General features: G+C 36.5%; 414 protein-coding genes, 2 tRNA genes, 2 other RNA genes and 2 pseudogenes (1 of these 420 only partly in view). 239 read left to right on the top strand and 181 right to left on the bottom strand.

Annotation, left to right across the window (positions count from 1 at the left end; translation table 11 throughout):
* Together Q0940_RS02090 and Q0940_RS02085 are read left to right on the top strand one after the other, a co-directional pair.
* Positions 1 to 656, top strand: partial view of a sulfite exporter TauE/SafE family protein gene (locus Q0940_RS02090; RefSeq protein WP_299263276.1) — the 3' portion only. 94 nt of this gene lie to the left of the window's left edge; only the last 656 of its 750 coding nucleotides appear in the window; the start codon falls outside the window, past its left edge; its stop codon occupies positions 654 to 656.
* Positions 657 to 734: 78 nt separating this feature from the next.
* Positions 735 to 1,118 carry a rhodanese-like domain-containing protein gene (locus tag Q0940_RS02085; protein ID WP_363323562.1) on the top strand — a complete coding sequence of 128 codons (384 nt, stop codon included), beginning with the start codon at positions 735 to 737 and terminating at the stop codon, positions 1,116 to 1,118.
* A gap of 145 nt (positions 1,119 to 1,263) precedes the next feature.
* Here the strand turns inward: Q0940_RS02085 and Q0940_RS02080 are convergent, their stop codons facing one another.
* From Q0940_RS02080 to Q0940_RS02070, 3 genes are all read right to left on the bottom strand, one after another.
* The gene (locus Q0940_RS02080; protein WP_299263274.1) at positions 1,264 to 1,701 is read right to left on the bottom strand and encodes a GNAT family N-acetyltransferase; all 438 of its coding nucleotides are present in this window, start codon (positions 1,699 to 1,701) and stop codon (positions 1,264 to 1,266) included.
* 121 nt (positions 1,702 to 1,822) lie between these two features.
* Entirely contained in the window at positions 1,823 to 2,572 is a 750-nt protein-coding gene (locus Q0940_RS02075) for a hypothetical protein (RefSeq protein WP_299263273.1), read from the bottom strand.
* A gap of 99 nt (positions 2,573 to 2,671) precedes the next feature.
* Positions 2,672 to 3,358, bottom strand: a complete 687-nt coding sequence (locus tag Q0940_RS02070; RefSeq protein WP_299263271.1) for a HAMP domain-containing sensor histidine kinase — start codon at positions 3,356 to 3,358, stop codon at positions 2,672 to 2,674.
* Positions 3,359 to 3,561: 203 nt separating this feature from the next.
* Here Q0940_RS02070 and cysB point away from each other — a divergent pair, with 203 nt between their 5' ends.
* Entirely contained in the window at positions 3,562 to 4,536 is a 975-nt protein-coding gene (gene cysB / locus Q0940_RS02065; RefSeq protein ID WP_299263269.1) for an HTH-type transcriptional regulator CysB, read from the top strand.
* Between the two features lie 216 nt (positions 4,537 to 4,752).
* On the opposite strand, the gene Q0940_RS02060 is transcribed toward cysB, so the two are convergent.
* From Q0940_RS02060 to lolB, 3 genes are read right to left on the bottom strand one after another with little or no spacing between them, the layout of a single operon-like run.
* Positions 4,753 to 5,709 carry a ribose-phosphate pyrophosphokinase gene (locus Q0940_RS02060; protein ID WP_299263267.1) on the bottom strand — a complete coding sequence of 319 codons (957 nt, stop codon included), beginning with the start codon at positions 5,707 to 5,709 and terminating at the stop codon, positions 4,753 to 4,755.
* A 59-nt stretch (positions 5,710 to 5,768) separates the two neighbouring features.
* Complete coding sequence (gene ispE, locus Q0940_RS02055) at positions 5,769 to 6,656, bottom strand: 4-(cytidine 5'-diphospho)-2-C-methyl-D-erythritol kinase (RefSeq protein ID WP_299263265.1); 888 nt, start codon at positions 6,654 to 6,656, stop codon at positions 5,769 to 5,771.
* On the bottom strand, positions 6,656 to 7,258 hold the full coding sequence (gene lolB, locus Q0940_RS02050; protein ID WP_299263263.1) for a lipoprotein insertase outer membrane protein LolB: 603 nt from the start codon (positions 7,256 to 7,258) through the stop codon (positions 6,656 to 6,658). Before lolB ends, ispE begins: the two co-directional genes overlap by 1 nt.
* A gap of 170 nt (positions 7,259 to 7,428) precedes the next feature.
* Between lolB and hemA the strand changes: the two genes are divergently transcribed.
* The 10 genes from hemA (at position 7,429) to Q0940_RS02000 (ending at position 18,291) form a co-directional block, all read left to right on the top strand.
* The gene (gene hemA / locus Q0940_RS02045; RefSeq protein WP_299263261.1) at positions 7,429 to 8,679 is read left to right on the top strand and encodes a glutamyl-tRNA reductase; all 1,251 of its coding nucleotides are present in this window, start codon (positions 7,429 to 7,431) and stop codon (positions 8,677 to 8,679) included.
* Positions 8,676 to 9,761, top strand: a complete 1,086-nt coding sequence (gene prfA, locus Q0940_RS02040) for a peptide chain release factor 1 (RefSeq protein ID WP_299263259.1) — start codon at positions 8,676 to 8,678, stop codon at positions 9,759 to 9,761. Before hemA ends, prfA begins: the two co-directional genes overlap by 4 nt.
* A gap of 31 nt (positions 9,762 to 9,792) precedes the next feature.
* On the top strand, positions 9,793 to 10,668 hold the full coding sequence (gene prmC, locus Q0940_RS02035) for a peptide chain release factor N(5)-glutamine methyltransferase (RefSeq protein ID WP_299263257.1): 876 nt from the start codon (positions 9,793 to 9,795) through the stop codon (positions 10,666 to 10,668).
* A gap of 78 nt (positions 10,669 to 10,746) precedes the next feature.
* A complete protein-coding gene (locus Q0940_RS02030; protein WP_299263255.1) occupies positions 10,747 to 12,297 on the top strand; it encodes a DUF3369 domain-containing protein in 1,551 nt (516 codons plus the stop codon).
* Between the two features lie 79 nt (positions 12,298 to 12,376).
* Positions 12,377 to 12,739, top strand: coding sequence for a SirB2 family protein (locus tag Q0940_RS02025; protein WP_299263253.1), 363 nt, complete (start codon positions 12,377 to 12,379; stop codon positions 12,737 to 12,739).
* 93 nt (positions 12,740 to 12,832) lie between these two features.
* Positions 12,833 to 13,636 carry a tetratricopeptide repeat protein gene (locus Q0940_RS02020; RefSeq protein ID WP_299263251.1) on the top strand — a complete coding sequence of 268 codons (804 nt, stop codon included), beginning with the start codon at positions 12,833 to 12,835 and terminating at the stop codon, positions 13,634 to 13,636.
* Positions 13,637 to 13,767: 131 nt separating this feature from the next.
* Positions 13,768 to 15,009 (top strand): DUF819 family protein, encoded by a 1,242-nt coding sequence (locus Q0940_RS02015; RefSeq protein ID WP_299263249.1) that lies wholly within the window; start codon positions 13,768 to 13,770, stop codon positions 15,007 to 15,009.
* Positions 15,010 to 15,026: 17 nt separating this feature from the next.
* Positions 15,027 to 15,887: a 3-deoxy-8-phosphooctulonate synthase gene (gene kdsA / locus Q0940_RS02010; protein WP_299263247.1), complete on the top strand. Its 861-nt coding sequence runs from the start codon at positions 15,027 to 15,029 to the stop codon at positions 15,885 to 15,887.
* A 68-nt stretch (positions 15,888 to 15,955) separates the two neighbouring features.
* On the top strand, positions 15,956 to 17,062 hold the full coding sequence (locus Q0940_RS02005; protein ID WP_299263245.1) for an RDD family protein: 1,107 nt from the start codon (positions 15,956 to 15,958) through the stop codon (positions 17,060 to 17,062).
* A gap of 110 nt (positions 17,063 to 17,172) precedes the next feature.
* The gene (locus Q0940_RS02000) at positions 17,173 to 18,291 is read left to right on the top strand and encodes a beta-ketoacyl-ACP synthase III (RefSeq protein WP_299263243.1); all 1,119 of its coding nucleotides are present in this window, start codon (positions 17,173 to 17,175) and stop codon (positions 18,289 to 18,291) included.
* A gap of 90 nt (positions 18,292 to 18,381) precedes the next feature.
* Here Q0940_RS02000 and Q0940_RS01995 read toward each other — a convergent pair whose 3' ends face one another.
* The 7 genes from Q0940_RS01995 to Q0940_RS01965 all read right to left on the bottom strand — a co-directional run bounded on the left by Q0940_RS01995 (position 18,382) and on the right by Q0940_RS01965 (position 26,289).
* Positions 18,382 to 18,888, bottom strand: a complete 507-nt coding sequence (locus Q0940_RS01995) for a GNAT family N-acetyltransferase (RefSeq protein ID WP_299263241.1) — start codon at positions 18,886 to 18,888, stop codon at positions 18,382 to 18,384.
* A 59-nt stretch (positions 18,889 to 18,947) separates the two neighbouring features.
* Positions 18,948 to 19,904: a hydroxymethylglutaryl-CoA lyase gene (locus Q0940_RS01990; RefSeq protein ID WP_299263239.1), complete on the bottom strand. Its 957-nt coding sequence runs from the start codon at positions 19,902 to 19,904 to the stop codon at positions 18,948 to 18,950.
* A gap of 15 nt (positions 19,905 to 19,919) precedes the next feature.
* A complete protein-coding gene (locus Q0940_RS01985) occupies positions 19,920 to 22,022 on the bottom strand; it encodes an acetyl/propionyl/methylcrotonyl-CoA carboxylase subunit alpha (protein WP_299263237.1) in 2,103 nt (700 codons plus the stop codon).
* A 1-nt stretch (position 22,023) separates the two neighbouring features.
* Positions 22,024 to 22,863: an enoyl-CoA hydratase/isomerase family protein gene (locus Q0940_RS01980; RefSeq protein WP_299263235.1), complete on the bottom strand. Its 840-nt coding sequence runs from the start codon at positions 22,861 to 22,863 to the stop codon at positions 22,024 to 22,026.
* Positions 22,864 to 22,872: 9 nt separating this feature from the next.
* Positions 22,873 to 24,492 carry a carboxyl transferase domain-containing protein gene (locus tag Q0940_RS01975; RefSeq protein WP_299263232.1) on the bottom strand — a complete coding sequence of 540 codons (1,620 nt, stop codon included), beginning with the start codon at positions 24,490 to 24,492 and terminating at the stop codon, positions 22,873 to 22,875.
* A gap of 129 nt (positions 24,493 to 24,621) precedes the next feature.
* Entirely contained in the window at positions 24,622 to 25,821 is a 1,200-nt protein-coding gene (locus Q0940_RS01970; RefSeq protein ID WP_299263230.1) for an isovaleryl-CoA dehydrogenase, read from the bottom strand.
* A gap of 81 nt (positions 25,822 to 25,902) precedes the next feature.
* Positions 25,903 to 26,289: a MerR family DNA-binding transcriptional regulator gene (locus Q0940_RS01965; RefSeq protein WP_299263228.1), complete on the bottom strand. Its 387-nt coding sequence runs from the start codon at positions 26,287 to 26,289 to the stop codon at positions 25,903 to 25,905.
* A 336-nt stretch (positions 26,290 to 26,625) separates the two neighbouring features.
* On the opposite strand from Q0940_RS01965, the gene Q0940_RS01960 reads away from it, so the two are divergent.
* The 8 genes from Q0940_RS01960 (at position 26,626) to Q0940_RS01925 (ending at position 36,620) form a co-directional block, all read left to right on the top strand.
* Positions 26,626 to 27,810, top strand: a complete 1,185-nt coding sequence (locus tag Q0940_RS01960) for an acetyl-CoA C-acyltransferase (protein WP_299263226.1) — start codon at positions 26,626 to 26,628, stop codon at positions 27,808 to 27,810.
* 767 nt (positions 27,811 to 28,577) lie between these two features.
* Positions 28,578 to 29,234 carry a hypothetical protein gene (locus Q0940_RS01955; RefSeq protein ID WP_299263225.1) on the top strand — a complete coding sequence of 219 codons (657 nt, stop codon included), beginning with the start codon at positions 28,578 to 28,580 and terminating at the stop codon, positions 29,232 to 29,234.
* Between the two features lie 87 nt (positions 29,235 to 29,321).
* The gene (locus Q0940_RS01950; RefSeq protein WP_299263224.1) at positions 29,322 to 29,627 is read left to right on the top strand and encodes a hypothetical protein; all 306 of its coding nucleotides are present in this window, start codon (positions 29,322 to 29,324) and stop codon (positions 29,625 to 29,627) included.
* 402 nt (positions 29,628 to 30,029) lie between these two features.
* Entirely contained in the window at positions 30,030 to 31,883 is a 1,854-nt protein-coding gene (locus Q0940_RS01945) for an ATP-binding protein (protein ID WP_299263223.1), read from the top strand.
* A gap of 250 nt (positions 31,884 to 32,133) precedes the next feature.
* The gene (locus Q0940_RS01940) at positions 32,134 to 33,033 is read left to right on the top strand and encodes a DUF2971 domain-containing protein (protein WP_299263221.1); all 900 of its coding nucleotides are present in this window, start codon (positions 32,134 to 32,136) and stop codon (positions 33,031 to 33,033) included.
* Between the two features lie 79 nt (positions 33,034 to 33,112).
* Entirely contained in the window at positions 33,113 to 33,493 is a 381-nt protein-coding gene (locus Q0940_RS01935; RefSeq protein WP_299263219.1) for a hypothetical protein, read from the top strand.
* Between the two features lie 226 nt (positions 33,494 to 33,719).
* Positions 33,720 to 34,826, top strand: a complete 1,107-nt coding sequence (locus Q0940_RS01930; RefSeq protein ID WP_299263217.1) for a PQQ-dependent sugar dehydrogenase — start codon at positions 33,720 to 33,722, stop codon at positions 34,824 to 34,826.
* A 159-nt stretch (positions 34,827 to 34,985) separates the two neighbouring features.
* A complete protein-coding gene (locus Q0940_RS01925) occupies positions 34,986 to 36,620 on the top strand; it encodes an amidase (RefSeq protein ID WP_299263215.1) in 1,635 nt (544 codons plus the stop codon).
* Positions 36,621 to 36,711: 91 nt separating this feature from the next.
* Here Q0940_RS01925 and Q0940_RS01920 read toward each other — a convergent pair whose 3' ends face one another.
* Positions 36,712 to 38,061, bottom strand: coding sequence for a DUF2254 domain-containing protein (locus Q0940_RS01920; protein ID WP_299263213.1), 1,350 nt, complete (start codon positions 38,059 to 38,061; stop codon positions 36,712 to 36,714).
* Positions 38,062 to 38,503: 442 nt separating this feature from the next.
* Here Q0940_RS01920 and Q0940_RS01915 point away from each other — a divergent pair, with 442 nt between their 5' ends.
* Positions 38,504 to 38,806, top strand: a complete 303-nt coding sequence (locus Q0940_RS01915) for a DUF1294 domain-containing protein (RefSeq protein ID WP_299263211.1) — start codon at positions 38,504 to 38,506, stop codon at positions 38,804 to 38,806.
* 27 nt (positions 38,807 to 38,833) lie between these two features.
* Positions 38,834 to 39,025, top strand: a complete 192-nt coding sequence (locus Q0940_RS01910) for a hypothetical protein (protein ID WP_299263209.1) — start codon at positions 38,834 to 38,836, stop codon at positions 39,023 to 39,025.
* Positions 39,026 to 39,032: 7 nt separating this feature from the next.
* Here the strand turns inward: Q0940_RS01910 and Q0940_RS01905 are convergent, their stop codons facing one another.
* Complete coding sequence (locus Q0940_RS01905; protein WP_299263207.1) at positions 39,033 to 39,839, bottom strand: NPP1 family protein; 807 nt, start codon at positions 39,837 to 39,839, stop codon at positions 39,033 to 39,035.
* A gap of 245 nt (positions 39,840 to 40,084) precedes the next feature.
* Between Q0940_RS01905 and Q0940_RS01900 the strand changes: the two genes are divergently transcribed.
* Complete coding sequence (locus tag Q0940_RS01900; RefSeq protein WP_299263205.1) at positions 40,085 to 41,632, top strand: bifunctional GNAT family N-acetyltransferase/carbon-nitrogen hydrolase family protein; 1,548 nt, start codon at positions 40,085 to 40,087, stop codon at positions 41,630 to 41,632.
* A 55-nt stretch (positions 41,633 to 41,687) separates the two neighbouring features.
* Here Q0940_RS01900 and Q0940_RS01895 read toward each other — a convergent pair whose 3' ends face one another.
* From Q0940_RS01895 to Q0940_RS01880, 4 genes are all read right to left on the bottom strand, one after another.
* The gene (locus tag Q0940_RS01895; RefSeq protein WP_299263203.1) at positions 41,688 to 41,903 is read right to left on the bottom strand and encodes a hypothetical protein; all 216 of its coding nucleotides are present in this window, start codon (positions 41,901 to 41,903) and stop codon (positions 41,688 to 41,690) included.
* Between the two features lie 95 nt (positions 41,904 to 41,998).
* A complete protein-coding gene (locus Q0940_RS01890) occupies positions 41,999 to 44,446 on the bottom strand; it encodes a fatty acid cis/trans isomerase (protein ID WP_299263201.1) in 2,448 nt (815 codons plus the stop codon).
* A gap of 269 nt (positions 44,447 to 44,715) precedes the next feature.
* Positions 44,716 to 45,273 (bottom strand): YbhB/YbcL family Raf kinase inhibitor-like protein, encoded by a 558-nt coding sequence (locus Q0940_RS01885; protein WP_299263199.1) that lies wholly within the window; start codon positions 45,271 to 45,273, stop codon positions 44,716 to 44,718.
* An 86-nt stretch (positions 45,274 to 45,359) separates the two neighbouring features.
* The gene (locus tag Q0940_RS01880) at positions 45,360 to 46,166 is read right to left on the bottom strand and encodes a helix-turn-helix transcriptional regulator (RefSeq protein WP_299263197.1); all 807 of its coding nucleotides are present in this window, start codon (positions 46,164 to 46,166) and stop codon (positions 45,360 to 45,362) included.
* Between the two features lie 175 nt (positions 46,167 to 46,341).
* Here Q0940_RS01880 and Q0940_RS01875 point away from each other — a divergent pair, with 175 nt between their 5' ends.
* Positions 46,342 to 46,977, top strand: a complete 636-nt coding sequence (locus Q0940_RS01875; protein ID WP_299263195.1) for a sulfotransferase — start codon at positions 46,342 to 46,344, stop codon at positions 46,975 to 46,977.
* 65 nt (positions 46,978 to 47,042) lie between these two features.
* Here Q0940_RS01875 and Q0940_RS01870 read toward each other — a convergent pair whose 3' ends face one another.
* A complete protein-coding gene (locus Q0940_RS01870; RefSeq protein WP_299263193.1) occupies positions 47,043 to 47,801 on the bottom strand; it encodes a GGDEF domain-containing protein in 759 nt (252 codons plus the stop codon).
* A 254-nt stretch (positions 47,802 to 48,055) separates the two neighbouring features.
* On the opposite strand from Q0940_RS01870, the gene Q0940_RS01865 reads away from it, so the two are divergent.
* The 3 genes from Q0940_RS01865 to Q0940_RS01855 all read left to right on the top strand — a co-directional run bounded on the left by Q0940_RS01865 (position 48,056) and on the right by Q0940_RS01855 (position 50,632).
* On the top strand, positions 48,056 to 48,520 hold the full coding sequence (locus Q0940_RS01865; protein WP_299263191.1) for a hypothetical protein: 465 nt from the start codon (positions 48,056 to 48,058) through the stop codon (positions 48,518 to 48,520).
* A 313-nt stretch (positions 48,521 to 48,833) separates the two neighbouring features.
* Positions 48,834 to 49,898, top strand: a complete 1,065-nt coding sequence (locus tag Q0940_RS01860; protein WP_299263189.1) for a GGDEF domain-containing protein — start codon at positions 48,834 to 48,836, stop codon at positions 49,896 to 49,898.
* Positions 49,899 to 50,188: 290 nt separating this feature from the next.
* Positions 50,189 to 50,632, top strand: coding sequence for an energy transducer TonB (locus tag Q0940_RS01855; protein ID WP_299263184.1), 444 nt, complete (start codon positions 50,189 to 50,191; stop codon positions 50,630 to 50,632).
* 52 nt (positions 50,633 to 50,684) lie between these two features.
* Here the strand turns inward: Q0940_RS01855 and Q0940_RS01850 are convergent, their stop codons facing one another.
* Positions 50,685 to 51,059 (bottom strand): hypothetical protein, encoded by a 375-nt coding sequence (locus Q0940_RS01850; RefSeq protein ID WP_299263182.1) that lies wholly within the window; start codon positions 51,057 to 51,059, stop codon positions 50,685 to 50,687.
* Positions 51,060 to 51,396: 337 nt separating this feature from the next.
* Here Q0940_RS01850 and Q0940_RS01845 point away from each other — a divergent pair, with 337 nt between their 5' ends.
* The 4 genes from Q0940_RS01845 (at position 51,397) to Q0940_RS01830 (ending at position 56,734) form a co-directional block, all read left to right on the top strand.
* Positions 51,397 to 52,035: a DsbA family oxidoreductase gene (locus tag Q0940_RS01845; RefSeq protein ID WP_299263180.1), complete on the top strand. Its 639-nt coding sequence runs from the start codon at positions 51,397 to 51,399 to the stop codon at positions 52,033 to 52,035.
* 376 nt (positions 52,036 to 52,411) lie between these two features.
* Entirely contained in the window at positions 52,412 to 53,866 is a 1,455-nt protein-coding gene (locus Q0940_RS01840; protein ID WP_299263178.1) for a carbon starvation CstA family protein, read from the top strand.
* Positions 53,867 to 54,108: 242 nt separating this feature from the next.
* A complete protein-coding gene (locus Q0940_RS01835; RefSeq protein ID WP_299263176.1) occupies positions 54,109 to 54,807 on the top strand; it encodes an outer membrane beta-barrel protein in 699 nt (232 codons plus the stop codon).
* A gap of 244 nt (positions 54,808 to 55,051) precedes the next feature.
* The gene (locus Q0940_RS01830) at positions 55,052 to 56,734 is read left to right on the top strand and encodes an alkaline phosphatase D family protein (protein ID WP_299263174.1); all 1,683 of its coding nucleotides are present in this window, start codon (positions 55,052 to 55,054) and stop codon (positions 56,732 to 56,734) included.
* Positions 56,735 to 56,973: 239 nt separating this feature from the next.
* Here Q0940_RS01830 and Q0940_RS01825 read toward each other — a convergent pair whose 3' ends face one another.
* Positions 56,974 to 59,343, bottom strand: a complete 2,370-nt coding sequence (locus Q0940_RS01825) for a TonB-dependent receptor (RefSeq protein ID WP_299263172.1) — start codon at positions 59,341 to 59,343, stop codon at positions 56,974 to 56,976.
* A 446-nt stretch (positions 59,344 to 59,789) separates the two neighbouring features.
* Here Q0940_RS01825 and Q0940_RS01820 point away from each other — a divergent pair.
* From Q0940_RS01820 to Q0940_RS01780, 9 genes and pseudogenes are all read left to right on the top strand, one after another.
* A pseudogene (locus Q0940_RS01820) lies at positions 59,790 to 60,158 on the top strand (VOC family protein); the annotation flags it as partial.
* 42 nt (positions 60,159 to 60,200) lie between these two features.
* Positions 60,201 to 60,911 carry a YceI family protein gene (locus Q0940_RS01815; protein WP_363323564.1) on the top strand — a complete coding sequence of 237 codons (711 nt, stop codon included), beginning with the start codon at positions 60,201 to 60,203 and terminating at the stop codon, positions 60,909 to 60,911.
* A gap of 708 nt (positions 60,912 to 61,619) precedes the next feature.
* Positions 61,620 to 64,568: a TonB-dependent receptor gene (locus tag Q0940_RS01810; protein ID WP_299263170.1), complete on the top strand. Its 2,949-nt coding sequence runs from the start codon at positions 61,620 to 61,622 to the stop codon at positions 64,566 to 64,568.
* Between the two features lie 161 nt (positions 64,569 to 64,729).
* Positions 64,730 to 66,628, top strand: coding sequence for a prolyl oligopeptidase family serine peptidase (locus tag Q0940_RS01805; RefSeq protein ID WP_299263168.1), 1,899 nt, complete (start codon positions 64,730 to 64,732; stop codon positions 66,626 to 66,628).
* A gap of 293 nt (positions 66,629 to 66,921) precedes the next feature.
* Positions 66,922 to 67,221, top strand: a complete 300-nt coding sequence (locus Q0940_RS01800) for a hypothetical protein (RefSeq protein WP_299263303.1) — start codon at positions 66,922 to 66,924, stop codon at positions 67,219 to 67,221.
* A 274-nt stretch (positions 67,222 to 67,495) separates the two neighbouring features.
* Complete coding sequence (locus tag Q0940_RS01795) at positions 67,496 to 68,569, top strand: YHYH protein (RefSeq protein ID WP_299263166.1); 1,074 nt, start codon at positions 67,496 to 67,498, stop codon at positions 68,567 to 68,569.
* A 71-nt stretch (positions 68,570 to 68,640) separates the two neighbouring features.
* A complete protein-coding gene (locus tag Q0940_RS01790) occupies positions 68,641 to 68,979 on the top strand; it encodes a hypothetical protein (protein WP_299263164.1) in 339 nt (112 codons plus the stop codon).
* A gap of 354 nt (positions 68,980 to 69,333) precedes the next feature.
* Positions 69,334 to 70,341, top strand: a complete 1,008-nt coding sequence (locus Q0940_RS01785; protein ID WP_299263162.1) for an MBL fold metallo-hydrolase — start codon at positions 69,334 to 69,336, stop codon at positions 70,339 to 70,341.
* Between the two features lie 91 nt (positions 70,342 to 70,432).
* Positions 70,433 to 70,891, top strand: coding sequence for a hypothetical protein (locus tag Q0940_RS01780; protein WP_299263160.1), 459 nt, complete (start codon positions 70,433 to 70,435; stop codon positions 70,889 to 70,891).
* Between the two features lie 179 nt (positions 70,892 to 71,070).
* Here the strand turns inward: Q0940_RS01780 and Q0940_RS01775 are convergent, their stop codons facing one another.
* From Q0940_RS01775 to Q0940_RS01765, 3 genes are all read right to left on the bottom strand, one after another.
* The gene (locus tag Q0940_RS01775) at positions 71,071 to 72,681 is read right to left on the bottom strand and encodes an oleate hydratase (RefSeq protein ID WP_299263158.1); all 1,611 of its coding nucleotides are present in this window, start codon (positions 72,679 to 72,681) and stop codon (positions 71,071 to 71,073) included.
* 583 nt (positions 72,682 to 73,264) lie between these two features.
* Positions 73,265 to 74,026 (bottom strand): hypothetical protein, encoded by a 762-nt coding sequence (locus tag Q0940_RS01770; protein WP_299263156.1) that lies wholly within the window; start codon positions 74,024 to 74,026, stop codon positions 73,265 to 73,267.
* Positions 74,027 to 74,217: 191 nt separating this feature from the next.
* Positions 74,218 to 74,487, bottom strand: a complete 270-nt coding sequence (locus tag Q0940_RS01765; protein ID WP_299263153.1) for a hypothetical protein — start codon at positions 74,485 to 74,487, stop codon at positions 74,218 to 74,220.
* Between the two features lie 175 nt (positions 74,488 to 74,662).
* On the opposite strand from Q0940_RS01765, the gene Q0940_RS01760 reads away from it, so the two are divergent.
* Positions 74,663 to 75,070 carry a hypothetical protein gene (locus Q0940_RS01760; protein WP_299263151.1) on the top strand — a complete coding sequence of 136 codons (408 nt, stop codon included), beginning with the start codon at positions 74,663 to 74,665 and terminating at the stop codon, positions 75,068 to 75,070.
* A gap of 225 nt (positions 75,071 to 75,295) precedes the next feature.
* Here Q0940_RS01760 and Q0940_RS01755 read toward each other — a convergent pair whose 3' ends face one another.
* Positions 75,296 to 75,679, bottom strand: coding sequence for an energy transducer TonB (locus tag Q0940_RS01755; protein ID WP_299263149.1), 384 nt, complete (start codon positions 75,677 to 75,679; stop codon positions 75,296 to 75,298).
* Between the two features lie 198 nt (positions 75,680 to 75,877).
* Positions 75,878 to 76,243 (bottom strand): hypothetical protein, encoded by a 366-nt coding sequence (locus Q0940_RS01750; RefSeq protein WP_299263147.1) that lies wholly within the window; start codon positions 76,241 to 76,243, stop codon positions 75,878 to 75,880.
* A gap of 386 nt (positions 76,244 to 76,629) precedes the next feature.
* Here Q0940_RS01750 and Q0940_RS01745 point away from each other — a divergent pair, with 386 nt between their 5' ends.
* A complete protein-coding gene (locus tag Q0940_RS01745) occupies positions 76,630 to 76,785 on the top strand; it encodes a hypothetical protein (RefSeq protein WP_299263145.1) in 156 nt (51 codons plus the stop codon).
* Positions 76,786 to 77,046: 261 nt separating this feature from the next.
* Here the strand turns inward: Q0940_RS01745 and Q0940_RS01740 are convergent, their stop codons facing one another.
* From Q0940_RS01740 to Q0940_RS01730, 3 genes are all read right to left on the bottom strand, one after another.
* Positions 77,047 to 77,412, bottom strand: coding sequence for a hypothetical protein (locus Q0940_RS01740; RefSeq protein ID WP_299263143.1), 366 nt, complete (start codon positions 77,410 to 77,412; stop codon positions 77,047 to 77,049).
* A gap of 567 nt (positions 77,413 to 77,979) precedes the next feature.
* Entirely contained in the window at positions 77,980 to 78,438 is a 459-nt protein-coding gene (locus tag Q0940_RS01735; RefSeq protein ID WP_299263141.1) for a hypothetical protein, read from the bottom strand.
* Positions 78,439 to 78,991: 553 nt separating this feature from the next.
* Positions 78,992 to 79,384 (bottom strand): hypothetical protein, encoded by a 393-nt coding sequence (locus Q0940_RS01730; RefSeq protein WP_299263139.1) that lies wholly within the window; start codon positions 79,382 to 79,384, stop codon positions 78,992 to 78,994.
* Between the two features lie 417 nt (positions 79,385 to 79,801).
* On the opposite strand from Q0940_RS01730, the gene Q0940_RS01725 reads away from it, so the two are divergent.
* Positions 79,802 to 80,290, top strand: a complete 489-nt coding sequence (locus tag Q0940_RS01725; RefSeq protein ID WP_299263137.1) for a hypothetical protein — start codon at positions 79,802 to 79,804, stop codon at positions 80,288 to 80,290.
* A 252-nt stretch (positions 80,291 to 80,542) separates the two neighbouring features.
* On the opposite strand, the gene Q0940_RS01720 is transcribed toward Q0940_RS01725, so the two are convergent.
* The gene (locus Q0940_RS01720) at positions 80,543 to 81,052 is read right to left on the bottom strand and encodes a DUF695 domain-containing protein (RefSeq protein ID WP_299263135.1); all 510 of its coding nucleotides are present in this window, start codon (positions 81,050 to 81,052) and stop codon (positions 80,543 to 80,545) included.
* Between the two features lie 311 nt (positions 81,053 to 81,363).
* Here Q0940_RS01720 and Q0940_RS01715 point away from each other — a divergent pair, with 311 nt between their 5' ends.
* The 3 genes from Q0940_RS01715 to Q0940_RS01705 all read left to right on the top strand — a co-directional run bounded on the left by Q0940_RS01715 (position 81,364) and on the right by Q0940_RS01705 (position 84,773).
* Positions 81,364 to 81,906 (top strand): hypothetical protein, encoded by a 543-nt coding sequence (locus Q0940_RS01715; RefSeq protein ID WP_299263133.1) that lies wholly within the window; start codon positions 81,364 to 81,366, stop codon positions 81,904 to 81,906.
* A gap of 82 nt (positions 81,907 to 81,988) precedes the next feature.
* On the top strand, positions 81,989 to 82,168 hold the full coding sequence (locus tag Q0940_RS01710; RefSeq protein ID WP_299263131.1) for a hypothetical protein: 180 nt from the start codon (positions 81,989 to 81,991) through the stop codon (positions 82,166 to 82,168).
* A gap of 775 nt (positions 82,169 to 82,943) precedes the next feature.
* Entirely contained in the window at positions 82,944 to 84,773 is a 1,830-nt protein-coding gene (locus Q0940_RS01705) for a hypothetical protein (RefSeq protein ID WP_299263129.1), read from the top strand.
* 683 nt (positions 84,774 to 85,456) lie between these two features.
* Here the strand turns inward: Q0940_RS01705 and Q0940_RS01700 are convergent.
* The 3 genes from Q0940_RS01700 to queF all read right to left on the bottom strand — a co-directional run bounded on the left by Q0940_RS01700 (position 85,457) and on the right by queF (position 87,851).
* A complete protein-coding gene (locus tag Q0940_RS01700; protein WP_299263127.1) occupies positions 85,457 to 86,347 on the bottom strand; it encodes a radical SAM protein in 891 nt (296 codons plus the stop codon).
* Between the two features lie 135 nt (positions 86,348 to 86,482).
* Positions 86,483 to 86,875 (bottom strand): ribonuclease E inhibitor RraB, encoded by a 393-nt coding sequence (locus tag Q0940_RS01695; protein ID WP_299263125.1) that lies wholly within the window; start codon positions 86,873 to 86,875, stop codon positions 86,483 to 86,485.
* Between the two features lie 127 nt (positions 86,876 to 87,002).
* Positions 87,003 to 87,851, bottom strand: coding sequence for an NADPH-dependent 7-cyano-7-deazaguanine reductase QueF (gene queF / locus Q0940_RS01690; RefSeq protein WP_299263123.1), 849 nt, complete (start codon positions 87,849 to 87,851; stop codon positions 87,003 to 87,005).
* A 65-nt stretch (positions 87,852 to 87,916) separates the two neighbouring features.
* Here queF and syd point away from each other — a divergent pair, with 65 nt between their 5' ends.
* Positions 87,917 to 88,468, top strand: coding sequence for a SecY-interacting protein (syd, locus tag Q0940_RS01685; protein WP_299263121.1), 552 nt, complete (start codon positions 87,917 to 87,919; stop codon positions 88,466 to 88,468).
* A 40-nt stretch (positions 88,469 to 88,508) separates the two neighbouring features.
* Here syd and Q0940_RS01680 read toward each other — a convergent pair whose 3' ends face one another.
* Positions 88,509 to 88,784, bottom strand: a complete 276-nt coding sequence (locus Q0940_RS01680) for a hypothetical protein (RefSeq protein WP_299263119.1) — start codon at positions 88,782 to 88,784, stop codon at positions 88,509 to 88,511.
* 223 nt (positions 88,785 to 89,007) lie between these two features.
* On the opposite strand from Q0940_RS01680, the gene Q0940_RS01675 reads away from it, so the two are divergent.
* Positions 89,008 to 89,370, top strand: coding sequence for a DUF3192 domain-containing protein (locus Q0940_RS01675; protein WP_299263117.1), 363 nt, complete (start codon positions 89,008 to 89,010; stop codon positions 89,368 to 89,370).
* Positions 89,371 to 89,482: 112 nt separating this feature from the next.
* On the opposite strand, the gene Q0940_RS01670 is transcribed toward Q0940_RS01675, so the two are convergent.
* On the bottom strand, positions 89,483 to 90,829 hold the full coding sequence (locus Q0940_RS01670) for a dicarboxylate/amino acid:cation symporter (RefSeq protein WP_299263115.1): 1,347 nt from the start codon (positions 90,827 to 90,829) through the stop codon (positions 89,483 to 89,485).
* A gap of 263 nt (positions 90,830 to 91,092) precedes the next feature.
* A complete protein-coding gene (gene astB / locus Q0940_RS01665; protein WP_299263113.1) occupies positions 91,093 to 92,439 on the bottom strand; it encodes an N-succinylarginine dihydrolase in 1,347 nt (448 codons plus the stop codon).
* Positions 92,440 to 92,783: 344 nt separating this feature from the next.
* Between astB and topA the strand changes: the two genes are divergently transcribed.
* A complete protein-coding gene (gene topA / locus Q0940_RS01660) occupies positions 92,784 to 95,471 on the top strand; it encodes a type I DNA topoisomerase (protein WP_299263111.1) in 2,688 nt (895 codons plus the stop codon).
* A 146-nt stretch (positions 95,472 to 95,617) separates the two neighbouring features.
* On the opposite strand, the gene Q0940_RS01655 is transcribed toward topA, so the two are convergent.
* Genes Q0940_RS01655 through Q0940_RS01645 form a run of 3 tightly spaced genes read right to left on the bottom strand, consistent with a single transcriptional unit; the run spans position 95,618 to position 97,155 of the window.
* A complete protein-coding gene (locus tag Q0940_RS01655; RefSeq protein WP_299263109.1) occupies positions 95,618 to 96,058 on the bottom strand; it encodes a flavodoxin domain-containing protein in 441 nt (146 codons plus the stop codon).
* A 21-nt stretch (positions 96,059 to 96,079) separates the two neighbouring features.
* Positions 96,080 to 96,817 (bottom strand): tRNA pseudouridine(65) synthase TruC, encoded by a 738-nt coding sequence (truC, locus tag Q0940_RS01650; RefSeq protein WP_299263107.1) that lies wholly within the window; start codon positions 96,815 to 96,817, stop codon positions 96,080 to 96,082.
* Entirely contained in the window at positions 96,814 to 97,155 is a 342-nt protein-coding gene (locus tag Q0940_RS01645; RefSeq protein WP_299263105.1) for a YqcC family protein, read from the bottom strand. Before Q0940_RS01645 ends, truC begins: the two co-directional genes overlap by 4 nt.
* A 136-nt stretch (positions 97,156 to 97,291) precedes the next feature.
* On the opposite strand from Q0940_RS01645, the gene Q0940_RS01640 reads away from it, so the two are divergent.
* Positions 97,292 to 98,368, top strand: coding sequence for a DUF3549 family protein (locus Q0940_RS01640; RefSeq protein WP_299263103.1), 1,077 nt, complete (start codon positions 97,292 to 97,294; stop codon positions 98,366 to 98,368).
* Between the two features lie 27 nt (positions 98,369 to 98,395).
* On the opposite strand, the gene Q0940_RS01635 is transcribed toward Q0940_RS01640, so the two are convergent.
* From Q0940_RS01635 to gltA, 3 genes are all read right to left on the bottom strand, one after another.
* The gene (locus tag Q0940_RS01635; protein ID WP_299263101.1) at positions 98,396 to 98,836 is read right to left on the bottom strand and encodes a SufE family protein; all 441 of its coding nucleotides are present in this window, start codon (positions 98,834 to 98,836) and stop codon (positions 98,396 to 98,398) included.
* Between the two features lie 27 nt (positions 98,837 to 98,863).
* Complete coding sequence (locus Q0940_RS01630) at positions 98,864 to 100,078, bottom strand: cysteine desulfurase (RefSeq protein ID WP_299263099.1); 1,215 nt, start codon at positions 100,076 to 100,078, stop codon at positions 98,864 to 98,866.
* 193 nt (positions 100,079 to 100,271) lie between these two features.
* The gene (gene gltA, locus Q0940_RS01625; protein ID WP_299263097.1) at positions 100,272 to 101,558 is read right to left on the bottom strand and encodes a citrate synthase; all 1,287 of its coding nucleotides are present in this window, start codon (positions 101,556 to 101,558) and stop codon (positions 100,272 to 100,274) included.
* A 398-nt stretch (positions 101,559 to 101,956) separates the two neighbouring features.
* Here gltA and sdhC point away from each other — a divergent pair, with 398 nt between their 5' ends.
* From sdhC to sucD, 8 genes are all read left to right on the top strand, one after another.
* Positions 101,957 to 102,328 carry a succinate dehydrogenase, cytochrome b556 subunit gene (sdhC, locus tag Q0940_RS01620; RefSeq protein WP_299263095.1) on the top strand — a complete coding sequence of 124 codons (372 nt, stop codon included), beginning with the start codon at positions 101,957 to 101,959 and terminating at the stop codon, positions 102,326 to 102,328.
* Positions 102,322 to 102,669 (top strand): succinate dehydrogenase, hydrophobic membrane anchor protein, encoded by a 348-nt coding sequence (gene sdhD, locus Q0940_RS01615; RefSeq protein WP_299263093.1) that lies wholly within the window; start codon positions 102,322 to 102,324, stop codon positions 102,667 to 102,669. Before sdhC ends, sdhD begins: the two co-directional genes overlap by 7 nt.
* Complete coding sequence (sdhA, locus tag Q0940_RS01610; RefSeq protein WP_299263089.1) at positions 102,669 to 104,435, top strand: succinate dehydrogenase flavoprotein subunit; 1,767 nt, start codon at positions 102,669 to 102,671, stop codon at positions 104,433 to 104,435. Before sdhD ends, sdhA begins: the two co-directional genes overlap by 1 nt.
* A gap of 18 nt (positions 104,436 to 104,453) precedes the next feature.
* Complete coding sequence (locus Q0940_RS01605) at positions 104,454 to 105,167, top strand: succinate dehydrogenase iron-sulfur subunit (RefSeq protein WP_299263087.1); 714 nt, start codon at positions 104,454 to 104,456, stop codon at positions 105,165 to 105,167.
* A gap of 122 nt (positions 105,168 to 105,289) precedes the next feature.
* Positions 105,290 to 108,100, top strand: a complete 2,811-nt coding sequence (gene sucA / locus Q0940_RS01600) for a 2-oxoglutarate dehydrogenase E1 component (RefSeq protein ID WP_299263085.1) — start codon at positions 105,290 to 105,292, stop codon at positions 108,098 to 108,100.
* A 15-nt stretch (positions 108,101 to 108,115) separates the two neighbouring features.
* Positions 108,116 to 109,612, top strand: a complete 1,497-nt coding sequence (odhB, locus tag Q0940_RS01595) for a 2-oxoglutarate dehydrogenase complex dihydrolipoyllysine-residue succinyltransferase (protein ID WP_299263083.1) — start codon at positions 108,116 to 108,118, stop codon at positions 109,610 to 109,612.
* Between the two features lie 146 nt (positions 109,613 to 109,758).
* Positions 109,759 to 110,925 carry an ADP-forming succinate--CoA ligase subunit beta gene (gene sucC, locus Q0940_RS01590; protein WP_299263081.1) on the top strand — a complete coding sequence of 389 codons (1,167 nt, stop codon included), beginning with the start codon at positions 109,759 to 109,761 and terminating at the stop codon, positions 110,923 to 110,925.
* Positions 110,925 to 111,797, top strand: a complete 873-nt coding sequence (sucD, locus tag Q0940_RS01585) for a succinate--CoA ligase subunit alpha (protein WP_299263079.1) — start codon at positions 110,925 to 110,927, stop codon at positions 111,795 to 111,797. The genes sucC and sucD overlap by 1 nt, the downstream gene beginning before the upstream one ends.
* Before the next feature lie 162 nt (positions 111,798 to 111,959).
* Here the strand turns inward: sucD and Q0940_RS01580 are convergent, their stop codons facing one another.
* From Q0940_RS01580 to mnmA, 5 genes are all read right to left on the bottom strand, one after another.
* On the bottom strand, positions 111,960 to 113,003 hold the full coding sequence (locus Q0940_RS01580; protein ID WP_299263077.1) for an amino acid dehydrogenase: 1,044 nt from the start codon (positions 113,001 to 113,003) through the stop codon (positions 111,960 to 111,962).
* 197 nt (positions 113,004 to 113,200) lie between these two features.
* The gene (locus Q0940_RS01575) at positions 113,201 to 114,352 is read right to left on the bottom strand and encodes a cupin domain-containing protein (protein ID WP_299263075.1); all 1,152 of its coding nucleotides are present in this window, start codon (positions 114,350 to 114,352) and stop codon (positions 113,201 to 113,203) included.
* A gap of 124 nt (positions 114,353 to 114,476) precedes the next feature.
* Positions 114,477 to 115,847 carry an adenylosuccinate lyase gene (gene purB, locus Q0940_RS01570; protein ID WP_299263073.1) on the bottom strand — a complete coding sequence of 457 codons (1,371 nt, stop codon included), beginning with the start codon at positions 115,845 to 115,847 and terminating at the stop codon, positions 114,477 to 114,479.
* 28 nt (positions 115,848 to 115,875) lie between these two features.
* Entirely contained in the window at positions 115,876 to 116,508 is a 633-nt protein-coding gene (gene hflD / locus Q0940_RS01565) for a high frequency lysogenization protein HflD (protein WP_299263071.1), read from the bottom strand.
* A 19-nt stretch (positions 116,509 to 116,527) separates the two neighbouring features.
* Positions 116,528 to 117,637, bottom strand: coding sequence for a tRNA 2-thiouridine(34) synthase MnmA (mnmA, locus tag Q0940_RS01560; RefSeq protein WP_299263069.1), 1,110 nt, complete (start codon positions 117,635 to 117,637; stop codon positions 116,528 to 116,530).
* Positions 117,638 to 117,876: 239 nt separating this feature from the next.
* Between mnmA and Q0940_RS01555 the strand changes: the two genes are divergently transcribed.
* On the top strand, positions 117,877 to 118,206 hold the full coding sequence (locus Q0940_RS01555) for a helix-turn-helix transcriptional regulator (RefSeq protein WP_299263067.1): 330 nt from the start codon (positions 117,877 to 117,879) through the stop codon (positions 118,204 to 118,206).
* On the top strand, positions 118,173 to 118,853 hold the full coding sequence (locus Q0940_RS01550) for a hypothetical protein (RefSeq protein WP_299263065.1): 681 nt from the start codon (positions 118,173 to 118,175) through the stop codon (positions 118,851 to 118,853). The genes Q0940_RS01555 and Q0940_RS01550 overlap by 34 nt, the downstream gene beginning before the upstream one ends.
* Before the next feature lie 82 nt (positions 118,854 to 118,935).
* On the opposite strand, the gene Q0940_RS01545 is transcribed toward Q0940_RS01550, so the two are convergent.
* Both Q0940_RS01545 and Q0940_RS01540 read right to left on the bottom strand, forming a co-directional pair.
* Entirely contained in the window at positions 118,936 to 119,412 is a 477-nt protein-coding gene (locus tag Q0940_RS01545; RefSeq protein ID WP_105052606.1) for an acyl-CoA thioesterase, read from the bottom strand.
* A 105-nt stretch (positions 119,413 to 119,517) separates the two neighbouring features.
* The gene (locus Q0940_RS01540; protein ID WP_299263061.1) at positions 119,518 to 120,264 is read right to left on the bottom strand and encodes a pseudouridine synthase; all 747 of its coding nucleotides are present in this window, start codon (positions 120,262 to 120,264) and stop codon (positions 119,518 to 119,520) included.
* Positions 120,265 to 120,494: 230 nt separating this feature from the next.
* On the opposite strand from Q0940_RS01540, the gene Q0940_RS01535 reads away from it, so the two are divergent.
* Positions 120,495 to 122,717: an NADP-dependent isocitrate dehydrogenase gene (locus tag Q0940_RS01535; protein ID WP_299263059.1), complete on the top strand. Its 2,223-nt coding sequence runs from the start codon at positions 120,495 to 120,497 to the stop codon at positions 122,715 to 122,717.
* Positions 122,718 to 122,875: 158 nt separating this feature from the next.
* On the opposite strand, the gene Q0940_RS01530 is transcribed toward Q0940_RS01535, so the two are convergent.
* Genes Q0940_RS01530 through Q0940_RS01510 form a run of 5 tightly spaced genes read right to left on the bottom strand, consistent with a single transcriptional unit; the run spans position 122,876 to position 126,504 of the window.
* Positions 122,876 to 123,355, bottom strand: a complete 480-nt coding sequence (locus tag Q0940_RS01530) for a DUF2069 domain-containing protein (protein WP_299263057.1) — start codon at positions 123,353 to 123,355, stop codon at positions 122,876 to 122,878.
* Between the two features lie 25 nt (positions 123,356 to 123,380).
* Positions 123,381 to 123,953 (bottom strand): NAD(P)H:quinone oxidoreductase, encoded by a 573-nt coding sequence (gene wrbA / locus Q0940_RS01525; protein ID WP_299263054.1) that lies wholly within the window; start codon positions 123,951 to 123,953, stop codon positions 123,381 to 123,383.
* A 7-nt stretch (positions 123,954 to 123,960) separates the two neighbouring features.
* Positions 123,961 to 124,308, bottom strand: coding sequence for an arsenate reductase (glutaredoxin) (gene arsC / locus Q0940_RS01520; protein ID WP_299263052.1), 348 nt, complete (start codon positions 124,306 to 124,308; stop codon positions 123,961 to 123,963).
* Positions 124,309 to 124,311: 3 nt separating this feature from the next.
* A complete protein-coding gene (locus Q0940_RS01515; protein WP_299263050.1) occupies positions 124,312 to 125,775 on the bottom strand; it encodes a M48 family metalloprotease in 1,464 nt (487 codons plus the stop codon).
* Between the two features lie 54 nt (positions 125,776 to 125,829).
* Complete coding sequence (locus Q0940_RS01510; protein WP_299263048.1) at positions 125,830 to 126,504, bottom strand: hypothetical protein; 675 nt, start codon at positions 126,502 to 126,504, stop codon at positions 125,830 to 125,832.
* Positions 126,505 to 126,829: 325 nt separating this feature from the next.
* On the opposite strand from Q0940_RS01510, the gene Q0940_RS01505 reads away from it, so the two are divergent.
* Positions 126,830 to 127,909 (top strand): AI-2E family transporter, encoded by a 1,080-nt coding sequence (locus tag Q0940_RS01505; RefSeq protein ID WP_299263045.1) that lies wholly within the window; start codon positions 126,830 to 126,832, stop codon positions 127,907 to 127,909.
* Positions 127,910 to 128,287: 378 nt separating this feature from the next.
* On the top strand, positions 128,288 to 130,624 hold the full coding sequence (locus Q0940_RS01500; RefSeq protein WP_299263043.1) for a cadherin domain-containing protein: 2,337 nt from the start codon (positions 128,288 to 128,290) through the stop codon (positions 130,622 to 130,624).
* 241 nt (positions 130,625 to 130,865) lie between these two features.
* Here Q0940_RS01500 and bcp read toward each other — a convergent pair whose 3' ends face one another.
* Together bcp and Q0940_RS01490 are read right to left on the bottom strand one after the other, a co-directional pair.
* Entirely contained in the window at positions 130,866 to 131,342 is a 477-nt protein-coding gene (gene bcp / locus Q0940_RS01495; RefSeq protein WP_299263042.1) for a thioredoxin-dependent thiol peroxidase, read from the bottom strand.
* Positions 131,343 to 131,425: 83 nt separating this feature from the next.
* Complete coding sequence (locus tag Q0940_RS01490) at positions 131,426 to 131,977, bottom strand: ACT domain-containing protein (protein WP_299263039.1); 552 nt, start codon at positions 131,975 to 131,977, stop codon at positions 131,426 to 131,428.
* 140 nt (positions 131,978 to 132,117) lie between these two features.
* On the opposite strand from Q0940_RS01490, the gene dapA reads away from it, so the two are divergent.
* From dapA to Q0940_RS01445, 9 genes are all read left to right on the top strand, one after another.
* Positions 132,118 to 133,008, top strand: coding sequence for a 4-hydroxy-tetrahydrodipicolinate synthase (gene dapA, locus Q0940_RS01485; RefSeq protein ID WP_299263037.1), 891 nt, complete (start codon positions 132,118 to 132,120; stop codon positions 133,006 to 133,008).
* 16 nt (positions 133,009 to 133,024) lie between these two features.
* Positions 133,025 to 134,074: an outer membrane protein assembly factor BamC gene (bamC, locus tag Q0940_RS01480; RefSeq protein ID WP_299263035.1), complete on the top strand. Its 1,050-nt coding sequence runs from the start codon at positions 133,025 to 133,027 to the stop codon at positions 134,072 to 134,074.
* A gap of 261 nt (positions 134,075 to 134,335) precedes the next feature.
* Positions 134,336 to 138,001 (top strand): ATP-binding protein, encoded by a 3,666-nt coding sequence (locus tag Q0940_RS01475; protein ID WP_299263033.1) that lies wholly within the window; start codon positions 134,336 to 134,338, stop codon positions 137,999 to 138,001.
* Complete coding sequence (locus tag Q0940_RS01470; protein WP_299263031.1) at positions 137,998 to 138,633, top strand: hypothetical protein; 636 nt, start codon at positions 137,998 to 138,000, stop codon at positions 138,631 to 138,633. The genes Q0940_RS01475 and Q0940_RS01470 overlap by 4 nt, the downstream gene beginning before the upstream one ends.
* Positions 138,634 to 138,642: 9 nt before the next feature.
* On the top strand, positions 138,643 to 139,863 hold the full coding sequence (locus tag Q0940_RS01465) for a phosphoenolpyruvate carboxylase (protein WP_299263029.1): 1,221 nt from the start codon (positions 138,643 to 138,645) through the stop codon (positions 139,861 to 139,863).
* 48 nt (positions 139,864 to 139,911) lie between these two features.
* Positions 139,912 to 140,169, top strand: coding sequence for a DUF2999 family protein (locus tag Q0940_RS01460; RefSeq protein WP_299263027.1), 258 nt, complete (start codon positions 139,912 to 139,914; stop codon positions 140,167 to 140,169).
* Positions 140,170 to 140,356: 187 nt separating this feature from the next.
* Positions 140,357 to 141,103: a 16S rRNA pseudouridine(516) synthase gene (locus Q0940_RS01455; protein WP_299263025.1), complete on the top strand. Its 747-nt coding sequence runs from the start codon at positions 140,357 to 140,359 to the stop codon at positions 141,101 to 141,103.
* A 179-nt stretch (positions 141,104 to 141,282) separates the two neighbouring features.
* Positions 141,283 to 141,414: a hypothetical protein gene (locus Q0940_RS01450; protein ID WP_299263023.1), complete on the top strand. Its 132-nt coding sequence runs from the start codon at positions 141,283 to 141,285 to the stop codon at positions 141,412 to 141,414.
* Positions 141,415 to 141,565: 151 nt separating this feature from the next.
* Positions 141,566 to 142,798 carry a hypothetical protein gene (locus Q0940_RS01445; protein ID WP_299263019.1) on the top strand — a complete coding sequence of 411 codons (1,233 nt, stop codon included), beginning with the start codon at positions 141,566 to 141,568 and terminating at the stop codon, positions 142,796 to 142,798.
* A 41-nt stretch (positions 142,799 to 142,839) separates the two neighbouring features.
* Here Q0940_RS01445 and Q0940_RS01440 read toward each other — a convergent pair whose 3' ends face one another.
* The 3 genes from Q0940_RS01440 to gap all read right to left on the bottom strand — a co-directional run bounded on the left by Q0940_RS01440 (position 142,840) and on the right by gap (position 146,065).
* Positions 142,840 to 144,027 (bottom strand): benzoate/H(+) symporter BenE family transporter, encoded by a 1,188-nt coding sequence (locus Q0940_RS01440; RefSeq protein ID WP_299263017.1) that lies wholly within the window; start codon positions 144,025 to 144,027, stop codon positions 142,840 to 142,842.
* Positions 144,028 to 144,071: 44 nt separating this feature from the next.
* Entirely contained in the window at positions 144,072 to 144,923 is an 852-nt protein-coding gene (locus Q0940_RS01435) for a D-hexose-6-phosphate mutarotase (RefSeq protein ID WP_299263015.1), read from the bottom strand.
* Positions 144,924 to 145,057: 134 nt separating this feature from the next.
* On the bottom strand, positions 145,058 to 146,065 hold the full coding sequence (gap, locus tag Q0940_RS01430) for a type I glyceraldehyde-3-phosphate dehydrogenase (RefSeq protein ID WP_299263013.1): 1,008 nt from the start codon (positions 146,063 to 146,065) through the stop codon (positions 145,058 to 145,060).
* 249 nt (positions 146,066 to 146,314) lie between these two features.
* Here gap and Q0940_RS01425 point away from each other — a divergent pair, with 249 nt between their 5' ends.
* The 11 genes from Q0940_RS01425 to Q0940_RS01375 all read left to right on the top strand — a co-directional run bounded on the left by Q0940_RS01425 (position 146,315) and on the right by Q0940_RS01375 (position 160,860).
* Positions 146,315 to 147,298: a hypothetical protein gene (locus Q0940_RS01425; RefSeq protein ID WP_299263011.1), complete on the top strand. Its 984-nt coding sequence runs from the start codon at positions 146,315 to 146,317 to the stop codon at positions 147,296 to 147,298.
* A gap of 234 nt (positions 147,299 to 147,532) precedes the next feature.
* A complete protein-coding gene (gndA, locus tag Q0940_RS01420; protein WP_299263009.1) occupies positions 147,533 to 149,056 on the top strand; it encodes an NADP-dependent phosphogluconate dehydrogenase in 1,524 nt (507 codons plus the stop codon).
* A gap of 163 nt (positions 149,057 to 149,219) precedes the next feature.
* The gene (gene msrB, locus Q0940_RS01415; protein ID WP_299263007.1) at positions 149,220 to 149,621 is read left to right on the top strand and encodes a peptide-methionine (R)-S-oxide reductase MsrB; all 402 of its coding nucleotides are present in this window, start codon (positions 149,220 to 149,222) and stop codon (positions 149,619 to 149,621) included.
* A 304-nt stretch (positions 149,622 to 149,925) separates the two neighbouring features.
* Positions 149,926 to 151,374, top strand: a complete 1,449-nt coding sequence (locus tag Q0940_RS01410; RefSeq protein WP_299263005.1) for a glyceraldehyde-3-phosphate dehydrogenase — start codon at positions 149,926 to 149,928, stop codon at positions 151,372 to 151,374.
* 266 nt (positions 151,375 to 151,640) lie between these two features.
* Positions 151,641 to 153,662 carry a TonB-dependent receptor gene (locus Q0940_RS01405; protein ID WP_299263003.1) on the top strand — a complete coding sequence of 674 codons (2,022 nt, stop codon included), beginning with the start codon at positions 151,641 to 151,643 and terminating at the stop codon, positions 153,660 to 153,662.
* A 151-nt stretch (positions 153,663 to 153,813) separates the two neighbouring features.
* Positions 153,814 to 154,311, top strand: coding sequence for a redoxin domain-containing protein (locus Q0940_RS01400; protein ID WP_299263001.1), 498 nt, complete (start codon positions 153,814 to 153,816; stop codon positions 154,309 to 154,311).
* A gap of 89 nt (positions 154,312 to 154,400) precedes the next feature.
* A complete protein-coding gene (locus tag Q0940_RS01395) occupies positions 154,401 to 155,528 on the top strand; it encodes a M14-type cytosolic carboxypeptidase (RefSeq protein ID WP_299262999.1) in 1,128 nt (375 codons plus the stop codon).
* An 84-nt stretch (positions 155,529 to 155,612) separates the two neighbouring features.
* Positions 155,613 to 157,298: an AGCS family amino acid carrier protein gene (locus Q0940_RS01390; protein ID WP_299262997.1), complete on the top strand. Its 1,686-nt coding sequence runs from the start codon at positions 155,613 to 155,615 to the stop codon at positions 157,296 to 157,298.
* A 157-nt stretch (positions 157,299 to 157,455) separates the two neighbouring features.
* Positions 157,456 to 157,782 (top strand): hypothetical protein, encoded by a 327-nt coding sequence (locus Q0940_RS01385; RefSeq protein ID WP_299262995.1) that lies wholly within the window; start codon positions 157,456 to 157,458, stop codon positions 157,780 to 157,782.
* 26 nt (positions 157,783 to 157,808) lie between these two features.
* Positions 157,809 to 158,090: a DUF1315 family protein gene (locus tag Q0940_RS01380; protein ID WP_299262993.1), complete on the top strand. Its 282-nt coding sequence runs from the start codon at positions 157,809 to 157,811 to the stop codon at positions 158,088 to 158,090.
* Entirely contained in the window at positions 158,080 to 160,860 is a 2,781-nt protein-coding gene (locus Q0940_RS01375; RefSeq protein WP_299262991.1) for a DUF349 domain-containing protein, read from the top strand. Before Q0940_RS01380 ends, Q0940_RS01375 begins: the two co-directional genes overlap by 11 nt.
* A 136-nt stretch (positions 160,861 to 160,996) precedes the next feature.
* On the opposite strand, the gene Q0940_RS01370 is transcribed toward Q0940_RS01375, so the two are convergent.
* Positions 160,997 to 162,604, bottom strand: coding sequence for a carbohydrate-binding protein (locus Q0940_RS01370; RefSeq protein ID WP_299262989.1), 1,608 nt, complete (start codon positions 162,602 to 162,604; stop codon positions 160,997 to 160,999).
* A 550-nt stretch (positions 162,605 to 163,154) separates the two neighbouring features.
* On the opposite strand from Q0940_RS01370, the gene Q0940_RS01365 reads away from it, so the two are divergent.
* A complete protein-coding gene (locus Q0940_RS01365; RefSeq protein ID WP_299262987.1) occupies positions 163,155 to 164,444 on the top strand; it encodes a divalent metal cation transporter in 1,290 nt (429 codons plus the stop codon).
* A 156-nt stretch (positions 164,445 to 164,600) separates the two neighbouring features.
* Here the strand turns inward: Q0940_RS01365 and Q0940_RS01360 are convergent, their stop codons facing one another.
* Positions 164,601 to 165,170 carry a hypothetical protein gene (locus Q0940_RS01360; protein ID WP_299262985.1) on the bottom strand — a complete coding sequence of 190 codons (570 nt, stop codon included), beginning with the start codon at positions 165,168 to 165,170 and terminating at the stop codon, positions 164,601 to 164,603.
* 284 nt (positions 165,171 to 165,454) lie between these two features.
* Here Q0940_RS01360 and Q0940_RS01355 point away from each other — a divergent pair, with 284 nt between their 5' ends.
* Entirely contained in the window at positions 165,455 to 165,958 is a 504-nt protein-coding gene (locus tag Q0940_RS01355) for a DUF1203 domain-containing protein (protein ID WP_299262983.1), read from the top strand.
* Between the two features lie 116 nt (positions 165,959 to 166,074).
* Here Q0940_RS01355 and Q0940_RS01350 read toward each other — a convergent pair whose 3' ends face one another.
* The 19 genes from Q0940_RS01350 to Q0940_RS01260 all read right to left on the bottom strand — a co-directional run bounded on the left by Q0940_RS01350 (position 166,075) and on the right by Q0940_RS01260 (position 182,059).
* The gene (locus Q0940_RS01350) at positions 166,075 to 167,550 is read right to left on the bottom strand and encodes a DASS family sodium-coupled anion symporter (RefSeq protein WP_299262981.1); all 1,476 of its coding nucleotides are present in this window, start codon (positions 167,548 to 167,550) and stop codon (positions 166,075 to 166,077) included.
* 12 nt (positions 167,551 to 167,562) lie between these two features.
* The gene (locus Q0940_RS01345; protein WP_299262979.1) at positions 167,563 to 168,519 is read right to left on the bottom strand and encodes a porin; all 957 of its coding nucleotides are present in this window, start codon (positions 168,517 to 168,519) and stop codon (positions 167,563 to 167,565) included.
* An 835-nt stretch (positions 168,520 to 169,354) separates the two neighbouring features.
* Positions 169,355 to 172,084, bottom strand: a complete 2,730-nt coding sequence (locus Q0940_RS01340) for a hypothetical protein (protein WP_299262977.1) — start codon at positions 172,082 to 172,084, stop codon at positions 169,355 to 169,357.
* 234 nt (positions 172,085 to 172,318) lie between these two features.
* A complete protein-coding gene (locus Q0940_RS01335; RefSeq protein ID WP_299262975.1) occupies positions 172,319 to 173,581 on the bottom strand; it encodes a DUF3596 domain-containing protein in 1,263 nt (420 codons plus the stop codon).
* Positions 173,562 to 173,765 (bottom strand): hypothetical protein, encoded by a 204-nt coding sequence (locus Q0940_RS01330; RefSeq protein WP_299262973.1) that lies wholly within the window; start codon positions 173,763 to 173,765, stop codon positions 173,562 to 173,564. The genes Q0940_RS01335 and Q0940_RS01330 overlap by 20 nt, the downstream gene beginning before the upstream one ends.
* 1 nt (position 173,766) lies before the next feature.
* Complete coding sequence (locus tag Q0940_RS01325; RefSeq protein WP_299262972.1) at positions 173,767 to 174,126, bottom strand: hypothetical protein; 360 nt, start codon at positions 174,124 to 174,126, stop codon at positions 173,767 to 173,769.
* Positions 174,123 to 174,737, bottom strand: a complete 615-nt coding sequence (locus Q0940_RS01320; protein WP_299262971.1) for an HNH endonuclease signature motif containing protein — start codon at positions 174,735 to 174,737, stop codon at positions 174,123 to 174,125. The genes Q0940_RS01325 and Q0940_RS01320 overlap by 4 nt, the downstream gene beginning before the upstream one ends.
* 1 nt (position 174,738) lies before the next feature.
* Positions 174,739 to 174,966 carry a hypothetical protein gene (locus Q0940_RS01315; RefSeq protein WP_299262969.1) on the bottom strand — a complete coding sequence of 76 codons (228 nt, stop codon included), beginning with the start codon at positions 174,964 to 174,966 and terminating at the stop codon, positions 174,739 to 174,741.
* Positions 174,963 to 175,565, bottom strand: coding sequence for a DNA N-6-adenine-methyltransferase (locus tag Q0940_RS01310; RefSeq protein ID WP_299262966.1), 603 nt, complete (start codon positions 175,563 to 175,565; stop codon positions 174,963 to 174,965). Before Q0940_RS01310 ends, Q0940_RS01315 begins: the two co-directional genes overlap by 4 nt.
* A gap of 1 nt (position 175,566) precedes the next feature.
* The gene (locus tag Q0940_RS01305; RefSeq protein ID WP_299262964.1) at positions 175,567 to 175,854 is read right to left on the bottom strand and encodes a hypothetical protein; all 288 of its coding nucleotides are present in this window, start codon (positions 175,852 to 175,854) and stop codon (positions 175,567 to 175,569) included.
* Between the two features lie 2 nt (positions 175,855 to 175,856).
* On the bottom strand, positions 175,857 to 176,558 hold the full coding sequence (locus tag Q0940_RS01300) for a hypothetical protein (RefSeq protein WP_299262961.1): 702 nt from the start codon (positions 176,556 to 176,558) through the stop codon (positions 175,857 to 175,859).
* On the bottom strand, positions 176,558 to 177,457 hold the full coding sequence (gene rdgC / locus Q0940_RS01295; protein WP_299262959.1) for a recombination-associated protein RdgC: 900 nt from the start codon (positions 177,455 to 177,457) through the stop codon (positions 176,558 to 176,560). Before rdgC ends, Q0940_RS01300 begins: the two co-directional genes overlap by 1 nt.
* Before the next feature lie 33 nt (positions 177,458 to 177,490).
* Entirely contained in the window at positions 177,491 to 177,883 is a 393-nt protein-coding gene (locus Q0940_RS01290; RefSeq protein WP_299262957.1) for a hypothetical protein, read from the bottom strand.
* 20 nt (positions 177,884 to 177,903) lie between these two features.
* Complete coding sequence (locus Q0940_RS01285) at positions 177,904 to 178,476, bottom strand: 3'-5' exonuclease (protein ID WP_299262955.1); 573 nt, start codon at positions 178,474 to 178,476, stop codon at positions 177,904 to 177,906.
* Between the two features lie 60 nt (positions 178,477 to 178,536).
* Positions 178,537 to 180,177 (bottom strand): YqaJ viral recombinase family protein, encoded by a 1,641-nt coding sequence (locus Q0940_RS01280; RefSeq protein ID WP_299262953.1) that lies wholly within the window; start codon positions 180,175 to 180,177, stop codon positions 178,537 to 178,539.
* Complete coding sequence (locus Q0940_RS01275) at positions 180,174 to 180,938, bottom strand: hypothetical protein (RefSeq protein WP_299262951.1); 765 nt, start codon at positions 180,936 to 180,938, stop codon at positions 180,174 to 180,176. The genes Q0940_RS01280 and Q0940_RS01275 overlap by 4 nt, the downstream gene beginning before the upstream one ends.
* Positions 180,935 to 181,276: a hypothetical protein gene (locus Q0940_RS01270; protein ID WP_299262948.1), complete on the bottom strand. Its 342-nt coding sequence runs from the start codon at positions 181,274 to 181,276 to the stop codon at positions 180,935 to 180,937. Before Q0940_RS01270 ends, Q0940_RS01275 begins: the two co-directional genes overlap by 4 nt.
* Positions 181,277 to 181,358: 82 nt before the next feature.
* Positions 181,359 to 181,682: a hypothetical protein gene (locus Q0940_RS01265; RefSeq protein ID WP_299262946.1), complete on the bottom strand. Its 324-nt coding sequence runs from the start codon at positions 181,680 to 181,682 to the stop codon at positions 181,359 to 181,361.
* Positions 181,682 to 182,059, bottom strand: a complete 378-nt coding sequence (locus tag Q0940_RS01260; protein WP_299262944.1) for a sigma factor-like helix-turn-helix DNA-binding protein — start codon at positions 182,057 to 182,059, stop codon at positions 181,682 to 181,684. The genes Q0940_RS01265 and Q0940_RS01260 overlap by 1 nt, the downstream gene beginning before the upstream one ends.
* Before the next feature lie 188 nt (positions 182,060 to 182,247).
* On the opposite strand from Q0940_RS01260, the gene Q0940_RS01255 reads away from it, so the two are divergent.
* Both Q0940_RS01255 and Q0940_RS01250 read left to right on the top strand, forming a co-directional pair.
* Entirely contained in the window at positions 182,248 to 183,162 is a 915-nt protein-coding gene (locus Q0940_RS01255; protein ID WP_299262942.1) for a hypothetical protein, read from the top strand.
* A 238-nt stretch (positions 183,163 to 183,400) separates the two neighbouring features.
* Positions 183,401 to 183,748: a hypothetical protein gene (locus Q0940_RS01250; protein WP_299262940.1), complete on the top strand. Its 348-nt coding sequence runs from the start codon at positions 183,401 to 183,403 to the stop codon at positions 183,746 to 183,748.
* Positions 183,749 to 183,764: 16 nt separating this feature from the next.
* Here Q0940_RS01250 and Q0940_RS01245 read toward each other — a convergent pair whose 3' ends face one another.
* Entirely contained in the window at positions 183,765 to 184,403 is a 639-nt protein-coding gene (locus Q0940_RS01245; protein WP_299262938.1) for a S24 family peptidase, read from the bottom strand.
* A gap of 145 nt (positions 184,404 to 184,548) precedes the next feature.
* Here Q0940_RS01245 and Q0940_RS01240 point away from each other — a divergent pair, with 145 nt between their 5' ends.
* From Q0940_RS01240 to Q0940_RS01170, 15 genes are all read left to right on the top strand, one after another.
* On the top strand, positions 184,549 to 184,773 hold the full coding sequence (locus tag Q0940_RS01240) for a YdaS family helix-turn-helix protein (RefSeq protein WP_299262935.1): 225 nt from the start codon (positions 184,549 to 184,551) through the stop codon (positions 184,771 to 184,773).
* Between the two features lie 108 nt (positions 184,774 to 184,881).
* Positions 184,882 to 185,205, top strand: a complete 324-nt coding sequence (locus Q0940_RS01235; protein ID WP_299262933.1) for a hypothetical protein — start codon at positions 184,882 to 184,884, stop codon at positions 185,203 to 185,205.
* Positions 185,205 to 185,498 carry a hypothetical protein gene (locus Q0940_RS01230; RefSeq protein ID WP_299262931.1) on the top strand — a complete coding sequence of 98 codons (294 nt, stop codon included), beginning with the start codon at positions 185,205 to 185,207 and terminating at the stop codon, positions 185,496 to 185,498. Before Q0940_RS01235 ends, Q0940_RS01230 begins: the two co-directional genes overlap by 1 nt.
* 344 nt (positions 185,499 to 185,842) lie before the next feature.
* Positions 185,843 to 186,646, top strand: coding sequence for a replication protein (locus Q0940_RS01225; RefSeq protein ID WP_299262929.1), 804 nt, complete (start codon positions 185,843 to 185,845; stop codon positions 186,644 to 186,646).
* Positions 186,636 to 187,361: an ATP-binding protein gene (locus Q0940_RS01220; protein ID WP_299262927.1), complete on the top strand. Its 726-nt coding sequence runs from the start codon at positions 186,636 to 186,638 to the stop codon at positions 187,359 to 187,361. The genes Q0940_RS01225 and Q0940_RS01220 overlap by 11 nt, the downstream gene beginning before the upstream one ends.
* Positions 187,361 to 187,834, top strand: coding sequence for a hypothetical protein (locus Q0940_RS01215; protein WP_299262925.1), 474 nt, complete (start codon positions 187,361 to 187,363; stop codon positions 187,832 to 187,834). Before Q0940_RS01220 ends, Q0940_RS01215 begins: the two co-directional genes overlap by 1 nt.
* Positions 187,831 to 188,133 (top strand): nuclease domain-containing protein, encoded by a 303-nt coding sequence (locus Q0940_RS01210; protein ID WP_299262923.1) that lies wholly within the window; start codon positions 187,831 to 187,833, stop codon positions 188,131 to 188,133. Before Q0940_RS01215 ends, Q0940_RS01210 begins: the two co-directional genes overlap by 4 nt.
* A 1-nt stretch (position 188,134) precedes the next feature.
* On the top strand, positions 188,135 to 188,602 hold the full coding sequence (locus Q0940_RS01205) for a VRR-NUC domain-containing protein (protein WP_299262921.1): 468 nt from the start codon (positions 188,135 to 188,137) through the stop codon (positions 188,600 to 188,602).
* 5 nt (positions 188,603 to 188,607) lie between these two features.
* Positions 188,608 to 189,159: a hypothetical protein gene (locus tag Q0940_RS01200; RefSeq protein ID WP_299262920.1), complete on the top strand. Its 552-nt coding sequence runs from the start codon at positions 188,608 to 188,610 to the stop codon at positions 189,157 to 189,159.
* Positions 189,156 to 189,368, top strand: a complete 213-nt coding sequence (locus Q0940_RS01195) for a hypothetical protein (RefSeq protein WP_299262918.1) — start codon at positions 189,156 to 189,158, stop codon at positions 189,366 to 189,368. The genes Q0940_RS01200 and Q0940_RS01195 overlap by 4 nt, the downstream gene beginning before the upstream one ends.
* 104 nt (positions 189,369 to 189,472) lie before the next feature.
* Entirely contained in the window at positions 189,473 to 189,682 is a 210-nt protein-coding gene (locus Q0940_RS01190) for a hypothetical protein (protein WP_299262916.1), read from the top strand.
* Positions 189,683 to 189,753: 71 nt separating this feature from the next.
* The gene (locus Q0940_RS01185; protein WP_299262914.1) at positions 189,754 to 190,716 is read left to right on the top strand and encodes a hypothetical protein; all 963 of its coding nucleotides are present in this window, start codon (positions 189,754 to 189,756) and stop codon (positions 190,714 to 190,716) included.
* Between the two features lie 146 nt (positions 190,717 to 190,862).
* On the top strand, positions 190,863 to 191,264 hold the full coding sequence (gene gvpU / locus Q0940_RS01180; protein WP_299262912.1) for a gas vesicle accessory protein GvpU: 402 nt from the start codon (positions 190,863 to 190,865) through the stop codon (positions 191,262 to 191,264).
* A gap of 32 nt (positions 191,265 to 191,296) precedes the next feature.
* Positions 191,297 to 191,548, top strand: a complete 252-nt coding sequence (locus tag Q0940_RS01175) for a helix-turn-helix transcriptional regulator (protein WP_299262911.1) — start codon at positions 191,297 to 191,299, stop codon at positions 191,546 to 191,548.
* Between the two features lie 50 nt (positions 191,549 to 191,598).
* Positions 191,599 to 191,889 (top strand): hypothetical protein, encoded by a 291-nt coding sequence (locus tag Q0940_RS01170; RefSeq protein WP_299262909.1) that lies wholly within the window; start codon positions 191,599 to 191,601, stop codon positions 191,887 to 191,889.
* 33 nt (positions 191,890 to 191,922) lie between these two features.
* On the opposite strand, the gene Q0940_RS01165 is transcribed toward Q0940_RS01170, so the two are convergent.
* Entirely contained in the window at positions 191,923 to 192,162 is a 240-nt protein-coding gene (locus Q0940_RS01165) for a GntR family transcriptional regulator (protein ID WP_299262907.1), read from the bottom strand.
* Positions 192,163 to 192,556: 394 nt separating this feature from the next.
* On the opposite strand from Q0940_RS01165, the gene Q0940_RS01160 reads away from it, so the two are divergent.
* The 23 genes from Q0940_RS01160 to Q0940_RS01050 all read left to right on the top strand — a co-directional run bounded on the left by Q0940_RS01160 (position 192,557) and on the right by Q0940_RS01050 (position 221,790).
* On the top strand, positions 192,557 to 193,042 hold the full coding sequence (locus Q0940_RS01160) for a hypothetical protein (RefSeq protein ID WP_299262905.1): 486 nt from the start codon (positions 192,557 to 192,559) through the stop codon (positions 193,040 to 193,042).
* A complete protein-coding gene (locus Q0940_RS01155; RefSeq protein WP_299262903.1) occupies positions 193,039 to 193,542 on the top strand; it encodes a hypothetical protein in 504 nt (167 codons plus the stop codon). The genes Q0940_RS01160 and Q0940_RS01155 overlap by 4 nt, the downstream gene beginning before the upstream one ends.
* The gene (locus Q0940_RS01150; RefSeq protein WP_299262901.1) at positions 193,539 to 193,781 is read left to right on the top strand and encodes a hypothetical protein; all 243 of its coding nucleotides are present in this window, start codon (positions 193,539 to 193,541) and stop codon (positions 193,779 to 193,781) included. Before Q0940_RS01155 ends, Q0940_RS01150 begins: the two co-directional genes overlap by 4 nt.
* 14 nt (positions 193,782 to 193,795) lie before the next feature.
* On the top strand, positions 193,796 to 194,533 hold the full coding sequence (locus Q0940_RS01145) for a hypothetical protein (protein ID WP_299262899.1): 738 nt from the start codon (positions 193,796 to 193,798) through the stop codon (positions 194,531 to 194,533).
* The gene (locus tag Q0940_RS01140) at positions 194,533 to 196,272 is read left to right on the top strand and encodes a terminase (protein ID WP_299262897.1); all 1,740 of its coding nucleotides are present in this window, start codon (positions 194,533 to 194,535) and stop codon (positions 196,270 to 196,272) included. Before Q0940_RS01145 ends, Q0940_RS01140 begins: the two co-directional genes overlap by 1 nt.
* Before the next feature lie 5 nt (positions 196,273 to 196,277).
* Positions 196,278 to 198,374 carry a hypothetical protein gene (locus Q0940_RS01135; protein ID WP_299262895.1) on the top strand — a complete coding sequence of 699 codons (2,097 nt, stop codon included), beginning with the start codon at positions 196,278 to 196,280 and terminating at the stop codon, positions 198,372 to 198,374.
* Between the two features lie 2 nt (positions 198,375 to 198,376).
* Positions 198,377 to 199,090, top strand: coding sequence for a hypothetical protein (locus tag Q0940_RS01130; RefSeq protein ID WP_299262893.1), 714 nt, complete (start codon positions 198,377 to 198,379; stop codon positions 199,088 to 199,090).
* A 166-nt stretch (positions 199,091 to 199,256) separates the two neighbouring features.
* Complete coding sequence (locus tag Q0940_RS01125) at positions 199,257 to 200,324, top strand: hypothetical protein (protein WP_299262892.1); 1,068 nt, start codon at positions 199,257 to 199,259, stop codon at positions 200,322 to 200,324.
* A gap of 12 nt (positions 200,325 to 200,336) precedes the next feature.
* The gene (locus Q0940_RS01120; protein WP_299262891.1) at positions 200,337 to 201,545 is read left to right on the top strand and encodes a N4-gp56 family major capsid protein; all 1,209 of its coding nucleotides are present in this window, start codon (positions 200,337 to 200,339) and stop codon (positions 201,543 to 201,545) included.
* Between the two features lie 60 nt (positions 201,546 to 201,605).
* Complete coding sequence (locus Q0940_RS01115; RefSeq protein WP_299262890.1) at positions 201,606 to 201,989, top strand: hypothetical protein; 384 nt, start codon at positions 201,606 to 201,608, stop codon at positions 201,987 to 201,989.
* 69 nt (positions 201,990 to 202,058) lie between these two features.
* Positions 202,059 to 202,529, top strand: a complete 471-nt coding sequence (locus Q0940_RS01110; RefSeq protein WP_299262889.1) for a hypothetical protein — start codon at positions 202,059 to 202,061, stop codon at positions 202,527 to 202,529.
* Between the two features lie 5 nt (positions 202,530 to 202,534).
* Positions 202,535 to 203,104 (top strand): hypothetical protein, encoded by a 570-nt coding sequence (locus Q0940_RS01105; RefSeq protein WP_299262888.1) that lies wholly within the window; start codon positions 202,535 to 202,537, stop codon positions 203,102 to 203,104.
* A complete protein-coding gene (locus tag Q0940_RS01100; protein ID WP_299262887.1) occupies positions 203,104 to 203,763 on the top strand; it encodes a DUF6682 family protein in 660 nt (219 codons plus the stop codon). Before Q0940_RS01105 ends, Q0940_RS01100 begins: the two co-directional genes overlap by 1 nt.
* Before the next feature lie 60 nt (positions 203,764 to 203,823).
* Positions 203,824 to 204,606, top strand: a complete 783-nt coding sequence (locus Q0940_RS01095) for a hypothetical protein (RefSeq protein WP_299262885.1) — start codon at positions 203,824 to 203,826, stop codon at positions 204,604 to 204,606.
* On the top strand, positions 204,599 to 207,382 hold the full coding sequence (locus Q0940_RS01090; RefSeq protein WP_299262883.1) for a phage tail protein: 2,784 nt from the start codon (positions 204,599 to 204,601) through the stop codon (positions 207,380 to 207,382). The genes Q0940_RS01095 and Q0940_RS01090 overlap by 8 nt, the downstream gene beginning before the upstream one ends.
* Before the next feature lie 49 nt (positions 207,383 to 207,431).
* Positions 207,432 to 209,048, top strand: coding sequence for a hypothetical protein (locus tag Q0940_RS01085; RefSeq protein ID WP_299262881.1), 1,617 nt, complete (start codon positions 207,432 to 207,434; stop codon positions 209,046 to 209,048).
* Positions 209,041 to 210,999 (top strand): hypothetical protein, encoded by a 1,959-nt coding sequence (locus Q0940_RS01080; protein WP_299262879.1) that lies wholly within the window; start codon positions 209,041 to 209,043, stop codon positions 210,997 to 210,999. The genes Q0940_RS01085 and Q0940_RS01080 overlap by 8 nt, the downstream gene beginning before the upstream one ends.
* A 43-nt stretch (positions 211,000 to 211,042) precedes the next feature.
* Entirely contained in the window at positions 211,043 to 211,465 is a 423-nt protein-coding gene (locus Q0940_RS01075; protein WP_299262878.1) for a hypothetical protein, read from the top strand.
* Positions 211,458 to 212,087, top strand: coding sequence for a hypothetical protein (locus Q0940_RS01070; RefSeq protein WP_299262876.1), 630 nt, complete (start codon positions 211,458 to 211,460; stop codon positions 212,085 to 212,087). The genes Q0940_RS01075 and Q0940_RS01070 overlap by 8 nt, the downstream gene beginning before the upstream one ends.
* 2 nt (positions 212,088 to 212,089) lie before the next feature.
* Positions 212,090 to 212,506, top strand: a complete 417-nt coding sequence (locus tag Q0940_RS01065) for a hypothetical protein (RefSeq protein WP_299262874.1) — start codon at positions 212,090 to 212,092, stop codon at positions 212,504 to 212,506.
* 18 nt (positions 212,507 to 212,524) lie between these two features.
* Positions 212,525 to 212,755, top strand: a complete 231-nt coding sequence (locus tag Q0940_RS01060; RefSeq protein ID WP_299262872.1) for a hypothetical protein — start codon at positions 212,525 to 212,527, stop codon at positions 212,753 to 212,755.
* Between the two features lie 10 nt (positions 212,756 to 212,765).
* Positions 212,766 to 213,911, top strand: a complete 1,146-nt coding sequence (locus tag Q0940_RS01055) for a hypothetical protein (RefSeq protein WP_299262870.1) — start codon at positions 212,766 to 212,768, stop codon at positions 213,909 to 213,911.
* A complete protein-coding gene (locus Q0940_RS01050) occupies positions 213,904 to 221,790 on the top strand; it encodes an LPD38 domain-containing protein (protein WP_299262869.1) in 7,887 nt (2,628 codons plus the stop codon). Before Q0940_RS01055 ends, Q0940_RS01050 begins: the two co-directional genes overlap by 8 nt.
* Here Q0940_RS01050 and Q0940_RS01045 read toward each other — a convergent pair.
* The 3 genes from Q0940_RS01045 to ssrA all read right to left on the bottom strand — a co-directional run bounded on the left by Q0940_RS01045 (position 221,785) and on the right by ssrA (position 223,760).
* Positions 221,785 to 221,961 (bottom strand): hypothetical protein, encoded by a 177-nt coding sequence (locus Q0940_RS01045; RefSeq protein WP_299262868.1) that lies wholly within the window; start codon positions 221,959 to 221,961, stop codon positions 221,785 to 221,787. The two genes, Q0940_RS01050 and Q0940_RS01045, sit on opposite strands and share 6 nt — an antisense overlap.
* A gap of 4 nt (positions 221,962 to 221,965) precedes the next feature.
* The gene (locus tag Q0940_RS01040) at positions 221,966 to 222,937 is read right to left on the bottom strand and encodes a hypothetical protein (RefSeq protein WP_299262867.1); all 972 of its coding nucleotides are present in this window, start codon (positions 222,935 to 222,937) and stop codon (positions 221,966 to 221,968) included.
* Positions 222,938 to 223,391: 454 nt separating this feature from the next.
* Positions 223,392 to 223,760: a transfer-messenger RNA gene (gene ssrA / locus Q0940_RS01035) on the bottom strand.
* Between the two features lie 180 nt (positions 223,761 to 223,940).
* On the opposite strand from ssrA, the gene Q0940_RS01030 reads away from it, so the two are divergent.
* Positions 223,941 to 224,369, top strand: a complete 429-nt coding sequence (locus Q0940_RS01030) for a VanZ family protein (protein ID WP_299262866.1) — start codon at positions 223,941 to 223,943, stop codon at positions 224,367 to 224,369.
* A gap of 7 nt (positions 224,370 to 224,376) precedes the next feature.
* On the opposite strand, the gene Q0940_RS01025 is transcribed toward Q0940_RS01030, so the two are convergent.
* From Q0940_RS01025 to Q0940_RS01010, 4 genes are all read right to left on the bottom strand, one after another.
* Positions 224,377 to 225,789 carry an O-antigen ligase family protein gene (locus Q0940_RS01025; RefSeq protein WP_299262865.1) on the bottom strand — a complete coding sequence of 471 codons (1,413 nt, stop codon included), beginning with the start codon at positions 225,787 to 225,789 and terminating at the stop codon, positions 224,377 to 224,379.
* A gap of 89 nt (positions 225,790 to 225,878) precedes the next feature.
* On the bottom strand, positions 225,879 to 226,319 hold the full coding sequence (locus Q0940_RS01020) for a hypothetical protein (protein WP_299262864.1): 441 nt from the start codon (positions 226,317 to 226,319) through the stop codon (positions 225,879 to 225,881).
* A gap of 142 nt (positions 226,320 to 226,461) precedes the next feature.
* Entirely contained in the window at positions 226,462 to 228,441 is a 1,980-nt protein-coding gene (locus Q0940_RS01015) for an EAL domain-containing protein (protein WP_299262862.1), read from the bottom strand.
* A 12-nt stretch (positions 228,442 to 228,453) separates the two neighbouring features.
* Positions 228,454 to 229,137, bottom strand: a complete 684-nt coding sequence (locus Q0940_RS01010) for a transglutaminase-like cysteine peptidase (RefSeq protein WP_299262860.1) — start codon at positions 229,135 to 229,137, stop codon at positions 228,454 to 228,456.
* A gap of 497 nt (positions 229,138 to 229,634) precedes the next feature.
* On the opposite strand from Q0940_RS01010, the gene Q0940_RS01005 reads away from it, so the two are divergent.
* The 26 genes from Q0940_RS01005 to Q0940_RS00880 all read left to right on the top strand — a co-directional run bounded on the left by Q0940_RS01005 (position 229,635) and on the right by Q0940_RS00880 (position 258,493).
* Positions 229,635 to 230,801, top strand: coding sequence for a nucleotide sugar dehydrogenase (locus Q0940_RS01005; RefSeq protein ID WP_299262858.1), 1,167 nt, complete (start codon positions 229,635 to 229,637; stop codon positions 230,799 to 230,801).
* A 240-nt stretch (positions 230,802 to 231,041) separates the two neighbouring features.
* Positions 231,042 to 232,079: an NAD-dependent epimerase gene (locus Q0940_RS01000; protein WP_299262856.1), complete on the top strand. Its 1,038-nt coding sequence runs from the start codon at positions 231,042 to 231,044 to the stop codon at positions 232,077 to 232,079.
* On the top strand, positions 232,076 to 232,552 hold the full coding sequence (locus Q0940_RS00995; protein ID WP_299262854.1) for a hypothetical protein: 477 nt from the start codon (positions 232,076 to 232,078) through the stop codon (positions 232,550 to 232,552). Before Q0940_RS01000 ends, Q0940_RS00995 begins: the two co-directional genes overlap by 4 nt.
* A gap of 1 nt (position 232,553) precedes the next feature.
* On the top strand, positions 232,554 to 233,768 hold the full coding sequence (locus tag Q0940_RS00990; protein ID WP_299262852.1) for an oligosaccharide flippase family protein: 1,215 nt from the start codon (positions 232,554 to 232,556) through the stop codon (positions 233,766 to 233,768).
* Positions 233,761 to 235,221 carry a hypothetical protein gene (locus Q0940_RS00985; protein WP_299262850.1) on the top strand — a complete coding sequence of 487 codons (1,461 nt, stop codon included), beginning with the start codon at positions 233,761 to 233,763 and terminating at the stop codon, positions 235,219 to 235,221. Before Q0940_RS00990 ends, Q0940_RS00985 begins: the two co-directional genes overlap by 8 nt.
* Positions 235,218 to 236,381 carry a polysaccharide pyruvyl transferase family protein gene (locus Q0940_RS00980; RefSeq protein WP_299262848.1) on the top strand — a complete coding sequence of 388 codons (1,164 nt, stop codon included), beginning with the start codon at positions 235,218 to 235,220 and terminating at the stop codon, positions 236,379 to 236,381. The genes Q0940_RS00985 and Q0940_RS00980 overlap by 4 nt, the downstream gene beginning before the upstream one ends.
* Entirely contained in the window at positions 236,382 to 237,557 is a 1,176-nt protein-coding gene (locus Q0940_RS00975; protein ID WP_299262846.1) for a glycosyltransferase family 4 protein, read from the top strand. It abuts the gene before it with no gap.
* Position 237,558: 1 nt separating this feature from the next.
* A complete protein-coding gene (locus Q0940_RS00970; protein ID WP_299262843.1) occupies positions 237,559 to 238,680 on the top strand; it encodes a glycosyltransferase family 4 protein in 1,122 nt (373 codons plus the stop codon).
* A gap of 94 nt (positions 238,681 to 238,774) precedes the next feature.
* Positions 238,775 to 240,214, top strand: coding sequence for a mannose-1-phosphate guanylyltransferase/mannose-6-phosphate isomerase (locus tag Q0940_RS00965; protein WP_299262841.1), 1,440 nt, complete (start codon positions 238,775 to 238,777; stop codon positions 240,212 to 240,214).
* A gap of 63 nt (positions 240,215 to 240,277) precedes the next feature.
* The gene (locus Q0940_RS00960) at positions 240,278 to 241,687 is read left to right on the top strand and encodes a phosphomannomutase (protein ID WP_299262839.1); all 1,410 of its coding nucleotides are present in this window, start codon (positions 240,278 to 240,280) and stop codon (positions 241,685 to 241,687) included.
* A 102-nt stretch (positions 241,688 to 241,789) separates the two neighbouring features.
* The gene (locus Q0940_RS00955; RefSeq protein ID WP_299262837.1) at positions 241,790 to 243,193 is read left to right on the top strand and encodes an undecaprenyl-phosphate glucose phosphotransferase; all 1,404 of its coding nucleotides are present in this window, start codon (positions 241,790 to 241,792) and stop codon (positions 243,191 to 243,193) included.
* Positions 243,194 to 243,242: 49 nt separating this feature from the next.
* Positions 243,243 to 244,484, top strand: coding sequence for an outer membrane beta-barrel protein (locus Q0940_RS00950; RefSeq protein WP_299262835.1), 1,242 nt, complete (start codon positions 243,243 to 243,245; stop codon positions 244,482 to 244,484).
* Positions 244,485 to 244,488: 4 nt separating this feature from the next.
* The gene (locus Q0940_RS00945) at positions 244,489 to 245,052 is read left to right on the top strand and encodes a polysaccharide biosynthesis/export family protein (protein WP_299262833.1); all 564 of its coding nucleotides are present in this window, start codon (positions 244,489 to 244,491) and stop codon (positions 245,050 to 245,052) included.
* Between the two features lie 56 nt (positions 245,053 to 245,108).
* Entirely contained in the window at positions 245,109 to 247,304 is a 2,196-nt protein-coding gene (locus Q0940_RS00940) for a polysaccharide biosynthesis tyrosine autokinase (RefSeq protein WP_299262831.1), read from the top strand.
* A gap of 39 nt (positions 247,305 to 247,343) precedes the next feature.
* Positions 247,344 to 248,063, top strand: coding sequence for a CpsB/CapC family capsule biosynthesis tyrosine phosphatase (locus tag Q0940_RS00935; RefSeq protein WP_299262829.1), 720 nt, complete (start codon positions 247,344 to 247,346; stop codon positions 248,061 to 248,063).
* Positions 248,063 to 248,899, top strand: a complete 837-nt coding sequence (locus tag Q0940_RS00930; RefSeq protein ID WP_299262827.1) for a VpsP family polysaccharide biosynthesis protein — start codon at positions 248,063 to 248,065, stop codon at positions 248,897 to 248,899. The genes Q0940_RS00935 and Q0940_RS00930 overlap by 1 nt, the downstream gene beginning before the upstream one ends.
* A gap of 305 nt (positions 248,900 to 249,204) precedes the next feature.
* Positions 249,205 to 249,480, top strand: coding sequence for an HU family DNA-binding protein (locus Q0940_RS00925; protein WP_299262824.1), 276 nt, complete (start codon positions 249,205 to 249,207; stop codon positions 249,478 to 249,480).
* 282 nt (positions 249,481 to 249,762) lie between these two features.
* Positions 249,763 to 250,389, top strand: a complete 627-nt coding sequence (locus Q0940_RS00920; RefSeq protein ID WP_299262822.1) for a sigma-70 family RNA polymerase sigma factor — start codon at positions 249,763 to 249,765, stop codon at positions 250,387 to 250,389.
* A complete protein-coding gene (locus Q0940_RS00915; RefSeq protein WP_299262820.1) occupies positions 250,382 to 251,080 on the top strand; it encodes a ChrR family anti-sigma-E factor in 699 nt (232 codons plus the stop codon). The genes Q0940_RS00920 and Q0940_RS00915 overlap by 8 nt, the downstream gene beginning before the upstream one ends.
* A gap of 48 nt (positions 251,081 to 251,128) precedes the next feature.
* Complete coding sequence (locus Q0940_RS00910) at positions 251,129 to 252,091, top strand: DUF523 and DUF1722 domain-containing protein (RefSeq protein WP_299262818.1); 963 nt, start codon at positions 251,129 to 251,131, stop codon at positions 252,089 to 252,091.
* A gap of 80 nt (positions 252,092 to 252,171) precedes the next feature.
* Positions 252,172 to 253,632, top strand: coding sequence for an FAD-binding domain-containing protein (locus Q0940_RS00905; RefSeq protein ID WP_299262815.1), 1,461 nt, complete (start codon positions 252,172 to 252,174; stop codon positions 253,630 to 253,632).
* Between the two features lie 62 nt (positions 253,633 to 253,694).
* Entirely contained in the window at positions 253,695 to 254,177 is a 483-nt protein-coding gene (locus Q0940_RS00900; RefSeq protein ID WP_299262813.1) for a nuclear transport factor 2 family protein, read from the top strand.
* Positions 254,170 to 254,988, top strand: coding sequence for an SDR family NAD(P)-dependent oxidoreductase (locus Q0940_RS00895; protein WP_299262811.1), 819 nt, complete (start codon positions 254,170 to 254,172; stop codon positions 254,986 to 254,988). The genes Q0940_RS00900 and Q0940_RS00895 overlap by 8 nt, the downstream gene beginning before the upstream one ends.
* Positions 254,985 to 256,253, top strand: a complete 1,269-nt coding sequence (locus tag Q0940_RS00890; RefSeq protein WP_299262809.1) for an FAD-dependent oxidoreductase — start codon at positions 254,985 to 254,987, stop codon at positions 256,251 to 256,253. Before Q0940_RS00895 ends, Q0940_RS00890 begins: the two co-directional genes overlap by 4 nt.
* Before the next feature lie 44 nt (positions 256,254 to 256,297).
* Positions 256,298 to 257,149 (top strand): DUF1365 domain-containing protein, encoded by an 852-nt coding sequence (locus Q0940_RS00885; RefSeq protein WP_299262807.1) that lies wholly within the window; start codon positions 256,298 to 256,300, stop codon positions 257,147 to 257,149.
* A gap of 90 nt (positions 257,150 to 257,239) precedes the next feature.
* Positions 257,240 to 258,493, top strand: coding sequence for a cyclopropane-fatty-acyl-phospholipid synthase family protein (locus Q0940_RS00880; protein WP_299262805.1), 1,254 nt, complete (start codon positions 257,240 to 257,242; stop codon positions 258,491 to 258,493).
* A gap of 329 nt (positions 258,494 to 258,822) precedes the next feature.
* On the opposite strand, the gene Q0940_RS00875 is transcribed toward Q0940_RS00880, so the two are convergent.
* The 3 genes from Q0940_RS00875 to Q0940_RS00865 form a co-directional block, all read right to left on the bottom strand.
* Complete coding sequence (locus tag Q0940_RS00875) at positions 258,823 to 260,697, bottom strand: VCBS domain-containing protein (protein ID WP_299262803.1); 1,875 nt, start codon at positions 260,695 to 260,697, stop codon at positions 258,823 to 258,825.
* Between the two features lie 226 nt (positions 260,698 to 260,923).
* Positions 260,924 to 261,349: a hypothetical protein gene (locus tag Q0940_RS00870; protein ID WP_299262801.1), complete on the bottom strand. Its 426-nt coding sequence runs from the start codon at positions 261,347 to 261,349 to the stop codon at positions 260,924 to 260,926.
* Positions 261,350 to 261,487: 138 nt separating this feature from the next.
* Complete coding sequence (locus tag Q0940_RS00865) at positions 261,488 to 262,894, bottom strand: polysaccharide lyase family 7 protein (protein ID WP_299262799.1); 1,407 nt, start codon at positions 262,892 to 262,894, stop codon at positions 261,488 to 261,490.
* Between the two features lie 567 nt (positions 262,895 to 263,461).
* On the opposite strand from Q0940_RS00865, the gene Q0940_RS00860 reads away from it, so the two are divergent.
* Positions 263,462 to 266,566 carry a TonB-dependent receptor gene (locus Q0940_RS00860; RefSeq protein ID WP_299262797.1) on the top strand — a complete coding sequence of 1,035 codons (3,105 nt, stop codon included), beginning with the start codon at positions 263,462 to 263,464 and terminating at the stop codon, positions 266,564 to 266,566.
* Positions 266,567 to 267,035: 469 nt separating this feature from the next.
* Here the strand turns inward: Q0940_RS00860 and Q0940_RS00855 are convergent, their stop codons facing one another.
* A complete protein-coding gene (locus tag Q0940_RS00855; protein ID WP_299263301.1) occupies positions 267,036 to 268,049 on the bottom strand; it encodes a polysaccharide lyase family 7 protein in 1,014 nt (337 codons plus the stop codon).
* A 305-nt stretch (positions 268,050 to 268,354) separates the two neighbouring features.
* A non-coding RNA gene (gene ssrS / locus Q0940_RS00850) (6S RNA) lies at positions 268,355 to 268,549 on the bottom strand.
* A 328-nt stretch (positions 268,550 to 268,877) separates the two neighbouring features.
* Between ssrS and Q0940_RS00845 the strand changes: the two genes are divergently transcribed.
* On the top strand, positions 268,878 to 269,432 hold the full coding sequence (locus tag Q0940_RS00845; protein ID WP_299262795.1) for a UPF0149 family protein: 555 nt from the start codon (positions 268,878 to 268,880) through the stop codon (positions 269,430 to 269,432).
* A gap of 18 nt (positions 269,433 to 269,450) precedes the next feature.
* Positions 269,451 to 270,779 carry a Xaa-Pro aminopeptidase gene (gene pepP / locus Q0940_RS00840; RefSeq protein ID WP_299262793.1) on the top strand — a complete coding sequence of 443 codons (1,329 nt, stop codon included), beginning with the start codon at positions 269,451 to 269,453 and terminating at the stop codon, positions 270,777 to 270,779.
* A gap of 29 nt (positions 270,780 to 270,808) precedes the next feature.
* Here pepP and Q0940_RS00835 read toward each other — a convergent pair whose 3' ends face one another.
* Both Q0940_RS00835 and Q0940_RS00830 read right to left on the bottom strand, forming a co-directional pair.
* Complete coding sequence (locus Q0940_RS00835) at positions 270,809 to 273,523, bottom strand: ATP-binding protein (RefSeq protein WP_299262791.1); 2,715 nt, start codon at positions 273,521 to 273,523, stop codon at positions 270,809 to 270,811.
* A gap of 78 nt (positions 273,524 to 273,601) precedes the next feature.
* Entirely contained in the window at positions 273,602 to 274,864 is a 1,263-nt protein-coding gene (locus Q0940_RS00830) for an extracellular solute-binding protein (RefSeq protein ID WP_299262789.1), read from the bottom strand.
* A gap of 285 nt (positions 274,865 to 275,149) precedes the next feature.
* Here Q0940_RS00830 and Q0940_RS00825 point away from each other — a divergent pair, with 285 nt between their 5' ends.
* From Q0940_RS00825 to gcvP, 5 genes are all read left to right on the top strand, one after another.
* Entirely contained in the window at positions 275,150 to 276,592 is a 1,443-nt protein-coding gene (locus Q0940_RS00825) for an FAD-dependent monooxygenase (protein WP_299262787.1), read from the top strand.
* Between the two features lie 49 nt (positions 276,593 to 276,641).
* Positions 276,642 to 277,874, top strand: coding sequence for an FAD-dependent monooxygenase (locus Q0940_RS00820; protein ID WP_299262786.1), 1,233 nt, complete (start codon positions 276,642 to 276,644; stop codon positions 277,872 to 277,874).
* Positions 277,875 to 278,120: 246 nt separating this feature from the next.
* Entirely contained in the window at positions 278,121 to 279,206 is a 1,086-nt protein-coding gene (gene gcvT / locus Q0940_RS00815) for a glycine cleavage system aminomethyltransferase GcvT (protein WP_299262784.1), read from the top strand.
* Positions 279,207 to 279,425: 219 nt separating this feature from the next.
* Positions 279,426 to 279,815 carry a glycine cleavage system protein GcvH gene (gcvH, locus tag Q0940_RS00810; protein ID WP_299262782.1) on the top strand — a complete coding sequence of 130 codons (390 nt, stop codon included), beginning with the start codon at positions 279,426 to 279,428 and terminating at the stop codon, positions 279,813 to 279,815.
* A gap of 158 nt (positions 279,816 to 279,973) precedes the next feature.
* Positions 279,974 to 282,886 carry an aminomethyl-transferring glycine dehydrogenase gene (gcvP, locus tag Q0940_RS00805; protein ID WP_299262780.1) on the top strand — a complete coding sequence of 971 codons (2,913 nt, stop codon included), beginning with the start codon at positions 279,974 to 279,976 and terminating at the stop codon, positions 282,884 to 282,886.
* Positions 282,887 to 282,926: 40 nt separating this feature from the next.
* Here the strand turns inward: gcvP and Q0940_RS00800 are convergent, their stop codons facing one another.
* Complete coding sequence (locus Q0940_RS00800) at positions 282,927 to 283,235, bottom strand: hypothetical protein (RefSeq protein WP_299262778.1); 309 nt, start codon at positions 283,233 to 283,235, stop codon at positions 282,927 to 282,929.
* Positions 283,236 to 283,403: 168 nt separating this feature from the next.
* On the opposite strand from Q0940_RS00800, the gene Q0940_RS00795 reads away from it, so the two are divergent.
* Complete coding sequence (locus Q0940_RS00795; RefSeq protein WP_299262776.1) at positions 283,404 to 283,613, top strand: hypothetical protein; 210 nt, start codon at positions 283,404 to 283,406, stop codon at positions 283,611 to 283,613.
* Between the two features lie 116 nt (positions 283,614 to 283,729).
* Here the strand turns inward: Q0940_RS00795 and Q0940_RS00790 are convergent, their stop codons facing one another.
* Positions 283,730 to 284,596, bottom strand: a complete 867-nt coding sequence (locus Q0940_RS00790; protein WP_299262774.1) for a LysR family transcriptional regulator — start codon at positions 284,594 to 284,596, stop codon at positions 283,730 to 283,732.
* A 125-nt stretch (positions 284,597 to 284,721) separates the two neighbouring features.
* Between Q0940_RS00790 and Q0940_RS00785 the strand changes: the two genes are divergently transcribed.
* From Q0940_RS00785 to Q0940_RS00755, 7 genes are all read left to right on the top strand, one after another.
* The gene (locus tag Q0940_RS00785) at positions 284,722 to 285,480 is read left to right on the top strand and encodes an SDR family oxidoreductase (RefSeq protein ID WP_299262772.1); all 759 of its coding nucleotides are present in this window, start codon (positions 284,722 to 284,724) and stop codon (positions 285,478 to 285,480) included.
* Positions 285,481 to 285,505: 25 nt separating this feature from the next.
* A complete protein-coding gene (locus tag Q0940_RS00780) occupies positions 285,506 to 286,456 on the top strand; it encodes a glutathione S-transferase family protein (protein WP_299262770.1) in 951 nt (316 codons plus the stop codon).
* On the top strand, positions 286,446 to 287,123 hold the full coding sequence (locus Q0940_RS00775) for an NAD(P)H-dependent oxidoreductase (protein ID WP_299262768.1): 678 nt from the start codon (positions 286,446 to 286,448) through the stop codon (positions 287,121 to 287,123). The genes Q0940_RS00780 and Q0940_RS00775 overlap by 11 nt, the downstream gene beginning before the upstream one ends.
* Before the next feature lie 215 nt (positions 287,124 to 287,338).
* Positions 287,339 to 287,773 carry a DUF1493 family protein gene (locus Q0940_RS00770; RefSeq protein ID WP_299262767.1) on the top strand — a complete coding sequence of 145 codons (435 nt, stop codon included), beginning with the start codon at positions 287,339 to 287,341 and terminating at the stop codon, positions 287,771 to 287,773.
* Positions 287,774 to 287,847: 74 nt separating this feature from the next.
* Positions 287,848 to 289,482 (top strand): PrsW family intramembrane metalloprotease, encoded by a 1,635-nt coding sequence (locus tag Q0940_RS00765; protein WP_299262766.1) that lies wholly within the window; start codon positions 287,848 to 287,850, stop codon positions 289,480 to 289,482.
* 152 nt (positions 289,483 to 289,634) lie between these two features.
* Entirely contained in the window at positions 289,635 to 289,838 is a 204-nt protein-coding gene (locus Q0940_RS00760) for a hypothetical protein (protein ID WP_299262764.1), read from the top strand.
* A 70-nt stretch (positions 289,839 to 289,908) separates the two neighbouring features.
* Positions 289,909 to 290,181 (top strand): hypothetical protein, encoded by a 273-nt coding sequence (locus Q0940_RS00755; protein WP_299262762.1) that lies wholly within the window; start codon positions 289,909 to 289,911, stop codon positions 290,179 to 290,181.
* A gap of 280 nt (positions 290,182 to 290,461) precedes the next feature.
* On the opposite strand, the gene Q0940_RS00750 is transcribed toward Q0940_RS00755, so the two are convergent.
* Together Q0940_RS00750 and Q0940_RS00745 are read right to left on the bottom strand one after the other, a co-directional pair.
* On the bottom strand, positions 290,462 to 292,132 hold the full coding sequence (locus Q0940_RS00750) for a SulP family inorganic anion transporter (RefSeq protein WP_299262750.1): 1,671 nt from the start codon (positions 292,130 to 292,132) through the stop codon (positions 290,462 to 290,464).
* 289 nt (positions 292,133 to 292,421) lie between these two features.
* A complete protein-coding gene (locus Q0940_RS00745; RefSeq protein WP_299262748.1) occupies positions 292,422 to 294,395 on the bottom strand; it encodes a prolyl oligopeptidase family serine peptidase in 1,974 nt (657 codons plus the stop codon).
* A 480-nt stretch (positions 294,396 to 294,875) separates the two neighbouring features.
* On the opposite strand from Q0940_RS00745, the gene Q0940_RS00740 reads away from it, so the two are divergent.
* The 3 genes from Q0940_RS00740 to Q0940_RS00730 all read left to right on the top strand — a co-directional run bounded on the left by Q0940_RS00740 (position 294,876) and on the right by Q0940_RS00730 (position 297,459).
* Positions 294,876 to 295,220 carry a DUF3718 domain-containing protein gene (locus tag Q0940_RS00740; protein ID WP_299262746.1) on the top strand — a complete coding sequence of 115 codons (345 nt, stop codon included), beginning with the start codon at positions 294,876 to 294,878 and terminating at the stop codon, positions 295,218 to 295,220.
* A gap of 293 nt (positions 295,221 to 295,513) precedes the next feature.
* The gene (locus tag Q0940_RS00735) at positions 295,514 to 296,845 is read left to right on the top strand and encodes an aminotransferase class V-fold PLP-dependent enzyme (protein ID WP_299262745.1); all 1,332 of its coding nucleotides are present in this window, start codon (positions 295,514 to 295,516) and stop codon (positions 296,843 to 296,845) included.
* 86 nt (positions 296,846 to 296,931) lie between these two features.
* Positions 296,932 to 297,459, top strand: a complete 528-nt coding sequence (locus tag Q0940_RS00730) for a RidA family protein (protein WP_299262743.1) — start codon at positions 296,932 to 296,934, stop codon at positions 297,457 to 297,459.
* Positions 297,460 to 297,617: 158 nt separating this feature from the next.
* Here the strand turns inward: Q0940_RS00730 and Q0940_RS00725 are convergent, their stop codons facing one another.
* The 5 genes from Q0940_RS00725 to Q0940_RS00705 all read right to left on the bottom strand — a co-directional run bounded on the left by Q0940_RS00725 (position 297,618) and on the right by Q0940_RS00705 (position 303,489).
* Positions 297,618 to 298,214: a hypothetical protein gene (locus Q0940_RS00725; RefSeq protein WP_299262741.1), complete on the bottom strand. Its 597-nt coding sequence runs from the start codon at positions 298,212 to 298,214 to the stop codon at positions 297,618 to 297,620.
* 60 nt (positions 298,215 to 298,274) lie between these two features.
* Complete coding sequence (locus Q0940_RS00720; protein ID WP_299262740.1) at positions 298,275 to 299,873, bottom strand: B12-binding domain-containing radical SAM protein; 1,599 nt, start codon at positions 299,871 to 299,873, stop codon at positions 298,275 to 298,277.
* Positions 299,874 to 300,080: 207 nt separating this feature from the next.
* Positions 300,081 to 301,424, bottom strand: a complete 1,344-nt coding sequence (gene hflX, locus Q0940_RS00715) for a GTPase HflX (RefSeq protein ID WP_299262739.1) — start codon at positions 301,422 to 301,424, stop codon at positions 300,081 to 300,083.
* A 208-nt stretch (positions 301,425 to 301,632) separates the two neighbouring features.
* A complete protein-coding gene (locus Q0940_RS00710) occupies positions 301,633 to 302,301 on the bottom strand; it encodes a peroxiredoxin-like family protein (protein WP_299262737.1) in 669 nt (222 codons plus the stop codon).
* Between the two features lie 39 nt (positions 302,302 to 302,340).
* Entirely contained in the window at positions 302,341 to 303,489 is a 1,149-nt protein-coding gene (locus tag Q0940_RS00705) for an MFS transporter (RefSeq protein ID WP_299262735.1), read from the bottom strand.
* A gap of 131 nt (positions 303,490 to 303,620) precedes the next feature.
* Here Q0940_RS00705 and Q0940_RS00700 point away from each other — a divergent pair, with 131 nt between their 5' ends.
* Positions 303,621 to 304,532: a LysR family transcriptional regulator gene (locus tag Q0940_RS00700; RefSeq protein ID WP_299262733.1), complete on the top strand. Its 912-nt coding sequence runs from the start codon at positions 303,621 to 303,623 to the stop codon at positions 304,530 to 304,532.
* Between the two features lie 169 nt (positions 304,533 to 304,701).
* Here Q0940_RS00700 and Q0940_RS00695 read toward each other — a convergent pair whose 3' ends face one another.
* A complete protein-coding gene (locus Q0940_RS00695; RefSeq protein WP_299262731.1) occupies positions 304,702 to 305,394 on the bottom strand; it encodes a DUF3299 domain-containing protein in 693 nt (230 codons plus the stop codon).
* Positions 305,395 to 305,706: 312 nt separating this feature from the next.
* Here Q0940_RS00695 and Q0940_RS00690 point away from each other — a divergent pair, with 312 nt between their 5' ends.
* The 4 genes from Q0940_RS00690 to Q0940_RS00675 all read left to right on the top strand — a co-directional run bounded on the left by Q0940_RS00690 (position 305,707) and on the right by Q0940_RS00675 (position 311,642).
* Positions 305,707 to 306,351 (top strand): hypothetical protein, encoded by a 645-nt coding sequence (locus Q0940_RS00690; protein WP_299262729.1) that lies wholly within the window; start codon positions 305,707 to 305,709, stop codon positions 306,349 to 306,351.
* A gap of 479 nt (positions 306,352 to 306,830) precedes the next feature.
* Positions 306,831 to 308,777, top strand: a complete 1,947-nt coding sequence (locus Q0940_RS00685; protein WP_299262727.1) for a hypothetical protein — start codon at positions 306,831 to 306,833, stop codon at positions 308,775 to 308,777.
* A gap of 11 nt (positions 308,778 to 308,788) precedes the next feature.
* Complete coding sequence (locus Q0940_RS00680) at positions 308,789 to 310,567, top strand: HEAT repeat domain-containing protein (protein ID WP_299262725.1); 1,779 nt, start codon at positions 308,789 to 308,791, stop codon at positions 310,565 to 310,567.
* Positions 310,568 to 310,592: 25 nt separating this feature from the next.
* The gene (locus Q0940_RS00675; RefSeq protein ID WP_299262723.1) at positions 310,593 to 311,642 is read left to right on the top strand and encodes a hypothetical protein; all 1,050 of its coding nucleotides are present in this window, start codon (positions 310,593 to 310,595) and stop codon (positions 311,640 to 311,642) included.
* Positions 311,643 to 311,806: 164 nt separating this feature from the next.
* On the opposite strand, the gene Q0940_RS00670 is transcribed toward Q0940_RS00675, so the two are convergent.
* Positions 311,807 to 312,766, bottom strand: a complete 960-nt coding sequence (locus Q0940_RS00670) for a hypothetical protein (RefSeq protein ID WP_299262721.1) — start codon at positions 312,764 to 312,766, stop codon at positions 311,807 to 311,809.
* Positions 312,767 to 313,081: 315 nt separating this feature from the next.
* On the opposite strand from Q0940_RS00670, the pseudogene Q0940_RS00665 reads away from it, so the two are divergent.
* Positions 313,082 to 314,037 (top strand): annotated as a pseudogene (locus Q0940_RS00665) (IS110 family transposase).
* Between the two features lie 47 nt (positions 314,038 to 314,084).
* Here the strand turns inward: Q0940_RS00665 and Q0940_RS00660 are convergent.
* The 5 genes from Q0940_RS00660 to Q0940_RS00640 all read right to left on the bottom strand — a co-directional run bounded on the left by Q0940_RS00660 (position 314,085) and on the right by Q0940_RS00640 (position 319,521).
* A complete protein-coding gene (locus Q0940_RS00660) occupies positions 314,085 to 314,558 on the bottom strand; it encodes a hypothetical protein (RefSeq protein ID WP_299262719.1) in 474 nt (157 codons plus the stop codon).
* Positions 314,559 to 314,645: 87 nt separating this feature from the next.
* A complete protein-coding gene (locus Q0940_RS00655) occupies positions 314,646 to 315,149 on the bottom strand; it encodes a DinB family protein (protein WP_299262717.1) in 504 nt (167 codons plus the stop codon).
* Positions 315,150 to 316,101: 952 nt separating this feature from the next.
* The gene (locus Q0940_RS00650; RefSeq protein WP_299262715.1) at positions 316,102 to 316,290 is read right to left on the bottom strand and encodes a hypothetical protein; all 189 of its coding nucleotides are present in this window, start codon (positions 316,288 to 316,290) and stop codon (positions 316,102 to 316,104) included.
* Positions 316,291 to 316,411: 121 nt separating this feature from the next.
* Positions 316,412 to 317,773, bottom strand: a complete 1,362-nt coding sequence (locus tag Q0940_RS00645) for a sigma-54 dependent transcriptional regulator (protein ID WP_299262713.1) — start codon at positions 317,771 to 317,773, stop codon at positions 316,412 to 316,414.
* Positions 317,773 to 319,521: an ATP-binding protein gene (locus Q0940_RS00640; RefSeq protein ID WP_299262711.1), complete on the bottom strand. Its 1,749-nt coding sequence runs from the start codon at positions 319,519 to 319,521 to the stop codon at positions 317,773 to 317,775. The genes Q0940_RS00645 and Q0940_RS00640 overlap by 1 nt, the downstream gene beginning before the upstream one ends.
* 344 nt (positions 319,522 to 319,865) lie before the next feature.
* Between Q0940_RS00640 and Q0940_RS00635 the strand changes: the two genes are divergently transcribed.
* A complete protein-coding gene (locus Q0940_RS00635) occupies positions 319,866 to 320,522 on the top strand; it encodes a hypothetical protein (RefSeq protein WP_299262709.1) in 657 nt (218 codons plus the stop codon).
* A 131-nt stretch (positions 320,523 to 320,653) separates the two neighbouring features.
* Here the strand turns inward: Q0940_RS00635 and Q0940_RS00630 are convergent, their stop codons facing one another.
* Positions 320,654 to 321,301 carry a DNA-J related domain-containing protein gene (locus Q0940_RS00630; protein WP_299262708.1) on the bottom strand — a complete coding sequence of 216 codons (648 nt, stop codon included), beginning with the start codon at positions 321,299 to 321,301 and terminating at the stop codon, positions 320,654 to 320,656.
* Between the two features lie 37 nt (positions 321,302 to 321,338).
* Positions 321,339 to 321,998: a 7-cyano-7-deazaguanine synthase QueC gene (gene queC, locus Q0940_RS00625; protein WP_299262706.1), complete on the bottom strand. Its 660-nt coding sequence runs from the start codon at positions 321,996 to 321,998 to the stop codon at positions 321,339 to 321,341.
* A gap of 181 nt (positions 321,999 to 322,179) precedes the next feature.
* Between queC and queE the strand changes: the two genes are divergently transcribed.
* Together queE and Q0940_RS00615 are read left to right on the top strand one after the other, a co-directional pair.
* A complete protein-coding gene (queE, locus tag Q0940_RS00620) occupies positions 322,180 to 322,854 on the top strand; it encodes a 7-carboxy-7-deazaguanine synthase QueE (RefSeq protein WP_299263299.1) in 675 nt (224 codons plus the stop codon).
* A gap of 31 nt (positions 322,855 to 322,885) precedes the next feature.
* Complete coding sequence (locus Q0940_RS00615; RefSeq protein WP_299262704.1) at positions 322,886 to 323,287, top strand: hypothetical protein; 402 nt, start codon at positions 322,886 to 322,888, stop codon at positions 323,285 to 323,287.
* A 91-nt stretch (positions 323,288 to 323,378) separates the two neighbouring features.
* Here Q0940_RS00615 and Q0940_RS00610 read toward each other — a convergent pair whose 3' ends face one another.
* A complete protein-coding gene (locus tag Q0940_RS00610) occupies positions 323,379 to 323,546 on the bottom strand; it encodes a tryptophan synthase subunit alpha (RefSeq protein WP_299262703.1) in 168 nt (55 codons plus the stop codon).
* A 103-nt stretch (positions 323,547 to 323,649) separates the two neighbouring features.
* On the opposite strand from Q0940_RS00610, the gene Q0940_RS00605 reads away from it, so the two are divergent.
* Positions 323,650 to 324,015: a hypothetical protein gene (locus Q0940_RS00605; protein WP_299262701.1), complete on the top strand. Its 366-nt coding sequence runs from the start codon at positions 323,650 to 323,652 to the stop codon at positions 324,013 to 324,015.
* Positions 324,016 to 324,250: 235 nt separating this feature from the next.
* On the opposite strand, the gene Q0940_RS00600 is transcribed toward Q0940_RS00605, so the two are convergent.
* From Q0940_RS00600 to Q0940_RS00570, 7 genes are all read right to left on the bottom strand, one after another.
* Positions 324,251 to 324,697, bottom strand: coding sequence for a DUF1499 domain-containing protein (locus Q0940_RS00600; RefSeq protein WP_299262699.1), 447 nt, complete (start codon positions 324,695 to 324,697; stop codon positions 324,251 to 324,253).
* A gap of 243 nt (positions 324,698 to 324,940) precedes the next feature.
* A complete protein-coding gene (gene trpA / locus Q0940_RS00595; protein WP_299262697.1) occupies positions 324,941 to 325,750 on the bottom strand; it encodes a tryptophan synthase subunit alpha in 810 nt (269 codons plus the stop codon).
* A complete protein-coding gene (gene trpB / locus Q0940_RS00590; protein ID WP_299262695.1) occupies positions 325,750 to 327,039 on the bottom strand; it encodes a tryptophan synthase subunit beta in 1,290 nt (429 codons plus the stop codon). Before trpB ends, trpA begins: the two co-directional genes overlap by 1 nt.
* Positions 327,040 to 327,107: 68 nt before the next feature.
* Positions 327,108 to 328,553, bottom strand: a complete 1,446-nt coding sequence (trpCF, locus tag Q0940_RS00585) for a bifunctional indole-3-glycerol-phosphate synthase TrpC/phosphoribosylanthranilate isomerase TrpF (protein ID WP_299262693.1) — start codon at positions 328,551 to 328,553, stop codon at positions 327,108 to 327,110.
* A 70-nt stretch (positions 328,554 to 328,623) separates the two neighbouring features.
* Positions 328,624 to 329,646, bottom strand: a complete 1,023-nt coding sequence (gene trpD / locus Q0940_RS00580; RefSeq protein WP_299262691.1) for an anthranilate phosphoribosyltransferase — start codon at positions 329,644 to 329,646, stop codon at positions 328,624 to 328,626.
* A gap of 10 nt (positions 329,647 to 329,656) precedes the next feature.
* Positions 329,657 to 330,253, bottom strand: a complete 597-nt coding sequence (locus tag Q0940_RS00575; RefSeq protein WP_299262689.1) for an aminodeoxychorismate/anthranilate synthase component II — start codon at positions 330,251 to 330,253, stop codon at positions 329,657 to 329,659.
* Position 330,254: 1 nt separating this feature from the next.
* A complete protein-coding gene (locus Q0940_RS00570; protein WP_299262687.1) occupies positions 330,255 to 331,958 on the bottom strand; it encodes an anthranilate synthase component 1 in 1,704 nt (567 codons plus the stop codon).
* Positions 331,959 to 332,325: 367 nt separating this feature from the next.
* Here Q0940_RS00570 and Q0940_RS00565 point away from each other — a divergent pair, with 367 nt between their 5' ends.
* The 5 genes from Q0940_RS00565 to rluB all read left to right on the top strand — a co-directional run bounded on the left by Q0940_RS00565 (position 332,326) and on the right by rluB (position 336,340).
* Positions 332,326 to 333,174: a PHP domain-containing protein gene (locus tag Q0940_RS00565; RefSeq protein WP_299263297.1), complete on the top strand. Its 849-nt coding sequence runs from the start codon at positions 332,326 to 332,328 to the stop codon at positions 333,172 to 333,174.
* A gap of 90 nt (positions 333,175 to 333,264) precedes the next feature.
* Entirely contained in the window at positions 333,265 to 333,885 is a 621-nt protein-coding gene (locus tag Q0940_RS00560; protein WP_299262685.1) for an L-threonylcarbamoyladenylate synthase, read from the top strand.
* A gap of 103 nt (positions 333,886 to 333,988) precedes the next feature.
* Complete coding sequence (locus Q0940_RS00555) at positions 333,989 to 334,789, top strand: ScpA family protein (protein ID WP_299263295.1); 801 nt, start codon at positions 333,989 to 333,991, stop codon at positions 334,787 to 334,789.
* 8 nt (positions 334,790 to 334,797) lie between these two features.
* Entirely contained in the window at positions 334,798 to 335,469 is a 672-nt protein-coding gene (gene scpB / locus Q0940_RS00550) for an SMC-Scp complex subunit ScpB (protein ID WP_299262683.1), read from the top strand.
* A gap of 7 nt (positions 335,470 to 335,476) precedes the next feature.
* On the top strand, positions 335,477 to 336,340 hold the full coding sequence (gene rluB / locus Q0940_RS00545) for a 23S rRNA pseudouridine(2605) synthase RluB (protein ID WP_105052715.1): 864 nt from the start codon (positions 335,477 to 335,479) through the stop codon (positions 336,338 to 336,340).
* Between the two features lie 88 nt (positions 336,341 to 336,428).
* Here the strand turns inward: rluB and Q0940_RS00540 are convergent, their stop codons facing one another.
* Entirely contained in the window at positions 336,429 to 337,178 is a 750-nt protein-coding gene (locus Q0940_RS00540) for a YciK family oxidoreductase (RefSeq protein ID WP_299262680.1), read from the bottom strand.
* A 245-nt stretch (positions 337,179 to 337,423) separates the two neighbouring features.
* Here Q0940_RS00540 and Q0940_RS00535 point away from each other — a divergent pair, with 245 nt between their 5' ends.
* The 3 genes from Q0940_RS00535 (at position 337,424) to Q0940_RS00525 (ending at position 342,073) form a co-directional block, all read left to right on the top strand.
* Positions 337,424 to 340,117 (top strand): VolA/Pla-1 family phospholipase, encoded by a 2,694-nt coding sequence (locus tag Q0940_RS00535; RefSeq protein ID WP_299262678.1) that lies wholly within the window; start codon positions 337,424 to 337,426, stop codon positions 340,115 to 340,117.
* A gap of 236 nt (positions 340,118 to 340,353) precedes the next feature.
* Positions 340,354 to 341,385 carry a protease SohB gene (gene sohB, locus Q0940_RS00530; RefSeq protein ID WP_299262675.1) on the top strand — a complete coding sequence of 344 codons (1,032 nt, stop codon included), beginning with the start codon at positions 340,354 to 340,356 and terminating at the stop codon, positions 341,383 to 341,385.
* Between the two features lie 58 nt (positions 341,386 to 341,443).
* Positions 341,444 to 342,073, top strand: coding sequence for a riboflavin synthase subunit alpha (locus tag Q0940_RS00525; RefSeq protein WP_299262673.1), 630 nt, complete (start codon positions 341,444 to 341,446; stop codon positions 342,071 to 342,073).
* Positions 342,074 to 342,205: 132 nt separating this feature from the next.
* Here Q0940_RS00525 and Q0940_RS00520 read toward each other — a convergent pair whose 3' ends face one another.
* A complete protein-coding gene (locus Q0940_RS00520; RefSeq protein WP_299262672.1) occupies positions 342,206 to 342,406 on the bottom strand; it encodes a CPXCG motif-containing cysteine-rich protein in 201 nt (66 codons plus the stop codon).
* A 43-nt stretch (positions 342,407 to 342,449) separates the two neighbouring features.
* The gene (locus Q0940_RS00515; protein WP_299262670.1) at positions 342,450 to 343,199 is read right to left on the bottom strand and encodes a pteridine reductase; all 750 of its coding nucleotides are present in this window, start codon (positions 343,197 to 343,199) and stop codon (positions 342,450 to 342,452) included.
* Between the two features lie 269 nt (positions 343,200 to 343,468).
* On the opposite strand from Q0940_RS00515, the gene thrS reads away from it, so the two are divergent.
* The 4 genes from thrS to rplT all read left to right on the top strand — a co-directional run bounded on the left by thrS (position 343,469) and on the right by rplT (position 346,752).
* Positions 343,469 to 345,379 carry a threonine--tRNA ligase gene (gene thrS, locus Q0940_RS00510; protein ID WP_299262667.1) on the top strand — a complete coding sequence of 637 codons (1,911 nt, stop codon included), beginning with the start codon at positions 343,469 to 343,471 and terminating at the stop codon, positions 345,377 to 345,379.
* Between the two features lie 123 nt (positions 345,380 to 345,502).
* Positions 345,503 to 346,063 carry a translation initiation factor IF-3 gene (gene infC / locus Q0940_RS00505; protein WP_299262665.1) on the top strand — a complete coding sequence of 187 codons (561 nt, stop codon included), beginning with the start codon at positions 345,503 to 345,505 and terminating at the stop codon, positions 346,061 to 346,063.
* Between the two features lie 115 nt (positions 346,064 to 346,178).
* A complete protein-coding gene (gene rpmI, locus Q0940_RS00500; protein WP_105052724.1) occupies positions 346,179 to 346,376 on the top strand; it encodes a 50S ribosomal protein L35 in 198 nt (65 codons plus the stop codon).
* Between the two features lie 16 nt (positions 346,377 to 346,392).
* Positions 346,393 to 346,752: a 50S ribosomal protein L20 gene (gene rplT, locus Q0940_RS00495; protein ID WP_105052725.1), complete on the top strand. Its 360-nt coding sequence runs from the start codon at positions 346,393 to 346,395 to the stop codon at positions 346,750 to 346,752.
* A 35-nt stretch (positions 346,753 to 346,787) separates the two neighbouring features.
* Here rplT and Q0940_RS00490 read toward each other — a convergent pair whose 3' ends face one another.
* Positions 346,788 to 347,627, bottom strand: a complete 840-nt coding sequence (locus Q0940_RS00490) for a MaoC/PaaZ C-terminal domain-containing protein (RefSeq protein WP_299262654.1) — start codon at positions 347,625 to 347,627, stop codon at positions 346,788 to 346,790.
* A gap of 371 nt (positions 347,628 to 347,998) precedes the next feature.
* Here Q0940_RS00490 and Q0940_RS00485 point away from each other — a divergent pair, with 371 nt between their 5' ends.
* Complete coding sequence (locus Q0940_RS00485) at positions 347,999 to 348,631, top strand: MBL fold metallo-hydrolase (protein WP_299262651.1); 633 nt, start codon at positions 347,999 to 348,001, stop codon at positions 348,629 to 348,631.
* A gap of 409 nt (positions 348,632 to 349,040) precedes the next feature.
* Positions 349,041 to 352,052: a hypothetical protein gene (locus Q0940_RS00480; RefSeq protein WP_299262649.1), complete on the top strand. Its 3,012-nt coding sequence runs from the start codon at positions 349,041 to 349,043 to the stop codon at positions 352,050 to 352,052.
* 206 nt (positions 352,053 to 352,258) lie between these two features.
* On the opposite strand, the gene fur is transcribed toward Q0940_RS00480, so the two are convergent.
* Positions 352,259 to 352,699 carry a ferric iron uptake transcriptional regulator gene (gene fur / locus Q0940_RS00475; RefSeq protein ID WP_299262646.1) on the bottom strand — a complete coding sequence of 147 codons (441 nt, stop codon included), beginning with the start codon at positions 352,697 to 352,699 and terminating at the stop codon, positions 352,259 to 352,261.
* A gap of 113 nt (positions 352,700 to 352,812) precedes the next feature.
* Positions 352,813 to 354,240 carry a 30S ribosomal protein S12 methylthiotransferase RimO gene (rimO, locus tag Q0940_RS00470; RefSeq protein WP_299262643.1) on the bottom strand — a complete coding sequence of 476 codons (1,428 nt, stop codon included), beginning with the start codon at positions 354,238 to 354,240 and terminating at the stop codon, positions 352,813 to 352,815.
* Positions 354,241 to 354,638: 398 nt separating this feature from the next.
* Here rimO and Q0940_RS00465 point away from each other — a divergent pair, with 398 nt between their 5' ends.
* Positions 354,639 to 357,236, top strand: coding sequence for a prolyl oligopeptidase family serine peptidase (locus Q0940_RS00465; RefSeq protein ID WP_299262640.1), 2,598 nt, complete (start codon positions 354,639 to 354,641; stop codon positions 357,234 to 357,236).
* A 117-nt stretch (positions 357,237 to 357,353) separates the two neighbouring features.
* Here Q0940_RS00465 and rrtA read toward each other — a convergent pair whose 3' ends face one another.
* A complete protein-coding gene (gene rrtA, locus Q0940_RS00460) occupies positions 357,354 to 357,944 on the bottom strand; it encodes a rhombosortase (RefSeq protein ID WP_299262637.1) in 591 nt (196 codons plus the stop codon).
* Positions 357,945 to 358,038: 94 nt separating this feature from the next.
* Here rrtA and ggt point away from each other — a divergent pair, with 94 nt between their 5' ends.
* Positions 358,039 to 359,775 (top strand): gamma-glutamyltransferase, encoded by a 1,737-nt coding sequence (ggt, locus tag Q0940_RS00455; protein WP_299262634.1) that lies wholly within the window; start codon positions 358,039 to 358,041, stop codon positions 359,773 to 359,775.
* A 113-nt stretch (positions 359,776 to 359,888) separates the two neighbouring features.
* Here ggt and Q0940_RS00450 read toward each other — a convergent pair whose 3' ends face one another.
* The gene (locus Q0940_RS00450) at positions 359,889 to 360,359 is read right to left on the bottom strand and encodes a hypothetical protein (RefSeq protein ID WP_299262632.1); all 471 of its coding nucleotides are present in this window, start codon (positions 360,357 to 360,359) and stop codon (positions 359,889 to 359,891) included.
* 187 nt (positions 360,360 to 360,546) lie between these two features.
* Positions 360,547 to 361,515 carry a cysteine synthase A gene (gene cysK, locus Q0940_RS00445; RefSeq protein WP_299262630.1) on the bottom strand — a complete coding sequence of 323 codons (969 nt, stop codon included), beginning with the start codon at positions 361,513 to 361,515 and terminating at the stop codon, positions 360,547 to 360,549.
* Between the two features lie 229 nt (positions 361,516 to 361,744).
* Between cysK and Q0940_RS00440 the strand changes: the two genes are divergently transcribed.
* Genes Q0940_RS00440 through Q0940_RS00430 form a run of 3 tightly spaced genes read left to right on the top strand, consistent with a single transcriptional unit; the run spans position 361,745 to position 363,794 of the window.
* Entirely contained in the window at positions 361,745 to 362,644 is a 900-nt protein-coding gene (locus Q0940_RS00440) for a transcriptional regulator GcvA (protein ID WP_299262628.1), read from the top strand.
* Positions 362,637 to 363,389, top strand: coding sequence for an alpha/beta family hydrolase (locus Q0940_RS00435; protein WP_299262625.1), 753 nt, complete (start codon positions 362,637 to 362,639; stop codon positions 363,387 to 363,389). Before Q0940_RS00440 ends, Q0940_RS00435 begins: the two co-directional genes overlap by 8 nt.
* 15 nt (positions 363,390 to 363,404) lie before the next feature.
* Positions 363,405 to 363,794, top strand: a complete 390-nt coding sequence (locus tag Q0940_RS00430) for a DUF423 domain-containing protein (RefSeq protein ID WP_299262622.1) — start codon at positions 363,405 to 363,407, stop codon at positions 363,792 to 363,794.
* 48 nt (positions 363,795 to 363,842) lie between these two features.
* Here Q0940_RS00430 and Q0940_RS00425 read toward each other — a convergent pair whose 3' ends face one another.
* From Q0940_RS00425 to Q0940_RS00395, 7 genes are all read right to left on the bottom strand, one after another.
* Positions 363,843 to 365,612: a hypothetical protein gene (locus Q0940_RS00425; protein ID WP_299262620.1), complete on the bottom strand. Its 1,770-nt coding sequence runs from the start codon at positions 365,610 to 365,612 to the stop codon at positions 363,843 to 363,845.
* Between the two features lie 2 nt (positions 365,613 to 365,614).
* A complete protein-coding gene (locus Q0940_RS00420; protein ID WP_299262618.1) occupies positions 365,615 to 365,995 on the bottom strand; it encodes a DUF3192 domain-containing protein in 381 nt (126 codons plus the stop codon).
* Positions 365,996 to 366,085: 90 nt separating this feature from the next.
* Positions 366,086 to 367,423 (bottom strand): nucleotide 5'-monophosphate nucleosidase PpnN, encoded by a 1,338-nt coding sequence (gene ppnN, locus Q0940_RS00415; protein ID WP_299262615.1) that lies wholly within the window; start codon positions 367,421 to 367,423, stop codon positions 366,086 to 366,088.
* Between the two features lie 75 nt (positions 367,424 to 367,498).
* A complete protein-coding gene (locus tag Q0940_RS00410; protein WP_299262612.1) occupies positions 367,499 to 369,010 on the bottom strand; it encodes a GGDEF domain-containing protein in 1,512 nt (503 codons plus the stop codon).
* Between the two features lie 481 nt (positions 369,011 to 369,491).
* Positions 369,492 to 370,781: an anti-phage deoxyguanosine triphosphatase gene (locus Q0940_RS00405; protein ID WP_299262609.1), complete on the bottom strand. Its 1,290-nt coding sequence runs from the start codon at positions 370,779 to 370,781 to the stop codon at positions 369,492 to 369,494.
* Complete coding sequence (yfbR, locus tag Q0940_RS00400) at positions 370,778 to 371,371, bottom strand: 5'-deoxynucleotidase (RefSeq protein ID WP_299262607.1); 594 nt, start codon at positions 371,369 to 371,371, stop codon at positions 370,778 to 370,780. Before yfbR ends, Q0940_RS00405 begins: the two co-directional genes overlap by 4 nt.
* Before the next feature lie 63 nt (positions 371,372 to 371,434).
* On the bottom strand, positions 371,435 to 372,649 hold the full coding sequence (locus Q0940_RS00395) for a pyridoxal phosphate-dependent aminotransferase (protein ID WP_299262604.1): 1,215 nt from the start codon (positions 372,647 to 372,649) through the stop codon (positions 371,435 to 371,437).
* Positions 372,650 to 372,944: 295 nt separating this feature from the next.
* Here Q0940_RS00395 and Q0940_RS00390 point away from each other — a divergent pair, with 295 nt between their 5' ends.
* The 5 genes from Q0940_RS00390 to Q0940_RS00370 all read left to right on the top strand — a co-directional run bounded on the left by Q0940_RS00390 (position 372,945) and on the right by Q0940_RS00370 (position 377,830).
* A complete protein-coding gene (locus Q0940_RS00390) occupies positions 372,945 to 373,724 on the top strand; it encodes a glucosaminidase domain-containing protein (RefSeq protein ID WP_299262601.1) in 780 nt (259 codons plus the stop codon).
* A gap of 36 nt (positions 373,725 to 373,760) precedes the next feature.
* The gene (locus Q0940_RS00385; protein WP_299262599.1) at positions 373,761 to 374,426 is read left to right on the top strand and encodes a DUF2987 domain-containing protein; all 666 of its coding nucleotides are present in this window, start codon (positions 373,761 to 373,763) and stop codon (positions 374,424 to 374,426) included.
* A 652-nt stretch (positions 374,427 to 375,078) separates the two neighbouring features.
* Positions 375,079 to 375,549, top strand: a complete 471-nt coding sequence (locus tag Q0940_RS00380) for a low molecular weight protein-tyrosine-phosphatase (protein WP_299262596.1) — start codon at positions 375,079 to 375,081, stop codon at positions 375,547 to 375,549.
* An 11-nt stretch (positions 375,550 to 375,560) separates the two neighbouring features.
* Positions 375,561 to 376,913 (top strand): class II 3-deoxy-7-phosphoheptulonate synthase, encoded by a 1,353-nt coding sequence (locus Q0940_RS00375; RefSeq protein WP_299262592.1) that lies wholly within the window; start codon positions 375,561 to 375,563, stop codon positions 376,911 to 376,913.
* A gap of 131 nt (positions 376,914 to 377,044) precedes the next feature.
* Positions 377,045 to 377,830 (top strand): heparan-alpha-glucosaminide N-acetyltransferase, encoded by a 786-nt coding sequence (locus tag Q0940_RS00370; RefSeq protein WP_299262588.1) that lies wholly within the window; start codon positions 377,045 to 377,047, stop codon positions 377,828 to 377,830.
* 33 nt (positions 377,831 to 377,863) lie between these two features.
* Here the strand turns inward: Q0940_RS00370 and Q0940_RS00365 are convergent, their stop codons facing one another.
* Positions 377,864 to 378,676 (bottom strand): pyruvate, water dikinase regulatory protein, encoded by an 813-nt coding sequence (locus Q0940_RS00365; protein WP_299262586.1) that lies wholly within the window; start codon positions 378,674 to 378,676, stop codon positions 377,864 to 377,866.
* Positions 378,677 to 378,845: 169 nt separating this feature from the next.
* Here Q0940_RS00365 and ppsA point away from each other — a divergent pair, with 169 nt between their 5' ends.
* A complete protein-coding gene (gene ppsA / locus Q0940_RS00360; protein ID WP_299262583.1) occupies positions 378,846 to 381,221 on the top strand; it encodes a phosphoenolpyruvate synthase in 2,376 nt (791 codons plus the stop codon).
* Positions 381,222 to 381,371: 150 nt separating this feature from the next.
* On the opposite strand, the gene Q0940_RS00355 is transcribed toward ppsA, so the two are convergent.
* Both Q0940_RS00355 and Q0940_RS00350 read right to left on the bottom strand, forming a co-directional pair.
* Positions 381,372 to 381,821: a YchJ family metal-binding protein gene (locus tag Q0940_RS00355; RefSeq protein ID WP_299262580.1), complete on the bottom strand. Its 450-nt coding sequence runs from the start codon at positions 381,819 to 381,821 to the stop codon at positions 381,372 to 381,374.
* A 12-nt stretch (positions 381,822 to 381,833) separates the two neighbouring features.
* Positions 381,834 to 382,250, bottom strand: a complete 417-nt coding sequence (locus Q0940_RS00350) for a hypothetical protein (protein WP_299262577.1) — start codon at positions 382,248 to 382,250, stop codon at positions 381,834 to 381,836.
* A 155-nt stretch (positions 382,251 to 382,405) separates the two neighbouring features.
* Between Q0940_RS00350 and Q0940_RS00345 the strand changes: the two genes are divergently transcribed.
* Positions 382,406 to 384,934: an EAL domain-containing protein gene (locus tag Q0940_RS00345; RefSeq protein ID WP_299262574.1), complete on the top strand. Its 2,529-nt coding sequence runs from the start codon at positions 382,406 to 382,408 to the stop codon at positions 384,932 to 384,934.
* 177 nt (positions 384,935 to 385,111) lie between these two features.
* Here Q0940_RS00345 and Q0940_RS00340 read toward each other — a convergent pair whose 3' ends face one another.
* Positions 385,112 to 386,332 (bottom strand): SPOR domain-containing protein, encoded by a 1,221-nt coding sequence (locus Q0940_RS00340; protein WP_299262570.1) that lies wholly within the window; start codon positions 386,330 to 386,332, stop codon positions 385,112 to 385,114.
* Positions 386,333 to 386,725: 393 nt separating this feature from the next.
* Between Q0940_RS00340 and Q0940_RS00335 the strand changes: the two genes are divergently transcribed.
* The 3 genes from Q0940_RS00335 (at position 386,726) to Q0940_RS00325 (ending at position 388,886) form a co-directional block, all read left to right on the top strand.
* Entirely contained in the window at positions 386,726 to 387,883 is a 1,158-nt protein-coding gene (locus tag Q0940_RS00335) for a response regulator (RefSeq protein WP_299262563.1), read from the top strand.
* 2 nt (positions 387,884 to 387,885) lie between these two features.
* Positions 387,886 to 388,449 (top strand): histidine kinase dimerization/phospho-acceptor domain-containing protein, encoded by a 564-nt coding sequence (locus Q0940_RS00330; RefSeq protein ID WP_299262560.1) that lies wholly within the window; start codon positions 387,886 to 387,888, stop codon positions 388,447 to 388,449.
* Positions 388,450 to 388,556: 107 nt separating this feature from the next.
* A complete protein-coding gene (locus Q0940_RS00325; RefSeq protein ID WP_299262557.1) occupies positions 388,557 to 388,886 on the top strand; it encodes a response regulator in 330 nt (109 codons plus the stop codon).
* A 75-nt stretch (positions 388,887 to 388,961) separates the two neighbouring features.
* On the opposite strand, the gene Q0940_RS00320 is transcribed toward Q0940_RS00325, so the two are convergent.
* Complete coding sequence (locus tag Q0940_RS00320; protein WP_299262554.1) at positions 388,962 to 389,762, bottom strand: hypothetical protein; 801 nt, start codon at positions 389,760 to 389,762, stop codon at positions 388,962 to 388,964.
* A 260-nt stretch (positions 389,763 to 390,022) separates the two neighbouring features.
* Between Q0940_RS00320 and Q0940_RS00315 the strand changes: the two genes are divergently transcribed.
* The 10 genes from Q0940_RS00315 to Q0940_RS00270 all read left to right on the top strand — a co-directional run bounded on the left by Q0940_RS00315 (position 390,023) and on the right by Q0940_RS00270 (position 400,911).
* Positions 390,023 to 390,313 (top strand): hypothetical protein, encoded by a 291-nt coding sequence (locus Q0940_RS00315; RefSeq protein ID WP_299262551.1) that lies wholly within the window; start codon positions 390,023 to 390,025, stop codon positions 390,311 to 390,313.
* Between the two features lie 15 nt (positions 390,314 to 390,328).
* Positions 390,329 to 390,691: a response regulator gene (locus tag Q0940_RS00310; protein WP_299262548.1), complete on the top strand. Its 363-nt coding sequence runs from the start codon at positions 390,329 to 390,331 to the stop codon at positions 390,689 to 390,691.
* A 5-nt stretch (positions 390,692 to 390,696) separates the two neighbouring features.
* Positions 390,697 to 392,859, top strand: a complete 2,163-nt coding sequence (locus Q0940_RS00305) for a chemotaxis protein CheA (RefSeq protein WP_299262545.1) — start codon at positions 390,697 to 390,699, stop codon at positions 392,857 to 392,859.
* Positions 392,859 to 393,395: a chemotaxis protein CheW gene (locus tag Q0940_RS00300; RefSeq protein WP_299262542.1), complete on the top strand. Its 537-nt coding sequence runs from the start codon at positions 392,859 to 392,861 to the stop codon at positions 393,393 to 393,395. Before Q0940_RS00305 ends, Q0940_RS00300 begins: the two co-directional genes overlap by 1 nt.
* Positions 393,392 to 393,853, top strand: coding sequence for a chemotaxis protein CheW (locus Q0940_RS00295; protein WP_229793384.1), 462 nt, complete (start codon positions 393,392 to 393,394; stop codon positions 393,851 to 393,853). Before Q0940_RS00300 ends, Q0940_RS00295 begins: the two co-directional genes overlap by 4 nt.
* A gap of 112 nt (positions 393,854 to 393,965) precedes the next feature.
* On the top strand, positions 393,966 to 395,831 hold the full coding sequence (locus tag Q0940_RS00290; RefSeq protein WP_299262533.1) for a methyl-accepting chemotaxis protein: 1,866 nt from the start codon (positions 393,966 to 393,968) through the stop codon (positions 395,829 to 395,831).
* An 8-nt stretch (positions 395,832 to 395,839) separates the two neighbouring features.
* Positions 395,840 to 396,676 (top strand): protein-glutamate O-methyltransferase CheR, encoded by an 837-nt coding sequence (locus Q0940_RS00285; protein ID WP_299262530.1) that lies wholly within the window; start codon positions 395,840 to 395,842, stop codon positions 396,674 to 396,676.
* Between the two features lie 18 nt (positions 396,677 to 396,694).
* Positions 396,695 to 397,348 (top strand): chemoreceptor glutamine deamidase CheD, encoded by a 654-nt coding sequence (cheD, locus tag Q0940_RS00280; protein ID WP_299262528.1) that lies wholly within the window; start codon positions 396,695 to 396,697, stop codon positions 397,346 to 397,348.
* A 12-nt stretch (positions 397,349 to 397,360) separates the two neighbouring features.
* A complete protein-coding gene (locus Q0940_RS00275) occupies positions 397,361 to 398,455 on the top strand; it encodes a chemotaxis response regulator protein-glutamate methylesterase (RefSeq protein WP_299262526.1) in 1,095 nt (364 codons plus the stop codon).
* Between the two features lie 452 nt (positions 398,456 to 398,907).
* Positions 398,908 to 400,911, top strand: a complete 2,004-nt coding sequence (locus Q0940_RS00270) for a methyl-accepting chemotaxis protein (protein WP_299262524.1) — start codon at positions 398,908 to 398,910, stop codon at positions 400,909 to 400,911.
* A 136-nt stretch (positions 400,912 to 401,047) separates the two neighbouring features.
* On the opposite strand, the gene Q0940_RS00265 is transcribed toward Q0940_RS00270, so the two are convergent.
* The 5 genes from Q0940_RS00265 to cls all read right to left on the bottom strand — a co-directional run bounded on the left by Q0940_RS00265 (position 401,048) and on the right by cls (position 409,268).
* Positions 401,048 to 404,095 carry an efflux RND transporter permease subunit gene (locus Q0940_RS00265; protein WP_299262520.1) on the bottom strand — a complete coding sequence of 1,016 codons (3,048 nt, stop codon included), beginning with the start codon at positions 404,093 to 404,095 and terminating at the stop codon, positions 401,048 to 401,050.
* A gap of 3 nt (positions 404,096 to 404,098) precedes the next feature.
* On the bottom strand, positions 404,099 to 405,199 hold the full coding sequence (locus tag Q0940_RS00260; RefSeq protein WP_299262517.1) for an efflux RND transporter periplasmic adaptor subunit: 1,101 nt from the start codon (positions 405,197 to 405,199) through the stop codon (positions 404,099 to 404,101).
* A gap of 183 nt (positions 405,200 to 405,382) precedes the next feature.
* Complete coding sequence (locus tag Q0940_RS00255) at positions 405,383 to 406,897, bottom strand: NAD(P)H-hydrate dehydratase (protein WP_299262514.1); 1,515 nt, start codon at positions 406,895 to 406,897, stop codon at positions 405,383 to 405,385.
* Positions 406,897 to 407,700, bottom strand: a complete 804-nt coding sequence (locus Q0940_RS00250; RefSeq protein WP_299262512.1) for an endonuclease/exonuclease/phosphatase family protein — start codon at positions 407,698 to 407,700, stop codon at positions 406,897 to 406,899. The genes Q0940_RS00255 and Q0940_RS00250 overlap by 1 nt, the downstream gene beginning before the upstream one ends.
* 77 nt (positions 407,701 to 407,777) lie before the next feature.
* Positions 407,778 to 409,268, bottom strand: a complete 1,491-nt coding sequence (gene cls, locus Q0940_RS00245) for a cardiolipin synthase (RefSeq protein WP_299262509.1) — start codon at positions 409,266 to 409,268, stop codon at positions 407,778 to 407,780.
* 69 nt (positions 409,269 to 409,337) lie between these two features.
* Here cls and Q0940_RS00240 point away from each other — a divergent pair, with 69 nt between their 5' ends.
* The 3 genes from Q0940_RS00240 to Q0940_RS00230 all read left to right on the top strand — a co-directional run bounded on the left by Q0940_RS00240 (position 409,338) and on the right by Q0940_RS00230 (position 411,352).
* Positions 409,338 to 409,808 carry a hypothetical protein gene (locus tag Q0940_RS00240; protein WP_299262506.1) on the top strand — a complete coding sequence of 157 codons (471 nt, stop codon included), beginning with the start codon at positions 409,338 to 409,340 and terminating at the stop codon, positions 409,806 to 409,808.
* A gap of 146 nt (positions 409,809 to 409,954) precedes the next feature.
* Complete coding sequence (locus Q0940_RS00235; RefSeq protein ID WP_299262498.1) at positions 409,955 to 410,719, top strand: amino acid adenylation; 765 nt, start codon at positions 409,955 to 409,957, stop codon at positions 410,717 to 410,719.
* A 240-nt stretch (positions 410,720 to 410,959) separates the two neighbouring features.
* Positions 410,960 to 411,352 (top strand): hypothetical protein, encoded by a 393-nt coding sequence (locus tag Q0940_RS00230; RefSeq protein ID WP_299262495.1) that lies wholly within the window; start codon positions 410,960 to 410,962, stop codon positions 411,350 to 411,352.
* Between the two features lie 229 nt (positions 411,353 to 411,581).
* On the opposite strand, the gene Q0940_RS00225 is transcribed toward Q0940_RS00230, so the two are convergent.
* Positions 411,582 to 411,658: transfer RNA gene (locus Q0940_RS00225), tRNA-Val, on the bottom strand.
* Between the two features lie 207 nt (positions 411,659 to 411,865).
* Between Q0940_RS00225 and Q0940_RS00220 the strand changes: the two genes are divergently transcribed.
* From Q0940_RS00220 to Q0940_RS00210, 3 genes are all read left to right on the top strand, one after another.
* A complete protein-coding gene (locus Q0940_RS00220; protein WP_299262493.1) occupies positions 411,866 to 412,495 on the top strand; it encodes a TetR/AcrR family transcriptional regulator in 630 nt (209 codons plus the stop codon).
* Positions 412,492 to 413,511, top strand: a complete 1,020-nt coding sequence (gene nagZ, locus Q0940_RS00215; protein ID WP_299262488.1) for a beta-N-acetylhexosaminidase — start codon at positions 412,492 to 412,494, stop codon at positions 413,509 to 413,511. The genes Q0940_RS00220 and nagZ overlap by 4 nt, the downstream gene beginning before the upstream one ends.
* 110 nt (positions 413,512 to 413,621) lie before the next feature.
* Positions 413,622 to 415,505, top strand: coding sequence for a propionyl-CoA synthetase (locus Q0940_RS00210; protein ID WP_299262485.1), 1,884 nt, complete (start codon positions 413,622 to 413,624; stop codon positions 415,503 to 415,505).
* An 80-nt stretch (positions 415,506 to 415,585) separates the two neighbouring features.
* Here Q0940_RS00210 and fldA read toward each other — a convergent pair whose 3' ends face one another.
* The 4 genes from fldA to Q0940_RS00190 form a co-directional block, all read right to left on the bottom strand.
* Positions 415,586 to 416,110 carry a flavodoxin FldA gene (fldA, locus tag Q0940_RS00205; protein WP_299262483.1) on the bottom strand — a complete coding sequence of 175 codons (525 nt, stop codon included), beginning with the start codon at positions 416,108 to 416,110 and terminating at the stop codon, positions 415,586 to 415,588.
* A 12-nt stretch (positions 416,111 to 416,122) separates the two neighbouring features.
* Positions 416,123 to 416,398, bottom strand: a complete 276-nt coding sequence (gene ybfE / locus Q0940_RS00200) for a LexA regulated protein (protein WP_299262481.1) — start codon at positions 416,396 to 416,398, stop codon at positions 416,123 to 416,125.
* Positions 416,398 to 416,619, bottom strand: a complete 222-nt coding sequence (locus Q0940_RS00195; RefSeq protein ID WP_299262476.1) for a DUF2788 domain-containing protein — start codon at positions 416,617 to 416,619, stop codon at positions 416,398 to 416,400. Before Q0940_RS00195 ends, ybfE begins: the two co-directional genes overlap by 1 nt.
* Positions 416,620 to 416,761: 142 nt before the next feature.
* On the bottom strand, positions 416,762 to 417,526 hold the full coding sequence (locus tag Q0940_RS00190) for an alpha/beta fold hydrolase (RefSeq protein ID WP_299262473.1): 765 nt from the start codon (positions 417,524 to 417,526) through the stop codon (positions 416,762 to 416,764).
* A gap of 226 nt (positions 417,527 to 417,752) precedes the next feature.
* On the opposite strand from Q0940_RS00190, the gene seqA reads away from it, so the two are divergent.
* From seqA to Q0940_RS00155, 7 genes are all read left to right on the top strand, one after another.
* Positions 417,753 to 418,352, top strand: coding sequence for a replication initiation negative regulator SeqA (gene seqA, locus Q0940_RS00185; RefSeq protein WP_299262470.1), 600 nt, complete (start codon positions 417,753 to 417,755; stop codon positions 418,350 to 418,352).
* A 55-nt stretch (positions 418,353 to 418,407) separates the two neighbouring features.
* Complete coding sequence (gene pgm, locus Q0940_RS00180; RefSeq protein WP_299262467.1) at positions 418,408 to 420,063, top strand: phosphoglucomutase (alpha-D-glucose-1,6-bisphosphate-dependent); 1,656 nt, start codon at positions 418,408 to 418,410, stop codon at positions 420,061 to 420,063.
* Between the two features lie 159 nt (positions 420,064 to 420,222).
* Positions 420,223 to 421,275 (top strand): succinylglutamate desuccinylase, encoded by a 1,053-nt coding sequence (gene astE, locus Q0940_RS00175; RefSeq protein WP_299262463.1) that lies wholly within the window; start codon positions 420,223 to 420,225, stop codon positions 421,273 to 421,275.
* 347 nt (positions 421,276 to 421,622) lie between these two features.
* Entirely contained in the window at positions 421,623 to 422,846 is a 1,224-nt protein-coding gene (locus Q0940_RS00170; protein ID WP_299262461.1) for a thiamine pyrophosphate-dependent dehydrogenase E1 component subunit alpha, read from the top strand.
* Positions 422,846 to 423,823: a transketolase C-terminal domain-containing protein gene (locus Q0940_RS00165; RefSeq protein WP_299262459.1), complete on the top strand. Its 978-nt coding sequence runs from the start codon at positions 422,846 to 422,848 to the stop codon at positions 423,821 to 423,823. The genes Q0940_RS00170 and Q0940_RS00165 overlap by 1 nt, the downstream gene beginning before the upstream one ends.
* A gap of 16 nt (positions 423,824 to 423,839) precedes the next feature.
* Positions 423,840 to 425,519: a dihydrolipoyllysine-residue acetyltransferase gene (locus Q0940_RS00160; protein ID WP_299262456.1), complete on the top strand. Its 1,680-nt coding sequence runs from the start codon at positions 423,840 to 423,842 to the stop codon at positions 425,517 to 425,519.
* A 189-nt stretch (positions 425,520 to 425,708) separates the two neighbouring features.
* The gene (locus Q0940_RS00155) at positions 425,709 to 427,583 is read left to right on the top strand and encodes a phosphotransferase (protein ID WP_299263294.1); all 1,875 of its coding nucleotides are present in this window, start codon (positions 425,709 to 425,711) and stop codon (positions 427,581 to 427,583) included.
* A 6-nt stretch (positions 427,584 to 427,589) separates the two neighbouring features.
* Here Q0940_RS00155 and Q0940_RS00150 read toward each other — a convergent pair whose 3' ends face one another.
* Both Q0940_RS00150 and Q0940_RS00145 read right to left on the bottom strand, forming a co-directional pair.
* A complete protein-coding gene (locus Q0940_RS00150) occupies positions 427,590 to 429,233 on the bottom strand; it encodes a response regulator (RefSeq protein WP_299262453.1) in 1,644 nt (547 codons plus the stop codon).
* A 242-nt stretch (positions 429,234 to 429,475) separates the two neighbouring features.
* Positions 429,476 to 429,560, bottom strand: a tRNA-Tyr gene (locus Q0940_RS00145).
* Positions 429,561 to 429,748: 188 nt separating this feature from the next.
* On the opposite strand from Q0940_RS00145, the gene Q0940_RS00140 reads away from it, so the two are divergent.
* Positions 429,749 to 430,348, top strand: a complete 600-nt coding sequence (locus Q0940_RS00140; RefSeq protein ID WP_299262451.1) for a VC2046/SO_2500 family protein — start codon at positions 429,749 to 429,751, stop codon at positions 430,346 to 430,348.
* Between the two features lie 4 nt (positions 430,349 to 430,352).
* Here the strand turns inward: Q0940_RS00140 and map are convergent, their stop codons facing one another.
* Both map and Q0940_RS00130 read right to left on the bottom strand, forming a co-directional pair.
* Complete coding sequence (gene map / locus Q0940_RS00135) at positions 430,353 to 431,126, bottom strand: type I methionyl aminopeptidase (RefSeq protein ID WP_299262448.1); 774 nt, start codon at positions 431,124 to 431,126, stop codon at positions 430,353 to 430,355.
* On the bottom strand, positions 431,119 to 431,325 hold the full coding sequence (locus Q0940_RS00130; RefSeq protein WP_299262445.1) for a ParD-like family protein: 207 nt from the start codon (positions 431,323 to 431,325) through the stop codon (positions 431,119 to 431,121). Before Q0940_RS00130 ends, map begins: the two co-directional genes overlap by 8 nt.
* 207 nt (positions 431,326 to 431,532) lie before the next feature.
* On the opposite strand from Q0940_RS00130, the gene Q0940_RS00125 reads away from it, so the two are divergent.
* A complete protein-coding gene (locus Q0940_RS00125) occupies positions 431,533 to 434,613 on the top strand; it encodes an FAD-binding and (Fe-S)-binding domain-containing protein (protein WP_299262442.1) in 3,081 nt (1,026 codons plus the stop codon).
* Between the two features lie 151 nt (positions 434,614 to 434,764).
* Here Q0940_RS00125 and Q0940_RS00120 read toward each other — a convergent pair whose 3' ends face one another.
* Together Q0940_RS00120 and Q0940_RS00115 are read right to left on the bottom strand one after the other, a co-directional pair.
* Positions 434,765 to 435,610 carry a DUF2884 family protein gene (locus Q0940_RS00120; RefSeq protein WP_299262439.1) on the bottom strand — a complete coding sequence of 282 codons (846 nt, stop codon included), beginning with the start codon at positions 435,608 to 435,610 and terminating at the stop codon, positions 434,765 to 434,767.
* A 120-nt stretch (positions 435,611 to 435,730) separates the two neighbouring features.
* Entirely contained in the window at positions 435,731 to 436,507 is a 777-nt protein-coding gene (locus Q0940_RS00115; protein ID WP_299262436.1) for a DUF2884 family protein, read from the bottom strand.
* A 376-nt stretch (positions 436,508 to 436,883) separates the two neighbouring features.
* On the opposite strand from Q0940_RS00115, the gene glnS reads away from it, so the two are divergent.
* Complete coding sequence (glnS, locus tag Q0940_RS00110; protein ID WP_299262433.1) at positions 436,884 to 438,554, top strand: glutamine--tRNA ligase; 1,671 nt, start codon at positions 436,884 to 436,886, stop codon at positions 438,552 to 438,554.
* A gap of 144 nt (positions 438,555 to 438,698) precedes the next feature.
* Here glnS and ttcA read toward each other — a convergent pair whose 3' ends face one another.
* From ttcA to ccoN, 11 genes are all read right to left on the bottom strand, one after another.
* Complete coding sequence (ttcA, locus tag Q0940_RS00105; RefSeq protein ID WP_299262430.1) at positions 438,699 to 439,613, bottom strand: tRNA 2-thiocytidine(32) synthetase TtcA; 915 nt, start codon at positions 439,611 to 439,613, stop codon at positions 438,699 to 438,701.
* Positions 439,614 to 440,033: 420 nt separating this feature from the next.
* Positions 440,034 to 440,963 carry a universal stress protein UspE gene (gene uspE, locus Q0940_RS00100; protein ID WP_299262427.1) on the bottom strand — a complete coding sequence of 310 codons (930 nt, stop codon included), beginning with the start codon at positions 440,961 to 440,963 and terminating at the stop codon, positions 440,034 to 440,036.
* Between the two features lie 94 nt (positions 440,964 to 441,057).
* Positions 441,058 to 441,777 (bottom strand): fumarate/nitrate reduction transcriptional regulator Fnr, encoded by a 720-nt coding sequence (gene fnr / locus Q0940_RS00095; RefSeq protein ID WP_299262425.1) that lies wholly within the window; start codon positions 441,775 to 441,777, stop codon positions 441,058 to 441,060.
* 18 nt (positions 441,778 to 441,795) lie between these two features.
* Entirely contained in the window at positions 441,796 to 442,476 is a 681-nt protein-coding gene (locus Q0940_RS00090; RefSeq protein WP_299262422.1) for a sulfite exporter TauE/SafE family protein, read from the bottom strand.
* 5 nt (positions 442,477 to 442,481) lie between these two features.
* A complete protein-coding gene (gene ccoS / locus Q0940_RS00085; RefSeq protein ID WP_299262419.1) occupies positions 442,482 to 442,661 on the bottom strand; it encodes a cbb3-type cytochrome oxidase assembly protein CcoS in 180 nt (59 codons plus the stop codon).
* A 6-nt stretch (positions 442,662 to 442,667) separates the two neighbouring features.
* The gene (locus Q0940_RS00080) at positions 442,668 to 445,190 is read right to left on the bottom strand and encodes a heavy metal translocating P-type ATPase (protein ID WP_299262416.1); all 2,523 of its coding nucleotides are present in this window, start codon (positions 445,188 to 445,190) and stop codon (positions 442,668 to 442,670) included.
* Between the two features lie 5 nt (positions 445,191 to 445,195).
* Complete coding sequence (locus Q0940_RS00075; RefSeq protein ID WP_299262414.1) at positions 445,196 to 445,660, bottom strand: FixH family protein; 465 nt, start codon at positions 445,658 to 445,660, stop codon at positions 445,196 to 445,198.
* 221 nt (positions 445,661 to 445,881) lie between these two features.
* Positions 445,882 to 446,943 (bottom strand): cytochrome-c oxidase, cbb3-type subunit III, encoded by a 1,062-nt coding sequence (gene ccoP / locus Q0940_RS00070; protein ID WP_299262412.1) that lies wholly within the window; start codon positions 446,941 to 446,943, stop codon positions 445,882 to 445,884.
* Positions 446,936 to 447,121: a cbb3-type cytochrome c oxidase subunit 3 gene (locus tag Q0940_RS00065; RefSeq protein ID WP_105052773.1), complete on the bottom strand. Its 186-nt coding sequence runs from the start codon at positions 447,119 to 447,121 to the stop codon at positions 446,936 to 446,938. The genes ccoP and Q0940_RS00065 overlap by 8 nt, the downstream gene beginning before the upstream one ends.
* Positions 447,122 to 447,130: 9 nt before the next feature.
* Positions 447,131 to 447,775, bottom strand: coding sequence for a cytochrome-c oxidase, cbb3-type subunit II (ccoO, locus tag Q0940_RS00060; protein ID WP_105052772.1), 645 nt, complete (start codon positions 447,773 to 447,775; stop codon positions 447,131 to 447,133).
* Between the two features lie 14 nt (positions 447,776 to 447,789).
* Positions 447,790 to 449,205 (bottom strand): cytochrome-c oxidase, cbb3-type subunit I, encoded by a 1,416-nt coding sequence (gene ccoN / locus Q0940_RS00055; protein ID WP_299262398.1) that lies wholly within the window; start codon positions 449,203 to 449,205, stop codon positions 447,790 to 447,792.
* 193 nt (positions 449,206 to 449,398) lie between these two features.
* On the opposite strand from ccoN, the gene Q0940_RS00050 reads away from it, so the two are divergent.
* Positions 449,399 to 449,869 (top strand): hypothetical protein, encoded by a 471-nt coding sequence (locus Q0940_RS00050; protein ID WP_299262395.1) that lies wholly within the window; start codon positions 449,399 to 449,401, stop codon positions 449,867 to 449,869.
* A 180-nt stretch (positions 449,870 to 450,049) separates the two neighbouring features.
* On the opposite strand, the gene Q0940_RS00045 is transcribed toward Q0940_RS00050, so the two are convergent.
* Positions 450,050 to 450,712 carry a hypothetical protein gene (locus Q0940_RS00045; RefSeq protein WP_299262392.1) on the bottom strand — a complete coding sequence of 221 codons (663 nt, stop codon included), beginning with the start codon at positions 450,710 to 450,712 and terminating at the stop codon, positions 450,050 to 450,052.
* Between the two features lie 235 nt (positions 450,713 to 450,947).
* A complete protein-coding gene (locus Q0940_RS00040) occupies positions 450,948 to 452,837 on the bottom strand; it encodes a methyl-accepting chemotaxis protein (protein WP_299262390.1) in 1,890 nt (629 codons plus the stop codon).
* A gap of 394 nt (positions 452,838 to 453,231) precedes the next feature.
* On the opposite strand from Q0940_RS00040, the gene Q0940_RS17085 reads away from it, so the two are divergent.
* Positions 453,232 to 453,348, top strand: a complete 117-nt coding sequence (locus tag Q0940_RS17085) for a DoxX-like family protein (protein ID WP_363323563.1) — start codon at positions 453,232 to 453,234, stop codon at positions 453,346 to 453,348.
* 77 nt (positions 453,349 to 453,425) lie between these two features.
* Here Q0940_RS17085 and pyrF read toward each other — a convergent pair whose 3' ends face one another.
* The 8 genes from pyrF to serC all read right to left on the bottom strand — a co-directional run bounded on the left by pyrF (position 453,426) and on the right by serC (position 461,055).
* Entirely contained in the window at positions 453,426 to 454,124 is a 699-nt protein-coding gene (gene pyrF / locus Q0940_RS00035; RefSeq protein ID WP_299262387.1) for an orotidine-5'-phosphate decarboxylase, read from the bottom strand.
* 25 nt (positions 454,125 to 454,149) lie between these two features.
* A complete protein-coding gene (locus Q0940_RS00030) occupies positions 454,150 to 455,301 on the bottom strand; it encodes a hypothetical protein (RefSeq protein WP_299262384.1) in 1,152 nt (383 codons plus the stop codon).
* On the bottom strand, positions 455,294 to 455,500 hold the full coding sequence (locus tag Q0940_RS17080) for a LapA family protein (protein WP_363323561.1): 207 nt from the start codon (positions 455,498 to 455,500) through the stop codon (positions 455,294 to 455,296). Before Q0940_RS17080 ends, Q0940_RS00030 begins: the two co-directional genes overlap by 8 nt.
* A gap of 60 nt (positions 455,501 to 455,560) precedes the next feature.
* A complete protein-coding gene (locus Q0940_RS00025) occupies positions 455,561 to 455,848 on the bottom strand; it encodes an integration host factor subunit beta (protein ID WP_299262381.1) in 288 nt (95 codons plus the stop codon).
* Between the two features lie 220 nt (positions 455,849 to 456,068).
* Positions 456,069 to 457,736, bottom strand: a complete 1,668-nt coding sequence (gene rpsA, locus Q0940_RS00020; RefSeq protein WP_299262378.1) for a 30S ribosomal protein S1 — start codon at positions 457,734 to 457,736, stop codon at positions 456,069 to 456,071.
* A 127-nt stretch (positions 457,737 to 457,863) separates the two neighbouring features.
* Positions 457,864 to 458,544, bottom strand: a complete 681-nt coding sequence (cmk, locus tag Q0940_RS00015) for a (d)CMP kinase (protein WP_299262375.1) — start codon at positions 458,542 to 458,544, stop codon at positions 457,864 to 457,866.
* 137 nt (positions 458,545 to 458,681) lie between these two features.
* Positions 458,682 to 459,980 (bottom strand): 3-phosphoshikimate 1-carboxyvinyltransferase, encoded by a 1,299-nt coding sequence (gene aroA / locus Q0940_RS00010; RefSeq protein ID WP_299262372.1) that lies wholly within the window; start codon positions 459,978 to 459,980, stop codon positions 458,682 to 458,684.
* Positions 459,973 to 461,055 carry a 3-phosphoserine/phosphohydroxythreonine transaminase gene (serC, locus tag Q0940_RS00005; RefSeq protein ID WP_299262369.1) on the bottom strand — a complete coding sequence of 361 codons (1,083 nt, stop codon included), beginning with the start codon at positions 461,053 to 461,055 and terminating at the stop codon, positions 459,973 to 459,975. Before serC ends, aroA begins: the two co-directional genes overlap by 8 nt.
* Between the last annotated feature and the right edge of the window lie 318 nt (positions 461,056 to 461,373).

Genomic DNA, 461,373 nt, shown 5'->3' with positions numbered 1-461,373 from the left:
TTTACCTACTAGGTTATGACGAGAAAGTGGCGGTTATCGGCTCTTTGTTTATTGTTGCTATTATTTCGTTTTTTACCGCTATCCCTCAAATAATTAAAAATGGCGTTAGTAAAGTCCATTTAATTTATTTTGCTTTACCTGGTTTGCTAGGCAGTTATGTTGGTGCTTATTATGGTTCTCAAGCTGCTCCAATCATACAAATGTCAGTGTTTGTTGGTTTAATGTTTATTGCCGCTATTAAAATGTTAACCATGAAAGACGACATGTCTGGTGATGCGGTAAGTAATCTCATATTAATAGTTATTGGATTAGCGGTTGGTTTTGTAACTGGTTTTATTGGGGTAGGTGGTGGATTTTTGATTGTCCCAGCCCTTGTTTTATTGTCCAAATTACCAATTAATAAAGCCGTATCTACCAGTGTCATTATTATATTTTTACAATCAAGCATTGGTTTATTTTCTTACCATGAACACTCAATGGCTTTATTCAGTGAAATTGAATGGTCTATATTAGTTGTTATCGCTTTAGTCGGCATTGTGGGATCTTATTTTGGCCTTTGGTTAAAGCAGTTTATAAACCAAGCGTTATTAACACGGTTATTTGGTTTGTTTTTGATTTTAATGGCAAGCTTTATCTTAATCGATAAAGTGTTTTAGTCGATGTGATTATTAATAAATTAGGTAGGTTGTTTCAACAAAAATAATATTTTTATTAAGAGTGGAAAAGAGGTTCAAATGATTAAGTCAGCTGCACAATTAGTTCAAGAAATGAAAGACACAATTAAAGAAGTTTCCGTTGAAGAGTTAGCCGTACATTTGGCCAATGACATAGTCTTGATAGATGTTAGGGAATCAGAGGAATTTAGTACAGGTCATATTCCGGGAGCTGTGAATTTCCCTCGTGGCGTACTAGAAATGAAATTACAAATGCATCCAGAATTTAAAGACGCTGAATTCCCATTAGAAGAAATGAACAAGCTAGATATGTATGTTATTTGTCGCTCTGGAGCTCGTTCTGCTTTAGCAACTGAATCATTACAAAAAATGGGATTTACTAATGTATTTTCTGTTGCTGGTGGCATGATGGAGTGGACTGAAAAAGGCTTTCACACCAAATAAGTAAGCTATAGCACCCAGTTTTAAATAGCTCGATTTGAATCTAGCAAGATGAAACCTCAATAATTAAATTATTAGAAATAGTAGTTAAGTTAGTGAGGTTTTTTATTGGCTAGTTCGTGTTTAAAATATTTATAAAAAACGATTGTTAACAAGACTCTCTCGTTAAAACTACTTTACCTTGTTGGATGAATTTAGCTAAATATTTTGATTGGTTGGGGTGTTCGCAAATATTAAAGCCAGCACTCAGGTAAAGAGGTACCAAATTTGGCTCACAGATAGTCGTTAAGTGGCTTGTTGTATTTTGCATTACATAGTTAAGTAATTGTGAAGCTACCTTGTTATTTCTGTATTCAGGTGCGACAAACAGACTACGCAATAAATTTAGCTCGCCTTGTTCAGTTGTTAAGTGCCTGATAAATACAGCTGCAATGATCTGTAATTTTGACTCTTGGGCTTTTTGCTCTTGAACTGTGAAGATAATGTCTCGTTTGTGACAACTAACATTCTGATTGTGAGTTTTATAAAAGTGATTAACTTGTTTTTGTTGTGGCTGCAGCCAACGCTCAATTTGTAATTTAGTCATTTTGATATTTTTAGTTTTGATAATGTCAGCGGTGTTTTACAAGGGGTAAGGCTAAAAGTAAAAAAGCAGGCTGAGCCTGCTTTGTCTATTTTGATTCTAATTTAATGCTAGTAAGCAAATATTACCACTTTTTCTTAGGTGCAAATAAAGCATCTAAGTTATCACCATCTTCATCTGTTTCTTCTTTTACTGATCTTGCTGCGCTCATTTGGCTGGCAATATCAGCTAATGCTTTAGTTGCTTTTTGTTTTGCTGCGGCAATATAGTCATTGCTATAGGTTTGGGCATTTAAGGTAGCTAAAGCTTTTTCGTAATATTGACGTGCAGATCCTGTCATACCATTTGCTTTTGCTTTACTGCCTCTGCGCATTTGCGATTCAACATTTATTCTTAACTGCAATAATTCAATTTTTTTATCTTCTTCCATAAAGGCTGGAGCCGTTAAATTACCTTTAGTGTGCTCTGATCTTAAAATAACACGGTATTTTTTGATACCTTGGATTAAGGCAATTAATGGTTTTTCAGCTTCAGGTATTTTTAATGTCGCCGCATCTAGGACACGAAAGTCACTAGCTTCTATTTTGCCAGTGCAATCCTTTATGCGTGCATGTATATCTTTATTGCCCGGCGTGGTTGAATTCATTTTCTTTAAAGCATACAGGACACGGCGGTGTAATATAATAAATCCATTTCTAGTGATAGGAACATTAGCATCATTGGCAATAATGAGTTCTGTGTCTTCAACAATCGTTTTATATTTGACCATTTCCTGACGTCTTTCTGCATCTTGCTTTTCTTTTTGCTGTTGCAATATATTTGCTATTACGGCAATGATCACAAGACCGATAATTAACGCGATGATAATCGCCATTTGTTACTCCAATAAATACAAGATAAGTTGACTCTAATAACGGTTACTAAAAATCAAATGAATTCACTAACTTCAATAATAGTAAACAAATTATAGTAATTAGGGTAGTACTAAAGTGAATAGGCTTCCATTTAGTGGACCACCATTTTCTAATTTAATACTACCGTAGCTCCCATTATCTTCATGAGCCGCTGCAATTAACTGAGCAAAATATAGACCAAGTCCTGTACGACTAATATTTAACTCTATATTTTGTGGGGATGAAATAGCTGACTGCAGCATATGTTCAGGGTAACCATTACCGTCATCAGCAATCGTGACATGAAGCTGGTTATTGAGTGTTTTGGCGCTAACGATAATCGAATTATTGCAATAGCGCATGGCATTAACAAAAATATCATTAAGTAAATTAGACACTAAGTCTTGGTCAAAATACCAAGATAATTCCTCTTCAATATCAAAGGTAACAGACAGGGATTTATTATTTATATAAAGACCATTTTGGGCAACAAGCTCTTCAAGCGTTTCATCTAGGTAGTAACTATCTATGTTAAGAGGTAAAACATCTTTCTCTGCTCGATACATAGCTAACATTTGTAACAAGTTAGTATTTATTCTTGACGCTTCGTAATGGATGCTAGCGAGTTCTTCAGCCTCATCCATATTATTTAACCGCATTTTTTCGCTTAACTGATCAATAAGTTGAATTAATAAACATAATCCGTTTTTCATATCGTGTGCCGATGAAGCAAGTACAGTTGCAAAATCAATGACTGGACGTTCCATTTGTAATGAGCCTATTTATCAGTAAGTAATGGTTTATGGTATAGATAAACTAAAAAAGGAAAAACTATTTATGCTTTCTTTGTGTTTTTTTTCAACTATCTATGCTTTTTTTGATTAATTTAAAAACTATTTTAAAATTTTATGGAATAAATGAGCCGAAATGTATATATTTTTATTATAACAAAATAGCTTGGGGCAAATTAATGAAGTTACAACAATTACGATATATTGTTGAAGTAGAAAACAACAACTTAAATGTGTCTGCAACTGCCGAAAATTTATATACATCACAACCTGGGATCAGTAAACAAGTTCGAATGTTAGAAGATGAACTTGGTATCCAAATTTTTGGTCGCAGCGGCAAGCATTTAACTCATGTTACACCTGCAGGTAAAGAGATCATTGCAATAGCCCATGATATTTTAAGTAAAGTTGACGGCATTAAGTCTGTGGCGAAAGAGCATACTTTACCGGATCAAGGTAAGTTGAATGTTGCCACCACTCATACTCAAGCTCGTTATGCCCTGCCTGATGTGATCAAAGGGTTTATGCAACGTTTCCCTAAAGTTTCTTTGCATATGCATCAGGGCACACCATCACAAATAAGTGATGCGGCGGCTCGTGGTGAAGCTGACTTTGCTATCGCCACGGAAGCACTGCATTTGTATAACGAATTAGTTATGCTTCCTTGTTATCACTGGAACCGTTCTGTGGTGGTCAAAAAAGACCATCCTTTAGCAAAACGAGACGGTGCATTAACCATTGAAGATATTGCTCAATTTCCTTTAGTTACTTATGTTTTTGGATTTACTGGTCGTTCAGAACTAGACCGAGCGTTTAACGACAAAGGACTTGAGCCTAAAATAGTATTTACCGCAACAGATGCTGATGTAATAAAAACCTATGTAAGAATGGGCGTTGGCGTTGGTGTTGTAGCAACGATGGCAATGGATGATTTAGATTCAGATTTAGTAGCAATAGATGCAAGCCATATATTCCAAAAGTCGACTACTAAAATTGGCTTTAGAAAAGGTAACTTCTTACGTACTTATATGTATGACTTTATTGAACGTTTTGCACCGCACTTAACCAGAGATGTTGTGGAACGAGCATGTTTGTTACGAAACCAAGAAGAAGTTGATAGTATGTTTGAAGATATAGAGTTACCAGTTAAATAATAGCTGTTAGTTAATGCCTGTGAAAATATAGGTTAAATCAAATACTTCATTAAAACTCAGTTAATAGAAATTAACTGAGTTTTTTTTTAAGAATAAAAAAATCCGTCACATTGGACGGATTTTTTGTTACTAAATTAACTCTTACTTTTACCGCATTTTACTGTCCATAACTAGTTGTGGACACTCTTTTAGTAAAGCGGTTTAGGTAACGTTTCTTTAGTGATCAAACATTGCAGAAATTGATTCTTCATTACTTAAACGACGAATGGCTTCCGCTAGCATGTTGCCTAACGTTAACTGGCGCACGTTAGGTAATGCTGCAATCTCTGGATTCAATGGAATTGAGTCAGTTACTATAACTTCATCAATAACTGAATTTTTAAGATTCTCAACGGCATTGCCTGAAAATATTGGGTGAGTTGCATAAGCAAATACACGTTTAGCACCATGTTGTTTAAGTGCTTCAGCGGCTTTACATAACGTGCCACCTGTGTCGATCATATCGTCAACAATGATACAATCACGGCCTTCAATATCACCAATAATATGCATAACTTGAGCGACATTAGCTTGTGGACGACGTTTGTCGATAATAGCTAAGTCTTTATCGTCTAATAATTTAGCGATAGCTCGAGCTCTTACTACACCACCAATATCTGGTGATACAACAACAACGTCATCAGCAATATCAAAGCCTTGTGCGCGCATATCTTCAACTAAAATTGGACTGCCAAATACATTATCTACTGGAACATCAAAGAAACCTTGAATTTGTTCTGCATGTAAATCAACAGTCAAAACGCGGTCAACACCAACGCTTGATAAAAAGTCTGCAACAACCTTTGCAGTAATAGGAACACGAGCAGAACGTACACGACGGTCTTGTCTAGCGTAACCAAAGTATGGAATAACCGCTGTAATTCTCCCAGCGGATGCTCTACGTAATGCATCAACCATAACAATCAATTCCATTAGATTGTCATTGCAGGGAGCACAAGTAGATTGAATAATAAATACGTCAGAGCCACGAACGTTATCATTAATTTGGACACTTATTTCACCGTCGCTAAAACGGCCAACAGTCGCATTTCCAAGTTTTAAATCAAGACGATTGCAGACGATTTCAGCAAGTTCTGGGGTAGCGTTTCCAGCGAAGAGCTTTATATCAGGCACAGAGTTATCCTATAGCTTCGTTAAGTGTGAGAAATAGAGAACATAAATTGCCAATATTTCTAATTTAATTGCTCACGTAGTTGTTGATGTGTGATAGAAATATTACAACCTTTTGCAATAAAACCAGACATCGTCGCAGGCAACATAGTAAAAATTGTTTCGGCTTCTTGTGTATTTTCAAATACTGAAAATACACAAGCACCAGTGCCAGTTAATCTGGCAGGCGCGTATTCTAACAACCAGTCCAATGCTTTGGCAACGGCTGGATAGTTTTTATAGACTAAAGTTTCAAAATCATTTTTATGATCTGGAGTTAATCCTGTGTAATTTAGTTGTTCTAGCGGTACTTTCTTTGTGTCTCTAGGCAATTTATCACTGTTAAATAAAAGTGCGGTATTCACGTGTACATTGGGTGTTAGCACCAAATACCATTTTTCAGCGATAGGGTAGTCAAATAACTTTTCGCCAATACCTTCGGCAATTGACGATTTTCCTCGAATAAAAATAGGCACGTCAGCACCTAAATTTTTACCAATTCTTTCTAACTTTTCTGGTGAGAGGTGTAATTGCCATAACTGATTTAATGCGAGCAAAGTGGTTGCTGCGTTAGATGAACCGCCACCAACGCCACCACCCATAGGTAAAACCTTATGCAAATTAATGTTTACACCAAAGTGCTTATTTTTTTCTGTTAATAATGGTTTGAGTGCATTAATGGCTTTAATAATTAAATTTTGCTCAGTGATCAACTCAGGTAAATTACAATCTAAGCTTACTTTTCCATCATTGGTAAGTTCAAATGTTAATTCATCACCTTTATCTAAAAAGTGGAATAAAGATTGTAATTCATGATAGCCATTATCTAAACGGCCATTAATATGCAGAAATAAATTAAGCTTGGCTGGTGATGTAAGTGTTAAAGAGGTAATTGGCTGCTTGGTTGGCATTAAAGTAAAAACTCCCAACTTGAAACGGATAGTTTTAATTTTGTGTTTTTGCCAGTCAAAGAGATAGCCATAGGTAAGTGGTAAATATTCTGTTTTTGGTATTTTGAATACTTAACTTGCCATTTCTGTTGTTTATTTATCTGGATGAATTGTTTTATATTTGTACTGTTTCGTACTATGTGTTTTTCAGTGCCAGTTAGCTGACCACGAACCCAAAACTCTAAATTTTCGATAGGCAGGTCTAATCCAGTGACGGTTTGTATTAACCGAGTTGGGTTTGTGTCTTGGTAAACACTACCGCCAAATTCTAATGTCGATATGCCATTTTCTGTGGTTAAACTCAGAATATTGATGCCAATAAAGGCATTTAAAGAAAATTGATTGGTTTCTAGGTCTTTATGCCAATAAAAATAACCTGATACATTTTCGGTGTCGGTTTTGATTAATACTTTACCCCGAACCGTCCATGACTTAAGTTTATTAATGTCTGCTGGTAATTTTAAATTTGCATTAGACTGGGTCTGTAAAAGGCTACATGATGATAAAAATACAGCAAGTAACGCGACTAGGATTGGTTGGAATATGTTTTTTAAAGGTTTCATAAAGTGTAATTATGGCGGTTAAGTTGTGCCATTTTCCCAGATAAAAAATGAAAATCAATTTATTAGTTAATAAATACTATTGAGATTAGTCATGTTAAGGCTTTTAAATACCTCCGCTTTTTCGTAGAATTGCCGCCTTTCTTCAAAGGGTTCGGAATTAAGCCATTTATATGACGGTTCTTGCATTAGGAATAAATCACAAAACAGCATCAGTTGAGTTGCGCGAACGCCTAGCGTTTACGCCGGAACGACTATCTGAAGCATTAGAGTCGGTAGTCACCGACGGCTTATGTGATGAAGCCGTAATTTTATCTACATGCAATAGAACAGAAATATATTGTTTTGGTGAAAATATAAATTCAGAAACACTAACGTCTTGGTTAGCCGATTTCCATTTAGTACCAGAGCCCGACTTAGATCAACACTTATATGTGCAAAAAGATGTTTCAGCAACCACTCATTTAATGCGAGTTGCCAGTGGATTGGATTCTATGGTGTTGGGTGAGCCGCAAATACTCGGCCAAGTAAAACAAGCATACCAACAAGCAAAGTCGATGGGGACGGTAAAAACTTATTTTGAACGTATGTTTCAGCAAGTGTTTTCTGTTGCTAAAAAAGTTAGAACAGAAACTGATATAGCGGTTAATGCAGTATCGGTAGCTTATGCTGCAGTAACGCTCGCCAAGCAAGTTTTTGGCAGCTTTGATAATAAAAAAGTGTTATTAGTTGGCGCAGGCGAAACCATTGAGTTAGTCGCTAAACATATTTTTGAGCAAGGAGCTAAAGATATAGTGGTGGCAAATAGAACCTTAAGCAAAGCTAAATTAGTTGCTGAGCAGTTCGCGGCCAAAACTTGTACCATAGCGCAAATACCTGATCAGATGTTAGAAGCAGATGTTGTGATCAGTTCAACCGCCAGTACTTTGCCAATTATAGGTAAAGGCATGGTTGAAAATGTTTTAAAACGACGCAAACATCGACCTATGTTTTTAGTAGACTTAGCGGTACCAAGAGATATTGAATCTCAAGTTGCAGAATTAGACGATGCGTATTTGTATACTGTTGACGACTTGCAAGAGATTGTCGCGCAAAATATGCAGGCAAGAACGGAAGCGGCAGAAGACGCAGAAGTTATTATTCAAGAAAAGGCCAATATATTTGATGATTGGCTAAACTCATTAGAGTCTGTTGATTTAATTCGCGACTATCGTGATCAAAGTTTAGCGATTAAAGATGAATTGTTAGAACGAGCGATAAACCAACTTCAATCAGGTAATGATGTAGAACAAATATTAAAAGAATTAGCGAATAAATTAACAAATAAATTAATTCACGCACCAACTTCTGCCTTAAAAGATGCTGCAGAAAAACAAAATGTGCAGGAATTAACCGCAATAAAAGCAGTATTAGGGATCCGATGAAAGACTCAATCAGAAGTAAATTAGAAACACTTGTTGAACGCAGAGAAGAAGTAGAAGCACTAATAAGTGATGCACAAATAATTTCAGATCAGGATAAGTTTCGTACCTTGTCAAAAGAATATTCTGATTTAGAAGATCTTACGGTTACATTTAAACAATATCAAAGCGCTGAAGACGATCTTGAAGAAGCAAAGTTGATGATGGATGAAGACGATGCTGAAATGCGAGAAATGGCGCAGGAAGAATTTAAAGCATCTAAAGCTGAAATTGCACGTTTAGATCAAGAACTTCAACTGCTTATGCTACCTAAAGATCCAAACGACAGTAATAACTGCTTCTTAGAGATCAGAGCTGGTGCTGGTGGTGATGAAGCTGCAATATTTGCAGGTGATTTATTCCGTATGTATAGCCGTTATATTGAATCTAAGAAGTGGAAGTTAGAAGTGATCACTTCTAATGAAAGCGATCAAGGTGGATTTAAAGAGGTTATTGCTCATATTACGGGTAATGATGTTTACGGCACTATGAAGTTTGAATCTGGTGGTCACCGAGTTCAACGCGTACCAGAAACTGAATCACAAGGTCGAGTTCATACATCGGCTTGTACCGTTGTAGTTATGCCTGAAATTCCAGAAGCTGATGCCATTGAGATTAATTCAGCCGATTTAAAAATTGATACTTTCCGTGCATCGGGAGCTGGTGGTCAGCACGTAAATAAAACTGACTCGGCTATCCGTATAACGCATATGCCAACGGGAACGGTTGTTGAGTGCCAAGATCAACGTTCTCAACACAAGAACAGAGCTCAAGCTATGTCAGTATTATCTGCAAGGTTACAAGCTGCAGAAGATGAAAAACGTATGGCGGAAGAAACGGGAATGCGTCGTAACTTAGTAGCCAGTGGTGACCGTTCAGAACGTGTTAGAACCTATAACTTCCCACAAGGAAGAATGTCAGAGCACAGAATCAACTTAACCTTGTATAAACTAAATGAAATTATGGAAGGTGATTTAGATTGTGTTTTACACCCTCTAATGACGGAATACCAAGCTGACCTATTAGCGTCAATGTCTGAAGAGTAACGACTAATTCTGAGTATAGTTCAGGGTAAAAATGGATAACAAAAATCAAATCAAGTGGCTGCTCAATGCAGCCACTTCTACATTTAATCAAATATCAGATACTGCGAAGTTAGATGCTGAGATATTAATGTGTCATGTTTTAGATTGCAACCGAACATATTTATTTACATGGCCAGACAAAGTCTTAGATGAAACTCAAATCGCTTTATTCCATCAACTTTGCGCAAAAAGACAAGCTGGTCATCCTATTGCTCATATTGTTGGTTACAGAGCATTTTGGACATTAAACCTTAAAGTCACACCTACAACATTAATTCCACGCCCTGATACGGAAACTCTTGTCGAACATGCACTTTTGTTAGTTGCCGAGCAAAAAGATAATCAACAATATGAGCATCTAACCGGGTTGGATTTAGGCACAGGAACAGGCGCAATAGCACTGTCATTAGCTTCTGAGTTACCGCATTGGGATTGGCTTGCTGCTGACTTTATTGCTGATGCCGTAACTCTCGCACAAGAAAATGCAGAATTAAATGGCATAACCAATTGTAAAATAATTCAAAGTGATTGGTTTGAGCAAATACCAAATACAAAATTTAATTTAATTGTGTCAAATCCTCCTTATATTGAAGAAAATGACCCTCACTTAAAACAAGGTGATGTGCGCTTTGAACCTTTGTCAGCACTAACAGCAGCAGATAATGGTTTGTCAGATATAAAGAAAATAGTGTCACAGGCGAAAGATTATCTGCATGATAATGGTCTATTAATTATTGAACACGGCAATACCCAAGGTGAGGCCATACGAGATGTTTTTATCCAAAATGGATACAGGAATACAAGCACTATTAAAGATTTGTCTGAAAATGATCGCATCACCGTTGGCTATTTTAAATTAATGGGGTAACCTTAAATGCAAGGGAGCTTAATTTAGATCAGAAGTTATGATCTGGCAAAGCAAATACACGAAAGGGGACTCACTATAATGAATGATGATTTTTTGTTTGCAAATGACTCTGACGAAGAAGAAGAGATTTTATCTATCGGCAGTTGGAAAGTTATTATTGTAGACGATGAACCTGAAGTACACGCGGTTACTAAATTAGCACTTAATGATTTTATATTCCAAGATAAAAAGTTGGAATTTATCAGTGCTTATTCGGGGGATGAAGGTAAAAAAGTCATTAGTGAAAATCCTGATGCGGCAATTGTATTGCTTGATGTTGTTATGGAAACCGATGACGCTGGTTTGCAAGTTGCGCATTATATTCGTGAAGAAGCTAAGAACCAAAAAATTCGTATCATTTTAAGAACCGGACAACCGGGACAAGCTCCAGAACGCCAAGTGATATTAAACTACGATATCAATGACTATAAATCAAAAACTGAACTCACTGCACAAAAATTATTTACCGTTATTATGTCTAGCCTTAGAGCTTATCGAGATATAGTTTCTCTAGATAATAGCCGCAAAGGCCTGACAAAAATTATTGAAGCATCCGCTAATATTTTCTCGATACATTCCATGGACCAATTTATTGACGGAGTGATGCAACAACTAACCTCTGTTATTGGCTGTGGTAATGAAAAAGCTATGTATATCACAGATACATTAATGGTTAATTGCACCGACAGTAAACATAAAGATGGTCTAACGATTATTGCTGCACAAGGTGAATTTGAAAACAGCTTAGGCAAAGAGATAAAAGAGGTGGTTGACGAGGAATTACAAGCTGCATTTCAAGAGGCTATTACAGGTAAATCAATTGTTTACTATGAAGATTACCTAGTTGCATATTGTTATAGCCGTTTTTCAAACAACTCTATTTTATATGTTTCCGGCTTACCAAAGCATGTAGATGATTCAGAAAAAGCATTAATTAAGCTATTTGCCCAGAACGTACAAATCGCCTACGAAAATGTACAATTACAGCTAGAGCTAGAAGATACTCAGCGTGAGTTAGTGTACCGCCTAAGCGAGGCGTTAGAAAACCGTTCAAATGAAACGGGTAATCATTCTAGACGTGTAGCTTTAATCAGTGGAGCATTAGCTAAAGTATATGGTTTAACGGAAAGTGAAATTGATATTGTCTCAACGGCAGCTCCTTTACACGATGTTGGTAAAATTAGTATCAGGGATAATATTTTAAATAAGCCGGATAGCTTTTCTAAGGAAGAGTGGAAGGTGATGCAAACGCATGCAGAAAAAGGCGCGAAAATATTAGAAGGTTCTAATCATAGTGTAATTCAAGCTGGGGCTGTTATTGCTCATGATCATCATGAAAATTGGGATGGTTCTGGTTACCCTGATGGTAAATCAGGTGAAAATATACACATATATGGAAGAATAGTTGCTCTAGCAGATGTTTATGATGCTTTACGTCATGACAGATGTTATAAAAAGGCTTGGAGCAAAGCTGAGACTTTAAAATTTATAGAGTCTGAAAGTGGTAAGAAATTTGAACCTAAACTTGTTCAAGGTTTGTTGTCTTGTGTCGATACAATAGAACAAATTATAGAGCAATACCCAGGTTAGTTCCTCTGTAAGATCCATTAAATAAAGTGGTATAAATTATAATTTATACCACTCAATCAATTAAAGAAGAACCTTAATTATGTACATGGCAGTAAAACACACTCACATAATGTTAGCGTTGATCAGCATAGTGTTATTTTATTTTCGTTTTTATCAAAAACAACTCAAAGGCAAAGAACTAAACAAAGCGCTTAAAGTTGTTCCTCATATTATTGATACTTTTTTATTAATATCAGCCGGTATTTTATGTTATTTAATTTCTCAATATCCGTTTGTTGATTATTGGTTAACTGCAAAACTCGGTTTTGTGGTTGGTTATATTGTATTTGCAGTATTGGCTATGAAAGCTGAACAAAAATCAAAAGCGATACAAATGTTAAGTATTTCATCGTTTTGTATAATATTTACTGCATTGTTTGCTGTGACTAAAGGGCAGTTTTAACAAGTAAAAGTGTTGAAATTTGTAAATTAATCCCCATAAAGTAGCGATTAAGGTGTTGTTTTCACCTCGTTATAAATTATATAAGAAGTCCTTATGTCTGCAAATTGGCTGTACGAGTCAGATAAGCCTGATGATTTGCTAAGAGAAGTCATTCTTTTAGAATCAAATTGGCAAGATGAGTTTTTTATTGATGATATTGAGCTGCAATTAGCTGAACTCACAGCTCATTTATCTGTATCTATTGATAAATCTGAACCTGTGCAAGAGCAACTTTATCAAGCCGTTGACTGTTTAATTGATGAATTAGCTATTACAGGCCCTGGTTTACAAGACTTGCCTGAGTCTAGCTTAGCTAACTTATCGTTTTGTATTATGCACCGTACGGGTAATGAAATGACCTTAGCTGTGTTATTCAGATACCTACTAAGACAGTTAGGCTTTAATGCGCTTATTGCTGAATTAGAAGAGGGAATGGCATTAGTTATTAGATTAAGCAGCTCTGAATTGATTATTTTGGATGCTCTTTCTGGTGCAACGGAATACTTGATCTCCAATGATGATGTAAAAAACAGCTTAGTTAGTGATATTGCAGCCTATGCAAAAGAAATCCCCCATGATGAATTAGTTAAAACACTTATTTCAGATCAAAAGTTAGCTTTGTTAGACGAAGGTATGTTTGAAGAAGCATTAACTTGTGTTGAAACATTAATGGATTTATTGCCTGAAGACCCTTATGAACGTAGAGACCGCGGTTTAGTATTAAACCAGCTTGATTGTGGTAAATGGGCAAAAGATGACTTTGACTACTTTATCAAAGCCTGTCCAAATGATCCTATGGCTATGTTCATCCGATTGCAGTTGGAAGAGCAAAATCATATAGTAGAAACAATTCATTAGGTATTCGCCTGATGTATTATAAGAATCTAATTATCAAAAGCAGTTACAAAAATCTGTTACATCCATAACTAAAAAGTTACTATTTAAAATAGTAACTTACAAAAATAATAATCATATAAAAAGAGGGATTTATGACGCCATTGATCACTAATGACGCCACAGTTCTAGGTTTGCTTGCTATTATATTGGGATTCGTTTTCTATACGAGTAAAAGTACAAATAGCGGTTGGCAAAAGTTCTATAAAGTCGTACCTGCAGTTTTAATGTGTTACTTCCTGCCTTCCTTGTTAAATACATTTGGCATTGTTGACGGTAACAGCTCCCAAGTTTATTTTGTAGCATCTCGCTATTTACTACCCGCTTGTATCGTATTGTTGACCATTAGTGTTGATTTACCTGCCATTATGAAATTAGGGCCTAAAGCGTTAATTTTGTTTTTCACTGGCACATTGGGCATCGTTATCGGTGGTCCTATCGCGTTATTAACTATGTCTAGCCTTTTCCCTGAATTATTAAATGGTGCAGGTCCTGATGCGGTTTGGCGCGGAATGACAACGGTTGCTGGTAGTTGGGTCGGCGGTACCGCGAATCAAACGGCCATGAAAGAAATTTATGAGGTTGGTAATGAAATATTCTCCACTATGGTTACTGTCGATATTATCGTCGCCAATATTTGGATGGCGGTTTTATTAATACTCGCTAGTAATGCTAAAAAGATTGATGCACATACAGGTGCAGACACAACGGCTTTAAATGAATTACGAACTAATGTTGAAGAGTTCGAGAAGAAGCACGCTCGCATACCTAAATTAGATGACATCATGTTAATTTGCGCCATTGGTTTTGGTGTTACCGGTTTTGCTCATTTTTGTTCAGATTTGATCACACCGTTTATGGTGAACAATTATCCAAATCTAGAAAAATACAGTTTCCACAGCCAATTTTTCTGGATGATAATAATAGCCAGTGCCATTGGTATCGCCTTGTCTTTCACTAAATTAAGAAAAGTGGAAGCCGCTGGCGCGTCTAAATTTGGTAGTGCATTTTTATACATCTTAATTGCGACCGTTGGTTTGCACATGGATGTTACTCAGATATTTGATACACCTAAGTTTTTCGTACTCGGTCTAATTTGGATGTTAGTACATGCGGGATTAATGTTAGGTGTAGCAAAATTAATTAAAGCACCATTGTTTTATATGGCTGTTGGCAGCCAAGCAAATGTCGGCGGAGCTGCATCGGCTCCGGTTGTCGCATCTGCATTCCACCCAGCATTAGCGCCAGTTGGTGTTTTATTAGCTGTGTTGGGTTATGCCGTTGGTACTTATGCCGCATGGTTCTGTGGGTTAGTGTTACAAGCAATCGCTTCTTAAAAATTATTGGAAATAAAATGACAAATAAAAATCAACAAACAATTCAAATCGGCGCAAACATCGAATTAGCAAATGACAAACCATTTGTTTTATTTGGCGGTATGAATGTACTTGAATCTCGTGATATGGCGATGAAAATTGCTGAGTATTATAAAGAAGTCACTACAAAATTAGGTATTCCTTACGTATTTAAAGCCTCTTTTGATAAAGCAAACCGTTCATCTGTATCATCTTACCGTGGTCCAGGCATGGAAGAAGGCTTAAAGATATTTGAAGAAATTAAATCACAATTTGATTTACCAATCATTACTGACGTACACGAAGCTTATCAAGCCCAACCTGTTGCAGAAGTAGTTGATATCATTCAATTACCTGCGTTTCTAGCTCGTCAAACAGACTTAGTGGTTGCGATGGCCAAAACCAATGCAATCATCAACGTGAAAAAACCGCAGTTTTTAGCCCCACATGAAATGCGCCATATCATTAACAAATTTATGGAAGCGGGTAACGACAAAGTTATCTTATGTGAACGTGGTTCACAGTTCGGTTATAACAACTTAGTGGTTGATATGCTGGGTATGGATGACATGAAAAAGTTTGCACCTGTTATGTTTGACTCAACTCATGCATTACAACGTCCTGGTGGCCGTGCTGATTCTGCTGATGGTCGTCGAGCTCAAGTTGCTGAATTATCACGTGCTGGTATGGCATTAGGACTTGCTGGCTTGTTTATAGAAGCGCATCCAAACCCTAACGAAGCTAAGTGTGATGGTCCTTGTGCATTGCCGTTAGAGAAGCTTGAAGGTTTCTTAACACAAATGAAGCAGATTGATGATTTAGTTAAATCATTTCCTGCACTAGACACTTCAGCTAACTAAATAGCTGGCTATTTTTAATAGGCCTTGTCTGGAAATAAACAGGCAATGTAAAAACAGTTGGAATAAATATGGACTCTACACCAAATATTGAAGTAGCTGATGATAAAAATATCATTACCGATATCGCCTTTGGTGTAGATGATGCGTTATTAGGTAAGCCGTTAGCAAGCCCAATACGACGAGCTTTCGCCATTATCATTGATGCTTTTTTTGTCTTAATGTTAACTCATGTTAGTGCTGTTGTTGCTAGTATTGTTGCAGGTTTAGCTGTATTCAAATTTGGTAAGAAGAGTGAGCAGAAAAGCTGGCGAATTGCTCGTTACTTATTGCGATTTATTGGCGGGTTTACGGTTTTCGTGAGCGTTTTGGTTATTTTAAACAATACCTTTAATGATGATGAGCTATCAGGCAATGCCGGAAAAGATAATGCCGAAATCAAAATAAACTCAGTTGACTCTTTTGCAAATTCTGTAAAGTTAGGAGCTTTAGCTTTATCGTTAACTAATAAGCTTGAGCAAGGTAATTGTGAACGATCTTGTTACCATCCGCTTGTTGAAGATGTATTAGATACATTAGTTGAATTAAAAGCGCCAGAAGATGAAATCTATGAATTCATAGATGATAATTCTAACGATTTACCAATAAACTCTGAGCAGGAGCGGCTTGAATATGTGGCTGAGCTTTATGAGTATTATCAAAATGCTCTAGAAACCACAAAACCAGATCAAGAAATCACAACAGTAGAAGCCCCAATTCTAGAGAACCAAACTCCAGAAGCACCGACTGCTTCAGCTAATAAATACTATCAAGCTCGTAATGAAAAAGCAGATAGCTCTAAAGCTAACAAAACAGAACAACCGGTTTACAGTCTTTTAGAGTTTGCTAAAGGGATCATTGCAGATTTAGGACTTGGTTTTGGTTGGGCTGCGTTATATTTCACCGCTTTTCCTGCTTGGTGGAAAGGGCAAACGCCAGGTAAAAAACTAATGGGCATTAGAGTGATTCAACTTGATGGTACTTATATGTCGGCTTGGGATTCATTTGGTCGCTACGGCGGTTATGGTGCTGGTTTTGCCACGGGTTTATTAGGTTTCTTCCAAATATATTGGGATTCAAACCGTCAAGCTATTCAAGATAAAATATCTGCAACCGTCGTAATTAAAGGCGATTTGTAGCGTATTAATGTTAAAAAATAGTGAAGTGTTATAAAAACTTGCACTTTATCATTTGAATTCAAGACGCAAAATTGCATAATGCACCACTTCTTAAATTTTGGGATTTCATCATGACATCAGTTGTTATTTCGGGTTCAGGTCTATTTACCCCTCCTCATAAAGTATCAAATAAAGAACTTGTCGATGCATTAAATGCATACGCAGAAAAATATAATACAGAGCACCAGGCTGAAATTGAAGCTGGTACGTTGGAAGAGAAAAAAAGCTCTAGCGTAGAGTTTATAGAAAAAGCATCAGGCATTAAATCTCGTTATGTTATGCATAAAGAAGGCATAACCGATATTAATGTGATGCATCCTACAATGACAAAAAATGCAGCTGAAGAACCACCTGAGATGGTGTTAATGGCTGTTGAAGCTGCTAAGCAAGCATTAGCTAATTCTGGCAAACAAGCATCAGACATCGACATGGTGATCCTTGGTTCTTCTAATATGCAACGCTCATATCCGTCAATGGCGGTTGAAGTGCAGCAAATATTAGGTGCATCTGGTTTTGGTTTTGATATGAACGTAGCGTGCTCAACAGCCACCTTTGCTATTATCAATGCCTACAATGCAATCCAGTCCGGCAATGCTAATACGGTATTAGTGGTTAATCCAGAATTTACAACACCGCAGTTAGATTATACTAACCGTGATAGCCACTTTATTTTTGGTGATGTTGCAATGGCACTTGTTATTGAAAAACAAGAAGCTGCGACTTCAAGCAATCAATTTAAAATTGTAAATACCAGCCAAGTCACTCAATTTTCAAATAACATTCGCTGTAGCCATAGCTATGTTGATCATTGTTATGATGAGCTAGCGTACGACAATTCATTCTTCTTCCAAGAAGGGCGTAAAGTATTTAAAGAATTATTACCACTGGCGACGAATACGATCACCAGCCATTTAGCTGAAAACAATTGGCAAGTGACTGACGTAAAACGTATGTGGTTACATCAAGCCAATATCAATATGAATATTTTTGCTGCTAAGAAACTTCTAGGGCGCGAGCCTGAGTTTTTAGATGCGCCTTTGATATTAGATGAATATGCCAATACCGCATCGGCAGGATCTTTGGTTGCATTCCACAAATACCAAGATGACTTTAAGTCTGGCGATAAAGGTATTTTATGTAGCTTTGGTGCAGGTTATTCTGTGGGTTGTATCAGCTTAGAGAAAGTTTAATTAGTTAAAATAGAATTAACTAAAAATATCAAAAAGCCGAGTAGTTTATTAAATTTTAATAAGCTACTCGGCTTTTTTGATCTCATCGCGTTATATCTTGTTTTGCGTATATTGATATTTAGAAATAGGGATTGTTTCATTTGGCATAAGGGTTTCACCAACATAAACAAAATTTAATTTTTCTAGTAATTTAATAGACGGTGTATTAGTTGGTTTTACTACTGCAAATACGCAGGTTTTACCTTGGCTGATAACATAATCTAACAAGAGCTTAGTCGCTTCAAAGGCATAACCTTTACCAAAAAACTGCGGTAAAAATGCATAACCAATATCATCATGAGATAAATGCTCTCGTTTTAGATAACTTACAGTGCCAATTAACGCATTGGTTTGATTATCAACCACCGTATATAAACCGTAATTAGGATAATCAGCGGTGTAGGCCGCCTTTATTTTATCAACTACTTGTGCTGTGGTTCTCAGTTGTCTATCACCAACATTATTAATAAAGCCTTGGCTATTAAGTAACGCCAACATAAAATCAGCATCACTTTCTTGCATGTCTCGTACGCTAATACGTTCACTTTTTAATAACATTGTTTATCCTGTTGTTCTTAATAGCTTTTAATTAACTAGTATACTAGTTAATTGACTGATTAAGAACTAGCAAGTAGAGCGTTCGCCACTTTAGAGTTAGAGACTTTACCCAGTGCTTTACAAATCTCAGCACCAGTTTGAGCTAGTTTAGTTAAATCCACACCATGCTCTATGTTGAGACCGTTTAACATATAAACCACATCTTCAGTGGCAACATTGCCCGATGCGCCTTTAGCGTAAGGACAACCGCCTAATCCTGCAACTGCAGAATCAATTACGCTGACACCTAATTGCAAACAAGCATAAATATTTGCTAAGGCTTGGCCATAAGTGTCGTGAAAATGAATCGCTAAGTGCTCCATGGGAACTTGCTTTGCCACTTCTGCCAACATAGCTTGTGCTTTGGCTGGCGTACCAACGCCTATAGTGTCACCTAAAGAGATTTCATAACATCCCATTCTATACAGCGTTTTTGCTACTTCAGCCACTTTAGACACGTCTATGTCGCCCTCATACGGACAACCTAATACACAAGACACATAACCACGAACTTTAATGCCGTCTAACTTGGCTTGCTGCATGATAGGCTCAAAACGTTGTAAGCTTTCAGCAATCGAGCAGTTTATGTTTTTCTGACTAAAAGACTCACTGGCAGCACCAAAAATAGCGACTTCTTTTACACCCGCTTGTTTGGCAAGTTCATAACCTTTCATATTGGGGGTAAGAGCAGGGTAGCTAATGCCATTTATTTGATTAATTAAACCGTAAATTTCAGCGGAACCTGCCATTTGCGGCACCCACTTAGGTGAGACAAAAGAACCTGACTCTATCACGGTTAACCCTGTTTGTGACAAGCTGTTAATTAATGCGACTTTATCTTTAAGTCCCAATTTATCTTCAAGTCCTAGAGGCACTTCGTTTTGTAATCCATCTCTTGGACCTACTTCAACGATTTTCACCTGTTTAGGCATGGCTTGGTTAGCCAATAGATCTTTGATTGTGGTGTCTATTGTCATGTTAATCCTCTATTTTTAGCTCATCTCTTCAAGCGTATCCGCTTCGAAAGTTAGCAGCTCTGAGCCACCATCAACCATGTCACCGTTTTTATAAAACAAGCCAGTGACCACACCATTACTTGGTGCTTTGATCACATGTTCCATTTTCATCGCTTCCATGATCATTAAGGCTTGGTCTTTTTCAACTTTATCACCCGCGTTCACTAATACACTGACCATAGTGCCATTCATTGGTGCGATTAAACCGCCTGCATTGTTATCGTCAGTCGAGTCTCCTGTATCCGCTAACACTTGAGTGATGTTGAATACGCCATTGCTGGTATATAAACAAACGTCGTTATTGGCAAAAACTACAGTCGTATTGCTACTCAGTCCATTGACAAAACAATTAAGGGTGTTATCAACTAATTCGCCTTCACATTGGAACTCATGCTTTAGGTTATCAGCGCTAACGCTTATGCTGTAATGGTTGTTAATCGTGTAGGTGTTTTTAACCTTTGTATGTTGCTCAAGGCTCACCTGATATTCAACACCGTCATGCGACAAAGTTAATGTATGCAAATTAGCTTGGTTTAAACGCCAAGCATTATTGTTATGCCAAGGCGAATTTACATCCGTGCTGTTTGCAGCAAGGGCATTGGCTTTGTTTGCTTGTTGTAATACCAAAGCCAAAGCGGCCATTGCTATTTGATTGGTTATGCTTTGGTTGGCTATGCTTAGATTGGTTATGGTTTGTTTATTAGCGCTTGATTTTGAGGTGTTAGCACTAAAAATCTCGTCATGATTTTTGTCAATAAAACCAGTATCAATATCTTCATTTTTAAATGCGTCACAACTAGCTAAATTATGTAAAAAGTCGATGTTCGTCGTCACACCTTGTATACGATATTCCATTAACGCTTTCGTTAAACGTTGTAATGCTTTTTCACGATTTTCATCCCATACAATTAACTTTGCAATCATAGGATCGTAAAACACACTAACATCATCACCTTGGCGAACACCTGTATCTACACGAACATGTTTACTTTCTGTAGGTGCTTGTAAAAACTGTAAGTGACCTGTTGCAGGTAAAAAGTCATTGTCTGGATCTTCTGCGTATATGCGCGCTTCAAAAGCATGACCATTAATCGTTAATTCTTGTTGAGTTTTAGGTAAGGTCTCATTAGCCGCAACACGTAATTGCCATTCAACTAAATCTTGGCCTGTGATCATTTCAGTGACGGGATGCTCTACTTGCAATCGAGTATTCATTTCCATGAAATAGAAAGAACCATCAATATCTAATAAAAACTCAACCGTTCCCGCACCTTGGTAGCCAATAGCTTGAGCCGATTTTATCGCAGACTCGCCCATTTGGGCGCGTAACTCAGGAGACATGTTAAATGCTGGCGCTTCTTCAATCACTTTTTGGTGTCTGCGCTGCACAGAACAATCACGCTCAAATAAATAAACCGCATTGCCATGATTGTCACAAAATACTTGGATTTCAACATGACGTGGTTGGGTTAAGTATTTTTCAACCAACATGCGATCATCACCAAATGACGACAAGGCTTCACGTTTTACCGCTTCAAACTCAGACTTAAATTCTTTTTCATTCCAAACCTGACGCATACCTTTACCACCGCCACCAGCAGTCGCTTTAAGTAAAACTGGATAACCCATATCATCCGCCGCTTGTTTGATCACAGCCATAGATTGGTCGTCACCATGATAACCAGGCACTAACGGCACATTGGCCTTTTCCATAATGCTTTTTGCCGCAGATTTAGATCCCATAGCTTCAATGGCGCCAATAGGCGGACCAATAAACACTATGTTGTTTTGCTCACACAGGCGGCAAAAATCAGAGTTTTCAGATAAAAATCCATAACCTGGATGGATGGCTTGCGCACCAGTTAATAGGGCGGCATCAATCACTTTTTGTGATAACAAGTAACTTTCACGAGATGGCGAAGCTCCTAAATAAACCGCTTCGTCGGCCATTTGTACATGCATGGCATTTTTGTCAGCGTCTGAGTAAACCGCAACGGTTAATATGCCCATCGCTCTTGCTGTTTTAATAACACGACAAGCAATTTCGCCACGATTGGCAATAAGTATTTTAGTAAACATATTAGTTATCCTTCACGTCTGAGGATTGCCAATTGGTAGGGCGTTTTTCAAAAAATGACGTTAGACCTTCTTGGCCTTCATCAGATACCCGAATAGAGGCTATTCTGTCGCTCGTATCAGCTATGAGTTTGTCATCGATAGGTTGGTGTGCCACATCAAGAGCCAGTTTCTTAGCTGCTTTTACTGCCATTGGCCCATTAGCCAATAAGGTGTTAACAAAGGCGTTAGTGGTATTTTCTAGTTCGTTAATATCAACCACTTCATCAACCAAACCAATAGATTTTGCTTGGTCAGCAAAAAAGCGTTCAGCCGTTAAAAAGTAACGTCGGGCGGCTTTTAGGCCTATGGCGTTGATCACATACGGGCTAATAGTCGCTGGAATTAAACCAAGCTTCACTTCACTTAAGCAAAAGCTAGCTTTGTTTGCTGCGACCACTATGTCGCAACAACTTACTAATCCAAGTGCGCCACCAAATGCTGCACCTTGTACCTGAACTATGGTTGCTTGTGGCATAAAGTTTAATACGTTAAACAACTGGGCGAGGGCATTTGAGTCCGCTAAGTTTTCTTGATAAGAATAATCCGCCATACGTTTCATCCATCCTAGATCAGCACCGGCACAAAAACTTTTTCCTGTGGATGTTAACACCATGACTCTAATGTCTGGGTTATCCGCAATATTAGAAAATATTGTGGTTAATAAGGCGATAACGTCATCATCAAATGCATTGTGTTTATCTGGGTTATTAAGGGTAACGGTAGCGACACCTAATTCATCCACAGTACATAAAACCTTAGATTGCTTGCTGTCTTTATCTTCGTTGAATAAGTCTTTAGTCATAGCCTTGCCCTACATTCTAAAGATACCAAACTTGGTATCCTCAATGGTTTTGTTTAATGATGCGGAAATTGCCAAACCAAGTACTTGTCTTGTATCAGCAGGGTCGATAACACCGTCGTCCCATAAGCGGGCGGAGGCATAATACGGATGACCTTGGTGTTCATAAGTATCAATAATCGGCTGTTTAAAATCAGCTTCATCTTGCTCAGACCAAGACTCACCACGTTTTTCTTTTTGATCCCGAGTAACTTGCGCCAAAACGCCAGCGGCTTGTTCGCCACCCATTACTGAAATACGTGCATTTGGCCACATAAACAAAAATCTTGGATCAAAGGCTCGGCCACACATACCGTAGTTACCGGCACCATAGCTGCCACCCACTAAAATAGTGAACTTAGGGACTTTGGCACAAGCCACTGCCGTCACCATTTTTGCACCGTGTTTAGCAATACCGCCTGCTTCATATTGTTTACCTACCATAAAGCCAGTTATGTTCTGTAAAAACACTAGCGGTATTTTACGTTGGGCACAAAGCTCAACAAAGTGCGCGCCTTTTTCAGCTGACTCGCCAAACAAAATGCCATTGTTAGCCACAATACCAACGGGATAACCATAAATATGAGCAAACCCACACACTAATGTAGAGCCGTACAGGGCTTTAAATTCGTCAAACTCACTGCCATCAACCACACGAGCAATCACTTCTTTTATATCAAATGGTTTACGTGGATCTTTTGGGATAACGCCATAAAGCTCTTCGCCAGAATAATTCTCTGCGCTTACTTGTGCATTGGCTTTTTTAACAAGAAGCTGCACAGGTTTAACACGGTTTAAATTACCTACCGCGCTTCTGGCTATTTCTAATGCGTGATTGTCGTTTTGTGCTAAATGATCAGACACACCTGAAGTACGGCAATGCACATCGGCACCACCAAGTTCTTCTGCTGTGACTACTTCACCCGTCGCCGCTTTAACTAACGGCGGGCCAGCTAAGAAGATAGTGCCTTGTTCTTTAACAATGATAGATTCATCTGCCATAGCTGGAACATAAGCGCCACCTGCGGTACACGAGCCCATAACCACGGCAATTTGCGGAATGTTTTGTGCCGACATGGTCGCCTGATTAAAGAAGATACGACCAAAGTGTTCTTTGTCTGGGAAGACATCATCTTGATTTGGTAGATTTGCACCACCAGAGTCAACCAAGTAGATACATGGCAAGTTATTCTCAAGGGCAATGGTTTGTGCTCTTAAGTGTTTTTTAACCGTTAATGGATAATAAGTACCGCCTTTTACAGTGGCATCGTTAGCTACGATCACACATTCTTGACCACCAACACGACCAATGCCGGTAATAATACCCGCCGCTGGCACGTCATCTTTATACACCTCATAAGCTGCTAGTTGTGACAGTTCTAAAAACGGTGAACCTTTATCTAGTAACTGATCTACTCTATCTCTTGGTAATAATTTACCTCTGGATAAATGGCGTTCACGACTACGCTCGCCACCACCAAGTTTAATTTTTTCTAATTTGGCTTTTAAGTCATCAACCTGTGTTTGCATGTGTTGTGCATTTTCAATGAAGTCTGCACTGCGTGGATTTAACTTACTTATTATCTTGGCCATGATCTATCTCTCAACACTCTCTTCTTAACTCTTAATCTTTTAGAACTGGCTGTGAAAACCAGTTCTAAAACTAGTCATTAAAGTAAACGTATATTGTTGCTAATTATCTTTTTATAATTACTTCTCTATTTACTTCGATTCGTTAAATAATTCACGACCAATCAACATACGACGGATTTCAGATGTACCTGCACCAATTTCGTATAACTTAGCATCACGTAATAAACGACCCGCAGGGAACTCATTAATGTAACCATTACCACCTAATAACTGGATGGCGTCTAATGCCATTTTTGTGGCTAATTCGGCAGAATATAAAATAATACCAGCGGCATCTTTACGAGTGGTTTCACCACGATCACAGGCTTGAGCAACTAAATAAACATAAGACTTAGCCGCATTCATTTGTGTGTACATGTCGGCGATTTTGCCCTGAATTAATTGGAACTCACCAATAGACTGACCAAATTGTTTACGGTCATGTATGTAAGGAACCACTAAGTCCATACACGCATCCATAATGCCTAGCGGCCCGCCAGATAACACTAAACGTTCGTAATCAAGACCTGACATTAATACGCGTACGCCTTTGCCTTCATCACCTAGAATATTTTCAGCTGGGACTTCACAATCTTGGAACACTAATTCACAAGTATTAGAGCCACGCATACCTAACTTATCTAGTTTCTGGTGGCGGGAAAAACCAGGGAAATCACGCTCAACAATAAATGCCGTTATGTCTTTTGTTCCAGAGCCTTTTGAGCCAGCGCCTTTTGAATCAACAGAAGTATCTGTTTTTGCATAAATGATAAAGACATTAGCGTCTGGGCCATTAGTGATCCACATCTTGTTGCCGTTTAAAATGTACTTGTCGCCTTTTTTCTCAGCTTTCAGTTTCATGCTAACAACGTCTGAACCTGCATTGGGCTCTGACATTGCCAATGCGCCAACGTGCTCACCAGTACAAAGTTTTGGTAAGTATTTGGCTTTTTGTTCATGAGTACCGTTTTTGTTTAATTGGTTTAAACAAAGGTTAGACATAGCGCCGTAGCTCAAGCCAACAGAGGCTGAGGCTCGGCTGATCTCTTGCATAGTGACCACGTGTTCCAAGTAACCTAAACCAGAACCACCGTATTGCTCATCAACCGTCATACCCAATAAACCCATATCGCCAAATTTGCGCCATAAGTCAGTTGGGAATTCATTGTCGATGTCGATTTGTGCCGCTCTTGGCGCAATTTCGTCACGGGAAAAGGCGTTTACTTGGTCGCGGATCATGTCTACGGTTTCGCCAAGATTAAAGTTGATTGATGAGAATGTGCTGATCATAAGTTTGTCTCTTATTTTTAATTATTATTATTTTTTTGATTACTGGTATTACAGCTATTAATGCTGTTTTATAAAGTATGTTTAAAGCTGCTTTAATGTGTCGTTACAGTTCTTTTCTAATTGTTCCAAGTCATCCATAACAGACGTTATGTCCAGTAATTGTTGGGCTAATATTTGTTTTTTACTGGCGATTAACTCAAGCATAGTTTCCAGCTGACGCTGTTCGGTTTTTTCTGTGTCGTATAAGTCAAAAATAGTTTTTGTTTCTGCCAGCGTAAACCCCAAGCGTTTACCGCGTAAAACCAACTTAAGTCTTACTCTGTCTTTCACTGAATATATTCGAGTCTGACCTTTACGCTCAGGGGCTAATAAACCTTGGTCTTCATAAAACCGAATACTGCGAGTGGTGATGTCAAATTCTTTGGCCAGATCACTAATACTAAATTTTACAGCTTGGTCAGTTGCCATGTTTAATTCCTAAATTTATTTACTATCTTTGTATTTACAGTAGAAATTTATCATAGGGTAAGTTTACGTTAACGTAAAGCTATAAAATAAAGTAAAAAAGTTGTAAGCTTTACCAAAAGCAGTTTTAAGCTGTAAGCCATAAGCTTTAAGTGAAAAGCAAAAGAGAAGCAGTTTTAAGCTGTAAGCCATAAGTTTTAAGTGAAAAGCAAAAGAAAAAAGCTTACAACTTAAGGCTTACAGCTTACAGCTTACAGCTTACAACTTAAGGCTTACGGCTTACGGCTTACAGCTTAAGTCAAAAAATAAATATTCACGAATTCAACAGAGGTTTTAATCATGTCTAATCAAGATCCTATCGTTATTGTTTCGGCTCAACGTACGCCATTAGGTGGTTTTCAGGGCTGTCTTTCATCGTTAGCTGCTCCGGAGCTTGGTGCAACCGCTATTGCTGCCGCAATAGAAAAAGCAGGTATTACTGGCAACGACATTGACGAAGTTATTATGGGCTGTGTCTTACCAGCAGGTTTGGGGCAAGCCCCAGCACGTCAAGCCGCTATTAAAGCGGGCGTGCATTTAGCCGCCGGTGCAACCACCATAAATAAAGTATGTGGCTCAGGTATGAAAGCGGCCATGATGGCTGCCGATTCAATTACAGCTGGGTCTATTGACGTAGCGGTTGTTGGTGGATTTGAAAGTATGTCAAACGCACCTTATATGTTGCCAAATGCCCGTGGCGGTATGCGTATGGGTCATGGCAAGGCGATGGATCACATGTTCTTAGACGGTCTTGAAGATGCGTACCATGGCAAAGCCATGGGCTGTTTTGCGCAAGACACTTCAGATGAATTTAACTTTACTCGTGAAGCGTTAGACCAATATGCAATTCGCTCATTAACGCGCGCACAAGGTGCTATTGCCAGTGGCGACTTTGACAGCGAAGTGTCACCTGTAACGGTGAAATCACGTAAAGGTGATTATGTCGTGTCGGTAGATGAACAACCGGGAAAGGCTAGAATGGATAAAATTCCAACCTTACGTCCAGCCTTTGCAAAAGACGGCACTATTACTGCCGCAAACTCATCATCAATTAGTGATGGAGCAGCGGCATTAGTGTTAATGAAACAGTCAGAAGCTGCAAAACGTGGATTAACTCCACTGGCTAAAATTGTCAGTTATAGCACTAATTCAATTGAGCCGGAAAAATTCACCGTAGCACCAATTGGCGCAATGGAGAAATCATTAGCCAAAGCAGGTTGGACAGCTAATGATGTCGACTTGTTTGAAATAAATGAAGCTTTTGCCATGGTGACTATGGCAGCAATGAAAGAGATGAACTTACCTGCGGATAAAGTAAACGTAAACGGTGGCGCATGTGCCTTGGGTCATCCACTTGGTGCATCAGGTGCTCGTATTATTGTTACTTTATTGCATGCCCTTAAAAACCGTGGGTTAACTAAAGGCTTGGCGTCATTGTGTATTGGTGGTGGAGAGGCGACGGCTATTGCTGTTGAGATGGTGTAGTTTGTTGTTCTATAAACTGGCGTTTATGGATGCTTAAATTGTCTATTTAATGAATAGAGAGGAGACCAACATTGTTGGTCTTTTTTTGTTTTTATTTTTGGTGTAATTGGTGAGCACTTTTTATTTCTGAGACATTTTACTTAGCTGAACTCTGAGGTTTCGCCTCTCGGCGGTCATCAAGTAAACATCCCTGTATTGATGACATCCCTTCATCCTTGATGTGAACTATACCTTTTTTCAACAGCCAAAAAGACGCAGGCTTAATTCTCTCTTTTCCGTATTAACTTTGTCATCGTATTTATTTGAACTTTAAGGTTTCGCCTCTCGGCAAGTTACCTTTTTGCAACAGCCCAAAAACGTAACCCAAAAAGGCCGCTCCTAACCAATATTCTAATCCTCAATAAAATTAAGTTTTATCCTCAAAAACGGGATGTAAATTCGTCCCTGAACACCATCCCTTATTCGACGTCCTGTCTCATATTTTGGAAAACTTATTTTATTTCGGGAATATTGGGATGGAGAGGTTAAGAGCAAAAGCAAAAGCAAAAGCATTACAACTTTATATGCTACTTTCTCCCAAAGTTAGTAAAACGCCCCAATTGTTCGTTTTTATCCAGTGAGTAATAAAACGACATGTGTAAATTACTTTTACTGGCAATTGGTTAACAACTTTGCTAAAAATAACTTAATCAGAAAAGTGAGCGATGACTCGGTAGAAAAGCGCGCGATTGGCTCGCTATAAACATGTTATATGACGAAGGAAGTTTATGCGTGACTGCTTGATAAAATTCTCAAGAGAAAAGTCGCACTTGGTGGACTTTGTTGAGAATGGACGAATATATGTTAATACGGCAGTTTTTTTTTCCGAGTGTGAAAATGACGCTACTGGGCAGTTCGATAAATTTGAGATGGCTAGTAGCTATCATCAACACGAAGGTGCATCGATAGAAATTGCTGGAAGAAAATTTAAAATTGCGGCACCTTTTTGTATGCAAGAGGGATCCCCAGAGTATTCACATATTTTCTGTTTGTATGTGCTTAGCGAAGAGTCAATATCACGAGCTACGGAAGGGAAGGTATTTGACGAACGACTATGGGATGAGTTTGGTGAGTACTTTGTTCTCATCCATAACGCCAAAGCTTTTATTGAGCGTTTAGATTCTAAATTAAGAGAGCTTAAACTTAATTATAAAGCGGACTATGTGCAGTATTTTTGTCCAAAAACACATGAAGGTGATGTAGGTGCTTTTAGAAAAAGAGATACTTTCTCCCATCAAGAAGAATATAGGGTGGCAATAGATAAGCCTGATATTCAGCGGCCAATTGATGATATGTATTTGGGTGATCTTAGCGAAATAGCTTATGGACCAGTTCATAAAAGTCTGTCAAAGAATTCATATGATAATGGCCAAGTTGTGCTGTAGTTATCACATAACAATGGCGTCAATTAGGACGCTCGCGAGCTCGCTTCTATTACGCGGGCGTTAGCTAAATCAGAATATGGAGTTCAAATGTTAGCTCAGGATAAATTCAACTTAATAAAAAGCTATATCGAGGAATCCGTAAAAACTCAAAACTCTAGCTACTTAGTAGATCGTGTTCGTGAAATGAATTTAGATGTTTCAGGTGATGCTCATTACTATCGATTATATTGTTCATGCAATGAAAGCGATGGTAGCTCTATCCTATTCGAGTTTCGTTCTTATGATCCATCAGGACCATTTCAAAACCTTCCAGATGTTAATAAAATTAAGTTACAACTTTTACAAAACAATCAGCTAGTTTCAGAGTTAATCGAACGATATGATGATAAATAGTTTTTACGTAGTTTAGCTATAACACATATGAACCTTCTCCCGGCCAATAAGCAATAACATCTTTTTTAGCTGCCGTTAGGCAGCTAATTTTTATTGTCAATCAGCAAAACTATCTACTTCATTCTGTCACTTTCGCTGTTAAAAAATTGTTTACAGAAAACACATATTGAGGCTCACTTAATGTGATCTTATCACTTTATTAATTAGCTTTATAAATCCACTCTAAACGCAATGTAACCAAAACTATTATTTAAAATAGAATAAGTTATTGAATCTTAGATGGATGTGAAATATTGTGGTTTTATTTGAAAAGACTGGCTGAGAATGAGAAATTCTACAGCCTCGTTAGCACCACTAATTATACTCTACTGTTAACCTCCAAACATTTATAGGATTCATTGGATGAAACTTGAAAAAATTAAGATTAAAAATTTTCGTTGTTATAGAGAAGAAATAACTATTCCTGTATCAGAACTTACAGCTTTAATTGCAAAAAATGATGTTGGTAAGTCTAGCGTACTTGAAGCAGTTGATGCTTTTTTTAACTCAGATAAGCTTGAGTCTGGCGACCGTTCATCAGGATTAATGAATAGTGATAATGTTGTAATTACTTGTGTATTTGGAGATATTCCTGAAAGTTTGATAATAGATACAGATAATTTAATCTCTCCATTAAACGAACATCTATTAAATTCAGAAAACAAACTTGAAATCAGAAGAGTATATTCTGGCGCAGCATTGAGATGTGACGAAATCTACTTGAATGCAGTTCATCCAACAGCAGAAAATTTTAACGATTTATTTTCGCTATCAGTAACACAGTTGCGTAGTAGAGCAAGGCAGTTAGAAATTGAACTTGGTGATGTAAATCAAACCATCAAGTCTGCTTTACGTCATGCTATCTGGTCAAGTGTTCCTGTGAATGACCTATCAAAAGGAGTGGTAGAGTTAGAAATTAAAGCCAAAATCTGGAAACCACTGCAGAACACCTTACCTTTATTTCAATTATTTAAATCTGATAGACCGAGTTCAGATCAGGATGCAGAAGCTCAAGATCCTATAAAATTTGCAATTAAAGAAGCGCTTAAAGAAAAATCAGTGGATTTAGATGCTATAGGTGAGTTTGTACAAAGGCAAGTTGAAGAAGTTACTAACTTAACTATCGAAAAAATTAGGGAAATGGATCCCGAATTAGCAAGTCAACTCAACCCAAACTTTTCAAGCTTCAATTGGAGTAAAGTGTTTTCTGTTTCACTAACCAATGAAGATCAAATCCCTTTAAATAAACGTGGCAGTGGTGTTAGACGTCTTTTTTTAATTAACTTCTTTAGAGCAAAAGCAGAGCAATTAGCAAGTGAAAGAGATGTTCAAGATGTTATTTTTGCTATTGAAGAACCAGAAACATCTCAACATCCTAATAACCAATTGTTGTTACTTGATGCTTTGAAGGAGCTTTCTCTAGAAGATAATCATCAAGTTATTTTTACTACACATAACCCAATTTTAGCAGGGAGAATAGATCGTGACTCTATATGTTTTCTTGATAAAGCTGAAGATGGAACAAGACTACTTGCAGATAATGATGAAAATACATTCCGTAAGATCAAAGATAGTCTTGGTATGTTTGCCAACCACAACATAAAAGTGTTTGTTGGCGTAGAAGGACCTAATGATATTGAATACCTGAGTAATATATCAGCCTGTCTTTCAGCTACTGATGAAAATATTGTCGATCTAAGACTAGCAGAGCAGAATGGAGAATTGGTTTATATACCAATGGGTGGTTCTACATTGGAACTATGGACAAATAGACTTGAGGGACTACAGGTTCCAGAAGTACATGTTTTAGATAGAGATATTGAACCACCTGAAGCAGCAAAGTATCAAGACGCTGCAGATAGAGTTAATGCAAGAGGAGATCATTGCAGCTCATTCATTACAGATAAAAGAGAAATGGAAAACTATATTCATTTTGAAGCTATTAACGAGGTATTTGAAACTACTTTGACGGAAAATTTCCAAGCATTTGATGATGTACCAACCTTAGTTGCGCAAGCAGTTCATGAAGCTTCAGGATCAACCGTTCCTTGGGATGAGGTAACTGATAAAAAGAAAGGGCAAAAAGAAAGTAAGGCTAAAAAACGTTTAAACCGAGAGGCTATAAATAATATGACTCCTGAGCGCTTAAGTAACATTGATCCTGATGGTGAAGTTTTATCTTGGCTAAGTGAAATAAGTAGGCACTTGCGCATGTAGTGCTAACAAGACAATTCAACAAGGACTAAAAATAGTGGGCTACTCGCTTCGCTCTATTTTAGCCCACAATTTTGAGCCCGTTAATATGGGCATTGAAGCAGTAGAATAACTCTTTTTTAAGAAAAATGGCTGGTTTTATAAAATACATTACCTAGTATGAGAAAAAATACTTAGCATTTGTTACAGGAATTTGATTTTTCACCAATTTGGGCTGTTGGAGTAATTCTACAGCCTCGTTATAAGGAAGGGCATGGCTAGCTTATATCATTACACGTCGGGAGATTCTCTCTTGGGTATTCTTCGGTCTCAATCATTTTGGGCTACAGATATCCGTTTTTTAAACGATTATGAAGAACTAAATCGTGGTCTTGATATATTCGAGAGTTTCGCTGAAGGACTTGTGGAGGATATGAAGACCGACACTGAACACTTGTCTCAACTAGTAAAAATATTTGTAGGAAATATCAGACGCAATGCTAATTTAACACTTATTAACTTGGTTTCATTTTCTACAGAGCCAGATAATTTACGTCAATGGATGGCTTATTGTAATTCAGGAATTGGTTACAGCATCGAGTTTGATCCAGATCTATTAATTCCAGCATCATTATCTGATTTTAAGCATTGTTTGAGACTTTCTCCCGTTGAATATATCGATAGCGACGAAAGCTTCTATCGTTCTAACTCATTAGTTAAGTTCAAGGATTTTCTAGTAGAATCACTAACGGGAATGGACAAGAGTATTTCAGAGGAACTATTAATTGAACAGGTTTCATTAAAGGCAAATACGCTATTTATTAATAGCATGTTTCTTGCTTCGAGTATCAAGCCCGTTGAATTTTCAGATGAGCGAGAAATCAGGCTTCTTTACATAGGAGAGAATAAAGAAAGCGAAACAAATAGTCACGAGATGGAGGGATTGCGCACGCTTTATAACAAGCCACCCCTTCCAGACCTAGGGTACAAAGCTACGAGCGATTTGTTGGTGCCATATCAGCCTATACCATTTAATATCGACGCCGTTAAAAGAATTATTATTGGCCCAGCGGCTAATACGAAACTTGCTGAAACTGGAATCGCTGAATTTAGAGATCGTAACAATTTGAAATTTGATATTACGCACTCAGCATGCTCCTTGAGGCGATTGTAACAAAACAACAAGGCCACCCACTCGTACTTTAACAGCCTCGTTAGATACAAATATTTGAATTCATGCATTGGAGGAAATAATGGACATATATAATCCCAATAAAATAGTAGATGTTGAAAATTGGTTAGCATTAGATGAAGGGATACGAATTGAATTGGTTTATGACTTCCATTCAAACTTAGATCTTGAATTAACCGAAGATGCCTTACGGTTACATGTATCAATCCATGTGATAGTTGAGAATCAATTAGCTATGGGAGTTGATTTAATACCTGAAACGTTTGCAAAACTTACAAGGCAAGGCTTGAGTCGGCATGAAACAATTCATGCTGTTGGAGCAATAATATCAGAAGATATTTTTGATCTTATGAAAGGGGATACCAAAGAGTTTTCGCCAAAGAAATACAGAAGGAAGCTTGAAAAACTAACAGCAAAAAGGTGGCTAAAAGGGCAATATTAGAATTTGCACTTAATAAATTAAAAGGCCACCCACTCATATTGAGTATAAAACTCAATAAAAAAGTGACCAATACATCATTGATTACTAGCCACTCGTAACTCTCCCTATCACAAGGCCACCCACTCATATTTTGGGAATGTCGGCTTTCAATTATTTCATTAGCAATACGTTTTATAAATGGTATTCTTTTTATAATATCCACCATCTACACAATAATGGATCTCGTATGAAACCTAGTTTGCTTATTCTATTTTTAATATCTTTTGCTAACCAAGCGGTTCAATTAAAAGAAGTAATTACTGATTTAAACCAACCTGTTGATGTTCAGTTTTTTCCTGATTCTAGTTCTGAATTATTAATTGCAGGGAAAACAGGTCAGTTGATGTTTGCAAACGCATTGAACAACGATAAACATTTAGTGCATGAGTTTGCTGTAAAAAGTGGATCTGAAATGGGATTGCTTGGTTTAGCATTTCACCCTAATTATCCTGAAAATAAATTTATTTTTGTAAATTACTTTCCCAAAGTCGGGCAACGCAGAACACGTATTTCTCGTTTTTCTCTCACCAAGCAAACTAAACAAGAGAAGCGTTATAGCTTAACCAATGAGAAAGTCATTCTTGAAATACGCCAACCTTATAGTAATCATAATGGCGGACAAATTGCTTTTGGCCCGGACGGTTTTTTATATATAGGTATGGGAGATGGCGGCTCTGCAGGTGATCCTCAAGGTTACAGCCAAAACCCACAAAGCTTATTAGGCAAGATGTTGCGTATAGACATAAATTCGCCAAACAACATTCCTTATCACATCCCACAAGATAATCCTTTTCTTGCCGATGTTGTTAAAGACACTAATTTTAAACCAGAGATTTGGGCATACGGTTTAAGAAACCCATGGCGGTTCTCATTTCATAAAGATGTGTTGATTGTTGCTGATGTAGGACAAAATAAATTTGAAGAGATATCTATAGTAGAAAAAGGGCAAAACTTAGGCTGGAACATTATGGAGGCAACTCACTGTTTTAAACCTAAAACAAATTGCGACACTACTAATTTAACATTACCGAAAGTTGAATATGGTCGTAGTGAAGGGCAGTCTATTACTGGCGGTTATGTCTATAATGGCAAGCTAAGCACTGAGCTAAAAAATCAGTATATTTACGGAGATTTTATGTCCGGTAATATTTGGGGCGTTAACTATCCGTCATTCACTTCACCAAAAAAACTAATGTCAAAACAAGGTTACCTTTCAACCTTTGCGTTAGATGCAGATGGTGAAATTTATGTAGCTGAATATTCTAAAGGTATTGTTTATCAGATAGTACCTTAAGAGACGGTACCTTAAGAGATAGTGCCTTAAGAGAGAATAAAAGAGATACCCACTCGTAACTCTTCTTTAACCATGACCCGACTTATTACTCCTTGCAATAAAATCGACACCTTAATAGTATGGTTATTCTTTTAGCTTGATCTAATGTGAATAAAAATAATGAAAAAACATCCAATACTGGCCTTAACGATTGGGCTTTCGCTGAGTGCTTGCTCACCAACTAATGAAAACGTTCAAACCAAACATATATCGCCAGCGTCTGTCGATTATCAAGCTAAGGGTATCATCTCTAAATCATTACCTGAGATAGTAAAAGCGTTAAATGATGGAAAGGTTAGTTCTGAAGCTCTTGTAAAGCTGTATTTAGAACGTATCGAAGCTATCGACAAACAAGGGCCTCGTTTGCAGGCTGTGCTTACTGTAAATCCTGATGCTTTAACTCAAGCTAAAGAGTTAGATGTTATGCGTAAAGAGGGTGTAATTAAGGGCCCTTTACATGGTGTCCCAATTTTACTTAAAGACAACATTGAATCGTTGGATAACATGCCGACAACGGCAGGCGCTTTGGCGTTAAAAGATAATGTAACTCATAGAGATAGTCCACTTGTTGCAGGTTTACGTGCCCAAGGAGCGATAATTCTAGGTAAGACTAATTTGAGTCAATGGGCTAATTTTCGTTCTGAGGGCTCAATGAGCGGTTGGTCGGCACTTGGTGGCCAAGTTAGAAATCCACATATGCTGGATAGAAACCCTTGCGGTTCTAGTTCAGGGTCTGGTGCGGCTACTGCTGCATCTTTAGCTGCCGGTACTGTGGGAACTGAAACTAACGGATCTATTATTTGTCCCTCAAATGCTAATGGTGTCGTTGGTTTCAAACCTACTGTTGGTATTGTTCCACAGCAGTACATTATTCCAATTTCTGAATCACAAGACACTGCAGGTCCCATGACTAAATCCGTTAAAGGTGCTGCCATGATGATGAATGCAATGGCTACCACTACGCCGGATATTGACTACACAGCAGGTTTAAGCATTGATTCGCTTAAAGGTATTCGTGTGGGAGTGCTCGACTTTGCTAAAGGAAGCTCAAGTCAAATCAAGCAACGCTTTGCTACTGCCTTAGACGATCTAGTTGCTGCTGGCGCCGTTTTAGTTAATATTGAACAGCGTCCTAAAGCGCCAGAAGGTTTAGGGAAGATGAGTTATGACATATTAAAATATGAATTTAAGGATGGTATAAATAGTTATCTTGCCTCAACGTCAGCTGAGCAAGTACCAGTACGCACACTACAAGAACTTATTGACTACAATCAAACCAATGCAGATATTGAACTTGCTTTGTTTGATCAGAGTATTTTTGTGTCATCACAATCCATGGACTCACTTGAAAGTGAGACTTACAAAGAAGCGGTTATCGCTGTACAAAAAGCGACAGGTGAAGATGGGATAGATAAGCTTTTAAATGAATACAATGTTGATGTTCTTGTAGCACCTTCAGGTCCTGTAGTACCAAGAATTGATCCTATTAATGGTGATGTTTGGCCTGGGAGTTGGCCTGGATTTGGAGGCTATGCAGCACGTGCTGGTTACCCTCATGCGACCGTACCTATGGGAGAAATCCATTCGTTATCGGTCGGTTTGTCTTTTATAGGAACTAAGCATACCGATGTTAACATTCTTGCTTTTGCCTATGCTTATGAGCAACAATCACAACGAAGAATTGCTCCTCATTATTTAACCAATGCTGAGAATATTCCAGCGATAGCAGAAGCGATGAAAACTAAGAGTCACTAAATATTAGAAAAACTCAAATAAACAGGTGAACAATACATTATTGATCACCTGTTAAATTCACTCGCCACTCGCCACTCAAATCTCGCCTAACCTAAGTGTGTTTTTCAAACCTCTCTACCAACTGTTTGCCTTGTTTCTCGCTAATAGGGGTGATTGTGTTGAGCATATTTGTGATTTGCTGGCGATCGTATTTATTGGTTATGTGTTCATTAATATCGTCAATAATAGCGTTTAAATAATTAAATAGGCTATTACGTGCATCGTCGTTATGGTTGGCTACAAACAGAATGTTTTTAAATGCTTCAATAATATTGGTCATGACATAAGCATCGTTTTTTGCGTAATTACGCAGTGGCGTGAAGTTGTCATGCAGTAATTCATCAAAACTGGTTTCATGGAAATATAATAGTGGTTCGCTATCTGTGTGTTTATAGGTGTAGTTAATATCGCTTATTTTCAGTCTTTCCATCAATAAGATACTTAACATATCAATTGATTTCACTGCTGTGCCGGGATCGTTTATTCCTGGGCTCATTGCTTTAACGGCAATTTCTGATATTTGAGTTAGTCCATAACGATAATGATCGCTGATGTATTCTTCTATATAAAAAATAAAACAAGCTAGAATTTTTTCAACTAACTCTTTGTTATCCGATATGTTTTTATCACACTTTAAAAATGGATAACCTTTGACCGTAAAATAACCCTGTTTAACTGTGATAAATAATTTAATGTTTTGCTCTGCTAATAATTCACAAAGTTGTTCTGTGTGCACGCCTTTGTAATAACCTTGAGCTGTACTGTTTATTCCATGCCACTTAGAAAAGTCAGGAAAGCTATCGACAGGTTGCTGTTTTTGCTTTTTTTCTATATCTTCTATTTCACAGTTAGTTTGTCTAAATAGCCCATTTAATACATTGTCTACTTGAATTGCTCTGGAGATTGAATGGATAAAAAATACAAATAACCCCAAACAGATTAAGCCAAAAACTAGCGCAAATAATACACCAAGGGCTGGGATTTCAGTGTCACCACTATCCAGTTTATTAATATTGATCAGCATAATGATTGAATAAATAATGCTACCTAAATAAAAGCCTAATACAATTTGATGGGATTTTCGGGTAATAAGCCCGGGGACAACTCGTGGTGATAAACTGGCACTGGCGGAGTTCAAAACTATCATCACCATTGAAAAGCTAAATACGGTTAATGAAATTATACTCCCAGCAAGAGTACTTAAAATGGTACGGGCATTTTCTGCGCTATTTACCAATACGACTGACATGAGCGACTTAAGATCTTGTGTAGCAGGTAAATATTCAATGGAAATAGTAATAACCGCGAATATTAAAAATACAACGGATAACAGGGAAGGGTAAAACCCGATACTATTGATCATTTTACGGTAGGTATTGGTAATTTTTCGAGGTAAAAACATACAATCCTTATTTACATTAAAACAAATACACTTGTTACTCTAGCATATTTGAGACTTAAAATAGTGATAATAGCTTTTTACTTATGTTGTTATTATTGTTGAGGAATTGATTGCTTTTTACTTATATTTAGCGAAGATATTAACAGAAATTCCCTCTCGTATTTTAAAGTGGATAGCCCAATAGATTCCTATATAAAACTCAAAAAAACAGGTGGTAGTTACCCCATTTTGGAAAAGTTTATCAGTATTCTCGATAAGTTAGTTGAACTTGAAAGTGAAATAGTTGTTTAACTAAAACGAAAGTTTAAGAACGAACCGTAATTAAGATCAGGCCATAAATAAACGGAGTAGCATCATCTCAGAACCTAGATACAAAACAAAAAAAACTCGTCCTTGGGCTAAGATCTTTATTACTTTTTGTATTGTTATCTTTTTTATTTGGATGGGCGTATTAGTATTTACTGAGAAATTATCTGAAATTATACTTGGCGTTTACTTGGTAATGAGCTGTATTACCTTTATTGTTTATGCCATTGATAAGTCGGCTGCCAAAAAAGGACGTTGGAGAACTAAGGAAAGTACCCTGCATTTGCTTTCTCTTGCAGGTGGTTGGCCAGGGGCTTATTTTGCACAAAATATATTGCGTCATAAATCTATTAAAAAGCCGTTTAAATACATATTTTGGGTGACGGTTTTACTGAATGTTAGTGCTATATTTTGGTTTGCTTTTAACTTTATTTGCTAGTGAAGGTATAAAATAAAGCAAGAGAAAGTGTTAATTGAAGGCGTAGTTCCCACATTAAATTCATTAGAGAATGAAGCCAAAAGTGGCGGCTCTGATGAACAATACTGGCAGTTTTTTCTTGCTGGTTTTTACCTTAAAGGCTGTGCCGTCACTCACGTTATAAAAAAACCAACTGGGTTTATCAGTTGGCTTTTTATTTTGTATATAGAATATTTTTAGTGATTATTTAATTTGTTTGTGATGCCTCAACGTCTGCATTAGTAAAGGTTGGGTAACCACTAGGTAAGTTCTCGTTAATATTGGTTAAAAATCTGCTGTCTTTTAATGGAATAGTTGCAGAGCCGTAGTCGTATGAATTAAGTAAACTTCTCATTTGACTATTGCTAACACCATCACCAGTTACTTCATACCAGCTAATAATAACAGGAGCAAAAAAATCGCCGTATGGGTTTTCTGCTTGTTCGCCACTTGTTGCAAATCTCATTGCATGGGTAAGAAGTCCATCTTTATGATAAACAAATTTTATACGAGTGCCGTCTCTTTTTTCTAGTCCAGCAGCTTCTTGTGTATATAAGTCACCATGAGCACTGTAACTGGCATGAGTTGTTTCATCATTTTTAGACCAAATAGCAACGTATTCCCAGTCGTGTCTATGACCTCCTCCGAATACAGTGGCTTGGTCTTTTTCAAAGTATAAGGCATAAAAATGTACGCAATATTCATCACTGTCACTAAAGGTACAAGCATAACGATGTAATGTATTTGATGAGCTATTGAAGTTACTTGAACGACAGCCACCAGTAATACTCCCCGAGGCACTTAGTCCTCCATTTTGTTGACCTGTACGAGAAATTCCAGCACTTGGTAGACAGCCATCAGTATCATAATCAATTGCTGGGATGTTTATCTTGTAGTCAATAATTCCGCTTGTAGGTAAGGCTTTATCAAGTCGGTCAAAATCTTCAGCATAACTTGATACGCTGATCGTGCTTATCATTATGATAGGTAGAAAAAAGGCGTTGATTGTTTTCATTTATATATCCTTATTATAGTTATTTATGTGGTTAATTAAGAAAACAATATACAAGTAATATGGCAGATTAATGTCAGAGAATTGTTTTTCAATCTTTAGACAAATCTAACTATTTAAGTGATTGCCAAAATTAAATATAAATAGTATTAATTTAGATATTAGGTTATTTATTAATAATCGTTTTACACAAATTAAATTAACCTCCGTCAGCCTTTAAGGTGAGCAACTAATGAGTAGAAGCATTTATGAGTGAAAATATTTATACGGATGAGTCTGAGCACAAACTGACTCTACGTCATTTAGTTAAAGATGATTACGCAGACTTGAAAGTAATGATGGATGCAGTCTATCCCGACTTAGGTGGTGCTTGGCCTGAAAAGCAGTTTAAGGCGCAATTAACTGTGTTTCCAGAGGGACAGATTTGCATTGAAGATCATGGAAAAATTGTCGCTGCAGCTTTTTCTCTAATTGTCGATTACGACAAGTTTGGCGATCATCATACTTATGATCAGATCACCGGTGACGCGTATTTAACCACGCACGATCCGCTTGGTGATGTGTTATATGGAATTGAAGTGTGTGTGGATTTGGAATATCGCAGTATGCGTCTTGGCAGGCGTTTATATGAAGCACGAAAAGAGCTGTGTCAAAGTTTAAACCTTAAGTCGATTATTGCTGGTGGACGAATTCCTAACTATAAAAACTATGCTCATGATATGTCTCCGCAAAAGTATATTGAAGAAGTTAAAAAGCGTGAAATATACGATCCTATTTTAACGTTTCAATTATCCAATGAATTTGAAGTTAAGCGTGTACTTACCGCGTATTTGCCAGAAGACAAAGAGTCAAAAGGCTATGCGACTTTATTAGAATGGACCAATCTTTACTATGAAGATCATAAGTCACCGTTAATTGGCGCTACCAAAACTTCCGCTCGGATAGGTTGTGTTCAGTGGCAAATGCGTTCGTTAAATTCAGTTGAAGAGCTTATTCAACAGGTTGAGTTTTTTGTTGATGCGTTGTCAGATTACCAATGTGACCTTGCGTTGTTACCTGAATTTTTTAATGCGCCGTTAATGGGTATAGATGAGCATGATAGCTCTTTTGATTCGATTAAAGCCTTAGCTGAATACTCCAGCGAAATATTAGACGCAATTTCTAAATTGGCCGTCAGTTACAATATCAATATTATCGCGGGCTCTATGCCGGTTATGGATGACGGTGAGTTGTTTAATGTCGCGTATCTTTGTAGACGCGACGGCACGTTAGAGTCGCAATATAAACTACATCCAACGCCTTACGAGAAACGGGCGTGGATCATGAAAGGCGGTAATGGTCTTAATGTGTTTGATACGGACTTTGGCAAAATTGGCATTCTTATTTGTTATGATGTTGAGTTTCCTGAATTGGCAAGATTACAGTCAGAGCAGGGCATGCAAATGTTGTTTGTACCGTTTTGGACAGATACTAAAAATGCGTATTTAAGAGTACGTCATTGTGCTCATGCCAGAGCCATTGAAAATGAATGTTATGTTATTACCGCAGGTAGCGTAGGTAACTTACCTAAAGTGGATGGTGCGGATATTCAATATGCGCAATCTGCGGTATTTTCACCATCGGATTTTTCTTTTCCACATGATGCTATTATGGCAGAAACCACACCTAATACGGAAATGACCTTGATTGTCGATCTTGACTTAACTAAGTTGGAACAATTGAAAAATGAAGGCTCAGTGAAAAACTATTTAGACCGCCGCCGTGATTTATACAAAATAACTTGGTTGGGCGATTAACCTATTAAGCTCGCAATAATGTAAAAATGTTTTTAAGCAGTAAACTATTTACTGCTTAAACTTCCTTACCACCATACTGCTCAGCTAAGCTGTCTAGTTCTGAAAGGGTATTATCAAAGCCACGTTGATCATATTCGTAAGACACTTTGACGCTGTCATCACCTTTAAATAAACGTGTTTGTACTTGCGCAACGTGCCAGTTTTTTAACTCGTGTAAAAAACGATTAGCAATTTGTGCTGATGGAAAACCATAACTCACTTCTGTTTTCATAAAATATTCTTTAACTCTGTTTTTATCTTAACTTGGTTAGGAAGCCTAATTTACCTACAACTATATTAAAATCGATTCGCAGTTCACCGCTTATACTATCTGCTTTCAAGTCGATTAAAGTCCAACCAGCCACCGCGAATTGGTTCGTGCTGCATAAAGCTTTTATGTAATTTGTCACTGAATAACCAAAAATCAGGATTTGTCCGGCGTATGGCAAATACATCTAACATCTTTTCATAATCTTTTTCGGTTTTCATATTTTGTAATGTTACAACTAAGTTAGCGATATCCGTTTCTTTTACATGTAAAAATGAGTCAGGATAACTGCCGATAAGGCCGTGTACTAAAGTTACTGTGTCGTTTTTAATATCACGATTATCTTCTTCAAAAAACAAGCTGTTAACATTGTAATGTGCGCTGTTTCTTACAAGCGTAAATAACTCAGAAGTATTCGAGTCCGTACGGTCTACCATTATCATGGTTAACTCTGGCAAGATTGCAACTTGTTCACCTTTAATTGAATTTATCTGATCTAATAATGCCACACTGTTGCTGGTCAATTCTGTCGTTTTTAAGTGATATTTATTCGGTTGAATTTGACTTAAATGTTGATTTAGTAAGTTATACAGTTCTTTTTTTGGTTTTGAGCTTTTATATTCAATGCTACTTTCTTGATTAAAGTTAACATTGCTTGTTTCTATAAAGTCACTAAGTTCTACACCTGCTTTTTGATACCACGACTTAAGCTCTTTTTTACGATTATCCGGTGGCAATAAAGCCAAAAAGTTCGCTTCACCTTCTAGTCTTAAAAAGTCCATATAAAGGCGCGTAAGTAGTTGGTGCCCATAGTTACCATAAACATCAAAGCCAGCCACTAATAAGTAATGAATCCGTTCTAATAATACGTAATCAATTACCCATGCCGTTTTAGGCGGTTGACCAATTAAGCCTTTAACAACCGTCGCATTATCAAAGTGTCTAAATACTGTAAGGCTGGCATTTTCATTAACCTTATCGCCATCCCAAATACCTTTAACAGTAAGATGCTTACCGTCTTTTATCGTAGTATTAAAAAATGTATTTCTGGCTTTTAAGTAATCAGCTTGTCGGTTGGCGTATTCAATCCAATCAACTGCTAGGGTTGTACTTTGTTCTTCGGCTGGCATTCTTAAATTGTTTTTTTGTTTGGCATAAAATGCTTTTAGATCAGGATCGTCAGCCATATCGGGGTCGAGAAAATACACCCAAAATCGGTCGTTAATAACATTAAGGGCCACTTGTCCTCGGCAAACTGGGCCTTTTATGTAACCCATAATGGTATTCTCGGCACGTTCTAACATAAATCGATAACGAGAATTTACTGGTAATTGTTCAAATGCAGTAAGCGGGTTGGCGGCTATTTTAGGTTTGTAACTTGGTAGCTTAGTGACTGTGTAATCAGCGGTGACAAACCACTTTTCCCATTTATCCATTAAATCTTTGTTTATAGCATAAGGTTGATGGGTTTTATTAACTATGGTTGATGTAATTGGTTGCAGTCGGTAATACACGCGAGATGTATTTGGTGCATCGTAAGGACGTCGTCCTGCGATAATTTGTATTTCTTGTCCTGTTGGAGTGACTGAACGAACTAAGTTATAAAACTGCGGTTGGAGGCCTTGTTCTGATAAGGCTCCAAAGTAAAGATGAGTTGAAAATAAATGCTCATATATATAGCGCGCACTTAGTTGCATATTTAAACTATCAGCATTTAAAAATGCTTCAAGTTTGTTTACTGCATCTTGTTCGGCTTTAGGTAGGGCTTGTGCTTTTGGCATGTTGGCGCCATTTTCAAGCCAAGTCATTAATATTTGATCTTCTTGATTATTTAACCCTGGTAATCCATATGGCATACCGGCCAATGGTTCGCTTTTCGCAAATTGCTCAAATTCTTCTATGGTTGGGCATTGCTGATTACCGATTAAACTGCCGTCAAAACGAGCGTCTAAAATTTTATCATCAGGTAGAGGGTGTTGTTTTTTCAGCATCAACATACGAGCGATTACTGAAGCCTGCGTATTGGCCTTAGGTGTTTGAACTCTTTCGTTAAGTACAGGAAAAAACGCGCGTTCTCGCCATTGTTCAACTTCAAACGCATCAACAAATAGACGATTAGGTGTAGCGGCTAATAAGCGAGAGCCTTCATACACAGCTTCTTTGTTGGCACCACGTTCAATACCTTCAGGAGATGACATTTTTAATTGGCAAGGAGCGTCATAACAAGCATGACAAACTACACATCGACTTTCTATAATAGGCTTTGCGTGTGCGGTATAAAAGTTATGTTCTTTCTGTAAGCTAGTAGTAAGTGCAGAACTGGTATTAATGTCAGTTGCTTGCTCCTCTAGTGTCGCAACTTGAGTTTCTGAAGTTACAGCTCGATTCTCTGGAGTAGCGACGCCAAATTCGTCGTCAATACTTATTTTGGCAATGGTGGCACAACCTGAAATGATAGTCGCCACAATAAGGGTAGATTTAATCCAAAAACTAAAAGATGAACGCATAAATGACCTCGTCTAAAATAGTTATGCATTTATCATGTTTGAAAACCAATATCGTTTTATAGCTATTATTCAAGCTTATAAAACTAGTTGTGCTAGTTAGACAGTGCATTATAGAAAATAATATTGCCATATTACCCACACAAGCTAATTGAAACAACTGCTCAAATGATTAATAAGAGCCCAAGGTAAATGTGCAGGGTATTGAAATAGTAAAAACCAGATCATTTATGATCTGGTTTTTGGGGCGATTAATCCAAGAGGGGATTAATTTATTTACGTTCGTATAACGATTGTATTGTACTTGACTCTATTGTATTGGCATTAATCATATAGCCTGTTAATGCACCTGAAGCATTGCTAGGTAATTCTAATTTCTCTACTGATAGTGCGTGAACTGTAAAGCGGTAACGATGCTGTCCATGACCTTGAGGTGGACAAGCTCCGCCAAAACCTTCAATACCATAATCATTTTGGATTTGACTGCTGCCTTTTGGAAGATGCTTGCTATTTACACTACCTATACCAGCTGATATTTCCATAACGTTTGTTGGAATATTTATTATCTGCCAATGCCACCAACCACTACCTGTTGGAGCGTCTGGGTCGTAGGCGGTAATAGCAAAGCTTTTTGTTCCTTTTGGTGCATTTGACCATTTAAGATGAGGCGATAAATCGTCACCGCTACATCCAAATCCATTGAACTCTTGATTTTTATCCATAAACTTATCTTGCGCTATATCGTTGCTAATAAGAGTAAGAGAGCTTGCCATTACAGGTGTTGAAAGTACAAAAAGTAATATTGAAAGTAGTTTTATTGTTTTAAACATGTTGATCCTCGTTAGTTAATTGATAACGAGGTCATATTAGTCTTTATTTGGAATTGGTTTAGTCTGAAAACCGTCACTTTTTCGCCTTAACCCACCATTTTTGTTTTTCTAAGTTCAGATGGCGTTAAACCAAAACGTCCTTTAAATCGTTCTGTAAATCTTGACTGTGATTGATAACCACACTTTTGAGCAATAAGGCCAATCGGGTAATTTGTTGTTTGTAATAGGTTTAATCCTTGTCCGAGTCTTGCTTGATCTTTAATTTCTTGTACGCTTGTCCCTTCAGCTTTTAATTTACGCCTTAAGGTTGATTCGCTCATTGCTAGAGTTTGACAAATATACTCAATGGTTAATTCTTCGTAATTTTGCTGACAAAACATGTCGTGAATTCTATGGTCTATTTTTGCGTTACCTACCATAGATAAAATTTGCTTGTGACCCAGATAACACAACATTTCTATGATCTCTTTTTTTCGCATTGTGGTAATTTTTTCAGGTGCCCATAAACAACTGTCTACAAATTGAATTAAACATCTCTCTAACATTTGTGTTGTCTTACCAATGCAGTAATTTTGTTTACTTGGGGCAGTGAGTGTTAAGCCATCAAATATGTGGTGATCAAATTCGATGAGTAATGCAAAGTACTCTTCATTTTTTGGTATGTTACGCATGCTCAGTGCAGGATTGTCAGATAAAAATATAAAGTCGCCAGAGTGACAAGTGAATTTCTCAATATCACCCAACTCTTTATCACCACTTAGCACTACAATCAGTAGAGGTTTTGCTATAGGAACATTTAATAATTTTTGTTCTTTAATCGAAGAGTACACAGCAAAAGGTAATGTACTTCGTGTTGACGTTATACTCTTTATTGTCGTAATTAACTTTTCCACTTTTAATACACTAATCTCTATTGGTTTGCCGTTACACAACTTTTACTAATGTTATAGGTTATGGATGGATTATTCAAAATCTGAATATTACTTTTAACATGTGAGTATTTATTTTTCACCACCCGTGTCCGAGTTATGCGTATACTGTCGGCCTTTAAAACCCGAACGGTATCAAATGTCTAAGATCTTTATTATTGGCCTACCAAGAACAGGTACTACTAGCATAAGCGTTGCTTTGTTGGAGATGGGGTTGTCTGTGGCACATACTGGCTTTACTAAACAAACATTTGAAATGGCGGATGTTATTTCTGATGCCCCGTGTTTTAGCGAGTACCCACACTTAGATAAGTTATTCCCTAATTCAAAATTTATTTACTTAACCAGAGAGTTGGATAAGTGGCTACCGTCAATCACTATGTTACTTGGCAAAATGGCACCGCATTTAAAACCAAAAACGGGCGTGTTTCACCCTATTTTAAAACGTAGTTTTCACAACACTTTTTCTATTGATTTACCGCTTAGTTATAGTGAGTTAACCAATTGTTATAAACGTCATGAAAAAGCTGTCCAAGAATATTTTGAAAACCGTGATGATTTTTTATCTATTGATGTGAGCGAGCCTAACAGCTTGCTTAAAATGAGTCGTTTTTTGGGATTGTCTGCTAAAAAAGATGCCACGTTTCCTAAGTTAAATGTAGGACGTAATGTGGCAAGTTGGGGAGAGTATAAACACCCAAACAAAATTAATTCTAATTTAGCGGGCATAGAGCAGAGAAAATATTTTGACTATGTTCTAAGCGATATAAAGTAGCACAGACGTAAAGTAGCAGCGCAATAAAATACTGCGTCATAAAATAGAATGATGTTCTAACTCAGTTAAATAGCTGTCAAAGCGTCTTTGTGGTTAGATTCAATTATTTGTTTATTGCGCTGTTTTACATCCATCAAGGCATCTTCAACTTCATATAATATGTCATTAGTCGTTTGTCCTTTTTGCCAAACAGCATAAGCAATAGAACACGTTAAAGATAAGGTTGATTGCATGACTTTATTATTAATACTTTGTTGTATTTTATAAGCAAATTGTTTGGGCGTATCAATTTTATTTAGCGGTATCACAATAATGAAATTGTCATCTAACCAGCGAAATAATTGAGCTGCTGCAGGTATTTTAGTTTTTAAACGTTGGGCTACATTCTTTATAACTTCATCACCAATTAATTGGCCATATAACTCATTTACCTTTGAGAACTTATCGATATTGAGTTGATAAAGGACAAAGGCTTGTTGGCTTTGCTCTGCTCGTTCACACCAAGATAACAAGCTAATTTGTCCTGCGCGGCGATTAGCTAATCCAGATAAAAAATCCAGTAGAGACATTTGCTCAAGCTTTTGAGCCATTTCACCAAGCTCTTTAATTCGTCGGAATGAAAAAACTAATAAACTGATTGAAACAGTAAGGCCTAAAGGTATCCATTCATCTAATTCTAAACCTTCATGTTGGCGAGAAAAATTGTAAGCCCACTCCAAAATATCAAATTGGATAAACACGATTAAAAAAATAAAATTGATGACTATTAAAATAGCAAGGTCTTTAATTACGGTAGGGTGATGTATGTATTTTTTATGAGGCATTGATAACTACTACTGCTCTTGTGTAAGTGAATACTAATATAAAAATCAACGGGGGTAAATGCTAGTGAATATTATTAGTGTTTAACTGTACATAATTGATTACAAAGGGCTTTATAAAAGTTCATGATTGGATGGTTTTGGGCTTTATTAAATAGACAAGTATAATTTGGCGTAATTGCTTATTGAAACTAAAGTGTATTGAGAAGGTTTATAAAATTCCCCTAAAATAACAAACATAAATAAAGGACTATAAAATGAAAAAAGTAATCGGCTTCACTCTAGTTTTACTTGCTTTCACTACTCAACCATCAGCAGCAGCCCGATTAGTCAACGACATGCAATCTTGTCAGGCTTGGATTGACTTCATTAATAAGAAACTTGAATCAGCTCCATCTAAGTATGATGACGACGACATAATTATAGTTAGGGAAGGGCTTGACGGTTATAACCAATATATTCAACATGAAATTGTATCCCCTGGTTTATTACAATTTACAGGGGGAGATAAATCTAAAGCCGATGATTATCAAAACCAAGTAGATACTTACAAAGAGTCTCTAGTGGTTCAATTAGATACTCGTTATCCACAAAATGGTTTATTTAGCGATTATGCTATAGCAATCAATAATTGTGCAAAAAAATCGGTTCCATCAGGGCAAGAATTAGAGGACCTAAAAGCCGCGCTTAATACTATGTTGAAACTTGCAGAGTTAAACTAATCAAGAGCAAATGAAATAAGTAAAACACTCAACAACATAGTTTGGACTTTTTGTATTTTTACTTATAGATGAACGGAATCGACATCTTGTCCGGTCTTAATCTATTATATAAAAGGGCTATTGTTAGTCAGACTGATATTATGAATGGGTATTAAAGCATCAATAAGAGAATAAATTTTATTCTCGGGGTATACTTTATTATTCGTTTATTGGCTCATTACAGATTACACCTAGGTTAAATTCCATGAGTAGACTCAAATTAAGATCTATTGCCTCTCTTACGAGTTTTGAGATAGATAAGGTAAATACCTAGATGCATACTGACTTTAGAAAAGTAGATGCCAAGCTTATTAGGTTACTGAGTTTTGTAGGTACGGCTATATTAAGCAGTTTTATTATTGCCGATCTTTCTGTACTGCCGACATCATTAGAAAGCGTGTATTTTTCATCACGTTTGTTTGTGCAACTTCCCGTTTGCATTATTTTCTTTCTACTTACCTTTATGCCTTCTTATCCAAAACTTCATCAGTTAACAGTATGTTGTGTCATGCTAGCGCTGACTTATAGTAACTATTGGTTAATTGTTCAGTGTTGGAAGTTAGATGGTTTTGCGTTCCCTTATGAAGGCACCATTATTTACAGTTTGTTTGCGATATTCGTTTTTAGAATAAACTTTATTTCTGCATTAATACTTTGCGGCATCGCATTAGCAGGTTATACATTTTTAACGTTTTCTTACCCTGTGTATGGTGCCTCAAACTTTATTAATTTGTGCTTTGTCGTGTCCTCTATGGTTGTCGGTTTATTAGGGCTTTATCAAATTGAGAGTGGGTTGAAGAAACTTAGAATGGTCAATTTTAAACTCACTGGCTTAAGCCAAATAGATCAACTGACCAATATTTTCAATCGTGGTACTTATGAAATTAGATTCGCTGAGCAACTTGAGTTAAACAAGCGTGTTGGAAATAGTGTTTGTGTGTTTATTATTGATTTGGATTCATTTAAAAAATATAACGACGGCTACGGACATGTCCAAGGCGATAAAGTGATTAAGTTACAAGCTGATATGTTGAGCAAAATTTTTCGACGTACTACAGATATTGTTGCTCGTTATGGTGGTGAAGAATTTGTAGTGGTGACATCGAACAATACCGAACAAGAGTGTGAGAAATTAGCACAAAGGATCATAGAGCAATGGCAGTCGCAAAAAATACCTCACAATGATAGTAACGAAGAAGATCATGTAACCTGTTCAGTTGGCTATTATTTTGAAGTGGTTAACAGTGGCTCCGAGAAAGAGTTGATTGTGGAAAGAGCGGACAAAGCCCTTTACCAAGCAAAAGCGCAGGGGAGAAACTGTTTTGTACGGTATCAATAAAATACTATCTAGGGGATTTTGTTTAGTGAGTACAAGCGTCTCGTCCTCAAAATAAATGTGGGATGCAAATGTAATTATTTTCTCTGTGTAATCTGTGCCTTGGTGGTTTAATAAAGTTCTTTCTTTTATTTTTCATAATTTAAATATATTATTTGCTCGCTTAAAGTCGTAGGATGGCTTATTGGTTATATCTTGTTTCTTCATTTCTTCGCTCCTTACGGACTAACTAATTAATTTTACTTAGCAATTCATATTGTTTAATGAATTGTGAGAACTGCAAAGGAAGTCTTGTGAAAAAATTACTGTTAATTGTTGGCTGTATTTTATTTTTAGCAGCTTGTACGACAAGTACGACTCAAATAAAAAATTCTCAAATAAATAATTCTGAGTATTTAAACTTAATTGGTGATAAAGACGAAGTCTTAAACTATTGGGTTGTAGATAAGTCAGTTGCCCCTAAATACCCAATTATTGCGGGTGAAGAAAAAGTGTCTGGCTGTGTTGAGTTTTCATTGATCATCGGTTCTAACGGAATGGCTGATGATCTTATTATTGTAAAGTCTTTCCCAGAAACACTCTTTGATAAACCAGCCATAGAGGCAATTGAAAAATGGATTTGGCTTCCTACTGATACCAATATCAATAAACAAACCGTGGCAACAACCATTCAATTTGACTTTATAACCAAACAACCTGTAAACGAGAGTGAAGTAAATAAAGCTTGCCGGATATAAAATCGCATTAAGAAATAGCGCATCAATAAAACTGATGCGATTATATTTATGATTAGTTATTACGTTTAAATAGTTGGTTTTTACTTGCGTAAAACCAAGTTAATGCAAGCAACAATAAAGTAAAGATAACCGCGACAGGTTCAAATGTATTGCCTAATAACTCGCGGTATTTTTTTGCCCAAAATAAAGCAAAAAAACAATGGCTGGTAAGAATAAGGTCACACCAGAAATTTAACAGCTGCGCCCATTTAACTTGCTTAAATCCGTACCAAGCCAAATTCCCGAAAAATACTGCAACAACCAACAATACAGTTGGAATAATAAAGTGCTTTCCAATAATAAAGGTTTGTAACACAGACGCAGATGCGATTAGTGCAAAAGTAGCCAGTAACCAGTCGAGTCCATGACGAAAGTCTAATTTTTTCATTATTTTACCTATTCAATTTATCCATTTAGTTAAATTTTAATATAACGGTTTGTAAATCATAGGTAAATTATACTTTTAGCAAATCCATAAACATTTCTAATTAAATCTAATTAAGGCACATTATTTGGTTATTTTAAAATTATTAGCTGAAACTCTAATGAATTAGTGAGTTGGGGCGTGATTAATAACATTGCATAATAACTCATTGATTATTTCATACCGATCGGTATTATGGGCTGTAATTTCAGTCTAAACAATTTTATAGCAATTAAAACGGCAATAGAGAGCTTTTAGCACTTCCAAAAGCATTTACAGAAAATATTAAAAAGAAGGTTTTATGGTAGATAAAGTAAAAATAGATATCGTTTCTGACGTAGTTTGTCCTTGGTGCATTATTGGTTATCGTAATTTAGAGAAAGCTATTGAAGAGCTTGGCATACAAGATCAAGTTGAAATTGAATGGCAACCGTTTGAACTTAACCCAGATATGCCTTTAGAAGGTGAAAACTTAAGTGCGCACTCTGCTAGAAAATATGGTTCAACGCCTGAGAGCAGCGCACAGTTTCGTGTAGAAATGGCAGCTCGTGGTAACGAGGTTGATTTTTCTTTTGACTACTTTAAAGAAATGAAAATAGTAAATACTCGTGATTGCCATGTTTTACTTGAGTATGCCAAAGAATTTAACCTACAAACCGAGCTTAAATTACGTTTGTTCTCTGCATTTTTTACTGAGCATAAAGATGTGTCTGACCGTGAAGTGTTGGTAAAGGAAGCTGAGACCGTAGGTTTGAATCTAAATGCAGTCACAGCGCAACTGGAAGATGAAACCTCAGCTTTACATGTACAGCAAGTAGAATCACAGTGGCAACAAATGGGGATTTCATCTGTTCCTACCGTTGTGGTTAATCGCAGAAATGCAATTGCTGGCGCACAGCCCGTAGAAGCATTTAAACAACTACTTCAATCAGCGATCTAGTATCAGCTATTTCATATTAGTTTTAAGTACTAAGTTGTATAAAAACGCTACGTTTAAAAAACAGGTCAATTGACCTGTTTTTTTATGGTGCATGAAATATTACTTTTCTTAGAAATAGAAATAGAAATAGAAATAGAAATAGAAATAGAAATAACAAGATTAATTAAAATGTAAAACGGGCTAACGTATTCATTGAATTTTTAAAAGTGAGAGTAAGATTTAGCGCAATTATATTTATTTAAAGTGGTTGGCTTTGTTTATTAAATCAACTCTGTTAGATTGCTTGACCTTTTGATTCTGTTCGTCAAATATATCAAAAATAAAGAGGCGATGATTATTCGCTTTCAACTAACAACACAACAAGAGAAATTAGCTTATGCTCATCTTTTTTATTTGCATCACTATCTTAATATTGGGTTATAAGTTTTATAGTCCATTTGTGGAGAAACAAGCGGGTATCGACCCAACAATTGATACACCTCAAAAACGATTTAATGAAGGCGTTGACTACGTAGCCGTTCATCCTGTTCGTGCATTTTTAATCCAGTTCTTAAATATTGCTGGAATAGGCCCAATATTTGGTCCAATTTTAGGTGCGTTATATGGACCTATCGCTTTGGTATGGATTGTACTTGGTAATGTTTTAGGTGGCGCGGTTCATGACTTTTTCTCTGGTGTAATGAGTATAAAAGAAGATGGTAAAAGCTTACCTGAAATTGCAGGCAGTTATTACAATGTCGTCTTCAAAGGTTTTATGCTTGTGTTTACCGCTATGCTACTATTTTTTGTAGGCGTTGTATTTATCATGAGCCCAGCTGGCTTGTTTAGTCATTTAGATATATTTGAAGGTACTATTTTCGCTAATAATACTTTTTGGGTATTGGCTATCTTAAGTTATTACTTTCTAGCAACCTTGTTACCAATTGATAAAATTATTACTAAGTTTTACCCAATTTTTGGTTTGTTAATGATTGTAATGACCACCTTAATTGGCGGGGCATTATTAATGGATGCGCCACATTTACCTGTTGCTGGAGACTTCTTAGCTTACTTTGAAGCAGATCATGCCCATGACTTTTTAGAGCCAAACCCTGATGGATTACCAACTTGGCCATTATTATTCATAACGATTACCTGTGGTGCTATTAGTGGGTTCCACTCAACTCAAGCACCAATAATGGCTCGTTGTTTAACCAACGAAAAATACGTACGTCCAGTATATTATGGCGCTATGATATCTGAAGGTATTGTAGGTTGTGTATGGGCTCTTGCTGGTATTGCCGCTTTTCCAGATGGTTATGCAGGTTTAAAAGCATTGCTTGATTCTGGTGGCCCAGGTTTAGTGGTTAACCATGTAGCAAATAGTTACTTGGGAACAATTGGTGGGGTAATGTCGATTATTGCAGTTGCAGTATTTCCAATTACATCAGGTGATACCGCTTTCCGTTCATTACGCTTAACTATTGTTGATGCGTTTAATATTCCGCAAAGCATACGTAACCGTTTATTATTGGCTGTGCCAATTTTAACCATAGCGTATTTTATGACTAAGTTAGATTTCTCCGTAATTTGGCGTTATTTTGCATTCTCAAATATGCTGTTATCAACCAGCGTATTATGGTTAGCGACTAAGTATTTATTTGATCGAAAAGCATTTCATTGGATTACCAGTATTCCTGCTGTCATTACAACGGCAGTTACCATTTCATATATTATGACGGCGCCTATTGGTATTAATTTATCAAGTGATTTAGGCAAACCTATTGGGGCTGTTGTTGCTGTGATTGTTTTCATTCTGGTTGTGATTGCAGACGCGAAAAATAAAAAATGAATGCGATTTAAATACTAATGCCTGATTAATGTAAATATCAACTCTGTAAAGAGTTGATTGTACTTTACACTTAACTCATTATTTTAAAGACAGCAATAAGCCTATTAACATTATGTTAGCGGCTTTTAGTTTTCTATGGTTATATTCTTTTATTAGCCATCACCAGATCCCAATTGACAAACTAAAAATAAACCTTTAGATTCAGCCACTTAAAAAAATATTAATAATTAGGGAAGAATTTAATGTTAAAATCTTTTACTTTATTTTCTGCAATACTACTTTTATCCGCTCCAACTTTCGCTAATAACGTTTCAGAACCCGGTGATATTTATATTGGTTTTAATGTCGGTAACGCAGACTATGGAATTTATGATGATGCTTATACTACTGAAGAGCTTAGTAATAGCGACTACACTTTTGATGATTCAGACACAGGGATGCAATTTTATTTAGGTTATCAAGTGACTCAATATTTTGCTGTTGAAGCTTCTTACACCGATTTAGGTCAAGCCAGTATGAAGGTTGACATATCTAATAGTCTTGTGAAGAATGTCAATGGTATTTCTTACACCTATAACTTATCAGGCAGTGCTAAAACTTCTTTAGCTACGACAACAAAAACGCTTGCGTTAGTTGCTCGTTATCCCATTGGCGAAAATTTGTTCCTTAAAGCTAAGTTAGGCCTTAATCAATGGGAAATAGCACCATTACTAACTCTTGACTATAGAGTTGAAATACCGGAATTTAATATATATGAATCAGTGTATAGAAGTGAGAAACTAAAAACTGAGTCAGACCTAGACTCATTTGGATCCTTAGGTGTGGAGTATGCTTTAGATAGTTTTAGTATTACAGCTGACTATCAAGTGTTTACCCTAGATGAACGTATACTTGAAAGTGAAATTAATTTATTATCTGCTGGGATAAAAATAAGTTTTTAATTATAACAACAGCAAGGGCATGGCTCTATCTGAGTTAACGCCTAAAAGAATCAATTTATATAAAAGCCGATTAATGTTTTGATGTTAATCGGCTTTTTTGTGCCTTTGACTAAATAACGGTTTAAGTTACTGAAAACCTGTACATATTTGTCATTGTCATAAGAGTTTCTTTTTCTATTTATAAAAATGAAATATTAAAAAAGTAAGGTGATGTTACTGTTTAAACTTGTTATATAAGTAAAAAATGTCAATTACCTCACGTCGTGAATTTTTAAAATTATCCGCTGGAAGTGCGTTTGCTCTGGCTGTTTCCACTTCCTTAACTGGCTGTGCTGCGCTACAACAAAAGTCACTAACCGCCGTTGAATTCCTTCACGGGGTTGCCAGTGGCGACCCGTTAATTAACGCGCTTATTATCTGGACTCGTGTGCAGACTAAAGAACCTAGAGCTAGAGTCGGGTGGGAGCTTGCAAGTGATGCTGCTTTCAGCAATGTCATTAGACGTGGCACTGAAACCACCGATAAAAGTCGCGACTTTACATTAAAAATTGATGTGCAAGATCTTAGCCCTAACACTGAGTATTTTTATCGATTCATTGGGTTAGACTCATTTAGCCCAGTAGGTCGCGCTAAAACCTTACCTGTTGGCAATGTCGACCAAATAAAAATGGTGGTTGTGTCTTGTTCTAATTATCCAGCTGGATATTTTAACGCGTATTCAGACGCTGCCAAGCAAGACAACCTAGATGTGGTTTTACACTTGGGCGATTATATTTATGAATATCCAATGGGTGGCTACGCCACAGACAAAGCAGAAAAAATTGGACGAGAATTAGCAGCAGATAATAGCGGAGAAATTATTACCTTAAGTGATTATCGTAAACGTTATGCTAAATATCGTACTGATAAAGGCCTGCAAGCACTTCATGCTGCTGCACCTTTTATTGCCGTTTGGGATGATCATGAAGTGACGAACGACACATACAAAGAAGGTGCTGAAAATCATAATGAGGGAGAGGGCGACTTTTTCAAACGTCGTGCTGCTGCAATACAAGCCTATTATGAATGGCTACCAATTCGTCCGCCTATGGGAGAGCAAAACCCACAGATTTATCGTTCGTTCGACTTTGGCAATTTACTTAGTTTACATATGTTGGATACTCGTGTTATCGCCAGAGACAAACAATTGGCTTATAGTGATTACCGAGATAAAACCACTAAAAAAATGAACGTGAGCCAATTCGTAAAAGATCTAAACAGTCCAAAACGACAACTACTTGGTAATACCCAATTAAGCTGGTTAACATCCGCTATGGCTAATTCCACAGCAAAATGGCAAGTATTAGGACAACAAGTATTAATGACCAAAATGTGGATGCCAACAGAAATGTTCTCACAACCGGATCGAACTAAAACTTTATCGGTATTAGCTGAATTGGCGGCAATTAAACAAGATGTATTAGCTAATAAAAAAGTAAGTGCCGAGCAGCTTGCTCGTGTTAATACTTTAATGCCGTACAACTTAGATGCTTGGGATGGTTATCCTGCAGAACGAGAAGTTTTGTATAAAAGTGTACTAGAGCTAAATAAAAAGCTTGTTGTGGTCGCCGGAGATACACACAACACTTGGTATGGCATGTTAAAAGATGCCAAAGGGAATTCTGTGGGTGCTGAGTTTGCAACTCCAGGGGTGACATCGCCGGGTATGGAGAAATACTTCTCTCTTAACTCTAAAACAGCAGAACAAATGGCTGGTGCCTTATCTTTATTGATCAATGATTTAGAATATTGCGACTTGTCCCAACGTGGTTATATGTTACTTACATTAACCAACGAACAAGTAAATGCAGAATGGCGTTATGTTGATAACATTGAATCACCAAGTTACAACATAGTTAACCCGCATCAAAAGGTGTATACAGCCTAGAAAGCGTTAATAATATCAAATAAGTAAGAAATGACTGGGCGGTTACGTGAATGCGTAACCGCTTTTTTGTGCATGGTTCTTTATATATTAATATTCCATAAAGCTTAGCTTAAACTTTAATATAAGCAGAAATCAGCTCTAGGCTAGAAATAGAAGCTAAATGCAGGCAATAAAAAAGCCACGTTTCAGTGGCTTAATTAAGGTGTTACTTGCTTGTAACTCTTGAGTTAAGGTTAACTCTAGTAGTCAGAACCACCAAAGTTCATTGTAAACTCAAGGCCAATCATACGAGGTGCGCCAGCGACAAAAGTAGGGTTACCAAAACCACCGCCTGTGTTACCTGCATCGACTAAGTACTCTTCATCAAGTAAGTTATTAGCGTATAAGCTAACAGACCAATTAGACGTACTTGCAATACCTAAACGCGCACTCATTAAACCAAAACCTTCTTGGCTAATATCTAAACCAGAGATAGGGGCATTTTCAGGCTCAAAGAATACATCTGAACGGTAGCTGTATATCAGTGAACTAGTTAGGTTTAATGAGCTTGATAATTCAGTACCATAGAATAAACCAGTACTGAAAGTCCACTCAGGTTGAAGTCTAAATGTATTACCGGCTAATTCACCATTGTTGCTGTCATCATCAATTTCAGCGTCAAGGTAAGCTGCATTAGCAAATACTTCAAACTCATCAGTAAGTAGCGCTCTAACTTCCGCTTCTAAACCAACGTTAGTTGCAGAGCCAGCGTCGGCAGAATAAGCTACGCCTTCTTCATCTTGCAATGTAACTTGGAAGTTTGAGTAGTTCTGATAGAACACAGCCAATGAATAATCTAATGTACTTTGTAGAGCTTTACCTTTAATACCAGTTTCATAGTTCCAGATAACTTCAGAAGGGACTTCTGTAACTGAAATTACAGGTTCGCCTAGAGTATTACTCGTGGAGCTCACTTCTAAGACTTCAGAACGTCTGCCTTTTGAAATGGTTGCATAAACGTTTGTTGCTGAATCAATTTCATATAGTGCATTAAAACGTGGTAACCAGTCATCATAATCCGCTTCAGCGTAAAATGTTTCACCAGCTGTATTAACAGTAAAGAAAGGTGCCTGAATTAATACGCTGTTTGGCGCATCTGATTTATAACCACTGCGTTTTTCTTCTTTCACGTAGCGTAAACCAGCGGTTAATTCTAAAGCATCTGTTGCTTTATAGCTTATGTCAGCAAAAGCAGAGTAAGCAGTATTTTCACCAAAGTTAGTAAACTCAAGTGAATAAGGTAATACAGTTGCAAGACCTCCAGTTAACACTGGCGTTAATACATTCACACTGCCGTCACTGTTTATACAAGGTACACCACTATTTAGAAGTCCTAAACAATTTAAGAAGACAGACTCTTCTGTGCTAAATGGCACAGCTTGAAAACCATCTTCATCAAAGTAACTCGCACCAAAAATACTAGTTAATTTATCTTGAGTATAAACCGCACGAATCTCTTGGCTAAATTGGTCGCCTTCCGCTTCTTCAGCAAATTCTAAGAACCATGCTTGGGTACCGTCACCGTCAAATACTTCCAAAGACTCAAAACTGCGTTGAGCGGTAATAGACGTGATAGTTAAATTGTCACTTACGTTCCAGTTAGCCGTTAAGTTAATGTCATCAACCGTACGATCTACACCTAAGTCTTCTCTACCAAATACTTCTTCAGAAAGTGGAGAACCTGACAACTCAACAAAACTATAAGGGCTAGTATCACCACCTGTTGGTGCGTATAAACCATTTTTGAATGACGTACCAGAGTCGTCATTTTTTTCGTAGGTGTATACCAAATCAATTGTTACGTCATTGTTTGGGGTAAAACGTAAAGATGGACGGTAAGAAACATGATTAAGGGCATGCATATCTTCTTGTACAAATCCGCCAGCGCTTTGTGAATTATCATCACCTGCAATGTTTTCAATAAAGCCATCACGAGCACGATATGTAAAAGCAACTCGGCCTTGTAGCATGTCGTTACCACCGGTAACAAAACCGCTGACATTATTTGCATTAAAGTTACCAACAGACGCTTTTATTTGAGCAGAAAAGTCTTGCTCTGGTTTACGCGTTGCAACACTGATTGCACCTACTGATGCAGCTGTACCAAATAAGGTAGCTTGTGGGCCTTTTACTACTTCAATCCCTTCAATATCAAATAGTTCAAAGTAAGAACCACGAGAGCGAGATACATCTACACCATTATAATAAATAGATACACGAGACGATGACTGTGAAGAACCACTGTCTGAAGTAATACCACGGATAACAAACCCTGGGTTATTAGGGCTTTGTTCTTGTATCACTAATCCTGGTGTTATGTCAGATAACGCATCTAACTCACCAATACCGATACTTTCTAAAAAATCTCCATCATAAGCACTGATTGTCACAGGTACATCTTGAATCGACTGTGCACGTTTTTGTGCTACAACTACAATTTCTTCTAACGCTTTAAATTCTTTTTCTTTGGTTTCATCTGCGTAACTGTTTGCTGTAGTAGCACACAATATAGCTAACGATAATTTGGCTAATTTAGTAAGAGGGTTGGAAGTTAATTTACTACTTGTCATTTTTAGATCCGATTAATTGATTAAGTGATTAATTAAAACTCCAAGGATAGTAATGAAGAAATACGAATTTTTTGCGTCTTTAAAATGACAAATTAATGAAACTACATTTCAGATTTATGAAATGAGCAAAATAACCATTTCATTGTAATTAGATATAAATGATATTGTTTTTAAAGAAGTTAATGCTTTTTATTGGGGGTTAAGGTTTTTGAGGGAAGTGAAAACGTTATAATGTCGAGCGATAATAAGAGAACCTTATTAAGCGTATACAAGGTTAAGCTTATACAAGGTGAAGGGTAATCAAATAGTTTAGGTGTTAAATCCTAAATTTTAACTTTTATGACTATGTATATGCTTGTGTTAAATATGTTTTAATTTACCCTAGATTACATATCAGACTATTGGGCTGGTACAAACGACTCCCAAGCCAAATGAAAGAGGTGTTAATGAATTTAAATCAAGTCACATTACCAGTAAAAGATATGGACGAATCCACGGGGTTTTATATACAGCTCGGTTTTATTCAAATTGTCGATACGCCTCATTATGCTCGTTTTGAATGTCCAGAAGGTAATGCAACCTTTTCACTTTCATTAGACGATGCTGATTATTCAAATGGTGCGGTTATTTATTTTGAGCATGAAGCGCTTGATGAATGGGTAACACTGATCAAATCTAAAGGAATAGAGTTTAAACAAGACCCAACAGACGAGAGTTATTTATGGCGTGAAGCTGTATTACTTGACCCATCAGGTAATAAAATCAAATTATATTGGGCTGGTGAAAACAGACTCAATCCACCTTGGCGAGTAGAGAAGCGCTTAGTAAAAAAGCTCGCTAAGGCGAAAGGCAAAATAATGATAAAAATACACAGCAAAAGCACAGCTTCCAAGAATATAGATTCCAAGAACACTGCTTCCAAGATCAGGGCTTCTAAAAATACAAAGCGAACATTTATACAAATGTTCACAGCCATTTATGCTGCGCTAATACTTTCAAGCTGTGTTAGTTGGATAACGCCAAGTGTTAACTCTGAGTTAATAGAGCTGCAAGCTGGTGAATATCAGTTAGACAGTCAACATGCGGCATTAATATTTAAAATCCAACATTTAGGCTTATCAACGTATGTAGGACGTTTTAATCAATTTGATGCTCAGCTTAACTTTGATCCCAAGAATATGGCCAATGCATCATTAAACGCCGTAGTAGATATAACTTCCGTTGATATTAACAATGCAGAGTTGGCAGAAACCTTACAGAACGACACTTGGTTTGACAGTGAACGCTTTCCACAAGCATCTTTTACTAGCCACACGGTTACCGTAATATCCGACACTACTTTTAACTTTACAGGGGATTTAACATTCAGAGGCGTTACAAAACCGGCAACGTTTAAAGCCATGTTTCATGGCGGTGCGGATAACTGGATGACCGGAAAATACACCATTGGTTTTAGCGCTGTTGGTCAAATAAAACGTTCTGACTTTGGCATGGACAGCTACATACCTATTGTTGGTGACGAAATCGATTTAGAAGTTTATGCAGAGTTTCTCGACGCTAGTAAGTAGCTAAATAGTTACCCAATATCAATGGGGGAGACTCTGACTCTATTGATTATTTAACCAATCTAGCCCATGACGTAAGTTGAGTTTATTCATTATTTTATTTATCTGATTTAATTTAACAGAATTGTACTGTTTGTAAGCTTTAGCCTTTGTAGATGATAGGAAATTTAACTTTTAGCAAATGCATGGTTTAGTTGATGTAAGTTTAGTTAATGTCTGTCTACTTTTGTGGAGTCACATCATATTTAGAACCTAGGCGTTATCGCATGGAATGAAGAATATTTGAACAAGACAAAATAAATCAAGTGTAAGATTAATAATTAATAATAATCAACAATCAAGTACATTGAAATTATTTGTGTGTACCGAAGAAAGACGCCGTATTTGTATGTAATTCTAAAAAAACATGTGCAAGGTAGCATCACCTTTGACATGCATCTTTATTGTTGGTTAATTTAGTGTATAAAATAAAAATCAAAGAATAGAAGTAAAAAAACACAAAAACATAATATTTTTGTAACATTTTATTAAAAAAGAAATATTTGTTGTCTTTTTATGGTTGACCAATCTCATTTAATGAAGTTAATATCAAGCTGTTAACTGATTTCCGTTCTGATCGGATCAGTATTAAAATAATAATAAATAAAATTATTAAATAATAATAATCTAATAACTAAAAACAATATTTCAAGTGGAACAAGGATAAAAAACATGTTTATAAATAACAAATTAGCTAAGTCTGTGCGTTTAGCTATAGCATTTGGTGCGGCAGCGTCAGTATTGCCTGCAACTAATGCGTTTGCAGCAGATGAAGACCCTGAAGCGTCAGCTAAAGCTGAACGCATTACCGTAATCGGTTCTCGTATTAGAACTGATGAGTTCGCAAATGATACTCCAATTGATATTATTTCAGTAGCCGATGCTGAAAAATCAGGAATGAAAACGTTAGGTGAATTATTAAGAACTAGTACAGCTGCAGGTGGCTCAAGCCAGTTAACAGCGGCCTTAACTGTTGGTTTCGTAACTGACGGTGGTACTGGTACAGAATCTGTATCTCTTCGTGGTTTAGGGGCTCAAAGAACGTTAATCCTTTTAAACGGTCGACGTGCCGGTCCTGCTGGGACTAGAGGTGCAGTATCTGCATTTGACTTAAACAGTATCCCTTTATCAGCGGTAGAGCGTGTTGAAATATTAAAAGATGGTGCATCAGCACTTTATGGTTCAGATGCTGTAGCTGGTGTAATTAACATTATTACTAAAAAAGGTGATAGCAAAAGTGTCACTGTTGATATTAGCCAACCTTTTGAATCCGGCGGTGAAGAAAAACGTATCAATATCTCTTATGGTGAACAATTTGATAAAGGTTCATTCCGTGTAACAGCTGATTACAATAATAAATCTATGTTACAACGTGGCGACAGAGATTACTTAGATTGTACAGAAAGACTTCAGTTTAAAGAAGATGGTACTCGTAACGACCCTATTGATCCTCGTACTGGCGAAGCTCATTGTAGTGAAACAGGTTATGGTCTTTGGTTATATGGTGAACCAAGCACTGCATTAGGTGGTAGCTTACAAGCCGCCTATGATTATGATGGTTTCTTTGCAGCGAATGGCTATGAAAGCATTAATGATAAAGATATTGCTTTAACAACACCAGAAGGTTGGTACCCGGTATCTTATGCTGATGATTATGCGAGTGAAGGTTGGTGGGATCTACAACATCCATATTTAGCAAAACAGACGTTAATACCTGAGACAACTACAGCATCACTTTACCTTACTGGTGATTATAATATTACTGATGACATCATGTTATACGGTGAATTCATGCACAGTCAACGTGTTACAGAAACCTATGATTACCGTCAATTCTGGACTGCTGAAGTTGGTGCTTTACCAGCAAGTTCTTATGAAGGGTTTGATAGTGATTCTGACGCTGCGATTTTCCCAGTAGCTTTAACAGATCACTTTGATTCTGAAATTGAAGTTAATTATACTCGTGGCGTAATAGGCGCTACAGGTGACATAGGTTTTTGGACTTGGGATGTATCTTACCAGCATAGTTATAATGATGCTTCATACGATCAAGAAATAATTTTCTATGACTCTATGTATATGGCTCAGGTAAACGCTTATTATGGCACAACATGTAATGGCGAAGTAACTGAGTTTAGTGGTAAAACGTGTGTAGATATCCCATGGACAGATCCTGAGTTTTTATATGGTAATAGAACTGCTGAACAAAATGATTTCTTATTTGGTTCAGATAAAGGCACCACTACTTATAGACAGCAAACTATAGAAGGTTATGTTAGTGGTGATCTTTTCGAATTGCCTGCTGGTGAAGTTGGTGTTGCAATTGGTTTCCAAATACAAAAAGATGAAATTAAAGATACTCCAGGAGAACATACACTTAATGGTAACTCTTGGGGCTTATCAAGCTCAGGTATTACTGAAGGTGATCAGCTAACTAAAGCTGTTTATGCTGAATTTTTGGTTCCAGTTATAGAAGACTTATTCCTTGTTGAAAAACTAGATGTAACTGCGTCAGCACGTTTTACAGATGTTGATACTTTTGGTAGTGATACTACATACAAGTTAGGTCTTAACTGGAAAATTATCGATGGTCTAAACATTCGTGCTAGCCAAGGTACATCATTCCGTTCACCTGCTTTATTTGAACTATATTTGGCAGAACAAACTAGTTTCGGTAGTCAGTTCGCAATTGACCCTTGTGTTGATTATCAAACAGAGTTTGATTCAGGTAACATAACTGAAACAGTTTACTCTAACTGTGCTGCTGATGGTATTCCAACAGATTATGAGAATCCAGGAAGTTCAGCATTATTAGTAACAAGTGGTGGTGCTGGTCGATTAAGTGCTGAAACTTCAACTGCACAAGGTACTGGTATTGTATGGACAAGCCCTGAGCAAACATTTGCGTTTTCAGTAGATTGGTATAAATTTGAAATTGAAGACGAAATCTCTAGCTTAGGTGGATCAGACATAGTAGGTCGTTGTTACAGCTCTACTGATTTTGCTAATGAACCTCTTTGTAATTTATTTACACGTAGAGACGGGTCAGATGCATATGACTTTGGTATCGATCAAGTTAATGGTGGTTATGTAAATATTGCTAATCAAGTAGCTGAAGGTATTGACTATCAATTTACTTACCAAGATGAGTTTGAATTTGGTGAACTTCGCTTCTCTTTAGAGCACACAAAACAAATCAAACGTGTATCTCAATTGTTTGAAGATTCAGAATACAATAACTTAATCGGTGAAAATGGTAATCCAGAACACAATGGCGTTGCTCGTTTCTCTTATAGTAACGACGATTTCAATGTAACTTGGACAACGACATATTACTCAGCTACCAATGACTATGAGTACTATTTTAGTGAAACAAATACAACGACTGTAAATGATGAAACTGTTACATTTATTGATGAAATTCCTGATACTGTTTATCATTCAGTATCAGCAGGATTCTCTATTGATAAATTAGACTTAATATTTGGTATTGCCAATGTTATGGATAAAGAACCAGCGAGAATTTCTTCAAGCGGTTTTGATTTAGGTAACTCAGCGCTTATTTCTCAATCTGACTTTGTTGGTCGTAGAGCATTTGCTAACTTACGTTATAATTTCTAAACTAGTGTAACTAATAAAGCCTTTACGTTAGTAAAGGCTTTTTTTTTAATAAAAATTTACTAAAAATCAGTTAAGGATTAATTGTGAAAAAAATAATAGTTTTTTTTATATGGACGGGTGTATTTTCACTTTTCATTAAACCATTTGTAGCAGTATCTGCAGTGGATAATGATATTTTAGAAGCTTATTCAAAGTCATCTCTATACTTGGATATTAAAATATCACCAGATGGTAAATACTTAGCTTCTACTTCGAGAGATGAAAACGGGGTTATTTTATTAACGGTATTAGATATTGAAGAGCAAAAAGTAGTTTCTGTAACTCGAGGAAGAGGGAAAGAGTCAGTAAATACGTTTGACTGGTTGAATGACGAACGACTTTTACTTTCTATGGCACGCGAAGTTGGCTCACTTGAAGTTCCTTTTGGCACTGGTGAACTAATTGGTATGGACGCTAATGGTAAAAATAAAGTTATATTAACAGGTTGGCGTGCAAAAAGTGGTGACAAGCGATTCTCCCAAGTGATTGATCTTTTACCAGATGATCCAGACTCTGTATTAATTTATAGTGTAGATTTAACATCAAGAGAACCTTATTTAGATATTTACAAAATGAAGGTAAGTAATGGTAGAAAACAAAGTCAGGGCAGAGCTCCTTTAAGAGCATATAGAGGTTCTGGCGCCAACGTTTATACTGACCAAGATGGTAATGTGTTAGCTATGGATGGCGCAGATCCTAACAAAGACAATGAAAGTGTTCTATTAGGAAGAAAAACGGTCGATGATGAATGGGAAGTATTGTTTAAATCAGGGGCATATGAACCATCTTTTAGACCAATCGTTTTTCTAGAGGATAATAAAACTCTAGTTGGTTTAAGTACAATCAAGACTGATACTTGGTCTCTTGCCACATACAACCTTGAAACTAAAAAACATGAAGTTTTAGCATCTCATGAAAAAGTAGATGTATCCCCAATTTTATTTAGTGAAGAAGGAAAGATTAAAGAAATATTTGGTGTTTCGTATGAGTACAACACTATAGATGCACATTTTTTATCGGATGTTAAAAATAAATCTTTTCAAAAGTTAATAGCTAGCTTATTAAACACATTTAAAGGGCAAGCGGTTAATATTACGTCTACTACAAAAGACAATTCAAAAGTTGTTCTTCGTGTAGGAAATGTAAATAACCCAACTCACTTTTACTTGTTTGATACAAAAGCAAGAAAATTAGTTCCATTGGCAGAAAGTAGACCTTGGTTGAATGATGTTGATATGCCAAAATCAAAATTAATCACTTACAAAACAAGAGATGGTTTAGAGATATCTGCAGTATTAACATTGCCAAAAGGAAAACCTGAAAATTTACCATTTATTTTGCTTCCACATGGCGGTCCTCACGGCCTTTACGACACGATTAGTCGAATAGATGGAGATGCTAAAGTATTAGCTTCTCACGGTTATGCTGTTCTACAACCTAATTTTAGAGGCTCTGGTGGTTACGGTTTATCATTTGATAAACTAGGCTTCCGTAATTGGGGCACAACAATGATCAATGATATGACTGACGGAACTATGCATCTTGTAGAAAAAGGAATTGTGGATAAAGATCGTATGTGTGTTTACGGTGCTTCGTATGGTGGTTATGCAGCTTTGCAAAATGTAATTAGAGAGCCAGATCTCTATAAATGTACCATTGGTTTTGTAGGCGTATATGATCTAGACATGATGTTCGAGAAAGGAGATATTCCTCGAAATAAATCAGGGAAAAATTACTTAAATCGTGTATTACCAGTTGGTGAAGATAGAGACTTTCAGTCTCCAATAAAGAATGTTGATAAGATCAAGGTTCCTGTATTTATCATCCAAGGTGAAGAGGATCAAAGAGTACCGAAAGAGCATGCTTTTGCCTTAAGAGACGCTCTTAAGAAAAGAAATCATCCTTATGAATGGATGATGAAATCGGGTGAAGGTCATGGTTTTTACAAACCTGAAAATAATGTTGAAAGATGGAAAGCCATGCTAGAGTTTTTAGATAAATATACCGCTAAAGCTCAGTAAAATAATTGTAGTTTGATACTGCTCTATTAAGCATTTAGCATAATAGTGGTTTTTCCAATTAAATAAAAATCCGATAAATTATATTTATCGGATTTTTATATATCTGAAGTAAAAAAATATAACTTTCGTAGCCATAATCTGCATATATTTGTGCAGATTAGGTTGGTGCTTTACGCTTTTTCGAGATAGCGTTTGAGTCCTTAATCGTATTCAAATTTAACAAAAAAGTAACTTGAGTGGTTGTACTTAGGGATTTCATAGCAAACGACACAGAAAGCTTTACTGAAAACGACATGCAAAGGTTAGTTACCGTATTAAACGACGAGTCAGTAACTCAGTACCTTTCAACCAAAATTCCTTCACCATACACGCAAGAAGATGTGCGCTTGTGGATAGAAGAGGGCAGCAATAGTCCACTAGTTAAAGCAATTTGTTTTAACGGTGTTTTAGTTGGTTTTATAGGTGTTAACCGTGGGGAGTTTGAATATCAAAAATCCGGTGAAATTGGGATTACACAAGAAGCGGTATTAAAAAATGCCATCTTTAAAAATGACCAATTCTACGACAACCATATATTCGCAAAGCTTAAATAGATTCTGAATTAAGCGACTGTGAATTAAGAAGGTTGGCAATAAGAGAGTCAGTAGAAAGAATTAGAAGAGAGACTGTGTGAAATAAACCCAAATAAACATGTATGTCTTTGTTACTTAGCTCTTTGTTATTTCCCCGTTAATACCCTGTTATGTATTCATTTGTTTTCAGAAAAATATCTAATAAATAATCCATAATGTTTACACATTGTATCTGTATTATTTAGGGGTATAGTTAATTCAATTGAATCAAATGTGAAATAAGGATCTACTTACCATGCAATTATTAAATCGTATAAACAAAGGTTTATTGCTGTGTACTAGTGTTTTAACCTTAGTGGTATTACAAGGATGTGAGAATGCGCCAAAGTTAGACGATAGTCAGCTAAATGCAGGTAAAGCCAATATTCAGGCTGGACTGGATATTTCCTTATTTAAAGATGGTGCGTTTATTCTACCTCCTAAAATTGTTGACTGTGAAACAACCGCAAGAACTAAAACCACGTGTTATGAGCTAAAAACATCTGGTGCTCCTGCCATGCGAGAACCTGGGCCATTTTGTCCTAGAAATACTTCTGACGGAGCCGATGTTGGCGGTGCTTGGTTCGATAAAAGTGGCAGTGGTGATTTGATTGATATTACAGGGGAGTTTATTGTTAACTTAAGCCGTTATTACGACGATCCTAACTGGATGTTGTATGATCCTAAAACCAATAAAATCCGTTACACAGATACCAAAGCTTCGTGTTTGGGGGCTGCCAAGCCTGATGTAGAAGAGCAATACAAACAAAACTGTATTGAATGTTTAATGTCTTACCTAGATGATGACTTTTCACGCACCTATTTAATACCTACTACACCAATTAAAGCCGAAGAAGCTCAACGTGTACGTACCGTAGGTATTGCGTTAGATGGCGCAGAGTTATCTGGCTCTGCACCTGTAGATGCTATTTTAGGTAGCTATACAATTGCTGCTTTTGATGATTGTGGTGGTCATATTAATGTACATCAAGGTTATCACTACCATTCAACTACAGGTTGTACCGACACTGTGACCACAGATGATGGACATGCGCCATTAGTAGGTTATGCACCGGACGGTTATGGCATTTATGCAATGGAAGATGCACTAGGCAAAGAAGAATCGTTAGACGAATGTAGAGGCTCAACGGACGAAGTACGTGGTTATCATTATCATGCCGCTAGTCCAAGTGAAAACATGATCATTGGCTGCATTAGCGGAGAAACCGTTAGAAGCGCTGACGAACATGCCGGGCCTCCTCCTGGAGCGGATGGAAGACCACCAAGAGACGGCAGACCACCAAAGGCCGGTAAACCGCCAAGAGACTAAGCCGCCAGAAACTAACAAAACCAGCTTTTCCGCCTAAACAATCATAGCAAGACCAAGTAGGAGCTTATTTAATGCTTATAAAAAGCAGACCATTTAACATTGTGTATGTGGCAGTGGCGAGTATGTTTTTAATGCAAACCATAAATACCGCTAATGCGCATTCCAGCTCATTAAATAAAATAGCGCTAGAAGTATGTAAACAAAAAGAACGTTCACAAGCTTGCCAATACAATGGAGGGCATAACGATTTATACATAGGTACTTGCCAATATATCTCAGAACATGACTTAACCTGTGTCAGGAATCAACCTATACAAAAAGTAGAGTCTGATAAACATAGTCATAATATTGAAGCGAATCAAAAAAAGCAGGACTCTCAAAAAGATAATAAAGCAAACAAGAGTAAATAATATTCTAACCTAACGTTTAAGAGGCTTATTGCTAGATTCAAATAAAAGCCACAATGGATAATTAAATAGCCATAGTGGCTTTTTAGTTTGGTGGAAGTATCAATGGGAGACCCCATTGATTAGCAACTCGTAAGTCAATGACATAAAAAATAACCTCTTCAATATTTCTTCCCTCAGTGATAGAAAAAATACCTTGAGCTGAACTCAAATTGACTTCAATGTTTTAGCAAATTAGAGGAAATTAGAGTGGGTGTCCACGTTATTTTCTTTCAAGTTTACTTTAACATTTAAGTTTATATGTTACGTAATGTATATTTGGTGTAAATAAATACTAAGAGAAAATGAGCAAACTACATGAAAAGATTATCAGTCTTAATATTTACCGTTTTACTTTCCTCATGTACATCTCCACCTCATGCAAACACTAACGCTCCTTTTGATGGTGTTAAATTTGATAATATTGAGCCCTTTGAAGATAAAGGTTTATTTGACCTGCTAAAGTGGAGAATAGAGAGTATTAGTGAATCTACTCCTTGGCCGGATAAAATTGACTCCAAGCAATTTAAACCTTCTAGCCAAAGATCAGTAAAGCCAATTATTACTGTGATCAACCATGCATCAGTACTTATTCAGGTTGATAATATAAACATATTAACCGACCCTCATTATTCACTCAGAGCTTCACCTGTTCAATTTGCTGGCCCTAAGAGAGTTGTTGAACCTGCAATTGCCTTTGATGATTTACCTTCAATTGATATCGTTCTTATATCTCATAATCATTATGACCACCTAGATCTTGATACGCTCAATCGTTTAAACGATAGAGACAGCCCCCAATTTGTTGCAGGGTTGAAAACGAAGTCATTTTTAGAAGATAACGGAATTAATAGCGCTGTCGATCTAGATTGGTGGCAAAGTATAACCACTAATAATACCAAGATTACTTTTGTTCCCTCACAGCATTGGTCGGCTAGAGGGATATTCGATAAAAGAGAAATGCTTTGGGGTGGGTTTTATATTGAAAACGCTTATAAGATTTACTTTGCTGGCGATACCGGATATGGGAAGTTCTTTAAACGAATTAAAGAGGAGCTAGGAGCACCGGATCTTTCTTTGATTCCAATAGGTGCTTATGAGCCTAGATGGTTTATGAAAGATGCTCACCTTAATCCAAAAGATGCTTTACAAGCATTTAAAGATATAGAGAGTAAAAAGATGATAGGGATCCACTTTGGGACTTTCAAGTTAACCGATGAGGGATACAATGATCCAATTGAGACGCTTCAAGAGGAGATTAAGAAATTAAACATGGATCCTCTAAAAGTAATTGTTCCTACTTTTGGAAAGCCTTATTCAATTTAGGTTATTGTATATTTCGTTACTGTCACTTTTAAACTGGGACAAATTAAACTTGGTGTCCCGGTTATCTTTTTTGAATTATTGGAACTTACCCATGAAGTTAGTTTTTATCTGTTTTTTCTTATTATTTTCAACCGCTCCTTTGGCTTTAGGGCGTGTTGTTTCTTATCAAGAGGTTAATGAATCGTTATTTGCTTCAATAGAAAAAATTGAAACTTGTGGAGAGTGGCGAGTTAATCAAAAGCTTGGGCACTTTAGGCTAATAACCCTTTATTATTCTGGGCAAAATTTATTGTTTGTAGATATTGTTGCTTTAAACAAATCACAGACTCAATTAAAACCAGTAAAAGGATTTACTTTTAAAGAAATTAATAACGACCACTCCGATATTGTTATTGATAATATTGAATGTTTGCCTTTAGCTACAAATAAAATACAGGTTAAAGTGAAAGCAACCAATACCAATGATCAAGCATTTCAATTTTCATTAGTTATAGATGGTGAAAAGAATACCTACCAATATAATGAAACATCTAGCAATCAAGATAAATAATATAGAACCCACCTTTAGATAATTACATACTAATATAAATCAAAGTGGGTACGATCATAATTGGGCTTCCTACTAACATCTTAAAACACAAAAAAAGCTACCTAAGTAAATAGATAGCTTTTGTTTTATTATTTTTATAACTTGCTGATAACGCTGGTTACAAACGAGCGCCAGCGTGATTAACCTAAAATTGCTTTTACATTTTTTAAGTTATCCCATAAATGGTGTTGACCAAAGTACATTTCAGGTGGTTTTATTGATGGGTCTATTAATTTGTTAATGGCTAATATAGCCCCACGAACACTATATTCGGTTGTGAAAACTATCCCATCTGGTATTTCAACAAATTGTCCTAAGAGCGCAAAGTTTTGCGAGCCTTTAGGTACAACAGGAGGTCTGTCACCTTCGGTTCTAGGTAAAAACTGAGAGATCCCGTAAGGTAATCTACAAGGTACACAGTAAGATGTTTCAAGAAGTTCTGTTTTCTCGTCTTCGTTTAGATCTGCCCATAAATGTCCTAGGAGCTCTTCTAGAATTTCTTTTCCAGTACATTCATACATAGGTTTTTTTACAAATTGACCAATCTTATCTTCACCTAATGCCGAAACCCAAATTACACAAGTATCTGCCGCTTGACCTGGATAAAAAGGCTGGCGATAGGTGTGTACATGCATTATCCATGGAGATTGTGTTAAAGGTAAGGGGCTTTGTACTCCCATTTGTCGTTCAACTAACCATTGGAATTTTCTTTCAAACAGGTTTCCTCTAAACGTGACGGTAAAGTGCATGATTCTAGAAAGTGAAACATCACGTAAATAACGGTCTGGTCTACCTAAGTCAGCTTGTTTGGCTACAATGTTTTGCCATAACTCGTAAGCTTCGCCTGGTTTTTCTACCGGTGTTGTAGATACAGGCTCATCATGAGAACCATAACAATGATTAGAAACAATTGAGCCAATTGTCAAAAATGCTTTGTCTTGTGGCCTAACTTCTATTGAATCTAGGGCTTTATCTTCTGAATTTTTTAAATGTAAGCGTTCTACCCAACGTTTATCATCACTTTCTTTAAAGTCTACGTCCGTAATACAAGTATCATAATGTATTTGAACGCCTTTTTTTGTTATGAGTTTAATAGCAGGTAGAATGAACGAGTGGTAGTTTGTGTAACGTGTACGTTCTAAAGAGGTCATTTTATCCATATCAGACATACGGTGATAAAATAGTTTCATGTAACGCTTCATCTCTATCGCAGAGTGCCATGGCTGAAAAGCAAAAAGAGCACGCCACATATACCAGTAATTACTCTTGAAAAAATCTTCACTAAAATAATCAGTGATTTTAGCGTCTGCTGGTATTTTAGATTCTGGTATTTCTATTAATCGAGCCATTTGAAGGGCTTCAGTCGCACCTAATCCAAGGTCGTGTCCCGTATCTTTCTCACCATTTGCATGTAATAGTCTAACCACAGTGTCCATATGGCATTCTTTAGCATTGGCTTCATAATCGTCTAGGCATGAACCATTTTCGTCATAAGGTATTAATGACCAAAATTCTTTGGTGCAGCAATATACTTTATCTTCGTACATACGGCTGCCTCGCATTATGTAAACAGGTTTACCATCAACCATTTTAAAAGATGCATCCATTGATCCACCCACTAAATCCGTTTCAGTATTTTTTTCAAAAATGTGAATGTTTTCTGGATTGAAACCAGCTTTCTGCACTAAGTAAACAGCAGCTGATAAGGAAGCTAATCCTAATCCGTTTAAATAAATTTTAGAATTGCTCATAGTATTTACTCCGTTAAAGAATTATTTAACAATAAGTAAAAATATACGCTTCGACTTTTTTCAGTCAAATGTTTGTTTTCATGAATTAAAGTTTAAATGATATAGAACAACTTTAGTCAGTTTTGAGAGAAAACTGTTTGCATAGCTTAGCTTTTTGTAGTCCAGTTATTAATTTAATTGGTACTGAGCATCATACTATTTTTAAGTGATTAACCGCCGTGTTTGGGTTAGCAATGTTGCATGACCCAAACACGAATATTGCTGATAAGCATATATTCGCAAGGCTTAAGTGGCTTAAATAGCTTTAGGGCCAAAAGGGCACATGAACAGAGCATCAAATAAAGATGCGGTTTTCGTTATTTTTTAGGATTTTAAAAAGGAAAATATGGGATATTTTATAGCGTCAATATTGATTGCTTTTGGTCTTTATAGCTTAAGTTCAGATCTAAACTCATTTCAAGGTTGGTTTTCTCTTTTAGTTGGTTATTGTATATTTCGTTACTATCATTTTGGATCAAATTAAGGGGGAATTAAAGTGGCTGTCCACGTTATTTTTTTAATTAAAGAAGGATAGCTTTTTCGCTCATTCGTCGGCTAATAAAATCCAATCACCCTCACTCTTCGTTTTTGTTAGTACATATAAATGAGAAGCGGTATAACTTCCTTGCTTAACAGCATTAACCACTTTAATGACTATATCTTCAATATTATCGTTATTAACATCACCTTTCGCCAAAATAGACATATATTGTAATCCATCAGAATCATCCTCAGCGAAGACTTGTCCATGTTCATCTTCAGATACCTCTATAATTTTAGATGCGTCATTTAATGTTTTTATTTTAGGGTCATTTAAAATACGATTGTATTGTGAAGTTGCAACGATAAAGGCCATATTTTTAGGTAAGTTTTTAATACTGTCAAAATCAAGCTTAAAATCACTCAAATAAGATGTATCAGAACTGCGTAAAGACTTTGCCACATCAATTAATTTACATTGAATATATAAAGAACGATAAACCCCATAAGAGGCTTGTGGTTCATATCCTGCAGAATATAACTCTATCATTGAAGTACAATTATTAACTATCCCCAACTTTCTACTTTGTGCGTCAAGCTCGCTATCGAACAATGAAACTTTAAAGCTATTATTTTCAGTCCAAAGTAAGTCCATTTGTTTAGATAGTGCTATATCGCTTGTTTCAAAGTTGTCATTTGAGCGATCGGTAATATCAATACTGGGATCTAAAAATACGGGATAAGCTTTTGTTTCAATCTTGGGTGTACACCCCATAACAAGAAATAACGTACAAAACGAAAGAAATGTGGTGTTTAATTTATTCACGATGACTACTTTCAACTCTTTGTTTATTTAAAAATAGACTAACACAGCTCACTCCATCTCTTAAGCAATACTATCCGTGTATATTAGTGACTTTATAAAATGTTCAGAAAAAAACACATAACATACATTGAAATAAATGATTATCAATGTGGTCAGACACTGACCTTATTGGTAGCCATTAATTTTTGATATTACGCTTTCTTTGAAAAACTAGATAGTTGTGTCAAAGCTGCATTCCACTCATTAACTGTTCCATATATTTGACCTTTATTATGGACAGCCAGATCGCCCCATACTTTAAGTTGACAGAACCCTGTTATATTTTTGCACGCTTTGGCTCTTTCTTGTGGATCATCAGATAATAGCTTAAGTTTGAAACTAGTTAACCTGTCCGCTTCTTTTACAAATCCAGCGTCTAAAAATGCATCAATCACTTCATCAATAATTGTTTCTTTGTTCATATTATATCCCCCATTTAATTGACTGTTTTCCTTACTATATCACCATTGGTAACCGTTTGATTCCAACCTCAGCTAGCATTTTTATGATTAGTTTTCATAAATCAAGTGTTCTAACCTTATTGATTCGACGTGATACCATCAGGACAGATGAAAATTTATTTGAGGTTTATAAGCAATGAGACGTTATTCAATTGCTTTAGTATTATTACTAAGTACTTTAGGTTTAAGTGTGGGGTATCAATATTACAGTTCACCTAGTAAAAGCGATGGCAAAATCGTAAGCTTTGCTCTTGTAATGGGCACTACAGATGTGAAGAGCTATCTTGAATATTTAATTTTGGAGCAAAAGTCGACGAAAACCGCCTATCAAAGAGCTGAAGCCGTTCTTAAACGAATTGATAAAAGCGATGTTACTATTGATTATATTAGGGATGTTTCTAATTTGGCACATATGATACTAGGTCACAAAAGGTATTGGTATAATATCAAGCTTGGAAAAAATGTAGAAATAGATTTAGTAGTTGTCCTTTATAAAAATAAAGAGTCAAGTATTCAGAATTTTTCGATAACAACGAAAGGTTAAAAATAAAGGAATAAAAGGGGGCTCCAATTGGTTGGTTATTCATCCAGTGGTGGCTTTATTCCGCTAATAAATTTTTGTTTCTTATAATGCTAATAACCTAGCAGCTGATTTATTCATAAACAAACGTTTTTTGTTTTGGAGAAAACGAGCCGTTAAATAAGCGAGCCATGAGTAGATTTAAAATAACCCTGACCCGTTTTATATGACCCGTTTTATATATAATTTTTAACCTAGTTTGAATTTACAGGTTGTAATAAGGCCTGTTGGAGATTCAGAAGTGTTCTTGGCGACAAAAAGCCATTTCTCTACTGAATTAGTACAGCTATTTTCAAATACACCTTTAGGTGAGCATTCTAAAATTTTGATGTTATGAGGTTTACTAGGTTCGTTCAGTTTTATGTCAAAAGAAACTCGGCAATAGCCTTCTATATTCTTCGCCATAGCATCTTTGGGATACATTGCTTCTATATGAATAATCGGTTTTATTTCAGTTCTATTTTCAACTGCATTAGCTATGGTTGGCGGAACACTTTTAGTGTGGTTAGAGGTCGACTGACAACCGGTCAGTGTACTCAATAGAACAAGAATGAAAACTTTATTTTTAATCATTTTCGTAAAGCCTTTTTTAATTATATAACATATTTATAGAGAGCGAATTGAACGTTTTTCTACCAATCCATCGATCACATTTCAGAATTACTTATTTTTACCAGAGTCGTTAACTAATTGCCAGTAATAGTAATTTTTAAAATTCAACCTGAATCTAGGCTTTAATATTTTGGTTAATTAGAGTGGGTGTCCACGTTATTATTCGCGTTTAGCTTTATAAAAGTGCCATACTTCGTAGGTAAATAATACCGCAAAACCACTGGCTAATATTTGGAATGCTAAAACAATTTCTGGCATACCACAAGCGCCAGAGTAGGCATGTCCCCAATGCCAAATATATGCTGGCCAATAGGTAAAGGTAGTTATAAATAAGAGTGGAACCCAAATCCTTTTTCTATTTGATAAAAAACGCAGCAAGATAGACATAGTTAGAAATAAGAGTGCAACGATAAAAAAAGTTTTAGCTTGAAACTCATGTTCCTCTACTAAGCCTGGCGGTGGTGAAAAACATGCTAAGGCACTAGAAGAATACAGCGAAATTAGGATTAATATACAAACTTTCAATACTGCTTCCTCAGCAACATAACAGCTTATTAGCGCGAATTCCTGTTAAAGGAAGTTATCCACAGGTGGTTTTATTCCACTAATAAACTTTATTATAAATTATAAGAACAGTAATAACTTAGCAGCAGATTTATGCATAAACAAACGTTTTTTGTTTTGGAGAAAACGAGCCATTACATAATCGAGCCATGAGTGACAGGTTTAAAATAACCCTGAACGGTTTTATTTGACCCGTTTTATTATTTCATAATTTTAGGTTAATTAAATTAATGCAATTGGTGAAATTTATTTGTTTGGTGAATAAAAAAGTCGAGTGTATTTTATTAAGACCGTAAGCCTCAGGCGGTAAGTTTATAAATTTGAGGATCAATGAAGGAATATTAATAATGAAAAAAAATAAAAAAGCAATTACTATCGCTTTGGTTTTATCTTTAACTGCAACCTTTAGTGCTTTAGCAAATAATCAATGCTCAATGTCAGCCCAACTTAAGTGTATGATGGGTATGAACGAATACTGTAGAGTATTTTGTGAAGAAAAATAATATCTTAACTGTAAACTTGTTATGATTAATTATTATATCTAGTTAAGCCTATTTTTATTATCAATAGAAAATAGACTTATACAATTTAAAAACCTATTAACTGACTCTAATAGGTTTTTTATTTTTATTCTGACCTAAAACAACTACATCAGTTCCTATTTATACAATAATACTTTTCTCAAATTTCCTGGTCAAAGTCTGGCGTCATTGATTACAATGTAATTATTTAAACGTAACTTGAAATCCACAACATATACCTTCTTACTGTAATTCAATTGTGTGAATATAATTTACAAATATTGCAGTTAACAAAATTAAAACCGCAAGTCCTTTTAAAATGGCTTCAAAGCGACGATAAACATGTTCATTGTTACGTTTATCGTAATGATCAACAATGCCTAGCGCTAAATAAGCAACAGCAACTACAAGAGCAGAAAATGCAATATAGATAGCATTCCCATAGAGAGTGACATCCCCACGGCCATAAGCTAAATAAAGCTCACCTTTAAATAACCCATATCCACCGTAAGCCAAAAGAACAATAATTAGAATCAACCTCTCTATTCGCTTTTTAGTAGGGATATAGTTGGGTATGTAATCTTTATCTTTTACAGTCTTTTTAAACATAATAAATTCTTGAGCATGTCCATGTTATTTAATTGAAGAAAATAAAGAAGGGGGCTTTGTTATTCTATGTTTCAATTGCACCAATAATAATTGTGATTAAAAAGATAAATATAAACTGATAGGTTATTGATATTAATGTGTATTTATACTTACTGCAACTACCGTTTACGACGTTGTTAATATAGGTAGGTTGTGAAATTCGGTCGTAGATAAACCAAAGAGGCAAAAGAATCAAAAAACCTAAACTACTATAATCTGCTAACACTGAAGCTAGCACCACAGCAAAAATATAGTATGGAGCGCCTACAACTCCAATAAAATATAACTCTTTTGTTGAAACTCGACTCATCATCATCCTTGAAACATAACAGCTTATTAGAGCGAATTCCTGTTAAAGGAATTTAGCCACAGATGGCTTTACTCCACTAATAAGTTTCTTATAAATTATAAGAACAGTAATAACTTAGCAGCAGATTTATGCATAAACAAACGGTTTGTGTTTTGAAGAAAATGAGCCGTTACATAATCGAGCCATGACTGAAAGATTTAAAATAACCCTGACCCGTTTTATTTTGTTTTGAGCTTGCTATATATTTGAAAATTTCTTACTACTTGGTAAGCACCTAAACATATTACAATTACTAGAGTAAGGATCGGAAGGTTGTGAAAATCGGTTGGTGCAAACTTATAAAACAACTTAGAAGCAGCCAAATGCCAGCCAAATAATACAAAAGCCATAATTAAAGCAAACCTATACACGGTGACAGCAGGATTGTGGTGTGAAAACTCATTTGATGAATGGTTGTATATTTTTGATACGCCACCTAAAACTCCTACAGCTAACGAAATCTCATTGCCATTAGATATATTTAAAGCTGCACCTGCTTTTTTAAAAGTGTACATAGTCCCATTTAACATGAATTTATGGACATGATACGTCACCTGTTTTTGATTATCTTTAGCACCTTCAGTTTCAACAACATTAGATATTTGAACTTGATTTACTTCACCTTTTACTATTTTCACTAAACTACCTCTAAATTTCATTTAAAAACATAACAGCTTATTAGAGCGAATTCCTGTTAAAGGACGTTATCCGCAGGTGGATTAATTCCGCTAGTAAACTTTTTATTTAATAATACTAATAACTTAACAGCAGATTTATGTATAAACAAACGTTTTTTGTTTTGGAGAAAACGAGCCATTACATATTCGAGCCATGAGTGACAGATTTAAAATAACCCTGACCCGTTTTATTTCATAACCTCCGAGAAGCATATAACAGCTTATTAGCACGAATTCCTGTTAAAGGAAGTTCTTCACAGGTTGTTTAATTCCGCTAGTAAATTTTTATTTATTATAAATTATAAGAACAGTAATAACTTAGCAGCAGATTTATGCATAAACAAACGTTTTTTGTTTTGGAGAAAACGAGCCATTACATAATCGAGCCATGAGTGACAGGTTTAAAATAACCCTGACCAGTTTTATTATTACAATAAAAATTAGCTGCCTAACGGCAGCTAAAAAAGATGTTATTGCTTATTTGACGGGAGAAGGTTCATATGTGTTAGGTGTTTTACTTTCCACCAATGATCCCCTCCATTTTCATGTTGTACTTTTTAGCATATACCTTAAAGGCATGTGTGAGTTCACCGTGTTCTTTACTTTCTAGACCATCAGAGGTGCCAGTGATAAAGCGAAACCCATGAGTGCACAATAGCTCCTTATTTTTAAGTCCTGGATATTCGACACCAAAGCCTCCAATTGCTATGAATCGAAAATCTTTATGGGAGATTCTTACTTTTAAATCATTTTCAGGTGCATCTAGGTTTATTGGTAATAAATGAGTTTTGAGCACCGCAACCTGTGTTATTTCAGGAATAGTATCTGGGTTCATCCAGCATGGAACATTCTCAGCCTTTGCCAAGAAGCTAATTGAGAAAAATAAAATTACGCTCAATACTCTCATTTTGGTTACACCTAACAGCGTAATAGCGCGAATTCCTGTTAAAGGAAGTTATCCGCAGGTGGATTAATTCCGCTAGTAAACTTTTTGTTTATTATAAATTATAAGAACAGTAATAACTTAGCAGCAGATTTATTCATAAACAAACGTTTTTTTGTTTTGGAGAAAACGAGCCATTACATAATCGAGCCATGAGTGACAGGTTTAAAATAACCCTGACCCGTTTTATCCAAATTAAGATGGATATCCCCGTTATTTCTGGAGAAAACGAGCCATTACATAAACGAGCCATGAGTGACAGATTTAAAATAAGCCTGACCCGTTTTATTGACTTAATTTAAGGTGGATGGCAATGTTAATTTACTTCTGGATTAACAAATAATATTACAGAAATTAATAATACAATGGAGTATTTAACTTATGATAACTATTGGAAAGTTAACAATATATATGGAAAACCCAATTACATTGCTACTAAATAAAATTTTAAATAAATCAGTTGTGATTTTCGCTCTATTTTGGGTTTGTAATATAAATGCTAGTACTTTAAGAGTAAGCCAGCATGGTGATGAAATTCATATTTTACTGCTCAATGAATCCTATTCTTTAACAAAAGTAAATTATAACTTTTGTCTGTCTAGTGTGGGGGACTTAAATTTATTAATATCAAATTTAAAAGGAATTTCAATACCTTTAGAATCACACATTAATGCAAAATGTAAATTTGAGAATAAATCCGTTTTAGATTTCAACGAATTTAAAGGTAAAGTGTTTTTTAAAAATGCAATTGAATTGTATTATGATCTTCAAAATGAAGATGGGTATTTTTTGTCTGCAGAGCTATGTGAGAATAAACCTAAAGGCAAAATCAATTGTATAAGTAGTAATAAGATTGAGGTGAAGAAGTAAAAGGGGTCAAAAGGGAGCAGGGTTAAATTAAAGAATAAAATGGGTCAGAGTCTGACCTATCCCCACAAAAAAATATATAAATCAGTAAAATATTTAATTTGAATAAAGAGCCTACGAATCGTAAGTTAATCACTTAAAAAAACAATCATTCGAATGCTTCCTTCTTCCAATAATAAAAGCAAAATCTTGAGCTGAACTCAAATTGACTTCAATGTTGTAGCAAATTAAAGTGGGTGTCCATGTTATCTCTTGTTAGGTGCGCGGAGGTATGTACATATTCTCAAAATAATCTTTCCACTCATTATCATTATTAGCTTCAATTTCAATCGGGTATGCGCTATTTTTATGCGGTATAGATTGAAGTTTAGATGCAAAAGTATTTGTATCTTTAGAGTAAAAAAGCCAATGACGAGAGCCTTCTTTAGTTATAATCGCCGTTATAACACCTGACATATCGACCTCTAAAGCATTTACCAAGTGCTCTTCAAACACACCCATATCTTTATTGACTTCTGCAGATGGCATTCCACTATCATTAGGTTCATATTTCCAGAAGACATGAATCGCTTTAGGATATTTTGAAACATCAGTTGAATGCTTGATTTCATGTCTATATCGAAGAAACATTTTATCTTCACCTAAATATCCTTCAGCTACAGTCCATTTATCATTTTCTACAATTTGTTTTAAGCTCATTTTATTAGTATCCCCAAGTGCATTAAAACTAAATATGAAGCTGATCATGATTATTAATAATTTCATAATGACACCTAACAGCGTATTAGCGCGAACTCCTGTTAAAGGAAGTTATCCACAGGTGGTTTTATTCCGCTAATAAACTTTTTTATTTATTATAAATTATAAGAACAGTAATAACTTAGCAGCTGATTTATGCATAAACAAACGTTTTTTGTTTTGGAGAAAACGAGCTATTACATATTCGAGCTATGACTGACAGATTTAAAATAACCCTGATCCGTTTTATTTTGGTGATAAAATTAAACTGTATGAATGTATAGTATCTTTTATATACAATCTAGGTATAATGCATGAAAACGAAAAAGGGATGATTTGTGGACTTAGTAAAATTTCAAAACGATGCTTACCCTGCTATTCAAGCTTATTTGGATAAGCACCCAACATTTGCAAAGTATAATTTCAAAATTTGTTACTGCACCAATTTAGTATTAAATGATTTATCAACACTTAAAAATAAAAAACATTTTAATTGGGATGCAGAGGTTTCTGGTTCAGATGCTATGTATATGGAGGGGGAATCTCCGTTAAAGTTCGCTATATATACCAACAACTTGCCTGTTGGTTATGTATTAGGACGAATAGATCCTGACACTTGCGCCTTCGAAATATTTTACACAGAGGTATCAAATTTTTACACTTTTTTTGATAAATGTGGTTGGATTCGGTTGATAATTGATATACTGTCCGCATTAAAGATTTGTCTTGAAACAGCCGATACAAGTATGGTTGTTGATAAAATTGTACAAATAAATCCCGTACCATCTACAATCTCTAATTTTGTAGATATGGGATTTGAATATGATGCAAGTTACACTACAAGATCTGAAGGTATGGTGTTGAATTTGCATGAAAAATAAAAAGTCAAATTATTTGACTTTTATCTGATATTGTTTGATAACTACATATAGTTATCAAGGATATTTAAAAAAGGGGTTACACATGACTATGAACGCACAAACAATTTCATTTGAAAAAACATTATTAAATTTGATTGAAACTGGTAATACAGCTTTAAATTTATTTGGAATTAATGGTGATCTAATGACTAAGATTGAAGCAGAAAACCCTCATATAGCAAAACAGTATCCTTGGCAAGAATCACGTAAGGAAGCTTGTTAGTTGCTACTAATGAGTGATAGAGGAGCTAATAAGCTCCTTTTTTTATGCCTAAAATATACGATAACGTGGACATCCAATCTAATTCGATAAAACACATAAGTCAATTGTTGCTGGCTAACCGCTATATTCGCCCAGCTTTTGCTTTTAGCTCTGCTTTACCTCTCCATCTAAATATTCCTGAAATAAAATAAGTTTTCGAAAGTATGAGACAGGACGTCGAATAAGGGATGGTGTTCAGGGACGAATGTTCATCCCGTCTTGGAAGATAAAACTTAGTTTTATTGAAAAATAGAATATTGGTTAGGAGCGGCCTTTTTCGCCTACCTTTTTTGGCTGTTGAAAAAAGGTATGGTCGCCGAGAGGCGAAACCTTAGCGTACATAGGATCACTATATTAAAACTAATGCTCAATATAAGAATAAAGAAGTAAAAGGGGTCAGGGTTAAATTAAAGAATAAAACAGGTCAGAGTCTGACCTATCCCCACAAAAAAACATATAAATCAGTAAAATATTTAATTTGAATAAAGAGCCTACGAATCGTAAGTTAATCACTTAAAAAAAACAATCATTCGAATGCTTCCTTCTTCCAATAATAAAAGCAAAATCTTGAGCTGAACTCAAATTGACTTCAATGTTTTAGCAAATTAGAGTGGGTGCCCACTTTAAATACAAATAATAATGAATAATGATGACTAGAATATCTAAATTATTACTTAAAAAGTAGTTCAACGATGTTTGTCAGTCGGTTATTCGTAAACGTAACAAGGATGATAAAATGTCAGAAGGTTCTCAAGTTAACTCTATAGATTTTGGTAAAAAAAGAGTTGTTGAATTATTTGAAGATAATTCATTTCCACCAATGGTTTTAGTTGATGGGAAATGGGGAAGTGGTAAAACACATTATGTTTACAACGAATTATTTCCTCATTTAAATAAAAAATACTCAAGTTCGTCATGCCATATGATGTCACTGTATGGAGTTTCTAATATTGAGGATTTTAGAGATAGGGTAATTTCTGTGTGTTTGTCAGGTACAGAGGATACGAAAAAATTAACGGATAACCTTATAAAGATCGCTGATGCTACCGGTATAAACCAGTCGGAAAAAGGTATTGGCGCTTTATTAAAGGGTATCTCAGGGGCTTATAAATACAGTCTTTATTCAAACTTATCGAACAAAGTTTTTATTTTTGATGATTTAGAAAGAGTATCTAACCCTGAAACGATAAAAAATATTTTAGGTGAGTGCTTTAACCTAGTAGACAAAAAAAACAATGTTAAAATTTTAGTCATTGCTAATTCTGAAAAAATTGATGCAAAAGCCGATTTAGAAAAAACCTTCCATGACACAATAACCATTGCATACAACCCAAAACAAATCGTTGAATTTTTAAAAACGGATTATCCAAATTTATTAACATCTCGGTTGGATACACATCTAGTTCAAGTATTAAACATATCTAAAGACATTAATTTAGCAAATATTAGAGTCTTAAAAAGAGCATTACGTAAATTTGAACAATTACAGAAAAAGTTCATTAAAATTGAAAATATCAGCCTAGAAATTGCCAATGCTAATATTTTAAAAGCGATAGTAAAAATTTGTTATGCATATTACGAAGATAATTACTCTGTCGAAGAAATCAAACAAAATTTAAATAGTTCTGGACTATATGGCAAGATTCCAACGACTGATATTTTTGATGGCAAGTCCGAAGAAGAGTCTGAAACTGTTAAAAAAGAAAGGTTAAGAAAAGCAAGGTTGGATGACATTTTATTCAACCTATCTGGCTACATATATTTAGTCGATTTCTGTTGTGAGGGAATAGATAAATTCACTGAGGAAAATATAGTTGAAGCTTTAAACTTACCCATAACAACTACTCTTTTAGATAGAGTTATTAATTATGAATTACGCTTTAGAATGGAACCGAATGCGTTTGAACAAGGTGTTGAAGACATGGTTAATTACCTTAATTCAACTGCCGATATTAATTTTATAAAGTTTTTTAATTACTCTGATTTTTTACTTTCATTCATAGAAGAAGAGTTTATAACAAGTCCTTTAACAAAAGACAAAATCCTAGAGATTTGCAAAGATGTTAAATTTGAACGTTTTGACATAGAAAGTGTTAAGGATCTTCACTGGATGGGATCTCTTGCTAATGAAGATATTGTTAAGTTAAGAGCTGAAAAAAAGGCTGAGTTTCAAAGTAAGCTTAAATACGGTGAACAAGCAGATTTTATTGAATCATTTAAAAAATCATTCGGATCAATAGTTCAAGACTTATATGATAAGTATGAACATAAACCTTTTTTACATAACTTTGAAGCAACTGAGCTAGTAAGTATTTTTACTGATTGGACTGCAAAAGATATTGCTGATTTTTTTCTGTACATGGGCAATAAATATAATTTTAGTAATATTGAAGATTTTTTGAATACTGAGCATAAAATCTTAGTAGAGACTACTAAATTACTTTCAGAGGAAATTAAGGGCTTGGAACCAAGTTTAAAGAAAGGAGCTCTTACGAATCTTTATGAAGTTTTGGAAAAAATAAACAATAGAATGAAAGAAAGATTGCAAACAAAACAGAGCGAGTAATAAATTAAGCACATAATTTATTACGTTTGAATTTAACAATTAAAAGCCTATTAGCGTCAGCTAATAGGCTTTTTGCTTTTGCTCCGCTTTACCCCTCCATCACAAAATCACTTTGTTAAATATTATTTTTTATAAAATTCGAAGCCGGGATGCTGAGAAAGGGCTGGTTGTCAGGGACGATTTTCTAGCCCTTTTTTGTAAACAAAAATAACTATTTAATAAAGTATTAGATTTTGTTGGAAGCGGCCTTTTTCGCCTACCTTTTTTGGCTGTTGAAAAAAGGTATGGTCGCCGAGAGGCGAAACCTTAAAGTCCACACAAATACAATTTAACAGTAATCATATTAAAAGAATTCAAGTGCAGCCTTTTTGGCTATTGCAAAAAGGTATTGTCGAGTACATGGATGTACTCGCTTAGGTTGTGTCGGGAACTGACAACCTACCACATCAGGGATGATGGGATGTCATCAATACAGGGAAGTTTACTTGGTGACCGCCGCAGGTGAAACAGTCTTTTATCTTTTAAAATATGGAATTAAGCAGGCGCCAGCTTAGGTTGTGTCGGGAACTGACAAGCTGCGCCGCAGGTGAAATAAGAACTTTCAGAATAGATTAGGGCTTAACAATTAACACCAAACCACTGGCCGACAGGCCAAAAAAGCCACCCACTTTTTGGCCTAAAAGTTACAACCCCCTTTGCCATTCTTCCCTAAGCGGTATCATATTCGGTGTATTAATCGCCGCTTGTACTTGGCTCAATAAAGCTTCTTTGTCTTTACCTAAAATACCTTTTAACACTAAGTAGTTGGAGGCGTGGTCTGAACGGAATATGGTTTTATCCAGTTCTAAGTGCGTTAACAAGGTTTCCATTTCTTTAAACAAACCAAGTTGGTTAGGTAATTCAAAGCCGTTTGGAAACTCTTTAGCAAAGCGTTCTTGACCAAGAGGGAAGGAGACCACTAACGTGGATAAATACTCAGGTTGAGTGTCATTCATTAACTTAGCTGAGTTAATCGCATGTTGCTCACTAAACTCATTGCCGCCTAAACCATTTAAGATCATCACAGAACGTTTAATGCCCGCTTGTTGTAATTTATCTAACGCGACTTTTGATGACTCGTAGGTTTCGCCTTTTTTAATAAGCTCTAGGACTTTATCATCGCCACTTTCACAACCAATATAGACCAGTGAAAGCTTTAACTGTTTAAGCGCTTGTAGCTGCTCTACGGTTTTATTGGTGAGGTTTCTTGGTAAGCAATAAGACGAGATACGTTGGATATCTGGGAAGTATTGGTTTATTAATTCACAAATCTCTTTTAAGCGCCTAAACGGTAATGTAAGGGCATCGCCATCAGCCAAGAAAATACGTTGAACTGGCATGCTTGAGCGTTTGATTGCGCTGAGTTCTTGTTCTATTTCTTCAAGTTTTTTAGGTTTGAATTTTTTCTGCTCTTGAGTGTACATGTCACAAAAGGTGCAATTGTTCCAAGAACAACCGTTGGTCACTTGTAAAATAAGGGACTTCCACTCACTTGGTGGACGAAATACAGGCTCAATATATTTTAATGGATACATGCTTAATCCTAATTTAACTCTTTCAAAACAAACTCAACTCGCCACTCGAATCTCGCCACTCGAAACTCTCAACTCAAATCTCGCCACTCGAAACTCGCCACTCGAAACTCGCCACTCGAATCTCGTAGCTTAAACTTAAGTATAAGAATCTTCTTCTTCCGGCTCTGGCTCATTCTCATCACCCATGTAAACGCCCCAGCCGTCAGAATAGCCTTTGTTTTTCTCGGCTATTTTTTTGAACTCTTTTTCAAAGGCGGTAATGTTTTCGTACGTTACTTCCATTACTTTTGATACTTGCAGTTCAATGGCAATGCTTGAGTTACCGCCGTGATCGTATTTACGGCTTTCTACTTTTACAAAAGGTTCGTCGTTTTCAATTCTGGCGATAAAAAGCTTAGCCACAATGTCGGCGTCGGCTTCTTGGTCAAATAGGGCAAAAAAGTCAATTACGTATTCGCCACTGAAATCAAATTCAGCGTTTGCCATATCTTGTAATATTTGGCCGGTGTCATCTTTTGGGAAATTCATTTCTATCCATTAATACATGATTACTGATGCGTATGGGGCAATTGTAACTAAGTTATCAAGTTGACCCAAGCGCTGTTTGTCGTGATATAGGCTTTTTAGTAAGCGCACATTTATATATTTGCAGCCCTTACTGTCGGTTCATTCTCATTCTTGGAGGTACAGACAGCTTATTGGTTGTCCTGTAAGGATTAATATCCAATCCGCCACGGCGCGTATAACGGGCGTAAACGGTTAATTCAGTTGGATTGCATAAGGCTTTAATGTCTGTAAATATACGTTCGACACATTGCTCATGAAATTCGTTGTGCATTCTAAATGAGATCAAGTAACGCAATAACGACTCATGGTCAATTTTTAATCCAGTGTAACTAATGACGATACTTGCCCAATCTGGTTGACTGGTTATTAAGCAATTAGACTTTAATAGGTGACTGTTTAATTCTTCGGTCACTTTTATATTAGCGGCATCCAACTGTAGCAACTGATTGTTAAAGTCGTAGTTGTCTATTTCAATATCTAACTCGTCAATGTTATCGCCATTTAGCGCAGTAACTTGAAAAGGGGACTCTTGTGTTACTGACAATAAAGTAACGTCAACGGCTTGACCGGCACATTGGCTTAAGTCTTTAACCATGGCTTGTTGTACGTCATCCCAGTTATCAAACTTGGTTTGATTAAAGCTGTTTAAATAAAGCTTAAAAGATTTACTTTCTATTAAGTTAGCGCTGGTTGCTGGCACCACAAATTCTGCAATGGCGACCACGGGTTTGCCTTTGGCGTTTAACCAGCTTACTTCGTAACCTGTCCATAGGTCGTGACCATAAAATGGCAAGGTGTCACCTAAGTTTAAGTCGTCTCTATTTAGGCTGCGGGGAACCGGTTGTAGCAAGGTTGGATTATATTTTGTCTCGTAGGCCGTTTGTTTGCCAAGAGTAAGTTCATCTAACGCGCCAGTTTCTGTATACTTCGAAGTCATAAGGTAAACAATATCAAGTTTGAATAGCTGTATTGTAAAGAATATAAATTTAAGTGGAAGTGGATATGTCTAAAATTGAGTTATTAAATCAAGCTTGGGAAGATTTTATTGGTAAATGGCAAGTTCTGGCTGAGCAAAATGGGTATCCAGAAATTGAGTCCGATCCACAATGGCCATCTGAGTGTGAGTTTACTGAAAATGGTAAAACTTGTTGGAAGCCGGTGAGGCAGAAGAAAAATACTAGCTTTGATAATGTAGGTGAAGCTATGGGGATAGAGGTAGATGCACAATACGCTGCTTTGTTTGGCATGTACTATGTGGATAATATAAATGCACAACATAAAGATGGCCCGTTACAGTTTTTACAACCTTGGTCACAAGATGATTTTGATCGACTGCAACAAAATCTTATTGGTCATTTGATGATGAAAGCAAAGCTGAAACAGCCGCCAACTTTGTTTTTTGCATTAACGGATGAAGACGATCTTAACCTTGTCGTGGTGAATGACAGTGGTGAAGTTTGGTTGGAATATGTAGGGAAAGAACCACATCAAAAAGTGACCGACAATTTAGCTGAGTTTATTCAGCAATGTACGCCAGTACTTTCACCATTGTAATCTATTCAGTTACAGGGCTTGTTGGTATAAATTTAAAGCGCTAGTCTTTAAGCTTTAAAAGCGAGGCTTTTAGCTCAGCGACTTCTTGTTCTAGTGTTTGTACTCGCTGCTCAAGTGTTTGTTTGGTATTTGCTTTTTTAGCGTCTTTTTCTACCACAACCGTGGCGTTTGGATTTGAACGCCATTGTTGCAATCCCGCAATAAATACAGGCATCGGTGTGCCTTTTTCAGCTCGGCTTTTAATTAATGCAATGGATGGCTCTTTGCCTTGCTGGCTTAACGTTTGGCAAATTCTTATTATTTCTGCAGTATTCATATTTTTATAATTTTCTATTTAGGCTAGTTAATATTGTTGTCGCTAATGTAAAGATAAAGATAGTGGTTAATTTCACTAATTAATTGTTTATTTAACAATTTGAATAATGTCATCCGTGGCTTGATTATGTTAAAACCTTTAAATAACAAGAGCTTACATTGTGGTTTCGATTTTGCTAAATAAGAGCAAATACCAATTATTAAATAATAAAGTCGAGACAACTATGAATCAAACATTTAAAACATTACTTATCGCTTTACCACTTACGCTTTCATTAACCGGTTGTGTAGTAGTCGTAGGCAACGACGACGACTCAAACACTCAATGGAAAGAAGCACAGGAGTTAAATAAAACCAATATAACGGCTCTAGAAGTTGGGGCTAGTTTAACAGATGTAAAAACAAAAATGGGTACGCCAAATATTAACGAAGCATTTAGTGAGAATAACCAACAATACCAGGTTTTGTTTTATCGTACTCGCCACAAACACTCAGACGGTGAAACCACCAAAGATGAATGTACGCCGCTAATTTTTGTAGACGGGACATTACAGTCTTGGGGACAGAAAGCATACCAAAAGCTTTAATGGCTTTTAGCTAGCTGCTTTAGTTAATACAATAAACATAAAAAAAACGAGTTAGTTTAAACTAGCTCGGTTTTTTTATTTATATTTTTGTTACAAAGAAAACAAGTTTTTGTTAATTCTTAAGGTGTTCAAAATCAACATTTTCAATGTTTTTACCTGCGTCTTTATCGGCAAATACCTCGTAATCAAATTCTTTTTCCGATGTAGCAACCACACAACTCACCATACAATCACCAGTTACATTAACGGCAGTACGAGTCATATCTAACAATCTGTCCACACCAATAATAAGCGCGATACCTTCTACCGGTAAGCCAACTTGCTGTAATACCATTGCCAACATAATTAAACCAACACCAGGAACAGCAGCAGTGCCGATAGAGGCTAATGTTGCGGTTAATACCACCATTAAGTAATCACCAAATACTAAATCTACTGCAAATACTTGAGCAATAAACACAGTTGCAACACCTTGCATGATAGCGGTGCCATCCATATTTAAGGTTGCGCCCATAGGTAAGGTAAATGAGGCAATTGAGTTTTTAACACCAAGTTTTTTGGTTGCGGTTTCCATAGTGACTGGCAAGGTTGCACCTGAACTTGATGTACTAAAGGCAAATAACGCGGCATCACGCATTTTTCTGAAGAACATAACAGGGTTTAGACCAGTAAATACTTTTAATAACGTGCCGTAAACCACAAAGGCATGTAACAACAAAACAAAAACAACCAAAAGGAAGTACTTAATTAAACTGCCAATGGTTTCAAATTCCAATGTGGTAAACAACTTAGCGAGTAAGAAGAACACACCATAAGGCGCGACATTCATTAAGATAACCACTAAGCGCATGATCACCGTATTTAAGTCATTAAATAATGAAGTTAAACGTTCACCAGCTTTACCCGCCAATGCCATAGAAACACCAAACAGTAATGCAAATACGATAACTTGTAACATGTTACCTTCAGCCATTGAGTTTATTGGGTTGGTAGGGAACATATTAATAAGTACTTGAGCAAATCCAGGCGCTTCTTTTGCAGCATAAGTTTGGTCAGTCGATAGGTTTAAACCTTCGCCTGGGCCAATTAACAATGCAAATAGTATCGCAAGGGTAATTGCGATAGCGGTGGTCATTAAATACAGACCAATAGATTTGCCACCTAAACGTGCTAGTTTACTGGTGTCGTTTAAACTACAGGTTCCTACTACTAAGGAAACAAAAACCAGTGGGACAACGATCATTTTTAAACTGGCAATAAATATACTGCCACCAACGTGGAATAAACCATTTACAAAAAAATCATTAATAGAAAGGGTGGTAACACCTAACGGAATTAAAAAATCACCAGATGTGCCAAATAATGTTTGTAAAACTACGCCGGTAAAAATTCCTGCGAACATGCCAATTAAGATACGAGCCGTCAGCCCAAACTTCTGCTTTGATGCTTGTTTTGTCATTTTTAATTATTCTTATTTTATAAATTCGTTCCGAGTATAAACAAGTCAGCTAAAAATGTAGAGCTTTCTGTATAACGACCGTGTGAAAATTGTTCACCTGTTTGTTTATTCGTCTTCTGGCGGTATAAAAACTGCGCTATAAAAGAAGAGGATAGAAATAAGGGGCTAAAAAAAGAACGTAAAATAAGGTCGTAAAAAGGTGAGCATAAAAAAACGACCGTGTGGTCGTTTTTTATATTGAAGCAAACTAAGTATCTGGCTTACTAACGTTGGAATTGATAAACCGAGCCAAGTTTTAGAATTTGAGTTAGTTCATCTAACGCCGCACGGGTTTCTACAACTAATAAAGGATCTCGTAAATCAGATTCGCCAAGTTCATCACGGTAATGTTTATCTACCCAAGTATTTAACGTGGCAAATAAAACGTCAGACATGAGTACATTTTGATTTGTTGCAGCTAATTCCTGTTCATTTAATGCAACACGTAATCTTAAACAAGCAGGGCCGCCGCCATTGCGCATACTTTGTTTTACGTCAAAGTATTTAACATGTTTAATTGGCGTGTTCTGTTTAAGCAGATCGGCTAAGTAACGAGCTACTGACTCATTTTCTTTACATTCCATTGGCGCGATAATGGTCATTTCTCCATTACCTGTATCCACTAGCTGAGTATTGAATAAATAGGTTTTTACCGCTTCATCAACACTGACTTGTTCCGTACTTACTTTTATAAAGTGAAATTCTTTATCTGAGGTTTTAGCAAACTTGGACTGTATTTCTTTAAACTTTTCCGCTGTATTTAAAAAGGCTTGTTCGTGGTAAAACAGCACGTTTTGATTACCCACTGAAATCACGTCGTTATGAAACACACCTTGGTCAATCACGTCTGGGTTCTGTTGCATATACACAACACCAGATTCATTTAATTGATGTAAACGGGCTACAGCTTGACTCGCTTCAAAAGTGTGACGGGCTGGGTACTTGGTTGGTGCCGGTTTTGATGAGTCAAAAGCATGCTTACCATAAACAAATAATTCAACGCCAGCTTGATCATATTCACCACATAAACGAGTGTGGTTTGCTGCGCCTTCATCACCAAAATGATCGTTATCTGGTAAATGCTGGTGGTGAGCAAAATGTTGTTCATTGTTAAACATGGCTTTTAAAATACGACCGCTAGTTTCAGGCTCTAACGAACGATGAAATTTATTGGTTAAGTTTGCTGGAGTAAAATGTACTTTTTTATCTGCTGTATCGGCACTTGGCGATACGGTTGCCGCATTCGCTGTCCACATACTAGAAGCTGAGTAAACCGCTCTTAATACTTGAGGAGCTTGTTTGGCGGCTTGTTCTAAAACGGATGCATCGTTGCCACTAAAACCTAAACGGCGAAGTGCATCTAAATCTGGTCTTTCATGGGGAGCGAGTACACCTTGAATTAAGCCCATATCATGCAAGGCTTTCATTTTCTGCAAACCTTGTTTGGCTGCAGATTTAGGGTTTGATGTGTCTTTTGCGTTGCTTAACGATGCAACATTGCCGACAGATAATCCAGCATAGTTGTGAGTTGGTCCAACTAAACCATCAAAATTAGCTTCAACGTGTTTCATTATTATTGCTTCTCCATAAATACATCTGGGCACGATTTACATTTTTATTCAGAAAAAATATTCGTGTTTATTTTTAATTAGACTAAGTTTTGAGGAATTTAATTAAATAAAAAAAGATTTTAAATTAAATTCATTTATTTTTTTTAGTGGTCAATCTTGTGCAAAGCCTTGTGCCACTAAGGATGATTAACTTAAAAGTGTTTATATTATACGCAGTTAACGCAAAAAATCTCACTTTAATGAAGAAATAGATAGCGGTTTTGACTTGAAGTCGCATAGAATCGCATATATATCTTATTACTTAGTATAAGTACGCAATTTACCCAATGAGCGATTGAGGAATTATGGGAAAGTCTCTGGTCATAGTCGAGTCACCAGCAAAAGCAAAGACCATCAACAAGTATTTAGGCAAAGATTTTGTCGTTAAATCAAGTGTTGGTCATATTCGTGATCTCCCAACTTCAGGTGGTAATAAAAAACCAGCTGAACGTGTGTCAACAAAAGGGTTGTCGGTAGAAGAAAAAGCAAAGCTAAAGGCAAAGAAAGATAAAAAAGCGCTAGTTACCCGTATGGGAATTGATCCTGAAAATGGTTGGGCTGCGCAGTATCAAATTTTACCCGGCAAAGAAAAAGTCGTTGCCGAGTTAAAGAAATTGGCTGCTACGGCAGACCATATCTATCTCGCAACGGATTTGGACCGCGAAGGGGAAGCTATTGCATGGCACCTGCGGGAAATCATTGGCGGTAACGAAGACAAATTTAAACGTGTTGTTTTTAACGAAATAACCAAAAGTGCCATCAAACAAGCATTTGATAAACCTGGTGAACTAGATGTTGCCCAAGTAAATGCACAACAAGCGCGTCGTTTCTTAGACCGTGTTGTTGGCTTTATGGTTTCACCGCTATTATGGAAAAAAGTAGCGCGTGGATTATCTGCTGGACGAGTTCAGTCTGTTGCAGTGCGTCTAGTGGTAGAACGTGAAAGAGAGATCAAAGCGTTTGTACCAGAGGAATTTTGGCGTCTTAATGTTGATACGTTAACGGCTAAAAAAGAACAAATCTTATTAGAAGTTAATAAACAAAAAGGGCAAACCTTTAAGCCAACTAATAAAGCACAAATGGATGCGGTATTAGCGGATATAGAAGGTAAGTCGTTCAAGGTTTCAAACCGAGAAGACAAACCGTCTAAAAGTAGACCGTCTGCACCGTTTATTACATCAACGTTGCAACAAGCTGCAAGTACACGTCTAGGTTTTGGTGTTAAGAAAACCATGATGATGGCGCAACGTTTGTATGAAGCGGGTCACATAACTTATATGCGTACCGATTCAACAAATCTGAGCAGTGAAGCCGTTGGTGCTTGCCGTATGCTTATCCAAAGTGAATTTGGTGAAAACTATTTACCGCCAGCTCCTCTTAAGTATGGCAGTAAAGAAGGCGCGCAAGAGGCTCATGAAGCGATACGTCCGTCTAGTGTTGGTATGAAAGCCTCACAATTAGTTGGAATGGAACGTGATGCTGAACGCTTATATGAATTGATTTGGAATCAGTTTGTTGCTTGTCAAATGGTACCTGCAGAATATGACGTTACTAACGTAACGGTTACCGCGGGTGACTTTGAATTAAAAGCCAAAGGTCGAGTATTAAAATTTGACGGTTGGACACGAGTACAAACGGCTGTTAAAAAAGCCAATGACGATAATATTGAATTACCAAACGTAAGCGTTGGTGATGAATTAGACGTTACTGATATTTTACCTAAACAGCACTTTACTAAACCAATAGCGCGTTTCTCAGAAGCAAGCTTGGTTAAAGAATTAGAAAAACGTGGCATTGGTCGTCCATCGACATACGCATCTATCATTTCTACTATTCAAGACCGTGGTTATGTTCGATTAGATAATCGTCGTTTTTACGCTGAAAAAATGGGTGAGATAGTTACAGACCGTTTGGTTGAAAACTTTACAGAACTACTTAACTACGACTTTACCGCTAAAATGGAAGGCCGTTTGGATGAAGTAGCTGAAGGCGATTTAGAGTGGAAAAAACTACTTGATACCTTCTATGCAGAATTCCAAGAAAACTTAGCGCTTGCCAATGCTGAAACAGAAGATGGCGGAATGCGCCTCAATGAACCTGTTGAAACAGATATCGAGTGTAGTAAGTGTGGCCGTCATATGAATATCCGTACTGCAAGTACTGGTGTTTTCCTTGGCTGTTCTGGTTATGCATTACCACCAAAAGAACGTTGTACTAATACAATGAACTTAACTCACGGTGATGAAGCTGAAAATGTGTCGGATGAAGAGTTAGAAACCGAAGCATTGCGTCAAATGAAACGTTGTCCAATTTGTGAAACTGCAATGGATAGCTATTTAATTGATGAAACCAGAAAAATTCATATTTGTGGTAATAATCCAACTTGTTTGGGCCACGTAGTTGAAAAAGGTGAGTTTAAAATTAAGGGCTACGACGGACCATTAATCGAATGCGATAAATGTGGTTCTGATATGCAGCTTAAATCTGGCCGTTTTGGTAAGTACTTTGGTTGTACTAACGAAGAGTGTAAAAACACTCGTAAGTTATTACGAAGCGGCGAAGCTGCTCCACCAAAAGAAGATCCGGTTCATATAAAAGAGTTACCTTGTCTTAAGTCGGAAGGTTATTTTGTATTACGTGATGGTGCTGCAGGTTTATTCTTAGCCGCATCGACATTCCCTAAATCTAGAGAAACAAGAGCCCCGTTAGTTGAAGAACTAGCCCTTTATCGTGACCGCATTAGCCCTAAATTTTATTATTTAGCAGATGCGCCAGCTCAAGATCCTGATGGCAAGAAAACAATTGTTAGATATAGTCGTAAGACGAAACAGCAATATGTCATGACGGAAAATGATGATGGTAAAGCGTCAGGTTGGAGTGCTTGGTTTACAGATGGTGAGTGGGTCGCAGAAGACAAACGTAAAAAACCGAAAGCTAAAGCCAAGGCCAAGCCAAAAGCAAAACCAAAGGCTAAAACAGCAGCTAAGAAGTAAGACTAACTAGCTCTGTTTCAATTAAAATTAAAGGCTTCCCGCGGGAAGCCTTTTTGTTATTTTGTTCACTCGTCACTTAAATCTCTGTACCTTCTAACCTTCTAACCTTCTAACCTTCTAACCTTAAAGCCTTAAAGCCTAAAACCTTACAGCTGTTCCACCCATTCCTCCAACCAAGGTAAGGCAAGCGTTTCAGGCTCTAAAGTTTCAATCGCGTCGATTTTAATCATAGGCAAGGCTTCTTGGCCTTGTAACTCAAAGAATAATTCCTGCATTTTATTCCCTGCACCACAATATGTCGGATAACTAGAATCACCCAAAGCAATTATGCCAAACGGTTTGCCAGAGAATAATGGCATTGTACTTTTTGCATCAAAATAAAACGTTTCTATATTGTTGGGTAAGTCGCCTTGTCCTGTGGTTGAGGTTATTACAAGCACGGCGTCTGCATTTTGCATATCTGCAGTTGAGCATGGAATGTTAAGCGTGACGGTATGGGATTGGGCGGTTAGTGTTGTTTTAACTTGTTCAGCAAGGTTTTGTGCAGAACCAAATACACTGCCACATAAAATTGTAATGTTTGCCACTTTGATAACCTCTGTATTCGTTTAATTAAATAAATCGAGTAAGGGTTTTAATGTATCATCAACTTGCGCGCTAATAACCATATTTTTATTGGTGATTGGATGGGGAAAAGACAGCTCTTTAGCCATCAGTGCCAATCTATCAAACTGTAAGTGCTCTCTGGCTGCCTTATTCTGTTTTCCATCACCATGATTAGTATCACCAATAATAGGGTGGCGTATATGCGCCATGTGACGCCTTAATTGATGTTTGCGTCCAGTATGTGGCTTAAGCTCTACTAATGAATATCGGGTTTGTTCATAACGGCCTGAGGGAAATGGCAGTTCAATATCTGCTAAACGTACAAGGCTAGTTTGCGCGCTTTGAGGCTCTTTGTCTTTATTGGCATTTTTGTCGGATTTTTTATCCAGTATTTCTTTTAACGCATAATCAATATGTAATTGCTTAGGTGTTATGCCACGAACCACAGCCAAATAGGTTTTCTGTACTAAACCTGCAATAAACAATTCTGACATTTTTCGGGCAACCTCAGACGATAAGGCAAATAATAAAACGCCAGAAGTCGGTCTATCTAATCTGTGTACTGGGTAAACGTGTTGGCCAATTAAATCCCGGGTAAGTTGCAAGGCAAATAAGGTTTCACGTTTATCAATTTCGCTGCGGTGCACTAACAAACCGGAAGGTTTATCAATGGCAACTAAGTATTCATCTTGGTACAAGATAGTCAGTTCTGGGGCTTGGTCAAAAACAACTTTTCTCATTTAGCTCTTATTGAGTTTTGGTTAGCGATAAGTTGATCAGTTTGTTTAATTGTTGTTAACAAGGCGTTAAATGATTCGTTTTGCTGTTTAAATGATTCTTCAGCCATAGGGTGAATAGCCATAGATGTAGGGAGTTGAGATTGACTATTAACTAACATTGTCATTTTAGGGATAAAAATAAATTGTAACCATTGTTCAAAGGCTAAGGTGTCAACGGCAAACGGTTGTACACTATTTAATTGATCATTTGATGGTGCTTGTTCACTCCAAAGCTGGAGTTGTTTTAAGTCTTGCTCTAGTTGAACTAATAATTTTGAGCACTGTTGATGAATAAGCATGATGAAAATTTGCCAGCCGTCAGGTAATTAATAGGCCGTAATAATAACATCGGATTAATAATCCATATACGTAATAACCAACAAAATATACAATGCACCTGTATTTAAATTCTAATTGATTGCTGAAGGTTCGTTAATGTCTGCTAGTTCTGCTAATAATCCTGTCCCAACGTTATCTGCGTTAATGCAAAGTGCCAATGCTCAGTGGCGAGTTTATGATATGGGACGGATAATTCAGCCGGTATCGAAAGCTGATTTTACTGCAATAGAAAACGGTCAAAAACCATATCCTTACCCAATACAAAAAAAAGCACGTTTTGCTATGGTGTTTTGGGACCAAGAAACAAAAGGCCCAGAAGCTAAAGCTAATCCGTTTATTTGGTTTTTACAGTTTGATTTAGATGAAATTGGTTTGTTGAATTTACAACAGCGAGATCATTACATATCTTTAGTGATCAAAGAGCTCGGCAGTAAAATGTTGGACTCAAGTGAGCAACAGTCGACATTAGATAATCATCCTTATAGCTTTACGCCGGATCAAAATCGTCAAGCGGCCTTTAATGCCAAAGTTAAAGTAGCACTTAAACAGCCTGCATCTATGCATTATGAACATGTTCAGGCTTATTTTGCCGGACAAATTGATGCTGATAAATGGCAAGAGCTTACAGTGCAAGGTATTGCGGATTTTAGTGCCAGAATTGACCAAGCTAATAATGAAAGAGATTTAATTAATCATTTATCTGACTTATCAGTTCAGACCTTGTGTGCCATTGGTGCGACATTAGAGCATGAAAAAATCAGTTTAAAATTAACCAATAAGTTAACTGAACTTCAAGATCAGGCGTTGGCAGAAAATGATAGCGAGCAAGTGTTAAATTTATTACGTTGTCTTGTTGGTAGCCCTGCAGAAAGGCTTGTGTTAGCGCAATTAAAGAAATTATTAGCCAGCGCAGGCAGCAATGAAGAAACCTTGTTTATTGTAATAGTTGGTCGTTTTTGGCAATATTTTGAAGATAAAGAGTTTTTACATCTTTTCTTCGAAAAGGCGGCAACTAATACTAATAAGTTATTATTTAGCGGTTTGTTTATAGATTTAGTAGCGATACCGTCAGTCCGTGAACATATGTTAGGTTTGTTACGAGACCCAAGTAGACCAGAAACTATTTCGGTAGCAATTAGCACTGTGTTTGGTAAGCAGCCAGCTGTAAATTAAACGAACTTGAGTAACTTTTAGCTGAAGTTATTCACAGTAGTTATATATTTTATCAATAATAGCTCTTAGTCCATTAGCTCTTGATGGACTGAGTTGATTTAGTAAATTTAATTGTGCAAGGTAACCCTCTAAATCAAACGCTTGTATTTGCGCTTTAGTTTTTCCGTTAAATGCTGCTAAAACTACAGATATTAAGCCTTTAACTATCTTAGCGTCGGACGATGCAATCAAACAAAGCTTGTCGTTGCTCCATTCATGTAATAACCACACTTTACTTTCACAACCCGATACTAAATATTGCTCAAGCTGATATTCAATCGGAAGTTGAGGTAATTTTTTCCCCAATAACATTAATTGTCTAAATTTATCTTCCCAGCTTTTTAAAGGCGTAAATATCTTTACGACCTCTATATCAGTTAAGGTAAATTGGTTCGATAATTGGATAATAGTTTGTTGTTCTGTTGGCATTTGAACTCTTCATTTTAATAGATGTGGTTAACAACTTAAGATGCTTAACGATTTTTTTAAGGCCGAAATAAACAAATCTATATCTGATTTATCATTATAAATACCTAAAGAAACACGTACAGTTCCATTTATATTTAGTGCCTGCATAAGCGGCATAGCACAGTGGTGTCCACATCTTACTGCAATATTCTGTTCGTTTAACAAGGTGCCAATGTCAGAGACAGACTCACCTTCGACGACAAAAGAAGCAACACCAATGTTATTGTTACTGTTGCCTATGATCTGTACATTATTTATCTGAGATAATTGTTCAATTAAATAATTATAAGTTTGTGCATTGTTGTTAAGTGCTTCGATAGCAGGGGCACTTTGGATAAACTCCAAGGCTGCATTTAATCCTAATATGCCAGAGATATTTGGTGTACCTGTTTCTAGCATTGCAGGAATAGGGCGGAAAGTAGTTTTTTCACGTGTCACGTTTTGGATCATTTCACCGCCAAAATGAAATGGCGACATTTCACTTTTAATATCTGGGGCGATATATAAAACGCCAACGCCAGTAGGCCCATACATTTTATGGCCAGAAAAGGCGTAAAAGTCACAACCTATGTTATTTACGTTAACCGTTAAATGAGCCACCGCTTGGGCACCATCGACTAAAACGGTTGCACCAACTTGCTTGGCGAGTTCGGTTAACGATTTAATTGGGTGAATATTACCAAGTGCATTTGAACAATGCTGTAGAGCAACCAGTTTAGGCTTATTGGCCATTAATGCTTGGTAATGTGTTAAATCAACATCGCCATTTGGCAGGACATTAACTACTTCAAAATGCGCATTTTTGCGTAATGCTAATTGTTGCCAAGGAACAAAGTTAGCGTGGTGCTCACTACCTAGTACAACAATCGTATCGCCAGATGATAAGTTGTTTTCGCCCCAAGCGTAGGCGACTAAATTTATACTTTCCGTAGTGCCTTTAGTCCAAACTATGTCGGTGTGATCGTTAGCACCAATAAAACCTGCAATATTAATTCGAGCTTGCTCGTAACGTGCGGTAACTAAATTTGCGGTAGTATATGAACCACGATGAACATTCGCATTTTGTGTTTGATAAAACTCACAGATAACGTCCACAACCGACTGCGGTTTGTGTGTTGTTGCTGCACTGTCTAAATAAACAAAAGGGGTTGGTGAATTTAGATTGGAGTCTGAGAATATTTTAAATTGGCTGCGAATTGGCATAAATATGAGTGGACTAGGTCAAAAGTTGCGGCAAGTATATCACTTTGTTTTAAGGTTAACATTTTCAATTAAGTTAACGGATGAAAGTAATACAATTGGTATAACAGGGCGTGTTAACAAAAGTTAACGGGCATTAAACAACAGGCATAAAAAAAGGCAGCTGAGCTGCCTTTTTTAAATAAACGATTTATCGTTATCGTTTATTAGGAGCTACGTAATCACGTTTTGCTGCACCAGTATATAACTGACGAGGACGACCAATTTTTTGGCCTTCTTCGCTTAACATTTCGTCCCAGTGGCTGATCCAACCAACAGTACGAGACATAGCAAATATAACGGTGAACATGCTAGTAGGAATACCGATTGCTTTTAAGATGATACCTGAGTAGAAATCTACATTCGGGTATAACTTCTTAGAAATAAAGTATTCATCAGACAATGCAATATCTTCAAGTTTCATTGCAACATCTAGCAATGGATCTTGGATATTTAACGCTTTAAGTACTTCATGACAAGTTTGACGCATTACTTTAGCGCGAGGGTCAAAGTTTTTATAAACACGATGACCAAAGCCCATTAGACGGAACGGGTCATTTTTATCTTTTGCTTTAGCAACATATTCGTCGATGCGATCAACAGAACCAATCTCTTCAAGCATAGATAAACAAGCTTCATTAGCGCCCCCATGTGAAGGACCCCATAATGATGCGATACCAGCAGCAATACATGCGTAAGGGTTAGCACCAGATGAACCAGCTAAACGAACTGTTGATGTTGAAGCATTTTGTTCGTGATCTGCGTGTAACATAAAGATTTTATCCATTGCATCAGCAAGGATCGGATTAACTTTATAATCTTCAGCAGGTACAGAGAACATCATGTTTAAGAAGTTTTCTGAATAAGAAAGATTGTTACGTGGATAAACGAACGGTTGACCTATGCTGTATTTATACGCCATAGCTGCAATCGTTGGTAACTTAGCAATTAATCTATATGCACTACGTTGACGTTGCTTAGGATCTGAAATGTCTAAGTCATCATGATAGAAGCTAGACATAGCGCCAACAACACCACATAACATCGCCATTGGATGTGCATCAACCACAAAGCCATGGAAGAAGTTTGCAATTTTTGCATGAACCATAGTGTGGTTTGTAATAGTGTTATCAAACTCTACTAACTCTTCAGCAGAAGGCAATTCTCCGTGAAGTAATAAGTAACATAATTCAATATAGCTTGAACCGTCAGCAAGTTGCTCAATAGGGTAACCACGGTGTAATAAAATACCTTGGTCGCCATCTATATAAGTGATCTTAGATTGACATGATGCAGTTGCTAAAAAGCCAGGGTCATAAGTGAAAACGCCTTTTGAACCTAATGTTCTAACGTCAATAACATCGTTACCAGCTGTACCAGACATCATTGGTAATTCAAATGCGTCTTGTCCAGTGATTTGAACTGTGACCTTCTTATCTGTCATACATGCTCTCCTCAAATTATTGTTGTATTGTAATTGTCACTACGCATTAAATGCATTCTTAGAATTGTCATTTTCTGCATAGATAATTTTATTAATCTCACCATTGTAACTACAAAATAGAGTAAAAAGTCAATTTTATTGCAAAAAATATGAATATTTCTACGAAAGTCTAATAAAAACAGCGGTTTTTTGTACAGATTAAATTCTTAACACATTAAATTTAAACAGAAATTGCCATATTGATTTTCGCTATATATACTGACTGGCACTGCATTCACATTCAATGTGGTTTTTTAGAGAGTGGATTTCATATTTGACGTTCGCTTTTTATGAATAGGGTGATTCATTTTATATGAGTTGTGAGACAAAATAATAAAAGCTCGGATAGGCATGTAATCGTGAAAAAACAAAGACCTGTAAATCTAGAACTGACATCTTTTATGCCAGCCTCGGCAATAGCTTCTATTCTACATCGTGTATCTGGCGTAGTGTTCTTCTTCGCCTTGATATTTGTAATTGTAGCTTGGACTATTTCTTTACAATCACCAGAAGGCTTTGAATTAGCTAAATCGCTAATGCAAGGTGTGATTGGTAAAGTCATCGTGATAGCCATATTAGCGGCACTTTCTTTCCATACCATCGTTGGTTTACGCCATTTAGTAATGGATATGGGATACTGGGAAGAATTAGAGTCAGGAAACCTAAGTGCGAAATTATCTATAGCAATATGGATAGTAACTGTAATTTTAGCTGGAGTGTGGATATGGTGATCAACGAAGCTACATTAAAGAGAGATGGCGTACAAGACTTCGTATCTCTTAGAACCACAGCATTAATTATGACTGCCTATATTATTTTTATTCTAGGCTTCTTTTTAACAACTCCCGTTGTTACTTATGAAATTTGGTCAGGATTGTTTTCTAATATTGCAGTTAAAGTATTTACGTTTATCACATTACTTTGTATCTTGGTTCACACTCGAATCGGTCTTTGGCAAGTGTTAACGGACTACGTTAAAAACCCGAAAGTACGTGCGATATTAAGCTTTTTCCTTAATCTATTAGGTTTAGCTTATGTTGTGACTGGTCTATTCATATTGTGGGGTGTTTAGTGTCTATTAAAGTTCAAGAATTCGATGCCGTTGTAATCGGTGCTGGCGGTGCAGGTATGCGCGCAGCTTTGCAAATTGCAGAATCAGGCCAAACAGTTGCCTTGATTTCAAAAGTTTTCCCAACTCGTTCTCATACTGTTTCTGCTCAAGGCGGAATTACAGTAGCATTGGGCAACGCCCATGAAGATCACTGGGAACAACATATGTACGATACTGTTAAAGGTTCTGATTTCATCGGAGACCAAGACGCTATCGAATTTATGTGTAAAGAAGGTCCTGAAGCTATTATTGAAATGGAGAATAAAGGTTTACCTTTCTCTCGTTTTGAAAATGGAACAATTTATCAGCGTCCATTTGGTGGCCAGTCTAAAAACTTTGGTGGCGAACAAGCTGCTAGAACGGCTGCGGCTGCTGACCGAACAGGTCACGCATTATTGCACCTTCTATATCAGCAAAATGTTAAACATCAGACAACAGTTTACAGTGAATGGTATGCATTAGATTTAGTTAAAAATGCAGATGGCGCTATTGTTGGTTGTACTGCAATTGATATTGAATCAGGCGAAGTTGTTTTCTTTAAAGCCCGTGCAACAGTATTAGCTACAGGCGGTGCAGGTCGTATTTATGCATCAACCACTAATGCTCACATTAACACTGGTGACGGTGTTGGTATGGCTGTACGTGCTGGTGTTGCATTACAAGATATGGAAATGTGGCAATTCCACCCAACAGGTATAGCAGGTGCCGGTACATTGGTTACTGAAGGTTGTCGTGGTGAAGGCGGTTACTTATTAAATAAAGATGGCGAACGTTTCATGGAACGTTATGCTCCAAATGCTAAAGATTTAGCCGGCCGTGATGTTGTTGCTCGTTCAATGATGACAGAAATACGTGAAGGTCGTGGTTGTGATGGTCCTTGGGGTCCACATCTTAAACTGAAATTAGATCATTTAGGCCGCGAAACATTAGAATCTCGTTTACCAGGTGTTTGTGAATTATCTAAAACGTTTGCCCACGTTGATCCAGCTGATGAGCCAATTCCAGTTATCCCAACTTGTCATTATATGATGGGTGGTATTCCAACTAACGTAAATGGTCAAGCTTTAACTAAAGCAAGTGACGGTTCATTTGAAGAAGTTGAAGGTTTATTTGCTGTTGGTGAAATTGCATGTGTATCAGTACATGGTGCAAACCGCTTAGGCGGTAATTCACTACTAGATTTAGTTGTGTTTGGACGTGCTGCTGGCCGATATTTAGAGAAATATTTAGGCGAAGGCAAAGGCGCAACTGAAGTTAAAGACGAAGATATTGAAAAAGCATTAGAGCGTTTCAATCGTTGGGAGTCTACTTCTGAAGGTGAAGATCCAGTTCAAATCAAAAAAGACTTACAGCAATGTATGCAACTTAACTTCTCGGTTTTCCGTGAAGGTAAAGCGATGGCCGAAGGTCTAGCTGAATTAAAAGAAATTCGCGAACGTTTAAAACATGCTAAGTTATCTGATAATTCTAAAGAGTTTAATACTCAGCGTATTGAATGTCTTGAATTAGACAATTTAATGGAAACTGCATATGCTACAGCTGTTGCAGCAAACTTCCGTACTGAAAGCCGTGGAGCCCACAGCCGTGAAGATTTCTTAGACCGTGATGATGTAAATTGGTTATGCCATAGCGTATACGATCCTAATAGTGAAGAAATGAGTAAGCGAGAAGTCAATATGGCTCCCGTTCATCGTGAAGCATTTCCACCTAAAGCTCGTACGTATTAATCAGGAGAGTAACGAATTATGAAAACTTTGAATTTCTCTGTTTACCGTTATAACTCTGACGTAGACGATGCTCCATACATGAAAGATTATAAACTTGAGCTTGAAGATGGCCAAGATATGATGGTATTGGATGCACTTATTTTGTTAAAAGAACAAGATCCAACTTTGTCGTTCCGCCGCTCATGTCGTGAAGGTGTGTGTGGTTCTGACGGTTTAAACATGAATGGTAAAAATGGATTGGCGTGTATTACACCTCTTTCTACACTAGGTAAAGGTAAAATAATTTTACGCCCACTACCTGGATTACCTGTAGTGCGTGATTTAGTTATTGATATGTCGCAGTTCTACACGCAATATGAAAAAGTAAAACCGTTTTTAATCAATGATGATAAACAACAGCCAGCTCGTGAGTTCATTCAAACTGTGGAAGAACGCGAGAAGCTTGATGGTTTATACGAATGTATATTATGTGCATGTTGTTCAACATCATGTCCATCATTCTGGTGGAATCCGGATAAGTTTATAGGCCCAGCAGGTTTATTACATGCGTATCGCTTCTTAATTGATAGTCGTGATACTGCTACTGATGAACGCTTGGCTGATTTGGATGATGCGTTTAGCGTATTTAGATGCCACGGCATTATGAATTGTGTTAACGTCTGTCCTAAAGGTCTAAACCCTACTAAGGCGATAGGTCATATTAAATCTATGTTATTGCAGAGGGCCGTTTAGTTTTGATAACTGGTCCTGTGATTTAACAGATAAGAAAAAGTCGTTCCGTTTAGGTGGAAGGGCTTTTTTCATTTTTTAACTAGTAAAATTAAGTCTGTAAGACTTACAAGGATATATATCTAATGCACGAAGGTGTTATGCAAAATTGGCTTGATAGTTCGCATTTATCAGCTAACAGCATGGTATATGTTGAGCAGATGTACGAATTATATTTAGATGATCCTACGTCTATATCAGATGAATGGCGTGAGGTCTTCGACCAATTACCTAAAGTAGAAGGTGTTTCGGTCGAAACTAAACATTCAGATGTTCGCGACTTATTTGCCCAACTGGCCAAAAACAAAGACCGTATGGTTGTTTCTGGAGCTGATCAAGCAGATGTAAAACAAGTAAAAGTTTTGCAGCTTATAAATGCTTTCCGTTTTAGAGGCCACCAAAATGCCAATTTAGACCCATTAGGGTTGTGGTATCGAGAAACCGTTAGAGAGCTTAGTTTAGCTCATCATGAACTTGATGATGAAGACAAAACTCGTGAATTTAACGTCGGTTCTTTTGCTGTAGGCAAAGATAAAATGCAATTAGGTGAGCTGTACTCAGCTCTTGAAAATACTTATTGTGGTTCAGTTGGTGCAGAATATATGCACATTACTGATACAGATGAAAAACGTTGGATCCAACAACGCTTTGAATCAATTCAGAGTAAGCCTGCATTTTCTACAGACATTAAAAAGCGTATCTTAAAAGGCTTAATTGCCGTTGATGGTCTTGAGAAGTACTTAGGAGCTAAATTCCCTGGTGCAAAACGTTTCTCGTTAGAAGGTGGCGACGCTTTAGTTCCTATGATCAAAGAGATCATTCACCGCGCTGGTGAACAAGGGCAAAAAGAAGTTGTTATCGGCATGGCTCACCGCGGACGTCTAAATGTATTAGTTAACGTTCTTGGTAAGAAGTCTGGCGAATTATTTGATGAGTTTGGTGGAAAAGTTGATCCATCACTAACTGCAGGTGACGTTAAATACCACCAAGGTTTCTCGTCTGACTTTGCGACTGCTGGCGGAAACGTTCATTTAGCCTTAGCATTTAACCCATCGCATTTGGAAATTGTAAATCCAGTTGTTATTGGTTCAGTTAGAGCGCGTTTAGATCGTCATAATTGTACTAACGGTTCAAAAGCGTTACCAATTACAGTACACGGTGACTCGGCTATTGCTGGTCAAGGTGTAGTGCAAGAGACGTTTAATATGTCTCAAACACGTGGTTATAAAGTTGGCGGTACAATTCGTATTGTTGTAAACAACCAAGTTGGTTTTACAACATCGAATCAAGAAGATACACGTTCAACTGAATATTGTACTGACATTGCTAAAATGGTTCAGGCTCCAATATTCCACGTGAATTCAGATGATCCGGAAGCGGTTGCATTAGTATCGCAAATTGCGGTTGATTATCGTAATACGTTCCGTAGAGACGTTGTAATTGATTTAGTTTGTTACCGTCGTCATGGTCATAATGAAGCTGATGAGCCTAGTGCCACACAGCCGATCATGTACAAGAAAATCAAAAAGCACCCAGTACCTCGTCAGTTATATATTGACCGCTTAACAGCTGAAGGTTCAATATCTTTAGATGAAGTGAAAGAGCTTACTGACGGCTACCGTGGTTTATTAGATAAAGGTGAATGTGCCGTTGAAGAATGGCGCCCAATGGCTGCTCATACAGTAGATTGGACTCCATATTTAAACCATGACTGGGATATTGCGTACGACAAAGCAATTGCTGTTGAAAAGCTGAATGAGCTTGGTAAAAAAATTACTCAATACCCAGAAAATATGAGTCTGCAATCTCGTGTTAAAAAACAATACGATGAGCGTATCAAAATGCTTAATGGTGAAAAACCATTAGATTGGGGTTTTGCTGAAACTTTAGCGTATGCAGATATTGTTGACAGTGGTACTGATATTCGTATTACTGGTCAAGATAGTGGCCGTGGTACTTTCTTCCATCGTCATGCTGTACTACATAATCAAGAAGATGCATCTACGTATGTACCTCTTGAGAATATAAGTGAAAAACAAGGCAAATTTGAAATATATGATGCCGTGTTATCAGAAGTTGGTGTTTTAGCATTTGAATACGGTTATGCCACAGCAGAACCTGATTCGTTAGTAATTTGGGAAGCTCAGTTTGGTGATTTTGCCAACGTAGCTCAAGTTGTTATTGACCAATTTATTTGTTCTGGTGAACAGAAGTGGGGACGTTTATGCGGTCTTACTATGTTGTTACCGCATGGATACGAAGGACAAGGTCCTGAGCATTCATCTGCGCGCCTAGAAAGATTCTTACAATTGTGTGCTGATCATAATATGCAAGTTTGTGTTCCAACAACACCAGCTCAAGTATTTAATATGATCCGTCGTCAATCGATTCGACCTATGCGTCGACCATTAATTGTAATGACTCCAAAATCATTGTTACGTCATCCTTTAGCTGTTTCTACAATGGAAGAGTTAGCTGATGGTACTTATTACAATGTGATTGATGAAATAGATGACAATATTGAAGCCAAGAAGGTTAAACGTGTTGTGCTTTGTTCAGGTAAAGTTTATTACGATTTGTTAGAACAACGTCGTAAAGAAGACCAAACTGATGTTGCAATTGTACGTATTGAACAATTATATCCTTTCCCTCATGCGGAAATGGAAGTGATTGTTAAGAAGTACAAACATGTTAAAGACTTTATCTGGTGTCAAGAAGAACCACAAAACCAAGGTGCTTGGTATTGTAGTCAACATCATTTCTGGAAGTCTATTCCAAAAGGGGCAAACTTAACTTATGCAGGTCGTAAAGCGTCAGCTTCACCAGCTGTTGGTTATGCATCTGTCCATGCTAAAGAACAACAAGCGTTGGTTAACGACGCATTAACGATTAAATAATCTCAAGGATTAATCATGACTACTGAAATTAAAGTTCCAGTATTACCTGAATCAGTTGCTGACGCTTCAGTTGCCACTTGGCACGTCAGCGTTGGAGATACAGTAACTCGAGATCAAAACTTAGTTGATATCGAAACTGATAAAGTTGTACTAGAAGTTGTTGCACCTGAAGATGGTGTTATCACTGAAATACTACAAGAAGAAGGTGCTACCGTTTTAGGTGAGCAGCTTATCGCTAAGATTGAAGATGCAGCAGGTGCGTCAGCTCCAGCAGCAAAATCTGCAGCTCCGGCAGCGGCTAAATCAGAAGCTCCAGCAGCACCAGCTGGCGAAGCAAAAACAATTCAAATTAAAGTGCCTGTACTACCTGAGTCTGTTGCCGATGCAACAATTGCGACTTGGCATGTAGAAGAAGGTCAAGCGGTTAGCCGTGACGAAAACTTAGTTGATATTGAAACTGACAAGGTTGTACTAGAAGTTGTTTCACCTGAAGATGGTGTAATAACTAAAATTATCAGTCCTGAAGGCGAAACCGTTCTAGGTGAGCAACTTATTGCTGAAGTTACTCTAGGTGCTTCAGTTGCAGCAGCTCCTGCGGCAGTTGAAGAATCAGGTTCTGCAGATGATGTGTTAACGCCATCTGTTCGTCGTTTAATCTCTGAAAAAGGATTAGACGCTTCAAAAATTAAAGGCACGGGTAAAAACGGTCGTGTTTCTAAAGAAGATGTTGAAAGCTTTATGAAAACTCAAGCGTCTGCACCTAAAGCATCGGCTCCTGCGTCACCAGCTGTTCCTACTCAAGTATTAGGTGAACGTACTCAAAAACGTGTTCCTATGACTCGTTTACGTAAAACAATTGCAAAACGTTTATTAGAAGCTAAAAACTCTACAGCTATGCTAACAACATTTAACGAAATCAACATGAAACCTATCATGGATTTACGTAAACAATATAAAGATGTATTTGAAGAGCGCCACGGTGCACGTCTTGGATTTATGTCTTTTTATGTTAAAGCAGTTGTTGAAGCGCTTAAACGTTTCCCAGATGTAAATGCTTCTATCGACGGTGATGATATTGTTTATCATAACTACTTTGACGTAAGTATTGCGGTTTCTACACCTCGTGGTCTAGTAACTCCAGTATTACGTGATTGTGATAAATTAGGCTTTGCTGAAATTGAAAATGGTATCCGTGCATTGGCTATTAAAGGTCGTGATGGCAAGTTAACAGTTGACGAAATGCAAGGTGGTAACTTTACTGTTACTAACGGCGGCGTATTTGGTTCATTGTTATCAACACCAATTTTGAACTTACCGCAAGCGGCTATTTTGGGAATGCATAAAATCCAAGATCGTCCAATGGCAGTAAATGGCAAAGTTGAAATCTTACCTATGATGTACTTAGCGTTATCTTACGATCACCGCTTGGTAGATGGGAAAGAATCAGTTGGTTTCTTAGTAACAATCAAAGAATTGTTAGAAGATCCAACACGCTTACTATTAGACGTATAATAGAACAAAAAAATTAGTGTAATTATTCAAATATCGACTTTTGTCTTATTGCACTAATTAGAGGGCGTATTTATAATACGCCCGCATGTTATATCGGGCTGCACATTCTGCAGCCTTTAACTTATAAAATAGATGGACAGAACATCATGAACTTGCATGAATATCAGGGTAAACAGTTGTTTGCTCAATACGGGCTTCCTGTATCAAAAGGCATCGCAACAAAGACTCCAGCTGATGCAGCTGCAGCGGCAGACTCAATTGGCGGCGACATGTTCGTTGTTAAAGCACAGGTTCACGCCGGTGGCCGTGGTAAAGCTGGCGGTGTTAAGCTAGTAAAAACTAAAGACGAAATTAAAGCATTTGCTGAAAAGTGGTTAGGTAAAAACTTAGTTACTTATCAAACAGATGAGAAAGGACAACCAGTTTCAAGCATTTTGGTTGAACCTTGTACTGATATTGCTAAAGAATTATATCTTGGTGCGGTTGTTGACCGTTCAAGTCGTCGTATCGTTTTCATGGCATCTACTGAAGGTGGCGTTGAGATAGAAACGGTTGCTGAAGAAACGCCTGAAAAAATTCTTAAAGCTGAGATTTGCCCAGTAGCGGGTGCACAACCTTACCAAGGTCGTGACTTAGCATTTAAACTTGGTCTTGAAGGCAAGCAAATTGGTCAATTTGTTAAAATTTTCCTAGGTCTAGCTAAATTATTCAAAGAAAAAGACGTTGAGTTAATTGAAATTAACCCATTAGTAATTACACCAGCTGGTGACTTACATTGTCTTGACGCTAAAGTTGCTATTGATAGCAATGCTGTTGGTCGTCATCCAGATCTTAAAGCTATGCACGATCCTTCACAAGAAGATGCTCGTGAAGCACATGCGGCTTCATTTGAACTTAACTATGTTGCTCTAGACGGAAACGTTGGCTGTATGGTTAATGGTGCTGGTCTTGCAATGGGTACAATGGATATCGTTAACTTAAACGGTGGCCGTCCTGCAAACTTCCTAGATGTTGGTGGTGGCGCAACTAAAGAACGTGTTGCTGAAGCATTCAAAATCATCTTATCAGATTCAAACGTTAAAGCTGTTTTAGTTAACATCTTTGGTGGAATCGTACGTTGTGACATGATTGCCGAAGGTATTATTGGCGCGGTTAAAGAAGTTGGCGTAACTGTTCCAGTTGTTGTACGTTTAGAAGGTACTAACGCAGAGAAAGGTCGTGAAGTTCTTGCGAATTCTGACGTTGACATCATCGCAGCACCTAGCTTACAAGCAGCTGCTGAACTAGTAGTTAAAGCTGCAGAGGGTAAATAATGAGCGTATTAATCAATAAAGACACTAAAGTAATCTGTCAAGGTTTCACTGGTGCTCAAGGTACTTTCCACTCTGAGCAAGCTATTGAATACGGTACTAACATGGTTGGTGGCGTAACTCCTGGTAAAGGCGGTCAAGTTCACCTTGGTCTTCCTGTATTTAATACAGTAGTAGAAGCTGTTGAAGCAACTGGTGCTGATGCATCAGTAATCTATGTACCAGCAGCTTTCTGTAAAGATTCTATCTTAGAAGCTGCTAATTCAGGTATCAAACTAATCGTTTGTATCACTGAAGGCGTACCAACTCTAGATATGCTTGACTGTAAAGTTATATGTGATGGATTAGGTGTACGTCTAATCGGTCCTAACTGTCCTGGTGTTATCACTCCAGGTGAATGTAAGATTGGTATCATGCCAGGTCACATTCATTTACCAGGTAAAGTAGGTATCGTATCTCGTTCAGGTACGTTAACTTATGAAGCTGTTAAGCAGACTACAGACGCTGGTTTTGGTCAGTCTACTTGTGTTGGTATCGGTGGTGATCCAATCCCAGGTACTAACTTCATCGACGTTTTAGAAATGTTTGAAAAAGATCCAGCGACAGAAGCAATCGTAATGATTGGTGAAATCGGCGGAACTGCTGAAGAAGAAGCTGCGGCTTACATCAAAGCAAACGTAACTAAACCTGTTGTTTCTTACATTGCTGGTGTTACTGCTCCAGAAGGTAAGCGTATGGGTCATGCCGGCGCAATCATCTCTGGTGGTAAAGGTACTGCGGAAGACAAATTTGCAGCATTAGAAGCGGCGGGTGTTAAAACTGTTCGTTCTCTAGCTGACATTGGTAAAGCATTAGCAGAAAAAACGGGTTGGTAGTCTCTACCTCTAGTTAATTTGTAATGTATAAAAAAGGCGCTTTTAGCGCCTTTTATTTTGTCTTTAGAAAATAATACAACAGGATCAAAAAAGCCAAATACAGCTATCAGCAATATTTGGCTTTCTATTTGAAGCAAAGAGAAAAAGTAAATCCTGTTAAGGTTATTTACCGCCTTTTGCTATGATCTCTTGCGCCATAATATCAGCTACTTGATAAGTAGGCATGTTATCGGCTTTTGCACGCTCAAAGATCTCAGTTAATGTATCGTATATCTCACCAACTTTTGCTGTTGCTCTATCGGCTTTGTATCCATCTTCATCTTGCTCAAAGAATATGTTGATAATACCGCCAGCATTTATCACATAATCAGGTGCGTATAGAATACCTAACTCGGCTAACTTATCACCGTGACGCGGCTCTTGTAATTGATTATTAGCACAACCGGCTACAATCTTAGCTTTTAGTTGAGGGATAGTGTCGTCGTTAATCGTTGCACCTAATGCACATGGTACATAAACATCAACATCTAATGCGTATATATCATCTAAACCAACTGCCGTTGCAGCGTAGTCATTAACCGCTTTATCAATAGAGTTTTGGTTAATGTCAGTAACAAATAACTTAGCACCGTCATTAAATAAACGTTCACAAAGGTACATACCTACAGAGCCTAACCCTTGAATTGATAGTTTGATACCGGTTAAATCATCCGTACCAAACTTATGTTTAGCCGCGGCTTTTATGCCTAAATAAGTACCTAATGCAGTGAAAGGAGCTGGGTTACCGCTTTTTCCTTCTAAACCAACAACGAAGTCAGTCACTTTATTAGCGATCATAATATCGCCTGTTGTGATATTTACATCTTCTGCTGAATAGTAAGTACCGTTAAGGTTATTTAACGCATGACCAAAAGCGGTGAAAAGAGCGTCTGATTTCAACGTTTTAGGATCGCCAATAATAACGGCTTTACCACCACCAAAATTGAGTCCAGCCATGGCATTTTTGTATGTCATACCTTTAGATAAACGTAAAACATCAACAAGAGCTTCTTCGTCAGAACTATAATTCCAAAAACGACAACCACCTACACCAGGACCACAATTGGTATTATGGACAGCAATGATTGCTTTTAAACCTGAGGCTTGATCTGTGCAAAATACAACCTGTTCATGATCATCAAACTCAGCTTGAGAAAATACCGACAAAATAGACTCCAAATAGCATTATTTTAAAAAGCGCGACTTTACCAGAGCTATGCTGGCAAAGCTAGACCCGCTTTACGATTAAGGGGAAGATAAGTTGATGAAAGTGTAAAGGTTTTAGACTAAATCAAACACGAATATAATGATGCATCAAATACTACTAAGGTTTACTTTATACTTTCATCCTACAAACCGTGGATTTATTCTTCTATATACCAATAACCTTGATTAACTAGAGTTGTCAGCAGTTCAATATTTTCTAAACGTTTTAATTCAGTCTTTAATTGCTCACTGGTCACTGTTTTTTGTAGGTGTAATAATCGAAGGAAATCTATTTGATGCGCTTCACAAACAAACTCTTCTGAGCAACAAAAGAAGCTAATCTTATCGTTGCCATGGAAAATAGAAGTTTCTACGCCATTAACTTTATTGATACTAAGATTAGAGTTAAAAAACAAATTGACTAAATAATCCGACGTATGTTGTTCAACTTCCTCTGGTATATCAAGTTCTCTGCTAGGTGCGGTTAAACCCTGATTGAGGAATTTTTCAAAATGACCCTCGTTATTAATTAAATCTGTTAACAATAATTGCATTTGTTTAAGTTGAGTTTTATTAATTAGGCTGTCGGAATTTTTATCAATAGATAAGTCTGTATCTTTAAATCGAGTTAAACCAATTTCAGAGTCGATAACAAAGTCGGCAAAACCACTAATAAGTTCTTGTTGACTAGGTGCTCTAAAACCAATGGAGTAATTGATCGCAGTCTCAATAGTTTCGCCATTATGTGGACTAAAAGGTGGGATATAAATAATATCGCCAGCTTCCAGCACTTGATCAACAATGGGTGCAAACTCATCAACTTGTAACAAGTCTTTAGTCTTTTCAGTTTGTTGTAATTGAGTATTAACCGCACCAGCTTTCCAACGGCGCTTCCCTTGGCCTTGTACAATAAACACATCGTATTGATCTAAATGACTGCCAACACCGGCATGTGGTGTTGAATAAGACACCATTACATCGTCAATACGCCATTTAGGAATAAAATCTACCGCTTCTCTTAAGTCAAATACAGACTCAAACCAACGGTCAACGCCTTGAACTAACAAGCTCCAATTACTTTCACCAAGCTCATCAAAACTTTCAATTGGACCATGAGTCACTTGCCAATTATTGTTTTTGTTGGTGACTAATCGAGAGTCGATAAAAGACTCCATAGCCAGCCCTGCAACTTCATCAGGCGCTATTGGATCTTCAAAATTAGGAAGGGCATTCTTAAGTACAATTGGCTTTTTTTGCCAATACTCATCGATGAATTCTTGCTGTGAAATGGTTTGCCAGTTTATGTTCATAAGGACTCGTGTTTATTAATGTAAGTAACGTCACTGCGTTTTAAAGTGTAGGTTGTGAATGTTGCGCATATAAAAAATGCCAGTCAAAGCTGGCATTTTATATCTGACTAATAAGGTTTAGTGGTTAAACTAATTCGTCAATAAACTCTATTGCGCGGCCAATATAGTTAGCAGGTGTTAATAATTTAAGTTCTGCTTTAACCGCATCAGACAATTCTAAACCATCAATAAACTCAGCCATAACTTCTTGGTTAACTTTTTTACCACGTGTTAAGTCTTTTAATTTTTCATACGGCTTTTCAATACCGTAACGACGCATAACCGTTTGAATTGGCTCAGCCAATAATTCCCAGTTATTATCTAATTCGTCTAATAAATTCTGAGCGTTAACTTCTAATTTGCTAATACCTTTTAACGTTGCTTGATAAGCAATAATAGAGTGAGCAACACCAAGACCTAAAGTACGTAATACAGTAGAGTCAGTTAAGTCACGCTGCCAGCGAGAAATTGGTAGTTTAGTCGCTAAGTGACCGTATATTGCATTGGCAATACCTAAGTTACCTTCCGAGTTTTCAAAGTCGATAGGGTTAACTTTATGCGGCATTGTTGAAGAGCCAATTTCACCAGCGATAGTTTTTTGCTTGAAATGACCCATAGCAATATAACCCCAGATATCACGATCAAAGTCGATTAATATAGTGTTAAAACGTGCCATAGCGTCAAAGATTTCAGCAATGTAATCATGCGGTTCAATTTGTGTTGTGAACGGATTAAAGGTTAATCCTAAAGACGTAACAAATTCTTCAGCGTGTTTATGCCAGTCATGTTCTGGGTAAGCCGATATGTGAGCGTTGTAGTTACCGACAGCACCATTAATTTTACCTAACATTTCTACGTTAGCTATTTGCTTACGTTGACGTTGCAAACGCACATAAACGTTTGCCATTTCTTTACCCATAGTCGATGGCGTAGCTGGCTGACCATGCGTACGACACATCATAGGTAATGCTTTGTATTCATTAGCTAAACGTTTAAGCTCAGACAATATTTTATCGCAATAAGGTAAAATAACATCTTCACGTGCCGCAGTTAGCATTAAACCATGAGATAGGTTGTTAATGTCTTCAGACGTACAAGCAAAGTGAATAAATTCATTTATCGCGGTTAGTTCTGCGTTATCTGCAACTTTTTCTTTTAGGAAGTATTCAACCGCTTTTACATCGTGGTTAGTTGTTGCTTCAATGTCTTTTACACGTTGCGCATCAGCTTCACAAAAATTATCAACAATTGCATCTAATAAGGCATTTGCTTGAGCAGAGAAGTTTGGAACTTCTTTGATGGCGTCTGTTGCAGCTAATTTTTGTAACCAGCGAACTTCAACAATGACACGGTATTTTACTAAACCGAATTCACTGAATATTGGACGTAATTCTTCAGTTTTGCTGCCATAACGGCCGTCTACTGGAGATATTGCAGTAAGTGCAGATAATTGCATGACTTTACTTTCCTATACGTGTTTAAAGTTAATGAATAGATGTTAATTCTTGGTTAAACGATATGACATCTTGTAATATCGCTTTTCGATTAAATATAAAGTCGCGTCGCTTTCCACCCATTTGACGCCACAATACCGCAGCTCTTACGCCCGATAATAATAAAGCTCGCACTTTATGCTGGACGCTTTTTTGCTGTAATAGAGTAGGGTTACCAATAACTTGGATTTTTTGACTTAGTGGACTTAATACTTCGCTATAACATTCAGCAAAGTTTTGAATAATACTGGGATCATCAATTTCAAAATGACTAAGACGACGTTGAATGTCAGTTAGTTTATCGGTTAGCGCAGATAACGCGGACGGATTCTTTAACAGCTTTTTGGAAATTGACATTATGCCGGCTAAATAACGAGTCACTTCAATGTCTTTTTTAGTCGCATTGCCAGATAACTGGTATTGCACTAATTTTGCGCCATCGGCTAAAACATTTACTGAACCGTAAACGTCCAAAACTGATTTTGGATCTGTGGTTGTAATGCCATTAAACAAACATATTAAACTGTCTTTATTTAATATAACGCCTTTAGATACTTGTTGTATCATTAGTGCGGATTGGCACATGGCTGATAGTGCGATACTTTGTGAACGTCGTGAAGTCATCGAATTATTAATATCCATATTATCGAATGTACTGCTCTATGATCCCGCCACCTAAACAAATTTCACCGTCGTAAAATACAGCGGATTGTCCTGGGGTAACGGCGCGTTGTGGTGTATCAAAAATAACTTTTATATTGCCTTCGTCATCTGGAAATACTTCACAAGCTACATCTTCTTGACGATATCTTGTTTTAACTGTGTATCTTCCTTGTGAAGGACCTTTATGATCTACCCAATTTAACTGATTTGCAATTAAACCATTTGAAAAAAGAAGAGGGTGGTTTTTACCTTGGCCAACAATTAACACATTACGTGCTACATCTTTATCTACTACAAACCAAGGTTGGTCTTTATATTCTTTTAAACCGCCAATCAATAAACCTTTACGTTGCCCCAATGTATGGTACATCAAACCTTCATGCTCACCAACAACGTCGCCTTCAGGTGTTTCTATTTTACCTGGTTGTGCTGGCAAGTATTTTTGTAAGAAGTCTTTAAATTTGCGCTCACCAATAAAACAAATACCGGTAGAGTCTTTTTTATCTGCGGTAATTAAACCTTGTTGCTCTGCAATTTTACGTACTTCTGGTTTTTCTAATTCACCAACAGGGAACAAGGTTTGGCCGACTTGTTCTTGACCAACGGCATAAAGGAAATAGCTTTGATCTTTATTTTGGTCTAAACCACGAAGCATTTTAGTGTTGTTGTCATCTTCAGTTCTACGAACATAATGACCGGTAGCAATATAATCAGCGCCAAGAATTTCAGCAGAGAACTGCAAAAACGCTTTAAACTTAATTTCTTTATTACACATGATGTCTGGATTTGGCGTACGGCCAGCTTTGTACTCTTCTAAAAAGTGTTCAAACACATTATCCCAGTATTCTGAGGCAAAGTTGACTGTGTGTAATTCAATACCAAGTTTTTCACATACGGATTCTGCATCTTTTAAGTCTTCTGCAGCCGAACAATATTCGTCATTGTCGTCTTCTTCCCAGTTTTTCATAAACAGGCCTTCAACCTGATAGCCTTGCTGTAGTAACAAGTAAGCCGAAACTGAAGAATCAACGCCGCCTGACATACCAACAACGACTTTTTTATTTGCATTAACTGAATTTGAATCTGACATAAAAACTTAAAAATTAAACCGTATAAAATTGGCGCGCATTCTATCATATAAGTCGGATGAAAAGTATTACTCTGATGAGGTTAATTTAAGTTTTTACCGTTATTTAACTAATGTTGAATTAAGACGTTTCTTGCAGTTATTTATGTTGTTTTTTTAAATTAATTTCCTCTACAAAGTAAAATATATTGACAGTTGAATAATTTCCTCTACATTGTAGATATTGTTTTGGGGAGATTGAAATGTCAAAAGAAAAGTTTTTGGGGGAATTTGAACAATTTGTTCTCCTTGCTATTTTAAAGCTCGGTGAGTCTGCATACGGAAGTACGATAAGGCAGTTATTGGCTGAAATAATAGGCAGGGACGTCACAATCGGTGCTTTATACACAACATTAGATAGGCTAGAAGCAAAAGGGCTATTAGAAAGTAAAATAGGTGAAGCAACAGCAGAACGAGGAGGACGCGCCAAAAAATACTTTAAGGTAACAGCACAAGGGCAGTCTGCATTAAAACGCTCAAAACAAGCGTTAAGTTCACTTTGGCAGGGGCTTACACTAAAGGTGCTGGATTAATGCAAGTGCCTAAATACACCAGTAAGTTCTTATACTGGGCGTTACCTCCAAATTTAAAAGAACCTGTTTTAGGTGACTTAACGGAAGAGTATGTGGAACGAAGGTTAACAAATCCTATATCCGCACGTATTTGGTTTCAAAATCAAGCTGTTCGTTCAGCATTTCAATTTTTATGGAAAACAAAAAGAGGGTTTATTATGTTTGTATTTAGTATATTAGCTTTTGTCGGTTTTACTTTATTTGCCATGATATTAAGTGGTGGTATTGATATGTTTATCGATGCTCCAAGCTTTTTAATCGTTGTACCACCTGCGCTGATTTTTGGTTTGGCTGCGACATCAATGGCAGATGTGAAAAGAGGTATTTCAATATTAACGATGTCTGACGACATGGATTATTCAATATTAGAATACAAAAGGGCGGGGCATTTTTTTAACGTTACTGGTAATTCAGCCATGTTACTTGGCGCGGTTATGACTCTAATTGGTTGGATTGCAATTGGCAGTGAACTACCTGCTGAAGACTTTAGTGCAGTCTTCGGTCCTGCGTTTGCAGTGTCTATATTAACAATGGTTTTAGGGCTTGCTATTAAAATAATATGTCATGTTGCACAAGAGAAAATTCGTTACTTGGCAGAGTTTTATTAGGTGGGTAAAATTAAAAAAACACTGTTCATGAGCTTTGAACAGTGTTTTATTACAAGGGGTTACTACTACTAATAATGTGTAGTTACTCAACAAAGATTTCCATTTCCTCGCCTATTTTTTTACGTATTTCCATTAACTTCTTAGCAGTAGCATGTTGTTTTATATCCGCTTCTGTTTTTGGAATCCATTCTGGAATTTTTTCAGGTTGTCCGTTTTGATCAACCGCAACCATAATAACAATGCAGTGTGTGGTAAGGCGACGATTTAATGATTTAGGATCACAAGCATTAACTTCTAATGCAATGTGCATTGATGAATTTCCTGTGTAAATTACTTTAGCCTCAACTTCCACCAAGCTGCCTACATGAATTGGTGCAATAAAACGTATTCCACCGGCGTAAGCGGTAACGCAATAACGTCCACTCCAACCAGCTGCACATGCATAAGCCGCTAAATCGATCCATTTCATTACGGCGCCACCATGAACTTTACCGCCAAAATTAACGTCTTGTGGTTCGGCAAGAAAACGTAGGGTGATATCGCGTTGTGGTTGGCTCATATAAGTTATGCTCTGTTAGATTTAAATATAGGGTTTAATTTGATATTAAGTTACTTTTAGCTAAATGCCAAATTTTACAATTAGTTATACAGTAATGATACTCCACTACTTGAATTCAGGAATGGTTAAAACCTTGTATTTGCCATTAGTAATATCGTCAACTGTCCATTCGCCTACGCGGTAGCGAATTAACCTAAGAGTAGGGTGGCCAATATGGGCGGTCATCCTTCTAACTTGGCGATTGCGGCCTTCCGATATCGTTATTTCTAACCAACAATCTGGAATGTTTTTACGTTCTCGGATTGGTGGTTCTCTGTCCCAAACAAGATCAGGTTGCTCAATAATACGCACTTTAGCGGGTTTAGTCATGCCATCATTGAGTTCAACACCATCTCGTAATTGTTGTAATTTTTCATCATTTGGTATGTTTTCAACTTGTACCCAATAACATTTCGTTGTTTTGTGTTGCGGGCTGGCTATTTTATTTTGTAACTGACCATTATTTGTAAGTACTAATAATCCTTCACTGTCACGATCTAAACGGCCTGCAGGGTAAACTCCAGCTATTGGAATATAGTCTTTTAGTGTTTTTCTGCCGTCTGCGTCAGTAAATTGAGTAAGCACTTGAAATGGTTTGTTAAACAATACTACTTGGGTTTGTTCAGGCGCTTTTTTTTGTTGGCGAGCTGATGAATCAAACTTGGCCTTTGGGTTACCTGTCGTTCGGCCTAATTTATTAGTGCTTTTAGTCTGTTTACGAGGCATAGATTTGTTTTTATTACTTTTAGTCTGTTTACGAGGCATAGATTTGTTTTTATTACTTTTAGAGTTAGTCTTATTTGAAAAATTCATATGGGGTAATTAGATAAAATGCTTTCATTAATGCCCCGTATTTTATAGTATTCATACCCAAAATTCAGACTTTATTATAGTTTGTTTGATATTGTTTAAAATTCAAACGATTATGAAAGGTTAAACTGATCAGAATTGGCTAAATGTTGTAATTAGACAACAAATGTTGTTTTTTTATCCATTAAAACTAATTGGTCAGACATTCACACTGCACAATGTAGGGAAAAGCAATGACATCTAAAATCATCTATACAAAAACAGATGAAGCGCCAGCTCTGGCGACGTATTCATTTTTACCAGTAGTTGAAGCTTATAGCGCAACAGCGGGTATTGAAGTTACAACAAGCGATATTTCATTATCTGCACGTATTATTGCAAACTTGTCAGATTTTTTACCTGACGACCAAAAAATAAGTGATGAATTAGCATACTTAGGTCAAGTAGCTAAGCAGCCAGATGCTAACATCATTAAACTTCCTAACGTTAGTGCATCAATTCCACAATTAAAAGCAGCTATCGCTGAATTACAAGCACAAGGTTACGCTCTTCCTGAATTTCCAGAAGAAGCAAAAACTGATACTGAAAAAGCAATCAAAGCAAGTTATGCAAAAGTATTAGGTTCTGCAGTAAACCCAGTATTACGTGAAGGTAACTCTGACCGTCGTGCGCCTGGTGCTGTAAAAGCATTCGCTAGAAAGCATCCTCACTCAATGGGTGCTTGGGCTAAAGATTCTAAATCACACGTTGCTCATATGACTGACGGAGATTTCTTTGGTAGCGAAAAATCAGTAACGGTTGAAAAAGCTGGTTCAGTAAAAATTGAATTAGTAAAAGAAGACGGTTCAGTTCAAGTGCTTAAAGAAGCATTTGATGTTTTAGAAGGTGAAATTATTGACGCTACCTTTATGAGCGTTGCTAAGTTACAAGACTTTTTAGCAGTAGAAATTGCTGATGCTAAAGCAAAAGGCGTTTTATTCTCAGCTCACTTAAAAGCAACAATGATGAAAGTTTCTGACCCAATTATTTTTGGTCACATTGTTAAAGCATTTTATAAAGACGTATTTACAAAACACGGCGCTACATTTGAAAAATTAGGTGTTGATGTTAAAAATGGTCTTGGTGATGTTTACGCTAAAATCGCTACTTTAGACGCAGCTCAAGAAGCTGAAATTAAAGCGGACATTGAAGCGGTTTATACAACTGCACCAGATATCGCTATGGTTGACTCTGATAAAGGTATTACTAACTTACATGTACCTTCTGATGTAATTATCGATGCTTCTATGCCTGCTGCTATTCGTAGCTCTGGTCAAATGTGGAATGCAGCTGGTAAATTACAAGATATGAAAGCGGTTATTCCTGACCGTTGTTATGCTGGTATCTACCAAGAAACAATTACATTCTGTCGTGAAAACGGTGCATTTGACCCGTCAACTATGGGTACAGTACCTAACGTTGGTTTGATGGCTCAAAAAGCGGAAGAGTATGGTTCACATGATAAAACATTTGAAATTCCAGCTAAAGGTACAGTAAAAGTAACAGACCAAGATGGCAATGTTGTATTTGAACACGCTGTTGAAGCGGGTGATATTTACCGTATGTGTCAAGCTAAAGATGCACCAATCCAAGATTGGGTGAAACTAGCTGTTAATCGTTCACGTTTATCTGGTATGCCTGCGGTATTCTGGTTAACAGAAGAGCGTGCTCACGATGCTGAAATTATCAAAAAAGTAAATAAATACTTAAAAGATCACGACACTGACGGTTTAGATTTACGTATTCTTTCTCCTGAAGCAGCGGCTCGTTTCACACTAGCCCGTTTGAAAAAAGGTGAAGATACGATTTCTGTAACAGGTAACGTATTACGTGATTACTTAACAGATTTATTCCCAATTTTAGAGTTAGGTACATCAGCTAAGATGTTATCTATCGTTCCTCTAATGAATGGCGGTGGTTTGTTTGAAACGGGCGCAGGTGGTTCAGCTCCTAAGCACGTTCAGCAGTTTGAAAAAGAAAATCACTTACGTTGGGATTCACTAGGTGAGTTTTTAGCTCTAGCAGCTTCTTACGAGCATTTAGCTAACACTACTAACAATGCTAAAGCGCAAGTTCTAGCAGATGCGTTAGACAAAGCAACAGCTAAATTCTTAGACAATAACAAGTCGCCATCTCGTAAAGTTAACGAGTTAGATAACCGTGGTTCACACTTCTACTTATCTATGTATTGGGCACAAGAATTAGCAGCACAAACTGCCGATTCTGAGTTACAAGCTAAATTTAGCAAAGTTGCTGAGTTCTTTACAGCTAATGAAGATAAAGTTGTTGATGAATTAGCACAAGTGCAAGGCAAAGCAATGGATATCGGTGGTTACTACAAACCAGACGATGCTAAAGGTTTTGCTGCTATGCGTCCAAGCGCTACATTTAATGATGGTTTAACTTTAGTAAAGTAACCGTTTAGCTATTAGTAGCATAAAAAAAGCCAGAGGAATTCCTCTGGCTTTTTTGTTTGTTCTGTCCCGTCCTGAAATGTGCTTTTAACTTTAGTGCATCCCTGAACGTCTTGGGTTTGTTAAATTAGACTTAACCCTGTCAATTTAACTGAAATTGATTAAATGTCGGTGTCCTTTAAACGCTTTTCAAAAAAAGCTTTTTCTTGTTCTTTAATTTCTTTTATTTTTGGTAGTGCCAAGCCAAGTTCTCGGCCTCTGTATCTTGCAAAATAAGTATTACCGATAAATGCACCAGTCAGTAATAGCACTTCAATAATAATAAATACGATATTACCTGTGTAAGTCCATAACGATGTTAACCCATGGATAAAACACCACATTAAAACAAAGTTACTCCAGGCATAGGTATAAGGATTACCTTGAATTAAGCCTTTTATAGCGAACAGCATAGGCAACCAAAACAATGTCATTGGTATATATGAGGTTGTATTTTCATCGGGGTCTAACACGATTAAAAGTATAGGGTAGTAAGCAACTAATAATAAGTAACTTGTTAAACCTAACAGTTTGAGCTTTTTTACAAATTGAGCCATAGGTGCATTTTTAAAAGCATCTTGTACATTTTCAAATTTTTGCATGTTTATTCTTTAAAGAGTTAATTTACTAAGAAAGTTTTTTAGCGGTTACCGCTAAGCGTTGACCAAGAGTTTTACAAATAGCAATTTCACTATTGGTTAATTCATTGGTGGAATTTAAGCCAGATACGTGACTTGCACCGTAAGGCGTTCCACCACTTGTCGTGTTATGTAATTCAGGCTCAGAGTATGGCACACCCATTAATAACATGCCGTGATGTAATAAAGGTAATGACATAGATAATAAGGTTGCTTCATTTCCACCATGCAAGCTTGAACTTGAGGTAAATACACAGGCTGGTTTGTCAATTAAGTCACCGCTGAGCCAATTGATTGAGGTGCTTTCCCAAAAGGCTTTTAATGGTGCAGCCATAGTGCCAAATCGACAAGGACTGCCCAGAGCAATTGCAGAACAAGATACTAATTCTTGCTCAGTGACATAAGGGTAGTCAGCATCTTCATTGTGATCATCACTCACCGTTCTGATCTTGGCTTCTAAACCTTGAGACTCAATGCCTTTAGCAATTTGCTTTGCTAAGTTAAGCACAGAGCCGTGGCGTGAATAATAAAGAACTAATACAAAAGGGGATGAGTTTGTCATATTCAATTTATAATATTACTAGTACGTTTTCAGGTGGTCGGCCAATAGCGGCTTTGTCACCATTGATCACAATAGGACGTTCTATTAACTTAGGCGTGTTGACTAAAATAGTGTAAATTTCAGCGTCAGTTAATGACTGATTATCTAACCCTGTTTCTTTAAACACAGCTTCTTTTTTACGAATAATATCTCGAACGTTAACACCTAACTTTGTCACGACAGAACTCAGTAATTCTACCGTTAATGGTGATTTTAAATATTCAAAAATTTCAGGGGTAACACCATTTTCTTCTAACAAAGCCAACGTTTGTCGACTTTTAGAACATCTAGGGTTATGAAAAATAGTAATGCTCATAGATTAAAATCCTTTAATATTTTTGATATAGCGGTCACGTTCACGGTATTTTATTTTTAATGCTTCAACTCGTTTAACTTCCGATTTTTGATCTTCAGTTAATACAGTCAATGCGATATCCGCAGACTTAATGGCGTTGCGATAATCAGAACGTAAAGCAAATAACTCAGCACTGGTTATATGGTATCTAGCCATATTTTCATCGGCTTTATAGGCTTCGCGTAAAAGTTGTGTCGCTAAAAAATCGTTTGGTTTTGATAATAAATAATATTCTAAAATACCAATAGCTTTTTTCTGTTCATTATTTTTTACCAATACATTGGCGTAGTTTAACGTAACTACAGAATTATTGGGTCTTAATTGGTAGGCGTAGGCTAATTTATCTAGAATTTTTCCAGGCTTATTTTGCGCAATATATAAATCGGATTGAGCATCTAAGATATATAAATTATTGCTTGTTAACTCTTCTAACTGAGTAAGTTGTTGCTCAGCTAAATCTAATTTACCAGTATCTAAATAAGCTAAGGCTAAACCGTATTGTGCTGCAAATTGTTTATTGCCTTGTTGTTTTTTTACTAGGTCTTTAAATATTTCTACAACATGATCTTTATCATATATATAACGAGCCATGACACGTGCTCGCATTAATAAAAAATCAATTGAGTCAGCATAGAACCTTTTAGTATATTGCTGAGCTCTTAGTTTAGCGTCAGTTACTCGTGAGTCAGCCAAAGGGTGAGTAACCAAAAACGGAGCTAACTTAGTTTGATATCTTTGTTGTTCCTGTAATTTACCAAAAAACTCTGCCGCAGCATAAGGGTCAAATCCAGCGGTGGCTAATATATTCATGCCAATGTTGTCAGCTTCTTGTTCATTGCTTCTGGTGTAATTGATCATAGCCTGTTGTGCACCAGCGGTTGTAACCATCAACGAAGCCATCATAGCTTGCGGGTTAATTGCAGCTAGTAAGATAGAGCCTACAATGCCTGCTAATGTCATATTCGATGTTTGTTCAGATTCTTGTTTTTTACGGGCTAAATGGCGTTGGGTAACGTGTGCAATTTCATGACCTAATACCGAAGCAAGCTGACTTTCTGTTTCAGCACTAGCAATTAAGCCCGTATGTACGCCTATATAACCGCCATAAAATGCAAAGGCGTTAATATCTGGGCTATTCACTACAAAAAAAGTAAAGGGGAAGTTCACATCTTTAGAGTGGGCAACTAGCTTATTGCCAACAGAGTTAATGTATTCATTAACGAGTGGGTCGTAAAGTAATGAAGCTCGCCCTTGTAATTGATTAAATATAATCTCTCCAAGTTGCTTCTCTTTCTCGATACTTAATACCGTTAATGCCGATGCGCCTAAATCAGGAAGTTCATTATTAGCTGCAAATGATGACGTTGCTGAAAATAAACAGACAGAAATAGCAAAGGCGGTAAATGTTGAGGTAATTTTTTTATACATAGACTACTTTTGTTTTCTCATTTAATTTTTGTAGGATAACGGTTAACTGATAGATCACAAACCATCATCTAAAATTTGGTTTTTAATGACATCGTCAGGTGCCATATTTGGGTTAGAACTTTGTACACTGAATGCATCTTTAATTGACATGCCCTTAATGGCGTATACTTCAACCTCTTGTTCTAACTTAGTAATTATAATATTTACTACATTATAAGCATGTACGATAAGTGCCATATCTGCTTCATCACCGTTTTTATTATTAAATGCGATGAATTTATGTAGTTGAGGTATTCGTACTAATACCTTCATTTGTGAAGGATCCCAAACATTAAATTCCATATTTGGATCGCCACAACGGTATTCATCAATCAGTTTGTCTTTGACGTATGGTAAGGCAATTAGTTCATAACCTTGTCTATTAAATACATGGTAAAGACAAACTCGAGGCTTTCTTAAAGGTTGTATTAACTCAATATGGTCTACTTTGTTAATATCAATGGATGGGTCTATACCTAAATTATTATAATTCCAATTACTGCGATCAACGATTTTTTTATAGGCATTGTCAAAACCATGACTGATGAAGCCTTCAGATTCGGCTACTGCATTGGCAATAAGATGAAAAAAAGCGGGCGTTTCCCCCCAGTTGATTTTCTTTTTATAGACGTTAATATCCTTAATCGTTGGATTGACAGGCAATAGCGGAGTGTCAGGATAATTAGCCATAATAAAATACTACTCTTTAAATTACTTTAACTACAAGTATTCAATATTGTGATAGATTAATGAAGTAAAAAATTAATAATATTAGCGTTAATTTATGATATTCAATGGAAAAGGGCTCAAATGCCCTTTGGCATTTGTAAAAGCCAAACAAGTTTTAATTAAAAATAAAGTCAAAGAATTTATGTTTGATGATGAAATTAGTCTATACAATTTTACAACTTACCTAGATAATCAAAATATAATTTATCAGTCTGAATCTCTATGTGACTGTGTAAAAGTAAAATTAGCTGACGATAACAACGTAAAGTAAAGGACCAAGTAAGACATGTTTGACGTATTGATGCAGTGGTACAAGAAAAACTTCTCAGACCCAAATGCTGTAACCTTAATGTTAGTTATTATATTAACCGCATTAGTGATCACTTTATTTGGTCAACTCTTGATCCCCGTATTTGTGGCATTAGTCGTTGCATTTTTGTTGGAATGGCCTGTAAAAAAGGTAACTCAGCTAGGGTTAAATCGAAACCTAAGCACAACTATTGTTATTGGCATATTTATTGGCGTGATGACTATGGTATTTGTTTTGGCTATCCCTGTTATTTGGAAACAAAGCATCGGCTTGGTCAAAGAATTACCTGATATGATGGTATATATAAAACGTTATATTTATACCTTACCAGATTTATACCCAAGTCTAGACCCTGCACTTATTACTAACTTAGTTAATAATTTTGATACCAAATTAGTCTCAGTATTAGAAGATTCAGTACAAGCAGTAATGGCTTCATTAACTAATGTGGTTGCTATTTTGGTTTATGTAATTTTAGTGCCTATGATGGTGTTTTTTATCTTAAAAGATAAGGTTAAATTATTAGCTGGTTTTGATAAAATCATGCCGGTTAAACGACGTTTGATCACTCAAGTAACAAACGAAATGAATGAACAAATCATTAACTATATTCGTGGCAAAATGATTGAGTTAGTGATTGTGGGAACAACCACTTACATTGCCTTTCTTATAATGGACTTACGTTATGCTGCTGTTTTAGGTTTGCTGGTTGGTTTGTCGGTATTAATTCCTTACATTGGCGCTGCTGCGGTAACGGTACCTGTGACCATTGTTGCGTTATTCCAATTTGGCCTAACACCAGATTTTTATGCCGTAATGATTGCTTACGGGGTTATTCAAACACTTGATGGTAACTTGTTAGTGCCTTTACTATTTTCAGAAGCTGTCGACTTGAATCCGGTTTATATCATAGTGGCTGTATTATTCTTTGGCGGTTTATGGGGTTTTTGGGGCGTGTTTTTTGCTATACCTTTAGCGTCATTAGTGAAAGCGGTTATAAATGCTTGGGCAGGGAAAAGCGAACCCGAGAATTTAGAACCGGGAGAATGTAAATAATTGCTAATTATTTACATTCATTAAAACAAAAAATCTTATTTTATACTTAATTTTATTATAGGTCGTGAGATTCGTAACAGCATGCTTATTTAACAAAAATACCAATCAGTTTAATTGACTGACATTAAATTTGATTGGTCTTAGCTCTAACCTCTAACCTCTAACCTCTAACCTCTAACCTCTAACCTGCCAAAGATGTCTAGATGAGAATTTACCTCAAAAAGAATAAAATTCCACTCGTAACGAATAGCCAATTCACAACAATCCCCCCTAAACTGATCGTTTAATATACTCGTGTAATATGGTGTAATATTTTGAATAAGGTAATTATGTAATCATGCTGTTATACATTCCAATATTTTAATTAAGGAAGTTTACATGTTTATACGTTATTTAACGGTTAGTAACCTTGGTTGTTTTAATATATCTAAACTACTCAGTCATAGTTTGCGCGTTGTTGCAGTCACGGCTTTTGTTTTTACTCTAGCCGCATGTAGTCGCTCCTCTTCAAGTGACTCGGGTGATACTGAAGTGGTGGTTGATGGAGGAAATAGCTCAGAAGTAGACACAACCCCTCCAACAATTACCTCTGGCACAACAGCAACATCGATAGATGAGAGCAGCGGTGCAAGCCAAGTTATTTACACTGCTACATCAGATGACAGCGCAGCCGTGTATACATTATCGGGTACTGATAGCAGCTCATTTACCATTAATGTCAGTTCAGGTGCGGTAACGTTAACCGCTAACCCAGATTATGAAACTAAAAGCAGTTATAGTTTTACCGTGGTTGCCACAGATAGCGCAGGTAACAGTGCTTCTACTACGGTAACTCTTGCCGTCAATGACATTGCTTTAACCTCGTTTAGCCTTGATGATATTGATGCTGCATCTGGTGATATTAAACAAATGACTTTAACGTGGAGTTCAGCAGCTTCAATTAATACTCAAAGTGTGAAGTATAGCGTATGTGAAAAAGACACCACGCAAACCAACAACTGTAATGAATTAATGTTAGTAACGGATGAATTAACCGCCGATGTTACGGTAAGCAGCTTAGTTAGCGCATTATCAACGGATTATTTTATTTTAGCCTCATCAGCTGGTGAGTTTGAAGCGTCTTCAGAAGCGAACGTTGGTGTAGATGAAGTAACCAAAATGATTGGTTATTTCAAAGCCTCTAATACAGGCTCTGGTGATTATTTTGGTCAATCCGTTGCGTTAAGTGATGATGGTACGACGTTAGCGGTAGGTGCTCCTTATGAATATAATAGTGCAACGGGCGTTATTACTGATGGCTCAGAAACGACAGATGTTAGTGAGGCTATCTTATCTGGCGCTGTATATCTATTCAGTCATAACAGTGGTAAATGGGTGCAAACCGCGTATGTAAAAGCCTCCAATACAGACGCTAATGATTATTTTGGCTATAAAGTCGCGTTAAGTGATGATGGCACGACGTTAGCGGTAGGTGCTTTTAGAGAAGCTAATACGGCAAAAGGAGTCTTTACCGATGGCTCGGAAGTAGACGGCGATGTGGGTACAGCGGACAGACCAGGTGCCGTATATCTATTCAATAACAGTGGTGGTACTTGGACGCAAATTGCGTATGTCAAAGCTTCCAATACTAGCTCAAATGATCAATTTGGTACCACTCTTGCCTTAAGTGGTGATGGTTCGACGTTAGCCGTAGGTGCTCGATATGAAGATAACGCTACAGCAGGCGTTATTACCGATGGCTCAGAAGTCGCAGGCCATACGGGTGGTGGGTTATATTACAGTACTGGTGCCGTGTATGTATTCAGTAATAGCAGCGGAGCTTGGGCACAAACTGCTTATGTAAAATCCTCCAGTCCAGAGTCGTTTGATTTTTTTGGTAATAGTGTCGCGCTAAGTAATGATGGTACGACTTTAGCGGTAGGTGCTCCAGGTGAAGATAATGGTTTTACTGGTATTCTCACTGATGGGTCAGAAGCCGGTGGTGGTGATGGCACAACGGACGATTCAGGCGCCGTATATCTATTCAGTAACAGCAGTGGTACTTGGGAGCCAACTACGTATATAAAAGCTGCCGATGCAAGTGAAGATGATTTTTTTGGCGTTGATTTAGCGTTAAGTGGTGATGGTGAGACTCTAGTTGTGGGGACTCCATATGACGATAATAGTGCAACGGGCGTTATAACAGATGGTTCAGAAAGTGTTGATGTTGGCTTAGCGAGCGACTCAGGCGCCGTATATTTATTTAGTAAAAGTGGTGGTTCTTGGGCGCAAACTACGTATTTTAAAGCCTCCAATCCAGGCGCCAATGATTATTTTGGCAATTTTTTAGCGTTAAGTGATGATGGCGCGACATTAGCGGTAGGTGCTGTTGAAGAAGATAATAGTGCAACTGGCATTATTATTGATGGGTCAGAAAGCCCTGATAACGGAGGTGGTGATGTTAGTACAGCGGAAGGCTCAGGTGCTTTATATTTATTCACTATCACTGATGGCAGTTGGGGACAAACGGCGTATATAAAAGCCTCCAATACAGGCGAAGTTGATTATTTTAGTACCAGTATAGCGTTAAATAGTGATGGTACGACGTTAGTAATAAGTAGTACAAAAGAAGATAATAGTGCAACGGGTATTATTACTGATGGCTCAGAAAATTCAGATACAGGAACAGGAGATGTTGGCACAGCTTTTGATTCAGGTGCAGTGTATATTTATTAAGTGAAGATTTTCTGGTGAGGCCTGATTTAATAAAGCTGGCTTTTATAAGGCTTAGTTTAATAATGTAGTGTTTGTTGCGAGTGTTAAAACCAGCCAATAAATGCTGCAGTATCATCAACGTCAAAATACCACAGATACAAAAATCTGAGCAGATGATTTAAAGCCAGTCAGCTAAACTGACTGGCTTTTTGGTTTTTACTGAGCACTTAAAATTCTAATCTCTGATTTATCTCTACTACACTTATTTAGCTAACTGCTCTAAAACATCCAATACCACTTCATGATGGTCTTTGGTTTTAAACTTATTAAAGAAGTGTTTAATAGTGCCGTCTTGACCAACCAAAAAGCTTAAACGATGAATGCCGTCGTATTCTTTACCCATGAATTTTTTTAAACCCCATACGCCAAAGTCGTCAGCGACTTTATGGTCTTCATCAGATAATAGTGGGAAGTTTAATTCATCTCTTTCAGTAAACTTAGTTAAGCGTTTAACCGCATCTGGGCTTATGCCTACAGCAATGGTATTAAAACTTTCTAATTCAGATTTTGTATCACGTAAATTTTGCGCTTGTACAGTACAGCCTGGCGTCATGGCTTTTGGGTAAAAATAGACTAAAACTTGTTTAGTTTTTAATGTTTCAGCTAAATCAAACACGTCACCGTTTTGATCTTCAAGTTTAAACATTGGGGCTTTGTCGCCTACATTAAGTGTATTCATTGCTTTACTCTGCTAATTAGTTATGTGAATTAGTGTTTTATATCTTCTTTAAAAGATAGTGCTCTCAGAAAAAGAGTTAAAAATTACTGTTCGATGGTGATTGGACTAAACGTACAAGTCATGCCTAAATTTCGGCATAAAGCTTCACAACCAGATGTTATTACATCAAGTTGTATTTCGTCAGTTAAGCCAATTCTAATTTCAGCTACCTGCCATTCTTTACCATCTTTATTAGTAGCTTTAGATTTTAAGCTACTAACACTTACTTTGTGTTCGGCAAAAAAGCTGGTTAGTAAGCGAATAGTACCTGAGCTATCTGGACCATCAAAAATAACCTGGTATTGAGTACGCTCAAGACCTTTATGAGTTGTTGTTCTTTTCATCATAGTTAACAAGTTAAGCGACATGGCTAACGGAGGAAGTTGTACTTCCAATTGAGCTAATGAAGCATTGTCACCAGCTAATAACATGATCATAGTAAACTCACTACCAAATATGGCCATTTTACTATCTAAAATATTACATTTACATTGCGTGATTAATCCGGTTAACTGGCTTACTAGGCCGGTTCTATCTTTACCTATAACGGTAAGTACTAAATGTTTGGTTGGAGTAGTAGAAAACGACGAACTCATTGTATAAAAATCACACTATTTATTGCTTTATGTCGGGCAAGTTTAACATATAAGTATAAAAACACACCAGAAGGTTGAAAGACGCTTGTTTTGTTATATACGCCTGAGCTAACATAGCCGGCTTAATATCAGGAGGGATCATGTCATCCACAGTAACTAATAATTTTTCAGGTTGTTTTGTCGCATTAATCACACCTATGTTTGAAAATGGTGATGTTGATTATTCTGGCTTAAAGAAATTGGTAGATTGGCATATAGAAAGTGGCACTGATGGTTTAGTTATTTTAGGTACTACAGCGGAAACAGCTACATTAACTGAACAAGAGCAAGCTCAAGTGCTAGATGTAGCAATTGCACAAAACCAGGGGCGTTTACCACTTATTGTTGGTAACGGCTTAAATTGCACCCGTTCTACTATTGAAAAAACCAAACAATTAGACAATTTAGAAATAGACGGTTATTTAACCGTGACGCCTTATTATAATAAGCCAAGTCAAAAAGGTATGGTTGAGCATTTTAAAGCGGTAGCCGCAGTAACCAGCAAACCTGTTATTTTATACAATGTGCCTTCTCGTACAGGTGTAGATTTAAGTAATGAATCTGTATTTGAGTTAATGGCAGTTGATAATATTGTTGGCATTAAAGACGCTACCGGTGATTTATCACGTGTAAGCGCAATGAAACAACAAGACCCATCATTTTTATTATTTGGTGGTGATGATTTAACGTCTCAACATTATTTATCTTTAGGTGGTGACGGAGTTATCTCGGTAACGGCTAATGTTGAACCAGAATTAATGCAAAAAATGGTTAAGGCAAGTATTGCTGATATTCAAAAAGACGCAGAATTATACGATGAAAAGCTGTGTTTGTTACATCGCGATTTATTTATAGAGCCAAATCCTGTTCCTACAAAGTGGGCTTTAAAAGAAAAAGGGTTGATTTCCAGTGATATGGTTAGATTACCTTTGCTAACAATGGAACCAAATAACCATAAGACCATCAAACTAGCTTTGCAACACGTAAATTAGTCATTCGGAGTACTAAGTGAATTTTATCAAATTGGCAGCTGTATCAGTTGTATTATCGGTTACCACGGCTTGTGCATCATTTTTTGATGAAGACAAGGTTGAGAATAGACAATCTGGCTTGGTTATCCCAGCAGGATTCAGCAATCCTAAAAAAAGTGAAGAGTATGACTTACCAAAAGTTAAAGCTTCTTCGGATGCTGATGGAGAAATTACTTCACCTACAACCGTATTGGTTATATTTGAGGGGAGTTGGATAGATTTAGAAGATAAACATCCTGCAAAAATTAAAGTTGAAAAACCTGAGTTAATTGAAGATTTTCCTACTTTTATTGACCAAGGTATTCAATCGTATGCAAAACAAAATAATTTAACTTTAACTAAAAATAGTACAGGTTATCGAGTTGAACATATTTTACAAGAAGATGACGGTTACTGGTTTTTTGAAGATTTAGTTGATGTTGAAAGCTCTATTTATAACTTAGTTGTTAATATGAAACCGCACGGAAGTAGCGGCGAAATTTATATCGACATGCTAGATTACAACAAACTGAGTGATGAACTAGCACCAAATCATGTTGCTAGTTACAGAAAAGAAGCACTCGCGGTGCAATCGTTAAACGACCTTATGCTAGAGCTAGACTACATTTACCGCGTTAAGTTATTGAAAGAACGTGCATCGTTAGATATAACATTGAAACTAGTAAAAAATGTATCTGGTAATTATGTGATCAGCACACAACAAGATATGAAATATGTATGGTCACAAATTGAAAGCATTATTGAAGATCTTGGTTTTGAAGTAGAAGATTCAGATGAAGATTTACATATCTTTGATGTTATTTATAGAAAATCAGATGATTCATTATGGGAACGTTTATTCCATTCAGACTACTCAGGTAAGTTAAATATTGAACCTGGTGACTATGAAGTGGTATTAAGTTCAAGTACCACAGGTATTCATATTAGCTTCCGTTCTAAGAAAGGCTCATTCTTAGATAAATCAAGTATGGAAGAACTGTTTGAACTTATGATGAAAATAGTAAAAGAAGATGAAGCTGAGCTTTAATTTTCAACTCTTAATTTACTTGCATTAGCTTGAAAATTAGAAAATAAACAAGGGCGCTCATTGAGCGCCTTTTTTGTTTTTAGAGCAGATTATTATAAGAGCGATGACAAATTGTACATTTATAACAAAATAGGATCTTAATCAGATCTTTTGCTTGAATTTGAACACTTTAGCCCTTATAAACAAGCTTAATAACTATAATCATAACAATGAGAGGCATGAATCTTATTGTTATGAATCACGAAAATATTCAGGGATCCTATGCCTGCTTTAAATCGAATTATATTAATCAATACCCATATGAGTGGCATTGTAGAATTAAAACTAAATGGTCACACCAACATCTGTGGGACCAATGCATCAGGTAAAACTACGTTACAACGCTTAATCCCTGTTTTTTATGGTGAATATCCAAGTCGTGTTGTACCTGCTACTCGTGATAGTTTTGAGCGCTGGTATTTACCAACTCAATGCAGTTATATAATTTATGAATACTTTAGAGACAACGACGAAACGTGCCAAGTCGTTTTAAGCTCTGGCGGCACAGGTGTAGACTTTAGATTAATCGCCAAAGCGTTCGATATTGACGATTATGCGCAAACCTCGTTAACCGAAGAACGTCATGTTATTACTCCAAAAGAACTAAGTCGTGACATAAAACGCCAAGGCATTATTTGCAGTCGCATATTAAACACCAAAGAATACAAAGCAATAATTCAAAATGACCGTGGTGTGTTATCCACAAATAGGGACTTACCTGGTCTAGCCCGATTATTTAGCTTGTGTGAACAAAACACTAACTTACGCCATATAGAAAAACTCGCTAAAGCCGTACATTCTAAAGAAGGAAAAATGGAAACCATCAAAGCCATGGTTGCTGCTATTTTGGAAGAAGACGGCGTTCAGCCGGGTGAAACTAAACTTAGCCACAACAAAGTGGAAGAGTGGATACGAGAGTGTAAGCTAATCAAAGGGTTTGAAGATATAAGGCCTGAATTTAGCAAGTTAGAGCAAGCGCATTTTGAATACGGTGAAAACAATCAAAGACTCGCGCAACTAAAACAACAATATTCATTAGACTTATCTAAAGTGGCTCAGCTCATTGCTGAAAATGAAGCTTCATTAGAAGAAGTGACATTAACCATTAAAGAATCGGAGTCGGTTTGGTCAGAACAAAGAGATAATTTAAATCAAACCTTATCAGGTGCAAAAGCGGATAGCCGTAAACTAGAGTCTGAATTAGACACGGTTGAACAGCAGTATGATGAGTGGCAAGACAAGAACATAGACGAATTAAGTCAGAATTTAGAAAACTTACCTCGCTGGAAAAATGAATTAGAAAGTGGTGAATCTCGTTATACTTTGTTAACTGAAAAACACCAAGATATTGAAGCCACATTCCATAAGCGCAAAAGTGAAGTTCAAGAGCAGCATAATCAAGAGCTAGAAGGGTATAACGAACAAAAAGATACAGGGCGTGATCAACTTGCTAGTAAAAATGCAGAGCAACAAACCCAATTATTAAATACCCAACAAAAATATAAAGACCAAATTGCAGCAACCATTGCAGATTATCAAAATCAGCAACATGATTTAAAGAACCAGATAACAGAAGTAAGCACGTTAACTAATAATGTAGGCTTTACAAATCAAGAACAAAACCAAATTGATATCTTTGAACATACAATCAAAGAAGCATCCAGTATTGAAGATAGTTGCCGAGACCGTTTACGCCAAGCTAACAACGAGTTAAGCCAAACTAAAACCAATAGAGATAAAGTTAATAAAGAACTGGAACAAAGCCGTAAGCAGTTTGCAGAGCAACAGATACGAGTAGAGCACACAGAACAACTCCTGTACCCAGGACAAAATACCTTAATGGAATTTTTGCGCCGTGAAAAGTCAGGTTGGGAGTTAGAACTTGGGAAAGTTATTCACCCAGACTTATTAAAACGTACCGACTTACACCCAAGCCTAACCAATGCTGACGACAAAAGTCTGTTCGGTATTTTATTGGAATTGGCTAATGTGCCACACCCTGAGTACGCAGAGTCTGAACATGAATTAAAAAATCGTTTAGAGCAAGAACAAGAAAGATTGAGCAATATTATTGCCAACCAAGATGTCGCCGAAGCTAAATTGGTTGACGCCAACAAAGCGGTTAGAAATGCGGAGATGCTACAAACAAAAATCAGTACAGAATTAAACAATGCTGAATTAAGTCGTAAACGAGCTCAACAAGATAAAGACGACTCATTAAAAGAGTTTCATCAGGCACTGCAAGAACGTAAGCAAGGTTACACTAAGAAATTAGCCAAACTCAAAGCAGACAGTCAAAAGTTAAACTTGTTACAAGAAGAGACAACTAGCGAACTACAAGATCAACAACGTGAAGCTGAAATGGAACTAAGCTCTCATTGGCAATTAGTGATCAACGACATCCAGCAGCAGTTAGCTCAGGTAGAAGCACACATATCACAGTGTCGTAGCTCATTAAAACAAGAGCTGTCAAAACTAGACAGTTGGTTAAAAGACGAATTAGCCAATCGTGGTGTTGATGTAGATGTTATTGGTCAGCTAAAACGAGATATTGCCCAATTAAAACAAGATATCCAATTAACTGAAAAAAATAGTCACTTAGTAGCGGAATACAAACACTGGTATAACACTTACTACATGGGACACAAGGTTAAGTGGCAAGAGCAATTGGCTGATGTACGTAAAGTCATTAGTGATACGTCTCGTGAATTAGAAAAGCAACAAAGTACCTACAAGCAAAATCTAGAGCTGGCTAAAGCGAAACAAATTCGTTTTGAGAAGAGCTTAAAAGAAGCCAACGAGCATGAAGAAGAGCTTGGGAATATCAATAAACAATTAGTCAAAGTAAAATTACCTGCGGCTGAAGTAACTGAAGATAACAGCTCGATTTCTCAACGTATTAATGAAGGCCAAACTCGTTTAGCTAAGCGCGAAGAACTAAGCGCTGACATCAAAGCTTACGTAGAGCACTTTGATCAAAAAATTGCTGCGCAATCAGGCACAGGTTTTTACGATACGTGGGAACATAGCCGAGCTGAGTGCTCTGTAGTTAATGAACACGGTATACGCTCGTTAGATCATATTCGTTTGGTGGGTCACTTAGACCGCTTTATTAATGAATTAGTACCGCAACGTGTTAACGGTATTCGTGAACAAGGCCGTATATTCGGTCTAGCCTTGTCTGAGTACTACAAACTTCTAAAAGACATAGAAGGGCATATAGGCGGACAAAGTAAACGTATCAGTAAAGAAGTAGATGAAGAGCTGTTTTTGGACGGTGTATCTGAGTCGGCTGTAAAAATTCGTTCCAAAATTAGTGAACTAGAATTTTGGCCAGAACTGCAACAGTTTAATCAATTGTACACTGACTGGATCAGTGAAGGCGCCCACGATTTACCAGGGGATGATTACGCCTACAGCATGCGCCGAGTTATGGATATTTTAGGTCGTTCGGCGTTAACCGGTGGTATCAGTAAATTATTAGATATTGAACTGCATATTAAAGAAGGCAATAGCGATTTAGTGATCCGTACTGACCGCCAATTAAACGAATCTTCAAGCCACGGCATGGCGTACTTAATTCTATGTAAATTCCTATTAGCCTTTACACGCTTATTACGAGGCAATAGTAAAACAGTTATTCATTGGCCAATTGATGAATTAGGGACCTTACATCAAAGCAATATCAAGAAAATATTTGATGCTTGTCAGAACAATAATATTCATGTTGTTGGGGCGTTTCCAAATCCAGAATCAGAAGTACTAACCTTATTCAAAAATCGCTATTTGATAGATAAAGATAAAAAACAATTACAAGTAGTACAGCCTAAAATAAGTGCGATTACGCAGAAGTTGCAATCAAAAGAAACGCAAGGAGCAGACGCATGATCACAGAACAAGGTCGCGTATTAGAGTTATTGTTATCGGGGCAATTTGTTTGTACTACGATAGATGAAGATGCCTTTCGTTATTTACAATCCAGTGCCAATAGAGAGCTGGTGGAGCAACAATTAAATGTTCTTAACCGCCACTTATCTAGTGCCGCTGATGGAGAAGTTTATTTTTGTTCATATCAATCCATTGGCGATGCTGAGCGAAAAATATTAGCCACTCAATTTAATGATATATCTAGCCATCTTTTACCATTAATAGAATGGTTACTATTAGTTCAAGAAGCCATGGGAACAGATATACCGTTAACTCAAGGCACATTAATAAGATTACAAGAATTACAAACCGTGGTTGAAGATACGCCTGCGTATGCAGAACAACTGGGTAAAATATCTCGTTATGCCATGTTTGGTTCAAAAGCGAACGAGTTAGACTCGCAGCTTAAACTTATATTTAAACGCTTAGTTGAACTTGGTTATTTAGTACGTCCAAATATGGATAAACAAATCTACTGTGCCACAGGAAAAATTGATTATTTATTTGATGTGCTTAAATTTATTGACGAGACCGAAAACTTGTCATTAGCCGAGCGAGCTGACGATTCAATTAGTCAATCAAGTTTGATATAAGGTTAATAGATGAATATTAACTTAAATAAATCCGGCATAAGTTTACTTAACGCGTTAAGTAATCATTCTGAATTGATCATGCAAGCGTATTTTAGCGGTAGTGTTAATGAATCGGAATATTCGCCTAACATTATCCAGAGCTTAATCGACCTAAAAGTATTATGGCGTCCAGACTCCGACGTACAATTACGTTTACGTCCATCTCTGCGTACTTTATTAGGAGAAAGTTTACAGGATGAAAGTAACCGTCAAATAGACGCCAATATCGGAAACTTACTGGCAACGCTAACCACACAAGCCGAGCACTACAAAGAAGCATTAGCACATCAAAAGTATCATGAATCACAAGCGTATTTAGCGGATTTAACTGAACACGTGTATACATTAACTGAAACGTTAGCGACAAACGTACGTTTATTGTGGTCACGTATTAGTAATGAATTTGGTTACGTAAGCTCGGTCGACTCTAAAATTCGTGAAAACGAATTAGCACAAAGCCAAGTCACAGACATGTTAAATCAATTGTCTATGTTCCATTTTGACGTATTAAGTCAGTTAGCCGGTAGTAATAGAGAGTTACGTCATTTACTTGTGATCACTTTGCAATCTGCTTTTGCCACCAGTGCTCAAGAGCTCAGCTTAGTGCAAAGTAAATTACTTGAACTACTTGGCAGATTCAGAGAATTTAAAGGCAGAACGCGTTTACTAAAAGGCTTTATGTTACACATGGAGCAAAAACCAGATTTTATACCGGTGAATTATAGCGCTCAAACACAAGTGCCCAATTTATTTAATCGTGCTGATAGGATTATAAAAGGTGCTGCACCAGACGTTCATAATATGGAACAGGAATTTGAACTAACCTCTTTGGTTGATAACTTACGTAGTGTTAATCGTTGGTGGCAAACAAATGCTAATCGCGCAGTTGCAAATCCTCTGGTGATTGAAGAGGAATCATCGGTATCACTAGAAGAAGATTTGTTAAAAGACGCAGTAGAAAATTACTTCTGTGAAGTAATAGACTCAGGAAAAAATACCAGAGCATTAGATTATTATACAAAGCATAATTTAGACTTTGATCAAGAAGTATGGATATACCAAGTGTTAGGCGCATTCCAAGGTTTACCTGATAGCGAACGCCAATATTTTGATATTGACTTAGAAGGTATACCGCACCAAACGTATACAGGTAACTTTATCATTCAAGATATTGAGCTAGGATTACGTTAAACGTACATTTAAATAACAAAATTAAATAGATCAACAATAGGAACAAAGATGAACCCAATTATCCAAATATTAAAAGAACATAATGTAAGCCAAGATCAAATTAACGACCTATTTAAAACACTAACAGAAAACCCAATGGCCGCTATGATGACCATTCAAACGCTGGGTATCCCACCAGAAAAATTACAATCATTAATGGGCTTGGTAATGACGAACCCTGGTTTAATTAAAGAAGCAGTTGAAGAGTTAGGTTTAGATTTTTCTAAAGTAGAACAAGCAAAAACGACATTAAAGAATGGACAGTAGATAAGAGGTTTGAGTTTCGAGTTTTGAGTTTCGAGTTACGAGTCGCGAGTTTCGAGATAAAAGCTACGAGAGTCGAATTCTGGGCTTTATCTTCAGCCGTTGGCATGTGATTGTCAGCGGTAATCAACCTAATCGTTCCCCAATTTAAAAACTGTCAATCTATGAACTGCCGATTTACGAGCTTAGTATGCGCCTAGATAAATTCATTTGTAAAAGTACCAATCTCACACGAGCAGAAGCACGAGAGGTCATAAGCTCTGGCAGAGTGCAGATCAACGGTTGGTACGACTGTCATGAAGCCACTCAAGTTCATGAGAATAATGTAATAACCTTAGATGGTGTTATTCAACAAGCTCGCCCATCGCGCTATTTAATGTTGCATAAACCTGCAGGCTTTGTCAGTTCAAATGTCAGTGGCCGATACCCGTCACTCTTTGATAACTTAGCTACTGATAATTTAAGCATTGCTAATTCAGCTATTGCTGATAGCAATAACTTAGATTTACTGGATGTGGAAAACCTACACATAGCAGGGCGATTGGACGCAGATACAACAGGGCTGGTTTTGATCACAGATGATGGACGTTGGTCATTTAATGTTATTTCACCAAAAAGTGAGTGTGAAAAGGTCTACCGAGTGACACTGCGAGATCCCATTACTGAAGACGCTATAAAGCAACTGGTTAACGGCGTATTACTCAGAGGCCGAGAAGAATTAACTTTACCGGCCAAACTAACGGTGGTGTCTGAAAAAGAAGTGTTACTCACCATAACTGAAGGTAAATACCACCAAGTAAAACGTATGTTTGGCGCAGTGCGCAACAAAGTAGTCGCATTACACCGTGAACAAATTGGGCCATTAAAACTAGATGTCCCACTAGGTCAGTGGCGTTATTTGACAGAAGACGAAGTGGGCTATTTTTATGAAGAGTAAAAGCAGTCGTAAGTTGTAAGCTATAAGTCGTAAGTGGAATCGAGTTAAAAATTGATTGTTTATACTTAGAACTGTTGTTAAGTTATTATGATCAAAATTTCATCATAATATATTACCTGCGAAAAAATTGCTTTTAACAAGGATTGTGACAAAGGTAACGTTTTATACAAAGGGGCATTATGAAATACCTAATATTATTTTTATCTTTAATTTTAACAGGTTGTGGAGTTACAGGCTCAGCAAGTAAAGCCAATTTCCCATTGTTAACCAATTCATCAACATTTAGTGCAAATATAAACCCTAGATTCTAACTGGAAGTGCACCACCTAATTCATTAGCACATTAAGAAAAACAGCCTATTTTTTGGACTCGCTTTTTAACTAAATTTGGTTGTAGGTGAAGTTCTACAGCCTCGTTAGCTAACTAATCAAACATTGTGGATCACACATAAAAGGAATTACTGTGAAAAAATCTATATTACTAAGTTTTATTCTATTCAGCTCTTTTTGTTCAGCAGATACTGATACTGAATTATTTTTACTTGAAGCTGTAAAAATAGGTAATAAAGTACAAGAAATATCCAAAGGGAAAAGTTTAGTTGAAAAGCTTCCGCTTATAGAAACTCTGTCTAAAGAGTACACGGTTGACTCGACTGCATTTGATATATTAATGCAGGAACTTAGTGTCAGCTATTCATTTGCGGGCCAATATAAGGAAGTGCTTATATCTAATGATAGGCGTTCAAATGAAAACACCTCTACTTTGGAGGATTTAACGCAATTTGAAGCTAAAGATGCAATTCATCAAATTTTGAAAAATGCTGAAACCCATCAAATAGTAATGATTAATGAAGCTCATAATAGAAGTCAACACAGAGTATTAACTTACCGGTTACTTGATGGATTATGGAAACAAGGCTTTCGTTATTTTGCCGTTGAAGCACTTGCTAACAACGCTTCAAAAGAAATTCAAAAAGGTTATATTACTAACAATGTTGGGTATTATACAAAAGAAGCCATATTTGCCAATTTAATACTAAAAGCAAAAGAAATGGGTTTCGAAATAATATCTTATGATAATGACAAACCAAGAAAGTTAAATACCATTGAAGAACGTGAAACCAATGCGGCACAATCCATTAAAGAAAAAGTTTTTGATAAAGACCCCAAAGCTAAAGTTCTAATTCATGTCGGCTATGCCCATATAAGAGAGGATGAGTGGTTAGCAAGTAAATTAAAAGCAATCACTGGACTTGAAACGCTCACTGTTGACCAAACCAAGCGTATGGAAAAAAGTGATGAATTATATGAGCATCCAACATACACAATGGCTGTTAAAAAGAATACGCTAAAAACACCTTTTGTTTTTCTAAACAATAACCAAGTTTGGAGTTCAAACCCTAATCAATGGGATATTTCAGTTTTTTGGCCGAGAACTACCTATCAACAAGGTCGTCCTGATTGGGCTGATTTAGGTCGATTAGCACACAGCATTACACCTAGCGACTGCAAGGATATGTTTCCATGTATGTTTGAAGTGTTTAAATTTAATTATGAAGATGAAGCGCCAATAGACAGAACAATTGTTTCTTCTTCAAAAGATAAGAAGATAGTGTTTTTGTCAAAAGGCGATAATATTATCGTAATTACTGGAAATGATGGAAAGCTAATAGCTAAAAAAACAGTCGTTGATTGATCCCACAGTGTTTAATCGTTAGCTAAACCCAAAATCTGTTATTAAATACCGTCATTTTTAATCGCGGCTCTTCTTCTAAGAATTCGCTGTAAAAATAAGGTTAAGCTGCCTGCTACAATTCCCCATAATACTGAGCTTATGCCAAACAAGGATAGATCTGAAGCAGTAACCAGTAAGGTTATAATCGCAGCCTCGGATATTTTTGAGTCAGTTAGTGATTGTTTAATGCTATTGGTTATAGTTGAAAACAGGGCTATACCTGCCAATGCATAGATTAATGCCGTTGGTAATGATGAAAATAAGTTCATCAAGTAGCCTGCAAATATTGCCATTACAATATAAAATATTCCGCCTGCAACCGTCGCCCAATATCGTTTTTCTGGTTTGTCACTTACTTCGTCGGTCATACAGATAGCAGCTGTTATAGCCGCTAGGTTAATCGCATAACTACCAAAAGGTGCAGTAAGCAAAGTAACGCCGCCAGTTACGCTCAGTACGGAAGATACTGGAGTTTTATAGTTATGAGCTTTTAATACCGCAATTCCTGGTAGGTTCTGTGCAGCCATAGTGACAATAAATAATGGAATACCAATACCAAGTAAAACTTCTAGGCTGAATATTGGCGATATGTACTGAAACTCACTAAATTGCCACGTTAGTTCAACACTTTTAACTAACTTGAATTGCCATGCGAGTAATCCACTAACTAGTAATACAAACAACATGGTGAATTTGGGCGTGAGCTGTTTACAGATTAAGTAAGTAACAAACATAGAAATTACCAAAATCGGTTGTGCATTCATTTGATTAAACACATCAATACCAAATTTTATCAAAATCCCGGCTAACATTGCTGACGCTAATTGAAATGGCAGTCTGCGGATCAGTTTTTCAAACAAACCTGTAACACCACATAAGAAAATAAATGCGCCACAAAAGATAAAGCCACCAACTGCTTCATTTAACGTGAAACCTTGTGTGTTAGCCATCAGTAATGCAGCGCCTGGTGTTGACCAGGCAATAAGGATAGGAATACGATAATAAAGGGAAAGGCTAATAGAAGTTAATCCCATGGACAAACCTAAAGCTAATATCCAACTTGCCGCCAGATTTACATCCCCACCTAAATTGATCACAGTTTGATAAATCAAAGCGACTGAACTCGTAAAGCCAACAATCACAGCAACTAAGCCCGCAACAGTTGAACTTACAACACGATTTACTAGCATAAAAATGCTCCCGTAATTAATTTAAAATGTAAGGAATAGAGCCGCTATAAAGAAATAGGTATTATTTTTTGTTTTAGACTATGACAGTCATTTGCTTGTAAAACAAGAGCTTGAGTATTTGCCATTTCAATGCAGACCATATTTTTATAACCGTCATTGTCAAAATCAATCATTTGTTGAGCATTTTTTTGCCATGGATTCCAGATCACAATTGAGTCATGTCCAACACCTACAATGTCCAATTTACGGTTTGAATTAAGCAAGGTGACTTTATCTTGAGCCGTTAAATAAATACGGTCAGCATGCTTGGTTATTTTTACCGGGCCATTTTGAGTCGTTTTTTTATCATGAGATAACTTATCGATATAACTGACGTTATTTAAATCAATGATTTGAGAGTCATCAATATCATCTACTGCAAAATAGGTATGAATAGCTTGTGATAATTTTTGTGGCGTTTTTGAGGTGTTTCTAGTGATTAATTCAATTTCAATGTTATCAGTAAAAACATAACGCATCTGTAGGCTTAAGCCTAATGAGTCAGCAAGCGTTTTAGGTAAGTTAGGAGATAGTACTAATTCAACGGCGTGTTCGCTTTCTTCAAAGCGTTCAAGCGTCCAGTTTACCGTGCGGGCATAACCATGTTGAGGCTCACCAGCATATAAACCTGATGCAGGACCAAACCAAGGCCAGCAAATAGGCGCGCCACCTCTAATTGGTCTACTACCATCAACAGGACATGAATCGGATAGCCATAATAAATCAGCTTTGCCAGTAGGTGTAAAACTAATTAATTGCCCACCTAATTCAGTTATACGTGCTGAAAATTTTGGATGGTTTATTTGATAATTTACGCCATCATCAATGGTGGCTTTGGTAATATATTGGCTGTCCATGTTATTACTCCAAAATGTTAATGTTTTACTGATCTACAGACTAAAAGGTAAGACTTTAAAAGGCATAAACAAAAAAGGTGACACTTAAGTCACCTTTATAGAATTTAATTAATATTTATTCTAGTAATAAATACTTATTTCATTAACAACATAGCGTTATCTAGCATGCGGTTTGAGAAAGCCCACTCATTGTCATACCAGCTCATTACTTTAACTAAACGTCCGATAACACGAGTTTCTGTGGCATCAAAGTTTGAAGAGTAAGGAATGTGGTTGAAATCGATAGAAACTAAAGGCTCATCATTTACTGATAATACTTCAGCTAAAGGACCGCCAGCAGCAACTGCTTTACGGATCACATCATTAACTTCATCTACCGTTGTATCTTTTTTCGCAATAAACGTTAAATCAACAAGTGATACGTTTAACACTGGAACACGTACAGAAAGTCCGTCTACTTTACCTGCAAGTTCTGGAACTACTAAACCAACCGCTGCTGCTGCACCGGTTTTAGTTGGGATCATAGACATTGCAGCGGCACGAGCACGACGTAAATCTGTGTGATATACATCACTCAAACGTTGGTCATTAGTGTAAGCGTGAATCGTATTCATTAAACCAGATTCAATACCAATCTCGTCGTTTAATACTTTTGCAAATGGTGCAAGGCAGTTAGTTGTACAAGATGCGTTTGATATTACTGTCATATCTGGAGTGATTGTTTCATGGTTAACACCATAAACAATAGTTGCATCAACACCTTTAGCAGGAGCAGAAATAATTACTTTCTTAGCGCCGGCATCAATATGCGCACTTGCAGTGTCTTTAGACTGGAACATACCAGTACATTCAAAAACAACATCAACCTTAAGTTCTGTCCAAGGTAAGTCAGCTGGATTTCTTTCTGACGTTACTTTGATTAAATCACCATTAACAGTAATAGTGTCATCGGTGTTTTCTACTTTGGCATTAAAACGACCGTGTGCTGTATCGTATTTTAAAAGATGAGCGTTTATATTTGCATCGCCTAAGTCATTTATCGCTACAATTTTTAAATCGTAGTTCTTTTCTGATTCATACAAAGCTCGTAATATATTTCTACCAATTCTACCAAAGCCGTTAATTGCTACGCGAATAGTCATACTTATACCTGTTAATGATGTTGTGTAATTTCAAATTGGTAATAAAATTACATCCATTAGGCTGTAAAGTAAAGTAAAATGGCAAAAAATTAATATGATTTTTACTTACCAAAGTCCATATGGATATAAAGCTAAATAAAGTGCTTTTACTGTTGGCGCTAAAGCCAATATAATTGCGCTAATTAATAAATATCCATTGGCTAAATTTAAATAATTGTAGTCAAATTTGTAGCTGTAAATAGGAATTAAATGAACGCTTCTTTAATTGAACATTTGGTTCAAGCTCGTGGAATAGAATCTCAATATATAGACGCTTCTGGACAAGAGCAAATAGTCAGCCCTGAGGCGATAAAACAGATTTTAACCGCAATGGGGTACCCAGTTAATGATCAAGATGCGTTAATCGGTGTGGTGGAACAAGAAACTGAAACGGCTTGGTTCACTATTGTTGAGCCTGCTTCTATTGTCCGTCAGGGGCAAAATAACGTTTTACATTTTAAATTGCCGATAGATTTTGCCAATGATGAACTAGACTTAACTATCAGCAAAGATAACCAAATTTGTAAGAAGATAAAGTTTGTGCCAATTGACCAAGAATTATTAGGTCATTTTGAAGTGCGCGATATGGAAATTCAGCACTATGCTTTACCCGTTGAATTAGACTTACCTATTGGTTATTACCAATTAGCACTTTTTGAACCCGGAATTGCAGAGCCTCTTGGAAGTGGTACTTTGATCATTACGCCTGAATCTTGTTATAAACATCCAGTTTTAGAGCAAAGCATAGATACAGCGGTTAACCATAGTTTTATGTTAGCAACCACTAAAAGTAATGCCGTTGCTAATATCAATAAAGACTTATATTGCACAGATGTGAGGATAGGACAGTCATCTAATGAATTAGAGTCTGCATTGGATTTAGTACCTATGGACCCAATTAAACTTTATCAACAAGCTTATCAGCCAATAATTGATGCGTTCCGTTCTCGTATGAGCAACGGTGCTGTAAATATAGGTGATATTATGGCTTTGTTAAAATTACTTTGGGTACCTAAAGGAAAGGCAGTTAACGAGGGGGCGTATGTATATTATCCATTTGACGATTTCTTAGCGATATTAACGCTTGAAAGTCAATTAAATCAAACGGTTATTGTACGTAATGAATCAACTGACATGCCGGAAGATATTGCTGAGTACTTACAATTTATAGGCATGCAAGTTGTTAATCCTTAGTTTTGATCTAAATGCTGTATTTGTCGATCAGAAGTTACTGACTATTAAATAGTATTTAAATAAAGACACCTTCATTAATCGGATTGATTGGTATAAATGGCACGATATATAAAATTATTACCGTTTAATTTTAGTTAACTGGTAGGAAATTAGGCGATTATTCTATATAATCCGCGCCAAAATTGCACTGTGCAATATTACCAATCCTTATTGAAACTAAGAGAAGCTAATTCTATGTCAGACAACGCTATTTTATGTGATATCGGTTTTATCGGTTTAGGAGTGATGGGCAAAAACCTAGCTCTTAATTTGGCTGACAATGGCTACACCATTGCTGCTTTTGATTTGGACACTGAAAAGGTAGCCAGTGCAATTAGTCAAGACAAACTGGAAAGAGGCGACAAACCACAACGCATTTTCCCATGTACATCATATACAGAACTACTCTCCAAGTTAAAATCTCCTCATTTAGTTATCTTATCCGTACCAGCAGGGCGTCCAGTTGACGATGTTTGTCATAAACTGATTGATGCAGGTATAGAAGCTGACGATATTATTGTTGATACCGGTAACAGCTTGTGGACTGACACAGTAGAACGTGAAAAGAACTTTGAAGGTAACTTCCTATTCTTCTCAACAGCTGTTTCTGGTGGCGAAGTTGGTGCGCGTTTTGGTGCTTCATTAATGCCAAGTGGCGACCGTTATGCGTGGACTCGTATTGCTCCAATGTTTAAAGCAATCGCCGCTAAAGTTGACGATGCGACAGGTAGACCAATTGAACGTCATGAACCTGGTAACCCAGTAACAGAAGGCGAACCTTGTGCCACTTACATAGGTGAAACAGGCTCTGGTCATTACGTGAAAATGGTTCACAACGGTATTGAATATGCCGATATGCAGCTAATTTGTGAAACCTATAATATTATGCGCTCTGGCCTTAATATGAGCCCAGCAGAAATCGCCGTCATTTTTAGAAAATGGAATGAAGGTGAGTTAAACTCATATTTAATCGAAATAAGCGCGGAAGTTTTAGAGCATATCGACCCAGAAACAAACCTACCTTTAGTTGATATTATCTTAGATAAAGCTGGCCAAAAAGGTACAGGTTTATGGACTGCGGTTAGCTCATTGCAAATAGGCGCTCCGTCACCAACTATTTCATCTGCTGTATATTCAAGAGCATTATCAACATTAAAAGATGAACGCATAGCAGCTTCTAAAGTGTTAGCTGGGCCTGACTTATCTGAGTTTGACTTAGATAAAGACGAAGTTATTGCCCAGTTACATGATGCATTATATTGTTCAAAAATCTGTGCTTATGCTCAAGGTTTTCAATTAATGAGTATGGCTGGTAAAGAACACGGCTGGAACTTGGATTTTGCTGGTATTGCTAAAATTTGGCGTGCTGGTTGTATTATTCGTGCGGTATTTTTACAGTCAATTACCAAAGCGTACGAACGTGATGAAGAGTTATCTAACTTATTAGTTGACCCTTTCTTTGCTGAACAAATTGCTAAATTCCAAACAAACTGGCGCAAAACAATTGCTAACTCATCAATGATGGGTATTCCAATTGGGGCGTTTTCATCGGCTTTGGCTTACTACGACTCATATCGTAGTGAAGTACTACCTGCTAATTTACTACAAGGCCAACGTGACTTTTTTGGTGCGCACACATTTGCTCGTACCGACAAAGCTGACGGCAAGATGTACCACGTTGAGTGGAGTCATCCAAACCGTCCAATCGTTAAGGTGTAATCGTTAAAGAATAAGCTAAATACCTAGTACTAAACTTAGTATTAAGTGACTTTAAAAACCATATCCATTGATATGGTTTTTTTATGTCTAGGGTTAAATCTTAGGTGCAATAAGGTATAAAGTAGTTATAACATTTAGCATGATTTCAATTAAGAGAAATACAATGACAAAATCAATAGACAAAATAGTAAAAACAGAAGAGCAGTGGAAGTCGTTGCTTGATGATGAAACCTACCGAGTAACCAGACTTAAAGGCACAGAACGTCCATTTACTGGAAAGTACTTAGAACATGATGCCCAAGGTAATTATAAATGTGTATGTTGTGGCTCAGAGCTATTTAAGTCATCTCAAAAGTTTGATGCTCATTGCGGCTGGCCGTCATTTGATCAAAGTATAGAAGGCGCTGTGGATTATCATAAAGATTCAACACTAGGGATGATCAGAGTTGAGATCACTTGTGCTAACTGTGATGCGCATTTAGGCCATATATTTGAAGATGGGCCAACTGAAACTGGTAACCGGTATTGTGTTAATTCAGTATCACTTACCTTTGATGGTGAGTAAATACGAGTTTTTTATAAATGATAAAATCGACTACTTTATAAAGTTTTACGTACAATCCTTTTATTATATGCGTTATATCGACTTTTAACTTAATAACTTAGAAGCTCCGATGGCGCTTTTATTTCTGCTTATATTAGATTTAGCAATTTGTTTTTTTAATTTATTGTAAGTCAATTTGTAATAATACATTTAAACTTACGAAATAATAATTTACAATGCATCCGCACTTAAGGCTTACGCAATTGTTGTGAGTCTTCTTTAGTGAATCATTTTTGTGAATTAAATTATTATAAAGGCAGATGTAATGACGTTAACTCCTGAACAGACTTATCAAAAAAGTTGGTTAGAAAGACAAGAATTTGCAGACCGTATGCAACCGTTAATCGGTATGTTATATCGTGGCCGCGGTATTGAAATTTGTATTTATGGTCGTCCATTAGTTTCCGCATCTGCTATTGAAATCATTAAAGCCCATAAAACCGTAACTAAGTATGAAAATACCAAGCTTAGAGTGCGTGAAAGCTACGAATTCTTAGAAATTCTTTCAGGTTTAAACTTAAACCCAGCCAAAATAGATTTAGGCAAATTAGCCTTTGGTTACATTTATAAAGATAAAGGCAAAGGACTTTCAAAAGAAGAGTATTTAAAGCAGGAGCTAGCCGACATCTTAGACCAAGACGGACACCCCGAGCCGCAAGATGTTGTGCTATATGGATTTGGCCGAATAGGGCGTTTATTAGCACGCTTATTAATTGAACGTAATGGACCAAATGCCACATTACGTTTACGCGCAATTGTGGTTCGTGGTGGTAAAGATGGTGATTTAGAAAAACGCGCCAGTTTATTACGTCGAGACTCAGTTCATGGGCCATTTAATGGCAGCATTACGGTTGATAAAAAAGCCAATGTTATTAAAGCTAATGGCTCATACATTCAAGTGATTTACGCTGACTCTCCAGATAGTATTGATTATACGGATTACGGCATTAACAACGCATTAATAGTTGATAATACAGGTATTTGGAAAGATGAAGACGGTTTAGGCTTACATTTAAAATCAAAAGGCGCAGCCAAAGTATTGTTAACCGCACCTGCTGGCGGTGAGATTAAAAATATTGTTTATGGTGTTAACCACACAGACATTGAAGCGGATGACAAAATTGTTTGTGCGGCAAGTTGTACAACCAATGCCATTACGCCAATATTAAAAGCGATAAATGATGAATATGGTATTGATAATGGTCATGTTGAAACCGTACATTCTTACACCAACGATCAAAACCTAATTGATAATTTCCACAAAGGTGAACGTCGAGGTCGTGCTGCAGCACTTAACTTAGTATTGACCTCAACCGGTGCGGCAAAAGCCGTGTCTAAAGCATTACCTGAATTAACCGGCAAGTTAACAGGGAATGCGATTCGAGTACCTACACCAAACGTGTCTATGGCAATAATGAATCTTAACTTAGACAAAGCCACGTCAGAAGAAGAACTAAATAAGTTTTTACTAGACGTTGCTTTACATTCTGAACTTAGAGATCAAGTGGATTACACCAGCTCAACCGAGATTGTATCTACGGATTTAGTGGGTAACCGATACGCAGGTATTGTTGATTCAAGAGCAACCATAGTACAAGATAATCGCGCTGTGTTGTATGTATGGTATGACAATGAATTTGGTTATAGCTGTCAGGTTGTAAGAGTGATGCAAGAAATGGCTGGGATCAAGTATCCGTCATTACCAACGGCTTAATTAATTTATACCAATTGTATTCATGAATTGAATGCATTAATTCAATTGGTATTATATCGCTGATATCTATAGATAAAGCTGTAAATATTGATCCGTCACAATAAGGCCATTTTTAAGTGGCCTTTTTTATTTCAATTATCCCGCCCTAGAAAATATTTTAACTAATTTTTTTAACAGATTGGCTTAATTTTAATGAATTGAAAGGGCATTTAAGATACCGTTAACACCTAATCAAAAAAATCACTCAAAATGGATCGTTAGATTAAATGTTTAGTTCAGTATTTAGCTCAGTAAAGCCCAATTCTATAATCTTATTCTCACTACTTATCAGTCAGTCTTTTTTCGTTGTTCAGGCTGCAACTAAAGCTCAAGCTGAAACTAAAAAAGTACAAGTAGAAACCACCTCCGAATCAATTCTTCAACAGCCAGATTATGTTTTTGATCAACAAAAAATCCAAAGCTATGGAGTGTCTAATCTGTATAGTTTGTTAAATTACTTACCAGGTTTTCAAAATGTCACTGGCGAAAATATTTCTGCTCATAGCCAGCTACAAGTCCGAGGTGTAAACGCAGAGGACGGTTATCTAGTATTAATGATTGATGGTATAAAAATCAATAGCTTGCTATTTAATGATGTGCAAATGTCATCACCATATTTCAACTTATCTTTGGCTGAACGCATTGATGTTTACACAGGCCCTAATGCGGTTGAGTTTGGTAATAATGCAGCATTAGCAGTTATTAATGTGATCACCAAAAAATCGAATTATGTCTTGTTGGAAGCTGGACAAAATGAACATAAAAAAGGCATAGCTAGTTTATTCAGAAAAACTCGATTTGGTCAGTTCTCATTTTTCATTGCCGAGAGTCAAGGGGATGGTGGGAAATATTCATCAAGCAATATTCCTACATCTAGTTATTTAGATGGCAAAGATCACATTAACAAGCCTTATGTGCACGACCAATTAAGTGCAAGCTGGCAGCTTGGCAACTATGTGATGAGTTATTATGAAGAGCAGCATGAGCAAGATGGGTTTTTAACTAACCAGAATTATCATCCAGATAATAAATTTCAATCAAAGACTAAACTTTTATCAAATAAACTTCATGGTCGAGTAACTCAAAATGTTAGTTATAAAACTGACTTATCCTATTCTGACCATAGTGTTAAATCTGTGGGACTAATAGACGAGGGGGGAATTCGTCCTTTTTCTGAAGATTATTGGTTTGGTCCAGATTGGGCTTCTTATAAAATAGAATTTAATATATCTACAATTTACGCTTGGTCTGAATGGTTACATTTTGAATTTGGTGGGCAATGGCAAAAACAAGAACAATATGAAGCAGGCGTGATCACATCGCATCTAACACCAGATGGTCAAGATAGCTTACCGTTAGATAGATATTACAATGAAAAGTTACAATCTGTATCTGACTTTGGACAATACTCTAGTTTATTACAAGATGTTGAAAGCCATGGCTTGTTTACTAATATGAATTGGAAAATGACAGGGGTAGACACTTTATCAGCAGGGATTAGATTAGAACGTAATCATAATTTTTCTGATGATATTTCAATGCAATTTAATTATAGAAGAAGCTTAAACCCTAAAAGTGCTTTAACGGTTGAGTACTCAGAAGGTTTTCGTTCTCCAAACTTTAGTGAATTATTTTCTACTGAACTTTCATATTATGGCAATCCATCTCTAACGCCAGAAAAAATCCGTTCTTTTGAACTGGGTTACTCTTATAAAGAACAAACTTGGAATGTGGATGTAACCACATTTTATCAAGAGCAATCTGATGTTATTGCACTAACAGACTTTGACACTGGTTTTAGACGTTTATATCGTAATCTTGAAGATCAAGAAATGGTTGGGTTAGAGACTAAAGCTGATTATCAAATGAATAAAAATTGGAATTTAGAAGGCACATTAACCCATTATTTTAACGACACAGAAAACCATGAATTCACTACATTTGGCTCGTTGAGTTTAGTCGGTCAGCTCGGTAACTTTAATATAGGGTTAAATACTATAGTACGTTCAGGTCTTGATTTAGCTAATGAAACGGCAAGTGTTGATGAGGTTGTGTTTGATGGAAGCTCAACGGTATTGGTTAATGCTGTCGTAAACTACCAACTTGGTAGAAGTCTTCTATTCTCGTTAAAAATTGAGAACGCCTTTGAGCAAGACGATAAGGTTTATGACGCGACTCAAACGCTAAACCAATATTACGTCCCTCAGCAAAAGCAATTTGCGTCGTTTAGTTTAACTTATGAGTTTTAATCTTAGTTATTAACAGCATTTATAAACGGTGCTTATAGGTAACTCTTATAAGTAGCGTTTATAAACATAAGTGGGAAATTAATTTCAGGCTTTTCAGGTCTATTAACAACAATACACTTATTACTTGAATTCATTGGCGGCAGTTACAGTTATGTTAAAAAATTTAACCACTCAAGCACTTTTCTTTATTGGCATATTTATGGCAATAACGTGGTTTCAAGAATCCAGTTTATTATCAACATCTGGTGATACCAAAGCGCCTGATTTTGAACTGCTTGATATTCAGGGCAATAAAATAAACTTAGCATCATTGTCAGATAAGCCAACCTTATTGTTCTTTTGGGCACCTTGGTGTTCAGTTTGTAAATTCACTATGCCAAACCTACAAGATTTTCATGAGGATAATGCAGAGCAATTTAATGTGGTTTCTGTTGCGTTAAGTTTCCAGCACTCAGATGAAATAGTAAATTTCATGCATGAAAATGAATATCAATTTCCAACTTTATTAGGTAATGACGCTTTAGCTCAGGACTATAAAATCCAAGGCTACCCTACTTATTACGTCATAGATACCAAGGGTGTTGTGGTAAGTAAGTCAATGGGATACAGCACTGAAATTGGAATGTTATTAAGGTCGACCATTTTATAAGCAAGTAACGCTAGAAAATAGATTACGACTGGTTTCTACTTTATTTTATGTGTTAGTCTTGATGGGATAAACAGTGACGAGATTAAAGCATGAAAATTACCAGTAACTTTGATAGCGGCAACATAGAAGTTGTTAGCTTAGAGTCAACCTCAGATATCCAATTAAACATCTCCAAAGACAATGAATCAGATTTTTATCAGTGGTTCCATTTTAAAATTGAGTCTACCGCTGGCGAAGAGCATAAGTTCAGAATTTTAAATGCAGCCCAAGCGTCTTACCCACAAGGCTGGCAAGATTATAAAACCATGGCCTCTTACGACCGTGAGACTTGGTTCCGTATTGACACCGACTACCAAGACGGAGAATTAGTCTTTAATCATATCCCAGAGTTCGACCACGTATTTTATGCTTACTTTGTTCCTTACTCCTATGAACGCCACTTAGACCTTATTCATAAATCTCAACTTTCCCCAGACACTCAACTTATTACTTTAGGTCAAACTTTAGATGGCAGAGACATGTCTTTGTTACAAATAGGGCAAGAAGCTGAAGGTAAAAAGAAAATATGGATCACGGCTCGTCAGCATCCTGGTGAGTCAATGGCCGAGTGGTATGTAGAAGGTTTATTAGAGCGTTTATTCGACCATGACGATGCCGTATCTCGTTTACTAATGGATGAAGCTGTTTTTTATATAGTACCAAATATGAATCCAGACGGATCAGCTCGCGGTCACTTAAGAACCAATGCAGTAGGCAGTAACTTAAACCGTGAATGGTTAGAGCCATCTTTAGATAAGAGTCCAGAAGTTTATTACGTACGTGAAAAAATGCTATCAACAGGCGTTGATATGTTTTTGGATATACACGGTGATGAAGCTATTCCATATAACTTTGTGGCGGGTTGTGAGGGTATAAAAAGTTACGACGCTCGTCATCAAGCATTAGAAGAATCTTTTAAAGCAGCTTATGCAGCAGTAACGCCTGAGTTTCAAGATGTACACGGTTATGACAAAGATGAACCAGGTACAGCTCTACCAACGGTAGGTGCATCTTGGGTTGGTGAACAATTTAAGTGTTTGTCTTATACTGTAGAAATGCCATTTAAAGACCATAATGATGCACCCGACGCATTTTATGGCTGGAACGATGTTCGTTCTGCTAAGTTTGGGGCTGATGTACTAACGGCCGTATTAGCCGTAGTGAAAAAGTTACGCTAAACCAAACATACAAAATTCGAAATGGGCTAGGAAACTAGCTCATTATTTTTATAAAACAATAACTATAATAAAAAGGAACAAACAGTGAACGCATTAAATGATTTACTCGTTTTTCTTGATGGTCTATTAGGAAGCTCTCCTTGGTTTCCCTATGTACTATTAGGTGTTGGTGTTTTCTTCACCATTTATCTTAAATTCCCACAAATCCGCTACTTTAAACATGCTTGGCTTGTGGTAACTGGCAAATACGATAAAAAAGGCGCAGAAGGCGATACAAGTCACTTCCAAGCTCTTTCTACTGCGTTATCTGGTACCGTTGGTACCGGTAATATCGGTGGTGTTGCTTTAGCATTATCAATTGGTGGTCCAGCTGCATTGTTTTGGATGTGGATGACCGCCTTTTTTGGTATGACAACTAAATTTGTTGAAGTAACTATGTCACACAAATATCGTGTGAAAGTAGAAGACGGCACTATGGCCGGTGGCCCAATGTATTACATGGACCGTCGCTTAAACATGAAATGGTTAGCGGTTGCGTTTGCAATTGCAACGGTTATCAGCTCATTTGGTACAGGTAGCTTACCGCAAATCAATAATATCGCAGTAAGTATGGAAAGCTCATTTGGTATCGAACGTATCGTTACTGGTGGTGTATTAGCGGTTGCATTAGCGTTAGTTATTTTAGGTGGTATTAAACGTATCGCTTATGTTACTTCTCGTATTGTACCTACAATGTCTATCATCTATGTTGTTGGTGCATTAGGTGTTATTACATATAACATTGAAAACTTACTACCTTCATTTATCTCTGTATTTGCCGATGCCTTTACAGGTTCTGCAGCAACAGGCGGGTTCATTGGTGCCGCATTTGCGTATGCATTTACCAAAGGTGTAAACCGTGGTTTATTCTCGAACGAAGCCGGTCAAGGTTCTGCTCCAATTGCTCACGCTGCAGCAAAAGCAGATGAACCAGTATCTGAAGGTATGGTTTCAATATTAGAACCATTTATCGATACCATCATTATTTGTACGTTAACAGGTATGGTTATTTTGTCTTCTGGTGCGTGGCACGACAAGTTTGAAAATGACTTCCAACGTTCTGATATGTCGATAATTAATGGCGTATATCTTGAGAGTTCAGAAGATAATATGAATTCGTTATACTTACACCTTAACGGTGAGAAAAGTGACATCACTAAATTTGATGGCGAATTACAAATTGTTGAAGGTAAAGCGACTGGAGCTGATCCTGACTTTACAATTATTAACTCTCGTTCAATAGCTGAAAACGTGACTTTCTTATTACCGGGTGAACATTTGTACAACGGTAAATTAAAAGTCATTGATGGAGCATTAAAAAATGATGAGATTATTGTTCGTGGTGATTCATTAATTCACTCTGCAGCCTTAACAACAGAAGCCTTCACTAAAGGTTACTTTGGCGAGTATGGTAAATACATAGTAACGATTGGTTTATTGTTATTTGCTTTCTCTACCGCAATTGCATGGTCATATTATGGTGACAGAGCAATGACCTATTTATTAGGTGCACGTTCTGTAATGCCATACCGTGTTATTTATTGTGCAGGTTTTGCGTGGGCTGCGGTTGCAGATACTTCGTTTATCTGGACATTAGCTGCGGTAGCGATCGTAGTTATGACACTACCTAATTTACTTGGTATCATGTTACTTCGTAAAGAAATGAAAGAAACGGTTGACGATTATTGGGTTAAGTTCGACAAAGAGCATGGCGAAAATAAAGACAAATAAGTTGTTTTTATGAAAATAGTCCTCATTAATTAGCTTAATGAGTTCTACCGTTTAGAATAAAAAAGCATCCTGATAATATTGGGGTGCTTTTTCTGCGTTTTATCCCTACTTGATTTTGGGATGACGGAAAGTAAATATCCTTTTGAGAGAATGTTATATGGCAATAATTAAATGTCCCCAATGTGCAAAATCTATTTCAGATAAACAATCCATCTGTCCTCACTGCGATCTAGATATGACAGATTTAACCGAAGAAAAACTGCATTCATTGAGCAAGATCAAAACATTGAAAAACAGCCAAACTTTAATGACGCATCAAGCGATAGCTATGTTATTGTTTTTAGTTGGTGTTTTTACCTTTTATAATAGCGAAGACAAAACAACTCCCCAATATTTATTATCGCAAGTTTGTATTGTTGTTGGCTTTCTTTGGTACTTAATAAATCGAGTTCGACTTATTTTGTCTAAACGTAAAAAATTATAATTGGCGTCGTTAATAGGTGTAAGTAAATGAATTTAGAACAAATGTTGGCGACTGTTACGCCTGAGGTTTTTGAAAACCTAAAATACGCAGTTGAAACCGGAAAATGGCAGAACGGCCAGCGCTTAACAGCAGAACAAAGAGATAACTCATTACAACTGGTTTTGGCATATCAAGCCAAAGTCGAAAAATCTAATCAGCAGTTCACTATCGGCGAAGATGGTGAAATGGTGATGAAATCTAAGCGTGAATTACAGCGCGAATTTTTACCTGAAACTGACATCGCAAGGTTTAACCAAGATGATATTTAGTAAATTATTTAAAAAGAAAAAATGGCAAAGCAAAAAAGTTAGCGAACGTCTAGCCGCAGTAGCAGAGCTAGACAAAGCAGATCATGCAAATAAGTCGATATTGCACGAACTCGCCTTTAATGACGGCGACGAAAGAGTACGCCGTGCAACGCTAGAGAAATTAAACGACTTTGCTTTATGGTGGCAGGCCTTTAAACATGACTTTTCTGACAGCATTAAAAAGTACGCTGAGCGTATTATTACAGAGTCGTTAATTGGTGAAAGAGATACTAATTTAGATCCACGACTTAAAGTTGAATTTATAGAGCAGTGTAATAAAACTCAGTTATTAGAACGAGTTGTATTTGATCTTAACGACCAAGAACTAACATTAAATACCATTAAACGCTTAAATAAAGATGCATTAAACTTTAAAGCGATTACCGACAGTAGTTTACCTATTGAATCAAAATTAAACTTATTAGAAAACTTAACAGATGTTAATCAACTTAAAAAATTAACTAAAAAATTAGATGGCGAGTTATTAACTACCGTAGATAACAAGTTAGAGCAATTAAGACTTGATGCAGAAAAACCTGTTAAGTTAGAAAAACAAGTTCGTTTGTTATTAGCCCAATTAAATGCGTTAAAAGACAAAAGTGACTTTGCAGTTATTGCCGACAAGCAAACTGAAATGGAAAGCCAATGGCAACTAGCTGCTAGCCAGTTTGATGTGTTAGCAGACAATGTTAAAGCAGAATTGTTGGAAAAACATGAAAAAATTACTGCTACATTAGAACGTATTCAATCGCCTTTAAAAGCGCAGTGGCAAGAACAGCAAGAAAACGAATTATTACAACAACAGCAGCAAGATAATTTTAAAGCAATTTCTGCAGAATTAACCGCTGTTGAATCTAAAATCACACAATCTATTGCAGATGACAGTGAAATAGAGCAAACACAATTAAGTAATGACATTAACGCCGTAACTCACAAATGTGCTGAATTGCAGTTAAAAGAGTCAAGCCGTGTTGAATTGTTGAAGCGCGCAGAAAGCATATTTAATCGTGCGAACCAAATCCCTAAAATTCAGCAAGCTATTTTACTGGCTAAATCGTTATTGGAAAAATTACAGCAATTGCCAATTCCACAAGATTTAGCTCAGTTAAATGAGATCACGCCTGAGCTTAAAGAGCTTAAAAAGCAGTGGCAACAAAATCTTAAAGACGTGGGTATTTCTTTACCAACGGATATTGCGACTGAGTACGCTAAGTTATTAAAACAAAGAGACGGTAAAGTCACTGAGTTTGAAAAACAACAGCGCCAAACGTTTAACCAAATTCGTCGTAAAATTCCAGAGCTTGAAGTCTTAATTCAAGAAGGGAAGTTTAATAACGCATTTGGCTTATACAAGAAAATGACTTTTTGGTATGCCGACTTAAATGAATATCAACAAAGCCAAATCGCACGTAAGTGGGAAGTTTTAGAATCTGAAATCGAAAAGCTACAAGAGCTACAACAGTCGTTTTCAAATCCTAAAAAACAAGAGTTATTGGCTGATGCTAAAAAGCTAGCTGAGACACCATTGGTTGACCCAACTGAACAAGCGCATAGAGTTCGCTTATTGCGTTCAAACTGGCTGTCATTAGGTCATGCAGGTGATGAGCAAGAAGTTGCGTTAAACGATGAGTTTAACCAGTATTGTGAAACTGCATTTATGCCTTGTCGTGAGTATTACAAAGAGCTTGAAGATGAACGTCAAACGCATTTGGACGCTAAGTTATTAATTATTACTCAGCTAGAAACATTAGCTAATAACCTAAAAAGCTCAGAAGTATCAAGCTGGAAAGACTTAGAGTCCGTGTTTGTTAAATTAACGCGTTTATGGCGTGAAACTGGTTTAATAGACCGTGAAAAAGTAACGGAAATAAATAACCGTTACCAAGCGAGTTTAAAACCAATTAAGCAAGCGATTACCAAGCACCATGCTACCAACGAGCAAGATAAGCTATCGCTAATTAAACAAGCGAAAGACTTGGTAAGCCAAGAAATGGATTTAGGCCAAAAGTCTGACAAATTAAAACGCTTACAAGCAAAATGGAAAAGCATTGGTTTTGCAGGCAAAGGTACAGATCAAAAGCTTTGGAATGAGTTTAGAGCGGTTAACAATCCAGTCTTTGAACAAAGAGACAATGACAAAAAACAAGAAATGAGCGCAGCAAACGAATTGTTTGATACGCACATGGTAATGTTGTCAGACTTAAAACACTCAATTGAAGAAACATCTGAAATCAATGATTTACGTTCAATCATAGATCAAGCAGAGCAAAGCTTAACGCAAGTAAAAGGCGTTGCTAAACCGCAATTTGAAAAGTTAAGACGCATCGTTTTATCTATCACTAAGCAAGCCGACGAAGCAATTGCCTTGTTAAGAGCAAAACAAGAGCAACAAATATACGTCGACTTATTTGCCGCTGTTGAAGCTATAGTGGAAGGTAAATCTGCCGACTTGAGTTCATTTAAATCGTCTTGGCAAAGTGCGTTTAACATGAATTCAAAAGAAGATCGCCATCATGTGACTTTACTTATGGAGATCATCGCTGGATTAGAATCTCCAGAGTCTGATAAAGCCAAACGTAATCAAGCACAAATGGAAATGTTAACGGCTAAAATGCAGCAGGGCGTTGAATATAACGTTCAAGACTTACTAGAAACTTGGTTGTCTGCAGGCATGTTTACCGACAAAGATATTGAACTGCTGGCAAGGATCAAACCTATATTTATTTCTTAAGCTCTATATAACAAGAGTTATTAATAAGATAACTTTTAAATAGAAGTGCTCTTTAAGAAAATATAAATAGTTAAAATCAAAAAAAGGTAGAGCGTTATGCTCTACCTTTTTAATTTAAAACACTAGATAATTTGTATTAATCTACATTACGTTCATAACTTAAATTAGTGAAGGTCAATACACTTTCAGTAATACCTGCATCACTATAAAAGTCAGCCCAATCAGCGCTGTCGTCTACATCATCTCCAGACTCAGCATCTTGTGCTTGCAAATAGTTACCAAACTTCAAGTATGATTCAGAGCTATCTTCAATCGTTAAGCTGAAGGTTTCGCCCATCGCGTTTACGGTCACGAAGCCATGATCGTTAATCACTTGAAAGTCAAAGTTATCTCCGCTACGAATAGTACCAAGCGCTTGTTTCTCTTCACCTGAACCATCTTCTTTAGCTAAACGTACGTAAACATCAAAAATACCATTGTTTGCGACACTGTCATCAAAACCTGATTCGCTTGTATCTGAAACATAAAGTTTCATGATAGTACCGGTATCACTTGCGTGATGCTGCGCAACAATCATTTTAGAACCATCTGAAATATCCAATTTAATGTTTGATTGGAAGTTTTCATACAATTCAGTCATAGCGACACGCTCATCTGATTTTATTTTAAGTTCATGTCTCCAACCATTACCGTTAGGAGTGACATGTTGTGCGGCTAATGCATCAAATACCATACTATCACCAACAACAGGGTCAAGATCATTATCACCACCTTCTAAATCCCAAATACTCCAATCCCAATCATCTAGTGAGCCTGTTGGAGGTGTTGTGGAACTACCTTGTTTAACGTCAATCCAATTAAGGTTAAAGTCGTTACCTGTAACATCAATTCGAATAGTATGCTCACCTACACTTAATGAACCTAAATCAATAGTTTGGGTTTCCCAGCTTTGCCAACCACCGGTGTTACCTACATTAAGACTATCGCTTAAATAGCCATTAACTAAAACATCAAAGCTACCTGTGCTTTTATTTGATGCAACACGTATATTGGCAGTGTATGTTCCTGCTGAAGTAACTGTAATAGTATAATCTAACCATTCATCTGCTTTTATCCAGCCAACATTGTATCCGCCATTACTATCACTAGTCGTTTGAACATCAACGCCATCAGTACGATATTCACCGCCTTGGTTAGCAGAGGTTAAATCATAATAATCATTGTAATCTTCTGCTTGGATTAAACCCGGTACACTAGTTGAATCAGTTGGCGTTGTGGGGGTAGATGTCCCAACAGAGTTTAATTCAAAGTCATCAAAACGGCCCTCACCATCGTAATAATTTCCATAAATAGTAATTGTTGTCGCAGATCCAGAATTAAAGGAAACGGTCACTAGTTCATAATCATCCCCGCCACCAGTACGGTTATGACGAGTACCATTTACATCAGCCCCAATTTTACCGATACCTTCAATATAAGCTGATAATTCGTAATCAGTATTAGCTACAACGCTAACATCTTGTTCAAATTTACCACCAGAACCTGTGATTTTTGCAGCTTTTGAACCTGAGTGTTCATCAGATGAAATTGCAGAAGGGTCTGTATCTTCCCAACCACTGAAATCACTTTCAAAACCTGGATTTGTAATACTAACTGAAGCCGCATTTGATGTTGCAATGCTGGCTAAAGTTAGCGCTGTTGATATCGCTAATGTTGTGTAAGTTTTTCGTGTATTAAAATTCATAAAATGTTCTCTATAATTATAATTATCATTTTTGGTAAACCAATTCGTTATATTGGTAACTTATATTTTAAATACTACCTGTTGTATCCGACGTTTTTTTATTGGTTTTGGTTTTACCAATTTAATTGTCGAAGTATGATAATTGACCATAGGTGAAATAAATTCAACATACGTTTGTAATAAAATTGTAATTTAGGACTGGTCTGTTTCTCTATTTTAGGAGGTGTTAAATTTAAATCATCATTTAATCAAGAGGGTAGGGTTATTTTTTTAATATTGAGAAAATACGTAATTAGCTAATTATTTTTCGTATTGTAATACCAATTTAAAAATTGGTTAGGCATTGTTGTATATTGTTTGTTTATATATTCGATTGGGAACACTGCTAATCTAGTGAGTAATAACATTGAACATACTCAAGTCGGCCATAAATTGACTTATACCTTTGTGTAATATCTGTGTTATCAATAGCTTTATTTTTATTAAGCCAATAGAATCACTTGCTTGAATAAGATACTTTAATACTAAAAAATAATACAAGGGCAATTGCATGGAAAATGTGGCTACCGCCAGTTCAACTCAAAGCTCGGAAACGAAAAGCACTGGACGTTTTAAAGAGATCATAAATAGTTTTGGTCCCGGTATTATGATGGCAACAGCATCAGTAGGTGGATCACATCTGGTTGCATCAACTAAAGCGGGTGCAATTTACGGTTGGCAATTAGCTATCATTATTTTACTGGTTAACCTTTTTAAATACCCATTCTTTCGTGCTGGTGTTCAATACACTATGGGAACAGGTAAAAGCCTTATCCAAGGTTATAGTGAATTAGGTCGTGGTTATTTATGGACATTCTCTATTTTAATGGTGATTGCATCTATTGTAAGTACAGCGGCACTGTTAATGTTTTGTGCCAGTTTACTTGGTTACTTTTCTCCTTTTGAACTCTCCCTAACCGCAAACGCGGCTATTATTCTAGCCGTATGTTTAACCATTTTATTTGCCGGGCATTACAAAGCACTCGATACATTATCCAAAGTGATCATGCTCACTTTGGTTGTTGCTACCGTCAGCGCTGCAGTAATGGCTATTATTAATGGCCCAGTTGCACCTGCTGGTTTTGAATCACCTAGTATTTGGGATATTGCTTCAATAGGCTTTATTGTGATCATGATGGGCTGGATGCCAGGTCCAATAGAGGTTTCGTCTTTAACGTCAATGTGGTTAAAAAACCAAAGAAAAGAACAGAACGTCACCATAAAAAGCGCCTTGTTCGATTTTAATGTCGGTTATATCGGCACTGCATTATTAGCAATTGTGTTTTTAGCATTAGGCGCTTTGGTATTAAATGGTAATGGTGAAACACTTAGTAATTCAGGTGTAAAGTTTACTCATCAACTCGTGAGTATGTATGCGCATACCATAGGTGAATGGTCTCGTTATTTAATTGCGGTTGTGGCGTTCTTTTGTATCTTTGGTAGTACGATTACGGTGCTAGATGGTTACTGTCGTTCGTTGTCTGAAGCACATTTATTGATCCAAGAAAAAGAGTTAGACCAGCCTAAAAATCATATGGGTTGGATGGTTTTTGTCAGCGTAATTGCTATGGTTATATTACTGTTCTTTACTGCACAATTGATGACAATGCTTAACTTTGCCATGGCACTCGCATTTATCACAACGCCTATATTTGCATTACTTAATTATCGGTTAATTGTAAAAGCCAAGTTAACAGGTCAATTAGCCTTAACTCCACGAATGAAAGCTTTAAGCTGGCTAGGACTAGTGTACTTATTTGGTTTCTTAGCTGTGTTTATTTGGTGGAAATGGTTGATGTAATTGAAGTCGTTTGAGGGCAAGTCTTGTGAGTTCTTAACTGTATCTTTTTAGATTATGGTAATAGTTGTAATGAAGTATTCAAATTCTATTGTATTAAGCCAGTGGGATAGAGGGAAACCTAGGAGTAGAATATAATTACATTAGAGCACGAGATGATTAAAATTTTACGCTAAGTCCTATAGATGTTGTGTTGCTATGATCTTGTCCTGTTCCAAATGAACTTATTAGTGATACGCTTCTATTTAACAGATAGCGCGAGCCAAAAGTGAAATATTCGTTAGATTTATTCTCACCATCTAAAACTTCAATAGTCCTTCTTTGACAGCGTCCCCACAATTCAATTTTTCTACTTAGCATCGATCTTATTCCTACCTCAGAGTAAAAACCGTCAGACTTTTCTTTATTAATAAATATTTTATCAGATACTTCTGTTTCTAATGAAGCAATACCAGCGCCAAGCCAGATATCTGTTGAATTAGCTATTGAGTGCTTAAGTCCCATTCCAAAAGAAATCACAGATAACTCGAATGTAGTATCTTTACGTGGAGCTGGGTATTGATAAGTTACCGTTTCTCTTTGTGAGGTAATAAAGAATTTAGAAGCCAATAAATAAGTAGCTGAAATATTAAATCCACTAGGGGAAAAGTCATCCATTTCTTCATAAGAATAACTTTTATAAGTTAAGTCAACACGGTTCCAGCTAGGCGAGGCTGCATTTACATTCATAACTCCTAAGAGGAAAAATGAAAAAAATATAGCGATAAATCTTAACGTCATTTAGCTTCTACTTGGAATTTATAAAGGAAACATGGAAGAGGGTATGTTTCTTTTGGCTGTTTTATTCAAAGTGTGATTATGCGTTAAATTAACTACTATTTAAAATAGGGGAGAACCCTAAAACAGATTTATAGACTATAAAAATTATTAATATTAATGTCAGTTCCGAAAACAGCGCGTTTCATATTATTGTTAATTTACAATTCCAATTTTACATAATTGGAAAGATACATATGGCGATAAAGTTTTTAATCAAAGGGCTATTAAAAAATCAGTTTGACGAGCTTATTAAATTGAGCGAACAAGAATTGAGGATTAGGGAGTTAACGGATAAAAAAAGCATAAGCCAACATGCTAAGTGGATCACCGTTAATGCCAATCCTGGTTTCCCTTGTCGAGTATCTTTAATTGACGCTAATATAGGCGAAAAGGTTCTTGCTTTATCATTTAATCATCACAGTGTTGATTCACCTTATAACGCCTCAGGAGCAATTTTCATTAGAGAGCATGCACAAGATGTTGTACTAGGTATAAATGAAATACCTAAAATGTTACGCCATCGGTTACTTTCGGTCAGATCTTATGATTCGGATAACATGATGATAGGGGCTGAAGTACTACAAGGTAAAGAGTTAGAGTGTGTTATTGATAAACAATTTCAAAATAGTGAGGTTGAATATATACATATCCACAACGCAAATCCGGGATGTTTTAATTGCAGCGTTCATCGTATTTAGATAATTGAAATTAGTATTCTTAAGTAAAAAAATGGCCTTGTATATATTCAGACATACAAGGCCATTAATAGGTAAAGATAGCTAATCATCTATTGATTAACTCACAAGCTTATAAGTTAAAAACCAAATACTTGCGCCGCTATCGTCATGGTAATAATAGTCGTTACTATAATCGCCATAATATTAAGAGCAAAACCAGCTCTTATCATATCTTTCATTTGTATTTCACCAGAGCCAAACACAATCGCATTTGGTGGCGTTGCAACCGGCATCATGAACGCACAACTACATGCAATCGCTGCAGGGATAACCCAAACTAAAGGTGTACCAGTTATAGACTCAGCAACAGGGCCTAATAGTGGTAAAAAGCCTGCTGCGGTTGCTGTATTACTAGTGATCTCAGTTAAAAAGGTAATTAATGCAACAACAACAAGTACACTCATGACTAATGGGATAGTACTCGCGCCTTCAATCATATGTGCAATAAATTCGGCTAAGCCTGATGATTTAATTTGTGCGGCTAGGGTTAAACCACCACCAAATAATAACAATACACCCCAAGGAACTTGTGAGGCACTTTTCCAATCAAGAATTTTATCGTCGCTACCTTTATTTGCTGGTAATACAAATAGTAATAAAGCGGCGGCTATTGCAATGCCCGTGTCAGATATTTTTAAACCAGTAAAATCACCGAGTAATGGTCTAAAAATCCAACATAGTGCTGCAAAAACAAATACATAAAGTACGCCTTTTTCTGCACGTTGCATTATACCTAGCGCGCTTAGTTGCTCTTTAAATACTTTTTTTGTATTTAAGCTTGCTTCTTTATTTGCCTGGGTATCAACTTTATAGGCAAACTTTGTAAGCCAAATCCAGCAAAGAAATAACATTATTATTGCTAAAGGCAAACCGACTATCATCCACTGGGCAAAGCCAATTTCAATTTGGTAGCTATCAGAAAGATACGCAGCCATTAGAGCATTAGGCGGTGTTCCGATTAACGTAGCAATACCACCAATACTTGCACCATAAGCAATTGAAAGTAATAACGCTTTACCAAATCCATCATTTTCTGGGTTTGACTCTTTCACTAAATGAGTAATTGAAAGTGCAATAGGTAGCATCATTACCGCTGTTGCAGTATTAGACATCCACATAGATAAAAACGCAGTAACTAGCATCATAGCTAAAATTTGAAAACTTGGTTTTGTGCCAGCGTATAACATTGTTTTTAATGCTATACGCTTATGTAATCCCCAACGTTCCATCGCAATTGAGATTAAAAAGCCACCTAAAAATAAAAATATTAATGGGTGTGCATAAGGTGCGGCAACTGCTTTTATCGCACTAATTTCAGCTAAAGGTGAAATGACTAATGGTAATAACGCCGTAGCTGGAATTGGAACTACTTCACTTACCCACCAAGAAGCCATCCAAAATGCTAAACCAGCCGTTTTAAATGCCGCAGGCGACATAGCGCTAGGTGGATCTAATAAACAAGTTAGTAACATAACAATTGGACCTAGTACTAAAAATAGCAATTGAAAGTGCCTATTTTCAGCGGGCTCCTGAGTTAATATATTGTTTGCCATAATAATAAACCTTTAAAAATTGTACTTGAGGCCAAGAGCAACACTACTGTCTGTGCTAGCTTCAAGATCTAAGTCGGTATATAAAAAATATGCTTTAGTTTGTTTGTCGAATACATAATCAACACCAGCTGTCCATTGAGTTGCCTCTGTATCTTGACGTAGTGTTGAATCATCGCTAGCCAATTGAACTTTTGGTATCCACTTATCCATCTTATAACTTGCACTTAATACATAACCATCGCCAGACTTAGTGCCGTCAACAGATTCAGAATGTTGGTATAAAGCACCTAATTGTAATTGTTCAAATTTATAAACCGTTACAATACGGCTGGCTATAACATTATTTAGAGTATCCACATGGCTTAGAGATATATAATATGGTGTATTCTTTAAACCACGGTCACCGTATATAAACGTAGCCGCGTAACCAGCTTCAGTGCTAGCTGCATCATCTTTTGGTGCATAAGTAACGGAGAATTGGGCATTATTCCAATATTTAGAAGAGTAAGTAATGGTATCGCCAACTCTATCTTGGCCGGCAATAACTTGAAAAATATCGCCTTGAGTTTCATTAAAGTTATCTAGTTTACCTTCTGAGTATTTAAAACGAGTATCGTTTCTACCCACAACAACTTCACCAAATGCACCTTTTAAACCTAAATACGTATTTCTAGCAGAGAAGGGAGTGGTCGTATTATCAGCTTCAAAGCCATTAACTTGAACTTCATATTTAAAAACAGCAGTAAGGCTTTCATTTAATTTATGATCACCTTTAACACCAATGCGTGAAAACGGAGCATCTATTTGCGTACCTTCGTTGGCATAACGCATTTCACCGGTATCGGTATGAGCAATTTGTACTTCGGCTTTACCGTATACGTCAACCTCATCGGCTGACACAGCTTGAGATATTACAAGTAAACTGGCGAAACTAGCGAATAGTGACGTTGTTGGTGTAACTTTCATCATATATATCCTAATTTTATAATCTACATATTATTGATTAATATAGTTCTTTTATGGCTAACAGTACAAAACTATTGTTTGTTAACTATAGTGCAGATCTGCGTATATAAAATAACCATACTAGAATCATGGTTTTAACGCTATATTGAAGAAAATAATTCCAGTTGTCACGCCTAATATGCATGAAAACCATTAGTTGTATTTTATTTGTACAATTAATAATGCCAATTTGATTAAGTCTTTATGATTGGATTACTTGATTTTGTTTAGAGCTTAATTAGACAAAACACTGCTCCCATTAGTATAAAGAGTAAATGCAATTAACTTATCTAGGAATATGGATGCAGATAATGAGTGTTTTTATTAGTGGTAGAGGGGAGTTTATTTACTATACGTGGACACTTTGTGGACATAAAAAGAAAAAAACCCTAGTAAACTACTGATTACTAGGGGTTTTATGTGGTGGAGCTGGGGGGAGTCGAACCCCCATAGGTATATTTACAGACTACGCTAGACCACTAGAAACAGTGATTTAGCGATTAACTGGTGGTTTAAAGTAGTCTCTTTCTTACCTTGGATCGATCCAAAATAGATCCAATATATTTTTCTACATAATACATTCTAGAGATCATCAAACCGCTAGACTAAATAAAAATAGATATAAATATTGTATTTCATCATGACAATTAACTTTTGCCATAAAGGATCTGCTTTTTACTGAAGTTCAAAATGATACATTACTGATCAATTCTTTGCTCTTTTACATAGCTAATCTGATTCTTAAACGAAATGGATGAGCTATATTTAAACTTTGCAGTCATGATAAAAATGTCCGGCTTTAATTTGCAAGGTAAATATCTGACGTGCTTATAGCTTCGTTATTTGGGTTATTTCCACTGTTTTTGTTAGGAACAACATGTAGAGCTCTACCGATTGAAAGCTGACACCAATCTTTCCAGTTACCGTCGTTAAATTTATCATAATGAAGAAAGTAATCTTGACCATACGCATCCTTAGCAAATAAAAAGCTAGCTTTATCTTTTGGTCGGTGAGATATTTTCACGCTGATTAATCCTTGTAAAGACCCATTCCCCTTTTCACCACTAAGATCATATTCATTAGGTGTCGATGGAGTTCGCCACTCTTCACTCGAGAAGGGGTTGTCGCTGAGTTTTATGGTGGCCAACTTTCTGACCATAGAATCTAGGTCAAACCATTCTTCTGAGTTCCCTATCTCAATGATGTTTTCTGCAACGAACGTTAAAAGAACGATTCCTTCAATGTTAAATTTGTCACAATAATTGTGACGGCTGAAGCTGAATTCAATCTCCTCAAATATTTTTATAGCCTGCTTATTTGCTTCCCTAAAATAACCTTCACTCCTAAAAACATCAGAGAATATCTTCGATGCTCTTACTAACGCATCCACAGTAGATTCTGGCTCAGAATCTACAAGATTTTCCATTTTTCGTTTCCAAGCACTAGCTCTATAGGTGCCCAAAATACCTCTGTATAATCCAGAGTCCTTCCATTTTTTTGTTTTCTCTAACGCTTTTTCGTATTGACCTGAATACAACAATGCTAAGAAATAACCATTATAAATACTCTTCCCAAAACCGATTTTATTGGGATCATCTGAAGTCCAACCTTGATCAATTAACTCCTGATAAACATTATACGCCTCATCATATCGTTTGGTCGAATGATACAATCTACCTAACAAATATGCAGAGGAAGGTACTTTAGGGTTTTTTGAGACGGCAAGACGGTAATGCTCTTCTGCCGATTTATAGTCCTTCAATAATTCAAGTACACGACCAAAAGCTCGATGGAACAAAGGCTCTTCTTCGTATATAAACTTTGATTCCTTGAGTTTTCTAAATAGTCCTACAGCTATATCGGTATTCCTTCTAGCTTTTCCCAAGTTAGAATTCACTTCAGTAATTAAGATCTTTAGATTTTCGCTAGTGTTTTTGGGGATGAAATCCGAGTGCCATTCATCAAGTTCTTTATTTACTTGTCGAATGTCTATTTCATTAGATAACACTCTCCTTTGATGAATACTGTTCTGTACTCGGTTTCTAACCCCAATATTTCTTGGGGAAATGACAAGTAAGTCCCTTACAGAGTCACTTAGGCTGTATAGCTCTCCTTGCTCAGAGGATCTTCTACTGAGAAGACTCGTTTTAGATAACTCGCCTATTGCTGAAGAAATTTCATCCATATCTTTATTGAGAAGCTGACACAAAGAAAGCCTTGTTGACGAATCTTCTACAAAGACAGCTTCAAGTATTTCAACTGCATCCTCACTTAAAGCGCTTATAAGGTTATTATAAGAAAATTCTGCAATTTCTTTATTTGCAACATTAAGTGATTTTGGAACATCATGCCCTGCAATTACCAAATCGATCGTTAACCTAATAGCTAAAGGATTGTAAAAACAGCCTTTTGTTAGTTTCGAATACAATCCTTCTTCTAATCCAGCCCCCCCCCTTTTCGACAAATAAGTCCTAGCAAGGTGTATTGCGGAATTTTCTTTCATTGCATCCAAACTAAGAATTGTAGAGTTTGATATTGAAACGCGACTTGTAACCAAGACTTGCCATGCAGGGGGCAAAGTATAATTCAGCTCCTCAAAGCTTTCTTGATTGTCCCTAAGTAAAGTTTCAAGGTTATCTACGCAGATTAATATTTTACTGTCTTTTTTCTCATTAGTAGCTTCATCAAAAGAATTATAACTTTCATCAAATATAAAATTTATTGAGTCGAGAATATTATTCTTTAGCTCCTCCATCGTTTCGAAAGATTCTAATGAGACTACACCATTAGAAGTCAGTTTTTCAGTCTTCATTGTCGTGTATAGAACGGCATCAATAAATTGGGAGTAAGAAGGGGTCGATATTATTCCATTTAAGAGATCTAAAGCTAGGGCTGTCTTGCCTACTCCACCAGGCGCGACAAGTGCTATAGTATTGACGCGCGGATTTGAAATATACTTTTTAAGTTCGGCTAGTTCTTTTGAACGTCCAATTAGCCCTGTTAACCCATGATCAAACTGACTCGGTAAATTATTAGGTATCTGCCAAATAACTTTTTGAATCCACTCTTCAGGTGGATCATTTATCGTTCCTGACTCCGCAGATATTAAAGCTTCTTTTATACCAGACAATCCCAAAATTTCATTTACCGGATCACTAGCTATAGATGCCACTCTAAACCAATAGCAATCCCAAAATGGTCGATTCGGATGAGAAACTGCATTTCTAACTTCATATATATCTAAATGATGAAAAAGAGAATATAGATAATTAATCGAGTCACCAAGACTGCTGTCCTGTGCAATATCTAGTGCAAAACCAAATAATTCATCAAGGTAGGTCGCTTCAACTATATCTTTAATAGAATTTTTGTTAAATACTCTACCTTTATCAACTTCCCTACGATGAATATTCTCTAATGAGTCTAGATTGAGAGATTCTATGTCCCCGTTATTTAAAACAAAACCACCTAGAGCTTCTTCAATTTGATGAAGAAGCATTGCAGTTTTCCGTCTTTTTTCATTACCCATATTTAGTCCATATATTTGGTTAATTAAATCTGCACCATAACAATTAAATCAAAGATGATTTACATACTTTCTGACAACGTTGTTAATATGATGCATTGATAACAAATCCCTAAAACCTTTACCAGTTCTTTCTTATATATCACTTTGATATATTATTTCGCAACCTATTGAGTTAGGTGTGAGTGTCCGCGTTGGTTAATTTTAGAGAATAAAAGTGTAAAATGAAAGTCAGGACTAGTTCTCTTTATTCTCGTGTTTGAGGGGACTTTTAATCGATGAATTTAAAAATAGATTAGACACTCTTTTAGCCATATCTGGCAGTTCTGAATCCATCCACTTACCGTAATGCTTTTCTAGCATAGCCAAAGAAGTATGCCCCATTTGTTTTGCAATCCAGCGCTCTGCTACGCCATTCGTCAGTAATTGACTGGCGAATGTGTGTCTTGCTTGGTTTATTGCTCTATAACGAATCTCACATTTGATTAAGTGCTTTTTTAAGAATCGTTTATTAACATTTTGAGCATCAGAGTAGGGGAGTTGGTTTAATGAATTTCTAAACACAAACGATAGTGTTTCATCTTTAATCGTTCGGTTGTCCTCTTGAAGAACTGGAACTTCGACGCCAGGTAAAATAAACGTTAATGCTTTTTGGCTTTTTAGAATATCGTAAGCCTGGTCTAGCAAATCTATTGTTCTGTAACTTCCATCATTTTTAGTGTGAGCGTAATTGCCTTTACTAACTCCACGTTTAATTTTTATTTTACGTTTTCTAAAATCAACATCTTCCCAGGCTAAGCTGTAACATTCTGATGCGCGAATACCTGTCCAACAAGCGAATAGAAAACCATTAAGTTCGCTTTCGTCTTTAGTTGGTTTATTTTGAATGATATTTAGCTCATTCATTGTAAAAGGGTCACAACTATCTACTCGGCCCCGTTTAAGGTTTTTGATGTGCTCTAGTGGATTATAATCAATTAACCTATCTGCTTTGGCGTCTTTAAATATTCCACGTAGCGGTATAAAAACATCATTGATAGTTTTGTTTGAAATCAAAGTTGTTAATGTTAAGTCGCGCCAATCTCTGATCTCAGTTTGTGTTATTTTGTCTAACCGCATATTGCCAAATTTAGGACGTATGTATGTATCGCACCTTGTCACATTATGTTTGTAGTTATCTTCACGAGTATTCGACTTATTACGCTTTAGCCACTTATCTAAAGCGTCATTTACGGTTGGAATAACACCGCGCCCTGAAAATAAATTAATACGCTTAGATTCAGGGAAGTGCTTTGCATAGTCGAATGAGTTTGTTGCTATCTCATGTAAAATTGAAATACGTTTGTTAGACGCAAATTTTATATTCGACTTTGTAAGTGAAACGCCTTTGATGGATTCAATACAACGAACACTTTTATAGTAAAAACTAAGCCTGATATTCTTTCCATGTATTGAAACACCTTCAAATTGTTTGCAATATTCAAGCAGCGATTCCGTCATTTTCAAAATACTCGTCTAATTTTTCGTAGTTGTACACTATAACGCCTTTCACTTTTTTCCAGTGAATGCCTTCAACAATTTTACCAGTTTGACGCATTTTGTTTAATGCGTCATCTGAGAAACCTTTATGAATTTCTATAACTCGAGCTTTCACCCAGCCAAGTCTTATATAAGCATGTGCCATATTATTCTCCATCCTTTATAGCTTTGGTTGATGGGCAAACAAAGCCTAACGGTTTTAATTCATAGTTACACTTATAGTCCCAATCAGCGTCCCAGTATGTGCCATCTAACGGCTCTCCATTATCGTCCAATTCGTCTGGCTTTAATTCAACATCAACCATTGAGGCTTGGCTTGTTACTTTCCCTGCAACAATATTAACGACACTTTCGTCCCATCCATCATCTAAATAGCCTTGAATGGCATCTTTTGTGGCCTCGTCACGTTCAGACTCCGATTTAAAGTAAACAAAACCGTCACCTTCAGGGTTATAGTGAAAGTAAGGATAATCTGGCTCAGGGTTATATTTAAAATCTACTTTCATGCTGACACCTCAGACACTTTCTTGATTTTATGTTCAAGCCTTACAATGTTTTTCAAAGGATCTCTTATCTCAACTGGCTGGTTGTTAACATCTAACCGGTTAAGCTGTAAGTTCTCAGCTCTGTTAAAACATTCTAGGTTATCGAGCACGCAATTAAGCTTATTGCCATCTTTAAACCTAATAACTGTTCCTGGCATGATAGGTCCATTAGCAGCCTCCCAAACAATATGATGTTTAAATCTAAATCTAGTTTTGTGACCAGTGTATGGATTAGTTTCAGCAACTTTAACCAGGATAAAACCATCTTTTGAGCAAATACGTTCAGAACCAATAGGTCTATGATTTGCAGACACATGACCTTTTTTAAATGATGTTTTATTTGGTCCTTTAGCGCCTGAATTAGGGCTAGGTACATGGCCCTTTTCAAAGCGGCCAGTTCGTCCAGTTTTCCAACCATTACGCTTACGTAATGAATTCAAATTAATTTTAGATACATCACTACGGTTAAACCTTTCACAAAACTGTTTGTGCAATTCATTGCTAACTAACGTGCAATTATCTTCAACCCAAGTGAGTTCTGTTACTGAATAGGAAATTTTCTTACCTTTCATGTTAACCACCTATTAGGTTTGGTAATTGAATCTTACCGCCATATTCAAGTTTAAGTTTTTCTGCTTTTAACACTGTTTGAGAATTCGAGATTATTGCTTTTGCGACACTGGTAATAGCTCTACCACGGTCAATTTCTTTTCCTAGTTCTTCGCCAGTCAAATCTTCATCACCTAAGCGTTCTAGTTGAGCGAAAAGGTGGTTGTTTAAATCTGATAATTTGTTTTTCATTGCTTAACAGCTCCCAAATTAGAGAAAATTGTTTTAAATTCTTCTGTACGATTGCCTAAGTAGGTGACAAAACAGCCTTTAGTTGCTCCACCGGTTGCTTTGTTCTCAGCGTCATTGAAATGTGTGCGACCATCAATAAAACAGCTTAAACCAGCATTCAATAGCTTTTGGCACCAAGTTTCTGAGGTGTTTGAAAACGTAATGTTAAGACCTTCCTTGAAATTACCTTGATTGAATTGCTCTAAGTAATAGTTAATCCAATCTAAGTTGCTTGGAATGTCTTCAGTTATGCAATGACCTCTATACTTTTTGTACTTTGGATCGTTGCATATCTTTTTAGTACATTTAGTCTTACAAGCTTTTTCACCTTTAGTGAAAGGGTGGTTCATCCAAAGAGTGTTACCAACCCAATCTTTAGTTAACGCATTATCTTCAATGGTGAAGATCTGTTTAGCTTTAACGTTTTGATTAGCCAGTTCACAAGATGCCGGATCTAAGTCGATAACAGGAAACATTTGATGAACACATGCTAATACTTCAGCTGGTGTATAATATTCAACGTTGCCGCTGTCTTGGTTTATTAGTTGTGAGTTGTTCATATCAAGCCACCTTCAGTTCTTGGCGAATTTGGCAAACTCTGCTTTTGCTTTTGTTGAATTGAGTCGCTAGTTCAGAAATTGTTTTTTTAGTATCTGCAATTTCATTTAATTCTGAGCCTATCCACTTGCGACGATGGCCTTTGCATTTATCAATCAAACCAAGCTGGTGGCGTTTGCTGTAAACTGAGTTAACAGAGCGACCAATTTTCTTAGCCGCTTGTGTGTGAGTTAGGGTTGTATTACTTACGACCTCTAATTCTTTTTTTGAGAATGGGTTTCCGTTGGTCATGATTAATCGTCCCAAACTTCAAGGGTATAAAAATCATCTGCATCTAATTTGAACTCAACTTTTTGTGCGTATAAGTTCAATAAGAAAAGACCAATATTACTAGCGTAAGTTGCTGCTGTAGGGTTTTGGGTTACTTCGGTTTTTCTTCCCCCTGAGAGTGAATTTTCATTTATGTAACCGATCTTCCAAACACCTTTTTCATCATGATTGTATAGTGTCAACGTTATATCGTACCAATCGTATTCAGGGTGTTTTAACTTAACCACCATCGAAGTTTCACTGTCACCGAACTCGGCTGATAACTCTATTTCCCCATTAGATTTAAAAGCATCCTCTTTCCACTGTCTCTTTACATAATCAATAATTAAGTCAGCAGATTGAACACCTTCAATTACGGGAAACTCTTCTTTTAATATTTCATCGATATTGGTTAATGCTGCACTTTTAACAACGTCAGAGAATCGGTTTTTAACTTGTTCAATAATAAAATTATTGTATGAAGGTAATGTCCAACCTCTGCTAAGTTTTATACTTTCTTCGATTTTAGACTTAATATCTTTGCCAAAATCGCTGTAACTTTTCATTGAATCGTTTACGATTTCTGCAACTGTGGTTTCAATTTTTGTCTGAATCATTTTTTCGATTGAGCCGTCTTCTATCATTTTTCCAATAGATTCATTTACTATTTGTGCTAATTCTTTCATTACGCAGCTTCTCCGTATTCAACCGCAAGATTGTTAAGCAGTTGGTTTAATTCACCTGTCATTAGGGCAAAATCAGCATCAAACTTGGCTAAACCATCATCGCTATTGATATCGTCATTTTGCTCTTTGATAACATCGAGGAACTTAACTTGTTTCAAATGGCCTTCGTCGGTCAAATCGAACAACACCTTGTTATCCCAATACATCGATAAACGCTCAACATATTTTCCATTGGCAATATGCAGCTGAACTTCTTCTTCTGTTAAGTCCAAGTTTTTAAGCTTGGCTTGGCTTGCTTCTTCATCAAGAGCTTTAAGGCTAATGTTGTTAGCTAAAGTAAACGGGGTAGGCGTCGAGTTGTTTTGAACCCAACCAGTTAACGTAGTTAATAAATCTGTTTCAGGTTTAAATGGTAAAATAGGAAGTGAACCCAACGATTGACGCAAGAACGCTAGTAAGGTTTCAGCTTTATTCGCTGAGTTAGCATTAACAACAATTCGTTGGCCTTTGTAATCGATGTAAGCAAACAGCAGATTATCTTTAGTAAACGCTTTTGGTAGTAACTGTTGAATAATTTCTTCTTTCAAAGTCACTCGTTCTTTTTTGCCAACTCTCTGGCCACGCTCAAACTCTAACAACTGAACTTTTTCGTTCAGTTCTTTGTTTATTACAGAGCTTGGTAATATTTTTTCTTCTGTTTTGAGGCAGATTAAAGCATTATCACCAGCTGCATGAACAAGTGATTTTGTACCAGGTATTGCAGAAGCCCAACCTTGCTTTTTTAAATCCATAGAACCACAAGGAACAAATAAGTGTTGTTCTAAATGACTATGTATTTGCTCAACGGTCACGTTAAACGGTTTTGTGAATTGGTATGAAATTGCGTTGTTAAACCACATAATATTTTCCTAAATTTTAATAGGCCGCTTTAATTAAGCGGCTATTTCAAATAATTCTAAGTGTTTGTCATAGTCAGCAAGTAACACCCAAGTACGTAAAATTTTGTTATTGGTTTTGCTGTGTTTTATTTCCCCAGCTTTATTTCTTGCTGGAACCCTTGCTCTTATTCCAAGACCTTTAAACGATGGATCGCGCTTCATAACGGTTAACATATCTTTAGCCGTTTCTGGTGTGGCTAAATCTCCACTAACTTGCTTTGGCTTCATTTTGTTAAACAGGCGGTCAACTTCTTTTTTATAAGCCGATTTTTGTTCATCTTGTGACAACGCTTTATATTTTTGTGTAAAAGATGAATTAACATTACGAAGTTTTTTATCTAATTCTTTTGCGGCTAACTTTTTAGATATTCCAAACACTGCAAACATGATGTTCTCCAGTTAATCGGCTATGCGACTTGCTCTTTTTGCGCATCAAGCACAGCGAAATAAACCTCAAGACTTGCTTTTGCATCAGCCATCGCGGAGTGAGCATCAATAAGATCTCTGCCTGTAAAGTGCTTGTATGCATCTATTAGCTTAGGGTTCTTACCACCTATAACCGATTGCGCCATACGCATAGAGCAATGGTGATCTTCTTTAACAGCCCACTTCTCCATAGCTTCTTCATTAAGAAAACGCTTAGCTGCAATTCGTACAATTCTTTGGTCAAACGTTTTGTTATAGGCTATACGTTCCGCATCAGATCTAAGTGCCAACATCATTTCAAGCGCTTGCTGTTCTGGAACGCCAACTTCTAAAGCGTATTCAGTTGTAATGCCGTGAATGGCTGAAACTTCTTCTGGTATTTCCCATCCGTCAGGTTTAATAATCACGTTTAGGCTTGCGATTTCTTTACGGGTATTAGCATCAACTAATATCCCACCTATTTGTACTAAGTGCGGCTGACTTGGATCGTCAGATGGAACTTTCCAGTTAGGTAGGCCAGTTGTTTCAGTGTCGTAGCTAAATAATTTTGTCATGATTTATTTCCTAAAATTTTGTTTAGATTGGTCGCATTCAAGCAAGCTTTAATTAATGTTTTATGCTGCTTTAACTTGCGTAATACTCTTACGACGAGCAATCACTTCAACTTCGTATCGATTGCCATTTTCATCAGTTAGAAGCAGTTCAATATTTGATGGTGAAAACATTGATTTTGAACTATCCAGTGTGGCGATAGTTGTTATTAATTCCTTAGGAATAAACGCAGACTTTCCACCAGAAAATACCTGGTCCAGTTTTGGTGAGTTAATTTTTAAACCAAGTGATTGGCTAGTGGAGGAGGTTGATTCAGATATTACTTCCGGCTCAACTTTAGCTTCTTCCGCTTGATTGGATTTGGCTTCCAAAGCGGCTTGTTCGGTTTGTTGTTCAACCAATAATTCAGCCTCTGCCTTTGCTTTAGTTTCTTCATCATGCTTGGTGATCCTTGTAGAAATTACGGTTTCAAATGTAGAGATTTCTAGCTCAAGATGTTGTTGTAAATCTGGGAATAAGAACGTTTTATCTACTGCGATTTCATTGAATAAATCAATGTTAGCTTTGTACTCTTGGGCTTTTTCAGACGTAAGTATTTTTGCGCTAGCAAGTTCAGAATCAATTGCATTTTGAAGTGATTCAATTGTGCGTTTATTTTTCGCTGCAGTAACAAAATCAGCTACATAATTAGGAATGGTGTAAGGTGCAAGCTCGCTATTTAAAGCAGAAATGTGTTCAGAAAGTTTTTGCTTACCTTCTAAAATAACATTTTCTTTTTGCTGTGCTTTATAGGCTTTGTCCTTTTTCTCACAATCAGCCTGAAGCTTTTGTAAAACAGAATCCATTTCGTTAGCTGTTTCTGCGAAGGTGGCAAAGTCAACGAACTGGCCTTGAACTTGAGCAACTTTATTTTTTAAAGCTTCACGAGCTTTTTTAACATCTTTACCAAGTTGCCCCTTGCTTTCAAAGTCTGATTGAGTGGATAATTCTTTGTTAATTTCGTTTGTGCATAACTCTTTTAATGCTACAAGCGCATTGTCAAAGTTACTTGATACCTGAGTCCCTTTAACTTCAACATGTAGATTTGGTAATGATACTTTCTCTACAATTACTTTCTCAGTTTTAGCCTTTAACTCATGTGTTTCTAAGTCAATCGCAAATTGTTTCCAACCAGCAATAAGAGCTGCTCGTCTTTCTGGCACTGACTCATACCACATGTATTCCATCTTTTCTTCAGTGCCATCAGACACAACGAAAATCGCTTTTTCTGCTTTAGACACTAATAATTGTTGTTCTAGCTGCCAGTAATAAGCTGGTTCTAATTGGTCGTTTAGAACATTCTCAGCAAGCGTTTTATTCCATATTTTATGTTCAAAAACGATATCCCCCATCATGGTCAAACCATCGAATGAAGCTAGATAACCCGTTTCTTCATCAACACCAACAACTGGGTATAATTCATCATCAATAATCTTTTCAACGATTGGTCTAGCTGCTTCTTCAGCTGCGTGACCGCCATCAAAAATACGCTGTGTGTATTCGTTTACTTTTGTTACCCAACCTTTCTTGTGATCAAGCAGTTCGTTCCGAGAACAATGCTTTGACTCGTTCTTCATCATTGGCGCTTCAGAAGCGTTGAAATGTTCCATTCGAATGTCTATCCATTCTTGTGAACCTTGAATTAAACCTTGTAGTATTTTCATGCTTCTTCTCCTACTGGAATAGACTTGATCATTTCGATTTGCTCTTCAGTAAGAGAATATTTACTTGTGACCATGCTAATAATTGCATCGTGTGTTTTTGTACCTTCTTGGATTAACGTGTTCCATTTAGGGTAATTTTTGTCAAAATGCGCTTGAGGGTATTCTGGTTGTAAAATTTCGCCTGTGGCCTCATTAATATTTTTAATGGTAGCTGGCGGAGTTGGGTTAACTTCACGCTCTGAGTAATCTTGAAGCTCTTCAGCTACACTTAAACCTTTAAGAACGTCTGCAAATTCATCACGAGCCGCAAAGCCTCGAGCTCTCATTTGCAACATACGCTTTGGGTATTGAGTCCAAGGTCCTGATTTACCCCACAAACTAGCTTTTTCAGCATCTGCTTGTGAAAATGTTACGGTTACTTCAGCGTGGCCTTTACGTTGAACAGTGACGTAAGCCGTCATTGTTGGTTCATCAAAACGTTCTTCAAACTTCAGGCATAAAGGAGAGCCGAGAACTACAGCTTTTACCGCATCCCCCCAAAGTGCAGGGCGTCCATTTATTACAGCGATGTTTTGAATTGCTTGCATTGGTGGTAAACCAACATCAGCGCCCATTTGAACAGCAACTAGGACATTACCTGGCTTACCTTTAAAATCTTTTGGCACCATTTCGCTATTAGCCATTAACTCTGCTAGCTGCATAGCTTCTGTAACGTTTTGTGGCGTTAAAGAAAAAGTTGATTGAGTTGTTACCTGGTTCATAGCGCACATCCTGCAAAGTTAGAATTAAAGTAGTTTTCCTGTTGTGTTGAATACACAACAGAAAGAGAAGGGGAACGTCCTTGTTCATCACGAAGATGGCGAGGTTTCTGAGTAAGGGTTTTATTTAGAATTTCTGAATAAGCACTGTTAAACTCTTGAAGTGAACTTGTTTCATAATTCAAATCTTTTGTAATTAGTGGCTTTTCATCGAAAAGGGTAACTAAAACTGAATTACCTCTTGCTTCAATACAAAGTGTGTAAGTTGGCTTTATTTCAGCTTTTAAAGCGAATAAATCCTGAACTACAAGGTCTTTGCTATTTCGTGTAACTATTGTCATGTGATACTCTCCTGAGTGCTTTTTTTTGCCTTAATTCCTCGCGTTCAAACTAGGTTAAGGCGATTTAAGTAGAGGTGGCTTTTTAAGCCGCCTCGTCTAAATAATTTCTCGGTAACTCTTTGTTATCGATTGCTAGTTTTATTGCTTCTTCAATTAGATCTGCAGCAATTGCTGTAAACAATTCTTTATATAATCGAATCGCTTTCCCTGAGTGTTCTGACTCTAGTGCCAACATGACACTTTCAAACTCAGGGTTTTCAGTTAACCGGTTACGTACATCATCACGAGTTAATGAAACACCTTGTCCGTGTTCGCTAACACAATCGCCAATATCAACGCTTTTACCGTCTAATAAATCTTGTACTTGCTCATTCATAATTAAATTCTCATTAATAGTTAAAGGCATTAGCAAAACTCTCTATTTTTGTTTGTTCGTGTTGTTTTAACTGTTCGGGTACTTCTGTAGTTGCGTTCAACATCTTCACTGCAAGCTGATGTGACACAGAGTAGAATTGCTAGCGTGTAACGTAATACGCCTTGCTGGATGGCGGTATTAACAGTTTCACGCATGTTTTGAGTACAAAACTTAAAGCTCAATTCACTGCATGTTTTTTTTACGGTACCTAGTGCTACACCTAATTCAGCTGCAATTGTTTTCTGAGGCAGACCTTTAGCGACCAGCAATAACGTTCTAGCTTGTTGAACTGGCAAACGAGAAAACGGCTTTGAATCAACATGAATATTGTCTAGTCGGTAACCTGTTTCTGTTCTGATTGTTTGCATAGTCCACTCAATTACAAATTTATTTGTAATTCAATTTAATTCAAATTTATTTGTAGCGCAAGTTAAATTACAAATTTATTTGTAATGCTTTTTTTAAATGAATTTTATTCTTATGAATTCTATAAAAAGTTGATTTTTTTATGTGCACAGGTAATTATTGTGTTTAAAACAAGGATAAGGAATTAGTTATGACAAACACCTCAAACAAAATTAGGAAATCTTTTACTATCAGTTATGACTTCCCCAGCACAAAAGGGCATTTAATTGATGCTGAAGAGTTGGCGAATAACCTGTTAAGTATGACCAAGTTAATCAAGGAAGCAGATAAAATATCTAACGGCGAGAGTTCGGAAGTTTCTGTTGAAGTAGCCGCCCATAAACCTGGCTCTTTTGAGGTTGAAATAGTCGCGTGGTTATATGCTGGTGGTATAGATGTAATTTCACAAATTGGTATTGGTGCAGGTTTAACAGCATTTTCAGGAAGCACTGTTTTTAATGCTTTGAAACAATTAAAAAACAGAACGATTATTGGTAAAACAAGAAACAGTAACGGCGATGGTTATATACTAGAATTACAAGATGGAGAAACTATTACAGTATCAGATGAAGCTTTACCTTTAGTTGAAAATCATAGTATTAGGAAGCATATTGATGATGTATTCCATAAACCATTACTCAAAGAAAAAGACGCAAAAGTAATAATAAAAACAACAATTGAAGACGAAGGGGGCAATGAAGAGGCTGCTCCAGATATTGAGTTCGACGCCATAGTCACAGCTGAATTTAAAGCTCCACCTAAAAAAGAATTTCAAGAAGTTGAAGAAACCGAATTCAAATCTGAAGTTAGATTCACCCAAGTTAACTTTGAATCCAAATCAGGGTGGAAAGCATTTATAAAGGATGACAAGCCACAATCCGTAAAAATGGAAGATGAAGCCTTTTTAGAAAGAATCAATAATAAGAAAAAATCATTTATCAAAGGTGAGCTTTTTGTTGTAAAATTGAGAGAGACAACAACTACTATTGATGACAGTGTTAAAACAAGCCTTGCAATCATTGAAGTAATTAGACATCGTACGGAAAAGTCGAAAAAACTTATTTAATAAATATGGATCCAATTTTACTTAAAGGTATTTCAATCATCTTGACCACTATAGGAGCTATCCCACTTCTGTGGTGGTTAGGCATGACATTTGGAAAGTGGATTATAGTAAAGTTTTGGCCTAACAAAATAGTCTTCATCACTATTGAAGTAGATGGGCAGGAATCCATTAAAATGGTACATTTAGACATACCAGAAGAGCTGTCATTTGCTTTAAAGCATGCCAAGGAGAAACATCTTTGAGTGCAAAATCTAATGTGCAAAATTTTTCTGCTTCGTTGCTTACTGCAGGAGTGATAGCCGGTTTAGAATTTAAGCAGCCCGAAGATTACCAAATTTATGTAATTGCCTCTCCGTTAATCATTGGTTTCTTAGCTATTTGTTTTGAGTATATTCGAGTTTGGTTTGGAGTTGAGTCGAGAGAGGAAATGTCAGTACGAAAAAACGTAAATAACAGAATTGAAAAAGTAAAAAAAAGTTTAGAAGACCCTTTGGTATCACCCGAACAGAAAGTGAAATTTCAAAAGCAATATGATCAATTATCAGAAGACCTTATTCAATGCGGCGTTGCTGAAATAAAGTCGTAATTTAAATACTAAACAATTAATTTCTTTTTCTGTAACTGCCTATAACAACTCCACAAACTCTGGCGTCTGGCAGCATTTCAATAATTGGGCTAGGCCAATTAGGGTTAAGAGCTTTCAAGTATTTAGCCGAACCGTCTATTATTAGCTGCTTAAAAGTCGCTTCAGTATTACCGTTTTGTCTTACGACAACGCAACTGCCATTCTTCGCTCCAACTTCTGGGTCAACAAATATAATTTCTCCATTAATAAATTCTGGAGACATTGACTCGCCTAATACAGTTAAAGCGAACGTACTCGAGCTATTTCTCTCAGGGCATGGGTAAAAATCACTAGCGTCACTTGGTTGGAAAATATCACTGATTTCTGACCAAGAGCCCGCTTGCACCCAACTTATCAAAGGTACTTGATTAATATTCTTATCTGATTCATATGTATTTTCTTCTGTAAGTTCCATCTTACCGATCCCTTTTTCTAACCAATTAGGGGAAATCCCTAAAACTCTAGCTATTGAGGCCGTATGTCCAGATTTTTTCGCTTTACCTGAACAGATGTACTGTATTGATTGAGGACTCACTTCAATTTTTCTTGCCAATTCTGACTGTGAGATGCTTCTTTGAGCCATGGCATATAGCAACCTATCACCTAAGTTTTTCATGATCATTCACTCTAAATATTGATGCAACTATTCTACAAAATATTTTGTAGATTGTATTTGCAAAAGTATTTGTAATTTTCATTGCTTAATTACAAGTTTATTTGTATCTTTGTGTTTTGAATTTCCAGCATGAGATCTTACAAGCATGAAAAACAATGCTTTAAAAAAAGCTATTAATATTTTTGGAGATCAAACTTCGCTTTCAAAAGCTATTGGTTGTTCTCAGCAAAATATATCTTACTGGCTTAAAACAGGAAAAGTTGCCGCGGATAAAGTTATTCCACTTGAGCGTGCAACCGGAATTCCTCGTTATGAATTTAGGCCTGACATCTTTCCAGATGATAATGATAACAATAAAAGGGCTGCTTAATTTATTTTACCTATAGGTAACTACTTGTCTGTTGTTAGTAACTATAACGGCAACACAGGAATTGCGTAAGCCGCATTAGGTAAGTGTTTTTTTATACAGGTATTAATAATGACAGTATCAGCAATTAATTTTAACTCACGTAATTTTGTAAAAGTTGTCGGTGGCGCTAAGCGTACAACGATAATACTAGGCGAACGAGCTTACAACATAGGGGCTTGTTTACTAATGTGTGATGGTCAACCGACACCAGAGCTGGTTCAGATTGTTAAGGTCTGCAAGACTAGATTTGGCACATTAGGTTTAAGTGATGCGGTTGAACATGGTTATAACAATATATCTGATTTAAAGAGCGAATTAGAAAGCTGTTACCAACGTTCTATACAACTTACTGATGTGATCACCATTGTTCGTTTTGAAATGGCTGATGATTAATGAGCATACTAATTATTTTAGGAGCTTGTACGGGATTATCAGCGCAAATTACTACTGCATTAACTGATTGTAACGATGTTGTTATTTGCAATCGTATACAAGAGCCTGAGCAACCAAAGTTAACATTACACTTAAAACCTAAAAATATTTCTACAGATATAACTTCAACTTCTAATTATGAATTATCTGATATTCAAGAATTACCACCATGGGGAAATGATCCTCCAATAATAAAAAACAAATTGATTATTCAAACACCACCGCATTGTTTTGGGCTGTGTAATAGGTGGTAAAACTTAGAAGTAAACAAAACAAAAAATTAATTAAAACTAAAAATTATTTGAGTTGTTGTTCTAAGGCATTTTTTAGTTGGGAGTGTCGCTGCCCTGAGTGCGACAACGAGTATTTAACAGAGTTGATTTGTTCTTGGTGAAGTATGGGGTTCGAGTCCCTACTGTGAAATACAGTCGCTTTGGGTGCGGATTAAGACTTAAAATTGCTAGTTCGATTCTGGCCGCAAGTCAATTCTGTTAAGTGTTTTAGAAGGTGCGGTTCAAGTATTACCCCGAACCGCAGACAATAAAAAACCCACATGATAGAGGCGCAACTCTAGTGGGTTAATCATCAAGGTATAAATATGTCACAGACAGCTGAAATAATCAACTTTCAAAGGCCAATTGTGAAAGCAAATGTTGAAGAGGGCTATGTTCAAATAGCTAATACAATGGTGGAGCATTTGGCTCAACTCGATATGTCAGGAAGAATGATACGTGTAGCCATAGCTATAATTCGTAAAACCTATGGCTATAACAAGAAAAAAGACCGTATAACGGCGAGCCAGTTAGCTGAAGTAATGAAATATGAAGGTGCTCATACTCATTTAAGTTCTGATGTAAAAAAGTTAATAAAACATGGTGTTATTTTAGGTGAAAGAACTGGCTCATATATCGGTCCAAATCCAATTTTATCAGATTGGAAAACAAGCAAAAAGGAACCGAAAACGGTCACATTACAACCTGACCGAAATCAGTCACCTACCAAACCGAAAACGGTCACCCCCCTGACCGAAAACGGTCAGAAAAAGGAACCGAAAACGGTCAACACAAAAGACAAGAAAGACAACTTTACAAAAGACAATATAAAAAAGACAGTGGAAGCTTTACCCGAAGTCATTCCCAAACAAACATTTTTGGAGTTTGTTAAACACCGGAAAGAAATTAAAAAACCGTTTACAGAAACGCAACTTTCTAAATTCATAAAAAAATTAGAACGGCTTCATGCTGAAGATTATGACTTAACTTCAATTCTTGATGAAGCTATTGAAAACGGTTGGCAAGGTATTTTCCCAAAACCTCACCACAAGGTTTTGCCAAGCCAAGGTGCTAACTCGAGTGGTTATAGTGGCTTTGACGTCCGTGAGGTGCCTGTCAATGAACACTAACCTTTACGAAAAATTAAACCAGATCAAACCTACTGGAATTCAACCAAAATTTAAAACGGTTGAAGAGTTACGTGCGTTTCAAGCTCAAGAGCAGCTTAAATCGTCTGAACTGGTCAATAAAAACCGTTCGAATCATTTTCTAAAAAAACTAATGAGCGAATCAGGGATCATTGAAAAAATGAAAACCTGTAGTTTCGATAATTACAAAATAACCAACGAAGGCCAACAATCAGCGTTAGATATTGCGAAGCAATACGCTTTGAACTACGAAAATGAACCAGACAGAGGTTTTATATTCTTTGGTAATTCTGGTACCGGAAAAAATCATCTTGCGTGTGCAATAGCAAATCATCTTATTGCTATTGGCAAAACCGTTTTAATTGATAAAGCGTTCAATATCGTATCGAAAATTAACGAGTGTTATTCAGATCGTTCAACACTTTCTGACACAGATTTAATTAGAAGTTTCTCGAAACCAGACTTGTTGATCATCGACGAAGTTGGTCTTCAGCGTAAAAATAATAACGAACAATTATTACTAACAAGCATTATCGATAATCGGATAAATACGTTCAAAGCTACCGCTATTTTAACAAACGAAGATCCTAATTCACTTGAAATGTTCCTTGGTTTTAGAAGTATCGACCGAATTCACGAGGGTAAGCCTGTGGTTGTTAATTTTAATTGGGGCTCATTTCGAAGAGGAAGCAAGTGATGAAAGATTTTCAAGTTACTCGACATAACTTAAACGATTTTTACCAAACGTTTGAAGAAGAGTTGGCTGCTAATCAGATCATGATTGTAACTGCGCAATCTGCCAATACTGGCAAGTGGGGAATGGCTAGATTGTGGAGAAAGTGGATGGCTACAACTGCAAAATATATGGCTGATAACGGTGTGACTATGCCATTGATGTTCGATATTGATGGTAAGCCATACGGAAGCAGACCATTTAATCCTGAAGATGCACATGAATTATTTACTCGTCAACATTTGGGTGTTAATGCAAATGGAGAACGGTTGAGCTGGGGGCGCGATAATCCTGAAAATGGAGACCGTAAAGCAACTAAAGGTGAACGCTTTCACGCATTAAGAAAACATGAAATGTGGGCTAGTGAGAAAGGGATAACCTTGTTTGTCCCGCGCAATAGTGAATATATCGACTTACAAGAGCAGGAAGTCCAATGAGAATTAAATCAAACAAACTTCGTGCTTCTGCCGAAGGTCAAGAGTGCCAAGTTAGGTTACCAGGCGTTTGTAATTGGAATGAAAGAACTACTGTTTTGGCTCATGTGGGTAAAGATAGCGGTATGGGAATGAAAGCCAGTGATATTGAAGCAACGTTCGCATGTAGCTCCTGTCATTCTGTAATGGATGGACATACAAAACATCATTTTGATAATGACTTTTTAAGATTGGCCATGCTCGAAGGTGCAGAACGTACCCGTGCAATATGGGTTGAACAAGGTTTAATTGAGGTTAAATAAAATGTATCGCTATAACCCTTTACTCGATATCAAATCAAGCAAAACGCAAAGCAATAGAAATGCGTTAGAAGATGCTGAGCAAGAAGCCTTAATTGAATGGTCTTTAATTCAAAAATTGCCAAATATGCCACACATCGAAAAGGGGGCCGTTATCAATGATTATTTATACGCAATCCCTAATGGTGGCAAACGAGATAAAGGCGTAGCAATAAAACTTAAAAAGCAGGGCGTGAAAGCTGGCGTATCAGATTTGCACCTGGCGTTACCAATGTTTGGTTTACCTGGTCTGTGGATTGAAATGAAACAACCAAATAAATCAAAGGCCGAAGTTTCACCAAAACAAAAAGCATGGTTAGCCAGGATGAAGTTAGCCGGTTATGTAGTTGTAATTGCGTATGGGTGGGATGAAGCAAAAGCCGCAATTGAAAATTACTTATATCAAAGAACTCAGTTAAGAAGGGCTGCATAAAAATAATGAATCCAATTAGATTGATGGCAAAACTGACACCTAAAACAATAAACCTTGAAGGTTCAAGCGGTGGCTCTAAGACAATCGACTCGATTGATTGGACAACTGCAGCTCATGCGCTGGTGGGTTTGTCTAAAGATGCAAACAATTGGGCTTTATACAGATTTGCTGGCCATGACGAAAAACTAAAATCAGTTTATCGGTCGTTAAGTATGAATATTGTATTGTTCATTAAAATTAATCGATACAAATTACAACCTGAAACGTTAGACGGATTAATTAAAGCTGCAGTTCTTGAATACATTCAACCCGTTTGTGGAGTATGTAACGGTGCCGGTTATACGAATGAATTAAATAACCAAGGTGAATGCATCCAGTGCAAAGGCCGTGGCAGAAAATTGTTCTCTAAACGTTTTATGTGTGAAGTGATTGGTATTAATCACAAAAGTTATTCCAACTCACATGATGAAGTATCAAAAGAGCTAATTCGAATCGTAGGAACGTGGGAGCAGCAAATTATGTCAAATATTCATAGTAAAATGGGAGAGGTAGCATGATTGAATTTGAAGAACTATTAATCGATATGGGTAAATATGGAATTCCTACTTTAATGATGTATTCGGGGGAGTGGAGTTGTACGAACGAATTAAATAATAAAATTGAAGGTGCTAATTTAGAGATTAGAACAGATGATTTTAACACACCGTCAGAAGCTGTTAAGCAGTGCCATGAAAGAACAATGAAAGCGATTAAGGTTTTACCGTGATTAATTTCACTTATCTTGAGTGGTAGGGCTTATGTGTTAAGTTGATGTTTTTTGTGGCAACATTACAAACTCAAGTTTAATTAAATTAGCATGGAGTCAGTTTAATGTTAGATATAAAGAAGTGGTTTTGGTTTGGCGGTGTTGTTTTTGTTGTTGTATTCATTGTGGTTGTAGTTTTATCTATAAGTAACAACTCAATTTGTGAAGATATGTTGGCAAAATACGAAAAAGCAGGTAATAATTCTAAATCAGTTGCAAGGGGGCTTCTAATTAAGGAATGTGGTCAGTCCATCTTAGATGGTGTTGATAAATAATAATGTAATGAGCTGTTGATATTTAAGTCGATAGTTTTTACATATAGTTATATAAACTAAAAGGATTTAACGTGAAAGCATTTCTAATTATCTTACTAATATTTATATTAACCGCATGTAAGACTACTACAGAGCCAGCAAAACCTAAAGGTGAGTGGGTTTGGATAAATACTAATTTATCTAATGATTCAACCACATCAAAACTGGAGTACTCTAAAGAGTTTGAACTGACAAAGGCAACTTGCAGTATTGAGAGTAGCAAGGTTCAAATTCCATCACCATCATGTGTTCAACCACCAAAGCAAGATTGCACAGGAAAAACTGGGTTTGCATTGGGTTTTTGTCAATCGTACACACCAAAACCTAATTGTGATTACTCCTCTGTAAATGCAGCACAAGATAATAAGCGAAAAGTGTTTGAGAGTTGCTTGACGCTTAATGGGTGGGAAAGAGTGTGGGATGATTACAACAAAGAGCCTACAAAGCCCACAGCAAAGAAAATATACGAAATAGAACCAGAGTTAAACTTTACTTATGAAAAACAATTGGTCCCCATTTCAGTTGAACATAGAGATAAAGCCAAAACGTACTATATGCTGGGAATTGCTAATTTGAAGGGCTCAAAGGCCACTGGTGAACCTAACTATTCAAAAGCTGAATATTGGCTAACTAAAGCGGCAATAAGAGGAGTGACAGACGCTAAGACTGAACTAGCTTATTTGTATAGCAGTACGAATAATATTGAAGTATTTGATATTCAGAGGTCTATTTATTGGGCTCAATCAGCAGCAGAGGAGCAATCTTGCCAAGCTGTGATTATATTAGGTAATATTTATAGTGGAATTGATAAGAGTGTATTTAACATGCCGTTGTCTTACGCTTATTACGACGTAGCTAGATTTTGCGCTAATGAACGACAGGTCGAATTTATAAATAAAATGCATGGAATTTTAAAACCAAACTTAAAGCAAAGTGACATGGATAAAGCTGAAAGTTTAAGTTCTGATATTTATAAGGCGTTGTTCGTTAACTAACAACCCTCTGCGCAAAACAATGCGCAAATTAGAAAAACTGCGCAATGCGCAAAACGTGCGCAAGCGTAAAGGAAGCCTTTTATTTTAAAGGCTTTCACAGAACACTAACAATTTAACCGCGCTAAAAAGTGCGCAAGGAATGTAAAATGAATAATGATTTAGTTGGTAAAGAAATTGACCCTTTTTTAGAGAAGCTGGCTCAAATCGCTGAAATTGGTGTTGAATATGGAGTAACTATTTACGTTAGCGGACTTATAGTTACAGGAACAATCATTAATGCAGCTAAGTATTTTGAATTAACATCTGAAAAACTTAAAGCTAATGGTGATAAAGTTATCACTCAGTATACAGATGCTATTAGTGCTGTGGTGAACAAAGCTTATGAATCGAATCCCAATTACAGGAAAGATAGTATTGGTTTTATCAACCTTAAAAACGCAAAAATATTGAATGGTGACAAGCTTATTCCAGGTGAGGGTGGTCTGTTATGGCGCGCGAAAATTTCGAGTGTCGACGCTTTTAACTTAGGCATTTTGGAAAGTAGTTAAAATCGCTATTGGTTGAAATAAAGAACGACAGCATGGAATTAAACATATTAGACATAGCCATTACCACCTTACTCCGTGATAAGCGCAAGAAGTTATGTGTTCCTATGCTTGAAATAGCCAGATGCCTAGATAAGACTCATGGTTTTATAGGCCTTGTTGAATCAGGTAAGCGTTCTTTATCAGTAGGCGAGTTAGAAATTTATTGCAATGTTTTGTGTGTAAAAATGGAAGATGTCATCGCTGAGGCTAAGAAAAAGGTTATGTTTCAGTTTGATTTAACTTAAAACAGAGTGAAAGTTTATATTAAATAATCGCAATTAAAAATGGGTTTGTTATGGAACGCACACATAATTATATTAGTGAACAGAGAAACGAATTTGCAAGGCGTGTTGTCAGTGACAAGGACGATGTTATTAAAAAAGCTATTTGTGGATTGATTGGAAGTGATTGGAGTAGTGAAGATCTAATTGGTAGATGTGAGTTAATTGTTAATACTGATAAGTCTGAAGTTTTTATTTTAGATAATGTGCCACTGGTTAAATTCATGCCAGCTGAATTTGATGTTAGAAAAGAAACAATTGAACACATCCACACTTGCAATATTAAATATGAGTTACTTAATTAAAAGGGCGTTAACCGCCCTTTGTTTTGCACAAAATTAAACATCAATTTCTTTAATTAGCTTTGTTTTTTTACCGTGGTTGATTGATATATACCCAAAACATTGAAGCATGATTAAGCTTTCTCTTAATTGTTGCTTTGAATAACCTATAATTTCCTTGAGAATATCTTGACCCGGTAAAGCTTCATTAAGTTTAATATTACCTTTTATGTATATAACCAAATTCTTGAGTTTTGGATATTGATTTAACATGGTTACAAAGTGCTTGTTATTCATTTTTGAATTACCTTTAATTACTAAAGGAGATAAGTTATCCTTGCGTTGTCTACACGTTCGGGCCTATCTCTGGTTTATTTACCTAATGTTAAGTCCATTAGGTTCCTGTCATTATCGACAGGAACCTATAATAACACCAACCAACTGGTTCGACCAGTGAAAGTTATTTATACGTTTCTACTTTTCCATTCATGCCGTGAATACTAAGTAAGCTGTTTAAATTAAATAGCGCGCTTGCAAACCTCCCAAAATTAACCTAATATTTCCCATGTTGAATAAATCCGCTCAGTTTACTGGCGGATTTTTTGCGTTTTAGCGTATTCAATTCACTCCGATGTTGTTAGTTATGTTTGCCCGGTCAGAAATGTCCGGGCTTTTTTATGCGAGAAAGAAAATGTCTAAATTTTATTACGGTGTTACATCAATACCAGAAGTTAAAGTATTAGCTCGTCGCGTTCGTGATGCGCTTGGTGGTAGTGATGCAGTTCTTTCTCAAATGATTGAAACAACATGCGTTGAAACTAAATGTGGAATGTTTCCTGATTCTCATCCTGAGAAGTTGGGTGTTGGCCTGTGTCAACACGACCAAATAGGCTTAGACGACATTCAATTAAATGGTGAGCAGAGACACTTTGATATTGTTCAAAATGTATTTGGCTACGATATCAAAAGCGTAGAACTAGAAGATTTAGCGTATGACCCATTATTATCTCTAATTTGCTGCCGCTTGTCTTACAAACGCATACCAGAATCAATACCAAAGGATTTGAATGGTAGAGCTAAATACTGGAAAGAATATTACAACACAGAAGCCGGGGGCGGCACTGTTCAGCATTATCTAGAAAGTGTTGAGGAATGTTTAGGAAAGGAGTGGGCATGAGTTCTAACTGGAAAAATACATTAGCTGCGATAGCTCCAACATTGGCAGCTGCTATCGGTGGTCCATTAGCTGGCGGTGCCGTTAGGTTCTTATCAGGTAAGTTGTTAGGTGAAGATGCCACCATAAAAGATTTAGAGAACTTTGTTACTAACGCTTCACCAGAGCAATTGGCAGATGTAAAGCGTTCAGATAATGAATTTAAACTTGAAATGGAAAGAGTCGGAGTGGATATTTTTGCACTTGAAGTTAAAGGCCGTGAGAACGCTAGGCTAAGTCACAAAGATCATCCAATGCCGATGGTTATTTGTTTACTACTTACCGTTATGGTGGCCATTGGTGGATATGGATTGATGACAATCACAGTTCCCAAAGAAAATGCAAATATCGTATTTATGTTATTTGGCCAAGTAGTTACTGCTTGGGGATCATCTATCGCTTATTGGGTCGGTACGACTAAATCAAGTAGCGATAAAAACAAAATAATGAAGGCAGTGCAATGAGCCAACAATCAGCAGAGCAATGGCACATGAAGAAAGAAGTAAATTTGGTTCATATCATTACAACAATAGGTATATTCGTTAGCTGCTTCTGGTACTTCAGTGACTTAGATAAGCGTATTGCTGCTAATGAACAATCAATTAGTTATGTTCAATCGTTAAGGACGGAAGACCAAAAGCGTGTTGAAAAGCAACTAGATAAAATCAATGCCAAATTAGACCGTCTCTTAGAGAGTCGGTAAAGCGTGGGTAATGTGTGTCTAAGCATGATTGGAAAGCCTTACAAGAAGAGTTTTTAATTGCTCATGAAACCTCAGCTGTTAAAGCAAAAGAGTGGTGTGAATCAAAAGGCTTAAATTACTCTAGTGCTCGTCGTTATATAAAAGTTACTAAAGCAGCTACTGAAGTTAAAGAGAAAGTTAAAACAAACCCTAAAGTTAAAAGGGTAAAAGCTGAAAAGACAGGTGTTGTTACTAATCCTGGTCAAAAGCAGTTTGGTAATCAACATGCCGTTACTCATGGCGCATATCGTAAGTATTTTTCAAATGAAATTGGTGAACTAGCCGAAGCAACTAATTTGCAAGATGAGTTAATTCTTTCTAGGGCCAATCTTCACATGGTTATGAAAACCATAGATGATATTAACGAAAAACTAGACACTGAAAAGCCACCCGTTGAAGTAGCGGCAAGGCTGTATAACTCGTTAACTCACGCTCAAAGTGCGTTAGATAGAATTATATTAAGAATTGAGTCATTAACTAAAACGATTTCATCGTTGCATTTAGACTTAATTAATACAGATAAAATTATTGCTGATACTGACAAAAGCATTGAGACAGCAAAAGCATTAAGAATTAGAGCCAAGAAAGATCAAGTTCAAACAGAACTCACAGAGCTTCAAGTTGAAAAGTTCCGTAAAGAACTTGGTGGCGTTAGTAAGTTAGACGACTTTATTGATGAGCTAACCAGTGGTCAAGATAAGGTTGTTGGATAATGCAGCCTAAAACAGCTAAGTATTCTAAAGATACCTGGTTAACACCAGAAGAACGTATGGAACTACGTAGCGATGATGCAGAGCTATTAAAACGCTGTCACCCGTATTTAGATTGTTGGTGGTGGCGATTAAATAATTTGTACATCATTGCTGATGAATACGGTAACGAGGTTCTATTCCGCTGTCGTATGGCTCAAACAATGCTGTTTGTAGTTATGTGGTACCTAAACATAATACTAAAAGCTAGACAGTTAGGTTTTAGTACCGCAATTCAGATATTTATTCTTGATCATGCGTTGTTTAACAAAGACCGTAAATGTGGGGTTATTGCTCAAGGCTTGACTGAAGCAGGCAATATATTTACTTCAAAGATACTTTATCCTTATGAGCGTTTACCTGGTTGGTTGAAGTCAGGTAAAAGGGCGTTAAAGAGTAAAACTGGTTCGTCTATTTACTTTCACAATGATAGTAGTGTTCAAGTTGCCGTTTCATTTCGCTCAGGAACGCTTCAAGTGCTTCATGTTTCAGAATACGGAAAAGTATGCGCCCAATACCCGTTAAGGGCTGACGAAGTCCAATCAGGCTCACTTAATGCGGTTCATGAAGGTTCATTGATATTTATTGAATCCACAGCGGAAGGCGCGACGGGGAATTTCTTTGAAATGTCTGTTGAAGCCATGGATTTGAAGAACTCAGGTTTAGATTTATCCCATATTGATTACAAGTTTCATTTTTTCCCTTGGTTTGACGATCCTAAATATACGCTAGATTTACCATCTAACGGTTTGCGTTTAACCAAATCGCAAGATGCTTACTTTGAAGCTGTTGAATTGGCTATGTCTGTCACGCTGTCAGATAAGCAAAAGAACTGGTACGTAAACAAAGAACGTTCACAAAAAGGGAAGATGAAACAAGAATTTCCATCAACTCCAATGGAAGCGTTCTTAACCTCTGGTCGTAAGGTATTCAACTCAGAAGACCTAATGAGAGCTGAATCACGTTGCTCTAAACCATTAATCGTTTATGAAATGGACCCAACAACCGGCAAACGCAAAAACGTTAATAGTCGTGTCGACTTGAAAACCAAAGCAACTGATAAGTTAAATAATACCGCATTAGGTTATTTGCTCGTTTGGGAGTTACCGGACGAAGACGAAGACTATGCAATCGGTGCTGATGTTGCTGAAGGTTTAGAACATGGCGATAGAAGCTCTTTCGACATTATCGCCAAGTCCGATGGTAGACAAGTTGCAAAATGGTTCGGTCACTTATCGCCTAAATTGTTCGCTCGTTTAATAGCTCATGCTGGAAGAATGTATAACACCGCATTCGTTGGTGTTGAACGTAACAACCATGGTCATGCAACATTGCAAGAGCTGGTGGATATATATCCAACAAGTCGAATTTATAACGAAGAACACATTGACCGAGAAGAAACCGACGAAGAAACCGCAAAGGTTGGTTGGCACACTTCAGCACAGTCTAAACCAATTTTAGTTGCGGGCTTTGATGACCTATTAGCAAATGATGCTGATGGCATTAGATGGCTTGGAACATTATCTGAAATGAATACATTCGTTTATGACAAGAAAGGTCGTATGGGCGCTCAGTCAGGTGCTTTTGATGACCAAGTTATGAGTTATTTAATAGCTCAAGAAATGAGAGCAAGAATGCCAAGAACAATTAAGAAAGAATATATACCTTCGGAACCTAACAATAATCACTGGATGGCTCGTTAAATATTATGGTTGATTACGTTAAAAACAACGCTGATGGTTTTACGCTTACTGAATTAAGCGCATTAATGGGAGAAGTTGAGAACCAACCTAATTGGCGTTCAGCTGCAACTAAGGCGTGTCAGTATTATGATGGTGATCAATTAAGTGAAGCTATCACCAGTGTATTAAGAGAACGTGGACAGCCAAACATAGTTCATAATCTAATTGGCCCCACTATTGATGGTGTTCTTGGTATGGAGGCCAGAACTCGTTCAGATATGATGGTTTCGGCTGATGATATTGATGGAGAAGATTTAGCACCGGCTATTAATGAAAAGTTTAAAGACTTTTGGCGTTTATCGAATGCTGATAGAGCGTGTAGTGATGCTTATGCTTCACAATTAAAAGCTGGTCTAGGTTGGGTTGAAGTAACTAGAAACCCACACCCAATGCAAGTGCCATATCGCGTTAAGTTTGTTCATAGACGTAATGTTTATTGGGATTGGTATGCTGAGGAGATTGATAAGTCAGATGGGCGCTGGAAGTTACACAAACGATGGATTGATATTGATGAAGCGACTGCTACATTCCCTCAACACAAAGAGATCATTAAACAAACTGCAAATCACTGGGAAGATTTTTATAATACTGAACAGTGGGAAAACGAACCTGAGTCATTAAAAGCTGCTTGGCACGATTATGACTCATGGAGTAAAAATCAAACTGAGTGGCTCGATACAGAGCGTAAACGTGTGTTATTGCAAGTTGTTTATTATCGTAAGATCACCCACATTCATGTAATGAAGTTGTCGGGTAATCGCGTTATTGAATACGATAAAAAGAACCCTGTTCATGTTGCAGCGGTTCAAGCCGGTAAAGTTAAATTACAATATGCCGCCATTCCTAAAGTGCGTGAAGCTTGGTTTGTTGGTCCTCATAGAATTGTTGATAGACCACATGAAGCACCTGATGGTCGAGATTCACTAGTTGGATTTGTCGGTTACCAAAAAGATACCAGTGGTGAGCCTTATGGTTTAATTTCACGCATGATACCAGCTCAAGATGGTATTAATGCTCGTGTTATTAGACTGACTTTTTTATTACAAGCCAGGCGAATTATTGCTGACTCTGATGCAACTAATATGAGCAGTAAAAACTTGAGAGAAGAGGTTGAAAAACCTGATGGTTATATTGAATTAAACCCTGAAAGAAAAAACAAAAATTCAATCAGTGAAGTGATCACCATACAAAATGATATCGGCATAGCTGGTCAGCAATTCCAACTTATGCAAAATGATATGCAGTTAATCCAGGATACCGCTGGCGTTTATAACTCAATGTTAGGCCAGGACTCTAATGCAACATCTGGTGTGGCCATAGCAAACTTAGTAGAGCAAGGCACAACAACGTTAGCTGAAATCAACGATAACTTTCATTATTCCCGTACTAAAGTAGCTGAGTTGTTATTAGCTTATATTATCGAAGATATGGCAGATCAAACGAACGTTGATATCACTATTAATAAACGAGACAAAGCCAAGCGCAAAACCATTCGTTTAAATGAGGTTACTGAAGACGGGAAACGTAATAACGATGTTACCAGGTGGAGAGGCCATATTGCATTAGTTCCGATGCAATCCACTGCAACTTGGAGACAACAACAAGCTAATCTACTGACTCAAACCATGGCCAAATTACCAGAGCAAGCGCAAGCAGCGGTGATCCCTATGTTAGTTGAGTTGATGGATCTCCCTAATAAAGAAGAGTTTTTGGACACAATCAAACAAGCATTAAATGTAGTTAAGCCTGTTGAAGACATGGATGAAAATGAACGTCAAGCAGCTGAGCAACAACAGCAAAAGCAAGCTGAACTGGAACAACTTCAATTTGAAGAAGTTAAAGAGAAGATCAATAAGCTTGTTTTAGAGAATAAAAAACTAGAAGCGAGCATTGGTGAAATTGTCGAAAAGTCTAAAACTGAAGCTGCAAAAGACGACAAGCTTTATGCTGAAACAAATGAAATAAATCAGCGTATTGCTCATAACGCTCAGCAAGCATCCAATTTAAAACAAGAGTTGGCTAATAACATTCAAAGTCAGCTAGAAGCTATACAGGTAGATTAATAATGAAAAAGATTAATGAACTAGCATCCGGTCAAGACGAGAGTGGTACCGTAAATATTTCAGAAGTTATGGCTCAGTTTCAATGCCATAAAGTTGTTCATGCTGCAGTTATTAAATTAATTGGTTCCAAGAATGAAAATGGTGATCTTAATATCGTTATTGGGTTACCAGGTGACGATGTAGATATTCCATATATTGCCAAAGCTGAAATGATAGCTAGGCATGATCCTAGTTGTGGTGACTATGTAGTGCTGTATGACAATGATTATGTATCTATAAGCCCTAAAGAAGTATTTGAAGCGGGTTATTCTGAAATCACTTATGAAAACTTAGGTGATGAAGATAATGAGATTTACATACCTACAACGGGCGTTGATCAAATAACTTCATTGGCGGAGGTATGTCATGGAGTTCTTCAGCAGTACGCCAAACCATTTGGTCATGAGTTAAAAGCATGGGCTGAATTGGACAATAAAGAGCAGCAGCATTACATAGGCCGTATAGCTCAGTACATGCTTTACCCTGATGCAAAAGTTAGCGCTCCACATGATGCGTGGTCTATGAGAATGAAGTTAAACGGCTGGAAGTATGGAGCCGAACTTGATGCTAATAAACTTACACATCCTAATATAATTGACTTTGAAATCATGGAACCAGAGCAACAAGCCCAAGACTATATTATTTATGGTCTAGTCAAGGAAACCCTTAATAGATAAACGCCTAAAAGGGGCTGTTTAGCCCCTTTGTTAGTTATAAAAAAACCGCTTGTGTTCTGCATAGGCGGTTTTTTTGTGCCTAGCACAAATTCGCATTGGCAGCGACAAGCCTAAATACAAACAAATATTTCGTAACCATACGATAACTGGTCGATGAGGAAACACCGTGGATTTAGATGACGCTTTAGAAAGTGGCGATGAGGCAGCGATAGAAGCTGCATTAAATGAAATGGAAGTAAGTGATGAAATGCTATTTGGCAATGATGATAGCGATTCAAGCGAAGCTGAAATTTTATCAGTAGAAGATACTGATTTGGAAAAAGTTGACACTCCAACTGAAGTAAAAGACGTAAAACTAACTGAAGAAGTTAAACCGGAACCGTCACCAACTGAAGATAAAGAGTTGAAAACAAATGTCTTAGAGCAAGATGGAAAATTGTACGTTGAAGTTAATAGCGAAAATGCTGAACTGGCATCGAAAAACGGTAAGCACAAATTACCCTATGATGTTTTGCAAGGCGCTCGTGATAAAGCAAAGTTAGAAGCTGAAGCAAGGCTTCAAGCTGAAAGCCGAAGCAATGATTACGAGAAACAATTGTCCGAACAAAAGCAGTTGAATGAAATGTTCACTACTCAGCTTAAAGAATCTGGCTTGGATCCAAAGAAAACGCCAGAGCAATTACTTCAAGACCCTGAAGCAATGGCTCAATTAGCCGAAGATAATCCTCAATTAGGTGAGCTCATTCAATTTTTAGGTTCAAAGGTATTAAACCAAAACGAAAATACCCAAGAACAAGCGCCTGTTGATAATAAGCAATCTACAGAAGGTCAAGACCCTCTGCATATTGCATTAAATGAAACGGCACATCTAAAAGATTGGATGAATAACGATACAGACCGTTGGGAATTCGCCCAACAAGTTGATGACCGTTTAGCTGATGATACATCGTTTAAAGATAAACCAATTAGCGAGCGATTTGCTGAAGTGGAACGCCGTGTTAAAGCTGCTTTTGGTGATGAAGTTGAACAAACTGAAACGCCAGAAGTTGAAGAACCGGAACAACCAGCAACGCCCATCCCCAACTCTCCGACTGATTTAGGTCGACCAACTTCAGAATTAAGTAAAACAGATCAACTCCTTGATAAGTCTGCGGCAGAAATGACCGCGACTATGGAGAATATGTCTGATGCTGATATTGAAGCTGCTTTGGCTGACGTCTCGGATTTTCTTTAGAGAATAAAAGTTATGACAATTTCAAAATCACAAGCTGCCAAGGCATTTGGCGCAGCGTTATTTAGCCATACTCGTCGTCAAAATTCATTTGTAAATATGATGACAGGTGCCGCACCAAAAGCAGTACCAAAAGACAAAAACAACGGTAAAAATCAAACTGAAAAAGGCGCTCCAATCGTTATGATCAACGACTTGGAATCAGAAGCCGGTGATGCTGTTGAAATGGATTTATTCCACAATCTAGTTCAACGTCCGACTATGGGCGATAAAAAACTGGCTGGCCGTGGTGAGTCACTTTCTAAAACAGCGTTTGAATTGAAAATCGACCAAGGTCGTCATGTAGTCGACTCTGGCGGTAAAATGTCGCAAAAACGTACAGCTCACAACTTATTGAGTGTTGCCAAAACATTGTTAGGCAATTACTTCAATGACTTGCAAGATGAAATTGCTATGTATCAGTTAGCTGGTGCGCGTGGTTCGTATGAAGCTGATGGCATTATTGTTCCAGCGTCAGATGATGCAGAGTTCAATGAAATTGTGGTGAATCCACTTCAAGCCGCTACTTATGACCGTCATGTATTTGGTGGTGATGCAACAACGTTTGAAGGTATCGACAGTGCAGATGTTATGTCGTTAGATGTAATTGAAAACATTGCGTTGATATTGGAAGAGCAAGCTAACCCAATGAAACACATTCAGTTTGAAGCTGACCAAATGGCGAATGAATCACCATTTTATGTGTTATTCGTCACACCTCGTCAGTGGGAAGATTTATGGTCTTCTATGACTGATCGTAAAGTTCTAGAGTTACAAGCTCAAGCTTCGAAACGTGGTCAAGGATTTAATCACCGAGTATTTAAAGGTGATGTGATCATGTGGCGTAACATTCTTGTACGTAAGTACAACAAGCCTATTCGTTTCTATACGGGTGATACTGTTGCCGTTGCTGGTAACAATAAAACGGGCGCTACTTCTGATAAAACAGCTGGTACCAATATAGATCGCGCCATTTTACTTGGTGGTCAAGCGTTAGCGAATGCTTATGGTAAAGCGTCTTCAGGTACTCACTTCTCTATGCACACTGAAAAAACCGACCATGAAAATGGCCGTGAGACTTCAATTGGATGGATGAATGGCTTGAAGAAAGTTCGTTTCCAAGATCGTTCAGGTCGCGTAAACGATTACGGCACAATGGTAGTTGATACTGCTATAACGCTTTAATCTTCTTCACAATCAATGGGTGGCATTGCTGCCCGTTATTTTTTATTTGGAAAAATGAATATGAAAACTCCATTTTATAAAGGTGCTCAAGGTAATTTATCTAAGCACATTGTTACTGTTGCGCTTTCTGCTTTAGCTGTAAGTGGAACCAAAGTTATTGCTGAAGATCTGCCATTAGGTACGGAAATCACTTCTGTTACGGTAATTGGTGCCGCGCTTGGTGTAGATACAGCATACAAATTAGATTTAGTAGACCGAGATTCTAATGTAACGGCATTAGTAGCGTCTACAACTTCTACTTCTGCAACGTCTAAAACCGTTCCTTTAAAACCAATTTACGTTGGTGATGAAGGCCCGTCTGACATTGTACTAACTAACTCAGGTACTGGCGCGGCTACGGGTGAGGTGACTGTTCACATCGAATATCGATTTGTTGGTTACTAATTACTAAACCTTTACTTTAAACCTAATTAAAGCCCCATTTGTTTGGGGCTTTTTTATTGGAGAAATACGATGTCAGATAAAACAAAAATTGTTTATGTCGGTAAGAAAAGCCTAAAGAAAGACACTATCACTGGCTCACGATTGTTATTTAAACCTAACGTTCCAGTTGATGTTGATGCGAATGTTGCGCTTCGTCTTTTGCAATACCCTAGAGTTTGGGTTGAAGTTGGGCAAGAAGAAGATGCTTTAGAGCAGCAACAACGAATTGAAGATGAGCGAATTGAAGCTGAAAAACTAGCTGCAGCTAAAAAGGCTCAAGAAGAATTAGAAAACTCTTTGGTTATTTATGGCGCTAATGAAGAAATTATCGATTTAGCAAAATACAATGGCGCTCAAGTACAAACGCTAGCAGAGTCTGAAGAGTTAACAGTTGAAGCTCAACCTAAGCCTGTTGCTGAGTACAAAGTAGCTGTTCGTGATGCAATGTACGTTAAATATGGTAAGCCAGAGTTAACTGTTCCTGATGCAGACCAGGAGTAATTAAATTGGCACAATTGAACGAATTAATTCCGTTAGTACAGCAAAAATGTACTGGTGTACTTGAGTTTATGGCTTTAGAGCACCTTAAGAAAGCATATCGTAAGTTTTGTACTGAATCTAGCTACGTTACTGAGCTTAAAGAGTTAACGAAGGTAGATGGAGTTATAGAGCTTACAGCCCCTGAAGGGTTCTATGTATCTAAAGTTTGCTATATAGATGACCCAAGCGGAACGGAATTGAAAGAGGGTGATGATTATTCAATTACATTGGAAAACGTCATCACACTTTCGGATAGCTATGACACTGTAATCGTCTGCTGTTCAATTGTGCCGATTATTTCAATGCCAAATGATTTTACTATTTCCACTCAAATAATAAATAAATGGCCTGAACAAATGGCAGCTGGTGCCGCTTCCTCATTACGAGCATTACCTAATACAACTTATTCTGATATGGCCAAAAGCCAAGATTATGATCGAGAGTTTACTGAAGGTTATAGAGAAGCTTATCAAGCTGTTCAGCAGGCGATATCTAATCGCCATATTAATTCAAAATCTACTAGAGTCTTCTTCTAATGCCTTCTACTACTTCAAATAGTTTACTGGTCGCTGTTAATAATTCCCTAAACGACCCTGGCTACATAAAGTGGCCAAAGCAAGAATTGCTTGATCATTTAAATGATGCTCAAAAAGCAATTGTGATACGCAGACCTGATGCGTTCACCGTCGACATTGACGATTTCAAATGTGTAGCAGGAACAAAGCAAATTATCCCCGTTGACGGTTTAAGGTTAATTGATGTGCCAAAAAATGAAATGGGGAAGCCTATTAAAGGCCCGTTCGACAGAGAAATATTAGACGATAATATTCCTAATTGGCATTCATTCAACACCTCAACAGTTGCAGAGGTTTACATTTATGATGAACGTAACCCTAAAACATTTTACCTTCACCCTGGCGTTGCAGAAGACACTTTGATTTCGCTGGTTTACTCAAAATCGCCTGACATTATCACGCTAGCTGAAAATGATAGTGCCGAGACACCTTCAACAATTGTTGTAGATGATGCGTACAAGAACGCTATTTATGAATTCATGCTTTATCGTTGTTATGCCAAAGATGCTGAGTATGCAGCTGATCCCAATAAAAGTTCAATGCACTTTACTGCATTCAGAAGTGAACTTGGTGAAAAGTCTCAAGCTGATGGTGCAATGGCCGGAATAACTAAAGATTAGGCTTATTTATGATGTATCGAATTAAAGCAGGAATGACCGAGTTCAAGGTAGGTATGTAATATGTCAAAAAGAGCTGGGGTATGGTATCGACTTGGGGCTGTTAATGTAACTAGTGGCAGTAATGAAGTTGTTGGCGTAAACACTGATTGGTTAAATGAAGTTTTAGCAATTGGAAATGGTGATTTATTCACGCTAGATGGTAAGTCCTTCTATGAAGTTTCAGATATACCTACTGGTGAAAAAATTGTGTTACATGACTTGTATGATGGTGATTCAATTGAAAATACTAAATATGCGATAATTCGAAGTGTATCTGGAACAATTAATACTAGATTAGCCGGTCAAATTGTTAAGCAGTTCAACCAAAAACAATTGTTTTTAGATGAACTGCAGAATTGGTTTTCATCGACAGAAGTATCAGAAGTGTTTACTGATAGCCGCGGTGAGACCAGAGAAGCTTTAACATTGAATGAACTAGAGTCGAGATTTGGTAAATTCCATAATGGAACTGTGTTTACCGAGTTTGTTGACTCAGATGATGAGTTGACCACGATAGATATTTTATCAGGTATGTTTTTTAAAGTTGATTTGAATGTGCCTTTAACATCAATTGCTTTCACTAACACACCTAGTTCAGAGACAGAATCAGTTCAGGCAACAATAATGTTAAAGCAAGTGACAGGTGCTAACCTGGTTGTTTGGCCTGACGGTGTAAAGTGGGCTAATGGTAGGCCTCCTGTTTTATCATACAAAGCAAATACTGAAGACATAATCGTTTTACTATGGGTTGGAGGTGATCCAAATCCATACGGTTCTTTTAAGTCGGGGTGGCTCAGTGCTTGATTTAGGCTTAGTTAATCAAAATGTACTTTCGATAATTGAAGGTCACGATAGATTCTTAAAAAGAAACACCGGTTTAACTAATGATGCTCAAGTCGAGTTTTTTGCTATTAATCCGGATGGTGTTTTAAATAATAATAGGCACTTCTTACAAAAAACTCAGATGGAGGGGAAGCCTAATGCAGATGCAACAACTGAAGGCCAATCTGTTTTAATTTTGTCATATATTTATTGTTATATGGCAACAAAAGATCCTCAACATTTAGAGAGCGCAAAAAAGTATTGGGATGCGTACGTAGCTTACTGGTATAACGGCCAACCTATCCCTGAAACAACACAACGATGGGTCTGTAATTGGATCATAAACGGTAAAGAACCCGTGTTAGCAAACTACCCATTGAATGAAACAGCTCCAACACATGGCGGTTTTAAAGGTATAGAATTTGATTTTATTGATGGGTTAACTTTAATTCCTCATGGCGCTCCACATTGGGGTGAGTACATGGATATAGGCAAGTTTGCTTTCATAGGTGTTCTTTCGTTTGATTCTATAAAAGCATCTGTAAAACAAGAAAACCCTGATGGCTCAACTAATTGGGACGAAGATGGAATTCAGTATGATGTAGATTGGATCATAACCTGGGAAGGTAAAAAAGTTAATTGGGATGGTAATGTACTATCTGAAGGCCATACTCTTGAAGAAGTAGGCACAGTACAGTTAAAAGATATAGTAACAGGTACTTTAAAATTTAATTATGCTACTAGAAATCCGGTAGAGCATGGCGGGTATTTAATAGGTCGTAATGAATGTATGCATAACAGACCATTACATGTGCCAGTTAGTGCAAATAACGGTTTTTTAGGTAATGCAGCTGATGGTGAAGTTTGGTTTCTAGATGCATGTTATTTAATGCATAAAGTGACCGGCGAGCAAAAGTATTATGATGCCCTGCAATGTGTTTTATATACAGCTCATGAATATACGTTAATTGATTCAACAGACAGATTTTTTAGAAAAGATGCCGCTGCACGAACTCCTTTTACTGATGGCATATCTTACGATTATACCTACCCATCTACTGAGCCAGAATTTAGTAGGGATGAAGACGGATATATACTAGCTACTTTAGCTGGTGGTGAAGATGTAACTCTAGAGCAAAAAGCCATAAAGTTTAGAATAACCAAAGACTCATTGTGTCAGGTCGTTTGGGGAGGTGTGACCTCAACAGGTACTTCTTTAAAAGCCGATATTGAAATGGATATTACAAGACCAGGCAGTACGGTAGAAGATTCGTATGTAGTAAATGTCCCTGAGTCGACCAGTGCTTTACCTGTAGATTACCGAATCCCTTTATCTAAGTTCTCACGAAGAAAAACTGATGAAGGTGAAGACTATATTGTAGCAAAAGGATCTGGCGTAACAGACTATGGTACGTGTACTTACCAAGATAGTTTTGAAACAGATATACAGGGAGTAAATATCACAGCCCGTGATTCTAACGTAGTAACAGCGTCATTCCCTGATGATGATGGCGGTTTTATTATTGGTTTTTGGTTGCTTGAAAACAGTTTGGCACCTATTAAATCTATAACTTACAAGTCAGATACTGAGTTCGATTTACGTGTTGAAGATGATAACTTATGGCGATGGTATTGGCTTCTACCTAATACTCGTGGTGTATGGACAACAATAGATTTATACCCTGAGGATATGATACTTAATGGTTATCAGCCGAATCATGAGGATGACGAAGTTGAACCTTTAGCACCTTTATTTACCACATTAGAAAGTCTAACTGTAGTTCTTGAAAATTCCAGCGATTTAAACAAAACATTCACATTATATTGTGTAAATGAAATACCTCCGTTATTTACTGAAGCCGATGGTTATACAAGCAAATTTAGTATCACAATATCATCACCTGATGAACTCGGGTATACGGCTGTAATTGGTGATTGTACGATGCTAGATTACAGGAATGATTCACTCGCATACACTCCTGGTCTAATACCGTTTTCAAACATCTATGAATCAGACTCCGAGCAATTTGGGGCATGGCACGGTTTACCATATCCCGGTTATCAATCACCTACTATGTATTGTTTAGGCTTCTCTGATAATGACGATGTAAAACTAAATAATGTAGTCGATTTTCTATATGACTCGCAACAATATCACTATGACTTGTTTGGTGTTTTAGGACCTGGTGCTTCTGCTTATATTTGGGATCGTTGGGATAACCTTGAGTATGGACCAGCTGATACATTTACTATGTATCATTGGGGTGACGGTCATGCATGGTCGGGGTATCAACCTCGAGCATTTTCTTGGGCATGTCGCGCATGGCAAGAGCTGGTTGAACGAGGGCGTGAACCTCCTGAAAAGTTAGTTATTTACTGCGAAAACTGGATAAAGTGGTTAATTCAGTTTGCTATAGATGGAAATGGTATCACTCCCTCGGAGTTTCCTTCTGATTCTCCAAGCATACCAGTAGAAGATGATTTTAACGCTGCAATGTGTGGCCTTTGGTTATCAGGTTGTAGCTTAGCCGGATTAGCCGGTTGCCAGTTAGATGGTCTAGAAGAATTTATGGGCGCTTGCATTGCTGAAATGGAAGATAACTATGAAGTTATTAGTCATAAAGTAGACCATCCGATGAATGGTACGTGGAGCTCTTGGGCATCACCTAATGACAATGAAGGACAGTACTACGGTTTCCACGGAGCAGAGGCAATGAAAGGACTGGCTCTTTATCTATTGTATAAGCAATCAAAATAATCTCTCACTTAAGCAATTATTACCATTTTCAAATTAGTTGAATCCTATTATGCCTATAATTTATTTAGAAACATTTGCAGGTGAACGACCTAAATTAGACCCTCGTTTATTACCAAATGAAGCTTCACAAGTAGCGTACAATTGCCATTTTGATAATGGAAATTTGTCGGCTCTTTACGATTCTTCGGTTATCGATATTGCCTTAGATGCAAAAACCAAAACAATTTTTAAGTACTTAAATACTCATTGGTTCTCTTGGGAAAGTGACGTTGACGTTGTACCAAGTTTAATTGCTAATGATCCATATCAACGTCTGTACTTCACTGGTGATAGCTATCCTAAAGTCACGAATAATGAAATATTTGATGGCATTACAAAGCCTGCAGTTTCTTATAAATTAGGAGTTCAAGCGCCAGAGATTGCAATTATTACAGCTGTAACCGAATCCACTGACCCCGACGAAGACATAAACGATAATGAAGAGCGTTATTATACGCATACTTTTGTTACCGGGGCTGGTGAAGAAGGTCCACCTGGTGATGCTTCAGAAAAAATAATTATTCAATTTCCAAATGATAGTGAAACATTTGTAACGTTGTCATTTTCACCACCGAATGAAAATTTATCAAATATTACACATCGTAGAATATATAGAAGTGTAACGGGTGGTGGGCTTTCTGATTATTTGATGGTTGCTGAGATCCCAATCGCTGATGTTGAATATATAGATGAGTTATTAGGTGAAGAGTTGGGGTTAACTCTAGATACCTATGATTATGAAATGCCACCGTCCAATCTTGAAGGTTTGTGTTCAATGGCTAATGGGATAATGGTTGGGTTTACTGGCAACACTTTGTACTTTTGTGAAGCTTACCTACCTTATGCATGGCCATCAAAATATCAAAGAACAACGGAGCACAATATTGTTGCTGTCGTACCTATGGGGAATTCTATAGCTGTATTGACTGAAGGTTTTCCTTGGATCTTCTCAGGATCAAGCCCTGATAGTATATCAGGTTATAAAGTTGAAAGTGCGCAAGCGTGTTTAAGTAGAAAGTCTGCTCTAATCGTTGGTGGTGTTGTTATGTATGCAAGCCCTGATGGTTTAGTAGCATTGGTTTCCGATGGTGCTGAAAACATTACAGGAAGTATTATCACCAGAAAACAATGGCAAAAATATGAACCTAAAACTATCAAAGCGTTTAATCAGGAAGGGCGATATTTAGGTTTTTATGGTGATAGTGAATGTTTTATTTTTGATCCTGTTTCAGGCGATTTTCGTCATTTATCTCAAGAATGTATTTGTGGCTTTAATAGCTTACTGGATGACACATTATATTTGTTTAATGGTACCGAATTAAAAGAATGGAATTCATCATTAACGAAACTATCTTACCGATGGCGTTCTAAGGAATATCGTTTTAATGATACAAATTTCGGTGCTGTATTAATCAGAGGTGAGGAGTTACAAAAGGCTGGCTTTAAACTGTTTACAGATGGAAAAGAAATCTTACATCTAAAGCCAGGCAAAATTCCTGAAGTAGCATTTAGAATACCGAGTACTAGAGGACAGTTTTGGGAATTTGAATTGTATGGCGATACCGATATTCAATCAATAATCATAGGATCTTCTATGTCTGAAATTAAACAGGTGATAAATGGCTAGTGCATTTTCGGGTATTAAGAGAACAGGCCGTCAAGATTCATCGCAGCAATCTATAATTGAAAACGTAGAATTACTTACAGGACAAAGAGGTGGAGGTCTAAATAGAGCATTATTGTATAGTGATTTAGTTAATCTTAATCAGTTACAGAAACAAGCTTTGGCAAAATCTATAACGTCTAATAAAACTAATCCAGGCGGCTTGCCAATTAGTAATGTTGGGATCGAGCGGCCACATAAACCTGTCAATTTTACAGGCCAAGGCGGTTTTACATTTATTGCCTTGCAGTGGGATCAACCAACATATAGAGGCCATGCATATACTGAAATATATCGATCAGATAGTGATGACTTTTCTACTGCCGTTCGTATTGCAACAGAAGTAACGACAATTTTTAGTGATCAAGTGAACATGGGGGCAATGTATTACTATTGGATAAAGTTTGTTAATGAAGTTGATATGGCGGGCCCAATTTCAGGGGCTGATGGTTTGGAGGTACAAACACAGGAAAGTGCTGAACACATCTTGAATGAAATAGGTGGAATGATTGAAAAGTCTCACTTAAGTAACTTTTTTGGACAGTCACTTGAGGATGAAAATGAAAATATTGACATTATTGCTGAGAATATCATTAGTACAGCATTAAATGGTGATGTTAATGCAATGGTGGAATTATCTAGACAGGCTGTTTTCCTTGAGGAAACAGAGCAATTATCTAATGATATTTATGCGACTAGTAGAAAATTATCATTACTTAGATCTTCATTTGATAACGCACAAGCAACGATTATTAATGATTATTACACTAAGGCGTCAGCTAACGAAGCAATTAGCCAAGCTAGCACAACGTTAAAATCTGAAATTGAGGATGAAAATGGTAATAGTGTTGCTGCAAATCTTAAAACACTCAGTGAGACTGTTGCTACCAATGATGAACAATGGGCTATGTGGGCAGTTAAAACTCAAGTTGGGGATATAACAAGTTCATTCGGATTAGTTAATGATGGACGATATCCGATTTTTGCCATTAAAGGAGCAAAGCTAGCAGTAATTACCACACAAGACCCAGAGGATTTAACCCCTATATTTTCTGTTGTTGATGATAAAACGGTAATGACAAACGCATTAATAGACCAGGCATTTATACAATCATTGGTAACTGATGAACTATTATCAAATCGCATTACAGTAGATTCTATTTTTAAAACACCATCAATAAACTATGACCCAGAAACTGGCGTTAGGTCTAACAACTTCTCCATAGATCCAAATGGTAATATGGTTGCGAAGTCAGCTGTATTAGATACCGCCACATTACACTCTGTTACAATTAAAGATTCAGCTGGCAATACTGTTTTTTCTTCAAGTGGGAAAATAAGCTCTAGTAATGTTGATGGTTTATCTTTGGCAATAACGACTAAAATAACTAGTGCTTATGTAAAGAACTTGTTAGCAAACCAGATACTAGCGTCGAGTATTTATGCTAAAAATATTGAAGGTGATGTTTACGACTTAAGGCACTACGGCACTAGAAGCAGTGTGATTCAAACTATAAAAATATCAGCTCAATCCACACAAATTTTCGCAGGAGCGATTAACACATCAGATATAGCAAAACAATTAGTAATAGGCGCGGTTGCGATAGAAGTAAACGGTTTTAAAGCTGACTATGATGAAACTAATGATGTGTCGGTTTATTTGGAATATTATTTAGGTAGTGTAAAAAAATACACTTCAACTACCCAAATAGTGAGCTCTTATGATTTTGAAGAAGTAACGAAATTGCTTATATTTCCTAGTGTTTCACCTATAAGTGTTTCTAAACAAACGAGCAATACTGCTTTTTCGGTAAAAGTCATAACAGATGCAACTCGAACTGTAAAAGCTGGTCAAATAAAGTTAGCGGAGTCAGTACCAGTGTCTAGTTTTATTCCAGGAACAAGTTTGTCTTAATGTTAATGAAATCCCTCCCAGTTTAGGATAGTATTTTACCACGATGGAAAAACTCCAATTAAAACGGTGTGATTGGAATATCTATAAGCACCAGTTAAAACCGACTATTGAACAAGTCGGCATCAAAGGGAACTCCCCTAATATATATAAAATTATCGACGAAGCCTGCTCAAACGAGTGGGCTTTTTTGTTTTTATCACCTGATGGTTTTGTGGTTTTAAGGCCAAGACATTCTGATTTTACATATTTAGAACTCTTGTTTGCATACAACAAATCAACAAATTCACTAAGCACATATACGCCGACATTAGTTTCAATTGCCCAATCAATACATGCTGAATACCTAGAGTTTATTACCTTTAGAAAAGGAATGAGCCGAGTTGCTGTGCGCGAAAATTGGAGTATGTGTGGAATTATCGATAACAGTACAATTTGGCGTTATTACTTGAGGAAAAATAATGAATAGCTCGAATGAAGTTGAAGAAACAGCTTACGAGAAAGAACTTGCAAAAGTGATGGGGGAAGAATGGGAGTATTATAAAACAAACATCGTACCTATTGAAAATCAAGTGATATCGGAGGCTCTAAGTAGTAATGATGAGGGGGTATATAATGAGATTTCAAAAAATACCAATTTAGCTACAACAACGTCTAACTCTAAATCCTTAGCAGCTGTCGAATCAAATTTACAATCATCAGGTGTCGACCCAAGTTCTGGAAAATACAAAGAAACAACTCAAAAGTTATCTGATCTAAATGCTATCAATTCAGCTAAATCGCAAACCTCATCGGAAGTTCAAGGCCAAAATCGTTATATCGATAAACTAAGTAACGTTGTATCTATGGGGCAAGGAGAAGCCACTGAATCAGTATCTAGTTTAAATGATTTAGCTGGAGACTCACAACGTCAAGCGGCCAGTGATAGCAGCATTAATCAACAAGAAGTTAATAACATTAACGGAGCTATTGGTGCTGTAGGTGGAGCTGTGTTTAGTAACTCTTTAAACACACCTAGCTCTGAAACATTAGGATCATCCAGCGAGGGATATTCCAGTGAATACATGAATAATTTTAACGGGGGAGGATAATCGTGTTTTCATCAATAGGAACAAATAACCAAGAAGAGAGTACGGCTGTCGAAGAAAGCACTAATAGTTTCCAAGATATGCAAGCCGATTTGACGAGAGAGCAATGGGAAGATTATAAAAATCGATATATACCCATTCAGAACAATTTAATTGCATTGTCACAAAACGATACGTTACTTCATGAGCAATTGGAGCGTAACGATGTAAACATAAATAATTCTTATCGACTCTCAGATCTTAATAATTCAGTGAAAAGAGGTCGCTTTGGGCTTGATACTTCAAAGACGGAACAAGGAAGTACAAACTCAAATCTTTCCAAAAGCTTAGCAACGGCTTCATTAAATAATGAAACTAGACAAGCTAACGAAGATCTTCAAACCAAAATAATAACAGGTCAGGGCGGTTCATCCGTCACTTAACTTAATAAGGTATTTATTATGTCTTTACTAGCTGTTGGTAAATCAACTAAAAACAGAGCAAACACCTCCCTTAAAAGTTTAGCTGATATGGAAAATAACCGTGAAATGCAAAATGATCAGTTAGATGCTCAACATAAATCTAATCAAGTGAGTGGAGCCACTAGTGGTGCAGTTATCGGCTTTCAAGTGGGCGGAGTTTATGGTGCTGCCATAGGTGGAACTATCGGATTACTAGCAGGTTCAATTTAAGGAGAAAGTTATGGGTTCTGCAATAGTAGACGGCTTTAAAGATGGGTTTCAAATGATGGAACAGCATGAAGACCGTGAATTTAAACGAGAAAGATTGTCAGATATTGATGCGCAAAATGCGCTTAAAGTAGCACAGCGTAATAAACAACGTGAAGAAGATATTCAATATAGAAATGAACAGATTAAATATAATAAAGAGCGTAATGCTAAGAGCGACGAGTTAGATAGTAAGCACAAAAAGTCTCTTTTAAACTTGTCGGAAACTCGAAATAAAGCAGCTAATTGGCAGCTCGAGCAACAAAAAGAACAAAAAGCATGGGGTATTATTGCGCCTCAACTACCCAATATCCATGAGCAATTTATGGAAACTGGTGAATTATCAGAACAGGCGAAAAGCTTTTTCTCCGAGCATCCTGAGTATAACGACTATAACCCTGAAACGTACTTAAATGAAGATTATCGTAAAACAGTTGATGAATTACACGCGTTAACTCAAGAAGCTTTCACTAAGAAAACGCCTCAATTAATTAATAGTACAAAGTATTTAGAATTGTTTAACGGAGCATTTAATTCAAAGGTGCGACAGGGGATCGGTGAGTTTAACCATGTGCTAAATGCAAAAGTAACCAATAAGCGTGTAGCGAAATTAATTCCGACTGAAAGTGGAAAGGTGACCATTGGTTTAGAGGTCACATATCAAAAACCTAACGGTGAAAGTTTTACTGAACTTCAGCCCATGACTAAAGGCAGAACGTCAGATAGTGATGATGTAGTTCAACAGTTTGATATGCGCGAATTGTTTGCCGGTCTTGAAACTCGCAAACGTATGGCAGAACTTGTTAATAATAAAGATCACTACTCTCAGAGAAGTAATAAGGCTTTAGGTCGTATTGGGAAGAATAAATCAGTGAAGCCAGAGTGGAAAGAAGTCAAAGATGATATGGGTGCTACTACTGGTTACCAAGAACTTAATTCAGGTGAATTTCAGCCAGTTGGTAATAGTGAATCAGGTCAAGCCAGAAATGGTTACACAAGTACAAAAGAAGGAATGTCAGTAGATAATATTGTCGATAAATTTCTTGAAAAAAACACTCATCTATCAAAAGAACAAGCCCTTAAATTAGCAATACAGCAAGGTTATGTAACTAATGATTAATACATACATTGATCCATTTTCTGATGAAAAAATAAATTTTATCGATCCGTTTGTTGATGATAAAGGCGGATTAAAGAAAGCGTTTGGTGCTGGTGTCGACAAGGTACAGGAACTTAGTTATCGAGCTGTCAAAGGCTTTGCCGAATCAGGAGTTGATCCAAGCACTTTAGAAGATGGGAGTCTTGATCAGAGGGTTGCAGAAACCATTGGTCAAGGCAGCAGTTTATCTAACTGGGCACAGGAGGGGATTGATCGAAATATTGAAGAGCAAAAAGAATATGAACCTACGATTTCATCATATAAAGATATTGAGTCTGTCGGTGATTTTGGTAGTTATGCCGGTGAATTAATAGTGGGCTCTGTACCTACAATGGCCACTGCAGCAACAGGAGTTGGTGCATTTGGAATGGCTGTTGGATTATCTGAAGAAGCTTACAGCAAGCAACCTGAAACCGAGAAGAGTACAATTCGAGCTACGGCTTCAGGTTTTGGCCAAATGGCATTAGAGAGACTTGGTATAAAGCATTCTCTTGGTGATGTAGGTAAAAGTGTTATAAAAGATGGTTTTATCGAAACTGCTAAAAAGTTAAAAAGCGGTGACTTTGTTAATTTGAGCAAAGATAAGAATTTCATTCTTGATATTATTAAAGGCTCAACAGGTGAGGGATTAACTGAAGCTGGACAAGAAGCTCTAGCACAATGGGGGGCTGGTAAAGATATTTCAGAAATAGACAAACTAGATGAAGCTTTTGTTGGTGGATTTGTTGCTGGTGGTGTTATGCGTAGTACAACTGAAAGCGCACAACATGCAATGAAATGGCAGCAAAAGTCAGCTCCAATAGCTAAGAACGGCATACAAGAAATGGTTAACAATGGAATAGCTCAAGATGAAGCTATAGATACTGTTAGAACACGATTAATTGAGGCTGGTGTAAATCGTGGCTTATCAGAGATTGAATCAAGAGCTGTAGCATCTAGGACGTTAAAGCAAGAGTTTGGTATATCTGATGAAATATTTGGTGTGTTTGAAGCTGACTCTGAATTAAAACAACTTGAACCATCAAAACTTGAACAAGTCGATTTAGATGAGAATAGTAAAATTGAACAAAATCACCCTGAATTCTTTGAAGCATTAAAACAGCAGGAAGAAGGCATCGACTATGATATTCCAACCGCTGCACGTAAAATGGGCGCGGCAACTGATGTTGAAGTCTCTAAAGTCGGGGATATGCTTACAAGCCCTTCACAGCAATCATTACAAGATTTAGAGCAACATAGCGCACCATCTGTCCAAGATATGGTAAACGCTGCTCCATTGGATAAGTCACCAACTCCAGAAGATAGATTCTCTCCTATTAAATTCCAGCATGAAGGTGAAGTAATTGCACCTGATCAAACAACTCAAGAATTAGAACAGTTACCTGGTGCAACATTTGAAGGTGAAGTTGTTCCTGACCCTAAACAGGTCAATGCGCCATTTAAACAAATTCAAGATAAAGATATTATTTTTGCACCGGATAACTCAGGCGTTATTGTTAAACATGATAACTCGGCATTTGATTCTGAATTAGAAGCGTTGAAATCTATTCAAGCCAGAAAAGCAATACGAGCCGGTTACGATGTAGAGCCAACTAAGTGGGGTGATGGTTTTGGATTAAAGGTAATAGAAAGTTCACCAGAACCTGAACCAATTAATAACCAAACGTTAGATGAAACGGCACCAAATGAAGGTGCCGTTTTTGATCCAGCTGAAAGTAACTTATCAACAGAAAACGTGGATAAGGTTGTAGATAAGAATATTGCAACTGAAATTACCGCTAATTCTGAAATTGATTTAGCAGCTCATGAAGCGGCCACTAGCCCAAGTAATGATTTAGCTGAACCTACTGAAGCGCAAAAAGAAGCCAATAATTACAAACTAGGTCGGCTTGAATTTGAAGGCATGAAAATAGGTATTGAAAATCCTCAAGGAAGCAAGCGTTCAGGAATCGATCCTAACGGTCAAAAATGGTCTGTTGATATGCAACATCATTATGGTGACATTACAGGTACTAAGGGGGCTGATGGTGATGCAATTGACGTATTTATCAAACCAGATCCTCAATCCGGTAAGCCAGTATTTATTGTTGATCAGGTTGACCCAGTGACTGGCAAGTTCGACGAACATAAAGTAATGATGGGTTTTGACTCGATTGAAGAAGCTAAACAAGCTTATTTATCTAACTACGATAAAGACTGGAAAGGTTTAGGGAATATATCACCTGTAAACGTGGATGAATTTAAACAATGGACTAAAGGCGAGACAACCAAACCGTTCGCTGAGGAAAATGTAACTAATTCTGAGTTTGGCCCTGTATATACTGAATTCAAACATGATGCGAAAGGGGCTATAGAGAAATTAAAACAAGAACAAAGTGGTGAGGCAATCGCAGCAATAAGTCACCATGAACTCGGAGATATTGATCTTGTTTGGGGTAAAGAGGGAAGCGCTAAAAGTGACGGTTTTGGTTTAGCTAAACTAGTGAAGTATCATCCAGAAGTTGTTGATGATCTTCAAAATGTTATTAACAGCATGAAGGTAATTAAAAAGACTAAAAACAGGGCTCAGTTAGAGTCTAAAGATCATAAAGGTAGTGTGCGTTTAACTTGGGATAACAAAAAGAAACATTGGTTGTTAACTGCTTTTAAGAAGAGAGGGGGAGACGTAAATACCACTAGTACAGACATTGATATTTCAAAGAACAAGGATGACACAGCTAGCCTTGATAACGTCTCGAATAAAAGTATAACCCCGAAATCTAAAACTGGCAAGATAGATGATTTTGGTGAGGTGCTTCATGATGCCGCTAAGCATAATTATACAATTAGTGAAAAGTTTGATGCTGATATTGATGTAAGAGCAGAACCGCTTAGTAAATCTTTCCCAATACCTGATTATAAAAAGTTAAATGCTGAAGGTGTTGATAAGCGAGTATTGGCCTTTATTTCACACTTACGCCATCAGATACCTAGCAAACCTAGACAAGCTGGAAAGTTAGATCGTTGGTCTCAGAAAGTTTCTGACGCAAGGCACATGTCTAGCAAGTTATTAGAGATTGGTAAGAATGGCCCCGAGTTGTTAATTGATGGTTTAAACAGGAAAGGGCAATCATCGTCGGTATTAAAAAACCTACACCACGTATTAGATATTGCAAAAGATATTGAACCAGATCGAATAAATGAACTAGCAAAATACACAATTGTCGACGCTCATTTTACTTATTTTCGTGGAGAAGAAAATGTTAATAAATGGGTTGTTACTGACAGTTCTAAAAAGTCAGGCTTTGGCGGCATGTCTAATCAACAGCATTTCGACACAGTTGAGCAAGCGCAAGAATACATAAAGCAAAATGTTACTGAGAGTTTTGAAAGCAATGGTAAGAAATTGTCTAAGTTTGATATATGGAGTGAGCGAGGTAAACCTGGCGTTATTTTCTTAGGTAAGAAGTTAGCTCCAAATAAATTTATCGAATTGAAGCAGTTTCAGCAAGTGAATGATGCGAGAGCTTATATTCTCGATAATAATACTGAGCTTGTTGAATTGCTTAAAGAGAAGCGAAAGCTTAGAGCCGTTAGGCGGTCTGACAACAACCCTAGAATTGGTATTGATCATCGTGACGGTGAAAATGTCACGCCTGAAAAGTTTGATAGTACATTTGGCTTTCGAGGTGTGCAATTTGGTAATTGGGTTGAGGGCGGTAAACGACAAGATGATTTAAACAATGCGTTTGACGGCTTGATGGATTTATCAAACTTATTGAATGTGCCACCTAAAGCATTATCACTTAATGGTGAATTAGGTTTAGCGTTTGGGGCTCGTGGTCGTGGTGGTATTAATGCTGCAATGGCTCACTTTGAACCTGATCAAATAGTTATAAACTTAACCAAAAAGCAGGGCGCTGGTAGTTTAGCCCATGAGTGGTTTCATGCGTTAGATAACTATTTTGCCAGAATGGATAAGTTAGATTCGGGTGATAAAAAATCGGGCGAATATATGTCCGAGCACAACCGTAAACGTGGAGTTTTAGATAAGAATACGCATAAGTGGCGTGAAGCCACACCCGATGATTTTGACGTTCGAGGTGTTGTCTATGATGCATTTAAAGGGTTAAAAAAATCAATAGAAACAGAAACGGAATTGGCTGAACGTTCTGCTAAAGCTGACGGTACCAGAAGTAAAGACTATTGGGGTACCGTAAGAGAAATGACAGCTCGAACATTTGAACGTTATGTAATTGAAAAGTTAACTAGCTCTGGTTACCAAAGTGATTACTTGGCAAATATTGTGGATGAAGACGTTCATAATAAATCAAACGAACTCTTTGGAACTGACGAACCTTACCTATACCCTTTAGCAAGTGAAATGGAAGCTGTTACTAGAGCTTATGACAATCTGTTTAATACACTTAAAACTAAGAAAACAGACAAAGGAGTTATGTTTTATCGACAAGATAACCCTAGTACTTCAATAGTTAAAAACGATTCTACTCCAAAGGGAATGCCGTTAAATATTGTTCAAAATATAGCGAATGATTTTATTGCATCATACAATGGTAATTTGAAGTTAGATGTTCAGGTTAAGAATACACAACAGGAATTGTATGGCTCTGAAGTAACAGTTGAAAAGTACGGCCGGATCAAAGGAGTATACGACTCTAATCTAGAAGTTCTTACCCTTGCAGCAGATAATATATCTTCAGTAGAAGATATACGAGCAACGTTACGGCATGAAATCCTTGGTCATTATGCTCTAGATACTTTTAAAGAATCGGATAAACAATCTCTTTTTAGCCAAATAATAGCGTCACAAAAAGACCCTTCATTAAAAGATGTATGGAATAAAATTAAGTCAGATAAGTTTTACTCTACACAGCCAATCAACGTACAAGCCGAAGAGGTTTTTGCATTTACCATTGAAAATGGTCGCAATAAAGTTGAAAAGTTATTTGATTACATTCAAGCCTGGTTAAGTTCAGCATTAAGAAAAGTTGGCCTTGCCAAAGGTCAAATATCGGCTTCAGAAATTAGAAACTTAGCGGATCGAATTGCTAAGCAGATTAAGGCTGGCAAGCGTAACGTTGTTGATAATAACCATGGAAATACTAAATTACGTACTGAACAGGAGGTAAACGAACGTTTTGACAGAATAGTAATACCTGATGAAACACTTCAAGACAGAGTGATCAGAACGATTCAGGATAAGTTTCAGCGCTTATTAGTGATTCAACGCAAACTTCCAAGCGTGAATGAGAATAATGATGCGTACTTAGCTGAAGAAGCGTTTCACGGTAAAGCCGGTAACGCTATTCATGAGTTACAAATCAAACATGTGGAAGAAATACCAAAAATAATGGCTCAGCATGAATTGACTCAAGATGAAGTGGATCTTTATTTAATAGCAAAACATGCTTCAGAGCGTAACGCTTACATTAACAAGATCAATCCTGAATTAAACGGTGCCGGTTCCGGTATGTCTAATGCTGATGCAGAATCAATTCTAAATAAAGCCGTATTGGAAGGTAAGCACATTGGGTTAGAAGCTGTATCAGATAAAGTTCAAGAAATGCTTTCTTATAGTCGAGAGTTAATGATCAAGCATGGCTTAGAAACTAATGATGTAGTTGAAAACTGGCAAAGCCAATATAAAAATTATGTGCCATTAAAAGGTTATGCAAAAGAAGAAGGTAGCAAAGACAGTAAAGGTAGAGGTTTTAAATCTGGTAGCGGCTTCAATATTAAAGGGCGTGAAACTATAAGAGCAATGGGGAGACGTTCATTAGCTGAGTCACCACTTCTTCACACTATCAATGATACAACTCAAGCAATCATTAGAGCCCACAAAAACGATGTTGGTAACACTTTCTTGAAGCTAGTTAATGACAACCCTGATCCAGACCTTTGGGAAGTATTTACTGAATCAAAACCAGATATGAAACGTGGCCGTGATAAAGATGGCAATGTTGTCATAGTTAAAATGTCTGCTTATGAAATGAAACAAAGTGATGATTACTTTAAAACTAAAGTTGATGGTGTTGAGCAATTCATAAAAATACATGACCCACTTTTAAACCAGGCAATGAATAATCTTGGTGTTGATCAAATGAATGGTGCTGTTCAATTGTTGAGTAAATTCACTAGGACGCTTTCAGCATTGGTAACAATGTGGAACCCTGAATTTATGCTCACTAACTTTGCGCGTGATATTCAAGCAGCTGTTGCGAATATGATAACTGAAACACAAGTTTCTGACGGTAAAGCACTGAACTCTGAAAAGATGGCCAGTAAAATGGTTAAATCAATACCTCAAGCAATGGGGGCAATGCGTAGAGCTTTACGTAATGACGATTATGAAGGTAAAAATGCGCAACAAGCAAAGTTTGGTAGCTACGTTAAAGAATTCCTAGAAGCCGGTTCAAAAACTGGTTGGGTGAATCAAAAAAGTGTTGATGAACTAGCGGGGGATCTTAAAGGTGCCATTGGTAGAGAAAACAACACTGTCTTTGCCAATGTGAAAAAATCGGGAATGGTTGTTGCTGATTTTGTTGCTGATTATAATGAGATTGTTGAAAACGCAACTCGTTTTAGTGCTTATTATCATGCTAGAGAGCAGGGCGTTTCAGTTAAACAAGCGGCTTCTCTGTCTAAGAATTTGACGATTAACTTTAATCGTAAAGGTGAAATAAGCAACACCTTGAACGCTTTCTTCATGTTTGCGAATGCGAGTGTTCAAGGTACAACGAATATGTTGAGAGCATTAGCAACTCCAAAAGATAGAAGTAAATCGATGTGGAACCCTAAGTTTTACAATTTATCCCAAAAGCTTGCTATTGGTGCTGTTGGTGCAACGGTAATGATGGCTAGCTTAATGCGTGAGATCGGTGGTGAGGATGAGGATGGAGTTCCATTCTATGACAAAGTACCAGACCATGTTAAAGCAACTAACTTTGTTCTAATGCTTGGTGATGGTGATTACTTTGCATTTCCAATGCCTTATGGTTACAACGTGCTAGCTGCAATGGGACATTCTATTGATGGTGCTATACAAGGTAAATCTGTTGGTTCGGCTTCAGCTGATCTTGTTATGGCGGCTATGGGAGCATTTTCACCAGTTGGTGTTCAATCATCTAGTGATGTTGAAAACGGCTGGGTTAGAACAATTTCACCGACGGTGATCAAACCATTTGTTGAAATGGCTGTGAATGAAAACTTTTTTGGTGGCCAAATTTATCCGTCACAATCTGGGTATGGTGCTCAAAAATCTGATTCACACTTAGGTAACAAATATACTTGGGAGTGGTCGAAGAACTTAGCTACTTGGATGAATGATATAACGGGTGGTGATCAATACTTACCTGGTGCGATTGATGTTGCCCCACAATCAATTGATCATTTGGTTAAGTTTATGGGGGGCGGTGTATTGCAGTTTGCTTCTCGTTGGCAAAACTTAGCATCAAAAGCGGTAGATGATAAAGAGATCACTAAAAATGATATTCCATTCTCAAGACGATTCTATAAACAGTTGAACCCGAAAGCTTCAATCGGTGAGTTTTACGATGCAAAAGATTTGTTAAATAAATACCAGGCTAACTTTAAATCGTTACATGGTGAAAAAAGAAATTCATATAGAAACGAATTTTCAAATGAATTGAAGCTTCAGAAGTTTTCTGCGTCTATCGAAAAGCAATTACGCCAACTCAATAAGGTAAAAAGAACAATTGAAGCTAGTAAGTTAAGTTCTGCTCAAAAAGAGAGTAGAGTTTCTGATATTGAAGATAAGAAGCTTGAATTAGTTCTGAAGTTTTCAAAAATGAAGCATGAGTTAGGATTGAAGTATTTATGATCTGAACGTTCTTAATGTGCAATAAGTGCCAATGATGAAATAAATCACATAAGGCCAAGGGCTAGGTAAACCAATTTTATCTAGCCCTATTGTTATAATGACAGCTCCTAATGCCCAAACTAATGGGAATGAGAATGCAATTGGCGTGTATTCTTTGAGAAATTTTATCATTTTTCTAATTTAGCGTGTTATAAATTTGATTAAGTTCCGCAGCGAATCTACTTGTTAATCCGATTGTAAAGTATTGTTTTCTCTTTGACCCATTCTTAGAATACCTAACTGTTAAAACGCCAGTTTTTTCTAACTTTACAGATTTATTTACTACAAATTCAATGGTAGTAGAAAATTCTGATCTAATGTCTGTCCTAAAATTTATATTTGAGTAATGTGCTTCTTCTGGGTAATTTACAATGGAAAATTTAATTAAATCTAAATAAATAGCTAGATCATTTGCATCAAGATTATCGTCAATATCAATGTAGAGTATCGATGATATGGTTTTTGAAAGGGTTAAAATACCTTCTTTAGTTTGACAAAAGTAATTTATAACTTTGTTATCAAACTGCTCCTGTATGTCGAATGACATAAAATCTCGGCTCTTAAAATTTACACCAGAATTTACACCAGAATTTACATCAGAATTTACATCAGAATTTACATCAGAATTTACATCTGAACTTTCATCAGTCAGGTTTATTAATGCATCTAACTTATCTTGTAACTCTTGTTTCTCAAGAAAATGACTCTTAGCTTGAGATTGAAGTTCATTTCTCAGAATGTCGGCTTCATCTTTTGTTAGGAATGTAGTTTTTTTAATTACTGTTAGCGAAAATTTATCTAACCAGTCATTTAAAACTAACCAAACAATGCGTGTAAGGCCTGATACTATCGTATAGACGAATAAAGATATAATAGATAAATATAGTGGTGTTATAATAGAGTCGTAAATTGACCAAGTATAAGTATCAACAAGGTGATTTATTTTTGTAACTGGCTCAGAGTCAGATTCAAAAAAATAATATAGTGCTTTCCAGTTCTCTAAAATGAAGAAAAAAGTAAATGTACCAGCTAATGGACTTTTAGCCTTATCCTGAATTCCATTTAGTAATTCATTAAATACTTGCTGTGCGTTTTTAAAAAAAGTCATTAAAAATCCTACTTTGTTTTTTATTTTTAAGTTGGAATTTCAACTTTACTAGGTTGTTTCCATCATCTGGACCCAATAAAAATAATGACATTGCTAACAACAATCCCTTCATCTGAACTTTCCTATAACATTCACTTAATAATAAATAGATTTTAATGAATGCAGATGTACCTGCAACTATTATCAGCCCGTATAAATAAATTACAAGCGATTTTCTCGACTCGACAAATAAATCTGAATTATTTGGGAAGGTACTTTAACAGCCTGCAACTACTTGATGAAAACGTACCCCATGAATAACCGACACCATAAGGACTAATAATCTGAAATACTTTTCATATCAATTTTTTATTTCTACCTACGGTGCGGCATTAGAAGTAAATGAAATAGATCCAATAGCGATCCATGAAAAGAAAAAACCCCTAGTAAACTACTGATTACTAGGGGTTTTATGTGGTGGAGCTGGGGGGAGTCGAACCCCCGTCCAGAAAAGCTTATCCTTTGGCGCTACACGTTTAGTCAGTTTTTAAATTCACCGTTAAGCTGCGAACAGACACGCCACTTAATGACTATCCTGAATTAGATTTCGTGGGTTGCCTCTCAGGCAGGAGTCGCGCCACTAGTTCGTTTGGGTTTTGATCTTTTGTTGTTCCCCGTCTTACGAGCGGAAGCTAGGGCAAAAGAGCTCTTGGCAGGGTATTAAGCTGCTAGTGCGTAGTTTTCGTCGTTTGCGACTATTTTTTTGCGGCTTTTTACGAGGCAAACCGCCCCTCGACGTGCTCCATCCGGTATCATCAATCCTGTCGAATCCTAGATCAGCCCCGAAATGGGTGAAACATTAAGGTTTATAAGTAAAACCCCTATGTCTCTAATTGCGCATGATACTGGCTTATTCATTTTTTGCAAAGATATTTATATGCTTTTAACTATTTTTACATTAAATTCCAGTATGCTGTGTTTTTTAAAGCATTATCAATATTAAAATTGTCGTAAGGAAGCGTGAATGCTTAAAATTAAAGTTGTTTTTTTGATATGTTTATCAATATTTTTCTGGGTGATATATCAGGCTGATACTGGTCAAAACAAAGTTGTGTTCAATGTAATAGACAAAGTTGAATACGGTGATAAATATGTGCATTTTTTGTTTTATGGTTTTTTATCATTTTTGTTAAATTTAATATTAAAATTTAGGCAATTTAACTTAAGTGCTCTTAATTTAAGAGCAGTTACCTTATATAAAGGCAGTGTAATCGTATTTGTTTTCTCACTGTTTGAGGAATTCAGCCAAGCTTTTATACCTTACCGAAACTTTGATTTGATTGACATGGCTGCAAATTTCTCTGGCATATTACTATTTGCTTTTATAACTAAGTTAATTGCTAAAAATCAAGCAAAAATCATCCCGCCAACAGGCAAAAAGGAACAAGAATAAGTTAGGCTTATTCTTGTTTATTGAAACGTTTTAACAAGGTGTTTATCTTTAATGGCAGTAAAACAATGGCTAAAAATGTAATTGTGTTCGCAGGAATTTGCAGAGTAAAATCTACCGTCATGTGAATTAACATAGCAATAATAGCAATAGCACAACCAAAGCTAAGTGCTTTAAGTTTACTACCATTTTTATAACGCATATTGTTTAAGCTTATCAATAAGCTATAAATCATACCAAGAGCGCATACTAGAACAAAAATCGCACCAAACTCCACCATAAATTGTAAATACTCATTGTGAGCAAAGTCATAAAACCCACCATAAATATAAGATTGATATTGCGGAAAGTTAGTATAAAAACTACCAGCTCCAGCTCCAAATATAGGCATGTCTGTGATCATCACTAAGCCATCAATGTTTACGTCATCACGAGTCTCACTGGCAAAACTGGTTTCAGCCATTCGTTGCTGTACTTTTTCTACACCAAATACAGTGCCTACAATAATCAAATCAAGAATAAAAAAGCTAATGATCAAAAAGGTAAATTGTTTTGGTCTTTTTTTGTAAATAAATAAACTGATCAAACTAACTAACGCCAAAGAGAAAAAGAAAGCGGCATTTCCCATACGAGAACGAGTTAAAATTAAGGCAATAATAATGGTAATTAAACCAACCCGAATTAAAAACTTGGTGCTTAAGAAAAACTCCAAGGTGGCAACAAAATTTGCTTTGAGTTTATTTCTACTCTCGGTTGACTGCTTAAACTGTCCTATAAGCAAACCTATGCCGATACTACCGGTTAAAAGCATATAATTAGCTAAGTGGTTGTGATAAATAAACGAGCCATCAGCTCTTTCGTTATTGGCTATATCAAAAACTAAACCCGTTGGAAGTTGTAACAGGTTTTCAATACTGGCATAAAGAGCCTGAAATACACCCGCAATAAAAATGGTAAGGGCTAGGGTTAAAATACGTTTTTCTGAATTAATATAAAAGCCGAGCAACATAATAAAAACCAGATAACTTAGTCCTTTAATTAGGCTGATTTGAGTTTGTCCTATATCAACAGAAATTGTATTTGTGGAGGAAGTATTTACCGAACTCCAAATGTCGAACGACAAAGGCGCAATAGTACTTAAAATATCGTTTGGTAAAGGCACCAATTGTAAAATGACAAGACACTGGGTAAATACAAAACCTAAATAAAACCATTTTGATATGGGCAAGATGTCCGTGTTCTCAATTTGAATGAGTTTATTTGAATTACCAGAATAACGAAATTGCTTAAAAACAAATAAACATGCGGATAATCCCACTAAAATTTCGATAAAAGACCAAGCAAAGGCTCTATTTGATCCCAAAGGCAAAGCAATAATTAAAATAACGAATAAAAGAATTGAAAAGGCTGATCGGTCTAGCATAGTTGAATGCACTTAATAAAGTAGAACATTTATTGAAAATAAAAAAAGAAGGCAAAGCCTTCTTTTTTATTATAGAACTAATTTAATAATTAGTTACTAGAAACACCACCACCAGCAGGAACTGAAGGTAAACTTGGAGCACCAGTATTTGTACCCGTAGTACCAGTAGTTGTACCAGTATTACCACCAGCTGCAGTTGCTTGAGCAACTATAGTAGGATCAACACCAGCAACAGCTGCTGCAGCAATTATTACAGCTTCACTAACACCAGCGTCTGCAGCAGCTGCTGCAATTTGAGCTGCTGATTCAGGAGCAATTGTCATGGCCATAGAAACTGCTTCTTCAGCTAATGACGGATCTTCTTCAATAATACTTGCAACCGCATCAGCAACACTAATACCTTCTGCTTGAGCATTTGCAATTACTTGACTAAGTTCAACACCAGCTGCTAAATCTGACTTTATATCAGCTAATACACTAGCAGAGCTAAGCGCTAAACCTAAAATTATACCTAACGTTACTTTTTTCATCGTCTTTATCCCTAATTAATAAAAAATTGACCCGACTGTAAGTAAATCAAAGAGTGGTCAAAATATCAACTACAAACGTATGTTTATTTTGATATATGAAAGAAATAAATTTGTTTGTGGCTATATTAAATTTTACCCCACCTTATTTATTCTCTACAAACTCACTTTTGCCGATTAAATAACCTTGAAAACCATCAATAGCAAGTTCTTTACAAACTTCAAATTCTTCGGCTGTTTCAATAAATTCAGCAATAACTTCAATACCAACACCGTGCGCAATTTGTACAAGTGACTTAACAAAAAACTGGTTGTCATTAATGTTATTAATGTTTGAAATATAACTGCCATCTATTTTAATAAAGTCAGCTTTTAACTGAGTTAGATATTTAAACGAAGTAAATGACGCCCCAAACTTATTAATACAAACTTTACAACCAAACGAATGCACTAATTCAATGAAGGAGGTGGTTGTATTGATTGACTGCACCGCGCCAAACTCACAAATAACAAAGACCAGGTTAGGCGTACCCGTATAGTTTTTCATAAAGTCAGATTCAAGCCAGGTTCTAAAGTCTTCAGAATGTAAAGATGAAGTCGATATTCTTACCCCACACACTTGCGATTTATCGGCCAAAGCTTTAGACGACTCTAAAAAATTACGTAAAATGATTTTATCCAATTCAAAACTTAAACCACTGCGATCGGCAATAGACATCAATTGCTGAGTATTATAGATATGACCATTTTCATCAATAAACTGACTAGACAATTCATGGGTATAAAGTGAACTGTCTTTAACGGTTTCAAGTGGCTGAATAGTTAATAAAACATTTGGTCTTCTTATTATTTTTTGCAGAACGCGAGTCCACTTTGCATACGACAATATATCGTTAGAATCTAGACGTTCGTAAACGTGGTAAAAATTTATCCCACCAAAATTTGCTATCGACAGGGCAGAATCACCTTCACTTAATATTGCACCTAAGTCGTTATTGTTAAAGTCAAATTTGACAGCTGCAATATCAGCAAAACCAAAGGTCATTTCAGCTTGCCACTGATTGTGACAAAGTTCACTTAATTCTTTTGCAATCAATTCAGCTTTATCTTTTTGAGTGTGTTTTAAATAAAAACAAAATTCAGATCCACTAATACGGTAAGGGATCACATTCTTATAATCTTTAACGACTTTTTGAATAATATCTTTTGCTTTTAATAAATAATCATCAGCAGCTTCATGCCCATAAGTATCATTAATAACTTTCAAACTAGGGGTACGTATTATGAACAAGTAACCTGAATCATTTTTGCCTAATTTTTTTAATACTGCGCTAAAGCTAGCTAAAAATGCTCGTCTGTTTGCTAAGCCAGTTAACGAGTCTTCAAAAGCTCTTTTACGCATACTTTCAGCGTATTCACTTAACTCATCAAAACTTTTCTTTATATAACCAACCATTTTATTTAAAGCTGAAACAACGCTTTTAACTTCTGGAATTCTAGAATTGTTGTCTATGGTAACAAAGTCTCGTTGACTGATTTTATCCGCTTGATTTTGCATTGCATCTAGAGGTTTTAAAATTTGGCGAGACAAAAAGTAAGCAAGCATTAACCCAAAAACTAAAATTAATGCATGGGACGATAATGTATTTGAAAATGCAGTCCATAATTGTTGGTACGCAAGCCCAGGATGGCTTTGTAAAGTTAATGTCCCAGCAATTTGCCAACCATTATCAATCTCTGTTTGTTCAACAGGGGGATTAATTGGAAACATTTTAACAAACCAATGAGGTACACCTTCTAACTCAACATCAAACGATTTGCTTATGAGTATGCGTTTTTCTACATCATACAAAGCCAGTTTATAATAATAGCCACGGTCAAATATTGCTGAGATCATCGTCTCTACAATTATCTTATCTTCATCTATTCCCATGTAAGGAGAAATGGATAAACCTAAACTGGTTGCTGTATCTTGCGCATGCGATTCTAGTTGGTTTTGAATAAAATCCCTAGTGCTCGATATATTGGTATAAAGACTAGTACAAAATGTCCCAACTAAAATTAATGTGATCACAAAATTAAACTGAAATTTCAGTGACCAAAAACGTGCGAATGTCATCCCCATTTTACCATTTCCTTATTTCTCATTTTCTATCCTGCTCATTACTTCTGTCCATTTGGCTATTCCTTTATTATTTTTAACTTTTTTCCCTAAGCCTTTACCTCTTGCCAGCCATAAACCTTCAGCATTAAAACTATAAATAGGTTTAAGATCACGACGTTGACTTGCTGGTTTTATTTTTTTATCTATATTATCAAGAACTAAAGGAACCGCATTTGGGCTTTCATTATAAATCAGCACCATATGCGCCTCATCCCACTTTAAAGCTCTTACATACATAAGCCTAAGCTTTGATGTATCAACGCCCATCGCTTTTAAGGTAAAGTACTTTGCAATTGCAAAATCTTCACAGTCACCAGCGCCAGTACCTAAACTTTCAACTGGCGTAGCCCAGTAATCTTCTTGTTTCCAATGAACTTGGTCAGTTTTATAAGCTACGTTTTTATTAAAAAACTGGTTAGCTGCATTTAATTTATTCCAATCAGAACTATCTAAATCATCAATGATGACTTGTTTCCATTGTTCAATAATATCAACAGAATCTTTGCCGTATGATTTTTCAACATAAATATAAAGTTTTTTGGTAAATAGTTTTTCAACTAAATCTGAATTTGAGGCAGTAACAAGCGCAACCGAAAATGTCAGAATTATTACAAAAAGCTTAATAAGCTTATGAAAAGGCAAATGAAGTTCCTTCATTAAACAAATTTTAAACAGTTTACATTTATTTAACACTTAATGTGTTTTTACTATAGATATTAAAAAAAAATTATATTATAGTTTTTTGGTAAATTACAATTCAGTAATTAATTTACACACAGTTAGCAGTATTTATTAAATTAGATGCTAAAAAGAATACGGATGTTTTAACTGTTCTCCTAACTTTTTTATCTTAAAAAGAAAAAAAGAAAAGAGCAGTTATAAAAGCTGTCGTTAGTGATGTTCTCTCCCATCATCTTAAATCAGTACTTATTCTCTATCATCAAAAAATTGAAATTCGTTTCCAGGCTACATTCTGGAGGCTTTTTTCTTGATCTTATTTTTTAAGATATGCTTATAAATAAAGCAATTAAACAATACAGACAAATTAATAAAATTAACTCATTGAAAATAAAAGCACAAAAAATACACAATAAAATATAAGTGTAATAAAAAGAATATAGAGTTTAATAACACTAATTTAAAAGAAGATTGAAATGAGAGTTACAATAGCAGGTACAGGCTACGTAGGCTTGTCAAACGCAGTGTTGCTAGCACAGCACAATGAAGTGTTTGCATACGATATAGTTGAAGATAAAGTTAAACTAATCAATGATAAAAAGTCACCAATTTCAGATGTTGAAATAGAAGACTTTTTAGCTAACAAAAAGTTAAATTTAATTGCAACTACAAATAAACAAAAAGCATTTAAAAATGCAGATTATGTGATCATTGCAACGCCTACAGATTACGACTCAGAAAATAACAAATTTAATACTTCATCAGTAGAAGCGGTAATTAAAGACGTTATGGAAATTAACCCAACAGCGGTCATGATCATCAAATCAACCGTTCCCGTTGGCTTTACCAAATCAATAAAACAAAAACTGTGTTGTAGCAATATCATATTTTCTCCAGAATTTTTACGTGAAGGAAAAGCCCTTTACGACAACTTACACCCTTCAAGGATCATCGTAGGTGAAAACTCAGAACGTGCTTCAATATTTGCCAACTTACTTGCACAAGGTGCAGTAAAAGAAAATATTGAAATACTCCTAACCGACTCAACAGAAGCGGAAGCGGTTAAATTATTCTCCAATACCTACTTAGCAATGCGAGTCTCTTACTTTAACGAACTCGACACTTACGCTGAAACCCACGGCTTAAATACCAAACAAATCATTACCGGTGTTGGACTAGACCCAAGAATTGGCAATCATTACAACAATCCATCATTTGGTTACGGTGGCTACTGCTTACCTAAAGACACCAAACAGCTACGTGCCAATTTTGAAAATGTACCAAATACATTAATCAACTCAATTGTTGAGTCAAACACCACACGTAAAGACCATATCGCGTTTTCTATTATCAACAAACAACCAAAAGTGGTTGGTATTTACCGCCTGATAATGAAAACAGGATCAGACAATTTTAGAGCCTCATCAATCCAAGGGATCATGAAGCGCATAAAAGCCAAAGGAATAGAAGTTGTGGTTTATGAGCCTGAGTTAAAAGAAGAAACCTTCTTTAGCTCTAAGGTGATCACCGACTTTGATGCTTTTAAAAAAATGTCAGATGTGATTGTGTCAAACCGTATGGAATCCGTATTAGACGACGTAGTAGACAAAGTATATACGCGTGACTTGTTTGGTAGTGATTAAACAACAGCGTGATTTTTATTAATTACCTTTGCAATAAAAGTAGCTTAACAAATCACTTTTAATGCAAGGAGTTACAGATAAAAATCCGACAATATCGGCCTGTTGAGAGGTTGGTGTAATACCGTGTAATATTTTTAAAAAATTACATGTGTATTATTGGATAAGAACATAATAATAAAAATAAAACCCACCGATTAGTTTACTAATTGTGGGTGTGTTGCTGAGGGATAAGGTATGGATATGAAATATTTAGTGACTGGCGCCGCAGGGTTTATTGGTAATTTTGTCGCGGAGCGACTATGTAAAATGGGACATATAGTTATTGGGCTTGACAACCTAAATGACTATTATGATCCAGCGTTAAAGTTAGCAAGACTTAAACGTATAGAACATTTTGATAACTTTACTTTTATCAAAATGGACTTAGCTGATAGAAGTAGCATAGCTGAACTTTTTAAGACTGAACAATTTGACCGAGTTATCCACTTAGCCGCTCAAGCAGGCGTTCGTTATTCAATAGAAAATCCCTTAGCCTACATTGACTCAAATGTTGTAGGTACCGCAACCATTTTAGAAGGGTGCCGTCACAACAAGGTTAAACATTTGGTTTACGCCTCTTCAAGTTCTGTTTACGGTGCCAATAAAAAGATTCCATTTGCAGAAGAAGACAGAGTTGATCATCCCGTTTCTTTATATGCAGCCACCAAGAAATCTAACGAATTAATGGCACACACATACAGCCATTTATATTCATTACCAACAACAGGTTTGCGTTTTTTCACAGTTTACGGTCCTTGGGGAAGGCCAGACATGGCACCTTTTCTTTTTACAGATGCTATCGCTAACGACAGAACTATAAAGGTGTTTAATAACGGTAAAATGCAACGTGACTTTACCTACATTGATGACATTGTTGAAGGTATTATCCGTATTCAAGATGTTATTCCAAATGCACCGGTAGATAAGGCTGCTGTAAGTAGCACTCAAGCCGGCAGCACGCAAGAAGAAGCCCAAACAGAAAGTTCACCATTTTATAAACTTTACAATATTGGCAATAACCAGCCAGTAGAATTAGAAACCTTCATATCTTGTATTGAAAATGCCTTAGACAAAAAAGCATTAAAAGAGTACTTGCCAATGCAAGACGGTGACGTAGTAAGAACGTTTGCTGATGTAAGTGGTTTGGAAAAGGATATTGGTTTTAAACCCAATACCCAATTGCAAGACGGGATCAACGAGTTTGTTGATTGGTTTTTAAAATATAAAAGTAACGTATGAAAATGTTTGAATTATTTAAAAGTGATATAGAAGTATTTTATCCTAAATTTTCGATTAAAAATCTAATTAAAGCGTTAGTGAACCCAAGTATTCACGCATGCTTTTTTATTAGAATAATGACGAGTAATCGCTCTAAAGTGGTACATATTTTACTTCGCAATATATTAATTTGGAAACATTCTATTGATGTAGGTTATGGCGTAAGTATAGGTAGAACATTGCATTTACCACATCCTTTAGGGATTGTTATAGGCGATGGAGTTGAAATTGGAAACCGTGTTTCAATATATCATAATTGTACTTTAGGCAATAAACGTGGGGAATATCCAAATATCAAAGATGGAGTTTGTATATACCCTAATACAACAATTGTTGGCGGAATTATTATTGGTGAAAACGCAATAATAGGTGCGAATAGTTTTGTAGATAAAGATGTTAAAGAAGAGTCATGCTTCAAATCGGGAAATAGTTAAATTGAAATCGATAAGAAGTCACGCAATATGGATGGTTCTTGGAAATGGTGGTTATGCATTTTTCCAAGGATTGATCATGATTTTAATAAGTAAAATGTTAGGCGTTGAAAGCTTAGGTTTATTTAGTATTGCACTTGCTTTGAGCGCACCAATAATGATTTTTTCCAATTTTGGTATGAGAACCTTATGGATAACCGACAATAAAAAAGACTTTGAATTTAATGATTTTAAAGTTGTAAGGGTTATATGCTCTATTGCCGCTATGATAATTGTTGTTGCATTAGGTGGCATTCTTTACGGTGAAAATAATGAATTGTTAATTGTGATTTTTATCGTTTCACTTTCCAAAGTTATAGAGAATTTTTCAGATTTATTTTATGGGTATTACCATAAAAAGAGAGAACAAAAAAAAGTTGCGATATCGTTATTATGCCGTAGTGCTTTAGGCGTTATTGGTATTGCAATAGGTTTGTTTTTCTTCAATAACCTAATAGTAGCATTAGTTTTCTACTTATTAGGCTGGCTACTATCATTTTTAATTTTTGACTATGATTTTGAACTGGATTTGAAAACTATAAAAAAAGTACATTTCCGCCATATTTTTATTAGTGGTTTGCCTTTAGGGATCGCGCTCTTTTTTATTAATGCGAATCTTATGACTCCTCGATTAATATTAAATGAATACAATGGTGTTGAAATTGTGGGTATTTTTACAGCTTTATATTTCTTCTTTCAGATTGGAAGTGTCGTCATAAATTCACTGGGGCAAGCTTTACTTCCTGATTTATCAAAATACTGGTTCGATGGTGAAAAAAATAAACATCTCAAACTAGTGCTGTTTATTTTTGTTTTCATTGTATCAACGTGTTTTGCATCTTCTATAATTTTTTATTTTCTTGGTCAGGGAATTCTATCCATTATATATGGCGAAGCCGTTGCTGAATATAATTGGGTTTTAGTTCTTTTATTTTTAATATCGCCTCTTCAATATATCGTCAGTTTTATGGGGCATGTGATCTCTTCTACGGGAAAAAACAGAAGTCTCGCTGTAAACAATATCCTGACTTTTTTAATAAATATAGTTCTTTGCTTAGTATTTATACCTCGTTTTGGTGTGTATGGCGTTTTGATTTCTATGGGGGTATATAACCTTTTAGCACTCTTGATGGCATTAAATACATATTTAAAAAGCTATAAAGAGGTTGTTTATGAGTAAATTACCTGACTTTATTTTGGCGTTAATTATTAACACCATGATAGCTTTAATTTTATTAAACTCGTTTGACTCAGAAATTCTTACTATCAGCTTTACCTGTGGGTTTATATCATCATTTATATTACTAAATAGCTTAGTTAAGTGGTTTAGAGGAAAAATTGATTTATTTGATCCTTCATTTGCGTTAGCTGGATTAAATGTTTTTATTTTATTTATAAGTCCAGTTAGCCAAGTTTATTGGGACTTTTGGCCATTCTTACCAAGTATGATAGACGATCAAGAATGGATTGATGTATGGGCTGTTTTGAATTTAATCGGCGTGCTTATATACGTATATACAAAAGATAAACCATTAACAGCTAATGGAACAAAAATAACAAAATCTATTGTTATTGATAACAAAAAATTTGTACCAACAATTTTAATATTTTTGTCACTTAGTTTTCTTTCACAAGTTTATATATACATATCTTTTGGTGGAATATCTGGTTTTATAAATGCTTTCACTCAAAGGCAAGAAGATGGATTGTCTGCTGGAGACCCGTTTTCAGGGTTAGGGCTAATTATGTTAGTAGCTGAGAGTTTTAAAATTCTTATTGCTATTTTCCTTATTTATTACATAAAAATAACCAATCGCCCCCACTCTGAGAAGTCTTTCATATTACTAATGGTCATTTTGATGGTCATTTTTATATTTTTTGGAGGTTTGAGAGGAAGTCGAAGTAGTACATTATTCCCTTTGATTTTTGCTGCGGGCATGTATCATTTTTGGATTGCTCCATTAAATAGAAGACTTGTTTTTATTGGTTTAGCTGGAGTCTTGCTTTTTTCGACATCGTATTATTGGTATAAAATTGCAGGAACAAATGGCTTTTCTGCAATATTTGATTCCAGTCTGAGAGGTGACTTTCACTCTGACAGACAAGATGCTAACAAATATTTGATTGTAAGAGATTTAGGGCGTATGGATTTTCAATCTCTGGCTCTGAAGCGAATATATGAAGATGATTTCCCATTATCTTTTGGTAGAACTTACCTAGTCAGTATTTTCTCTAGTATCCCAAAACAAATAATTCCTTATAAACCAGATCAAATAACAAAAGAAAAAACAGAGCTAATTCATGGTGAAGGTGCTTATGATCCAGATGGTAACAGACAGACAACTCTTGTATTAGGCCAGTTCGGTGAAATGTTAGTGAATTTTGGTGTTTTTGGTGCTTTGTTATTTTATTTTTTACTTGGGCGATGGGTTTTCTGGGTTAATAAAATGATGAGAGAGTTGAGTGAGAATGATATTAGACGTTTTTATCTACCAATATTATCTTTCGTTCCGCTACTCATGATAATTACAGACATGAATGTAATTATGTATCAACTTACTAGGTATTTATCGTTGCCTACGTTGATGTTTGTTTTCTGTTCTAAGGTTATTAAACAAGGAGAAGTTACTTGAATAAAATAATAGTTTGCACTGCAAAATATAGTGACAATTTAGGTGACGGCGTGATTTCGGATTGTGTTGAGTTCCTACTTAAATCATTAAAAAGCGATTTGGATGTCGTTCATTTAGATATATCAGGTAGAACTGAATATCACTCAAGTATTCAACAAAAATCGTCTATATCAAAAGTTATTTTCCATGCGACTCCAAACGTATTAAAACCTGTAATTACTTATGCTGGCTGGTATTTTAAGTTTAAAAAGAGGTTGGAGCATAGGATTAATGAAATTGACTTTTCAAATGCAGATAGGCTTATTTTTGGTGGTGGACAACTGTTGAGTGACGTGGGTTTGAATTTTCCACTGAAGTTATCTTATATCTGTGAAATGGCAGAAGAAAGTAATCTAAACTTTTCTTTTAATTCTGTAGGTGTAGCTAAGCACTTTTCAAGAAAGGGCAAAGCGTTAATAACTGGCATATTTGATTCTAAAAATATGAAAATGATCTCTGTTAGAGATTCTGATTCTAAGGCGCATTTGCAAAATATAGGGATCAATCAGCATGAAATATTAAATGCAGTTGATACTGGTTTATGGGCTGGTGATGCTTATCAAGTAAATAAAATAGAAAATACTAATTTAATTGGTGTTGGTATTTCAAACCCTAAAGAGTTACAAGCTCATTCTGATGATTATGATACCTCAATAAGCTTAAACTTTTGGGTAGATCTTATCAGTAAATATATCAAAAGTGGCTTTACTCCAGTTCTTTTTACCAACGGTTCAAGTGATGATAATGCTTTTTTCTATGAGGTTATAGAAAAACTAGAATCTAGTAATATTCAGGGTTTTAAAACTGAAGATTTACCGCTAGTACCAAAAGACTTAATTCATATTATTAGTCAATTTAACTCAATAGTTTCTCACCGTTTGCATGCCAATATAGTTGCGCATTCAATGTATATACCTTCATTAGCACTATCTTGGGACAAAAAAGTACAGTCGTATTGTAATTTGATAGGAAGAAGCGATTGGTGCATAAGTGACTCAGAAGGTGCTGAAAATGTATTTGAACGACATTTGCAAGTTATTAATCAAGGTGTTGGTGTTTCAATAATTGAAGAGTTAAAAGAAAAGTCAAAAACCTATTTGAAAAAGCAATTGGAGTATTAAATGGACTTATACATTATCAGAGATGGAATATTTACGTCTAAAGACAATAAGGCAGCTTCAAACTTGTTGCATTATGATGTTTTTGGTAAACGTTATCTAGATGTTTTTCAACAGGTTAATCTCGTAGGGCGAAAGTTTGAGAAAGAAGATCCTACAGCTCTTCCTGTTGAAGGAAAGGGCGTTAATTTTATTTCATTACCCGGACGAAATGGTATTTTAGGTTTCATTAAATCTATTGTTAATATTATTAGCATAGCTTTAAAAACAACTAAAAAAGGTAATTCTTATATATTGCGTATACCGGGAACCATCCCGAGTATTTATTACTTTATATTAAAATTTAAAAAGATACCTTTCTCAGTGGAAGTGTGTGCTGATCCTCTCGACTCTTATTCTAAAAAATCACTTGATGGACATATTCTAAGTAAACCTGTTCAAGCTTTTTTTGTTTGGATGGTAAAGCTGCAATGTAAGAACGCGAACGCCTCCGTATATGTTACAGAGTTTGCTTTACAGAAAAGATACCCCCCCGGAGTTCCTGAAAACAGCTTTTCTTTTACCTCAATAGATCTTAATAATTTTAGAAGTGAACCTAGAACGGCTGAAAGCTTTAATATTGAGCAACCCTTAGTCTCGCTGATTGGCAATATGCAAGGCAGTATGAAAGGGCATGATGTTCTAATTAATGCTATAAAAATGCTTAAAGATGAAGGCATTATTGTTAACTTGGAAGTCATTGGTTATGGGAATAATCAAACCATGTTTGAAAATTTATGCGTTGAGTGTGGGGTTGAAAAACAAGTTAAGTTTTTAGGAAAAGTAACATCTGGAAATGCAGTTTTAGACTTGATATCCAAAGCTGATTTATTTGTACTACCTTCTCGTCAAGAAGGGTTGCCTAGAGCTTTGCTCGAAGCTATGACTCAAGGTTTACCTGCTATTGGTACTCGTGTTGGTGGTACTCCAGAACTCTTGCCAGAGTCGGTAATTGTTGAACCTGATGATTCAATAGCTCTAGCATTAAAAATGAAAGAACTATTACAAAATCCTAAATTACTTGCTCAGTTATCTGAAATTAATCTGAACAAATCAAAAGAATACAGTGCGGAAACAATTCGTGAAAAAAGAAACTCTTTTTTACGAAAACTGAAATCTATTTCTAATACAGGAAATTAAAATGAAAGTTGCAATTGTACATGACTGGTTAGTAGATGCTGGCGGAGCTGAAAAAGTATTAGAAGCGTTATTAGATATTTATCCACAAGCCGATATTTTCACTGTTGTTTGCTTTATGGATCAAGACAAAACGCCGTGGCTTAAGGGGCGAAAAATAACAACGAGTTTTATTCAAAAACTTCCGTTTTCTAAAAAGAAATACCGTGGATATTTCCCGCTAATGCCTGTGGCTGTTGAGCAGTTTGATTTGTCTGAATATCAGTTAGTTATCAGCAGTAGTTATTGTGTAGCTAAAGGCGTTATTACGGGGCCAGATCAAATGCATGTTTCTTATTGCCATTCGCCTATGCGATACGCTTGGGACTTACAAACTCAGTATTTAAAAGAATCAAATTTGGAACGTGGCTTTAAAAGCATGCTAACCCGTTGGATATTACACAAAATGCGTATTTGGGATATACGTTCTTCTTTTGGCGTTGATCATTTTATTGCAAATTCAAATTTTATAGCTCGTCGTATTCAGAAAGTTTACCGCCGTGATGCAACTGTTATTTATCCTAATGTTGCGGTTGATGATTTTAATTTACAAGAGCAGAAAAAAGACTTTTATTTTACTTGCTCCAGAATGGTGCCGTACAAAAAAATTGATTTAATTGTTGAGGCATTTACTCAAATGCCTGATAAAAAACTCATTGTTATTGGTGATGGCCCTGATATGAAAAAGATTAAAGCTAAAGCCGGCGATAATGTAACGCTTCTTGGTTATCAATCATTTGCTGTCTTAAAACAGCACATGGAAGATGCAAAAGCATTTGTTTTTGCAGCAGAAGAAGACTTTGGCATTGTGCCTGTTGAAGCTCAAGCTTGTGGGACGCCTGTTATTGCATATGGTAAAGGTGGTTCTTTAGAAACGGTAAAAGATGGTGTAAGTGGTGTTTTCTTTGATAAACAAGATGTGCCTTCAATAATAGAAGCGGTTTCAAAGTTTGAATTGAATGATAAGTATGATCCGCTGAATATTAGAAAACACGCTGAAACATTTTCAACAGAGCGTTTTAAATCGCAAATAGAGAACTTTGTTGATGAAAAACTTAAACAACATTTTGAATTAGAAAATATTTAATTATTTTATAGAAAAGTGCTTTGAGGCTGGTCGTACAAAGCACACCAAATGGTATTTAAACCATTTGTAAATCTAAAGTAGAAGGAATTTGATTATGATTTTACCTGTCATTATGGCTGGCGGTTCTGGCACTCGTTTATGGCCGCTTTCTCGTGGAAATTACCCAAAGCAATTTTTGGCTTTGGGTGACTCACAACAAACTATGCTGCAAGCAACGTTAACGCGCTTGGCTGATATTGAACATGCCCCTGCAATGTTAATTTGTAATGAAGAGCATCGCTTTATTGCTGCTGAACAAGTACGTCAAATAAATGCGCAACACTCAGGCATATTTTTGGAACCAGTTGGTAGAAATACCGCACCAGCCATTGCGCTAGCGGCGTTAAAAGCGGTGGAAACTGGAGATGATCCTTTATTGCTGGTATTAGCGGCTGATCATGTAATTGATGATGACGTTGCATTTACTGAATCAGTAAAACAAGCCGCTGAGTTTGCCGAGCAAGGTAAAATGGTTACGTTTGGTATTGTGGCTAATAAACCAGAGACGGGTTATGGCTATATTAAACGTGGGCAAGCAGCAACCGGCTCAAATAACGGTTATGTTGTTGATCAATTTGTTGAAAAACCAGACGAGAAAACCGCAAAAGAATATGTAAAAAGTGGCGATTATTATTGGAACAGTGGCATGTTCTTATTTAAAGCGAGTCGTTATTTGGATGAATTAAAAAAACACCGTCCAGATATTTACGCCGCTTGTGATAATGCGATGAGAGTACAAAGTACTGATCTTGATTTTATCCGTATAGATAAAGCTGCATTTGAAGTTTGCCCTGATGACTCTATTGATTATGCGGTAATGGAACCACTCTGCAGTGACAACAGTAACGATGATGTTGTTGTGATCCCAATGGATGCTGGTTGGAATGACGTTGGTGGTTTTTCTGCATTATGGGAAGTGTCAAAACAGGATACTTACGGTAACGCATTTAAAGGTGATGTTGAGGCGGTAAATACCACCAATACACTTGTAGTTACAGAAGACAAATTGGTTGCTACGGTAGGTGTTGATAATTTAGTGATTATTAATACAAAAGATGCAGTACTTGTTGCTCATAAAGATGAGTCGCAAAAAGTAAAAGAGATTGTTAATAAACTTAAAAGTGAACAGCGCCCTGAAGCTACTTTACATAGAGAAGTTTATCGCCCTTGGGGCAAGTATGACTCGGTAGATAATGGTGATCGTTTTCAAGTTAAACGCATTACTGTGAAGCCGGGCGCTAAGTTGTCTGTGCAAATGCATCACCATAGAGCTGAACATTGGATTGTTGTTTCTGGAACGGCAATGGTGACAAATGGTGAAGAGAAGATCTTGTTAACTGAGAATCAATCTACTTATATTCCAATTGGTATTGTTCACGCGCTGGAGAACCCAGGTAAGGTCGACTTAGAGCTAATTGAAGTTCAAGCTGGTTCTTATTTAGGTGAAGACGATATTGTGCGTTTTGAAGATAGATATGGACGTATTGGTAAGTAGAGCAGGGGCTAGTTATATAGCTCAAATTAAACACACTTAAAGCTAATAATAAAGAGAATGAGTATGTTGATATCAGCAGAAGTATTAAAAAATAGTGATGTTAAATTTGGTACCAGTGGCGCAAGAGGTTTAGTTACAGACTTTACCGCAGATGTTTGTGCTGCATTTACAGTTGCCTTTGTAAACGCTATTACCAAAAACTTTAAGTTTACCCATTTAGCGTTAGCAATAGATAATCGTCCAAGCAGTTATAAGATGGCAATGAATTGTGCAGCGGTACTTGAGCAGATTGGGATCATACCAATTTATTATGGCGTGTTACCTACACCGGCTTTGGCGTATTCAGCTATGGAAGACAATATGCCAGCCATTATGATAACGGGTAGTCATATTCCGTTTGACAGAAATGGACTTAAGTTTTATCGCCCAGATGGAGAAATATCTAAGCAGGATGAACTCGATATATTGTCAAATATTTCTACCTTTAATTCAATTAAACAGATACCAGAAATGTCTGCGGATTTATCTGCGGGCGAACGTTATAAATTGCGATATACCGAGTTGTTTAATGACAATTGTTTGCAAGGAAAACGTATTGGTATTTATGAGCATTCAAGCTCTGGTCGTGATTTATATAAACCTTTATTTGAGTCTTTAGGTGCAGAAGTTATATCGCTGGAAAGAACAGACACTTTTGTTCCTATAGATACTGAGGCTGTGTCAGAAGAAGATAAAGTTAAAGCACAAAAATGGTCTGATGAATATCAGTTAGATGCCATATTTTCAACGGATGGTGATGGTGATAGACCATTGGTAGCTGATGAAAATGGAGATTGGTTAAGAGGTGATATTTTAGGTGTGTTGTGTGCCAAAGCTCTTAAAATTGAAGCGCTTGCGGTTCCTGTTAGTTGTAATACAGCTATAGAGTTAAGTGGTTTATTTGAAACTGTAGTTAGAACTAAAATCGGCTCGCCTTATGTTATTGCTGAATTTGCTAATTTAGCAAAAAGTAAGTCAAGTATTGCTGGCTTTGAAGCTAATGGCGGTTTCCTTTTGGGAAGCGATATTACAATTAATAATAAGGTGTTAAAAGCATTGCCAACACGTGATGCCGTTTTGCCAGCAATTATGTTGATGTCAGATGATAAAAAAATTACAGCTTCTGTAGGTTTATTACCAAAACGTTACACTTATAGTGACAGAGTTAAAAATTTTGCGACATCTAAAAGTCGAGAAATAATTAATTATGGTTTAACACATACTCAAGGATTGTTAACAACATTGGGTTTTGAAAATAATACCGTTAAAAATGTGGACTCTACAGACGGCTTAAGGATAACACTAGATAATGGCGACATTATTCATTTGAGACCATCTGGAAATGCTCCAGAATTAAGATGTTACAGTGAAGCTGACACTATGACATCAGCACAAAATTATGTCAGTAAAGTGTTAACTTTATTAATAAATTAAGTCAAAAATAAGTAACAATATTTTGCTAGTTTATTCAATATTTTCATGTGATTAAGTTACCGTTTAGTGTAAAATATATACAAAATAATAAGGTAAAAAATAATGGATACAAAAAAAGGGATTATTCAGAACCATACCGCTCAATTTACGTTGATGTATCGTGCTATTGATCTCATTATAATTCATTTTACTCTTCAGTTTGTTTGTCATTTTTATGATATTCCATTCTCTGAACGCTATTTGATTTTAAGCTTTATCGCTATGATCTCATTTGCGTTTCTAGGCGAAATGTTTGGTTTGTATCGTTCATGGAGAACAACTAAAACCAATAAAATGCTGCTCTATACTCTTACCGTTTGGTTTTTAACTAGCTTTGTATTTTTAACTTTCTTGTTTTTCTCAAAAACAAGTACAGATCTCTCACGAGTTGTTGTCGGTGTTTGGTCCGTTATTGTTGTTATTGAATTAATGCTATGGAGAACACTTTTTAAAGCGTTTTTAATAGCGATTAGAAAAAAAGGTTATAACTCTAGAAAAATTGCTGTTTTAGGTGTTACCAATTCCGGTTGCCGTTTAGTTGAAGAGTTATTTGAAAATCCAGAAATAGGTTTAGATTTTCATGGCTTTTATGACGATAGAGTCCCTGAACGTTTATCTGCAACGTATTCTCCCTTTGTGAAAGGCTCTATAGATGAAGGTATAGATCTTGCTAAAAATGGGGGCGTTGACATTGTTTATATAGCAATGCCTATGTCTGCACAAGACAGAATTAAAGACATTTTATTAAAGTTAGGTGATACGACTGTGGAAGTGCATGTTGTTCCTGACTTTTTTATGTTTAATTTAATAAATTCAAGTATTGGACAAGTTGGGAAAGTTCAAACCATTAGTGTTTATTCATCCCCATTTAGTGGCATAAAGTCCACAATAAAGCGTATTGAAGACTTTATTGGTGCAGCATTAATTTTATTACTGATCGCCATTCCAATGTTGATCATTGCTTTATTAATAAAATTGGACTCAAAAGGACCTGTTTTGTTTAGACAAATTCGTTATGGGCAAGACGGAAAGCAGATAAAAGTTTATAAGTTTAGATCAATGACTACTCAAGATAATGGTGATGTAGTTAAACAAGCCACAAAAAATGACGCAAGAATTACTAAGCTGGGGGCTATTTTAAGAAGAACCTCTTTGGACGAATTACCTCAGTTTATTAATGTTTTACAAGGACGTATGTCAATAGTTGGCCCAAGACCTCATGCAGTAACTCATAATGAAGAGTATAGGAAGTTGGTCGACTTTTATATGTTACGACATAAAGTTAGACCTGGCATTACCGGCTGGGCGCAAATAAATGGATGGCGTGGAGAAACTGACACACTAGAGAAAATGAAAAAAAGAATAGAATTTGATTTAGAATACATAAGAGAATGGTCATTGTTTTTAGATATGAAAATAATTTTTTTGACTATTTTGAGAGAGTTTAACAATAAAAACGTGCACTAAAGCTTAACTATAAAGCTGTGCATACAACACTAAAAGATGGAATCTTGCTATGGTTAATAATATAAAACGAAACAAAAGTCTTTACCGCTTATCACTTTTAAGTGTCTTGGTTGCAAGCGGAGCCGTACATGCAAACCAAACGTTTTCACCAGCTGCAATACCGTTGGATAATGGTATTAACATTACTCCAACAATATCAGTTGCATTAAAGAACGATGATAATGTTACGTTCCAAACTGAAGATGAAATTGCTAGCTTGGTGACCGTTATAAATCCAGCCGTAAATGCTGTTTTGGATGATGGTGTTAATGTTTATAGTTTCAATTATTCTGGAGTAAGTGGAACATACGCTGACTCTGAAGATGATAACTATTTTGACCACAATGTAGGGTTATCTGCGAATTTAGGACTTTCTGCCTATACAGCGTTAGATCTAGCAGCAGGATACACTGGTGGGCATGAGCCTAGAGGTACAGGTAATTCTGAAGGTAATGCTGATGCTATCAGTGAGCCAACTCTATATTCTAATATGTCACTTTCGGCCAATTACAGTTATGGACTTAAAGAAAGTAACGGACGTATTGAATTGTCTGGGCTTATTAATGATAAAGCTTATGATGAATCTTTATCTGTGACTAATGGTGTGATTACTGATTTAACTGAAGGTAAGGATTTTACCTCTAGTAAACTTGGTGGCGCATTTTACTTCCAAACGGGTGCTGGCGGTGAGTTATTTATTGAAGTATCAGATTCATTAATTCGTTACGAAGATTCAGGTTCAAGTCGTGACAGCGATGATGCAAGAGCTTTAGTTGGTATAAAATGGGAAGCAACGGCGTTAACGTCTGGCTCATTTAAAGTTGGTATACAGAATAAAGCATTTGAAACTGATGCAAGAGATGATTTTAGTGGTTTAGCATGGGAAGGTAATATTCAATACCAACCGTTTACATTCTCAACTTTTACATTGACTACGTCATCAGCAGCTAAAGATCCAAGTGTTGTAGGTGATTATATTGAAGATGCGGTTTACTCAGCTAGCTGGATGTATAACTTCAGTGATGCAGTTGATGCAAGTCTTTCATATAGCTTGAACACGGAAGATTATGTAGGTGGAACTGCTGATGGCCGAGCAGATGAAACATCTATGTTTAGTGCTAACTTAGATTATGCATTCAGATCTAACGTTTTAGTAACGGGTTCATTGAGTAACATGGAAAGAACGTCAACAACTGCGGGTATTGGATTTACTCAAAATGTTGTTGGTATAAACGTAACAGTTGGTATGTAATAAAATGAAAACACTAAAGAGCCCATTTAATTGGGCTTCTTTAGTTCTAAATATTTTGGTTTTAACTGTTCTGCTAATTGGATTTTCTAGTTATGCAGCTCAGTCGAAGCCAAGTTATGTATTTGGAGCTGGAGATGAAATCGAGATCACTGTTTTTGGACAGGAAGATTTATTTTTAAAAACCATATTAACGTCTGACGGTAAAATCAATTTTAGGTTTATTGGTGAAGTGTTGGCTGTTGGTTCAACCAAGTCAGATTTAGAAAAAGAAATACAGCAAAAGCTAAAAGGGGATTATTTAATAAATCCTACCGTTTCTGTCAATATTCTTAAATATAGAAATATATATGTACACGGTGAAGTAGATAAACCTGGTGGTTTTGCATTTGAACCTGGTTTTACCGTTAACAAGGCTATTTCTATGGCGGGCGGTTTCACTGAACGTGCGGCAAATGATAAATTGTATCTTGTAAAAGAAGGTCAACTTGAGACTAATAGAGTATTAGTTGAGTTATCAACGGATATTGAGCCTGGTGATACACTTTATATAGAAAAACGTTTTTTTTAATAGTGTTAACTTTGTATTTTAAAGCGCCTTAATAGGCGTAGAAATGGAATAAAAAAATGAGTGATCCAGTTGTTCTGCCAACGAAGGCAAATGAAGAAGTTTTAGATTTACGTCAATACTGGAAAGTAATAAATAAATCAAAATTTAAAATCCTTAGTTTTGCGATGGCAATTACGTTATTTACTATCGTAGTTGTTATGTCTATTACACCAAGTTATCAATCTACGGCAACGCTTTTAATTGAAGCTGAAGCAGCTAAAGCCGTGTCAATTGAAGATGTTTATGGTATTAATTCGGCACAGAAAGAATACTTTTTAACGCAATTTGAAATTTTAAAATCTAAATCACTTTCTGAGAAAGTAATTAAAGATATGTCTTTAAAAGATAAAATAGAATTTGCCGGAGACCCATCTAGTTTTAGTTTAAAAGGTTGGATTAAAAGTGTTTTAGGTCTATCCAATAGCGGTGATGTTCTATCTGAAGAAGATATTGAGCGTATTAAAAATCATCAAATATTAGATGTTTTTGTTAAAAAGTTGTCTATATCCCCAATTAGAAAAACTCAATTAGTTAATATTACATTTGAATCTGAAGATCCTAAATTAGCAGCAGATATTGCTAATACTTTGGGCGAAACATATATACAAAATTATATAACCTCAAAAAATAATGTGACTAAAAAAGCGGAAGTTTGGTTAAACAGTCGCCTTGAGGGATTAGAAGAAAACTTGCGCTTATCTGAAGATGAGTTACAAAATTTTATAACGGAAAATGAATTAACCGTTATAAATGGTGTAGCTGAGATCACTGGTGAACGTTTACAAGCATTACAAAAACGTTTAATTGAAGAAGAGCAGATTAAAGCTCAAATAAACAGTGTTAATGAGATTTTTAAAAGTAATGGAGCAAAAGATATATCTGAACTCGCGGGTTTAGAAATTATAGCCTCCAATAAAACCGTTCAAGATTTTAAACAAGATCAGATTGCGGTTCAGCGTAAATTATCAGATTTAGGTCAAGTATATGGCCCTAAACATCCTAAAATGTATTCTGCCAAAGCTGAGCTAGTTGCCATTAATGACCGTATTAATGCCGAAATTATTAATTTAGCTGAAAACTCGGAAAAGCTATTAACGGCGGCTAATACGCGAATTAAAAATATTAAAAGTGATATTGAAGCGACGCGTATTGAACACCAGCATAATTTAAAACTTGAAAATAAATACATTCGATTCAAACGTCAGGTTTCTACTAACCGTAAGTTGTATGACACCTTTATTGAACGTGCTAAAGAAACGTCTATTACTAGTGATTTTGAGTCTGCTCATGCCAGATTTACTGACAGAGCATCCATTCCAATTTTACCGTCTAAACCTAAAAAGGGATTAATAGTTGTATTAGCCTTTATTGCTTCATTAGCTGTTGGTGTTGTATTTGTATTTGTTATTGATGCATTAAATGACTCGTTTAGAACAACAGAAGAAATTGAAAATAAGCTGGGGCAACGATTATTAGGTTTAATCCCATTAGTGAAACATGACAAAGATAAAGACTTGTCTTTGCATTGTTTTTATAAAAAAGATCAGCGGGCTTTTTCTGAGTCAATTAGAACATTAAGGACCAGCTTTACTTTAACTAATATAGATAAAGCACAACAAGTTATTCAGGTAACGTCTTCACAACCAAATGAAGGTAAAACCACAACCTCCATTAACATTGCTTTTGCTATGGCTCAAATGGAAAGTGTGTTGTTGATTGATGCTGATATGCGTAGACCTTCTATTTGTAAGCTATTTGGTTTACCTGCATATCACCCAGGTTTAGCAAATCTTATTGCTGGCACAGAAAAGTTAGAAGACTGTATTTATAAAGATGAGCAATCTGGTATAGACGTGCTTACCGCTGGGATGATCCCGCCAAATCCATTGGAATTATTATCGTCACCTAAATTTGTTGAGTTGTTGGCAGACTTTAGAACTAAGTACGATAGAATTGTTATAGATATGGCTCCAACTCAAGCCGTAAGTGATGCGTTGGTTGTATCAAAATATGTTGATTCTTTAATTTATATTATTAGAGCGGATTATACTCGCCAAAAAGTCGCTAAAAATGGTATTGGCCGTTTGCTTGAAGTAAACGCTAAATTGGCTGGTGTTGTACTAAATTATGTAGACGTAAGCAAAAAAGAGAATTATGAGGGCTATCATGGTTATTACGATTACTATGCGTATAACTCTGATGAGACCAATTAAGGTTAACTTTTAAATACCTAAGATAAGCTGCTTAATATTATGATTGATATACATTGTCACTTTTTACCTAACATAGACGATGGCGCATCTGATATGGATGAAGCTATTGAATTAGCAAAACTGGCTGTTGAAAATAATATTAAGCACTCTATTTTGACGCCACATATTAATATTGGACGTTTTAATAATAACTTGGCTGTTATCAATGAAGCTGTACAAGGATTTAAAGTAGAACTCGAGAAGCAGGGGATACCACTTAATGTTTATTCTGGCGCTGAAGTAAGAATTAGCCCAGATATTATGCCTATGATTGAAAAGGGGAATGTTCCATTTATTGGTAAATGGAAAGGTATGGATGCTTTGTTGCTTGAAATGCCCCATAGTAATATTCCCATTGGTTCAGACAAGTTGGTTAAGTGGCTAATTAAGAAAAATATTATTCCTATTATTGCTCATCCAGAAAGGAATAGGGATGTGCAAAAAGACATGTCTGTTCTTAAACCTTTTATCCAATTAGGCTGTTTATTCCAAGTTACCGGTAGTTCACTATTAGGTCACTTTGGTGATATTTGTGTCACAAGATCAATAGAATTACTTGAAATGGGCGTTATACAATTTATTGCCAGTGATGCTCATAATATTAAACGTCGTCCACCAATGCTAACTGAAGCGGTTGCGGTAGCAGCAAACGTTATTGGTGAAGCTGAAGCGAATAAGTTGGTGTATGATAATCCAGCACTATTATTAGATATAAACTAATGCAGTCACTTCCTGACAATCCAATGAATGCTCCAATAAGTGGCTCAATGAATGACTCAATAAAAAAACGTAAGAAAAGAACAAGTAAAACAAAAGCTAAATTGCCTTTGCCTATATTAATGCGTAAAGCTGCTTTGGTTGTGATATTTAGTTTATTAATATTTGCGATTAGTTTTCCTGTTAAATACGGGATTGCTAATGTTCAGTATTATGCGGCAGATCATTTATTAATAAGTTGGCATAAATCTCCACAAACACTCAATGTAAAATCTTGGCAACAAGCATTCAAATCAATTAATAAAGCAAATGAGTTGCAACCAAACCATCCACTGTATTTAGATATAAAAGGTAAGGTATTACTTTGGGGGCTCAATTTGAGTGACTCAGAAATAATGCCAAAGCCTCAATTACTTAACTTAGCTCTAAACTCATTTAAACAAAGTTTAAAAATTAGACCTGTTTGGGCTAATACTTGGATTGATTTGGCAATGACTAAATGGCATTTAAATCAAATTGATGATGAGTTTTGGTTAGCACTAGAAAAAGCCGAAAAATTTGGTCCTTATATGCCAGAAGTTAATTTAGGTTTATCGACTATTTATATGGCATTTTGGCCACAACTGACAATCATTCAAAAAGCCAAAGGCATAGAGCAAATTTCACGGACTATGATACAACCGTATAATAAAGATTATTCGTTTAATTATAGAAGTGCACTTATTGAACGAGTAAAATTGTATAAAAAAGAAAATGTTTTTTGTACTTTGATAAAAGTAAATAAAAAGCTAAAACATTTTGGCCGTCATTCATCTATAAAAAAATTATGTGCTGGTTAATTTCTAGTTAATTATTTTGTATATTTCCCCATTAACAATGGTAATGAATTTTAGTTATTAAGGAGATTTCTTGCTGATTAGATTTATTTATCGTCTTTATTTTTAGTTTGATTGTTTATTATTTAACCACTCATTGATAACTTGTTTTATTAAATTTCTCAAAATTTTAGATAAAATTGCTCCAAATCATAAAATTAACGATAAAAAACGATAATAGTTAGCATATATAGGCTTTTGGCTATTGCTTATTGTTTGCTAAGCGTTTACATTTCTTTTTCCAAATTCAAATAAATGGAATAATAAAAATGAATAAAAGTGAACTAATCGCAGCCATATCTTTAGGTGCAGACATTTCAAAAGCTGATGCTGAAAAAGCATTAAATGCTACTACAGCTGCAATCACAGCTGAGCTTGCTGGCGGAAGTGATGTTTCTTTAGTTGGTTTTGGTACATTCAAAGTGAATGACAGAGCCGCTCGTACGGGTCGTAACCCTCAAACTGGTGCTGCTATTCAAATCGCTGCTGCAAAAGTTCCTGCATTTAAAGCGGGTAAAGGATTAAAAGAAGCTTGTAATAGCTAATTTAAAATCTTTATATTATAAACGCACCTTTTTAGGTGCGTTTTTTATTTCTGCTGTAAAAATATTTCCTTCAAACCTTAAAACCTTAAAACCTTAAAGCCTTCAAGCCTTCAAGCCTTCAAGCCTTCAAGCCTTCAATCCTTCAATCCTTCAATCCTTCAATCCTTCAATCCCCACGGTTTAAAGCTCTTTACTAAAAAATGTAAAAAAATACTTTAATAGTGATCTTTAATTTAATTAACTGCGTATAGCTGACTATGTGTTTAATTATGGACAGGTCTTATGCAAGTTGTACAATCAAGCTTATCAAATAAAATAACAGGTCATATAATTAGCTCTATGCATAGTCCAATAGAAAACACGGATATTTGTTTGTGGTTAAATGCTGTTGCCACATCTAGAGATAAATCTGCATTTACACAATTGTTTCACTTTTTTGCCCCTAAGATTTTAAATATATCAAAGTCAAAGCTTTCTAATAAAACCTTAGCCAATGAAGTTGTACAAGAAACTATGTCAAATGTTTGGAAAAAAGCCCATTTATTCGACGAGTCAAAAGGTGCTCCAACGACTTGGATATACACCATAATGCGTAATGTCACTTTTGATATTTTACGCAAGCTGCAATCAAACAAAGAAGATAATTTAAGTGATGATATTTGGCCAATGGTAGAAATGGCTGAAGTAGACGACGAACCTTTCTCTGATCACTTAGAGCAAAAACAAATATTATCGGTTATTGATAAATTGCCGCAAAACCAGCAAGAAGTCATAAAAGGCTTTTATTTTATGGAAATGTCTCAAGAGCAGCTGGCACAGCATCTTGATTTGCCAGTTGGTACAGTCAAGTCCAGATTGAGACTCGCGTTAATTAAACTCAGAGGATTGTTAGGAGTAAATAATGATTAATCACCATCCTAAGATTGAATTATTAATACAATATGTAAATGGTGAGTTACCTGCATCTATTTCTGCAGGCATAAAAATCCATGCTGATCTTTGCCCTAAATGTAATAACCAAATTATTGAATTAACTAAACATGCAGCAGAAACAAGTTTTGCTCAAGAGGATACCCTTGTTGGTATTGGCTCTGAGGTTTTGAGTTTAAAAGGCGACGAGCCTGAGTATAACTTTGATGCACAAAGTATGATCAACAATATTACTGACATGCCAGCAGAAACAGAATTAAAAGTTGATGATACGCCAGTGTCGATAACATTGCGTGGCGTAGAGTATGAATTGCCTAACGTAATGAAACATATGTCATTGGGTAAACCTGCTCAAATTGGCAAGCTAAGCCGTTCTAGAATATTACTTGATGAAGGGCATATCCATTCAAGTTTATTACGCATAGAAGCCGGAGGTTCAATTCCAGAGCATACTCATAACGGTTATGAAATCACCTTGTTACTAGAAGGCAGTTTTAAAGACGATATGGGGGAATACGTTGCTGGTGACTTTATTGTGTTAGATGGTAAACATCAGCATCAGCCAATGTCGGAATTGGGATGTTTGTGCTATACCGTAGTAAGTGACTCGTTGCATTTTACTCAAGGTATCAACAAGCTACTTAACCCAATAGGTTCTTTTATTTACTAAATGTATTTATTAGGGCTTCTATTTAAGGCTGTTAGTTAAGGAATGGATATGACGGAATCAATATTTGCGAAAGAAGAATTAACTATCGGTATTAGTGCATGTTTACTTGGCGAAAAAGTCAGATACGATTCGGGTAATAAACCGTCTAACTTTTGCATCAACGAACTTGGTAAATATGTCACGTATAAAGCCTTTTGTCCTGAAGTGGCTATTGGCTTACCCATACCTCGTCCAACGATTAGACAAATAAAACATGACGAATTGATCATTGTTGCTCAGCCTGATGGCAGTGGTGATGTAACCGACCCGTTAATTGAATATGGAAAAAAAGTCGCTGAACTAACTAAAGATATGGTTGGCTATGTGTTCTGTGCCAATAGCCCAACTTGTGGTATGGAAAGAGTGAAGATTTATTCGCCGGAAGGCAACTCATTAAAATCTAATGGAATTGGTGTGTTTTCCAACGAGATAATGAAAGCTAATCCTCTGCTGCCTTGTGAAGAAAATGGACGTCTTAACGATCCTATTATCCGTGAAAACTTTGTTGCTCGTATTTATACTTACAAACGTTGGCACAAATTAGTCGCCAGCGGTGTTACTAAACATAAGCTAATGACTTTTCATAGCCAACACAAATATTCAGTCATGAGTCACAATATTCCTGCTTACAAAGCGTTAGGGCAGTTATTAGCGCGTGCTGATATTGATGTTGAAGATATGGCAGCTTTGTACATTAGTGGACTTATGGATGCGCTTAAAATTAAAGCGACTCGAAAGTCTCATACCAATACATTGCAGCATATTCAGGGTTACTTTTCTGATCACCTCAATACTGAACAACGTAAAGAATTGACCAATATTATAGATGAATACAGACAAGGCGTGATGCCGTTAATGGTGCCTTTAGCTTTGATCAAACATTACTTGTTGGAACACCCAAAAGAGTATTTAATTCAGCAGACTTACCTTAATCCTTATCCTGCGGATTTAAAATTAAGATACGGCTATTAATTTAGCCGTTTTGTTTTAATTGATTAGCTTTAACAGCTTAGACAAACATTCATTAGCCTAATAAAAATTGAGGTGCAATCTTGATATTGTGGTTTAGAAACGACTTAAGAACCCATGACAATCCTGCTTTACAATACTTTTTAACTCACCGTTCTGAATCAGACTCTGGCTCTATACAAGGCAAAGCCATTTTTTTTGTTTGTGAAAAGCAGTGGCTGAAGCATGATTGGTCGGCGATAAAAATTGATCTTATTAAACGTCATCTGAAATTGTTAGCGTTTGAGTTAAAGCAGCTTAATATTCAATTGGATATTGTTGAACTTGATGACTTTGCACAGCAGGGGAAATATTTAACTGAGCTTGTTAGCTCTAATGGCAACTGTGAACTTGTGGCAAACCAAGAGTTGGAAGTTAACGAACAAGCTAGAGATCAATTATTATTAAATAACGGGATCAAATTAACCTTATTTGAGTCAGATGTGATTGTGCCAAAAGGCAAAGTGCTTAACCAAAGTGGTGAAATGTATAAAGTATTTACACCATTTAAACGAGCTTGGCTGAAGTACGTTCGTGATTACGGTTTTGATTATTTCCATAAGTTAATAAACAGTGATGTAAGTTTGACTGCTAGTCAGGATAAATTGGATCTTGATAGTAAAACTAAACCAAAAGCAGAAGATAAAACAGCTGATGATGCAACTGATCAGACAGCTAATCAAATACTTATGTCAAAGTCGTGGCCACTTGCTAATATTATTGAACATCAAGTTATCCCCGATTTCATTCAAGATAAATTACCTTATTACGATGCTGATCGAGACTTCCCAGGTATTAAAGCAACGTCTGGTTTGTCACCTTACTTGGCTATTGGAGCAATAAGTCCTCGTTATTTATTACGTCTTATTTTAAATCATTATCCAGATATTTTAATGGCTCCAGATTTACCTTTATTTACTTGGGTGAACGAGCTTATTTGGCGTGATTTTTATCGTCACTTAATTTTCCATAATCCACGGTTATGTAAACACCAAAGTTTTAACCTTAAATACCAAGGTGCAGTTTGGCCACATAATGATGTTTACTTTAAAGCTTGGTGTAACGGTCAAACTGGTTACCCAATTGTAGATGCAGCTATGAGGCAATTAAATCAAACAGGTTGGATGCATAACCGTTTACGGATGATAGTGGCGAGCTTTTTGACTAAGCACTTATTAATCGACTGGCGCTGTGGTGAAAAGTACTTTATGCAAACGTTAATTGATGGTGATTTAGCGGCTAACAATGGTGGTTGGCAATGGGCTGCAAGTACTGGGTGTGATGCTCAACCTTACTTTAGAATATTTAATCCTATATTACAGAGTAAAAGATTTGATCCAAACGGCGACTTCATTCGTAAATATGTACCAGAGCTTGTGGAAGTACCAACAAAAGAAATTCACTTTCCACATGGCTATATAGAAAAACAGAACTTGGATATGTATTGGCCTGCAATTGTTGATCATAAAGAAGCGAGAGAAGCAGCACTTTCTTTTTATAAATAAAGGAGTGTATTACTCAATTTTATTGATGAAAAGATTAATAAAGGAATTCGGTGGAAACGGTAATGACAGATACAAATATGGAAAAAGAAGTTAATACTGAAGTATCAGTATTAACAGAGTCGGCTTGGCTAACTAATTTTATTAACGTTTACCATGAGTTATCGACAGATAATCTTCACTTACTCAATACTATTTATCATGAAAAAGTAGACTTTATTGATCCTATTCATGAAATTCATGGTTTTAATGCATTAAGTAACTACTTTGATGGCTTGTACCAAAATGTTAGTTATTGCCAATTTAACGTTCATCACGTGGTAGAAACTGAACTTGAAGCTGCTATTTACTGGACCATGACATACCAACATAGGCAGTTAAAAGGTGGTGAAAAAATCACAGTGACTGGCAGTTCTCATCTTAAAGAGTTTGAAGGGAAGATCATTTACCACCGCGACTACATTGACTTAGGCGAGATGCTATATGAAAACATTCCTTTACTTGGACGCTTAATAACTTGGATTAAAAAAAGGGCCGCTAATGCCTAATAAAAAGAATGTACTTATCACCGGAGCAACCTCTGGCATTGGCGAAGCGTTATTGAATAGATATGTTGTATCTGGCCATAACGTTATTGCTTGTGGACGTAATAAACAAAAGTTAGCTGAGCTAGCTGCAATTTCTTATTCAACTTTAGAATTTGATGTTAATAATATTGAGCAAATTACAGCAGCCTCAGAACGTATTGATGAAGAGCTTGATGTACTTATTTTAAATGCAGGTGACTGTCGTTATATACAAGATCCTATCAATTTTGATGCAGAGCTTTTTGCCGACATTATCAATACCAACTTAATCTCGTTAGGTAGCTTATTAAAGTTCTTTTTACCTAAAGTGAAAAAGGGCGGCCAAGTTGTCTTTATCAGCTCTAGCGCCAGTATAGTTCCTTTCCCTCAAGCTGAAGCATACGGCGCATCTAAAGCTGGCGTAGATTATTTAGCCAAGAGCTTACGAGTGGATTTAGCCGCACATGATATTGGTGTCACTTTGGTTCATCCTGGTTTTGTTCGTACGCCTTTAACCTCAGTCAATCACTTTAATATGCCGTTTATTATTGATGCTAGTGACGCAGCTGCAAGAATTTTTAATGGTGTACAAGCCAAGAAAAACTATCTGCATTTTCCAAAACGTTTAACACTGAGTTTAAAGCTTCTTTCATTGCTGCCAGCAGGTATCTGGCAACGACTTATTTCAAGTGGCTCCGACTCAAGTGAGACTGACTCAAAAGACAATTTACCACAAGACTCTAATTCGAAAGAGCAGAGCAAATATATCGATACAAAGGATTCGAAAAAATGAAAAATATAGCCATTATAGGTTCTGGTGTTTCTGGCTTAACCGCAGCGTATTTATTATCAAAAAAGCATAACGTAACTGTATTTGAAAAAGCCCCAATAATTGGTGGGCACACAGCAACAGTTGATGTGGAATTAGAAGGGCAGAGCTTTGCTATCGATACAGGATTTATTGTTTTTAATAACAAAACCTATCCTAACTTTTTAGCATTGTTAGATGAAATTGGCATAGAAAAACAAGAAACTGAAATGAGTTTCTCAGTGCATAACTGTCAAAGTAAATTGGAGTACAACGGACACAATTTAGATACCTTATTTGCGCAAAGACGTAATATTTTAAATCCTAAATTTTGGTTTCTAATTAAAGAGATCCTTAGGTTTAATAAACTATGCAAACAAGCTTATAAATCTGGCGTTTTTGTTGAAGATTATTCGTTAGGGGATTTTTTACAACAGCATAAATTTAGTGATTACTTTTCTGAGCATTATATTTTACCAATGGGCGCGGCTATCTGGTCTAGTTCGTTGGATCAAATGTCACGTTTTCAGTTCCGCTTCTTTGTGCAGTTTTTTAATAATCATGGATTATTAAATATTGCAGATAGACCACAGTGGTATGTTATTCCAAATGGTTCAAGAAGTTACTTAACGCCTTTGTGTGAACCATTTAAAGATAATATTTATGTTAATGCTGACATTACGTCAATTACTCGTGGCAACAACAGCGTGCAGCTGCATTTTGCTGATGAGCGTATTGAGACCTTTGATGATGTGGTTATAGCGTGTCATTCAGACCAAGCGTTAAAACTACTTGGCGATGCAACAACAGAAGAAAAAACGATTTTATCCGCTATGACATACAGTGATAACTCAGTGGTGCTACATACAGATGTAAACTTGTTACCAAAACGTAAAAAAGCATGGGCTAGTTGGAATTATCAATTAACTAATGACAGGGTAAAACCTGCAAGTGTGACCTATAATATGAATATATTACAAGGACTTGATACTAAGCACACATTTTGCGTGACGTTAAATCAAAAAGAGTCGATAAACCCAGATAAAATTTTAAGAGAGTTTACTTATCAACATCCGGTGTTTTCAATTGAGTCGATAAAAGCGCAACAACAACGAAATATGATCTGTGGTAAGCAAAATACACATTTTGCTGGTGCATATTGGTACAGCGGTTTCCATGAAGATGGCGTAAGAAGTGCCGTTGAGGTTGCAGCAAGGTTTGGTTGTAGTTTAGACGGTAAAACTGTGTAAACTGGATGATGTATTCGTTAGTATTATTTGAGTAAATAGTTAATATGAAAAGCAGTATTTATGTTGGCCAAGTTAGGCACAGGCGCTTTACACCAAAGGTGAATAGGTTTGGTTATTCATTGTATATGTTGGCGCTAGATGTCGATGAAGTTTCAAAACCGAAATTTAACCTTGGCGTATTTGGTACTCGTTGGTTACATCCACTTAGGTTTAATCAAAAAGACTATTTAAAAGAACAGCATGTAAAAAAAGGCTTTTTAAAAAAAGCTCATATAAAAAGTACAGATAAAACAGATCTAACTCCGCTTAAACAACGTATTACCGAAAAAGTGAAACAATTAGATGGTAATTACCAAATAGAAAAAGTGGTGATGTTAGTACAAGTACGCTGTTTTGGTTTGTATTTTAGCCCAGCTAATTTCTATTTTTGTTATGACGCTCAAGGCGTATGTAATTGTATGTTGGCTGAGGTAAGTAATACACCTTGGAATCAACGTCACTATTACCTGATAGATTTAAATGATCGTTTAGAAAATGGCGATTTACTACCAACAGAGAAAGAGTTCCATGTATCACCTTTTATGGAGATAGACATGGAATATATTTGGAGGATAAAGCAACCAAGTGAAACAAGCGATGCATTAACTATTCATATTGAAAACCATAATTTAGATAGCAGTGTAGATAAAAACGCAGATAAGAATGAACAAGACAGTAAAGTCTTTGATGCGACCTTGTCGTTAAAGAAAAAACCATTGAATAAAACGCAGTTAATCAAAGTTTTGTTAGGTTTCCCTATCATGACGCTAAACATTGTTCTGTTAATTTATTGGCAGGCGATAAAATTATTTGTTAAACGGGTACCTTTTGTCAGTTACCAAGCTCGTAAGAAATAGCTCGTAAGAAAAATAGCGCTTAACAATAAAGCTAATTATAAAAACAACTATAAAAAATTGATAAAAAAGATCAGTATAAAGGAGTGTTCTATGGAACAGGTTGTCACCACAGAAAGTGAAAGTACAATAACAAAAAAAGCGACTTGGTTAGATCAAAAGTGCAGACGCATCGTTTTTTCAGTATTGGCAAAAATTGAATATGGCCAAATAGAAATTATTGAATCAAACCAAGAGCAACATCAGCACAGTTTTTATCCAGAGAGTCATGATGGACTTTCACCAACTGCAAAAATGTACATACATGATCCAAGTGTTTATAAAGACTTCATCAAAGGTGGCAGTATTGGCGTTGCAGAAGCATTTATAGAAGGAAAGTGGAGCACACCAGACCTTACTAACCTTATTCGTATATTTGCTAAATCCCAAGAACAAGCGGATCAAATTGAAAGTAAAACTTCGTGGTTAAACAGATTTAAAAACTCGATATTCCATAAGTTAAATCGTAACAATCATTCAGGTTCAAAAAAGAATATATTGGCACATTATGACTTAGGTAATGAGTTGTATACGCGCTTTTTAGACCCAGAAATGATGTACTCTTCAGCTATCTATCCAAGTGAAACGGCTTCACTTGCTGAAGCGCAAATCCATAAGTTAAACACTATATGCCAACGACTTGAGTTATCTCCGTCAGATCACCTCCTAGAGATTGGAACAGGTTGGGGGGGGTTAGCTATATTTGCCGCGCAAAACTATGGCTGTAAAGTCACCACCACTACTATTTCTGATGCCCAATACGAGTACGCTGAAAATCGCGTGAAGGAGTTAGGCTTAAGCGATAAAATTATCTTGTTGAAAAAAGACTATCGCGAGCTAGAAGGTCAGTACGACAAAGTAGTGTCTGTTGAAATGATTGAAGCTGTTGGTCTTGAATATTTACCTAGCTTCTTTAAGCAGTGTAATGACAGGTTAAAACCAGAAGGTAAATTATTGATCCAGTCAATTACGATTGCAGATCAGCGATTTGATTCTTATAAAAATAACGTCGATTTTATCCAGCGTTATATTTTCCCTGGTGGTTTTTTACCGTCAATTACCAGCTTAAGCCAACATATGAGTAAACATACCAATATGGTGATTGAGTCGTTGGATGATATTGGCTTGGATTACGCTAAAACATTAGCGGACTGGCGTACTGAGTTTTTAAGCTCGTGGAATGAATTACAAACCTTTGGTTATGATGAAAAGTTTAAACGCTTGTGGTTATATTATTTAGGATATTGTGAAGGGGCATTTTTGGAACGTTCTACTAGCGCAATCCATTTAGTTGCTAGAAAAGCTTAGTTTCTAGAACGTTACTAGGCCTTTAAACAAGTTAAGTTACAGGGACAAAAAAATGGTTCCTGTAACTTAGTACATAGCTTCTTTACTATTTTTGTACAAATAAATGATCTCTTAAGTGTTTTGAACCCCACTAAAACAGCTATAACACCAACTACCATTCCTGCCCAAGCTGCAACAACCTTTAGAAAATATTATACGGTTGATATTTGTTGTATTTACGACACTGTAAACTGTTTTTGATCCACATTAGGGGGAAATACAAAGCGGGATATAAAAATAGCGCTCAATGAGCGCTATTTTATATTTTAAATTAATACTTAGTATTAACCTTAATTTTCTGTTCCAACAACAGCTTCGTTAGTACTACTGTTGTATAAGTAGGTTGTTGCTGCAGCTTCAGGCTCTAAATCGTCACCGTCAGCATAATCACCAAAGTTTTCGCTAAACATTAATGTTTCAGCATCAGCATCATCAATTGAGTAAAGTTTGATGTTATCCACTTTAAACTCACAATTTGGCATATTTGAACCTGTATCACCTATTTTAAAGGCAAATGATTGTGCTCCGCCTATTAACTCACTTAGTGATTCAGAATAAGAGTTGTATTCAGCAACAACTTCAGTTCCATCAAGTGAAACCGTTACCAATGGACCAAGAGTTTCTGTCGCATCCGTCGCATCCCATGTTATCTCTACGTCAGTCCAAGTCTCTGCTGCAAAGGTAGCTCCGGTTACTTCAACGGTTTTATTACCATCTTCATTTTTGTTACGAAGTGCATAATCTGATGAGTAATCACTTCCGTCTATACGAAGGTCTACTAACGCATTATAACTGCTAGTATCAGTACCATATATGGCTACATAAGCATCTTTTTCGTTTGTTTCAAAAGTACAATTCGCAGCTGAAGATTTATTGAAAGAAGCGGTTAATCTACCTTTTTCTATAATATCTGAAGATGATAATTTAATTCTTAACTCGCCACCATCAAGAACATCAGTATCTGTCATTACAGCAACTTTATTACCAGCCGTACCAACGTTAACGTCAGCTTGTGTTGATATAAATATAGCTTCTGCTGAAGGAGTAACCGAAACACCTTGACCAAAGATAGCGACTACCGCTTCAAAAGTACGAGAGCCGTATGGAGTCTCTGTATTTGCATCACTTAATGAATCACCAACGCTATAACCTTCAAAATCGTCTTCAAAAATAGCGGTTGTGCCAGCAACATCTGAATAAATACCTAAGTCATTAACATAAATCGCGTCGGCTGATGTATTTCCATTTGATGATAGTCTTACTGATATAGATTCAACAGCAGCTTCAGGTGTTGGAAACTCAGAATCAAATGGGCCATAAGTTGTACCATCAATAACTATCGAGTAAGTACCACGTTCTGTTGCACTTGAATTATCCCAAGTCATTACAACATCAATCCATTCGCCAGCTGTAAAGTCTGGTGCATCGATAGCATCATAATCAATAGTACTTGTTGCTTTACTTGCCTTACTTGGTTCTTCACCATCGTTATACGTATTTTTACGTAAACCAAATTTACCTTCGTTTAATGCTAACTCACCAATCACTGTTGAGGTTGAACCTTCAGCGTCATACAATGAAATATAAGCAGTTTCAACTTCATCCGCACCATAAAGGATAGATAAAGATAGTTTTCCAGTGGTTGTAGCTTCTTCGAACCCATAATTAAGCTCTCCAGTATCACCTATATCGGTATCTGATATTTTAGCTATTTGATCGGCTGGAACACCTGAAATCGTAATAACGAGTACTTGTGTTGTACCATCTACAGAAGCAATAACAATAGATTCTGTAATAGAGTCTGCTTCATTACCTAAACTAGCAACTGTTGTGTTTGCTAAGTCGATTGTATATGTCCATGCACCATTGGCGGCTATACTGAATGTACCATAGTTTTTTGCTACATCAGTTTGAGGGACTACAGCTGCTTCATCTGCATCAGGGTCGGTAACTGTAATAGAACCTGTAATATCATCAGATGTTTCTTTATTACCAGCACCTAAGAAGTCGCCAGCAAATGTTGCTGCTGTATTTTCAGAGCTACCACTGCCACTATTATCCGTACCACTATTGTCACTACCACCATCACTATCACTACCACAGCCTGATAGGGATAATGCTAATGCAATTGCACACATGCTTAAATTTGTTTTCATTTTACTCATAATCATCTTCCTGTTTTTTATATTTTTATAGTTTTTATAGTTTTTATAACAAAGTTTACAATTTGTTGACGATACAAATTCGTACAATGTTTGACCTAGTATTGAATTGGAAAAGTTTATTGTCAACCAAAAATATTCAATTGGTAATATATTTTAGTAATAAGGTTGTGGTTCAAAGGTTAACCATTTGAGGTTAACCTTTCTGTAAGTTAAGGAAGGCTGGTATTTACTGGATTGTAATCGTGTCGAATGTTTCTCTAGCTAGTTTTACCCACTTAGTTTTATATTTTTTATCGGTAGTTAAAAAAGATAACATGACAAGTGTATTATTTACTGGAAGGGCATAAGTTATATAATAATGATATTGCCCAACTGATTGGATCTCGTACTCAAATACGGCCATTCTAGTGTTTGAGTTGTTATACACTTTGTCTTTTTTCCATTTAGCTTTAGGGTGAGCGCTACGCAACATTTTAGATAATGAATTGTGGATTCGGCGCATTGACTTTTTATCAGCCTGCATTGGATATTGAGTTACAGTGAAAGTAACAGTGTGGTCTTTGTTACTAAAAGCCGCTTGAGGAGGTAATTTTTGTTCACCATAACGTTTTTTTAATATGGTATCTGACATTTCATCAAGTTCAGTTGGCATGTTTATGTTGAGTTTCCCATCAATAAACTGATGAGCAGTCATCTCGTTTGCAAAAACGGAAATGCTAAAAAAAAGGACGAGAGCCAATAGTATTTTCATGATCATTATCTCACTTATATTTGTTAATTCTTATAGTTATTAGTGTGTGTTATCAATTTTATAAAATGTTGCTTGAACAAAGTCATGTATGTCACCTGAGTTATTTTGATTATAAACGCCAGCTTTGAAGTACATATACTGCCCACCTTGGTCATAGTTGCTATCACTCATATCGACTAGCTTTGTGAAAACTTCACCACCATCTTTCGTTATGGTTACAGTGAGATCGTGACCGACTACTTTGATTTGATATGAAAATTTCTCATCAAGTGCTATGCCGTTAGCTGGATTGCTGGCGTTATCACTGCGTGAACCTATAAGCTCATAGTAAGTATCATCGCCTTCAAGGCGTTCGTGAGCTATATAAATAGAACCTTTGTCATTGTTGGGAAGCTTTCTATAATAAAGTCTAACGGGTTCATCATCGTTGGCATGTATTTGACCAATAATAACTCTACCAATTTGATAATCATCTCCTGTGGAGGTGACTTCATTTACTGCAACTTCAACATCTAATGTTCCGTCTATGCCCCCTGCATTTTCCAAATCACTATCAGGTGCGGTGCTAAATACCCAATTGTTTTTATTAACGCCTTGAGTGTTATAGCTGGTATTACCTTTACGTAACATTTCTCTTAATTCACTTCGTACATAACTGGTATTTGTAGATGTACGGAACCCTTGTACAGTACTAGAGAATACTAATCCGTTGTCTTCACTAACGTAAAAAAATCTAGGATCAAAATAGCCATTATCTAAATCATTTTCTTTAATGGAATCTGATTTACCGTTATCATCCTCGTCAGTTTGCACACTTAAATACCAGTCAATCAGTTCAATGTTGTGGTTTGTATCTTTAGTACAACCAAAGGCTTCTATTTCAGTGATGTTGTTTTGATTATTAAGGCTGTTACCGTTTAAGGAAATACGAACGTATTTAGCTGTTTGAGCTTTCTCTTCGAGCTCTATACGTTTAGCAATAATATAGTTTGCTTCACTTTGTCCAGTTTGAATAACATTGATCCAATTTTCTTTATCTGTAGATAAATCAATATCGTAATAGTAACTCACCGACTGGGTTCGCCAACTAATAACAAATTCTTTAATTAAGGCTGCTTCGTTTAATTCAGCAATAAGAACTTGTGATGCATCATCAGAAGCCCAGCTAGATTTGTTGGTTTTATCACCATCTATTATATATGCTAATTCTGCGGTAGAAGTAGTGGCGGTTTCGTTAGATATTTCACTAAACTCAATAGGATAGGTTGCATTACAGCTAATGGGAGATATTAGAACATCATCAGAACTATTTGCGGTTTCATCCTCAATAATGCTGATGTCTTCTTCTTCATTATTATCATCTGTTTCATTGTTAGATGAATCGCAGCCTACAAGCAGCAACGAGAATAAACCAACAATGGCATAATTTAACGTTTTTGAATTCAAGTAATAACCCCAATTTTTCAGTTTAAATATGTTATTCAAACCATTATTATTTAATTTCTTAGGTAACGGCTTTAACAAGCGCTCCTAAGGATCAACAAACCTTAATGTTTAATTATTGCTCGGAGTGCTCAATTGTTTTATTTGTACACTATATGTTCATTAGTGGTCAACCAAAATATAATATCTGGTTAGCTTTGTTGGGTTGTCCCTTGTTAAAAATAATGTTTGTTTTTTAATGAATGAAACGGATGTTACAGTAGGTTTCGCCATTAAAAAGCTTTTCAAAGTGAGCTTAATTGCCATTAATAAAATAGATGTCGAAAATATTGTCGTTTTATAGGCTTGTTTTTACTTGGAATATGTCGTTTTTGGGGCTTTAGTATCTGAAAGTAAAGTTAATATTCTCTGGTTATATTTTATACTGTTATTGGTAATGTAAATTGGTAACTAAACCGGTTGACAATTAGACACTATATTGATTGAATGTGCTTGGCTTTGTATAAAAAACAACAATAAATTGTATAAAAATAATAATAAATTAAGAATAACAATAAATGAGAGATATCAATGGGTGCTTTAAACAAATCAAAAAAATTAAACAAATTAAACAAGATAAGTGCTTTGGTTCGCCTAAATAGCACGTATCGTAAAAATCTCGTATGTACATCTACATTACTATCTTTATTAGCGTTTCCTGCGCTTGCTGTAGAAGATGATAAAAAAGAGACACCAGAGAAAGAAATAGAAGTTATTGAGGTTCAAGGGCTACGTGGCACTATGACCCGTTCATTGAATGAAAAGAAAAATAGCGTAGCAATTGTCGATGCAGTCGCTGCGGCAGATTTTGGCGAATTACCTGGATTGTCACTTTCTGACATTATTGAAAATATTTCAGGCGCTTCAGGCCATCGCTTAAAAGGCAGTCAAAATGAAATATCTATTCGTGGTTTAGGTTCTTACTGGGGATATGCCACTTATAATAATCGTACCATTACAAATGCAGGGCAAGGTCGTGCCGTTAACTTTAAAAAATTCCCTTCTGAATTAGTAGATAAAGTTGTTATTTATAAGTCACAACAAGCTGATTTAGTTGAAGGGGGAACATCAGGGACTATCGATGTAAATTCACTTAGAGCGGTTGATTACGGCAAAGCACAAACTACGGTTCAAGCTGCTGGTATTTACAATTCTTATTATAGTAATGTGGAAGGCGAGTCTTCACCTTTTGGTGCTAATGTAACTGTATCTACGGTACAGCAATGGGAATTGGATAGTCTTGGTGAAATGGGCTTTACCCTTGGCTTTACTTATAAAGATACGGCAAATCCAGAAGAAAATTTTGGTGGTAGCTCTCAAATGGCGGTATGTGCATTGAGAGATGCAGCTGGTAATGATTTGTCTGGTGGCAGTGATTGCTCAGGTGGTTTACAAGGTGTTAGTGCTGGGCAAGTTGGCCGATCTCCAACATTGGGGGTAGACACGTCGTTAGACGATTTTGATCAAGACTCACTGTTTTATGTACCAAAAGACGCATACTGGCGTACTGTGGATGATGAAGATGTAAGAAGTGGTGCGGTTTTCACGTTTCAGTGGAAACCGAATGATGATTTAAATATCAACTTTGATTATCAACATTCAGATTTAGAATACACCGAAAAACGCATGGAGTTAGCTTTAGACGATAGATATGACGATCTTGAAGATCATGTGATTGTCGATCGTACATTGTTATATGCAACTGGTGAAGCTCGTCCAACGTTACAAGGTGAAGATCGTAATCAAGTGGATGAGTATCGTGGTGGCGGAATTGAAGTTGAATATACTCCAACAGAAAATTTAACACTTACATTAGATGCATCTTATTCTGAGTCTTATCGTTACCGCTTACGTCACCGTTCTAAATTCCGTTCAACAGAGCATTATAATTACTCATTAGATTTCCGTGAAAGCGATGTGCCTGTTTTAACTTGGTTAGATTCAGCGCGTTTAGGTCCTGATGATACTGGGTTTGTTTCTTCTGAGGCATTTGATGCAACGGATATCAATAATTTCCTTCATGATGGAAATGCGCTGGTTGAGTTCCGCCGTGTACATGAAGAGCGATCTGATGAAATTGCAGCTGTTAATTTTGATACAGAGTATCGATTAGATAATGAGTTTTTCTCAAGTATAAAAGCGGGTGTTCGCTTTTCTGAAGAGAAGTTGTTTGATGAGCAAAGTACTGAAGTTTCATTAACATTTGATGGTGTTGAAAAAACCGGTGCAAGTGACAATGATGATAATGGTTGGAATACAGCTAACCCTGAAAGAAATTCTGCAATCATTAGTGGGATAATTAATGAGTGTCAAAATGGTCATGTTAACAATAACCATTTTAACGAAGAAACAGGAGCAGGCGGTGATGCTACAGGTTATGCAACATATGACTCTAAATGTTTTATCGGTCAAATTTTAGGTCAGATGCCTGGGGCTACAAGTTCAGATTTTTATGATATAGGTGAAAGAACAGACTCAAGAAGCGGTGATGATCGAGATGTTACCGAAACTATTACCGCTGGTTACGTAATGGCGAATATTGATACTGAATTATTTAATTCACCATTATACGGTAATGTTGGTGTTCGAGTTGTTCAGACTAAAACTCATTCCGATGGTTGGGGTGAAAAAGTTTATATAACTACAAATCCGCAGGAAGGTGGTTATAACCTTTATGATGCCGTAAGCGAAGGTGGTGAAGCGTTAACACTGGACTCCGAGTATACAGAAGTATTACCAAGTTTAAATTTGACCTTCCAAGCGACTGACGAATTTTATATCCGTACCGCAGTATATAAATCAATGTCGCGTTTCCAAATGAATGCAATGTCTGCAGGTGTGAGTTACGAAACATGTGAAGATCAAAATGAAGAGATTTGTGACACTGATATCAATACAGATTTATCAAACGTTATTACCAGTGGTGATGCCAATGGTAACCATTTAGACCCTTATACTGCAATAAACTATGACTTATCGTTAGAGTATTATCCATCACAAGATGCTGCGTTAACTGCTGCGTTTTATTATAAAGAGTTTACTGGTGGATATGATACTAAAATAGAGTATAGGGACATTACCGTTAATCTTGACGGTGCAGACACTCTTTACTCAAATGTGGCTCATATTGTAAAACAAACTTCAGAAGATACATCTGTCATTCAAGGTGTGGAAGTTACAGGGCAAATTCACTTTGTTGACTTACCAGAACCATTTAATGGTTTAGGTAGTAAGTTTGCTTGGAATAGAGCGGACTCAGATTTTGTAACTGAAGAAATTGCGAGTCCAGGTATAGTACCAGATGCCAACTTATTTGGGTTTTCTAAAGACGTGGCTTCAGCCTCTGTCTATTGGGAAGGTGATGCAACTACGGTTCGTTTTATGTGGAAATACCGATCTAAATACCTACAACCAAATAACTTGCCATTTCCAGATCGCTCACACCGTTATGTACAAGCGGCCAGCTATCTAAGCATGTCGGCTAAGTATAAATTTAACAGTGAAATTAGCATGTTCTTAAAAGGAACTAACTTAGGAAACACTGCTCAAGTCTATACTCGTGGTAACGACACGACTATTGCTGATTACTCACGTTCAGGAGTTAAGTGGGAATTGGGTGTAAAAGCTAAGTTTTAATGTTTAGTTAGACTTTAGCTATAAAGTTATAAATAGTAATTTCAACCACTCAATATCAAATGGTATTGAGTGGTTGAAATCTATAAGTTACCTGCAAATTATCAACGTACATATTTTATAGATTTCATATCTCTCGCCTTTAAAAATACTTTTTTCACTTGGTTACATGCAAATTAACAGTGCACTTTGACGTTTGTTTATATGTTTGTAGTCTTTATAAGATTGGTATAAAAAGTAATTTATTGCTGAACAACGCTAATATTTTTAAACAAATTTATATTAAATATAAACGCCATATATATGAAAACTAAAGGTAGTAATAAATATGATGTTGCAGCTTAGGAATTGAATACAATCTGGTAATGAAATTGGTATTGAAGTGGATGAGCAGGCGTCAATCAACTTTATATATTTTCAACTAAACAAAGTTAGTTGAAAATATATAAAAGGTGTTAGATATAATGCTTATTTATTCAGGTTTTGTCGCTGGGCTTAATTTAATTTTGGTAAATGTTACGCTGGTATAATCGCCATTTTCCTTGTCTATTTTCCAATCACCTGTGCCTGAACAGCCTGCATACCAAATACCGTCGGCTTCTTTAGTTGAGCATTGGTTATAAGCACCTGCTTTAAAATAAAGCCAATCACCACTGTAACCAGCAGGCAAATCTTTTTTATCTAACTGGCCGTAAGCATTGATATTATTAGAAAGATCAATGTTATAAGTAACCGTTTTTTGCTCTTTGGTGGTAAACGTTAAATGCATAACGTTTTGATATACATTAATTGTGTAACTAAACTCTTCACCAAGTGCAATACCTGTATCTTTAGGATCCGCTGGATTTTCCCAAGTATTTCCCCATACCGGATAAGCGATATCAGTTCGGTTAGGATCGTCTTTAGCTAGGTTTCTTTCATAAGTCCAAAATACTGAACCGGTATTATGCTTTGGCCATTTTTTGTAGAATATTTTAATTGGTTCGTTACCCCAACCAAAACCATTACCGTCGGCTACAACCTCTTTATCTTTTCCGGCATGAATTTGACCAACAACAACAGAATAGGCTGGTTTCTTACTAACTTTGGCATTCTGGGCGACATGATCCACTTTTAATCTTGCATCAAGTCTACCACCAACTTGACCAAAATAATTTGAGTCAGGGTGAGCTGCTATTGCAAAGTTATTACCATAAGATTTAGTTTCCAAGGAAGTATCCGAACCACGAAGCATTTGTCTAAGTTCACTTCGTGTATTAGTTGACGCTTTACTCGTTGTTGCCTTGTTTGGTGAGGTAAATACTAAACCACCATCTTTGTCTAAATGAAAAAAGTCAGAGTGTTGGTAAGACTGAAGTTCTTTAGTATCAACCTCATCAACTTTACCGTTATTATCTTGGTCTAATGGAACTGTAATTTTCCAATTTGATAGGTCAAACTTATCGGCAGGTATATTTTGCTCACTAGAACATGAGGTTAACATCATAGTTAATGAAAGTAAGGATAGAGATTTAAGCATTAAGAAATCCATAATTGTCATATCAATTGTTATTACCAATTTTGCACAATTTGCTAACCATTGCAATGGTGAATTAATGAATTATTGTGTACTTTTAAAATAAATTAAGGAGGTGGTATCCGCTATTCTTGTGAGGAAAAAACAGATGATGTCGGTGACTAAATATAGAAGCGGGTAAATAGCTATTGTTTAGGTTTATGTCACTGAGGGATGATGAGTTGTTAGCGCAGATGAGTTTGTTCATTTTTAATTAATAGAGCATTAAATAAAATGGTGGCCCCAAGGTGCCGATGAAAACCTAACCCATGAACAACCGACGTGTTCAGGGCGGAAAATATATTTTTACCGTAGGCTTCTCGATTACTCACCGAGGTGAGTCGAGCTTGCGCAATAGCAAATAAAATACTCTCCTGTAAAAGTATTATCGGCTCAGGGATACAATTTTCTGTCAAACACCCCAGGTACCATATTCAAAATAGCTTAACATAATGCAATACACCAATAACATTAATGCACACTAAAACGTAATTCTATTTCATCGCGGAATATAACAGGTATAGGATTATGCTCAAGTCTAAATAGAGACTTTTTAATTTAAATGAGTAATTAATTATCAAACTGACCAGAGAACAAGCAAATGCTGTGTTCACAGACAAGTTAATCCGCTTGTAACACTACCCACCGCAACTAAAACAGTGATAAACTTGCACATTATATTTTATCAATTTTTACTATTTACTTTCATTCTTAATGGATTTACTAAAATCCGAAAGTAAAATTATAAAGGCCACATTTATGGATCATGACCAACTAGTTTCTGTATTAAATGAACACGACTTTGCCGCAACCGCAAGCGAATTGCATGGATTATTAACAGGCCTGATATCAGGTGGAATGTTTAGAGAGTCCACTGATTATTTGGATCACATGGCTGAGCTATTTAATAATGGATTAAGCGTTAAAGGCTCGTTAAAAAAAGCAGCAGAAACCATAGTTGAACAGGTCTTTAATCAGCTAGAGTCAGAAGATATGTCGTTTGAAATATTTTTACCAAGCGATGACGAAACATTAACCGACCAAGCGGAAGAGTTATTAAACTGGGTGCAATACTTTTTAGTTGGTTTTGGCTTTAATAAACGTGACTTAACGATGTCGTCAAATGAAGCGCGTGAAATTATTGAAGACTTTACCAATATTACCCGTATGGATACTGAGCTAGATGAAGATAATGAAAGCCAAGCTGACTTTTATGAAGTGATTGAGTTTGTGCGCATTTCAACTGTGTTATGTCATCAAGAGTTTGGCAAAGCGGTAAATCAAGCTAAGCCTGTCAGCAATACGCTGCATTAATTAATAAGTTTCAATATTATGCCTTCAATTCCTTTTTCTGAATTTAAGCAGCGCAGGGCACAGTTATTAGCACAATTGTCGGATAACTGTGTTGTTGTAATGAGTGCGGCTAAAGAAGTGACTCGTAGCCGAGACACTGAATATGCATTTAGACAAAATAGTGATTTTCACTATTTAACCGGTTTTCCTGAGCCTGATGCATGGTTAATTTTAGAAAAAATTGATGGCGTAACATCATCAACTTTAGTCTGTCGAGTTAAAGATAAAACTGCCGAAATTTGGCAAGGTCGTCGTATTGGTAAAGACTTAGCTAAGCAGCAGTATTTGTTTGATAGCACAGCGTCACTGGATGAACTGGTCACGGTTTTAAAAGATAAGCTTAACAATAAAGATGTTCTATATTGGGCACAAGGCGATGACAAAAGCACGGATAAACAAATATTCAAATTGTTAGCTGAGTTAAGAGCGTCAGTCAGATCCGGAAAAATTGCGCCTGAACAGCAAATAGATGTGCGTCCTCTTATTCATGAAATGCGTTTGTTTAAGTCAGTTAATGAAATTGCAGTAATGAGACAAGCTGGTGAAATATCAGCCGCCGCGCATAAACGAGCTATGTTATTTTCAGCAGCTCAAGTTAAATCTGGTAAAGATGTCACTGAATATCAATTAGAAGCCGAAATACATCATCATTTCGCCATGAACAAGGCTCGTTATCCGGCTTACGGAACTATTGTCGGTGGTGGCGATAACGCTTGTATATTGCATTACACAGAAAATAAAGATGAGATAAATCCAGACGATTTAGTGCTGATCGATGCCGGTTGTGAACTTGAAGGTTATGCCGCCGATATCACCAGAACTTTTCCGGTTAGTGGTAAATTCAGCCCAGAGCAAAAAGCTATTTATCAACTGGTATTAAATACACAGCAAGCGGTGTTTGATGCGATAAAGCCGGGCGCTAGATTAAAAGACTTAACGGATTTATCTGTAGAAGTGATCACTCAAGGTTTAATAGAACTCGGTATTTTACAGGGTGAATTAAATACCTTAATTGATCAGAATGCACACCGAGCATTTTACATGCACGGATTAAGTCACTGGTTAGGTTTAGATGTACATGATGTTGGTCTATATAATATTGATGGCGAAGCTCGTCCTTTAAAAGAAGGAATGGTATTTACCGTTGAACCTGGTATTTATATTGACGCTGAGTCACAGTGCGACCCAAAATGGCATGGTATTGGCGTTAGAATAGAAGATAACGTAGTGATCACTCAAAACGGTTTTGAAAACTTAACTCACCCAGTGCCTAAAACCATAGAAGAGATAGAAGGGCTAATGGCATAAGCCTTCTTTTACTTTCTAGTATTCTAGCTTTAGCTGGCTAAATACTTTTGTAAGATCAACTCTACTTCATCTTTATCAATGGGCTTGGTTAAGTAGTCGTTCATTCCTACTTCTTTTGCCTTGTCAAAATCACTGCGCATTGCATTTGCCGACAAACCACAAATTATTAAGTCTTTAAAACCAAATTCACGCAGTTTAATGGTTGCATCGTAGCCATCTAACACCGGCATTTGTACGTCCATAAATACTAAGTCGTAATCAGGATTGTTTTGCACTTTGGTAAAGGCTTGTTCGCCATCTTCAGCAACATCATAGGATAAACCAAAGTTGCTTAATATATTGCCAGCAACCAACCGGTTAATTGCATTATCCTCCACTAAAAGTACGTGCCCTTTATAGTGGGTGTCTTTATTAACACTAGGTTTGGCAATGTTTTTAAATCGGTTTTGAATTACGTTTGGGTTGTGTATCCCCGTAATGAATTTATGAAATTGCTCTGGATAAAATGGATGGTTAATAATACGTTTTACACCAAGTGAATTGAGATCGTTTGTTAATTTAACATCGTTAATATCTGTGCAAATTACCATGGATATACCGACGTTAAATAAGCTAGATATTATATCTAGTTGCTGTTGGTTTAAATTGTTACTTACAAAAATTAATAATAGGTCGTCTTTGTTTAATACGGTTTCTTGTTCTGTTATAAAGTTTTTAATTAGATTCTCATCAACAACATGCATGTTATTAAAATACTGGGCCATTAGGTCTCTATTATTGTTCGCCCATTTTTTGTTTTCAATCTCGTTAACATTCCATAAACACACAGATCCAAAATTTATACTTAAAGGGGCAGCTATTGGGTCATTTGATGCTACGTGAAAAGGTAAGCAGATCTTAAATGTACTGCCTTGGTCGGGCGTTGAGTCTATGTTGATATGTCCGTTCATTAAAGTAACTAGCTTTTTGGATATGCTTAAACCTAAACCAGTACCTCCATAATTTCGACTAGTTGAGCCATCAGCTTGAGTAAAGTCATCAAATATATGCTCTTGCTGCTCTTGGCTTATACCTATTCCTGTATCGATAATCTCTATTGTTAACAGTATTGATTGCTTATTGTCATCGCTTTGCACATATTCCCAGTTGATAACAAAAGATACTGAGCCTGTATTGGTAAACTTAATCGCATTGTTGCCTAAGTTAAGTAAAATTTGACTTAAACGCACTTCATCGCCAATGAGTTTATTAGGTAAGTTAGGCGGAATATAACAACGAATATTGAGTTTCTTCTCTAGCGCTTTAATTGAAAGCCCACCAATTACATTTTCAAATGCATTGGCAGGATAAAAAGGAATATTTTCAATTTCCATTTTACCCGCATCAATTTTTGAAAAGTCCAAAATGTCATTAATAACACTCATTAATATATTGGATGAATAGCTGATCTTATCTAAATAATCTAAGGTTTCTGTTGGTAGAGCTTTTTGTTTAAGCAAGCCAACTAAGCCAATAATGCCATTCATTGGTGTTCTTATTTCATGACTCATATTGGCAATAAACATGCTTTTTGCTGTTGCTGCTTGCTCTGCTCTTTGAGTTTCAATCGCAAGGCGTTCATTGAGTTGTTGCGATTCAACTAACAGTTGGGTTGTTTTAATATTTTTATTATTAAAAATATTAGCGGAGCGAATGAGATGACCAATTTCATCATTTCTGGTTGAGGTAAATTCTTCTTTAAGAGTTCTATCAGCAGCTAACATATCTATAGTTTTTGTTATATTTTGTATGGGGACAATAAGCTGTTTTATGACCACTAATATAATAATTAATGTCAGAAATACGCTAACTATGAAAATGGCGCTACTTTGTAATTTAGCCTCTTTTATATGGGTGTTTAATGCCGTTTTATTTTGATTTAAGTGCGATAAAGCCTCAGCACTGAGTTTTTGGGTTAGGTATAAAAACTCATTAGCTGAGCCAGACATAACTACGTTAACAAGATAAAAATAATTTTGGGTAATTTGTGAGTATTTTACAAAACCAATAGATATGCTTTTTACCTGTTGCTCTAATTGTGCATGATCTAACTGTGAATTGTTTAAACGCGGTAATATGGCTTCAACTTGTTTTAGGATTGATTGGGATTTAGCTTTATTCTCGATATTAGAAATAAACTTATATTCATAAATACTAAGCTGTAATTGATGGCTAAGCAGTAATAACTTGGAATAATGAGGGTAATTAGCATTTTCATTTTTTAGAGTATTTAAGGTTTTTGAAAGGTCATCTTCAAGTTCCATGAGATGTTTTAATATACCGTCATTCAGTATTTTATCTCTAAGTGTTAATATATTAGCAACGGTGTCAAAGTTTTCTTGATAGCTAGTTAAATGCATTTGCATGCTGTCAATTGCAGTAGATTGGTTTTTATTGATGTTAGAGCTATCAACAAATAGTTTGATATCTGCTAACTTTTGGTTAATTGACGTCATAATCACGTTAAAACGATTGATTATCGAATTACTGCGGGTTTCTTTATATATTAAAACATTACGTTGTAAATCTATAACGTCCTTCTCTAACGTTTTTACCGATATCATTTTTCTTGCTAATACTTCTGAATTACTAAGTTCTTCCGTTAACAATTCTTGACTTTTATACGCCATATATTGCTGCCAAAACAGCAATCCTAAAATCACTGAAAATATGACAGTTAATTGAGCCTTTAAACTTCTGAACATATTAGCCGTTCCCTAAAGTACAACAGGAAAGGGGGACTGAGTTAAATATCAGAGTAAAGTTGAGCATTAAAGTAAGCATTATGCGTTTATAAACTCATACCATTTTTGAATACTGTAGTCATAGGTAGGCATAACCGTATTCCATACTGCCACGTTACTAAAACGTTTTTCATAACTCCCACCAGAGCGTATATCTCCAGTTTGAACCGACACTTTATTGTCAGTGCCTTTCAGTTGCATTGCTGCGGGTTTACCTTCGTACCAATAATCCCATTCAGCTTGACTAAGATGAGTTTTAGTCCGTTGTGGGTTAGATATGTAATAACCTTGACGAGCCACAAACGCACCAGGCCAACCTGATAACCACCAATTCATATAATCGTATGCGGCATCTTTAACGGTTCCTTGAGTCGCACTAGATAAACACATAACACCTTGCCAACCTCGGTATCCTTCTTTTGGTGCTGCATAAGTAATAGGAATGCCTTGTCCGTTTAATGCAGAAACCGCAGGGGAGAACATACTTTGAATTGCAACCCGGTCAGATTGCATAAACTGAACAGACTCAGGGACTGAGGTCCAAAAACCACTAAAATGCCCAGACTGCTTTAAGTCGATCAAAATAGAAAATAATTGATCCAGTTCAGCCTTAGTCATAGCGCCGATATTTTTGAATGTCATTAACTTGTTGGCTTGTGCTGCAAGGGCTAAATCAAAAATACCTATGGTAGGTGCATTAACCACACCGACTTTGCCGCTGTTTTTTTTATCTAATAACCAACCCCAACTTTCCGTTTCATAAGGTACACCTTTGGCAATTACATTAGTGTTGTAACCAAATGAGTCGACATTATGCACATAAGGTAAATAACTCATTTGGTTGGTATGTTCTGAGCCTAATGTGTTATCAGCTTGTACGTGCAATAATTTATATGGTGCATCACCTGCGCCTATTTTTGCATCTGGGCTTACTTTACCGGTTTTAGTAAGGTTGTTAATTTCATCCCAATGAATAATGCGTGATTTGTCGATAGACTGGATAGAACCGGAGCGCCAGAGTACATTTATGCTGTTGGACCATTGCTCATATATGTCAAAAGACTCGGGGAACATAGAGGCCTTTTGTAAAACCGCCGCGCTGCCTTTAGGTTCAAACACTAAGTTTATGCCTAAGTCAGCCATCGCTTGTTCTCTTAACTCTTCTTGTAGGGTGACATGCGTACCCAATACTCTAAGAGTTACTTTATTTCTAGAGAAAACATAAGGTGCTTTAATTGCTGCGGCTCCAGCTAAGCTACCAATGGCGATATTTTTAAGTGTTTTTCTACGCGATTTATCCAAAACATTGACTACCTTGTATGTGTTTTTAATTAGTATAGAAAACAATCTAGTTTTTACATATAAATATGTTTAAAAAGTCTCATTTATATTTGGGTAACAAGAACTTAAACAACAAGGTATAAAATTATTCAGATAATTTTGTTAATAAAGGCTCAGGTAATGTAGCATTCACCTGTTAAATAAAATAGTCAGTCAGTATGAGCAAGATCAATTCGCCTGCATGGTAATTATTTATAATTGATTTTATCAGTAGTGTTTATATATGGTTGGAATAAAATATAAGTTATGAGTACAGCGATTATGAATAAGATGTCTGAGTTCGATGTGATCATCTCTGGTGGTGGTTTATCTGGATTGTTAACGGCGATAGGACTGATAAATGAAACCCCTGAATTATCTATTGCGATAATTGAACCGGTTAGCCAACCGTCGTTAGATGCTGTACCCAATGACTTTAAAAGCAGTGACTTTAAGAGCAATGATTTTAAATCAGATACAGCTGCTCAGGAGTTAAATCAACACTCAAATCAAATCTCTGAACAAAGCCAAACAGTCAACTTTGACGACAGATGCTTAGCCTTGTCGTATGGCTCATTGCAGTTATTAAATCATTGGCAAGTATGGGAAAGCCTTAAACCGTCAGCATGGCCAATTAAAACGATTGTAACCTCAGACCGTGGACATTTAGGTAAAACTATTATGCGCTCACATCAATATAACTTAAACGCTATGGGTTACGTGGCCGCCATGAAAAATATGGGACGCGCTTTCACCACTACGTTAAATGAGTTACAAGCAGCCTTGCAAAGCAATGAGAGCAATAAACAACAAGTGACTTGGTATAAACCCAATACCATCAAGCAGCTCAGTCAATATCCAGATCATATAAAAGTTGTTTTAGACGATGAGCAAACGCTACATGGCAAGTTACTTGTTGTCGCAGAAGGGGGAATGTCTCCAACTAGACAAAAACTAAATATTAGCACTAGTACAGAGGCGTATCAGCAAAACGCAATCATCGCTAATATAAAGGTAACAAAAAATAACAAGGTAAATAGTGTTTTAGCCAGTAAAGACAGTGGGGACTCTAATACTAAAGATACTCAGCCTCAATTAGACGGTCATACTGCATTTGAACGTTTTACCACATCTGGTCCAATTGCCTTTTTACCAATTAACAAAGACGAATATTCTGTAGTTTGGTGTGTTAAGCCAGAAGATGTAGATAATATTATGGCTTTACAAGAGTCCGAATTTTGTCAGCAGTTACAAAATGCCTTTGGGCAAGCTGCGGGGATTATTACTAAAACATCAAAACGTGAGAGTTATCCGCTTGGGTTAACTAAAGCACAAAGCATTATAAGTGACAGAGTGGCATTAGTTGGTAATAGCGCTCATACAATTCATCCAATTGCAGGACAAGGCTTTAACTTAGGTTTAAGGGATGTGGCTAGTTTGGTTAAGCAGATCAAAGTCGCGGTAGATAGCTCTGTTAATAAAAGTCAAAACGATATTGGTAGTTTTGCCACATTAAATAACTATCAAGCAGCGCGTCAGCATGACATTAATCGTATCGCAGGCTTTACTGACTTGTTAGTTAGAATGTTTGGCTTAGAAGGGCGATTACCAGCATTAACGAGAACCTTAGGTTTATTAGCCTTACAAAAAGTAAGCAGTTTACAACAGTGGTTTGCGTTGCATTTTATGAGTAGCAAAACACTCAAATAGGCGTTGTAAATAAACAGCGAAGATAAAAATAACAGTAGAGAAATAGACTTTGATTTCAACAGATATAACAATTATTGGTGGTGGATGTGTTGGTTTAACCGCCGCACTCGGATTAGCAGATAACGGTTTTAACGTTATGGTTGTTGATGCAGCTGCAAGTCATACTGAACTGACAGCACCTGAGTTGCGTGTAAGTGCTATTTCAGCCGCCAGTGAAAATATATTTCGCCAACTAGGCAGTTGGTCGCATTTGGACTCAACGCGTTTTACACCATATAACCAAATGTCAGTATGGGATAAAGACAGCTTTGGCAAAATAGAATTTGCTGCTGAGCAATTATCAGAGTCTCGCCTTGGCCATATTATTGAAAACAATAATATTAGAAATAGCTTAATAACCGTTGCCGAGAAACATGCCAATATCCAATTAAAGTTTAATAGCAAAGTCAATAACTTACACAATCAGAATAATAACCAAACGCAGCAAGTGTTAATAACCTTGGAAGACGGAACGCCAATTATTAGTAAATTGCTGGTGGCGGCAGACGGAGCCAATTCTTGGGTGAGAAAGCAGTTAAAAACACCTATGGTATTTTCTGATTACGATCATCATGCGCTGGTGGCAACAATCCAAACAACCGAGCCACATCAAGCATGTGCTCGCCAAGTATTCTTAAAAACAGGCCCGTTAGCTTTATTACCACTGAAAGATGTAAATCAATGTTCTATCGTTTGGTCTAGTTCTCCTGAGCATGTAGATCTGTTGAAAAACATGACGGAAGATGAATTCAACAAGTCAATAACAGCCGCAACAGACAGCACGTTAGGGCCAATAAAACTAATCAGTCAGCGTGTTAGTTATCCGTTAACTATGCGTTATGCAAAACAATGGGTAAACCAAGGTGTTGTGTTTATGGGAGATGCGGCTCACACCATACATCCATTAGCTGGATTAGGTATGAACTTAGGTTTATTAGACGCCGCAAGCTTAGTACAAATGTTATCCTCACCAGAGCTATTAAGCCCCAATAAAAGCAGTGAGTTAACTAAACAATTAAGAAAGTATGAAGGCTGGCGTAAAGCCGAGGCTCAAACATATATAGCCGCTATGGCGGGATTGAAAGCTTTGTTTGCAGGGGATAATAAATTCAAAAAACTTATTCGAGGTTTTGGCCTGTTAGTAACGAACAATAGCCCTATGGTTAAACATAAAATAATTGAGCAAGCTATGGGTATTACAGGCGATTTACCTGAGCTAGCTAAATATAAAGATGTTATCTGATCCAGCATATATCAATGATGTAAACGTCTGTAATTGTTAGTATTTGCCATACTTAGATTTATGTTTGGCATAAAAATAACTAATGGTAATTTATTAGTTATGTGTCATCAGATCCGTTATACTCCTTCGCAATTTTTAAGTGGAAGAACTTAAATTATTGCTTTGTGGTTTGTAAATTCAACAATTCCTCAACAATTTAATTCTTTTCACCTTGTTCGTAACGTTTAACGCAGCAAAGGTAAAAATATGACAAATAGAACAGTTTTATTCGACAAACACGTAGAGTCTGGCGCAAAAATGGTGGACTTCCACGGTTGGGAAATGCCGATCAACTATGGCTCTCAAATCGAAGAACATCACGCAGTTCGTCAAGATGCAGGTATGTTCGATGTGTCTCATATGACTATTGTTGATATTGACGGTTCTGATGCTCAAGCATTTTTACGTAAGTTAGTTGCCAACGACGTTGCAAAACTTACTGTACCAGGTAAAGCCCTTTACACTGGTATGTTAAATGAAGAAGGTGGCGTTATTGACGACCTTATCATTTATTACTTCTCTCCAGAATCTTTTCGTTTAGTGGTGAATTCAGCCACACGTGAAAAAGACCTAGCTTGGATCAACAAGCAAGCACAAGCATTCTCTGTAACCGTTACTGAACGTCCAGAATTCGGCATGATTGCGGTTCAAGGCCCAGAAGCAAAGTCAAAAGTAGCCACTATTTTAAACGCAGAGCAAACCGCAGCAGTTGAAGGCATGAAGCCATTTTTTGGTGTACAAGCAGGCGAATTATTTATAGCTACTACAGGCTACACAGGTGAAGCGGGTTACGAGATTGTAGTACCAGCCGTTCAAGCTGCTGATTTATGGCAACAATTATTAGATGCGGGTGTTAAACCAGCTGGTTTAGGAGCACGTGACACATTACGTTTAGAAGCGGGCATGAATCTTTACGGTTTAGATATGGATGACTCAATTTCTCCATTAGCGGCTAACATGGCTTGGACCATTGCTTGGGAACCAGAAGATAGAAATTTTATTGGTCGTGAAGCCTTGGTTGCACAAAAAGCAGCTGGCACAGAAAAGCTTGTTGGCTTAGTAATGGAAGCAAAGGGCGTATTACGCTCTGGTTTAAAAGTTATTACGGCTAACGGCGAAGGTGTTATTACATCTGGCTCATTCTCTCCAACATTAGGTTACTCAGTTGCTATGGCTCGTATTCCTGCAGGAACCGCTGTTGGTGATACGGTACAAGTTGAGATGCGTAAAAAATTAGTTGACGTTAAAGTAACTAAAGCTGGATTTGTTCGTAACGGCAAATCAATACTTTAATTTGTTAGTAACAAATATAAAAAAATATAAAAACAACATAAAAGCTAAGTTGAACAAACACGCTGTAACATTTATATTTTGTTGTGGTTTAAAATAGAACAACTTAGCTCTTAAAATTTAGCAGTGCATAAAGCTAAAAAAGATTAACAATAACTTATTTTAAGTAACCATTTTTTAACGATTACTTATTTTAACTAAATGGCCAAAGGAAAATAAACTATGAGCAACATTCCATCGGATTTAAAATACGCTTCTTCTCATGAATGGGTACGTAACGAAGGTGACGGTACGGTAACTGTGGGAATTAGTGAACATGCGCAAGGTTTATTAGGCGACATGGTATTTGTTGACTTACCAGATGTAGGTGACGTATTTGCAGCAGGCGATGACTGTGCAGTAGCAGAATCTGTTAAAGCAGCTTCTGATATTTATGCTCCAGTAGCTGGTGAAATTGTTGAAATCAATGAAGAGCTAGAAGACTCTCCAGAGAAAGTAAACTCTGACCCATACGGAGACGGCTGGTTATTCCGCATTAAATTAGAAGACGCTGGTGAGCTAGGTGATCTTCTAGACGCTGAAGGTTATGAATCGTCAATCGACGAAGATTAATCTGCAATAAAGATAAAGCCTCGCTTGGACACCCAATGCGAGGTTTGTTCGTTTTATAGGGTGAAATACTCGTTTCAATATTCAAAACGTGTAGGTTTTAATCTGCATGTTTATTGTTTAAACCGCTATGCATTAGCAATTTTAGGAAGTCTATTAACATGACCGAAAAAACCAGCTTACAACAACTAGAGCAACACGACATCTTCATTCGCCGCCACATAGGCCCAAGCGAATCAGAGCAGTTAGAAATGTGTAAAACCCTAGGTGTAAGTTCAGTTGAAGAACTGATTGGACAAACGGTGCCAGGCTCAATTCGTTTACCACAAGAAATGAACTTAGACGACGCCAAAACGGAAGAACAAACGTTAGCGTATTTAAAAACCGTAGCCGGCGAAAATAAAATTGCTAAATCTTATATCGGTTTAGGTTATCACCCAGTTTCAGTACCAAACGTTATTTTACGTAACGTGTTAGAAAATCCAGGCTGGTACACTGCTTATACGCCGTACCAACCAGAAATTGCTCAAGGTCGTTTGGAAGCGCTATTAAACTTCCAACAGTTAACTATAGATTTAACTGGTTTAGACTTAGCCAGCGCATCTTTGTTGGACGAAGCAACAGCCGCTGCCGAAGCAATGGGCTTAGCTCGTCGTGTTTCAAAAGCAAAAAAAGCCAACATCTTCTTTATCGGCAATGATGTATATCCACAAACAATCGACGTTGTTAAAACGCGTGCAGAAATGTTTGGTTTTGAAATCGTTGTTGACGCACCAGAAAAAGCCGCAGATTACGAAATATTTGGTGCCTTGTTCCAATACACAGGCGCAGAAGGCCAAGTTAACGACATCAAACCGTTAATTGAAGCGGTACAAGCTAACAAAGGCGTTGCCATCGTTGCCGCTGACATTATGAGCTTATTAATGTTAGAAGGGCCGGGACACTTGGGCGCAGACGCTGTATTAGGTTCAGCGCAACGTTTTGGTGTACCAATGGGATACGGTGGTCCACACGCTGCATTTTTTGCAACCAGCGACAAACATAAACGTTCATTACCGGGTCGTATTATAGGCGTGTCTAAAGACCGTCGTGGTAATCCTGCATTACGTATGGCAATGCAAACACGTGAACAACATATCCGTCGTGAAAAAGCCAACTCAAACATTTGTACTGCGCAAGTATTGTTAGCCAATATGGCGTCTTTCTACGCGGTTTATCATGGTCCACAAGGACTAAAAGCAATCGCCAACCGTATCAACCGTTTTGCTGATATTTTTGCTGCTGGCCTTAAAGCCAAAGGCGTTACTTTAGTTAATAACTCTTGGTTTGACACTATTACTTTTGTCGCGGATAACAAAGACGAGATTTTAGCGCGCGCTAAAACAAAACTGGTTAACTTCCGTACTGATTTAGACGGTAAGTTATCAGCGACAATGAATGAAACCGTTACTCGTGAATGTGTTTTAGAATTGTTCGATGTTGTGCTTGGAGAAGGCCATGGTTTAGACATTGCTGAATTAGACGCACAAGTTGTTAATGCGGCCTCTTCAATTCCAGCGGCTTACGCGCGTAAAACAGACGTATTAACGCATAAAGTATTTAACTCGTACCACAGCGAAACAGAAATGTTACGTTATATTCGTCGTCTTGAAGGCAAAGACTTATCATTGAATCACTCAATGATCTCGCTTGGTTCTTGTACCATGAAGTTAAATGCAACTGCGGAAATGATCCCAGTAACATGGCCTGAATTTGGTAACTTGCACCCATTCTGTCCTGCTGAACAAGCTCAAGGCTACAGCAAGATGATTGGCGAATTGTCAGAGCAATTAATTGAGATCACAGGTTACGACAACATCTCAATGCAACCAAACTCTGGTGCACAAGGTGAATACGCAGGCTTAATCGCGATTCGTAAATATCATGAAAGCCGTAATGATCATCACCGTAACATTTGTTTAATTCCAAGTTCTGCGCACGGTACTAACCCAGCGTCAGCCCAAATGGCCAGCATGAAAGTGGTAGTAACCGCGTGTGATGAAAACGGTAACGTAGACATTGCAGACTTAAAAGCCAAAGCAGAAGAACATAGTGAGAACCTATCTTGCATCATGATCACATATCCTTCTACCCACGGTATCTATGAAGAAACCATCAAAGAAGCTTGTGACATAGTGCATGCAAACGGCGGTCAAGTTTACATGGACGGCGCTAACATGAACGCACAGGTTGGCTTAACGTCACCGGGTTCAATTGGCTCTGACGTATCACATCTAAACTTACACAAAACATTCTGTATTCCACATGGTGGTGGCGGCCCAGGTATGGGACCAATTGGTGTTAAGTCGCATTTAGCGCCTTTCTTACCAAACCACGTTGTAACTAAAGTTGAATTCATTGGTAAAAATGCCATTGAAAATGTAGGCATAGACAACGGCGCAGTATCAGCAGCACCTTATGGCTCTGCAGGTATTTTACCTATCTCTTGGGCATACATTGCCATGATGGGTAAAATTGGTTTACGCCAAGCAACCCAAGTGGCTATCTTAAATGCTAACTACGTAGCAGAACGTTTAAGTGCACATTATCCAATTTTATATCGTGGCCGTAACGACCGTGTTGCGCACGAATGTATTGTTGATTTACGTCCACTTAAAGACTCATCTGGTATTTCAGAAATGGATATCGCTAAGCGCTTAAACGACTACGGTTTCCATTCACCAACTATGTCATTCCCAGTAGCGGGCACATTAATGATTGAGCCTACTGAGTCAGAAGCAAAAGTAGAACTAGATCGTTTTGTCGATGCACTTGTGGCTATCCGCGGTGAAATTACTAAGATTGAAAACGGCCAATGGACGTTAGAAAACAATCCATTAGTATTTGCCCCACACACAGCGGAAGACGTACTAGACCCAACTTGGGACAGAGCGTATGCACGTGATTACGCGGCATTCCCATGTGAGTCTGTAAAACAAAACAAATTCTGGCCAACAGTGACACGTATAGATGATGTATACGGTGACCGTAACTTGATTTGTTCTTGTCCGAGTATTGATACTTATAAGGACTAGGCTCTGTAACCAGAGTGCAGTTTTTGTTTAAAAGGTGAGCTTAGTGCTCGCCTTTTTTTATGTTTGTTTTTAAGGTTAGATTGGTGGTTTTAGCTTTGAAATTGTATTTCAAATTACTATAGGTTTCACCTTGACGGCGACCATACCTTTTTTCAACAGCCCAAAAACGTAACCGGCTCTTATAATGAAACAGAGCGCCGCTTCCAAACAAAATCCAATACTTCATTAAATAGTTATTTTTGTTTACAAAAAAGGGCTGAAAAATCGTCCCTTGGTCATCTGATAAAACATCCCTGTTTTGATGACATCCCATCATCCATGATGTGAATAACCAGCCCTTTCTCAGCATCCATGCTTCGAATTTTATAAAAAATAATATTTAACGAAGTGATTTTGTGATGGAGAAGTAAAGCAGAGCAAAAAGCAAGAGCAGGGCGAACCTTGCGGTTCGCGAGCAATAAATTGACTTAGTTTTTTTACAAATTAGAGTGGGTGTCCATGTTATTCTTCAGAGCAAATGTCGAACATTATGATGCTTAATGAACAGATATCTAGTGCAACAGAAGAGCAATCGATTGTGACAAAAGATATAAATACGAATACTCAAACAATTAACCATGTTGCAGAAGAAGTAGCAACAGGGGCTAATAAAACGGCACGTTCAAGTGAAGAGTTATCCAATTTAATTGCACAAATGAAAAGTGTGGTTAATAAGTTTGATATTTAATTTGCCAGATATCAGTACAAATTAGTGTTGCTTTTTTTAGTTGTATTAGCTTAGATTGTAGTAGCTTAGATATTATCTAAGCTACTACAATTGGAGTTAATTATTGGGGTCAATTACTAAAACGAATCCCACACAAACTCAGCCACTTTACCTTTCATTTTGTTTTTCTTTTTAGCGATGTAAATAGGCGTAACATCATCGTCTTCTAACCAATTGAGCTGCACCAGTTTTCCTGCGTCTAAGTCGCTTTGAATAAGCGGTAAGGGCAATCGTCCCCAGCCTAAACCGTGTGAGATAATGTCGTGTTTAGAGTTGGTGTCAGACACTTTCCATTGTAATGACTCTTTATGCACTCCGATTTTATAATCGTCTTCTGCAAGTGTGCTGCGTTGTATTATTTGCGGATATTTATATAAGTCGCTAATGGATTGTTTTGACTTGGGAATAGTCAAAAAAGGGTGGTTGGCTGCAACGGTTAACACCATTTTTACTTCATCGATTTGTTTATAATCCAAATCTTTTTTATTTCTAATATTTTCAAAAATGGCAAGGTCAACCATGTCTGCATTAAGCATACGTTCGCCACTTAGTATTTCCCTTTCTAATTGAATTTCTGTTTGCGGGAATGCTTTCATGGTACTGGCAATGACAGGGTGAACAATGTCCATGCGATAAATGCCGGAAATACTGATCCGAAAAAAAGACTCAATATGAGACTCTAAATGTGAACACTTAATTAAAAGCTGTTCGTATTCATTTAACAGTTTTTTTGAGCTGTCTAAAAAGTCACGGCCTTTACTGGTTAATTTACTTTTATAACCGCTGCGCTCTATAACAGGAAAACCAAGTTGCTCTTCCAATCGCTTTATAGAATAGATCATCGCAGACTTGGCTTTGCCTTGTTTTTCAGCCGCCATAGAAAAGCTCCCTGCATCAACAAGGGCTTTTAGGCATTGGATTTGTTCAATCGTAATATGATACATGGTCTAAATTTAGCACAAAAAAACAAAATATAAGAACTTTTTTTATTTCCACTGAGCTTTATTATTAACTCACTAACGAAGACAAACCGAATATTACGGTTAAACATTAAAAAGAGGAAAGTAAAATGAGTGCATTATTAAACAACAAAGTAACAGTGATCACCGGCGGTAATAGCGGAATGGGTTTTGCCACTGCAAAGAAATTTAAAGAAGAGGGGGCAACGGTTGTTATTACTGGTCGCTCTGAAGAGAAGGTAAAACAAGCAGCGGCTGAACTTGGTGTTGAAGGTATTGTTGCTGACGTGCAAGATCTGTCATCAATTGATAGTTTGGTTGAACAAGTGAAAAATACATATGGTGCAATAGATACGTTATTTGTTAATGCTGGTGTCTTTGTCCCTTCTCCACTTGGTCAAATTGAAGAAGAGTCTTATGACTACCAAATGGGCATTAACTTAAAAGGGGCTATATTTACTCTTGAGAAGTTTTTACCTGTGTTAAAAGATGGTGCAAGTGTTATCAACTTATCTTCTATTAATGCATACACGGGCATGCCAAACACTGCAATTTATGCCGCATCAAAAGCCGCATTAAATTCATTTACTAAAACGGCTGCTACTGAATTAGCGCCAAGAAAAATTCGAGTAAATGCCGTAAATCCGGGCCCTATTGCAACACCTATTTTTGGTAAAACAGGCATGCCAGAAGATCAACTTCAAGGTTTTGCAGCTGCAATGCAAGCGCGTATTCCTTTAAAACGTTTTGGTGAGCCTACTGAAATTGCTGATTTAGTGTGTTTCTTAGCATCTGATAAATCCTCTTTCATGACAGGTAGTGAAATTAATATTGATGGTGGAATTAACATTAATCCACTTTTAAGCTAATAAGAATACATCGAGGATATAAATCATGGGTAAGTTAATTGATGGGCAATGGGTTGAGGGTAGTATTATCTCTAGTGACAACAGTGGAGCGTTTGATAGAAAGCCCCGTACATTCAGAGATGTTATTGATAAAGACCACGCGGTTTTTACACCAGACTCTGGTCGATACCATTTGTATGTTGGTTATGCTTGCCCGTGGGCGCATCGTGTTTTGATTTATCGTGAGTTGAAAGGTTTGCAAGATCATATTTCTGTGAGCGTGGTTCACCCTGATATGCTTGAAAATGGTTGGGCTTTTGCTAAAGCCTTCGACACCCAGTTTGCAGGCACAACAAATGATCCGTTGTTTGATAGTACTCATCTTTATGAGGTCTACCAAAAAGCGCAAGCTGACATTTCAACTAGCGTTACAGTGCCGATATTGTGGGATAAAAAAACCAATACGATTGTTAATAATGAATCATCTGAAATTATCAGAATTCTTAATGTGGCTTTTAATGAGTTAACGGGGAACTCCGATGATTATTACCCTCAAGCTTTACAAGCGGACATAGATGTTCTTAATGATGAGATTTATGAGAACGTAAATAATGGGGTTTATCGTAGTGGATTTGCAAAAAATCAAAGTGCGTATGACATGGCCGTTAAGCCGCTTTTTAAAACGTTGGACAAGTTAGATATTCATCTTGAAGGCAAAGACTTTCTTGTTGGCAACCAGCTTACTGAAGCGGATATTAGGCTTATCACCACGTTAGTTCGTTTTGACTTGGTTTATTACATCCATTTTAAATGTAGTCAGAAGAGAATTGCGGATTACCCAAATTTATCCCGTTATACCAAAAATTTATACCAATTAAATGCGGTTAAAAATACGACTAACTTTGAGCATATAAAGCGTCATTATTACTTTTCTCATGAAAGTATTAATCCGCATCGAATTGTGCCATTGATAGGAAACCTAGAAAATGAAATTTAATGTTAGAAAATGGTTCGGTTTAAAGAGCCTTAATGAAAATGGCAGTAAAAAACTTAACACAACACAAAAGGAAAACGTTATGAAAGTTTGGCACATAGATTCAAGCGCGCGAAATGAGCAGTCTCATAGTAAAAGAATTACTCAGCAATTTATTGATAACTTGTCACAGAAAACATCAGTAGAAAGCGATTCATTAAATGTTGGTGCTGGTTTACCGTTTTTAACAGACACTATGGTAGGGAGTTACTTCACGCCGGATGAACAAAGAACTGCAGAGCAAAAGTCAGCGATAGCAGTGTCGAATGATATTGTTAAGTCTGCAAAAGAGGCTGACGTTTGGGTCATTGGCGTGCCAATTTATAACTTTTCAATGCCAGCGTCGTTTAAAGCATTTATCGATTTATTGTGCCGTTCTAAAGAAACCTTTACCTATACTGAAACGGGTCCAGTTGGTTTATTAGACAACAAGCAAGTATTTGTGGTTGTGACATCTGGCGGAACAGAATTAGGCTCTGAGGTTGATTTTTTAACGCCGTGGTTAAAACATTGTTTAAGCTTCATTGGCATACAGAATGTTAGTTTTGTACATGCTGATCAATATAATCCAGAAAAAGATGAAGCAATCACTCAACAAATTGAAGAAATGACTAATTCATTAGTGAACTAATTTTTATCAGTTTAATACTCTAGCTCCTAGTTAAAGCAGAAACACGTAACTGTAAAAACTCTAATTTTATATTAGAGTTTTTTATTTTTAATCAACACAAACAAGGTGTTGATTGAATTTTGCGAAATAAAAAGACCATAATAGCTTGTTAATAAGATTTAATCACACGCAGATTTCACACAGCAATCCGACACAACTAAGAAAGACGCTAAAACATGATTGTATTAAAAGATATTTATCTGTTTCTAGAGGAAGCGCTAGGGATAGACCCTAAAACAATAAAACCAGGCTCTGATTTATTCGAGGATTTTGGTGTATTTGGTGACGATCTATTTGAGCTTATCGAGGTGTTTTCAGAAAACTATAGTGTGAATGTTGATGACTTTCTTTGGTACTTTCATTCTCCTGAAGAAGCTTCAAGTCTATTTAGAATGATCTTTTTGCCACCCAATAAACGTGTTTCCAGAATACCAATAACGCCGGATATGCTTGTGCAGTATGCTAATCAAAAATGTTGGGGGTTAGAATATCCAGCTCATGAGATACCCAACAGGCGATGGGATATTTTACTTTCACAGTTATTACTTATTACTCTCCTTATTGCTTTGCTTATTGCTCTCGTAGTGGTTGGTGTGTTTTGGTTAGGCTAGAACACTCGATAAATGTTAATATATCAGCCTATCGCAACAACATAATAATGGAAGATAAGAATGGAAGAAATTAAATGAGAGGAATATGGTTATTCTTATTCGTTGTCCCTTTTTTAATTGGTATTTTAATTGTTAACCTGTTTTTTTCTACTGAAAATATTCCTCTGGAACAGCAAGCGCAAAATGCAATCATGGCGGGTAATTACATTAAAGCTGAACGTGTTTATGAAGAGCTTATTGAGATTGCGCCGTTAAACATTGATTTTCACAGAGCTAGAATTCGCAGCCACTTTAACAGACCTAAAAAAATTGGCAAAGGTGCATACCGAGACGACCAAACAATAGCACTTCAATACGCAACATTTGCATCCACTAATCATGCGGAAACATCTGATATTGGTTATTATGGTATAGGCCATATGGAGGTTATAAAAGGTAATGATGACAAGGCGTTATTTCGTTATTTAAAAGTTAAAAACACTAATCTGCATTACTTAAATAACTCCATTGGCTATATATATTTAACTAAGAAATATTATGTTATCGCCGAAAGGTATTTTTTAAAAGAAATTGAAGCTCAAGGGAATCTATCTGGTGCATATTCCAATTTAGCCAGAGTTTATGAAGCCAGTGGACAAGAAGACAAATTAATAAAACTGTTGTCAAATACAGAAGCCAAACAATACATACCTGAGCGGGTAATACGCCATCACTTGTTTAAAAATGGCAGTTTAAAAGACTATTCGGCTTATGCGTTTTCGTTAGGGGACGTGACAACAACAGGCTTAGTTGGTGCGTTATTGATCTTAGCTTTTTGGATTGTATTTATCCTTTGGGTAGACGTTTACGAAACTGAAAAATTAAAGCATATCCTTTTTGCTTTATGTTTAGGTAGTGGTTTTTCTATGTTGGCAACTCCACTATATGATTTTTATTTTGTCACTTTAGGTTGGGAGTTAAATGGCAGTTATTTAAATGACTTACTTTATTCTATTTTTGCCATTGGTGTTATTGAAGAAACTATAAAAATCATTCCATTCTTAATTTTGCTCAGATTTACCAATATCATCAACGAATCTATGGATTACATTGTTTATGCTTCAGTATGCGCATTGGGCTTTGCTTTTATGGAAAACCTTATGTACTTCCACCAAGCCGGGTTAGACGACGTTTTAAGTAGGTCTGTTTCTGCAACTATCTTACATATGGCGCTAACGTCATTTATCGCTTACGGATTAATGTACGGAAAATATAAAGGCGATATAAATTATAGTGCCGGTTATTTTGTTTTTGCTTTTATAGCGGCTTGTTTTATTCATGGACTTTATGATTTTTGGTTATTGTCAGATGGCTGGGTAGGGGAATTAAAGTTTTTATCTTTAGGTATCTTATATATAGCAGTGCAGCGCTACGGGCGAGCTATTACTAATGCGCTTAATTATTCAGAGTTTAATACGAAAAAAGGCCAGTTGATCAGAAGCTCGGAGTTCTTAGCTTTGTCATTAAGCATTATCGCTGTGTATCAATATGCGGCGATTGGTTACAAGTTTGGTGCTGAAAATGCCAATATTAATTTGTTTATGATGATCCTGAATTCTGCTTTCTTGGTTTTTATACTTATTGAAGTACTTGGAGAGCTTAACGTTACCAAAGGCTATTGGATGAGTATTTTAAAGATTAAGTCGTATGAAAAAGTGGGCCGAATGTAAAGGTAACTTGAATGTTGGTAGTTCAGTATTAGAGGCATTTTTTTATTTTATCGTTTAGCCAAACCTTATGTGGACACGGAGATATGATGAGAATATTTTTGGTAGTTATTTTAATTTTGTATTTTACAATTGCATGCTCAAAGAAAAATCAAATGGTTATTGTCGAACTGAGTGCGCATTCTATAAAAGTCGAAGGTAACCTTGTTAACGATTTACTAAAATCGCTGAATTCATTACCTCAATGTGACTTAGCTCATATTGTCGTTGACCGGAATACCGAGCACAGTAAAGTCGTAGATGTGATGCAAGTAGTTCAAGAATCTAAGTGTGAAAATATATCTATACAAAGTATATAAAGTTACATCACAAGGTATCGTAAAGTCCGTTTACCCCATGCTTGGTAAGTAATTAAATAAGGAAGATGTTATGGAATGTCCACATTGTAATAAAAAGGTTGGCTTGTTCTCAAAAGCCTTAAATAAAATGGGTAAAGTAAAGTTATGCCCACATTGCTCAGGAGAGATTAAACTCTTTGTTGATTTTAAAGTCGCAGCAATTTTGCTTGTCCCGTTTGTTGTTTTGTCTTTATTTGTATTAAAACCTCTTATGATACAACTAGGCCTAAGTGGCAGCATAGCGACCGGTTTAGCAACAGGGATCGTAATTGCGTTATCAATGCGCCTTAAGAAAGGAAGTTAGCTTTTATCTGAGCGAATTTAATGCTTTGCTTTCACCTTGGTATTTAATAAATCTCTTTTTCCTGCGACTAACTCAACTACTTAAAACCTTTTTGTATATCTTTATTTGATAACCGTTGATGAAATTTAACTGTACTTTCGAAAATCGGATAGTCACGCAATATTTTCATATATAAACTGCTGATAAATTACTAAATTCTGCTGTAACGAAAAGTCGGTAAAAATAAAACGCTAGGTTAACACCTAGCGTTTTTATGTTGGAATTTTGTGTTTTGACTGTCTTATAAAGTATTTTTTTCTACATGGACCAAAGCAGCCTGTAGTGCTTCAGTTCTGCTTTTAAACTCATTTTTTTCTAAACGACTGTTTGATGATATTAACTTAAATATATTCAGTTTTTCTAGTCGCTGGCGTGTCTGAGTGTGTTCACATAACAATATCACTTCACATTTAGCATCTAGCGCATCTTTTATGGCATTTTCTAGTGCTAAACCAACGGTTACATCTATCATAGAAACGTCGGTTAAATCTAAGATCATAACTTGATATTCAGATATTCGTCTGTGTTGTCGTGATATTGCTTTAGATATACTGAATATCATTGGGCCTGAAAGATAAAAGAATAATACCTCCCCATTGGCTTTATCTAACAGCTGGCGTTCATTGTCAGTTAACGGTACGTCATTTTCATCGGCGTCACTAATCGCTTTAATTTTACGAGCCTGTTCTTTACTTAGTTTTTCAATAACAATAATGTTTGAAATAAATACACCTAGTCCAACAGCTGCAATTAAATCAACAAACACCGTTAGGAACATTACTCCATACATTATCACCATGCCTTGAAGACTGATTTTATGAGCGCGTTGTATAAAACTCCAATCTAAAATATTAAAGCCAACATAAACAGCAATACCCGCTAATACAGACATTGGAATTGGTTCGGTTAAACCGCCAGCAACAAGAACCACCAACGCGAGAACACCAGCGCGGACAATTCCAGATAGAGGCGACCTAGCGCCAACTTGGATATTAGTTACTGTGCCCATAGTCGCACCAGCTCCAGGAAGTGCGCCAAATAAACCTGAGATCATATTGGCTAAACCTTGACCTCTAAGCTCCTTATCAGAGTCGTGTTCTTTACGTGTAAGGGAATCGCCAATTACCGCTGTTAACAAAGTGTCAATACAACCTAATGTACCTAATACCAAAGCATCAATAACCATAATGGTAAACATATCAGCATTAAAGTGAGGAATAACGATTGATGGAAGACCTGCAGGAATTTCACCAATACGTCTGATGGTGTCGGTATCAAATAATATGATAGAGATAAGCGTAACAACCACCAAAGCAACTAACTGGGCAGGAACTAACTTTCTATATTTTTTGGGTAAATAAAATAATATACCTAAGGTAAGGGCACCTAAAAATAACTCACTAAATTTAAGATTTAACAAGGTATTTGGCAACGCTAATAAGGTGCCCATAACGCCACCTGATGGTGCCGAATGCCCTAAAAGTGGAGATAACTGCAAGATAATTAATATGACACCAATGCCGGACATAAAGCCAGATATAACGCTGTATGGCATTAAGGTTACATATTTTCCGAGTTTGAGCGTGCCAAGTAGAATTTGAAAAGCACCGGCCATCATAACCACGGTAAATGTCATCGCAATACCGGTTTCTGGATACTTTGCCATCATACTGGTTAATACAGCCGTCATAATAACGGTCATGGGTCCTGTTGGTTCAGAAATGAGAGTGGTGGAACCACCAAAAAGCGCAGCAAAAAGACCAACCATAATAGCGCCCCAAAGCCCAGCTTCAGCGCCAGCACCAGAAGCAACACCAAAGGCTAAAGCCAATGGCAAAGAGATAATTGCAGTTGTTACACCACCAAAAATATCACCTTTTAGGTCGACACTATCAAAACGACTATCAAACATAACACAAAAGCCCTAAATCAGAATGAGGAGACGAAGTTTGTTAACAGTCGAGAGTATATGGAAGATCTTTATTTAGTAAATAAGTTATTGATTGGTAAGAGGTGTTGGTCGCTCGTTTTTGTTTATTTGATAAACGTAAATTGATCGTTAACTAATTATAACAAATCAGAGTCTAATTAAGCTGTTCAAATCGACTAAGAAAATTGATTGTTAACCGTTAAGAAGTTAACAGCTAAAAAGTATTCTAAATTAATAGGTTAATTTAGGTAAGGTATCAGTTAATAATGCCTTACCTTTTCATTTTTAAATTACAGCATATTTTTTGTAAAAAAGAGTCGATTTCTTGTAGCATTTTCAAACGGGATGGATTGTCTAAAATACTATGACCAATACCTTTTAACTCCAAGTAACTAACCTCTTTATTGGCGTCTTCCATCTTATCAAAGAAATCTTCTGATTGGCTTAACGGTACCACTTTATCTCTAGTACCATGAATAATTAATACCGGAATTTTAATGTTTTCTACGTAATTTATCGGAGATATCTTTTGTAAAAAATCGTCTGACATTTTATTTTTATTGATAACCTCTTTCCAATAAGACAATATTTCACTATCACTACCATAATTGTCTTTTTCCTCATCTAACATTTCTTCAACGTCACTAACGCCATTGATTGATATTGCACATTTATATAAGTCAGGTGTATAAGTGGCTCCAGCTAATGCCGCATATCCGCCATAACTCCAACCAACAATACATACGTTATTATGATCTATAACCCCTTCATCAGATAACGCGGTAACTGCATCGGTAAGGTCATCTTGCATTTTTTGGCCCCATTCACCACGGCCTTTTAATATGTGATCAATACCAAACCCTTTTGAACCTCTGAATTGAGGCTGAATAACCACAAAGCCACGGTTAGCAAAATACTGTGCTAACCAATTGAATTCAATTCTATCATAGGATTCCGGGCCACCGTGGGGCATAATAATCGCAGGTAGATTTTTACCTGTGGTTTTATCTAGTGTAGGGTAGGTTAGAAGAGTTGGTATTGTTAATCCATCCCTTGCTTGATATGAATATTCTTTAATTGGGTAAACTTGCTCAGCTGCTATTGCCGAATATTGACTGGCTAAATAACTGAAACCACCATTTTCATATAACAGATAGGTGCCAGCTGCCATTTCACCTTCAAAACGAAAGATTATTTTTGACCAGTCTTCTGTTTTATCTTCTAAATAAAACACATTGTTTGGCATAGCTTGTTGAATTAATTGTAATTTTTTAGTTAATTTTTTATCGAAAAATTCATAACTAGGTTTAAAGCCTGAGTATCTCACTCCATATACGACTTTTTGAATATCGGTAAATACGTATTCTACATCTGCATCTTTTTTGGAAAATATTGCTTCTGAGATTGTTCCGTCAGTGAGGGATATGGTGTAATAATTTCGATGTCCGTTTTCACCTGTTACGGTCATAACTAAGCTTTTTTTATCCGGGGTTATCCCTGGGAAGTTCCGGTATCTAAATTTAGTTTCCTCAGAAAAAATATCAACCCATTCTCCATTCACTTGACTTTGAACTAGGTGTTTATCTGTTTTGTTATTGTAACGTTCACGAGCAATAACATTTCCTTTTGAGTCTACAAAAAAGTTAATAGTGTCGTGAGTACCTTTACGTAAGCTTCTAGGTTTTCGCTTTTTATCTAATGAAACTTGTGTTAATTCTAATTGAGGCTCATGGTGTTTAATTCCTTCATCGCCTATATAAGCTGGCATGTATGCAATGCTCTTATCTTCCGATATACCAGTAATATCACCTAAAGATGTTTGCCCAGTATAGATGCCATAACCTGGTGTTAGCAGTTGTCGAATTTCTTTGTCGGCAATGTTGAATATAAATGCAGAACTGACATGATGCATGCCTTTATATCCAGTAATATTTTTATATTGAGATGCTTTTAATATTATTTTTTCGTTATCAATAAAATAAGCAAGTTGAGGATCAATTGAAGACACATTAATTGCACCTTGAATTTTGCCTGTTTTGGCATCTTTGACGACAAAAACATCTTGTTTACCATTATTTGAACGATACGCAAGCTGACTTCCATCCGGTGATATTCGCATCATGCTAATTTCTGGTAATTTGCTATACGCATTTAGTGGTAACTGTTTGCCTGCTGCTTGAGTAGTAAAAGTAACGAGTGATAAAAGTAAAATGATGGAGGGTGAAATTGTGATGAATTTAAACACTGTTTTACTTCCTGTAATTATTATTTCGGATAAATATACTAAAAATAGATCCGCTGTCAACCAAATGATTTAACCAATTATTTTGGTTGGTATTACCATTTGCGAGTTATTTTTATACTAAAGGAGGTTGAAATAAGAACAGAGGTGGATGTGGTTAACGATTAATAAGTCTAAATTGATCATTAAAAATTCTGATAAACGGACAGCAGAATTCATACAAGGTTTTCAGAGGGCTTTTTTAGTAACTATCTTTTATTAACGCTAGTATTAATAATCTACTTTTTACAACATAGAGCTTAATAAGTACACAAGCATTCTTAATGCTAAATTGTGGTTAATATAACCACTTTGTGGTTTTTGTTCTTATGTAAAATAGACGTGAAATAGATTTTATCTTTATAAGTATTTGAAAAGTATATAAAATAAAATATGGCATCTCGGTTGCAATCTTATAAGTAACTTAACTAAGGGATGACCATTATGAACACACTTACACAAAAAATGACAAAAACACTAACTACAATCGTATTAACTTTATCAACTATCGGTATGGCAAACGCTGCCAGTAAAGTTGTAGCCGGAGATGATTATGTAACATCAAAAATTTGTGTTGCCGCTGCAGGTAAAAGTAAAATTCAATTACATAAAGTAATTAAAGAGTCGGGCTTAAGCAAAACATATATTGCTGAAAAGGTGACTTGTAATAACCAAAATATCGTTGCATTTGTGCAAGAGTTTGGTGATTCACCAGAAAAAATGAACAATGCGTTAACCAATGGTAAATATACGACTCAAGTTAACATTACTGACTTAGCGGCAAATTAGTGAAGTAAATAAGGCTAATAGAAAAGTCTTATAAGTAAAAATGTTTCTGGAATGTGGAGGAGGTGGCTTAGGCCACCTTTTTCATTGCCTTTCTATCTATGTTTACCTGTATAAAATAACCGCTATAAAAAAACAGACTTTCTATAATTACCTTCTAAAACAGATAAATAACAAGACAAAAATATTCATTTTACACAACTGATCGTTTTAATTTACATTGGATGCCTAGTTATATCCCTTTAGCTAAAGTGTAGCTAATTTGGTTTGTCCTTTCGTATATATAAGGCGTAGTAATGAGCTCAGAATTAACAAATTTTAACCGTAGAAAAATGTTAAAAACCCTAACTGCGGGGGCTGCTCTTACTTTAGCAGTTCCAAGTTTAAGCCAAGCTAAGTCTGGCTCTAAAACTAGTACGATTGAGTTACCAAGAATTCCACTACGTACAACACCTGAGATGTTGGCAAGTAATGAAGCGTTTTGGGTTAAAATTGCAAAGTTTTACGACAAAGCAAAAGGTATTGTTAATCTTGAACATGGTTATTGGGGAAAAATGGCTCGGCCAGTACAAGATACGTTTATTGAAAAAACAGAAATGGTTAACACACAACTGTCTTATTACGCTCGTAAAAATTATAAAATGGATGATAAATTAAATACAAAAAAAGTTGCTGAGGCGTTAGGTGTTACTGTTGAAGAAGTTGTTTTAACTCGCAATGCTACAGAAGCAGTACATAACTTAATCAGACAATACAAAGATTTAGGAGCAAATCAAACCGTACTTTATAGCGATATTGATTATCCTAGCTTTAAAGAAACAATGAAATGGTTAGCAGAATCCAGAAAAGTAAAACCAGTACACGTAATCCTTCCTCCACAGGCTAATCAACAACAAATTCTCGATTTATATATAGAAGCATTTGATAAAAATCCAAATTTAAAACTTATGTTATTAACCCATGTAAGTAACCAGCACGGTTTAACGCTTCCAGTTGCCAAAATATCAGAAGCGGCAAAACAACGCGGTATCGATGTTATTTGCGACTGTGCGCAATCTTGGGGCTTACTTGATTTTAAAATTACCGACTTAAACGTAGATTGGGCGGCGTTTAATTTACATAAGTGGATTGGTAGTCCTGTTGGTGTTGGTGCTTTGTATATGAAAAAAGGCTCGTTAGAAAAGGTGCTTCCTTACCCTGGAGAGTCAGATCCTGGTAATACTAAAATCAGCACACGAGTTCATACCGCAACTGTAAATTTTGCTGCAATTCTAACATTGCCTGCAGCTATCGACTTTCATCAGGCCATTGGTGGAGCCAATAAAGAAGCGCGTTTGCGTTATTTACGCTCTTTATGGGTGAGTGAAGCTGAAAAAATGCCACATATTGAAGTACTCGGAGGTTTAGATAAAGAGTCATCAACGGGAATGGGGGCGTTTAGGCTCGCTGGTAAAACTACATTAAAAGATGCGAAAAATTTACAACAGCGTTTAGAAAAAGAATTTGGCGTGTTCACTGTTGTGCGTGTCGGACTTGCAAGTGGTAGTTGTATTCGTATTACACCACAAGTATTTGTATCAAGTGATGAAGTTGGAAAGCTGGTAGCTGCGATGAAAAAGCTTGTTTAAATACCACAGTAAAAATCACAGTAAATAATTAAAACAAATAACTGCGCACATAAAGTTTGCGCAATATAACCTTTAAAGGAAATTCCATGAATAAATACCTATTAATAACGGCTTTATCAATTACTCTAATAACCGCTTTAGCGGCTTGTGCTAAAACAACAACACCAGAGCAACGCCTTACAGAAGCTGGTTTGGAATTACCAGAGCCTGTGAAACCAATTGCCAATTATGTAACATGGAGACGTTCGGGCAATACCTTGTACTTGTCTGGTCACGGCGCATGTGAAGGAAAAAGCGTATTAGGTAAGGTGGGTGATGATCTTAATGTTGAACAAGGATACCAAGCGGCTCAGTTAGTGGGCTTATGTGCGTTATCTACTATTAAACTGGCTGTTGGTGATTTATCTAAGGTAAAACAAGTATTAAAAATTACCGGCATGGTTAACGCAACACCGACATTTACCGATCATTCAAAAGTAATCAATGGCTTTTCAGACTTATTTGTAACTGCATTTGGTGACGACGGTAAAGCGGCTAGAGAAGCGGTTGGTATGAGTGGATTACCGGGGAATATGTCGGTTGAAATAAGCGCGATTATAGAACTTAAAGAGTAATGGCTAAATCTTATCTAGTTGTGAAATTAGCTACTTGTAAATTTGTATACTTACCTAAGTAACAGATAAATAAAAAGACCGAATTATCGGTCTTTTTTACTTTTAAGGTTTGTTGTTAAAACAAACTTAACATCTTATAAACGGTTTAGATGTACGGTTTATTTACCTACTTTTGCGTCATCTAATACTTTACGAATAAGATTTTCCTCTACCTTGTATTTAGCACGACTACCTTCTAATTCTTCTGGCATGGTTCTAAATAGTGAAAACCAAGAGGTGGTTGAGGTAATGGTAACTTCCTCAGTAATATCAACATTAGTGGTAGGATCTTTATAACTAACAACAAAATCTTCGTAATGATACATAGGTAATAACCCTAGCGTTATAATATTACCCAATCCTGTAATACGCTCTAAAAGCCAATTAATTTCATCAGTTTGTACCGAAAGGTTAGGAGCTGATAATTCACTTCCCTTTTGAGCTTGTACCGCTTGTAAACCGCGTTCTTTAAATACATTAGTAATCGTATTCAACCGTCCTTTATTTGAACATGTTGTTCTGGTTGTATTTACTCCTGCACTACTGGTGTAACAAGACTGGGCAGCATCTACATTTAACGGAAATACTTTTAAATCCTTTTTAGCGTACTTAACTTGAGGTGTATTAGGTTGTTTTAATAATTCTGGGTTGGAAATACTTCTATGAGTACAAGCCGAAAGAATTAATAGTAATAAAGGTAATGTGAATATTTTCATGGAATGTCCTTTTTATATAGTCATTGGTGTTTTTATCAGTCGAATAAATAGCTTAAACGACTACTGCATATGTTGTTTTTGTCGCTGTAATAACTTACCAGAACTGGTTGTTTGTTTTTTCTCGTGGGCATAAAGATTAAGAGTACTAAACGCGCCTTTTAATTGTGATGCGGTGTAATCCATCTCAATTTTTGGTAACACATCTTGATGTTTTTCAGGGAACAAGGCTTCAACCGACTGCGACATCAATTCATATAAGCGCTTAAGGTTAATTTTATGAGTTTGGCCCGTTGCATTAAATAACCAATTGGTGATGGCCATAAAGTCGTCAAAGGGCTTATCCGTTAACAGGTGAGTTAAGGTGTGTTTAAAACGGCCTGAATTACCTATCATATCCCAATAGCGGGCAAATCGATTGACCAACTGCATAGTGGCAAAATCAATTCGGTCGGTACTTAATATATTAAACGGCGGCAGTGGGTTAAAACGCAGGTCAAAGTTTTCTGTGTGCCTGATTATTGGGCTGCCTTTAAGGCGTTTTAAAATACCCATTTGAATTTCATGTGGCTGACAGGCATAAAGCTGGTCAAAGCTATCTTTAAAACTTTCAAAGGTTTCACCTGGCAAGCCAAAAATTAAATCAGCATGAAGATGCGCCGAAGTATTTTCTTTTAACCAAATTAAATTGTCTTTTGATTTTGGGTTGTTTTGCTTGCGACTAATATTGGTTTGCACTTCCTGATTAAAGGTTTGAATACCAATTTCAAACTGCAATGTATTTGCAGGGAACTGAGCCAACATCTCTTTTAATTTTCTAGGCAGGTGATCAGGCACAACTTCAAAATGTAGGTACAGATCATCGGTCATTCTATCCAAAAAAAACTGCATAATTTGAATGGAAGTATTAATGTCTAAATTAAAGGTTCTATCAATAAACTTAAAATTACGTGCGCCACGTTGATACAGCACTTCCATTTCTTGTAAAAAAACCGTTAGCTCATAAGGATTTGATTTTGTGTCTAAAGACGACAAACAAAACTCACATTTGAACGGGCAGCCACGAGATGCTTCTACATAAAGTAAACGATTCTTTAAGTCTTCATCGCTGTAATACTGGTAGGGCATTTCAAGATCTTTTAGATCGACAGGCTTAGACTTCATTATTTTGGTGTCAGGCGCGTTGTTATTAATAATATCTCTACAAAGCTCATAAAAGCTAATGTCAGCTTCACCCGTTAACACATAATCAGAGTCTTGAACGATGGCTTGAGACTCAGATTCATAACTTACTTCAGGGCCACCCAATACAACGATAACTTCTGGTGCGATAACCTTTAACAGACTAACCACATTAGTGGTTTCAACAATATTCCAGATATAAACCCCGAAGCCCACGATAGTTGGATTAGATGCCAATATTTGCTCAACAATATCAAGCGGGCGGGTTTGAATAACAAACTCTTTTATTTCACAACATGTTTGTAAGTCTTTTAAATTAGCGTACAGATAACGTAAACCTAAACTGGCATGGATATACTTTGAATTAAGCGTGGTTAGTAATATTTTGTCGGTATGTAACGTATTGATAACACCAGTGTTATCTACATTTACATCGGTACGCATAATTGTGAGTTGGTTATCGAATTGTTGAGTCGCCATTAAGGATCTTAAGTCTAGGTTGAATCTATGGGCGTAATAATACAGGAATCGCTGATTCTATTCAGCGTCTAATTTGTTTTTAGTTAACTGATATATTCAATCACAGTAGGACTAATCTTGTATTACGTTGAGCAAAGCTATTTTTCTGGATTCAAAAAGCCGATTAACGTTACATTAATCGGCTTTTTGTTATTTGATTCTTAGCGTCTATTTCTCAAGCATTTTCTTTTTCAAACGCGCTAAGTCTATGGCACTTGAGCGAACGGTGAGTTTGATATGGTCAAATTCATATTCTTCTTTTGTCACACTCATGCTGTTGCGAATTTCACCTACAATACCTTTGGCGGTATAAGGCACAATCACTTCTTCTTCAATCATGCCTTGTTCGGCAACCTTAACAATGTACTCATGCAGCTTAGCAACATCTTCTGGGTCACGGGCAGATGTTAACATGGCATCTGGAAACTCTACCATTAGCGCCGCTTGCTGCTCAGCGCTTAGTTGATCTGACTTGTTTAATATCAGTAATTTTTCACTTCCCTCAACACCAACTTCTTCTAATACTTCGTGTACGACATCAAGTTGTTTACGAAATGATGGATCGGAAGCATCAACCACATACAACAATAACGACGCATCGTGTGCTTCTGCTAAGGTTGAATGGAATGATGCAACCAAATCATGTGGTAGTTTTTTAATAAAACCTACTGTATCAGACACTAATATTCTTGGGTGCGTAATTGGAAATAGGGCACGTACCGTAGTATCAAGCGTAGCAAAAAGTTTGTTTTCACCTTCCACTTCACTTCCGGTAATGGCACGCATCATAGACGACTTGCCTGCATTGGTATAACCAACTAAGGCAACACAGAAATGCTCAGAACGTTGTGTACGTCTACCTTTCATTTCTTCTTGTACGCTTGCTAATTGGCGTTTTAGCTCAGCTAATTGATCACGAACATTACGGCGATTAAGCTCCAACGTCGTTTCACCAGCGCCTTTACCCATTTGATGTTCTTTATCGCCAGTAGAGGTTTCACGTAGTCTTGGTGCAACATAATTAAGACGGGCTATTTCAACTTGTAACTTAGCGGTTTTGGTACGAGCGTGACGGCTAAATATTTCAATAATAACGCCGGTACGGTCAAATACTTCTACACCTAATTGGTTTTCAACATTACGCAGTTGAGAAGGGCTTAAATCACAATCAAATACCACCACATCCGCACAAGCTAATGGCAGATTATCCGACGGTATCTCTGCGAAGTCTTGATCATAATCTAACTCGTCGTCTTCATCTTCAGCCGCTTCAATAATACCTTTGTTGCCAGTAAGTTGCGCAATTTCTGCCAGTTTACCTAAACCAAGTACATTTACTCGTTTAGTTGAGCTCTGATTTTGCGATTGAGTACCAACCACTTTAAAGCCTAACGTTGTCACCAAACGGGCAAGTTCAGCCAATGACTCTTCAGCCTCAGCGCCTCTAAATTCAGGTGTACGAACGGAAATTAATAAAGCGTTATTAAGTGATGGTTTTGCTGTTAACTGCATAAAGTCTTTTTATTAATGCACTATTTATTTAATTTTTAAAAAATAAAGAGCGCAAGCCTAATTTTTAATATGAATAAGGGTGCAAGCTTACGCTGTTATAGAGGAATAAGCATTAAAAGTTGTAAGTCATAATTTTAATTCTTTTCTCCGCTAGATCTTATTTCGCCCCTCGGCGAGTTACTTTTTTATAAACAGCTCAGAAAAATGTTTATACCAAGTTTTTTAACGCGGTAATAATATCTTCTGGCTCTGAACGTGTTCTGTAGTCCACGTCAACATAGCGCCAAGTTACGGTTCCTTTTTTATCAATAACGAATGTAGCGGGAATAGGCAGAATTGTGCTGCTGTCTTCACTGTCGTTAGTTATGTTATTAACGGCGTTAAGATCAAGTCCACGGTCTACTTTCATATGTTCAAGAAAGAAGTCTGGCACTTCCCATGCTACGCCGTATTGTGCAGCTACTTTTGAATCTTGATCTGACAATACATTAAACTCCATATTGTCTATTTCAGTGGTATCTAATGAGCCGTCAGGTACTTCTGGGCTAATAGCAACAAGTTGTGCGCCTAAACCATGGATATCAGTTAAACGAGCTTGCAAAGCTCTAAGTTGTAAGTTGCAGTACGGACACCAGCTACCACGATAAAAAGTAACCACAACAGGGCCTTTTGCTAATAAACTAGCTAAAGATACAGACCCACCTTTTTGATTTGGCAATACAAAGTCAGGTGCTTGTTGAGCAAGCTTAAGAGCGTTCTCTCCTTTTTTGAACTCAGCCTGTTCAGCCAGTAACTTGTCAACCATTGCCATAAACTCAGGTTTAGCTTTTCTACCACCTGCTACTTTTTCTTCAGTTTGTTGTTTTAACGTTTTCATATTTTTCCTTACACTTCAATTTCATTTGTTTAACTAGTACTAATTAAGTCGGTCATGGGTTTTACGGCTTGTTACCAACAAAATAACCGCAATAAGAGCAGAACAGACAGTACAACCAATAAATACATTTGTAATACCGCCAGGGATATATTCAATAAACGATGTTAAAAATTGCCCCGTAAACACCGCCATAGTGAAATACGACAAGTTACGACCACGAACATTCACTTCACTTAGCTCAACCGTCATGTGGTTTAATAGTGGAATAGTAAATCCAAATCCAATACCAATTAATACCGCGCCAAAAAACAAAAATGCAGTGCTAGCTTGTAAAAAGCATAAATAAGATACGCCATAAGCGATAAAGGCCAAAGCCAATGTCTTCTGCTCAGTCAGTAACTTAGTTACTTTAGGCATAAATCCAGCAGTAGCTACTGCAACTAGGGAAATAAAAGCTAACAATCTACCTATTTCAGCTTCATCAAATTGTTGCGCGTTCATGGTAATTGGTAGTGAAACGGTAGAAATAAAAAATATAGTCATGGCCAACGTAGAAACAATATAAACACTTTTAAGTGACATTTTTGTAGAGGTATTTGACCGGCCTTCAACTGCTTGCTCTGTGTTGGTATTAAGTGGGTGTTTAGGTGGTACAAACAGTAAAAGCATTGCTAAAAATAATCCAGCAATTAAATACAATATAAGCGGTAAACCCCAAAATAATGAAGCCAGTAATCCACCTAAAAATAAGAAGATAACACCGCCAAGTTCAACCGCCATACCTTGTTTTGCAATCATATTTAAACGTTCTTCACCGTGATACCACATGGAGATTAAAACCGTACTGCTTGCCATCACAATTGCGGTTATACCACCAAGCAAAAACCGATTAATGAATACAGGTGTTGGACCGTTCAAAAAATAAAGACTAGTGCCGAATAAGCCATATAAAAGTAATCCAATAATAAGTAATTTATATGCGCCATATTTATCTATTAATTTACCCGCTAAAGGGGCAAATACCACAGCGCCTAATGATGGTAGCGTGATCAAAAATACAGAGTTTTCTACAATGCCTAACCCGTCAGATATACTAACCAAACCTGGAGCGAGTAAGGTGCCTACCATAATGGTTAAACTGGAAATGCACAGGAGGGTAAAGCTACCAAAGGTTGTTAATGTATTCATTTTTATATCAAGTAAATAAAACATAAGCACAGGATACGGGTTATTAAGTCATAACAAAAATGTTAGTATTTAATTGAATCTATACAGATAATGTATGGCTATAAGCTGCACATATTAAAAGTGAGTAACTGATGGATATAAAAACGTTAAAAAGTTTTATCGCAGTAGCAAAGCATAAAAGCTTTTCACAAGCCGCGCGTGAGTTAAATACAGTACAGCCAGCAATTAGCCGACATATTTCTGCACTGGAATCCGAACTAGGCGTTAGCTTGTTTAACCGTAACTCCAGAGATGTGGCCATTACTCAAGCCGGTGAACAATTATTAAAAGATGCCAACGATATTTTAACCCTCACTGAGCAAGCCAAAACTCAAGTCAAACGCGCACAAAATGGTCAAGTGGGCACACTTAATATTGCTTATTTAAGCTCAGCTTGTTTAGCATTTATGGCGACTTTAATAAGTACTTATAAATCAAAATTTCCGCATGTTCACGTCACTTTATTTGAAATGACAGTTACCGAACAAATTGAAGCTCTTAAAAATGAACAAATAGACATCGCATTCTCACGGTTATTACCCAACTCAATTACCGACGAATTTACTAGCCACAATATTTACATAGATACACTCGTCGCCATTGTTAATCAAAACCATCCATTAGCCAGCAAAGAAAGCTTTGATTTAGCCCTATTAAAGAACGAACAATTTATTCTATTTAACCGCGATGAAGCACTCGGCCTATTTGACGAAACCATAACGCAATGCAAACAAGCAGGCTTTTCACCAAATATAATAAGCCAACCAAGACACATGCAAACATTAGTAACAGAAGTAGCTGCAGGATTAGGCGTAGCAATTGCCCCGTACTGCGTACGCAAGCTATACAGCAAAGGCTGCCACTTTATTAAATTACAAAACGTAACTACTCAAATTCCAGTACAAGTTCAATATAAAAAAAACAACAGCAGCGCAACGGTTAATGCGTTTGTTGAAATTGCCTTAGAGGCGAGGGAGGAGATTCAGAAGAGTATGAAAGCGTAGCTTTCGTTTTTTAGTTGGAACAGCTTAAAAAGAAGAAAAGCAGCTGTAAGCTATAAGTCGTAAGCGGTAAGTGAAAAAAGAGTAAAGCAAGAGCCGGGAGAACATTATGGTTCGCTTTTAGCTGATATTAAAGATTGGGATTTTAAAGGTGGGTGTCTCTCTTATTCATTTATTCGGTGTAAAGTTCGTAATGCTGTACTTCCATTGTATAAGCGGCGGTGGCCATATCATTTTGAATAACAGAGGTACTTAATATTCCAGATATCCAAAAAGGGTCATAAAGAGATTCTAGCGTTAAGCCTTTTGGGTAATTAACAAAAATGATTTGATTTGGCGGTGGTGGTGGCTGATGAATACAAGCGCCAAAATAGGGTACTAAAAAGAATTGGGTAACAGTTTCGTCTTCATTAAATTCTAACGGCACAATAAAGCCCGGGATCTTTATCGCTTGATTATCCATCTCTGGTACAACATTAGCAGATACAAGTGCTTGTTGGTAACGGTCGTCATTAGCAGCGCTAATTGCATTTTTAATTTGGTTTTCCATCTGATCTTCAATAGAGCCATCTTGTATATCTGCAAGATAATCAGGTGGATTTAGCAAGGCATCCAGATCATCTTTAGGCATTAAATTAATCCACTCTATGGTTTTATAATTAACTACAGATGTTTGCTTAACAGGCTTTTGAATATTGGAATTTTCAGTGTCATTTTTTTGAGGGCTGTCATTACTGATTGTTTCAGCCGTTTCAACAACTTGCGCTTGTTCATTCGTTTCTTTTTCAGAACTACAACCCGACAGTTGTAATGCCGTAACTCCAATAAGAACGCCAAAAGTAATGATTGTGAGTAATTTATACATATTAATACCGTTAAAAATGAATGCGGTTAAATGATATAGCATATCATTTTAAAAGCAAATAGCTTAAAAAAACAGAAAAGCAGTTGTGAGCGAAAAGCAGTCGTAAGTTTTAAGTCGTAAGCGGTAAGTAAAACCAAGATCAAAAGCATTGCTAATTTTATGGTTCGCTTTTAGCTGATAGTAAAGATAGGGATATTAAAAAATGACTATCTTTGGTATTCATATTTCTCGAAAACACATGATGGTAGAGTTAAATCTTATGGTAGATTAACTACTCTTTTTTATTATGTAGAGTAAAAATAAGGAAATAGAATGAGTAAAATATCAGCTGTTTTAATATGTATTGTGTTAACTGGAGTTAATGACTCGCTACACGCCTTTCCTGTGAAAGATGTAGAATTTACTCAGGATAAAACTCAAATACAAAGAGTGACAAACCAAAGTACTACAAATAAATGTGGTGATTTCCCCCTTGTTTCTAAAGATAGTCTTTTTGCTAAAATGCATGCTGACCTACCATTTTTATTTAACAAACCAATTTGTCTATATAGTTTGAGTGCTAAAAAAGTGGTTAATGTAAATAAGTTACAGGCTTATAAAAATGCAGTTCTAATTGCAAGTCGTTATGCAACTACGCTGAATAATATAGCTAGCCCAGTTGATCGTCTTAATTTTGTTAAAGCCTTTTTAAGTAGAGCAACAAAAAAGTATTTCATTACCGAAAGCTATTTAAAGGAAGATATATCAATTACACCAGATGCTAACTTAGTCGCAATAACAGTGTGGGGGAAAAATACCAGAGACAGACTTTCAGGTGAAATAATAAAACTATTAGATAAAACTGACATGCACACTAATGGAACTCAAAGTAGCCACATTGAAGAGCAAGAGTCACCACAGTTTACTGCTGAAAAAATTAAAAGCTTAGTTGATTATGTTTTAGATGAAGAAATGTAAAATTGCACCCTCGTTACTTGCTCAATCAATAACCTTAAATTGATCATTAAAAATTCTGATAAACGGACAGCGAAAAAGCTAAAAAAATAAAAGCAGTAGTAAGTTTTAAGTCGTAAGCGATAAGTAAAATAAAGATCAGGCAGGGCGAACCGTATGGTTCGCTTTTTTATTGGGTATAAAGATGGGTGGCTTTGTTATTTTGTTGTTATTTTGCTTTCTGTATAAATTGTAAAGCGATATGACAGGGACGATAAAAATTATTATTTAATTCAATTGATGGTAATTGAGTTTAAATGTATTGAATAGAATGAAAATTCTATTGTTTTTTCTTTTTTTCAGCCAAGTAATTTAATGATTTTTTTTTGTTCCTTTGCTTATAAGACCACTCAGTCATATTGAAAATGCTATATTTTTCAAATATTAAAGTTCTTAAGGTTATTGGGTTGCCTAATGACTTAAGTTTAACAGGAGTATATTTAATGAAAATATTTACTAAGCTTTTTGTCCTTAGCTCGTTAGCTTTGACGGGATGCTTTGGGGATTCAAATGATAATTCAAACGAGTTGACTGTCGGAGTTAGCACTTTTGCTTTTAATGATTTAGATACGGATTCGCCGGTTATGGTGAATCATAGTATTCCAGTTACATTTTCAATCTTTGTAACAACTTCACAGAGTGAAGTAATAACAGTCGATGTGCCAGTTTCATTTCGTTTTCAAGAAACTAATCCAACTGACCCTGATGATCCTCGTTTATGTGACTCTACTGCTATTGTCGTTGAAGTGGAAACGAATGGTGTGCCAGTTGAAGTAGTAGATAATATTTGGCCCGTTAGTGAATGTGAAGAAATGGGGGAAGAAGGTACTGAAGTAACCCTTGTTGCTATATTTTATGATGAAGAGGAGGAAATTGAATCTACTACAAATATTGAATTACCAACCTTAACATTAGCATCTGGCGGTGTTGATATTGTTTATGGTTTATCATCGGAAGACTCTGTAGCACTATTACCTTTTGTGGCTGAAGAAAATGGCGAAAAGCTTATACTTTCAGTCTCTTCATCTCTGCTTTATAACGGTGTTGACCCGTATTTTTCTTTAATTGATGAATCTGAAATACCAGATGACTTATATGATGATCTAGATTCTGATAGTGATATGAGTGTAGATGATCTTACTTTTGATCTTACAGATGAAGAGCTTGAAGCATTAGGTGATCTGCCAGGTACTGCAACACTTTCTTATAGTTTGATCCCAAATAATGACTCAACTGTTGAGCTTGAGTTAACCTTTGATCCGGAAGGTGACGGTAATATAACAAATACTCTTTCATTAACTAATTTGGACGTAGGTACTCCCAATAGCATTTACCATGATCTGTATTTAGAAGGAGATGCTTTATCTGCAGTTACCGACGGTGATTACGCTACAGAAACAAGCTTTACTGTACGAGGATGTATTTCTACAGACTTTAGCCAAGATGGAAATAACGATGCCGATGCTAATGATTGTTCTGACATTGATGTTGTTATGGTAAGAGAGAGTGAGCCAGAGACAGGTGCGACAGAAATCTCATTCAATCGTGAGAAAAGCCTTTCTGCTGGTAATAGTAAGATCAAGCTTGTTAATACGATAACAACTGAAAATAGCTTATCAAGAAATGGTGCTTTTAGCTTTAATGAGGCTGATGTATCTTTAGCGGGCAAAATAGGGCGTAATTATAGTGTAAGCATTGGTAATGCGTATGCTGAAGCTGAGGTAACAACACAACTTGCTTTTTATGATACTCAAGTATCTGTATTTGATGAGGTGCTATTTAGTGAATCAGATGAAGAAGAGCTCGGTTTCTTAGGTTTAGAAGAAGAATTTAGTGTTGAAAAAGAGCAGGAAGTCGCATCTTTAGCTTATGGTTTCGGACCTATAAAGCTTGGCTTTATCATATCTGTTGGTGGGCGAGTAGGCCTAACTATTGAAGATGCATTAGAGCTCATTAGTAATGAAGATGACTGCCAAGAGGTATTAGAGACTGAAAGTACAATCATTTTATGTGGCAGTATTGGCCGTACAGTAACACCAGGGTATAGCATGACAGCTAATATATATGGTGGTTTTAAAGGTCGAAATCTAAGGGCTGGTGTAGATGCTGAATTTACGGTGTTAGAAACAAATTACCCGTTAACGGCAAGACTAGCTTTTGGAACAACATTAGATTTAGATGATGGCGTAGGCTCAGAGTTTTTAGTAGTGGGTAATGTAAACTGGACTGCTGAAACAACATTAATAAGTGGTCAAGTTAAATTGGTTGGTTCAGTAAGAATATTTGGCCGTCGTCGTGGCAAATCTGTCACTGTATTTAGTTTTTCGAGTAAAACATATGATGTTACTTTGTTAAACAAAAGTATAGGCACAGCAATAAGTTTGCTATAGGAGACGTTATATTGAAACCGATTTATTGGTTTTCATTTATGGTTATGGTTGGCATTATCTTGCTGACCATAACAAAGGATGAGATAGCACCAAATCAATCACTACCTGAATTAGAAACTTTAGATTTAAACCAATTAGAAGCGATGATCTGCCAGTTTAAAACTGGTGAGAAACTTGCTTTTAAAGTGGAATCTACCGTCTCAGTGTTAACCGAAGTTGACCAGTTTTCAGGTGTAATGAGCTGGGAAGTAACAGAGCTTAAAAATGGAAGTGCTCATATCAGAGCTGCTTTTAGCGATGTAGTCTTTTCACAACAATTAACCCAACCAGAAGAACGAGCTGAATCACCGGAGGGGATGCCTTTTGTTTTACAAGTTAATCCTGATTGCAGTATTTCTAATCAAGGATTTTCTAAAGATTGGAGCATAGCAACTCGTACTTTAGTAACCACATTACTCAATAATTTTTCATTCACGTTACCATTAGCAAGCACACTACATTGGAAAGCATCTACTATTGATGGTCTAGGAAACTACGACGCTAGTTTCTCAGTACGATCGAATGACCCATTAACTATTTTACGAGAAAAAGTAAACCACGACTCATATGGTAATGGTGAATTCTTTGGGGTGAACGTTAAATTGGAAAACTCAGAGTCATTAGCAGTATTTGACTCAACATCTCCTCAATGGTGGCAGTCTGTTTCAGGTTATGAAAAAGTGTCTATTATCGTTCCAAAACAGCAAACTGTTATAATGGAGCAACGCTTTAGTTTAAAAAATATGTCTGCGCTATTTGTAACGATTCCTGATTTATCTTGGGAGAGTGCTGATTTTACGGATGTTACTAATACACCTAAAAAAAAGCCGTTAGAAAATAAATATAAGAGTTATGAAGAAGCTCAAGCAGTCTTTGATAATGCCATAAATGAGACGCCTGCTCGTTTTTATTATGCAGCACGTCAGTTGGCCGCTTGGTTAAAAGAGAACCCTGATGATGTAGAACGTGTCGTTTTAGAATTATTGGGAGATATGGATGATAATTCACGTCCAACTGCATTTTTTGCATTACAGTTATCTGGAACCGATGAAGCTCGTTCAGCATTAATGGAGCTAGTAGATCACTCATCATTATCCTTGGTAGATCAAGCTAGAGCCGCTTCTGCATTAGCCGATATAAGTAAACCAGCTCGTGATGCAGTTGATAAACTGTTGGAACGATCAAGTACAGCAGATATTGCAGGTAACGTGAGCCTTTTGAGCATTGGCAGTATGACAGCCCGTATTGATGATTCAGAACTTAAACAATACGTATTAGACTCATTACAAGAGCGTAGTAATAGCGTCACTAATAACTCCGAAGCTGTCACCATTATAGACGCTATGGGGAATTCAGCTGATCTTGCTTTTACTGAGACATTAGTTGACAAACTCAGTGGTGACTCCGTTGCTGTTCGTCGACATGCTGCTATGGCTATCTCCAAATTGCCAACAGAGCAGGCCGCCGATGCTCTATTAACACAGTTAGGCAATGAGGAGAATCCTCGAGTAACAACAACGCTATTTAAAGCATTGCAAAATACAGGTACCAATATGGATAAAGCCATACCCATATTAAGTGAACGGTTAACGTTAGATAATGATAAACAAAGAGTGGCTATTGTTGACTTATTGGGTAGTCAAAATACGGATACAGCGCGTAAATTATTAGCAGAGCAGTTTAAGCGTGAAACTAATGCTCGTATTCAGCAACGTATTGGTCGTTATGTACCAGCAGCTATGTTGAAATAATAAGTGTTGAAATGAGGTGTATTGAATGAGAGGGTGGTTGAACAGTATTATTTTTGTTTTGAGTGCTTGTGATGACAACACGGAAAACAAAGATAATGAAATTAGCCAAACGCTTATGGATTGGCAACCGATAAGTGAGTTACAACTATTAAATGGTTATACTGAGTCTCTCTCATTAAGCACTAGTGAAGATAGACAAACATTACGAGTGACATCAAATAGTGATACAGCCTCTTGTTTTCAAGTTAACTCTGCAATCAGTCAGTATAATCAAGAATTATCGTATTCGTTTAATACAGCCCAATGTGTAGATTGTCTGTGGCGTACTTCAGTTATTAGAAATTCAGGTTTGTTAGTACTAGAAGGTAACGCTGAACAGCTAGCAGCTATTAGTTTTGCTAGCGTTGATTGCACTACTTACTTGTCTAATGTTTCATCTGACGAACTAGTTGTTGAAAAACTTGAGACAGAATTACCAGCTCTTGCAGGGTTAAAGTTACGTTTTAATTTATCAGATAGTGTTGTAAATGATCTAGATGAAAATGATTGGGCAACACTTATATCAAATGAATTGAACTTATCTATTTTGATCACAAGTATGAATACTATTTCGGATGTAGATGTAGTTTTAGAAAACAGTTTAAGTAATGATGAATTAGAAAGTATCATTGCAACTTTACCTGATAAAGATGAAGGGGTTATTGATATTATTTATGGCCCATGTTTAGAAATTGACACATATTTTAGTATCGAACGCTTAGCTGGTTTTACACCAAGTATCCCCGGAGGCGCTGGAGATATGGACGCCGTATTTGTAGCTAGGCGTACCTGTGGTTCAAGAAATACCGAAACTGATGAACCTGCAACAGTTGCTAGGCTGATAGCGCATGAATTAGGACATTATCTAGGGTTAGCACATCCAGAGGAAGCGAATGGCACACTGGATGATTTAGACAGTACAACGACAAGCAATTTGATGCATAGAAACCCATTACTTGTTAGCTCTACAGGACTAACCGATGAGCAAGTTGAAAGGATAATGCAGCATCCATTTTTTCAAGATTTGTCTGAATGATAAATTGAATATTTTAAAAAACTAAATTTAGGATGGAGTAGAGATATAGGGTTCAATTTTTTAGCTTATCGTTTTAAGTTCAATGTTTTCTTCTGGAAATAAATATTAATAGCTGCTCAAATGCTCCTCATTTTTCTTATTTTTACATTGGTTAATTTTCTAGGCTAACTTTTTCCTGCTCGCCAAATGAGGATGAAAAACATTACGAGATAAAGTGGTGTTTCAATAAAGGTGTCATAGGTGAGCCACTGGTCTTCGGTTAATTGACTCGCAACACTATAATTTAGCCCTGCCTTGCATAAACTGATAAATGCTAAACCTAGAACAAAATACTTATGTTGAATAGGGGAGTTTAAGTACCGTTCAAAACGTGCTCCAAAGTAACCACCTTTATTAAACACTCCATCTATTATAAGGGCTGAAGCACTAATTACCCCCATAAATGTGCCTTTGAGTTGCACTAAATACTCACTTTGAAAGGCAATGGAGAATATCGCTGATATTAAGAGCATTATGGTTCCAAATACGGCGAATCCACCTAGCAAGTCCACTTTAACAAAGCGCTGGACAATGACGAGCGCTAATCCTAAGGACACACCTGTAAATGCAGCTATGGTTAGGTCACCAGTTACTTTTGCCACTGCAAAAAATGCTATGCCAATAACTATGTCAGCAATAATAGAAGGTTTGTTTTTTTTCCAATTCTCACTTTGTAGTTTTCTTTTATTATCTAGCTCTGGCAAATTTAACTTGGTGTTAAACTTCTCAAGTTTTGTACTGGCAAAGTGAATGTCTTTACCTGGGTGACTTTCATAAATTAACTCACTGCTTTCACTGCTTTCATTACCAAGTTCCTTAACTTGGATACCGACTGTGAACCAATTAAAGTAGCCAACGGATACGCTTATTTCTTTAGTTTGATCATCTGACTCGGTTGTCTGGCTGCTGGGTTGAAACTTATGCTCAACCACTTTGAAATCACCATCAAATAAATGTGTGGTTTCGTCTACCAGTGTTCCATTGCAAAATAGCTGTGACGTATAGGTTGTAAATGAAAAGAAGTATTTCACTTCATAATCGTCACCGTCATATTGAAAAGGTCTTTTAAAAGTCCATAAACGCATAATTGTCCTTGTTTTTATTTTTCTAAATTTTTAACTTCTAGCCAGCTCTGGAATTAATGTAAAATTAAGGTGGCTGTCCTTTTTATATTTTGGATAATAAACCCATAAATTAATTATTATTTAAACCAAGTTCGGGTAATGTGAGGCCCAAGCTTTGGCTGCAACCAAAGCCTTTTATACAGTAGTTCGATTGAGCGTAGGCTCCTCTATTGAGAGACCGGTAACAAGTAAGAAGCTGCAAAAGACTCCAAGCATAATACTCGAATAGTCTACTGGGTCTCGAACCCGCATTACGCAAGCAAGGGTTAGCTTATTATGAATACTAAAAATTATCAAAACATTAACGTTGGTGTCGATACTGGTAAATTCCAACTCGATATTTACATCCGACCATTAGATATTTACTTCACCGTTTCAAACGATGAAAAAGGTATTAATGAAGCGGTAAAAAAAATTAAAAAACACAAACCAGAGCGCATTATCATTGAAGCCACAGGCCGACTTGAGATGCCTTTTATTATGGCTTGTGCTAAAGCCAATTTACCTTTTGTTATTGCAAATCCTGTGCATATAAAACGCTTTTCTGGTGCCATTGGTCAACGAGCAAAAACAGATAAGCTAGATGCTCAATTAATTGCGCATTATGGTGAAGCAATTAAACCTAGGTTATCGGCCTTAAAACCAGACACAATGCAGCTAATGAGTGACTTGGTGTCAAGACGAAACCAATTATTAGTCATGCAAACAATGGAAAAAAATCGGCTGCAGATATTGCCAAAAAACTTAACCATGACCATTAAACCAATACTTACCGCGTTTAAAAATCAGATAGAAAAAATAGAAAATAAAATCGTTGAGTTAATTGAAAGTGCCCTGATTATCAAGATAGAAATACCATACTTCAAAGTATGAAAGGCATTGGTAAAATTGCATCTGCATCCATCATTAGTAACTTACCTGAGTTAGGTTATATAAGCAGTAAACAAGCCTCTGCGTTAGTCGGTGTTGCACCAATAAATCGTGATAGTGGTAGGTACAAAGGACATCGTAAAATCCAAGGTGGGCGACATCAAGTAAGAACCGTTTTATACATGGCTATGATGTCAGCGATACAAAGTAATCCGGTGTTTAAAGAAACATATCAACGGTTAGTCGCTGCTGGAAAGCCAAAAAAAGTCGCTATCATTGCATGCATTAGAAAGATGGTCGTGATACTTAATTCGATGCTAAGAGATGGCGTATTATGGGAAGCTCCAAAAGTTAAAAATTAAAAGTTAAAAATTAACTATTGACGCCATAGTCTCTTGTTATACGTATTTTATGGATTACCGCTTATGTTTTTTTGAGTTTTTTGGGAAACAGAAAAAGATTTGTATAAGTCAGTACCACCAAAATAGACACCTGCGCTAAATGAAGCAAAGACAATTGTAATTGCCATGACCCAATGCTTGATTTCAACGTGTTGAATTAGCCAAGGAATCGTCAGTTTTTCTGGAGCCTTTAATTCATTATTTATAAGAGCGACACTTTCCTGAGGCTCAGGTAATAATATTGCTTGATTCAATATACCTATAGCATCATTGATACTTGTATGAGCATCTTCTCCATAATTCATTCGAGATGAAACTACAGCGCTAGTAACAGCTTGTTTAAACTCTGATTGTATTTTTGTATTGAAACTTAAAAGCGGAATGACGTTATCCGCCCATGACTCAAAATCAATCAAATTTGGAAAAGGAGATGCCATTGATCTTTCTTTTCTTAAAGCTTTCAAAGCATCCACATTCTTCAATGAATTCACCTATACGTATAACGCTCACATAAACCGCGAGAGCTTGCGAACGTCGGGCGACTATAAGGAGCAAATTTAATGTGCTTGTTAGGTGCTAGAGACTTGCCTTCTTGATGGCTCTACTTGATGCAAATATCGAGTGAATGTATCTTTCGGGCGCTCTAGATCATTCTCTGCCAATACTCTCGAAGCCATACCTCGATGGTTACTCCCATGAGTCATCAGATGCATAAGAATTTCTTCAACTGTGAGTTGCCCTAAATCACCATCAACAAACTTGAATATTACAACCCTATTTAATTCTTCTGGTGAAGCTGACTCTGTAAAACTAACTAACCAAGAATCGTTTTGCTCCATTGTTTGACGTAATTCAGATAGTGTCGGTGTCTCTAGTGTGTTATCTGCGCTATATTTTTCGGGTTCATTTAAAATTCGACTAATGAATAAGCTGTCAACGACAGTCGTATGATTCAGAATTCGAATAAAAAAAGTGGCGTCGTTTTCCGGTAGTTTAGATAACTGCTGTTCTCCAAGCATTAGCAATTCACTATTTGCCCATTTTTTATATTGAAATGCCTTAATAAGTTTCATTATCTCTCCATAATTAAAATGCTCATAACTCAAAGAGCACCTAACAGCGTATTAGCGCGAATTCCTGTTAAAGGAAGTTATCCACAGGTGGTTTTATTCCACTAATAAACTTTTTTATTTAATAATACTAATAACTTACCAGTAGATTTATGGATAAACAAACACTTTTTTGTTTGGGGAAAACGAGCCATTTACATAACACGCCATCAGTGGCACGTTATGTAAAATTTTAATTTAAAGAATTTATTAGAAAAACAGAGGCTTACGAAAAAACTCTACTTAATCGAGCCATATTTAAAAATTACATAGCGTGCCATGACAGTAAAGATTCATGTGTTTTCACTTAAACCTGTATATGAATACAGGTGATTAGTTAGTTTTTATTTTAACGAAATTACTCACAAAGGAGCACTGATTTTGCTTTTCAGTCTCCATCACAAAATCACTTTGTTAAATATTATTTTTTATAAAATTCGAAGCATGGATGCTGAGAAAGGATTGATTATCAGGGACGATTTTTCAGCCCTTTTTTTGTAAACAAAAATAACTATTTAATTAAGTATTAGATTTTGTTGGAAGCGGCTTTTTGGCCTACCTTTTTAGCTGTTGAAAAAGGTATGGTCGCCGCAGGTGAAACAGTCTTTTGATTTTAAACAATAAATTAAGCCTGCGCCTTTTTGGCTGTTGAAAAAGGTATTGTTCACATCATGGATGATGGGATGCCACCAATACAGGGATGTATTATTGATGGCCGCCATGGATGTACTCGCTTAGGTTGTCTGTCTATTCGTAAAAGCTAAAACTGACAACCTGCCACTTCATGGATGAAGGGATGTCATCAATACAGGGATGTATTATTGATGACCGCCGAAGGTGAAACAGTCTTTTGATTTTAATCTTCTAGGCATTAGGTTTGGCTTTAGATTTTAAACAATAAATTAAGCCCATGCCTCTATGACGGCGGATTTATATAATCCTGTATTTTGGTTCTTATTGTTGCAAGCTCTTCATCTTCTTCTGGAAACAACGCCAGTAATTCTTCAAACGAATTCCATTTGGTTTGCTTAACTGTTTTGCTCAGTAAATTAGATTCTTCACTTGTTAGTCCAAGAATTTGTTTTAAAAACAGCGTGGCAGGCATACATTTCCTTAAAGTAAAAGATTAGCTACAAGCAAAATAACGCAATAGTTAATTGACTAAACACACAGTCTTAAAAGCATTGGTTATTTAACTAAACTAGTTATGAATTAATACTTTAGTTTCAAAGTTCAAATTTTTCAATCCGATATAGAAATTGTTTGTATCCCATGCCTAATAATTTGGCCGCTTTGGTTTTATTATTTTTGGTTTTTAGTAGAGCTTGCTGTAAAACTTGTTTTTCAAAGTCATCCCAATTCATGCCTTCATCTGGAATGTTAAAGCCTTGTGAGTCTTCATCAATGCTTTCAATCATGGTTGGAGCGGTTAAGTCATTTACTAGCTCTTGTTCGTCACCTAGCAGTACAAAGCGTTCTAACTTGTTACTTAATTCTCTTACATTGCCTGGCCAGTTATGATCCAGTAATAGTTTTTTGGTTGCGGGTGATAATTTAGCTGACTGGCTGCCATATTCATTTTCAAACTTGTTAATAAAATGCAAAATCAGTTTTGGTATATCTTCAGGGCGTTCTTTTAAAGAGGGCATTCTTAGCGGAACAACGTTAAGACGATAATATAAATCTTCTCTAAACTCTTGTTTGCTTATTTGGCTTGGAATGTCTCTGTGCGTGGCGGCGATAACCCGAGCGTCTACTTGGATTTCGTCGTTGGAGCCTAAACGAGTAATAACGCCTTCTTGTAAGAAACGTAATAACTTAGCTTGTAGTAAAATGGGAAGTTCGCCAATTTCATCTAAGAAAAGAGTGCCTTGATGCGCGGCTTCAATTTTGCCAATTTTTTGGGTGATAGCGCCGGTGAACGCGCCTTTTTCTGCGCCAAATAATTCAGCTTCAGCCAACGACTCTGGAATTGCACCACAGTTTATGGCGATAAAGCTGTTGTTTTTTCTATCAGACAGCTGGTGTAATGCTCTTGCGGCCAACTCTTTACCTGTGCCACTTTCACCGCTGATCATTACTGTAGCATTGGTGTTAGATACGCGTTTAATACGCTCATACACTTGTTGCATACAAGGTGCGTTACCTACTAAATCAACTAATGTTTGTTGTTCAGTTAATTGTTTTTCTAACGACTTGTTTTGCGCTTTTAATGACTTGGCAGTATTGGCTTTTGAAATCGCTAATAACAACTCTTGTGATTGAAACGGTTTACTTAAGTAATCATCAGCGCCTTTTTCAATGGCTTCAATTGCATGTTTTACAGAGCCATAAGCGGTGGCAACAACAAAGCCAATATTGAGAGAATTGTTTCTTACGTATTCCAATAATGAAATACCAGTTAAGGTGCCTAACTTCCAGTCGGAGAAGATCACGTCGGGTAGGGTGTTTTTATCAACCAAGTTTTTTAGTGTTACAATGGCTGACTCAACGCTGTCGGCTTGCGTAACTTTCATCTCGTTTGCTTCTAATATACCAGCAACCAATTCCCGCTGATCTTGTTCATCTTCTACTAATAAAATATGCATCAGTTGCTTCCTGTATTCTTGTTTTCAGTCGTGCTTTTATCGTCACTTTCAAAGCCACTTTCATTGTTATTTTTTAGCGTGTTTTTTTTACTTGTTTGCGGAAGAGTACACAATGCGGTTACTCCGGTAATACGATCGTTTTCGGTATTGTTTTGAACCGTTAACGATCCTTCATAATGTAATTCAATTAATTTTTTACTAATGTAAAGACCCATGCCAGCACCTTCTGCTTTGGTAGAACAATGAGCTGTGAATAATCTGTCTTGTATATCTGGATTTAAACCTGACCCAAAGTCAGTTATTGAAATGACCGTTAGTTCATTTTTGCTATAACTCTTTATAATCAAGTGTATTAAACCATCAATAGGATCTTTTCCTGCTGTACTTTGAGCAGCCTTTAGATCTTGATCTGATATGAAACTTGCTTCATAAGCGTTAAATAATAGGGTGTGTAAAATAGATCTGAATTCACTTTCCGCTCCCAGTATTTTAATACTGTCATCCAGCTCAAGATCAATTTTTAATTTGCCTTTACTAGTGTCATGAGTTTGTTTCAGCTCTAAAACTACGTCGTTAATTAAGCCACTGAGTGATAGCGTTTGTAATCTTTCTAATCCGTCAGATGTGATGGTTAATAAGGCTTTAATATTCTTATCTAGTTGCACAATTTTACTTTGAATTTGAGCAAACAGTTTTTGTTTTACTGGCTCAGAAAGGTTGTTAGATTGCAGTTGTTCTATTGCCAGTCCAATGGTGTGCATTGGGTTCCTAAGTGCGTGGGCGATGCCTTTGCTGACGTCACTAATTTCAGTTAAATGATGTTGCTCTTGTAACTTAGATTCGGCGTCGGCCAATTTAGCTAATTGGATACTCATGGTATTAAAACGTTGAATGGTTTGATTGATCTCACTCACGCCTTGAGGTGTTACTTGGATACCAAAGTGACCGTTTTCTAATTGCTTAAAGCCATTGATCAATTCTTGTAACGGTTTGCTAAAACGTTTACTGAGCCAAAAAACTAAGAATATTGAAAGTAGTGTGGTGATCACTATCATTAAGATCACATAATTAAATAGTTCAGAAACCTGAGATTTTCGTTTGCTAATAACCACATCAGGATCTCGACTTTTTACACTTTTGGCGTGAATTACTTTTGTGCTTCCGTCTTCCTGAATAGTTTCTATTTTTATATTGTCATTTTCTAAACCAAAATTTCTCATATTTTCGATTTGTTTGGTTAAATGACGTTTTATTATTTTATTAGGGCGAGGGCGCTTAATACTGAGTTTAACTCGGTAACCATCTTCTGACATTTCTATGGTGTTAATTTTCTTGCTATTTAACTGTTGGGCTAGAGACATTACTGTTGGTTTAACTTGTTCAGGTAACTCGCCGATAACTTCCATTAATCCGCTGGCTGAATTTAAAATCTCGGCTGGTAATTCAATTTTAAAGTTAAATTCTTTCTTTTTACTTACTTGGATTCTAAGTAGATCTTCAAAGCCTATAATTGGTGGGGTTGGCATTAAAGCAACAATGTCGACCTTTGTTTCAGAATCTAAGATTTGATCTTCGTCTTCAATGCTATCAATTGTGTATCTTAAGATCCTGTCGGCGAAGTCTTTACCTCTGCGTTCTATTTCAGATTCTACGTTACTCTTAAAGTGAGACAACAAGGCAACTTGAGCAAGTGCAATAACTAGCACTAATCCGGTGATCAATAGAAATAGGTGGCGTCTTATACTCATATAAAGTACTCATTAGTTTTGTTTGGGTATAACTAGATAGCTTTACTCTAATTTAAGAGTGTTAGCTTAAATTCGTTTGTGATCACTTAATTACGCAATCTTTATTCCATTATAAAAAAGTCATATAAATCAATTGTGTAATTGTTTTTCCAAGATCAAGTGTAAACCATTAATGCTGTAATAAGGAATATTAATCCTTATATGGGGATGTTATTTAGATAAATAATGAAAAATATTATTAATTTATTTTAAGTTGTTGAAATTTATAATTATTTTAAATTGGCACGTTAGTTGAGTTACTTACCCTGAATTGCAAAATTATGCTTTAAAACTGGAGAGATAAAATGAAAAACTCAAAACATAGTGTATTCGCAGCATCGTTAATATTAAGTACTGTATTAGCTACATCATTGGTAAGTGGTAATGCGTTAGCTGAAAAAAATAAAAACGATAAAGAAAAGCCTGTTCGTGAAATGGTTAAGGTAAAAGCGGTAGAAGGTAAAGATATTAAAGTTTTTGTTGCCAGCAGTGGTGAAAAGAACAAATATACTTTCAGTGCTGAAGAATTAAAAAGTATGGACAATGTCACTGCAAAACTAGGTGACTTAGACAAAGAAACATCAGATAAAATAGTCACTTTATTATCTAAACTTGAAGATTATGACACTAAAGTTGTAGTGTTAAACGATACGGATATTACTCGTGGTGATAAAACATCAAGTGTTTTTATGTTAAAAACTGACGATAAAAACGGTACAAAGCACATAGAAATTGATGTTGTAGGGGACGCTAAATTTAATGACAAACATTTAGTGAAGATGCTGTTAGCCGACGGTAAAAAAATGCACAAAGGAAAGCATAAAGGTAAGCACGAAGGCAAAATGAAAGGTCACATGAGAGACAAAGACACGGTAAAAGTCTTAACCAAAATCATTAACAAGTCTGAGTTAACAGCTGAGCAAGTTGAAGAGTTAACTGAGCTTTTAGCTTCTAAAAAATAAGTAGCTTCTAAAAGTAAGTAGCCTCTAAAATAGCAGCTAAAAACAAATAGCAGTTAATAAGCAAAAGGTCTTTTAATTAAGACCTTTTTTGTATCTGACTTTTAACTAAACTCATCCTTTAACTAAACGAATTAAATTCGTTGTTTAATATATTGATAAGCCAAATGCACTTTTTGAAAAGTAGCCTGACAACCACCTTTGTCTGGGTGGTGTATGTTACATAGTTTCTTATATTGGCGCTTGAGAGAAGGCTCAGAGGGTAAGTCGGTTAATTCAAGGGTAGTGAGTGATTGGGTTAAGTTATCTTGACTACGTTGCACTGGAGAACGCGAAGACATATTGTTCCAAAAAGAGTCGAGTAAGTCGTTTACACTTGTCTCTGTGGTTTTTTCAAAGTTATTCCAATCTAAGTAGTAGCTTCTTAATTTTTCAATGGCTTGTAGTTCTTCTCGGTTTTGTACATGAGTTCCAGCTACTGATGAAGCACCGTCTTGTGCCGAGGTCGATTGAGATAAGGGAATAAACCGTATATTGGACGAGATGATATCAATATCAAATTGATTAAGTTCTAAGCCTAAATCCCTTAAACGATATAAAGCATTAAAAATAACAAAATGAGTTTGAAATAAGCTGAGATTATTGGACATAACATCAGCATTAAATAAATTATACGGCGCAGATTTAAACTTAGTAATTATCTCGTATTCACTGATGCCACCATTAACAGCCTCTTGGCTTATAAGCTCCAGTAACGTTTGATCTAATTCTAAGTTTTCCAATGCCTCTTCCTTATTTGAAAGTCATTACGGGAAGACGTTACGCTTCGTACTCTAATGGGTCAGTCATGTTGTTTTTTTCAAACGCTTCCAAACGTTCTTGGCATGCACCACATTTACCACATGCTTTTTCGCGGCCGTTATAACAAGTCCATGTTTTGTTGTAATCTAACTTCATGCTTAATCCATCAGCTAAGATTTCAATTTTATCGTTATGTAAATATGGAACTACAATATCAATTGCATCGTAATTGGCAATGGCGCAAACATCTTGCATACGTTTAACAAACTCAGGACGACAATCTGGATAAATAGCATGGTCGCCAGAATGCGCGCCGTAAAATACCTTTGTGGCTTCTAAGCTAACTGCATAGCCAACCGCTAAACTTAACAAGATCATATTTCGGTTTGGTACTACGGTGCTCTGCATGCTTTCAGCTTCGTAATGGCCTTCAGGAATATCAATGTTATCGGTTAGTGAAGAGCCAGCTATTATTGAATTTATCGCGCTAATATCAACGATTTTATGGTGTACGTTTAATTCTTCACAGGCTTTTTTTGCATACTCAATTTCTTTTACATGGCGTTGACCATAGTCAAAGGTGAGGGCGTATACATCGTAACCTTGCTTTAATGCATGATTTAAAACGGTATATGAATCCATACCACCAGAAAAAATAACCACAACCTTTTCAGACATCTAACTTTACCTATAAATTAATTGCGAAATTGTACAAAAATATTTGTTACAATCGCCAAAATTAGTGAACATGAAATGTCGAGATAACAAATAGATGTTCATATTCACACAGAATTAATCAATGTTAATTCAATATCAGTCGAGAAGAAAGTTAACTTTATCAGGTGCCAACTACCAAACAATGAGTAAATATAAAATAAATGAAATATTTGAGACCATCCAAGGGGAAGGTCAGTACACAGGAACGGCGTCGATATTTGTTCGACTGCAAGGTTGTCCTGTCGGTTGCTCTTGGTGTGATACCAAACAAACTTGGGATCAATTAGAAAGTGATAAACAGCCATTATCAACTATCATTATGAAAACATCAGACGATCCAACTTGGTGTGATGTTGATGAGTCGACAATATTAAACACTTTTGTTGAGCAAGGTTACCGAGCTAAACATGTTGTAATTACGGGCGGAGAGCCTTGTATGTTTGACTTAAACCCTTTGTGTGAGTTGTTACACAGTAAAGGTTATTCAACTCAAATAGAAACCAGTGGTACGTTTGAGGTTCAAGCGCCAGAACAAACATGGGTAACGGTTTCACCCAAAATTAATATGAAAGGTGGTTATAAAGTTCTTGCATCTTGTATGCAAAGGGCAAATGAAATTAAACACCCAATTGCAAGACAATTACATGTTGATGAATTAGAACAATTATTATTGGAAGCACCAGTAAAAAAGAATACGTTAATTTATTTACAGCCAATTAGTCAAAAAGTATCAGCGACTGAACTTGCAATTGAAACCTGTAAAGAAAAGAACTGGCGCCTGTCTGTGCAAGTACATAAGTACATTGGTATAAGTTAGCAGATGATAAAAGCTCAGAGAGGAATATAACATGCGCCAAAGAGTTACTGAATTTTTTCAGAAGTACGCTGTAGCAATGCAAGATAGAGAATTACAGCTGCTAAAGTCGATTTATCGATTACCTTTTATTATTGTTCATGATGAGCCTGAAAGGGTTGTTTCTTTTGATGAAGAATTGGAAGAGAATTTAAAGAAAGTATTAAAGTCATTTGACCAACGAGCAATAACTAACATTGAGGTAGATGTAAAAAAAGCGATTTATTTATCTAATGATATACATTTTGCTAATGTTAATTGGACGTTCAAAAATGAACAAGGCGAGATACAGATAAGCTACAACACGTCTTATATGCTGAGTATTTTAGAAGAGACTATTAAAGTGATCACAGTGATCATTGATGATGAAAATGATACCTATTTAAAATTACTCTAAATCGTTGCAAATAAACCATAAATTTGTTGATACTGTGAGCCATAACTAAGATGCTATAAAGCAATAAGCCAATTGTTGTGCTTGGATATTTTTATCTGATTTTAGATACTAAGTCCAAGCACGCTTGAGTTGAAATACCTTGGTCTAACGCTCTGATATTAGCGGCTTGAATAGTTGGGCTGTGATTTGTTGAAAACAATAACTTATCTTTAAATTCAGATATTATTAATAACCAGCCTCCAACCTTTTTAGATATCACCTTAATTTAATAAACCCCTAGTACATTTAAAAATAATGCTTTTTTAGTGCGTATTAATATAATGATCAATCCAAAACTTAAATTCAGCTCAGAAGACAACGCTATGAAATTAAATTATTTATTTCCAATAATATTATCACTCGTAATATTAATAACTTTAAGCGCCTGTGGTGAAGACTCAGATGTTGAGGTATATATAAGTACTGGTGAAAAACAATGTCTTGGTGGCGGTTTGTCTATTACCGAAGCTGAACAGTATCTATTAGATGCTGGGATAGAAGTGAAAGAACAGAGTTGTGGCGAATTAACTCAAATGAATTTCATCTCTGTCTGTGGCGGTGAAATTGGAGAAATATATGTATTCACCATTGATGCAAATAACTCTAACCTTGCAGAAAATATCGGGTTTACCGTACCGAGTATTTCAGCAATAGAAGATGATTATCAAACAGTTGAGTGTGAACAGTAGTAGATTGTTGATCTTTTTTTCTTCTATCGTCATTATTACTGCATGTGCACACGTTATAAAAAAACGTATTAGTTGAGCTTAGTAGACAAAGAAGTCGTGAATCAAATACCGATTAAAATGTAGAAGAAAGAGCATAAGAAAAACAGAGTAATTAAAGCTTGTATATATTGAATCAAAAAAGCGGATCTTATGATCCGCTTTTTGTTAGGTGTTTAGGGTAAATGCCTGAGTCGCTTTATTTATATAAGCTTTTAAACAACTCAACACGTTTTTTATTTACACCTCTATCACTGTAACCAACTCTTGATGCAGAACGAAAGTGCAAACGTTTTTGCTCAACATCTACTCTAACCTCAAAATCATCAACAAAACCAAACGTTGCAGAAGTAAATGTAGCAGACACATAATCATCGTTTTTATTTACAATAACTCCGCCCATTTCTGTAATTACCGACTCAATCTTAGGAATAGAATGAGGCATGGCAATATCTAGACCAGCAACAAAGTGCTCAACATCTTCTATATATTCACTAGAGGCACAGTTCGGCTTACTAGAACACTTAGCTAACTTACCGTCTTGTAGCCCTAAAGCTCCACCTGTTTTTGACATTTGTCCTAAAACTAAAAACATCACAACAACAATAACGATAAGTGACACAACAGCAATTAAAATTTTCTTCATTTTGTACTCTTTAAACAGTAAATAATAACGCCATTATATATAAAGGCGCGGTATTGCATAGAGGTAAGGGGATTTTTTCTTCTTTAGGAGTAAGAGCAAAAAAATTATTATATTCAATAACATCTAAGCTTCTCACTTTGCTCCTAAATATTAGATTTTACTTTTTCTGTTTAAAAGTCAAAAACCATTTCAAATAATTAAAATGGTTTTTGTTAGTTATTAAAAAAGAGTATAAGTTTGTGATTATAGTTTTATGGTCGCGACCTTCATTGAAGAAACAAAATTACTTAACTCCTCCAACATCAACTCTTTATCTAACAAGTTACGTTCAATAATGTTTACCACAGCAGAGCCTGATATAGCGCCTGCAGCGCCGGATTTAATGGCTGATTTTACTTGCTCTGGGCTAGAGATACCAAATCCAAGAATTGCAGGTGCAGCATTAAAGCTTTTCAATTTACTGATCAGGATGTCAGCAGGCATATTGGCTTTAGTTTCAGCGCCTGTAACGCCAGCTCGGCTTAGCAAGTAAGTATAACCTTGGCTGTATTTGGCTATTTTTTGCATCATCTCGTCGCTAATAGTTGGTGGCACTATAAATACGGCGTCAATGTTGGCTTGTTCTGCTGCTTGTCTAAATGGTGCGCTTTCACGTACTGGAACGTCGGCAATCAATACTGAGTCAATACCTGCTTTTGCACATGAGTTGTAAAACTCTGTTATGCCGTGCGCCATCACTAAGTTGCTGTAAAGTAATAAACCAATTGGTATATTTGGAAACTCTTGTCTTATTTTTGCAACTAAGTCTAAACACGCTTGAGTAGAGATGTCTTGGTCTAATGCTCTAATATTGGCAGCTTGGATAGTTGGGCCATCTGCAACAGGGTCTGAAAATGGAATACCAAGTTCAAGGGCATCTGCGCCAGATTCAATCAAGGTTTTGATTATTTGATAACTGGTTTCCAAGTCTGGATCGCCAATGGTGACAAAAGGAATAAACGCGCCTTGGTTTTTCTCATTTAATGTTTGAAATAGTGCATTATAACGGTTCATTATTTTGCCTCCTTTTGTGATTTGTCAGTTTCTGATGCGGCACCAAATTTCTCACCTAATATTTGGTGTACGTGAGTTAAATCTTTATCACCACGACCAGATAAGTTAACCAAAATAATTTGCTCTTTTTCTGGCGATTGTTTTGCCAGCTTTAACGCATGAGCTAAAGCATGAGATGACTCAAGTGCCGGAATAATACCTTCTTGCTTCGCTAATATTTGGAAAGCGTCAATGGCCTCGTCATCGTTAATAGCAACATAATCTGCACGGCCAATCGCTTTTAAATGCGCATGTTGTGGACCAACGGCTGGGTAATCTAAACCTGCCGATATTGAGTAAGACTCCTGTATTTGACCATCTTCATTTTGCATTATGTGCGTGTAAGCACCGTGCAAAATACCTTTTGAGTCAATGCCTTGGTCAATAACCGCTAATGCTGCGCCGTGCTCGCCAGTTTCTAAACCGTGACCGCCTGGCTCAACACCAATAAGCTCAACACCTTGTTCTTTAATAAAGTCGTTGAACATTCCAATGGCATTTGAACCACCACCAACACAGGCAATGACTTTATCTGGTAAACGGCCTTCCGCTTTTAGTACTTGTTGTTTGGCTTCTTCACCGATCATTTTTTGGAAGTCACGGACAATGGTTGGGAACGGATGCGGGCCTGCGGCTGTGCCTAATAAGTAATGGCTGTCTTCGTAAGTTGAGGCCCAATCTCGCATTGCTTCGTTAACTGCATCTTTTAATGTGCCAGAGCCTGATGTTACTGGAATAACTTCTGCGCCCATGAGTTTCATTCTAAATACATTTGGTTGTTGTCTGTCTATGTCTTTTGCACCCATATAAATGCGCGCTTCTAAGCCCATTAATGCACAAGCTAACGCCGTTGCAACACCATGTTGGCCGGCACCTGTTTCTGCAATAACACGTTTTTTACCCATACGTTTTGTTAACAGCGCTTGACCTAATACTTGGTTGGTTTTGTGTGCACCACCATGCAATAAGTCTTCACGTTTTAAGTAAAGCTTGGTTTTGGTGCCTGCCACTATGTTTTTACATAATGTAAGTGGTGTAGGTCGGCCTGCGTAGTTAGTTAATAAGCCTTCAAACTCTTCAACAAAAGCCGGATCTTCAATGGCTTCAATATAGGCTTGTTCTAATTCTTCTAATGCTGGTACAAAAAGCTCTGGTACGAACATACCGCCGTATTCACCAAAGTAGGCATCTAATGTTTTTTTTGTTTTTTCATTTTTTGTTGTATCAGTTTTTGTTTTCTCAGTGCTCATTGGTTTTCCTGCTTTTTAATCTTATTGTGTTAGCTAACTTTTTTGAGTTACTAAATCGTTAATTGAACTTAGTGTCTTGTATGGGCGTTAGCTAACGAAAATACTTGGTTAATTTTGTCTGTCGACTTTATGCCGGGGCTGGTTTCAACACCTGAATTAACATCCATACCGCAAACCGGTAAGTCTTTGGTAGATGCTATGTTCTCGGGGGTTAATCCACCAGCTAACATAATTTCTGGGCTGTCTAAATTTATTTCTTTTAATACATCCCAGTTAAAGCTTTTGCCTGTGCCGCCAGATTGACCTGTTTCGGTACATTTTGTGTCTAGTAATACACGGTCTGCGTTTGGCCATCGTTCAGGTAAAGAACCTTTTTCACTAACTGGCACAGCTTTCCAAACGCTTATATCTTTATCAGCATTTTTAGATACTTCTCTTACCGCCTCAATGTAGTTGTCATCTTCATCACCGTGTAATTGCAATACGCTAATGTTTAACTCCAAGATCAGTTTTTCTATGTCTTTTATTGGCATATTTTGAGTGACAGCAACAAACTTTAATTGCCCATTTGAGTCTTGTTCAATGATATCTTTGGCGGTATCAATGTTTACGCAACGTGGACTTTTGCTAACAAATATTAAACCTGCATGTTTAACCTTGTTTTCAATTAACGCGTTAACCGCATTTGGGTGCGTTAAACCACATACTTTATGCTCACCAATAATTAGGTTGTGACAGGCTTGCTTAAGATCTTTTTCTGCCATTAACGAACTACCCACCAAGAAACCTTGTACTTGTTGTTTTAACAGATTCACTTGCTGATGGTTATAAATACCTGACTCAGAAATAAGTACGGTATTGTCCACTTGTGACTTGGATGCTAAAGAGTGAAACAAAGCAACCAACTCAGGCGTTTTGTTTAAGTTGGTAGATAAGTCACGTAAGTTACGATTGTTAATACCTAAGATATCTGCTTTTAAGCTTACTGCACGGTGCATTTCTTCATTGTTACTGACTTCGGTTAATACAGACATATTCAGTTTGGTAGCAAGGGTATTAAGCTTGGTGTATTCCTCATCGCTTAAAACCGATAGCATTAATAAAATGGCGTTTGCGCCAAAATAACGAGCTAAATACACTTGGTATTCATCAATAAAGAAGTCTTTGCATAATACCGGCTGGCTTAACTTGTCTTTAACCAAAGGCAAACGTTCAAATTCACCTTGGAAGTATTTTTCATCCGTTAATACAGACACACAGGTTGCATACTCGTTATAGGCTTGGCAAATCTCGTCCAAGTCAAATACAGGACGGATTAAGCCTTTAGACGGACTGGCTTTTTTGCATTCTAATATAAATGCTGCACCTTTGTTTTTGTGATCGTCTTTTAAGGCCTGTTTAAAATCACGGTCGTTAGGCGTTAATTTCTCAATAAAATCAGTTAGCGGAAAATCAACTTTACGTTGGCTAACTTCTTGTCTTTTATCTACAACGATTTTTTCTAGTACGTTCATTTTTATGATTCTTATTATTTATGTTGTTGTAAAACTTATGGCTTACAGCTTAAAACTTACAGCTTAATACTCAAGTTCTATTACTAAGCGCTACAAAGTCATTCAAGGTTTTAATAGCTTGGCCTGACTTAATTGCAGCTAGTGCCGTTTTTAAAGCTTGTTCAAATGTGTCACATACACCATATAACATTAAAACGGGCGCGGTATTTAATGCCACGGCATTGGTATGAGCCTCTGTGCCATTACCAGATAACACTTGGTGAATATTTTCAGCATTTTGTTTTGGTGTGCCACCAGTTAATGCATCAAGTGGAAATGACTTAAGACCAACACTTTCTGGTGTCATTTCAAATTCAGTGATTTCACCGTTAAGTAATTGCGTCACTTGGGTTTTACCGTGCAGGGCAATTTCATCCATACCAGAGCCATGTACAACCCAGGCAGCTTTTTTACCTAATAACTTAAGTGATTCAGCCATAGGACGACATAACTCAGGAGCGTAAACCCCAAGCACTTGTATTTGTGCATTAGCAGGATTAATTAATGGGCCAAGAATATTAAAGATGGTACGAGTTTGTAGCATTTGTCTTACTGGCATAGCGTGGCGAATACCTGAATGGTAAACCGGTGCCATTAAAAAGGTAAGATTGGTTTGTTCTAAACAAGCTTTGGCTTGTTCTGGTGTCATATCTACTTTTATACCTAACTCTGATAGCACGTCTGCAGAGCCAGATTTAGAAGACACAGCACGGTTACCATGTTTCGCCATTTTAACACCACAAGATGCGGCTAATATGGCGCACATGGTACTGATGTTAATCGTTTTTGTACCGTCTCCACCTGTGCCGCAGTTATCGGCAGTAGCAAAGTCAAGTGCTGGAAAGGCAAGGGCGTTGTCACTTAATGCTTTTGCTGCACCAGCAATTTCAAATACAGTTTCACCTTTGATTTTTAATGCGGTTAAAAAAGACGACAGTAAAATAGGATCTAAGTCACCAGTGACAATACTGGTAAATAATTGATGCGTTTGCTCTGTGCTTAAATCTTCACCGGCAATAACGTTATGTATTAATTCTAAATTGGTATTTGTCATGCTAGCTCCGTTATTTCGATTTAGTTAAGTAGTTAATAGCTTGTTCTAATAAACGTGAGCCATTGGTGGTTAAGATTGACTCTGGATGAAATTGGAAACCTAAAGTCTTGTGGGTCTCGTCAATAAATACCATAGGAATATCATCTAGCTGCCCAATTACTTCAATGCTACTCGGTAAGTCTTTAACAATTAATGAGTGATAACGCGCTACTGACATACAGCGGTCTAAACCATTAAAGATCTCGTGATCTTTACATGAAATCACCGACGACTTACCGTGCACAGTTTCACCCGCTAAGGTAACGGTTGCGCCATAATGCTCGGCAATAGCCTGATGACCCAAACATACACCAATAACTGGAATATTACTCACGGCATATTGTATAAGTGCTGTCATACAAACTGACTCAGACGGCTTACCTGGACCTGGAGATAAAAACAATAACGGTTTTTCACCAGCAGCTAGGCTTTGTTTAATTTGCTCAATGATCAATTCTGGGTTCACTGTATTACGAAATATCTCTATGTCGTAATGTAAGCAACGTAGCTCATCTACTAAGTTATAAGTAAATGAGTCTTGGTTATCTAAAAAGAATATTTTGCTCATATTAGTTTACTCCCTTAGTAGTAGGCTTTGATGTTAAAGCGCTTAGATGCAATTCACTGGCTTGAATGGCTTTTAATACGGCTTGAGCTTTGTTTTGTGTTTCTTGACACTCTGCAACTGGGTCAGAGTCGTAAACAACGCCAGCACCTGCTTGAACATGTGCCATGCCATTTTTTACAAAGGCACTACGAATAACAATACAAGTATCCATATCACCAGAGCCATTTATATAACCCACAGCGCCGCCATAACTGCCACGTCTTGTTTTTTCAACATCTCTAATTAACGATGCGGCTCGTATTTTTGGTGCGCCAACTAAGGTGCCCATATTCATACAAGCTTGATAGGCATGCAGAGCATCTAAGTCGTTTCTTAATGTGCCAATTACGCGAGAGACTAAATGCATAACGTAGGAGTAACGGTCTACTTTTAATAATTCTTTGACATAACGAGTTCCCGGCTCACTAATACGGGCAACATCGTTACGGGCTAAGTCCACTAACATTAAATGTTCGGCTACTTCTTTTTTGTCATTTCTTAAATCCAGTTCTATACGCGAGTCTAAATCAGCATTAATACTGCCATCAGTTCTAAAACCACGAATACGAGTACCAGCAATTGGGTAAACTTCAACTTGCTTGCTAGTAGATGAATACTTTAAAGCAGACTCAGGCGAGGCACCAAATAAAGCAAAGTCATCGGCTTTTAAATAAAACATGTAAGGACTAGGGTTATCTTGTTTAAGATGACGGTAAGCGTCTAATGAGTCTGAACAAGGCAAACTAAAACAACGTGAAGGCACAACTTGAAATACATCGCCTTTTACTATGTTCTGTTTTAAGTCTATAACTTGCTGTTGGAATATGTCGTCAGCTACGTTAACGCTAATATCACTGTTGTTTAATACAGAGCGAGAACCGAGCTTGTTAAAACCATAATTGTTTTTAGTATCAAGTATTTTGTTATTAGTTTGTTGCTCGTTGGACTGACGTTCTGCAATTGCATCGTCCAGCTGTTGATTCAATTGCTCTAAGCGTTTTCCAATAGAGAAACAGTTAGCGTAGGCGTTTTCACCGCTAAACACATTACCAATTAATTCAGTCTGTTGTTTTTGGTGGTCGATAATCGCCATGGTTTCGGCTAAATAGAATAAGTAATCTGGGCAAGTATTTAAGCCTTCATCCACTTGCGGTAGTGATTCAAAGTTTGCCAGCATGTCATAAGCAAACTCCCCACCTAAGAATAAAGCAAACGGAGCGTCTTCCGGTGCGCTAATAGAGTTAACCGCAGCGCGAAGTACCTCAAACGCATTGGCTTGCTTTAAGCGAGTGTCTTCGTCAACGTTAGTGTCGTTATCTAAAAAGGTGATAACTAAGGTATTGTCGTTTAAGTCTAATTTTGTTGTATTGGCGTGTTGTTGTTGTTTAAACGTATTGGTTAAGTGATGAATAACCGGTAAGCCGTTGTCAACCAAAGCGGTTATAGTGACGACTTTGCCATTGCATTCAAACTTAACGGCGGTGTCGATTAACATTAAACTTTTTAAATTGTCTTTACTGTCAATCTCTGCAGATTCGAGTAAGAGGGCGTTTTGATTGTCTTTGGTGAAACGAGAGAATAGTTCGAGCGGATCATTAAAATAATTCGCTTTAATACTGATGCTGTTTACTTCACCAATTGTTGTCGTGATTTGACTAAATACCATGTGATTACTTTTCTTATTCTTTGTTAATTCTAGTCGCTGATTTAAAAGCCAGCTCTTAAGGTCGTAAATTTAAAAGCGAGAATTTAAAGGTTAAATTTAAAACACAAAAAAACCCGCTCAATAAGCGGGTTTGTTTTTATAATGTCGTAATATTACGCGCACCACTTATTCACCCGCTGATTTGGAAAGCCACCAATGCCATGTGAATGTAGAAGTGTTCATTTAGTTAAATCCTAAATAGGTAATATTTATAAAGTGTGCATATAAAAACGTTTTTTGTTACTTCTGTCAAATGTTATTTCAGTGATAGTAGAACTAAATGCTATATGACATAATACGCGTATAATATTTCTACTTATTAGAGCCTATCTTGATTTACGATTTACACAGTCATACCACCACATCTGATGGCAGTTTAACGCCCGTTGAACTTATTACTCGTGCAGATGTTCGCCAAGTTGGTGTATTGGCAATTACCGATCATGATACGGTTGACGGATTAGCTGAGGCTCAAAAAGAAATTACTGACAAAAATTTAAAGCTGCAATTGGTCAATGGTGTTGAGATTTCAACCAAATGGCATGGTTTTGAAATTCATATTGTTGGTTTATGTATTGATCCTAACGATGACGTTTTACAATCTTGTTTGGACACTCAGTTGCATCACAGAGAAATTCGTGCGCAAGCTATGTCTGACAAACTCGCCAAGAAAGGTTTTGAGGACGTATACAAAGACGCAAGAGAAATGGCGATTGGTAAATGCGTAAGTCGTACACATTTTGCCAAAGTATTATTGCAACGAGGCATTGTTTCTAACTTTGATGCTGCGTTTAAAAAGTACTTAGGGAAAGGCAAATCTGCTTATGTGTCGCCTAATTGGATGGACATTGAAACTGCAGTGAAAATTATACACAGAGCTGGTGGTATTGCCATTATCGCCCATCCAATCCGTTATGACATGTCTAATAAATGGTTAGCTAAGCTGGTGGATGAATTTGCTGAGCACGGTGGTGACGCATTGGAAGTTGGCTTAACCCAAATATCGCCTAACCAAAGAACTCATATATCTGGTTTGGCTAATAAATATGATTTATATAGTTCACAAGGTTCCGACTTTCATGCTCCAGCGCGTTGGACTGATTTAGGAAAAAGTTTATATTTAACAGAGCAGTGCAAACCTGTTTGGCAACATCCTAAATGGCGATTTGCCTCATAAACGAGTATAGTTAACTTAGTAATTATGTTTAAGTTAGATTTTATTCTTTTCTAAGATGTTAAAGAATAAAAACAAAATAAGAAGTAAAACATGAGCCAATTTTTTCACATTCATCCTGATAATCCGCAAGGAAGATTGATATCTCAAGCCGCTGCTATTGTTAAAAATGGTGGTGTAGTGGTTTATCCTACCGACTCTGGTTACGCCATTGGTTGCGCTATTGGTGATAAAAAAGCCATGGACAGAATTGTACAAATTAGAAATGTGGATAAAAACCATAATTTCACTTTGGTGTGCAGCGATTTATCTGAAATTGCTACCTTTGCACGAGTCGATAATGCTGCATTTCGTGCCATAAGATCATTAACGCCGGGGCCATTTACTTTTATATTCAAAGGCACAAAAGAAGTGCCGAAACGTGTGTTAAACGACAAACGTAAAACCATAGGTATTCGTGTTCCTGATAATAAAATCGCTTTGGATTTATTAGCCGAGTTAGGTGAGCCTTTAATGTCTTCTACTTTGTTATTACCGGGTGATGAGTTTGCTGAGTCTGATCCTGACGAAATACGCCAAAAACTAGAAAAACACGTAGACTTAATTATCCACGGTGGTTTTTTAGGTGAGAAGCCAACCAGTGTTATCGACTTTTCAGACGATGAGCCAAAAATAATACGATATGGCGAAGGCGATACGAGTTTGTTCGAGTAAGCGTATTGAATAGAGTGTATTTGAATAAGAAATGATAACCGATCCGCAGAATAAAGAATCATCACATATTGATGGTGACATTACGCAACATGACACCACGCAAATGGTACAGCAGGCTTTGCCGCTTGCGCTTGTGCGTGGCGAAATTGTTATTAATAAACCTGAAGATTTGTTTATTCCGCCAGATGCGCTTGAGATATTTTTAGAAGCGTTTGAAGGTCCGCTGGATTTTTTGTTGTATCTGATCAAAAAACAAAAGTTCGATATTGTTGACTTACCCATTCAAGAGATCACCTTGCAGTATATGGAATACGTTGATCTTATGCGTCAGGTTAAAATGGAATTAGCTGCTGAGTATCTAGTGATGGCCGCCATGTTAGCCGAGATTAAATCAAGACTACTACTGCCTAAAAATGTATTTGATGATGAAAATGAAGAAGATCCAAGGGCAGAGTTAATTCGTCGTTTACAAGAGTACGAAATATTTAAACAAGCAGCGCAAGATATCGACCAATTACCCAGAATGGAACGAGACACGTTTGTCTCCCATGCTGTTATGCCAGAAACAATGCAGCCAGAAATAGAAAACCCAGAAATAGACATACAAGAGCTAGTGATGGCATTTCAGTCGGTATTAAAAAGAGCGTCTGCGTTTAGTCATCATGAAATTTCCGCTGAAGTATTATCCACCAGAGAACGAATGACACAACTGTTAGACAGATTAAGTCAAAGTGATACGTTTGTGTTATTCCCAGATTTATTTGACGTAACAGAAGGGCGTTCAGGCGTTGTTGTTACCTTTTTAGCTGTGTTGGAACTAGTAAAAGAAAGCTTATTAGAAGTTATTCAATCGGCTGCTTACGGGCAATTACATGTTCGTTATAAACATGCACAAGTGAGTTGAGCATAAATATGATCCTTGATGAAAAACACGAAGTTACTGAACTTAAACTAAAACAAATAATTGAAGCGGCGATTTTCACCTCAGAAACACCATTAACTTTGGATAAACTAAAACAAACTGTGCTGATTAATGTTAAAGTGAGCAACAGTTTACTAAACTCTATTTTAAGTGATATCAAAAGTGACTACTCTTCAAGAGGCGTTAACTTAGTTAAACTGGCAAGTGGTTATCGATTTCAAGCAGCTACAAACTTAGGTCAATGGTTAACAAATCTATTGTATGAAAAGCCCGCTAAGTACAGCCGAGCGTTATTGGAAACACTAGCGTTAATTGCTTATAAACAACCAATAACGCGTGGTGAAATAGAGAATGTTAGAGGCGTATCAGTAAGCTCTAACATAGTAAGAACATTAGTAGAAAGAAACTGGATTAAAGTAGTAGGTCACAAAGAAGTGCCTGGTAGACCTTCACTGTATGGAACAACAAACGAATTTTTAGATTATTTTTCATTAACGAGCTTGTCGCAATTACCTGAGTTAATTGAGCCGGAGTCGTTAGATATAATCGCCCAAAGAATTGAAAATGAATTTATGGGGCAAGCTGAAGAACCTGCTAACCAAGAAACGGATAGTGATGAAACCCAAGCAAACCCAGACGAATTAAGCGTAGATACAGAGTAAAGAATTAATGAGTGAAAAATTACAAAAAGTGCTGGCCCGTTCAGGTGTTGGCTCTCGTCGTGAGATGGAAACCTATATATCAAGTAACCGAGTTAGTATTAACGGTAATGTTGCTAAGTTAGGAGACCGTGTTGAAGGTACGGAAACTATCCGTGTTGATGGACATATTATTGAAGCACGTTCTGAAACAGAAGAGATCTGCCGCGTGATCATGTACAACAAGCCAGAAGGCGAAATGTGTACACGTAAAGATCCAAAAGGACGTCCAACGGTTTACGACAGATTACCTAAATTAAAAAATAGCCGTTGGATTGGTATTGGCCGACTGGATATAAATACCAGTGGTTTATTATTGTTCACCAACGATGGTGAACTAGCCAACCGTTTAATGCACCCAAGTTATCAAATTGAACGCGAATACTCAGCGCGAGTATTTGGTGATGTTCAACCTGAGCATTTACAGAACCTAATTAAAGGTGTTGAGCTTGAAGATGGTTTGGCTAAATTTGATAAAATTAAAGCCGATAAATCTAACCATGATGAAAACTCTAATAGTTGGTTTAATGTATCGTTAAAAGAAGGCCGTAATCGTGAAGTTAGACGTTTATGGGCATCACAAGAGTTAACCGTAAGTCGACTTATTCGAATTCGTTACGCTGATGTAACATTAGAGAAACGTTTGATGCAAGGTGGCTGGAAAGAACTTGGACTTGAAGACTTAAATGCACTACGTAAAAAAGTAGGCTTAGATAGAGAACTAAGAGAATTCAATACCAGTGTTACGGTAGATAATGCGCAAAATAGACGGGTTGAACATGCTCGTATTAAACGCGCCGTGAGAAAACACAAACAGCGCCGCATTACTAAGTAATTAGCAAATAAAAACAATATAAAAAACCTCAATTTATTTTAAATTGAGGTTTTTTTATGTCAAAAGAATTTACATATAGTTAAAAAACTTACTTTGGTTGTGCATCCAAAGATTGGCCATTTACACCTTTACTTTCATCTGACATTAAATAGACATAACTTGGCATTAATTGCTCAGGCAGTTTAAGTTTGCTCACATCTTCAGATGGGTAAGCTCTAGCACGCATATTTGTTTTTGTTGCACCAGGATTTAAGCAATTGGTGCGGATTTTAGAATTTTCAAATTCATCCGCCATGGTTTCCATTAAGCCTTCTGTGGCGAACTTAGAAAATGCGTAAGCGCCCCAAAATGCACGACCTTGCTTACCAACACCACTTGATGTGAAAACAACAGAAGCACTTGATGATAATTTAAGGGCAGGGATCAGTGCCTGAGTTAAAAAGAAAGTGCCTTTAAAATTCACTTTCATAACATCATCAAAGGTACCTTCATCAACATACTCTAAAGGACTTAATGCACCCAAAACAGAAGCGTTGTTCAATAAACCGTCAAGCTTGCCATATTCAGATATTATGGTGGATGCCATATCCTGATAATTTTTAACGGTTGCGCCTTTTAAATCTAAAGGAATAATTGATGGTTCTTTGTAACCAGCTTCGACGATTTCGTCGTAAACGGCTTCTAACTTTTTAGTGGTTTTACCAAGTAAAATAACCTCAGCACCGTATTTTGCATAAGTAATGGCAGCCTGTCTGCCTATACCAGAACCCGCTCCGGTAACTAAGATAACTTTATGGTTAAGTTCGTTTGGTGATGCTTGAAAATCTATATGTTTCATAAATACTTAGTAAAATGTTTAAAATCCCTGCAATGTTACATTGCTGTAAAGAAAAATTCACTACTGAGCATTCAAAAGATCATTAAAAGTGCACAAAAAATGCATGAAAACCCTATTATTTAATAATTTTGACTAGCTTATTACAAATAAGTGAGGTAACTTTAACTGGTCTAAAGTGTTAATATAGCGTCCATAAAAACAAGCCAAATCAATTGGTAAAAATAATTAGGACACAGGGGAGCAACATGAGAAAATTAGCAATAAGTATAGCAATAACAAGTGTGTTGGGATTATCAGCTTGTGGTGATAAATCATTAAAAGATGTACAACAGGAAAATGCAGAATTACTACAACAGAATGCAGAGATTGCAGCTCAAAATGCAGAGGCTCGAGTTCGAGTTGTTTGGGATCCAAGTAATAGTGAGATCTCAGTTCCAAATGATTTATTATTAAGTGGAACAATAGATGGCACATTAGAAATGCCAGATGAAACTTCAGCCAAAGATGCTGGCGAAGCGGTTGATTTTAGTAACCCGTCTGCTGCATTAGGTGCTTTAGATGGATGGGGAACCCAAAACTCTTTTTCTATTGCTTTAGAATATGAAGATGAAGACTTAACTATTGATGCTACAACAATAACATCAAGTGATGCCGTAGCTATCTACCAAGTTGAAAAATTCCCAAGTACTACTGACTCAGATTGTACAAATACTGATTATTCAGGATTGATCTGTAAAGGCATAGCTCAACTGACTTATGGCGAAGATTATGTTACGTCAATGTCTGGTGATGATCTTGTGGTTGTACTTGCAAAACCGTTACAAGCTGGGGCTAGTTATGCAGTAGCATTAACGAATACAATCAAAGATTCTAATGGTAATGATTTAATGCCGTCTTCTACTTATGCTTCAGTAGAGCAGGATATAGAAACGACACCTTTAGTATTACCATCTTTAAGTGACGATGAATTAAATGAAACTCAAGCTGGTATTCGTTTATTACAAACCTTAACAAACAATTTTGAAAACTCATTGGTTAGTGCATTTAGTGCTGATAAAGATGACATTGTTTATACTCAAGTATTTACAACGCAATCTGCAGGAGTAGCGGGGACTGATCCTTTACAAGTGACTAAGTTGTTAAATGCGAAAGTATTTGCCGCAACAGCAGCAGTAAGTGAAGCGGCAGTTGCTAAAGTTATTACATCTAAAGGTTACAACGTAGCAGAGGCATTTGCTGGCGCAGGGCAAACGTTAACTGCTACAGCAACGGCTTTGTATAGCTCTTCTGATGTATATAGTGCAGAAATTGAAGTGCCTTACTACCTTGAAACAACTGAAACTGGCGATCCATTATCTGGTCGTTGGGAAGCAGCTTGTGACAGTGGTGCTATTTTAGCGTCTTTGACTGATGAAGTGTTAGCGACTGGAACAGCAGGTGACAATCATACAACTTGTGATGCTTTAGGATTAGCTGATTTAGGTTTTGATACACAACGTCACTTAACTAAATATAACCCATTACCTGATACTAAAAGCACTGAAAGTATTGATGTACAAGTGACATTACCAAATGTAGCAGCAGCTAATTCATTTAGAGACCTTATCTCTGGTGGAAGTTATGAAGATATTGCAAAACCAGTTTCAGGTTGGCCTGTAGTTCTTATCCAGCATGGCATTACGTCTAAAAAAGAAGATATGTTAGCCACAACTGGTTGGTTATCAGTAATGGGATATGCCACGGTTGCTATTGATCATCCTTTACATGGTGATCGTGGATTCACCATTGTAGATGGTGACACTACAACTGTTATTAATGCTTCAAGTTCGGTAGAGGGCGGAGCTGCAACAAGTTACTTTAACTTATCTAGTTTATTAACCTCGCGTGATAATTTACGTCAATCTACTGCTGATATCCTAAAATTAAGACTTGCTCTAAATGGTTTTACCGATGGAACAGCAGATCCTAAACTTGATGCAACTAATGTGTATTTTATGGGACACTCTTTAGGTGCTATAACTGGTGTTAATGCAGTTGCTATTGCAAATACTCTAGTTACTGCAGATACAGTTGCTGATAGTACAATTGAGGATGAAGCAGTTAGAGATGCAACGGCAGAAGCTACAGCAACAGCGTTAAATAATTTATATAAAATTAAAGCCGCTGTATTTGCTAATCCAGGCTCATCAATTGCCAATTTCTTAGTCGAGTCAGGCTCTTTTAGCCCTTTAGTTAAAGCAAGCGTTGTATATGGTTTAGATAATGAACTAACGGAAGCGTTACAATCTAATATTGATGATTTAACTACAGTGGTTGGTACCAATTTAGCTAGAGGAGCAGATGCAAGTTCATATTGTTCAGCTGTATATGCATCAGTAGTTGCATCGGAAACACCTGCACAATCTGATGGTCTTATTTGTGCTTTTGATGAGTTTATGAATACGGCCACTGCTGATGAACAAACGGCTGTCGCTACAGCGGTCACACAATTTGCTTTTGCTGCTCAAGCGACACTTGAAGCTGGCGACCCGTCAAACTATACCCAACTATTAAAAGCATTAGAAACACCAGTGTTAGTATATGAAATAGCAGGCGACGGTACGGATGCTAATTTACCAGACCAAACTATTCCAAATTCTGTATCTACAGACCCATTTAAAGGTATTGCGGGTACTACGGGATTAGCTAATCAATTAGGTTTATCAAGTATTATAGGTAGTATAGATGGCAATGAAGCAACGAGTGGTATTGTGAGATTTACAAGTGGTAGTCATTCTACTTTTGCAAGTCCAGTCGATCCTGCAGATACAGATGCAACGGTTCATACTGAAATGCAAACTATCATGTATCAATTCTTTAATTCTGACGGGAAAACATATTCACCTACAGCGGGTAAATGTGTCGTACAAAATGTTTTAGATGAATCTTGTACTGAATAATTAACTACGTTAATCGTTCATATTTAAGTTAAATACTTGAATAAAAAATAATAAAACCAGCTTCGGCTGGTTTTTACTTTCATGGATGAAAGTATGCCGAAAATACAGGGATGTAACTCTTTCGGCGACTGAATGGATAAAAGTATGCCGAAAGTACAAGAGTCTAATATCTACCCCTTTAAATTCAACTTTTGAACCTCATATAGATTAAAACTTAAAAAAGTAAGGATTTTATCTTGGAATATTTATATCAGTATGGGCTTTTTGTGGCTCAAGCTATTACAGTTGTTATCGTTTTTGCCGCTATTATTGGACTCATTGTAGGCGCTGCGGCCAAAGGTAAATCCAGCAATAAAGGCGAGTTATACGTTGATAATATTTCTGAAGAAATAGAAGACACAATAGTTGATTTGAAACGTTCGTTGTTAAATAAAGATGATCTTAAAGCGTTTGATAAAAACCTTAAGAAAGAAGTTAAAAAAGACAGCAAAAACAAAGATAAAGAAGACGAAAAACGTCCTAATATGTTTGTTGTGTCGTTTGATGGTGGCGTTTATGCCAATGAAGTTGAGTCTTTGCGTGAAGAAATTTCTGCAATTATTTCAATTGCACAACCGGGTGACAAAGTCTTAATTAAATTAGAAAGCCCAGGTGGTGTGGTACACGGTTATGGTTTAGCTTCATCTCAAATAGCTCGTTTGCGTAATGCCGATATTGAAGTGATTGCTGCTGTTGATAAAGTAGCTGCCAGTGGCGGTTATATGATGGCTTGTGTGGCGAATAAAATTATATCTGCACCATTTGCTATTATCGGTTCAATTGGTGTAGTTGCTCAATTACCAAACTTTAATAAGTTACTGAAAAAGCATGATGTTGAAATAGAGCAACATACTGCAGGTAACTACAAGCGTACGTTAACTATGTTGGGTGAAAATACTGACGAAGCACGTGAGAAATTTAAAGAAGAGTTGGCCGATACACATATCTTATTTAAAGAATTTGTTAGTGAATATCGTCCAGATTTAGATATTGAAAAAGTAGCAACGGGTGAGCATTGGTATGGCAAGCAAGCACTTGAATTAAAATTGGTTGATGAGCTGTTAACCAGTGACGACTTTGTTTTAAATTCAGTAAAAGATCATACGCTTTATAAAGTTGAATATAAGATCAAACAAAAATTAGCTGAAAAGCTAGGTATAGCAGCTGCTGCTGGTGCATCTAGTATGTTTAGTAAAATGTCCGCTTGGTCTTTTACATCAAATAAATAATTGAAGTTAAAAAGCTTTATTTAAAGTCAAAGCCCATAAAAATAAATGTAAGGTAAATATGTTCACTGGAATAGTACAAACAAAAGCGACGGTAATTGGATTTGTAGGAGATGACAAATTTAGAACGTTAACCTTGCAAGTAAGCAGTGAACATTTAACCAAGTTAAACACGGGTGCTAGTATCGCCATTAATGGTGTTTGCCTTACCGTTACTGAATTTCTAGAACGAGTAACTGAAGACCTTGGACAGGTTAGTTTTGATATTATTGATGAAACCCTAATCAAAACTAACTTACATGCTTTGAAGATAGAACAGAAAGTTAACTTTGAACGCTCTGTCACTTTTGGCACTGAGCTTGGTGGACATATTGTTTCTGGCCATATTCAAACTCAAGCTAAAATTACCGATATTCAAACCAGTACAGACAATTGCAAAATGACGTTAAGCTTAGATGAACGCTGGATGAAATACATTCTGCACAAAGGCTTTGTTTCAGTTAATGGTTCAAGTTTAACCGTTGGCAATACAACAGAGAATAGCTTTGATCTACATTTGATTCCAGAGACGTTAAAACTGACTAATTTAAGTAATGCTCAGGTTGAGGATTATGTGAATATTGAAGTTGATCAGCAAACCTATACCACAGTAGAAACTGTAGAGCGTTACTTAAAAGAGCACAGAAATTAAAAAGCTTGAAAGTTGGAAGGCTAGAAAGCTTGAAAGCTTGAAGGCTTGAAAGATGGAAATGTAAAAAACGCTCAACGCTCAACTCGTAACTCGTGGCTCGCAGTTCGTAACTCGAAGCTCGTAACTGTGCCATCAATAAAACTGCTCGTCATCGGCATCTATAGTTAACTCAACTTTTTGTAGTGCGTCGTTAAGATGCATTCCCATATGAATTGCATTGCAGCAATCTGGGCAGTCTTCGTAATAGTTTTGGTCGCCGTTACTTGGATCAAATTCAAAATTAACTTTATGTCCACAATGCGGACATGAAATGGTCTTGTTAAATGTATTCATGTTTGCCTACCTTTTTTGAACCAATTGATTAATTCAATTGGTATTAGGCTTTTTCACCCCCATGATTACTTCTACCACCGTCTACAGCAATGATTTGTCCGGTGACGTAACTTGCATCAATTAGATATAGAATAGCTTGTGCTATATCTTTAGGTGAACCTAGCCTTTGTAAAGAAATTTCACTGATCACTTGATGTTTATCCTGTTCATTTAAGTCATTTTCATGCCATAAAATTGCGCCAGGCGCTACTCCATTAACTCTTATATTAGGTGCTAATTCACGGGAAAGCGACTTTGTTAACATAGCTAACCCGGCTTTTGCCATACAATAAACCGAGTAGCCTTTAAGCGGACGTTCAGCATGAATGTCTATCATATTAATAACACAGCCTTTTGTTTGCTCCAGCTGTTGTTTAAAAGCTTGGATAAGGAAGAAAGGGGCTTTTAAATTAGTCGACATTAAATCGTCCCACTGTGTTAAATCAGTGTCGCCAACTTTAGTAGGGTAAAAGCTACTTGCGTTATTCACTAATACATCTAAGCGACCAAAAACGCTAATCACCTTGTCGGCAATTTCTTGATATTGTTGAAACTGAGTTAAATCACCAGTAACAAGCTGTGCTGTGTTTGGCTCTGTCTGGTTTAATTCGTCAACCAAAGCTTGTGCTGCATCAGTGGAGTGATTGCAGTGCACAATTGTTTTGTAACCTTTGGCATGCAAACTTCTTATTGTTTGATTACCAATTCGTTTTGCGGAGCCAGTAACAAAGGCTACTTTTTGAAATTGAGTCATATTTGATATTGCTCGTCGAATTAATAGCTTATGTGGAATAAGCTCATTGTATGTCTTGCTGTTACAAAACTGCAAATTGAATATTATTGAATACAGTGCAAGTCTTGCGTTAATGGTCTAGATAAAATAAAATCCGTCACTCACAAAACTCTTAAATTTATTGATGTAGATACTGATTGGACTGTAACCATTCAAATATGTCATAAATCTTAACAAAATTAAGTATATGCGACGCATTGTAGGCGCCGCCACTGTACAAAGGAATAGTCATGCCAGTTATTACTCTACCTGATGGAAGTCAGCGTTCATTCGAAAATCCAGTTTCAGTTTTAGATGTTGCCAATGATATTGGCCCAGGTTTAGCCAAAGCGACCATCGCCGGTAAAATAGACGGTGTTCAAGTTGACGCTTGTGAAATCATGGACAAAGACGCTGCTCTTCAGATCACAACAGCGAAAGATGGTGAAGGATTAGAAATAATTCGTCACTCTTGTGCGCATTTATTAGGTCATGCAATTAAACAATTGTATCCAGATTGTAAAATGGCAATTGGTCCAACAATCGATAATGGTTTTTATTATGATATCGACATGGAACATACCGTTTCTCAAGATGATATTTTAGCCATTGAAAAACGTATGTTGGAATTAGCCAAGACAAGCTATGAAGTTGTTAAGAAAACAGTAAGCTGGCAAGAAGCGCGTGATGTATTTGAAGCACGTGGCGAAATGTACAAAATTCAAATCCTTGACGAAAACATTGAAAAAGATGATCGTCCAGGTTTATACCACCACGAAGAATACATTGATATGTGTCGTGGACCTCACGTTCCAAACATGAAGTTTTGCCAACACTTTAAATTAATGAAAGTCGCTGGTGCATACTGGCGTGGTAACTCTGACAATAAAATGTTGCAACGTATTTACGGCACAGCATGGGCAGACAAAAAGCAATTAAAAGCATATTTAAAACGCCTTGAAGAAGCTGAAAAGCGTGACCACCGTAAAATTGGTAAAACATTAGACTTATTCCATTGGCAAGAAGAAGCGCCAGGAATGGTGTTTTGGCACAATGATGGTTATGCAATTTATAACGAACTAGAAAAGTTTATCCGTCGCAAACTAGCTGAATATGATTACGACGAAGTGAAAGGCCCATTAATGATGGACCGCTCTTTGTGGGAAAAATCAGGTCACTGGGATAAATACGCAGAAAATATGTTCACTACGCATTCTGAGCACCGTGAATATGCAATTAAGCCGATGAACTGTCCTGGACACGTTCAAATATTTAACCAAGGTTTAAAATCTTACCGTGATTTGCCATTACGTATGGCTGAGTTTGGTTGTTGTCACCGTAATGAACCATCAGGGTCTTTACATGGTTTAATGCGCGTACGTGGCTTTACACAAGACGATGCTCATATCTTCTGTACTGAAGAGCAAATTCAGCAAGAAGTTATCTCTTGTATTGAAATGGTATTTGATTGTTATAAAACATTTGGTTTTGAAGATATCAGTATTAAATTATCTACTCGTCCAGAAAAACGTGTTGGTAGTGAAGAAAGTTGGGATAAAGCTGAAAAATCATTAGAAGATGCGTTAAATGCTAATAATCTTGATTTTGACTTCCTTCCGGGAGAAGGGGCGTTTTATGGTCCTAAAATTGAATTCACATTGCACGATTGTTTAGGTCGAGCTTGGCAATGTGGTACCATTCAAGTCGACTTTTCGATGCCTGGTCGTTTAGGTGCAACTTATGTTGCTGAAGATAATGATCGTAAAACACCAGTGATGATCCACAGAGCAATTTTGGGTTCAATGGAACGTTTTATCGGAATTGTAATTGAAGAATATGCAGGATTACTTCCAACTTGGTTAGCACCAAAACAGGTAGTAATTATGAATATTACTGATTCTCAGGCCGAATATGTGCAAAAAGTGCAAAAAAAGTTAAAAGAACATGGAATTAGAGTCATTTCGGACTTGAGAAATGAGAAGATAGGCTTTAAGATCCGTGAGCATACTCTTAAACGTATTCCTTACATGTTAGTTGTTGGCGAAAAAGAGAAAGAAACAGAACAAGTTGCAGTCAGAACTCGCAAGGGTGACGATTTAGGTTCGGTTACTTTGGATGAATTTATAGCCCAATTTGATGAAGTAGTGAAAAACTACAAGTAAGAATATAAGTAAGAAACTGCAATTTAGTTTTACAACATTATAAGACTAAATTGCATTAAAAAATTTAAGGTGAGTTGAATAAACATTAGATAATAATGCTATTCAACTTTTAAGATTACATTATTGGAGGATTTTGCCATTAGAGCGCAAAACAAGAGAGGCCAAAAGGCTGCTCAAAACAGGTTAAATGAAGAGATTACACTTACTGAAGTTCGATTAGTTGGACTTGAAGGTGAGCCTTTAGGCATTGCAACAATTGAAGAAGCACTAGCGGCAGCTGCCGAAGCTGGTGTTGATTTGGTTGAAATAAGCCCAAATGCAGAGCCACCTGTTTGTAAAGTGATGGACTATGGCAAATTTCTATACGAAAATAGTAAAGCTCAAAAAGAGCAAAAGAAGAAGCAAAAACAGATCCAGGTTAAAGAAATTAAATTTCGACCTGGGACTGATGAAGGCGACTACCAGGTAAAACTACGCAACCTGCGTCGCTTCATCGAAAGTGGTGACAAAACGAAAGTTACGATCCGCTTCCGAGGCCGTGAGATGGCACACCAAGGCATAGGTATTGAGTTATTAAATCGTGTTAAAGCTGATTTAGATGATATATCAAATTGCGAGTCTTTCCCTTCGCGTGCGGAAGGAAGACAAATGGTGATGGTACTCGCGCCAACTAAGAGCAAGTAATTGCTCTTAAAATGTCGGTAACTAGGGCCTTAAAAGTAGCTAACTATTCTTTTTAAGAACAAGTAACTCGCCTTACTACCATTTTATTAACACTGACCAATGCGGAGTCCAGGCAATGCCTAAAATGAAGACCCATAGTGGAGCGGCTAAACGCTTCAAAAAAACTGCCTCTGGCGGTTACAAACGTAAACAGTCTCACTTACGTCATATTTTGACTAAAAAGAGCTCTAAGCGTAAACGTCACTTACGTAACAAAGAAATGGTATCGAAGGTTGATAAACCGTTAATTGATCGTATGTTGCGTGTAGCTTAAGAGAGGAGACTGAATTATGGCAAGAGTAAAACGTGGTGTACAAGCTCGCAAGAGTCACAAAAAAGTACTAAAGGCTGCTAAAGGTTATTACGGAGCACGTTCACGTGTTTATCGCGTAGCGTTTCAAGCAGTAACAAAAGCTGGTCAATATGCTTACCGTGACCGTCGTCAAAAGAAACGTGTTTTCCGTCAATTATGGATAGCTCGTATCAATGCGGCAGCTCGTCAAAACGGTTTGTCTTACAGCAAATTCATGAATGGCTTGAAAAAGGCATCTATTGAAGTAGATCGTAAGATCTTAGCTGATATCGCTGTATACGACCAAGCAACATTTGCTGTTTTGGTTGTTAAAGCTAATGAAGCTTTAGCTGCTTAAATTAAGCACATAGTTTGATTATTAAAAAAGGAAGCCTAGGCTTCCTTTTTTATTTCTACTTTTATATATCTATCTTTTTTATCTTTAGAAAAGACACCATATTCATTTGAATCCCCATATTGTCTAACAAATACTTGGTGTGGTATAAAACAAGGTTTGTTAAATTCAATATAAACATTGCCTAAATCTTCACTTGTCTTTTTAAATACACTAGATAAACACTGATGAGCGTTAAACATCCCATGAATTAGCACTGATTTTAAGCCTAACTTTTTAGCCAGGTAAGGGTGCAAGTGAATTGGGTTTAAATCTCCTGATAATAAAGCATATTTCCATGAGGTTTTTAAATTGATAGCGTAACTACAAAAGCAGTTAGTTAATTGAGCAAGCTCAGATTTTTCAGTTGTCTCTCTTTGATTGGCTTTATATCCCGGTTTTTTATCTAACATCACGTTGGTGTTACGTATAGTTAGTTCACCTTGTTGATAAAACTCAGATTCTATTTTATAAGTAAGTCCTTTGTTGCTCGGCTTACACTCTTTAATTGTGACTTGGATATCGTAAGGTAAAAACCAATTGTGTTTAACATGTTGTGATATTTCACAATTTAAATGGATTAAGCCTAACAAGGATGAAGGAATAGGGGCTTGTGTTACGCACTGTATCATCGATTTAAAACCAGCCAAAAAAGCATAGCTTTTTATATCGTCCGGTTGACCAAATATTTTGGTGAACGACGTCACTTGTTTTTCTGAGGCGTAGTTATTTTTTATAGTAATAGAGAAGGGCTTAAAATCTTCTAAACTAGTTTTTTTTGCACGTAACGCACGAATAATTAGCTTTGGAACTGAGTATGATGGTTGAATAATAGACATAGCATTACTTAATAAATTAACCTGCGACAAGGATAAGAAACTAATGAGATGGATTCAATTGTAGATTGCTATAATTTTCATTTAATTGTCATATTGGCGCTAAAATGACCATGTATTTTCATATGTTATATTCCCTTAAGTTATTTATACTAATTATATTAAGTTAGTAAGTGCCGAACTTAGCGTTAATCTATTTGTTAAAAACAGACTGAATTGTTATAAAGCTCAAACGAGAGCAAAAGTAGTATTATTAAAGACTGATATAAGAAGGTTATACAATTGGCATTCATTATGGAAACCGTATAATTGCATTGTCTGTTTTTTATGTCGCTCAGTTGTTTACTCAAAAAATTAACTAAGAAGAAAAATAAATGAAAATTGATGTTATCCCTGTCACAGCATTCCAACAAAATTGCAGCATAATTGTATGTACAGAAACAAATAAAGCTGCAATCGTTGATCCAGGCGGGGAAGTTGACAGAATTAAAGCAAGGTTAATTGAGCTAAACGTTGAGCCTGAAAAGATATTGATCACACATGCGCATATTGACCATGCAGGCGGTACTAAAGATTTAGCTGATACGTTAAATTTACCAATTGAAGGTCCAGAAAAAGAAGACCAGTTTTGGATAGATAAATTAGATGACCAATCTCGTATGTTTCAATTTCCCGAAGCCAAACCCTTTGTGCCAACTCGTTGGTTAAAACATGACGATACCGTCACGGTTGGTAATTTATCGTTTGAAGTAAAGCATTGCCCAGGACATACACCAGGTCATGTTATCTTCATCAATCATCAGTATAAGTTTATATGGGTTGGCGATGTATTGTTTAAAGGCAGTATGGGACGCACAGACTTCCCTAGAGGCGATCATCAAACACTAATTGATTCTATTCATGCCAATTTATTAACTTTGCCAGATGATTATCAATTTTTGTCAGGTCATGGTGAAGTATCGAGCATAGGGTATGAACGTAACACCAATCCTTATATAGGTGGATAAGCATCTGTTATTACAGACAATAAAAAAGCAGATAATTAGCTGCTTTTTATTTTTTAATATGAACATGTTCAATATTCAACATGTTTAGTACTATTAAATTATTAAGGCTATCTATTTTTTAGAACATCTCAATTTAGCCTAAATTTTTAGCTAAACAGCCTTATCCACCCAATCCTCCTCAAATATCCAGTTAAGTTCAGATCTGACTCATTTTATTAATATACGTTTAATCTTTTTATTAAATAAACGAATAACTCCCACATTGATCTATACCAGTTGGTAGTGTTAGGATCCACCGCTGTACTTAACGGTAAGGTGGTGTATCCATACTTATCTTTAAATTGTTCTTAATACTGATAAAACAAACATAATTACCATTAATTAAAAATTAATAGTAATACAGGATCCTATGAAAAACTTACTAATATACCTATGCTTGTGCATTGGATTAATTGGCTGTGGTGGTGGCTCAAACATTCCTACTACAACAGATACAACCGAAGAAACGGATACGACCGAAGAGGAAGTTAGTGAAGTTGCCATCTTAGCTAATTTTTCTGGGAGTATTGCAGAAAATGCAAGCTTTGGGGATATAGTTGGAGAAATAACAATAAGTGCTGCAGGAAGTTCATCAATTACTTCTATTACTTTAAGTGGCACTGGTAATACTAATTTCGAAGTAGATAACTCAGGACAAATCACAGTATCAAGTGATGCTGAATTAGATTATGAAACCAATCCTTCCTATACTTTATCAGCAATAGCAACAAATACTGCTGGTAACTCAAATGCCGTTGAATTGATCATTACTATTGATGATTTCTTGAGTCCTCTTGAAATTGCCAAACTCAAAGCGAGTGATGCTACTTCTGGTGATTACTTTGGTGAGGCAGTTGCAATATCTGGTAATTACATTGTTGTAGGTGCAGCTAGAAATGATGATGATGGAGCTAATTCAGGTTCATCGTATGTTTTCAAAATAGGCTCAGATGATAATATTTCACAAATAGCAAAACTCACAGCTAGTGACGCTGATGGTTCTGACCGTTTTGGAGGTGCGGTTGCAATTTATGGTGACTACATTGTAATAGGCTCTGATGAAGACGAAGATGAGTCAGGCTCATCTTATGTCTTCAAAATAGGCTCAGATGATAGTGTCACACAGATTGAGAAACTTAGAGCTAATGATAGTGAAGAATATGATTACTTTGGAAGTGATGTCGCAATATCTGGACATTATATAATAGTTGGAGCTTATGGTGATGATGACAATGGAAGCAATTCAGGTTCATCGTATGTTTTTAAAATAGACTCAGATGATACTATTTCACAGCTTGCAAAGCTTACGGCTGATGATGGTGAAGCTTCTGATTACTTTGGTTCAGTTGCAATATCGGGTAATTATATTGTCGTTGGAGCAAGCGGAGATGATGATAATGACGATGACTCAGGTTCATCGTATGTCTTTAAAATAGCCCCAAATGATAGTATTTCACAAATTGCTAAATTGACTGCAAATGACGGTGGCATTGATGATTATTTTGGTACATCAGTAGCAATAGAAGACAGTATTATTGTTGTTGGGGCATATGGAGATGATTCAGGTTCATCATATGTCTTTAAAATAGGCTCAGATGATAGTATTTCTCAGATTACTAAGCTTACGGCTGATGATGGTGAAGCTTCTGATTATTTTGGTGCTTCAGTTGCAATATCTGGTAATTATATTGTTGTTGGAGCAAGTCGAGATGATAACTCAGGTTCATCGTATATCTTTAAAATAGACTCAGAAGATAATGTTACACAAGTATCAAAACTAATAGATAGCGATGGTACAGAAGATGATTATTTTGGATATGCCTCTGCAATCTCTGGCGATTACATTGTTCTAGGTGCACAAGAAAGTGATAATGCAGGGAATGCTTTTGTTATCTCTGTAGAGCCTAAAAATAGACCTTATTGGACAAATAATACATCGCTTATTAACTATGATGAAGGGACTGACTTAGCCAGCTTCTACAAACTTTTATTAACAAGCATTAATAGTGGAGATATTAGTTCCACTATCTCTGGAGTCGACTCTAGTAACTTTACATTCAATTCTAACCAACTAATGGTTATAAATTCATTGGATTATGAAAATCCTATAGATACCAATGGCGATAATATTTATGAATTTAATTTAAGTCTAGTGGATGGAGCAGGACAAGAATATACCTATAATACGAATGTTGAGGTCATCGACAAAGCTGCGTTAGAGATCGCAAAACTTACCGTAAGTGATGGTGCGGATTCTGATTTCTTAGGATATTCAGTGGCTGTTTCTGGCGATTACATTGTTGTTGGTGCATACCAAGATGATGATAATGGAAGTGATTCAGGTTCATCCTATGTTTTTAAAATAAACTCAGATGGTAATGTTTCGCAAATTGCCAAACTCACTGCAAGTGATGGCGCTAGTAATGATTTGTTTGGCCGTTCGGTTGCCATAAATGGCAACTTTATTGTGGTTGGTGCACACGGTGATGATGACAATGGAAGTTTTTCAGGTTCGTCGTATGTTTTTAAAATAGCCTCAGATGATAGTATTTCACAGATTGCCAAACTCACTGCAAGTGATGGCACTAGTAATGATTTCTTTGGTGAGGCAGTAGCAATCTCTGGCGATTATATTGTTGTTGCAGCAGATGGAGATGATGATAATGGAAATGCCTCAGGTTCATCGTATGTCTTTAAAATAAGCTCAGATGATAGTATTTCACAAATACAAAAGTTAACGGCAAGTGATGGTGCGGCGTCTGATAATTTCGGGAGCTCAGTTGATATTTCTGGTGATTACATTGTTGTTGGAGCCGATTTCGAAAGTGACAATGGAAGTTATTCAGGATCATCGTATATTTTTAAAATAGGCTCAGATGATAGCGTGTCAGAGCTCCAAAAAATAACAGCCAATGATGCTTCAGCATATGATTATTTTGGATATTCAGTTGCTATTTCTGGTGATTATATTGTCGTTGGAGCATATGGAGAGGATGGTGCTGAAATTGGTTCAGGTTCATCGTACCTCTTTAAGATAGCTGGAGATGATAGCGTGACACAAATCTCTAAGTTAATGGCCAGTGATGCTGGGAATAGTGATTCTTTTGGATACTCAGTTGCAATCTCTGGTAATTACATCGTTGTTGGTGCATATCGAGATGATGACAATGGAAGTGATTCAGGGTCATCTTATGTTTTCAAAATAGGATCAGATGATAGTGTTACACAGATAGAAAATTTAACCGCGAATGATGGTGCAGATTCTGATAATTTTGGCAGTTCAGTAGCAATTGACGGTGATTACATTGTTAGTGGAGCATACCAACATAATGAAAAAACCGGTTCTTCATATGTATTTAAATTAGATGAAAATCAAGAGTAATAAGTTGTGTTTAAATGCACATGATTTAGTGTAATTTAAAATGGTCAACTATTATAGTTGGCTATTTTTGTATTAAGGAGCAACATCCTTAAAGATAAATACTCTTAAGGGACCCTTATTATTAAGTGCATAAAAAAATCCTATTATGATTTATTCATAATAGGATTTTTCTTTATAATTTTTGAGGCTTACAGTTTTACAAAATATTAGTTTGAATTTTTGAATTCGTCACAAGCTTTGGTATCGTTACATTCACCGTAAAGATATAAGCTGTGGTGCGTTAGTTTTACATTGTAACGCTCTGCAACCATAAGCTGGTGTTGTTCAATGACTTCGTCTTCAAATTCGATAACTTTACCGCATTTCAAGCAAACTAAATGATCGTGGTGATGTTTGTCACTTAATTCAAATACAGATTTACCACCTTCAAAGTGATGGCGAGTTACAATACCTGCATCATCAAATTGGTTAAGTACGCGATAAATAGTGGCTAATCCAATTTCAGCATCCTGCTCTAACATCAATTTATAAAGGTCTTCAGCACTGATATGTTCGTCAGGAATAGATTTAAGTATCTCTAACACTTTAAGTCTTGGAGAAGTAACTTTTAGTCCGGCGTTTTTTAGTTGAAGATCGTTTTCAATCATGAGTAATTTTTTCTTCTTGTTAATTTGATTGTGATTATAGGCAATAAACTAAATTAATTAAACCATAACTATATTAAGGTTATTTTTATTGTTAGTTACTACCGAATATCGAGTTAAATTGAGCTTGCCCATAAATCGTATTCGTCTGAATGATCTATGTTAACGTCAACTAATTGCCCAGCCTCAAGGCTAGTTTCGCCATTTAGGTAAACCATACCATCAATTTCAGGTGCGTCAGCAAATGTTCGGCCAATAGCGCCTTCTTCATCTACTTCGTCAATTAAAACAGACATGGTCGTGCCAATACGTGATTTTAATTTATTGGTGCTAATAGCTTGTTGTTTTTCCATGAAACGAGCGTAACGCTCTTCTTTCACGTCTTCATCAACTTGGCCTTCAATCTCATTGGCTTTAGCACCTTTAACGGCACTGTACTTGAAACAACCAACACGATCTAATTGAGCTTCTTCCAACCAATCTAATAACATTTGGAAATCTTCTTCAGTTTCACCAGGGAAACCAACAATGAAGGTAGAACGAATGACAATTTCAGGACAAATATCGCGCCATTTTTGAATGCGTTCAAGTACTTTTTCTGCTTGGCCTGGGCGTTTCATCGCTTTAAGTATTTTAGGACTGGCATGCTGAAAAGGTATATCTAAGTAAGGTAATAATTTACCTTCTGTCATAAGTGGAATGACTTTATCAACTGACGGATAAGGGTAAACATAATGTAGACGAACCCACATGCCCATTTCACCTAGTTTTTCACACAAGGTTTTCATATCTGTTTTTACTGGCGCGCCGTTCCAAAAATCCATTTTATGTTTTACATCAACACCGTATGCACTTGTATCTTGCGATATAACCAATAGCTCTTTTACGCCTGCGGCTTTTAAGCGTTCAGCTTCCGATAATACTTCACCAATTGGACGAGAAACTAAATCACCACGCATAGACGGGATAATGCAGAAAGTACATCTGTGGTTACAACCTTCAGATATTTTTAAATAAGCAAAATGTTTTGGTGTTAGTTTAACACCATGATCAGGCACTAAATGCTCAAACGGGTTATGCTCTGGCTTTGATAAATGTTCATGAACTTGATTTAATACTTCTTCGTAAGCATGAGGGCCGGTAACGGCTAAAACATTTGGGTGGATTTCACGGATTTCATCGTCTTTCACACCTAAACAACCCGTTACGATAACGCGGCCATTTTCTTTAAGTGCTTCACCTATGGTATCTAAAGACTCTTGTACTGCAGTGTCGATAAAGCCACAAGTGTTCACGATCACTAAATCTGAATCGTTATACGTATTAACAACTTCATAACCTTCAGTTCGTAATTGAGTAAGAATACGCTCAGAATCAACTAGGTTTTTAGGACAACCAAGACTAATAAATCCTATACGACTTCCGAGTTCAAAAGACTGACCATCTTTAGCAGCTTGTTCGTGCTGTTGTTCAATCACCTTAACCGGCGTTTCTAAAGTAGTGGTTTGTTTTGCTTTCGCAGGGTCGAATTTGTTTACTGTCATTTTGTCTCTAAAAATAAGGCGTTAAAATTGGGCGTATTGTACAGTAAACAGAACCTAGGTGGTATGAGTAGATTGAGTTAAATTTTATTTAATCCTTATCAAAAAAACTTGGGTGTTCGACAGAGTCTAATAAATACAGGCACAATATTGATTATATATATCTAGGGTAAAGCTGCGTCATAATTAATTGTTTATTTACAGGTATCTATGTAGTTTTAATGTCATAAAATAGGTATTCTGGCTTATCTGGTTTAATAAATTGTTTATAAAGAAATGACAATTTCTGAATATAATCTTAGTTATTAACCTGCTTAATGTTGTTAATGGACTTTTCTGGCTTGATGATACAGAAAGAACCATGATTTAATAACAGTACTTATAAGAAAGGGTGATCCCAAATGAATTACAAAAAACAGACTCTATTTTCCGTATTATTAATGCTAAACAGTTTTTCAATATTAGCCGTTGAAGGTGAAGTGAATGAGGATGTACAGACTGTAGAGATCACTCTAGAAAAAATAATGTCCGATCCTAAATGGATTAGTAATTCACCACAAAATGCTCACTGGCTGCCAGGGTCAAACTCCATAGTCTTTGAAAAAAATAAAGAACAAGGTGCTGTAAAAAGCACATTGAAAGATACATTTTTACTGAAATTAGATTCTAAAAAAATAGAAGAAGTGGCATTAGATGATTTTTACCAAGTAAAATTAGAAGATTTAGTTTATAGCCAAGATGGTAAACAAGCTGCGTATGTATATGAAGATGATATTTATTTAATAGATGCTATTCCAGAAACTAATTCAAGCGAGGCCGTCGAAGCTAGTTTAGAAACTCTTTCGGTTGAGATGTCTGCTACCGCTTCCAGTGAAACATCAGATGATGTTGAAGTTACTGATGTTATTCTAGATGAGCTTATTGATGCGGTTTCAGATGACAGCATTCAAATTATACAATTGACTAATACCTCAGCAAGAGAATCAGAACCTCAGTTTTTACATAATGACGTATTAATTTATTGGTCAGGTGACACTATTTTTGCAATAGATTTAACCACTAATTTAATATCAGAGCTTATTAAGTTAGAAATGGCTGATGCACCAAAAGCTCCAGAGCTTGCGGACGATATTATAGCGCAAGAGCAGCATGAACTAATTGATTATGTAGCGAATTCACATAACAAAAAATTAGAACGCTTTAATCAAAGTAAAGAAATAAAAGAAAATGATCCACGAGTGATAAATAGTTCAGTTTACTTTGGTGAAGGACAACGTTTAGTTAACGCAAAATTATCACCAAAAGGTGACAGGCTATTTGTTGTGACAAGGAAAGATGTTCCTTGGCGAGCAAAGGGCGATTTAATGCCTAATTATATTGGCAGTGATGGGCGTATACAATTTGATCAAGTAAGACCTCGTGTTGCTGATGCTAAGCCAAATCAACAAAATTATTGGTTGGTTGATGTTGCTAGCAAACAAGTTGATAAATTATCAATAAGTACTTTACCAGACTTTGATAAAGACGTACTTAAGTCAGTAAAAATTGAAAATTATCGCGAAAAAGGCGAAAAATATAAAAGTAAAAAACAACCAAGGACTATTAATTTAATTGTTGATTGGGGTTGGTCACAAGGTGCAATTCAATGGCATGACTCAGGCGAACAAGTTGCGGTTATGTTAGAAGCATGGGATAACAAAGATCGCTGGATTGCGACAGTAGATTTTAAAGATAAAAAGTTTGTCCCACAACATCAATTACATGACGATGCTTGGATTAACTATACCTTCAATGATTTTGGTTGGTTCCATGATTCTGAAACTTTGTACTTTTTGTCTGAACAAACTGGGTATTCTCATATCTACACTAAGTCAGTTGACTCTAGAAGTGTAAAGCAGATAACCGCTGGTAAATATGAATCTTCAGAAATAATGTTAACTAAAGATGACAGCTCATTTTACTTTAGAGCTAATGTAAGTCATCCAGGAAATTATCAAGTTTATCGTGTAGATAGTGATGGAAGTAAAGTTAAAAAACCTACTGCAATAACTAATTTAAAAGGTAACAACTCATTCAAAATGAGTCCAGATGAAAGCCAATTATTGGTTACTCACTCTAATTTGTTAACACCAGAAGAGTTATATCTAGTTAAAGCTGACGGCAGTGAAGATGCGATAAAATTAACTAATACAGTGTCTGAAGAATTTAATGCTATGCCTTGGACAAAACCTGAAGTTGTAGAGGTTGCGTCTTCTTATACTGACCAACCTATATACGCAAAAGTATATTATCCAGCTGATTATAAAGCGGGTGAAAAACGCAAAGCGGTGATCTTTAACCACGGTGCTGGTTATTTACAAAATAGTCACTTTGGTTGGTCTGGATACTTTAGAGAATTTATGTTCCATAGTATGTTGGCGCAGCAAGGTTATGTTGTAATGGATATGGACTACCGAGCATCAAAAGGTTATGGGCGTGATTGGCGTACGGCGATCTATCGTCAAATGGGTACGCCAGAAATTCAAGACTTAAAAGACGGAGTTAACTGGTTAGTTCAAAACGCGAATGTTGATAGAGGACGTATTGGCACTTATGGAGGCTCGTACGGTGGTTTTATGACATTTATGGCACTGTTTAATGAACCTGAATTGTTCCAAGCTGGAGCCGCATTAAGACCAGTGTCTGATTGGGCTCACTATAACGATGGTTATACTTCTAATATATTAAACCGACCAGAAGACGATATGATTGCTTATCGTAAAAGCTCACCTATTTATTTTGCAGAAGGGTTACAAAAGCCATTGTTGATAAATGCTCCAATGGTCGATAATAATGTGTTTTTTGTTGATACTGTCAGATTAGTACAACGTATGATTGAATTAGAGAAGCAAGATTTTGAAACGGCGATTTATCCAGTTGAAGCCCATGGCTTTAAACAACCATCAAGTTGGTTAGATGAATATCGTCGTATTTATAAACTGTTTGAAACTAATTTATAGTGAGCATTGGCACTATATATTCAAATCGTTAGTAAAAATGAAGAGGCCTGTTAATACAGGCCTTTTTTGATTGTTTAGTTCAATTTTTATTTATTATGTTTATTTAGGGGGAAGCCGCTATTTATTTGATTTGGCTCTATTAAAGTATAAGTAACCCAATCCCATCAAAATACCTGCAAGACAACCTATTAGATGCGCTTCCACAGCAACATCAGCTTGAATAAGCTCTTTGGTATATTGAGCAGGGCCTACAATTAATTCGTATAAAACTTTGGCGGCAATACCGATTAACAATAACCAACCCGTTTTTTTTTGTTTTTTGATGTCGATCATAGCGCCGTAAACAAGTAGTGTGTGTAAAATACCAGACAGTCCTGCGTAATTATTACCGTCACCAAATAATAAAATTCCTACACCGACTAAAACTAAACAAATTGTCACGGCTAAAATATAGTGCTTAGTATTATAATATTCACCATGCAATGCCCAAATTAATACAATTCCGCTGACATTTAACAGTACGTGATTAAAATTCGTGTGTAACATTTGTCCTGTCACTAATCGCCAAATTTCCCCATTTAGAATATCGTTTGGATTAAAGCCAAGCCATTGCATACTCACAGGTTTAGTGAACTCTAGTAAAAAAGTGAGAGCTATAAAACAAAGTGGCGCGATAAGGTATTGTTTTTGGGTTGGAAAACCTAACATTGTTATCCTTAGATGGTTGAAAAAATTTAACTGTGTTTTAATTTTTATCTTGTTAATATCTTTGCTAATCGATTAGCTAAGAGGTCAATTTATTGTGCGCGTATTTAGTCTTATTTTAATGTTATTTGCAACTCAAGTGTTCAGCAGTGAACCATCAAGAGCCACTCCAGAAGCTTTTACTGGTCTCAATTATACTAAAGCAAGTTATTCAGACAAGGCAATGGTGAGTGCTGCTAATCCACATGCAGTTAATGCTGGTGTTCAAATGTTAAAGCAAGGTGGTGGTGCTATTGATGCTGCTATTGCTGTACAACTAACATTGACGTTAGTTGAGCCACAATCATCTGGTATCGGTGGTGGTGCATTTCTAATGTGGTATGACAGCAAAACCAAACAAGTTAAAAGCTTTGATGGCCGTGAAACAGCTCCTGCCAATGCAACAGCAGAATTGTTTTTTGGTGAAGATGGTAAACCGGTAAGTTGGATAAATGCCGTTGTCGGTGGACGCTCAGTGGGAACGCCAGGTGTGTTAGACATGCTATGGAAACTTCATCAAGAGCAAGGGAGGTTGCCATGGAAAACATTATTTGAACCTGCAATTAAATTGGCTGATAACGGTTTTAAAGTAAGCCCTAGATTAGCAAAGTTAGTTGCTATGGTTTCAAACCCAGGGATGAAAAAGTTAAAAACAATAAATGAGTACTTTTTCCCAAATGGTCAGCCAGTTAAAGAAGGGCAGTTACTAGTAAATAAACCTTATGCTAATGTTCTTAAACGTATTGCAGCTAAAGGTATTGAAGAGTTTTACCAAGGTGAAACGGCAAAAAATATTGTTAGTGCTGTACAAACAGCCAAGATAGCGCCGGGAAAGTTATCATTAACGGATCTTAAAAATTACACGTCAAAAGAGCGCCCAGCGGTTTGTACTGGCTATAAAGCGACAACCGGCGATTATGAAATATGCAGTATGGGGCCACCTAGTTCTGGTGGGTTAACTATATTACAAATGTTAAAATTATTAGAACCGTTTGATCTTCCATCACATCCTATAGATAGCGCTGAAACTGTTCACCTTTATACTCAAGCTGCAAAATTAGCATTTTCAGATAGAAATATGTACTTGGCCGATAGCGATTTTATTTCTGTTCCAGTTGATGGCTTTTTAAATAAAGAATACTTGGCAAACAGACGTTTATTAATATCGACAGAAAAAGACTTAGGAAAAGCAAAAGCCGGTGTTATTGGTACTCAAGAGTTAGCCTCTAACAGCTCAATTGCTCAACCTAATACCAGCCATTTATCTATCGTTGATAACTTTGGCAATGCGTTATCTATGACTACAAGTATTGAAATGGCTTTTGGCTCAACGGTTATGGTTGATGGCTTCTTATTAAATAATCAATTAACCGACTTCTCACTTGACCCGATGAAAGATGGAAAGTTAGTCGCTAACCGAGTTGAAGGTGGTAAACGTCCTCGTAGCTCAATGTCTCCTGTTATCGTATTAAAAGATGGTGAAGTATATGCAGTTCTAGGCTCTCCTGGTGGCAGCCGAATCATCAACTATGTGGGATATGCACTCATTGGTTTGTTAGATTACGGTATGGATATGCAAGCGGCAGTTAATTTACCTAGAGTCTCTAATCGTAATGGGGCAACGTCGTTAGAAAAGAATACATCGTTAGATAAAATAAAAACGGATCTAGAAAAACTGGGGCATCAAGTAAATCTTATTCAAATGACGTCGGGCATTCATGGAGTATTAAAAACTGATAAAGGTTGGCAAGGAGCTGCAGACCCAAGACGAGAGGGTACTTCTATAGGCCTTTAGGAAATAGTAAAACATCTATTTAACTAGATAATTATGACAAACAATAAAAAACTCAGTTCAAATTGAACTGAGTTTTTATTGAAACCGCTCAAATGTACTAAATGGTATTAGTATTACCTTTTAGAGTAAGGGTCGTCATCAATACTATCAATTAACCAATTACCATTTATTTTACGAAAGTTCACTCTTCTAACGTCATTGACCATATTGTCATTTAACATACCAGTAAATAAAATATTTATAGATGATTCATCTATTTTTCCAGTTGTTACTTGATTTAACGATCGGTCGATTTTTAACTCAACACCAGGATCTAGTTGCAGGTTTAATACATAGCGAGCATAGCTACGAGCAGTGCCATAAGAGTTAATTATACGAGATAATTTTTCCGTAGTATGTTCCTGAGCTTTAACTATGTCCCTTTCATTATAAATCGCACCAAAAAAGTATAAGGCTCGATATTCTGGCGCATCTGGATTTGCAAATGCAGGTAAGTCGTCATTTGATTCACCACCACAGGCTGTGATCAAATTAAATGAAAATATAAGTACTACTAATTTAAAGAACTTCACTGTTCTATCCATTTTATTATCCAAGTTGACTTAATTGTAACTAAAAATACGTAATATATAAGGAATTATTTTATAAAAATAAAATAAAGGCTGAAAATCTTATGTTTAGGCACAAATAATTAGGGATATTAAGCATAAAAAAACGCCGCTGAATTAATATTCAACGGCGTTTTTATACTAATCTATAGTATTACAGTAATTACTGTACGTTTTCTTCGTCAGTGAACACACCAGCAAATAAAGCACTAGATAGATATCTTTCAGCTGAACTTGGTAAGATAACAACAATGTTCTTATCTGCATACTCAGGAGTTTCTGCTAAGCGTTTAGCAACAACAACAGCCGCACCAGAAGAGATACCCGCTAGGATGCCTTCTTCTTTCATTAAACGATGTGACATTGCAATCGCTTCTTCATTTGAAACTAACTCTGCACGGTCAACAACACTTAAGTCTAAGTTCCCAGGAATAAAGCCTGCACCAATCCCCTGTATTTTATGAGGACCTGGTGTTAAATCTTCGCCTTTTAATTTTTGGCTAATAACTGGAGAGTCAGTAGGCTCAACAGCGATTGACTCAATGTTTTTACCTTTCTCTTGTTTGATGTAACGACTAACACCAGTGATTGTGCCACCAGTACCAACACCAGCAATAAATACGTCGATGTTACCGTCCGTCGCTTCCCAAATTTCAGGACCTGTAGTCTCAAAATGGATTTGTGGGTTAGCTGGGTTTTCAAATTGCTGTAGTAATACATATCTTTCAGGGTCAGAAGCAACAATTTCTTGCGCTTTAGCTATAGCGCCACCCATGCCTTTAGGAGCTTCCGTTAATACTAAGTTAGCACCAAGAGCTTTTAACAATTGACGACGCTCTAAGCTCATACTTGATGGCATAGTTAGTGTTAATTTATAACCTTTAGATGCCGCAACAAATGCTAGAGCAATACCTGTATTACCAGATGTTGGTTCAATTAACTCTTTACCTTTAGTTAAACGACCTGATTTTTCAGCATCCCAGATCATGTTTGCGCCAATTCGGTCTTTTACGCTAAATGACGGGTTTCTCGATTCAATTTTTGCAAACACATTACCACCAGTAACGCGGTTTAATTTTACAAGAGGAGAGTTACCAATTGATAATGTGTTATCTGCTAATATTTTTGACATGTTATTTCCCACTGGAATTAATAATTGCTGCTAGTTAATACTAAGCGTGAACGTAACTGAAGTTCCATTTTTAACTATTATATTCAAATTGTTTATAACCTAATGATATTGAAATTGTAAAACCTTGTTTTTTTAGTTATAGGATGTAGGTATATTTTGTTATTAGTAATCTAAGGATACGGTGTTACAATCGGTTTCATTAAATTTAATAATCCGATAGTGACCTATTATGGCGAGACGATTACCTCCTTTAAATTCACTCAAAGCTTTTGAAGCTGCGGCTAGAAACTTAAGTTTCACTAAAGCAGCTGAAGAGCTTTTTGTAACTCAAGCTGCTATTAGTCATCAAATTAAGTTATTAGAAGAACATTTGAGCATGAAGTTGTTTATGCGCCGTAATCGTTCTTTGTTACTAACGGAAGAAGGACAAAGTTACTATTTAGATATTAAAGATATCTTTGTTCATTTATATGAAGCGACAGAGAGATTATTAACTCGTGGTGCTAAAGGTTCTATTAGTATTGCACTGACTCCAAGTTTTGCAATTCAGTGGCTAATACCGCGATTAAGTGAATTCTCTAGCTTACACCCAGATATAGATGTGAAAATCAAAGCCGTTGATCATGATGATAATTCACTTACCGACGATGTTGATGTCGCTATTTATTATGGTTTAGGTAAGTGGCAGGGCGTATTTACCGACAAATTATATACGGAATACCTTACTCCAGTTTGTTCTCCTTTATTACTTAGTGGTGAAAGGGCATTGTCTTCCCCAGCCGACTTAGTAAACCATACTTTATTACATGACACTTCCAGAAATAACTGGAAAGAATGGATTAAACTTGCCGGCGTAAAAGATATAAATGTAAACCAAGGCCCTATTTTTTCTCATTCTTCTATGGTGCTACAGGCTGCAATTCACGGACAAGGTGTTGCTTTAGGTAACAGTGTATTAGCCAAGCCTGAAATTGAATCTGGGCGTTTGGTAACACCATTTAACGAAGTCTTAGTTAGTAAAAATGCGTTCTATTTAGTTTGTCGAGAAGGCCAAGTAGACTCACCTAAAATTGTTGCCTTTAGAAACTGGTTATTAGATGCAGTTCGATTGGAACAAGAAGATGTCTGATCAAAACGCTATAGAAAACCCTAAGTCAGTTATCCAAAAGACAACTCAAGGGCTGGCCAGAACGGTTTACCAGAATAATAATTTACAAGATAAAGCGGTAGTTCTTATCGCTCATGGAGCTGGGGCTGGTAATCAAAATGAATTTATGGATTCGTTTTGTATTAAGTTAGCAGAGCAAAATATACAAGTGATTAGTTTTAATTTTTTGTATATGCAGAGCATATATGAAACGGGTAAACGCCGACCGCCAAATCCTAATAAGCAATTATTACAACAGTTTGAACAAGAGATCTTAGCGGTAGACTCAAATTTACCTTTGTTTATTGCTGGTAAAAGTATGGGAGGGCGTGTTGCTTCACAAATATGTGCCTCAACTGGATTAGGATCTAAGCTCAGCTTTACACCAAATATTGATGTAACCGCGAAACTACGTGGTTGTATTGCCCTAGGTTATCCATTTATGCCACCAGGGAAACCTGAAAAATTTACTGACAGAACTCAGCACTTTAAAGTTTTAACAGTCCCCTTGTTAATTAACCAAGGGGAGCGAGATACCTTTGGTAGTTTGTTGAGCCTCAGTAGTGATGAACATAAAAATGTATTGAATAGCAAAATGGTTGATTTGTTGTGGTTACCATCGGGAGATCATAGCTTTAAACCATTAAAGTCATCAGGCATTAGCTTGGACGATAATATTGATACCGCAGTGATGAATACGCTTGATTTTATTAATAAGCAAATCTAGTAGAGTTCTGAAATTATGAAGTTAAATTCAAAATTATTTAAATTATTTAAATTATTTAAATTATTTGCCGCTGCCAGTGGTTTTGTCACGGTTGTATTAGGAGCATTTGCTGCTCATAGTTTAAAAAATTCACTATCAAGCTATTCATTAGATATTTGGCAAACAGCCGTGTTTTACCAGTTTGTACATACCTTAGTGATATTACAGTTAAGCTATTTAAAACCATCTCATTTATTAATGCGCAGTCAAATATGGTTTTCTTCGGGCGTTATATTATTCTCAGGTTCGCTTTATCTATTAGCGGTAACTGGAATAACAAAATTAGGCATGCTTACGCCAATAGGTGGCGTGTGTTTATTAATTGGTTGGTTGTATTTGGTTATAAATATCATAAAAAACGATTAACTAAATTTATTTATAAGTAATTAATATTTAGCTTTTTATTTAAATAGTTTATGAAAGAGGCGTGTTAATAATTACCGACTGACCAATAGTTTCATACAGATAATCGAGAGTGCTTCTAATTCGTTTACTCTTTTGGATCATATTTTCAATAACTGGGTTTTCAGTGATTTGGTTTTCACCGTTAATTAGATGTTGAAAAAAATAAGTCGCCACTATTATTAATAAAATATTGTCATTTATTGGCTTGTCGTCTTGTTCGATACTTTTACCTCGTTCTAAAAAATAAAAATACTGCTCAATTATATCGGTATACACTTTTGGTAATAACCAACTTTTACTTAACAGTAGACTTATTTTTTTCCAATTATCTAAAGAAGCCAATCCAAACAGTTCAGGTAAACAAACCGTTTTATTACTATTGGGCTTCGCTAATCGCGCTGGGGAACTAGCACTATAAGATACTTTTGGAATGGTCATTAGCGCTATCATCAAAATGCGGGCGATAAGCTCATGGTATTTAGGTAAACCTATATGTGTACAATGATGAAGCTCAGATGAAATATGGCTGAACAGGTCAATTTTATAATTAACCACATCTGCGCCCATTTTTTTTACTTGGTATTGTTTTACTTTTATATTGTCGTTACACAAGGTTGGGAATAACTGCTCTTTGCCTAACATAGCCACCGCATGACTCAACTCAGTAACCACTTGATGCTGGCGGTTTTGATTTGTGGCGTAATCTAAAAGTAATTGTGATTGTTCAGGGTAATCCGCCAAAACTTTACATAATGTTTTGCTATTGTTACTTAAAAAACTTCTTGAGATATTACGCCAATCATTATCCGCACGATAACGATTAACACCGTTAATAGTGGTTAGTTTTCTGGTTTCGACTTTATTGTCTTCATCTAATTTGAGACTAGCGAACAATTTAATAAGTACGGCTTGATCAATAACTTGCTGAGGCAATACAACTCTAACAAATTCGGCTTCTACTTCTTCATATTCAGTTGGCTCGGTAATTGAATTTTGCTCAAATTCAACTATTCCAAACTGTAAGGTTAACGGGTTTTGTTGGACTAATAATGCTAAGTTTCTATTTCTTAATCTAACCAAAGCACCGTTAAAATCCGACAACGAATTACACAATTTACTAAACTCATCTTTATATGGTTCTAGTTTTTGTTGTTTTATATGCAAAGGGCTATGAGCGGCTAATGATCGATTTAACGCAGTACCAAAGGTGAGTTTGTCGCTAAAACCAGCAAATGCGCTTAGGGTACAGTTTAAAGACGTTACAACTAAGGATTGCATATAAATATTAGCGTTGGAGTAGGTATTAGCGCCTGCTATTTGGCTTAGTAGTTTTAACGTTATGTTATCGGTTATTTTGAGTTTTTTCGCCAGTGCAAAACTGTTGGTCAAACAACTATTTAATGCTCTTTTAAAGTATGGGAATTGTTTACTATCTTTTTTTGCTGCAATTAACTTAGGCAAAATTAGGTATGACAATAATAAACTGGCTTTAATTAATGAATGTATTTGGTCAGGATCAAGTTTTGATTTTATACAAAGTAAATGGCTAAAACAGGCTTGTTTTAAAATAAACGATGCAACAAAGTGCATATTTTTATTGGTGGTATTTAAAATAACACTAATAAGGCTTGGATTAGCATCCAATAAAACATCTATTTGATTTAATAATAAGTCGATACTTGTTTCTAAATCATTTTCCGCACGAGTAACAAATACCTTATGACAGTTAGATGCCAATAAACAAAGTTGATTGTAAGATGTTAATAAATCAGTTTGCAAAATTAGATGTTATTAAATTGTTGATAGGCATTGTCGCCCCAAGCAATTAAATATCCATTTTTGAATAACATAGGCGTACATTCATCTTTGGTTGTAATGCCGTCTGACTGTAAGTGTTGAGTGCGGTAAAACATAACTTGAAAGTTAGTGTCACCTTTGCGTTTTGCCTCTGTTAGATCTGGTGAGCCTAATGTTTGGATCACGTTAGAGTGTTCAATGTTTTGATCAATGGTAAGGGCACTAATATATCGTTTGTTGAATGCTTGTCTGTCCTCCCAACCCATTTGGTCTGTATCTTCTTCATAAAACGTTAATACTAGGGCTGCAAAAACTGCATATAATCCAAATCCAATAACAACAAATTTAACGACCTTTTTATCCATTTTGAACTCTCTAATACTAAAATTTTATACAAGTTTTTATTATAACGTGATTACTTCGTTATCTGCCAAAATAACTTTTTAATTAGGCGCTCAGTGATTAATTTTATAACAAGGCTCATATTTACTGCCGGGCATTTTCATTCGTCCTTGTTCAACAAATGCCATTAACAACTTATCCATCTTTTTCATTAAAGAAGTATCACCGGTAAGAATAAATGGGCCTTTTTGTTTTACAGCCAATACACCTTGCTCTTTAATATTTCCGGCAACAATACCTGAAAATGCTTTTCTTAAATTGGCAGCTAATAAAGTCTTTGGTTGATCTAGACTTAAATCTAATTTTGCCATGTTGTCATGATCTGGTTCAAAGCTGCGCTGAAAGTCAGTATCAATTGATAATGTCCAATTATATTGATAAGCATCACCAACTAAACGTCTAAAATCACGTACTTCAATCATTTTTTCTTTTACAAATTGGGCAACTAATACCGGATCGTTAGGCATTATATTCAATAAACTTCGTGCTTCTTTACCTAGTGTTGATTCAACAAATTCTGCAATTTCTTCAAAATAAGCAATCGATTCTTCAGGCCCAGTGAGTACAATAGGTAATACTTGAGATTTATTTTTCGGGTTTAACATAATACCTAAAAGATACAGTAATTCTTCTGCGGTACCAGCGCCACCGGGAAAGATAATAATGGCATGAGCGACTCTCACAAAGGCCTCTAAACGCTTTTCAATATCAGGCAAAATAACCAATTCATTTACAATTGGGTTTGGCGCTTCAGCGGCAATAATACTAGGCTCTGTCAGTCCTAAATAACGACCATTTTTAATACGTTGTTTGGCATGACCAAGTGCTGCGCCTTTCATTGGACCTTTCATGGCACCAGGACCGCAACCTGTACAGATATTTAAACCACGCAAACCTAGTTGATAACCAATTTCTTTGGTATATCTATATTCATTTTCTTTTATTGAATGACCACCCCAGCATACAACTAAGTTTGGTAAGTCAGTCGGTAAGATAACATTGGCGTGACGCAAAATATCAAATATGGCGTTGGTTACTTCTACACCATCAGTAAAGTCTGTGGTTTCGTACTTTGATGAATTAAATAAGATGTCACGGATAACCGACTGCAAATGCTCTTGAGTACCTGTGATTATTTTACCGTCGACAAATGCTGCTTCAGGTGGGTTAATTAATTCTATTTTTAGACCACGTTCACGGCTTAATAAATTGATGTCAAAATCATCAAATCCATTATATAAATCGTCACTTTCATGACCAACATTTAATACGGCTAAGGCACAACTTCGAAAAAGAGTATATAAAGGGCTGTTTGATGATTTTTGTAGTTTGGCCACTTCATTTTGAGACAGTAAATTCATTCCATCAAGCGGGTTAAGTAGTATTTTCATTCAAACTCCAGTTTTAACATATAAAGGTAGTATTACTTTATTTGACATTAAGGTAGTAAATTTGCGGAGACTTTTTTATCTATAACAAGTCTTATTTCGGCCTGTTTGTTTTGCTTCATAGAGTGCTTTATCAGCTCGTTCAAACAGCGTATGGGTATTGTCTGTGTCGTTTAACATGGAAACACCAATAGAAATAGTGATGTTAAGTCTGTCACTTTTTATTGCAAAAGGGATAGCTTCTATCGCTTTTCTCACTTTCTCTAGTGGTGATTTAGTACTTTTTAAATCTGTGTCCATTAAAATACAGGTGAACTCTTCACCGCCATAACGGGCAACATAGTCAGAAACCCTAAAATATTTCCTAAGGGTTTTGGCAACAATTTGTAAGGTTTTATCTCCTACGCTATGACCATATTTGTCATTGATCTTTTTAAAATGATCTATATCTATAATCGCCAGGCATAGAGGTTTAGGATGGCGAACCCAACGGTGGAATTCTTCGTCAAAGCGTTTGTCGTACGCTCCTCTATTTGGCAAACCAGTTAGAGCATCAGTTTCACTACGTGATTTTTCTTCTAACCATTTAGTTCGATAAAATGAGGTTCTTTGTTCCATAGTGGAAAGCTTAGATTCCATTTTGGTTAAGGTTGAATTTAACTCGTTGGTTCTTTGCTTTTCTATATTTTCTTTTTGGCTAATAGAGTCTGTAATTGAATTTAACTTACTATTAATAAGTACTTTTAACTGTTCAACATTGTTAGCTTTGCCAGATTTGTTTGATAAGTCATTAATCTGCTTTTCAATTTGTACGTTGAGTTTACCTAGCTCTAAATCATAATGCTTTGAGTTAGCTAATGATTCGACTAAAACATGTTGAACTTCTTCAAGAGCAGAATTTATACTTAACACTAAAGTTTGTGTTTGTTTAAATTCTTCACCAAATTGTTCAATCACATCGGAAAACGTTTTAATGCAAAGATCTAATCTTTCTTTTTCTGTTGACGTGTTTTTAATCTGAATTAACTTTTTATCTAAAGATGGGACTAATACTTCGCTGTTGGCTAAATTTTCTAAATTTTTAATCAACAAATCAGTAATATCATAAACACCATTCTCACGTTTACTGTCTGTCTTATTTTCGCTTGCCGTATTATTGTTTTTTAGTGCACTGTAGATATCCAGCAACTGTATGATCTGTGGTTGTAACTCGGTGAAGATATTAGCCGTACCAGATTTTAATTTATTAACCACCATCCTAAGTTGACGTCTTAATGTATCCGGTAGGCCTGAGCTGTTCTGTAAAGATTCTCCAGCCTCTATTAAGGCGTCTTTTAGAGCGATTTGAGAAGCTTTATTGGTTTGTTCTAACGTATTGACTTTAAGACTTGCCGATTCAATAGCGTTAAGTACAGATTTAAAGTCACTGTCTTTTGTTACTAGCTTTCTTAACTTAGTTAATTGGCTGTCTAATTCTGGATGACTGCCTTTGGTGACATTACTTAATTTGTCTACTAAGCCAAACGATGCTTTATAAGCAGCAGCTTTCAATGCCTGTTCAAGTTTTTTTTCGTCAACGTTATCGTTCAATTTTATTTCCGAATCTAAAGATTTAAAAAGATAATAGTTTGATTAATTAATACCTCTAATAGCCTAACTATAAAGGTATAACAAAAAAAAGCCATCTTAATAGATGGCTTTTTAGCGATAAAAGGTAGGCGCGTTAATTATTTAATAAATAATAAGGCAACCAGCTGTTTTCTTCATACTGTTCAACAATCATAATAGGCCTGTTCTGTTATTAATATAAACAAGGTTGGGACTTGTTAGAGAGATTGTACTCGAATAAAAATAATTATGTAACTTATTTTGTAATGTTACAATTGTGGTTACAGTTTTATTGGTTTTTTGATTTATAAAAAAGCCTAATCAGATGGTTTTTTATATAATTACACGAATTCAATCGATAAAATGACGTTTTATAACAGATTTTTATATGCTGAGTGATATTGATGTATTTTGAATGGACGTTTTTTTGTGGTGGTGGTGTAATATTTCTTTTGACTTTCAGTTAATCGGTGCCAAATAGGTTTTGGTACACCCTTGTAGCGTGTTGATCAGACATACTAGCTAAATGATCAGATAGAATTCGGTCTGAGTTTTGATTTTTATCCTCCGCATTTATCCAATCTTGTTTAATGCTATTAGGCAGTAATCTTGTGGGATCACTTTTAAAGGCATCAAACATAGACATCAACATACGTTGCCCTTTAAATTCTAATTGCTGAATTTGAGTTGCCATGATCACATTATTAAATACAAAATTCTTTAATACGCTAAGCAATGCTAGGGCAGAGTCAACTAATGTTGCGTTGTATTTTAGTAAAGGCTCTTCAAAGGCGTCATTGGTTTTTATCAGGATAATATTGGTTATTAAGTGATTAACCAAAGCGCCAATCGCATTTTTGCGTAAATGATGTTCATTACTGAATAACATCTCGGTTAAGTTTTCGCTGTATTTTTTAGACCAAGGGTTATCAATCTTTAATAAAACAGGCAAGGCTTGCTCTAACCACATGGCTTTAGTGACATTATTTAATACGATGGCATCTTCTAAGTCATGTACGCCATAAGCAATATCATCAGCGAGTTCCATAATAGAAGCATCAAACGACTTATATTGTGTGTGATTACCATTAACCGTTAAAAATAATGCGGAGTCTTGCTTAGTTAAGTTTTTGATAACCCATTCAAAGGCTTCTTTATCTTCGTTGAATACGCCTTTGGTTGGCTTCCAATCAGCCGCTTTAATTAAGTACATGCCATTTTCTACAACATTAGAAGGTGTTGGTTCAGTAAGTAAGCGTGGATATTTGATTAAACCTAATAGAGTTCTACGGGTTAAGTCCATACCAAATGATTTGGTATAAGGTTCTAATTCAGTAACAATTCTAAAGGTTTGGCCGTTTGCTTCAAAGCCTCCAGAATCCCGCATCATATAATGCAGAGCAACTTCACCACCATGACCAAAAGCGGGATGACCCAAGTCGTGGGCTAATCCTAAAGACTCAATTAATGCATCGCTTGGCAGTAGGGCATTTAATGTTTCATTGGCTAATACTTGTTTGCTTTGTCTTAACTGAGCCGTTAATCCAGTGCCAATTTGGGCAACTTCTAACGAATGAGTTAAACGGGTGCGATAAAAGTCATTTTTACCAACACTTAAAATTTGAGTTTTGGATTGTAAGCGACGAAAGGCGGCAGAATGTAAAATCCTGCCTTTATCTCTTTGGTAAGCATCCCTATGATCGTTAGGTCTTAGGTTATTTTCACCGGAAAGTCGCTCGTGCCAAATGCTCATAAGTCTGCAGAGATCTCATCTAAACTTAAACTGAAACTAGGAACAAATACGTCCATAAAATAATTAACTTCTGGAGTGCGATATTTCTCTAGTGTTTTTTCAATATTGTTTTTAGCTTTTTCAAATTCATGATTACCCGCAGAAATTTCTTCAAGGGCTTTTAAGTAACCACAAATAACATCGGCCGACTTAACTAAAAATGCGATGTCTTTATCAATTTTTTCATGTTGAATTAACGGAATAAAATCTTCCTGAAATTCTTCAGGTAACATATTTACTAAGCTTTTTTCCGCAATAGATTCTATTTTTTTGTATTCTTTGGCTATGTCTTCATTAAAGTATTTAATTGGACTTGGTAAATCACCTGTTAATACTTCAGAGCTGTCGTGGTAAAGCGCGACCAATGCCGCTCGTTCAGGGACGATATTGCCGTTAAATTTTTTGTTTTTTATTAGCGCTAATATATGGCTAACTATGGCGACCTGATAACTATGTTCTTGAACATTTTCTTCTGTTACGGTTCGCATTAAAGGCCAACGATGAATTAATTTAAGTCGTGCTAAGTTGGCAAAAAAATGACTAGTCTTCATTTATAAAATACAGCCTTAGGTTATTAGTGGGTTCTTTTTAAGAGCTACTCTATTGTTTATGAGTTACTGCGTATAGTGTTTAAAAAAGTCAGCTAGGTCGGCAAGTGCGGGTTTTAATTCTTCTAAATGTGGTAAAAATACCAATCTAAAATGATCTGGTTTATCCCAGTTAAAGCCACGACCGTGAACTAACAAGATGTGTTTTTGTTTTAACAAGTCCAACACCATTAATTCGTCGTCTTTAATGTTAAATTTTTCCAAGTCAATTTTAGGAAATAAATACATAGCGCCTTGTGGGCGAGTGCAGCTTATACCGTCAATGTCATTAAGTGCTTTATAGGCAAATTCCATTTGTTTGTATAAGCGACCGTCTTTTTCTACTAGGTCATTAATGCTTTGGTAACCACCTAAAGCTTGCTGAATGGCATACTGGCAAGGGACATTAGGACAAAGTCTCATAGATGCCAACATGTTTAATCCTTCAATGTAGTCAGTTACATGAGTTCTATTGCCAGATAACACCATCCAGCCAATTCTAAAACCAGCTGCTCGGTAATTTTTCGATAAACCACTAAAAGTAACGACAAACAAATCAGGTCTTAACACCGCTATGCTGTGGTGAATGGTATTGTCGTATAAAACTTTGTCATAAATTTCATCACTGAAAATGATCAAACCATGCTTTTCAGCTAAATCGGCAATTTCCAACAAGCATTGCTTGCTGTATACCGCACCCGTTGGATTATTGGGGTTAATTAACACAATGGCTTTCGTATTCTTGGTGATCTTAGATTTTATATCTTCAATTGATGGTGCCCAGTTTTGCTCTTCATCACATAAATAATGAACGGCTTTACCACCACTTAAATTTACAGTCGCTGTCCACAGTGGATAATCAGGGGATGGGATCAATACTTCATCACCATTATCCAATAAAGCCTGCATAGACATAGCAATTAATTCACTAACGCCATTACCTATATAAATGTCTTCAACCTGAACGTCTTTAAGATTTTTCTGCTGATAATATTGCATGATAGCAACACGAGCAGAATATAAACCTTGCGAGTCACTGTAACCTTGTGCTTTAGGTAGCTGTTTAATAACATCTTTTAACATGTCATTTGGGGCTTCAAAACCAAAAGTGGCTGGGTTACCAACGTTTAAGTTTAAAATTTTATGACCGGCAGCTTCCAACTGTTTTGCGTAGTCCAGAACAGGGCCTCGAATATCGTAACAAACGTTATTTAATTTTGAAGACTTCTTAATAGGTTTCATTTACTTACCAGCTACTTATAAATTGCTTATTATTGTTAATTACACTGAGTATCACACACATATTTACAGACAAAGACTAATTTATGTCAAATAATAATTTTGTCTAAGGAATTCTACCCAAGTGTATATGGCATTACGTTTAATAGAAACATCCTATGGAATTTATTCAGGCTAGGGGAGTTGATATCGCGCATTTTTTGATAAAATAAAATGATAAAAACAAAATATATTAGGATAAATTTAAGGTTTAATAATTAAAATGATACCATCACGCCTCAATTTTCAGAGGTATATAATGTTTGTCAAATTAGTTAGTAAAATTTTATTCATCGCCATTGTTGTATTAGCTGCGATGTATCCAGTATTAAACCCACCTAAGTCTTCCAATAAAGAAACGCATTCGGTTGTGAAAAATACAGCTTTACCGGATTTCACCACTTATACCGATGTGAAACAAAAGAAAGTTGCATTTTTCACCTATTTAACGCCTTACGTTGAACAAATAAACGCAGAGATTGCTGTAAAACGTGATTTTATAAAAGGTATAAATAAGTTACCTGAGAACAGCAATGAACTTAAAAAGCTAATGAAAATAGCTGATAGCTATGATGTCGATACAGGCATTGAATTTACAGAGTTAAAACGTCGTTTATTATTAAAAGTTGATGGTCTACCTCTAGTATTAGTATTAATGCAGGCTGCCAATGAAAGTGCGTGGGGAACATCACGTTTTGCCCTTGAAGCAAATAACTTATTTGGTCAGTGGTGTTTTAAAAAGGGCTGCGGTTTAATCCCAAGCGGACGTCCTGCAGGTAAAACCTATGAAGTCAGAAAGTTTAAATATCCAATTAGCTCGATTCGCAGTTATTTTCATAACTTAAATACAGGTAATGCGTATAAAAAATTACGTACTTTACGTGCTCAATTACGCAAAGATAATAAAGAGTTAGATGCAACGATAATTGCTGATGGTTTAATATCGTATTCAACTCGCAGAGAAGAATATATTGCTGAGTTAAAACATATGATCAGAATTAATAAAAAATACATTATAAATCAACCAACTGTTAAATAGAGTGTTACAACGAGTACTAAATAGAGAGTTAAATAAATGCAAACTATAAAAAACCGAGTACTAATTGGGAGCTTGGTGTTACTGGCCAGCAGTTTTTTACCAATGGCTGTACATGCAGTATCGGAAGAAAATCAGTTGGTCCTGAATTACGATGGTTTTTTTGACCGACTAGAAGATCTTAATGAGTCACAGTACCAAGATATAAAACTGGCTTTTTATTTTATGAATAAACAGGGGAATGCTTGCCCTGTAAAGTCAGTTAGATTGCAAACTAAATTAGATGAAATGGAAGTGTATTCTCTACCAAGTGGTGAAATATTATTACCTTTTGATCATCAGCTTGATGCGGATAAAGCCGCCATTGTTATTGAAAAAGCAGACAACCAAATTTGCGGATTAAATATGCGCTTAGAAAGCGTGATCTTGTTAGATAAGGACGTTGATGTTGCTAAAGCTAAGTCATTGATAAGTACATTTGATTTAGCGTTAAATGACTTAGCTGGAATGATGTCATTTACCTTGCCTGATGTCGTAGGTATTAGCTTTAAAGCTGCGCCTAATGAAACGTTAACAATAATTGATATGGTAGCGGGTGAGTGTAAATTAAATAGCTGTACCTTGAGATCACAAGACTTAGAGTTATATAAAGACAAGGTTAGCTTTTCTCATTCCATTGTTAAAGCTTTACCATACATAGAGTAGTTTCTTTTATTTATAGGGGCTGCTTAATTTTTTATGTGAATGAATTAAGAACTAAACCATTTATAGTCAAACAGCCCGAATTTTGAAGTCAGGCTTTGTGTACTAGTTTGTCCCGCCCTGAAATGTATTTACATTTTAGGACTTTAAAATGACTAACTTAATCATTAAATAGGGTTAAGTATTTACTTAATAAATATAAACAGCTCCTGAGTTAGCTGCAGTAGAAACATCTGTAGTCTCTGTACCGTCAACAATAATACTTCTCTCACTATTTGCAGAATTAAAGTATCCGAATAAAAGTACCACCCATCTTAATTTATCAAACACAACCAAAATCACTTGTAGGCAATCCCAAAAAATACATGCCAGATGGCACTCCATTTGAATTAAAAGAATACATAGATGTAGAGTTCAGAGGATATTTAACCGCTTTATAGTAAACCGTGAAATATGCAGTTTACTAGCTCTTTACTATTAAATTATAGATAAGCATTAAAAATCTAGATTTAGAGGTTTCTATCTTGCAATCTATATGGCAAAGTCGGCCTTATAAGATAGTTTAAATTGGTTTTTGAATTATCAAGTTTATTGCTTACTCTTATTGGATAATGACAGTGGGGGTAAGTATCTCATTAAAATGCGGTAAGTTATCATGGCGAAAAGCACATCTGTTTTATTTGTATGTCTGGGGAATATTTGTCGTTCACCCACAGCACATGCGGTTTTCCGCCAAAAGTTAAAAGCTACTAAGTTAGATGTAATATTAGATAGTGCTGGTACAGCAGGTTATCATATTGGCGCTACACCAGATAAACGTTCAATTAAGCATGGTGAAAATAGAGGTTATGACTTTTCAGATTTATTTGCCCGTGCGGTAATTGATGATGACTTTGAATTTTACGACCATATTTTAGTAATGGATAAAGCCAATTACCAAGACTTAATGGCAAGATGCCCAGAAACCTATCAGCATAAAATAAACTTGTTTTTAAACTACGCAACAAATCATCCAGATTACGATGAAGTGCCTGATCCTTATTATGGTGGTGATCAGGGCTTTGAAACCGTTTTGGATTTAATCGAAGATGCCAGCGATGGCTTAATTAATACACTCTCAAAATAAAAGGTAACGCTGTGAGTATTTGGACACCGGATGGCTGGAGAAATTTCCCTATCCAACAACAACCGACTTATAAAGATCAGGCATCATTATTAAATGTTGAACAGCAATTGCAAAGTTTTCCTCCTCTTGTTTTTGCCGAGGAAACAAGAGAATTACATCGCCAACTAGGCGAAGTTGCTGAAGGCCGTGGCTTTGTATTACAAGGTGGCGACTGTGCTGAGTCATTTGCTGACTTTAATGCCGCTAATATCAGAGACACCTTTAAGGTTATGCTGCAAATGGCGGTTGTTCTTACCTTTGGTGGAAAAGTTCCGGTAACTAAAATTGCACGTGTGGCGGGGCAATATGCTAAACCTCGTTCGTCTGACTTAGAAACTATCGACGGTGTTTCGTTACCGAGTTACCGTGGTGATAATGTTAATAGCTTTGAATTTACACCAGAAGCACGCGAACCAGACCCAAGCCGTTTAATTACCGCTTATCATCATTCTGCGTCTACATTAAATCTATTAAGAGCCTTTGCTCAAGGCGGGTTGGCGGACTTACATCAAGTAAATCGTTGGAATATGAGCTTTGTTGAGTCTAATCCAAACCGTGAACGTTACCAGAATTTGGCTGACCGAATTGAAGAAACGTTAGCATTTATGGAAGTGATTGGTTTAACGTCAGAAACCACACCTAGAATAAAAGAAACTCAGCTGTTCACGTCACATGAAGCATTATTGCTGAACTACGAACAAGCGTTAACACGTCGTGATCATCTATCTGGTAATTGGTACGACTGCTCTGCACATATGCTGTGGATTGGTGAACGAACACGTCAGCTAGATCACGCCCACATGGAATTCTTTAAAGGTATTCATAATCCGGTTGGGGTAAAAGTTGGCCCAGGTATGGACCCAGACGATTTGATCCGTTTGATAGATGCTATTAACCCTAATAATGAAGCGGGGCGTTTAACCTTAATCACTCGTATGGGCGCAGATGTTCTTGGTGATAAACTACCAGCGTTAGTACGTAAAGTTGAGTCTGAAGGTCGTAAGGTTGTATGGAGCTCAGACCCTATGCACGGTAATACAATTAAAGCTTCTAATGGTTACAAAACACGTAACTTTGATTCGGTATTACGTGAAATTCAGCAATTCTTTGCGGTTCATAAAGCTGAAGGCAGTTGGGCTGGCGGTGTTCATTTTGAAATGACAGGACAAAATGTTACTGAGTGTACTGGTGGCGCATATGGTTTGAGCGAAGCTGATCTATCACAACGCTATAAAACCCAATGCGATCCAAGATTAAATGCAGACCAAGTACAAGAGTTGGCATTTTTAATCACCGACGCATTAAAAGATGCTAAAAAACTGTAACCAATAATCCCAGTTATAAATGTAATTGGGATCACAGCGTTATAAAAATAAAAAGCCAACTATCAAATAGTTGGTTTTTTTTGTAAAGTGATGCTGATCAATTGAATTCAAGTTATTAAAGGTTATTTATTTTGTCTGAAACCACACCAGCAGTGCAGTCCATTGCAGCAGAATCTATTACAATTAAGCCAAGTCGTTTGCCATTTATTGATTGGTTAAGAGGTTTCTTTATTCTGCTAATGGTGATTTACCATTTTTGCTATGACTTGGATTTGTTCGGCTATATTGATACTGCTTTTGGTCGTGGGGCTTGGATACCATTTCGATATGTTATCGTGATTGGTTTTTTGGCTTTAGTAGGCATTAGCTTAGTAATAGTGCATCACAAAGGTATTAATTGGCAGAGTGTCAAAAAACGTTCTTTTCAATTAGCTATCGCTTGTATATTTGTATCTGGCTCGAGTTACTTTATCGCACCGAATAAAATAACCTTATTTGGTATATTACAATTTATTTTAGTGGCGAGCTTTCTTGTATTACCTTTTATAAACAAACCTAAGTTAGCCTTAGCGCTAGGTATCGCTATTTTTGCTATAGGTCACAGTATTACATTCCCATTATTCAATTCTATTTGGTTACATTGGATAGGAATGGGTGAAACCTTAAGGCCAGCATTAGACTTTTTACCTTTGGTTCCTTGGATTGGTGTGGTACTGATTGGGATTTATTGGGGACATTGGTTTATTAGTGAAACAGGCAACAAGGTAGGCTCATTTACCTTGTCCGAACACAAAAATAAGCCCGTAAGTAAGTTAAGTAGATTTATTGAAACCATGGGCCAACACAGCTTAATTATTTATTTGGTGCATCAGCCTATATTGTTTGGCATTTTTTACGCTTTAGAATATGTAAACTAAAGCGTAAAAGAAGGCACGTACAGACTAGGGAGACTAATACTTACGTCTTTCTAATCCCATTTCAGATATCACTTTGGCAGAAATTTCTTCTACCGAAAAGTGCGTGGTATTTATAAATGGGATCTTATACTTCTTATACATGCGTTCAACTTCCCTTAATTCCATCCTGCATTGACGTATAGATGCGTATTTACTATTAGCGTAACGTTCATGTCTTATGGCGGCGAGTCTTGCTGGGTCAATAGTTAAACCAAAAATTCGTTTCTTATTCTTGTTTAATTCTTTTGATAAGGCTAAGTGCTCCATATCGTCTTCAACAAATGGGTAGTTTGCTGCTTTAATACCGTACTGCAAGGCTAGGTATAAACTGGTTGGCGTTTTACCACTTCTTGATACACCCACTAATATCACATCTGCATCATCATAATGTTTGGTGGTTTGTCCGTCATCATTGGCAAGTGCATAGTTCATTGCGCCTATTCTATAGTCGTAACTTTCTAGGTTAATAGAATGGGTTCTGTGCAGTTTTGGTGTTGGTTGCATTCCAAGTACAGAACTAATGTCTTTAGTAAACGGGCTTAGTACATCAAAACTAATACACTCAGTTTGTTTAATTAACTTTTTAAATTCTTGCTCAACAAAAGTAAAGAATACAAAAGGGCGATTGCCTGTTGTTTTATAACAACGGTTTATATGATCGCACAGTTGTAATGCCAACTCTTTAGTTTCAATAAATGGGCTGGTTATATGCTCTATTTCAATAGGATATTGTGACAAGGTCGCATGACCAATGACTTCAGCTGTGATGGCTGTTCCGTCTGATATATAAAAGGCAGTGTGGGACATTTATCTTCTCTTGTAGTAATAAATCAACAAAAATAATTACATTTGTATAAGGTTAAAAACTCGGTGTAGAATGCACCTATTATGAAAGTGCTTTTGTAATATTACAAAATACAGAACATACATTTTAACGCAACTAAAATAAAACAACTATAATTTTGGAGATTGCATCGTGCAAGAATATGTACTTTGGTATCAGCAATTAGGAATGAATGACGTAAGCCAAGTTGGTGGTAAAAATGCGTCGTTAGGCGAAATGATCAGTAATTTAGCAAATGCTGGGGTAAAAGTGCCTGGCGGTTTTGCTACTACATCATACGCGTTTAATGAATTTCTAGAGCAAAGTGGCTTAGAAAAACGTATCCACGATGTGTTGGAGTCGTTAGATGTTGAAGATCTTAATGAATTAGTAAAAGTGGGCGAGCAAATTCGTAATTGGATTATAGAAACGCCGTTCACTGATAACCTAGACCAAGCTATTGCAGATTCTTACCAACAACTGGCTGGTGAATTAGGTGAGCAAGCTTCATTTGCTGTACGTTCATCGGCAACAGCTGAGGATATGCCAGATGCTTCGTTTGCCGGACAGCAAGAGACCTTTTTAAACGTTAAAGGCTTAAACGCCATAAAAGTTGCGGTAAAACATGTATTTGCATCTTTATTTAACGACAGAGCAATTTCCTATCGTGTACACCAAGGTTATGATCATAAAGGCGTTGCTTTATCTGCTGGTATACAACGTATGGTCCGCTCAGACATGTCATCTTCAGGTGTTATGTTCTCAATCGATACCGAATCTGGCTTTGAAGATGTTGTATTTGTTACCTCGGCTTATGGTTTAGGTGAAATGGTCGTGCAAGGTGCGGTAAACCCTGATGAGTTTTATGTACACAAACCAACTCTAGCAGCTAATAGACCTGCTGTCGTACGTAAAACAATGGGCAGTAAAGCCATTCAAATGATCTATTCAGAAGATCAGGGGCACGGTAAACAAGTCAAGATAGAAGATGTTGACGCTGAAAAATGTAACCAGTTTTCGTTAACCGAAGATGAAGTTATGGAGTTAGCCAAACAAGCCGTAACCATAGAAAAACATTACGGCCGAGCTATGGATATAGAATGGGCTAAAGATGGTTTAGATGGCCAGTTATACATAGTCCAAGCTAGACCAGAAACCGTTCGTAGTAACGAAGAAGCTAACGTAATAGAAACATTCCAACTTGAAAAGCGTGGAACTGTCGTTTGTGAAGGTCGTGCTATCGGTCACAAAGTTGGTTCTGGTACCGCTAAAGTATTAAGCTCAATCGCTGAAATGGATAAGATTTTACCAGGTGATGTACTGGTAACTGATATGACAGATCCTGATTGGGAACCTATCATGAAGCGTGCATCCGCTATAGTGACAAACCGTGGTGGCAGAACCTGTCATGCAGCAATTATCGCACGTGAACTTGGTATTCCTGCAGTCGTTGGTTGTGGTAATGCGACTGAGTTATTAACAACAGGAGATGAAATTACCGTATCTTGTGCTGAAGGTGACACTGGGTTTATTTATGGTGAGATTTTACCTTTTGATGTAGTTACATCAAAAGTAGATCAAATGCCTGATTTACCAATTAAGGTAATGATGAACGTGGGTAATCCTGATAGGGCGTTTGACTTTGCTCGTCTACCAAATGCTGGTGTTGGTCTTGCTCGTCTTGAGTTTATTATCAATAGAATGATTGGTGTGCATCCAAAAGCGTTAATTAACTACGAACAACAAGATGCAGATTTAAAAGAAGAAATTGACGAGTTGATTGCAGGTTATGAGTCGCCAGTTGAGTTCTATATCAATAAGATTAAAGAAGGTGTGGCTACGTTAGCGTCAGCTTTCTATCCAGAAAAAGTCATTGTTAGAATGTCTGACTTTAAATCTAATGAATATGCCAATCTTGTTGGCGGCGATCAATATGAGCCGGAAGAAGAAAACCCTATGATAGGTTATCGTGGTGCGGCTCGATATATATCTGAGGACTTTAGAGAGTGTTTTGCATTAGAGTGTGAGGCGTTAAAACGTGTTCGTGACGACATGGGCTTTACTAATGTTGAAGTCATGATCCCATTTGTAAGAACGGTAGCTGAAGCGAAAAAAGTCAGTGAACTATTAACTGAACATGGCTTAAAACGTGGTGAAAATGGTTTACGCGTGATCATGATGTGTGAATTACCATCCAATGCTTTATTAGCCGATCAATTCTTGGAGTACTTTGATGGATTCTCGATTGGTTCAAACGACTTAACTCAGCTAACACTTGGCCTAGATAGAGACTCTGGCTTAATTGCCCATTTGTTTGATGAGCGTGATGAGTCAATTAAAATGCTACTTTCTATGGCAATAAAAGCGTGTAAAGCAAAAGGTAAATACATAGGGATTTGTGGTCAAGGTCCATCAGATCATGAAGACTTTGCTGAATGGTTAGTTGAACAAGGGATTGATTCTGTCTCGTTAAACCCAGATACAGTATTAGAAACTTGGTTATACTTGGCTGAACAACAAAAAAGTTAACTTTTTGTTTTTACAATAGCTAGACACAGCGCGGTGTATTTATACATCGCGTTTTTTTATGTTTAAAAGTCGGCTATTCTTTTTATGGTTTATGGTTTATGGTTTATGGTTTATGGCTTATGGCTTATGGCTTATGGCTTATGGATAGGGTTAAACTGAATGGCACTTTTTGAATTTTTTGCCTGACTGACAAGGACATAAATCGTTTCTATTAAGCTTTATAATTGGTGTATCAGATAATTCGCCGGTATCGTATTTCCAATTACCATTTTGTTTTATAAAGTGAGAGCGTTCATGAATTTGGTGATGTTGATCACCCAATAATAAGTGAGCGATAAACTCAACGGTATCTTGATCATGATTTAATACATCTAAATGCACAAAGCTAAATGTATCACAGGTTTCAATTAACTCTTGTTGAGTCAATGATTTAGCTAAATCAACAGAACTAGTCGCTAGTAAATAAGATGTGTTGCCGCTAGCAAATGCGCTAAATCTAGATCTCATTAATTGCTCACAGGTATCAGCTGGTGTTTTACCTGATAACAGAGCTTCACAACAATTGGAGAAAGATTCTCCTGACTTACAAAAACACAACATAATAGTTAATTTCTAGTGGTGAACTAAGACTTGATCATCAGTGTTTTTATTTAGTAAGTAAAGCGCTGTATTTACTGTTTTTGCCTTAGCGTTTAAAAGAGCATATTCACTAGTTGAAATTAAACCATCCCAAATTACTAATGCTGAACAGTTCTCATTTCTTAACCCTTGGTAGGCCGTAAATAAAACATCGGTACAGTGTCTCTTATGAACAATAAGAACTTTATCTAAGTTAACAGCATATCTCTTTAATACGTCTTTTTTAGGTAAGTGATCTGGTGCAATCAATAAAGTCCAGCCACTGCAATATTCAAAACGTTTAATAATATTGACTAACTCAAGATGAGAGCTTAATTCTGGTTTTGGAATATGCTCAATACATTGCATTGTTTCATCTAAGGATGTAGCTTTTATATTGTTAGTATTCATTTTAATCCTGTTAATTTGTACAGTGGTTTTGTATACAGTAGTTTATCCAGTATTAAAATTCAACACTTTTTTATGCTTTATCGTTACAAGCCTCAGAAATTGTTTATAATAAATCACCATTGTTTTAATAATATTAATTGGAGTACCCATAGCAAATGAGCAAATTTAATAAGTGGGTATTAATTCTGTTCATTACATTTCCAATTTTATTTCTGTTAACGAAAATAACAACCTCTCTAACTAGCCTAAATAATCTGTCTCTTGGACAAAATGATATAAGCATAGATATCAGATACAAATACCTCACTGACAACAATAACGATTTAACCTTAAATCAAGTTGTGTCCAGATTAGATGAATTCGATGAAGTGCCACTGAATAAAGCAAAAACAGACTTTGGCAATATCGGTTTTTGGTATCAAATTGATATTATCAATACGTTAAATCGTCCTCGTGAACTAACCTTATTTTTTGATAATCCAATGATAGATATAATTAATATCTATAAACATGTAGGTGAGCAATACACATTCGTACGTAGTTTAGGCGACAGTAATTTAGCAAACTCAAAAGAAAAAATAGGATTCCCAAATTACAAAATAAACCTACAGGCTAAACAAGAATTTTCTTTTTTAATTTACACCAGCACAGCAGGGCCTGCTAACCTCCCGATTTCAATTTTTGATACTGTAAACTTTTATAAATTTAAAGATGCTGTGTATTTAATTTGGGGCGCATTTATCGGTATTGTTATCGTTATGAGTGTGTATAACTTAATATTATTTGTTGGAACGCAAGAACGAATATATGTGATGTACATAGGTTATATAGCAACCTTTTTAATAGAACTGAGTATTGTTCATGGTTATGGCGCTTATATAATGCCATTACCTTTGTTTGACTTTATATCCAAAAACATTATATCTGTGAATTTTTTGTTGGCTTATTTCTCATTAATGTTTGCCTTGCATTTTTTAAAGTTTAACGAAGAGCCCGAACGAAAAATCACTCGTTATGTTAATGTACTAAGCAATTTAAATTTAGTGTTTGGGGTACTTGCACTATTTGTTGTTGAATATATAGCGGCTCAATTTTTCTTTACCTTACAAATGTTTTTATATGCACTCGGAATTATTATGATGTATGTAAAAATCAAAGAAGGTGTTAAGTGGGCTAATTTTTATATCATCTCTTGGTTACCATTATTAATTGGTGCGGCCGTTGGACCTTTATTATTAACAGGACATATTGAGTATAGCTTTTGGTCTCGACATGCTTTGTTATTTGGTGTCATATTTGAGATAACCTTTATGGCGATGGCATTGGCCCAAAGATTAAGAATTAGTGAACAAGAACGTTTATATCAAGCTTCACACGATCATGTATTTGGTTTTGCTAATAATAATTTATTAGAAATAGCCGTCGAATCTATTGTTGAAAAGCAAAAAAACGCCTCTTTTTCTGTAGTTATTGTATCAATAGCGAAATATGAATCTATCGTACCTTACCTACCAACCGAAAGTTTAAAGACCATTATTTATCAGTTTATAACAGATGTAGAGCATGAGCTAAGCAATGAATTATTGCTAATTGATATTGATAGCAAAAATGAATATTCAAAAACAGCCATGATAAGAGAAGGGGTATTTGCTTTTCTAGTTTCCAGTAATGATGAGCATTTATTACAAAATATAATGAACGATTTTGCATCTCAGCAACCTATTAGTTACAGCTCAGATGGATTATCTATCAATATTAAATGTTTGATAGGGGCTTCAACCAATACCAAATCAATTAAAAGTACAAACGAGTTGGTTAATAAAGCTCAGCAAGCCATCGAGTTGGCTATTGAAAAGGGCAATTTATACGGTATTTATGATGACCAGTTTAATAGTAATGATCAAAGAAAAGTCCAACTGGCATCCGACTTACAAACGGCAATAGATGAAAACACCTTGCAGCTTTATCATCAACCACAAACCAATATTGCCACAGGGGAGGTTATTGGTAGTGAAGTGTTATTAAGGTGGATACACCCAAGCTATGGTTTTATACCGCCTGATGAATTTGTTCGTATTGCAGAAGATACAGGTATAATAAATAAGCTCAGTGAGTGGGTCTTTAATCAAAGTTGCATACATTTGGTTGAGTTATTAAGTCTAGGGATTAAAAACCAAGTTGTTTCAGTCAATATGTCGGTACACGATGTTATGCACAATGGCTTTATAACTTATTTGATCAGAACCATTAATAAATATGACTTACGAGCTGAGTTGTTTGTATTAGAATTAACTGAGACAGTCTCAGTTACCGATACCAAAAAATTCACGCGTAATATGTTGGAATTAAAAGATATCGGTTTCAGTTTAGCTATTGATGATTTTGGTACCGGTTATTCATCATTAACTTATGTTAGTAAACATCCATTTGATAAATTAAAAATTGACCGTGAATTTATTCAATTTTTAGATCAGTCAGAAAAAGATTTCACAATAGTCTCAGCAACCATAAACATGGCTAATAGTCTTGGCTTAGATGTTGTGGCTGAAGGTGTTGAAGATCAAAAAACTCTTGACCTATTAAAGTCGTTAAATTGCGAGATGGCTCAAGGTTACCATATATCTAGACCGCTACCATTTTCTGCTTATATTGAATGGTTAGATGAAGAGTCAAACAAAATATGAGTTACAAATGAACTGTGTATTTAGCAATATATAAGCCCCATATCCTGCAGTAAAATCATTAATAGAAACCTCAATAAGGTATGACTGCTTAGGCAACGATGTCTAATACGTAATAGCTAAGCAAAAAAAAACGATTTGGTTACACCAAATCGTTTCCTATAAATTAGGTTCTTATAACTAATTAACCTTAGCAACAAACCCATTAATATTTAAGTCTTTTAATCGAGCTAATTCTGACTCAGCGTTAGCTTGAGTATTGAATTTACCCGTATATAACTTTATTAAATCGTCAGATGTTTTTATAAAAGTTTGGCGGTCTAATTCCTGCAGTTTATTAATAATAGAATCCGCAGAACGTAATGAATTGAAGCTACCTAATTGAATGGCATAAACAGAACCAAGAACAGCTGGCTTATTAGCAGCTAGTTTTGGTGTATTTAGTACATATCCATTAATACCTTTAGATTTCAGCTCGCTTAACGCTTGTTTTGCCGACGTTAGGCTTTCATAGCCTTTATAATAAACTTTATTTAAACCATTAATGTTTCTCGTATACGCATCTTCAGCTGGTATTGAGTTTTGTTGTAAGAATCTATCTACTGATGCCATACTGCTGAATGCACCAAGTTGAATAGTGTAAGGTAAGTTAGCATAGTCTGTATTTTCTTCTACAACAACTGGCTCAACAACATCTTCTTCTATAGGCGCAGTCAATAGAGTTTCGTCTACAACACCTGTTACAGAGCTCGTTAATGTGGCATCTGTAGGCGTTTGCAAAGGAACAACAGATAAAGCTGTATTGCTTGGTTCTACAGTATCTTGACTTACAGGTTTTGCTAGTGAAAGAGAAGTTGCTTTATATTGAGGTGTATATTTAATACCAATACCAATTGAACCTGCATCACCAAATAAGGTTGAACCAAAGTTATAATTATTTTCCACTACAAAACTTAATACATCAGTGACATCGTAAGAAAGTTTTAAGCCAGTATAGCCTTGTGTTGCGCCTGTTTTTAAACCTATGTCATTCATTTCTTCTACATTAATAGCTAAACCTAGACTAGGTGTAATACTAAAATTATCTGTTATATCAAACTGATAACCGGGAGCTAAACGTAAGTTTGTAAAGTCATGTGTAAAATCAACGCCATTAGTTACATCGTCAAAATTAACAATATGTTCTAAGCCAAAATCTAAGATAAGACCATTATCATCACTTGGCTTATAACCAAAGCCGATCCGAGCCGCTGAGCTTTCATATTTTTCATATCTTAAAGTAGTAAAATTAAAGCTAAATTTACTTTTAACCATATCGCCATCAGCAGCTATAGACGGTAAGTTTGTTAATAGTAATGGAGCAGTAGACAGTATTGATAAAAACGGTTTTATTCTAGCCATGATAATCCTTGGACTTAAATCTTTGTATAAATAAATAGCATATTGAATACTATCGACAAAATACGTATTTTCTTTAGTGTAATTGTTTTTTAATCCCTTTAAAAGCAAGGGGTGAATAATAACTTGTTTTATTTTGGATGACCTATTTATGCCTCGTGGATCTTTAACAATTGATAACTGTAGTTAAAATTCGAAATTTTGTCCTACATATATGAAAAAATAATTTTAATTTATAAAACAATCATAAAATCTGACACTTAGATTTGCCAATAAATGGAAAATTATAAAACGCAACCTATACTCTTAAAATTCAATTTACTTAACTTATGAATTTGAAGTTTGCATATGCGATAAATTTAATAATTGAAATATATTCTTAATCAAGGACGTTTTATGAGCAGTAGAGATGTAGTTTTTTTAATAGAAGATGATAAACAATATTTAGACATGTATCAGCAAATTTTAGATTCTGAATTCAAAACGGTGGCTTTTACTAGCGCTAAAGAAGCATTGAAAAAATTCAAGGAGTTTGCACCAAAAACAATACTACTTGATCTTAACTTACCTGATATTAATGGCATAGAATTCTGCGAGATACTTTTTAGTGAATACTGCACAAATACTGACGTCGATATCATTATCGTGTCTGGTGAAACTGCCCCATTATCAAAACTTACTGCATTTGAAGCGGGCGTAGCCGACTACTTAACAAAACCATTTGACCTTCAGGAGTTAGTTTATAAAGTTAGAAGCAGTGTTCAACGCAAAATAAAAGAACAAAAGTTAATTTGTGATGCTGCTGAAAGCCAGCAACTAATCTACACAACCATGGAGCAAGCATCACAGTATAGCCAAGTGATGAACTTTTTTAAAAACTTAAGTAAATGTAAAAATATTGAAGAAGCATCGAGGGTATTCTTCGAAAGTATGCAATATTTTGGACTAAAGACATCTATTAAGTTTAAGTTGCCACAAGATACATACTTTCGTTGCGATGGCATAGAAATATCTCCGATAGAAATTGATGTTTACGCTTTGTTGGAACCCAAAGGGCGGTTATATATGTTTACTAACCGTATGATAGTTAACGATGAACACGTTTCTTTCATTATCAAAAATCCTCCAAAAGATGAACATAGTTTAGGTCAAATTAGAGATTATACAGCTGCTATGATTGAGGGATTAGAAGCCAAAATATTGGAGTTGTACTCTCAAGATGGTATGGGAAAAGCAATTCTTGAATTGGCTGAAAACATAGGCGAGCTCAAGTTAGGTGTTGGTCAACATAACAAAATCATTAACTCGGTTATGACAAATGTTATGTTAGAAATAGCTGGTAGTTATCATTCATTGGAAATGACCGAGCCTCAAGAGCTATTTTTGAATAAACTTATTGAAGCTGCCACAGAAGAATTAAGTAATGCGGAAGAAATTCTAGTTGAAATAATGAATAGACTGGAAGATTTAAAACTCCAAATGGAAAAAGTCCAAGATGCAGGTGCTCATAAAGGGTTCGATTTAGAAGACTCTAGTGATGTTGAGTTATTTTAACGATGAACAGTGCAATGTACGAAACCTTTTTTAATCACTCAAATGATATTTTATTTATAACCGATGATAAAGGTAATTTATTAGACATTAATACCACATTTGTTCATAACTTGGGTTACAGCAAAAAACAGGTGTTATTAACCAATATAAAACCTCTAATGCATCAAGATGATGTAACAAAAACATTAAAATTAATGTCTGAGCTGTCTAGAGACAAACCGTTAATAAACTTTGAACAGAACTATATACATTTAAATGGCAAGTCACTCAGATTAAGCTGTACGGCTTTCATGGATGTTGAAACTAGGAATATATTTATTTCAGCAAAATACATATCAAAGAACAGTAATGAAGAAATTAACAAATTCGTTAACGCCACTGCACATGAAATAAATAACCCCTTAGGAATTATTTCAGGCTATACCGAGTTACTAAAGTCTCAACCAGGAATAGATAAAAATACAAATGAAAAGTTAGATGTTATTTTAAAATCTAGCGAACGGATTGCCAATACAATTAAAGATTTGAAACAGGTTTATTGTTCAGACAGTTCTCTCGAAAAATAATACTGCATTAAATGGAATATTTAAATCAGTTATATATTACATCGTTATTTAGACCAATAAATACGATTAGTGAGTAATGTGTTTACCAAGTAAAATAAGGATATAAAATGGCCACCATTGTTTATTTAGATGATGATATCGCATTAATAAAACTATTCGAATTAGTGTTTGAAGGCACACAACACAAAGTTGTAACCTTCACCAACGAACATGAAGGGATTGATTACTGTACCAACACGCCACCCGATGTTTTATTTGTAGATTACCGACTAACAGACTTGAAAGGTGACGAGGTAGCTTCACAGTTACCAGATACAATTTATAAGATATTAGTGACCGGTGACTTAAAAGTGACGAGTGATTATCTTTTTGATGCCACAATTCATAAACCATTTCAGTTAATGGAGTTATTAAAAGCGGTTGAAAGCTTTAAATGATTTACGAGTGTAATAACTAAAACTAGTCGACACCAATAATTGCGGCTTGATGGGTAGTTTCAGAGATATAAGTCATTATAATTTTTCAACAAGAGCTAGAGATTGTTCATACAATTCAGGTGAGGTACGTTTAAAATCTTCACATTTTTTAATCGCTGGTTCATAGCCTAAATTTGCTGCTGTAATTAACCAGGATAAGCCAAGTAATTGATTTTCTTCTACACCTTCATTTAGAAAATAAGCTCTGGCCAAGGCTCCCATCGATTTAATATCACCTGACTTCGCGGCCTCTTCAAATAAGATAAATGCATTCTCTTGATCGCCATTAAGTCTTAAGTCCATTGCTTGGGCGTACAAGTCGCCTCGCTCTTTTATACTTTCCTTAGCCTCTACATCACCCATAGTTATGTTTATATCTTTTAACGACTTTTGGTCTAAAGAGCCTTGATTACATTTTTCTTGTTCGGCGGTGTCAGTATGGTGCGTTTCTGAGCTTGTTTGATTATGCTCGCTACTCACAACTTCTTTTAGGTTTGATATTTGTTTTTTTTCTGACAGCAAGGTATGCATTACTGCATCGTAGCGACTATTTAATTGCTCAAGCATTTCTTGTTGTTTAAATACTTGTTTTTTATAAAAATCAATTTCACTATTCAAATGTTCAACCGTCTGATTTTTATCATTTAATTGTTGTTTGTAATTGATTTTCAACTCTTCGATGTGTGCTAGGTTTTGAGTATCTATTCTTACATTTTGTTTATCTACATTTCGTTCAAAACGCTCCATCATAGTGGCTAAGTTTTTTTCATAATTCCCTTTCATTTTTTCAAACCATGCAAATATTTGACCTGGAACTTTTGAGTTGTCGCTTGGCATATTTTGTCTACATCCTTCTTATTCTAAATCTGAATTAGCGCATTTTAAAAAATGGGTAAACAGTGGTTATTTCCCTAGTGTTTTTGAGTATAGATATAAAAAAAACATTTTGCTGTTAAGAGTTTTAAATTTTTTATTGATTTAAGTAATTGTCTAAATTGAGATTTTATTGTTCTTTTTTTGAACTCAGTCTTGCGTTTGGGGGATCTGTTGTCTATAAATTTTAGAACAAGAATGTTTATTAGGGATATATCAGTTTAATGGAAAAACAAGAGTTTGAATTACCAAATGATCTAACGATATCTCATTTATCCGCTTTCAAAAGTAATATAACCGAGTTAATTGAAAACTCAGAGCATATTACTTTTACTGATAAATCATTAAATAAAATAGATACGGTTGGCGTACAAATATTGTTAGTTGTAATGAACGAACTAATTACACAAAAGAAGACCTTCACATGGCAGATCAGCTCCGAAATATTACAACAAAGCATTAAACAACTTGGTCTAGAAAACTCAGATTTTAAATTATATCTCCAAATTAATTAATACAAGGAAGTAAGAATGCCTAAATTCTTGATAGTAGATGACTCTAACTCTATTAGACAAATGGTTAGCTTCACTCTTAAAAGTGCAGGTTACGACGTGGTTGAAGCCTCCGACGGATTACAAGGCCTTCAAACAGCCAAAGGTGAAAACTTTGATCTCGTTATTTCCGATGTAAACATGCCAAATATGAATGGTATAGAACTTTGCAAAGAGCTTCGTAAATTGCCAACTTTTGAATTTACACCTATTTTAATGTTAACAACTGAAAGTTCAGGTGATATGAAAGTACGTGGTAAAGAAGCTGGTGCCACTGGGTGGCTCGTTAAACCTTTTAATCCAGATAAGTTACTCGCAACAATAAAACGCGTTGTTAGGTAAACTATATGAGTATTGATCTCGCACAGTTTCTCCCTACGTTTTTAGAAGAAAGTTATGAAGGTTTAGAAATAATGGAAACGGGCTTGTTAAATTTACAAAGCTCAGAAGACGACTCCATACATTCTATATTTAGGGCTGCTCACTCAATTAAAGGTGGAGCTGGAACATTTGGTTTTAATCAAGTGACTGAATTTACTCACTTAGTTGAAACCCTATTAGATGAAATGCGTGACGGTAGAAGAGAAATACTGAAAAGTGATATTGAAATATTGCTTCAATCGGTCGACTGTATTCGTTTATTAATTGATGCCGATCATAATAAAATCGTATGTGAAGATGAGAGTATAAGTAAAGTCGAGAGCTTATTAAATGAGTCACTGAATTCATCTAGCACAGATACACAGCCACAAAACGAAAATAAATCTGAAAAAACTCAAACTGCTACAGATGCACAATCATGGTTAATTAACTTTACTCCTCAACCTCATTTAGTACAAACAGGCAATGATCCTCTATTTCTTTTTAATGCACTCGCTGATTTAGCAGATCTTGAAATTGTATGTAATACCAGTGAATTACCAGCTTTTTCTGATATAGAACCTAAAGAGCTTTATTTAAGTTGGCAAATAAAACTAACAAGCTCAGATGCTACAGAAGATGACATAAAAGAAGTATTCGAATGGGTAGAAGATGAATGTACATTGGAAATTACTTTATTAACGAATGAAGCTATTTCTGACGTTCAAGAAGATGAAGCTGTAAATAATGATACTCAAGAACAAAGCATTCAAGTTCAAAGTACACAACCAGAATCTGAACAATCATCTAAACAAGAGCTAGCAGAGCCATTGTCACCAACTGCAATCACCACAGATACAAACGTATTAACAACTAAACCGCAAAGTGCAATTATGGGTAAAGATAAAGCACCTGCAGCAAAAGCGAAGCCTGATGTTGGTTCCATTCGTGTTGGGGTTGATAAAGTAGATATGCTAATTAATTTGGTCGGTGAGCTAGTTATAACGCAATCAATGTTATCAGAACTGGGTAATGACTTTGATTTATCTAAAGTTGAAAAACTAACGTCAGGTTTAGATCAACTGCTACAAAACACCAAAGAGTTACAAGAAAGTGTTATGCGCATTCGCATGTTGCCTATTAGTTTTGCTTTTAATCGTTTCCCAAGATTAATACATGATTTATCTATAAAAACAGGTAAACAAATAGAGCTAGTTATCAAAGGTGAACAAACTGAACTTGATAAAACCGTTATGGAACAAATAGGCGACCCTTTGGTTCACCTTGTAAGAAACGCGGCAGATCATGGCATTGAGTCTACCGAAGTTAGATTAGCCAATGGGAAAAGTGAGAAAGGCACAATATCGCTCAACGCTTATCATGTGGGTGGTTCAATTGTTATAGAAGTGAATGACGACGGCGGTGGAATAAATCGAGAAGCCGTATTAAACAAAGCAATAGAAAAGGGCATTGTAGAGCCTAACAGCTCACTTACGGATGCTCAGGTATTCGACTTACTGTTTGAACCTGGCTTTTCAACCGCAAGTGAGGTGACTGATATTTCTGGCCGTGGTGTTGGCATGGATGTGGTTAAGAAAAACATCCAGTCTTTAGGTGGCAGAATACAAGTCGAATCTGAACCAGGTAAGGGCAGCTGCTTTAAAGTTAATTTACCTCTGACATTAGCTATTTTAGATGGGCAGTTGGTACGTGTTGGCACAGAAGTGTACATCATCCCGCTTATTACAATTGTAGAGTCCTTACAGGCCAAAGCAGAATTAATTAATCGAGTATCAGGCAATATGGTTTTGTATCGCCTCAGAGAAGACAATGTTCCTGTGCTCCCTATCTATCAATTATTTAACTTGGAAGCTCAGTGTACAGAAATAGAAAATGCACTATTGGTAGTCGTGGAATTTGATGGTCAAAAAGTAGGTTTGATGGTTGATGATTTATTAGCTCAACAGCAAGTTGTTATAAAAAGCTTACAGGATAACTATCAGCAAGTAGATGGGATTTCAGGAGCGACAATTTTAGGTGATGGTTCAGTTGCCATGATCCTAGATATTCCAGGGATGATCACTATGGCATTAAAACAATCCAAAATCGCACAAAAAACAGCAGTTAATCATAATGTAGAGGTTGTTTAATGGATATTCAATCGCTCGCCAAAGACATTCCTGCTCAAGGTGAACAATCCCTTGAAGGAATTGAATTCATTAACAACGCCGAACAATACCTAACCTTTGTTTTAGGTAATGAACAATTTGCTATTGATATTTTATGTGTTGAAGAAATTCGCAACTGGGAAAGACCAACGCAAATTCCCAACTCACCCAATTATGTCAAAGGCGTGATTAACATGCGTGGCATCATTGTGCCTATCATTGATTTGCGCATGAAGTTTGGTATTGGCCAATGTACTTACACAGTAACGACGGTCGTCGTTGTCTTAACAATTGAGGTTGAGCATAAATCAAAAGTTATTGGTTTTGTTGTTGATGCCGTTTCGGATGTATTAAATGCAGAAGCCGATGACATAAAAAAAGCCCCCGCGTTTGGTGGCTCTATACCTCCTGAATTTATCACCGGCTTAGTTAATCAAGACAATAACGTTGTTACATTATTAACCCCTGAAGCGTTATATAAAATTGAGAAACACCAAATTGATGGATGTAATCAATGATGAATGAAATTGAACAAGAGTATTTAACATTCCTGCTAGACGGTGAAGAGTTTGGCGTTGATATTTTATGCGTCCAAGAGATTCGAGTGTTATCACCTATAACGACATTACCTAATAAACCTGACTATATAAAAGGGGTGATAAATCTCAGAGGTGTGATCATTCCTATTGTTGATCTCAGAGAACGTTTTGCAAAACAGGCGCTTAAATATAATGACCAAACCGTCATTGTTATTCTCAGAGACCAGACTGCAATAAAACCTATGGTGGTTGGCTTAGTAGTAGATGCCGTGTCTGAGGTTTATAAATTCAGTGATAAATCAATAAGAGAAGCTCCTGACTTTGGCAATAAAATTGACCGCTGTTTTATACAGGGGTTAGCGTCACATGGCGAAAAGTTGATTATTTTATTAAACAGTCAAACGTTATTAAATCAGGATGAGTTGTATCACTTGTAGTGAATAATATTCTAAATCTAACGCATGATATCAAGATAGTAGTTGCACAATATTCTTAATAGAAAACTAACAAAAATTAAACGATGATATTCAATCGGAAGGAAATATCGATATGAGCACAGATGAGAACACGACAACAAGCGTAAATAATTCGGTTGAGCCACAAAGTAACAATGTTGAACTGAGAGAAATGCAGGCGCAAATGAAGGCCATTCATAAAGTCCAGGCTATCATTGAGTTCGAAATGGATGGCACTATTATCACCGCTAATGATAACTTTTTGAATGCGATGGGCTATAGCCTTGACGAAATTAAAGGTAAACATCACCGTATATTTGTCGAGCCTAATTTTGAAAATAGTTATGAATATAAAGAGTTCTGGGAAAGTTTAAATGCAGGTAAATTTGAACAAAAAGAATATAAACGTATAGCGAAAAGTGGCAAAGAAGTTTGGATTGCAGCCTCTTACAATCCTATTTTTGATGCGAATAATAAGCCTTATAAAGTGATTAAGTTTGCTACTGATGTCACTGAGCAAAAACTAAAAAATGCGGATTTCGAAGGACAAATACAAGCCATTAGTAAATCACAAGCTGTTATCGAATTTAACTTGGACGGCACTATTACCACTGCTAATGATAACTTTTTAAATGCAATGGGTTATTCACTTGCTGAGGTACAAGGTCAACATCACAGTATATTTGTAACACCTAGTTATAAAAGCTCACTTGAGTATCAGCAGTTTTGGGAAAAGTTAAATCGTGGAGAATATGACACTAATGAGTATTTACGCATAGGTAAAGCTGGAAAAGAGGTCTGGATACAAGCGTCATACAATCCAATTTTAGATTTAAGCGGCAAGACGATGAAAGTGGTAAAATACGCAACTGACATAACCGCACGTAAAAAAGCCATAGCTCAAATTAAAGAAACGTTAATGACTTTATCTGAAGGCGATTTAACCCAAAAAATTGAAAACGAATTAATTGGAGAGTTTAATATTATTGGCATTTCAATTAATGAATTTATCGATGTATTAAATGGCATGGTTAGTAATATTCGTTATGCATCAAAACAAGTATTTGATTCATCTAAAGAAATTGCCGCTGGTAATAACGAACTAAGCCACCGTACAGAAACTCAAGCATCAAGCTTAGAAGAAACTGCATCGGCAATGGAAGAGTTAACCAGTACCGTTCAGCAAAATGCAGAAAATGCGACGGAAGCCACTAAGTTATCTGCTGGTGTTATGCAAAAAGCCACTGATGGCGGCGATGTGGTTAAAAATGCAATCACTGCAATGAGCGATATCAACAAATCCAGTAAAAAAATTGCAGATATTATTAGCGTAATCGATGAGATTGCCTTCCAAACCAACCTATTAGCGTTAAATGCAGCCGTTGAAGCCGCGAGAGCTGGAGAGCAAGGCCGTGGTTTTGCTGTTGTAGCGGCTGAGGTAAGAAATCTTGCTCAACGTTCAGCTGGTGCCGCAAAAGAAATTAAAGGGTTAATCAATGACAGTGTTGAAGCCGTAAGCCAGGGCACTAAATTAGTGGATGCGACAGGCCAAACGTTTACTGAATTAGTCTCTGCCATTGACGAAGTAAGTCGAATGCTTACCGATATTGATAACGCAGGGAAAGAACAATCTGCAGGCATTGGCGAAGTGAGTGCAGCCGTAAGCCAAATGGATGAAATGACTCAACAAAATGCAGCTTTAGTTGAAGAAGCAAGTGCGTCTAGTCAATCAATGGAAGATCAAGCGCAATCCTTATTACAGCAAATTGCCTTTTTTAATAACGGAGAAGAAGATGAGGAGGAAGAAGTTGTTACGCCTGTTAGAAGAACGCCTCAAGCTAGACCTACCCAAGCTCGGTCTGCTCAAGTAAGGCCAAGCACAGCACCTAAATCAAGACCATTAACATCTCACAAAGTACGCCCATCTACGCCGTCTGATCAAGAGTGGGAAGAGTTTTAGAGGAGGTTATGGATAATACTCGCACAGCAGACTCAGTATTGTCAGAAAAGGACTTCAAATTCATTTGTGAGTTTGTGTATGAGAATACGGGGATTGTACTTAGTGAAGGTAAAAGAGAGATGGTTTATCGACGTTTATCTCAGATAGTGAGAGAACGAAAATTCGATAGCTTTACTCAATATTGCCAATTATTAAGAACAAACCCCAAAAGTGAAATGACGTACTTTGTTAATGCAATCACCACAAACTTAACTAGCTTTTTTAGGGAATCGCACCACTTTGAATTTTTAACACGAACTGAGTTACCTCAGCTGTTAAAAAACAATTCAAATAAGCGGATAAGAATATGGTCATCCGCAAGTTCAACGGGAGAAGAACCGTATTCTATCGCCATGACAGTGATGGACTTTATGGCGGACAAACTATCAAGCTGGGATGTGAAAATTTTAGCAACAGATATTGATAGTAACGTATTAGCTAAGGCGAGTGACGGTATATATTTAGACAAAAATAATATTATGCCGATTGCCACTAAAAAACGATTTTTCAGTACAGGTACAGCTCAAAATAAAGAAAGAATTAGAGCAAAACAAAATATAAAAGACTTAATTACATTCAAGCAGTTAAATCTATTACACGAATGGCCAATGAAAGGGCCTTTTGATGTTATTTTTTGTCGTAATGTTGTTATTTATTTTGATAAAGAAACGCAAAATGATCTATTCAGTCGGTTTCATCAGTTATTAAGCCCTGGTGGTTTGTTAATTTTAGGACATAGTGAAAATTTAGGTAAATGCCAAGAAAATTTCGAAACGGTAGGACGCACCGTCTTTAGAAAAGTCTAATATTGGAAGAATAATACATTGCATAGTCACGAAGCCATGGAAGAGTACACTGCAAACTGTTTTCCCGAGTTTGTACATATAAATCATTACTTTGATAAACAAAGGCAGTGCCCCGTATCTAAGATATTGCCAGGGGAGTTTTTCATATCTAAGTCTCATTCATTAATAGCAACCACATTAGGATCTTGTATATCCGCTTGCATTTGGGATGAATATGCAAAAATAGGCGGTATGAATCATTTTATGTTGCCAGTTACAGCTCAAGAAGAACACGAAGTAAATTGGGGGAGCAGAGGTAAATCTTCTGACTCGACTCGATATGGTAATTTTGCAATGGAGCACTTAGTTAATACGATACTCAAATACGGCGGCCGAAAAGTTAATTTAAAGGCCAAAGTTTTTGGTGGTGGTAAAGTTTTGAAAAAATTGTCGGATGTTGGTGAACGTAACATCGAGTTTGTACTTGAGTACTTGGATAACGAAAATATAGAAATTGTTAAAACAGATGTTGGTTCAGTTCACCCAAGGAAAGTGCTATTTGATCCCACCACAGGTCAAGCCTTTGTTAAGAAATTATATAACTTACAAAACGACACTATCGTACGACGTGAAAATGATTATCGTAGCGTTATAGACAATAGTGAAGTAGGTGGGGAAATAGAGTTGTTCTAATAATTGGATAATATGATGAAACAAATTAAGGTATTAATTGTTGATGATTCAGCAGTTATTAGAAAAGTTGTACGCGAGTTATTATCGTCAGACTCTGACATTAATGTTGTTGGAGAGGCTGAAAACCCACTTGTCGCAAGAGAGTTAATAAAGAGTCTTAATCCAGATGTTATTACGTTAGATGTGGAAATGCCCAAAATGGATGGCATTACATTTTTGGCTAATTTAATGCGGTTAAGGCCTATGCCTGTCGTTATGTTATCAACGTTAACAACCAAAGGCAGCGACATTACACTACAAGCTTTAGAATTAGGCGCAATAGACTTTATAGCAAAACCTAGTTTTAATGAATTGCTCACTACTAAATCGTCATTCAAACAACTTATCATTTATAAAGTTAAACAAGCGGTAAGCGTTAATCAAAAGCAGCATCAATTAACGAGCAAGTTTATTAATGGCAAAAACTCCAAGATATTAACCTTTGCTGGCACGGCAAGAAAAGATCATATTATCGCAATAGGGGCTTCAACAGGTGGTACGGAAGCATTAAAAGTCGTATTGACCCAGTTACCTAAAAATTCACCTCCTGTGGTTGTGGCTCTGCATATACCACCTACATTTAGCGAACGTTTTGCTAATAGATTAAATGAGTTATGTGAAATGACGGTACAAGAAGCCAAACATGGCACTAAGATTAAAGAAGGTAATGTTTATATAGCTCAAGGGGCTGTTCATTTAATTGTAAAAGAGAAAAATGGAGCCTTTTTTTGTGTATTTGACGACTCCGAAAAAGTTAACCGCCATAAACCATCGGTAGATGTATTGTTTCGTTCTTTGTTACCTATGGCTAACAATGTCCAGGCTGTCTTATTAACAGGCATGGGTAATGACGGTGCACAAGGAATGTTAGAACTGAAACAACAAGGCACAAAAACTATAATTCAAGATGAAAATAGCAGCTTGATTTGGGGAATGCCAGGTAGTGCCCATAAGTTATCAGCTCACAATGTAGAGTGTGATTTATTTGATATCAGCAAAACGCTCCTACAACACGCATTATTAACAAGAAATGAAATGGTGACAGAAATGAAACTAAAAAAACTCTAATATTGTTCCACAGGAGTTAACTCAAAATATGAATTGCTACAATTAATACATAAATAAATTTATCTACTCATATATTGTCAAATCAATCACCATCAATTATTCAATCAAGTAGCACAAAATATTGATATGTAAATTCAGACATATTTATTAAAACTAAGGTGTAATAGTGAGTGGTCTTAAGTATTTGCTTTAAATTTATAGTTTATATAAAAACTTTAGTCAAATTAGTTAGTTAAATTATTACAGTTTCTTTTAAAACAGCCGATTAGTAATAGAACAAGTTATAGAGTAATGACTCTATCAATGCATCATGCTATGTTTAATTGCGTTAATCGTTTTATAAAACATTGAAGTCGTTTACGGCTATTGCTTTGTAAATAAAGGCTTTCTTTATTTGATCAGTTTAATAGTCCTAATAGGTGTCTTAGTAGTGAAGTAAAAAGGAATGAATAATGTCTTGGTTTAATAAAAAACAAAACAAACAACATCAGGTAAGTGAAACAGGAATAAAAATACTACAGCTACGAGCATCTGAAATCTCTTCAGAGCGTTTATTAAGCTTAGATTTTCAAGAGTATAAAACTCAATTGATTTTTGCATTTATTTCACCAAACCTTGATTTCGAACAGACGGTAAAGTCCATTCAAAATGCGACACCATTTTGTTCCAAGGTCGTCGCTATGATGACCGCTGGTGAGTTGAACAGCCAAGAAAATAACTTTTACCAAACTACAGAAGGTAATTGGGACTCTATTGTTTTACAGAGTTTCAGTGAAAGCGTATTTGCCGACATTGAAATTAAAACTATCCCGTTACACTGTGAAGATTTAAAACAAGGTAAAGTAATAAAGTCAAAAGTAGAGAGAATTAAAGCAATTCAAAATGAAATTGAAAAAGTATCTTTGAATATGTCAGTTAATTATCAAGATACGGTTGCGATGACCTTTATTGATGGTTTATCTGCCAGTGAAAACTTCTTTATGCAAGCCCTGTACGACAGCCAGCGTTTTCCTTGTCACTTTATCGGTGGCTCAGCAGGTGGAAAATTAGACTTCCAAAAAGCAGCTGTATTTGATGGCCACAAAGTGGCAGACAATGCCAGTGTCGTTATTTTTACTAAACTTGCACCTAATATCCGCTACGGTATATTAAAAACGCATAACTTCCATAAAACAAACAAATCATTTTATATCGCCGAGTCTGACCCACAAAAACGCACAGTAACAAGTGTTATCTCAAAAGAAACTGGGAAAGTGGAAAACATAGTTGATCACCTTTGTGAGCATCTACGTTGTACCCCTAGTAACTTAGAAGCTAAGCTTACTGGTTTTTCATTTGCTGTCGAGATAAAAGATGAACTATTTATACGATCTATATCAGGTATAGATGTTGAAAATAAAGTTCTAAACTTTTTTTGTGATTTAGATTTTGGTGACGAGCTTATTTTGGTTGAAGCTAAAGATTTTGCTAATAGCACCAAACAAGCCCTTGATGAGTATTTAAGAAACAAACCTGCACCAATCGCTATGTTAGCTAATGACTGTATTTTACGTCGTGTAAATAATACTGATAAGTTAAATCAGCTAACGGCATTTAAAAATATTAAAGCGGCAGGTTTTTCTACTTTTGGAGAGCTTTTAGGGGTTCATATGAACCAAACGTTAACGGCGCTGTTCTTTTTTAATGTGGAAAATGGCGAACGATTCTCAGATTCATTAGTTGACAACTTTCCAATTCATTACAGTAACTACAAGCAATTCTTTTTATTATCAAAAGTTAACAGCTTGATGCAAATAAACAGATTACAAACTCATTTGATTGAATGTTTGTCTGAATATAGACCTTTGCTAGAAAGTGTATTAACTAGCTTTAACGGCATTACTAAAAACTCACAACAAACTGAAGTTGTAATTAATGATGCCAGTGGCGCGTTTTACGATCTAAAAGACGATATAACATTACAAGAAAGTAAAATGAACATTTTAGGCAGTGACGTTCACGAGCTAAAAGAAAGCTCAGATCAAGTGTTAGCCATTTTAAAAGTTATCTCAGCTATTGCAGATCAAACCAATCTTCTTGCTTTAAATGCGGCAATTGAAGCTGCTAGAGCAGGGGAAGCTGGTAGAGGTTTCGCTGTTGTTGCTGACGAAGTACGTCAACTGTCTAAAAACACACAACAAAGCCTAGATCAAACTAGTGACACAATCGCATCGGTTACCAAATCTACCACGGCAATAGGACAAACCGTAGGAGTAATAGAAGACTTTATGTCAAGAATGAGCTCAAGTACGCTTAAATTAACAGAGCAAATTGAAAGCTTAAGAGATGCATCTGCCACAACAAGTAAAGATGTAGAAGCTAATATTACTGCAATTACTAATATGTCAGACCGTGTGGCTGCAATTGGTGAAGAAGTCGAAGTCATTGAACGTCTAAAAATAGCCAATAACTTGTAATGGGTATAATTATCTTGGTTATTTAATAACTATTTAAGATGTATAAAAAACGCGACATAAGTCGCGTTTTTTTATTTCTGTTTTTTACGTTATCTATTTAATGAACCTGAGTTCAAGTGAATTGATAACTGGTAGATTAATCCTTAGGATTTCTATAACTCACTTTGTAAAAAATACTATATAAAACCGGCACTGCAATCAGAGTTAATATTGTTGCAAATGTTAACCCGCCCATAATCGTCACTGACATATCCGCAAAGAATGCATCGGATAACAATGGCGCCATGCCTAATATTGTGGTTATAGCCGCTAGAGCAACAGGGCGTAAACGACTCGAACTCGCCGTTACAATTGCAATTCTAGGGGGGTTACCTTCAGCAATTTGTAGATCAATTTCTTCAAGTAATACAATGGCATTTTTAATCAACATGCCAAATAAACTTAAGAAACCTAATAAAGACATAAAGCCAAATGGCATATCAGTTAACAATAGCCCTGAAACCACACCAACAATAGCCATTGGTACAATTAACCAAATAATTAATGGTTGTCTTACTCGACCAAACAGCAACACAGAAATTAAAAACATAACTAAGAATCCCATCGGTAAACCTTTACCTAAAGCTTGTTGTGCTTCACCTGCATTTTCGTATTCACCTCCCCATTCAAGTTCATATCCATCTGGAATATCAATAGCTTCAATTTGAGGCCTTATTCTAGTGAATGCTTCACCTGCGGTTTCTGAAAAACCTGGGTCAGATTTAACGGTAATGGTACGGACTCGGTTTCTGTGATGAATTTGAGTTTCTTCATTGATTAACTCAACACCAGATGAGATCTGTTGGAATGGTATATATTCTCTTTGCGCGCTACTCCAAACTTGGCTTTGCTCAATAGCTTCTACTGCAGATGAATCAGAACCAGCCATTTTAGCTTTAATGGAATAACTATAATCACCATCTTGCAGTCGAGCTAGCTCTAGTCCGTTTGATGCATATTGCACTGTTTGGCTAAAGTCATTACGAGACACACCCGCAATACCGGCACTAAACGAGTCATAATTAGTATTTAACGCTAATCCTTTCTCTCGCCAATCATGGCGAATATCTTTAATACTGCCGTCTGCTCGCATAATATTTTCAGCTTCAGCCGCTAACTGTCTTAATACCGTTGCATCAGGTCCTGAAAAACGAGCGGCTAATTTAGCGCCTCCGCCTGGACCAAACTGAACACGTTCAACATAAAATTCAGCATCTAAGTCTGTTAATTTTAATTTTTCTAATAACTTAGGTATTAACTGTGGTATTTGCTCTTTGGTATGAGTTTCAATTAAAAATGTACCATAACTTTCGTTAGGTGTTTGAGCTTGATAGGTTAAGGTAAATCTATCCGCACCTCGACCAATAAATGTTGATACAACATTAACTTCTTCAAAATCTAGCGCTATTTTCTCAGCTGCAACCATAATGTCAGTGGTTTGTCTGATATCTCTATCTTGAGGTCCCCAGTAATGAACATAAAATAGCGGTGTATTAGAAGACGGGAAGAAGCCTTGTTTAACCAGGCCAAAACTACCAAATGCTGTCACAGTAATCGCCAATAATGCACAAACGGTTACCCATCTATGTCTTAACGCAAAATGAAGAACTTTCAAATAGCCTTTATAGAAACTACCGTTGTTAGCATCGTTTTCGTTATCGTTTCCTGTTTGATAAAGATACTTACCGAGTAATGGCACCAACGTTATTGCTAACACCCAACTTAACATTAATGAGACTAATACCACGGCAAACAATGAATACAAAAATTCACCTGTTGCATCATCAGACAAGCCGATACCAGAAAATGCAGCGATACCAATTACAGTTGCGCCTAATAATGGCCATTGTGTACGCTTAACAATAAAAGAGGCTGCTTCAAGTGCTTTTTTACCTTGGCGCATTCTCAGCATCATGCCTTCAGCCACTACAATCGCATTATCAACTAACATCCCCATGGCAATAACCATAGCGCCTAGAGATATTCTTTGCAGTTGTAATCCCATTAGCCACATGATCAAAACCGTGCCCATTACCGTTACTATTAATACCGTTCCAACTACAACGCCTGAACGCCAGCCCATAAACAACATTAATGTAATAGTTACAACGGCTACTGACAGTATTAAGTTGTCAATAAAGCCTTGTACGGATTCATCAACAAGTGCAGCTTGATCATAAATTGGGGTTAGGGTGATACCAGCTGGAAGTTTAGTTAAAATATTATTAACTTTATCAGTAACGGCCTTACCAACTTCAACAATATTTACATCATCTAATGCTGCTACAGCCAATGTAATTGCTTCGTGGCCTTGATAACGAACAAGTACGGGTTGTACATCAATAGGTTCAAATTTTAGTTCTGCAAAATCACGAATTTTAATCGACTTATTTGAGCCTGGTACAACCAAAGGCAAATTATAGATCTCTTCAATTTGATTAACCGAGTTATCAACCAACAACCTTACTTTCCTGCCTTCAACATTCAATCTTCCACCATTAAATGGTTTCAAATTTTCTTGTAATAAGCCCATAAGATCAGGGAACGAAATCCCTAAACCAGAAATTTGATATGGATTTATGTATACAACGAGTTGTTCTTGTTGAACACCACTAACTTGAACTTTAGCAACACCATCGGTTACTAATAACTCACGTCGAATAATTCGAGAAAACTCACGTAATTCATAAGTTGAGAAATCAGGGGCGCTTAGTGCATAGTACATCCCATATACTTCACCAAAGTCATCATAAACAACAGGCTGTTGAGCGCCAGTTGGTAAATTTTTACCTGCGTCACTTAATCTTTTTCTAACTTCATCCCAAATTTGAGGTAGTAAATTTGAGTCATAGTTAGACTTAACTTCAAGCGTTATCTCAGAAACTCCGGGCTTAGATATTGATTCTAATTTTTTTAACTGCGCCATTTGTTGTAATGCAATTTCTAATGGCTCAGTAACTTCTCGTTCAACTTTTTCTGCACTAGCGCCAGGAAACTGTGTAACAATTTGTACAACTTTAATGGTGAAAGCGGGATCTTCTAATCGACCAATATTACTTAATCCAATTAATCCACCAAGCACAAAAACAACAACCATCAACCAAGTATTGACTGGTCTTTTAAAGGTATAATTTGCAATATCCATAGTTTAGCGCTCCGCCGTATATGGTTTTACAACTAGACCTTCTTGCATTTTGGTCGTGCCAGCAGCAACAACAAGGTCACCTTTTTGAATCTCTCCGTTGATAACGGCATAACCTTGCTCAACGGTAAGAACTTGAATTTGTTTATTACTTACTTGTTTTGTATTTTTATCAAATACCCAGACATTAAAACCGTCAGCTTTATTACCGTTAATCGCAGTAAAAGGGATAATTAATGCAGACATTGATCTTTGTTGACCTGCAACTAACTTAACAATTGCTCTAGCTCCTGGAGTTAAGCTTTGCTTTGGTGCTGAATTAGCTGCAAAAACCACTTTGTAGGTTTGAGTTACCGGATCTGGCATGGTTGAATGTTCAACGTATTCCAATTCGTATTCTTTATCAGGTGCAGATAGTGAATGAGCTGTGGCTTTAATAAGAGAGCCACTTTTATACGAGCTTAATAGTCTTTCAGGTATGTTGATATTAAAATATAATTGAGAGATATCTTGTAGCTTTGCAATGGTATCGCCCGCTTTTACATAACTATCATTTTCAACTAAACGCTCAGATACTTGCGCATCAAAAGGAGCTGTTAATCTGGTGTAACTTAAGTTTTGTTTCGCGTCGTTTAATATTATTTCAGCTAATTCAAATGCAGTTTCTGCACTATCTAATTGGCTTTGCGATGAAACACCTTTGCTAAGCGTAGATTTTATTCGTTTTAAATCTAACTCTGCTTGATTGAATCTAGCTTTAGCTTCTTTAACTTGACGCTGAAAAGGAGCTGGGTCGATTTGAGCTAATAATTCGCCTTTTTTAACTTGGCTCGCGGTACGTAAATGAACTTCTTTCAAACGTCCAGTCACCTCAAAACTCATATTTATTGTTTTCACCGCGGTTACTTCCGCAGGAAAAGAAATTTGGCTTTCATCCGGAATGTTAGAAACCATCGCTAACTTTACGGTTTGGATAGGTTTTACTTGTTGTGCATCATCCTTGTTACCTCCACATGCTGAAAGTATTGCCAAAGCGGCAACAAGAGCTGAAAGTCGAAACGTATTAATTGTTATCGGCTTTGGTGAGGTTTTTTTGTTATCTGTCATGTTATTAGTCCAAGTTATATAAAGCTTAGGAAAATAGGTAAACAATAATCCATGTATTAAGTAGCAAGTAAACTGCGTAGTGTAGTTTAAGTAAATAATTAAGAAAGTAAACTTCTTAATTAAAATTTAATGATCAAAAAGCAACCTCTAATTATCTTGTAAGTAATTAGCTATGCCACTTAGTTAAAGCTGTTGAAGTACAGCTGGTAATTGGTCGGGTAAATCCTCTGCAAGTAAGCCAGTGCCAAAATTTGCAGCGGCTTCACTATGAAGCCATACGGCCGCAGCTGTAGCAAGAAACGGTTCCATTCCTTGTGTTAGCAAACCTAAAATTATACCAGCTAAAACATCACCAGTCCCCGCTGTGGCTAAAGTCGCGGGTGCGTTTGTGTTGATAATAGTACGGCCATCAGGTGCTGCAATCACAGTATCGTTACCTTTGAGTACCACTATAGCACCGCTAATTTTGGCTGCATTGCGAGCACGACTTAATTTATCGCTGCTGAGGTCTATATTAGGAAATACTCGGCTAAATTCACCTTGATGTGGTGTCAGCACACATACTCCATCAATAGCGCTAAATAACATCTGCGGATCTTTCTTAAAAGACGAAAGGGCGCCAGCATCTAATACGGTAGGCTTACCTGACTTGAGCATTGCCAATACTTGAGTTCGAGTTTCTTCACCAACGCCAGCGCCGGGACCAATAAGTAGCCCCGTTATCCGTTTATCCGTTAGCATAATATCAAGGTCTTGTAATTTGGCTATAGGGGTTACCATTATGCTGATCAATGTGGTGGCATAAACCATTAACGCCGCTTCACCTTGACTAACATCTACTGCAACTGTTGTTAGCCCAGCACCAACACGCGCTGCCGCTCTGGCAGACATACGAGCAGCTCCTGTCGTTGGCCATCCTCCCCAAACTAGAGCGTGTCCTCGGGTATATTTGTTACCTTCTTGCTCAATCAAAGGAAATACGTCTATCCATAAATCGGGATGATTTTCAAAACTGTTTACAGTTACTTTATTAGTAATATCGCCGAAGAGTACGGAAATAGGTGTGCCAATATCAGCCACTAACAATTCGCCACAAAGACTTTTACCTGGCTGCAACAAATGCCCGGGCTTTTTACGAAAACATGTCACTGTAAGTTCAGCGGCTACGGCACCAACATTTACGCCAGTATCCCCCATTAATCCGCTTGGAACGTCAACAGCTACAATAGGTATGCATTTAGACTTTGCCATCAATAGAGTTTCAAGTGAAGCCCCTTGTAATGGACGAGCTAAGCCTGCACCAAATATGGCATCTACAATTAACTCTGCTCCATTTAACGCTTCAGGTGTTAATGGTTCAACAACACCTTTCCAAAGAGTACTGTGGTGAGCTGCTGAGCCTTTTAACTGATCACGGGAAACAAGCGAGGCAACACGCACCGACCAGTTAGCGTCAGCCAATACTCGAGCGATAACAAAACCATCGCCGCCATTGTTGCCTGGACCACAAAGTACGACCACAGAGCAGGGAGCCCAGCGCTCTATAATAGCTTGAGCTACCTTATGTCCGGCATTCTCCATTAAACTAATGTCGCTGATACCTGCAATTACTGTCATGCGATCACATTCAGCCATTTGTTCACAAGTCAGTAAAGCATGAGATAATTTTGATTTATCTTTACATAATAATTGGTTCATTACTTAGCCTCACTCTTGTGTTGAAATGTTTGATCCAATGTATTAATACAATTGGTATTTAATGACAAACTAATTGGATAGTGATCTGACGATTTAATATGCGTATGTACTTGTGCATCAACCACAGTTAAACCTCGGCTATAAATGTGGTCAAGGTGTTTTAGTAAATGACTTAATCTTGGCCTACGCTTGATTTTCACTTCATCTAAATGCAATGATTTTGCTAGTTGATTAAAATAGCGCAATCGTTTGCCATTCCATGTATTAAAGTCACCAGCTAATAGTATTGGCCCCTTGTGATCGGCTAAAGATTGGAAAACCTGATCTAAATGCACGCTAAATTTTTCAAACGTAACAAAGTTAATAATATGGCAGTTGACGACAAGTAATGACTGGCCTTCAATATTTAACGGGTACACAGTTGCCAGTGACATTTTTTTTGTTTGTGAGATTGGTTCATGGTGTTTGGATACGGAAAAGTAATATTCTTGTGCTGCAACACTACAACCTGTTTTTACGCCAGTATCTATATCGTTTTTTACCGTTTTGAAACTACGCGCCATAATCCATTGATGTCTTAATGACTGATTAAAATGGATGTCAAAAGGGGTGTTTAAAATGGCTTCTTGCAACAAAATCAAATCTTTGTCCCAAGTTAAGTTAATAAAATCTTCCTGCCATCCTTTTCTTTTACATTTAAAAACATTCCATAGAAGAATTTCTATATTCGGGCCTAGTATAAACTTTGGCGCACGGCCCATCAGTTTTAAGGATTCAACTAATTTATACCTATCTTTGATCATAAACCTATTTCCGTTCTAAGGCCTTTTATGGATGTTTCGGCTTTTCACTCTACTTTAACCGTATTGTTCTAATACCATTACACATATGGTGAGAACAAACGAAATAAGTTGTTTCGAATTTTCCTAGGAACAGATACTTTATCGACGTCGGCCTGAGTGATTAGTGATGAATTCTGTTTTTTCACTATAAAAAAGTCAGTGAGTTGTTTATTAAGATCTTCGTCAAAGCATTCTAAATTGATCTCAAAGTTTAACTCCATACTCCTAGAGTCCCAATTACTAGAGCCAATAAATGACCAAACATCGTCAATCATAGTAATTTTACTATGTTCAAAAGGGCTGTTGTTTTTATATATCTGTATTCCGTGCGCCATAACCCTTGAAAAGTTTGCTTCCATTATCCAATCTACAAAAGAAATATCACTATGTTGAGGTACTATGATCTCAACAGACACACCACGCATAGCAACACTATGAAGACAATTCATTAATGTTTGATCAGGAATAAAATAGGGCGTCATGATCTTCACGCTTTTTTGGGCGCAGGCTAATGCGTTAATTAATGTCCAGCGTATTTTATTATGATTTTCATCAGGGCCATCTTCAATCACTCTAGCCAATACAGGTGTATCAGTTTTGTCCTGCTGTAAGTTTGTATCTGAGCTAACTTTATAACTTGGGAATTCAATCAATTCATTCGTTGTAAAATACCAATCTTCAATAAACACCTGACTTATTTGATCAATTACAGGCCCAGATATTTTAAATTGAATATCATTAATAGGATGAGTCGCAGATTCAACTAAGTTATCTCCGCTTATGTTCATACCTCCAACATACGCGACTTTACCGTCAACGCAGAGTATTTTCCTGTGGTTTCGTAAGTTGATAAACCGAATGCTGCTAAGTGATATGGCGGGTAAAAAACTAACCGCTTTCACTCCCATCTTCTTTAATGCACGACTAGATTTATGCCAACTATAACCAATACCAATACTGTCCAGTAGTACATTTACTGCAACGCCTCGCTTTTGTGCTTGACCAAGCGCACTGACAAATTGTCGGCCTAGTGAATCGTAATCAAATATATAACTAGATAAAACAATACTGTGTTTTGCATCATTAATAGATTGAATCATGGCAGGATAGGCCGCATCTCCATTAATAAGAGATTCAACCTTGTTACCAGCTAGGTAATTAACTGGATGAATTCTATGTCCAGCAATAATTGCGCTATGCCAGTTTAAAGGAATATTATGAAAGTTAGTGTTTTGGTCTTTGAATTCAGTTTTATGCAGTTTTATCTGTTTAAGATCATCGTTAAGTTTTTGAGGATGAATTTTCTTAGCTGAACGTTGGATACGATTTATACCAAACAGCCAATAAAACAAGCTCCCAATAACTGGCGAAAATATAACAAGACCAATCCAAGCTAAAGATGTCCCTTCATTTTCTTTGAACAAAAGTATATGTAACGATGTCAAAACAGATAAGCTAATGTGGAAAATAACAATCAGAGTTACCCAGTTAATAGCAACCCAATTAACTAACGCTTCAGAAATTTGCATATAACTCTACTTAATAATTGAATTTAAAAGAATATTTTCATAACAATTGATAAATAATGGAGAGCAATAGTGATCAAAGAATATTACAATAGTATCTCAACCTACCTAATGGAGTTACTGAATTCCGATTATATATTCTTAATTATTTTACTCACTACATCTGTTTCAATTATTTATTTTATTATAATAACTTACATCATTACGCAAATGGATTCACGGTACTTTATCCGTATAAAAGCATCTGTAAATGATGTTAATAAAAATCCCCCCTTAAGCCTAATGCGACATGCCGTAAATCACACAGTATTTTACATGGTGAAGGCAGCCGAAATAATTCTTGGGGTAATATTGATCCTATGTGGCATTGCCATGCTAGTTTTACCAGGTCAGGGCATTATTACCTTGCTAATTGGTCTGAGCTTAGTTCCATTTCCCGGAAAAAATAAGCTTGAACAAAACCTTCTTGCCCGAAAATCAGTGCAATCCACACTAAATTGGATCCGAGTTAAGGCCAATAAAGAACCTTTTGTTTTTGATTAGTTGCACTGCTTAAGAACTCTAACAAAGGTAACGTTATATCACCTTTAGAAAAAGAGAATGAATGAGATCACTGTTTAAATTTAAAGGTTAATGTTAGTTTGTGAATATAATAGTTAAGTTACATAAGCAAAATTAAAAAAGTTAATATGAAATTATTACTAACCGCGACCAACGCACTTAATAAATGGTTAAACACAGAATTACCTCGCTTACCCGTTGAACAGGGTAAGCAAGCTGGGGTGAATACATTAATATCTAATGTTAAAACCTTCAGTTGGCAAGTACATATTATTGATAATCATCATCGGTCATATCAAAAAACAATTATTGCTTGTGAAGCCAATAGCCGTTTTTTATTTTTCATTCCAGTTACCGCAGAATTATCACAACAAGAATTAACAGAGACTTTACAAATTAATTGGCAGCTGACGCTTGCAGCAACACTAGAAAACTATCAATTAATGCCTAATAGTGACATTGCTTATTTGTTAAGTGTTTTGTCTCAAATTAGCTTTACACCTGAGTGGGTGAAAAATAACGATTTGAGCATTAATGGCCATATTTGTGATGCCGCCATTTGGATAAGCCAAACACTTGAAGAAAATAAACTTGATAGCTTAACCCCAGAACTGGCATTGGAGTTAACCTGTTATTTAAACACTCAAATCAAACGCGTTACTAATAAACAAACCAGACATAAAGAAAAATTCATCCCCATTGAGCAGTTATTAATTTATTGCAAACAAATAATAAGCAGTAACTCAACGCCTACAACAGACACCAAAATCAATAGCGACCTTGATGCTAATACAAGTACTAATAGCGCTGTTGCTACAAGTGATGACGCTAAGACAAGTGCTGATATTGATAAAAAGAGCAATGTTATTTACATCAGTGAATACAAACATTAACTTGCTGATTAAAAGCATAAAGTAATTTTTTGCTTATATTGGGCTTTTGCTTATTGTTTTTTTGCACAGACAAGGGCAGTTTCTACCATATCTCAGCTACTCCAATTATTATAAAGCGAAAGTCTAGTAACAGATTGATGTATCTGATATTAATAGATTCAGTATAAAAGTGAGAAAGTTTTGGATAGGAAAACATCCTAAACGCTCACGATTAAATTGTTATGTTTTTCAGGAGTCAGTGTGAAAATAATTAGTGTGTTATTCTTGATGTTTTCTTTTAATTCTTATTCCTGTGGGATCATTACAGGGCTGTTTACCACAGAAAATATTTCTTTAGATTATGCGGGAACCATCAAACTTGGAATGCCTTATAACGAAAGAAATAATACATTTATTCCTCTGAGTTTTACTGGAGGGAAATGGTTGAATAACTCTGGCATTGTTTTCAAGGAAGTTATTTCAAAAGTAGAAGGCTTTCAAATTAACATCACAGTTCAAACTTGTTTAGCTAGCGGTGATAGCCAAAATAAAACGCGAGAAATAATAGTTAATAAATTAGTATCGGGTACCTATAAAGTTAATTATGTAAACCCTAATAATGCAGTAATAAGACTTGGTGAAATAAAAATATAACAAGTGACCATGACTCCCATCGCGTTTTAACCACTGTAAATTTAACTTTAAGGATCTAGCATGTTTCTCTTCAGTTATGAGTTTGAGCGGACTGTTCTTCAACCATTATCATCACTATTTATATTAATAAAGTAACTGAAAGAAATAGACTAATACGAATGATAAATGTATTGGAGCAAGAAGGGTGTTTTAGGATTGTTTCTGAAATTGCTTGATTACTTGAAGAAATTGGTACAACCGAGTGGATTCGAACCACCGACCCCTACCATGTCAAGGTAGTGCTCTAACCAACTGAGCTACGGTTGTATTGTTTTGAAGAGTTAAACCACTTGATGTGTTTTAACGGCGGCTATCTTATGTATCAGGCTGTTAAAATGCAAGGCGTTTTTTAACAGAACACACTGATTGAATAATTAGTGTACGTTTATCACAATCCTTTTGAAATGATAATTGTATTTAGCGGTTATGTTTATTAGTCTTAAACAATCGTTTAAAACAGAACCCTCAATTTATATGTCCAACAAGAGCAGTACCAAAGATAAAATTTTAGATGCAGCGGAGCATTTGTTTGCCATAACGGGCTTTGCTGAAACCTCTATGCGTCAAATAACTAGTAAGGCCAATGTTAATTTAGCGTCGGTTAATTATCATTTTGGTTCTAAAAAAGATTTAATCCAAGCTGTGATGGACAGATACTTATCTCAATTTTTACCTCAGTTATTAAATGAAATTAAACAGTTAAGCCAAAGCCAACCGGATTACTCTATTACTCAACTGTGTAGCTGCTTTAAACAGCCGCTGTTAGACTTAGAAAAAATCAATACACATGGTTCCGTTTACTTTTTGCAGATGTTAGGAAGAGGGTATGTGGATTACCAAGGACATTTACGTGTTTTCATTACAGAAAAATACGGCTCTGCTTTGACACACATTCAACAGGCGTTTCATAAAACCAAACCTGAGTTAACTCCTGCTGACTTATTTTGGCGTTTACATTTTATTTTAGGTACCTCTGTTTTTACTTTGGCGGCGTCGAACGCGCTGTCAGATATATCCAATAAAGACTTTGATCAAACAATGAATACAGAGCAAATAATTGATGAGTTATTACCATTTTTAGCCGCAGGATTTATAAACTCATGATCAAGCAAGCAAGCGTTATGATGGACTTAGAAGGCACAGTGTTAGCAGAAGATGAAAAGGTCATGTTAGCTGATCCGCTTATTGGTGGCTTAATTCTGTTTAGCCGTAACTTTGAAAGTTCCAAACAGCTCATTCAATTAATAAAGGATGTTCGCCAAGCGGCAAAACAGCCTATTGTTATTGCGGTTGATAATGAAGGCGGGCGTGTACAACGTTTTAAAACCGACGGTTTCACACCAATTCCAGCCATGGGGAAATTAGCACCTTTCTTTGAAGCCAGAAATAAGGCAGCTGAGTCCGTGAGTGAGTTAGCTTGGTTGTTAGCGTCTGAATGTTTAGCTCACGGTATTGATGTGTCGTTCTCGCCAGTATTAGATCTAGAGCGTGGTTCAGATGTTATTGGTGACCGATCATTTAATTCCGACATTAACCTTGCTACTGAGTTAGCAACATATTGGTGTGATGGTTTAGCCAATGCAGGCATGGCAAGTATTGGTAAACACTTTCCCGGTCATGGCAGCACTAAGGAAGACACGCATATTGCAGCGCCTGTTGATACCCGTTCGTTTGCCGAGATAGAACAAAACGACATGGCTATTTTTAAAACCATGATTGCCGACAATAAGTTGCAAGGTATGATGCCAGCACATATTCGCTTTAGTGCGGTTGATGACAGTCCAGTTGGATACAGCAAGCATTGGCTACAAAATATATTAAAACAAAAATTAAGCTTTAACGGCGTTATTTTTAGTGATGATTTATCTATGGTTGGCGCAGGTGAACATTTATCTTATGCCGAAAAAGCATTAAATGCCGTGAATGCTGGTTGCGATATGGTATTGATATGTAATGATAAAAATGGAGTTAGGCAAGCATTGAGTGAATTACAACATAGTGTGTCTGACCAACAATCTAACGCGCTAAGTTTATTATCTACCACACATATTGATTTAGTTGAGTTACAAGCGTCTGAACGGTGGAAGCGGGCAGTAGCATTAGCTAAAACGATTAACTAAGTGCAGTTGTTTATTTAAACAAATTGTCGACAATATAGCCAAAGGTCTAATACAAGCTCTCTTGTAATTCTATTACTCTTAAACCATAAAAAGTGTAAGGGTAAAAAATAATGAGTTATAAAGCACAATACTACCACTCAAAAACCAATCCAATAGAATTTTGGCAACAGAAGTCAGAACTCATTGATTGGTATAAAGCTCCTAGCAATATTCTTAGCCAAGATGAAAATGATTTTTATCATTGGTACGCTGACGGATCACTTAATACTTCTTACTTAGCCTTGGATGTTCATGTTAATGAGGGGCGTGGCGATCAAGTTGCATTAATCTACGACTCACCAGTTACTAACACCAAAGAGCAATATACCTATTCAGAATTAAAAGTTCTGGTTGCTAAATTTGCTGATGTATTAGCCAAGCAAGGCGTTACAAAAGGCGATAGAGTATTAATTTATATGCCGATGATCCCACAAGCCGCTATTGCTATGTTAGCAACTGCAAGGCTAGGCGCTATTCATTCTGTGGTTTTTGGTGGTTTTGCACCCCATGAACTGGCCGTTAGAATTGACGATGCCACACCAAAAGTTGTGGTTACAGCCAGTTGCGGTGTTGAAATCGATAAAGTTATTCCATACAAACCTATGATTGATAATGCTTTTGAAGATGCTAGTTATAAACCTGAGAGCTGTATTGTTTATCAAAGGGAGTTACTTCAAGTTGATTTAATACCGCAAAGAGATATTGAATGGCAAACGGCGATGGAGACAGCCACAGAACATGCACCAGTTCCTGTACTTGGCAGCGATCCGCTATACATACTTTATACTTCTGGTACTACGGGGACACCTAAAGGTGTGGTTAGAGAAAACGGCGGACACGCCGTTGCCATGCAATATTCTATGGATGTTATTTATGGTATGAAACCTGGTGATGTATTTTGGGCCGCATCGGATATTGGTTGGGTAGTAGGGCATTCTTACATTGTTTATGGGCCATTAATTTGTGGTTGTGCAACTGTATTGTATGAAGGGAAACCCATTAAAACACCAGATGCCGGTGCATTTTGGCGTGTATGTGAAGAATATAAAGTTAATGCTTTATTCACAGCGCCAACAGCGTTTAGAGCTATTTGTAAAGAAGATCCAAACGGTGATGAAATATCAAAATACGATTTATCATCGTTACAACGTTTATATCTTGCTGGAGAACGTTTAGATCCGGCGACTTATCATTGGCTAAAAGAGATTACTCATTTACCCGTTATTGATCATTGGTGGCAAACCGAAACTGGCTGGGCAATCGCTGGTATTCCTGTGGGCTTGGAAATGTTAGATCCTAAAGAAGGTGCCGCTGGTGTTGCTATACCGGGTTTTCAGGTAGAGATATTAGACCCTGATGGTAATGAGGTAGAACAAGGTGAGTCTGGATATATAGCAATAAAACTGCCTTTGCCTCCTGGTTGTTTACCTACAATTTGGAATAACCCAGAACGTTTTAAAGCAGGTTATTTAACTAGTTTCCCCGGTTATTATGTTACTGGTGATGGTGGATATATAGATAAAGACGACTACCTATTTATTATGGGTCGTACGGACGATGTTATAAATGTCGCCGGTCACCGTTTATCTACCGGGGAAATGGAAGAAGTTATCTCTAGTCATAAAGATATAGCGGAATGTGCGATTGTTGGAATTAAATGCAAATTAAAAGGACAGGTGCCGTTAGCGCTTATCGTATTGAAAAATGGAGTGAATTCTGAATCTGATATTCATGGCAATTTAAAAGAGCTAATTCGTGATCAAATTGGCGCAATCGCTTCACTTAAAGATGTATTAACGGTGGAAAGGTTACCTAAAACTCGTTCAGGTAAAATATTAAGGAAAGTCATGCGCCAAATGGTGGATGGTGAAGAGGTTCAAGTTCCATCAACAATAGACGATATGAGTATTTTGGATGAACTAAAAGTTAGCTTTGATCTGCTTAGCGTGGACTAGGTACTTTTGAGCAGGCACAAAAAAGGGCAGTTAATACTGCCCTTATTTTTATTGTTCGTTAGAATGAGTTTGTTACAAACTTACGCTAATTCTGCCAAACACATTTCTTCAGAGATTTGATCACACCATTGTTTAACACGTTTTTCTGTTAACTCTGGTTGTCTGTCTTCATCGATACCTAAACCAACAAAGTGGCTATCATCAGCCAATCCTTTAGAAGCAACAAAGTCATAACCGTCTGTCGACCATTGACCCATAACAATTGCGCCTTTAGCTTCAACAATATCTCTTACCATACCCATGGCGTCCAAGAAATATTCAGCGTAATCTTCTTGGTCTCCACAACCAAAAATAGCAACTAACTTACCGTCAAAGTCAATTTCTTCTAGTTCAGGAAAAAAGTCATCCCAATCACATTGAGCTTCGCCGTAGTACCAAGTTGGGATACCGAATAACAATAAGTCATATTCAGCAATTTCTTCTTTGGTACTTTTAGCTATGTCATGAACATCAACTAAACTTTTACCTAGTTGTTTCTGGATAAGTTTTGCAACATGTTCAGTATTTCCAGTATCGCTACCGAAATAAATGCCTACACTAGCCATTTGGATAACCTTCTATAAATTTTCTAATGAATTGTTGATTAGTTCTGCTAAAAGTTCACTACGGCTTAAGCCTTTTTCAGCAGCGAGCACAGAGGCTTTATCGTACATTTCTCTGTGTAATTTAATTTCTACTCGTTTCAGACCATTTTGCTTATCGCGCGTTAACTGATTTTTTTTGTTAATTCGCATTTGCTGTTCACGACTATAAGGTGAACTTTTCGGTCTTCCACGTTGTTTCTCTGTTGCAAATAAATCAATGGTTGCTCTATCGACAGTTACTTTTGCCATTATGCTAACCCGTTCATTTCCCAATACACTTGAATTAGGCCTTTAGCCAAAAATCCAAAACAGCCTAAAAATAAAACCAACCAAACAAATACTTTACCGTACAAAGGCACGTCGCCTTTATTAAGTACGTCTTTAATTGCCATGCCGATGAAAAAAAAGATAGCAGCAAAAAATAAATTTAAGCCAATAATTTCAACTAACTCGTATTGTTCTGGCGTCATAGAGTTTCTCTATTAATTGTTTTTCTATAATACTAACAACTGATCAGCATTACCTTGATCTGGATCTTGATATTAAACAAAATTTAATTAACTGACCCAAACGGCGCAGGAGTGTAGCAAATCTATCATTGTAATTCAGCAACTATGCTAAAAAATCTCGACATATTTTTATAAATGCGGTGGCTTTTTCAGCATGTAACCAATGTCCCGCATTTTGTATGACTTTGACACTTACTTTAGGGAAACGAGCGACTATCTCAGGTTTGTGTTCTGGCAACACGTAATTAGAGTTCCCACCAACTATAAACAAGGTTGGCCCTTGGAAAACAAGCTCTGAATTACCTTTTATTAAATTATCGTAATTTTGCTGTAGAGCTTGTAAATCAAAACGCCAGCGCCAACCCGTTGCTGGCTTTTCTGCTCGAGTTAAGCTTTTTAATAAAAAGCCTCGTACGCCAACTTCATCAATAAATTGACTTAAGGTTTCATCGGCTTGTTGACGGTTTTCTAATGTGTCTAAGTCAATAGAGTTTAAACCTTGGATAATATTATCGTGTCTATGGCTATATTGTACTGGCGCTATGTCTGCCACAACCAAACGTTCAACTCTTGAATTGTCTAACAGGGCAATTTCCATTGCTATTTTTCCGCCCAACGAATGACCCAACAAACTAAACTGTTTTAAACCTTGTTCATCAGCAAATTCAATAACCGCTTTTGCCATTGTGTTTATGGTTAATGGTGTTGGTGTAGTGGAATCACCATGAGCCGGAGCATCAATTAAAAACACTTTATATTGATCAGATAAAGATTTAGCGATTTGCTTTAAATTATCAGAGGTACCAAATAAACCGTGAATGATAATTAATGGCTTACCTTGACCTAAAACTTGATACGAAATTGTCATGTTTTTATCCAAATTGGCTATAGAACGGAAATGTAACGAAAAATGTGACGATAATTCATGGAAAATAAAATTAACTATTCTATCTAGACCAGAAGTAAGGTATTTTCTTATAGTGTGTAACAATATGCAATTGAACACTGATATAATAACTGAATATATTAATGATTTTGTTATGTTTAGTTAACAAAATTCAATCTCTCTTTTCTCAAACTTTTAGATCCAGACTATGAAAAACATTCAAATCGAAGAAGACTTATACCATTACATCGCGTCACAAACTCAGAATATCGGCGAAAGTGCCTCTGAGATCCTTAGACGTTTATTATTAGGTGATGCTAATGCTCCTACGCCTAAAATTGCTGAAGCGATAACGCCTCCAGTAACACAAGAAAAAGTACCAGAAACAACTCAAAAAGCTGAACCAAAAATTCAAGAGCAAAATGTTGAAAACTTAACTGCAAAGGCTAAAGTCGAACCTGTAGTTGAAGAAGGTTCTGTATTTAACTTTATTAATCAAGAAGAAGTTACCACTCAAAAGGGTGCTGTTGGCCGATTCTTATTTTTATTATCTGCATTACATCGTGCTCATCCAAAAAACTTCATAAAAGTGTTAGAAGTAAAAGGGCGTGAACGTGATTATTTTGCTGAAAGTTCACAAGAACTTGAAGCTCACGGCAGCAGTATCAAGCCAAAAGAAATTCCAGATAGTTCATTTTGGGTAGTAACGAATAACAATACTCCTAGAAAGAAACTAATTATTAATGGCGCAGCTTTAGCTCTTGGTTATACCGAAGAGCAAGCTGAAAAGTTAAGAGACTATATTTAGTACAGCTGTATTTAGTAAAGCTGTATTTAACAGATATATTTTTAAGGAAGATAACGTGGCAAATCATCCAAATGCTGGGAAACCAGCACAAAAATCAGATTTAATAAACGTTCCTAGGCTCATGTCTAGTTATTATCTAAACGAACCTGATATTGTTAAATATCCTGAACAAAAGGTCGCTTTTGGCACATCAGGTCATAGAGGTAGTGCATTAAAAACTACCTTTAATGAGTCACATATATTAGCGGTAACTCAAGCTATTTGTGATTATCGTAAAGATAAGCATTATGAAGGTCCGTTGTTTTTAGGTTTTGATACCCACGCTTTATCGGAAGCTGCATATAGCTCAGCCATAGAAGTATTAGTTGCCAATGAAGTCGAAACTATTGTGCAAACAGGAAGAGGCTTTACGCCAACGCCTGTAATTTCAAATTTGATCATTCAATACAACAACGAACACCCTTCGTTTTTGTCTGATGGTATTATAATTACCCCGTCACATAATCCACCAGAAGACGGCGGAATTAAATACAATCCACCACATGGTGGACCAGCTGATAGCGATATCACTAATTGGATCCAAGACCGAGCTAATCAGTTACTAATAGATGATTTAGCTGACGTACAGATTTATCCATTTTCTCAAGCATTGAAAACGGGCTACGTAAAAGAACAAAACTTTATTGAGCAATACGTTAATGGTCTTAATACCGTTATTGATTTTGACGCTATCAAAAAAGCAGGCGTTAAATTAGGTGTCGACCCGTTAGGCGGAGCTGGCATTGAATACTGGCCTGTGATCAAAGAAACCTATGGTATTGATCTTACATTGGTCAATGACAATCTTGATCCAACTTTTGGTTTTATGACTTTAGATAAAGATGGAAAAATCCGTATGGATTGCTCTTCAGAGTGCGCTATGGCGAGTTTGATCAGCATAAAAGATGACTTTGATATATCTGTTGCCAACGACCCTGATTATGATCGCCACGGCATAGTGACCAAAACGCACGGTTTAATGAATCCTAATCATTACTTGTCTGTGTGTATTGATTATTTAAGCAAGAACCGACTTAACTGGGATCCAGCCTTAAAAATTGGTAAAACCTTGGTAAGTACGTCTTTGATTGACCGTATTGCCGCAGCTAATAATAAACAAGTATTAGAAGTACCTGTTGGGTTTAAATGGTTTGTTGACGGTTTAACCAATCATCACATTATGTTTGGTGGTGAAGAAAGTGCAGGCGCAAGCTTTTTAACTAAAGCTGGCGATGTATGGACCACAGATAAAGACGGTATTATTTTGGCCTTGTTAGCGGCAGAAATATTAGCAGTAACAGGTAAAAACCCGTCACAGTATTATGATGAATTAACTGAGTTACACGGCAAACCTATTTACAAGCGCATCGATGCCCCAGCTAATCCTGAGCAAAAATCTGTGTTAAGTAATTTAGAGCCATCTGATATTACCTCTACCGAACTTGCGGGTGAAAAAATAGAAGCTATTTTGACTGAAGCACCAGGTAATGGCGCGTCAATTGGTGGCCTGAAAGTGGTTACTAAAAATGGCTGGTTCGCCGCTAGACCATCAGGTACTGAGAATATATATAAAATTTATATGGAAAGTTTCTCTGGTGAAAAACACCTAGCCGCAATAGAAAAAGAAGCACAAGCCATTGTGTCTCAAGCTTTTAAAGCCGCAGGGTTATAACGGTCATTTTAATATTGTAAACGTAACTCTCATAAAAGCTTAGGCCATTTGGCCTTGGCTTTTTTTGTATTAGGTCTTTTGTAATATGTTTTAAACATTTCTCTGGCAAGCTCCTGATCTAATTACTAATACTTTTACAAACTAACTACAGTAGTGCATATGAATAATATACCTGATAACGATTTTTTAGCATTAACTCGTCAAAACCAATTCAATCTAGCTCCATTTTCCGTTGAACATGACACCTGTATAGTACAAGTTTGGGACACTGGGGTTATCTATTTTTGTCCAAAACATCTAAGCTACAGCAAGAGCAGCAAGCGCCCAAAAGCGATTGTGTTATCGAGTGCAATACACGGAAACGAAACCGCACCAATTGAAATCTGCAATGACATCATTACTGGTTTGTTAACTAATACAATCAACTTAATCCATCCAACTTTATTCATATACGGTAATCCTCCGTCTATTAATATTGGCGAACGTTTTGTTGAAGAGAACTTAAATCGATTATTCAGCGGAATGCAAAAGGGCAAAACACCTTTAGCGCGCGATGAAAACAAAGAACAAATAAGAGCGGCAAAGCTAGAGGGCTTTGTGACTGAATTTTTCCAAAAGCATATTAATGCTGAACGTACTCATTACGACTTGCATACGGCCATTAGAGACTCCGCACACGAGAAGTTTGCTGTATATCCATTTATAGACGGCAAGCCGTGGGATAAAGAACAGTTTGAAATAGTAAAAAGTATGGGCGTAACCACGTTTTTACTTATGCAAAAACCCGCAACCACATTCAGCTATTATTCTTCCAATATACATGGCGCTAGCTCATTTACTATCGAACTTGGCAAAGTAAGACCTTTTGGCGAAAACGACCAAACTAAATTTGCAGCAACTAAAGCAACATTGATTAACTTAATTTGTGGTGTTGAAGTAGATACCGCCAAGTTTGACCCAAGCGCGTATCAATTTATGTCGGTACACAAAGAGGTGGTTAAGCATAATGAGTCGTTCAAATTAACCTTTGCTGACGATGTCGCTAACTTTACCGCGTTTAACCAAGGTGATGTGTTTGCTACAGAAGATGGAACTGAAATAAAAGCGGATCAAAATGGCGAAGCTATCGTATTTCCTAATGCTCATGTTGCTAATGGACAGAGAGCTTTACTTACCGTAGTTCCTACTAATATTGAAGACAATTTGATTTAGCTACGTCTACTAAAATCAATAACTTTTGCAGTAATATAAAGCTTCTAATTTTTTAAATTAGGGGCTTTTTTATTTAAAGATATAAACATCTAACTTTACGAATTAACACCTTTAAAAACAAAGTGGCAATTATTGTTAACACTTTCCATTTCTAAACTATTTACTCTAAATTTCCCCAAAATTGAAATGGCTAATCGCTCAGCGTAGAGTCGCCTTCAGAATGGTTTTTAACCATGACAGTCAAATAATAAAGTAATAAAAATTACAATAATAATATTCAGCACATGGACCTTATCTCGTCGGTCAAAAATAAAAACATGATGCCTGAAAATAGGAGTACTTTATCAATGGGTAAACTGAACAATGTAGAGAATCCCAACAACATAAATTCAAGCGATACATTGTCGCTCGAGTTTGTATCCGAACATGCATTATCAATCCCGTCATTTAAGATGATGGACGCTAATGGTGATATTTACAAAGGCGCGGTTAAATCCACCATGGATAAAAAAACGGCTTTGCGTATTTATCAAACTATGCGTTTTGTAAGAATACTCGATGAACGTATGTTAGCGGCACAGCGTCAGGGGCGTATTAGTTTTTATATGCAATGCCTTGGTGAAGAAGCCGCCGTTACTGCAAGTGCAGCGGCGCTTGAAGACAAAGACATGATTTTTGCTCAATACCGTGAACAAGCTGCTTTAGCGTATCGTGGTTTTTCTCTTGAAAACTTTATGAACCAAAACTTCTCAAATGAAAAAGATTTAGGCAAAGGCCGTCAAATGCCTATTCATTATGGTTCTAAAGAATTGAATTATATGACCATATCTTCGCCGCTTGGTACTCAGATACCACAAGCAACAGGTTACGCTTACGGACAAAAGTTAGACGGTGAGGGCGCATGCTCTATTTGTTACTTTGGTGAAGGTGCCGCCTCAGAAGGCGATTTTCACGCAGGGCTAAATATGGCGGCGGTACATAAAGCGCCCGTTTTGTTTTTTGCCCGTAACAACGGTTACGCAATCTCAACACCGGCCAGCGAACAATTTAAAGGAGACGGCATTGCTTGTCGTGGTGTTGGATATGGTATGAAAGCAATCCGTGTGGACGGTGTTGATACTTTGGCGGTTTATGAAGCGGTAAAAATGGCTCGTGACTATGCCGTTACCAATAATGAACCTGTGTTAATAGAGTCTATCGCTTATCGATTAGCCGCTCATTCAAGCTCGGATGATCCAAGTGGTTATCGTTCTAAAGATGAAGAAGAAAATTTCCGTAAAAACTGCCCAATAGCACGTTTTAAATCTTACCTATTAAAACAAGGTTGGTTAGACGAAGCTCAAGACGAAAAAGCCAAAGATGAAATTCGCCAACAAGTATTAGATGCTCTTAAAACATCTGAGAAAATAGAAGTTCCAGCTCTGGAAGAACTTGTTACCGATGTTTATGAACAAGTGCCACCGCACTTACAGCGTCAATACGAGCAACTTAAACAACATGTAATTAAATATCCAGAAGCCTATCCTGCGACTGCCTCAAGAATAGTATCAAATACACCGGAGGCTAAATAATGGCTAAAATGAATATGTTACAAGCCATCAACTCTGCGCTCATCATTGCTATGGAAGAGGACACACGTTCTTGTGTATTTGGAGAAGACGTTGGCCATTTTGGTGGTGTGTTTAGAGCAACAAGTGGCTTACAAGAAAAATTTGGTAAAGACCGCGTGTTTAATACGCCGTTGGTAGAACAAGGTATTATTGGTTTTGCTAATGGTTTAGCGGCCTTAGGTTATACCACCATTGCTGAAATTCAATTTGCCGATTATATCTTTCCGGCGTTTGACCAAATTGTAAATGAAACCGCTAAATTCCGATATCGTTCAGGTAACGAATTTAACGTAGGAAATTTAGTTATTCGTACGCCTTATGGTGGTGGTATTGCTGGAGGTTTATACCATTCACAATCTCCCGAAGCTTATTTTGCACACACGCCAGGTTTGCAACTGGTATTTCCGCGTAATGCCTATCAAGCAAAAGGGTTGTTAACTTCATGTATTGAGTCCAACGACCCAGTTATCTTCTTTGAACCCAAACGACTTTACCGTGCATCTGTTGGCGAAGTACCAGAAGAAAAGTATTCAATTCCGTTGGGCAAAGCTGAAGTGGTAAAACAAGGTTCAGACATCACCTTATTAGCCTGGGGGGCACAGGTTGAGATAATAGAAAAAGCAGCAGCTATGGCAGAACTAGAAGGTATTTCTTGTGAAATCATTGACTTACGCACCGTGTTACCTTGGGATTTAGAGACTGTGGTTAATTCAGTGTTAAAAACAGGGCGATTAATTGTGTCACAAGAAGCACCAGTGACCGCTGGTTTTTCGTCTGAAATTAGCGCAACTATCCAGCAAGAATGCTTTTTACATCTTGAGTCTCCAATAGATAGAGTGTGCGGATTAGATACTCCATACCCGTTAGCCCATGAAAAAGAATATATGGCCGATCACCTAAAAGTTTACGAAGCCATTAAGCGCTCTGTTAATTACTAGCCAAGAGGAATTTATAATGAGTAAAGATTTTATATTGCCTGATATTGGCGAAGGTATTGTTGAGTGTGAAGTGGTTGAATGGCTTGTTCGTGAAGGTGATGAGATCAAAGAAGATCAACCGGTTTGTGATGTAATGACGGACAAAGCCTTAGTGCAAATTCCAGCAATGAGTGATGGTGTTATCACTAAGCTATATTATAAAAAGGGTGAAGTAGCACAAGTCCACGCACCTTTGTTTGCTGTATCGTCCGCACAAGAAGCCCAACAAGAGTTAACACCATCACAAGGTGTTGTTGAGCAGATCATGGACAAAACACCAATTTCATTAGCTAATTCTCTTAAGAATGAAGTCATTGAAGACTTTTTATTACCTGATATTGGAGAGGGAATTGTTGAATGTGAAGTGGTTGAGTGGTTGGTTGTTGAAGGCGAAGAAGTAAAAGAAGACCAAGCCATTTGTGATGTGATGACAGATAAAGCATTGGTACAAATACCGTCTAAATCTGACGGTGTTATTTATAAACTCTATTATGAAAAAGGTGAAATTGCCGAAGTTCATAAACCATTATTTTCTATAGCCGTTGATAGCTTAACATCAAGTAATACAAGCCTAAAGAATGAAAAAACCAACAGTCAGTTAATCAACAAGACAGGTGGTCACTTAGAAAGTACTGCGATAAAACAGGATCCTATTAAGTTTTGTCAAAATACAGGTGAGGATCATTCCGATCTGGCAATTAGCAACGTTGTGCCAATTGCCTCAGCTTCAAATAAAGCGGTAGCGTCACCAGCCGTTAGACGTTTAGCTCGTGAAATGAATTTAGATATTCGAACTGTAAATGGTTCTGGTGCAAAAGGCCGAGTATTTAAGCAAGATTTAATAGCTCATGCACAAGCACAACCTACATTTGTTGCAGCGTCAATTATACATTCAGAAACCGAAAGTAAGACAGAGACTCAGGCTAAATCAAGTCCTCAACAGAGTCTCGGATCATCTAATGTTAAGCCAATTAAAGGTATTGAAGCGGTCATGGCAAAAGCCATGCAAAACTCAGTTTCTACAATTCCACATTTTACCTTTTCAGATGAAATAGATTTAACTGAGTTAGTTAAGTTACGTAAACAGTTGAAATTTGAATATGAACAACAAGGCATTAAATTAACTATGATGCCATTTTTTATGAAAGCCATGTCATTGGCCATAAAGCAATTTCCAGTATTAAACTCACAACCAAATGAAGATTGTACTGAATTGACCTACTTTAACGATCATAATATTGGAATGGCGGTTGACTCTAAAATAGGCTTATTAGTACCTAATATTAAATCTTGTCAAACCAAGAGTATTAAAGACATTGCTATCGCCGTGATGGAAATGACTGAATTAGCTAGAGAAGGTCGTTTGCCGCCAGATAAATTAAAAGGCGGCACCATTTCCATATCAAATATTGGGGCATTAGGTGGAACAACGGCAACCCCAATTATTAATAAACCAGAAGTAGCAATTGTGGCATTAGGAAAAATGCAGACCTTACCGCGATTTGATGACAATGGTGAAGTACAGGCTCGTCAATTAATGCAGGTAAGTTGGTCTGGCGACCATCGAGTAATTGATGGTGGTACGATTGCTCGGTTTAATAACCTTTGGACTCAATATTTGCAAAACCCGAGCTCAATGTTTATGGACTTGATTTAGCAGCTTACTTTATTTTGGCGAATGCGGTTGGCTAAAATATTGACTAAATCATGTTATTAAAAGTGTTGATGTTGAAATGCCCAGTTGTGTAAAAATAGCTGGGCATTTTTTTCAAATATGTCTAAAACGACTAAATACAAGATAAAACCATTAATGCCATACTTAAAATCTAGATTATTAAGGTAATACATAGCGTTGGAATCAAATTTAAAAAACTTTTACATCTCCGATGAACAATCTATTTATTTGTTATCAGCCAATGATGCCAAAAAACTAAGAGATTGGGTTGAGCTGTGCAAAACTCAGCTGCAAAAAATGGGTTATTCACAAGTAGAAATGATAGGTAAAGGCGCTTATGGTTTCGTTTTTGTTGGTACAGACAAAAAACAAACTGAACGGGTATTTAAATTCTCTCGTATTACCTTGCCGCAAAACGTTAGAGAACGTTTAGAAGAAGAAGGGTATATGTTAAACCTTCTTTCTCATCCTAATATTCCAAGGTTTATCGCATTTGAGAATATTAAAAAACAAGGCATATTGGTTATGCAGCGTGGCCAAGGAATTGACTTACACGAGTTGTCCAAATTACGTGGTCGTTTGCCAGTACGGATTGTAATCAAAATTGCTATTCAGTTAGCCAATATTATTAAATATTTACGGCACTTCACTATGTTAGCTGCTAATAATCCGAACGCGATTAATAGACATGGTGAGAGAAAACCAATTGTACACGGTGATATTAAACCTTCTAACTTAATGTGGGACGAAGAAACAGAAGTCCTATCATTAATCGATTGGGGTTCTTGTGTTTTTGCTCAGTTAGATGAAAATGCCCAACCTATTGCCAATAATGTGATGGAACTAATGTCAGCCGACATGCAAAATACCAATGCTCGTTTAGGTGATGTTTATTTTATTGGTGATGATCAGCTTAATGGCGGTTTATCTAATTCACGGTTTGATGAGCAAGGCGCAGCAGCGACCTTATATGCCATAGCGTCAAATCAGAACTGTCGATACGGTTACAATGCAATTCCTCCGTCATCTTTAGGATTACCAAAAGCTTTCGCTCAGACCCTTACTCATTTACTGAGTCACAATGTTGAAGATCCACAAGCACAACTAATAGCTGGCGATCAGTTTATTCAACAAGTTCAGCAAATGGAAAGTTGGTTTTTACCTGAACTTGAACTGCAGCCAGAGTTAGCTTATATCCCAATATGGAACAAACGTGCACAGAGTAAGTTAGATACCGTAGTGTACTCGTCACGTAAATCTTTTTTACGACAGCAGGGCATTCATAGCGCACTTTACGGGATTAAAGATGCTCAGCTAGATAAGTATTACAAAAACTACTTACAAGGTATGGGAGACAATGAGAAGGCGTTTGTTGCTGCGGTAAGTCGGTTAAGCGAATTTCCAATTGTTGGCGGCTTTGCTATTCATTGGTTGCCAGATGGAATGTATGTCGACTCAAACCTTAATTTATTTGATGATGTGTATCGTAAAAGCGTAACCGAAACCGTAAATAACATTATTGATATTGCACGGGCATTAGATTTACGAGAAGGCACATTTAAAAGCTGCTTGTTTGATGCTAAAAATACTATTCATGTGGAACGTAAAAATGAACAAGAGCATTTTGAGTTAAAACAAATACCATCTATTCCATTTGAAGTGACGCATGTACCGCAGATGGAAGAAGGTAAACATCATTCTTACTTTGAAGATGGCGACGACCCAGATGAACGTTTACAGCTACCTAAACAAATTATGCTTCACATTATAGCGTTAAACGAAATTCGCCATACCGGTTGTATTATTTTTGAAGCACTACCTAAACATCTTAAAATTCACAATTATTATAACTTGTTAGATAAAAGCAAAGTGGCTGAGTTTGAATTCCATCTTAAGGGCATTTTAACAAACCTTAAGTATATAAATGGCGTTGGTGTATCTGGCTTTATGAAACTGCCGTATAAAGATGCAAAGATGTTTTCCTATCAAGATTGCAGAGCTGAGTTATATTACCCACAAAACCCAAAATCATTTATAAAAAAGTAACCAAAGTTATTTAACGGCCATTATTGTGTTGAATTGTTCTCTTAAATCAATTGCACGCTTTTGATGAGCTTTACCTATTGGCATGCCATCTACAATTTTAAATACGTTTTTACAACGGTCAATGTAAGACCATTTTAGCTTGGTATTCATTTTCATCAGTTCGATAAGTGCTTGAGCTAGATTTAATGCGCTACCTGTATTCATAGGTGCAATAATCAAAGATTTTTCAAATAAGTCATTAGCTTCTTTAAAGTTTCCATGAGTGAATGCTTCAATACCTTTCTTATTCAGTAGTTTAACGCTTGTTATTTGATCTTTAGCCATATCCTGGGCGTCAACAATCATCTTTTTAGTAAAGTCATCTAACTCGATATCTAATTCTTTTATTTGGTTTACATACTCTAATGCGTTATCAAACTCACCAATTTTTAACATTAATGAAATGCTATCGGCTAATAAATCTGCTGGAAATTGAAAGTCGGTATCGTTAAATTTATTAGTCAGTTCAGAGAAAGACTTCTTCGCTTTCAAATTTAAACCATTAACTGAGTCAAGCCGTGCTAGGCATAATTGTTCAAAGTCTTCTTGATTTAAGTCGGTAAAAGATGAGCTATCACGTTTAGATTGTTGTAATACGTATAAAGCGTGTTGATTAAATTTACGCTTTTTCTTGTCGTCATCTTCTAAATCAACAATATCAATGATATTCCTAATATGATTTAGTAAATGGCGATAATCTTTCTTAAAAGAATAAGAGGTTAAGTCGACCACTTGATTACAGGCTTTAATTGAAGACTCAAAGTCATTGTTTAATTTGGCCACGGCGCTTAATTTATATTGGCGCGGAACTGAAAAAGGCGATTTTTCGATACCAGAACGAACCCAATCGTAAGCTTGTTCAATATCACCTTTAGCCAGATAACAATCTGTGATCACATCGTAAGCCTCAAGATTCATCTTACTTTGTAATACGGCTTCTTTAGCAAATTTAATAGCTGGTAAGTATTTTTTCTCTTCTTTAAGTATTTTTGATTTAAAAATCAACGCCCAATTTAATCGTTTCTTTTCTAAAAATTCATCTAAATAATCGCTTAATTCACTATAACGTTCTAGTTCGAATAAGACCTGTGCTTTGTATTTGTTAGAGGTTGCTTTGTATCTTGGGTAGTTTTCTATAATGTCGTCAATTACAACAAGGGCGTTTTCATAATCGTTAGCGTTCATGCTGATATAAAAGGGCACAAATACTTGTTTTTTAAGCCAAGATTTAGCAACTCGTTGTAGCAATAGGTTTTGAGAAAATGGTTTAACGATATAATCGTCTGGTAATACTTCTAATGCACCAACAACGGTGGTGGCTTGACTTTCACCGGTAACTAAAAGGCAAATGCTAGGATCTGGGATTAATTTACGTTCTTTAATTTCTTCAAACAACTGACGGCCATTTCTACCATCACCTAAGTTGTAATCAATAAACAAAATGTCATATCGGTTTTTCCCACACTCAATAATGGCGGCTTCACCTGATTGGGCCACTGAAATTGTATCCACACCGAGATCTTTTAACATTCCACGAAGCATGATTTGAAATGGCTTTTGATCATCAATTATGAGTATGTTCTTACCGCTAAAAATACTATTTGAACGCAAATTCTACTACTTAAATATAAGTTATCTATGACCATTCTTGTAATATTACAGATAAATACAAGTGTTATTTCAAATTAATTATTTATAACGAGTCAGTTTACATGAAATGAGAGTGATTTATGGAGGTGATAAGTCAGGTTGAATATAGGCTTGAACGTGATTTAACCACTCATACTCAAATCCATTAAGGTAAGGATCAAAAAAGCCGATGTTAATTGCTTAACATCGGCTTATCGAATAAGTGGTGGAGGGAGATGGATTCGAACCATCGAAGGCTGAGCCGTCAGATTTACAGTCTGATCCCTTTGGCCACTCGGGAACCCCTCCACTTGAGGTTGTGCATAATACCTATTTATTTTTCCCTGTAAACAAAAAAAATACATTTTTTGTTTAACTGCTGATTTTATGCTCATAAGACACAAAAAGTGATTAAATCCCCTTATTTAACCCCTAATTATTAAAGCTTTTTACTTCACAGCCGATTATATATTCAGACACATAAAAAAGACGTTGTAATGCAAACAGAATTTAATGAAACAGTTATAAAACCAATCAATGCCATACGGGAATCTTCTGTATATTCTGGCATTCAAAATTCGGTTCAAACTAAAGATGCGTCTACCTTTAGTTTACTTTTAGCTATGGTTACTAAAGATGCATTGGAATTAGATGAATTTCATTTACCACGTAATAAACCGCTAAAAACAGTATCTGACTTAGAAAAAACATTTCATATTGTTCCGCAAAAACTAGTTGAGAAAGCAAACAACCAGCAAGATTTATTACTGAACGAATTAGTAAGTTCAGGCAATAGAGAAAGTCTTACGTTGTTTCTCAAGGTACACCCTCAAGCTTTTATCACTACAAATGATGATATTAAGACAACGGGTAATTTACCTAAGGAAGTTTATAATAATTTAGATATCAACCAGCAAGCTAAGTTATATCAAGATATTGAGAGACAAGCAGATATCAATGATAAACATACTGAAGACAATGCAAAAACTATCACAACTGCAAAGCCTACAGGAATGGACAAAGGATATGTAGAGATGGATATCGATTCTTGGTTTAGCGCTTTAGAGCAATCAAGAAATTTCAGTAAAGTTGCTTAATTCATTACAATGTTTCTTCAGGACGTAAAGTCATAACCTCATAACCCGATGATGTAACTAAAATAGTATGTTCCCATTGTGCTGAAAGCTTTCTATCCTTAGTGATCACAGTCCAACCATCATTTTTTTGTTTCACTTTAAATGAACCTTGATTAATCATAGGTTCAATTGTAAACACCATACCTTCTTGCAAAACAATACCAGTATTAGGTTTACCTACATGTAAGATTTGTGGCTCTTCATGCATTTCAACGCCAATACCATGGCCACAATATTCTCGTACTACACTAAATCCATTTTTTTCCGCATGAATTTGAATAGCGTGACCGATATCACCTAATGTATTTCCTGGTTTGACAGATTGAATACCTTTCCACATAGCTTGATAAGTAACATCAACTAACTTTTTTGCGATAGGCAGTATGTTACCAATTGTGTACATTTTACTGCTGTCAGCTATATAACCATTTTTTTCTAATGTGATATCAATATTAACAATATCGCGTTCTTTGAGCTTTTTGCCAGTGGAAGGAACACCATGACAAACAACCTCATTAATTGAACAGTTTAATACATACTGATAACCATATTGACCTTTACTTGCAGGTCTAGAGTGCAATTGATTAACAATATAATCCTCAACAAAGTCATTGATTTCCATTGTCGTAATACCAGCTTTGATATAGTTATCTAATACTGAGAATACACTGGCTAGCAATCTTCCAGACTCACGCATTAACATAATCTCTTCTTGAGATTTTATCTGTATGTTACTCATTGACTAGTTTCACCATAGCTACATTTTGAGTTTGCATTTCTCGCTTAAGAATTTCTTCATATGTCAAAGTTGGATTCTGTTCAGCCAGTCGACCAATTTTCAACCAAAATTCAGCTTGTGAATTAATTGACCTTTCCATTACAGAACTATTTTTTCTAACTTCTTCATGAAGTTCGTCTGAAATTTTTACTATTCCCATTACATTCACCAGTATATGATTTACTACATTTTGTAGTGTAACGTATTCTATTTGTGTTTTCTACTAGAGATCCTCAATGTGGACTTTGCTAAATTCAATTTAAATAAATACTTAAATGGCATAACTAAAGTCATTAGATCAATTTCATTTATTTTAATTCTCGTTATAATCAATCGCCTAATAACTCAATTATTTAGCTATTTATCTATGATCCGTCGTATTACAAAACAAGAAATAGTATCGGTTACGGTTTCAAAATTCTGCAAGGAACTAAAAACGTACACCGCAACCAATGGTTCTCGCTTTACTGGCGAGATGGATACGTCTTATTCTGCCCGTATTTCACAAGCGACCGACAACAGTATCTATCAGGCTTTGCCACAAGGTATTTTATTTCCCCGTAATACTGACGATATTTTGGTGCTTACTGAGTTAGCCAATCAGGATAAATATCTGTCATTACGTTTCTCGCCAAAAGGCGGTGGTACAGGCACGAACGGTCAATCATTAACGGATCATTTAATTGTTGATATGTCGCGCCATATGCGTGAGATATTAGAAATCAACGTAGAGCAGAAATGGGTTAGGGTACAAACGGGCGTTATTAAAGATCAATTAAACGACTTTTTACGTCCTTATGGCTTTTTCTTTGCACCAGATTTATCAACCTCCAACCGCGCAACCATAGGCGGCATGGTAAATACCGATGCATCAGGGCAAGGTTCTTTGGTTTACGGTAAAACCAGCGACCATGTTCTTGAATTAGAAGCGGTAACAATATCAGGCGACAAGTTATGCACCATGGACATGCCAGTAGTTGATGCTCAAGCGTTAGCAAATGGTAGTAGCGCATTAAGTGGCATCTACAAACAAGTACTGGATACTTGTACCAATCAAAGAGAGAACATTTTAAGCACGTTCCCTAGGCTTAACCGATTCTTAACAGGCTACGACCTTGAACACGTGTTTAATGAAGATATGAGCCGTTTTAACTTGTCTCGTATTCTTACTGGCTCAGAAGGTACATTAGCCTTTATCACTGAAGCTAAGTTAAACATTACGCCAATCGCCAAATATAAAACTATGGTGAATGTTAAATACGACAATTTTGACTCAGCCCTTAGAAATTCACCATTCTTAGTTGAAGCTAATGCGACTTCGGTAGAAACCGTTGACTCCAAGGTTTTAAATTTAGCTAAACAAGATGTGGTTTGGGATTCAGTATCAGATTTGATCACAGATGTGCCAAATCAAACCATGAATGGTCTTAATATTGTTGAATATAATGATGAAGATGCTGAAAACCAAAAACAAAAAATACAACACCTATGTAAACGCTTAGACGCTCTCATTGCTAACAATAATGAAAATGGGGTGATCGGGTATCAAATAATTGAAGACTTAAGCGCCATTAACAAAATTTATGGTATGCGCAAAAAGGCCGTTGGTTTATTAGGGAATGCTAAATCGACTAAAAAACCAATCGCCTTTGTAGAAGACACTGCCGTACCACCTGAACATTTAGCAGACTTTATTGCCGAATTTAGAGCTTTATTAGACAGTCACGAACTTGATTACGGTATGTTTGGTCATGTTGATGCGGGTGTATTACATGTAAGACCGGCACTTGATTTAAGCGACCCAAAACAAGAACAGTTACTTCGCGTTGTTTCCGATCAAGTTGTGAAGCTCACAGCCAAATATAAAGGTTTAATGTGGGGCGAGCATGGCCGAGGTTATAGAAGTGAATATGGTCCAGAATTTTTTGGGGAAACCTTATTTAACGAACTGAGAAAAGTTAAAACCAGCTTTGACCCAAGTAACCGATTAAACCCAGGCAAGATTTGTACGCCAATTGATTCTAGCGATAAACTAGTATCTGTTGATGGTGTTAAACGTGCGCACTTTGATAAACAAATTCCGCTTTCTGTGGTCGAAAATTTTGAAACTACGGTAAATTGTAATGGTAATGGCCTTTGTTTTAATTACGACGTAAACAGTCCTATGTGTCCGTCGTACAAGCACTCAAAAGACCGTGCATTTTCTCCCAAAGGTAGAGCGAACCTAATGCGAGAGTGGATTAGGCTCCAAGGTGAAAGTATTACCAACGAACAGCTTATTCGGTCACGCGATACCATATTCCAATTAATGACCTTGCCATATAAAGCATTCAGAAGCTTAGGTGCAAAAATGGGCGTGTACGATTACAGCCATGAAGTAAAACACTCAATGGATAATTGTTTAGCTTGTAAAGCGTGTAGCACTGCATGCCCAATTAAAGTGGATGTACCAAGTTTTAGAGCTAAGTTTTTAGACATGTATCATCAACGTTACTTCAGACCGCTAAGTGATTATCTGGTGGCTAATATTGAGCATTTATTACCAACCTTAGCAAAAACACCAAAGCTAAGTAATTTGATAATGAACAATCCTGTATCAGCTTGGGCAACACGTAATATTGTTGGCTACTTGGACGCTCCTTTGTTTAGTGAATACTTAAATTCAAACTTAAAAGACGAGTTTAAGTTCAGTAAAAACAAGATAGAAGCCTTGTCTGAGTCTGAACAAGCAAAAGCGGTTTTCATTGTACAAGACCCGTTCACTAGCTTTTATGAATCTCAGTTATTGCTCGATACGGTAACAGCATTAAAAGGGCTAGGGTTTATGCCTTTTGTTTTACCCTTTAAAGAAAACGGTAAACCTGCACACGTAAAAGGCTTTTTAGCTAAATTTAAACGTACAGCTTCAAAAGCTAGCGTGTTCTACAACAAAATAGCCAAGTACAACACCCCTATGGTCGGAATGGACGCATCTTTGGTATTTGCTTACCGAGATGAATACATTGAAGCCTTAGGCGCTGACAAGGTGAACTACAAGGTGAGTTTGTTAAGTGAATGGTTATGGCAACAAGATTTTGCTTTGTCATCAGATACTCTAGCAACCATTGCTAACAATGAAACTCAACAGTTTAACTTAATGACACACTGTACTGAAAAGTCAGTGTTACCAAATATAAACACTCAGTGGCAAACCATTTTCAGCAAGTTAAATATGAATATTAAACCTATTAACACAGGTTGTTGTGGTATGGCTGGGACATTTGGCCATGAAGCCAAGAACCAACAAGCGTCAAGTGACATTTATGCACTAAGCTGGAAACCTGCGTTACAACAAGCAGATGAAAATCCAATACTCGTTACAGGTTTTTCTTGTCGAAGCCAAGTTAAACGTTATGAAAGCCAAAAACTTAAACATCCAATTCAGGTAGTGGCTGAATTGTTTAAATAACAAAACGACTAAGTCTAACAGGGAGTTTTTGGACTTTCGTCAATTTTAAGTGTTTCCATACGATGAGCATGAAAATAGACAATGAAAGGGGACATAACGTCCCCCAGTAAAAGTTGAATTACCCGATTTTGTCAGAGCTAATATGTACTAGCTAAAGCATGTTAGTTGCTTTGATTATTTTCCCTAAGTCTAGTAAATCTAAATCTGTAAATTCAGAGTTACTGTCAATTAACTTTTGCTCTAACTTATCAGTTTGTTCCATTTTTTTGCAGTACACTTCGAATCTCATTTCAAACAACTTAGATTTCTCTTCTAATTCTTGTTCAGCCTTACTTTCAACCTCGTCAAAATCTCCAAGTAGCCCTGAAAGATCATTTCCCATATCAATACTAGAATCATCAATAGTAGGTTCACTGAAACTCGACATAAGACCAGGTAACATATCTTCAACCATTACATCAATGAAGTCCCCAATACTTCCACCATCGTCGTCTGCTTTTTCATCTCCCCAAGTAACTGAAAACTCTCCTTTCTTAATAAAATAACTGTCAATTTTATCAACGGATTCATTCCTAATTTCTTGTTGTACCTCAGTGAACTTCTTGTCAGTTTCTTCGATATCAATCAATGGCCCAAATTCAGCCTTAAAAGTTTCACGCATAAGGCCAACTGCTTCTATCGACATTTCTACTTGTTCTGGTATTACGTTACGAATAGAGGTGGCGTATTCAATGAGCATTTTTTGTTGTTCATTACTAAGGCTTATGTCTTCACCTTTGATAAATAAACTTTTATCTTGATAAATTTCAACTAAGGTTTCATCACCTTTAAGGATACGGATATGTTCAGGCGTAACGGATAAGTCATTTTTTATCGATAAGTTACATTGATCGTTATCGTAATCACTGGCCATCACTGTTGAGCTGCTAAAAAATAACCCCGCAAGTAAGATACAAGGTAAAGTAGAACTCGTGGTTTTACGGCTTAAAATATTCATTAAACATTCTCCAATAAAATGTTGTTTAGGTGAAATTATATTTACATACAGTAGCTTATAACAAAACTACTATTGAAAACCAAGCCGTATATTTAAAGTGCGATTTTTATAATAAATAGGTTAGTGATCTATTTCTAACAAATCTAAATCTTTAAAGTCAGAGTTACTGTCTATTAGTTTTTGCTCTAACTTATCAAGGTCTTTCATCTTATTGCAAAATGCAGTAGCTTTCATTTCAATAGCGTCAGATTTTGCTTCTATTTCTTGTTCTACTTTATCGCCAATATCGTCAAATTCTGTATCTACATCATCGCCGGATGCGATAGCTTTACCGATACTTGATAACACACCACCTACAATGTTAGGCACCATATCTTCTAGAATTTCTTCAACTAAATCGTCAATTCCTTCATCATCTATATCAACATTAAAGTCACCATCACGAATAAAGTAACTACCATTGGTATCTTTGTACTTGTTCTTTATTTTTTGTTGTAGCTGCTGAAACTTTTCTTCATTTTCTTGCATATCAATCGTTTCGCCAAATGCAGCATTTAAACCTTCAAATGCAAGTCCAACCGCTTCTATAGCAATCTCAGTTACCTCTGGAAGCGCACTACGAATGGACGTTGAATACTCTAGGATCATTTTTTGTTGTTTGTCATTGAGCTGCATTTGTTCACCTTTAATGAACAAAATATTGTCTTTATAAATATCGACCAGGGTTTCATTATCTTCGAGAATACGGATATGTTCTGGAGTAACTGATAAGTCGTTATTTAGCGATAGGTTACATTGATTTTCATGATCATCATGGGCAAATGCATTAGAAACATTCATTAAAAGTAGGGCAGAAACGAATAACGATAATGCTGTTTTATTTTTTGACGTGTTCATTCAATATTCTCCAACAGAAATTGTATTAAATTATTAAATTTAATGGCGTTATACCATTTATTATTTAACTAGTTTGTTATTTAGTTAACAAATACAGTGCCAACTATATTTACCTTTAAATACAATAATTTAAATTTAAATTGTTATTTTTGATGAAATTAAAAGACTTCTATTTAGTTAAATTAACCAATATTTAGTTTTTAAATTGATTGTTTGAGTCAATAAAAGATCAAAGTAAAAGTCCTATAAAAACAATAATTAAGCTTTAATAAATTGATATAGCAATTAAATCAATAATTTATCTATTTAAACTTGGAAAAACCTTAAATGTAAATGATATACTCGCGCCAATTAAATTGTTTAAAAGGTTTTATAAATGGCGGATGCAGAGAATCGTCCATCTAATTTTATTAGAAATATCATAGACGCCGATTTAGCGGCAGGAAAATACCCTACAACTCATACTCGTTTTCCTCCTGAGCCTAATGGTTATCTTCATATAGGGCATGCAAAATCAATCGTATTGAATTTTGGTATTGCTAGAGATTACAAAGGTTTATGTAACCTTCGTTTTGATGATACCAATCCAGAAAAAGAAGACATTGATTATGTTAATGCCATTAAAAATGACGTTAGCTGGTTAGGTTTTGAGTGGAGTGGTGAAGTTTGTTATTCATCAAACTATTTTGACCAACTATTTGCTTATGCAGAAGAGCTGATCAACAAAGGTTTAGCTTATGTTGAGTTTTCAAATCAAGAAACCATGCGCGAAATGCGTGGTACGTTGACATCAGCAGGCACAAACAGTCCTTACAGAGAGACGTCGGCTGAAGAGAACTTACAATTATTCCATGACATGCGTGATGGTAAATACAAAGACGGTGAGTGTTGTTTACGCGCTAAAATTGATATGTCATCTAGCTTCATGTGTATGCGTGATCCTGTTATTTATCGTGTTCGTTTTGCTCACCATCACCAAACTGGTGACAAATGGTGTATTTACCCTATGTATGACTTCACGCATTGTATTTCTGATGCGATTGAAGGCATTACGCATTCTTTATGTACTCTAGAGTTCCAAGACAATCGTCGTTTATACGATTGGGTATTGGATAATATCTCTATTGAAACTCGCCCATATCAATATGAGTTTTCAAGATTAAATCTTGAATACACTATGATGAGTAAACGTAAGTTAAATGCTCTTGTAACTGAAAATCACGTACAAGGTTGGGATGATCCTAGAATGCCAACCATTGCAGGTTTAAGACGCAGAGGTTACACCCCAGGCGCTATTCAGGAGTTTTGTAAGCGCATTGGTGTTACTAAAATGGAAAACACCATTGAAATGGGCGTGTTAGAAGCCTGTATCCGCGAAGACTTAAACGAAAGTGCTCCACGTGCGATGGCCGTTGTTGACCCAATTAAATTGGTTATCGAGAACTTACCAGATGATCATATTGAATGGTTAGACGCGCCAAATCACCCAAGTGATGAAAGCATGGGAACGCGTAAGTTACCATTTAGCAAAGTCGTTTATATTGAGCGTGAAGACTTCCGTGAAGAAGCCAATAAAAAATACAAACGTTTAGTTATCGGTAAAGAAGTTCGTTTACGTAACGCTTATTTTATTAAAGCTGAACGTTGTGACAAAGATGAACAAGGTAATATCACTACGATTTACTGTACTTATGATGAAACCACGTTAGGTAAGTTACCGGCTGATGGCCGTAAAGCGAAAGGCGTTATTCATTGGGTTTCTGCATCACACGGTGTTGAAGCTGAGATCAGAAATTACGATCGCATGTTTACGGTTGCTAATCCGGCCGCAGTTGAAGATTTCACTACGGTATTAAACCCTGACTCTTTAGTTATTACACAAGGCTTTATTGAGCCAAGTTTACTAGAAGCTAAAGCACAACAAGGTTTCCAATTTGAACGTTTGGGTTATTTTTGCTTTGACGGCAATAAGAATGCAGACGGTAAATTGATATTTAATAAAACGGTAGGTCTTAGAGATACTTGGACTAATAACGAGTCTAAATAAGCATTCGTTAATATCCACTCTCAAGCAGTAAATGCTTAGATTTATTAGCTTAGATAATAAAAAACCTAAACAAATGTTTAGGTTTTTTTATGGCTAGATTTTATTGATATCGTTTTTGATAGCGGTTTACCTAAGTTAGCCAGATTAAACTAACTCAATAACGTTTACTGTTGTTTCATTAGCTTCTGTTTCAGCTGTTACATCGGCATCAACAAACTTAGTAATTTCTGGGGTATCAAAGGCCACATCGCCTTCTTCAACATCTTGGCTTAACGTTTTAAAGTCAAATAACTCTGTGTCGGCCAAATGGCTTGGAACCACATTTTTTATCGCACTAAACATACTTTCAATACGCCCAGGGAATTGCTGATCCCAATCGTTTAACATTTTTTTAATGTTTTGACGTTCTAGGTTTTCCTGCGAACCACATAAATTACATGGAATAATAGGGAAGCCTTTCATTTGTGAAAACTGTTCAATCTCTTTTTCTTTGGCGTAAGCAAGAGGGCGAATAATGACATGTTCATTATTATCGCTTTTTAACTTAGGCGGCATAGACTTAAGTTTTCCACCGTGAAACATGTTCAAAAATAGCGTTTCAATAATATCGTCTCTATGATGACCTAAGGCAATTTTAGTGGCACCTAACTCTTTAGCGGTACGATATAAAATACCTCGGCGTAACCTAGAACATAATGAACAGGTGGTTTTTCCTTCCGGAGTTTTCTCTTTAACAATAGAATAAGTGTCTTCGGTAACAATTTGGTATGTGACCCCGAGTTCTTCAAGGTATTTAGGTAAAATATGATCTGGAAAACCGGGTTGTTTCTGGTCCAAATTCACAGCAACTAATTCGAATTTAATTGGCGCAGCCTTTTGTAAGCTCATCAAAATATCTAACATGGTGTAACTGTCTTTACCACCAGATAAGCAAACCATCACACGATCGCCGTCTTCTATCATGTTGTAATCACCAATAGCTTGGCCAACTTGACGACGAATTCGTTTTTCTAGTTTATTAAAGTTATGTTTTTGTTTTGCTTCTAAAGATGTTGCCATGCTGCCTCTCAAATTATACCAATTTTATTAAATATTTAGTCATTCAGCGCCATGTCAGAGCTTTTAGTTCGAGGCGTTTGAATGCAGTAATACTGGACGTCTTTCAAATTCGAACAACAAAGAAATAGAAGCTCTGAATGGCGTCTTCGATGGGTCTAAAAAGCATTAATACTGCTTCACAAGATTTTGACGTAGAACAACTATGCCTTCGCTCTTGTTCATTGTCTTAATGCTTTTTAGTTCCCACTGAGTGATTAAATATTTAATAAAATTGGTATTACCCATCAATAGCAATGAGCCAATTGATATAAGCCGCGCATTATAATGTCGTTACAGACACAAAGAAACCGCTAATTTACATTGTCAGATTAATTTCAACGTAAACAAACAGCGGTTTCTAGTTATTTAAGAGTTTGACGGTTATGCTTTTATTGGACTAACAAAGCCAGGTGGCTTTAACGCTAACAAGTCACAATTTAAGTTATCTATAACGTGTTCAGCCGTATTGCCAATTAGCGCTGCACTAATTCCTGTGCGGCCAACGGTTCCAATAACCACAAGCTCTGCATCTAATAACAGTGAAACTTCTGGAATAACATCTTCTGGTAAACCTTCAATTACATGGGTCTTGTCTTCTTCAATATCAAAGTCTAACGCCAATTTAGCTAACGCTTCTTTATGATGACGTTTCATACTTTCATTATATTGCACAGTATCAAACTCTGGAATTTCTACTGCAATATTCATTGGCGTAGGCGGATACGCATTAATCAAATGAGTTTCAGACTGCAGTATACTGGACATAAAACATGCATAATTGATTATCTCGTAGTTAAGCAATTCATGGCTGTTATCATCCGTTACCGCGCTAACTGCTGCTAATACTTTACTGTCTTTAGGCCAAGCATGATCTTTAACGAGTAAAACTGGGCAAGGGCACTTTCTTAATAAATGCCAATCGGTAGGAGTAAAAATAACTGATTTTAACGTATCGTGTTTATGCGTACTTTTCATCACTAGATCAAACTGACCTTCAATGGCTGCAAGAATAATACTTTCATAAGGGCGATTATGCCAAACGACTTCCGTTGTGATTCGGCTGCAGTCTTTATCAGTTTCTTTGAGTAGTTGATTTAACCATTGCTTTTTATCGTCTAAGACTGCATTTCGCATTAAGTCTCGTTCTTCGCTAGATAACATAGTTGTCATCTCATACGAAAAATCAAAAATAGTTAAAAAGACGGTTATGTCACAAGGTTGTTTTTCTGATATTTCCAATGCACGGGATAGTGCTTTATGCTTTTGTTCAGTGGGATCGATTACGACTAATACTTTATTAAAGTGACTCATATCATTCACCTTCCATTAATTTATATGTATATGATAAGTGTAGTTAATGTAATAAGTTTTGTTGTAAATCATGTTTTGTTCAGTTAATAGCTAATTAATTTTCTAATCGTCTAAATTTTTCTACGTCGTTAATCTCTATTAATTTACCATCAACGTGGATAAAACCAGCTTTTTGGAATTTACTAAAAATACGGCTAACGGTTTCTACTGTTAAGCCTAGGTAATTACCGATTTCGCCTCGGGTCATGGTTAATCTAAATGAGCTTTTAGATAAACCTCGCTCAGAGAACCGATCAGACATACTTGCTAGAAAAGCCGCAATGCGTTGATCTGCCGTCTTTTTATTTAACAGCATAAACATATTTTGATCAGCCGATATTTCACTGCTCATTAAACGAGTAAACTGACTACGTAGCTTGGGCATTTTCTCAACAAGCTCATCCATAGTGGTATATGGAATTTCACACACCATAGACGTTTCTAATGCCTGGCAATAGGTTTGATGTTTTAGTTTTGCTAATCCATCAAAGCCAATAACGTCACCAGGTAAATGAAATCCAGTTACTTGCTCAACACCCTGGTCATCAACTAAGTAGGATTTAAAACTGCCTGAGCGTATTGCATATAAAGAGGTAAACGTTTGTCCAGCTTCTACCATGCAATCGTTTTTATGGAATGGTTTTTTACGTTCAATAACATCATCTAACTTACGCAACTCGGTTTCATCTAAAGAAAACGGAATACAGAGTTGATTTAAACTGCAGTTTGCACAATTTAAACTAAAACTTTTGTTAGTGCATTGAGTTGAAGACATAAGTGACTCGCTATAAAACTAGAAAAAAGATATTCGATTTACGGCAAAATAAAATTGCCATACAGCCATTAAAATTACACTACTACCTAAAACAAACCTAACATAACTATGATTCAAAATACTATTTAATTTAGCATTGATTAAGGTCATTCCAACTAAGGTTGGTAATGTCCCTAAACCAAAAACTAGCATAACTGAAAATCCTGTCAATGGTGTTGGGGATGTTAACGCTAGGCTTAATGCGGTATAAACTAAACCACAAGGTAAAAAGCCCCAAAATAAACCGTATAACAAGCATTTAAGCATGGAGTCTATTGGCAGAATTTTAGACTTAATTGGGTCAATAAATGGCTGAAACCACTTACCAATAAATTCAGTTTTAAGCACAAAGCTATTGATATTAGCGATATGTAAGCCAATGCCAAACATTAAAATAGAAGAGAATAGCGTAAGATATAACACGCCACCTTGAGTAATACTCACTACAGACTGAGCAAAAAAGTTAACGACAAAGCCAATCAAGCCATAACCAAACACTCGACCGATACTGATCAAAATGGAGTAGAGTAAAAACGACTTTTCTTTTGGGACAGAAAACCCAAGAGCCATTGATAATGATCCGCACATAGCAATGCAATGACCGCTACCAAGAAAGCCCATTAAGAATGCCGGGATTAGATACTCAAACGGAAATGTCATTATTATTAGCTATTATCTTGCTTAGTTTCTTGTTTAGCTGGTAGTTCGTCGTCATCCATTAAAATAGACAAACCATGTTTTTCTAAATCATCAAATTGTTCTGTTTTAGTTGCCCAAAAAAAGGCGATAACACCGACAATTACAAACAAAATTGCCACTGGAATTAAGTAATAAATAACATTCATATAAATCTATTTAACCTTTAATAAGCGTAACGAATTCGTCACCACTAATATGGAACTTGCAGACATGCCAATAACAGCAATATAAGGTGCCACTAAGCCAAACATAGCGACTGGTAATATAACTAAGTTATAAATCAGCGACCAATATAAGTTCGATTTAATTGTTTTCCTGGTTTGTTTTGCAGCATTAACCAAAGAGGTAATCGCATTTAAATTACCTTTTAAAATAATAATATCGGCGGCGTATTTAGTGACATCTGCGCCATCGCCCATAGCGATACTAATATCAGCTGCTGCAAAAACAGGGGAGTCGTTAATACCATCCCCAACCATCAGCACTAGATTTTCTTTTGACTCTTGCTGAATATTGCTAACGTATAGCGCTTTTTGTTCTGGTGAAACTCCCGTTTTATAGGTATCAAAACCTAATCTTTTCGCTAAGCTTACGCCTTGCTCTGAAGAATCGCCTGTTAACATAGCTAAATGCAGTTTGTTACCTTTAAGCTGCTGTAAAACTTGAATTGATTCGGCTTTAAGTTGATCGGACACGTAAAACTCAGCCACAACAACTCCATTAAAACTAACAAAGACGTTTGCCTGTTGTTGCTTTGCAGAGTTTGAACTTTGCTCTGTTTGACAAAATTGAGCGCTGCCAATTTTTATTTCATTAGCTAAATATACACCTTGAATACCAGAGCCAACAACCGCAGTTATATCAGTTAAATCGGCTCGATTAAATAATGTTTTATTTAAATTTAAGTAATCGTTGATTTCATCGTCACTAAATAAGCTAACTTGAGAGAAAGCCTGAGCGATAGGGTGCTCAGAACGTTTTTGCAATTGAATGACCATGAGTTTTAACGTGGCTTTATCTAAATCTAATGAACTCAACTTATCTTCATCGTAATGTGATTGCTGAATTTCAAATCGCCCTTTGGTTAACGTACCCGTTTTATCAAAACAAACATGGGTTAAGTGATTTAATTTATCAAAAGCTTGTGGATCTTTAATTAAAATCCCTTGTTTATTTAATGCCGAGATAACACAAGTGTAAGCTGTTGGCGTAGCTAGGCTCAATGCACAAGGGCAGGTGGCTACTAATACTGACAAACTAACCCAAAGGGCATCCTCTGGTCGCACAAACATCCAAATCACATAGGTAAGCACTGCCAATATTAACTGACTAAACACAAACCAATGGGCGATTTTGTCAGCAAATTGAGTATAAACAGGTTTATGGCGCGAGAACTCTTCTTGTAAGTGACCAATTTTAGATAGGGTAGTTTGCTCACCTATGGCATTAACTTCAACGGTAATAACTCCGTCAGTATTGATACTGCCAGCTAATACACTATCGCCAACACATTTACTGATTGGTTCAAATTCACCATTTAATACTGACTCATTCACGCTGGTAATACCGTCAACAATAACACCGTCAATCGCAATATTTTGACCAGGCTTTACTAATACTAAGTCGCCCAGTTTGATATTCTTAACTAACTCAACAACCGGCTCGCCATTAACTAGCTTATTAACCGTGATTGGAATGTTTTTATTTAAGTTTGCGTTGGATAATATGGCTTTGCTTTTAGCTTTAAATTCTAGGTATTTACCAATCAACAGCAAAAAGGTGAACATGGAAATACTTTCAAAAAAGACTTCGCCTTTGTCACCGTCCAATCCATTAATTAACAACTGATAAAAGCTGGCAAAAAAAGCACCGTAAATGGCAAAGGCCACAGGCACATCCATATTAAGTCTTTTGGCTTTTAATGAATAATAACAGCCAAACAAAAATGGCAGGGCAGAATAAAATACAACGGGGATAGATAACAACAAGCTGAGCCATTTGAAATACCCAACTTGGTAAGACTCCATATTGGTAAATGCGCCAAAATACATAGCAAAAGCCAACATCATCACTTGCATGGTAAACAAACCAGCCACACCTAAACGTTTGATGTATTGTTTTTCTTGGCGTTTAATTTTGTTTTCTGTGTCTGTCACGTTAAATGGTGACGACGGATAACCAATAGCGCTTAATCTAGTTAAAATAGCTGATAAGGCTAGTTGAGAATTATCCCAGTAGATTTCTGCTCTTTGGTTGATGGTATTGACGTTAACTTTTTGCACGCCGGTTAATACAAGTAAAGATTGTTCAATTAACCAAGCACAGGCCGCACAGTGGATATTATCAACAGATAAAATAACTTTTCTTATATTCGTCGTATTTGGATCTTTGGAAGGAATTTCAGAAGATATTTGTTCAAGAAAGCCAATGTCATCAAATACTAAATAGCGTTCGTCGGTGATATCTTCTTCAGGTTTTGATGCCATATCAGAACGGAACTGATAATACGTGCCTAAACCATTGTTATATATATGTTCGGTAACCGACTTACAGCCTAAACAACATACCTCATAATGTGCTTCATCCTTATTAGGTTGATGTACATCAGCAATGATAGGTGTCTGATTTAAAGGTAAATCGTTACCACAATGGTAACAGGCTGCAGTCTTAGACATTTAGTTTAGAATGCCATCCATGTTGTATTAGGCAATGCTACGGTTTTTCTAACTTTCCATGAATTATCCATTGGCATAACAATTATTTTCCACTTTCCTGGCATGATTGTCTCTATTGATGAGGATAATGTACTTACAGCATTAGGTGTTAATACCAAATCAAAATCTTGTTCCGCTAACGTAGAGTGGATCATTTTTACTTTTAACGCGGTAAATTCCATTGGTGACTTTACTTCAATACGGTGCTCATTAACTTTAACTTCTAATGTAATGCCCAGTTTTAGCGCATTATCATATAAAGTTAACTCTTGGTTAATAGCTTTACCTTTCTTGTAATAGTCATCTACAACCATATCTGGTTGGTGTTTATTGGTTATGATAATGGTAGCAATACCACCAATAACAGCTGACATAGGTAAAGCGATGATCAGCCAAACCCAAGGATTTCGATACCAACTTTCAGATTTCATATATTCCACCTAATAATTATTACTCTAGATCAGTTGAATAATACAACTGATACCATCGACTCATAAAGAAAAAAACTTAATAAATTATTTTATTTATAAAACGACAATACATTTTGAATATTAAGTATTGATACTCACAACGGAAGCTGACTTATTTATAATGTATAAAAATACATAGGGAATAAAAAAAGTCTCCGAAGAGACTTTTTTCTAATGTTTACCTATTTTTTTGGATGGGATATTCGGTAAACGTAACTTGAGATCACGTGTACTTTATCTTCACCTAATACATCTTTCCAAGCGGGCATGACACCAGCACGACCATTACGGATGGATTCTTCAACCGCACGTTTCGAACCACCATATAACCAAATATTATCGGTTAAATTAGGCGCGCCGGTAGCTAAACCATTCGCTACGCCACCTTTACCATTTGCACCGTGACAAGCTGCACATAGGGCAAATTTAGCTTTACCTGCATCTGCCATTTTGTCGTTAACTTTACGCCCCGCTAATTTAAGTACGTACTGAGCTACTTCCTGAACACCTTGTTCACCACCTAAAGCTGGTCCCCAAGCTGCCATACCTGTCGCTACACGACCGTGCATCAGTGTTTCTTTAATTTTTTCAGGTGTACCACCGTACAACCAATCATTATCAGTTAAGTTAGGGAAACCAGTTGAACCACGAGCATCAGAGCCATGACATAAAGCACAGTTTTGTAAGAATAAACGTTGTCCAACTTTGTATGGTTCAACTTCAAGAACACCTTGAGGTTGTTTAGCTTCATCCACACAAGCTATTTCAGAATATTTACCATCATTTTTTTCAAAACATAAACCATCTGAATAAGCTAGATCAAGAATTGGTTTATCAGCCATACCTTTAAACAATGGACCGTAAACTTCGTCGGCATGTTTGACTTCTTGGTCAAACTGAACCAATAAGCCTTCATCTATTGCTTTAGCTGATAATGCTCTAGATTCTTCAATAGAAACTATACCTTGGTTAGAACTTTTCCAACCTAGTAAACCTTCCCAATTACCCATACCAGGCATTAAGATTAAGTAACCAATTGCCCATACTAATATGAAGTAGAACATATATGTCCACCACTTAGGCAACGGGTTATTAAGCTCTTCTATGCCATCAAACTCATGCCCCATAGATTCGCCTTCAGGGACACCAGCATAGTTCTTAAGATTAACTGTTATAATCCAGAAACAACCGATAAGAGAAATACTAGTTAATAGTATTACCCACCAATGCCAAAATTCAGTCATTACCATTTTTTTGCTCCTTCACATTAGGATCATCGTTTAAGTCATCATCATTTAAGATAGATTGGGCAATGTCGTCAAACTTACTTTTACGACTTTTACTGTATGCCCAGTAAACGATTACGAAAAACAAAACCATTAATATTAGCGTATGAACGCCTTGATACGTACCATAATCCATATTCATTACTTACTTAAGGTGAGTGCCAAGTTGTTGTAAATAAGCGATTAAAGCCTGCATTTCAGTTTTACCTGCAACAGCCTCTTGAGCGCCCGCTATTTCTTCAGCTGTATACAATGGAATATAGTTTCCAGCTTCATCTTTATGGGTTTTACCTTTAGTTAGCCAGTTAAATGTTTCTAGTTTCTTACCGATGATTTCACCGTCTAAAACTGCTTCATCTAACCATTTAAAAGATGGCATGTTTGATTGAGGAACAACCGAACGTGGATCTAATAAATGTGCGTAATGCCAGTCGTCACTATAACGTTGACCAACACGGGCTAAATCAGGCCCAGTTCGTTTTGAACCCCAAAGGAAAGGGTGATCCCAAACAGATTCACCGGCAACAGAATAATGACCGTAACGTTCAACTTCAGCACGGAATGGACGGATCATTTGGCTGTGACAGTTATTACAACCTTCACGTATATAAATGTCACGACCTTCCATTTCTAACGCTGTTAAGGCACGCATGCCTTTAACAGGTTCTGTTGTATCTTTTTGGAACATCAATGGTGTAATTTCTACTAGCGCACCAAAACTAATCGCAACAACCGTAAGGATGGCCATTAGGGTAACGCTTTTTTCAATCTTCTCGTGATGATTAGCCATATCTTTAGCTCTCCTTACGCTGCTGCAGTAACTTGTTTGCTTTCGCGAACAGTTTTAACGACGTTGTATACCATTACTAACATACCAGCAACAACGAATAGACCACCTAGGAAACGTACAAAGTAGAACGGGTAAGAAGCTTCTAAACTTTGAACAAAACTATACGTTAATGTCCCGTCTGAGTTAACCGCTCTCCACATAAGACCCTGCATAACACCAGAAATCCACATAGCAACAATGTAAAGAACAACACCAACTGTGTGTAACCAGAAATGCGTGTTAATTAGCTTAGTGCTTGCCATATCAGTTTTGCCATATAGACGAGGGATCAAGTGGTATAAAGCTCCGATAGAAACCATAGCAACCCAACCAAGTGCACCTGAATGTACGTGGCCAATTGTCCAGTCTGTATAATGAGACAAAGCGTTTACAGATTTGATTGCCATCATTGGGCCTTCAAACGTAGACATACCGTAGAAAGATAAAGAAACGATTAAGAAACGTAAGATAGGGTCAGTTCTTAGCTTATGCCAAGCACCCGATAACGTCATAATACCGTTTATCATTCCGCCCCAAGATGGGATGAATAAGATAAGTGACATAACCATACCTAAAGACTGAGTCCAGTCAGGTAAAGCTGTGTAATGTAAGTGATGTGGACCAGCCCAAATATACAAAGATATTAGAGCCCAGAAGTGAACAACCGACAAACGGTAAGAGTAAACTGGACGTTCTGCTTGTTTAGGAACAAAGTAATACATCATCCCCAAGAAACCAGCCGTCAGTAAGAAACCTACTGCATTATGTCCGTACCACCACTGAACCATGGCATCAACAGCGCCAGAGTATATTGAGTAAGACTTAAACAAGGTAACCGGAATAGCTGCACTGTTAACTAAGTGCAATACCGCAACGGTTATGATGAAACCGGCATAAAACCAGTTTGCCACATAAATATGACTTGTTTTACGAATAGCGACTGTGCCTAAAAAGACATATGCATAAGCTAACCAAACAATCGTAATTAAAATATCGATTGGCCACTCTAATTCAGCATATTCTTTAGAAGTCGTAAGACCCATAGGTAAAGTAATTACCGCAGCAATAATAACCGCCTGCCATCCCCAAAAGGTGAAAGCAGCGACTTTGTCACTGATGAGTTTAACTTTACAAGTACGTTGTACAACGTAATACGAGGTAGCGAATAGGGCACTTGTACCAAACGCAAAAATTACAGCATTTGTGTGAAGTGGGCGTAAACGCGAAAATGTTAGCCATGGAGTTTCAAAGTTTAACGCAGGCCATATCAATTGCGCAGCAATTAATACACCGACTGTCATACCTATTAAACCCCAGAAAACAGTCGTTAAAGCAAACTGCTTAACTACTTTATAGTTGTACTCTGGATGAGCGATGGTCGTTGTTGTCATATTTATGATTCCACTTACATGTGAAAATTATTGTAATAAAGATTAAAAGTTTAGACTCTTTTACGATTATTTGCGAAAAATAACCAAAATCAAACAGATAAGCTTATGGGCAGATGCATAATAAAGACTTTAAGCGTAAAATAATAGCGGCTATCCATAAAATATTGTCATAGATCAAGAGAGTTAATAACACATGGTTAAAAAACACACTACCTTCATTCAATTAATAACCAGTGGATTTGTTATCGGCTTACTTTTAGCTTGTAATCCTGAACAAGCGGACAACCAACCAACCTGTGACACTCAATGTATTACAATGCAAAACTTACAGGTAAAAGTAACATTAAACACTGACGTTATTTTAGTCGAGCAACAATACCAAATGACGATTACAGCAAAACAGCCAATAAATTCTATGTCTATTTCTGGTTCCAATATGAATATGGGAACTTTGCCATTATTTTTAACCTTAACGAGTAGTAATAACAATACCTACATTTACCAAAGTGCATTTATGTTAGGTTTGTGTTCACAGCCAAAAATGACCTGGATATTAAACGTTGAAATGGCCAACGACACTAAAACAACAGATACAGCAAGCTTAGCTAACACAATAACGGAGTTTGACTTTGTATCTTATTGGCAAAGGCCGAAAACAAATTAAAAAATTTTAAGTTAAAAACAAAAACATGATGTGACTTATAAAAGAGGTGTCTACTTTTGTGGAGTCATATCAACATTAATGAACTTATTTAGCAGAACGTAAGTATAAGGGATATATTTATATCAATGTAATATTTTATTTAACATAATATACATTATGCGCATATCTATATGTAATTAACTACGAACGTATATGCCCACCAAAGTTGAAAACTGCTATTTGCTCATCAGACTCAAATATCGATACGTATCTTATCTCTACACTAAGCTGGTTCAAAAACTCGCCTAATTTATCGTATATTATTTTAATTCGACCAGGACTTGTTTCTATAGTACTAAAGGAAAAAAGTCTCATATTTTCATCCTTTGCTATAAGGTTATCAACATGGCAATAACCAAAGCCACGGTTAACACTATCTAGTGTAACTATAGAGTCGAAAATACAACTCAAGCCTTTTGTGTCCTGACATACGCCGTTGTACTTATACTGAAACGATAAGATTTTGGCGATTCCTAATTCCTTATTCTTAAGTGTAATGTTTAATTCAGGTTTATTATGTTTCCAATCAAAATCAAGTGCTGGCAAAGTAGATATATGAATTTGCTTTTTAGTTTGTTCCGAGCGATGATTTGCAGCGATTAGAGCAACTAATGGGAAACTCAACGATGCTAGATATAAAGGTACTTTAAAAATAATAAATATATTATTCAGCCCCTCATAGCCTAATAGCAATGTTAAATCTGATGTAAGATTAATATATACGGCAACAATAACTCCCAACACTATTGGGCTCCATAATGCGAAACGAAACTTTTTTAATTGATATAAACTTTTGTTTTCCAAATTAACCTCAATCCTTTTTAAAATCCTAAGTTTACCCGTAACAACTCACACAAGTTCATTCATTGCTTATTCTATCTCTTCAATGTTGTATTTAGCTGTTAACGTCATTTTTTGGTTGTTAGTACATTGTGGAATTTGTCGTCCAGTTTGATTAAATACAAGTACTTTGTTAAATGTGCGGCTAAATAACAAATCTGGAGCTTTAAATCCTGAGTCTATTGTTATTAACTTCGCACTAAACCTTGAAAGTTAACACCAGTTTTTCTAGTTCGTAAAACTGCGCTTTTAAGTTAGTGCATTCGTTTAGCGCGTCAGATAAGTTTTGTTGGCCTTTGGTCGCTATGTCTCTTATATGATGAACGTCGTTATCTATTGATTGGGTTACGCTGTTTTGCTCTGTAGTGGCATTTGCTACGATGTGATTTACTTCATCGATATCATTTATTACTTTACTCACATTAACCATTTGATCACCGGATTGGGTGGCTTGTTCTACAGACGCACGAGTGTCAACTAAACTAGACTTCATTGCACTCACTGCAGATGCGGCACTTTGCTGTAATTGATCAACCGTATCTTCAATTTCACGTGTTGATTCTTGCGTCCTAAATGCCAATTGGCGAACTTCATCGGCAACAACTGCAAAACCACGGCCAGCTTCGCCAGCTCTTGCAGCTTCAATTGCTGCATTAAGTGCTAATAAATTAGTTTGATCACTTATAGCTTTAATAACTTCGAGTACTTGGCCAATACGAATGGTGTGTTGTTCAAGGCTTTCAATTTCCTCCTCAGCTTCTGTCATTTTTATAGCTAAGTTTTTAATAACCACAATGTTTTTATCTAGCGAGTTATGGCTGGAGTTAGCTTCATTATTAGCTTTAGAGGCGAGTTCAGATGCATTCGTTGCATTAGATGAAATATCGCGCGCACTATTAGAAAGGTTTTCTATAGCTGAGGTTAAGCCGTCAGTTAATTGGGTTTGGTCCGAGTACATTTCTTGTGTAGCTGTGGTGGACTCTACTAAATTTTTTACACTATGTTCTAATTCGATCGTACTTGTTCTAACTTGTTCAATAGAGCCATGTATTTTCTCTATAAACATATTAAAATGATGAGACAGCTCACCAAATTCATCTTTATTTTCAATAATTAAACGTTTAGTTAAGTCCCCTTCTCCTTGTGCTATGTCTTTGATTGCATCACTTAAACGTTGCATTGGTTGCATTAAGTATTTCAATAATTTTTGCAGCATGATGACAATAGCAATAACACCTAGCAGCATATAAATTGCGGCCATATTTCTAAAGCTAGATACAGAGGAATATGCAATTTCTTCTTCTATTACGACACCTAAGTACCAATCAACGTTTTTAATTCCGTTTATTTTTATAAAAGAGACTAGATGATCAGTATCATTGAGCTTGATTGACGTAAACTCAGGATTTAACGCCATGTCTTGCTTAAACAAGTTAGACATTGGAATGCTATTAAGTTTTTGATCTGGATGACTTAGTATCTGTTTATTACTATCAACTAAAAATGCATAACCAAACCCTAAGAAGTCGATACTGTTGACAATTTCAGCAATGGTACTCATGTCGATATCACCACCGGCAACACCTGAAAACTCAGCGTCTTCAAATATAGGTACAACAGCTGAAATAATGAGTCCGTTGTTGGTTGCGTCAACATAAGGGGTGGTAAATGTGGTGGTCTCTTGGTTTTTAGCTAATTGATACCAAGGTCGCTCTCGTGCGTCGTAACCTTCTGGTAATTGAATAGTTTGGTCATCTAATATGAAGGTGCCGTCTACTCGTCCTATATATACGTTTTTAAACGCCCCTGCTTCATCAGCAAGATCTAAACGTTCCAATACTTGAACCGTGGTTAAGTCGTTGTTATAGACATTGGCAACACCTGAAACAATAGCAAGTTTGCTGTTAAGCCAGTTTGAGATATTTTGCGATACAGATTCGGAGATTTCATGCAGTACTTGAGATAACTGACCTTTAGTCTGATTTTGCATTACGACAAAATTATTTATAGTAAATAAACCCAATACAAACACCAAAACTAAAGACGCAGCAAGCGTAACTTTGGTGGTGAACTTTAACGATTTGAGCATAATTCTCTCATTATTTTGTTAAGTTTAATGTTGGCGATTTTTGGGCTAATTATCTAGTTAGCTTTTATCGGTGTTTTTATAAGCACTTAAACAACATAAAGTTTTATCGGCCCAAATCAAAATACTTTTATTATTATTTTCATTGTTAAACAAGAACATAAGCTTTAGGTACACTGACTATAAATAGTATAGAGGGAAACAATACTCGGCTACAAACCTATATTATTTGTTTGTTTTTCAGTCAAAGGTTGAGTATGGCTGGTTTGCTTAATCTTTAAATAATCTTTATTGAGTGTTTTATCGAGACGTTTTGGAGTGTGCTTTTCGTTAATATTCTTAACAATAGGAATAACTTAAGCTTTCTTTACATCCTAAGAACCCTAAGGCAATATAAATAGCTTATATAAAGGACAAGCGAGTTGTACCTGAGTTCTGGATACACCCATTTGGCCCTCTCACTAAAAACATTCCATTGTTAGTAATGGTTTATTATTTATACACAAAAGAGTAAAGCTCTTACACAATAACGCAGATGCGTATTCAAGCGTATCTGCGTTATTGTGTATACAATCTTTAATGACAGCTAAACTAGCTATTAAGTGAGCTGTATATTTGTTTCATGGTATTAATCGGATCAGCTGATTTGGTGATGGCTCGGCCAATAACCAAATAATCAGAACCTGCATTAACTGCTTTTTCTGGTGTCATAATACGTTTTTGGTCGTCTACTGACGCGTCTGCAGTTCTAATACCTGGGGTGACAAGTTTAAATTCTACGCCATAGTTAGTTTTTAGCATTTGAGCTTCTTGCGCTGAACATACAACGCCGTCCATTCCTGCTTTATGTGCTAAACCAGCTAAAAAGTTTACTTGCTGCTCTGGTGATTTGGTGATGCCTAAATCTAACAAGTCATCTTCTGACATTGACGTTAATACCGTTACCGCAATTAACAAAGGAGCTTTGTCGCCATAAGGTTTTAATATGTCACGTGCGGCTTGCATCATTTTACTGCCACCTGATGCATGCACATTCACCATCCAAACGCCTAGTTCTGCTGCGGCTTTAACGGCTTTTGCGACTGTATTTGGTATGTCGTGGAATTTCAAATCTAAAAATACATCAAAACCCTTGTTTTGTACTTCTGTCACAAACTCAGGGCCAAAATGAGTAAACATTTCTTTGCCTATTTTTAGGCGGCAAAGGCTAGGATCTAATCTATCAATTAAGGCTAATGCTTCTGACTTATTTTCAAAGTCTAATGCTACAACAATATTTTTCTTATCCACGTTTTCTTATCTCACTAACTATGTGTTAAATACCATCTAATCCGGTTAACGGTTTCATTGTTTGCCAGCTGTTACAAGCTGGGCACCGCCATGTAAAATGGTTTGATGAAAATCCACAACTCTTACATTCATAATTCGGTTTTAATTCTATATATCGATTGAGCAACTTGAGCAGTTGGTCAAAGTGAGAATTAGACATGAACTCGCGTTCTAGTTCAATTAACTTTGCAAAGCCACGTACACTTGGTACTTGCTGCAAGTGCTCTATTATATATTCTCTGCCTGACTCTAAGCCATTTTCTTTTACTATATAATCGGCCATTTGGTTATGGGCGGTTACGCTAGTGATGTTTTTGTCTTTAATTAACCAATACAACCATGCCGTTTGTTCAAATTCGTCAACAAAACATTCAGGCGCTATATTAAACAAAGCAGGAGCAAAGCTCGGCTCGTTGTCTAAAATGGTAATAATGAATTCACGCGATTTTTGTTTTTGGTTACTATCCACATACAATTTGGCTAATGACACTAAACTTCGAGTGCAACCAGAGTTTACCTTAAGCGCCCTTTTGTATAATTGCTTTTGAGTTTTAATGTTTTCAGTCTTGTCAGCTATCTCACAATAAAAGTGACTAACCAATTGACGGTTTTCTACGCTTACCTGATCACTTGGTACATTTAAATATACTTTTAAACCTTCATCCCACTCTCTAGTTTGCTCGTAAATATGTAAAGCTAGCGTTAACGCGTTATCAGCTTGATCACTTAAGAACATAGGCTCTAAGGCGTAAAGGGCCCTTTCTAACATACCTGCGGATAAAAAATCTTGGGCTAATTCTAGCTGAATGGTTTGTTTTTGTTGCAGTGGTAATTCTAAATGTTCGGTTTTTAATAAACCTTCATGGATGGATATAGCTTTGTCTATTTCGCCTTTTTTACGAAATAACTGCGCCATGGTCAAATAGTTATTAATACTGGAAGGTGTGTCATCAAGGTATTTGATCAGTTGATCAAAGGCTTGTTCTTCTTTGTTGTTCAATAAAAGGCTAACACTGGATGTTAGCGCACGATTCATTGAAGCTTGCTGTTGCTTTAACTCTTTTTTGGTACTGTGCTTTCCCATTACCCAACCATACGCGACGGATACAGGTAACAATAAAAATAGCAACTCAAGCATTAGGTTTTAATTTCTTCAATAGGAACATTATTAACGCAGAAAGTAAGCCAAAAATAAACGCACTGTAAATAACAACGGCTAAGCTTATTTCTAGTTTTACAAATAATAAATTAACTGACACCAGTTGGCCGTTCTCACTGCCTAAAGCTAATGCAATTATAATAAGAATAATTAAAAAAATGTACGATAAAACTTTCAATAGCAAATACTCCTTTTATCCAAGAGTATTAGGCTATTGTAACTAGCAATTAGAGTCAATCTAGGATTGAGGAAAATCCACTCTTTCTCGCAATTCTTTACCCGGTTTAAAATGAGGAACATACTTCGCCTCTAAATTAACAGACTCACCTGTTTTTGGATTACGGCCAACTCGTGGAGCGCGGTAATGCAATGAAAAGCTACCAAAGCCACGTATTTCAATGCGTTCACCAGTAGATAAAGTTTCAGCCATATTATCAATTATACTTTTAACGGCTATTTCTACATCTTTAATTGGTAGATTTGGGTATTTTTCTGCTAATGCTTCTATTAATTCAGACTTTGTCATTTTTTCACCTAAGTAAAATAGTAATTGTCCGTTCATAACGAACCAAGTGTTTATTTATTGCTAATACTAATTGTATTAATGAATCAGTGTAGCACCAAAATATATTTATGCACTTCAATAAGTTACATTTTATTTATTAAAGACTATAAAAATGATTTTGTAAATTTTTTGTATAAAAAAAGGGAGCTATTAAGCTCCCTTCTCACAAACTAATTAGATATTAGTCTTTTTGTGCATTTTTGAATGCTGCAGCCATTGCGTTTTCAAACTCAGGAGTTTGACTTTGCAAGCTATCAAGTGCAGTTTTCTCGTCAGCAGCGTGAATAGCTTTAATAGATAAGCTAATTACACGATTCTTACGGTCAACACCAACAAACTTAGCTTCAACTTCTTGACCAGCTTTTAATACTGTAGAAGCGTCTTCAACACGGTCAACTGAAAGTTCAGATACACGGATGTAACCTTCAACTTCAGTACCTAGAACAACTGTAGCGCCTTTAGCATCAACGTCTTTAACTTGACCTTTAACTAAAGAACCTTTCTTGTTCGCTTCTAGGTATTCACTGAACGGGTCAGAATCCATTTGTTTAACACCTAGAGAGATACGTTCACGCTCTGGGTCAACTTGTAAAACAACAGCTTCGATTTCGTCGCCTTTCTTGAATTCACGTACTGCGTCTTCACCAGAAACATTCCAAGAAATGTCAGATAAGTGAACAAGACCGTCAATACCGCCGTCAAGACCAATAAAGATACCGAAGTCAGTGATAGATTTGATGCTACCAGAAACACGATCGCCTTTATTATGAGTCTTAGCAAATACTTCCCAAGGGTTGTCTTTACATTGTTTAAGACCAAGAGAAATACGACGACGTTCTTCGTCTATTTCAAGAACCATAACTTCAACTTCGTCACCTAAGTTAACAACTTTTGAAGGATGGATGTTCTTGTTTGTCCAGTCCATTTCTGAAACGTGAACAAGACCTTCGATACCGTCTTCGATTTCAACGAAACAACCGTAGTCTGTAAGATTAGTAACACGACCTTTAAGACGTGAACTTTCTGGGTAACGACCAGCAATGTCGCCCCAAGGATCTGAACCTAATTGCTTAAGACCTAGAGAAACACGGTTTTTCTCTTTATCAAATTTAAGTACTTTAACGTCTATTTCGTCACCAACTGCTACGATTTCACTTGGGTGCTTAACACGTTTCCAAGCCATATCAGTGATGTGTAATAAACCGTCTAAGCCACCAAGGTCAACAAACGCGCCGTAGTCAGTAAGGTTCTTAACGATACCTTTAACTTCTGAACCTTCTTCAAGGTTAGCAAGAAGCTCTTCACGTTCAGCAGAGTTTTCTGTTTCGATAACTGCGCGACGAGAAACAACAACGTTATTACGTTTTTGATCAAGCTTGATAACTTTAAATTCTAATTCTTTGCCTTCTAGGTGTGATGTGTCACGAATTGGACGAACATCTACTAGAGAACCTGGTAAGAAAGCTCTGATACCTTCAACTTCAACAGTGAAACCACCTTTAACTTTACCAGAGATAACACCTTTAACAATTTCTTGTTCTTCACAAGCTTTTTCAAGGCGTACCCAAGACTCATAACGTTTCGCTTTTTCGCGAGATAAAATAGTTTCACCGAAACCATCTTCAATTGATTCTAACGCTACGTCTACTACATCGCCTACAGCAACTTCAAGCTCACCAGCGTGGTTTTTAAATTGAGCTGCAGGAATTGCAGATTCAGATTTAAGACCAGCGTCTACTAATACTAAGTCACGGTCAATAGATACGATAGTACCTTTAACAATTGAACCAGGGCGTGTTTCTATCGTTTGAAGGCTTTCTTCAAACAGTTCAGCAAAATTTTCTGTCATTTTTTATCTTCATTTATGGCCAAAGAGGCGTTCCTGCGACTAAGGGTTGATTTTTAACTTGTTACTTCCGTGCTAACAAGGCTGTTAATTATGTTAAAAACCTTTTTAATAAAAAGGTCGCCAACTACTATTTACAAAATTTAGTTTCAACAACTGAAATTAGCTGTTGGAACACCTCTTGTGCTGAAATATGAGTCGAATCAATCTCGATAGCATCCTCTGCAGGCACCATAGGCGCTACTGTTCGGTTGGTATCTCGGTCGTCTCGAGCTTGTATTTCGTTCAAAAGGTCGCCGATTTTAACATCGTGACCCTTTTCTTTCAACTCCAAATAGCGTCTATTCGCTCTTTCTTCGGCACTTGCCGTAAGAAAAACCTTAACTTCTGCATCTGGAAAAACAACCGTTCCCATATCTCTGCCATCGGCAATAAGACCAGGTAGCTGTCTAAAAGCACGTTGACGGCGTAATAATGCTTCACGAACACGCGGTAAAGCTGCGATTTGTGAGGCTATGCCACCAACTTCTTCATTTCTAATTGACAAGGTAACTTCTTCGCCTTCTAAGATAATCTTAGAGCTTGTTTCGGTTGACAAAAATTGAACGTCCAAGTGTGCAGCAAGAGGGATTAAGCTCTCTTCATCTGCTGGTTCAATTTGATGATGGATGGATGCCAATGCTAAAACTCGGTAAATTGCGCCACTGTCTAATATTTCCCAACCCAATTTCTGAGCCAGTAAACGACAAACTGTGCCTTTACCTGCTCCGCTCGGGCCATCGATAGTGATAACCGGAATTGTTTGCTCCATAAATACTCCATAAGGTGAATTTGCGGGCGGGATTATACTTGAAATACAATAAAATGAAATTGATTTAAGAGGAATTTATTTCTCTTGCAAAAGTCTCGCTTGAGACTTTTGCATAAATATTAAGAAATACAGATTAATTATTTAACTAATGAGTTAAATCGAGTGAAGTAATCTGGGAAGGTTTTACTGGTAACTTTAGGGTCGTTGATAGTGACAGTTTCTTTATCAAAGGCTAATAACGAGAAACACATTGCAATACGGTGATCATCATACGTATCTATCGCCGCGTGATTTATATTATTTGGAGTGACAATAATATAATCGTGCCCTTCTTCTACAGTGGCTCCAACTTTTTTAAGCTCAGTTGCCATTGCATGTAGACGATCAGTTTCTTTAACGCGCCAATTATAAATATTTCTAATTGCGGTTGTCCCTTTGGCAAACAATGCTGTTGTGGCAATTGTCATAGCTGCATCAGGAATATGATTCATATCCATATCAACAGCTGTTAATTGGCCGTTTGAACTTACCGAAATATGATCATCAAAATAAGTAATAGTCGCGCCCATTTTTGCTAACACATCAGCAAATTGAATATCGCCCTGCACACTATTTTTACCAACGCCATATACATTTACCGGACCGCCACTTATTGCTCCAGCCGCTAAAAAGTAAGACGCTGAAGATGCATCACCCTCCACCATAAAATCGCCCGGTGAAACATAAGTTTGTTCGCCGTCAATAACAAACGACTGATAATTGTTATTAGTAATATTTACGCCAAACTGCTTAATAATGTCTAAGGTTAAATCTATATATGGTTTAGAAACTAATTCCCCAACCATATTTATGGTGATCGGTCTTCTTAATAAAGGAGCCGCCATTAATAGTGCAGATAAAAACTGACTAGATACGCTACCGTCAATATTAACTTCTGAACACTCTACTTGTTTAAATGGTAACAATTTAAGCGGTGGATAATCCTTCTCACCTAAATATTCGATATTGGCACCTAATGGCAATAACGCATCAATTAAATGCCCTATTGGTCTTTCAAACATACGAGCTTCGCCAGTTAATTCGGCATTAACACCAGAAAAAGCAAGCACTGCTGCTAATGGGCGCATTGCTGTTCCAGCATTACCTAAAAATAGCGGACTTTGTGGTGTATTAAATTTTCCACCAGTGCCATTTACTACACATACGGTTTTGTCGTCATTAAGTTCAGTTTTAATACCCAAAGACGTTAACGCCGTTAACATGTGACGAATATCATCACTGTCTAATAAATTACTTATGGTTGTCTTTGAGCCACATAATGCCGCAAGCAATAACGCTCTATTAGAAAGACTTTTCGAGCCAGGTACCGTCACATCGCCACTGAATTTAGTTATGTGCTCAAGTGTTAATGTTTCTGTTTTATTTGTATCAACCATTTGTACGTTCAAACTCCTGCATAAATTCAACTAATGCTTTTACACCTTCAAATGGTAAAGCGTTATAAATACTTGCGCGCATTCCGCCAACAATACGATGGCCTTTAAGTGCTAATAATCCATTATCTTCAGCTTGAGCTAAGAATGCTTTATCTAGCTCGTCATTAGCTAAGAAAAATGGAATATTCATACGTGAACGATTGCTAGCGGCAATATGGTTTGAGTAAAAGTCAGATTTATCTATCGCGCTATATAAGTATTCTGCTTTTTGGATATTGATTTTTTCTTGCGCTTCTACACCACCACGTTCAATTAACCAATCAAACACTAACTTTGCTAAGTAGATTGCATAAGTCGGTGGAGTGTTAAACATACTGCCGTTTTCTGCAGTTAACTTGTAGTTAAGGATTGATGGTATTGAGTCACTGCTACGAGATAGCAATTCGTTTTTAACTATTACAATACTTACACCAGATGGACCTATATTTTTTTGTGCACCAGCGTATATTAAACCGTAATCGTTAACGTTTATTTGGTGAGATAAAATAGTTGAGGACATATCCGCAACCACTGGTACGTCAAACTTAGGTGCATCAAAAATTTCAATACCGTCAACGGTTTCATTTGGACAATAATGTAAAAAACCGTTATCTGGGTTAACTTGCCATTTATCGAAACCTTGAACGAATTTTTTACCTTGTTCATTGGTACTAACATAATTTTCTGCCGTGATATCACCAAATTTTTTGGCTTCTTCAACCGCAGATTTAGACCAAGAACCAGTAACCGCATAATGCGCTTTTTTATTTTCAGTTAGCAAGTTCAGAGGAACTGCTGAAAATTGCCCTCTACCACCACCATGCATAAATAAAATACTGTAATCGTCACTTATGTTTAATAACTTTTTAATGCCTGCGATAGCTTGGTCATACACTTCAATGTAAGACTTACTTCTGTGGCTTAATTCCATCACCGAACAGCCCGTGTTATTCCAATCTCTAAATTCAGATTGAGCTTTGATCATTACTTCATCAGGAAGTTTGGCAGGGCCAGCGCAAAAGTTATATACAGTCATCTTGTTCTCATTTTGGATGCAGTTTGTGATGGAATATTTGAAATATTGGTAACACAGTACAAATTGGATGTTGACTCTAACGCGTTATAAAATTTCACTCAATTGATATTTTTGCAACTTTGTCATTAATTTTGGTAAAGGTTAAATTTTGTTATCAATTTGTTTATTTTTCAATCTTTTATGGTTTGTTTTACAATTAACATTCAGGCACAAAAAAAGGCTCATAGTGAGTAATGCCAGTCAGTTAAGCCGACTGGCATTTTTATTTCCGTTTTTGGGATACTTAGACGGTTTTGGCTTTACCCATCTAGGATAACG

The organism is uncultured Psychrosphaera sp., assembly GCF_947500655.1.
Lineage (GTDB): Bacteria > Pseudomonadota > Gammaproteobacteria > Enterobacterales > Alteromonadaceae > Psychrosphaera.
The sequence above is the reverse complement of the archived record's forward strand: the minus strand, read 5'-3'. Positions and strand labels throughout refer to the sequence as shown.

Coding starts and splice junctions, on each gene's coding strand:
- lolB (WP_299263263.1), bottom strand. CDS start 7,258: ATGAAACCTTTAAAAAACATATTCCAACCAATCCTAGTCGCGTTACTT.
- topA (WP_299263111.1), top strand. CDS start 92,784: ATGGGAAAGTCTCTGGTCATAGTCGAGTCACCAGCAAAAGCAAAGACC.
- Q0940_RS00395 (WP_299262604.1), bottom strand. CDS start 372,649: ATGAAACCTATTAAGAAGTCTTCAAAATTAAATAACGTTTGTTACGAT.
- Q0940_RS01205 (WP_299262921.1), top strand. CDS start 188,135: ATGTATCGCTATAACCCTTTACTCGATATCAAATCAAGCAAAACGCAA.
- gcvH (WP_299262782.1), top strand. CDS start 279,426: ATGAGCAACATTCCATCGGATTTAAAATACGCTTCTTCTCATGAATGG.
- Q0940_RS01955 (WP_299263225.1), top strand. CDS start 28,578: ATGCGTGACTGCTTGATAAAATTCTCAAGAGAAAAGTCGCACTTGGTG.
- Q0940_RS01220 (WP_299262927.1), top strand. CDS start 186,636: ATGAACACTAACCTTTACGAAAAATTAAACCAGATCAAACCTACTGGA.
- Q0940_RS01510 (WP_299263048.1), bottom strand. CDS start 126,504: ATGGCTAATTATCCTGACACTCCGCTATTGCCTGTCAATCCAACGATT.
- Q0940_RS00960 (WP_299262839.1), top strand. CDS start 240,278: ATGTTGATATCAGCAGAAGTATTAAAAAATAGTGATGTTAAATTTGGT.
- Q0940_RS01285 (WP_299262955.1), bottom strand. CDS start 178,476: ATGACAAAATTATTTAGCTACGACACTGAAACAACTGGCCTACCTAAC.
- fur (WP_299262646.1), bottom strand. CDS start 352,699: ATGATTGAAAACGATCTTCAACTAAAAAACGCCGGACTAAAAGTTACT.
- Q0940_RS00090 (WP_299262422.1), bottom strand. CDS start 442,476: ATGACATTTCCGTTTGAGTATCTAATCCCGGCATTCTTAATGGGCTTT.
- Q0940_RS00485 (WP_299262651.1), top strand. CDS start 347,999: ATGAAAATTGATGTTATCCCTGTCACAGCATTCCAACAAAATTGCAGC.
- Q0940_RS00740 (WP_299262746.1), top strand. CDS start 294,876: ATGAACACACTTACACAAAAAATGACAAAAACACTAACTACAATCGTA.
- Q0940_RS01300 (WP_299262961.1), bottom strand. CDS start 176,558: ATGAAAGAATTAGCACAAATAGTAAATGAATCTATTGGAAAAATGATA.
- Q0940_RS01500 (WP_299263043.1), top strand. CDS start 128,288: ATGTTTATACGTTATTTAACGGTTAGTAACCTTGGTTGTTTTAATATA.
- Q0940_RS00965 (WP_299262841.1), top strand. CDS start 238,775: ATGATTTTACCTGTCATTATGGCTGGCGGTTCTGGCACTCGTTTATGG.
- fldA (WP_299262483.1), bottom strand. CDS start 416,110: ATGGCTAGTGTAGGCATTTATTTCGGTAGCGATACTGGAAATACTGAA.
- Q0940_RS01380 (WP_299262993.1), top strand. CDS start 157,809: ATGAATTTAGAACAAATGTTGGCGACTGTTACGCCTGAGGTTTTTGAA.
- wrbA (WP_299263054.1), bottom strand. CDS start 123,953: ATGACAAACTCATCCCCTTTTGTATTAGTTCTTTATTATTCACGCCAC.
- Q0940_RS00650 (WP_299262715.1), bottom strand. CDS start 316,290: ATGCCTGCCACGCTGTTTTTAAAACAAATTCTTGGACTAACAAGTGAA.
- Q0940_RS01450 (WP_299263023.1), top strand. CDS start 141,283: ATGAAATACCTAATATTATTTTTATCTTTAATTTTAACAGGTTGTGGA.
- rluB (WP_105052715.1), top strand. CDS start 335,477: ATGAGTGAAAAATTACAAAAAGTGCTGGCCCGTTCAGGTGTTGGCTCT.
- Q0940_RS00910 (WP_299262818.1), top strand. CDS start 251,129: ATGACGGAATCAATATTTGCGAAAGAAGAATTAACTATCGGTATTAGT.
- cls (WP_299262509.1), bottom strand. CDS start 409,268: ATGCAAATTTCTGAAGCGTTAGTTAATTGGGTTGCTATTAACTGGGTA.
- Q0940_RS00640 (WP_299262711.1), bottom strand. CDS start 319,521: ATGAGTATAAGACGCCACCTATTTCTATTGATCACCGGATTAGTGCTA.
- Q0940_RS01170 (WP_299262909.1), top strand. CDS start 191,599: ATGGAACGCACACATAATTATATTAGTGAACAGAGAAACGAATTTGCA.
- Q0940_RS01245 (WP_299262938.1), bottom strand. CDS start 184,403: ATGAAAAACTTAGGTGATAGGTTGCTATATGCCATGGCTCAAAGAAGC.
- Q0940_RS00755 (WP_299262762.1), top strand. CDS start 289,909: ATGGAATGTCCACATTGTAATAAAAAGGTTGGCTTGTTCTCAAAAGCC.
- Q0940_RS01875 (WP_299263195.1), top strand. CDS start 46,342: ATGTCTAAGATCTTTATTATTGGCCTACCAAGAACAGGTACTACTAGC.
- Q0940_RS01190 (WP_299262916.1), top strand. CDS start 189,473: ATGTTAGATATAAAGAAGTGGTTTTGGTTTGGCGGTGTTGTTTTTGTT.
- Q0940_RS01120 (WP_299262891.1), top strand. CDS start 200,337: ATGACAATTTCAAAATCACAAGCTGCCAAGGCATTTGGCGCAGCGTTA.
- Q0940_RS00855 (WP_299263301.1), bottom strand. CDS start 268,049: ATGATGTTAACCTCATGTTCTAGTGAGCAAAATATACCTGCCGATAAG.
- ccoN (WP_299262398.1), bottom strand. CDS start 449,205: ATGACAACAACGACCATCGCTCATCCAGAGTACAACTATAAAGTAGTT.
- Q0940_RS00310 (WP_299262548.1), top strand. CDS start 390,329: ATGCCTAAATTCTTGATAGTAGATGACTCTAACTCTATTAGACAAATG.
- Q0940_RS01085 (WP_299262881.1), top strand. CDS start 207,432: ATGCCTATAATTTATTTAGAAACATTTGCAGGTGAACGACCTAAATTA.
- Q0940_RS01990 (WP_299263239.1), bottom strand. CDS start 19,904: ATGACAATAGACACCACAATCAAAGATCTATTGGCTAACCAAGCCATG.
- purB (WP_299263073.1), bottom strand. CDS start 115,847: ATGCAATTATCTGCACTTACTGCAATATCTCCAGTAGACGGCCGTTAT.
- Q0940_RS01780 (WP_299263160.1), top strand. CDS start 70,433: ATGAAGTTAGTTTTTATCTGTTTTTTCTTATTATTTTCAACCGCTCCT.
- Q0940_RS00450 (WP_299262632.1), bottom strand. CDS start 360,359: ATGGATAGAACAGTGAAGTTCTTTAAATTAGTAGTACTTATATTTTCA.
- Q0940_RS01130 (WP_299262893.1), top strand. CDS start 198,377: ATGAAAAAGATTAATGAACTAGCATCCGGTCAAGACGAGAGTGGTACC.
- Q0940_RS00290 (WP_299262533.1), top strand. CDS start 393,966: ATGAGCACAGATGAGAACACGACAACAAGCGTAAATAATTCGGTTGAG.
- Q0940_RS01870 (WP_299263193.1), bottom strand. CDS start 47,801: ATGCCTCATAAAAAATACATACATCACCCTACCGTAATTAAAGACCTT.
- Q0940_RS00260 (WP_299262517.1), bottom strand. CDS start 405,199: ATGACAGATAACAAAAAAACCTCACCAAAGCCGATAACAATTAATACG.
- Q0940_RS01535 (WP_299263059.1), top strand. CDS start 120,495: ATGACATCTAAAATCATCTATACAAAAACAGATGAAGCGCCAGCTCTG.
- Q0940_RS02085 (WP_363323562.1), top strand. CDS start 735: ATGATTAAGTCAGCTGCACAATTAGTTCAAGAAATGAAAGACACAATT.
- Q0940_RS01705 (WP_299263129.1), top strand. CDS start 82,944: ATGTCAGAAGGTTCTCAAGTTAACTCTATAGATTTTGGTAAAAAAAGA.
- Q0940_RS01225 (WP_299262929.1), top strand. CDS start 185,843: ATGTCACAGACAGCTGAAATAATCAACTTTCAAAGGCCAATTGTGAAA.
- Q0940_RS01850 (WP_299263182.1), bottom strand. CDS start 51,059: ATGAAAAAATTAGACTTTCGTCATGGACTCGACTGGTTACTGGCTACT.
- Q0940_RS00695 (WP_299262731.1), bottom strand. CDS start 305,394: ATGTATAAATTACTCACAATCATTACTTTTGGCGTTCTTATTGGAGTT.
- Q0940_RS02080 (WP_299263274.1), bottom strand. CDS start 1,701: ATGACTAAATTACAAATTGAGCGTTGGCTGCAGCCACAACAAAAACAA.
- Q0940_RS00970 (WP_299262843.1), top strand. CDS start 237,559: ATGAAAGTTGCAATTGTACATGACTGGTTAGTAGATGCTGGCGGAGCT.
- Q0940_RS01885 (WP_299263199.1), bottom strand. CDS start 45,273: ATGTTTAAAACAATAAAACTACTTTCAATATTACTTTTTGTACTTTCA.
- Q0940_RS00945 (WP_299262833.1), top strand. CDS start 244,489: ATGAAAACACTAAAGAGCCCATTTAATTGGGCTTCTTTAGTTCTAAAT.
- Q0940_RS00065 (WP_105052773.1), bottom strand. CDS start 447,121: ATGGATTATGGTACGTATCAAGGCGTTCATACGCTAATATTAATGGTT.
- Q0940_RS00875 (WP_299262803.1), bottom strand. CDS start 260,697: ATGAGTAAAATGAAAACAAATTTAAGCATGTGTGCAATTGCATTAGCA.
- Q0940_RS01675 (WP_299263117.1), top strand. CDS start 89,008: ATGAATCAAACATTTAAAACATTACTTATCGCTTTACCACTTACGCTT.
- Q0940_RS00780 (WP_299262770.1), top strand. CDS start 285,506: ATGGGTAAGTTAATTGATGGGCAATGGGTTGAGGGTAGTATTATCTCT.
- Q0940_RS01060 (WP_299262872.1), top strand. CDS start 212,525: ATGTCTTTACTAGCTGTTGGTAAATCAACTAAAAACAGAGCAAACACC.
- Q0940_RS00165 (WP_299262459.1), top strand. CDS start 422,846: ATGGCTAAAATGAATATGTTACAAGCCATCAACTCTGCGCTCATCATT.
- syd (WP_299263121.1), top strand. CDS start 87,917: ATGTCTAAAATTGAGTTATTAAATCAAGCTTGGGAAGATTTTATTGGT.
- Q0940_RS01100 (WP_299262887.1), top strand. CDS start 203,104: ATGCCTTCTACTACTTCAAATAGTTTACTGGTCGCTGTTAATAATTCC.
- Q0940_RS01020 (WP_299262864.1), bottom strand. CDS start 226,319: ATGAAAAAAGTAACGTTAGGTATAATTTTAGGTTTAGCGCTTAGCTCT.
- ispE (WP_299263265.1), bottom strand. CDS start 6,656: ATGCCAACCAAGCAGCCAATTACCTCTTTAACACTTACATCACCAGCC.
- Q0940_RS00365 (WP_299262586.1), bottom strand. CDS start 378,676: ATGTCCCACACTGCCTTTTATATATCAGACGGAACAGCCATCACAGCT.
- Q0940_RS00795 (WP_299262776.1), top strand. CDS start 283,404: ATGTCGAACATTATGATGCTTAATGAACAGATATCTAGTGCAACAGAA.
- Q0940_RS00870 (WP_299262801.1), bottom strand. CDS start 261,349: ATGCCAACTGAACTTGATGAAATGTCAGATACCATATTAAAAAAACGT.
- Q0940_RS00335 (WP_299262563.1), top strand. CDS start 386,726: ATGAGCAGTAGAGATGTAGTTTTTTTAATAGAAGATGATAAACAATAT.
- Q0940_RS00535 (WP_299262678.1), top strand. CDS start 337,424: ATGAGAAAATTAGCAATAAGTATAGCAATAACAAGTGTGTTGGGATTA.
- prmC (WP_299263257.1), top strand. CDS start 9,793: ATGGATAACAAAAATCAAATCAAGTGGCTGCTCAATGCAGCCACTTCT.
- Q0940_RS00705 (WP_299262735.1), bottom strand. CDS start 303,489: ATGAATACATTAACAACCTTTGGTAGCTTTACCCTCCTGTGCATTTCC.
- Q0940_RS00675 (WP_299262723.1), top strand. CDS start 310,593: ATGAGAGGGTGGTTGAACAGTATTATTTTTGTTTTGAGTGCTTGTGAT.
- hflX (WP_299262739.1), bottom strand. CDS start 301,424: ATGCAGTTAACAGCAAAACCATCACTTAATAACGCTTTATTAATTTCC.
- Q0940_RS00690 (WP_299262729.1), top strand. CDS start 305,707: ATGAGTAAAATATCAGCTGTTTTAATATGTATTGTGTTAACTGGAGTT.
- Q0940_RS00040 (WP_299262390.1), bottom strand. CDS start 452,837: ATGCTCAAATCGTTAAAGTTCACCACCAAAGTTACGCTTGCTGCGTCT.
- Q0940_RS00405 (WP_299262609.1), bottom strand. CDS start 370,781: ATGAGCATTTGGCACGAGCGACTTTCCGGTGAAAATAACCTAAGACCT.
- Q0940_RS01725 (WP_299263137.1), top strand. CDS start 79,802: ATGATAACTATTGGAAAGTTAACAATATATATGGAAAACCCAATTACA.
- Q0940_RS01260 (WP_299262944.1), bottom strand. CDS start 182,059: ATGCAAACAATCAGAACAGAAACAGGTTACCGACTAGACAATATTCAT.
- Q0940_RS01795 (WP_299263166.1), top strand. CDS start 67,496: ATGCAATTATTAAATCGTATAAACAAAGGTTTATTGCTGTGTACTAGT.
- Q0940_RS01540 (WP_299263061.1), bottom strand. CDS start 120,264: ATGAATTTTTCAAATAAGACTAACTCTAAAAGTAATAAAAACAAATCT.
- queC (WP_299262706.1), bottom strand. CDS start 321,998: ATGTCTGAAAAGGTTGTGGTTATTTTTTCTGGTGGTATGGATTCATAT.
- Q0940_RS00270 (WP_299262524.1), top strand. CDS start 398,908: ATGTCTTGGTTTAATAAAAAACAAAACAAACAACATCAGGTAAGTGAA.
- Q0940_RS01330 (WP_299262973.1), bottom strand. CDS start 173,765: ATGGCACATGCTTATATAAGACTTGGCTGGGTGAAAGCTCGAGTTATA.
- Q0940_RS00845 (WP_299262795.1), top strand. CDS start 268,878: ATGGATCATGACCAACTAGTTTCTGTATTAAATGAACACGACTTTGCC.
- Q0940_RS01960 (WP_299263226.1), top strand. CDS start 26,626: ATGTCTAATCAAGATCCTATCGTTATTGTTTCGGCTCAACGTACGCCA.
- Q0940_RS01695 (WP_299263125.1), bottom strand. CDS start 86,875: ATGAATTTCCCAAAAGATGACACCGGCCAAATATTACAAGATATGGCA.
- astE (WP_299262463.1), top strand. CDS start 420,223: ATGAATAATATACCTGATAACGATTTTTTAGCATTAACTCGTCAAAAC.
- seqA (WP_299262470.1), top strand. CDS start 417,753: ATGAAAAACATTCAAATCGAAGAAGACTTATACCATTACATCGCGTCA.
- thrS (WP_299262667.1), top strand. CDS start 343,469: ATGCCAGTTATTACTCTACCTGATGGAAGTCAGCGTTCATTCGAAAAT.
- Q0940_RS00645 (WP_299262713.1), bottom strand. CDS start 317,773: ATGCATATTTTATTAGTAGAAGATGAACAAGATCAGCGGGAATTGGTT.
- Q0940_RS02025 (WP_299263253.1), top strand. CDS start 12,377: ATGTACATGGCAGTAAAACACACTCACATAATGTTAGCGTTGATCAGC.
- map (WP_299262448.1), bottom strand. CDS start 431,126: ATGAGTAACATACAGATAAAATCTCAAGAAGAGATTATGTTAATGCGT.
- Q0940_RS00380 (WP_299262596.1), top strand. CDS start 375,079: ATGGCGAAAAGCACATCTGTTTTATTTGTATGTCTGGGGAATATTTGT.
- Q0940_RS00515 (WP_299262670.1), bottom strand. CDS start 343,199: ATGACTCAATTTCAAAAAGTAGCCTTTGTTACTGGCTCCGCAAAACGA.
- Q0940_RS02005 (WP_299263245.1), top strand. CDS start 15,956: ATGGACTCTACACCAAATATTGAAGTAGCTGATGATAAAAATATCATT.
- Q0940_RS01640 (WP_299263103.1), top strand. CDS start 97,292: ATGTCTGCTAGTTCTGCTAATAATCCTGTCCCAACGTTATCTGCGTTA.
- Q0940_RS00345 (WP_299262574.1), top strand. CDS start 382,406: ATGAGCAAATTTAATAAGTGGGTATTAATTCTGTTCATTACATTTCCA.
- Q0940_RS00540 (WP_299262680.1), bottom strand. CDS start 337,178: ATGAAACATATAGATTTTCAAGCATCACCAAACGAACTTAACCATAAA.
- Q0940_RS01075 (WP_299262878.1), top strand. CDS start 211,043: ATGGAAAAACTCCAATTAAAACGGTGTGATTGGAATATCTATAAGCAC.
- msrB (WP_299263007.1), top strand. CDS start 149,220: ATGACAAAATCAATAGACAAAATAGTAAAAACAGAAGAGCAGTGGAAG.
- Q0940_RS02020 (WP_299263251.1), top strand. CDS start 12,833: ATGTCTGCAAATTGGCTGTACGAGTCAGATAAGCCTGATGATTTGCTA.
- Q0940_RS00340 (WP_299262570.1), bottom strand. CDS start 386,332: ATGGCTAGAATAAAACCGTTTTTATCAATACTGTCTACTGCTCCATTA.
- Q0940_RS00285 (WP_299262530.1), top strand. CDS start 395,840: ATGGATAATACTCGCACAGCAGACTCAGTATTGTCAGAAAAGGACTTC.
- Q0940_RS00440 (WP_299262628.1), top strand. CDS start 361,745: ATGGCGAGACGATTACCTCCTTTAAATTCACTCAAAGCTTTTGAAGCT.
- Q0940_RS01920 (WP_299263213.1), bottom strand. CDS start 38,061: ATGTTTTTACCTCGAAAAATTACCAATACCTACCGTAAAATGATCAAT.
- Q0940_RS01280 (WP_299262953.1), bottom strand. CDS start 180,177: ATGAAAATACTACAAGGTTTAATTCAAGGTTCACAAGAATGGATAGAC.
- Q0940_RS00920 (WP_299262822.1), top strand. CDS start 249,763: ATGCAAGTTGTACAATCAAGCTTATCAAATAAAATAACAGGTCATATA.
- cysB (WP_299263269.1), top strand. CDS start 3,562: ATGAAGTTACAACAATTACGATATATTGTTGAAGTAGAAAACAACAAC.
- Q0940_RS00250 (WP_299262512.1), bottom strand. CDS start 407,700: ATGATCAAAGATAGGTATAAATTAGTTGAATCCTTAAAACTGATGGGC.
- Q0940_RS00575 (WP_299262689.1), bottom strand. CDS start 330,253: ATGAGCAAAATATTCTTTTTAGATAACCAAGACTCATTTACTTATAAC.
- sucC (WP_299263081.1), top strand. CDS start 109,759: ATGAACTTGCATGAATATCAGGGTAAACAGTTGTTTGCTCAATACGGG.
- trpCF (WP_299262693.1), bottom strand. CDS start 328,553: ATGAACGTACTAGAAAAAATCGTTGTAGATAAAAGACAAGAAGTTAGC.
- Q0940_RS00235 (WP_299262498.1), top strand. CDS start 409,955: ATGAAATTATTACTAACCGCGACCAACGCACTTAATAAATGGTTAAAC.
- Q0940_RS00390 (WP_299262601.1), top strand. CDS start 372,945: ATGTTTGTCAAATTAGTTAGTAAAATTTTATTCATCGCCATTGTTGTA.
- Q0940_RS00130 (WP_299262445.1), bottom strand. CDS start 431,325: ATGGGAATAGTAAAAATTTCAGACGAACTTCATGAAGAAGTTAGAAAA.
- Q0940_RS00605 (WP_299262701.1), top strand. CDS start 323,650: ATGAAATTAAATTATTTATTTCCAATAATATTATCACTCGTAATATTA.
- Q0940_RS01475 (WP_299263033.1), top strand. CDS start 134,336: ATGCCTGCTTTAAATCGAATTATATTAATCAATACCCATATGAGTGGC.
- Q0940_RS01830 (WP_299263174.1), top strand. CDS start 55,052: ATGTCAATTACCTCACGTCGTGAATTTTTAAAATTATCCGCTGGAAGT.
- rdgC (WP_299262959.1), bottom strand. CDS start 177,457: ATGTGGTTTAACAACGCAATTTCATACCAATTCACAAAACCGTTTAAC.
- prfA (WP_299263259.1), top strand. CDS start 8,676: ATGAAAGACTCAATCAGAAGTAAATTAGAAACACTTGTTGAACGCAGA.
- Q0940_RS00890 (WP_299262809.1), top strand. CDS start 254,985: ATGAAAAATATAGCCATTATAGGTTCTGGTGTTTCTGGCTTAACCGCA.
- gap (WP_299263013.1), bottom strand. CDS start 146,065: ATGACTATTCGCGTAGCAATTAACGGCTTTGGTAGAATTGGTAGAAAT.
- cysK (WP_299262630.1), bottom strand. CDS start 361,515: ATGTCAAAAATATTAGCAGATAACACATTATCAATTGGTAACTCTCCT.
- Q0940_RS01890 (WP_299263201.1), bottom strand. CDS start 44,446: ATGCGTTCATCTTTTAGTTTTTGGATTAAATCTACCCTTATTGTGGCG.
- Q0940_RS00655 (WP_299262717.1), bottom strand. CDS start 315,149: ATGAAACTTATTAAGGCATTTCAATATAAAAAATGGGCAAATAGTGAA.
- Q0940_RS00790 (WP_299262774.1), bottom strand. CDS start 284,596: ATGTATCATATTACGATTGAACAAATCCAATGCCTAAAAGCCCTTGTT.
- Q0940_RS02015 (WP_299263249.1), top strand. CDS start 13,768: ATGACGCCATTGATCACTAATGACGCCACAGTTCTAGGTTTGCTTGCT.
- Q0940_RS01140 (WP_299262897.1), top strand. CDS start 194,533: ATGCAGCCTAAAACAGCTAAGTATTCTAAAGATACCTGGTTAACACCA.
- Q0940_RS00940 (WP_299262831.1), top strand. CDS start 245,109: ATGAGTGATCCAGTTGTTCTGCCAACGAAGGCAAATGAAGAAGTTTTA.
- Q0940_RS00430 (WP_299262622.1), top strand. CDS start 363,405: ATGAAGTTAAATTCAAAATTATTTAAATTATTTAAATTATTTAAATTA.
- Q0940_RS01760 (WP_299263151.1), top strand. CDS start 74,663: ATGAGACGTTATTCAATTGCTTTAGTATTATTACTAAGTACTTTAGGT.
- Q0940_RS00525 (WP_299262673.1), top strand. CDS start 341,444: ATGTTCACTGGAATAGTACAAACAAAAGCGACGGTAATTGGATTTGTA.
- Q0940_RS01425 (WP_299263011.1), top strand. CDS start 146,315: ATGAACGCTTCTTTAATTGAACATTTGGTTCAAGCTCGTGGAATAGAA.
- Q0940_RS00325 (WP_299262557.1), top strand. CDS start 388,557: ATGGCCACCATTGTTTATTTAGATGATGATATCGCATTAATAAAACTA.
- Q0940_RS00490 (WP_299262654.1), bottom strand. CDS start 347,627: ATGTCTATTATTCAACCATCATACTCAGTTCCAAAGCTAATTATTCGT.
- Q0940_RS00115 (WP_299262436.1), bottom strand. CDS start 436,507: ATGAACACGTCAAAAAATAAAACAGCATTATCGTTATTCGTTTCTGCC.
- arsC (WP_299263052.1), bottom strand. CDS start 124,308: ATGAGCATTACTATTTTTCATAACCCTAGATGTTCTAAAAGTCGACAA.
- Q0940_RS01405 (WP_299263003.1), top strand. CDS start 151,641: ATGTTTAGTTCAGTATTTAGCTCAGTAAAGCCCAATTCTATAATCTTA.
- scpB (WP_299262683.1), top strand. CDS start 334,798: ATGATCCTTGATGAAAAACACGAAGTTACTGAACTTAAACTAAAACAA.
- Q0940_RS01360 (WP_299262985.1), bottom strand. CDS start 165,170: ATGAATGTAAATGCAGCCTCGCCTAGCTGGAACCGTGTTGACTTAACT.
- sdhD (WP_299263093.1), top strand. CDS start 102,322: ATGGTGATCAACGAAGCTACATTAAAGAGAGATGGCGTACAAGACTTC.
- Q0940_RS00315 (WP_299262551.1), top strand. CDS start 390,023: ATGGAAAAACAAGAGTTTGAATTACCAAATGATCTAACGATATCTCAT.
- Q0940_RS00635 (WP_299262709.1), top strand. CDS start 319,866: ATGAAAAACTCAAAACATAGTGTATTCGCAGCATCGTTAATATTAAGT.
- Q0940_RS01670 (WP_299263115.1), bottom strand. CDS start 90,829: ATGACAAAACAAGCATCAAAGCAGAAGTTTGGGCTGACGGCTCGTATC.
- Q0940_RS01305 (WP_299262964.1), bottom strand. CDS start 175,854: ATGACCAACGGAAACCCATTCTCAAAAAAAGAATTAGAGGTCGTAAGT.
- Q0940_RS01195 (WP_299262918.1), top strand. CDS start 189,156: ATGATTGAATTTGAAGAACTATTAATCGATATGGGTAAATATGGAATT.
- Q0940_RS00265 (WP_299262520.1), bottom strand. CDS start 404,095: ATGGATATTGCAAATTATACCTTTAAAAGACCAGTCAATACTTGGTTG.
- Q0940_RS00600 (WP_299262699.1), bottom strand. CDS start 324,697: ATGAAGAAAATTTTAATTGCTGTTGTGTCACTTATCGTTATTGTTGTT.
- gcvT (WP_299262784.1), top strand. CDS start 278,121: ATGACAAATAGAACAGTTTTATTCGACAAACACGTAGAGTCTGGCGCA.
- ppnN (WP_299262615.1), bottom strand. CDS start 367,423: ATGAAAATACTACTTAACCCGCTTGATGGAATGAATTTACTGTCTCAA.
- Q0940_RS00825 (WP_299262787.1), top strand. CDS start 275,150: ATGAGTACAGCGATTATGAATAAGATGTCTGAGTTCGATGTGATCATC.
- truC (WP_299263107.1), bottom strand. CDS start 96,817: ATGAGAAAAGTTGTTTTTGACCAAGCCCCAGAACTGACTATCTTGTAC.
- Q0940_RS00975 (WP_299262846.1), top strand. CDS start 236,382: ATGGACTTATACATTATCAGAGATGGAATATTTACGTCTAAAGACAAT.
- Q0940_RS01605 (WP_299263087.1), top strand. CDS start 104,454: ATGAAAACTTTGAATTTCTCTGTTTACCGTTATAACTCTGACGTAGAC.
- gndA (WP_299263009.1), top strand. CDS start 147,533: ATGTCAGACAACGCTATTTTATGTGATATCGGTTTTATCGGTTTAGGA.
- Q0940_RS01030 (WP_299262866.1), top strand. CDS start 223,941: ATGCTTAAAATTAAAGTTGTTTTTTTGATATGTTTATCAATATTTTTC.
- Q0940_RS00915 (WP_299262820.1), top strand. CDS start 250,382: ATGATTAATCACCATCCTAAGATTGAATTATTAATACAATATGTAAAT.
- Q0940_RS00195 (WP_299262476.1), bottom strand. CDS start 416,619: ATGACGCCAGAACAATACGAGTTAGTTGAAATTATTGGCTTAAATTTA.
- Q0940_RS00615 (WP_299262704.1), top strand. CDS start 322,886: ATGCGCCAAAGAGTTACTGAATTTTTTCAGAAGTACGCTGTAGCAATG.
- Q0940_RS01825 (WP_299263172.1), bottom strand. CDS start 59,343: ATGACAAGTAGTAAATTAACTTCCAACCCTCTTACTAAATTAGCCAAA.
- Q0940_RS00125 (WP_299262442.1), top strand. CDS start 431,533: ATGATCCGTCGTATTACAAAACAAGAAATAGTATCGGTTACGGTTTCA.
- ttcA (WP_299262430.1), bottom strand. CDS start 439,613: ATGGCAACATCTTTAGAAGCAAAACAAAAACATAACTTTAATAAACTA.
- Q0940_RS01095 (WP_299262885.1), top strand. CDS start 203,824: ATGTCAAAAAGAGCTGGGGTATGGTATCGACTTGGGGCTGTTAATGTA.
- Q0940_RS01005 (WP_299262858.1), top strand. CDS start 229,635: ATGAGAGTTACAATAGCAGGTACAGGCTACGTAGGCTTGTCAAACGCA.
- Q0940_RS01845 (WP_299263180.1), top strand. CDS start 51,397: ATGGTAGATAAAGTAAAAATAGATATCGTTTCTGACGTAGTTTGTCCT.
- Q0940_RS01370 (WP_299262989.1), bottom strand. CDS start 162,604: ATGAATTTTAATACACGAAAAACTTACACAACATTAGCGATATCAACA.
- Q0940_RS00320 (WP_299262554.1), bottom strand. CDS start 389,762: ATGCCAAGCGACAACTCAAAAGTTCCAGGTCAAATATTTGCATGGTTT.
- rplT (WP_105052725.1), top strand. CDS start 346,393: ATGGCAAGAGTAAAACGTGGTGTACAAGCTCGCAAGAGTCACAAAAAA.
- glnS (WP_299262433.1), top strand. CDS start 436,884: ATGGCGGATGCAGAGAATCGTCCATCTAATTTTATTAGAAATATCATA.
- ccoS (WP_299262419.1), bottom strand. CDS start 442,661: ATGAATGTTATTTATTACTTAATTCCAGTGGCAATTTTGTTTGTAATT.
- Q0940_RS00950 (WP_299262835.1), top strand. CDS start 243,243: ATGGTTAATAATATAAAACGAAACAAAAGTCTTTACCGCTTATCACTT.
- Q0940_RS01740 (WP_299263143.1), bottom strand. CDS start 77,412: ATGTTTAAAAAGACTGTAAAAGATAAAGATTACATACCCAACTATATC.
- queE (WP_299263299.1), top strand. CDS start 322,180: ATGAGTAAATATAAAATAAATGAAATATTTGAGACCATCCAAGGGGAA.
- Q0940_RS00760 (WP_299262764.1), top strand. CDS start 289,635: ATGGTTATTGTCGAACTGAGTGCGCATTCTATAAAAGTCGAAGGTAAC.
- Q0940_RS01900 (WP_299263205.1), top strand. CDS start 40,085: ATGAGTGAAAATATTTATACGGATGAGTCTGAGCACAAACTGACTCTA.
- Q0940_RS01800 (WP_299263303.1), top strand. CDS start 66,922: ATGCAAAGGTTAGTTACCGTATTAAACGACGAGTCAGTAACTCAGTAC.
- Q0940_RS00305 (WP_299262545.1), top strand. CDS start 390,697: ATGAGTATTGATCTCGCACAGTTTCTCCCTACGTTTTTAGAAGAAAGT.
- Q0940_RS01290 (WP_299262957.1), bottom strand. CDS start 177,883: ATGTTTGCAGTGTTTGGAATATCTAAAAAGTTAGCCGCAAAAGAATTA.
- Q0940_RS01310 (WP_299262966.1), bottom strand. CDS start 175,565: ATGAACAACTCACAACTAATAAACCAAGACAGCGGCAACGTTGAATAT.
- Q0940_RS01790 (WP_299263164.1), top strand. CDS start 68,641: ATGCTTATAAAAAGCAGACCATTTAACATTGTGTATGTGGCAGTGGCG.
- sucD (WP_299263079.1), top strand. CDS start 110,925: ATGAGCGTATTAATCAATAAAGACACTAAAGTAATCTGTCAAGGTTTC.
- Q0940_RS01835 (WP_299263176.1), top strand. CDS start 54,109: ATGTTAAAATCTTTTACTTTATTTTCTGCAATACTACTTTTATCCGCT.
- Q0940_RS00350 (WP_299262577.1), bottom strand. CDS start 382,250: ATGAATACTAACAATATAAAAGCTACATCCTTAGATGAAACAATGCAA.
- Q0940_RS01755 (WP_299263149.1), bottom strand. CDS start 75,679: ATGATTAAAAATAAAGTTTTCATTCTTGTTCTATTGAGTACACTGACC.
- Q0940_RS01365 (WP_299262987.1), top strand. CDS start 163,155: ATGGAAAATGTGGCTACCGCCAGTTCAACTCAAAGCTCGGAAACGAAA.
- Q0940_RS01730 (WP_299263139.1), bottom strand. CDS start 79,384: ATGAGAGTATTGAGCGTAATTTTATTTTTCTCAATTAGCTTCTTGGCA.
- Q0940_RS01460 (WP_299263027.1), top strand. CDS start 139,912: ATGAACCCAATTATCCAAATATTAAAAGAACATAATGTAAGCCAAGAT.
- Q0940_RS01840 (WP_299263178.1), top strand. CDS start 52,412: ATGCTCATCTTTTTTATTTGCATCACTATCTTAATATTGGGTTATAAG.
- Q0940_RS01810 (WP_299263170.1), top strand. CDS start 61,620: ATGTTTATAAATAACAAATTAGCTAAGTCTGTGCGTTTAGCTATAGCA.
- Q0940_RS00880 (WP_299262805.1), top strand. CDS start 257,240: ATGGAACAGGTTGTCACCACAGAAAGTGAAAGTACAATAACAAAAAAA.
- Q0940_RS00520 (WP_299262672.1), bottom strand. CDS start 342,406: ATGAATACATTTAACAAGACCATTTCATGTCCGCATTGTGGACATAAA.
- Q0940_RS01950 (WP_299263224.1), top strand. CDS start 29,322: ATGTTAGCTCAGGATAAATTCAACTTAATAAAAAGCTATATCGAGGAA.
- Q0940_RS01865 (WP_299263191.1), top strand. CDS start 48,056: ATGAAAAAAGTAATCGGCTTCACTCTAGTTTTACTTGCTTTCACTACT.
- Q0940_RS01970 (WP_299263230.1), bottom strand. CDS start 25,821: ATGATCAGCACATTCTCATCAATCAACTTTAATCTTGGCGAAACCGTA.
- Q0940_RS01490 (WP_299263039.1), bottom strand. CDS start 131,977: ATGAGTTCGTCGTTTTCTACTACTCCAACCAAACATTTAGTACTTACC.
- Q0940_RS00275 (WP_299262526.1), top strand. CDS start 397,361: ATGATGAAACAAATTAAGGTATTAATTGTTGATGATTCAGCAGTTATT.
- Q0940_RS01350 (WP_299262981.1), bottom strand. CDS start 167,550: ATGGCAAACAATATATTAACTCAGGAGCCCGCTGAAAATAGGCACTTT.
- Q0940_RS01000 (WP_299262856.1), top strand. CDS start 231,042: ATGAAATATTTAGTGACTGGCGCCGCAGGGTTTATTGGTAATTTTGTC.
- Q0940_RS00120 (WP_299262439.1), bottom strand. CDS start 435,610: ATGAATATTTTAAGCCGTAAAACCACGAGTTCTACTTTACCTTGTATC.
- Q0940_RS02070 (WP_299263271.1), bottom strand. CDS start 3,358: ATGGAACGTCCAGTCATTGATTTTGCAACTGTACTTGCTTCATCGGCA.
- rpmI (WP_105052724.1), top strand. CDS start 346,179: ATGCCTAAAATGAAGACCCATAGTGGAGCGGCTAAACGCTTCAAAAAA.
- Q0940_RS00480 (WP_299262649.1), top strand. CDS start 349,041: ATGAAAAACTTACTAATATACCTATGCTTGTGCATTGGATTAATTGGC.
- Q0940_RS01545 (WP_105052606.1), bottom strand. CDS start 119,412: ATGAGCCAACCACAACGCGATATCACCCTACGTTTTCTTGCCGAACCA.
- Q0940_RS00075 (WP_299262414.1), bottom strand. CDS start 445,660: ATGAAATCTGAAAGTTGGTATCGAAATCCTTGGGTTTGGCTGATCATC.
- Q0940_RS01155 (WP_299262903.1), top strand. CDS start 193,039: ATGAGTTCTAACTGGAAAAATACATTAGCTGCGATAGCTCCAACATTG.
- Q0940_RS01255 (WP_299262942.1), top strand. CDS start 182,248: ATGACAAACACCTCAAACAAAATTAGGAAATCTTTTACTATCAGTTAT.
- Q0940_RS01045 (WP_299262868.1), bottom strand. CDS start 221,961: ATGATAAAATTTCTCAAAGAATACACGCCAATTGCATTCTCATTCCCA.
- Q0940_RS00765 (WP_299262766.1), top strand. CDS start 287,848: ATGAGAGGAATATGGTTATTCTTATTCGTTGTCCCTTTTTTAATTGGT.
- Q0940_RS01975 (WP_299263232.1), bottom strand. CDS start 24,492: ATGGCCAAGATAATAAGTAAGTTAAATCCACGCAGTGCAGACTTCATT.
- Q0940_RS01200 (WP_299262920.1), top strand. CDS start 188,608: ATGAATCCAATTAGATTGATGGCAAAACTGACACCTAAAACAATAAAC.
- Q0940_RS00170 (WP_299262461.1), top strand. CDS start 421,623: ATGGGTAAACTGAACAATGTAGAGAATCCCAACAACATAAATTCAAGC.
- bcp (WP_299263042.1), bottom strand. CDS start 131,342: ATGAATACACTTAATGTAGGCGACAAAGCCCCAATGTTTAAACTTGAA.
- Q0940_RS00025 (WP_299262381.1), bottom strand. CDS start 455,848: ATGACAAAGTCTGAATTAATAGAAGCATTAGCAGAAAAATACCCAAAT.
- Q0940_RS00730 (WP_299262743.1), top strand. CDS start 296,932: ATGAATAAATACCTATTAATAACGGCTTTATCAATTACTCTAATAACC.
- Q0940_RS01765 (WP_299263153.1), bottom strand. CDS start 74,487: ATGAACAAAGAAACAATTATTGATGAAGTGATTGATGCATTTTTAGAC.
- Q0940_RS01235 (WP_299262933.1), top strand. CDS start 184,882: ATGACAGTATCAGCAATTAATTTTAACTCACGTAATTTTGTAAAAGTT.
- Q0940_RS01335 (WP_299262975.1), bottom strand. CDS start 173,581: ATGACGGAATCGCTGCTTGAATATTGCAAACAATTTGAAGGTGTTTCA.
- pepP (WP_299262793.1), top strand. CDS start 269,451: ATGCCTTCAATTCCTTTTTCTGAATTTAAGCAGCGCAGGGCACAGTTA.
- Q0940_RS01995 (WP_299263241.1), bottom strand. CDS start 18,888: ATGTTATTAAAAAGTGAACGTATTAGCGTACGAGACATGCAAGAAAGT.
- kdsA (WP_299263247.1), top strand. CDS start 15,027: ATGACAAATAAAAATCAACAAACAATTCAAATCGGCGCAAACATCGAA.
- rrtA (WP_299262637.1), bottom strand. CDS start 357,944: ATGTTAGGTTTTCCAACCCAAAAACAATACCTTATCGCGCCACTTTGT.
- Q0940_RS00775 (WP_299262768.1), top strand. CDS start 286,446: ATGAAATTTAATGTTAGAAAATGGTTCGGTTTAAAGAGCCTTAATGAA.
- fnr (WP_299262425.1), bottom strand. CDS start 441,777: ATGTCTTCAACTCAATGCACTAACAAAAGTTTTAGTTTAAATTGTGCA.
- Q0940_RS00995 (WP_299262854.1), top strand. CDS start 232,076: ATGAAAATGTTTGAATTATTTAAAAGTGATATAGAAGTATTTTATCCT.
- Q0940_RS01745 (WP_299263145.1), top strand. CDS start 76,630: ATGAAAAAAAATAAAAAAGCAATTACTATCGCTTTGGTTTTATCTTTA.
- cmk (WP_299262375.1), bottom strand. CDS start 458,544: ATGGAGCAAACAATTCCGGTTATCACTATCGATGGCCCGAGCGGAGCA.
- Q0940_RS00670 (WP_299262721.1), bottom strand. CDS start 312,766: ATGCGTTTATGGACTTTTAAAAGACCTTTTCAATATGACGGTGACGAT.
- Q0940_RS01470 (WP_299263031.1), top strand. CDS start 137,998: ATGATCACAGAACAAGGTCGCGTATTAGAGTTATTGTTATCGGGGCAA.
- Q0940_RS00330 (WP_299262560.1), top strand. CDS start 387,886: ATGAACAGTGCAATGTACGAAACCTTTTTTAATCACTCAAATGATATT.
- Q0940_RS00835 (WP_299262791.1), bottom strand. CDS start 273,523: ATGTTCAGAAGTTTAAAGGCTCAATTAACTGTCATATTTTCAGTGATT.
- Q0940_RS01710 (WP_299263131.1), top strand. CDS start 81,989: ATGACTATGAACGCACAAACAATTTCATTTGAAAAAACATTATTAAAT.
- Q0940_RS00885 (WP_299262807.1), top strand. CDS start 256,298: ATGAAAAGCAGTATTTATGTTGGCCAAGTTAGGCACAGGCGCTTTACA.
- Q0940_RS00220 (WP_299262493.1), top strand. CDS start 411,866: ATGTCCAACAAGAGCAGTACCAAAGATAAAATTTTAGATGCAGCGGAG.
- Q0940_RS01530 (WP_299263057.1), bottom strand. CDS start 123,355: ATGCAAAAATTTGAAAATGTACAAGATGCTTTTAAAAATGCACCTATG.
- yfbR (WP_299262607.1), bottom strand. CDS start 371,371: ATGAAGACTAGTCATTTTTTTGCCAACTTAGCACGACTTAAATTAATT.
- Q0940_RS00720 (WP_299262740.1), bottom strand. CDS start 299,873: ATGGCGACTCAACAATTCGATAACCAACTCACAATTATGCGTACCGAT.
- Q0940_RS02075 (WP_299263273.1), bottom strand. CDS start 2,572: ATGGCGATTATCATCGCGTTAATTATCGGTCTTGTGATCATTGCCGTA.
- Q0940_RS00160 (WP_299262456.1), top strand. CDS start 423,840: ATGAGTAAAGATTTTATATTGCCTGATATTGGCGAAGGTATTGTTGAG.
- Q0940_RS00895 (WP_299262811.1), top strand. CDS start 254,170: ATGCCTAATAAAAAGAATGTACTTATCACCGGAGCAACCTCTGGCATT.
- Q0940_RS01135 (WP_299262895.1), top strand. CDS start 196,278: ATGGTTGATTACGTTAAAAACAACGCTGATGGTTTTACGCTTACTGAA.
- Q0940_RS00750 (WP_299262750.1), bottom strand. CDS start 292,132: ATGTTTGATAGTCGTTTTGATAGTGTCGACCTAAAAGGTGATATTTTT.
- Q0940_RS01070 (WP_299262876.1), top strand. CDS start 211,458: ATGAATAGCTCGAATGAAGTTGAAGAAACAGCTTACGAGAAAGAACTT.
- Q0940_RS01935 (WP_299263219.1), top strand. CDS start 33,113: ATGGACATATATAATCCCAATAAAATAGTAGATGTTGAAAATTGGTTA.
- Q0940_RS01270 (WP_299262948.1), bottom strand. CDS start 181,276: ATGACAATAGTTACACGAAATAGCAAAGACCTTGTAGTTCAGGATTTA.
- Q0940_RS01555 (WP_299263067.1), top strand. CDS start 117,877: ATGTCAAAAGAAAAGTTTTTGGGGGAATTTGAACAATTTGTTCTCCTT.
- mnmA (WP_299263069.1), bottom strand. CDS start 117,637: ATGTCAGATTCAAATTCAGTTAATGCAAATAAAAAAGTCGTTGTTGGT.
- Q0940_RS01325 (WP_299262972.1), bottom strand. CDS start 174,126: ATGAAAGTAGATTTTAAATATAACCCTGAGCCAGATTATCCTTACTTT.
- Q0940_RS00295 (WP_229793384.1), top strand. CDS start 393,392: ATGATGAATGAAATTGAACAAGAGTATTTAACATTCCTGCTAGACGGT.
- Q0940_RS00860 (WP_299262797.1), top strand. CDS start 263,462: ATGGGTGCTTTAAACAAATCAAAAAAATTAAACAAATTAAACAAGATA.
- trpB (WP_299262695.1), bottom strand. CDS start 327,039: ATGAGCACTGAGAAAACAAAAACTGATACAACAAAAAATGAAAAAACA.
- aroA (WP_299262372.1), bottom strand. CDS start 459,980: ATGGTTGATACAAATAAAACAGAAACATTAACACTTGAGCACATAACT.
- gcvP (WP_299262780.1), top strand. CDS start 279,974: ATGACCGAAAAAACCAGCTTACAACAACTAGAGCAACACGACATCTTC.
- Q0940_RS01940 (WP_299263221.1), top strand. CDS start 32,134: ATGGCTAGCTTATATCATTACACGTCGGGAGATTCTCTCTTGGGTATT.
- Q0940_RS00435 (WP_299262625.1), top strand. CDS start 362,637: ATGTCTGATCAAAACGCTATAGAAAACCCTAAGTCAGTTATCCAAAAG.
- Q0940_RS01980 (WP_299263235.1), bottom strand. CDS start 22,863: ATGACTAAAGACTTATTCAACGAAGATAAAGACAGCAAGCAATCTAAG.
- Q0940_RS01175 (WP_299262911.1), top strand. CDS start 191,297: ATGGAATTAAACATATTAGACATAGCCATTACCACCTTACTCCGTGAT.
- queF (WP_299263123.1), bottom strand. CDS start 87,851: ATGACTTCGAAGTATACAGAAACTGGCGCGTTAGATGAACTTACTCTT.
- Q0940_RS01040 (WP_299262867.1), bottom strand. CDS start 222,937: ATGACTTTTTTTAAAAACGCACAGCAAGTATTTAATGAATTACTAAAT.
- Q0940_RS01240 (WP_299262935.1), top strand. CDS start 184,549: ATGAAAAACAATGCTTTAAAAAAAGCTATTAATATTTTTGGAGATCAA.
- Q0940_RS01340 (WP_299262977.1), bottom strand. CDS start 172,084: ATGGGTAATGAAAAAAGACGGAAAACTGCAATGCTTCTTCATCAAATT.
- Q0940_RS01315 (WP_299262969.1), bottom strand. CDS start 174,966: ATGAAAAACAAATTATCAGATTTAAACAACCACCTTTTCGCTCAACTA.
- Q0940_RS01785 (WP_299263162.1), top strand. CDS start 69,334: ATGAAAAGATTATCAGTCTTAATATTTACCGTTTTACTTTCCTCATGT.
- Q0940_RS01440 (WP_299263017.1), bottom strand. CDS start 144,027: ATGCTAGTAAATCGTGTTGTAAGTTCAACTGTTGCGGGCTTAGTTGCT.
- ccoP (WP_299262412.1), bottom strand. CDS start 446,943: ATGACTGAATTTTGGCATTGGTGGGTAATACTATTAACTAGTATTTCT.
- Q0940_RS00210 (WP_299262485.1), top strand. CDS start 413,622: ATGAGTTATAAAGCACAATACTACCACTCAAAAACCAATCCAATAGAA.
- Q0940_RS01050 (WP_299262869.1), top strand. CDS start 213,904: ATGATTAATACATACATTGATCCATTTTCTGATGAAAAAATAAATTTT.
- Q0940_RS01775 (WP_299263158.1), bottom strand. CDS start 72,681: ATGAGCAATTCTAAAATTTATTTAAACGGATTAGGATTAGCTTCCTTA.
- Q0940_RS00555 (WP_299263295.1), top strand. CDS start 333,989: ATGGTACAGCAGGCTTTGCCGCTTGCGCTTGTGCGTGGCGAAATTGTT.
- Q0940_RS00050 (WP_299262395.1), top strand. CDS start 449,399: ATGGTTAAAAAACACACTACCTTCATTCAATTAATAACCAGTGGATTT.
- Q0940_RS01160 (WP_299262905.1), top strand. CDS start 192,557: ATGTCTAAATTTTATTACGGTGTTACATCAATACCAGAAGTTAAAGTA.
- hemA (WP_299263261.1), top strand. CDS start 7,429: ATGACGGTTCTTGCATTAGGAATAAATCACAAAACAGCATCAGTTGAG.
- Q0940_RS01635 (WP_299263101.1), bottom strand. CDS start 98,836: ATGCCAACAGAACAACAAACTATTATCCAATTATCGAACCAATTTACC.
- Q0940_RS01700 (WP_299263127.1), bottom strand. CDS start 86,347: ATGTATCCATTAAAATATATTGAGCCTGTATTTCGTCCACCAAGTGAG.
- ybfE (WP_299262481.1), bottom strand. CDS start 416,398: ATGGCAAAAGTAACTGTCGATAGAGCAACCATTGATTTATTTGCAACA.
- gltA (WP_299263097.1), bottom strand. CDS start 101,558: ATGACAGATAAGAAGGTCACAGTTCAAATCACTGGACAAGACGCATTT.
- Q0940_RS01275 (WP_299262951.1), bottom strand. CDS start 180,938: ATGAACCAGGTAACAACTCAATCAACTTTTTCTTTAACGCCACAAAAC.
- Q0940_RS00710 (WP_299262737.1), bottom strand. CDS start 302,301: ATGAAAACGTTAAAACAACAAACTGAAGAAAAAGTAGCAGGTGGTAGA.
- Q0940_RS00420 (WP_299262618.1), bottom strand. CDS start 365,995: ATGGATAAAAAGGTCGTTAAATTTGTTGTTATTGGATTTGGATTATAT.
- Q0940_RS01230 (WP_299262931.1), top strand. CDS start 185,205: ATGAGCATACTAATTATTTTAGGAGCTTGTACGGGATTATCAGCGCAA.
- Q0940_RS01025 (WP_299262865.1), bottom strand. CDS start 225,789: ATGCTAGACCGATCAGCCTTTTCAATTCTTTTATTCGTTATTTTAATT.
- Q0940_RS01400 (WP_299263001.1), top strand. CDS start 153,814: ATGTTAAAAAATTTAACCACTCAAGCACTTTTCTTTATTGGCATATTT.
- Q0940_RS00080 (WP_299262416.1), bottom strand. CDS start 445,190: ATGTCTAAGACTGCAGCCTGTTACCATTGTGGTAACGATTTACCTTTA.
- Q0940_RS00140 (WP_299262451.1), top strand. CDS start 429,749: ATGCAAACAGAATTTAATGAAACAGTTATAAAACCAATCAATGCCATA.
- Q0940_RS01465 (WP_299263029.1), top strand. CDS start 138,643: ATGAATATTAACTTAAATAAATCCGGCATAAGTTTACTTAACGCGTTA.
- Q0940_RS01265 (WP_299262946.1), bottom strand. CDS start 181,682: ATGCCTTTAACTATTAATGAGAATTTAATTATGAATGAGCAAGTACAA.
- Q0940_RS01410 (WP_299263005.1), top strand. CDS start 149,926: ATGACGTTAACTCCTGAACAGACTTATCAAAAAAGTTGGTTAGAAAGA.
- Q0940_RS00030 (WP_299262384.1), bottom strand. CDS start 455,301: ATGCTTGAGTTGCTATTTTTATTGTTACCTGTATCCGTCGCGTATGGT.
- Q0940_RS01630 (WP_299263099.1), bottom strand. CDS start 100,078: ATGCCAATTCGCAGCCAATTTAAAATATTCTCAGACTCCAATCTAAAT.
- Q0940_RS02000 (WP_299263243.1), top strand. CDS start 17,173: ATGACATCAGTTGTTATTTCGGGTTCAGGTCTATTTACCCCTCCTCAT.
- Q0940_RS01015 (WP_299262862.1), bottom strand. CDS start 228,441: ATGGGGATGACATTCGCACGTTTTTGGTCACTGAAATTTCAGTTTAAT.
- Q0940_RS00955 (WP_299262837.1), top strand. CDS start 241,790: ATGGATACAAAAAAAGGGATTATTCAGAACCATACCGCTCAATTTACG.
- Q0940_RS00560 (WP_299262685.1), top strand. CDS start 333,265: ATGAGCCAATTTTTTCACATTCATCCTGATAATCCGCAAGGAAGATTG.
- Q0940_RS01115 (WP_299262890.1), top strand. CDS start 201,606: ATGAAAACTCCATTTTATAAAGGTGCTCAAGGTAATTTATCTAAGCAC.
- Q0940_RS01355 (WP_299262983.1), top strand. CDS start 165,455: ATGGCGATAAAGTTTTTAATCAAAGGGCTATTAAAAAATCAGTTTGAC.
- Q0940_RS01680 (WP_299263119.1), bottom strand. CDS start 88,784: ATGAATACTGCAGAAATAATAAGAATTTGCCAAACGTTAAGCCAGCAA.
- Q0940_RS00770 (WP_299262767.1), top strand. CDS start 287,339: ATGATTGTATTAAAAGATATTTATCTGTTTCTAGAGGAAGCGCTAGGG.
- Q0940_RS01385 (WP_299262995.1), top strand. CDS start 157,456: ATGGCAATAATTAAATGTCCCCAATGTGCAAAATCTATTTCAGATAAA.
- Q0940_RS00785 (WP_299262772.1), top strand. CDS start 284,722: ATGAGTGCATTATTAAACAACAAAGTAACAGTGATCACCGGCGGTAAT.
- Q0940_RS01575 (WP_299263075.1), bottom strand. CDS start 114,352: ATGAACATAAACTGGCAAACCATTTCACAGCAAGAATTCATCGATGAG.
- Q0940_RS01435 (WP_299263015.1), bottom strand. CDS start 144,923: ATGGACAGCCAATATATTACCAAAGCCACCATTGATGATGGCGTAAAT.
- Q0940_RS01645 (WP_299263105.1), bottom strand. CDS start 97,155: ATGCTTATTCATCAACAGTGCTCAAAATTATTAGTTCAACTAGAGCAA.
- trpD (WP_299262691.1), bottom strand. CDS start 329,646: ATGACAAATACCAATTTAGAATTAATACATAACGTTATTGCCGGTGAA.
- gvpU (WP_299262912.1), top strand. CDS start 190,863: ATGAATAATGATTTAGTTGGTAAAGAAATTGACCCTTTTTTAGAGAAG.
- Q0940_RS01165 (WP_299262907.1), bottom strand. CDS start 192,162: ATGAATAACAAGCACTTTGTAACCATGTTAAATCAATATCCAAAACTC.
- Q0940_RS01110 (WP_299262889.1), top strand. CDS start 202,059: ATGTCAGATAAAACAAAAATTGTTTATGTCGGTAAGAAAAGCCTAAAG.
- Q0940_RS00300 (WP_299262542.1), top strand. CDS start 392,859: ATGGATATTCAATCGCTCGCCAAAGACATTCCTGCTCAAGGTGAACAA.
- Q0940_RS01915 (WP_299263211.1), top strand. CDS start 38,504: ATGGGCGTATTAGTATTTACTGAGAAATTATCTGAAATTATACTTGGC.
- Q0940_RS00570 (WP_299262687.1), bottom strand. CDS start 331,958: ATGGTATTTAGTCAAATCACGACAACAATTGGTGAAGTAAACAGCATC.
- Q0940_RS00735 (WP_299262745.1), top strand. CDS start 295,514: ATGAGCTCAGAATTAACAAATTTTAACCGTAGAAAAATGTTAAAAACC.
- nagZ (WP_299262488.1), top strand. CDS start 412,492: ATGATCAAGCAAGCAAGCGTTATGATGGACTTAGAAGGCACAGTGTTA.
- Q0940_RS01320 (WP_299262971.1), bottom strand. CDS start 174,737: ATGAAAGGTAAGAAAATTTCCTATTCAGTAACAGAACTCACTTGGGTT.
- Q0940_RS00190 (WP_299262473.1), bottom strand. CDS start 417,526: ATGACAATTTCGTATCAAGTTTTAGGTCAAGGTAAGCCATTAATTATC.
- Q0940_RS01150 (WP_299262901.1), top strand. CDS start 193,539: ATGAGCCAACAATCAGCAGAGCAATGGCACATGAAGAAAGAAGTAAAT.
- Q0940_RS00935 (WP_299262829.1), top strand. CDS start 247,344: ATGATTGATATACATTGTCACTTTTTACCTAACATAGACGATGGCGCA.
- Q0940_RS00385 (WP_299262599.1), top strand. CDS start 373,761: ATGCAAACTATAAAAAACCGAGTACTAATTGGGAGCTTGGTGTTACTG.
- Q0940_RS00255 (WP_299262514.1), bottom strand. CDS start 406,897: ATGAACCAATTATTATGTAAAGATAAATCAAAATTATCTCATGCTTTA.
- astB (WP_299263113.1), bottom strand. CDS start 92,439: ATGAAACACGTTGAAGCTAATTTTGATGGTTTAGTTGGACCAACTCAC.
- Q0940_RS00725 (WP_299262741.1), bottom strand. CDS start 298,214: ATGAAAATATTCACATTACCTTTATTACTATTAATTCTTTCGGCTTGT.
- Q0940_RS01215 (WP_299262925.1), top strand. CDS start 187,361: ATGAAAGATTTTCAAGTTACTCGACATAACTTAAACGATTTTTACCAA.
- Q0940_RS01080 (WP_299262879.1), top strand. CDS start 209,041: ATGGCTAGTGCATTTTCGGGTATTAAGAGAACAGGCCGTCAAGATTCA.
- odhB (WP_299263083.1), top strand. CDS start 108,116: ATGACTACTGAAATTAAAGTTCCAGTATTACCTGAATCAGTTGCTGAC.
- rimO (WP_299262643.1), bottom strand. CDS start 354,240: ATGACAGTAAACAAATTCGACCCTGCGAAAGCAAAACAAACCACTACT.
- Q0940_RS01985 (WP_299263237.1), bottom strand. CDS start 22,022: ATGTTTACTAAAATACTTATTGCCAATCGTGGCGAAATTGCTTGTCGT.
- Q0940_RS01720 (WP_299263135.1), bottom strand. CDS start 81,052: ATGAAATTATTAATAATCATGATCAGCTTCATATTTAGTTTTAATGCA.
- Q0940_RS02030 (WP_299263255.1), top strand. CDS start 10,747: ATGAATGATGATTTTTTGTTTGCAAATGACTCTGACGAAGAAGAAGAG.
- Q0940_RS01210 (WP_299262923.1), top strand. CDS start 187,831: ATGAGAATTAAATCAAACAAACTTCGTGCTTCTGCCGAAGGTCAAGAG.
- Q0940_RS01930 (WP_299263217.1), top strand. CDS start 33,720: ATGAAACCTAGTTTGCTTATTCTATTTTTAATATCTTTTGCTAACCAA.
- Q0940_RS01815 (WP_363323564.1), top strand. CDS start 60,201: ATGATAAAAATACACAGCAAAAGCACAGCTTCCAAGAATATAGATTCC.
- dapA (WP_299263037.1), top strand. CDS start 132,118: ATGTCATCCACAGTAACTAATAATTTTTCAGGTTGTTTTGTCGCATTA.
- Q0940_RS00930 (WP_299262827.1), top strand. CDS start 248,063: ATGCAGTCACTTCCTGACAATCCAATGAATGCTCCAATAAGTGGCTCA.
- hflD (WP_299263071.1), bottom strand. CDS start 116,508: ATGACTTCACGACGTTCACAAAGTATCGCACTATCAGCCATGTGCCAA.
- Q0940_RS01945 (WP_299263223.1), top strand. CDS start 30,030: ATGAAACTTGAAAAAATTAAGATTAAAAATTTTCGTTGTTATAGAGAA.
- Q0940_RS01895 (WP_299263203.1), bottom strand. CDS start 41,903: ATGAAAACAGAAGTGAGTTATGGTTTTCCATCAGCACAAATTGCTAAT.
- Q0940_RS01965 (WP_299263228.1), bottom strand. CDS start 26,289: ATGGCAACTGACCAAGCTGTAAAATTTAGTATTAGTGATCTGGCCAAA.
- Q0940_RS01395 (WP_299262999.1), top strand. CDS start 154,401: ATGAAAATTACCAGTAACTTTGATAGCGGCAACATAGAAGTTGTTAGC.
- Q0940_RS01010 (WP_299262860.1), bottom strand. CDS start 229,137: ATGAAGGAACTTCATTTGCCTTTTCATAAGCTTATTAAGCTTTTTGTA.
- Q0940_RS01515 (WP_299263050.1), bottom strand. CDS start 125,775: ATGTATAAAAAAATTACCTCAACATTTACCGCCTTTGCTATTTCTGTC.
- Q0940_RS01375 (WP_299262991.1), top strand. CDS start 158,080: ATGATATTTAGTAAATTATTTAAAAAGAAAAAATGGCAAAGCAAAAAA.
- Q0940_RS00685 (WP_299262727.1), top strand. CDS start 306,831: ATGAAAATATTTACTAAGCTTTTTGTCCTTAGCTCGTTAGCTTTGACG.
- Q0940_RS00465 (WP_299262640.1), top strand. CDS start 354,639: ATGAATTACAAAAAACAGACTCTATTTTCCGTATTATTAATGCTAAAC.
- Q0940_RS00800 (WP_299262778.1), bottom strand. CDS start 283,235: ATGCTGAGAAAGGGCTGGTTATTCACATCATGGATGATGGGATGTCAT.
- Q0940_RS01455 (WP_299263025.1), top strand. CDS start 140,357: ATGCGCCTAGATAAATTCATTTGTAAAAGTACCAATCTCACACGAGCA.
- trpA (WP_299262697.1), bottom strand. CDS start 325,750: ATGAACCGTTATAATGCACTATTTCAAACATTAAATGAGAAAAACCAA.
- Q0940_RS00900 (WP_299262813.1), top strand. CDS start 253,695: ATGACAGATACAAATATGGAAAAAGAAGTTAATACTGAAGTATCAGTA.
- Q0940_RS01345 (WP_299262979.1), bottom strand. CDS start 168,519: ATGATGAAAGTTACACCAACAACGTCACTATTCGCTAGTTTCGCCAGT.
- ccoO (WP_105052772.1), bottom strand. CDS start 447,775: ATGGCTAATCATCACGAGAAGATTGAAAAAAGCGTTACCCTAATGGCC.
- Q0940_RS01905 (WP_299263207.1), bottom strand. CDS start 39,839: ATGAAAACAATCAACGCCTTTTTTCTACCTATCATAATGATAAGCACG.
- Q0940_RS01505 (WP_299263045.1), top strand. CDS start 126,830: ATGTTTGACGTATTGATGCAGTGGTACAAGAAAAACTTCTCAGACCCA.
- sucA (WP_299263085.1), top strand. CDS start 105,290: ATGCACGAAGGTGTTATGCAAAATTGGCTTGATAGTTCGCATTTATCA.
- uspE (WP_299262427.1), bottom strand. CDS start 440,963: ATGAGTCACTTTAATAAAGTATTAGTCGTAATCGATCCCACTGAACAA.
- Q0940_RS00355 (WP_299262580.1), bottom strand. CDS start 381,821: ATGTTGTGTTTTTGTAAGTCAGGAGAATCTTTCTCCAATTGTTGTGAA.
- Q0940_RS00985 (WP_299262850.1), top strand. CDS start 233,761: ATGAGTAAATTACCTGACTTTATTTTGGCGTTAATTATTAACACCATG.
- Q0940_RS01860 (WP_299263189.1), top strand. CDS start 48,834: ATGCATACTGACTTTAGAAAAGTAGATGCCAAGCTTATTAGGTTACTG.
- rpsA (WP_299262378.1), bottom strand. CDS start 457,736: ATGACAGAAAATTTTGCTGAACTGTTTGAAGAAAGCCTTCAAACGATA.
- Q0940_RS01925 (WP_299263215.1), top strand. CDS start 34,986: ATGAAAAAACATCCAATACTGGCCTTAACGATTGGGCTTTCGCTGAGT.
- Q0940_RS01055 (WP_299262870.1), top strand. CDS start 212,766: ATGGGTTCTGCAATAGTAGACGGCTTTAAAGATGGGTTTCAAATGATG.
- Q0940_RS00700 (WP_299262733.1), top strand. CDS start 303,621: ATGGATATAAAAACGTTAAAAAGTTTTATCGCAGTAGCAAAGCATAAA.
- serC (WP_299262369.1), bottom strand. CDS start 461,055: ATGACTGTATATAACTTTTGCGCTGGCCCTGCCAAACTTCCTGATGAA.
- Q0940_RS00925 (WP_299262824.1), top strand. CDS start 249,205: ATGAATAAAAGTGAACTAATCGCAGCCATATCTTTAGGTGCAGACATT.